444 protein-coding genes, 1 tRNA gene and 1 other RNA gene (2 of these 446 running past the window's edge) are annotated in these 447,157 nt (G+C 69.6%); 210 read left to right on the plus strand and 236 right to left on the minus strand.

What is annotated here, in order from left to right; genetic code table 11:
* Both AB0F17_RS15920 and AB0F17_RS15925 read left to right on the plus strand, forming a co-directional pair.
* Positions 1-1,737 carry the 3' portion of an AAA family ATPase gene (locus tag AB0F17_RS15920; RefSeq protein ID WP_358022542.1) on the plus strand. 321 nt of this gene lie to the left of the window's left edge, so the window shows 1,737 of its 2,058 coding nt (coding positions 322-2,058); the start codon falls outside the window, past its left edge; the stop codon is at positions 1,735-1,737.
* Positions 1,738-1,903: 166 nt separating this feature from the next.
* Entirely contained in the window at positions 1,904-2,104 is a 201-nt protein-coding gene (locus tag AB0F17_RS15925; protein WP_358022544.1) for a hypothetical protein, read from the plus strand.
* Positions 2,105-2,208: 104 nt separating this feature from the next.
* Here AB0F17_RS15925 and AB0F17_RS15930 read toward each other — a convergent pair whose 3' ends face one another.
* The 3 genes from AB0F17_RS15930 to AB0F17_RS15940 form a co-directional block, all read right to left on the minus strand.
* The gene (locus AB0F17_RS15930) at positions 2,209-2,346 is read right to left on the minus strand and encodes a hypothetical protein (RefSeq protein WP_358022548.1); all 138 of its coding nucleotides are present in this window, start codon (positions 2,344-2,346) and stop codon (positions 2,209-2,211) included.
* A 98-nt stretch (positions 2,347-2,444) separates the two neighbouring features.
* Positions 2,445-3,218 carry a hypothetical protein gene (locus tag AB0F17_RS15935; protein WP_358022551.1) on the minus strand — a complete coding sequence of 258 codons (774 nt, stop codon included), beginning with the start codon at positions 3,216-3,218 and terminating at the stop codon, positions 2,445-2,447.
* Between the two features lie 424 nt (positions 3,219-3,642).
* The gene (locus AB0F17_RS15940) at positions 3,643-3,822 is read right to left on the minus strand and encodes a hypothetical protein (protein WP_358022554.1); all 180 of its coding nucleotides are present in this window, start codon (positions 3,820-3,822) and stop codon (positions 3,643-3,645) included.
* Between the two features lie 171 nt (positions 3,823-3,993).
* Between AB0F17_RS15940 and AB0F17_RS15945 the strand changes: the two genes are divergently transcribed.
* Both AB0F17_RS15945 and AB0F17_RS15950 read left to right on the plus strand, forming a co-directional pair.
* Positions 3,994-4,743: a DUF6879 family protein gene (locus AB0F17_RS15945; RefSeq protein ID WP_358022557.1), complete on the plus strand. Its 750-nt coding sequence runs from the start codon at positions 3,994-3,996 to the stop codon at positions 4,741-4,743.
* A gap of 24 nt (positions 4,744-4,767) precedes the next feature.
* The gene (locus AB0F17_RS15950) at positions 4,768-5,619 is read left to right on the plus strand and encodes a helix-turn-helix transcriptional regulator (RefSeq protein ID WP_358022559.1); all 852 of its coding nucleotides are present in this window, start codon (positions 4,768-4,770) and stop codon (positions 5,617-5,619) included.
* Between the two features lie 153 nt (positions 5,620-5,772).
* On the opposite strand, the gene AB0F17_RS15955 is transcribed toward AB0F17_RS15950, so the two are convergent.
* From AB0F17_RS15955 to AB0F17_RS16075, 25 genes are all read right to left on the minus strand, one after another.
* Positions 5,773-5,961, minus strand: a complete 189-nt coding sequence (locus AB0F17_RS15955; protein ID WP_358022562.1) for a hypothetical protein — start codon at positions 5,959-5,961, stop codon at positions 5,773-5,775.
* A 156-nt stretch (positions 5,962-6,117) separates the two neighbouring features.
* A complete protein-coding gene (locus tag AB0F17_RS15960; RefSeq protein ID WP_358022565.1) occupies positions 6,118-6,681 on the minus strand; it encodes a hypothetical protein in 564 nt (187 codons plus the stop codon).
* Between the two features lie 134 nt (positions 6,682-6,815).
* The gene (locus AB0F17_RS15965; protein ID WP_358022568.1) at positions 6,816-6,947 is read right to left on the minus strand and encodes a hypothetical protein; all 132 of its coding nucleotides are present in this window, start codon (positions 6,945-6,947) and stop codon (positions 6,816-6,818) included.
* 2 nt (positions 6,948-6,949) lie between these two features.
* Positions 6,950-7,711, minus strand: a complete 762-nt coding sequence (locus AB0F17_RS15970; protein ID WP_358022571.1) for a CHAP domain-containing protein — start codon at positions 7,709-7,711, stop codon at positions 6,950-6,952.
* A complete protein-coding gene (locus AB0F17_RS15975) occupies positions 7,708-7,854 on the minus strand; it encodes a hypothetical protein (protein WP_358022574.1) in 147 nt (48 codons plus the stop codon). The genes AB0F17_RS15970 and AB0F17_RS15975 overlap by 4 nt, the downstream gene beginning before the upstream one ends.
* 2 nt (positions 7,855-7,856) lie before the next feature.
* Positions 7,857-8,462: a hypothetical protein gene (locus AB0F17_RS15980; RefSeq protein WP_358022577.1), complete on the minus strand. Its 606-nt coding sequence runs from the start codon at positions 8,460-8,462 to the stop codon at positions 7,857-7,859.
* On the minus strand, positions 8,462-8,800 hold the full coding sequence (locus AB0F17_RS15985) for a hypothetical protein (RefSeq protein ID WP_358022580.1): 339 nt from the start codon (positions 8,798-8,800) through the stop codon (positions 8,462-8,464). The genes AB0F17_RS15980 and AB0F17_RS15985 overlap by 1 nt, the downstream gene beginning before the upstream one ends.
* Before the next feature lie 113 nt (positions 8,801-8,913).
* Complete coding sequence (locus AB0F17_RS15990; protein ID WP_358022583.1) at positions 8,914-9,327, minus strand: hypothetical protein; 414 nt, start codon at positions 9,325-9,327, stop codon at positions 8,914-8,916.
* On the minus strand, positions 9,324-11,162 hold the full coding sequence (locus tag AB0F17_RS15995; protein WP_358022586.1) for a hypothetical protein: 1,839 nt from the start codon (positions 11,160-11,162) through the stop codon (positions 9,324-9,326). The genes AB0F17_RS15990 and AB0F17_RS15995 overlap by 4 nt, the downstream gene beginning before the upstream one ends.
* A gap of 14 nt (positions 11,163-11,176) precedes the next feature.
* Positions 11,177-12,256: a hypothetical protein gene (locus AB0F17_RS16000; protein ID WP_358022589.1), complete on the minus strand. Its 1,080-nt coding sequence runs from the start codon at positions 12,254-12,256 to the stop codon at positions 11,177-11,179.
* Positions 12,257-12,270: 14 nt separating this feature from the next.
* The gene (locus AB0F17_RS16005; protein WP_358022592.1) at positions 12,271-12,987 is read right to left on the minus strand and encodes a hypothetical protein; all 717 of its coding nucleotides are present in this window, start codon (positions 12,985-12,987) and stop codon (positions 12,271-12,273) included.
* A 4-nt stretch (positions 12,988-12,991) separates the two neighbouring features.
* On the minus strand, positions 12,992-13,486 hold the full coding sequence (locus AB0F17_RS16010) for a hypothetical protein (RefSeq protein WP_358022595.1): 495 nt from the start codon (positions 13,484-13,486) through the stop codon (positions 12,992-12,994).
* 55 nt (positions 13,487-13,541) lie between these two features.
* Positions 13,542-14,015, minus strand: coding sequence for a hypothetical protein (locus AB0F17_RS16015; RefSeq protein WP_358022598.1), 474 nt, complete (start codon positions 14,013-14,015; stop codon positions 13,542-13,544).
* Between the two features lie 2 nt (positions 14,016-14,017).
* A complete protein-coding gene (locus AB0F17_RS16020) occupies positions 14,018-14,227 on the minus strand; it encodes a hypothetical protein (RefSeq protein ID WP_358022601.1) in 210 nt (69 codons plus the stop codon).
* A gap of 38 nt (positions 14,228-14,265) precedes the next feature.
* The gene (locus tag AB0F17_RS16025; RefSeq protein ID WP_358023846.1) at positions 14,266-17,589 is read right to left on the minus strand and encodes a phage tail tape measure protein; all 3,324 of its coding nucleotides are present in this window, start codon (positions 17,587-17,589) and stop codon (positions 14,266-14,268) included.
* A gap of 153 nt (positions 17,590-17,742) precedes the next feature.
* A complete protein-coding gene (locus tag AB0F17_RS16030) occupies positions 17,743-18,264 on the minus strand; it encodes a hypothetical protein (RefSeq protein ID WP_358022605.1) in 522 nt (173 codons plus the stop codon).
* 2 nt (positions 18,265-18,266) lie between these two features.
* Positions 18,267-18,725, minus strand: coding sequence for a hypothetical protein (locus AB0F17_RS16035; protein WP_358022608.1), 459 nt, complete (start codon positions 18,723-18,725; stop codon positions 18,267-18,269).
* Complete coding sequence (locus AB0F17_RS16040) at positions 18,722-19,135, minus strand: minor capsid protein (protein WP_358022610.1); 414 nt, start codon at positions 19,133-19,135, stop codon at positions 18,722-18,724. The genes AB0F17_RS16035 and AB0F17_RS16040 overlap by 4 nt, the downstream gene beginning before the upstream one ends.
* The gene (locus tag AB0F17_RS16045) at positions 19,132-19,482 is read right to left on the minus strand and encodes a hypothetical protein (protein WP_358022612.1); all 351 of its coding nucleotides are present in this window, start codon (positions 19,480-19,482) and stop codon (positions 19,132-19,134) included. The genes AB0F17_RS16040 and AB0F17_RS16045 overlap by 4 nt, the downstream gene beginning before the upstream one ends.
* A gap of 10 nt (positions 19,483-19,492) precedes the next feature.
* Positions 19,493-19,807 (minus strand): hypothetical protein, encoded by a 315-nt coding sequence (locus AB0F17_RS16050; RefSeq protein WP_358022615.1) that lies wholly within the window; start codon positions 19,805-19,807, stop codon positions 19,493-19,495.
* Entirely contained in the window at positions 19,800-20,222 is a 423-nt protein-coding gene (locus AB0F17_RS16055) for a hypothetical protein (protein WP_358022618.1), read from the minus strand. The genes AB0F17_RS16050 and AB0F17_RS16055 overlap by 8 nt, the downstream gene beginning before the upstream one ends.
* Before the next feature lie 72 nt (positions 20,223-20,294).
* Positions 20,295-20,651 (minus strand): hypothetical protein, encoded by a 357-nt coding sequence (locus tag AB0F17_RS16060; protein WP_358022621.1) that lies wholly within the window; start codon positions 20,649-20,651, stop codon positions 20,295-20,297.
* A gap of 3 nt (positions 20,652-20,654) precedes the next feature.
* Positions 20,655-20,858, minus strand: a complete 204-nt coding sequence (locus AB0F17_RS16065; RefSeq protein WP_358022624.1) for a hypothetical protein — start codon at positions 20,856-20,858, stop codon at positions 20,655-20,657.
* Positions 20,858-22,078: a DUF5309 family protein gene (locus tag AB0F17_RS16070; protein WP_358022628.1), complete on the minus strand. Its 1,221-nt coding sequence runs from the start codon at positions 22,076-22,078 to the stop codon at positions 20,858-20,860. The genes AB0F17_RS16065 and AB0F17_RS16070 overlap by 1 nt, the downstream gene beginning before the upstream one ends.
* Positions 22,079-22,094: 16 nt before the next feature.
* Complete coding sequence (locus AB0F17_RS16075) at positions 22,095-22,748, minus strand: hypothetical protein (protein ID WP_358022630.1); 654 nt, start codon at positions 22,746-22,748, stop codon at positions 22,095-22,097.
* Between the two features lie 138 nt (positions 22,749-22,886).
* On the opposite strand from AB0F17_RS16075, the gene AB0F17_RS16080 reads away from it, so the two are divergent.
* Positions 22,887-23,402 carry a hypothetical protein gene (locus tag AB0F17_RS16080; protein WP_358022633.1) on the plus strand — a complete coding sequence of 172 codons (516 nt, stop codon included), beginning with the start codon at positions 22,887-22,889 and terminating at the stop codon, positions 23,400-23,402.
* On the opposite strand, the gene AB0F17_RS16085 is transcribed toward AB0F17_RS16080, so the two are convergent.
* The 22 genes from AB0F17_RS16085 to AB0F17_RS16190 form a co-directional block, all read right to left on the minus strand.
* The gene (locus AB0F17_RS16085; protein ID WP_358022636.1) at positions 23,403-24,527 is read right to left on the minus strand and encodes a phage minor capsid protein; all 1,125 of its coding nucleotides are present in this window, start codon (positions 24,525-24,527) and stop codon (positions 23,403-23,405) included.
* 15 nt (positions 24,528-24,542) lie between these two features.
* Positions 24,543-26,144 carry a hypothetical protein gene (locus AB0F17_RS16090; RefSeq protein WP_358022639.1) on the minus strand — a complete coding sequence of 534 codons (1,602 nt, stop codon included), beginning with the start codon at positions 26,142-26,144 and terminating at the stop codon, positions 24,543-24,545.
* A 13-nt stretch (positions 26,145-26,157) separates the two neighbouring features.
* Positions 26,158-26,598, minus strand: coding sequence for a hypothetical protein (locus tag AB0F17_RS16095; protein ID WP_358022643.1), 441 nt, complete (start codon positions 26,596-26,598; stop codon positions 26,158-26,160).
* Positions 26,595-26,852 (minus strand): hypothetical protein, encoded by a 258-nt coding sequence (locus tag AB0F17_RS16100; RefSeq protein ID WP_358022647.1) that lies wholly within the window; start codon positions 26,850-26,852, stop codon positions 26,595-26,597. Before AB0F17_RS16100 ends, AB0F17_RS16095 begins: the two co-directional genes overlap by 4 nt.
* A gap of 101 nt (positions 26,853-26,953) precedes the next feature.
* Positions 26,954-27,079 (minus strand): hypothetical protein, encoded by a 126-nt coding sequence (locus AB0F17_RS16105; protein WP_358022650.1) that lies wholly within the window; start codon positions 27,077-27,079, stop codon positions 26,954-26,956.
* A 133-nt stretch (positions 27,080-27,212) separates the two neighbouring features.
* Positions 27,213-27,521, minus strand: coding sequence for a helix-turn-helix transcriptional regulator (locus tag AB0F17_RS16110; protein ID WP_358022654.1), 309 nt, complete (start codon positions 27,519-27,521; stop codon positions 27,213-27,215).
* Between the two features lie 101 nt (positions 27,522-27,622).
* The gene (locus AB0F17_RS16115) at positions 27,623-28,891 is read right to left on the minus strand and encodes a PBSX family phage terminase large subunit (protein WP_358022657.1); all 1,269 of its coding nucleotides are present in this window, start codon (positions 28,889-28,891) and stop codon (positions 27,623-27,625) included.
* Positions 28,888-29,352, minus strand: coding sequence for a hypothetical protein (locus AB0F17_RS16120; RefSeq protein ID WP_358022660.1), 465 nt, complete (start codon positions 29,350-29,352; stop codon positions 28,888-28,890). Before AB0F17_RS16120 ends, AB0F17_RS16115 begins: the two co-directional genes overlap by 4 nt.
* 121 nt (positions 29,353-29,473) lie before the next feature.
* Entirely contained in the window at positions 29,474-30,307 is an 834-nt protein-coding gene (locus tag AB0F17_RS16125) for a hypothetical protein (RefSeq protein ID WP_358022663.1), read from the minus strand.
* Between the two features lie 355 nt (positions 30,308-30,662).
* Positions 30,663-31,289 (minus strand): DUF4326 domain-containing protein, encoded by a 627-nt coding sequence (locus AB0F17_RS16130; RefSeq protein ID WP_358022666.1) that lies wholly within the window; start codon positions 31,287-31,289, stop codon positions 30,663-30,665.
* Positions 31,286-31,696 carry a hypothetical protein gene (locus AB0F17_RS16135; protein WP_358022669.1) on the minus strand — a complete coding sequence of 137 codons (411 nt, stop codon included), beginning with the start codon at positions 31,694-31,696 and terminating at the stop codon, positions 31,286-31,288. Before AB0F17_RS16135 ends, AB0F17_RS16130 begins: the two co-directional genes overlap by 4 nt.
* 16 nt (positions 31,697-31,712) lie before the next feature.
* Entirely contained in the window at positions 31,713-32,129 is a 417-nt protein-coding gene (locus AB0F17_RS16140) for a hypothetical protein (protein ID WP_358022672.1), read from the minus strand.
* Positions 32,126-32,527, minus strand: coding sequence for a hypothetical protein (locus tag AB0F17_RS16145; RefSeq protein ID WP_358022675.1), 402 nt, complete (start codon positions 32,525-32,527; stop codon positions 32,126-32,128). The genes AB0F17_RS16140 and AB0F17_RS16145 overlap by 4 nt, the downstream gene beginning before the upstream one ends.
* An 83-nt stretch (positions 32,528-32,610) precedes the next feature.
* Entirely contained in the window at positions 32,611-32,889 is a 279-nt protein-coding gene (locus tag AB0F17_RS16150) for a hypothetical protein (protein ID WP_358022678.1), read from the minus strand.
* 5 nt (positions 32,890-32,894) lie between these two features.
* Positions 32,895-33,251, minus strand: coding sequence for a hypothetical protein (locus AB0F17_RS16155; protein WP_358022681.1), 357 nt, complete (start codon positions 33,249-33,251; stop codon positions 32,895-32,897).
* The gene (locus tag AB0F17_RS16160; protein WP_358022685.1) at positions 33,248-33,469 is read right to left on the minus strand and encodes a hypothetical protein; all 222 of its coding nucleotides are present in this window, start codon (positions 33,467-33,469) and stop codon (positions 33,248-33,250) included. The genes AB0F17_RS16155 and AB0F17_RS16160 overlap by 4 nt, the downstream gene beginning before the upstream one ends.
* On the minus strand, positions 33,466-33,807 hold the full coding sequence (locus AB0F17_RS16165; RefSeq protein ID WP_358022689.1) for a CHC2 zinc finger domain-containing protein: 342 nt from the start codon (positions 33,805-33,807) through the stop codon (positions 33,466-33,468). The genes AB0F17_RS16160 and AB0F17_RS16165 overlap by 4 nt, the downstream gene beginning before the upstream one ends.
* A gap of 20 nt (positions 33,808-33,827) precedes the next feature.
* Positions 33,828-34,361, minus strand: coding sequence for a hypothetical protein (locus AB0F17_RS16170; RefSeq protein ID WP_358022692.1), 534 nt, complete (start codon positions 34,359-34,361; stop codon positions 33,828-33,830).
* A gap of 15 nt (positions 34,362-34,376) precedes the next feature.
* A complete protein-coding gene (locus tag AB0F17_RS16175; RefSeq protein ID WP_358022695.1) occupies positions 34,377-35,633 on the minus strand; it encodes a DnaB-like helicase N-terminal domain-containing protein in 1,257 nt (418 codons plus the stop codon).
* A complete protein-coding gene (locus AB0F17_RS16180) occupies positions 35,626-36,504 on the minus strand; it encodes a helix-turn-helix domain-containing protein (protein ID WP_358022698.1) in 879 nt (292 codons plus the stop codon). Before AB0F17_RS16180 ends, AB0F17_RS16175 begins: the two co-directional genes overlap by 8 nt.
* Positions 36,505-36,535: 31 nt before the next feature.
* Positions 36,536-36,877 (minus strand): hypothetical protein, encoded by a 342-nt coding sequence (locus AB0F17_RS16185; RefSeq protein WP_358022701.1) that lies wholly within the window; start codon positions 36,875-36,877, stop codon positions 36,536-36,538.
* Positions 36,878-36,926: 49 nt separating this feature from the next.
* Positions 36,927-37,208, minus strand: coding sequence for a hypothetical protein (locus AB0F17_RS16190; RefSeq protein ID WP_358022704.1), 282 nt, complete (start codon positions 37,206-37,208; stop codon positions 36,927-36,929).
* Between the two features lie 374 nt (positions 37,209-37,582).
* Here AB0F17_RS16190 and AB0F17_RS16195 point away from each other — a divergent pair, with 374 nt between their 5' ends.
* Together AB0F17_RS16195 and AB0F17_RS16200 are read left to right on the plus strand one after the other, a co-directional pair.
* A complete protein-coding gene (locus AB0F17_RS16195) occupies positions 37,583-38,683 on the plus strand; it encodes a transcriptional regulator (protein WP_358022707.1) in 1,101 nt (366 codons plus the stop codon).
* A gap of 2 nt (positions 38,684-38,685) precedes the next feature.
* A complete protein-coding gene (locus tag AB0F17_RS16200; protein WP_358022710.1) occupies positions 38,686-39,996 on the plus strand; it encodes a tyrosine-type recombinase/integrase in 1,311 nt (436 codons plus the stop codon).
* 17 nt (positions 39,997-40,013) lie between these two features.
* Here the strand turns inward: AB0F17_RS16200 and AB0F17_RS16205 are convergent, their stop codons facing one another.
* Positions 40,014-40,124 (minus strand): hypothetical protein, encoded by a 111-nt coding sequence (locus tag AB0F17_RS16205; RefSeq protein WP_358022713.1) that lies wholly within the window; start codon positions 40,122-40,124, stop codon positions 40,014-40,016.
* Positions 40,121-41,461, minus strand: coding sequence for an MFS transporter (locus tag AB0F17_RS16210; protein ID WP_358022716.1), 1,341 nt, complete (start codon positions 41,459-41,461; stop codon positions 40,121-40,123). Before AB0F17_RS16210 ends, AB0F17_RS16205 begins: the two co-directional genes overlap by 4 nt.
* 48 nt (positions 41,462-41,509) lie before the next feature.
* Here AB0F17_RS16210 and AB0F17_RS16215 point away from each other — a divergent pair, with 48 nt between their 5' ends.
* Complete coding sequence (locus AB0F17_RS16215) at positions 41,510-42,343, plus strand: alpha/beta hydrolase (protein ID WP_358022719.1); 834 nt, start codon at positions 41,510-41,512, stop codon at positions 42,341-42,343.
* Here AB0F17_RS16215 and AB0F17_RS16220 read toward each other — a convergent pair.
* Positions 42,318-43,436, minus strand: a complete 1,119-nt coding sequence (locus tag AB0F17_RS16220) for a methyltransferase domain-containing protein (RefSeq protein ID WP_358022722.1) — start codon at positions 43,434-43,436, stop codon at positions 42,318-42,320. The two genes, AB0F17_RS16215 and AB0F17_RS16220, sit on opposite strands and share 26 nt — an antisense overlap.
* A 240-nt stretch (positions 43,437-43,676) precedes the next feature.
* On the opposite strand from AB0F17_RS16220, the gene AB0F17_RS16225 reads away from it, so the two are divergent.
* The gene (locus AB0F17_RS16225) at positions 43,677-44,918 is read left to right on the plus strand and encodes a cytochrome P450 (RefSeq protein ID WP_358022725.1); all 1,242 of its coding nucleotides are present in this window, start codon (positions 43,677-43,679) and stop codon (positions 44,916-44,918) included.
* Positions 44,919-44,946: 28 nt separating this feature from the next.
* On the opposite strand, the gene AB0F17_RS16230 is transcribed toward AB0F17_RS16225, so the two are convergent.
* The gene (locus tag AB0F17_RS16230; protein ID WP_358022728.1) at positions 44,947-46,824 is read right to left on the minus strand and encodes a hypothetical protein; all 1,878 of its coding nucleotides are present in this window, start codon (positions 46,822-46,824) and stop codon (positions 44,947-44,949) included.
* A gap of 437 nt (positions 46,825-47,261) precedes the next feature.
* On the opposite strand from AB0F17_RS16230, the gene leuS reads away from it, so the two are divergent.
* On the plus strand, positions 47,262-49,715 hold the full coding sequence (leuS, locus tag AB0F17_RS16235; protein ID WP_358022731.1) for a leucine--tRNA ligase: 2,454 nt from the start codon (positions 47,262-47,264) through the stop codon (positions 49,713-49,715).
* A gap of 62 nt (positions 49,716-49,777) precedes the next feature.
* On the opposite strand, the gene AB0F17_RS16240 is transcribed toward leuS, so the two are convergent.
* Positions 49,778-50,197 (minus strand): hypothetical protein, encoded by a 420-nt coding sequence (locus AB0F17_RS16240; protein ID WP_358022734.1) that lies wholly within the window; start codon positions 50,195-50,197, stop codon positions 49,778-49,780.
* Positions 50,198-50,325: 128 nt separating this feature from the next.
* Here AB0F17_RS16240 and AB0F17_RS16245 point away from each other — a divergent pair, with 128 nt between their 5' ends.
* Positions 50,326-53,520: a PDZ domain-containing protein gene (locus AB0F17_RS16245; RefSeq protein ID WP_358022737.1), complete on the plus strand. Its 3,195-nt coding sequence runs from the start codon at positions 50,326-50,328 to the stop codon at positions 53,518-53,520.
* Between the two features lie 87 nt (positions 53,521-53,607).
* Here the strand turns inward: AB0F17_RS16245 and AB0F17_RS16250 are convergent, their stop codons facing one another.
* The 3 genes from AB0F17_RS16250 to AB0F17_RS16260 form a co-directional block, all read right to left on the minus strand.
* Positions 53,608-54,744 carry an aminotransferase class I/II-fold pyridoxal phosphate-dependent enzyme gene (locus AB0F17_RS16250; RefSeq protein ID WP_358022740.1) on the minus strand — a complete coding sequence of 379 codons (1,137 nt, stop codon included), beginning with the start codon at positions 54,742-54,744 and terminating at the stop codon, positions 53,608-53,610.
* A 79-nt stretch (positions 54,745-54,823) separates the two neighbouring features.
* Positions 54,824-55,597 (minus strand): SDR family oxidoreductase, encoded by a 774-nt coding sequence (locus AB0F17_RS16255; RefSeq protein WP_358022743.1) that lies wholly within the window; start codon positions 55,595-55,597, stop codon positions 54,824-54,826.
* A 183-nt stretch (positions 55,598-55,780) separates the two neighbouring features.
* Positions 55,781-57,271 (minus strand): FAD-dependent monooxygenase, encoded by a 1,491-nt coding sequence (locus tag AB0F17_RS16260; RefSeq protein ID WP_358022746.1) that lies wholly within the window; start codon positions 57,269-57,271, stop codon positions 55,781-55,783.
* A 47-nt stretch (positions 57,272-57,318) separates the two neighbouring features.
* On the opposite strand from AB0F17_RS16260, the gene AB0F17_RS16265 reads away from it, so the two are divergent.
* On the plus strand, positions 57,319-57,843 hold the full coding sequence (locus AB0F17_RS16265) for a PadR family transcriptional regulator (RefSeq protein ID WP_358022749.1): 525 nt from the start codon (positions 57,319-57,321) through the stop codon (positions 57,841-57,843).
* 174 nt (positions 57,844-58,017) lie between these two features.
* Positions 58,018-58,845 (plus strand): alpha/beta fold hydrolase, encoded by an 828-nt coding sequence (locus AB0F17_RS16270; protein WP_358022752.1) that lies wholly within the window; start codon positions 58,018-58,020, stop codon positions 58,843-58,845.
* Here the strand turns inward: AB0F17_RS16270 and AB0F17_RS16275 are convergent.
* On the minus strand, positions 58,842-60,008 hold the full coding sequence (locus tag AB0F17_RS16275; RefSeq protein ID WP_358023850.1) for a helix-turn-helix transcriptional regulator: 1,167 nt from the start codon (positions 60,006-60,008) through the stop codon (positions 58,842-58,844). The two genes, AB0F17_RS16270 and AB0F17_RS16275, sit on opposite strands and share 4 nt — an antisense overlap.
* 601 nt (positions 60,009-60,609) lie before the next feature.
* Here AB0F17_RS16275 and AB0F17_RS16280 point away from each other — a divergent pair.
* Both AB0F17_RS16280 and AB0F17_RS16285 read left to right on the plus strand, forming a co-directional pair.
* Positions 60,610-61,566 (plus strand): radical SAM/SPASM domain-containing protein, encoded by a 957-nt coding sequence (locus AB0F17_RS16280; RefSeq protein WP_358022755.1) that lies wholly within the window; start codon positions 60,610-60,612, stop codon positions 61,564-61,566.
* A gap of 32 nt (positions 61,567-61,598) precedes the next feature.
* Positions 61,599-62,738 (plus strand): methyltransferase domain-containing protein, encoded by a 1,140-nt coding sequence (locus AB0F17_RS16285; RefSeq protein ID WP_358022757.1) that lies wholly within the window; start codon positions 61,599-61,601, stop codon positions 62,736-62,738.
* A 200-nt stretch (positions 62,739-62,938) separates the two neighbouring features.
* Here the strand turns inward: AB0F17_RS16285 and lexA are convergent, their stop codons facing one another.
* A complete protein-coding gene (gene lexA, locus AB0F17_RS16290) occupies positions 62,939-63,646 on the minus strand; it encodes a transcriptional repressor LexA (protein WP_358022760.1) in 708 nt (235 codons plus the stop codon).
* Between the two features lie 28 nt (positions 63,647-63,674).
* Positions 63,675-63,929 (minus strand): hypothetical protein, encoded by a 255-nt coding sequence (locus tag AB0F17_RS16295; protein WP_214635600.1) that lies wholly within the window; start codon positions 63,927-63,929, stop codon positions 63,675-63,677.
* Positions 63,930-65,127: 1,198 nt separating this feature from the next.
* Between AB0F17_RS16295 and AB0F17_RS16300 the strand changes: the two genes are divergently transcribed.
* The 3 genes from AB0F17_RS16300 (at position 65,128) to AB0F17_RS16310 (ending at position 69,190) form a co-directional block, all read left to right on the plus strand.
* Entirely contained in the window at positions 65,128-65,397 is a 270-nt protein-coding gene (locus AB0F17_RS16300; RefSeq protein ID WP_358022763.1) for a LysM peptidoglycan-binding domain-containing protein, read from the plus strand.
* 518 nt (positions 65,398-65,915) lie between these two features.
* Positions 65,916-66,371 carry a transcriptional regulator NrdR gene (gene nrdR, locus AB0F17_RS16305; protein WP_214636146.1) on the plus strand — a complete coding sequence of 152 codons (456 nt, stop codon included), beginning with the start codon at positions 65,916-65,918 and terminating at the stop codon, positions 66,369-66,371.
* Positions 66,368-69,190 carry a vitamin B12-dependent ribonucleotide reductase gene (locus AB0F17_RS16310; RefSeq protein ID WP_358022766.1) on the plus strand — a complete coding sequence of 941 codons (2,823 nt, stop codon included), beginning with the start codon at positions 66,368-66,370 and terminating at the stop codon, positions 69,188-69,190. The genes nrdR and AB0F17_RS16310 overlap by 4 nt, the downstream gene beginning before the upstream one ends.
* A gap of 105 nt (positions 69,191-69,295) precedes the next feature.
* Here the strand turns inward: AB0F17_RS16310 and AB0F17_RS16315 are convergent, their stop codons facing one another.
* Both AB0F17_RS16315 and AB0F17_RS16320 read right to left on the minus strand, forming a co-directional pair.
* A complete protein-coding gene (locus tag AB0F17_RS16315) occupies positions 69,296-69,793 on the minus strand; it encodes a methylated-DNA--[protein]-cysteine S-methyltransferase (protein ID WP_358022769.1) in 498 nt (165 codons plus the stop codon).
* Entirely contained in the window at positions 69,790-71,280 is a 1,491-nt protein-coding gene (locus tag AB0F17_RS16320) for an AlkA N-terminal domain-containing protein (RefSeq protein ID WP_358022772.1), read from the minus strand. The genes AB0F17_RS16315 and AB0F17_RS16320 overlap by 4 nt, the downstream gene beginning before the upstream one ends.
* 131 nt (positions 71,281-71,411) lie before the next feature.
* On the opposite strand from AB0F17_RS16320, the gene AB0F17_RS16325 reads away from it, so the two are divergent.
* Genes AB0F17_RS16325 through AB0F17_RS16345 form a run of 5 tightly spaced genes read left to right on the plus strand, consistent with a single transcriptional unit; the run spans position 71,412 to position 74,952 of the window.
* The gene (locus AB0F17_RS16325) at positions 71,412-72,815 is read left to right on the plus strand and encodes a DHA2 family efflux MFS transporter permease subunit (protein WP_358022774.1); all 1,404 of its coding nucleotides are present in this window, start codon (positions 71,412-71,414) and stop codon (positions 72,813-72,815) included.
* Between the two features lie 2 nt (positions 72,816-72,817).
* Entirely contained in the window at positions 72,818-73,546 is a 729-nt protein-coding gene (locus AB0F17_RS16330) for an SGNH/GDSL hydrolase family protein (RefSeq protein WP_358022778.1), read from the plus strand.
* Positions 73,547-73,576: 30 nt separating this feature from the next.
* Positions 73,577-74,005, plus strand: coding sequence for an HD domain-containing protein (locus AB0F17_RS16335; protein ID WP_358022781.1), 429 nt, complete (start codon positions 73,577-73,579; stop codon positions 74,003-74,005).
* Positions 73,987-74,421: a PIN domain-containing protein gene (locus AB0F17_RS16340; protein WP_358022784.1), complete on the plus strand. Its 435-nt coding sequence runs from the start codon at positions 73,987-73,989 to the stop codon at positions 74,419-74,421. Before AB0F17_RS16335 ends, AB0F17_RS16340 begins: the two co-directional genes overlap by 19 nt.
* 51 nt (positions 74,422-74,472) lie before the next feature.
* The gene (locus AB0F17_RS16345) at positions 74,473-74,952 is read left to right on the plus strand and encodes a cupin domain-containing protein (protein ID WP_358022787.1); all 480 of its coding nucleotides are present in this window, start codon (positions 74,473-74,475) and stop codon (positions 74,950-74,952) included.
* Positions 74,953-74,990: 38 nt separating this feature from the next.
* Here AB0F17_RS16345 and AB0F17_RS16350 read toward each other — a convergent pair whose 3' ends face one another.
* The 6 genes from AB0F17_RS16350 to AB0F17_RS16375 form a co-directional block, all read right to left on the minus strand.
* Complete coding sequence (locus tag AB0F17_RS16350; RefSeq protein ID WP_358022790.1) at positions 74,991-75,353, minus strand: nuclear transport factor 2 family protein; 363 nt, start codon at positions 75,351-75,353, stop codon at positions 74,991-74,993.
* Between the two features lie 56 nt (positions 75,354-75,409).
* Positions 75,410-78,103: a LuxR C-terminal-related transcriptional regulator gene (locus AB0F17_RS16355; RefSeq protein WP_358022793.1), complete on the minus strand. Its 2,694-nt coding sequence runs from the start codon at positions 78,101-78,103 to the stop codon at positions 75,410-75,412.
* 263 nt (positions 78,104-78,366) lie between these two features.
* Entirely contained in the window at positions 78,367-78,987 is a 621-nt protein-coding gene (locus AB0F17_RS16360; RefSeq protein WP_358022795.1) for a GAF domain-containing protein, read from the minus strand.
* The gene (locus AB0F17_RS16365) at positions 78,977-79,849 is read right to left on the minus strand and encodes a S8 family serine peptidase (protein ID WP_358022798.1); all 873 of its coding nucleotides are present in this window, start codon (positions 79,847-79,849) and stop codon (positions 78,977-78,979) included. Before AB0F17_RS16365 ends, AB0F17_RS16360 begins: the two co-directional genes overlap by 11 nt.
* Positions 79,846-82,863 (minus strand): AAA family ATPase, encoded by a 3,018-nt coding sequence (locus tag AB0F17_RS16370; protein ID WP_358022801.1) that lies wholly within the window; start codon positions 82,861-82,863, stop codon positions 79,846-79,848. Before AB0F17_RS16370 ends, AB0F17_RS16365 begins: the two co-directional genes overlap by 4 nt.
* A complete protein-coding gene (locus AB0F17_RS16375) occupies positions 82,860-83,060 on the minus strand; it encodes an aroma-sacti cluster domain-containing protein (RefSeq protein ID WP_214635615.1) in 201 nt (66 codons plus the stop codon). Before AB0F17_RS16375 ends, AB0F17_RS16370 begins: the two co-directional genes overlap by 4 nt.
* Before the next feature lie 180 nt (positions 83,061-83,240).
* Here AB0F17_RS16375 and AB0F17_RS16380 point away from each other — a divergent pair, with 180 nt between their 5' ends.
* The 4 genes from AB0F17_RS16380 to AB0F17_RS16395 all read left to right on the plus strand — a co-directional run bounded on the left by AB0F17_RS16380 (position 83,241) and on the right by AB0F17_RS16395 (position 86,736).
* Positions 83,241-83,522, plus strand: a complete 282-nt coding sequence (locus AB0F17_RS16380; protein ID WP_358022804.1) for a StsA-related sactipeptide RiPP — start codon at positions 83,241-83,243, stop codon at positions 83,520-83,522.
* 87 nt (positions 83,523-83,609) lie between these two features.
* Positions 83,610-85,052 (plus strand): StsB family radical SAM/SPASM domain sactipeptide maturase, encoded by a 1,443-nt coding sequence (stsB, locus tag AB0F17_RS16385; protein WP_358022807.1) that lies wholly within the window; start codon positions 83,610-83,612, stop codon positions 85,050-85,052.
* A 12-nt stretch (positions 85,053-85,064) separates the two neighbouring features.
* Positions 85,065-85,343 (plus strand): PqqD family protein, encoded by a 279-nt coding sequence (locus AB0F17_RS16390; RefSeq protein WP_358022810.1) that lies wholly within the window; start codon positions 85,065-85,067, stop codon positions 85,341-85,343.
* A 7-nt stretch (positions 85,344-85,350) separates the two neighbouring features.
* Positions 85,351-86,736 (plus strand): FAD-dependent oxidoreductase, encoded by a 1,386-nt coding sequence (locus AB0F17_RS16395; RefSeq protein ID WP_358022813.1) that lies wholly within the window; start codon positions 85,351-85,353, stop codon positions 86,734-86,736.
* Here the strand turns inward: AB0F17_RS16395 and AB0F17_RS16400 are convergent.
* From AB0F17_RS16400 to AB0F17_RS16430, 7 genes are all read right to left on the minus strand, one after another.
* Positions 86,696-87,415 carry a response regulator transcription factor gene (locus AB0F17_RS16400; RefSeq protein ID WP_358022816.1) on the minus strand — a complete coding sequence of 240 codons (720 nt, stop codon included), beginning with the start codon at positions 87,413-87,415 and terminating at the stop codon, positions 86,696-86,698. The genes AB0F17_RS16395 and AB0F17_RS16400 overlap by 41 nt on opposite strands.
* Positions 87,416-87,580: 165 nt before the next feature.
* Entirely contained in the window at positions 87,581-88,597 is a 1,017-nt protein-coding gene (locus AB0F17_RS16405; RefSeq protein WP_358022819.1) for a methyltransferase, read from the minus strand.
* Complete coding sequence (locus AB0F17_RS16410; RefSeq protein WP_358022821.1) at positions 88,594-89,817, minus strand: cytochrome P450; 1,224 nt, start codon at positions 89,815-89,817, stop codon at positions 88,594-88,596. Before AB0F17_RS16410 ends, AB0F17_RS16405 begins: the two co-directional genes overlap by 4 nt.
* The gene (locus tag AB0F17_RS16415; RefSeq protein ID WP_358022824.1) at positions 89,817-91,127 is read right to left on the minus strand and encodes a TfuA-like protein; all 1,311 of its coding nucleotides are present in this window, start codon (positions 91,125-91,127) and stop codon (positions 89,817-89,819) included. Before AB0F17_RS16415 ends, AB0F17_RS16410 begins: the two co-directional genes overlap by 1 nt.
* Positions 91,127-92,290: a YcaO-like family protein gene (locus AB0F17_RS16420; protein ID WP_358022827.1), complete on the minus strand. Its 1,164-nt coding sequence runs from the start codon at positions 92,288-92,290 to the stop codon at positions 91,127-91,129. Before AB0F17_RS16420 ends, AB0F17_RS16415 begins: the two co-directional genes overlap by 1 nt.
* Before the next feature lie 21 nt (positions 92,291-92,311).
* Positions 92,312-93,124, minus strand: a complete 813-nt coding sequence (locus AB0F17_RS16425) for an ABC transporter permease (protein WP_358022830.1) — start codon at positions 93,122-93,124, stop codon at positions 92,312-92,314.
* A gap of 18 nt (positions 93,125-93,142) precedes the next feature.
* The gene (locus AB0F17_RS16430) at positions 93,143-94,084 is read right to left on the minus strand and encodes an ABC transporter ATP-binding protein (protein WP_358022832.1); all 942 of its coding nucleotides are present in this window, start codon (positions 94,082-94,084) and stop codon (positions 93,143-93,145) included.
* A 233-nt stretch (positions 94,085-94,317) separates the two neighbouring features.
* Between AB0F17_RS16430 and AB0F17_RS16435 the strand changes: the two genes are divergently transcribed.
* The 4 genes from AB0F17_RS16435 to AB0F17_RS16450 all read left to right on the plus strand — a co-directional run bounded on the left by AB0F17_RS16435 (position 94,318) and on the right by AB0F17_RS16450 (position 98,066).
* Positions 94,318-96,153 (plus strand): AfsR/SARP family transcriptional regulator, encoded by a 1,836-nt coding sequence (locus AB0F17_RS16435; RefSeq protein WP_358022835.1) that lies wholly within the window; start codon positions 94,318-94,320, stop codon positions 96,151-96,153.
* 112 nt (positions 96,154-96,265) lie between these two features.
* A complete protein-coding gene (locus tag AB0F17_RS16440) occupies positions 96,266-96,517 on the plus strand; it encodes a LuxR C-terminal-related transcriptional regulator (RefSeq protein WP_358022838.1) in 252 nt (83 codons plus the stop codon).
* A gap of 64 nt (positions 96,518-96,581) precedes the next feature.
* Positions 96,582-97,361: a helix-turn-helix transcriptional regulator gene (locus AB0F17_RS16445; RefSeq protein WP_358022841.1), complete on the plus strand. Its 780-nt coding sequence runs from the start codon at positions 96,582-96,584 to the stop codon at positions 97,359-97,361.
* Positions 97,362-97,448: 87 nt separating this feature from the next.
* On the plus strand, positions 97,449-98,066 hold the full coding sequence (locus AB0F17_RS16450) for a dihydrofolate reductase family protein (protein ID WP_358022844.1): 618 nt from the start codon (positions 97,449-97,451) through the stop codon (positions 98,064-98,066).
* 2 nt (positions 98,067-98,068) lie between these two features.
* Here the strand turns inward: AB0F17_RS16450 and AB0F17_RS16455 are convergent, their stop codons facing one another.
* Entirely contained in the window at positions 98,069-98,710 is a 642-nt protein-coding gene (locus AB0F17_RS16455) for an NAD(P)H-binding protein (RefSeq protein ID WP_358022848.1), read from the minus strand.
* A gap of 26 nt (positions 98,711-98,736) precedes the next feature.
* Complete coding sequence (locus tag AB0F17_RS16460; protein ID WP_358022851.1) at positions 98,737-99,663, minus strand: EamA family transporter; 927 nt, start codon at positions 99,661-99,663, stop codon at positions 98,737-98,739.
* A 74-nt stretch (positions 99,664-99,737) separates the two neighbouring features.
* Between AB0F17_RS16460 and AB0F17_RS16465 the strand changes: the two genes are divergently transcribed.
* The gene (locus tag AB0F17_RS16465) at positions 99,738-100,235 is read left to right on the plus strand and encodes a MarR family transcriptional regulator (protein WP_358022854.1); all 498 of its coding nucleotides are present in this window, start codon (positions 99,738-99,740) and stop codon (positions 100,233-100,235) included.
* A 4-nt stretch (positions 100,236-100,239) separates the two neighbouring features.
* Here the strand turns inward: AB0F17_RS16465 and AB0F17_RS16470 are convergent, their stop codons facing one another.
* The gene (locus tag AB0F17_RS16470; RefSeq protein WP_358022857.1) at positions 100,240-101,070 is read right to left on the minus strand and encodes a maleylpyruvate isomerase family mycothiol-dependent enzyme; all 831 of its coding nucleotides are present in this window, start codon (positions 101,068-101,070) and stop codon (positions 100,240-100,242) included.
* A gap of 60 nt (positions 101,071-101,130) precedes the next feature.
* Between AB0F17_RS16470 and AB0F17_RS16475 the strand changes: the two genes are divergently transcribed.
* Positions 101,131-102,543, plus strand: coding sequence for an MFS transporter (locus AB0F17_RS16475; protein WP_358022860.1), 1,413 nt, complete (start codon positions 101,131-101,133; stop codon positions 102,541-102,543).
* Here AB0F17_RS16475 and AB0F17_RS16480 read toward each other — a convergent pair.
* Positions 102,485-102,979 carry a TIGR03618 family F420-dependent PPOX class oxidoreductase gene (locus AB0F17_RS16480; RefSeq protein WP_358022863.1) on the minus strand — a complete coding sequence of 165 codons (495 nt, stop codon included), beginning with the start codon at positions 102,977-102,979 and terminating at the stop codon, positions 102,485-102,487. The genes AB0F17_RS16475 and AB0F17_RS16480 overlap by 59 nt on opposite strands.
* A 106-nt stretch (positions 102,980-103,085) precedes the next feature.
* Here AB0F17_RS16480 and AB0F17_RS16485 point away from each other — a divergent pair, with 106 nt between their 5' ends.
* On the plus strand, positions 103,086-104,282 hold the full coding sequence (locus tag AB0F17_RS16485) for an amidohydrolase (protein ID WP_358022866.1): 1,197 nt from the start codon (positions 103,086-103,088) through the stop codon (positions 104,280-104,282).
* 80 nt (positions 104,283-104,362) lie between these two features.
* A complete protein-coding gene (locus tag AB0F17_RS16490; protein WP_358022869.1) occupies positions 104,363-105,457 on the plus strand; it encodes a PrsW family intramembrane metalloprotease in 1,095 nt (364 codons plus the stop codon).
* Positions 105,458-105,539: 82 nt separating this feature from the next.
* On the opposite strand, the gene AB0F17_RS16495 is transcribed toward AB0F17_RS16490, so the two are convergent.
* Positions 105,540-106,391: an alpha/beta hydrolase gene (locus AB0F17_RS16495; RefSeq protein ID WP_358022871.1), complete on the minus strand. Its 852-nt coding sequence runs from the start codon at positions 106,389-106,391 to the stop codon at positions 105,540-105,542.
* A 50-nt stretch (positions 106,392-106,441) separates the two neighbouring features.
* Between AB0F17_RS16495 and AB0F17_RS16500 the strand changes: the two genes are divergently transcribed.
* Positions 106,442-106,993 (plus strand): ABATE domain-containing protein, encoded by a 552-nt coding sequence (locus tag AB0F17_RS16500; protein ID WP_358022874.1) that lies wholly within the window; start codon positions 106,442-106,444, stop codon positions 106,991-106,993.
* Here AB0F17_RS16500 and AB0F17_RS16505 read toward each other — a convergent pair.
* The gene (locus AB0F17_RS16505; protein ID WP_358022877.1) at positions 106,980-108,332 is read right to left on the minus strand and encodes an MFS transporter; all 1,353 of its coding nucleotides are present in this window, start codon (positions 108,330-108,332) and stop codon (positions 106,980-106,982) included. The two genes, AB0F17_RS16500 and AB0F17_RS16505, sit on opposite strands and share 14 nt — an antisense overlap.
* Before the next feature lie 46 nt (positions 108,333-108,378).
* On the opposite strand from AB0F17_RS16505, the gene AB0F17_RS16510 reads away from it, so the two are divergent.
* Entirely contained in the window at positions 108,379-108,897 is a 519-nt protein-coding gene (locus tag AB0F17_RS16510) for a helix-turn-helix domain-containing protein (protein WP_358022880.1), read from the plus strand.
* Between the two features lie 33 nt (positions 108,898-108,930).
* Positions 108,931-109,551 carry a pyridoxamine 5'-phosphate oxidase family protein gene (locus tag AB0F17_RS16515; RefSeq protein ID WP_358022883.1) on the plus strand — a complete coding sequence of 207 codons (621 nt, stop codon included), beginning with the start codon at positions 108,931-108,933 and terminating at the stop codon, positions 109,549-109,551.
* 11 nt (positions 109,552-109,562) lie between these two features.
* Here the strand turns inward: AB0F17_RS16515 and AB0F17_RS16520 are convergent, their stop codons facing one another.
* Complete coding sequence (locus AB0F17_RS16520; RefSeq protein WP_214635645.1) at positions 109,563-109,739, minus strand: hypothetical protein; 177 nt, start codon at positions 109,737-109,739, stop codon at positions 109,563-109,565.
* A gap of 542 nt (positions 109,740-110,281) precedes the next feature.
* Here AB0F17_RS16520 and AB0F17_RS16525 point away from each other — a divergent pair.
* The 5 genes from AB0F17_RS16525 to sthA all read left to right on the plus strand — a co-directional run bounded on the left by AB0F17_RS16525 (position 110,282) and on the right by sthA (position 114,418).
* A complete protein-coding gene (locus AB0F17_RS16525; protein ID WP_358022886.1) occupies positions 110,282-110,959 on the plus strand; it encodes a protein kinase in 678 nt (225 codons plus the stop codon).
* A 439-nt stretch (positions 110,960-111,398) separates the two neighbouring features.
* Complete coding sequence (locus tag AB0F17_RS16530) at positions 111,399-112,565, plus strand: MFS transporter (protein WP_358022889.1); 1,167 nt, start codon at positions 111,399-111,401, stop codon at positions 112,563-112,565.
* A 46-nt stretch (positions 112,566-112,611) separates the two neighbouring features.
* Positions 112,612-112,863, plus strand: a complete 252-nt coding sequence (locus AB0F17_RS16535) for a hypothetical protein (RefSeq protein WP_358022892.1) — start codon at positions 112,612-112,614, stop codon at positions 112,861-112,863.
* Positions 112,864-112,878: 15 nt separating this feature from the next.
* Positions 112,879-113,013 carry an FAD-dependent oxidoreductase gene (locus AB0F17_RS16540; RefSeq protein ID WP_358022895.1) on the plus strand — a complete coding sequence of 45 codons (135 nt, stop codon included), beginning with the start codon at positions 112,879-112,881 and terminating at the stop codon, positions 113,011-113,013.
* Positions 113,006-114,418, plus strand: a complete 1,413-nt coding sequence (gene sthA / locus AB0F17_RS16545) for a Si-specific NAD(P)(+) transhydrogenase (RefSeq protein ID WP_358022897.1) — start codon at positions 113,006-113,008, stop codon at positions 114,416-114,418. The genes AB0F17_RS16540 and sthA overlap by 8 nt, the downstream gene beginning before the upstream one ends.
* Before the next feature lie 128 nt (positions 114,419-114,546).
* Here the strand turns inward: sthA and AB0F17_RS16550 are convergent, their stop codons facing one another.
* Positions 114,547-115,335, minus strand: a complete 789-nt coding sequence (locus tag AB0F17_RS16550; protein ID WP_358022900.1) for a DoxX family protein — start codon at positions 115,333-115,335, stop codon at positions 114,547-114,549.
* Positions 115,336-115,370: 35 nt separating this feature from the next.
* Positions 115,371-116,900, minus strand: coding sequence for an MFS transporter (locus tag AB0F17_RS16555; protein WP_358022903.1), 1,530 nt, complete (start codon positions 116,898-116,900; stop codon positions 115,371-115,373).
* Positions 116,901-117,076: 176 nt separating this feature from the next.
* Here AB0F17_RS16555 and AB0F17_RS16560 point away from each other — a divergent pair, with 176 nt between their 5' ends.
* The 7 genes from AB0F17_RS16560 to AB0F17_RS16590 all read left to right on the plus strand — a co-directional run bounded on the left by AB0F17_RS16560 (position 117,077) and on the right by AB0F17_RS16590 (position 127,813).
* Positions 117,077-118,807, plus strand: a complete 1,731-nt coding sequence (locus tag AB0F17_RS16560; RefSeq protein ID WP_358022906.1) for a hypothetical protein — start codon at positions 117,077-117,079, stop codon at positions 118,805-118,807.
* A gap of 15 nt (positions 118,808-118,822) precedes the next feature.
* Entirely contained in the window at positions 118,823-119,719 is an 897-nt protein-coding gene (locus AB0F17_RS16565) for a haloalkane dehalogenase (protein ID WP_358022909.1), read from the plus strand.
* A gap of 64 nt (positions 119,720-119,783) precedes the next feature.
* Entirely contained in the window at positions 119,784-122,126 is a 2,343-nt protein-coding gene (locus AB0F17_RS16570; protein ID WP_358022911.1) for an AAA family ATPase, read from the plus strand.
* An 89-nt stretch (positions 122,127-122,215) separates the two neighbouring features.
* Complete coding sequence (locus AB0F17_RS16575; protein WP_358022914.1) at positions 122,216-123,199, plus strand: ABC transporter permease; 984 nt, start codon at positions 122,216-122,218, stop codon at positions 123,197-123,199.
* Complete coding sequence (locus AB0F17_RS16580) at positions 123,196-124,071, plus strand: ABC transporter permease (protein ID WP_358022917.1); 876 nt, start codon at positions 123,196-123,198, stop codon at positions 124,069-124,071. Before AB0F17_RS16575 ends, AB0F17_RS16580 begins: the two co-directional genes overlap by 4 nt.
* Positions 124,068-126,092 carry an ABC transporter ATP-binding protein gene (locus AB0F17_RS16585; RefSeq protein WP_358022920.1) on the plus strand — a complete coding sequence of 675 codons (2,025 nt, stop codon included), beginning with the start codon at positions 124,068-124,070 and terminating at the stop codon, positions 126,090-126,092. The genes AB0F17_RS16580 and AB0F17_RS16585 overlap by 4 nt, the downstream gene beginning before the upstream one ends.
* Positions 126,093-126,109: 17 nt before the next feature.
* Entirely contained in the window at positions 126,110-127,813 is a 1,704-nt protein-coding gene (locus AB0F17_RS16590) for an ABC transporter family substrate-binding protein (RefSeq protein ID WP_358022923.1), read from the plus strand.
* 7 nt (positions 127,814-127,820) lie between these two features.
* On the opposite strand, the gene AB0F17_RS16595 is transcribed toward AB0F17_RS16590, so the two are convergent.
* From AB0F17_RS16595 to AB0F17_RS16610, 4 genes are read right to left on the minus strand one after another with little or no spacing between them, the layout of a single operon-like run.
* Positions 127,821-128,963, minus strand: coding sequence for a substrate-binding domain-containing protein (locus AB0F17_RS16595; protein WP_358022926.1), 1,143 nt, complete (start codon positions 128,961-128,963; stop codon positions 127,821-127,823).
* A 10-nt stretch (positions 128,964-128,973) separates the two neighbouring features.
* On the minus strand, positions 128,974-130,077 hold the full coding sequence (locus tag AB0F17_RS16600) for an ABC transporter permease (RefSeq protein ID WP_358022929.1): 1,104 nt from the start codon (positions 130,075-130,077) through the stop codon (positions 128,974-128,976).
* Positions 130,074-131,543 (minus strand): sugar ABC transporter ATP-binding protein, encoded by a 1,470-nt coding sequence (locus AB0F17_RS16605; protein WP_358022932.1) that lies wholly within the window; start codon positions 131,541-131,543, stop codon positions 130,074-130,076. Before AB0F17_RS16605 ends, AB0F17_RS16600 begins: the two co-directional genes overlap by 4 nt.
* A 53-nt stretch (positions 131,544-131,596) precedes the next feature.
* Positions 131,597-133,873 carry a LuxR C-terminal-related transcriptional regulator gene (locus AB0F17_RS16610; RefSeq protein WP_358022935.1) on the minus strand — a complete coding sequence of 759 codons (2,277 nt, stop codon included), beginning with the start codon at positions 133,871-133,873 and terminating at the stop codon, positions 131,597-131,599.
* A gap of 266 nt (positions 133,874-134,139) precedes the next feature.
* On the opposite strand from AB0F17_RS16610, the gene AB0F17_RS16615 reads away from it, so the two are divergent.
* Together AB0F17_RS16615 and AB0F17_RS16620 are read left to right on the plus strand one after the other, a co-directional pair.
* Positions 134,140-134,334, plus strand: coding sequence for a DUF5999 family protein (locus AB0F17_RS16615; protein ID WP_214635665.1), 195 nt, complete (start codon positions 134,140-134,142; stop codon positions 134,332-134,334).
* Between the two features lie 23 nt (positions 134,335-134,357).
* Positions 134,358-134,900, plus strand: coding sequence for an ATP-binding protein (locus tag AB0F17_RS16620; protein ID WP_358022938.1), 543 nt, complete (start codon positions 134,358-134,360; stop codon positions 134,898-134,900).
* On the opposite strand, the gene AB0F17_RS16625 is transcribed toward AB0F17_RS16620, so the two are convergent.
* A complete protein-coding gene (locus tag AB0F17_RS16625) occupies positions 134,878-136,971 on the minus strand; it encodes a LuxR family transcriptional regulator (protein ID WP_358022941.1) in 2,094 nt (697 codons plus the stop codon). The two genes, AB0F17_RS16620 and AB0F17_RS16625, sit on opposite strands and share 23 nt — an antisense overlap.
* Positions 136,972-137,141: 170 nt before the next feature.
* On the opposite strand from AB0F17_RS16625, the gene AB0F17_RS16630 reads away from it, so the two are divergent.
* Positions 137,142-138,515: a serine hydrolase domain-containing protein gene (locus tag AB0F17_RS16630; RefSeq protein WP_358022944.1), complete on the plus strand. Its 1,374-nt coding sequence runs from the start codon at positions 137,142-137,144 to the stop codon at positions 138,513-138,515.
* A gap of 4 nt (positions 138,516-138,519) precedes the next feature.
* The gene (locus AB0F17_RS16635) at positions 138,520-139,368 is read left to right on the plus strand and encodes a PhzF family phenazine biosynthesis protein (protein WP_358022947.1); all 849 of its coding nucleotides are present in this window, start codon (positions 138,520-138,522) and stop codon (positions 139,366-139,368) included.
* On the opposite strand, the gene AB0F17_RS16640 is transcribed toward AB0F17_RS16635, so the two are convergent.
* The 5 genes from AB0F17_RS16640 to AB0F17_RS16660 all read right to left on the minus strand — a co-directional run bounded on the left by AB0F17_RS16640 (position 139,346) and on the right by AB0F17_RS16660 (position 143,544).
* Complete coding sequence (locus tag AB0F17_RS16640) at positions 139,346-140,212, minus strand: biotin-dependent carboxyltransferase family protein (protein ID WP_358022950.1); 867 nt, start codon at positions 140,210-140,212, stop codon at positions 139,346-139,348. The two genes, AB0F17_RS16635 and AB0F17_RS16640, sit on opposite strands and share 23 nt — an antisense overlap.
* A complete protein-coding gene (locus AB0F17_RS16645; protein WP_358022953.1) occupies positions 140,209-140,835 on the minus strand; it encodes an allophanate hydrolase subunit 1 in 627 nt (208 codons plus the stop codon). Before AB0F17_RS16645 ends, AB0F17_RS16640 begins: the two co-directional genes overlap by 4 nt.
* Positions 140,832-141,587, minus strand: a complete 756-nt coding sequence (locus AB0F17_RS16650) for a 5-oxoprolinase subunit PxpA (RefSeq protein WP_358022956.1) — start codon at positions 141,585-141,587, stop codon at positions 140,832-140,834. Before AB0F17_RS16650 ends, AB0F17_RS16645 begins: the two co-directional genes overlap by 4 nt.
* A gap of 76 nt (positions 141,588-141,663) precedes the next feature.
* Positions 141,664-143,196 (minus strand): hypothetical protein, encoded by a 1,533-nt coding sequence (locus AB0F17_RS16655; RefSeq protein WP_358023853.1) that lies wholly within the window; start codon positions 143,194-143,196, stop codon positions 141,664-141,666.
* A 123-nt stretch (positions 143,197-143,319) separates the two neighbouring features.
* Positions 143,320-143,544 (minus strand): hypothetical protein, encoded by a 225-nt coding sequence (locus AB0F17_RS16660; RefSeq protein WP_214635673.1) that lies wholly within the window; start codon positions 143,542-143,544, stop codon positions 143,320-143,322.
* A 155-nt stretch (positions 143,545-143,699) separates the two neighbouring features.
* Here AB0F17_RS16660 and AB0F17_RS16665 point away from each other — a divergent pair, with 155 nt between their 5' ends.
* The 3 genes from AB0F17_RS16665 to AB0F17_RS16675 all read left to right on the plus strand — a co-directional run bounded on the left by AB0F17_RS16665 (position 143,700) and on the right by AB0F17_RS16675 (position 148,452).
* A complete protein-coding gene (locus AB0F17_RS16665; RefSeq protein ID WP_358022959.1) occupies positions 143,700-144,269 on the plus strand; it encodes an HhH-GPD-type base excision DNA repair protein in 570 nt (189 codons plus the stop codon).
* Between the two features lie 194 nt (positions 144,270-144,463).
* A complete protein-coding gene (locus AB0F17_RS16670; protein WP_358022962.1) occupies positions 144,464-146,557 on the plus strand; it encodes a SpoIIE family protein phosphatase in 2,094 nt (697 codons plus the stop codon).
* A 242-nt stretch (positions 146,558-146,799) separates the two neighbouring features.
* Entirely contained in the window at positions 146,800-148,452 is a 1,653-nt protein-coding gene (locus AB0F17_RS16675; RefSeq protein WP_358022965.1) for an RNA polymerase sigma factor, read from the plus strand.
* A gap of 58 nt (positions 148,453-148,510) precedes the next feature.
* On the opposite strand, the gene AB0F17_RS16680 is transcribed toward AB0F17_RS16675, so the two are convergent.
* Positions 148,511-148,975, minus strand: coding sequence for a MarR family transcriptional regulator (locus AB0F17_RS16680; protein ID WP_358022968.1), 465 nt, complete (start codon positions 148,973-148,975; stop codon positions 148,511-148,513).
* A 93-nt stretch (positions 148,976-149,068) separates the two neighbouring features.
* Between AB0F17_RS16680 and AB0F17_RS16685 the strand changes: the two genes are divergently transcribed.
* On the plus strand, positions 149,069-150,604 hold the full coding sequence (locus tag AB0F17_RS16685; RefSeq protein ID WP_358022971.1) for an MFS transporter: 1,536 nt from the start codon (positions 149,069-149,071) through the stop codon (positions 150,602-150,604).
* A 111-nt stretch (positions 150,605-150,715) separates the two neighbouring features.
* Positions 150,716-151,537 carry an NAD(P)H-binding protein gene (locus AB0F17_RS16690; RefSeq protein WP_358022974.1) on the plus strand — a complete coding sequence of 274 codons (822 nt, stop codon included), beginning with the start codon at positions 150,716-150,718 and terminating at the stop codon, positions 151,535-151,537.
* On the opposite strand, the gene AB0F17_RS16695 is transcribed toward AB0F17_RS16690, so the two are convergent.
* Complete coding sequence (locus AB0F17_RS16695; RefSeq protein WP_358022976.1) at positions 151,527-152,261, minus strand: peroxide stress protein YaaA; 735 nt, start codon at positions 152,259-152,261, stop codon at positions 151,527-151,529. The genes AB0F17_RS16690 and AB0F17_RS16695 overlap by 11 nt on opposite strands.
* Positions 152,262-152,377: 116 nt before the next feature.
* On the opposite strand from AB0F17_RS16695, the gene AB0F17_RS16700 reads away from it, so the two are divergent.
* Positions 152,378-153,073 carry a GNAT family N-acetyltransferase gene (locus AB0F17_RS16700; protein ID WP_358022980.1) on the plus strand — a complete coding sequence of 232 codons (696 nt, stop codon included), beginning with the start codon at positions 152,378-152,380 and terminating at the stop codon, positions 153,071-153,073.
* Between the two features lie 127 nt (positions 153,074-153,200).
* On the opposite strand, the gene AB0F17_RS16705 is transcribed toward AB0F17_RS16700, so the two are convergent.
* Complete coding sequence (locus AB0F17_RS16705; protein ID WP_308127153.1) at positions 153,201-153,431, minus strand: hypothetical protein; 231 nt, start codon at positions 153,429-153,431, stop codon at positions 153,201-153,203.
* A 223-nt stretch (positions 153,432-153,654) separates the two neighbouring features.
* On the opposite strand from AB0F17_RS16705, the gene AB0F17_RS16710 reads away from it, so the two are divergent.
* The 4 genes from AB0F17_RS16710 to AB0F17_RS16725 all read left to right on the plus strand — a co-directional run bounded on the left by AB0F17_RS16710 (position 153,655) and on the right by AB0F17_RS16725 (position 159,127).
* A complete protein-coding gene (locus tag AB0F17_RS16710; protein ID WP_358022984.1) occupies positions 153,655-155,757 on the plus strand; it encodes a DNA topoisomerase IV subunit B in 2,103 nt (700 codons plus the stop codon).
* A 292-nt stretch (positions 155,758-156,049) separates the two neighbouring features.
* Positions 156,050-157,237, plus strand: a complete 1,188-nt coding sequence (locus AB0F17_RS16715) for a low temperature requirement protein A (RefSeq protein WP_358022987.1) — start codon at positions 156,050-156,052, stop codon at positions 157,235-157,237.
* A gap of 328 nt (positions 157,238-157,565) precedes the next feature.
* Complete coding sequence (locus AB0F17_RS16720; RefSeq protein ID WP_358023856.1) at positions 157,566-158,132, plus strand: RNA polymerase sigma factor; 567 nt, start codon at positions 157,566-157,568, stop codon at positions 158,130-158,132.
* A complete protein-coding gene (locus AB0F17_RS16725; RefSeq protein ID WP_358022990.1) occupies positions 158,129-159,127 on the plus strand; it encodes a CU044_5270 family protein in 999 nt (332 codons plus the stop codon). The genes AB0F17_RS16720 and AB0F17_RS16725 overlap by 4 nt, the downstream gene beginning before the upstream one ends.
* Before the next feature lie 91 nt (positions 159,128-159,218).
* Here AB0F17_RS16725 and AB0F17_RS16730 read toward each other — a convergent pair whose 3' ends face one another.
* On the minus strand, positions 159,219-159,599 hold the full coding sequence (locus AB0F17_RS16730; RefSeq protein ID WP_358022993.1) for an ester cyclase: 381 nt from the start codon (positions 159,597-159,599) through the stop codon (positions 159,219-159,221).
* 87 nt (positions 159,600-159,686) lie between these two features.
* Between AB0F17_RS16730 and AB0F17_RS16735 the strand changes: the two genes are divergently transcribed.
* Complete coding sequence (locus tag AB0F17_RS16735; protein ID WP_358022996.1) at positions 159,687-160,154, plus strand: MarR family transcriptional regulator; 468 nt, start codon at positions 159,687-159,689, stop codon at positions 160,152-160,154.
* 72 nt (positions 160,155-160,226) lie between these two features.
* On the opposite strand, the gene AB0F17_RS16740 is transcribed toward AB0F17_RS16735, so the two are convergent.
* Positions 160,227-160,724 (minus strand): carbonic anhydrase, encoded by a 498-nt coding sequence (locus AB0F17_RS16740; RefSeq protein WP_358022999.1) that lies wholly within the window; start codon positions 160,722-160,724, stop codon positions 160,227-160,229.
* A 152-nt stretch (positions 160,725-160,876) separates the two neighbouring features.
* Between AB0F17_RS16740 and AB0F17_RS16745 the strand changes: the two genes are divergently transcribed.
* Positions 160,877-161,188: a hypothetical protein gene (locus AB0F17_RS16745; protein WP_358023001.1), complete on the plus strand. Its 312-nt coding sequence runs from the start codon at positions 160,877-160,879 to the stop codon at positions 161,186-161,188.
* Positions 161,189-161,201: 13 nt separating this feature from the next.
* Here AB0F17_RS16745 and AB0F17_RS16750 read toward each other — a convergent pair whose 3' ends face one another.
* On the minus strand, positions 161,202-161,765 hold the full coding sequence (locus tag AB0F17_RS16750) for a thioredoxin family protein (RefSeq protein WP_358023003.1): 564 nt from the start codon (positions 161,763-161,765) through the stop codon (positions 161,202-161,204).
* An 84-nt stretch (positions 161,766-161,849) separates the two neighbouring features.
* Here AB0F17_RS16750 and AB0F17_RS16755 point away from each other — a divergent pair, with 84 nt between their 5' ends.
* A complete protein-coding gene (locus tag AB0F17_RS16755) occupies positions 161,850-162,221 on the plus strand; it encodes a VOC family protein (RefSeq protein WP_358023006.1) in 372 nt (123 codons plus the stop codon).
* Positions 162,222-162,274: 53 nt separating this feature from the next.
* On the opposite strand, the gene AB0F17_RS16760 is transcribed toward AB0F17_RS16755, so the two are convergent.
* Entirely contained in the window at positions 162,275-165,322 is a 3,048-nt protein-coding gene (locus AB0F17_RS16760; protein WP_358023010.1) for a glycoside hydrolase family 3 N-terminal domain-containing protein, read from the minus strand.
* 108 nt (positions 165,323-165,430) lie between these two features.
* Positions 165,431-167,974 (minus strand): DNA topoisomerase IV subunit A, encoded by a 2,544-nt coding sequence (locus AB0F17_RS16765; protein ID WP_358023013.1) that lies wholly within the window; start codon positions 167,972-167,974, stop codon positions 165,431-165,433.
* Positions 167,975-168,099: 125 nt separating this feature from the next.
* On the opposite strand from AB0F17_RS16765, the gene AB0F17_RS16770 reads away from it, so the two are divergent.
* The gene (locus tag AB0F17_RS16770) at positions 168,100-168,915 is read left to right on the plus strand and encodes a TauD/TfdA family dioxygenase (RefSeq protein ID WP_358023016.1); all 816 of its coding nucleotides are present in this window, start codon (positions 168,100-168,102) and stop codon (positions 168,913-168,915) included.
* Positions 168,916-169,147: 232 nt separating this feature from the next.
* Positions 169,148-171,235: a RecQ family ATP-dependent DNA helicase gene (locus AB0F17_RS16775; RefSeq protein ID WP_358023019.1), complete on the plus strand. Its 2,088-nt coding sequence runs from the start codon at positions 169,148-169,150 to the stop codon at positions 171,233-171,235.
* Here AB0F17_RS16775 and AB0F17_RS16780 read toward each other — a convergent pair.
* Positions 171,228-174,080: an ABC transporter substrate-binding protein gene (locus tag AB0F17_RS16780; RefSeq protein WP_358023022.1), complete on the minus strand. Its 2,853-nt coding sequence runs from the start codon at positions 174,078-174,080 to the stop codon at positions 171,228-171,230. The two genes, AB0F17_RS16775 and AB0F17_RS16780, sit on opposite strands and share 8 nt — an antisense overlap.
* A 75-nt stretch (positions 174,081-174,155) precedes the next feature.
* Positions 174,156-175,046: a sugar kinase gene (locus tag AB0F17_RS16785; RefSeq protein ID WP_358023025.1), complete on the minus strand. Its 891-nt coding sequence runs from the start codon at positions 175,044-175,046 to the stop codon at positions 174,156-174,158.
* A 147-nt stretch (positions 175,047-175,193) separates the two neighbouring features.
* On the opposite strand from AB0F17_RS16785, the gene AB0F17_RS16790 reads away from it, so the two are divergent.
* Entirely contained in the window at positions 175,194-177,977 is a 2,784-nt protein-coding gene (locus AB0F17_RS16790; protein ID WP_358023028.1) for a GNAT family N-acetyltransferase, read from the plus strand.
* A 738-nt stretch (positions 177,978-178,715) separates the two neighbouring features.
* Here the strand turns inward: AB0F17_RS16790 and AB0F17_RS16795 are convergent.
* Both AB0F17_RS16795 and AB0F17_RS16800 read right to left on the minus strand, forming a co-directional pair.
* Positions 178,716-180,119 (minus strand): MFS transporter, encoded by a 1,404-nt coding sequence (locus tag AB0F17_RS16795; protein WP_358023030.1) that lies wholly within the window; start codon positions 180,117-180,119, stop codon positions 178,716-178,718.
* 126 nt (positions 180,120-180,245) lie between these two features.
* On the minus strand, positions 180,246-181,331 hold the full coding sequence (locus AB0F17_RS16800) for an NAD(P)/FAD-dependent oxidoreductase (RefSeq protein ID WP_358023033.1): 1,086 nt from the start codon (positions 181,329-181,331) through the stop codon (positions 180,246-180,248).
* Positions 181,332-181,621: 290 nt separating this feature from the next.
* Between AB0F17_RS16800 and AB0F17_RS16805 the strand changes: the two genes are divergently transcribed.
* From AB0F17_RS16805 to AB0F17_RS16815, 3 genes are all read left to right on the plus strand, one after another.
* Positions 181,622-182,212 (plus strand): DUF5998 family protein, encoded by a 591-nt coding sequence (locus tag AB0F17_RS16805; RefSeq protein ID WP_214635698.1) that lies wholly within the window; start codon positions 181,622-181,624, stop codon positions 182,210-182,212.
* Between the two features lie 627 nt (positions 182,213-182,839).
* Positions 182,840-183,967, plus strand: coding sequence for an alkaline phosphatase family protein (locus AB0F17_RS16810; RefSeq protein WP_358023036.1), 1,128 nt, complete (start codon positions 182,840-182,842; stop codon positions 183,965-183,967).
* Positions 183,968-184,004: 37 nt separating this feature from the next.
* Positions 184,005-184,817 (plus strand): sulfurtransferase, encoded by an 813-nt coding sequence (locus AB0F17_RS16815; RefSeq protein WP_358023038.1) that lies wholly within the window; start codon positions 184,005-184,007, stop codon positions 184,815-184,817.
* A 34-nt stretch (positions 184,818-184,851) separates the two neighbouring features.
* On the opposite strand, the gene AB0F17_RS16820 is transcribed toward AB0F17_RS16815, so the two are convergent.
* The 4 genes from AB0F17_RS16820 to AB0F17_RS16835 form a co-directional block, all read right to left on the minus strand.
* The gene (locus AB0F17_RS16820; protein ID WP_358023040.1) at positions 184,852-187,482 is read right to left on the minus strand and encodes a CHAT domain-containing tetratricopeptide repeat protein; all 2,631 of its coding nucleotides are present in this window, start codon (positions 187,480-187,482) and stop codon (positions 184,852-184,854) included.
* Between the two features lie 69 nt (positions 187,483-187,551).
* Positions 187,552-187,998 carry a hypothetical protein gene (locus AB0F17_RS16825; protein ID WP_214635702.1) on the minus strand — a complete coding sequence of 149 codons (447 nt, stop codon included), beginning with the start codon at positions 187,996-187,998 and terminating at the stop codon, positions 187,552-187,554.
* Positions 187,995-188,531, minus strand: a complete 537-nt coding sequence (locus AB0F17_RS16830; RefSeq protein WP_358023043.1) for a sigma-70 family RNA polymerase sigma factor — start codon at positions 188,529-188,531, stop codon at positions 187,995-187,997. Before AB0F17_RS16830 ends, AB0F17_RS16825 begins: the two co-directional genes overlap by 4 nt.
* 74 nt (positions 188,532-188,605) lie before the next feature.
* On the minus strand, positions 188,606-189,619 hold the full coding sequence (locus tag AB0F17_RS16835) for a S8/S53 family peptidase (protein WP_358023046.1): 1,014 nt from the start codon (positions 189,617-189,619) through the stop codon (positions 188,606-188,608).
* Positions 189,620-189,794: 175 nt separating this feature from the next.
* Here AB0F17_RS16835 and AB0F17_RS16840 point away from each other — a divergent pair, with 175 nt between their 5' ends.
* Positions 189,795-190,289, plus strand: a complete 495-nt coding sequence (locus AB0F17_RS16840; protein WP_358023049.1) for a DUF3145 domain-containing protein — start codon at positions 189,795-189,797, stop codon at positions 190,287-190,289.
* A gap of 171 nt (positions 190,290-190,460) precedes the next feature.
* Here the strand turns inward: AB0F17_RS16840 and AB0F17_RS16845 are convergent, their stop codons facing one another.
* From AB0F17_RS16845 to AB0F17_RS16885, 9 genes are all read right to left on the minus strand, one after another.
* Positions 190,461-191,885 carry a carboxyl transferase domain-containing protein gene (locus AB0F17_RS16845; protein ID WP_358023052.1) on the minus strand — a complete coding sequence of 475 codons (1,425 nt, stop codon included), beginning with the start codon at positions 191,883-191,885 and terminating at the stop codon, positions 190,461-190,463.
* A complete protein-coding gene (fabF, locus tag AB0F17_RS16850) occupies positions 191,886-193,118 on the minus strand; it encodes a beta-ketoacyl-ACP synthase II (protein ID WP_358023055.1) in 1,233 nt (410 codons plus the stop codon). It lies immediately after the preceding gene.
* A gap of 53 nt (positions 193,119-193,171) precedes the next feature.
* Entirely contained in the window at positions 193,172-193,411 is a 240-nt protein-coding gene (locus AB0F17_RS16855) for an acyl carrier protein (RefSeq protein ID WP_214635708.1), read from the minus strand.
* Positions 193,412-193,499: 88 nt separating this feature from the next.
* Positions 193,500-194,456 (minus strand): beta-ketoacyl-ACP synthase III, encoded by a 957-nt coding sequence (locus AB0F17_RS16860; protein ID WP_358023058.1) that lies wholly within the window; start codon positions 194,454-194,456, stop codon positions 193,500-193,502.
* Positions 194,453-195,349 (minus strand): ACP S-malonyltransferase, encoded by an 897-nt coding sequence (locus AB0F17_RS16865; protein ID WP_358023061.1) that lies wholly within the window; start codon positions 195,347-195,349, stop codon positions 194,453-194,455. Before AB0F17_RS16865 ends, AB0F17_RS16860 begins: the two co-directional genes overlap by 4 nt.
* Before the next feature lie 103 nt (positions 195,350-195,452).
* Positions 195,453-196,577, minus strand: a complete 1,125-nt coding sequence (locus tag AB0F17_RS16870) for a helix-turn-helix domain-containing protein (protein WP_358023859.1) — start codon at positions 196,575-196,577, stop codon at positions 195,453-195,455.
* Positions 196,578-196,648: 71 nt separating this feature from the next.
* A complete protein-coding gene (locus tag AB0F17_RS16875; protein ID WP_358023063.1) occupies positions 196,649-197,080 on the minus strand; it encodes a DUF350 domain-containing protein in 432 nt (143 codons plus the stop codon).
* Positions 197,077-198,225 (minus strand): glutathionylspermidine synthase family protein, encoded by a 1,149-nt coding sequence (locus AB0F17_RS16880; RefSeq protein WP_358023066.1) that lies wholly within the window; start codon positions 198,223-198,225, stop codon positions 197,077-197,079. The genes AB0F17_RS16875 and AB0F17_RS16880 overlap by 4 nt, the downstream gene beginning before the upstream one ends.
* 2 nt (positions 198,226-198,227) lie before the next feature.
* On the minus strand, positions 198,228-198,575 hold the full coding sequence (locus AB0F17_RS16885) for a hypothetical protein (RefSeq protein ID WP_358023069.1): 348 nt from the start codon (positions 198,573-198,575) through the stop codon (positions 198,228-198,230).
* 168 nt (positions 198,576-198,743) lie between these two features.
* Here AB0F17_RS16885 and AB0F17_RS16890 point away from each other — a divergent pair, with 168 nt between their 5' ends.
* The 3 genes from AB0F17_RS16890 (at position 198,744) to AB0F17_RS16900 (ending at position 201,070) form a co-directional block, all read left to right on the plus strand.
* Positions 198,744-199,763, plus strand: a complete 1,020-nt coding sequence (locus tag AB0F17_RS16890; RefSeq protein ID WP_358023072.1) for a PHP domain-containing protein — start codon at positions 198,744-198,746, stop codon at positions 199,761-199,763.
* A gap of 141 nt (positions 199,764-199,904) precedes the next feature.
* Positions 199,905-200,633: a YafY family protein gene (locus AB0F17_RS16895; protein ID WP_358023076.1), complete on the plus strand. Its 729-nt coding sequence runs from the start codon at positions 199,905-199,907 to the stop codon at positions 200,631-200,633.
* A 77-nt stretch (positions 200,634-200,710) separates the two neighbouring features.
* The gene (locus AB0F17_RS16900; RefSeq protein ID WP_358023079.1) at positions 200,711-201,070 is read left to right on the plus strand and encodes a VOC family protein; all 360 of its coding nucleotides are present in this window, start codon (positions 200,711-200,713) and stop codon (positions 201,068-201,070) included.
* A 130-nt stretch (positions 201,071-201,200) separates the two neighbouring features.
* On the opposite strand, the gene AB0F17_RS16905 is transcribed toward AB0F17_RS16900, so the two are convergent.
* From AB0F17_RS16905 to aceE, 3 genes are all read right to left on the minus strand, one after another.
* The gene (locus AB0F17_RS16905; RefSeq protein WP_358023082.1) at positions 201,201-201,944 is read right to left on the minus strand and encodes a maleylpyruvate isomerase family mycothiol-dependent enzyme; all 744 of its coding nucleotides are present in this window, start codon (positions 201,942-201,944) and stop codon (positions 201,201-201,203) included.
* A 15-nt stretch (positions 201,945-201,959) separates the two neighbouring features.
* Entirely contained in the window at positions 201,960-203,462 is a 1,503-nt protein-coding gene (locus AB0F17_RS16910; RefSeq protein ID WP_358023085.1) for an alpha/beta hydrolase, read from the minus strand.
* A 163-nt stretch (positions 203,463-203,625) separates the two neighbouring features.
* Positions 203,626-206,373: a pyruvate dehydrogenase (acetyl-transferring), homodimeric type gene (gene aceE, locus AB0F17_RS16915; protein ID WP_358023088.1), complete on the minus strand. Its 2,748-nt coding sequence runs from the start codon at positions 206,371-206,373 to the stop codon at positions 203,626-203,628.
* Between the two features lie 390 nt (positions 206,374-206,763).
* Here aceE and AB0F17_RS16920 point away from each other — a divergent pair, with 390 nt between their 5' ends.
* The 7 genes from AB0F17_RS16920 to AB0F17_RS16950 all read left to right on the plus strand — a co-directional run bounded on the left by AB0F17_RS16920 (position 206,764) and on the right by AB0F17_RS16950 (position 209,835).
* On the plus strand, positions 206,764-206,946 hold the full coding sequence (locus tag AB0F17_RS16920) for a DUF1918 domain-containing protein (protein ID WP_358023091.1): 183 nt from the start codon (positions 206,764-206,766) through the stop codon (positions 206,944-206,946).
* Between the two features lie 9 nt (positions 206,947-206,955).
* Positions 206,956-207,363, plus strand: a complete 408-nt coding sequence (locus tag AB0F17_RS16925; protein ID WP_358023094.1) for a secondary thiamine-phosphate synthase enzyme YjbQ — start codon at positions 206,956-206,958, stop codon at positions 207,361-207,363.
* Positions 207,364-207,480: 117 nt separating this feature from the next.
* On the plus strand, positions 207,481-207,909 hold the full coding sequence (locus AB0F17_RS16930; protein WP_214635722.1) for a DUF3052 domain-containing protein: 429 nt from the start codon (positions 207,481-207,483) through the stop codon (positions 207,907-207,909).
* Positions 207,910-207,946: 37 nt separating this feature from the next.
* On the plus strand, positions 207,947-208,399 hold the full coding sequence (locus AB0F17_RS16935) for a peroxiredoxin (protein WP_358023098.1): 453 nt from the start codon (positions 207,947-207,949) through the stop codon (positions 208,397-208,399).
* Positions 208,400-208,410: 11 nt separating this feature from the next.
* On the plus strand, positions 208,411-208,737 hold the full coding sequence (locus AB0F17_RS16940; RefSeq protein WP_358023101.1) for a hypothetical protein: 327 nt from the start codon (positions 208,411-208,413) through the stop codon (positions 208,735-208,737).
* A 67-nt stretch (positions 208,738-208,804) separates the two neighbouring features.
* Complete coding sequence (locus tag AB0F17_RS16945; protein ID WP_358023862.1) at positions 208,805-209,746, plus strand: ROK family protein; 942 nt, start codon at positions 208,805-208,807, stop codon at positions 209,744-209,746.
* A gap of 17 nt (positions 209,747-209,763) precedes the next feature.
* Positions 209,764-209,835, plus strand: a tRNA-Val gene (locus AB0F17_RS16950).
* 59 nt (positions 209,836-209,894) lie between these two features.
* On the opposite strand, the gene AB0F17_RS16955 is transcribed toward AB0F17_RS16950, so the two are convergent.
* The 22 genes from AB0F17_RS16955 to AB0F17_RS17060 all read right to left on the minus strand — a co-directional run bounded on the left by AB0F17_RS16955 (position 209,895) and on the right by AB0F17_RS17060 (position 222,886).
* Positions 209,895-211,061 carry a tyrosine-type recombinase/integrase gene (locus AB0F17_RS16955; RefSeq protein ID WP_358023103.1) on the minus strand — a complete coding sequence of 389 codons (1,167 nt, stop codon included), beginning with the start codon at positions 211,059-211,061 and terminating at the stop codon, positions 209,895-209,897.
* Positions 211,061-211,267 carry a helix-turn-helix domain-containing protein gene (locus tag AB0F17_RS16960; protein WP_358023105.1) on the minus strand — a complete coding sequence of 69 codons (207 nt, stop codon included), beginning with the start codon at positions 211,265-211,267 and terminating at the stop codon, positions 211,061-211,063. Before AB0F17_RS16960 ends, AB0F17_RS16955 begins: the two co-directional genes overlap by 1 nt.
* A gap of 111 nt (positions 211,268-211,378) precedes the next feature.
* Positions 211,379-212,566: a DUF3631 domain-containing protein gene (locus AB0F17_RS16965; protein WP_358023107.1), complete on the minus strand. Its 1,188-nt coding sequence runs from the start codon at positions 212,564-212,566 to the stop codon at positions 211,379-211,381.
* A gap of 30 nt (positions 212,567-212,596) precedes the next feature.
* Positions 212,597-213,508, minus strand: a complete 912-nt coding sequence (locus AB0F17_RS16970; protein ID WP_358023110.1) for a bifunctional DNA primase/polymerase — start codon at positions 213,506-213,508, stop codon at positions 212,597-212,599.
* Positions 213,505-214,470 (minus strand): hypothetical protein, encoded by a 966-nt coding sequence (locus tag AB0F17_RS16975; protein WP_358023113.1) that lies wholly within the window; start codon positions 214,468-214,470, stop codon positions 213,505-213,507. The genes AB0F17_RS16970 and AB0F17_RS16975 overlap by 4 nt, the downstream gene beginning before the upstream one ends.
* Positions 214,467-215,060: a hypothetical protein gene (locus AB0F17_RS16980; protein WP_358023116.1), complete on the minus strand. Its 594-nt coding sequence runs from the start codon at positions 215,058-215,060 to the stop codon at positions 214,467-214,469. The genes AB0F17_RS16975 and AB0F17_RS16980 overlap by 4 nt, the downstream gene beginning before the upstream one ends.
* Positions 215,061-215,086: 26 nt before the next feature.
* Complete coding sequence (locus AB0F17_RS16985; RefSeq protein ID WP_358023119.1) at positions 215,087-215,341, minus strand: hypothetical protein; 255 nt, start codon at positions 215,339-215,341, stop codon at positions 215,087-215,089.
* The gene (locus AB0F17_RS16990) at positions 215,338-216,036 is read right to left on the minus strand and encodes a hypothetical protein (RefSeq protein WP_358023122.1); all 699 of its coding nucleotides are present in this window, start codon (positions 216,034-216,036) and stop codon (positions 215,338-215,340) included. The genes AB0F17_RS16985 and AB0F17_RS16990 overlap by 4 nt, the downstream gene beginning before the upstream one ends.
* A gap of 270 nt (positions 216,037-216,306) precedes the next feature.
* Positions 216,307-218,364 carry a hypothetical protein gene (locus tag AB0F17_RS16995; protein ID WP_358023124.1) on the minus strand — a complete coding sequence of 686 codons (2,058 nt, stop codon included), beginning with the start codon at positions 218,362-218,364 and terminating at the stop codon, positions 216,307-216,309.
* Positions 218,364-218,774: a hypothetical protein gene (locus AB0F17_RS17000; RefSeq protein WP_358023127.1), complete on the minus strand. Its 411-nt coding sequence runs from the start codon at positions 218,772-218,774 to the stop codon at positions 218,364-218,366. Before AB0F17_RS17000 ends, AB0F17_RS16995 begins: the two co-directional genes overlap by 1 nt.
* Complete coding sequence (locus AB0F17_RS17005) at positions 218,771-219,187, minus strand: hypothetical protein (RefSeq protein WP_358023130.1); 417 nt, start codon at positions 219,185-219,187, stop codon at positions 218,771-218,773. Before AB0F17_RS17005 ends, AB0F17_RS17000 begins: the two co-directional genes overlap by 4 nt.
* 5 nt (positions 219,188-219,192) lie before the next feature.
* Positions 219,193-219,465: a hypothetical protein gene (locus tag AB0F17_RS17010; protein ID WP_358023133.1), complete on the minus strand. Its 273-nt coding sequence runs from the start codon at positions 219,463-219,465 to the stop codon at positions 219,193-219,195.
* Positions 219,462-220,442: a DUF2637 domain-containing protein gene (locus AB0F17_RS17015; RefSeq protein ID WP_358023136.1), complete on the minus strand. Its 981-nt coding sequence runs from the start codon at positions 220,440-220,442 to the stop codon at positions 219,462-219,464. The genes AB0F17_RS17010 and AB0F17_RS17015 overlap by 4 nt, the downstream gene beginning before the upstream one ends.
* Positions 220,439-220,714, minus strand: coding sequence for a hypothetical protein (locus tag AB0F17_RS17020; RefSeq protein WP_358023139.1), 276 nt, complete (start codon positions 220,712-220,714; stop codon positions 220,439-220,441). The genes AB0F17_RS17015 and AB0F17_RS17020 overlap by 4 nt, the downstream gene beginning before the upstream one ends.
* Complete coding sequence (locus AB0F17_RS17025) at positions 220,711-221,094, minus strand: RRQRL motif-containing zinc-binding protein (RefSeq protein ID WP_358023142.1); 384 nt, start codon at positions 221,092-221,094, stop codon at positions 220,711-220,713. The genes AB0F17_RS17020 and AB0F17_RS17025 overlap by 4 nt, the downstream gene beginning before the upstream one ends.
* Positions 221,091-221,336, minus strand: coding sequence for a hypothetical protein (locus AB0F17_RS17030; RefSeq protein WP_358023145.1), 246 nt, complete (start codon positions 221,334-221,336; stop codon positions 221,091-221,093). The genes AB0F17_RS17025 and AB0F17_RS17030 overlap by 4 nt, the downstream gene beginning before the upstream one ends.
* Before the next feature lie 20 nt (positions 221,337-221,356).
* Entirely contained in the window at positions 221,357-221,527 is a 171-nt protein-coding gene (locus tag AB0F17_RS17035; RefSeq protein WP_358023147.1) for a hypothetical protein, read from the minus strand.
* Positions 221,527-221,763, minus strand: a complete 237-nt coding sequence (locus tag AB0F17_RS17040) for a hypothetical protein (RefSeq protein WP_358023150.1) — start codon at positions 221,761-221,763, stop codon at positions 221,527-221,529. The genes AB0F17_RS17035 and AB0F17_RS17040 overlap by 1 nt, the downstream gene beginning before the upstream one ends.
* Complete coding sequence (locus AB0F17_RS17045; protein WP_358023153.1) at positions 221,763-222,098, minus strand: WhiB family transcriptional regulator; 336 nt, start codon at positions 222,096-222,098, stop codon at positions 221,763-221,765. The genes AB0F17_RS17040 and AB0F17_RS17045 overlap by 1 nt, the downstream gene beginning before the upstream one ends.
* Positions 222,095-222,244, minus strand: coding sequence for a hypothetical protein (locus AB0F17_RS17050; protein WP_358023156.1), 150 nt, complete (start codon positions 222,242-222,244; stop codon positions 222,095-222,097). The genes AB0F17_RS17045 and AB0F17_RS17050 overlap by 4 nt, the downstream gene beginning before the upstream one ends.
* A gap of 76 nt (positions 222,245-222,320) precedes the next feature.
* A complete protein-coding gene (locus tag AB0F17_RS17055) occupies positions 222,321-222,701 on the minus strand; it encodes an RNase adapter RapZ (RefSeq protein WP_358023159.1) in 381 nt (126 codons plus the stop codon).
* Positions 222,702-222,712: 11 nt separating this feature from the next.
* Positions 222,713-222,886 (minus strand): hypothetical protein, encoded by a 174-nt coding sequence (locus tag AB0F17_RS17060; protein ID WP_358023162.1) that lies wholly within the window; start codon positions 222,884-222,886, stop codon positions 222,713-222,715.
* A gap of 370 nt (positions 222,887-223,256) precedes the next feature.
* Here AB0F17_RS17060 and AB0F17_RS17065 point away from each other — a divergent pair, with 370 nt between their 5' ends.
* The gene (locus AB0F17_RS17065) at positions 223,257-223,922 is read left to right on the plus strand and encodes a GntR family transcriptional regulator (RefSeq protein WP_358023165.1); all 666 of its coding nucleotides are present in this window, start codon (positions 223,257-223,259) and stop codon (positions 223,920-223,922) included.
* Positions 223,923-223,972: 50 nt separating this feature from the next.
* On the opposite strand, the gene AB0F17_RS17070 is transcribed toward AB0F17_RS17065, so the two are convergent.
* On the minus strand, positions 223,973-224,806 hold the full coding sequence (locus AB0F17_RS17070) for a hypothetical protein (protein ID WP_358023167.1): 834 nt from the start codon (positions 224,804-224,806) through the stop codon (positions 223,973-223,975).
* Positions 224,807-225,316: 510 nt separating this feature from the next.
* Positions 225,317-226,627 carry an SEC-C metal-binding domain-containing protein gene (locus AB0F17_RS17075; protein ID WP_358023170.1) on the minus strand — a complete coding sequence of 437 codons (1,311 nt, stop codon included), beginning with the start codon at positions 226,625-226,627 and terminating at the stop codon, positions 225,317-225,319.
* 500 nt (positions 226,628-227,127) lie between these two features.
* Here AB0F17_RS17075 and AB0F17_RS17080 point away from each other — a divergent pair, with 500 nt between their 5' ends.
* Both AB0F17_RS17080 and AB0F17_RS17085 read left to right on the plus strand, forming a co-directional pair.
* Entirely contained in the window at positions 227,128-227,472 is a 345-nt protein-coding gene (locus AB0F17_RS17080) for a DUF6247 family protein (protein WP_358023173.1), read from the plus strand.
* Positions 227,473-227,721: a hypothetical protein gene (locus AB0F17_RS17085; protein WP_358023176.1), complete on the plus strand. Its 249-nt coding sequence runs from the start codon at positions 227,473-227,475 to the stop codon at positions 227,719-227,721. It abuts the gene before it with no gap.
* Between the two features lie 334 nt (positions 227,722-228,055).
* On the opposite strand, the gene AB0F17_RS17090 is transcribed toward AB0F17_RS17085, so the two are convergent.
* The gene (locus AB0F17_RS17090; protein WP_358023179.1) at positions 228,056-228,586 is read right to left on the minus strand and encodes a hypothetical protein; all 531 of its coding nucleotides are present in this window, start codon (positions 228,584-228,586) and stop codon (positions 228,056-228,058) included.
* A gap of 1,681 nt (positions 228,587-230,267) precedes the next feature.
* On the opposite strand from AB0F17_RS17090, the gene AB0F17_RS17095 reads away from it, so the two are divergent.
* Positions 230,268-230,990, plus strand: coding sequence for a hypothetical protein (locus AB0F17_RS17095; RefSeq protein ID WP_358023181.1), 723 nt, complete (start codon positions 230,268-230,270; stop codon positions 230,988-230,990).
* 38 nt (positions 230,991-231,028) lie between these two features.
* Here the strand turns inward: AB0F17_RS17095 and AB0F17_RS17100 are convergent, their stop codons facing one another.
* The 4 genes from AB0F17_RS17100 to AB0F17_RS17115 form a co-directional block, all read right to left on the minus strand.
* On the minus strand, positions 231,029-231,313 hold the full coding sequence (locus tag AB0F17_RS17100) for a hypothetical protein (RefSeq protein ID WP_358023184.1): 285 nt from the start codon (positions 231,311-231,313) through the stop codon (positions 231,029-231,031).
* Positions 231,314-231,316: 3 nt separating this feature from the next.
* Positions 231,317-231,622, minus strand: coding sequence for a hypothetical protein (locus AB0F17_RS17105; RefSeq protein WP_358023187.1), 306 nt, complete (start codon positions 231,620-231,622; stop codon positions 231,317-231,319).
* 96 nt (positions 231,623-231,718) lie between these two features.
* On the minus strand, positions 231,719-232,108 hold the full coding sequence (locus AB0F17_RS17110) for a DUF1877 family protein (RefSeq protein WP_358023190.1): 390 nt from the start codon (positions 232,106-232,108) through the stop codon (positions 231,719-231,721).
* A gap of 151 nt (positions 232,109-232,259) precedes the next feature.
* Positions 232,260-232,571 (minus strand): hypothetical protein, encoded by a 312-nt coding sequence (locus AB0F17_RS17115; protein WP_358023193.1) that lies wholly within the window; start codon positions 232,569-232,571, stop codon positions 232,260-232,262.
* Between the two features lie 97 nt (positions 232,572-232,668).
* On the opposite strand from AB0F17_RS17115, the gene AB0F17_RS17120 reads away from it, so the two are divergent.
* The 4 genes from AB0F17_RS17120 (at position 232,669) to AB0F17_RS17135 (ending at position 235,616) form a co-directional block, all read left to right on the plus strand.
* Positions 232,669-232,944 carry a winged helix-turn-helix domain-containing protein gene (locus tag AB0F17_RS17120; RefSeq protein ID WP_358023196.1) on the plus strand — a complete coding sequence of 92 codons (276 nt, stop codon included), beginning with the start codon at positions 232,669-232,671 and terminating at the stop codon, positions 232,942-232,944.
* Positions 232,945-233,108: 164 nt separating this feature from the next.
* Complete coding sequence (locus AB0F17_RS17125) at positions 233,109-233,402, plus strand: hypothetical protein (RefSeq protein ID WP_358023199.1); 294 nt, start codon at positions 233,109-233,111, stop codon at positions 233,400-233,402.
* Between the two features lie 558 nt (positions 233,403-233,960).
* On the plus strand, positions 233,961-234,092 hold the full coding sequence (locus AB0F17_RS17130) for a hypothetical protein (RefSeq protein WP_358023202.1): 132 nt from the start codon (positions 233,961-233,963) through the stop codon (positions 234,090-234,092).
* Positions 234,093-234,590: 498 nt separating this feature from the next.
* On the plus strand, positions 234,591-235,616 hold the full coding sequence (locus tag AB0F17_RS17135; protein ID WP_358023205.1) for a M23 family metallopeptidase: 1,026 nt from the start codon (positions 234,591-234,593) through the stop codon (positions 235,614-235,616).
* A 161-nt stretch (positions 235,617-235,777) separates the two neighbouring features.
* Here AB0F17_RS17135 and AB0F17_RS17140 read toward each other — a convergent pair whose 3' ends face one another.
* The gene (locus AB0F17_RS17140; RefSeq protein ID WP_358023208.1) at positions 235,778-236,515 is read right to left on the minus strand and encodes a LysR family substrate-binding domain-containing protein; all 738 of its coding nucleotides are present in this window, start codon (positions 236,513-236,515) and stop codon (positions 235,778-235,780) included.
* Positions 236,516-236,570: 55 nt separating this feature from the next.
* Here AB0F17_RS17140 and AB0F17_RS17145 point away from each other — a divergent pair, with 55 nt between their 5' ends.
* Both AB0F17_RS17145 and AB0F17_RS17150 read left to right on the plus strand, forming a co-directional pair.
* Positions 236,571-236,942, plus strand: coding sequence for a DUF5997 family protein (locus AB0F17_RS17145; RefSeq protein WP_358023211.1), 372 nt, complete (start codon positions 236,571-236,573; stop codon positions 236,940-236,942).
* 27 nt (positions 236,943-236,969) lie between these two features.
* The gene (locus AB0F17_RS17150; protein ID WP_358023214.1) at positions 236,970-237,800 is read left to right on the plus strand and encodes a sugar nucleotide-binding protein; all 831 of its coding nucleotides are present in this window, start codon (positions 236,970-236,972) and stop codon (positions 237,798-237,800) included.
* Between the two features lie 187 nt (positions 237,801-237,987).
* Here the strand turns inward: AB0F17_RS17150 and AB0F17_RS17155 are convergent, their stop codons facing one another.
* On the minus strand, positions 237,988-238,233 hold the full coding sequence (locus AB0F17_RS17155; RefSeq protein WP_358023217.1) for a hypothetical protein: 246 nt from the start codon (positions 238,231-238,233) through the stop codon (positions 237,988-237,990).
* Positions 238,234-238,439: 206 nt separating this feature from the next.
* Here AB0F17_RS17155 and AB0F17_RS17160 point away from each other — a divergent pair, with 206 nt between their 5' ends.
* Genes AB0F17_RS17160 through AB0F17_RS17175 form a run of 4 tightly spaced genes read left to right on the plus strand, consistent with a single transcriptional unit; the run spans position 238,440 to position 240,742 of the window.
* Complete coding sequence (locus AB0F17_RS17160) at positions 238,440-238,853, plus strand: GntR family transcriptional regulator (protein ID WP_358023220.1); 414 nt, start codon at positions 238,440-238,442, stop codon at positions 238,851-238,853.
* Between the two features lie 44 nt (positions 238,854-238,897).
* Entirely contained in the window at positions 238,898-239,137 is a 240-nt protein-coding gene (locus AB0F17_RS17165) for a hypothetical protein (RefSeq protein WP_358023222.1), read from the plus strand.
* Between the two features lie 43 nt (positions 239,138-239,180).
* Complete coding sequence (locus tag AB0F17_RS17170) at positions 239,181-239,666, plus strand: SigE family RNA polymerase sigma factor (RefSeq protein WP_358023225.1); 486 nt, start codon at positions 239,181-239,183, stop codon at positions 239,664-239,666.
* The gene (locus AB0F17_RS17175; RefSeq protein ID WP_358023228.1) at positions 239,663-240,742 is read left to right on the plus strand and encodes a hypothetical protein; all 1,080 of its coding nucleotides are present in this window, start codon (positions 239,663-239,665) and stop codon (positions 240,740-240,742) included. The genes AB0F17_RS17170 and AB0F17_RS17175 overlap by 4 nt, the downstream gene beginning before the upstream one ends.
* 16 nt (positions 240,743-240,758) lie before the next feature.
* Here the strand turns inward: AB0F17_RS17175 and AB0F17_RS17180 are convergent, their stop codons facing one another.
* Positions 240,759-241,184 carry a DUF4440 domain-containing protein gene (locus AB0F17_RS17180; RefSeq protein ID WP_358023232.1) on the minus strand — a complete coding sequence of 142 codons (426 nt, stop codon included), beginning with the start codon at positions 241,182-241,184 and terminating at the stop codon, positions 240,759-240,761.
* Between the two features lie 101 nt (positions 241,185-241,285).
* Between AB0F17_RS17180 and AB0F17_RS17185 the strand changes: the two genes are divergently transcribed.
* Positions 241,286-242,584 carry a hypothetical protein gene (locus AB0F17_RS17185; protein WP_358023235.1) on the plus strand — a complete coding sequence of 433 codons (1,299 nt, stop codon included), beginning with the start codon at positions 241,286-241,288 and terminating at the stop codon, positions 242,582-242,584.
* A gap of 73 nt (positions 242,585-242,657) precedes the next feature.
* Here the strand turns inward: AB0F17_RS17185 and AB0F17_RS17190 are convergent, their stop codons facing one another.
* Complete coding sequence (locus tag AB0F17_RS17190; protein ID WP_358023239.1) at positions 242,658-242,915, minus strand: GntR family transcriptional regulator; 258 nt, start codon at positions 242,913-242,915, stop codon at positions 242,658-242,660.
* A gap of 251 nt (positions 242,916-243,166) precedes the next feature.
* Here AB0F17_RS17190 and AB0F17_RS17195 point away from each other — a divergent pair, with 251 nt between their 5' ends.
* Positions 243,167-243,382, plus strand: coding sequence for a hypothetical protein (locus AB0F17_RS17195; RefSeq protein WP_358023242.1), 216 nt, complete (start codon positions 243,167-243,169; stop codon positions 243,380-243,382).
* A 1,114-nt stretch (positions 243,383-244,496) separates the two neighbouring features.
* On the opposite strand, the gene AB0F17_RS17200 is transcribed toward AB0F17_RS17195, so the two are convergent.
* The 5 genes from AB0F17_RS17200 to AB0F17_RS17220 form a co-directional block, all read right to left on the minus strand.
* Positions 244,497-244,670 carry a hypothetical protein gene (locus AB0F17_RS17200; protein WP_358023245.1) on the minus strand — a complete coding sequence of 58 codons (174 nt, stop codon included), beginning with the start codon at positions 244,668-244,670 and terminating at the stop codon, positions 244,497-244,499.
* A gap of 122 nt (positions 244,671-244,792) precedes the next feature.
* Positions 244,793-245,206, minus strand: coding sequence for a hypothetical protein (locus tag AB0F17_RS17205; RefSeq protein ID WP_358023251.1), 414 nt, complete (start codon positions 245,204-245,206; stop codon positions 244,793-244,795).
* A 25-nt stretch (positions 245,207-245,231) separates the two neighbouring features.
* The gene (locus AB0F17_RS17210; protein ID WP_358023254.1) at positions 245,232-245,504 is read right to left on the minus strand and encodes a hypothetical protein; all 273 of its coding nucleotides are present in this window, start codon (positions 245,502-245,504) and stop codon (positions 245,232-245,234) included.
* A gap of 352 nt (positions 245,505-245,856) precedes the next feature.
* A complete protein-coding gene (locus tag AB0F17_RS17215; RefSeq protein ID WP_358023256.1) occupies positions 245,857-249,570 on the minus strand; it encodes a S8 family serine peptidase in 3,714 nt (1,237 codons plus the stop codon).
* A 403-nt stretch (positions 249,571-249,973) separates the two neighbouring features.
* Positions 249,974-252,268, minus strand: coding sequence for a glycosyl hydrolase family 28 protein (locus AB0F17_RS17220; RefSeq protein ID WP_358023259.1), 2,295 nt, complete (start codon positions 252,266-252,268; stop codon positions 249,974-249,976).
* A 192-nt stretch (positions 252,269-252,460) separates the two neighbouring features.
* Between AB0F17_RS17220 and AB0F17_RS17225 the strand changes: the two genes are divergently transcribed.
* Positions 252,461-252,946, plus strand: coding sequence for a GNAT family N-acetyltransferase (locus tag AB0F17_RS17225; protein WP_358023262.1), 486 nt, complete (start codon positions 252,461-252,463; stop codon positions 252,944-252,946).
* Between the two features lie 248 nt (positions 252,947-253,194).
* Here the strand turns inward: AB0F17_RS17225 and AB0F17_RS17230 are convergent, their stop codons facing one another.
* A complete protein-coding gene (locus AB0F17_RS17230; RefSeq protein ID WP_358023265.1) occupies positions 253,195-253,491 on the minus strand; it encodes a hypothetical protein in 297 nt (98 codons plus the stop codon).
* Between the two features lie 137 nt (positions 253,492-253,628).
* Between AB0F17_RS17230 and AB0F17_RS17235 the strand changes: the two genes are divergently transcribed.
* Positions 253,629-253,838, plus strand: coding sequence for a hypothetical protein (locus tag AB0F17_RS17235; protein ID WP_358023268.1), 210 nt, complete (start codon positions 253,629-253,631; stop codon positions 253,836-253,838).
* 209 nt (positions 253,839-254,047) lie between these two features.
* On the opposite strand, the gene AB0F17_RS17240 is transcribed toward AB0F17_RS17235, so the two are convergent.
* Complete coding sequence (locus AB0F17_RS17240) at positions 254,048-255,268, minus strand: RNA polymerase sigma factor (RefSeq protein ID WP_358023271.1); 1,221 nt, start codon at positions 255,266-255,268, stop codon at positions 254,048-254,050.
* A 13-nt stretch (positions 255,269-255,281) separates the two neighbouring features.
* Entirely contained in the window at positions 255,282-255,620 is a 339-nt protein-coding gene (locus tag AB0F17_RS17245) for a YciI family protein (RefSeq protein WP_358023274.1), read from the minus strand.
* 266 nt (positions 255,621-255,886) lie between these two features.
* Between AB0F17_RS17245 and AB0F17_RS17250 the strand changes: the two genes are divergently transcribed.
* The 3 genes from AB0F17_RS17250 (at position 255,887) to ligA (ending at position 260,007) form a co-directional block, all read left to right on the plus strand.
* Positions 255,887-256,447 carry a helix-turn-helix domain-containing protein gene (locus tag AB0F17_RS17250; RefSeq protein ID WP_358023277.1) on the plus strand — a complete coding sequence of 187 codons (561 nt, stop codon included), beginning with the start codon at positions 255,887-255,889 and terminating at the stop codon, positions 256,445-256,447.
* Positions 256,444-257,727: an MFS transporter gene (locus AB0F17_RS17255; protein WP_358023280.1), complete on the plus strand. Its 1,284-nt coding sequence runs from the start codon at positions 256,444-256,446 to the stop codon at positions 257,725-257,727. Before AB0F17_RS17250 ends, AB0F17_RS17255 begins: the two co-directional genes overlap by 4 nt.
* Before the next feature lie 189 nt (positions 257,728-257,916).
* Complete coding sequence (ligA, locus tag AB0F17_RS17260) at positions 257,917-260,007, plus strand: NAD-dependent DNA ligase LigA (RefSeq protein ID WP_358023283.1); 2,091 nt, start codon at positions 257,917-257,919, stop codon at positions 260,005-260,007.
* Positions 260,008-260,173: 166 nt separating this feature from the next.
* On the opposite strand, the gene AB0F17_RS17265 is transcribed toward ligA, so the two are convergent.
* Positions 260,174-261,706 (minus strand): PLP-dependent aminotransferase family protein, encoded by a 1,533-nt coding sequence (locus tag AB0F17_RS17265; protein WP_358023866.1) that lies wholly within the window; start codon positions 261,704-261,706, stop codon positions 260,174-260,176.
* A gap of 296 nt (positions 261,707-262,002) precedes the next feature.
* On the opposite strand from AB0F17_RS17265, the gene AB0F17_RS17270 reads away from it, so the two are divergent.
* From AB0F17_RS17270 to AB0F17_RS17440, 35 genes are all read left to right on the plus strand, one after another.
* A complete protein-coding gene (locus AB0F17_RS17270; protein ID WP_358023286.1) occupies positions 262,003-263,061 on the plus strand; it encodes a CapA family protein in 1,059 nt (352 codons plus the stop codon).
* A gap of 431 nt (positions 263,062-263,492) precedes the next feature.
* Positions 263,493-264,701: a BMP family ABC transporter substrate-binding protein gene (locus AB0F17_RS17275; protein ID WP_358023289.1), complete on the plus strand. Its 1,209-nt coding sequence runs from the start codon at positions 263,493-263,495 to the stop codon at positions 264,699-264,701.
* A gap of 112 nt (positions 264,702-264,813) precedes the next feature.
* Positions 264,814-266,295 (plus strand): ATP-binding cassette domain-containing protein, encoded by a 1,482-nt coding sequence (locus tag AB0F17_RS17280; RefSeq protein ID WP_358023292.1) that lies wholly within the window; start codon positions 264,814-264,816, stop codon positions 266,293-266,295.
* Complete coding sequence (locus tag AB0F17_RS17285) at positions 266,292-267,386, plus strand: ABC transporter permease (RefSeq protein WP_358023295.1); 1,095 nt, start codon at positions 266,292-266,294, stop codon at positions 267,384-267,386. Before AB0F17_RS17280 ends, AB0F17_RS17285 begins: the two co-directional genes overlap by 4 nt.
* Positions 267,379-268,284, plus strand: coding sequence for an ABC transporter permease (locus AB0F17_RS17290; protein WP_214635759.1), 906 nt, complete (start codon positions 267,379-267,381; stop codon positions 268,282-268,284). The genes AB0F17_RS17285 and AB0F17_RS17290 overlap by 8 nt, the downstream gene beginning before the upstream one ends.
* A gap of 88 nt (positions 268,285-268,372) precedes the next feature.
* Positions 268,373-269,608 carry a Tm-1-like ATP-binding domain-containing protein gene (locus tag AB0F17_RS17295; protein WP_358023298.1) on the plus strand — a complete coding sequence of 412 codons (1,236 nt, stop codon included), beginning with the start codon at positions 268,373-268,375 and terminating at the stop codon, positions 269,606-269,608.
* 148 nt (positions 269,609-269,756) lie between these two features.
* Positions 269,757-271,352, plus strand: a complete 1,596-nt coding sequence (locus AB0F17_RS17300) for a GMC family oxidoreductase (protein WP_358023301.1) — start codon at positions 269,757-269,759, stop codon at positions 271,350-271,352.
* On the plus strand, positions 271,349-271,819 hold the full coding sequence (locus tag AB0F17_RS17305) for a hypothetical protein (protein WP_358023304.1): 471 nt from the start codon (positions 271,349-271,351) through the stop codon (positions 271,817-271,819). Before AB0F17_RS17300 ends, AB0F17_RS17305 begins: the two co-directional genes overlap by 4 nt.
* Before the next feature lie 46 nt (positions 271,820-271,865).
* Positions 271,866-272,729, plus strand: coding sequence for a phosphoenolpyruvate hydrolase family protein (locus AB0F17_RS17310; RefSeq protein WP_358023307.1), 864 nt, complete (start codon positions 271,866-271,868; stop codon positions 272,727-272,729).
* Positions 272,726-273,094 (plus strand): cupin domain-containing protein, encoded by a 369-nt coding sequence (locus tag AB0F17_RS17315; RefSeq protein ID WP_358023310.1) that lies wholly within the window; start codon positions 272,726-272,728, stop codon positions 273,092-273,094. Before AB0F17_RS17310 ends, AB0F17_RS17315 begins: the two co-directional genes overlap by 4 nt.
* Entirely contained in the window at positions 273,091-274,449 is a 1,359-nt protein-coding gene (locus AB0F17_RS17320) for an MmgE/PrpD family protein (RefSeq protein ID WP_358023313.1), read from the plus strand. The genes AB0F17_RS17315 and AB0F17_RS17320 overlap by 4 nt, the downstream gene beginning before the upstream one ends.
* A complete protein-coding gene (locus AB0F17_RS17325) occupies positions 274,446-275,150 on the plus strand; it encodes an MmgE/PrpD family protein (RefSeq protein ID WP_358023316.1) in 705 nt (234 codons plus the stop codon). Before AB0F17_RS17320 ends, AB0F17_RS17325 begins: the two co-directional genes overlap by 4 nt.
* Positions 275,147-275,797, plus strand: a complete 651-nt coding sequence (locus AB0F17_RS17330) for an isochorismatase family cysteine hydrolase (RefSeq protein WP_358023319.1) — start codon at positions 275,147-275,149, stop codon at positions 275,795-275,797. Before AB0F17_RS17325 ends, AB0F17_RS17330 begins: the two co-directional genes overlap by 4 nt.
* Positions 275,798-275,840: 43 nt before the next feature.
* Positions 275,841-276,143: an NIPSNAP family protein gene (locus AB0F17_RS17335; protein ID WP_358023323.1), complete on the plus strand. Its 303-nt coding sequence runs from the start codon at positions 275,841-275,843 to the stop codon at positions 276,141-276,143.
* A complete protein-coding gene (locus AB0F17_RS17340; RefSeq protein WP_358023326.1) occupies positions 276,140-277,642 on the plus strand; it encodes an aldehyde dehydrogenase family protein in 1,503 nt (500 codons plus the stop codon). Before AB0F17_RS17335 ends, AB0F17_RS17340 begins: the two co-directional genes overlap by 4 nt.
* A gap of 5 nt (positions 277,643-277,647) precedes the next feature.
* Positions 277,648-277,986, plus strand: a complete 339-nt coding sequence (locus AB0F17_RS17345; RefSeq protein WP_358023870.1) for a Dabb family protein — start codon at positions 277,648-277,650, stop codon at positions 277,984-277,986.
* The gene (locus AB0F17_RS17350) at positions 277,983-278,849 is read left to right on the plus strand and encodes an NAD(P)-dependent oxidoreductase (RefSeq protein ID WP_358023329.1); all 867 of its coding nucleotides are present in this window, start codon (positions 277,983-277,985) and stop codon (positions 278,847-278,849) included. The genes AB0F17_RS17345 and AB0F17_RS17350 overlap by 4 nt, the downstream gene beginning before the upstream one ends.
* Positions 278,846-279,814, plus strand: coding sequence for an alpha/beta hydrolase (locus AB0F17_RS17355; RefSeq protein WP_358023332.1), 969 nt, complete (start codon positions 278,846-278,848; stop codon positions 279,812-279,814). Before AB0F17_RS17350 ends, AB0F17_RS17355 begins: the two co-directional genes overlap by 4 nt.
* Positions 279,811-280,311, plus strand: a complete 501-nt coding sequence (locus tag AB0F17_RS17360; RefSeq protein ID WP_358023335.1) for a VOC family protein — start codon at positions 279,811-279,813, stop codon at positions 280,309-280,311. Before AB0F17_RS17355 ends, AB0F17_RS17360 begins: the two co-directional genes overlap by 4 nt.
* Positions 280,292-281,599, plus strand: a complete 1,308-nt coding sequence (locus AB0F17_RS17365; RefSeq protein WP_358023337.1) for an amidohydrolase family protein — start codon at positions 280,292-280,294, stop codon at positions 281,597-281,599. Before AB0F17_RS17360 ends, AB0F17_RS17365 begins: the two co-directional genes overlap by 20 nt.
* A gap of 122 nt (positions 281,600-281,721) precedes the next feature.
* Entirely contained in the window at positions 281,722-283,032 is a 1,311-nt protein-coding gene (locus AB0F17_RS17370; protein ID WP_358023340.1) for an MFS transporter, read from the plus strand.
* A gap of 10 nt (positions 283,033-283,042) precedes the next feature.
* The gene (locus AB0F17_RS17375) at positions 283,043-285,064 is read left to right on the plus strand and encodes a molybdopterin-dependent oxidoreductase (RefSeq protein ID WP_358023343.1); all 2,022 of its coding nucleotides are present in this window, start codon (positions 283,043-283,045) and stop codon (positions 285,062-285,064) included.
* Positions 285,061-286,455 (plus strand): FAD-dependent oxidoreductase, encoded by a 1,395-nt coding sequence (locus AB0F17_RS17380; protein WP_358023346.1) that lies wholly within the window; start codon positions 285,061-285,063, stop codon positions 286,453-286,455. The genes AB0F17_RS17375 and AB0F17_RS17380 overlap by 4 nt, the downstream gene beginning before the upstream one ends.
* A complete protein-coding gene (gene nirB, locus AB0F17_RS17385; protein WP_358023349.1) occupies positions 286,452-288,884 on the plus strand; it encodes a nitrite reductase large subunit NirB in 2,433 nt (810 codons plus the stop codon). Before AB0F17_RS17380 ends, nirB begins: the two co-directional genes overlap by 4 nt.
* Positions 288,881-289,210: a nitrite reductase small subunit NirD gene (nirD, locus tag AB0F17_RS17390; protein ID WP_358023352.1), complete on the plus strand. Its 330-nt coding sequence runs from the start codon at positions 288,881-288,883 to the stop codon at positions 289,208-289,210. The genes nirB and nirD overlap by 4 nt, the downstream gene beginning before the upstream one ends.
* A 425-nt stretch (positions 289,211-289,635) precedes the next feature.
* On the plus strand, positions 289,636-290,211 hold the full coding sequence (locus AB0F17_RS17395) for a nuclear transport factor 2 family protein (protein ID WP_358023355.1): 576 nt from the start codon (positions 289,636-289,638) through the stop codon (positions 290,209-290,211).
* A gap of 187 nt (positions 290,212-290,398) precedes the next feature.
* On the plus strand, positions 290,399-291,037 hold the full coding sequence (locus tag AB0F17_RS17400) for a class I SAM-dependent methyltransferase (RefSeq protein ID WP_358023358.1): 639 nt from the start codon (positions 290,399-290,401) through the stop codon (positions 291,035-291,037).
* 255 nt (positions 291,038-291,292) lie between these two features.
* Positions 291,293-291,640: an NADH-quinone oxidoreductase subunit A gene (locus tag AB0F17_RS17405; RefSeq protein WP_358023361.1), complete on the plus strand. Its 348-nt coding sequence runs from the start codon at positions 291,293-291,295 to the stop codon at positions 291,638-291,640.
* Between the two features lie 11 nt (positions 291,641-291,651).
* Positions 291,652-292,824: a hypothetical protein gene (locus AB0F17_RS17410; protein ID WP_358023364.1), complete on the plus strand. Its 1,173-nt coding sequence runs from the start codon at positions 291,652-291,654 to the stop codon at positions 292,822-292,824.
* A complete protein-coding gene (locus AB0F17_RS17415) occupies positions 292,817-293,731 on the plus strand; it encodes an NADH-quinone oxidoreductase subunit H (protein ID WP_358023367.1) in 915 nt (304 codons plus the stop codon). Before AB0F17_RS17410 ends, AB0F17_RS17415 begins: the two co-directional genes overlap by 8 nt.
* A complete protein-coding gene (locus AB0F17_RS17420) occupies positions 293,728-294,225 on the plus strand; it encodes an NADH-quinone oxidoreductase subunit J (RefSeq protein WP_358023370.1) in 498 nt (165 codons plus the stop codon). The genes AB0F17_RS17415 and AB0F17_RS17420 overlap by 4 nt, the downstream gene beginning before the upstream one ends.
* Complete coding sequence (gene nuoK / locus AB0F17_RS17425) at positions 294,222-294,527, plus strand: NADH-quinone oxidoreductase subunit NuoK (protein ID WP_358023373.1); 306 nt, start codon at positions 294,222-294,224, stop codon at positions 294,525-294,527. The genes AB0F17_RS17420 and nuoK overlap by 4 nt, the downstream gene beginning before the upstream one ends.
* Positions 294,524-296,338 carry a proton-conducting transporter membrane subunit gene (locus AB0F17_RS17430; protein ID WP_358023375.1) on the plus strand — a complete coding sequence of 605 codons (1,815 nt, stop codon included), beginning with the start codon at positions 294,524-294,526 and terminating at the stop codon, positions 296,336-296,338. Before nuoK ends, AB0F17_RS17430 begins: the two co-directional genes overlap by 4 nt.
* On the plus strand, positions 296,335-297,783 hold the full coding sequence (locus AB0F17_RS17435) for an NADH-quinone oxidoreductase subunit M (RefSeq protein ID WP_358023377.1): 1,449 nt from the start codon (positions 296,335-296,337) through the stop codon (positions 297,781-297,783). The genes AB0F17_RS17430 and AB0F17_RS17435 overlap by 4 nt, the downstream gene beginning before the upstream one ends.
* The gene (locus tag AB0F17_RS17440) at positions 297,780-299,117 is read left to right on the plus strand and encodes an NADH-quinone oxidoreductase subunit N (protein ID WP_358023379.1); all 1,338 of its coding nucleotides are present in this window, start codon (positions 297,780-297,782) and stop codon (positions 299,115-299,117) included. The genes AB0F17_RS17435 and AB0F17_RS17440 overlap by 4 nt, the downstream gene beginning before the upstream one ends.
* Before the next feature lie 50 nt (positions 299,118-299,167).
* On the opposite strand, the gene AB0F17_RS17445 is transcribed toward AB0F17_RS17440, so the two are convergent.
* A complete protein-coding gene (locus AB0F17_RS17445) occupies positions 299,168-299,827 on the minus strand; it encodes a FadR/GntR family transcriptional regulator (RefSeq protein ID WP_358023381.1) in 660 nt (219 codons plus the stop codon).
* A 129-nt stretch (positions 299,828-299,956) separates the two neighbouring features.
* Here AB0F17_RS17445 and AB0F17_RS17450 point away from each other — a divergent pair, with 129 nt between their 5' ends.
* From AB0F17_RS17450 to AB0F17_RS17460, 3 genes are all read left to right on the plus strand, one after another.
* Positions 299,957-300,445 (plus strand): hypothetical protein, encoded by a 489-nt coding sequence (locus AB0F17_RS17450; protein ID WP_358023384.1) that lies wholly within the window; start codon positions 299,957-299,959, stop codon positions 300,443-300,445.
* A gap of 45 nt (positions 300,446-300,490) precedes the next feature.
* Positions 300,491-301,084, plus strand: coding sequence for an alpha-ketoglutarate-dependent dioxygenase AlkB (locus AB0F17_RS17455; protein ID WP_358023386.1), 594 nt, complete (start codon positions 300,491-300,493; stop codon positions 301,082-301,084).
* A 192-nt stretch (positions 301,085-301,276) separates the two neighbouring features.
* On the plus strand, positions 301,277-303,193 hold the full coding sequence (locus AB0F17_RS17460) for a Xaa-Pro dipeptidyl-peptidase (RefSeq protein WP_358023389.1): 1,917 nt from the start codon (positions 301,277-301,279) through the stop codon (positions 303,191-303,193).
* Between the two features lie 58 nt (positions 303,194-303,251).
* Here the strand turns inward: AB0F17_RS17460 and AB0F17_RS17465 are convergent, their stop codons facing one another.
* The 10 genes from AB0F17_RS17465 to AB0F17_RS17510 form a co-directional block, all read right to left on the minus strand.
* Positions 303,252-306,212 (minus strand): hypothetical protein, encoded by a 2,961-nt coding sequence (locus tag AB0F17_RS17465; protein WP_358023392.1) that lies wholly within the window; start codon positions 306,210-306,212, stop codon positions 303,252-303,254.
* Positions 306,213-306,283: 71 nt separating this feature from the next.
* Entirely contained in the window at positions 306,284-307,261 is a 978-nt protein-coding gene (hemB, locus tag AB0F17_RS17470) for a porphobilinogen synthase (RefSeq protein WP_358023395.1), read from the minus strand.
* A 5-nt stretch (positions 307,262-307,266) separates the two neighbouring features.
* Positions 307,267-308,067 (minus strand): aspartate/glutamate racemase family protein, encoded by an 801-nt coding sequence (locus AB0F17_RS17475; RefSeq protein ID WP_358023397.1) that lies wholly within the window; start codon positions 308,065-308,067, stop codon positions 307,267-307,269.
* Between the two features lies 1 nt (position 308,068).
* A complete protein-coding gene (locus AB0F17_RS17480; protein WP_358023400.1) occupies positions 308,069-309,265 on the minus strand; it encodes an FAD-dependent oxidoreductase in 1,197 nt (398 codons plus the stop codon).
* Positions 309,262-309,990 carry a hypothetical protein gene (locus tag AB0F17_RS17485; RefSeq protein ID WP_358023403.1) on the minus strand — a complete coding sequence of 243 codons (729 nt, stop codon included), beginning with the start codon at positions 309,988-309,990 and terminating at the stop codon, positions 309,262-309,264. Before AB0F17_RS17485 ends, AB0F17_RS17480 begins: the two co-directional genes overlap by 4 nt.
* Entirely contained in the window at positions 309,990-310,286 is a 297-nt protein-coding gene (locus tag AB0F17_RS17490; RefSeq protein WP_358023406.1) for a hypothetical protein, read from the minus strand. Before AB0F17_RS17490 ends, AB0F17_RS17485 begins: the two co-directional genes overlap by 1 nt.
* Before the next feature lie 95 nt (positions 310,287-310,381).
* Positions 310,382-310,579, minus strand: coding sequence for a hypothetical protein (locus AB0F17_RS17495; RefSeq protein WP_358023409.1), 198 nt, complete (start codon positions 310,577-310,579; stop codon positions 310,382-310,384).
* Positions 310,580-310,630: 51 nt separating this feature from the next.
* Positions 310,631-310,942, minus strand: coding sequence for a hypothetical protein (locus tag AB0F17_RS17500; protein WP_358023413.1), 312 nt, complete (start codon positions 310,940-310,942; stop codon positions 310,631-310,633).
* An 11-nt stretch (positions 310,943-310,953) separates the two neighbouring features.
* Positions 310,954-312,549 (minus strand): MFS transporter, encoded by a 1,596-nt coding sequence (locus AB0F17_RS17505; protein WP_358023416.1) that lies wholly within the window; start codon positions 312,547-312,549, stop codon positions 310,954-310,956.
* A complete protein-coding gene (locus tag AB0F17_RS17510; protein ID WP_358023419.1) occupies positions 312,546-313,205 on the minus strand; it encodes a hypothetical protein in 660 nt (219 codons plus the stop codon). Before AB0F17_RS17510 ends, AB0F17_RS17505 begins: the two co-directional genes overlap by 4 nt.
* A 335-nt stretch (positions 313,206-313,540) precedes the next feature.
* Here AB0F17_RS17510 and AB0F17_RS17515 point away from each other — a divergent pair, with 335 nt between their 5' ends.
* Positions 313,541-314,791: a Scr1 family TA system antitoxin-like transcriptional regulator gene (locus tag AB0F17_RS17515; protein WP_358023422.1), complete on the plus strand. Its 1,251-nt coding sequence runs from the start codon at positions 313,541-313,543 to the stop codon at positions 314,789-314,791.
* 137 nt (positions 314,792-314,928) lie between these two features.
* Positions 314,929-315,798: an SAM-dependent methyltransferase gene (locus AB0F17_RS17520; protein WP_358023425.1), complete on the plus strand. Its 870-nt coding sequence runs from the start codon at positions 314,929-314,931 to the stop codon at positions 315,796-315,798.
* 105 nt (positions 315,799-315,903) lie between these two features.
* On the opposite strand, the gene AB0F17_RS17525 is transcribed toward AB0F17_RS17520, so the two are convergent.
* On the minus strand, positions 315,904-316,722 hold the full coding sequence (locus AB0F17_RS17525; protein ID WP_358023428.1) for a DUF4253 domain-containing protein: 819 nt from the start codon (positions 316,720-316,722) through the stop codon (positions 315,904-315,906).
* 134 nt (positions 316,723-316,856) lie between these two features.
* Between AB0F17_RS17525 and AB0F17_RS17530 the strand changes: the two genes are divergently transcribed.
* From AB0F17_RS17530 to AB0F17_RS17545, 4 genes are all read left to right on the plus strand, one after another.
* The gene (locus tag AB0F17_RS17530) at positions 316,857-318,086 is read left to right on the plus strand and encodes a transposase (RefSeq protein WP_358023431.1); all 1,230 of its coding nucleotides are present in this window, start codon (positions 316,857-316,859) and stop codon (positions 318,084-318,086) included.
* A gap of 117 nt (positions 318,087-318,203) precedes the next feature.
* Positions 318,204-319,727 carry a carboxylesterase family protein gene (locus tag AB0F17_RS17535; protein ID WP_358023434.1) on the plus strand — a complete coding sequence of 508 codons (1,524 nt, stop codon included), beginning with the start codon at positions 318,204-318,206 and terminating at the stop codon, positions 319,725-319,727.
* 22 nt (positions 319,728-319,749) lie between these two features.
* The gene (locus AB0F17_RS17540) at positions 319,750-320,355 is read left to right on the plus strand and encodes a response regulator transcription factor (protein WP_358023437.1); all 606 of its coding nucleotides are present in this window, start codon (positions 319,750-319,752) and stop codon (positions 320,353-320,355) included.
* Positions 320,352-321,026, plus strand: a complete 675-nt coding sequence (locus tag AB0F17_RS17545; protein WP_358023440.1) for an HAD-IA family hydrolase — start codon at positions 320,352-320,354, stop codon at positions 321,024-321,026. The genes AB0F17_RS17540 and AB0F17_RS17545 overlap by 4 nt, the downstream gene beginning before the upstream one ends.
* On the opposite strand, the gene AB0F17_RS17550 is transcribed toward AB0F17_RS17545, so the two are convergent.
* Positions 320,938-321,753, minus strand: coding sequence for a helix-turn-helix domain-containing protein (locus tag AB0F17_RS17550; RefSeq protein ID WP_358023443.1), 816 nt, complete (start codon positions 321,751-321,753; stop codon positions 320,938-320,940). The two genes, AB0F17_RS17545 and AB0F17_RS17550, sit on opposite strands and share 89 nt — an antisense overlap.
* A gap of 281 nt (positions 321,754-322,034) precedes the next feature.
* Positions 322,035-323,165 (minus strand): TIGR03118 family protein, encoded by a 1,131-nt coding sequence (locus tag AB0F17_RS17555; protein ID WP_358023445.1) that lies wholly within the window; start codon positions 323,163-323,165, stop codon positions 322,035-322,037.
* Positions 323,166-323,286: 121 nt separating this feature from the next.
* Here AB0F17_RS17555 and ppgK point away from each other — a divergent pair, with 121 nt between their 5' ends.
* Both ppgK and hrpA read left to right on the plus strand, forming a co-directional pair.
* Positions 323,287-324,000: a polyphosphate--glucose phosphotransferase gene (ppgK, locus tag AB0F17_RS17560; RefSeq protein WP_358023448.1), complete on the plus strand. Its 714-nt coding sequence runs from the start codon at positions 323,287-323,289 to the stop codon at positions 323,998-324,000.
* A 248-nt stretch (positions 324,001-324,248) separates the two neighbouring features.
* Positions 324,249-328,118, plus strand: coding sequence for an ATP-dependent RNA helicase HrpA (hrpA, locus tag AB0F17_RS17565; RefSeq protein WP_358023452.1), 3,870 nt, complete (start codon positions 324,249-324,251; stop codon positions 328,116-328,118).
* Here the strand turns inward: hrpA and AB0F17_RS17570 are convergent.
* Positions 328,108-328,656: a Uma2 family endonuclease gene (locus AB0F17_RS17570; RefSeq protein ID WP_358023455.1), complete on the minus strand. Its 549-nt coding sequence runs from the start codon at positions 328,654-328,656 to the stop codon at positions 328,108-328,110. The genes hrpA and AB0F17_RS17570 overlap by 11 nt on opposite strands.
* A gap of 84 nt (positions 328,657-328,740) precedes the next feature.
* Positions 328,741-329,343, minus strand: coding sequence for a Uma2 family endonuclease (locus AB0F17_RS17575; RefSeq protein ID WP_358023459.1), 603 nt, complete (start codon positions 329,341-329,343; stop codon positions 328,741-328,743).
* A gap of 142 nt (positions 329,344-329,485) precedes the next feature.
* Between AB0F17_RS17575 and AB0F17_RS17580 the strand changes: the two genes are divergently transcribed.
* Positions 329,486-330,139 (plus strand): HAD family hydrolase, encoded by a 654-nt coding sequence (locus tag AB0F17_RS17580; protein WP_358023462.1) that lies wholly within the window; start codon positions 329,486-329,488, stop codon positions 330,137-330,139.
* Between the two features lie 19 nt (positions 330,140-330,158).
* Here the strand turns inward: AB0F17_RS17580 and AB0F17_RS17585 are convergent, their stop codons facing one another.
* Both AB0F17_RS17585 and AB0F17_RS17590 read right to left on the minus strand, forming a co-directional pair.
* A complete protein-coding gene (locus tag AB0F17_RS17585) occupies positions 330,159-330,482 on the minus strand; it encodes a DUF5709 domain-containing protein (RefSeq protein ID WP_358023465.1) in 324 nt (107 codons plus the stop codon).
* A gap of 43 nt (positions 330,483-330,525) precedes the next feature.
* The gene (locus AB0F17_RS17590) at positions 330,526-332,259 is read right to left on the minus strand and encodes an ABC transporter ATP-binding protein (protein ID WP_358023469.1); all 1,734 of its coding nucleotides are present in this window, start codon (positions 332,257-332,259) and stop codon (positions 330,526-330,528) included.
* Between the two features lie 69 nt (positions 332,260-332,328).
* Here AB0F17_RS17590 and AB0F17_RS17595 point away from each other — a divergent pair, with 69 nt between their 5' ends.
* Positions 332,329-332,748, plus strand: coding sequence for a MarR family transcriptional regulator (locus AB0F17_RS17595; protein WP_358023473.1), 420 nt, complete (start codon positions 332,329-332,331; stop codon positions 332,746-332,748).
* Here AB0F17_RS17595 and AB0F17_RS17600 read toward each other — a convergent pair.
* Entirely contained in the window at positions 332,745-333,794 is a 1,050-nt protein-coding gene (locus tag AB0F17_RS17600; RefSeq protein WP_358023476.1) for an amidohydrolase family protein, read from the minus strand. The genes AB0F17_RS17595 and AB0F17_RS17600 overlap by 4 nt on opposite strands.
* Before the next feature lie 63 nt (positions 333,795-333,857).
* Positions 333,858-335,036: a helix-turn-helix domain-containing protein gene (locus AB0F17_RS17605; protein WP_358023479.1), complete on the minus strand. Its 1,179-nt coding sequence runs from the start codon at positions 335,034-335,036 to the stop codon at positions 333,858-333,860.
* Positions 335,037-335,112: 76 nt separating this feature from the next.
* Between AB0F17_RS17605 and AB0F17_RS17610 the strand changes: the two genes are divergently transcribed.
* Complete coding sequence (locus AB0F17_RS17610) at positions 335,113-337,221, plus strand: M6 family metalloprotease domain-containing protein (protein ID WP_358023483.1); 2,109 nt, start codon at positions 335,113-335,115, stop codon at positions 337,219-337,221.
* 114 nt (positions 337,222-337,335) lie between these two features.
* Positions 337,336-339,813, plus strand: coding sequence for a tetratricopeptide repeat protein (locus tag AB0F17_RS17615; protein WP_358023486.1), 2,478 nt, complete (start codon positions 337,336-337,338; stop codon positions 339,811-339,813).
* On the opposite strand, the gene AB0F17_RS17620 is transcribed toward AB0F17_RS17615, so the two are convergent.
* Positions 339,794-340,666, minus strand: coding sequence for a hypothetical protein (locus AB0F17_RS17620; protein WP_358023490.1), 873 nt, complete (start codon positions 340,664-340,666; stop codon positions 339,794-339,796). The two genes, AB0F17_RS17615 and AB0F17_RS17620, sit on opposite strands and share 20 nt — an antisense overlap.
* 65 nt (positions 340,667-340,731) lie before the next feature.
* Between AB0F17_RS17620 and AB0F17_RS17625 the strand changes: the two genes are divergently transcribed.
* Positions 340,732-341,523, plus strand: a complete 792-nt coding sequence (locus AB0F17_RS17625) for a tyrosine-protein phosphatase (RefSeq protein WP_358023493.1) — start codon at positions 340,732-340,734, stop codon at positions 341,521-341,523.
* Between the two features lie 6 nt (positions 341,524-341,529).
* On the opposite strand, the gene AB0F17_RS17630 is transcribed toward AB0F17_RS17625, so the two are convergent.
* Positions 341,530-342,579 carry a Gfo/Idh/MocA family oxidoreductase gene (locus tag AB0F17_RS17630; protein ID WP_358023496.1) on the minus strand — a complete coding sequence of 350 codons (1,050 nt, stop codon included), beginning with the start codon at positions 342,577-342,579 and terminating at the stop codon, positions 341,530-341,532.
* 21 nt (positions 342,580-342,600) lie between these two features.
* Positions 342,601-343,500 carry a PAC2 family protein gene (locus AB0F17_RS17635; protein WP_358023499.1) on the minus strand — a complete coding sequence of 300 codons (900 nt, stop codon included), beginning with the start codon at positions 343,498-343,500 and terminating at the stop codon, positions 342,601-342,603.
* Between the two features lie 132 nt (positions 343,501-343,632).
* Between AB0F17_RS17635 and AB0F17_RS17640 the strand changes: the two genes are divergently transcribed.
* The gene (locus tag AB0F17_RS17640) at positions 343,633-343,986 is read left to right on the plus strand and encodes an ankyrin repeat domain-containing protein (RefSeq protein ID WP_358023874.1); all 354 of its coding nucleotides are present in this window, start codon (positions 343,633-343,635) and stop codon (positions 343,984-343,986) included.
* A 124-nt stretch (positions 343,987-344,110) separates the two neighbouring features.
* On the plus strand, positions 344,111-345,061 hold the full coding sequence (locus tag AB0F17_RS17645) for a hypothetical protein (protein ID WP_358023502.1): 951 nt from the start codon (positions 344,111-344,113) through the stop codon (positions 345,059-345,061).
* Here the strand turns inward: AB0F17_RS17645 and AB0F17_RS17650 are convergent.
* Positions 345,058-347,169: an ATPase gene (locus AB0F17_RS17650; protein ID WP_358023505.1), complete on the minus strand. Its 2,112-nt coding sequence runs from the start codon at positions 347,167-347,169 to the stop codon at positions 345,058-345,060. The two genes, AB0F17_RS17645 and AB0F17_RS17650, sit on opposite strands and share 4 nt — an antisense overlap.
* Positions 347,170-347,291: 122 nt before the next feature.
* Between AB0F17_RS17650 and AB0F17_RS17655 the strand changes: the two genes are divergently transcribed.
* Positions 347,292-347,417, plus strand: a complete 126-nt coding sequence (locus AB0F17_RS17655) for a hypothetical protein (protein ID WP_358023509.1) — start codon at positions 347,292-347,294, stop codon at positions 347,415-347,417.
* A 34-nt stretch (positions 347,418-347,451) separates the two neighbouring features.
* On the opposite strand, the gene AB0F17_RS17660 is transcribed toward AB0F17_RS17655, so the two are convergent.
* Positions 347,452-348,021 carry a TetR/AcrR family transcriptional regulator gene (locus AB0F17_RS17660; RefSeq protein WP_358023512.1) on the minus strand — a complete coding sequence of 190 codons (570 nt, stop codon included), beginning with the start codon at positions 348,019-348,021 and terminating at the stop codon, positions 347,452-347,454.
* Positions 348,022-348,115: 94 nt separating this feature from the next.
* On the opposite strand from AB0F17_RS17660, the gene AB0F17_RS17665 reads away from it, so the two are divergent.
* Entirely contained in the window at positions 348,116-348,868 is a 753-nt protein-coding gene (locus AB0F17_RS17665; protein WP_358023515.1) for an enoyl-CoA hydratase/isomerase family protein, read from the plus strand.
* Positions 348,869-348,891: 23 nt separating this feature from the next.
* Complete coding sequence (locus tag AB0F17_RS17670; RefSeq protein ID WP_358023518.1) at positions 348,892-349,797, plus strand: NmrA/HSCARG family protein; 906 nt, start codon at positions 348,892-348,894, stop codon at positions 349,795-349,797.
* A gap of 137 nt (positions 349,798-349,934) precedes the next feature.
* On the opposite strand, the gene AB0F17_RS17675 is transcribed toward AB0F17_RS17670, so the two are convergent.
* From AB0F17_RS17675 to AB0F17_RS17685, 3 genes are all read right to left on the minus strand, one after another.
* The gene (locus AB0F17_RS17675) at positions 349,935-350,783 is read right to left on the minus strand and encodes an ABC transporter permease subunit (protein ID WP_358023521.1); all 849 of its coding nucleotides are present in this window, start codon (positions 350,781-350,783) and stop codon (positions 349,935-349,937) included.
* Positions 350,784-350,886: 103 nt separating this feature from the next.
* Positions 350,887-353,574: a CocE/NonD family hydrolase gene (locus AB0F17_RS17680; protein WP_358023524.1), complete on the minus strand. Its 2,688-nt coding sequence runs from the start codon at positions 353,572-353,574 to the stop codon at positions 350,887-350,889.
* 48 nt (positions 353,575-353,622) lie between these two features.
* Entirely contained in the window at positions 353,623-354,030 is a 408-nt protein-coding gene (locus tag AB0F17_RS17685) for a PaaI family thioesterase (RefSeq protein WP_358023527.1), read from the minus strand.
* A gap of 25 nt (positions 354,031-354,055) precedes the next feature.
* Between AB0F17_RS17685 and AB0F17_RS17690 the strand changes: the two genes are divergently transcribed.
* The 3 genes from AB0F17_RS17690 (at position 354,056) to AB0F17_RS17700 (ending at position 357,523) form a co-directional block, all read left to right on the plus strand.
* The gene (locus tag AB0F17_RS17690) at positions 354,056-355,423 is read left to right on the plus strand and encodes a cytochrome P450 (protein ID WP_358023530.1); all 1,368 of its coding nucleotides are present in this window, start codon (positions 354,056-354,058) and stop codon (positions 355,421-355,423) included.
* 10 nt (positions 355,424-355,433) lie between these two features.
* Positions 355,434-356,255, plus strand: coding sequence for a class I SAM-dependent methyltransferase (locus tag AB0F17_RS17695; RefSeq protein WP_358023533.1), 822 nt, complete (start codon positions 355,434-355,436; stop codon positions 356,253-356,255).
* Positions 356,256-356,335: 80 nt separating this feature from the next.
* On the plus strand, positions 356,336-357,523 hold the full coding sequence (locus AB0F17_RS17700; protein WP_358023536.1) for a hypothetical protein: 1,188 nt from the start codon (positions 356,336-356,338) through the stop codon (positions 357,521-357,523).
* Here the strand turns inward: AB0F17_RS17700 and AB0F17_RS17705 are convergent.
* Both AB0F17_RS17705 and AB0F17_RS17710 read right to left on the minus strand, forming a co-directional pair.
* A complete protein-coding gene (locus tag AB0F17_RS17705) occupies positions 357,481-358,506 on the minus strand; it encodes a CopD family protein (protein WP_358023539.1) in 1,026 nt (341 codons plus the stop codon). The genes AB0F17_RS17700 and AB0F17_RS17705 overlap by 43 nt on opposite strands.
* A complete protein-coding gene (locus tag AB0F17_RS17710; RefSeq protein WP_358023542.1) occupies positions 358,503-359,081 on the minus strand; it encodes a copper resistance CopC family protein in 579 nt (192 codons plus the stop codon). The genes AB0F17_RS17705 and AB0F17_RS17710 overlap by 4 nt, the downstream gene beginning before the upstream one ends.
* Before the next feature lie 152 nt (positions 359,082-359,233).
* Here AB0F17_RS17710 and AB0F17_RS17715 point away from each other — a divergent pair, with 152 nt between their 5' ends.
* The gene (locus AB0F17_RS17715; protein WP_358023544.1) at positions 359,234-359,992 is read left to right on the plus strand and encodes a class I SAM-dependent methyltransferase; all 759 of its coding nucleotides are present in this window, start codon (positions 359,234-359,236) and stop codon (positions 359,990-359,992) included.
* Positions 359,993-359,994: 2 nt separating this feature from the next.
* On the opposite strand, the gene AB0F17_RS17720 is transcribed toward AB0F17_RS17715, so the two are convergent.
* The 4 genes from AB0F17_RS17720 to AB0F17_RS17735 form a co-directional block, all read right to left on the minus strand.
* Positions 359,995-360,948 (minus strand): diiron oxygenase, encoded by a 954-nt coding sequence (locus AB0F17_RS17720; protein ID WP_358023547.1) that lies wholly within the window; start codon positions 360,946-360,948, stop codon positions 359,995-359,997.
* 66 nt (positions 360,949-361,014) lie between these two features.
* The gene (locus tag AB0F17_RS17725) at positions 361,015-361,614 is read right to left on the minus strand and encodes a TetR family transcriptional regulator C-terminal domain-containing protein (RefSeq protein WP_358023550.1); all 600 of its coding nucleotides are present in this window, start codon (positions 361,612-361,614) and stop codon (positions 361,015-361,017) included.
* A gap of 11 nt (positions 361,615-361,625) precedes the next feature.
* Positions 361,626-362,975: a HAMP domain-containing sensor histidine kinase gene (locus AB0F17_RS17730; RefSeq protein WP_358023553.1), complete on the minus strand. Its 1,350-nt coding sequence runs from the start codon at positions 362,973-362,975 to the stop codon at positions 361,626-361,628.
* Between the two features lie 3 nt (positions 362,976-362,978).
* Complete coding sequence (locus AB0F17_RS17735; protein ID WP_358023556.1) at positions 362,979-364,202, minus strand: HAMP domain-containing sensor histidine kinase; 1,224 nt, start codon at positions 364,200-364,202, stop codon at positions 362,979-362,981.
* 159 nt (positions 364,203-364,361) lie between these two features.
* Between AB0F17_RS17735 and AB0F17_RS17740 the strand changes: the two genes are divergently transcribed.
* Genes AB0F17_RS17740 through AB0F17_RS17750 form a run of 3 tightly spaced genes read left to right on the plus strand, consistent with a single transcriptional unit; the run spans position 364,362 to position 368,094 of the window.
* Positions 364,362-365,528, plus strand: a complete 1,167-nt coding sequence (locus AB0F17_RS17740; protein ID WP_358023559.1) for an acyl-CoA dehydrogenase family protein — start codon at positions 364,362-364,364, stop codon at positions 365,526-365,528.
* Entirely contained in the window at positions 365,525-366,610 is a 1,086-nt protein-coding gene (locus AB0F17_RS17745) for an acyl-CoA dehydrogenase family protein (protein WP_358023563.1), read from the plus strand. Before AB0F17_RS17740 ends, AB0F17_RS17745 begins: the two co-directional genes overlap by 4 nt.
* Entirely contained in the window at positions 366,610-368,094 is a 1,485-nt protein-coding gene (locus tag AB0F17_RS17750; protein ID WP_358023565.1) for an AMP-binding protein, read from the plus strand. The genes AB0F17_RS17745 and AB0F17_RS17750 overlap by 1 nt, the downstream gene beginning before the upstream one ends.
* On the opposite strand, the gene AB0F17_RS17755 is transcribed toward AB0F17_RS17750, so the two are convergent.
* The 6 genes from AB0F17_RS17755 to AB0F17_RS17780 all read right to left on the minus strand — a co-directional run bounded on the left by AB0F17_RS17755 (position 368,066) and on the right by AB0F17_RS17780 (position 375,219).
* Positions 368,066-369,211, minus strand: a complete 1,146-nt coding sequence (locus tag AB0F17_RS17755) for a C45 family peptidase (protein ID WP_358023568.1) — start codon at positions 369,209-369,211, stop codon at positions 368,066-368,068. The two genes, AB0F17_RS17750 and AB0F17_RS17755, sit on opposite strands and share 29 nt — an antisense overlap.
* Before the next feature lie 105 nt (positions 369,212-369,316).
* A complete protein-coding gene (locus AB0F17_RS17760; protein WP_358023572.1) occupies positions 369,317-370,279 on the minus strand; it encodes a YafY family protein in 963 nt (320 codons plus the stop codon).
* A 141-nt stretch (positions 370,280-370,420) separates the two neighbouring features.
* Positions 370,421-371,419: a zinc-binding dehydrogenase gene (locus AB0F17_RS17765; RefSeq protein ID WP_358023575.1), complete on the minus strand. Its 999-nt coding sequence runs from the start codon at positions 371,417-371,419 to the stop codon at positions 370,421-370,423.
* Positions 371,420-371,453: 34 nt separating this feature from the next.
* Positions 371,454-372,884 carry an Nramp family divalent metal transporter gene (locus AB0F17_RS17770; RefSeq protein WP_358023579.1) on the minus strand — a complete coding sequence of 477 codons (1,431 nt, stop codon included), beginning with the start codon at positions 372,882-372,884 and terminating at the stop codon, positions 371,454-371,456.
* A 70-nt stretch (positions 372,885-372,954) separates the two neighbouring features.
* Entirely contained in the window at positions 372,955-373,737 is a 783-nt protein-coding gene (locus tag AB0F17_RS17775; RefSeq protein ID WP_358023582.1) for a GNAT family N-acetyltransferase, read from the minus strand.
* Positions 373,738-373,779: 42 nt separating this feature from the next.
* A complete protein-coding gene (locus AB0F17_RS17780; protein WP_358023585.1) occupies positions 373,780-375,219 on the minus strand; it encodes an NAD(P)/FAD-dependent oxidoreductase in 1,440 nt (479 codons plus the stop codon).
* A gap of 117 nt (positions 375,220-375,336) precedes the next feature.
* Between AB0F17_RS17780 and AB0F17_RS17785 the strand changes: the two genes are divergently transcribed.
* From AB0F17_RS17785 to rnpB, 4 genes are all read left to right on the plus strand, one after another.
* Positions 375,337-376,134 (plus strand): Nif3-like dinuclear metal center hexameric protein, encoded by a 798-nt coding sequence (locus AB0F17_RS17785; RefSeq protein ID WP_358023877.1) that lies wholly within the window; start codon positions 375,337-375,339, stop codon positions 376,132-376,134.
* Positions 376,135-376,136: 2 nt separating this feature from the next.
* On the plus strand, positions 376,137-376,877 hold the full coding sequence (locus AB0F17_RS17790) for a C4-type zinc ribbon domain-containing protein (RefSeq protein ID WP_358023588.1): 741 nt from the start codon (positions 376,137-376,139) through the stop codon (positions 376,875-376,877).
* Positions 376,874-378,112, plus strand: a complete 1,239-nt coding sequence (locus AB0F17_RS17795) for a bifunctional RNase H/acid phosphatase (RefSeq protein ID WP_358023591.1) — start codon at positions 376,874-376,876, stop codon at positions 378,110-378,112. The genes AB0F17_RS17790 and AB0F17_RS17795 overlap by 4 nt, the downstream gene beginning before the upstream one ends.
* Positions 378,113-378,171: 59 nt before the next feature.
* An RNA gene (gene rnpB, locus AB0F17_RS17800) (RNase P RNA component class A) lies at positions 378,172-378,567 on the plus strand.
* Positions 378,568-378,644: 77 nt separating this feature from the next.
* Here rnpB and AB0F17_RS17805 read toward each other — a convergent pair.
* From AB0F17_RS17805 to AB0F17_RS17815, 3 genes are all read right to left on the minus strand, one after another.
* Entirely contained in the window at positions 378,645-379,025 is a 381-nt protein-coding gene (locus tag AB0F17_RS17805; RefSeq protein ID WP_358023594.1) for a hypothetical protein, read from the minus strand.
* 242 nt (positions 379,026-379,267) lie between these two features.
* Positions 379,268-379,777 (minus strand): VOC family protein, encoded by a 510-nt coding sequence (locus AB0F17_RS17810; RefSeq protein WP_358023597.1) that lies wholly within the window; start codon positions 379,775-379,777, stop codon positions 379,268-379,270.
* Positions 379,774-380,646: a sigma-70 family RNA polymerase sigma factor gene (locus tag AB0F17_RS17815; protein WP_358023600.1), complete on the minus strand. Its 873-nt coding sequence runs from the start codon at positions 380,644-380,646 to the stop codon at positions 379,774-379,776. Before AB0F17_RS17815 ends, AB0F17_RS17810 begins: the two co-directional genes overlap by 4 nt.
* A 136-nt stretch (positions 380,647-380,782) precedes the next feature.
* On the opposite strand from AB0F17_RS17815, the gene AB0F17_RS17820 reads away from it, so the two are divergent.
* Positions 380,783-381,196 carry a VOC family protein gene (locus AB0F17_RS17820; protein ID WP_358023603.1) on the plus strand — a complete coding sequence of 138 codons (414 nt, stop codon included), beginning with the start codon at positions 380,783-380,785 and terminating at the stop codon, positions 381,194-381,196.
* A gap of 333 nt (positions 381,197-381,529) precedes the next feature.
* Here the strand turns inward: AB0F17_RS17820 and AB0F17_RS17825 are convergent, their stop codons facing one another.
* The gene (locus AB0F17_RS17825) at positions 381,530-382,069 is read right to left on the minus strand and encodes a hypothetical protein (RefSeq protein WP_358023606.1); all 540 of its coding nucleotides are present in this window, start codon (positions 382,067-382,069) and stop codon (positions 381,530-381,532) included.
* Positions 382,070-382,648: 579 nt separating this feature from the next.
* Positions 382,649-383,638, minus strand: a complete 990-nt coding sequence (locus AB0F17_RS17830; protein WP_358023609.1) for a WYL domain-containing protein — start codon at positions 383,636-383,638, stop codon at positions 382,649-382,651.
* A 70-nt stretch (positions 383,639-383,708) separates the two neighbouring features.
* Here AB0F17_RS17830 and AB0F17_RS17835 point away from each other — a divergent pair, with 70 nt between their 5' ends.
* Genes AB0F17_RS17835 through AB0F17_RS17845 form a run of 3 tightly spaced genes read left to right on the plus strand, consistent with a single transcriptional unit; the run spans position 383,709 to position 385,175 of the window.
* Positions 383,709-383,888: a pentapeptide repeat-containing protein gene (locus AB0F17_RS17835; RefSeq protein ID WP_358023612.1), complete on the plus strand. Its 180-nt coding sequence runs from the start codon at positions 383,709-383,711 to the stop codon at positions 383,886-383,888.
* 2 nt (positions 383,889-383,890) lie between these two features.
* Positions 383,891-384,568 (plus strand): alpha/beta hydrolase, encoded by a 678-nt coding sequence (locus AB0F17_RS17840; protein ID WP_358023615.1) that lies wholly within the window; start codon positions 383,891-383,893, stop codon positions 384,566-384,568.
* A 40-nt stretch (positions 384,569-384,608) separates the two neighbouring features.
* Positions 384,609-385,175 (plus strand): GNAT family N-acetyltransferase, encoded by a 567-nt coding sequence (locus tag AB0F17_RS17845; protein WP_358023618.1) that lies wholly within the window; start codon positions 384,609-384,611, stop codon positions 385,173-385,175.
* Positions 385,176-385,267: 92 nt separating this feature from the next.
* On the opposite strand, the gene AB0F17_RS17850 is transcribed toward AB0F17_RS17845, so the two are convergent.
* The 5 genes from AB0F17_RS17850 to AB0F17_RS17870 form a co-directional block, all read right to left on the minus strand.
* Positions 385,268-385,696 carry an MmcQ/YjbR family DNA-binding protein gene (locus AB0F17_RS17850; protein WP_358023621.1) on the minus strand — a complete coding sequence of 143 codons (429 nt, stop codon included), beginning with the start codon at positions 385,694-385,696 and terminating at the stop codon, positions 385,268-385,270.
* A 310-nt stretch (positions 385,697-386,006) separates the two neighbouring features.
* Positions 386,007-386,423 (minus strand): class I SAM-dependent methyltransferase, encoded by a 417-nt coding sequence (locus AB0F17_RS17855; RefSeq protein ID WP_358023625.1) that lies wholly within the window; start codon positions 386,421-386,423, stop codon positions 386,007-386,009.
* Positions 386,424-386,626: 203 nt separating this feature from the next.
* On the minus strand, positions 386,627-386,833 hold the full coding sequence (locus AB0F17_RS17860; protein WP_358023629.1) for a DUF397 domain-containing protein: 207 nt from the start codon (positions 386,831-386,833) through the stop codon (positions 386,627-386,629).
* Positions 386,824-387,150 carry a Scr1 family TA system antitoxin-like transcriptional regulator gene (locus tag AB0F17_RS17865; protein ID WP_358023632.1) on the minus strand — a complete coding sequence of 109 codons (327 nt, stop codon included), beginning with the start codon at positions 387,148-387,150 and terminating at the stop codon, positions 386,824-386,826. Before AB0F17_RS17865 ends, AB0F17_RS17860 begins: the two co-directional genes overlap by 10 nt.
* Positions 387,114-387,266, minus strand: a complete 153-nt coding sequence (locus AB0F17_RS17870; RefSeq protein WP_358023635.1) for a helix-turn-helix transcriptional regulator — start codon at positions 387,264-387,266, stop codon at positions 387,114-387,116. The genes AB0F17_RS17865 and AB0F17_RS17870 overlap by 37 nt, the downstream gene beginning before the upstream one ends.
* Before the next feature lie 179 nt (positions 387,267-387,445).
* On the opposite strand from AB0F17_RS17870, the gene AB0F17_RS17875 reads away from it, so the two are divergent.
* The 4 genes from AB0F17_RS17875 (at position 387,446) to AB0F17_RS17890 (ending at position 389,577) form a co-directional block, all read left to right on the plus strand.
* Complete coding sequence (locus AB0F17_RS17875; RefSeq protein ID WP_358023639.1) at positions 387,446-387,733, plus strand: hypothetical protein; 288 nt, start codon at positions 387,446-387,448, stop codon at positions 387,731-387,733.
* Positions 387,734-387,777: 44 nt separating this feature from the next.
* Positions 387,778-388,272: an ATP-binding protein gene (locus AB0F17_RS17880; RefSeq protein WP_358023642.1), complete on the plus strand. Its 495-nt coding sequence runs from the start codon at positions 387,778-387,780 to the stop codon at positions 388,270-388,272.
* Positions 388,257-388,775, plus strand: coding sequence for a DUF5946 family protein (locus AB0F17_RS17885; RefSeq protein ID WP_358023645.1), 519 nt, complete (start codon positions 388,257-388,259; stop codon positions 388,773-388,775). Before AB0F17_RS17880 ends, AB0F17_RS17885 begins: the two co-directional genes overlap by 16 nt.
* 205 nt (positions 388,776-388,980) lie before the next feature.
* Complete coding sequence (locus tag AB0F17_RS17890; RefSeq protein WP_358023649.1) at positions 388,981-389,577, plus strand: hypothetical protein; 597 nt, start codon at positions 388,981-388,983, stop codon at positions 389,575-389,577.
* A 51-nt stretch (positions 389,578-389,628) separates the two neighbouring features.
* Here the strand turns inward: AB0F17_RS17890 and AB0F17_RS17895 are convergent, their stop codons facing one another.
* Entirely contained in the window at positions 389,629-389,937 is a 309-nt protein-coding gene (locus AB0F17_RS17895) for a hypothetical protein (protein ID WP_358023651.1), read from the minus strand.
* A gap of 194 nt (positions 389,938-390,131) precedes the next feature.
* Between AB0F17_RS17895 and AB0F17_RS17900 the strand changes: the two genes are divergently transcribed.
* From AB0F17_RS17900 to AB0F17_RS17940, 9 genes are all read left to right on the plus strand, one after another.
* On the plus strand, positions 390,132-390,938 hold the full coding sequence (locus AB0F17_RS17900; RefSeq protein ID WP_358023653.1) for a GntR family transcriptional regulator: 807 nt from the start codon (positions 390,132-390,134) through the stop codon (positions 390,936-390,938).
* Complete coding sequence (locus tag AB0F17_RS17905) at positions 390,929-391,156, plus strand: 4Fe-4S dicluster domain-containing protein (RefSeq protein ID WP_214635861.1); 228 nt, start codon at positions 390,929-390,931, stop codon at positions 391,154-391,156. The genes AB0F17_RS17900 and AB0F17_RS17905 overlap by 10 nt, the downstream gene beginning before the upstream one ends.
* 11 nt (positions 391,157-391,167) lie before the next feature.
* Entirely contained in the window at positions 391,168-392,562 is a 1,395-nt protein-coding gene (locus AB0F17_RS17910; RefSeq protein WP_358023656.1) for an ABC transporter substrate-binding protein, read from the plus strand.
* Positions 392,559-393,428, plus strand: coding sequence for an ABC transporter permease (locus tag AB0F17_RS17915; RefSeq protein ID WP_358023658.1), 870 nt, complete (start codon positions 392,559-392,561; stop codon positions 393,426-393,428). The genes AB0F17_RS17910 and AB0F17_RS17915 overlap by 4 nt, the downstream gene beginning before the upstream one ends.
* Positions 393,425-394,138: an ABC transporter ATP-binding protein gene (locus tag AB0F17_RS17920; protein WP_358023661.1), complete on the plus strand. Its 714-nt coding sequence runs from the start codon at positions 393,425-393,427 to the stop codon at positions 394,136-394,138. The genes AB0F17_RS17915 and AB0F17_RS17920 overlap by 4 nt, the downstream gene beginning before the upstream one ends.
* Positions 394,139-396,793: a fumarate reductase/succinate dehydrogenase flavoprotein subunit gene (locus AB0F17_RS17925; RefSeq protein ID WP_358023664.1), complete on the plus strand. Its 2,655-nt coding sequence runs from the start codon at positions 394,139-394,141 to the stop codon at positions 396,791-396,793.
* 29 nt (positions 396,794-396,822) lie between these two features.
* On the plus strand, positions 396,823-397,653 hold the full coding sequence (locus tag AB0F17_RS17930; protein WP_358023879.1) for a TetR/AcrR family transcriptional regulator: 831 nt from the start codon (positions 396,823-396,825) through the stop codon (positions 397,651-397,653).
* A 281-nt stretch (positions 397,654-397,934) separates the two neighbouring features.
* A complete protein-coding gene (locus AB0F17_RS17935; RefSeq protein ID WP_358023667.1) occupies positions 397,935-399,041 on the plus strand; it encodes a TOMM precursor leader peptide-binding protein in 1,107 nt (368 codons plus the stop codon).
* A gap of 31 nt (positions 399,042-399,072) precedes the next feature.
* Complete coding sequence (locus tag AB0F17_RS17940) at positions 399,073-400,371, plus strand: M14 family zinc carboxypeptidase (RefSeq protein ID WP_358023670.1); 1,299 nt, start codon at positions 399,073-399,075, stop codon at positions 400,369-400,371.
* A gap of 197 nt (positions 400,372-400,568) precedes the next feature.
* On the opposite strand, the gene AB0F17_RS17945 is transcribed toward AB0F17_RS17940, so the two are convergent.
* From AB0F17_RS17945 to AB0F17_RS17965, 5 genes are all read right to left on the minus strand, one after another.
* Complete coding sequence (locus AB0F17_RS17945; protein WP_358023673.1) at positions 400,569-402,788, minus strand: bifunctional SulP family inorganic anion transporter/carbonic anhydrase; 2,220 nt, start codon at positions 402,786-402,788, stop codon at positions 400,569-400,571.
* 91 nt (positions 402,789-402,879) lie between these two features.
* Positions 402,880-404,514 carry a hypothetical protein gene (locus AB0F17_RS17950; protein WP_358023676.1) on the minus strand — a complete coding sequence of 545 codons (1,635 nt, stop codon included), beginning with the start codon at positions 404,512-404,514 and terminating at the stop codon, positions 402,880-402,882.
* Positions 404,515-404,697: 183 nt separating this feature from the next.
* Positions 404,698-405,219, minus strand: coding sequence for a YbhB/YbcL family Raf kinase inhibitor-like protein (locus AB0F17_RS17955; RefSeq protein ID WP_358023679.1), 522 nt, complete (start codon positions 405,217-405,219; stop codon positions 404,698-404,700).
* A 440-nt stretch (positions 405,220-405,659) separates the two neighbouring features.
* On the minus strand, positions 405,660-406,457 hold the full coding sequence (locus AB0F17_RS17960) for an ABC transporter permease (RefSeq protein ID WP_358023682.1): 798 nt from the start codon (positions 406,455-406,457) through the stop codon (positions 405,660-405,662).
* A complete protein-coding gene (locus tag AB0F17_RS17965) occupies positions 406,454-407,413 on the minus strand; it encodes an ATP-binding cassette domain-containing protein (RefSeq protein WP_358023685.1) in 960 nt (319 codons plus the stop codon). Before AB0F17_RS17965 ends, AB0F17_RS17960 begins: the two co-directional genes overlap by 4 nt.
* A gap of 94 nt (positions 407,414-407,507) precedes the next feature.
* On the opposite strand from AB0F17_RS17965, the gene AB0F17_RS17970 reads away from it, so the two are divergent.
* Together AB0F17_RS17970 and AB0F17_RS17975 are read left to right on the plus strand one after the other, a co-directional pair.
* Positions 407,508-408,029, plus strand: coding sequence for a PH domain-containing protein (locus AB0F17_RS17970; protein ID WP_358023687.1), 522 nt, complete (start codon positions 407,508-407,510; stop codon positions 408,027-408,029).
* Positions 408,030-408,133: 104 nt separating this feature from the next.
* Complete coding sequence (locus AB0F17_RS17975) at positions 408,134-409,714, plus strand: PH domain-containing protein (protein ID WP_358023690.1); 1,581 nt, start codon at positions 408,134-408,136, stop codon at positions 409,712-409,714.
* A 307-nt stretch (positions 409,715-410,021) separates the two neighbouring features.
* On the opposite strand, the gene sepH is transcribed toward AB0F17_RS17975, so the two are convergent.
* Both sepH and AB0F17_RS17985 read right to left on the minus strand, forming a co-directional pair.
* Positions 410,022-412,697 (minus strand): septation protein SepH, encoded by a 2,676-nt coding sequence (sepH, locus tag AB0F17_RS17980; RefSeq protein ID WP_358023693.1) that lies wholly within the window; start codon positions 412,695-412,697, stop codon positions 410,022-410,024.
* Positions 412,698-412,860: 163 nt separating this feature from the next.
* The gene (locus AB0F17_RS17985) at positions 412,861-413,874 is read right to left on the minus strand and encodes a S8 family serine peptidase (RefSeq protein WP_358023696.1); all 1,014 of its coding nucleotides are present in this window, start codon (positions 413,872-413,874) and stop codon (positions 412,861-412,863) included.
* 113 nt (positions 413,875-413,987) lie between these two features.
* Here AB0F17_RS17985 and AB0F17_RS17990 point away from each other — a divergent pair, with 113 nt between their 5' ends.
* Positions 413,988-414,809, plus strand: a complete 822-nt coding sequence (locus tag AB0F17_RS17990; RefSeq protein ID WP_358023699.1) for a hypothetical protein — start codon at positions 413,988-413,990, stop codon at positions 414,807-414,809.
* A gap of 16 nt (positions 414,810-414,825) precedes the next feature.
* Here the strand turns inward: AB0F17_RS17990 and AB0F17_RS17995 are convergent, their stop codons facing one another.
* From AB0F17_RS17995 to AB0F17_RS18005, 3 genes are all read right to left on the minus strand, one after another.
* Positions 414,826-416,103: a D-arabinono-1,4-lactone oxidase gene (locus AB0F17_RS17995; protein WP_358023701.1), complete on the minus strand. Its 1,278-nt coding sequence runs from the start codon at positions 416,101-416,103 to the stop codon at positions 414,826-414,828.
* A gap of 46 nt (positions 416,104-416,149) precedes the next feature.
* Positions 416,150-416,776 carry a polysaccharide deacetylase family protein gene (locus tag AB0F17_RS18000; RefSeq protein WP_358023704.1) on the minus strand — a complete coding sequence of 209 codons (627 nt, stop codon included), beginning with the start codon at positions 416,774-416,776 and terminating at the stop codon, positions 416,150-416,152.
* 189 nt (positions 416,777-416,965) lie between these two features.
* Positions 416,966-418,168, minus strand: coding sequence for an MFS transporter (locus AB0F17_RS18005; RefSeq protein ID WP_358023707.1), 1,203 nt, complete (start codon positions 418,166-418,168; stop codon positions 416,966-416,968).
* 93 nt (positions 418,169-418,261) lie between these two features.
* Between AB0F17_RS18005 and AB0F17_RS18010 the strand changes: the two genes are divergently transcribed.
* Complete coding sequence (locus AB0F17_RS18010) at positions 418,262-419,452, plus strand: lytic transglycosylase domain-containing protein (protein WP_358023710.1); 1,191 nt, start codon at positions 418,262-418,264, stop codon at positions 419,450-419,452.
* Here AB0F17_RS18010 and AB0F17_RS18015 read toward each other — a convergent pair.
* Positions 419,443-420,390, minus strand: coding sequence for a ferrochelatase (locus tag AB0F17_RS18015; protein WP_358023713.1), 948 nt, complete (start codon positions 420,388-420,390; stop codon positions 419,443-419,445). The two genes, AB0F17_RS18010 and AB0F17_RS18015, sit on opposite strands and share 10 nt — an antisense overlap.
* Positions 420,391-420,584: 194 nt before the next feature.
* On the opposite strand from AB0F17_RS18015, the gene AB0F17_RS18020 reads away from it, so the two are divergent.
* Together AB0F17_RS18020 and AB0F17_RS18025 are read left to right on the plus strand one after the other, a co-directional pair.
* The gene (locus AB0F17_RS18020; protein WP_358023715.1) at positions 420,585-422,564 is read left to right on the plus strand and encodes a S9 family peptidase; all 1,980 of its coding nucleotides are present in this window, start codon (positions 420,585-420,587) and stop codon (positions 422,562-422,564) included.
* Positions 422,564-423,361, plus strand: coding sequence for an inositol monophosphatase family protein (locus tag AB0F17_RS18025; protein WP_358023718.1), 798 nt, complete (start codon positions 422,564-422,566; stop codon positions 423,359-423,361). Before AB0F17_RS18020 ends, AB0F17_RS18025 begins: the two co-directional genes overlap by 1 nt.
* A gap of 81 nt (positions 423,362-423,442) precedes the next feature.
* Here AB0F17_RS18025 and AB0F17_RS18030 read toward each other — a convergent pair whose 3' ends face one another.
* Positions 423,443-423,607: a hypothetical protein gene (locus tag AB0F17_RS18030; protein ID WP_219531049.1), complete on the minus strand. Its 165-nt coding sequence runs from the start codon at positions 423,605-423,607 to the stop codon at positions 423,443-423,445.
* A gap of 221 nt (positions 423,608-423,828) precedes the next feature.
* Here AB0F17_RS18030 and AB0F17_RS18035 point away from each other — a divergent pair, with 221 nt between their 5' ends.
* From AB0F17_RS18035 to AB0F17_RS18050, 4 genes are all read left to right on the plus strand, one after another.
* Positions 423,829-424,482 carry a response regulator transcription factor gene (locus tag AB0F17_RS18035; protein ID WP_214635884.1) on the plus strand — a complete coding sequence of 218 codons (654 nt, stop codon included), beginning with the start codon at positions 423,829-423,831 and terminating at the stop codon, positions 424,480-424,482.
* 23 nt (positions 424,483-424,505) lie between these two features.
* The gene (locus AB0F17_RS18040) at positions 424,506-425,786 is read left to right on the plus strand and encodes a HAMP domain-containing sensor histidine kinase (protein ID WP_358023722.1); all 1,281 of its coding nucleotides are present in this window, start codon (positions 424,506-424,508) and stop codon (positions 425,784-425,786) included.
* Between the two features lie 286 nt (positions 425,787-426,072).
* A complete protein-coding gene (locus AB0F17_RS18045) occupies positions 426,073-426,372 on the plus strand; it encodes a DUF4193 domain-containing protein (protein ID WP_020542847.1) in 300 nt (99 codons plus the stop codon).
* A gap of 15 nt (positions 426,373-426,387) precedes the next feature.
* Positions 426,388-427,188 carry a hypothetical protein gene (locus AB0F17_RS18050; RefSeq protein WP_358023725.1) on the plus strand — a complete coding sequence of 267 codons (801 nt, stop codon included), beginning with the start codon at positions 426,388-426,390 and terminating at the stop codon, positions 427,186-427,188.
* Positions 427,189-427,192: 4 nt separating this feature from the next.
* Here AB0F17_RS18050 and paaK read toward each other — a convergent pair whose 3' ends face one another.
* Complete coding sequence (gene paaK / locus AB0F17_RS18055; protein WP_358023727.1) at positions 427,193-428,500, minus strand: phenylacetate--CoA ligase PaaK; 1,308 nt, start codon at positions 428,498-428,500, stop codon at positions 427,193-427,195.
* On the minus strand, positions 428,497-428,865 hold the full coding sequence (gene paaI, locus AB0F17_RS18060; protein ID WP_358023882.1) for a hydroxyphenylacetyl-CoA thioesterase PaaI: 369 nt from the start codon (positions 428,863-428,865) through the stop codon (positions 428,497-428,499). The genes paaK and paaI overlap by 4 nt, the downstream gene beginning before the upstream one ends.
* A 132-nt stretch (positions 428,866-428,997) precedes the next feature.
* On the opposite strand from paaI, the gene AB0F17_RS18065 reads away from it, so the two are divergent.
* The 3 genes from AB0F17_RS18065 to AB0F17_RS18075 are packed head-to-tail and all read left to right on the plus strand — an operon-like array spanning position 428,998 to position 432,969.
* A complete protein-coding gene (locus AB0F17_RS18065) occupies positions 428,998-429,957 on the plus strand; it encodes an MBL fold metallo-hydrolase (protein WP_358023730.1) in 960 nt (319 codons plus the stop codon).
* The gene (locus tag AB0F17_RS18070) at positions 429,954-431,525 is read left to right on the plus strand and encodes an FAD-dependent monooxygenase (RefSeq protein WP_358023733.1); all 1,572 of its coding nucleotides are present in this window, start codon (positions 429,954-429,956) and stop codon (positions 431,523-431,525) included. The genes AB0F17_RS18065 and AB0F17_RS18070 overlap by 4 nt, the downstream gene beginning before the upstream one ends.
* A gap of 10 nt (positions 431,526-431,535) precedes the next feature.
* Entirely contained in the window at positions 431,536-432,969 is a 1,434-nt protein-coding gene (locus AB0F17_RS18075) for a trehalose-6-phosphate synthase (RefSeq protein ID WP_358023735.1), read from the plus strand.
* On the opposite strand, the gene AB0F17_RS18080 is transcribed toward AB0F17_RS18075, so the two are convergent.
* Positions 432,902-433,186 (minus strand): DUF4235 domain-containing protein, encoded by a 285-nt coding sequence (locus tag AB0F17_RS18080; RefSeq protein ID WP_214635890.1) that lies wholly within the window; start codon positions 433,184-433,186, stop codon positions 432,902-432,904. The two genes, AB0F17_RS18075 and AB0F17_RS18080, sit on opposite strands and share 68 nt — an antisense overlap.
* Positions 433,187-433,265: 79 nt before the next feature.
* Here AB0F17_RS18080 and valS point away from each other — a divergent pair, with 79 nt between their 5' ends.
* Complete coding sequence (gene valS, locus AB0F17_RS18085) at positions 433,266-435,779, plus strand: valine--tRNA ligase (protein ID WP_358023738.1); 2,514 nt, start codon at positions 433,266-433,268, stop codon at positions 435,777-435,779.
* 3 nt (positions 435,780-435,782) lie between these two features.
* Here the strand turns inward: valS and AB0F17_RS18090 are convergent, their stop codons facing one another.
* A complete protein-coding gene (locus AB0F17_RS18090; protein WP_358023742.1) occupies positions 435,783-437,960 on the minus strand; it encodes a DUF6351 family protein in 2,178 nt (725 codons plus the stop codon).
* Between the two features lie 91 nt (positions 437,961-438,051).
* Here AB0F17_RS18090 and AB0F17_RS18095 point away from each other — a divergent pair, with 91 nt between their 5' ends.
* The 5 genes from AB0F17_RS18095 (at position 438,052) to AB0F17_RS18115 (ending at position 441,560) form a co-directional block, all read left to right on the plus strand.
* Complete coding sequence (locus tag AB0F17_RS18095; protein ID WP_358023745.1) at positions 438,052-439,191, plus strand: AI-2E family transporter; 1,140 nt, start codon at positions 438,052-438,054, stop codon at positions 439,189-439,191.
* Positions 439,192-439,368: 177 nt separating this feature from the next.
* On the plus strand, positions 439,369-439,809 hold the full coding sequence (gene dut / locus AB0F17_RS18100) for a dUTP diphosphatase (RefSeq protein ID WP_358023748.1): 441 nt from the start codon (positions 439,369-439,371) through the stop codon (positions 439,807-439,809).
* 9 nt (positions 439,810-439,818) lie between these two features.
* On the plus strand, positions 439,819-440,469 hold the full coding sequence (locus AB0F17_RS18105) for a DUF3710 domain-containing protein (protein ID WP_358023751.1): 651 nt from the start codon (positions 439,819-439,821) through the stop codon (positions 440,467-440,469).
* Positions 440,470-440,497: 28 nt separating this feature from the next.
* Positions 440,498-440,884 (plus strand): OB-fold nucleic acid binding domain-containing protein, encoded by a 387-nt coding sequence (locus AB0F17_RS18110; RefSeq protein WP_358023753.1) that lies wholly within the window; start codon positions 440,498-440,500, stop codon positions 440,882-440,884.
* Between the two features lie 4 nt (positions 440,885-440,888).
* The gene (locus AB0F17_RS18115) at positions 440,889-441,560 is read left to right on the plus strand and encodes a DUF3159 domain-containing protein (protein WP_358023756.1); all 672 of its coding nucleotides are present in this window, start codon (positions 440,889-440,891) and stop codon (positions 441,558-441,560) included.
* Positions 441,561-441,564: 4 nt separating this feature from the next.
* On the opposite strand, the gene AB0F17_RS18120 is transcribed toward AB0F17_RS18115, so the two are convergent.
* Positions 441,565-442,224, minus strand: a complete 660-nt coding sequence (locus AB0F17_RS18120; RefSeq protein ID WP_358023759.1) for a TrkA family potassium uptake protein — start codon at positions 442,222-442,224, stop codon at positions 441,565-441,567.
* Positions 442,224-442,889: a TrkA family potassium uptake protein gene (locus tag AB0F17_RS18125; protein ID WP_358023762.1), complete on the minus strand. Its 666-nt coding sequence runs from the start codon at positions 442,887-442,889 to the stop codon at positions 442,224-442,226. The genes AB0F17_RS18120 and AB0F17_RS18125 overlap by 1 nt, the downstream gene beginning before the upstream one ends.
* A gap of 103 nt (positions 442,890-442,992) precedes the next feature.
* Between AB0F17_RS18125 and AB0F17_RS18130 the strand changes: the two genes are divergently transcribed.
* Both AB0F17_RS18130 and AB0F17_RS18135 read left to right on the plus strand, forming a co-directional pair.
* Positions 442,993-445,062: an APC family permease gene (locus AB0F17_RS18130; protein WP_358023765.1), complete on the plus strand. Its 2,070-nt coding sequence runs from the start codon at positions 442,993-442,995 to the stop codon at positions 445,060-445,062.
* Between the two features lie 71 nt (positions 445,063-445,133).
* The gene (locus AB0F17_RS18135; protein ID WP_358023885.1) at positions 445,134-446,363 is read left to right on the plus strand and encodes a class I SAM-dependent RNA methyltransferase; all 1,230 of its coding nucleotides are present in this window, start codon (positions 445,134-445,136) and stop codon (positions 446,361-446,363) included.
* A gap of 153 nt (positions 446,364-446,516) precedes the next feature.
* On the opposite strand, the gene AB0F17_RS18140 is transcribed toward AB0F17_RS18135, so the two are convergent.
* Positions 446,517-446,765, minus strand: a complete 249-nt coding sequence (locus tag AB0F17_RS18140; RefSeq protein ID WP_358023768.1) for a winged helix-turn-helix domain-containing protein — start codon at positions 446,763-446,765, stop codon at positions 446,517-446,519.
* A 162-nt stretch (positions 446,766-446,927) separates the two neighbouring features.
* Positions 446,928-447,157, minus strand: the 3' portion of a protein-coding gene (locus AB0F17_RS18145) for a GntR family transcriptional regulator (protein WP_358023771.1). Its footprint extends 199 nt past the window's final position; the window shows 230 of its 429 coding nt (coding positions 200-429); its start codon lies beyond the right edge, outside the window; the stop codon is at positions 446,928-446,930.

A 447,157-nucleotide genomic window follows, 5' to 3' on the forward strand; every position in this document is an offset into this window, starting at 1 on the left:
GGCGTGTGGGTCACGGTCCGCGGCGCCTGGCGGTGGGCGTCAGACGCCGAGCAGAAGCCGCTCCGCAAGGCGCAGATCGCCAAGGACGATGTCCAGGCGTACCTCGCCCTGGAGAAGGTACGCGGCGAGCACGTCCGCGCCCGCATGCCCATCTTCCTTACCGGGACTCTGGCCGCGCTCGGCGCCACCGCGGCCACCATGCTGGTCGTGCCCGCGCCGTGGCACGCCCTGGCCGGTGCCGGGCTGACGACGGTGCTCGGCACGGTGGGGCATCCGGCGGACCGGCCCATCGTCGGGCCGGCCATCGTCACCAGCCGGTTCCGGAAGCTCACCGCCGAGCAGGTGCGGGAAGCCCTGTGCGTGATCGGTATCGCCGGGATCAAGGATCCGGCCACGATCACGTTCCCGTTCGCGATCCACCGCGACGGGCCCGGCCATCTCGCCCGCGTCAACCTGCCGCGCGGGGTGCAGGCGGTCAAGGTGTGCGAAGCGCGCGGCGCCCTGTCGTCGGCACTGCGGCTCCCGCAGGACCAGGTGTGGCCGTCGGTAGGCCCCGACCACGACGGCCAGCTCGACCTGTGGATCGGGTACCTCCCGGCGTCGAAGATGCGGCAGCCGAAGTGGTCGCTCACGGCCGACAACGCCCGCACGTCGGTGTTCGAGGTGGCCGACTTCGGCTCTGATCAGCGGCAGCGCGCGATCGGCACGGAGCTGTTCGCCCGGAACTGGCTGATCGGCGGCGTGCCGGGATCCGGCAAGAGCTATTTCGCGCGCGCGCTCGCCCTTGCCGCGTGCCTCGACCCGACCGTCGAGTTCAAAATCGCGGAGTTCAAGGGAACGGGCGACTTCACAGACTTCGACGACGCCGGGCTGTGCAGCGCCTACTACTGCGGCGTCGACGACGAGGCTCTACAGGGCGGTGCCGACATCATCGCGTGGGGCCTGGCCGAGGCCGAGAAGCGCGGCAAGAGGATCAAGAAGTTCCGCAAGGAAGGCCGTGCCCCTGAGGGGAAGGTCACGCCGGATCTCGCCGCGGCAGGGGTCGGCCTGCACCCGGTGGTCATCCTGATCGACGAGGCGCACGAGCTGCTCGTCAACAAGGAGGTGGCGGCGGCGGCCGAGCGGCTGATCAAGCGCGGGCGAGCCCTCAACCTGATCGTGATCCTGGCCACGCAGATCCCCGACAAGAAGAGCGTCCCGCCGAACATCACCCGCTGCGTCACCATGCGCGCCTGCCTCGCCGTCCAGGACCACATCGCCAACGACATGATTCTCGGCACCGGCGCCTACCGGGCCGGGATCAGCGCCACCTCCTACCGGCCCGGCATCGACGCCGGCTGGGCGATGGTGACCGGCCTCGAACGGCCGACCGCCGTACGCAGCCAGTTCCCCACGCCGGAGGCGGCCGCGAAGATTCTCGCCCGCGCGGCCCAGCTGCGAGGCGGCCAGATCGTCGGCTCGGACGGAGCGGAAGCTCCGCGACTGGACGTGCTGATCGACGTCGTCAGGGTGTGGCCGGCGGGGCGGCCGGGCGTGCACTGGCAGCGCCTGGCCGAGCTGCTCGCCGAGCAGCGTCCCGAACTGTACGAGGGCGTCACGGCCGAGTCGGTGTCGTCGCTGCTTCGCTCTTTGGACGTGCCGAGCGAGAACGTCAACTCCGGCGGCCAGGTCCTGAAGGGCTGCAAGCGGGAGGCCGTCGACGCGGTCCTGGAGCGGCGGGAGCTGGTCAGCGGGTAGCGGCCACCGCTCACCCCGGACAGGCCCGTACAGGCCGTTTCCAAGGGGTCCGCGGGGTGGCCGCTACCCGCTACCTTCACACGTTTGTGCACGTCAGACAGGTAGCGCGTCAGGTAGCGGCTCCGCTACCTGCGCCGCTGCCGCTACCTCTGGGAGGAAAGTTTTGATGGACCCGTTATCTGCGCTCGCGCTTGCCGCCGCGGTCGTCGCCGTGATCTATCTGGCTGGCCGCCGGAACCCGCTCAAGAAGTGCGGCCGGTGCGGAGGCAGGGGCATGATCCGTTCCTGGGTGTTGCCGTGGCGGTTCCGGCCGTGCCCCGGCTGCGACCGATCGGGGGAGATCCGGGCCCGGTTCGGCCGCAGCTAGCCGACCCTGCCAGAGGCGGCCCCAGCCTGGCCCTCCCTCCAGATAGGCCAGACGGGGACCGCCCGTTCCCGGCTCCGCGCTCGTGCCGGGAGTCTCTATGTCCTCTATCGAGAGCCGGTGATGCGCCGCCACACCCAGCGCACGCCATCAGGGACCTTATCGGCGCACACCACGACCGCGCCGATAAGGAACACGCCAACACTGGCCAGCATCATGACGAGGTGTGACGTCTGAGAGTTCATCGGGACTCCGTGCTTGTTGGTTGTGGGTGGCCCCGCCTGGAGGCCCTCCAGCCCTGAGGCGAGGCCACCCGCACGGCGGCTTGACGGGCCGCCGGGTCTCACATTCCCGAGGGGGCTGAGGCCCGGCTTCCGCTGCCCATGCCGAGGGCAGCGGAAGCCGGGCTGTCTATGGTCGGTGCGTCTGCGTTGCACCGAGATGTAGGGCCACCAGGTCGCGGAATGTGCTCGCGCCTCAGCCCCCATGTACGGACGATCAAGGCGCGGGCCAGGGTGTACTCCAGCCTGCGGAAGGCGTCCAGGGGGATCTCCCACAAGCGGCCAGGAAGTAGTCCCTCCTGCATGCGGAGCACGCCACCGACGTCGGAGAAGACGTGGCCGACGACGCCGCGAGGCTCGTAGTCGTCCGAGGTGTAGACGTGGGCGCTACCCCTCAGCGACGGGCAGGCAGCGATGGCCTTGGGAATGCAGGCGCGGCAGGTGGGCGGCTTGGACAAGACCGCCGAACTCGCCGCCACCGGGGCAGGCCACACCCACCACAGGCGTCCGCTGGACGGATCGGCGGCGCTGCCCTGGCACACCTGGCACAGGCGGCCGAGCATGCACTCCCTCTGCCGGAGAGTGTGCAGCGCTCTGAAGTCCGGGTCGCCGACGCGGTTGGTCGCCTGGCGGGCCCACAGCGCTCCGAACATCCAGTCCTCATCGACTGGATCGCGGTAGGAGAGCCGAGCCTTGGTCATGGCGCCGGCGTGGCGGGCGATGGCCAGGTTGAGGGCGACGTGCTCCCCAGTGAAAGCCGTGACGTACGGCGCCTGTACGGCCGTCATGTCGGGTCGCCCGTCCGAAGCGGCGGCTCCCGCGGGGACGTGACCCATGGCAGGGGCACCGGTGTGGGCTTGGTGGAGGGCTGCGGGTCGGGGGTCCGGCGAGGCGCCATCACCTCATCGCAGTCTTCCCCCACCTCTAGCGCGTCTGCATGCCCAGACCGCACCTGCTGCATCTTGTGTACACGATGCCGTTGATGATGTTCTCGACGACCATATTGTGAGGCGGGCAACTGGACTTCGGCTGTGGCTGTGGCTTCTTCGGCTCTTTCGCTTTCGCGTTCACGCTTCTCCTCATGGGGATGACCATTTCGGCGCAAGCCGCGCTTCAGGTGGTCGAGGGCCGGGGCCGCGCACGGGGTGGCGCGCGGGCCCCGGCCGAGCCCTGCCGGTCCGGAACGGGCAGGGTTGAGTCCGGCAGCAGGCCGTGCGGACGAGGCGGCGGCCCTGGTGTACCGGACGTCTTGATGGCGGCTCAACACATCTCCCCGATGGCCTGTCGCCACGTCCAGGCGATGGCCAGCCCGGTGCCCACGATCAGCGCCTGCCGGTTGGTCGCCGCTGTACGCGTGCGGCCAGAGGTCAGATGCGTGACAAGGAACATGCCGTCGCCGAGCTGCGCGATGTCGCAGTCCGGGACGTAGGGGAGGGCCATGCCCAGGACGGTAGGGAGCACGCAGCAGGGCCCGCCACGAAGGTTGCGCGAAGTTGCTTGACGGCTTAGCGAAGTTGAGCGATGTTGTTGACGCAGGCCGACAGAGGCTCGGGCACGAAGCGCCGACCACGGAGAAGCTTGAGAGATCAGTCCGGACGAAAGGAACTGGTCATGGCGCGTCGACTACGCTTCAACGGCACAGGCTCCGGCGAGGGCAGCTGCCCCGCCGTACATGAGGACGTCGACACGGGTGAGGTCATCGTTCACGGACCGCCACTCACCGACCCCGACGACATCGCCCAGCTTCAGCACCTCGACAAGGACGAAGTAGCCATCGTGGTGCCCCGTAACACGCTGATCGACTTCGGCCCACGAGACCGGGATGCCAAGCCGCGAATCCTTACCCCGGAGCAATTCGCCCGTCTCTTCGAGAACTTCCAGCACAGCGCATGGCATCTGGAGATGCGCACCCGCTATGCCTCCGACGAGACCACCGAGACCTACGCGCAGTTCGTGCGGGGCGAGACCCCTACTTGGGATCTCACCACCCCCTGGAGCAAAACCATCCGCGCGAAGACCGAAGACGGCGCGGCCGTGGGCCGTGTGCGCATCGTCGATGATCCTCCCAGCGCGGGACAGCTGTACCTTCTCGCACACGCCGAGAAGAATGCCGCTCTCGGCGAGGATGTCCGCAACATGTGGCGCTCAGATGCCAAGCGCGCGAACCTACCTGACGAAGACTTCTGGATCTTCGACTCCCACATCGTTGCCCTGTGCGTCTTCGACGATGCCGACAACCTCACAGGCGCCGAGCTGATCATGGAGCCTGCTCGGGTCAATCAGTACAACCGGCTCTGCGACGCCGCGCAGCACTACGCGATTCCATACAAGGAGTTCGCAGCGAGAATGGTCGCGAATTAGCCCCAGAAACAGGTGTGTGTATCGGTGAGCACGGACTACCAGGGAGCGCGCGAAGCATTAGGCATTCGGCTTCGAGAGATCAGACTCTCGGCTCCTGGGGGGCGGCTCACCGGTACACAGCTTGCCCAGAAGCACGGATGGGACAAGTCCAAGGTCAGTCGGCTGGAGAACGGCAGACAGACTCCCACCCCCGACGATCTCCGGATGTGGGCAGAGGCGTGCGGGCAGCCCGAGACGTATGACGAGCTGCTCGCCAAGCTGCGAGGGTTCGAGTCTCATATCAGGTCTTGGCGACGCCAACTAGCCGCAGGTCACAGGCCGGTTCAAGACGCGCACAATGCGGCGCAGGCCAATTCCACCGTGCTGCGTGCGTGGGAATCTTCTTGGATTGTCGGCATCCTCCAGACTCCCGACTATGCGCGCGCCGTGCTTACTCGCTCCGCTGATCTGCACAAATCGCCGCGAGACACGGAAGAGGCTGTACGGGCTCGTATGAAGCGGCAAGAGCTTCTCTATAGCGGAGGCAGGCGCTATCAGATCATTCTCTGGGAACCGGTCTTACGCGCCCTGATCTGCCCGCCAGCAGTGCTTGCCGTCCAGCTTGACCGCCTCACGGGGATTATCGGCTTGGACACGGTGGACTTGGGTATCGTGCCGCTCAGTGCCCCGCTGAAGGTCCCGCCCGGCGTCGGCTTCTGGATTTACGATGATCGCCAAGTGGTCACTGAGACTTGGCACGCCGAGCTGTGGCTTGATGATGCTGACAGCGTTGCGACCTACCTGCGCGCCTGGAAGACGCTCAAGGAGTCCGCAGTGTATGGCTCCGACGCCCACAACCTGATCCATGCAGCTCGACGAGCACTCCCATCGCGATGAGAACCGTCTCGCAACACAGCGAAAGGCCCCCGTCACCTCCCCAGGCGGGGAAGTGACGGGGGCCTCGGTACGGCTCGCGCTGCCGTACAACGGGGATGTCAAGGTGTGTGATCAAGGCGAATAAAATCAGCCATGATCACACACGGGCGTGGACTAGCGCGGCGGCACCTCGGGCTGCCGGGCGTTCGGGACCGCCCACACGCCTAGCGACGTGAGGACCGCCAGCGTGATGTCGATCCACTCCTGTGGCGAGATCACACCATCACCAACGGCGGACTTGGCGACGACCACGGCAGCGAACAGCGCGGCGACGAAGGTCTTTGCGTACTTGCCTACGTTCATGACCCCTCCAATGAGGTCGAAAAACTATAAGACCAGCGGTGATTCCGCTGGTCAGGGCCGGTGGTATGCGCGCCGGTATATTTCCGGGGCGTTCGTCGGCCCCCAGGTGTTGGAGAAGCGCCGATAAAATCAGCCGATCCACAACACCTTGATCGCTTACTGCACCCAGTAGCCGAACGAGTAGTTGTACGACTTGCTCTCGGTGTTGGCGCCGAGCTTCACCCAGACGGTCTCCCACGGCGCCTGCTTGCTGGAGCCGGGCCCGTTGTTGAAGATGTGGCCGTTGTAGCCGCACTTGGCCGGCGAGTCCATGAACACGTCATGGCGGGTGCCGGCCATCACCTTCGGCGTGCCCGCGCCCACGTAGACCCGCAGCGTGTGACCGGCGGGCAGCGTCTCAGCGGTGGAACCGTCCGCCTGCGGGACGCTGGTGACGGTGAACCGGTTGCACGGCCCGGTGTAGCTGTCGGGCTGCCCGTGGCGCCACGAGTCCTCCACGATCAGGCCCTTGACGTTGACCGCTTCCGTGGAGGTGTTCTTGACGTCGACACGCTCGGCGTTCCGGTTCCACGGCTTGTCCGCGCCCGGCCAGTTCCAGCCGACGGCGCCGATCTCCAGGTTCGGGATGTCGGCCAGCGAGGCGGCCGAGGCGGACGTCCCGGTCACGGATGTGGCCACGAGGACGGCGGACAGTAGGACAGCGCTCTTCGAGATGCGCACGAGGGATGCTCCTCAGAGATGGGGGACATACGAAGAGCGCGCCGCATCTGGCAGCGCGCCCGAGGAAGGCCAGGTCAGGGCCTAAAGAATCGGCGCGATAAAATCACGCGGATTGTTAAGGATCTGAACGGCGTTCAGTTCGCCTCGTCGACGAGGCCGGAGATGCGCCCGTCGTCGGGCTCTTGCTCCTCCGCGGGCTCGGGATGCCGCGGCAGGGCAGGTAGGCCGATCAGACTCCGCCAGTAGCGGGTGAACAGGCCGTCCACGGCTACACGCCTACGAGCACCGGCCAGGTCGCATCGCCGACCTCGCCGTCCTTCTTCAGGCCCTTGGCGCCCTGCAGCTTCCTCACCTCGGCCACGATCGGCGGCGAATACACGAAGGGGTCGATGACCTTCGGGTCCAGAAGCTTGGCGTAGCCGCGGGCCTTCAGCAGGTAGAAGATCGTCCCGCAGTGCTTGCCCTTTGCGCCGGGCTTGATCAGAGGCAGCTTGTTCACCAGGACCTCCGTAGGGTTCTTCGCCGCGGCGGGGGTTGGCCGGGCAGGGGTAGCGGATCCGCCGGCGTAGAGCGGAACCCAGAAGCCCGCGATGACGCTCGAGCCCCGGACGCGCCTCTTCACGGCGTCGCCTGTGTTCGCCTCAATGCTTTGGATCCGGCCGTCGCCGAGATTCCGTTCGACGATCCCGATGTGGTCGATCCTCGCGATGTTGTCGGTGCCATCCCAGTCGAAGAACACGAGGGCGCCCGGCTCGGCGTGGGCCTTGATGTTCGCCGCGGTGCCCGCGAACCACAGACCCAGCGTCTTGCCGTCCTCGGCGTGCCACACCGTGAACGCCCGGTCTCCTCGAGGTAGCACCGCGGCGGCGTTGCTCGAGCGGCGACCCCACTCAGTCACCCCTTGGTCGCACCAAGGAGCCTCGAGGAACACGTCGCCATTTCTGCTCGAGTAGGCCCGAGTGATCCGGTTCGGTCGGCCGGTCATCCCGAGGTCGTTGCGGGCTTCGACCAGCATCTTCGCGGCGGTCACAGTCCCTCCCCGCGGTAGATGCCGTCAGGGCCGGGTTCGCCGTACAACTCCCGCAGGACGGCTTCCTCGTCGTCCTCGGTCGGGCCCCAGTGGTGCTGGTCCACGCCCTCGGAGGTCAGCTCCGCTTCGGTCTTCTCGCTCACGATCAACCCTCCGGCTTGCATGAGTAGGTGGTGGATCCGGTCCCGTCAGGCGTGCACCGGTAGGTGATGACGCCGACCGTGAAGGTCCAGGAGGTCGGCGGCGGGCCGGTCTCCCCGCGGGGCCCGGTCTCGCCCTTGGGTCCGGCGACGGTGGAGTCCGCGCCGTCCTTGCCGTCTTTGCCCGGCTCACCCTTGGCTCCTGGAGGGCCGGTGACGGTGTCGCCCTTCTCTCCCTTGGGGCCGGGAACTCCCTGTAGCCCCGGGTAGCCGGTAGGGCCGATGGCGCCGTCTTTGCCTGGCTTCCCATCCCGACCCGCAGGCCCAGGCGGGCCGGTAGCACCGGTCAGGCCGCGGGGCCCCATCACCGTCTGGCCGGACGGGCCGACAGGCCCGCGTTCCCCCTGAGGACCCGGAGACGGTGATACCAGCGGCACACCGCCCAGCCGCTTCACCTGATCAGCCAGCACAGCGCTGTCCGATTCGGCCTGGCGCAGCTGCTCACCGAGAGCATGGATCTGCATCGAGATGACCACCACCAGCACGCCGATCACAGCAGCGGCGGAGACGAGCAGCCAGTTACGGCGTAGTCGCCGCACATGCACACCCATCAGGCCGCCCCCTGCCGGGCGAGCCAGATCTGCACGACGATCCCCATGAGCACCAGAACTGCGGGCAGAACCCCGGCGTACACCGCCTGCCTCACGTTCGTCCCGCGCCGCTCCGTGGCCGCGTCGATGGACGTTTTGAGGGCCCGCATCTCCTCGGTGAGGTGGCGTCGTAGCTCGGTGACATCCGACTCAAGCTCGGTAAAACGCCTGTCGTCGAAGCGCCGGTCAGCTGTGTACTCGGTCCGCTGGACGAGCTGTGTCAAGGACACGGCGACCTGGTCAATCCGGCGGGAGACCTCACCCAGGGACGGCTCATCGACCACATCGCTCCTCGCCATGAAAAGGGGAATGCCGCCTGTCCGCCCACGGAAGAACAAGCGGCACGATCGTGATGCAGGGTGGCCGCCCGCGCTCCCTTTGGGCACAGCACGAGCCCCGCGGGCGGCCACGATCAGACGTCGAGAATCCCGGCCGCCCGCAGGTTGACGATCAGCGCGACGAGGCTGTTGTAGGTGGTGGCGAGCCCGTCTGAGATGGCCTGAGCTTGCGCCTGGTTGTAGCTGGCTGGCGCGTTCGGCGCGCTGATGCCGGGAACGATCACGTTGTCGGCGGGCGTGAATTCGGAGATCTGGCGCACCTGGCCGTCCGACTGGATGATCCGCAGTTCGCCGCCGACCGCGTACGCCCGGCATCCGCCGGTCGGGGTGGCCGGGGTCGAGCTGTTGGGCAGGAAGAAGGCGCTGCTCGCCTTGGTGACTGGGGCGCCGTTCACCGTACGCACCAGGGTCTCTAGGGCGGCGATGCGCGTCTCCAGATCTTTGACGATGCGGACGTCGGTTGAGCCGACCGCGTCGTAGATGCTCACTCTTCGATCCCCGTCTCCGTGATCAGCCGCAGCTTGTCCTTGCCGCCCGCGCCCCGGTCGGCCGGTGTGAGTTCCCACCCGATGAGGCGCTGGCTCTTGTCGAAGCTGGCGCTGCCGTCGGCCTTGATCGGGTAGCGGGGGTTGTCGAGCACGGCGCGCACCTGGTCGCCGATCGAGTTGGGGCCGAGCGTGGATTCCGCGCCGATCGTCACGTCGAAAGTGAAAACCGGCGGTGCGCCAGGCGCTCGAGCGGCCCAGTATTCGACGAACCGGTCGACCACGGTCTGGTCCGTGCTGGCGCCGGGGTGGGTGGGCCGCTTGTCGATGATCGGATAACCGGCGGCGACGTGCGGGGTGGTGACGAGCGCCCCCTTCACCGGGACCGCGCCCTCGGTGGCGTCCTCCTGCTGCGGCGTGCCACCATACGCGCCCCACCGGGTGGCGCCGGCCAACGCGGAGCGGGTGATGCGCCACGAGGTGATGGTGCCGCCGTCGTCGCCCTGAAAGAAGGTGTGCACGCCGGAGCCGGTCAGTTTGGGGGCGCCGAACTCCAGCGAGCGGACGATACCGCCGTCGACGATCCGCGGATTCACCACGAACTCGAACCCGTCGCTGGCCTTGGCGTAGTCGGCCAGGGTGTTGCCGTAGAACACGTTCGGGCCCGGCACGACCTCCAGGAGTCGGATCACGCCGGACGATCCGGCCATCAAGCCGAGGCCGATGTTGGAGGCGGCGGTGGCCTGCATGTGCGAGATGAGATCTCTCGCGTTCTGCAGCTGGTCGTCGCCGAACGACAACTGCTCTTCGATCGCCACGTACAGCGGGTAGGCGTCCAAGGTGCTGCCGGACACCTCGAGGTAGGGGTTGCCTCTCGCGTCCTGGCCTTCGTCGGTGGTGTGCAGCCAGTGGATACCCCACAGCACGCCGGAGCGGTAGGTATGGGCCACCAGCCGTCCGGGGCCGGCCGTCATGTCGCCGTAGTCGGGCGGGAACATCTCGCCGATCTTCCTGGCCTCGGAGCGGGAAGCCAGGTCGAGCCGGCCGCGCCACGCACCCGGCTGGGAGTTCAACCTGGACAAGGTTAGGCCGGAGGGGAAGATGTCGTCGTAGTAGGCGCCGGTCAGCAGGTCGTGGACGCTGGTCCGGATGTGGCTTTCGCCTCGGCCTGGTGTGCTGACCGGGAAGACAGGCGGCGTCGGAGGGGTGCCGCCCGACCCCGACGAGTGAACCAGCACGGTGAACGCGTGCATCGGGAACGAGCTGGAGGACGGGTCGAGGTCGACCGCGGCCATCGGTGAGGTCGACAGGTAGGCGCGGACGGCGATGCTGATGGAGGCGAAGTTGTCGGCCTGCATGTCCAGGCCGTCATAGCCGGGCAGGTCGGCCCAGGTGAGCGGCCCGAACGAGGACGCGGCGCCGTAACGGATCTCCAGCCCCGATGCTGCCCCGGGCGTGACGGCCGGCGCCACACTGCCGTCGGCGGAGACGATCTGGATGTTGGCCGCGTCGCCCTGCTTGATGGCGAGGATGGTGATGACGGCGCCGAGATTGTCGGAGCCAAACGTGGCGTCGTAAGCCTCCGGCTCGTCAGCTCCCGCGTATTTGCGGAGAATCTTCGTGCCCGCGAACGGCTGGCTTCCGGCCGGGCCGACCACCGAGGCGATCGGCGACCCCCACGGGGCGCCGCCGGACAGGCTCATGTTGGCGAGGCTGCCGCGGCCTTGACTGAAGAAGGCAAGCATCAGGTCGCCGGGCTGGACTTCGCCACGTGCGGCGCTGCCTTCGGCGAAGAAGGCGTTCGGGGTGGCGGCGACGCTTCTTACGGAGGCGACCACGGCTCACTCCTCTCTTACAGCCAGGCGTGGCGCCACAGCACGACCACGTCCGGCGCGGTGCCGGCCGCTGTCTCGTACGAGATTTCGGACACTCCGCGGCCGAGCACCCAGGACGGCAATGCGACACTGCCGGTCAGGTAGCGGGTGAGCGAGGTGCCGTTGGAGAGCTCGGCGGTGCCGCGCGCAATGTCGACGGTCAGCGTGTCGCCGTCTGGAATGACGGTGTTGAAGGTGATCACCCTCAGGTCTTCGGACCCGTCGGCGAGGGTTCGGAACACGGTCAGGCTCGGAGTGTCGGCCGGTCCCGCGACGCGTATCAACGGCCGCGTTTTCCGGTTGCCGAGGTTGGTTACTTCGGCGGAGCCGCCGTCGACGATTTGGGCGCTGACCAGGTCTTGCGAGTACAGGCGCGGATCCGAGCATTCGATCTGCACGACCACCTTGGCCAGTCCGAGCCGGTACTGCTTGTTGATCGGTGCGGAGCGGCGGGTGACGGCGCCCCGGGTGACGTAGATGACGTCGAGGACCTGGATGGCCAGGTCCAACTCCTCATCGGAGTCGGCCAGCGGGGTGTTGTCGCGGAACGCTTCCATCACTTCGCGCATCTGTTCGCGGGTGGCGGTGACCTTGAACGATGCGGTGATGATGCGCGGCTGGGCGAGTTTCCGGCCGGACTGGGCGCCGTCGCTGGACGGGTTGTTGACGTTGCCGTTGTCGATGGGCGGCATGTCGAAGTCGACGCCGATCAGCTCGTCGAGCCGGTACGGGGTGCCGGAACCCATCTTGAAGCCGTTGAGCGAGAGTTGGCCGGGCCCGGTGAGGTCGTCGCCGGGGGCGACCGGGATCGAGACGGTGATCGCCGGGAATTCCCAGCCGAGCGCGAACGTGTCCAGCCCGATCGGCAGCGACAGGGAGGGGAACACCCAGCCGAGCGCGAAACTCGGCAGCGGGATGGACACTGACGGCGACGTGACCGTGATGGCCGGGAATTCCCAGCCGAGGCTGAACGTGGGTAGATCGATGTCAGCGTCGCGCCGGTACAGCTGCCGGGTAGTGATCGGGCGGATCGGGAAGCTGCGGCCCAAACGTGCCATTCACGGCCCCCAGGTCAGTAGTAGGCGCCGCGGAAGATCGGCGCGGACATGCCGGGAGTGAGCGGGCGTGGTGCAGCGAACGACGCGACGGCGGGCAGGATCTCGATCGCTGCCCAGTTCCAGGTCCGGGTACCGCTGCCGTTGAAGTTGAGCGTGACGCCGGTACCGGACGACCCAGTGTCGGCCGACTTGTAGACGGCGATGCCGGACGCATCGAAAGCGTGATCGAACGCGAACCCGGTGTCGCTCGAGGTCGGGCTGCCCCCGGTGGCGGTGGAGTCAGTGCCGATCCCCACCGCCCGCGACTGAGCCACCGTGGACGTGTAAACAGCCGCGCTGAGGTTCGCGGTGCTCGAATGGCCTTCGCCTTTCGCCCCGACCGGCGTCCCGGCGATATCAGCGCCGGTCACCACCAGGAGTTTCATGTCCACAGTGCTGCCGCCTGAGGACGTGGTGAAGGTGACCGTGCGCGCCACCGACGGCACCGCCACAGCGGTCGCGATGAACGCGGCGACAGCGAAGGCGCCCGAGTCTTCGCCGGTCATGTGTTGCACCTGCGTCGTCCACGTGAGCCCTGTCCCCGAGTTGGACATGGACAGGGTGGCCGCGCCGTCGGCCGCAGCCCCGAGCGCCACCAGCAGGCTGTTCGCCGGCGCGGTGAAACTGGCGGTGGTGCACGTGGTGGTTCCGGTGACGATCGCAGGCGTAGTCGCGTCGATGGCGATCGCCATGGCGCTACTCGTCCCAGACGACGAAGCAGGTGGCGTTGACCGCGGCGGCCGCCGTCACCCGCACCCTCAGGAACTTGCTGGCTCCGACCTTGAACTCCCGACCCAATGGCCACAGGTAGTCGTACTGGCTGGTGGGCGCCACCTGCTTGAGGTCGGCGTGCCTCGTCGCGGTGATCGAGCCTTCGGCGGTGGAGGTGTAGCCGGTCGCGCTGGTGCCCAACGTCATCAATGACGCCAACGCGCCCGGGTCGTCGTACGGCTGCACTCCGGCCGCCACGTGCGCGGTCACGGTGGCGGCGACATTGGTCTCGACCAGCTCGCACACGATCGGGGCGGCGGCCGCGAACCCGGAAAAGCTGATGCCCCACCACACCGGTTTGATCATCTTGGTGGCGGGGGTGGCGATCTGCAGCATGGTCTTGATCGCGGTGGTGGTGGTGACCGGGACGGGCGCGGCCGTCGTCGCCATCGGCCCGTTGAAGGCGATGTACAGCGTCATCAGGAGACTCCAGACATGCGAAAACCCCGCACGCAGGCGGGACGAAGATCAGGGGTTAAAGGAGCGGACCGACCACGTTGAGCTTGCACGCGCCGTCAGCGTGGACGTTCACGGAGAAGGTTCCGTCCTGGCTGGAGTAGGTCTGGACGAAGCTCCTGAACAGAACAGCGCGATTAGACAGGCCGGTTGCGTAGAAGAGGCCGCCCTTGGCGTCGGTGATGGTCGAGGACGCCCAGGAGGGGTTGGCGAAGTCCCACCGCATCCAGCCCGGCGACCCGGACAGCTCCTCGAACACGACGGATGTGAGGGCCAGGCCGCCGGCGCTGTAGCCCGCGCCGGACACCTCGCCAGAGGCGAACGGCGACGATCCGTAGGCGGGGTTGGTCTGGGAGGCATCCGGGGTGATCGAATCCTGAAAAAGGGCGATCTTGAACGCGCCCGCGCCGCTGTCGCCCATGTTGAGCGCGATCGCGTTCGTTAGGCCCTTGATCTGGGTGTCGATGAACATCAGGTCTCTGGTGATGGCCACCGCTAACTCCTCAGATTGATCGTGACGTCGCGGTGGTAGCCGCCGTTCTCGTCGGTCCGTTCGGTCACGTCATTACCGGCCTGATCGCGCACCGTCTTGCGGTCAGGCGTGTCCGCGAGCACCTGATCGCGGGTGTTCCAGGTCCACCCGCCGGTGCGGACCTGGAGGTTCTTGGCGCGCAGCTTGCGGCCGTACTCGGACTCCTCCTGCATGCCGAGACCGCCTCCTCTCATCGGTGGGGTGGGGGGGGTTAGGCGTGGGCCATGTACTCGAACCCGAACTGCGCCCCGAGCTTGGCGAAGTCGGACTCTTGCGTGACGGTCGCGTTCTCGATGTTCACCGTCACCCCGCCCGCCGCCGGGCTGGCTGCGGGCGTGGCGGGCGTCCCCGAGTAGGCGACGCCGGGAAGTGTGGCGATCTGGCTTTCGTCGATCACCAGTGCCTTGCTGGAGCCTGGGGATAGGTAGCCGTCGCCGGGCAGCGAGCCAGCGACCATGCCGCCCACTCCGCCTGTACCGGCCGTCTTCTTCGCGGCGGCGACGGCCTGGCCGATGATGGCCTGCGCCGTGCTGATGACGGAGCCGAGCATGCTGCTCATGCCGACGTTGAGGCCCTCCATGGTCATGACGCCGACGTCTGCCAGCTCCTGCGACGGAGACTTGATCTTGAGCGCTTTCTTGATCGCATTGATCAGAGCCTTAGCGATCTTCTCCATCTCCTTGTCCAGCTTCTTCAAGCTGTCCTCAAGGCCCTTCAAATAGCCCTCGCCGCTCTTCTTCCCGACGTCGTACATGGCGTCCGCGCTCGCCTTACCCAACTTCTTCGACGCCTTATCGACAGCCGCCTGAGCCTTGTTCAACGCCTTGATTTCAGAGCCGTCGGATCCGACCAGCATCTCGGCGAAAGTCGCGCCCTTCTCGACTCCGGCATCAATAATGTCCTGAATGATTTTCTTGTTCAGTCCGCGCGCTGCGAGGGTCTTGATGTTGTTGGCGAAATTGTTGATCGCGCTGGCTTTGTTCGTCAGCTCGGCCGCCATGTCTCCGGCGCCGGTGATGTCCTCAGCCTTCAGCCCGGTGATGGCCGCCCATTCTTCGGCGCTGCCGGCGACTTGCTTGGCCATCTCCTTAGCCGCTGCGAGTTTTTCCACCAGCTCCTGGCGCTTCTTGGCGAGCGCCTCAAGGCTGGTGTTGCCGACCTTGATGAAGTCGATCAGCCCGTCGGCGACGTCCGGCTGGCTCTTGAACGCCTTCTTGACCGTGTCGACCATCTTCTCGACGGTCGACTTGACGTTGCCGTTCTCGGCCTCCAAGCCCTGGATGAGGCCCTTCACCGTCCAATGGCCGATCTCCGCGAACACGGTCGACGGCGAGTGGATACCGAGGAGGTTCTTGGCTCCGTCGACCGCGGACTGGACGACACCTCTGGCTGCGTTGGCCAGTTCGGTGGCCTTCTCCTTGACGCCGTTGATCATGCCCTGGATCAGGTCGCGCCCGGCCTGCAGCAGCCACTGGCCTGCCTGGGCTGCGATCGACTTCAGGTTCGACGGCAACGCCTTCACGTTGGCGACGAGATCGTCTATGCCCTTCTTGCCGCGGGCCTTGATGTCGTCCCAGTTGAAGCCCATCGCCTCGCCGAGCAGCCTCATGCCGGAGTCGGCGATCGACCGGATGCCGCGCGTCCCGCCCTCGACGATCTCGCCGAGCCCGTCCCACACACCCTGCCAGTCGCCGGTCAGCAAGGATTTGGCGGTTTTAAAAATGCCGCCTATCACGGTGATGAAGCCGCCAATACTCGACAGGATCGCATCGAGGGCGATGGTGACGGTCGTGAGGATTTCGTCGCCCCACTCGCCCCAAAACGCCTCGATGGCGTCGAGCACCTCAGTGACGGTCGTCTTGATCGAGCCGAAATATTCGTCGAACGTGTCCTTCAGCGCGGAAAGCTGAACCTCGTTACCGGACGCCCACTCCTCGACTTTGCCGAGTATGCCGTCAAAGAAATCGAGGACGGCCTGCTTCGACTCCTCCAGCTGGGCAGGCAGATCCGACATCGCCAGACCGTCGCCGAGCTCCTCCAACTTGGGCAGGACAGTGCCGCCGATGTAGTTGACGACATTCTGCTCAAGGCCGCGCTTGAACGCGGTCAGCTTGGCGTCCGCAGTGCTGCCCAGCTCGTCGCCGGCCTTCTTCGTCGCCCCTGCGAAGTCGCCCAGCACCTGGGTGGCCTTGGTCGGGTCGAGCGCGAAGAGCGCATCCTGCAAGTCCTCGGCCTTGGTGCCGAACAGTGCGGTGACGACGGCGTTCTGCTTGACCGGATCTTCCATCGCCTTGATCCGGGCGATCACGTCCGTCATCGCCTTGTCGGCCTTCGGCCCGCCGGCCGCGAAAGTCTTGAACATCTCGTTGGCGTTGAGGCCGATGGCCTGGAACGCCTGCTTGGACGTCGAGCTGCCGTCCTTGGAGCGGATCGCGAATTCCTTGATCGCGTCGGCGGCGGTGTCCAGGTCGCGGGCCCCCGCAAGTGACGCCTGAGAGAGTAGGCCGAACGCCTTTGGCCCTGAAATGCCGACCTCGCGGAACTGGGTGGAGTACTCCGTCAGCGTGTCGAGCAGGTCATCGGAGGCGTCGCCGCCCTTCTGCGTCATTGCGATGATCTGGTCGAACGCGTCTTTCCAGTCCTTCGCCAGCCCCGTCTTGACGAGTTGCCCGGCGGCGCGGGTCGCCTCCGATACGTCTGTGTCGAGCACCTGGGCCGCGATCAGGCCGTCCTTGCTGATCTGGCCGACGTTCTCCTTGCTCGCCTTGCCGATGCCGCCCAGGTTGTGCACCACGGACTTGACCGCATCGGCCACGTCCCCCATGCCTTCACCGAAGCCTTGCGCATACAGCTCGCCCACGATCTTGCCGTACTTCTTGCCTTGCGGGCCGAAGGCGCCGATCTGGGCGTTCAGCTTGGCCTTGGCCTTCTCAGCGTCCATGGCGCCCGCGATGCCGTCTGAGATCAGGTTGCCGATCGCGGCGCCGGCCGCCAGCCACGGCGCGGCCTTCAGCGCGCCGATGAAGCTCGACGCGATGCCGGACATGCGGCCCCCGCCACCAGCCCCGCCGCTACTGCTCTCGACGCCGTCGCCGAACTCGCGGCCCGCGTCCTCGCCGGACTCGCGGGCGGCCCGCTCGGCATCCTGCAGACCGGTCTCAAGCCCGTCGGACAGTTCCTTACCGGCGCGGCGGCCTGACTCGCGGGCTCCGTCGTCGAGCCGGTCGAACGCGTCTCCAATTTCAGCGTCGAGTTCGGCGGCGGCCCGGTCGGCCTCGGCCAGCATGTCGGCCAGCCCGGCATCCAGCTCCTTCTCCAGCCGGTCGAGGTCGGCGATGGCCGCGGTCGGGTCGAGGCCGTCGGCGATCGCCTTCTCGATCTCGGAGAAGCTCTTGGTGACTGTGGATTCGATGCTGCTCGTGGCCGAGCTGGTGGTGGACTGCAGCCGGGACAAGCCCTGCCCTGCAGACCGCAGCTCGGAGGCGAACCCCTTGTCTTCCAGGTCGATGAATCCGGTCAGCTCGCCGACGGTCATGCCCACGGGAGTCCACCTCCCGCGCTGGTTACAGGGTGTTGAGGAAGGCTTGGGCCTTCTCGCCGGTCAGCTCGACGGGCTCGTTCTGCACGATGAGCCGGTAGAGCGCCTGCGGGGACAGGCCGTACAGCAGGGTGTAGAACTGGCGCCAGGTCAGGTCCGCGATGTCTGGCGGCGTGAGCTGGTATTCCCTGCGGAAGTCGGCTTCGATGACCGGCCAGAGCCGCCGGATCCGCCGCTCTTGCGGGTCGAGCTCGGCGCTTTTCCCTCGTCGCCGGCCTCGTCATCCTTGGCCATGACGGACTCGTACGCCTGCTGCCAGGTGATCGGCGTGCCTTCGCCGTGGGACATGCCCCAGGCGAGCACGACGCGGAACTCCCGCGCCCCCATCCCGGCGGCGTCCCAGGCGTCGAGCACGTCCGCGCCGAACAGCCCGGCCAGCAGCTCCCGGAACGCGTCGTCGCCGTCTTCGTTGCGCATGGCGCGCGCCTTGGCGCGGAACTTGAGGGGCAGGTCCTGCGGGACTTTCACCTTGACGCCGCGGATGACCTCGGTGGGTGCCAGGCCGTGCTCGGCCGCCTCCTTGCGGAGAGTCTCGCCCCAGAACGCGTCGAAGCCCTGAAACTCGTTCTCCTGCTCGGCGGTGTCGTTGTCGAATGGCTCGGAATTCGACATGGTCAGATCACCGCCGCGGTGCTGCTCAGACCCGACTTGGTGATGGTGGCCGCCCACGAGCTGGGCGCGTTCGTCTCGCCGCCCGACTCGCCGACCGAGAAGGTGGCCGTCCAGATGCGCCAGTTCGTGTCCATCGGGTGCCGGAACCTGATTCGGCCCTGGCTGTCGGCGGCGAGCGCAGTCTCACCCGCGAGCGCCTCCACACGAGCGCGGCCGGGCTGCAACGCGCCGGTGAGGTGGTCCTTCAGCTCCTGGCCGGCCAGCGCCATGCTCGCGCCCCGCTGCATAACCCACTGCTCGTACGCGCCCTGGCTGTCGAAATCCGTGATGTCCGCCGTCTCCTCGTTCTCGGCCTTGTTGACGGTGGCCGAGGACAGGTTTTCGATACGCAGCCAGGTGTCGGCCGTGCTGCTCTCGACCTCGATGACGATGTCCCTGGAAGGGATCTTCACTGCGGTCATTGCGGGTTCTCCCTGTTCGTGCTGGTCCGGCTGATCTCGCAGCGGAGGTTGATGGTGTACTCGGGGCGGCCGTTGGCGTCTTGGCCGATGAAGATGGGGCCCGACTGGACGCCGACGGCCAGGAGCAGGAAGGTGCCGCCGGGCAGCGTGTAGGGGCCGAGCCCGTGCAGGGCGTCGTAGAGGCGTTCGGCGTCGGCTTCAGCGATGCGGACGTCGGCGGCCGGGCTGCGGAGTCGGTATTGGATGGACGGCTCGTCGTAGTTGTCGCCCAGGCTGCTCTCGCGGCCGCCGTAGCGTGCGACGACGAAGCACCGGTCCGGGGCGGCGGGCATCTTGGCGACGAAGCCGGGGCCCAGGCTGACGCCGAGCGTGGTGGGCAGCTGCTGGAACTCCTCCAGAAGCGTCGTCACCGCAGGCTCCGCCGGATTTCGGCGGCGATGATGTCGCCGATCACGCCCGCCTCGGTGGTCATGGGGCCTTCGAGGTACTTCGCGGATCTGCCTTCGTCGTGCTGCCAGGTGATCTCTTCGTGCTGCCGCACGGCGTACGGGGTATCAAAGCTGACCGCGCCCTGCAGAGTGGCCTCGTCGACGCTGGCCGTCCCGGAGCGTTCGAGGGTGCCTTCCTCATGCGGGACCAGCTCGCGGGACTTCTGTAGAAGGTGCTCGGTGCCCTTCTTCAGGCCCTGCACCGCACCGTTCCGTTCGGCGGTCTTGATGGCGGCGATGTTGAGCTTGAGGGTGGCTCGCTGCGGCACCGGGACCTCCCTACTGCAGGGCGACTTCGAGGTGGTCGGGGGTGGGCAGGCCGCCGCCGTCACGCCGGGACGAGGCCAGCACGGTGGTCTCCCGGCCGTTCACGGTCACCCGCGAGTCGACGGGGCACACGGTGTTGAGCGGCGCGTAGAAGGTGCTCTCCGAGGTGACTTCCTCGCCGGTTGGGGCACGGACGAGGCGCCGTTTGTCGTCGACGAAGCAGGCCACGACGACCGAGGCGCCGAAGGCGGGGCCGAACGGACCCTCACCCTCGTACGGCTCCACGATGACGGTGTGGCGGAGCAGGAAGGGCGGGACGCTACCCATCGGCCGCAGCGCACGTCTGGTAGGTGTACGGCTCGTGGCCGGTCAGCCCGGCCAGCTGCAGCACGGAGCGGGCCTGTGGTGCGAGGGGACGAGCGGCCGAGCCTCCGCCCGCCCCCCCGGATTGGGGCCGGGACAGCGCCACGCTGCCGATGGACACGGACGTGTACGTCAGGGATCCGCCGGTGCCGGTCTCGTCGCCGGTGTCCAGGCAGTAGGCGGCCTGCTCGATCGTCGCCTCTTTGAGTGCGGTGATGACGGCCGCGTCGGTGGCCGCGCCATCCTCGACGTTGTAGACGGCGGCGATGAGCGCGGCGTCGACGTCGCGGCTCGCGAGGGTGAGCAGACGCTCGATGTTGGCTGGTGCTGTGCCGGCGCCGAGCTCGGCCTCATATTCTGCGCTGGTGGCGTACGCCATGCCGTCTCCCCTCTCGATGGTGGGCGCGGGCAGGTGCGCACCCTCATACCTCCCGCCCGCGCGCTCATAGGGTCAGCCCGCGTCGAAGACGGCGACCGTGACCGAGGCGGGGGTAGTGCCCGCGTAGTCGAACCACACCGAGCCGTCCGCCTGCCGGTACGACGGATCGAACGGGCCGAACACGGCGTAGCCAGCGGCCGGGATGCTGATCCCGGCCAGGTCGCCGACAGGCAGCGATGACGGGCCGACCGTGGTGGGGTTGATGAACGTCGGCACGATCGCCGCGTCGTCGCCGTTGAGGATGAACACGAACCGGTTCGGCGCCCACTGGAAGCTGTTGCCGTCCGTGGTCTGGGCAGCCACGTCGACCGCGGTCGGGATGATCCCGGCCTCGGTCATGGTGGTGACTGCGACTGCTGTGCGTGCCATCGGCTACGCCTCCTTGCCCTTGGTGGTGCGCCTCTTGGGGGTGGTGGGGGCAGCCCCGTGGCCTGCCGCCCCCTCCACGTTGTGGGCCCGCCAGCCGTCGGCGCCGGAATCGGCGAGCGCGGCGAGGCGGGCGTCATCCTCGGATCCGTCGACGGTGAAAGCCCTCTCGACCCTCACCCCGTCGACGAACCGTTCGTAGAGGCCCATCAGACGTCGAGGCCACGCAGCAGCGCGTGCGCCCGCTCGGAGCCGTAGGCGAGGCCGATCTCGCCGTACAGCTGCACGTCGTCGCTGGCGCCGACCTTGGCCAGCTCCTCCTCGAAGAACACGCCCTTGTCGGGCACGTTGAGGAAGACCGGCTTGAGCTGGTCGAGGGAGACGACGGCGATGGCGTCCTGCGGCATGTGCCGATCCATCATGATGTTCAGCACCCCGAAGTCCGTCTCCAAGGTCTGGACGCTGACGCCGCCGACGGTGCGGCGGCTCTCGGTGGAGATGAGGACGGCCTTGCCGTACGCGTCGGCGTAGGCGGCAGTGATCGCCCGCTTCTGCACCGAGTTGCACAGCAGGGTGGCGGTCTCCTGGTTGGAGATGCCGCCGTTGTCGTACGCCAGCTGCAGGATGTCGTCGATGACAGCCGGTGTGAGCACAGTCGTCCACGGAACGATGTAGTCGATGTTCGTCGTGGAGGTGCCGAGGGTGATGGCGGTGCCGCCGCTGGTGGCCGACACCTTGAACGTGTTGGTCGCCTTCGACACCACGTAGTAGATGCGGCCGGCGACGATGCCGGTGGCGTCACCCGTCTTCGTGAACACGATCTTCGTGCCGTCGGTGAGGGCGGTCGCCGTCTCGGTGATGGTGTCCGTCGCCGAGCTGAGACCGGTGATGGTGCTGGTCGCCTTCGAGACGCGGTTGGTGGTGATGGCCTGGATGAGGCCGCGCGTCTTGCGCGTCGTGGTGTTGTCGACGGGCAGCTGGTAGACGCCGTTGATGAACGAGTAGTTGACGTCGAGGGCCATCTGGGTGAGGGCCTGGGCGATCTGCCAGTCCTTCTCGTTGACGACCGGGTTGGTGCCGCCGCCGGGGTGGTTGAACGGCGCGGCCTGCGGCGAAGCGAGCTGCTGGTTGGCGGACTGCTTGGTGTACGAGATCGACACCTTGGACTGGTGGATCTGGCACACGTTCTTCACGTTGGCCCGGACCCGGCCCTCCGCGGTGGGCGCGACGGCGCCTTCGAGGGCGACCCTCTGAGCCGGGTCGCGGAGGTCGAAGGTCTGCCATTCGAACTCAGTGCTGGACGCCATGCCGCCGCCGGTGAGGCCGCCGATCGCAGAGAGCAGGGGCGTGTCGGCGGGGGTGAGGCCGAACAGCTGGCCGGTGTAGTTGGGCAGGTTGAACGTGGTGCCCATCGCGGAAATGCCGGACATCAGGGTCTCCTATTGGTTACTGGGACAGCGCAGCACGCTGTCGTTTGAGGCTGATCGCGAGGGCGTGATTGCCTGCCTTCTCGGCGTCGGCGATCTGCTGGTCGAGGGTGGGGCCGGTCGGCTGGCCGCCCGATCCGGAGAAGTCGCCGCCGCTGACGGGCGGGACCGGGGGAGGCGTCGCGGGTGCGGCGGTCTGGGCGGCCATCCACGGGTTCGCGGTGAGCGCGCCCTGGATTGCTGTGGCGAGCGTGGCCGGGAAGTCTTCCGCGCTGGGGTCCAGGTTGCTGGCCACGTTGGCGAATGCCGTGGAGCCGAGCAAGGCGGCCGGGTTGACCCCGTGCTGCTGGGCGGTGGTGTAGGCGTGCCTGAGGACGGTTTCGGTGCGGGCCTGGACTCGGTACTTGGCTGCGTCGCCGCGCGCGTCGGTGAGCTCCTTCTGCCACTTCTTCGGCAGTTTGGAGATGTCGTCGATGCCTCCGTCGTCGACGGGCGGAGGCGTCGGGGGCGTCCACGTGGGCGGCTGCGGGACGGCGGCCGGAGCGGGCGCGGGCGGTTGGGCCTGCGGTGCCGGAGCGGTCGGGGCCGGTACGGCTGGCGCCTGGGGCGCGGGAGCCGGGGCGGCCGGGGCTTGTCCGGCATTCGGGTCGGCAGGCGGGGCGGGCATGGTCATGCGGACCCTCCAGGGATCAGCGGTGGTGAAGCTCGGCACCTGGCCGAGCACGGTTTGGACCGCGCCAGGCGGCCCGTTTCGGGCATCCGTCTACGTCGAAACGGACGGAAGATCACATGTGGGGCGTACGGTGCGCGCATGCACTCTCCCCAGCAACAGCAGCCCCCACAGTGGCAGCAGCCGTACCAGCAAGCGCCCACGCCGCCGCGGCGCCGTATGAGCCCGTTGAAGTGGTCGCTCATCGCCGCCGGCATCGTCGTCCTGCTCGTCGCCGGCCTGGTGCTCGCCAGCACGGTCGCGGCCAAGGTGGCAGGCTCGCTGCCGTCGGCCAGCGCGACGCCCGGTAAGTCGGCCCAACCGCCCGCCACGGTTCCCGCCTATGAAGTCGTCAAGACGCGACGCAACGGTGTGGACCTGCTCGTGCCCAAGGCCACGGTCAGCAGTGCGAAGACAGTGATCAGGGACTGGATCAAGCGCAACGCCGACGACCGCGACTATCTCGTAGTGACGGTTGTTCGATCGGCTGATGCGAAGACCTACGTGTGCGAAGGCGAATACGTGGCCGACGAACGCACCTCAAAGATCAAAACGGGTGGGCGCATCACGGCCGACGAGTATCCCACGACGGCCATGAACTGCCCCGACCCCAAGTAGTCACCGGGTCCTGCCGATCTGCTCGCGGTACGGCAGCCGCTTCAGCCCGTGCGCACCGATGTGGGCGCGTAGGGCGGCCTGCCACTCGCGTACCTTGACGTTCGCCTGCTTCTCGGCTGCGGGGTCGATTGCGGCGGCGGCCCGCTTCTTCCACTTGCGGATCTGCCGCTCGATGGCGCGCTGCCGTTCCTTCGCCTTGTAGCCGTCCGCGTTGGGCCGGGCCTGGCCGGTCTTCGTGATGCCTGGCGTCCAGCGGGACACGGAGTGGGTGCAGTTGGGGTGCATCAGCCCGTCCGCGCGCGCCTCCGCCAAGGAGCCGGCCACGGTGACGGTCACCATCTCGTTGTCGCGGGTGGCGTGCTCGACCTGGACGCGGCCGCGGTTCCGGCCGGACAGGCTGAGGACTTTGCCTTCCCACGGTCGGCACTTCGGGCACTCGCGCGGCGAGTCGGAGACGATGACCAGATCATTCCCGGCCTCGACCAGGCGGTCGGCGTGGGCTTGGGTCATGGCGGCCATGGTGCCGGTGCGGGTGGCCATCTCCGTGTATGAGGCGAGCTCCCAGCGGCGGCCGGATCGGTCTTGGAAGCCGGTGATGCCCTTGTCGAGCAGCCGATCCCAGGCGCGTTGCGCGGCCTGCCGTCGGGTCTGGAGGCCGAGCAGTGTGTGGGGGAGCGCGGTTTCGGCGATCACCTTGCGGTAGGCGTCGAGCTGCCACCGCAGGATCTGCGTGTGCGTCGACCGGAGGGTGAGGGCGAGCTCGCGCGCCATGCGGACGAGTGCCGGGTTGCCTGGGAGTGCTTCGCGGACCAGTCGGGCGCCCTGACCGCGCTGTGGGGTGTCGGCGAGCCTGCCCAGCTCGGCATCGGCTCGCTTGCCACCGCGCTGGGCTGCGAGCGCGATGGCCTGGCGGACAGCGTCGTCCGAGTCCTGGGCGAGCTTGGCCAGGATCCGCTGAGTCTGCATGCGCAGCGCGGTGATGGCGATCAGCTTCTGGCGGGCCCAGTCCGGGCTGTCGATTCCGGCCTTGAGGCTGGTGGCGATGTCCCGGGCCAGCTGCAGCTCGACGTTGGAGTACAGGTCGACGAGCGTGGCCACGAGGTCGTCGACGGTGGGGGAGGCCATGGCGACCTCCCCGAACTACTCCTTGGGTGGCGGCTTGCGGCCGGGCGGCCCGTCCTGCGCCTTTGGGTCCTGCTGGCTGGGATCCGGGGGTGGCCCGTCTTGGCCGGGCGGCAGAGTCGGGTCCTGGCCGAACGCGTTGAGGTCGGCGAGCGGATCAGGTCGGGCGTCGCCGATCGCCGTGACTTCGGCCTGCACCTGGTCCTCATCCCAGTCCGGGTGAAGCATCCTGACCAGGGTCTCGTCGCTCGCGGCTTCGGCCCGGCGCATCAGTTCGGCGGTCTGGGCGAGTTGCATGATGTCCGGGCTGACGGAGTCGCCGAAGACGACGGTGGGCAGTTCCGGTGTGACGGCGCCCTCGAAGCCGAGCGCGGCTTCCAGGGTGAGCAGCATCTCTATCGCCTCGGCCAGCTCGGGCGCCGTGTAGAGGGCTTTCCTGCCTCGGGTGATGAGCGACCGGCGCTCCTTGGCGCTGACCTCGGTGGCAGTGACGGCGACGTCGCCGGACAGGCCGAACGACTGGGCGGAGTAGCCGGTGGCGCGGAGGATCGCGGCGAGCAGTTCGGCTTGGGTGTCGCGGTGCTCGACGACGCGGATGGCGAACTGCTGGGCTGAAATCTCCATGCGCTGGTCGCCGGCCAGCATGTCGAACGACTCGTATAGTTCGCGGTCGAAGTCGAAGTAGGCGCCCTGCCCTTTGCCGTTGGACTGCAGGTAGGAGGAGGGCACGATCAGGCGGGCTTTGGCGAGGCGGATGTCGCGCATCCACGACGTCCACACCTCATCCAGGGAGTCCATCAACCCGAGAACGGGCCCGTCGAAGTCGGACCTGCCGAGTGCGGCGCCGGCCGGGTAGTTGCGCCACTGCCGGTTGGGCCGCATGTTGGGGACGTAGACGGCGGTGCAGCGGTCGAGGCCGGTCGTGATGACGGGCTGCATGCCCTTGGTTTCGGCGTGCGCGGTGAGCGGCATCTGCCCGCCGAGGTCGCCCACCTTGCCCTTGTACAGCCCGTTGAGGATGACGCCGGGCTCATGCCGTTCCAGATGCCAGAGACAGGTGTCGTCATCCGGCTGCTCGAGCACCCGCCAGAAGGTGACGGCGTAGAGGCGGCCCCAACGCCATTCGGGAACGGCCGCGTCAGCGTGCACGGCGTTGAGCCACGGCTTTTCGGCGACCTGCTTGTCCCAGACAGCCCTCAGGTAGTAGCCGCCCAGGGCTGCCCCGACCTCGCTGCCTTCGAGCAGTGTGGCCTGCAGTGAGGGCAGGAGCTCGTCGATGCGGTCCTGTGTCGCTTGGTCTTCGACCGTGATGGTGGGCGGCTCGGAGAAGAGCAGGTCTGAGCTCATGGTGCAGATGTCGGACGCGACCGGCACATGCAACTTGGTGCGCTTCTCGCCGGCCGGTGTGGGGGTGCCCCAGAACATTCTGGCGAGGGTGCCGACGACACCGCCGCGGTATTGGCTGGGTCGGTTGGCGGGGATGTTGGTGCCGCGGCCGTCGCCGTACAGGGCGGCCAGGCGCTCGCGGTCGCCGACATACCAGGTGTCGAGCGTGTTGTACTGCTGGTAGATGGGCTGTAGTGCGCGGGGCGGCCAGGTGCCGCCGCTCGGCAGCGGCATGAGGTCGCTCCTTTCAGGGGAAAGTGGGTGCGACGTCGTCAGGGCGGTCGGGCTGCCCTTCCGGGATGATGCGGAGACTCAGCTCCGATGCGCCGCCGTCGTTGTGCCTGAAGCTGCTGGCGACGACGCACCACCGCTCGCCGTGGAACTCGAAGACGGTCTCCCCGTCCGTCCTGAGCACGGGAACCGGCTCCGTCTTGGGGGTGAGACCCATGGCGAGCGCGACGCTTTCGGCGATTGTCTCCGGGTCCACATCCCCGGCGATGGCCGGGTCGATGTGTACCGTGACCGTCGCGGGCTCGCTGGTTATGGGGGCGTGGGCGAGTGCGGTGTGCAGGCGCGTCCACCCGTCGGCGACCGCCACCAGCGCGGCCGACTGCTCGGGGAAGGCGTTCATGGCGTCGGCCCTGTCGAGAATGTAGGCGGCATTCTTGGCCGCCTGCTCCGGCGTCACTCCGCTGCCTCGTACGTCGCCTCGAAAATGTCGGGCTTGCACGGGTAGAGCTCGCCCTGCACACCCTTGATGATCCAGTCGCCGACGTTCGCGCGCATGTCGCCTTCAAGCGTGGTGATGATCAGCCAGTCCGGGTTCTTCTCGGTAGGGCCGTAGATGTTCTCGGCGCTGAACGCATCCCAGAGTTCGTTGACGTTGTCGCCTGTCCATTGGACGGCTTCGATCTCGACGGGGCGCTTGCGGAATCGGGGCATGAGGGTGCTCCAAGAGGCTCGATAAATGATCTTGGATGGGACTTGCGGGAATGAGATGTTCCCGCAAGTTTCTGACCAGTAGAGCTGCGCTCACGTAGCAATCAGACCTCGGCCACCCACTGCTGAGCCTGCCTCGCTCGGTCGCCACACTTGAACGTGTCGGGCACCGGAGCGGCCTTGTGCTCTGGGCAGAAGTGGTAGACCTTGTCGTCCACCTTGCTGGTCAACCAGCCCGCGCGCCGGATGCTGGAGCGCGTTGTGGAAGCTGCCCCGAGCTGGCTCCAGTGCCAGGTGCGTATGCGTGCCGGACATCGCCGCGCATCGCATGTGGTCTCTACCAGGATCGCTTGCGACATTGCTTCACTCAGCTCCGCAGTTCTGGCAGCGGAACCCTGCCGGAGGACTGCCTTTACACGTCAGGCATTCATCACTGATGAGGTCATCGAGGGGCACTTCGAACGTGGCGGCGACTGCCAAGGCTGCATCGATAGAGATGATCTGGCGTGAACCGCTCTCCATCCGAGTAACCGTGGTCGGATGGGCCGCGAACCCGTTCGCCGATAGCCGCTCAGCGAGTTCGACCTGGGACCAGCCGCGTGAATGCCGCAGCGCACGCATGCGGAGACCGATGCGCCGAGAGGCGTTGGTGCGGCTCGTAACTCTTGACATGGGAATCCTTGCTGGGGAACGGGAGGGGAACGGGTTGCCCGGCCTGGCCTGTCACCCGTTCCCCAACGGGACAGGTCAGGCCGGGAGATCAGAGGTTGCTGCTAAGCCGCCTTCGAGGGTGCGGCGAGCTGGCCATGCCAGATGTTCCTGGTGGTCCGGATCCCGTACCTGAGCGCGTCACAGCCGTGGTCGGCCACCTTCAACGGCTTGTCCTCGCCCTTCTCCGACGCGTCCGGATCCCAGGCGTAGCCGGGAATCTCCTTGATGAGTTCCTTGCACTCCGCGGAGACGAGTAGCCGGCCGGTGGCGAAGAGGCTGGCGACGTCGCGGATGCCGTCGACCACCTCGTTGTCCGCGAGGGTGGACGACTGGCCGTCGCGGTGCATTTGCACCCTGTATGACTTCGCGGACGGGTCGACCACCCAGTACGAGGGTGTGATGCCCAGCCCGGTCACCCAGGCCCGGACGCGTTCGGAGTATTCGGCGTCCGTCAAGGCGCCGCGCATCTTCTTCGAGTCCCAACGCCACTCGTGCCCGACGTAGAGACGACCGTCCACCCCGAGGCCGATGGCGAGGGCGTGGAAGGGGTTGGTGGTGCCGTAGTCGAGGCTGATGCACAGCCATTGCGTGATGGCGGGCAGCTCGTGGACGACGTGCCGGGCCGGATCCCACGACTCCCAGATCACGCCTTCCGCGAGGCACCATTCGCCAAGGATCAGCCGCCGGTACCAGAGGCCCGTGAACTCGCTGGAGACGTCGTCGATGTACTCCTGCGTCAGGTTCGGGTTGTCGCGGAGCTGGAATGAGAACCGGTGCAGGTTGAGCAGGTCGCCGTCGTGGTGGTGGAGCTGGCCGTGGATGTCGAGGTGGACGCGGGCCCGCTCCAAGTACTCAACGAGTAGCCAGTGCTGCGGCCCGTCCGGGTTCGTCGTCCCGAACAGCTGGGCGCCCGGGATGGAGAGTCGGGTGAGCAGCATCGTCCAGAACGACTCCGGCATCGTGCTGACCTCGTCGACGTACGCGCCCACCAGGGACAGGCCACGGATCTTGTCGACGCTGCCCTCGTTGTAGGCGCCCGCCACGTAGATGACGCGGCCGAGGAGGTGGAGTTCTCCGGCGCCGGCGACGAACTTGCAGCGCTTCTCGCCGAGCATCTCGGTGAGGGGGTCGATGATGTTGCGCTTCAACGTGCGCTCCGTCTTGCCGACCATGAGGAGGGGGCCGGCGGGGGCGGTGCGCACGAACTTCAGCCACTTCAGCAGTGAGCTGATTGTCTTCGAGGATCGGACCGAGCCGTCCCAGATGTTCAACCGGGCGGTCGCCAGCTCGACGGACCGGCGCTGCTTGCCGACGAGGGGGGCGATGTTCACAGCCCGGTCATCTCCGTCAGCCAGGCGTCCACCGCGGCATGCGACTCGCCAGAGTTGTCGTGCTTCTCAATGACGAGGTGCTTGTCGATGGCGACCGCCGCGGCGGTCATCAGGTTGCGCAGGTCGGACACGGGCGGCTTAGGCAGCACCTTCGAGTTGAACGTGTTGTCCTTGCCCCCGAAGTTGAACGCCGTGTGCTCCTGGTCCATCTGGTCGAGAAACTCGTTGGCCTTCAACAGCAGCCGGCGCGAGGTGGCGGCCCGCAACGCGGCGTTGTCGGCCTTCGCCGCCTCAGTCGCGTTCTTGGTTTGAGAACGTTGCCAACCGTCGCCTTCGCCTGTTGCTTTGGCTAGGCGGGAGACGGTTGAGGTGGCCACGTCGTGGTCGCGGGCGATCTGTCGTGCGGACTTTTGGCCGGCCTTGATGTCGTTGAGGATCGCCTGGCGTTTCGTGTCGTCCATGCGTGGGGGCACACGTGCTCACCCCCCGCGGATGTATGTCCGGGCATGCAAAGAGCTCTCCCGCTCGGGGGGTCGGGAGAGCTCTTTGACGACTGTGACCAGGCTATTAGATCGGATCATGTCACTTACTGGTTGCGTGCGCAACTACATGGTCTTCTGCCTCCGGGCGGAGCATCAGGTCTACGACGTCGCCGACCCTGAACAGCATGCGACCAGCCTCGTTGAGGCCGACGGGCTGGAGCTTCTGCCTGGCCACCCATGTGTGCAAGAGCGCGGGCTTGATCGGCCGGATCAACGAGGTGAGGGCGCGGGCGACCTCGGGGCCGGTCAGCTCGTACTCCTCCAGGGCGGCCAGCATGCGCGTGCGCCGGTCGGAGACGTCGTAGCGGAGGGGTCGGTTGTCGTCGTCTCGGCACCATCGGCACGTGACTGCGGCGGCTCCTGGGCGGGCGTAGAGGTCGCCGTCGCAGACGCTGCACGGTCCTGCGTACATGCTGTCCGGGGCCCGGTCGATGGCGCGGCGGCTGTTGCGTATGGCGGTCAGGATGTCTTCGAGCGCCTTCACGCCGTCCTGGTGACGGATCAGGGCGTCGGCGTGGCGATGTAGCCAGCGCGAGGCGTGGGCCGGCTTGTGGTGGGGTGCTCGGCCGAGGTCGAGGTACACGCACGTCGGGTGTTCACAGTCGAGGCAGGCGGGGCCGTGGAGCTTCTGCACGCTAGTCGCGAGCGTGCGCGCCCACCCGTTGAGGACGGCTTGGAGGACGGCGGAGACCTCGGATGCCCGCTCGTTGTACGGCAGTGGCGTTTCGGTGCCGCGTCCGCCGACGCTGCCGCCGGCGAGGCGGACCTGTCTGGTGCGGGCGAGGTCGAGGTCCTCGGCGAGGCCGGGCACTTCGGCGAGTTCGCGGATGAGCTCGGATCGGCAGGCGCCGCAGACGCGGACAGAGCCGGGCATCGTACGGTCGCACCAAGCGACCGGGCAGGGCATGGCCAACGTTCCCCCTGATGTTCAGTGCCGGTTGTGCGTCTCGCGTCCGTCAGGCTGACGGACGCGAGATTTGCGATCTTCAGGGCGACGGTCGCAATCTGGCCGACTGCCCTTCTCTTGGGAGGTCTGTGACTGAGGTCCCTGAAGGACCCCAGTGCGGAGGGTCAGGGTGACCCTCCGCAGGTTGGGCGAAAGCTTCCCGGTGCCGGGACGCTTTGAGCCCGTCAAGGCGACGGGCTCAAGGTCCGTGACCTGCAGACCCCTGAGGGATATGCAGGTCCAGGCACGCGTGGGGCTATGCCCCACGCGTGGCCCATGTGGATCAGTCCCAGTAGATGCGTTCAAGCAGCACGTCTACGTGACAGGCGTCCTCGGGCTTGCACCAGCAGGCCAGGTCGCGGTCTTTCAGCTCGCGCTTGGCCCGCTCGACGAGTTCGGGATGTTCGCTGAGGTGATCCCGGTATAGGTCCAGGCCGGCGTCGCGGTGGTGAACCTGTCCGCCGCAGGTGCGGCAGCCCTTGGACGACAGCGTGTGCGGGTTGGCGTACGGCGACGCCTTCAACCCCGGAGCTGCCCGGCCGACGTAGATGGCGCTGTCGGGCACCTTGCCGTGGAAGCGATCGCCTTGGACTTGTACGCGTCGCGCGTTCACGTCCTCCTCCTTGTGGAGCTTGCCTTCGTTGGCCATGGCCTGGAGGCGCAGGCCGGCGTCCACGAAGTCGTGGCCGAGTTCGTGGTCGAGGCGGCGGGCGGGTGGGGCGAAGAACTGGGCGACGGTGACCCTGAGCGCCACTTTGAGAAGCGAGGGATGTAGACCGGGGTGGTAGTCGATGAGCGTCTTCTCGATGACCTTCTGCACCTGGTCTTCGTCCTCGCGCACCTGCAGCATGTCGATGCAGAACTGCAGGATGTCCAGTTCGGTCGGGGTGTTCATCGCGGGCTTGGTCATCGCATCTTCACCGCGGTGTAGCAGGCGTTGGCGAAGCCGAGCATGAACGCGTCGTCGAACCCGACGCCGAACGCCTCCTTGGGCCAAGCCGGGAAGCTCGTGCCCTGCCGCTTGTTGATGTCGGCCATCTCGGCGACGCCGTCGAAGGTCTCCCGCTCGTTCGGGCCACCGCGCAGGTAGTCGAGGAAGCCGGGGACGCGGGTGGCGTCGTAGTAGGCGCTGTCAGTGCCGCTGAAGCCGCCGTCGTGCAGGTCGCGGTGGATCTTCGCGACCTCGTACACCTCCGTCTTGGGCGGGTTGGTGGCCAGCCACATCGTCCCGGAGCGGAAGCCGTCGGCGTGCTGCAGGAGCCAAGTCTTGGCGAAGTCGTCGATCTCCCACTGGGGGGTCATGCTGTTCTGCCTCATGATCGAGTCTCCTTGGTCAGAGGTGGTTGAGGGCGTGGTGGATGGCGTGGCAGATGCCCTGCCAGAAGCCGGAGTCGGAGTGGAAGAACCAGGCGCGCTCCCACTCGATCGTGTACGGGTAGGCGACCTCGGGATCGGCCGCCAGCTCTGCGGAGTAGGCGGGGCCGTTGATGACCGTCAGGTGCTGCTCGCGCTCCATGAAAGGCACGAAGGTGGGGAAAATTTCGCAGTTGTGCCAATTGCCGGAGGACTCGCCGTCGCCGCCGGCGCGGATCTCCGTGTGGAGGTCGGCGATCTGCTGCGCCTCGCTGCGGCCGGGGTGGGTCTTGAGCCAGGCGAGCCCGGCCTGTGCTCCTTCGGCGTAGTCAGCGAAGTAGTCGTCGGCGGCGTCGTCGATGTGGACGAGCGAGGGGCTGATCGGGGTGATGGTCACTTGGCGGCCTCCTCGGCGAGGTGCTTCCGCAGCCGGTCAAGGCCGGCGAAGGTGGACATGATCAGATGGGCTTGGGCGTACAAGGCGTGGAACTGCGCGGACAGGCACACCTGGGCGGAGTCGATGTGCTGGGCCTCGACTCTGTCCATGGGGATCAGCAGCTCGCGGCCGTCGTCGTCGATGACGGTTACGAAGCTCTCGACCTCGATCGTCTTGCCCTGGTAGCTGGGAATCTGCTCGGTGAGGGCGGTGTGGCCTTCCAGGACGTCGGCAGCGGTGAATCCCGCGGGCTCGTCCTCGTCGATGAGCATGGAGTCGCGGCGGCTCTCGGTCACCCAGTCGACCATCAAATTCTTCGCGTAGTGCTCGGCGAGCTCGGCGAGCCGGTTCTCTTCCACGGGGCGGTTCCCTCCGTTGTTGCTGGTCGTGGCATCCTTGGGGTGGCCGCCCCCGCTAGAGACGGGGGCGGCCGAAGTGCTTGTCACGCGAAGAGCGCTTCCTGGACGGGAGGCGTGGTTGCGGACTCGGCCATGAGGTCGCGGACCTTAGCCTCGATTTCGGCGGTGCGAGCCTGCGTGAAGGCGACGGTCGCGCAGCCCTCACAGGTTGTCTCGCGGCACCGGCCGCGACGCCCAGCCTCACACCAGGGGGTGCCCCACCAGCCCAGCGCTCTGATGGCCTGGCCCGAGCGCCATTCCCTCCACTCCTTGCGGAGCTGGCGGAGCTGCTTGTTCAGCTCCTTCGTGGCGGACCGAGCCATAGCGGTCACCGACCCTCGGCGATGTCGACGGTGGTAGCAGGAAGCAGGACCGTGATGTCGACGGTGGTCTGAGGGTCTGAGTCCGGGTCGAGCGCTGAGTGCGCCCGGCGGTACTCGCTGGCGTGTGTCAGGCCGACATCGGTGAGGAAGATGGGGTCGGTCCTGACCTCCTCTCCGCCAGCGAGAAACCAGGCCCTCACCACGCCCCAGGCGACGACCGGGAACGTGGCCTCGTGGCTGATGGCCTGCTCCTGGGTGTCGACGTCGTAGGCCACGTGCCGCACCTGGACCCGCCATCCAGGATTGGCCGTAGTGATGGATAGGAGCTCGTTTCGGAACCGCTCGGGCTCTGTGCTGGTCACTGGTTCTCCTTGGTGGTGTTGACGATGCCGACGGCGGGCCGCTCTTGGTGTTCGCGGACCATGGCCAGCACCTTGGTTGTGTGCCGGATGCAGATGTAGATCAGCGCGTCATCGGACTGGTCGAGCGCCGGGTTTACGCACATCTCGTTGTTGCGGCGCTTGAAGCGGCAGCGATGCTCCCGCTCGGGGGCGGCTACGGCGGTCTTGGCTGCGCTCACGGCGCTGGCACCTCTTCGTGCGTGAGGGAGATGCCAGCGCGTCGAGCCAGGAAATTGACGGCGGACCAGAACGAGATGTCCTTGGCCTTCTCGACGAAGGTGATGACGTCACCTCCGGCCTGGCAGTGGGCGCAGTAGTACATGCCGCGCTCAGGGCTGACGCTGAACGAGAAGCCCACGTGCGTAGCCGGGTCAACGGAGTCCATGCACAAGCCGCTGAGGCTGCCGTCTCTGTTCGGCTCCAGCTCGTAGTTGAGGTCTCGCATAACGTCGGCGATCGGGTTGAGCTCGCGGACAAAGGCGATGTCTCTGTCGGTGATGCGGGTGTTTGTGGACATGGTGATCCCTTCTCGGGTTCCTACAGGGGCCAGAAGCGGCAGGCGTCGCAGGCGCCGGCCTGGAACATCAGCCAGCCGTGCGAGACGGTGAAGCTCCAGATGGTCTCGGTGTCGGGGACGACGTAGCCGCAGCCGTCGCAGGTCTTGTCCGCGGCGGACAGGCGCGGCAGCTCCAGCAGATGGGCGCAGGATGTGCAGACGATGAGGTCGGGCTTCCACGCCGCCGAGACGACAGGGGCAGGGCGCCTGATCGCTGGGGAGTGCGTACACGTGGCGCACTGCCCGGCAGCCCATCGGGCGGCCGTGTTTAGAACGCCGAGCCGCACCCAGTCCGGGTACTGCTGATACGGGACGCTTCTCGCGTCCTGTCCCACTCGCAGCGACGCCAGGGACAGCATCTGGTAGACGTCCTTGGTGGCGGCTTCGCCCTGGTCCAGGAAGGCGACGTGGCCGCTGCTGCGGTACCACTCCTGAAGTTGCTGCATCAGCTCCGGGTAGTCGTCTCGTTGAAGGACCTCGTCCCAGGCGATGACGAGCTGGCCGAGCTTCGACATGGTGATCCTTCCGGGTTAGTGGCGGGCTTCTTCGATGGGGAAGCCGTCGTCGTAGACGGCCTCCCAGGGCCACGGCGTGCCGTACTTGAGCTTGTGCGGCCAGGCGCGTTCGTCTCGGTCGCCGCGGAACCGCTCGACCGTGACCGCTTTCGGCTCGCCCGGCTTGCGGCGGAGGGCGAGGCCGAACTCCGGCCAGCGCAGCCACACTCCCGAGCCCATCGGCCGAAGCGACCGCTGCCCGTTTTGCTCCATTGGTGCGTGGGTTTCGAGCCACAGGGCGATGCCGTAGCGGGCGCGGAAGGTGTCGAGGATGCGCGCGACCTGGCCGTTGACCTGCTCGGCCTTCTCGCCGCCACCCTCGGCGAATGCCTTATACAAGGGCCCGCAGAAGACCACCTCACACCGGCTCTCGACGATCACGCGCTCCACCAGGTGCTGATCGTGCGGCTTACGCAGATCGATCCCGCCCGGCCTGGTCCAGCGCCAGCAACGGTCCTCATCCCAGCCTTCGACGCGACGGCCATGGTTCATCAGTTGGCGGGCCTTCCTCCTCACGAGCGGAGGCGGGTTCTCCAGGTCGATGTACAGGGTCCGGACCGGCTTGATCCGCTCGGTCGGGTCGAAGGGATGCAGGCCCGCCGCGAGCATGACGGCGCACTGTCGCGCAAGGGTGGTCTTCCCGGCGCCCTCGCTCGCCACGACGATGACCCGGTCCATCCGCTCAAGAACGCCCGGAACCAGCCAGTCGTGTTCTTCGTCGGTCTCGTCGACGAAGCTGCCCATGGTGGAGAACCCCTCGATCGTTTTTTCGTCGCTGGTGGACAGGAGCCGGAACCGTGCGAGCGCGTCCTCCGTGGCGACCAGCAGCTCGTCGGAGTCGACGGAGTCGTGGTAGCCCTGGCTGGCGATCCGGGTCAGTTCCTCGATGGCGATCGCCTTGGTGCCCAGCTCGCGCACCCGGCCCACGTAGTAGCCGACGTTGGTCGCGGTGAGGACATGCGCCGACAGGTCGGTGAGGTAGATGTCGCCGCCGGCTTCGACCAGCTTCTTCGACTTGGCCAGTTGGGCGCGGACGCTCAGCACCTCGACCGGCTCGCCGCGGCGGTAGATGTCCACGATGGCGCGGTAGATCAGCTTGTGCTGAGGCCAGAAGAAGTGGTCCGCCGACAGGTGCGTGAACACCTGGTTCGCCGCGTTCGGCGAGATCAGGGCGGCACCGAGGGCGGACTTCTCGGCGTCGGTGTCGTGAGGGAGAGTCCGGGAGTCAGTCATGATCCCTCCACGCGGCTCTCTCGGCGTTGTCAATGTCGTCGTCCTCGTTCTTGCAGTTGGGGAGGTATAGCTTGTAGCGGCCGTCGGTCAGGAAGTTGCGCGGCGTCTTGATGTATGTCCGCACGCCGGTTCGGGTGGGGTCGTCTCGGTAGCCCTCAGCCGCGAGGATCAGGTCCTTGGTGGGAACCCCGTTGGCGACGATCTCGGCCCAGGCGCGCGCGGCAGCGTCCGGGTCTTGCTTACGAGGCATGGCTGCGTAGAAGTCGATGAAGTTCGGATCATCGACGGGCGCCGGCTTCTTGGCTCGCGTCCGTTTCTTGGGTTCGGACGCTCGCGTCTTCGCCGCCTCTTCGCCGCCGAAGAGAGGGATGACCTTCGCTGCGTCTTCTGTATCTGAGGGGTATTCAGGGATATGAGGGATAGGGGTGGACGGTGATCCACCCTCTTGGGATCCTGGTCCGCCCTCTTGGGACGGTGATCCACCCTCTTGGATTGAGTGGGCGGATCCTGATCCACCCTGTTGGGACTGTGGTCCGCCCTCTTGGGGTGGATCCTGGTGAACCCCCTTGGCGAACCGCGGGATGCGAAAAGTCGTCTGCTGGCCCTCATGGGCGTACACCGGACGACCGTCCGCGCCCATCTTGATGGGCACTCGGATCTCCACGCCCTTGCGGGCCATCTGCTGGATAGCCTTTCGAACGCTCTCGGGCTTCAGCCCTGTGCGCCTGGCAATGGTGTCCAAACCCCACTTGTCGGCGCCTCCTGGCCACGCCTCCCGCGTATCGTCATGCGCACGCTCGGCGATAACGACGAGCACCAGACGCTGGGCAGGCGTGAGATCTGCGGGGGCGGAGTCGAGGACCTCGATCATGAGCCTGATCCCCATCACGCGCCCTGATGTGTCACCGATGGACCCCGGCCGCCCACGCGCGCTCCCGAGCGATGGCGGAGCGGAGGTAGGTCACCAGGTGCGGAATGCAGCACCCATGGCCGTAGATCGTCACTGAGTCCGCCTGGCGTAGCACGCTGGCCAGGGCCATGGCTGCGTCAGGTGCGCAGCCCTTGAGGGTGCCATGCACCATCAACGCGGCGGCCTGGCCGGCAGCGGCGACGTTCGAGGTGCGGAGAGCCTTCTCGGTCTGCTCGCGATTCAGCCAGCCGTGTTGGTCGGGCGACACCTCGATGGTGTGCACCGCCAGCACCATGATGTTCTCGCCGGACTGCTCGGCGTCTGCGTTGCTCATGGGTCCCCCGGTCGTTCGTGTACGTGTGTGCGGGTGTGGGGACCCGGGATTAGCTGCGACTTTCCTGGTCGGCGATGCGGTGCGCTTCGATGTAGGCGATCACGTCGGTCTTCCAGGCCACGAGGCGGCGGCCCATCCTGAAGCAGTAGGTGGTCTCGCCGAGGTGGCGCAGGTACCGCTCGGTGGCGGGGGTGGTGCCTTTGAACGCGCACACGCCGTCGAGGTCCAGAAGGACGTCGTTAGAGCGGTCTGCAGCTGTGACCTGCGGGGACATGTCGGACGCACCGGCACGGGACTTACGCAGGCGCGGAGGGGCGCTGGTACCCTTCATGGGCACTCTCCTGTTGGTTGACGTTGGTAGCGGCAGTCGTGGGAGCGTTGTGCACGGGCTCGGCAGGGGCGGGAACCCCGGCCGGGCCCTTTTCTGTGTGCACAGAGCTGGGCCTGCCCGATGACGCTGGGAGATCGTCACAGCAGAACCGTAGCGCATGCTGACCAGCGTTCGCCAACTGTGGAAGACCAACAGGGGTCATATGCAGGCGGAGGGCATGCAAGTCAGCAGCTCAAGGGCATGTTGTGGATCTGCCCAACGATTGGTGAAGTCTTGTGTAGGGCCCCTTGATTGGTTGACAAGCGTTGGTCGTCGCTGGGTAAGGTGTGCACTGGAGAGCTGTGAGCGACCAGCCCCAACAGTGGAGAAGATCTATGCCATGGGATGAGCACGAATATGCGCCGCCGAGCGGGAAGCTGCTCAAGTTGCGAAGAGAAGATATCGGCCTCAGCCAGGCCGTCCTCGCCTGGGCTGCACGGGTGAGCCGCAATACCGTGGGGAATCTTGAGCGAAGCCAGGGGGAGCCGGAAGAGCGTGTCTTCAAGAACGTGTGCGCGGCGCTGGGTGTCAAGAGTCAGTGGAAATTCTCTTTCGCAGAAGAAGATGTCGAGAGCCACGTCCTCTTCTCAGCCGGCGCAGTGAAGCGCCTCTACGAAATAGTGACTGAAGACATACAGCCACGGAGTTCCAAGCGCGCCAGGGAGGCGATTGACGTCTTCCGAAATCTAGTTGAGACGGAGGATAAAGGGCTGTTTGAGAGGTCTGAGCTTCAAATGCAAACCACAAGGCTTGCAAACTACATCGCTCCGTCATTCTTCGATTCTCCAGGCGATCGAGAGTTGTCCGAAGCCTTCATAGAGCGTGGGTGGTCTCCCGAGGATAGCCAAGACCTGAATACCGCCGACATGAGCGCGAGCATGCGAGACGAGATGCGTTTGCGCTCGATACGTGAACGAGAACCTTCGGCAGAAGTCCAGGAACTGCGAGATGAGGTGCAGACTCTCCAGCAAAGACTGGACTCGATTACGAGTGCAGCCGAGTCGCTGTCCTCTCTCGCGGGCGCCAGCCCTCGTGAAGCGTTCAACTTCCGATCTCTGATGCAGGAGAGAGAAGCATTCCGGCTCCTTCCTGTCCGGGTGCAGGAGGCATTGCTGTCCGGCCGGGTACTCGATTCCGAAGTCACAGCGCCACCTAATACGAACGGCTTCTCCATGGTTAATCTCATCGTTCGCCATGATAGTGCGCAGGACGATAGCCTGAATGCCGAGGATCGGCGAGCTCTCATCAACTCCCTTCATGTCTGGCATCTGGCACTTGTATTCGCAGGACACGGGTTTGCGGTCATGCAAGAACACAAGTGGATGGCACCTGAAGAAGTCGAGAGGCGTATCAAGGATGCGCTCTCTGTCATCACAGAATCAAAGGAAACGGGGCTCGCCAAACCCCCCTCATCTGGCGAGTTAGAGGAGCAGTAGGCGTGGCGCACATCGAAGATCGGTGGATGCGGAAAGCCCGCGGCCCAGATCGCAAGGTCTTGCTCGACAGCAGTGGCAGGCCAGCTTTAGAAAAGGACCCGGCCAGGTACGGCAAGGGCAGCCGGTGGCGGCTCCGCTACCTCAACCCTGACGGCGAGGAGCGCAACGAGTCGTTCGGTCGGAAGGTCGATGCCGAGCGGCGGAAGATCGCGGTTGAGGCCGACGTGCAGCGCGGCACGTACATCAACCCCGACGCCGGGAAGATCATCTTCCGCAAGCAGGCCGAAGAGGTCATGGAGAACCGCGTGCTGAACCCCAGTAGCCGCGAGACCATGCGCTTGCGCATGGTCAAGCACGTCTATCCACTGATCGGCGCGCTGGAGATCGGCCCGCTGTCGCGGCGGCCCAGCGTCATCCAGAACATGGTGAAACAGCTGGAGGCGTCCGGGCTCGCACCGAAGACAATCGAGACGATCATGGCCCACGTCTCGACCGTCTTCTCCGTCGCGGTCGAAGACGAACTGATCCTCAAGAACCCCGTCAGCAGCCCCACCGTGGTGCTGCCCAAGGTGGTCCATAGAAGGCTCGTCGTCTGGACGGCTGAGCAGGTGTTCGCCCAGCAGGACGCGCTGATGGAGCGGTATCAGGTCGTCGTCGACATCGGCGCCGGCCTCGGCATGCGACGGGGCGAGATCCTCGGCTTCGGTCCCGATGACGTGGACTGGCTCCGCGGTGTGGCGAGCGTGAACCGGCAGATCAAGATGCTCGACGGGAAGCCGGTGCTCGCACTGCCGAAAGGCGACCGCACGCGGGAGGTCCCGCTGTCGGAGTCGGTAAAGTTCGGGCTCGCCGAGCACATGCGCCGCTTCCCGCCGATCACGGTCACGCTGCCGTGGCAGAAGCTGGACGGCGACCCGGTGACCGTACGGCTGTTCGTCAGCAACCGGGACGGCGGGCCGGTGCTGTTTTCCGGGTTCACGAGAGTGTGGCAGCGAGGGCTGGCCGGGGCTGGCATCGTGCCGAAGCTGGAGGAGGGCGAGGTGCGCGGCGCGCGGTTCCGGGAGCACGGGATGCACATGCTGCGGAAGTACTTCACGTCTGTGCTCTTGGCCGAGGGTGAGAGTCCCAAGGCCGTCGCGGAGTGGCTCGGCCACGCGGACGGCGGCGCGCTGTTACTGAAGGTCTACGCGTCGATCCTGCCGAGCTCCGAGCGGCGGATGAAGAAGACCATCGATGCGGCCCTGAAACGGCCCGCAAATCAAGATCATTCGTCGGCTGGCGGCCCACAGACGGCCCAGGGAGATCAGGGGTGAGCGTTGTACCAGGTCAGTTACGGCTTGTCGCCTGAAGTACACCTTCTGAGCGCCTCGGCGAGCCCTTCCTCGCCGCGCCAGGCCACGAACCCGTCCGGTCGTACGAGCAGCGTCCCCCTGGACTTCACCGATCAGTTCGAGTTCGGGCTGCGCTGTCTGCTCCAGGGGGTCGAGGAGACCGGCTGACCCGCGAGCCGGCCAGAGCCACCGGCAGCAGCGCGCCGGCCAGGGCCAGCCCGGCCGCCACGAGCAGCATCGTGCCGACCCCCGAGCTGTACGGCGCCGCCAGCACGGCCACGCCGACGGCGGTGCCGACCTGTTTGAGCGTGTTGACGATGCCCGTGGCCATGCCGACCCGGTCCATGGGCGCGGTGAGGCCGACCTGGTTGGCCACCACGTTCCCGGCGCCCAGGCCGAGACCGCCGAGGAACAGCCCGAACATGATCGGTGTCCACCGGTCCGCGGCCGGTATCGCCATCACGAGCAGCGCGCCCGCGATCAGCGCCGGGCCGGTCCCGATGAGCACGCCCATCGGCCAGCGGTGCAGTACCCGGCCGATCGCCACCGGCCCGATGACGGCCGCCACGCTGAAGGCCAGGAACCGCACCCCCGCCTCGACGGGCGTCGCCTCGAGCGGCCCCTGGACGTACAACGTGAGATAGGTGAACGCGCCGAGCAGCGCGGCCAGCATGAGCAGTGTCGTGCCCGACCCGACCGCGAACACCCGGTTCCTGAAGAGCCCGAGGTCGACCATCGGGTTACGCAGCCGCAGCTCCACGAGCACGAACGCGGCCAGCAGCACCAGCCCCGCCACCAGCAGCCACGGCAGGTCGTGGATGAGCGCCGGGATGATCGCGAACAGCGCCGCGCTGATCAGCACGATGCCCAGCGGATCGAGATGGCCCGCGCCCCGCGACTCCTCGACCCGCTGCCGTAACGCGACCAGCACGAACACGCCGATGGGCAGGTTGATGAGGAAGATGGCCCGCCAGCCGAAGCTCGCCGTCAGCGCGCCGCCCACCACCGGGCCCAGCGTCATCGCCAGCCCCGACACCGCGCTGAAGATGCCGAGCGCCTTGCCGCGTTCCGGGCCCTCCGGATAGACCGAGGCGATCAGCGGCGTCGTCGTGCCGTAGAGGGCCGACGCGCCCAGTCCCTGTACGCCCCTGGCCAGGTCGAGCAGCGGCGCGCTCGGGGCCAGGGCGCACGCCAGGGAGGCCAGGGTGAAGATGGTCACGCCGATCGCCAGCAGCCTGCGCCGGCCGTACCGGTCCGCCAGGACTCCGGCCGGTAGCAGGACGGCGGCCAGCGTGAGCGCGTAGGCGTCGACCACCCACTGCACCTCGGGCAGGCTCGCCCCCAGATCGGAGCGGATGGCGGGCAGGGCGATCGTCACAGCCGTCAGGTCGACGACCACGAGCACGATCGTGAGAGAAGCGAGCGCTAACACCCAACTTCGTCGCATAAGTGAAGTGGTACGCCAACCGGGAGCCGAATGCTAGGTTTCGCAGTCATGGAGATCAGAACTGTCCACGCCAACGGGGTGGAGTTCGCGTATCTGACCGTAGGGGAGGGGCCTCTGGCCCTGTGCCTGCACGGCTTCCCCGACACAGCCCACACCTGGCGCCACCTCCTGCCGGCGCTGGCCGAGCGTGGCTACCGCGCGGTCGCGCCGTTCATGCGCGGTTACGCGCCGACCGAGATCCCCGCCGACGGCGCCTACGAGGGCGGCGCGCTCGTCGCCGACGTCCGGGCCCTGCACGAGGAGCTCGGCGGTGACTCCGCCGCGGTGCTCGTCGGCCACGACTGGGGCGCGTTCCCCGTCTACACGACCGCCGACCGCTTCCGTAAGTCCGTGGCCATGGCCGTGCCGCCGGCGGCCGCCCTGGGAGCCGGGTTCCTGGAGTACGAGCAGCTCAAGCGCTCGTTCTACGTCTTCCTCTTCCAGACCGGCCTGGCCGAGACGGCCGCCGCCGCCCCCGGCTTCCTGGAGGGGCTCTGGCGTGACTGGTCGCCCGGCTACGACGCCCAGCAGGACCTGGAGTTCGTCCGCCAGAGCATCGGCGAACCGGCGAACCTGGCCGCGGCCATCGGCTACTACCGGGCGATGCTCGGCACCACCCCGCCCACCGGACGCTACCCGGCACCGGAGCCCGCGACCACCGGGCCGATCCTCTACCTGCACGGGACGCGGGACGGCTGCCTCGCGGCCGACCTGGTCAAGGACGCGCAGAGCCACCTGCCCGACGGGTCGCGGACCGAGCTGGTGGCCGGCGCGGGCCACTTCCTGCATCTCGAACAGCCCGCGGAGGTCAACCGGCTCATCCTCGACTGGCTGACCTCCTGAGGACCGCGATGACCGGATGGCGCCCTGAAAGGGTGAGGTGAACCATCCTGTCCACCCTGAACCCGGGCGGCTGCCAGGGCTCCGGAAGGAGTGCCACGACGATGCCGCCGACGGCCAGGACGCGGTGGATCTCGCGCCACAGGCGGGCGGGGTCGCGGCTGAGGCGGCCGGTCGGGGCCACCTGACGGTCCCAGGGCGGGTTCACCAGGACCCGGTCCACGCTGCCACCCGTCAGGGGAATCCGTTCCGCGTCGGCCACCCCCCAGGCGATGCCGCGCGCCACGTTCCGGGCGGCCAAGCCGAGCGCCGCGTCTCGGACGGCGATGCCGCGCCCCGCGTCTCGGGCGGCGTTGGCGGCGGCGATGTGGACGGCGTGCGGGTCGAGGCCGAGCAGGCGGGTGTGCGGTGCGAGCGCGCGTGCCTCGATGAGCGTCGTACCGGCTCCGCAGCAGGGGTCGAGCACCGTGGCGGCGCGGTCGAGCCGCGCCAGCCCGGCCATGGCGGCGGCCACCGGTGGATGCAGCGTGCCCGGGATCGACTCCGTCTTGTACGACCTGCGGTGCAGCGGCCTTGAGGGCACGCGCAGCGCGATGACCGCCTGCTCGCCCTCCACAGTGACCCGCCAGGCCGTCGAGCCCTCGGGCGGCACCCGGCCGTCGCGGCGCGAGTGGTAGGGCAGGCCCGTCGGCCGGGCGAGCTCGGCCCCGACGGCGTCCTCGATGTCGAACCGGCTGTAGTTCCGCCGTCCGACGAACGACGCCGACACCTCCACCCCGCAGTCCCGCACGCCGTACGGACTCCCGGTGATCTGCTGGGCGCGTTTCGTCAGGATCTCGGTGTCGATCTCGCGAGCGGCCCGCGCCAGGCGTGCCAGCGCCTCCTTGTCGCGCCCGACCCCCTCCACGACGGCCGCCACCAGCAGCACGTCGTCGGCCATCCGCAGCTCCAGCAGCTCAGGCCCCGGATCGGCCGGCTCGAACCACACCTCACGGTGGCGCATCCCGCGCACCACCCCGAGCCCGGCACGTCGGATCTCCGCGGCCACCAGGGGCTCGATGCCACGCACCGCCCTGGCCACGGCAAACGTATGCACGTGTCCTTCTCCCACGTCGCGACCCGGGACGGCGGCCGGCCGTCCCGCATCACCGGCAGTGGGTCATCCGCGACCCGCCGGCGGGTCGCTAACGCAGGAAGAAGAAGAACGTCATGAGCCCACGCTATCGATCAGCTGTCTGCCGAGGCGACTGATTTTCCGTGCACGCCCGCCCGCGTAGACGTACGGTGTACTTCGATCACGTTGACGCGTATAAGCCGCTATCCGAATGATGGTGTTATGGACGTGCTTGACTTCGACCTGTCGGACCGTGAGTTCTGGGCCAAGCCGATGGCGGAGCGGAGGGAGGCCTTCAAGCGGCTGCGGGCGCGAGATACGCCGGCCTTCTTCGCCGAGCCCGTGGTCGACTTCGCCCCGCCGGGCCCCGGCTACTACGCGCTGGTCAAGCATGCCGACATCCTGGAGGCCAGCCGCAATCCGGAGGTCTTCTCCTCGGGCAGCGGCGGTGCCACGAACATCATCGACATGCCCGGCGAGTTCGCCGAGTACTTCGGCTCGATGATCAACATGGACGACCCCCGGCACGCCCGCCTCCGCCGGATCGTCTCCCGGGCCTTCACCCCCAAGATGATCAAGCAGTTCGAGGCGGACGTGGACACCGCGGCGGCCAAGATCGTGGACGACCTGCTGGTCACGGGTCCGGGCTGCGACTTCGTCGCCGAGGTCGCCGCCCGTCTGCCCCTGAAGATCATCTGCGACATGATGGGCATCGCCGAGCGCGACTACCAGTTCGTCTACGACCGCTCGAACCTCATCCTGGGCGGCTTCGATCCCGAATACACCGGCGGCGACGTCAGCCAGGTGGTCCCGCGCCTGCTCAACGCCGGCGCGGAACTCCAGCAACTCGTCCAGGACCTGGCCTCCTACCGCGCCGACCACCCCACGAACGACCTCACGTCCTCCCTCGTCAACGCCAACATCGACGGCGAACGGCTGACGTTGCAGGAGCTCGGGTCGTTCTTCATCCTGCTGGTGGTGGCGGGCAACGAGACCACCCGCAACGCCATCTCGTACGGCCTGCGCCTGCTCACCAACAACCCCGGCCAGCGCGCGCTCTGGCTGGAGGAGATCGACGGCCGGGCGCCGGGGGCCGTGGAGGAGATCGTCCGGCTCGGGTCGCCGGTGAACTTCATGCGCCGCAAGGTGACCAGGGACTTCGAGATGAACGGCCACCTGTACCGGGAGGGGGAGAAGGTGGTGATGTTCTACTGGTCGGCCAACCGCGACGAGTCCGTCTTCGAGGACCCCGAGCGGTTCGACATCACCCGCTCGCCCAACCCGCACGTGGGATTCGGCGGGCCGGGGCCGCACTTCTGCCTGGGGGCGCACCTGGCCCGGCGGGAGATCACGGTGATGTACCGCGAGCTGCTCCGCCGGGTGCCGAACATCGAGGCGGGCAAGCCGGACCGCCTGTACTCCAGCTTCATCAACGGCATCAAGCGCCTGGAGTGCACCTTCTAGGAGCGTCCCGGCCCCCGGGACCCGGGGGTCAGGACGTGGGGGTGACCTTGAGCTGCTTGATGATCGTGTTGATGTCAGGCAGGAGCTGCTTGCTGGTCGACGGGATCGACATGTAGACGATCGCCGGTACGTCCTTGCCCGTGTTGATCGCGGCCGTGACGATGGTGGCCTTCTCGGTGCCCGAGGTGAGGGCGTAGGCGATGACGCGGCCCGAGGACTGGCCGATCTTGAGCGGCTGCTGGGCGATCTTGCGGACCTTGTTGTCCGCGGGGAAGAAGCGCTTGCGGGCGTTCAGCACCACCTGCTTGATCACCGGCTCCAGGTCGTCCTCGCTGGTGAACGAGGACGCCAGCTTGGCCGGCAGCGGACCCGTGAGGATCTGGGCGGAGGTGTTGGTGCCCGTCACGACGTACTGGCGGGTGTCGAAGCCGTACGTGGTCTTGACGGTGGTGCGCTGGTCCTGCTGCCAGGTGCCGCCGAGGCGCGGGACCGTGATGCCGGCCGTGGGGTTGGCGACCGTGCCCAGCACCGGAGCGGCCTTGCCGGACCACCGCGGCAGGCGGGGAATCGAGCTGGTCGTCTTGGTGGGGGCGGAGCTGGGCGACGAACTGGACTTGGCGCTGGCGGCCGCGCTGCTGCTCGCGGTCGGCTTGTCGCCGGCCAGGGGGCCGGCGAGGAACGCCCAGAGGACGGCGCCGACCAGGGCGATGGCCACCGAGCCCGCCAGGGCGTAGATCCAGATGGGCTTGCCGGGGTTGTCCAGCGACTCCGGTTCGCCCATCGCCTGGAAGTTGTCGCCGAAGACGTTGTCCCAGAGCTCCTGCTGGCGCTCGGGCGGCGGGGTGCGGGAGCCGCTGATCTGGCCGGCCGTCACGAACCTGTGGTCCGGGTCGGACGGGTCGCGGCTCAGGTTGCCGCCCGGCCTGCCGTGCTCGGCCTGGTGGTGCTCGCCGCCCGGAGCCTGAGGCGGCGCCTGGCCCGGAGCTTGACCTGGAGCCTGAGGCGGCGCCTGGCCCGGCGCCTGACCGTACGCGACCAGGCGGTCGTCCGGGGCGGGCGCGGAACGCGGCACCGCACGCTCGTCCAGGGGAGTGCCACCACGCCGGCTGTCCAGCGGAGTGACGTTACCCCGAGGGCCGTCCAGCGGAGTGACGTTGCCCCGGGGGCCGTCCAGCGGGGAGCCGGAGCGGGGCGCGCCACGGTCGTCGAAGCCGGGCTGCGGCCCACCGCGGTCGTTGAAGCCGGGCTGCGGTCCTCCACGGTGGTCGAAGTCGGGCCGGGGTGCTCCCCGGTCGTCGAAGCCGGGGCGCGGCCCACCGCGGTTGTCGAAGTCGCCGCGTGGCGCCCCCCGGTCGTCCTGGGGCGGGTACGCGCGCTCGCCGAGAGGATTCGGGAACTGGTGGTACGCCGTGGGCTGGTTGTCCGGAGAGCCCTGGCCATAGGAGGCCGTGCGCTCCAGCGGGTCACCGGGACGCGGCTGGGGCCGGGAGTCGGGATGGCCGAGGTTCGACCAGGCGTTTGACGCAGGCGGAGCCTCGGACCAGGCGGCATCCGGCCGGGACTGCTGCGGCCCCGGCGGCGGGGAGCCCTGCCGCGAGGGGTCGGGCCAAGCGGGCGCCGACTGCGAGGGGTCGGGCCAGGAAGGCGCCGACTGCTCGGGGTTGGGCCAAGCGGGCGCCGACTGTGACGGGTCGGGCCACGACGGTGCGGATTGCGCGGGGTCGGGCCACGAAGGCTGCGACTGTGCCGGGTCCGGCCATGGTGACTGACCGGCGCCGCTCCGTGAGGAGTCGGGCCATGACGAGTCCTGCCGAGGCGCCTCGGGCCAGGATGTCGGCACCTCCGGCTGTGGCGCCTCGGGCCAGGACGGTGGCAGATGGGGTGCTCCGGAATTCTCCGTTGCCATTGCTGCCGTACCTCCCGAGGTTATGTCCGGATTTGACGCATCCGGCATGATCTCACGCGAGACCAGGGGTTTCGCAGTAAAACGCGCGAAGCCGTGCGGATCCGTCGGTGGGTCCTGCATGGGCAGGCCACCTTCTGGATGTTCTGGCTCAACTAGGTACACCACGGCGACGACAGTATTCTAATGGGACATTAGAGGTCACAACGGATAGATCACCATCGGGTCTCACCAGACCAGAAGAGTCCATTGTGCCCACTGGGCCGGATCGATGGCCCTCATTCAGCCGAAGAGGTGCGCTAGGCTTGACCTATGCGTTCCGCGACCCTGCTTCTTAGCGGGCCGCGACGGCTCTAACAGCTCGCCGTCGCGGCTGCCCCTCGTTGTGCGCACGAGGGGTTTTCTTATGGGTCCGACACAATCCAAAAGGGACAACCGCCGTGAGTGAGTACAACCCGCAGGCGCTGCAGGCCAAGTGGCAGCAGCGATGGGAGGAGCAGGACCCGTTCCGGGCCAGCGAGGACGCCACCGACACGCGTGAGCGGCGCTACATGCTGGACATGTTCCCCTACCCTTCGGGTGACCTCCACATGGGCCACGCCGAGGTGTTCGCGCTCGCCGACGTGATCGCGCGCTTCTGGTTCCAGCAGGGCTACAACGTCCTGCACCCCATCGGCTGGGACTCCTTCGGCCTGCCGGCCGAGAACGCCGCCATCAAGCGGAACGCGCACCCCGCCGAATGGACTTACGCCAACATCGAGACGCAGGCCCACTCGTTCAAGCGCTACGGCATCTCCTTCGACTGGTCGCGCCGCCTGCACACCAGCGACCCCGACTACTACCACTGGAACCAGTGGCTGTTCATCCGCTTCTTCGAGCGCGGCCTGGCCTACCGCAAGGGCGGCCTGGTCAACTGGTGCCCCAACGACCAGACCGTGCTGGCCAACGAGCAGGTCGTGGCGGGCAAGTGCGAGCGCTGCGGCGCCGACGTGATCCGCCGTGAGCTGACCCAGTGGTACTTCAAGATCACTGACTACGCGCAGCGGCTGCTGGACGACATGGAGCAGCTGAAAGGCTGGCCGGAGCGCCTGCTGACCATGCAGCGCAACTGGATCGGCCGGTCCGAGGGTGCCGACGTGCTGTTCGAGATCGAGGGCCGCGAAGAGCCGGTCCACGTCTACACCACGCGGCCCGACACGCTGTTCGGCGCGACGTTCTTCGTGGTGGCCGTCGACGCGCCGCTGGCCGACGAGATCGTCACGGACGAGCAGCGCGCGGCGTTCGAGGCGTACCGGACCGAGTCGGCCAAGCTGAGCGACATCGAGCGGCTGTCCACCGACAAGGAGAAGAGCGGCGTCTTCCTGGGCCGCTACGCGATCAACCCGGTCAACGGCGAGCGCATCCAGGTCTGGGCGGCCGACTACGTGCTGTCCGACTACGGCCACGGCGCCATCATGGCCGTGCCCGCCCACGACCAGCGCGACCTGGACTTCGCGCTGAAGTTCGGGCTGCCGGTGAAGGTCGTCGTGCACACCGGCCTGGCCGACCCGGGCGAGACCGGCGAGGCCACGCCGGGCGAGGGCAAGCTGGTCAACTCCGGCCCGCTGGACGGGCTGACCAAGACCGAAGCCATCTCCAAGATCATCGAAGTGCTGGAGGTCGACGGCAGGGGCACGGGCGCGATCAACTTCCGGCTGCGCGACTGGCTGCTGTCCCGGCAGCGCTACTGGGGCACGCCGATCCCGATCATCCACTGCGCCGACTGCGGCGAGGTGCCCGTACCCGACGACCAGCTGCCGCTCACGCTGCCCGACCTGCGTGGCGAGGCCCTGGCGCCGAAGGGCGTGTCCCCGCTGGCCAGCGCCACCGACTGGGTCAACGTCGAGTGCCCCAAGTGCGGCGGTCCCGCCCAGCGTGACACCGACACGATGGACACCTTCGTCGACTCGTCCTGGTATTACCTGCGCTACACCTCGCCCGGCTACACCGAGGGCCCGTTCGACGTCGAGCAGGTCCGCAAGTGGGGCCCGATCGACCACTACGTCGGCGGCATCGAGCACGCGGTGCTGCACCTGCTCTACTCGCGGTTCTTCACCAAGGTGCTGCACGACATGGGCATGCTCGACTTCACCGAGCCGTTCCTGCGCATGCTGAACCAGGGCCAGGTGATCAACGGCGGCAAGGCCATGTCGAAGTCCCTGGGCAACGGCGTGGACCTGGGCAAGCAGATCGACGACTTCGGAGTCGACGCGGTCCGCCTGACCATGGTGTTCGCCGGGCCGCCCGAGGAGGACATCGACTGGGCCGACATGTCGCCGGCCGCGTCACAGAAGTTCCTGGCCCGCGCCTTCCGCGTGATGACCGAGGTGGCCAGTGAGCCCGGCGTGCCGTTCGAGGGCGGCGACGTCGAGCTGCGCAAGGTCACGCACCACACGATCGACGAGGTCACCAAGCTGGTCGAGTCCCAGCGCTTCAACGTCGCGATCGCGCGCATGATGGAGCTGACCTCGGCGGCTCGCAAGGCCATCGACTCGGGTCCCGGCGCCGCCGACCCCGCGGTCCGCGAGGCGGCCGAGACGCTGGCCGTCATGCTGTCGCTGGTGGCTCCGTACACCGCCGAGGAGGGCTGGGAGCGCCTGGGCCACAAGGGTGGCGCCGGCGTCGGCCGGGCCGGTTGGCCCACTGCCGACCCCGCGCTGCTGGTGCAGGAGTCGGTGACCGCCGTCGTCCAGGTGGCCGGCAAGGTGCGCGACCGCCTGGAGGTGTCGCCCGGCATCTCGGAGTCCGACCTGAGGGCGCTGGCCCTGGATTCGGAGAAGGTCCGCTCCTACCTGACGGGCGAGCCGCGCAAGGTGATCGTACGGGCGCCGAAACTGGTCAACATCGTCCCCTGACGAGCCGGACTCGGCGGTGACGCAACGCGGGCGCGGCCGCTCCTTGGCCGCCTCCGCGGACGTTACCGTTGGGCCAGCTCATCCAGCACCAGGCCCAGCCCGATGCCCAGCAGCCAGATGTCCTTGGCGATGCCGATCCCCTGCCGCGACGGGCGCAGACTGCCCTCTTCGCGCAGCCCCGGCATCTTGAGGTAGAAGCCGAGCAGCCCGCCGGCGAACGCGGTGAGCGCCGCCCCCGCGACCAGCGACGGCACCATCGGGATCAGCAGCGCCGCCCCCACGGCGATCTCCGCCTTCGAGAACAGCCCCACGAACGTCTCCGGGTCGTGCTCGCCCAGGAACGGGAAGGCCGTGGCCGCCATGCCGTGCACGCCGGTCGCGGTCTCCCGATCGGCTTTGGCCTTGGACAGCCCGGAGTTCAGGATGTACGCCCCGGCGGCCAAACGAGGCGGCCACTGGTAGGCGCGGGCGAAGATCTCCATGATTCCTCCCGAAACCGAAGTCGCGTTCGGGTCTTGCCCCTTAGCATCCATCACACGCGCCCGGCGACCTGCCTTGACCAAGACTTCAAGGGCCGCCTTCACGGCCGGACGCGCACTAGTGTGCTGCTGTGACAACTGGCGCATACCTGAGATATCCACATCTGCACGGTGACCTGGTCACCTTCGTCGCCGACGACGATGTCTGGCTGGCACCCGTCGCGGGCGGACGGGCATGGCGGTTCACCGCCGACCGCACGCCCGTGTCGTTCCCCAGGTTCTCGCCCGACGGCGCCCGCATCGCGTGGACCAGCCATCGTGAGGGACAGCCCGAAGTGTTCGCCGCCGAACTCGACGGGGCCGAGGGCGAGCGGCTGACCCACTGGGGCAGCTCGACGACCGGCGCGCGCGGGTGGACCGCCGCCGGGGATGTGCTCGCGATCAGCGCGGCGGGCGAGGGCGGGCGCACCAGGACCTGGGCGTACGCGGTGCCGCTCGACGGGGGCCAGGCGGTGCGCCTGCCGTACGGGTGGGTGAGCGAGGCCGCCGTCAGCGGGGACCGGGTCGCGACCGTCTCCTCGATCTGGCGCGAGCCGTCACAGTGGAAGCGCTACCGGGGCGGTACGGCGGGCAAGCTCTGGGTCGACGCCGACGGGAGCGGTGAGTTCGCCCGGCTGTTCGCCGACAGTGACGCGCAGTACTGGTCGGCCATGTGGGTGGGCGACCGCGTCGCCTTCCTGGCCGACGTCGACGGCACCGGCAACGTGTACTCGGCCCTGCCCGACGGGTCCGGGCTGCGCAAGCACACCGGGCACGACGAGTTCTACGCCCGCCACGCCTCGACCGACGGGGAGCGGGTGGTCTACAGCCAGGCCGGCGACCTGTGGCTGCTGGACGGCCTCGACGCCGAGCCGTACAAGCTGGAGGTCAAACTCGGCGGGCCGCGCCCGGCTCGCGCGCGGCGACCGGCGCCGGCCCGGGTCGGCGGGTTCTCGCCGGACGAGACCGGCCGGGCGAGCGCGGTCGAGATCCGCGGCACCGCCCACTGGGTGACCCACCGCGACGGGCCCGCGGGCGCGTTGCGGGTCGAGCCCGGGGTCCGGGTACGGCTGCCGCGCGTGCTCGACGCCGACGGCCGGGCGGTCTGGGTGTCGGACGCCACCGGCGAGGACGGCCTGGAGATCGGCACGCCCGGCGGCGAGCTCCGCACCCTGGCGGCGGGAGAGCTGGGCCGGGTGCTCCAACTGGCCGCCTCGCCGGACGGCAAGCACGCGGCCGCGGCCACGCACGACGGGCGGCTGCTGGTCATCGACCTCGAGTCCGGAAATGTCCGGGAATTGGATCGCACGACGCAGGGCGACGTCAGCGGGCTGACGTTCTCGCCAGATTCGTCCTGGCTGGCCTGGGTGCACCCGCACGACGAACGGCTGTCGCAGATCAGGATGGGCCGCCTCGACGGGACCTCCGTGATCGACGTGACGCCGCTGCGGTTCGCCGACTACGACCCGGTGTTCACCAGGGACGGCAAGCATCTGGCGTTCCTGTCGGTGCGGACGTTCGACCCGATCTACGACGCGCACGTGTTCGACCTGTCGTTCCCGGCCGGCTGCCGTCCGTACATCGTGCCCTTGCAGGCGACGACGCCCTCACCGTTCGACCCGAGCCTGCAGGGGCGCGGGTTCAACGGCGAGGACGACAAGCCCGCCTCGGCCTCGGCCTCGGAGGAGAAGAAGGGCTCGGAGGAGAAGAAGGGCTCGGAGAAGAAGGACGCCGAGCCGCCGCGCACCGAGGTGGACGCTGAGGGGCTGGCCTCGCGGGTGGTGCCCGTGCCCGTCCCCGCGGCGAACTACCGCAACCTGCGCACCGCCAAGGACGCCCTGCTCTGGCTGCGCCACCCCGTCGCCGGGCAACTCGGCGACGGCACCGATTCGGCGGCCGAGACCGTCCTCGAACGCTACGACCTCAAGAAGCGCGCCAAGTCCGAGCTCGGTAAGGAAACGCGCGCCTTCGAGGTGAGCGGCGACGGCACCAGGCTCGTCCTCAACGGCAAGAACGGCCTGCAGACCCGTGCCAGCGGCGAGGGCGACGAGGTCGTCACCATCGACCTCGACCGGATCACGGTCCAGATCGACCCGATCGCCGAGTGGCGTCAGGGCTACGCCGAGGCCGGGCGGCTCATGCGCGACCACTTCTGGCGCGCGGACATGAACGGCGTCGACTGGCAGGGCGCGCTCGACCGCTACGCGCCGCTGGTCGAACGGATCGGCGCCTACTCCGAGCTCATCGACCTGCTCTGGGAGGTACAGGGCGAGCTGGGCACCTCACACGCCTACGCCCGCGCCAGCGGCGGATCCTACGACCCGCGCCGCCGCCAGGGCCTCCTCGGCGCCGACATCACCCGCGACCCGGAAGGCGTCTGGCGCGTCGAGCGGATCCTGCCCGGCGAGTCGTCCGACCACGACGCGCGTTCGCCCCTGCTCGCGCCGGGCGTCGCCGTGCGCGCGGGCGACGCGATCGTGGCGGTGGGCGGCCGGCCCGTCGACCCCGTACGCGGCCCGCTGGCCGCCCTGTCCGGCACGGCCGGCCAGCCCATCGAGCTGACCGTACGACCGGCGTCGGGCGGCGAGACGCGCCGGGTGGTGGTCACCCCGATCTCGGACGAGACGCAACTGCGCTACCACGACTGGGTGGAGGGCCGCCGGGCCTACGTCAGGGAGGCGTCGAACGGGCGGCTCGGCTACCTGCACGTACCCGACATGGTGGCCTCCGGGTGGGCGCAGTTCCACCGTGACCTGCGTACGGAGATGGCCCGCGAGGGGCTGGTCGTGGACGTACGCGAGAACGGCGGCGGGCACACCTCCGAGCTCGTCCTGGAGAAGCTGTCCCGCCGGGTCTCCGGCTGGGCGCACGCGCGCGGCTACGAGCCGATGCGCTACCCGGAGGACTCGCCGCGCGGCCCGATCGTGGCCGTCACCGACGAGTTCGCGGGCTCGGACGGCGACATCGTCAGCGCGGGCATCAAGAACCTGGGGATCGGTCCGCTGGTGGGCACCCGGACGTGGGGCGGCGTGATCGGTATCGACTCGCGGTATTCGCTGGTGGACGGGACCGTGGTGACCCAGCCCCGCTACTCGTTCTGGCTGGCGGGTCAGGGCTGGGGCGTGGAGAACTACGGCGTCGACCCTGACATCGAGGTGATCATTACGCCGCAGGACCGGGTGGCCGGCCGCGATCCGCAGCTGGAGAAGGCGGTCGAACTCGCGCTCGCCGCCCTGGCCGAGAACCCCGCGGCCATACCTCCCGACCTGCCGCCCCTCCCGGCCTGATCAGCACGTCGTGGTGGGTCCCGCGGGACCCACCGTGATCAAGGGAGACGTCGCCGCGGCCGTCAGCTTCGGCGCCATCGTCCTGGACTACCGCCCCGCGGCCTGACGTCCGGTGGTCTCCGCGTGTGCGATGCGGTCGAGGATCTCGGTCAGGATGGGCTCGGTGGTGGCGAAGTTCAGCCGTACGGAGTGCGCGCCGCCGGGCCCGAACGTGGCGCCGTCGCTCAGCATGACCTTGGCGTCGCGTTCGAGCAGCTCCTGTACGCCTGGGCGGCCGTAGTCGAGCCAGGCCAGGTAGGTGGCCTCCGGGATGCGGTACCCGACTCCCTCGGGCAGGCGGTCGGCGATCGTCCTGCGGTTCCTGTCGAGCAGGGCACGGGTCTCCTGAAGCCAGGCGTCACCGTGCCGCCAGGCCGCCACCGTCGCCTCCACGCCGAACAGGTTGGCCGATCCGTACAAGAAGGGCGGCTGCGCGTCGAGCACCTTACGCAGCTCGGGCGAGCCGATGTGGGCGACCGAGCAGCGGATGCCGCCGAGGTTGAACGCCTTGGTCGCGGAGGTGAGCGTGACGGTCCGCTCGGGCAGGATGGTGGCGAACGGGATGTGCTGGTGCGGGGCATAGGTGAGGTCGGCGTGGATCTCGTCGGAGATGACCAGTAAGTCGTGGCGTTCGGCATGCTCGGCCAGCTCGGTCAGCTCCTCTCGGGTGAAGACCCGGCCTGTGGGGTTGTGCGGGTTGACCAGCAGCAGCACCTTGCACCCGGACAGATCAGGCACCTCGCACCGCCACGAATCCCCGTCGGCGCTCAACTGCAGAGGACGCAGCGGCCGATCCATGCTCTCCAGCGTGCCGAGGAAGGGCGGATAGGCCGGAGTGTGCACGGCCACACCGTCGCCCGGGCGGGTCCATACGTGGAGGAACACCTGGAGTGCCTGGTTGAGGTCGTTATAACTGCGCACGTACTCGGGATCCGGCTGCCAGCCGTAGCGGCTCTCCATCCGCTCGACGAACGCCTCCGCCAGGGGGCCGCAGCGGGGGCTGTCGAGCCAGACGGGGTAGCCGAGGTCCCCGCGGGCCCGGCGCTGGACGGCGTCGATGACCTCTGGGGCGGTGGTCAGGTCCATGTCGGCTATCCAGGCGGGGATGACGCCGGGGGCGGCTTTGGCCCACTTGAATCCGTCGTGTGTTGCCTTGAGGTCTTCTGCCCGTTTTATGTCGGTCACGCGGTCATTCTAGAAACCCTCTCTGGTTCTGCCAGCCCATCCCACCGCTCGCCGAAGCCGGAAGGCGAGCCCCCGACGGTCAGGCGCGAGGAACGATCGGGCCGAGGTAGGTGCCGCCCGAGACGTCGATGGTCTGGCCGGTCACCCACCGGCCTTGCGGGCCCGCCAGGAAGCCGATGACGTCGGCGACGTCCTCGGGCTCGCCGAGCCGGCCGAGCGCGGTGATGGCCTCCAGCCCGGCGACCACTTCGGGGATGGAGGTGTAGCCCGCGGTCAGGTCGGTCCGCACCGCGCCGGGCGCGACCGTGTTCACCGTGATGCCCCGCCCGCCGAGCTCGTTGGCCAGCGACGGAGCCATCGACTCCAGCGCCGCCTTGCTGATCGTGTAGCCGATCTGCGTGGAGACAGCGAACCGGCTGGCCGTCGAGCCCATGTTGATGATGCGGCCGCCGTCGTTCAGCAGCGGCAGCGCGCGCTGGATCACGAAGAACGGTGTGGCGACGTTGATCGCGAGCAGCCTGCCGAACTCCTCCGGGGTGACCTGCGAGATCGGATTGCCCGAGCCGATGCCCGCGTTGTTGACCAGGATGTCCAGCCCGCGTCCCGCCAGCCCCGCGGTCAAGCCCTCGAACAGCCGGTCCACCGCACCCTCGTCACCGAACCGGGCCGGCACGGCGAACGCCCGGCCGCCTGCCTCCTCGATCCGCGTCACAGTCTCCTTGGCCGCGCCCTCGTCGCCGCCGTAGTGGACGGCGACCAGCGCGCCCTCGGCGGCCAGCCGCAGCGCCACCGCCCGGCCGATGCCACGCGAACCGCCCGTCACCAACGCCGTCTTGCCTGCCAGAACGCTCATCTCTGCTCCCCGCTCAGTGGCCGGGCCCTCGGTGGACCCGGCGATGGCTCAACAGTGATGGCGGTGGCTCACCGTAGGCTCACCGACCGCTCACCGGCTGAGGAGTTCGCCAGTGTTCCCCGGTCGGTTTCAACAGCGGCCGGGGGCCGATCGGGCCCGGAACGTCGGTGATCCAGAGACTGGTCAGAACTGCTTGAGGTAGCCCGGCAGCACGTCCGGAGTGTCGGCCATGAGCCCGATGTAGCCGTCGGGGCGGATCAGCACGGTCGTGCCCGTGCGCCCGCCGTACATGCGGTGCAGGTGCCCGGTCGTGTCGACCAGTCCGGCCCGGCCCGGGTGGACGACGGTGTGGGCGCGGACCCGGGGATCGGCGAGGCCGGGGGCGACGCCGAAGGTCAGGGCGGTGAAGTGCGGGCCGCGGAGCAACTCGGACAGGCGGTGTTCGCGCCCATCGAGCATGACGGGGGCGTCGGGGGCCACGTCTCCGGCCCGGATCCGGCTGCGGCGGCCGGTGAGGTGCCGGGTCAGCGGGCCGGTGCGGTAGACGGGATGGTCGTTGCGAGTACGGCGCTGCTGGCGAGCCATGACGGACTTCAGGATCAGCCGCACCAGCGGGCGAACGACGCGCGGCGGGACCACGCCCTTCATCCGGCGGTCGCTGTCGGCCAGGATCTCCCGGGCGACCGGCAGCCGCTCGGCCTCGTAGGTGTCCAGCAGCTCGGCTCTGGCCGCGCCCTGGATGACCAGGGCGAGCTTCCAGCCGAGGTTGTAGGCGTCCTGGATGCCGGTGTTCATGCCGTGGCCGCCGAAGGGGCTGTGCACATGGGCGGCGTCTCCGGCCAGCAGTACCCGGCCCACCCGGTAGCGTTCGACCATCCGCAGGTTGTAGCGCCAGGTCGACAGCCAGGCCGGGTCGGACGCCTGGAGGTCGGCACGGCCGGTCCTGGTCGTGAGCGCGTGGCGGACGGTGTCGAGGTCGCCCTCATCGCCGGGCTCCAGCGAGGTGACGACCTGCCAGGTGTCGGCATGGGGGATGGGCCGGGCGGCCAGCATGTGGCCGTCGGCGGTCACCCATAGGTGGGTGCCGTCGGCGCGGTCCAAGCCCTCGATGCGCAAGTCGGCGATGAGCGCGCGCATGTCCTCGGTCGTGGAGCCGGAGAACGGCAGGCCGAGAGTGTGCCGGACCAGGCTGCGACCACCGTCGGCGGCGACCAGGTAGCGCGCCCGGACACGCTCGCCGTCCTCCAGCGTCGCGGTCACGCCCGCGTCGTCGGCGTCGAATGCGGTCAGCCGCCGCCCGAACTCCACCTTGCCGCCGAGCTCGGCGAGCCGGTCGCGCAGGATCGACTCCGTGCGCCACTGAGGCAGCGCCACGGTGTTCGGGTACGGGCGCGAGGGGTCGGCGGAGGCGGGCGGCAGGCGCAGGTCGAAGAGGTGGTCGGCGCCGAGGTGGAAGCGGAGCCAGCCACGGGTGTCGCCCGCCGCCAGGATGCGGTCGGCGACGCCGAGATCGTCCAGCGCCTCCAGGGTGCGCGGCTTGAGGGTGAAGCCGCGTGAGCCGGCCGCGGGCGTCGCGGCTTGCTCGATGATGCGGCAGTCGACCCCTCTGCGGGTCAGGTCACAGGCGAGGGTCAGGCCGGTCGGTCCCGCACCCACGATCAGCACGTCCATCATGACGCCAACATTAGGACCTATCCATCTGTATGTGTCAAGATAGGAATATGTCACTGCGTTACGCCTTGCTCGGCTTGCTGGAGGACGGGCCCGCCAGCGGCTACGCCCTCAACGTCCGCTTCGAGCGCTCGTTGCAGCGCTACACCTGGACGGCACGGCAGAGCCACATCTACCCCGAACTCAAGCGCCTGGCGGAGGAGGGCCTCATCGCCATCGTCGAGGAAGGGGCCCGCGGCAGCCGTACCTATGCGATCACCGACGCGGGCCGCGAGGAGTTGCGCGCCTGGCTGCTGTCACCGCCCAAGCCGCGCGCCGTCCGCGACGAGCACGGCCTGCGCATGTGCCTGCTGTCCGCCCTGGATCCGCCGGAGGCGAGCAACCTCGTGCGGGGCCATCTGGAGACGGCCGAGCAGATGGTGGCCGAGCTCAAAGCCATCGTCGAGGCCGCCGACGCCGGTGAGCACCCGCGCGGCGGCCTGCGCTTCGGCCGGCTCGCGCTGCAGTACGGGATCTTCCAGTACGAGGCGCAACGCGAGTGGGCCCGATGGGCTCTGGAGCAGTTGGAGAGCTGAGGACCTTGTGCTCGGGAGATCGTACGTCGCGAACAGCGCAGTCCCCACCCAAACGCTGTTTGGCTGGTTGAACTGCTGCCCGATGGGCGGCGGCGTCCGAGCCAAGAGTCGCCGGCCCGGCCCGCCCCTCATGAGCGCTCTCAGACGACCAATGCCGTCCCTATGCTGCTGTAGGTGACTTCAGCCGAGCAAGAAATCACCTTCCGCACCCTTGACGGCCTCCACCTTGCCGGAACGCTCGTCACACCAGCCGAACCACATGATCACGCCGTAGTCCTGGTGCACGGCGGCGGGGTGACGCGCGAGGAGGGTGGGTTCTTCACCCGGCTGGCCCTCGGGCTGAGCGATTTCGGCTTGGCGTCCCTGCGCTTCGATCTGCGTGGCCACGGGGAGAGCGAGGGCCGACAAGAAGAACTAACGCTCTCGGCCATCCTCAACGACATCCGCGTCGCGCTGTGGCATGCCACTGACGCGACCGGTGCGGCAAACCTCAGCCTGCTCGGTACGAGCTTCACCGGCGGGATCACGGCCTACTACGCCGCCAAGTGCCCGGACGAGATCTTCCGCCTGGTGCTGTTCAACCCCCGGTTGAACTACAAAGAGCGCACGATCGACAGCCGTCGTTCCTGGCAGAACGACTATCTAACGGACGAGGCAGCAACGCAGCTCCATACCCAGGGCTACCTCTTCCACTCACCAACCCTCAGGCACGGACGGGCTATCTACAACGAGGTGTTCTGGCTGCGTACCCACGAAGTGCTTGGCGAGGTGGCTGCGCCGACGCTCATCGTGCACGGCTCCAAGGACACCTTCGTGCCCGTGGAAGCGTCCAGGGCAGCAGTACCGCAGTTCCGGGCGCCGTGCCGACTGGTCGAGATCGAGGGTGCCCAGCACGGCTTCGCCGTACACGATGACCCGCATTATCTCCACCCGCAGAGCCAAGAGTGGCAAGCCTTTGTGATCCGGACGGTGGCCGAGTGGCTGACACAGGAGAACCGCTAAGCACGTAACGCCTCGCCCAGTTCCCTCGGCCCAGGCCGTGCGGCCCACGGCCCGAGGGCACGAACGAGGCGCCCCAGCTCACGCTTAGTACGCAGGGAACTGGTGGCGTTGGCAAGCCGCACCGACAGCATGCCAACAGTAGCGGCTTCATCGGGCTGACCAGCTAGAGCCAGAGCGAAGGCTCGGCGAGCCAAAAAGTATCCCTGGTCCCGGCGAGACAGCGACTTGCCCTGCAACACCTCCTGGTACAGCCCAGCCGCCCGCGCCGGTTGTCCGGCCTCGATGTAGCAGCTGGCGGTTCGCAGAGTCAGGTCGGCACGGCTGTACTTACTGCTCAGTTGCGTCCCGCTGTCGTCGCGACCGCTCTCGAACTCGTCGAGCCACTGGAGGGCCTTGCCGAGCGCCCGCTCCACCCTGTCCATTGGTTCACCGACCATGGCATAGCCGCGGGCTTGCTGCTGCGCGACCTCGACTCTGACCTGTGCCGGCAACTGCCAGCGTTCAAGACCAGCGGCTTCAGCCAAGGTAAGCACCTTCAGCGCATCGCGCCGGTCATAGGCGAGTTGGGATTTGCGCAGCAACACGTAGCCCTGCATCGGGCCGTCGTCCGTTTCTTGCGCCCATTCGATTGCCCGGTCGTACCAGTACGTTGCCGTGGACAAATCCCCAAGATCACGGTACAGCCAGCCGACGAACTCCGCAGCCTCCGCTCCCACGGCCAGCAGTCGCCGCCGGATCTGAGGCCGTACTTCGCGGACGGAGTGCTGCACGGCCGCGAGCACGGCATGCACCCTGGGCAGAGCCACAGACGGACCGAGAGCGCCATCATCTGCCTTGCCCGCTTCGAGCTGAACGCGCAGTTCCTTCACCACATCCCCATCCAGGAAACGGCGAGGATCAGCCAGGATCGCCTCGACGGGTGGTAGCGCGTCCATACTCGCTGTCGGCCACACAACAGCACGTTGTCTGCGGTCGGCCAGGGCGACGAGTTCGCCATTCGCCCCGAGCGCCTTATCAAGAGCCATCGCGACAGGCATGCTCGGGAAGCGTCGTCCGCTTTCGAGATCGGCGATATGGCTCTTGCTGCAGTGGGCCAGGCTGGCCAGCTCCCGGAGGGACATGCCGGCACGTAGGCGTCGAAGCGCCTCACCGAACGTTTCCATACCCACGCGGCGCTCCCGTCATGTCCGCACGGTGGCGTCCGCAATTCTGCGGACATCCCTGCGGACAGTCTGCCCCTAGACCATTACTGGCGGTGACGACAACGCTACTACTGCGGGCTGCATCTACCAGCGCCCCAAAAGGCGGCCCCGGCCCCGGCGCGCGAACACCGGGGGGACCCGGGGCCTTGATCAGGAATCGAGGTCCTGACCCATGAGAGAGCGTAGAGCCGCTACGCGCCGATCACACAGTGATCGCCCCGATATGGCCACCAGCGAAACCGAGGTCTTGAGCACCGAGTCGGCCAAGCTGATGGCCGCGCAGTTGCAGGAGTCGTGGGCTGGCCGCCGGCCTCTTCCAACTCCTGGAGGCATCCAGGTGATTAGACGAGACGTGGTCCAGTCCGCGACCTACATCCTCGCCCCTCATGGGCCTACAACGCCCCCAGCGCGCTGCGCAAAGGTCACGTCGATGAACGCCATCTACTACGCCGTCCACAACATGGAGAAGCGGAAGGAGCGCACCCCGCTGACGAGACCACCCCCTCTGATGCCACTCACCCCTCGGAGCCAGAGAAGATCCGTCTCACGAAAGAGCATCACCATGACAGCTGAACCAGCCATCTCGACGCGCACCATCGCCGTACCTGACCTGGAGCCCGTGTGGTTCCTGGAGATGGAGCTCACCTTCGCCTGCCAACTCAGGTGCGGGCACTGCTACAACAAGTCGAGCTCCGCAGGGTCGCACGGCAGCATGACTCGCTACGACTGGGAGCAGGTGATCGCCGCCGCGCCGGCCGCCGGCATCCGGCGCGTCCAGCTCATCGGCGGCGAGCCCACCATGCACCCCGACTTCCTGCCGCTGGCCGAGTACGCTCTCCGCGCCGGCCTGGAGTTGCAGGTGTTCTCCAACCTGTACCACGTCACCCCCGCGCTGTGGGAGCTGTACGCCAAGCCTCGCGTCACGCTGGCGACCAGCTACTACAGCGACGTGGCGGAGCTGCACGACAGGGTCACCCGCCAGCCCAGGTCCCACACGCGTACCCGGGCGGCGATCGTCAAGGCTTTGGAATGTGGCATCCCGCTCAAGGTCGCGATCGTCGAGACATTCGAGGGCCAGCGCGCCTACGAGGCGCACGCCGAGATGATGGCCCTCGGCGTCCCGAACCTCGCCCCGGTCGATCGGATGCGCGGCATCGGCCGAGCCATCGAGGGGACGGGCATGGAGGCGACCTGCGCCGAACTGTGCGGCCAGTGCGGCAACGGCCGCGCCGCCGTCAATCCGGACGGGGACGTCACCATGTGCGTCATGTCGCGGTTCCTGCCCCCGGCCGGGAACGTGCGCGACACTCCGCTCGGTGAGATCCTCAACGGCCCGGCCTGGAACGCTCTGCTCTCGCTGGTGCCCCGACTCGGCGACGAACCGCCCTGCGCGCCGATATCGGAGTGCCCGCCGGCGAACGACGGCAACGACTGCCCACCCGCCTCCACGGAGTGCGAGGGCAACGCGCTGCTCTTGCCCATCTCCGCCGTCAACCTCCGCAAGGCAGGAAACCAGTGAGCGACCCGAACCCAGCGAGTGAATACTTGCTCATGGACTCCTGGAAGGACCACGCCCGCCAGCTCGCCGCCGCGGTGGCCCCGCCCGGGTCGCGGTGGCGCGCCCTGGTCGCCAACACCCAACGTCACCCGTTCGTGCCCCGTTGGTGGGCGAAGACGCCCGAGGGCTGGAAACTGCGCATCGGCGACGGCGACCACGATCGGTGGCTGGCCGCCGCATACCGCGACTGGACCCTCGTCACCCGAGTGGGCGACGTCCACGCCGACCACGCCAAGCCCGACGCTCTCCTGCAAGGGTCCCCGACGTCGTCGAGCACGCTGCCCGGCTTGCTCGTGCAGATGTTCCGGCACGCCTCGATCGACAACCGGTCCACCGTCCTGGACGTGGGCACCGGCACCGGCTACGGCACGGCTCTCCTGTGCGCTCGGCTCGGCCACCCGAGGGTAACAGCGATCGACGTGGACCCGTATCTCACCGCGGCCGCCGAGAAGCGGCTGGACGAGATCGGCTACCGGCCGCAACTCCTCACCGCGGACGCCACGGCGGGCCCGCTGCCTGGGGAGTGGGCCCGGATCATCGCCACCGTGGCGGTCAAACCGATCCCGCACTGCTGGCTGGCCGCGTTGAAGCCGGGCGGTCGGCTGGTGACCACGATCACCGGCACGAGCCTGATCATCACCGCCGACAAGCAGGAGGACGGAGGCGCAGCCGGCAGGGTCGAGTGGGACCGTGCCGGGTTCATGCGCACCCGGCACGGCAACGACTATCCGGCCCGTAACCGGGACTCCCTCGAGCACGCCCGCACCGAGGAGGGTGAGCAGGTCGAATCCAGCCCCTTCCCGGTGATGGACGTGGTCAACGCGTGGGACGTCAGCACGATGCTGGCACTCATCGCGCCCGGCATCGAGCACCGCTTCATCACCTACGACGACAGCAGCGACCGCGTCGCGCTCATGGCCCATGAGGATGGGTCGTGGGCCCGTGCCGAGGAGCGAGACGGCAAGGTGACCGTCCATCAGGGCGGGAAGCGCCGCCTTTACGGCTTCCTGGACCAGGTGCGCGATCATTGGCTGACCTACGGGGAACTGCCGATCCGCGGCGCGCAGGCGGCCATCAGCCCCGAGGGGGTGATCACGCTCAAGCGCGGCCGGTGGACCGCCACCATCCGATAGACCCTTCCCCGACTGCGGGACAAGCCCCCGTGAGGCCCGCAGCCAGGCCGGATGGCTGATGGCCGTACTCCTCAAGAGGACACATGAATAGGGCATGGCGGGAGTGTTGCTCTCCTGCCATGCCCACGGGACGTGCGTACGTTGCTGACGGCGTATGGCAGGCCCGTCACCCTGCCGTACGCCTGAAATGTCCGCAGGTGCTAGAGGCGGCGGAGGACCGCCACGACCTTGCCCAGGACGCTGGCCTCGTCGCCGGGGATCGGGTCGTAGTTGGAGTTGTGCGGCACCAGCCAGACGTGGCCGTCCTTGCGCTTGAACGTCTTCACCGTGGCCTCGCCATCGATCATGGCCGCCACGATGTCACCGCTCTCCGCGACCGGCTGCTGGCGAACGACGACCCAGTCGCCGTCGGCGATGGCGGCCTCGATCATCGAGTCACCCGCGACCTGCAGGAGGAAGAGGGTGCCTTCACCCACCAACTGCTTGGGCAGGGCGAAGACGTCTTCGACGCTCTCCTCGGCGAGGATCGGACCACCGGCGGCGATCCGGCCGACCAGCGGCACGTAGGCGGCCGTGGGCCTGTTGACCGGAGCATCGGACTCGGCGGCGTCGGGGTCGACCCACAGCACGGGCTCGCCGGGCAGGCGCACCTCGAGCGCGCGCGGCCGGTGAGGGTCGCGTCTCAGGTAGCCCTTGCGTTGCAACGCCGTCAACTGGTGCGACACGCTGGACGTGCTGGTCAGTTGGACGGCCTCGCCGATTTCGCGCATGGACGGCGGGTATCCGCGCTGTTGGACCGAGTCGCGAATCACCTCGAGGATCTTGCGTTGCCTGGGCGTCAGGCCCAGGGAGTCACGCCGACGCACCGCGAGGTCACTGACCCCGTTGGCGTCATCCCGATCGCTCATGATCTGCCTCCTCGCCCGGCGGCCCGCCTCACCGGCGAATCTCCCGGTCCGTGGTCTTCGTGTCGCACACAGCGACCGTATCGCTGTTGAAGATCATCTTCAAACAATTGTTCGAGTCTTCCTCGAAATTGTTGGCAGCGTGGTGTACAACATCGTACGGGAGTTCGATCGACACCGTGTTCGATTTGCCGATCTTTATTGGGTCTTTTTTTCGGGCCGGGACGGCGGGGAGGTCAAACATGCGAGCGACCACCATCACAGATGCCACCAGCGAAGACGTCAAGCGCCTCACCCTTCTGGCGGACGCCACCCGGCGACCGGCGCCCGGGGCCGGAAACGCGGGTGAAGGCCGGGGAGGCGGCGGTCGGGGAGGCGATTCCGCTGACCGGCCGGGGTTCGAACGTACGAACGTCAATGACCGCTCCAGCGATCGGGAGCCGGGGCCTGCCGGTCTTCGGCCCCCGGGCCGGGGATCCGCAGGTGCGGGGCTGTCAGGTCCGGGGCTCACTGGTTCGGGGTCCGCAGGTCCAGGGCTCACTGGTTCGGGGTCCGCAGGTCTGGGGTCCGCAAGTCTGAGAGCCGCAGGTACAGCGGGTGAAGGCCGGCTCGGGGGCGAGGGCGGCGCCCGTTCCGGAATCGGGGATGGCGGGCGTCTTCGGGAGGGTGGAGACGGAGGCCGTCCCGGCAGAGAGGGCGGGGGGCGCCCTGAACGTGGGGGAGGAGGCCATCCCGGATACGGCAGCGGAGGCCGTCCCAGGGGAGGCGGCGCGCGCGCCGGGGGCGGATCGGCCGGCGGCGGGCCTGTCCGCCGTCGGGCTGCGGCGCAGGGAAGGCCGCTTTTGTGGCTCGTGCCCCCGCCGCGCCCTGACGCCGACGACACGCCGCCGCCTGGCGAAGGTGTACGGCCTAGGGGCGCAACCGAACGCTCGGCAGATCCCGGGCGCTCAGCAGGTCTGGGGCGCTCAGCAGGTCTGGGGCGCTCAGCGGAACTTGGCCGCTCGGCAGATCCGGGGCGCTCAGCGGAACTTGGGCGCTCAGCGGGCCCCGAACGCTCAACGGGGGCTGGGCGATCGGTGGAGGCCGGGGACTCGTCGCTTCGTGCGCGGGATGGCCATGTGGAGGCGGTGCCGCGTGGAGGAGTGGAGGACCCGTCCCGTGAGGCGGCGGTCCGGTCCGAGGGGCGGTCGCGCGGGGCGAGGGGCCGTTACAGTGCGCGGTCTCGCGGTGCCGGTGAGCGTGTCGGGGGTCGGGATCATGAAGTGGTCGGCCGTTCCGGTGGCCGGGGTCGTGAGGTGGCCGGGCGTTCCGGGGGTCGGGCCCGTGAGGTGCCGGGCTCGTACGCCCGCCGCCCCCGACGCAAAGGCGGCCTGCCCGCAGAGCGGACCCGTCTGTCCAGGAGGCGTGCCGGTGTCTCGCGGCGAGGACGGCGCAATCCTCCCGTACGGCTCACGCGGCGGGGACGGGCCGTGCTGGTGATGGCCATGGCTCTGCTGTCCCTGGGCGGCTTCTGGCTCGGCACCCGCGCGGTCAGCCTGGCGAACGTGGCGCCCCCCGTACCGAGTCACGCGGGTTTGCCCTGGGTGACCGTCCACGAGGGAGACACGCTCTGGACGATCGCCGACGCGGTGGCGCCCGACGAGAACGACCCCGGAGCGGTCGTGACCGAGATCAAGCGTCTGAACGGCCTGCCCGACTCGCTCATCCGCCCCGGCACCCGCCTGTACGTCCCGAGTGCCCGCGCCCTGCCGTAAGCCGGGAAACGAGTCTGAGCGACAAACTGCTTCGGCCGTCTGCCTGATGGCCGGGTCGACCTGGATGGTCTGGGTGACGGCCACGGTGAGCTAAAGGCGGCACCGTGCCGTGCCGGTCCGAAATCGGTCCGTCCCCAACCGAAACCTCGGGGACGAGTGCGGACAGATGTGCCGTACGAGATGCCTGTGAGCTGTGTTCACCCACGTGAGACCGGCGAACCAAGGTGACGCACGAGCCCAGGAACACGCCCTCCCCACCCGGTGTTGACGACGACACGCCCGGGCCGGACTAAGGTGGCCTCGCGGATCAGCGACTTCGGTGAGAAGGCCGCGCCCAACTTGCGTTCATGGTCGCTCGCTTCTACGGTTGGACCACAACATCTAGTAGTTACACCGATGTAGTTCACCACAAATTGTGTTTCTGTGACCGCACCATGGCGAGCCGTGGTGCGTGCGCGAGCGTACGCGGACGAGTGCTTTACGCCTGTGGTGACCACGTGGTCGAGGAGGGCGAAAGCGTGCATTGTCCGTTCTGTCGTCATCCCGACACGAGGGTCATCGACAGCCGCTCGACAGAGGACGGCGCGGCCATTCGGCGCCGCCGTACCTGTCCGGAATGCGGGCGCCGGTTCACCACGCAGGAGACCGTACTGCTGATGGTGAGCAAGCGCAGCGGAGTGACAGAGCCGTTCTCGCGCGACAAGGTCGTCGCGGGCGTGCGAAGGGCCTGCCAGGGCAGGCCGGTGAGCGAGGATTCGCTGGCCCAGTTGGGGCAGCGTGTCGAGGAGGCCATCCGGGCCAAGGGTGCCGCCGAGCTCCCCTCCAACGAGGTGGGGCTGGCGATCCTGGGCCCGTTGCGGGAGTTGGACGAGGTGGCCTACCTACGGTTCGCATCGGTATATCGCGGTTTCGAGAGCCTGGCGGACTTCGAGGCCGAGATCGAACAGTTGAAGGCGGAGAAGGGGGAGTCATGACGGAGACGGCAAGCGGTTCAGTCGCGCGCGGAGGTAAGCGTCCGCGCAAGGGGCTCAAGATGAAGCGGATCTTCACCAAGCCCGGTGTGCACCCCTATGACGACATCAAGTGGGAGCGCCGCGACGTCGTCATGACCAACTGGCGCGACGGCTCGATCAACTTCGAGCAGCGGGGCGTCGAGTTCCCCGAGTTCTGGTCGGTCAACGCCGCCAACATCGTCACGACCAAGTACTTCCGCGGCGCCGTGGGCACGCCGCAGCGCGAGTGGAGCCTCAAGCAGCTGGTCGACCGGGTCGTCGGCGTCTACACGAAGACCGCGGTCGAGCACGACTACTTCGCCACCGACGAGGACGCCGAGATCTTCGACCATGAGTTGAAGCACGCGCTGACGCACCAGGTGTTCGCGTTCAACTCGCCGGTGTGGTTCAACGTGGGCACCGCGAGCCCGCAGCAAGTGAGCGCCTGCTTCATCTTGGCCGTGGACGACACGATGGAGTCGATCCTCGACTGGTACAAGGAAGAGGGTGTGATCTTCAAGGGCGGTTCGGGCTCGGGGGTCAACCTCTCCCGCATCCGCTCCTCGAAGGAACTCCTGTCCAGCGGCGGTACGGCCAGCGGCCCGGTCTCGTTCATGCGCGGCGCCGACGCGAGCGCGGGCACCATCAAGTCCGGCGGCGCCACCCGCCGGGCGGCCAAGATGGTCGTGCTCGACGTCGACCACCCCGACATCGTGGAGTTCGTGGAGACCAAGGCCCGCGAGGAGGACAAGGTCCGCGCGCTGCGCGACGCCGGGTTCGACATGGACCTGGGCGGCAAGGACATCGTCTCGGTCCAATACCAGAACGCCAACAACTCGGTGCGCGTCTCCGAGGAGTTCATGCACGCGGTGGAGAAGGGTGACGGCTTCGCCCTGCGCGGCCGCCTGACCGGCGAGGTCATCGAGAAGATCGACGCCCGGGACCTGTTCCGCAAGATGGCCAAGGCCGCCTGGGAGTGCGCCGACCCCGGCGTCCAGTACGACGACACGATCAACGACTGGCACACCACCCCCGAGACCGGGCGCATCACCGCCAGCAACCCGTGCAGCGAGTACGTCCACCTCGACAACTCCTCCTGCAACCTGGCCAGCATCAACCTGCTGAAGTTCCTGAAGGACGACGACACCTTCGACGTCGCCAACTTCGTCAAGCTGACCGAGCTGATCATCACGGCCATGGACGTGTCGATCACGTTCGCCGACTTCCCGACCGAGAAGATCGGGGAGACCACCCGCGCCTACCGCCAGCTCGGCATCGGCTACGCGAACCTGGGCGCGCTGCTCATGGCCACCGGCCACGCGTACGACTCCGACGGCGGCCGCGCGGTCGCCGGGGCGATCACGTCGCTGATGACCGGTGTGTCCTACCGGCGCAGCGCCGAGCTGGCCGGGGTCGTCGGCCCGTACGACGGCTATGCCCGCAACGCCGAGCCGCACAAGCGGATCATGCGCAAGCACGCCGCCGCCAACGACGACCTGCGCACGGTCGGCTCGACGGACGCCAAGATCCACGCCGAGGCGTCCCGCCAGTGGTCGGAGTGCCTCAAGCTCGGCGAGAAGTACGGCTACCGCAACGCCCAGGCCAGCCTGCTCGCGCCCACCGGCACCATCGGCCTGATGATGGACTGCGACACCACCGGCATCGAGCCGGACCTGGCGCTGGTCAAGTTCAAGAAGCTCGTCGGCGGCGGCTCCATGCAGATCGTCAACCAGACGATCCCGCGCGCGCTCCGGCAGCTCAACTACCAGCAGGAGCAGATCGAGGCCATCGTCGAGTACATCGCCGAGCACGGCCACGTCGTCGACGCCCCCGGCCTGCGCAGGGAGCACTACGAGGTGTTCGACTGCGCGATGGGCGAGCGGGCCATCGCCCCGATGGGCCACGTCCGCATGATGGCCGCCGCGCAGCCGTTCCTGTCGGGCGCGATCTCCAAGACGGTCAACCTGCCGGAGTCGGCCACGATCGACGACATCGAGCAGGTCTACCTGGAGGGCTGGAAGCTCGGTCTCAAGGCGCTGGCGGTCTACCGCGACAACTGCAAGGTCGGCCAGCCGCTGTCCGCCGGCGGCAGCAAGAAGGATGCCGAGCGGATCGAGAAGGCGGCCGAGATCGCCGAGCCCGAGGTCCGGGTCATCGAGGTCAACCGGCCCACCAGGCGCCGGATGCCCAACCAGCGGCCGAGCATGACCACCCGTTTCACGGTCGGCGGCGCCAAGGGCTACATGACCGCCTCGTCCTACCCCGACGACGGGCTCGGCGAGGTCTTCCTGAAGATGTCCAAGCAGGGTTCGACGCTGGCGGGCGTCATGGACGCCTTCTCGGTGGCGATCTCGATAGGGCTCCAGTACGGCGTGCCGCTCGAGACGTACATGAGCAAGTTCGTCAACATGCGCTTCGAGCCCGCCGGGATGACGGACGACCCCGACATCCGGATGGCCACCTCGGTGATGGACTACATCTTCCGCCGCCTGGCCCTCGACCACCTGCCCTACGACGAGCGGGCGGCGCTGGGCATCTTCTCGGCCGCCGAGCGCGCCGCGCAGCAGCGCGGCGAGGACCCGGCCGCGCAGCAGGAGACGGTCGACCGTGAGGCGCTGGCCCAGTCGGCGCCGATCGAGACGAGGACCGAGCCGGAGCCGGTGCGGGAGCAGCTCACGCTGGAGAGCCACCAGCGCATCACCGCCGACGCGCCGCTCTGCATGACCTGCGGCACCAAGATGCGCCCGGCGGGCAGCTGCTACGTCTGCGAAGGCTGCGGCTCCACCAGCGGCTGCAGCTAGTTCGAGGCTCTTTGAGGGCGTGAAACAGCAGATCAGCGGCGGGAAGCCCGGCTTCCCGCCGCTGATCTGCTGTTGTCGCGTTCCGCCCGACCGACGGTCCTCAGTTCAGAAGAGAGCGGCCCCGATGGCGCCTCTTTCGAAGCTGAGGAGATGCTGCTTCGTGGCCAGGCCGCCGCCGTACCCGGTGAGGTCGCCGGTGGAGCCGATGACGCGGTGGCAGGGAACGATGATGCCGATCGGATTCTTGCCGTTGGCCAGGCCCACGGCCCGGGCCGCCGTCGGCTGTCCGATCCGGTCGGCGAGCTGACCGTAGGTGATCGTCTCGCCGTAGGGGATGTCCCGCAGGGCCGACCAGACCCGTTGCTGGAATGGGGTGCCGGCGAAGACCATGGGCAGCTCGAAGACCGTCCGCCGGCCGTCGAAGTAGGCCTGTAGCTGGTTCGCGACCTCGGTGAAGGGTTCCGGGTCGGGGTCGCCGAAGGTCTCCTGCGGAGGCCGGTGCCGCTGGCGTCGCATGTAGAGGCCGGCGAGGGTTCCGCCGACCGCGACGAGGGTGAGCGGGCCGACAGGGCTGTCCACCACGGTGTGCGTCCTGTGGGTCATGGTGCGTTCTTTCGTGAGTCGGTGGGCAGGTGGTTGATGGGGTGGTCGCCGGTGGCCCACAGGTACTGAACGGCGTACGCGCGCCACGGTCGCCAGGCCGCGGCGCGGCGGGTGAGCGCGGCAGGGGTGGCGGGGAGTCCGAGTTCGCGGGCGGCGATGCGGATACCGAGATCGGTGGGGATGAAGGCGTCCGGGTCGCCGAGGGCGCGCATCGCGATGGTCTCGACGGTCCAGGGCCCGAGTCCCGGCAAGGCCGCGAGCTGCGCCCGCGCTCGGTGCCGGTCGCCTCCGACGCTGAGGTCGATCTCGTTGCCGGCCAGGGCGGTGATCAGCCCGATGAGCGTGGTACGGCGGGCCTGTGGGAGGGCGAGCGCCGCCGGGTCCAGGCCGGCCAGCGCGGACGGAACGGGGAAGAGGTGGGTGAGGCCTCCGGCGGGGTCGGTGATCGGCTCACCGTGGGCGGTGACCAGCCGGGCGGCGTGGGTACGGGCGGCCGCGGTGGACACCTGCTGCCCGAGGACCGCGCGTACCGCGAACTCGAACGCGTCGACGGTGCCAGGCACCCGGCGACCGGGGTCCTTGTCCACGACGGGAGCCAGCACCGGGTCGCCGCGCAGCAGATCGTCGACGGCGATCGGGTCGGCGTCGAGATCGAGGAGGCGCCGGCACCGGCTGATCGCGGTGGACAGGTCGCGCAGGTCGGTGAGGGACAGTTGGCAGCCGATGTGGTCGGGTCGCGGGCGCAGGGTGGCGATGCCGTGGCCGTGGGGCAGGCGCAGGGTACGGCGATAGGCGCCGTCGCGCCACTCCTCCACCCCTGGTACGGCGGTGGCGGCGAGGTGGCCGAACAGGTTGCCGGGGCACAGCGGAGCCCGGAACGGCAGCCGCAGCGACAGCACCCCCGGGGTTTCGGCCGGGCGTCCACGGGCGACGCGATCACGTAGCCGGGTCGGCGTCAGGGCGAAGACCTCGCGCACGGTCTCGTTGAACGTGCGGATGCTGGCGAACCCGGCTGCGAAGGCCACATCGCCCATCGGCAGGGCCGTGGTCTCGATCAGCAGCCGGGCGGTCTGGGCCCGCTGCGCCCGCGCGAGTGCGAGCGGTCCCGCTCCGAGCTCGGCGAGCAGTTGCCGTTCGATCTGCCGGGTGCTGTAGCCGAGTTGTGCCGCCAGGCCGGGGACACCATCGCGGTCGACGATCCCATCGGCGATCATGCGCATCGCCCGCGCCACCACGTCGGCGCGCTGGTTCCACTCGGGGGAGCCCGGACTGGCGTCGGGACGGCAGCGCTTGCACGCCCGGAACCCGGCCTGCTGCGCCGCGGCGGCGCTGGGATAGAAGCGCATGTTCTCGACCTTGGGCGGCACCACCGGGCAGCTCGGCCGGCAGTAGATCCCGGTGGTGATCACCGCCCCGAAGAACCAGCCGTCGAACCGGGCGTCCTTGGATCGGACCGCCCGGATGCACTGCTCCACGTCGTCATGCACCCTGCCAGCATCGCCTGCGGCAGGCCATCGGGGCTGGCGGAAATCCGACATGACCATGATGTCGGTCCTGCGCGCGGTGTCGTCGCAAACTCGCCAGACCACGATGGCCGCCCGCTGCTGGACTGCTCGCCATGACCATCTCCCGTTCGAAGGCGGAACCGCCGATCAGCACCTGGCGGCCGCTCCCTCTGTTGCTGGCCTGCGGAGGTTCCTTCCTGGCGTTCCTCGATGTGACGATCACCAACCTCGCGGTGCCTGCCCTGGCAGTCGACTTCGGCGGAGTCGACCTGACGTCGCTGTCGTGGGTGGTGACCCTCTATACGATCCTTTTCGCCGCGCTGCTGGCCCCGGCCGGGCGGCTGGCCGATGTGCTCGGGCGCCGCCGCCTGTTCGCCGTGGGGGTCGCGGTGTTCACGGTCGCGTCGCTGCTGGCGGCGCTCGCACCGACGTTCGGGCTGTTGCTGGTGGCGCGCGGAGCACAGGCCGTGGGGGCCGCGGCGCTGATGCCCGCGTCGCTGGCGTTCGTGCTGGCCGACACTCCCGTGGCGCGCCGGGCGAGCGCGATCGGCCTCTGGAGCGCCGCCGCCTCGGTCGCCGCGGCTCTGGGACCGGCGCTCGGGGGAGTGCTCGTGGACGCCTTCGGCTGGCGCTCGCTCTTCTTCGTCAACGTTCCCGCGGGGGTCGCCCTCTGGTTGCTCGCCCTGCGCATGCCCGCGGTCGCGACCACCCGTAAACGTCTGCCCGACGTGGTCGGCACCATGCTGCTGGCCGGCGGGGTCGCCCTCCTGGTGGTCGGCGTCACCCAGGGGCAGAGCTGGGGATGGACGAACGGCTGGACGCCGGCGTGCCTTCTCGGCGCCACGGCGGCGGTCGCCCTCTCACTCGTTCGCTCGTCGCGGCACCCTGAGCCGGCGGTGCAGATCACCCTCTGGCGCACCCGTACCTTCGCCGGTGCGAACGTCGTCTCGGTGCTCTTCGGCGTCGCGCTGTACGCGTCGCTGCTGCTGGGCGTGCTGTTCCTCACTGAGGTGTGGCACTACTCCGAGCTTCAGGCCGGTCTGGCCATGACCCCGGGCGCCATCGCGTCGGCCGTCGTGGGACTCATCGTCGGCCGTATCGCGCGCCGGCCATCGCCGCGGACCCTCACGGTGATTGGCGCGCTCGGGCTCGCCGCCACCAGTGGGGCGCTCGCGCTGTGGCTGCCGGCAGAGCCGGACTTCCTCGGCGTCTGGCTTCCAGCGGGGCTGATCAGCGGTGCGGGCATGGGCGCTGTGAGCGTCGGCGTCTCCAGCGCCGCGGCCCTGTCGGTGCCGCCGCCGAGTTTCGCCGCGGGCACCGGCTTGAACATCGCGGCTCGTCAGGTGGGAGGCGCGCTTGGCGTCGCCGTGCTCGTGGCCCTGCTCGCCGGGCACACTCCCGCCGGCGGCGTGGCCGACTTCACCCACGTCTACCTCGTCTGCGCCGTTGCCGCCCTCGCCGCCGCGGCGGTCGGCACCCGCCTCAGCCTCGTGACCAACCCGGGAACAGGAGCCTGATCATGGAAACCGACGTCGGCCACCTGCGCGAGACAGCCGATCCGTACTGCCGCTGGCCGGCCGGATCGGCGACGCTGATGCGCTCCGCGCCCTGGCGACGCCTGGTGGTGCTGGGCGACAGCGTCGCCGCCGGCATCCGGGAGTCGCTGGACGGCTACCGCGATCTGGACGCCGCAGCCCGCGTTGCCGAGGCGCTCGCCGCGGCGCACCCGTCGTTCAGCTATCGCAATCTTGGGGAGCGGGATCTGCGTGCTGCCGAGATCCGCGAACGGCAACTGAGACCCGCACTCGATCTGCGACCTGATCTGGTGATCGTCGCGGCCGGGGGTAACGACGCTCTGCGACGGTCGTTCGACGAAGAGCGCTTCGTCGACGAGCTGACCTCCATCGTCAGGCCGCTCGTCGCCCAGGGGGCGCGGCTTGTCACGATCGGGCTCTTCGACCTCGCGCGTTCCGGACTCGTACCGGAGCCCTATGCCGACCCGATGGCGGAGCGTTTCGACCGGCTGGACGTGCTCACCGGCCGGATCGCGGCCGAGCACGGCGGGGTTCATGTCGACAACCACGGCCATCCCCTTGCCGCCGACCCCGGTATCTTCGCCAGCGATCGTATTCACTGCAATGCGCGCGGCCACGCTATCGCGGCCGCAAACCTGGCCGGGGCACTCGGCTCACTGCTCACAAAGGAAGTGTCCGAACCACCCCCGAATATCGCACCGGACGACCTCTGATGGAGTTACTACCGGTGGTAGCATCGCTTTATGGACGCTGAGCCAGACCGTGAGTTTGAACGCCGGCTACGAGCCCTCATGAGTTCGTCCGCATCCATGAACGTCGCACCTGCTGATCTCGCGGCCATGCTGGCGTTCGTGCACGACGTGGGAAGGACATCTCCGATCTTTCAGGAGAGGGCGGCACGTCTCGAGGATGCATTGGTCGCCCATGGTGATCGCCCAGAGCGCTCGGCCAAGGCGCGCAAGATCAGTGTTTCCATGCCCGAGGATTTGACCGCGGCCGTGCAGCAGCATGTGGGGCGAGGTGAGTTCAGCCAATACGTGACCGCGGCTGTGGCGCGCCAATTCGAGCTGGATCTGCTGGCTGAGCTGTCTTCCCTGCTCAAAGCCGATCATGGAGCCATTCCTGAGGAGTTCGTGGCGGAGGCGGAGGCGGCGTGGCCGGACGCCGGGTAGCCACTGGCGGCACGCTGGTCCTCGACAGCGAAGGTCTGTCCAAGCTCGCGGTAGGTGATGCACGGGTACGGGCCTATCTGGAAGTCGCCCGCAGCAGAGGCGCCAGAGTCGCGGTCAGCGCGATCACCCTTGCCGAAGTGCTGCGTGGCGGTGCGCGTGATGCTCTGGTCCACCGTGTGCTGACTCGAGTGAACAGAGTGCCGGTGACGGAAGAGGTCGCTCGTCGTGCTGGTGAGCTACTAGGCGAAACCGGATTGTCGGGTCACCGCTGCGCCATAGACGCCATAGTCGCCGCGACCACGCTGTCTCTGACTCGCCCGGCTGTGCTGTTGACCAGCGATCCTGATGATATGAGTCGTTTGGTGGAGGACCCCGGCTGCCCCAAGGAACGACGGATCATCGTCGTGCATGTGTGACGGCCGAGGACCGGGTCTCCGCATCACTATTCAGATGAAGACAGGACAGCTATGACCTATCCACCACCGACCTACCACGGGGAAACCGGCGAGCCGGGGGCGACGTATCGGCGCCCGGACGCGGTTCCCGAGCTGATCTACCCGAGCGGCAACACGGTGCACTACCTGGCGACCGGCGCGTCGACCAACGGGCAGTTCGGGCTCTACCGCTGGGAAATGGGGCCAGAGCCCAGTGGCCCCGCGGCGCACTTCCACCGGTCGATCTCTGAGTCGTTCTTCATCCTGTCCGGCACCGTGCGCATCTACGACGGGCGGCGCTGGATCGACACGACGCCGGGCGACTTCGTGCACGTCCCGGAGGGTGGCGTGCACGCGTTCCGTAACGAATCGGGCGCGCCGGCATCGATGCTGCTGCACTTCGCGCCGGGCGCGCCACGAGAGGGATACTTCGAGGGGCTGCTCACCCTGGCGGGCAAGAGCGACGAGGAGAGGGCGGAGTTCTTCCGCGAACACGACACGTACTGGCTGTGACTGCGAACTGGTACCTGGCCGGACGCGGGTAGAACCCGTCAGAACATGCCGTGCGGCACCTCCTCCGGTTCGGGGACCGGCTGGACGACGTCCCAGTGCTCCACGATCAGCCCGTCCTCGAGCCGCCAGAAGTCCGCGACCGCCAGCCCGCGACCGCCCTCTCGCGGGATCAGGTGATAGTGCATCACCACGAGATCGCCCTCCGCGACGACCCGCTTGAGCTCAAGGCGCGAGCTGGCCAGGGGAGAGTTCTTGATGAAGTCGATGAAGGCCCGTCTGCCCGACGGGTTGCCCGGGCTGTGCTCGATGAAGTCCTCTCGCAGGAGCGTCTCAAGGACCTCGATGTTGCCGGCGGCGAACTCCGCGAAGCCGGACATGATCAGTTCTTTGCTGCTCGTCATGAGAGAACGCTGACATCGGCCGAGGGGTGGTGTCGATTACATGCCAGGTAATGCGGCTAGTTGGGCCGCATTCGGCAGGCATCACCCCGGAGGAGCTCCTGAGCAGGGGGCTCCTCGCCATCCGGCTGGCCCAGCACCTGCGCGAGGGCGTCGCGCCCGGACACCCCGAGCTTGGCGTACACCCGGCCCAGATGGTTGTTGACGGTTCGGAGCGAGAGGCCGAGGCGGTCGGCGACGGCACGACCGGGCAATCCCGCCGCGGTCAGTTTCGCCACCTGCAGCTCCCGGGGAGTCAACGACACCTCGCTGCCCGTCAGGTCCGTCAGCGGCGTGCGGGCGCCGTCGCACGCGGTCAGCAGTTCACGAGCGAACACGAGTGTGGCCTTGGCCGCTGTCCGCCGACGCGCCCCGGCATGCAACCGGTGGGCTGTCGCGGCCGCCTCCGCGGCGGGCAGCAGATGGCCGAGGCGATGAAGCCTCTCGGCCGCCTCCGCGAGCAGGTGGGCGTCGTCCGTGGCGAGCGCGGTGGCCATCGTGGCGAAGGCCGCCGTCGCAGGTGCGGCGGTGTCCCTGGCGACCTGGTGCAGCCGGTCGCACACCTCGTTCGCGGCGCCGAATCGCGCGGCGTCGAACAACGCCAGGGCTTCGAGCATCGGCGCTCCGGCCTTGCCCGCGGTCTTCGCGGCCCTGAGGGCGTGGCCGGCGGCGTTGGGGAGATCGAGCGCGGCGGCGGCGACCCAGGCGCGGTTGCGCTCGATCCAGGCGTCGAAGAGCGCACCCCGTGGTGGTGGGCAGCCGTCCATTCGGCTGAGCCACGCTTCCGCCTGGACGGTGTCTCCTGCCATCGCGTGCGCGCCGGCCAGTTCGGCCAGGTAGACGCCCTGCAATCGCAGCGGGTCGTGCTCGCCGAGTAACACGACCGCCTCGCGCAGCGCCTGCTGTGCCGGCTTCACCCGTCCCTGGGCCTTCGCCACCACGCCGCGCACGATCGCCCACACGCCGACCATGGGTGCCGCCAGCTGCGTCTCGACGGCTTCTCGATAGGCGATTTCCACGGCCTTGGCCGCGGTGGTGAGCGCGCCCGCCAGCAGGAGGGCGAGGCATCTGGCGGCGCCGACCTGAGCCTGGGTCCAAGGCGAGGCGATCCGGTGCGCCGAGGCGACCTCCAGGCCGGTGGCGCTCGCTCGTTCGACGAGGCGGATGTCTCCCATGAGACCCGCGGCGATCACGACCGCGGTGGCCGCCCGTGCCGTCGCCTCCGCCGGCAGCCGCGGTCCTGGCCGGGTGAGCAGTGCCGTACCGATGGAGAGAGATCCCGCGACGTGTCCCTCGATCAGCATCGTCCAGGCTCGCACCGCCTCCGCCGCCCGTTCGCCGGTCGGATTCCCCTGAGCCGGTGCGGTTTCATGCTGCCAGTACTCGATCTTCTCCCTGAGTATCGCCCGCCGGTCGGCGCGTTCCTCGTTGTCGCATTCCTCTGGAGCCGGGAGTACGTCGGCCGCGTCGACGAAGCGGCCCTGCAACGCCATCACCTCGGCCAGGGTCAGGTTCGCGTCCACCCCGCCGTCGGCGGCACCGGACGCGGTCGCCAGCCGCTCGGCGACATCGAGGTCCAACCGTTCGGCGGCGCGTTCCGCGGCGGCCAGCAGTTCCGGCCCGGAGGAGTCGCGGCCCGCGGTGAGCCGCCACATGACCAGCTCGAGTGCGTCGTCCGCGCGACGGCGTGGCGATGCGGCGAGGGACTCGGCCAGCCGCGCCCAGATCGCGTGCGCTCGGGCGCGTGGCATGCGCGCCCGGATGACCTCCCCATACGCGGGTATCGTGAGTCGCGTCTGGTGGCGCGCTCCGGAGGGTTCGACCATCACCAGCCCCTGCCGTTCGGCCTGCACCACGGCGGAGTGCCCGGTGAGGTCCTCGAGCACGGGCTGGCCGAGCGGCTCCTTGCAGGCGAGCACCTCGAGCACGGCCAGCACGGCCGGATCGTCGACCTGCATCTGCGCCTCGATCAGATCACCGAGCCGGCCGGTGATCTGCAGGTGACCGCCCAGATGCCAGAGGCCGTCGAGCCGCAGCAGCGCGGATCCCTCCAGCGCGGACTGGGCGAGCTCTCGCAGCACGAGCGGGTTGCCGGCGGACAGGCGGCGGAACGTGTGCCGCGTGACGGCGTCCAGCGGAGCGCCCAGGCCGCGTTCGAGCAGCGTGTCCATCTCGCTGTCGCTCAGCGGCCGCAGCTCGACGCGGCGTGCCACCCCTTCCTTCCACAACGCCGTCATCACGTCGGGCGCCGTCTGCCCCTGCCGTACCGTGAGCAGGACGAAGGTTCTTGTGTGCACGGCGAGCTGATAGACGAGCGCGGCCGAGACGTTGTCGAGCAGATGGGTGTCGTCCACGACGAATATGGGCCGCTTCCCGGTGGGAGCACTGAACCGTTCCACGATCTGGCCGAAGATGTGCCCCGTGACGGGGCCCGCGGCATCGTGTGGGGGCGCCAGGTGCAGCAATGAGCCCAAGGGGATCGCCCCGGCGGCCCGGGTCCCGGTCGCCCAGGCCGTCGGGTGGCCCGCCGCGGCGAGCCGCGTGACCGCTTCCTTGGCCAGGCGCGTCCTGCCCACACCCGGTGGTCCCACGATCATCACACCGCCGACGTCCGCCTGCGTCGCCGCGTCCATGACCGTGCGCAGCGCCGCGGCGCGCCCGACGAGTGGCCATAAGTTCCCGGGGCGTGCGTCGTGCGAATGGCTGTCTGCCATGTCGTCCCTTCCGGATGTCGTCACACTGCGACGTCGTGCCCTGACCGGAGATGAGTCGAGCGGCGATCCTCGTGCCGCGTCCCTCCACCTGAAACTCAAGCAGGTCCTTGATCAGCTCCATGTGAAGGGTTCTCCCCTTTGACGCCCTTCAAACAGGCGTGGCCGGAAGGTGACGTGGCGGCGTCCAGCCACGCCAACGGCCCCCGCTTGAGGCCGCTCAAGGGGGGTGGCGTCGACGTCGATCCTGGGAGGTGCGGCGACCGTTACGGTGCGAGGAGGTCGTCGGCGATGGCGAGCAGGCGTACGGCTGCCGCCTCCGACGACCGGGCCTTCCCCTGCAGCCTCTCGCCGATCCGCCGCAGGAGGACGTGCGGGTCGCCGTCGGGCTCCCGGTCATCGCTCCGTCGTACGTGGAGCAGGAGTTCCAGGGCGCAGGCGGCCTGCGTGGCGAACAGGCCCAGGAGCTCCACGTCGTCCAGATCGCTGCGGGAGGCCGTGCGATCCAGCACCTCCAGGACGCCCACGCATTCCTCGAACCGGATGAGCGGCGCCGCCATGATGGTCCGCGGGACGTAACCGGTGGATTCCGCGGCGTCCTGGGCGAACTGCGTCACGGCCGACACGTCGTCCGCGACCATCGGCTGCCCGCTCGCCGCGACCCAGCCGGCGATCCCCGTTCCCGCCGGAAAGTGGCTCCCGACCAGTTGTTTCTCGCCCGCGCCCGACACGGCTTCGAAGACCAGGTCACCGGTGTCCGGATCCACGAGGAAGATGGACGCGGCGGCGGCGCCGAACATGTGGCGGGCCACCTCGACGATGGACTGCAGCAGCCGGTGTTCGGTGCCGTCGAGGGACTCGGGAGAGTCAGAGAAGTCAGCGGACATGGGCCTCTCCGTTGTGCGTCGTGGTGTTGTCCGCGGCCAGGTAGAGGACCGTCTTGAGCTGGAACGGCGTCAGCCACGGATGCTTGCTCAGGATGAGCGCGCAGATGCCGGTGATGTGCGGTGCCGCGAAGCTGTTGCCGGTGCTGCGGATCTCCCGGCCGCCGGGCCAGGCGACCGGCACCCTGACCCCTCGCGCGAGGAACTCCGCGGGCGGCGCGGGGTTGTAGTAGTACGTCATCGGGTCCGCCTCGTCGTGGCTGGCCACCGAGACGACCGAGGAGAACGTCCACGGGAAGCTGAGCACCGGCATGTTGTGCGCCGCGGCGACCAGGAGGCAACGCCGGAAGTAGGCGCGGTCGGCGAGCTCGTGCAGGGATTCCCGCAGGGCCGACTTCGTGCTGGAAAGACTGAGGTTGACCAGGTCGAACCCCTCGTCGATGGCCCAGCGCAGCCCGGTCACGAGGGCGTCGCCGGTGCCGGACTTCCCGTCGGTGAGCGCGCGGACGGAGGTGATCGCCGCGCCGGGGGCGACCGACTTGATCACGCCGGCGCAGGCCGTGCCGTGCCCCGCGGGGTCGACGGGGGCGCACTCGGCGACGGTCAGCCCGCCCTCGTCCCCGCGGACGACCTCGACCGACCGGTCAAGGTCGCCGATCTTGGGATGGTCGCCCGCCACGCCCGTGTCGACGACGCACACGCGTACTCCCGTGCCGTCGGACCCGCCCCATGCCCACTCCCTGGTCACCTCCGCCAGCGGGCTGATCTGGAAGGACTCCGGGGCCTGCCGGGTGGTGGCCAGCCCCCACGCGGGCACCCCGGGGAAGTGCGCCCGCTGGTCCCGGCGCCAGGGCGGCGTGTTCATGACAGTCCCTTCATCCAGTCACGGACTCGCCGCGCCGGCAGGCTCGCGCCCTTGCTCAGGTACGCGTCGAGCGCGCGCCGGGCGGCTTCGGCCGGGTCGCGTCCGGCGGCCCGCTGGATCCGGGCGATCTCCACCAGGACGTCCCCTTGAAGACAAGGGTCATCGGTCGATTCGAGCAGCGCGGTCGCGCGTTCCGCGGCGCTCACCGCGTCCGCGTGCGCACCGTTGAGCGATGCGATCGCGCCTCTCATCACGATGGCCGTGAGCTCGCCGCGGAGCTGAGGAACCCCCGCCTCGCTCCGCGCCAGCTCCCCTGCCGCCTGCCGGACGTCGCCCCGCCGGAGGGTCTCACGCGCCGCGTAGACCTCCAGGGTGGCGGCGGACCCTCCGTGCCCGGCCGCACGGAGCGCGGCGGCGGCCCGCGTGAACAGGCCCCTCGCGACCTCGTGGTTCCCGTCCAGGGATTCCACCAGCCCCCGCACCTGGACGACCGCGATCGCCGAGAGGCCGAGGTGCAGCTCCTCCGCGTAGTGGCCGGCCGTGTCGAGCGACTCGCGGGCGCCGCCGAGGTCGCCGGAGAGCGCGAGCAGGCGGGCCCTGGTCAGGAGCACCGGCACCAGCAGGGCGCGATCGCCGGCGAACCGGGCCAGCAGGCCGGCGCAGAGCGCGAGCCCTTCCGGCACCGGGGTGGAGGACCATTGCACCAGCTCGCACAGCCCGCCGAGCAGACGGTCCTCTTCGTAGCGGTCGCCCATCGGCCGGGCCCGCTCGAGCCCGTCCCGAAGCGCCCGGTCGGCGGCGCCGAAACGGCCGTCCTCGATGTGGATCAGGGCTTGGAGCTGGTGGAACCGGCACCAGCTCAGGTCGTCTCGGGGGTCGAGCGCCAGCCGCCCGCGAAGGGACTCGAGTTCCGGCGCGCGGGCGCCCGAGCGGAGGGCGAGGACCTCCCGCTGGATCACGCAGGTGAGCCGGTTCCGCGGGTCTTCCGGCAGCAGTTCTTCCGCGCGGTCCAGGGCCGCGGCCGCCGCGACGGCCTCCCCCCGTGCCAGCTTCGCGTCGCTGATGCGAACGGCCAGTGATCGATGCTCGTCCCTGCCCGGGGGCAGCATCTCCCGTCCCTGCTCGAGCAGCGCGATCGCCGCGGGCAGGTCTCTGCGGTGCAACGCCTGACCGCCGTCCCTGATGAGCCGGTCCGCGGCCCGGTCGGTCAGCTCGGGCAGCAACGGATCGCCGGGGCGTACCTGCCGGGTGAGGCGGCAGGCCGCCAGCAGGTGCCGGCTGACGTCTCCGGATGCCGAGCCGGCGAAGGGAGCGTCGTCCGAGGCGTCGGCGGCCCGGTCGCCGAACCAGTCGGCCAGCCTTCGGTGCCAGTCCGCGCGCACCTCCTTGCTCGTCAGCGCGTACACGGTCTCCCGGGTGAGGGTCTGGGTGAACTCGTACGATCCCAGGAGCGCACCCCGACGGATCAGGCGGTCGCGCTGTAACCGCCGCAGCGGAGTCGCCGTCAGGGGAGGCTCGCCGTCGAAGAGGGTCTCCAACTGCTCCACCGTGAAGGACTGCCCGATGGTCGCGGCCCTTTCGAGCATGTGGCGCTCCGCCCCGCCCAGCCGATCCAGCCGGGCCCCGAGCAGCGCCTGGATGGTGGGCGGGAGGGCGACGGCGCCCTCGGCGAGGGTCTCCAGCATCAGCTCGGCGAAGAGCGGGTTGCCGTCCGAACCGTGGATCACCCGCTGATACGTGCCGTCGTCGTCGTGGGCGACGACGTCCGCCCGCTCGGCGCGGAGCTCGGCGACGAGCCGGGTCATGTGCGGCGGGCTCATCGGGCCGAGCTCCAGCGACATGGCGCAGGTCATGCCTCCGCCCCAGGAGGGGCGGGCCTCGTAGAGCTCGGGCCGGGCGACGCAGACGAGCAGCACGGGCACGTCGGCGAGCCACGCCGCGCAGTCCTCGATCAGGTCGAGGAGGGTCGGCTCGGCCCACTGCAGGTTGTCCAGCACCACCACCAGCGGCCGGTCCCGCGCCAGAACCTCGAAGAGCGATCGTACGGCCTGCGCGATCTCCGCGACCCCGGGAGTGTCCTCGTAGTCCGCGTCACCGAGGCACGCCAGGCCGCGCAACGCCCGCGCGCCTTCCGTGCCCACGGCCTCGGCGAGGGCGGGCCACTCGCCGTTGAGGGCCTCGAGCAGCTCCGTGATGGGCCGGTACGTGGCGCCGATGCCGTAGGACGGGCACCGGCCGGTGAGCACGGTCACGTCCTCGGGCAGGTTCGTCAGGAATTCCCTGACGAGCCGGGACTTGCCGATGCCCGGAACGCCGAGCAGGGTCGCCATGCAGCACTGCCGGTCGCGTGCGGCGCGGTCATGGAAGCGCGTGAGCTGGTGCAGTTCCTCGGTCCGGCCGATCAACGGGATCGTGTCGGTCTCCGGCCCGCCGCGATCGGGCTCCACGGCGATGAGCCGCCACGCCCGTACCGGATCTCTCTTGCCCTTCAGCGTGAGCGGGGGGACGCCGTCCAGCAGCGCGTGCTGCCTGACCAGGCGGGCCACGTCGTCCCCCAGGAGGATCTCGCCGGCTCCCGCCGCGGACTGCAGCCGGCTCGCGGTGTTGACCGCGTCACCGATCACCCGCACGTTCGAGCCGGATCCGTCGGCGACCATCACCTCGCCGAAGGCGATGCCGCAATGGGCGTCCAGCCGGACTCCGTGGGTGGGGGCTATCTCGGCACTGAGTCGGCGCACGGCCGACATCGCCGCGTCCGCGGCTAGGACCGCCCGGAGCGCGTCGTCCTCCCGGCTCACCGGGACGCCGAACACCGCCATGACCGCGTCGCCTATGTACTTCTCCACCGCGCCGCCGTGCTCGAAGATCTCTGTCCTGCAGGCGGCGTAGTAGCGATCGAGGATCCGCAGGAGCAGTTCGGGGTCGAGACGCTCGGCGAGCTCCGTCGACCCCACGATGTCGATGAACAGGACCACGATGTGACGACGGGTGGGTCGTGGGTCCCTGTCGCTCATACGAGCTTGAGCTCCTGTCCTTCCACCTCGCCGGCGTGGTCGTCCAGACGCTTCTTGATCGAGTTCAGTACGGCGACCTCGGTCGCCGTGAGCTCGGCGAACACCCTTCGCTGCCGCTCATCGAGCAGGTCGATGGGATGCCCGGCCGCCCGCAGCGTGGCCAGTGCGTCGAACCCGCCCGATCCGGTTCCGTTCATGAACCACAAGCCTGAAACGGCTCATCGGCGATCGCAAGAGATCCGGACACCCACATTCGTGTGGTCGGCGCTCTGCCAGGTGAAAGGCGGTGAGCCCACGTTTGTGGGGTTGTGTCGCCTCCGCATCGCCAGCCGATACTCGACCTGCAACGCATCCCCCTAAGACGGAGAGGTGAAGGCATGGCCTTCGATCCGAAGGAAGCTCTGCGTGAAGCCGGCGTCCTGAACGACCCGATCGCCGCGGAGGTCGAGGCGGCGTTCGCCACCCTGACCAAAGAGGAAACCGACCTGCTCATCTCGCTCAAGGGCAAGCTGCCCACCGCACTGCCTCTGGTGATGGCGGGTGGGCAGTGGGAGCGGCCCGAGGTTGAGGCGCACAACGAGGGCGAGGCCGAGGCGTCGTGCCTGTGCGGAGCCTGGTCCGGCTCCGGGTCCAGCGGGCCGGCCAAGCCGGCCTCCTAGTTCGACGGCTCACGGGTGCGGTCCCGGTCGCATGTCGCCGGACATGGCCGGGGTCGCTCCTGCCGCAGAGAGCGTGAAGGGAAATGGATGTCTGGGAAGCTGGCCCGGAACCACTCGCTGTTCGACGTACCAGAAGACCTCACCTATTTCATGCACGATGGGGCTTATCTGGTCGTCAACCCGCATTCCGGCGGTCGGTGTGTCCTCGATTCGCGGGAGTTCGGCGTCCTGCAGACCTTGGCCCGGCCCTACGCTCGGCTCGAAGAAACCGCTGAGACCGATCGGACCCTCGCGAAACTCGTTCTGGCGTGGATCGTCTACTACAACGGGAACCATCCGCGGATCAAGCTGAAAGAGCCGCCGCTCCGCATGGCTTACTACGCCATCACCGACGGGTGCAACCTTCGCTGCCCCTACTGCTACGCGTCCTCGGAGAAGTGCCTGCCGGGTGAGCTCAACACCGAGGAGTCGCTCAGCCTGGTCTCTCAGATCGCCGATTTCGGCGCCTCGACCGTGGTCTTCACCGGCGGCGAGCCCATGCTCAGGAAAGACCTGTTCCAGATCGTGGAGCATGCCAATCAGAGCGGCCTGAGGTCGAACATCATCACCAACGCCACCATGATCAGGACTCCCGCGATGGCGCGGCGGTTCGCCGAGCTGTTCAACGCGGTCACGGTGAGCGTCGACGGCGGCACGGCCGAAACGCACGACCGCACACGGGGCGAAGGCTCCTTCGCCAAGACCCACCGAGCCCTGCGGCTGCTCAACGACGTGGGCGTAACGCCGATGATCAACCACATCGTCACCTCGGAGAACGTCGAGGAGCTCGAGAACTTCGCCTCGTTCATGGAGGGGATCGAGGTCGACAGCATCCGGCTGATGTACCACAACAACCTGGGCCGGGGCGAGAGCGACGAGTACGACTTCGGCTGGGAGGACCATCTGAGGATCCAGCAGCTCACCTGGACCTCACCTGTGGCCGGCAAGCTGCTGCCGGACGGGCCCAAGACGCTGCAACTGTGCTCGGTGAAGGCCAACTGCGGGATGGGCGGGAACGAGATCTACATCAACTCGCTGGGCGACGTCTACCCGTGCAAGCTCGTCACGGGACGCTCGCACCTCGCGGGCAACGTGCGACGGCAGCCCCTGGCGGAGATCTTCGGCAGCCCGGTCCTGTACGACATGCGGACGAGCTCCGTGTTCGGCGGCGACTACCACGCCGACTGCGCGAGGTGCTACATCAAGTCGTCCTGCGGCGGAGGCTGCCGCGCCGCTCACATGGCCGAGTCCAAGGACCTGCGGCGCAACAGCCGCCACCAGTGCAGGATCCTGCGGCACGGTATCGTCACGCAGCTCTGGCTGGAGTCCGGCGTCGATCCCGCGGAGCTCGCCGAGGACGCCGGGATGCAGACGCCCCGCCTGCTCGCCAACGACGACATCCATCCGGTCTTCGACGACTGGAAGACCTACGTTCTCCCCTCGGCCGACGCCGTCAAGGTCGGCGAGCTGCTTCCCATAACACCGGTATAGAGGAGGTGGAGTGTGTCACTCCAGATCAGTGACGCTGTGATATGGCAGGAGACCTCGGGCGGCATCTCGCTCTACCACGCCGAAACCGGGGAATTCCGCACCTTGAACGAGACAGGTTCCCGGATATGGACGCTCGTCGCGAGCGACGGGGAGCGGGAGCCGATCGTCTCGAAGCTGTCACATGAGTTCGCCGGGGACAACATCGCGGTGAGCGTTCGCATCCTGAAGGACGTACAGGAGTTCCTCGGCAGCATGATCGAACAGGGTCTGATCGAAGAGCGTCCGGCGTGAGGCCTGCATGACCAGAGCGGTCGTCCTCGGCGGGGGCTTCGCGGGTGTGCTGGCCGCCGCCGTGCTCGCCAGGCACGCGGACGACGTGATCGTGATCGAGAACGATCATTATCCGGCCGATCTCCGTGCCCGGCGGGGGCTGCCCCAGTCACGGCACAGCCACGTCCTCGTGGCCGGTGGCGCGCGGGCGCTGCAGGAGTTGCTTCCGGGGACCCTCGAGGCGCTCTTCGCCCGCGGCGCGCATCGCCGGCGCCTTCCCGGCGACGCGCTGATCCTCGCCGCGGCGGGGTGGTTCCGGCGGCTGGACACCGAGGCGTACCTCATCTCGTGCAGCCGGGGACTCCTGGACCAGGTGGTGCGGCAGCGGGCGCTGGGCGCCGTCTCGACCTGGCCGGGCACGCAGGCGCTCGGCCTGGTGGGAGACGCGAGCCGGGTCACCGGGGTCTCGGTCAGGCGCGAGGGCGCTCCGTCGGAGATCATCGAGGCGGATCTCGTCGTCGACGCGACCGGGCGGAGATCGAAGGCGCCACGGTGGCTGGCCGAGATCGGCGTGGCGGAGATCGAGGAGGTGACCGTCTCCTCCGGGCTGGCCTACTCCACCCGGGTCTATCAGGCGCCTCCCGACCTCGCCGGTGAGACTCCGGCCATCATGATCCACCCGCGTCCGGTGAGCGGGCGGCCCGGCCAGGGGGCGACGTTGTTCCCGATCGAGGACGACCGGTGGATCGTCACCCTGACCGGCACCCGGGGCGGCGAGCCGCCCGTGGACGAGCTGGGCTTCGCGGACTTCGCGCGCTCGCTGCGCGACCCGATCGTGGCGGAGCTCATGGCGGCGGCCACGCCGCTCGGCGGCATCCGGCCGTACCGCGACACGTCGAACCGGCGGAGGTTCTTCGAACGCGTACGCCTGCCCGCCGGCTTCGTCGCGATCGGCGATGCGGTCGTCGCGGTGAACCCCGTCCACTCGCACGGGATGTCGGTCGCCGCCCTGAGCACGCTCAGGCTGGACAAGGAGCTGACGCGGCGCGGGCTCGGTCCGTCGGCCTTCCCCGGGTTGCAGGCGGCCATGACGGCGGAGGCGGATGTGTCATGGCGGATGGCGGTCGCGCAGGACCGGGGACCGGCCGGGCGGGAAGCGACCGCGTTCGAGCGCGAGATCGTCACCCGCAGGACCCGGGCCTTGCTGAGCAGCCCGCAGCTCGCCGCCGAATTCTTCGGCGCGCAGACCTTGACGCGGGCCGCGAAAGACGGCCCGGCGGTGGTACGGGCGCTGACGGGGGAGCCGGATCCCCTTCTCACCACGGAGGAGGCCGTCAGGCAGCATCCCGCGCTGTACGCATGGTGGAATTCGGCTACCCGTGTTCGCGCCGGAGGTGCGCCGAGCCGACGGTGATGAAGCCGGATTCGTACGCGATGCCGACCGCGTGCGCCCGGTTCACCGCCGAGAGCTTGGTGAGGATGCGAGCCAGGTGCGAACGGACCGTTCCGGTGCCGATGCCGAGCTTGTCGGCGATGCCGGCGTTCGACAGGCCGGCCGCGACGAGAACCAGCACCTCGGCCTCGCGGCGGGTGAGTTCCGCGAGCCGGTGATCGACCCCGGTGGTCACCGCGGCGATGCGATCACGTAGCCGCGTGATCATCGAGCTGGAGATGAAGGTGTGCCCGGCCGCGACCAGCCGGATCGCGGGCACGATCTCCTCGAACAGCGACGCCCGGTGCACGAAACCGCCCGCGCCCCCGAGTAACGCGCGCCCGAGCAGCTCCTCGTCCAGCGTTTCGGAGACCACCAGCACGCGCATCCGGTTCCTCGCCTGCGCCGCGACGATACGGGTGAATTCCACGCCGTCCGCCTGCCGCAGCGCCGCGTTGACGACCGCCACCCTCGGCCGATGCCGGACGACCAGGTCGCCCAGCCGGTCGGCGGCGCCCGCCTCGCCCACCACGTAGATGCCATTGCCCATGTGGAGCACGCTCCTGAGCTTGGCGCGCACCACCCGGTCCGGCTCGCCCACGACGACCCGGAGAGCGGGCATGGCCTCGCCCGTGGGGGTGCACTCCATCGGTTGTGCCACCTGACCACCCGAGTTTGAGCGCGGTTGCTCTTCCGGCACACTATGCGCGCCCGCCCTGCGGACAGCCAGAGCAGCGGGGTTACTCAAGCCCGCCACCCGCATGTGAGAGGTACCCATGACTGCCTGTGGCCGCGCTTGTCGGAACGGCGACCGCGGGATCGGCACTCAGGACGGATCCGCGACAAGGATCCGGATCGCCGAACCCCGCAGCGGCGGCGTGACGTCGGCCAGGTGAAACCCGCCGGCCGCGAGCAGGTCGTGGAAGTCGGCTCGGCTGCGTTCCCAGCCACCGGTGTAGATGAGCATGGCGATGTCGCTCATGACGACACCGGCCGCCTCCGGCGTGTCGAGCCTGGACGGCAGCACCGGTTCCAGGATCAGCAGGCGCCCGCCCGCCGCGATCGAAGCGCGGCAGTTCCGCAGCAGCGCGGTGCACCGCTGGTCGTCCCAGTCATGCAGGACGCCTTTCAGCAGCATGAGATCGCCTTCGGGCACGGCCTCGAAGAAGTCGCCCACTTCGACGGAACACCGATCGAACAGCCCCGCCTGCTGGAACGTCCCGGCGGCGGCTGCCACGCCGTCGGCGGTGTCGTACAGGATGCCCTGGACGCCGGGCGTGGCCGCCAGTATCGCGGCGAGCAGCGTGCCGTTTCCGCCCCCGATGTCGACCACGGTGCGGGCACCGGTGAAGTCGTAGGCCCTGGCGGCCTCGAGCGCGACGCGCTCGGTGCCCTCGCACATGGCCGTGTTGAAGATCCTCGAAAGATCTTGATGGCCGGCGAGGTAGTCGAAGAGCGGCTGGTCGTGCACGTGATCGAAGGCGGCTTCACCCGTGCGCACGCTGTGGGTCAACGCCCCCCACGCCTGCCAGGTCGCGGGGTCGCCGAGCAGCAGCACGCTGGAGCGCATCGACCATGGATGGTCGGCTCTCAGCGGCTGACCCAGCGCGGCCAGCGCGAGGTGTCCCGGCACCACCTCATCGACCACCCCCAGGACCACCAGTGCCCGCGACAGCCGCTCCATCGCCCGCGGGTCGGCCCCGATGGAGCGCGCCAGCTCGTCGACCGGCATGGCCCCGGCGGCAAGGGCGTCGGGAACGCCCAGGCGGACGGCCGCGTACAGGATTTGCGAGGTGGCGTAGCCGAACGCCATCCGGGACAGCTCTCCGTACCCCTTGATCATCGGCTGGCACCCTTCCCCAGCAGCAGTGGCAGGCGGCGTACACCATGCAGGAACAGGTCCGGCGTCCATTCCAGGCCGGCCGGATCGACGGCCAGGGCCAGGCCGGGGAAGCGGCGCACCAGCGCGCCGATGGCCGCCCGGGCCTGCAGCCGGGCCAGCGCCGCACCGAGACAGAAGTGGATTCCGTGGCCGAAGCCCAGGTGCCGGTTCGGGGTGCGGCCGATGTCGAAGACATCCGGCTGGTGGAACACCGCCGGGTCGCGGTTGGCGGCCAGCAGCACCGGTATGACGATGTCACCGCGGGGGATCACGGACTCCCCGATGCCCAGGTCGGTCAGCGCGTACAGCGGCCGGGAGTGCCCGACCGGGCCGTTGAACCGCAGCACCTCCTCCACCGCGGAGTCGATCAGCCGGGGCCGGGCGCGGAGGCGCTCGAGCTGGTCGGGGTGGCGCAGGAGTTCCAGCACTCCGTTGCCGATGAGGTTGACCGTCGTCTCGTCCCCGGCCAGCAGCAACTGGAACACGCTGGACACCAGCTCGGCGTGGCTGATCTCCGTCGACCGGACGAGCCGGGACAGCAGGTCCGCACCCGGGTGGGCCCGCCGTTCGTCGAGCTTCTCGTTGACGTACGCGACGAACCCGATTCCGGCGCGGCGCACCAGTGCCACGTCCCGGCTGCGCAGCATGTCGTCGCTCCACCCGCGCAGCCGGGCCCGGTCGTCGATCGGGAAGCCGACCAACTCGGCGACGACCAGGATCGGCAGCGGCAGCGCCAGCGCCTCGATCAGGTCGACGCCGTCTCCGGCGGCCGCCATGCCGTCGGCCAGCTCGCCGACGACCTGATGAACGCGCCGTTCGAGTGCCGCCACCGTCCGAGGGCCGAACGCGGGCGCCATCAGCCGCCGCAGGCGGGTGTGGTCGGGCGGATCGAGGTTGAACATGTTCCGCCGCACCATCGCCAGTGGGTCGTTCTGCCACCGGCGGTGAAAGGCGGCCAGTTCGTCGGGCAGCCGGTCGAGTTGACGCCCCAGGTCCGGGTCATGGAGGGCGCGCTGCACGTCGGCGTACCGGGTCAGGTACCAGGACGCGTGACCGGCCGCCGGGCTCGCATGGCGGTAGACCGGCGCCCGCTCGCGCATGCGGTGGAAGAGCGGGTGCGGGTCCCGGCGATGCTCCGAGCCGGTCGGGTCGAACGACTGCTCAAGCCCGGTCGCGCTCATCACCCCTTGGCCTTCTGCACATCCAGTGCGAAGAACCTGCTGACGGTCTGTCCCAGATCCGCCATGCTGAGGAACCCGCGCCGCGCCAGCTCGACCTCCGCTGACGTTCCGGGCCCGTTCCAGTGGCGGGAGAAGACCCGTCCGCAGATCGCCGGTGCCGGGACGACCACCCGGCCGCGAGTCTGTTCCGCGGCCTCGTCGGCACAGGCGACGAGATCGGACCACTCGGGCCAGCGGCTCGATTCCCGGATCCGCTCCAGGACGATCGGCCGCCAGTCCTCCGACTGCCAGACCGGCCACACCCGCACCATGACCAGTCGGCGTTGCTCGGCGGCGGACAGGGTGGCCCGCTCGGTCTCGGAGAGCCACGATGCGAGGCTGGGCGGCACGTCGGCACGATCGTCGACCCCGAGCGTGGCCCGCGTGTACGCCTCCAGCCCCAGGCCCCGCGCGCCGGCGAAGTCCGTCAGGAGGCCGGTCAGAACCTGCTCGTGCAGCCGTGGGTAGTCCTGGCCGAACAGCCGCGCCGCGTCCAGGACATCGAGATCGGACATCCACCGGCCCGGCGCGTACTCCCGCATCGACCGCCAGGCCAGCGCCTCGTAGTGGGTGATCCCCGTCAGGGCCACGTCGGCCGCCCACGCGCTGGGCGCTTCGGCTCGGTGCCCGCCGACGGCGCTCAGGGCCGCCACCGCGTCCAGCCGCTTCAGATCCCACTCACCCGTCCCGATCATCCGCTCGAGCGTGCTCAGCGCGTCGCCGGCCTCCGGGCCCAGAGCCTCTTCCAGCTCGTGCCAGGTCCGGTGGACGAAGGGCCGGGACTTCGCCGCTTCGACGATCCGCTCGGCCGTCGCCGCCGGAACGAGGCCGCTCCTGGCTCCCTCCTGGCAGCCGTAGCGGATGTTGACCATGGCCACCGTGCCGGTGGGGTATCCGCGTTCCGCGGGCCCGTGCAGGACCGCCACCTCGTCATCCCCATCGACCTCGCCGGTCGCGTACATGCGGAAGACGGACCCGACGCCCCGCATGCCGTACGGGCTCAGCTCCGCCGCCCGCAATGCCCCCATGCTCGCCGCGCCGATGACGTTCACGCCCTCGTTGAGCAGCCAGAGAATCTCCTTGTGGCCCACGGACAGCCGCTCCCGGTAGTACCCGTCGATGATGACGGCGGTGTCGTCCCGGCCCCACTCCTCCCTGAGGAGATCACCCCGAGCCACGGGCGGCCGCGTCCGCGCCTCCGGAAGCACGGCGAGGACCTCGTCATGAGAGATCGTCGGCCCGGCGTAGACGACTGTCTTCTGGCGGCTCACTAGAACACCTCCGGGGTGACGCGGCTTCCCGGCGCCACCACTCTGACCACGGGAACGCCGATCTCGTCCCTCGTCAGATCGATGACGAGAGGGGCGGCGGAGAACGCGACCGCGGCCCGCTTGACCACGTCCTCCAGATCATCGACCAGGCTCTTGTGAGCCGTCAGTTCCGGGATCGCCTCGCCGGTGCCCGCCGCGGGCACGGGCCGGCGCCTCGCGCCCGGACCGTTGGGGACGCCCGCCTGGAGGTCGTCTCTCGCGCCCGAGATGTAGCCGAGCCTGGCCTGCGCGGCCTCGGTGACGGCCCGGGTGAGCGCTATCTCCGAGCCGAGGTGGCAGCCGAATCCCATGAACGCCGGTGGATAGTCGTCGCAGGAGATCCGGGCCAGGAAGCACGGCAACCCGGTGGGCGACGGCAGGGACCTGACTTCGAGACAGACCCGGGCCCGCGCCATCGTCTCGCACAACTCGTCGACGACCGGCGACCCCAGAGTCGCCGGGTCGACGAGGACCCCCTTGTCGCCGGCGGCCAGCGCCGTGGTCACGGCGTCCCTCTCGATCACCTCGTACAGCGCGTGCAGGACGGCCTCGGCCGCCGTGTTTCCGCTGGCCAGGCCGTTCGTCGACTCGAAGAACACCGGCGGGTTCCAGCCGGTCTTCCGTATGAGGGAGAATCCCACCGAATCCCTGGGAACCAGGGTCTCCGAGCCGTCGGTCAGCGACCTGCCGGCGACCCAGTCCAGCGGCAGCCCGTCGTGCAGCACGGTCGGCGGGGAGAGCGGGAGGTCGCGGACGTCATAGCCCAGGTGCCCGATGACGTCGCGAGAGGGCGCCGTCGTCACCGGCGTCATGGGTTGCTCGGCATGCCAGAGCTCGACGGCCTCCATCATCGCGGACAGCCTCGCCAGCTCGGGGGTGATTCCTTTCCCCTGAGACACGGCGAGCGTCCGGGCAGTCGGCCGGATCGCCTGAAATGTTGGGATTCCGATGGTGTCCAGCCGGGTGATGTCCGCGACCCTGGTGATCCCGACCATCCGGGCCGCCCGGTCGGCCATCTCCCGCGTGGCCGTCGGGTCGTGAGCTCTGTCCGTGCCCGGCAACCGGACCTTGGACCGGTCGGAGTGCGAGAGGAGCCACGAGAGAGAGGAGTTGTCTGTCCGCATCGTCCCTTGTCCTTGACGAGATCAGATGTTGCGAGCGCGGTTGATCAAGGCGCGGCCGCCCACGTAGTAGCTGATGGCCGCCAGGACGGCCAGCACCAGGAGGTCCTGCCACGCGTCGGCGAACCCGAAGAAGGCGGCGTCCCGCATACCGTCGATCGCGTACGTCAGCGGGTTGATCACCGATACCCACTGCAGCACGGTGGGCATGCTGTCGACCGGGTAGAGCGACGGGGCGCTGAAGACGAGAACGGGGATCGACACGTTCGACAGCAGCATGAAGACCTGGTAGTCGGTGATCAGGATCGCCGTCGCCAGATACAGTCCGTTGAAGGCCAGGGCGGCCACCGTGAGCACCGACAGCAGGCCGGCCCAGGCTTGCAGGTCGAAGGGCAACTCGAAGACGAACACCGCCACGCCCAGGGCCAGCAGGGCCTGGCCCAGCACGAGCGACACGCCCGCGATCACCTTGCCGAGCAGGAACCGCGACCTGCGTAACGGGTAGGACCACAACTGTGTGGCCGCGCCGCTCATCTCCTCCTGGAACACCGCCATGCCGGAGGTTCCCGCCGCGCTGACGACCGACATCGCCAGCGTCATGGGCAGCAGGAAGATCGCGAACGGCACCTGGATGCCCTTGTAGTCGACGACCTTGAGGAGGTTGCCCAGCGAGGTGTTCACGAGCAGCAGGTAGATCAGCATCGGAGCCAGTCCGAGGACGAGATACACCCGGTTGCGGGCGAGCAGCGCGTACTCGCGGTAGAGCACCGCGGACAGGTCGGCCGCCTTCGGGGTCCCGGTCGGAGGAGTGTTGTTGAATACCAGCTTGGCGGCCACGATTATCCCCTTTGCCAGTCAGTCCTCGGCCTCCGTCATCCGGAGGAACACCTGCTCCAGCGAGTCCGAGACGGTCGAGACGCCGGAGATCGCGACTTCGCGCTCCTGGCAGTGCCGCGACAGCTCCGGCAGCACCTCCTGCGCTCGCGCACCGTGGATCCGTACGTCGGAGTCCTCGGCCGTGGCCGTGAGCCCGGCTGCCTCCGCCCAGGCCAGCACCACCAGGCCGGCCGCGGGATCATCGAGGGCCACCAGCAGGTGGGTGGTGCCGAACTCCTCGACGAGTTCGCGCGGTTTGGCGAAGCGCAGCACCCGTCCCTTGTCGATGACCAGGACACGCTGGCTGTTGCGTTCCAGTTCGTCGATGTGGTGGCTGGTCCACAGCACGGTCACGCCGTGCTCCTCGCGTAGCCAGGTCACGAAGCGCTCGATGTGACGCCGCCCCACGACGTCCAGTCCCGCGGAAGGCTCGTCGAGGACCAGCAGTCGCGGAATGGTGAGCAGTGCCCGCACCAGTTGCAACCGCTGCCGCTGACCGCCCGACAACTGGAAGCAGAATCGCGGCAGGGCCTCCGTCAAGCTGAGGAAATCCGCCAGTTCGAGGGCCCACGGCCGCACGGCACGCCACTTCAGACCGCGGAAGCGGGCCGCGATCCGCAGGTTGTCGAGCGCCGGCAGCATCATGTCGAACGGGCCTGACTGGTGCATCGCCCCGATGCCGCTCTTGGCGGCGACCGGCTGACGCACCGGGTCGGCGTCGAAGACACGGACCTGACCGGAGGTCGGGGTGGTGACCCCGCAGATCATCTTGATCAGGGTCGTCTTCCCGGCGCCGTTGGGCCCAAGGAGCCCGATGGTCTCTCCCCGTGCGATCTCGAACGAGACATTGTCCACCGCCGGTCTCTGGCTGCGCCGATAGCGCTTGGTCAGCCCTACGGCCGTCACCACGTCGCTCGACACGGCACCACCCTTCACCTCGACTCGCTCCACCAAAACGTGCAGGCGGCGGCTTCTGTTGGCGCTGGAGATGTGTTGCTGGTTGAGTATGGACCGGCGATCAGCAGGTGACACAACCCCACAAATGTGGGCTAGCCGGGACGTTATGCCGAACGACAGAGGGCGCGTTGTGCGATCACACCGAGTCTGATCATCATCGGCACATGGACCGGTTCAGTCGCGCATTTCGTAGTCGAGTGAACGCCAAGCCACATGATCCGTACACGCTGCGTATGCCCACCGGCAGTCCCGGCGTGACCTGGCAGCTCCCGGAGGAGAGCGACCCCGCGACCGCCCTGCCGTGCGTGGTCCTCGTGGATCGTGCGGGGCTCGCCGAGTTCGCGGTGCTCCAGCGCGGGCTGCGCACGCTCGGCGTGCCGAGCGTGCGGGTCGACGCCGGGTCGATCAGCGGCCTGCGGATCATCACCCGGCTCGACGACGGCTCGCTGACGGTGAACGGGCGCCGCATCATCCCCACCGTCACCTGGGTACGGCACTTCTCACCGCGGGCCGTGCGGGGAGGGAACGGCTCGGCGCCGTCCCTGTTCCGGGCCGACTCGTGGGGCGCTTTCATCGACCAGTTGTCGTCGCTGTCGGCCGCCCGGCTGCCCGGCGGCAGCGATCTGGGGCGGCTGGTTCAGCTGGACGGCGCGGCACAGGCAGGAGTTCGTACTCCGCGAACGATCGTCACGACCGACCTGGGGGCGGCGAGCGCGGCGCTGGCCAGTGATCGGATCATCGTCAAGGCCCTCGACCGGCATTTCGTCGAGACCGAACCGGGCACCCTGCGCGGGGTCTTCCCGGAGATCGTGGACGGCGTCGTGGCCAGAAGCCTGCCCGCGCGGGACGCGCCCATGATCGTCCAGGAATACGTCGACCACTGGGCGGAGCTGCGCGTCTACTTCGTGGATGGCGAGATCCGGGCCTTCCGCGTCGGCAAGTCATCGCCGGAGGCGATCTGGCGCGACGCGGCGTCGGTCACGGTCTCTCCGGCGGCGGCGCCGGAGGCCGTGGTGGAGGCGGTGCACCGGCTCGCCGGGATCTGGGGCCTGCGTTACGGCGCCTTCGACTTCCTGCTGACCAGGCAAGGGCCGGTCTTCCTCGAAGTCAATCGCGACGGCGATTGGCGATGGTTCGAAGCGAAGGCCGGTGTCGACGATGTCTCCATCGCCACGCTGTCCACGGTGCGTACGCTCCACCGCCAGATGGCCACGTCGGGGTCGGCCACGATCGATCTGGCCGGATTCCTGGCGCTGGGCACCGGGCGGGCGAAAGTCGTGACCTCGCGCCTGGACGCCCGCGTGCTCGGCGCGCTCGAGGTGCGGGTGGACGGCACGATCGTGCACGTCAGCGCCAGGAAGGCCCGGCTGCTGGCCGCGATCCTGCTCTCCCGCCCGAACCAGGTGGTCCCGACGGACCAGCTGATCGATTCCTTGTGGGGAGAACGACCACCCCCCACAGCACGCAAGAACCTCCAGGTCTACGTCTCGGTGCTGCGGCGGAGATTCGGAGATCGGATCTCCTACCAAGGCTGGGGATACCGTCTCGACGCCGGGCCGGACGAACTCGATCTCCTCAGGTTCCGGCGGCTGGCCGGCACCGGCCGGGACATGCGGCGCAGAGGCGACACCGATGCCGCGTCGACCGTGCTCGATGACGCCCTGCGCCTGTGGGGCGGTCAGCCGCTCGCGGAGTTCTCGGGTGTCGCCCTGGTCGATGAGGCGGTCGGCGGATTCACCGACCTGTACCTCACGGTCAATGAGGACTGGGCGGAACTCGAGATCGAGCGGGGCAGCCACATCGAGGCGCTGAACAGGCTCGACGATCTGGTGCCCTTCTTCCCCGCGCGTGAGCGGCTCGTGGCGGCGAGGATGACCGCTCTCGCCGGTTGCGGCCGGGCGCCGGAGGCGCTCTCGCAGTTCGAGACGGTACGCCGGCATCTCGTGGCCGAACTCGGCCTCGACCCCAGCCCCGTACTCAGAAACCTCTACGAGGAGATCTTCCAAGGGCAGCTCGCCAGAGCCGATCCATAACCGGTCGCGTGCTCCGGCCATACCGCTGATTAAGCAGACGCTTCTAGCTTGCACACAGAGGCGCTTCCACCAGGAGCGCCTCCGGCCAAAGCGATCCGAACCGGGACTTGCTATGGATCTTGTATGCGGCGATCTGACAAATGATCGCGACACGTGGCTGATCGTCCTGCTGGCCAGGGGATATACGACAACAAGAATCGCCCGCGAGATGAACCTCAGCAGATATACGGTGGCAGAGCGGATCAGCAAGCTCCTCGACCGATTCGCCTGCAGCAACCGGAGCCAGCTCGTGGCCTACTCCTATGCTCACAAGCTCCTGGACGTCGGCATCTGGCCACCCGGCGCCTCCGACACCGCCGGCTGAATCCGGTCGTCGATTACCTGCCATGTAATGGACCTAAACCGTCAGACCAGGTAGAACCGGCCGTATGCACATGGATCAGCCGGTCGGGGAGTCGCTGCGGGACTGGCGGCAGCGGCGCGGGCTCACCCAACTGGACCTGGCCCTCCAGGCCGACGTGTCCGCGCGGCACGTCAGCTTCGTCGAGACCGGGCGGACGATTCCCAGCCGGTCCATGGTGCTGCGGCTGGCCGAGCAGCTCGACGTCCCGCTGCGGGCACGCAACCGGCTGCTGGTCGCGGCCGGGTACGCGCCCATCTATCCCGAGCGCCCGCTCGACGCTCCCGACCTGGGCAAGGCGTACGAGGCGCTCCAGCAGATCCTGCGCGGGCACGAGCCGTATCCGGCGCTGGCCCTGGACCGCCATTGGAACCTGTTGCTGGCCAACGACGCCATGAACATCTTCCTCGAAGACGTGGACCCGGCCCTGCTGGAGCCGCCGGTGAACATGATGCGGCTGGGGCTGCATCCGGCCGGGTTCGCGCCGCGCGTGCGGAACCTGGCGCAGGTCCGCGCGTTCCTGCTGCCGCGCCTCGCCAGGCAGGTCGCCGGTACGGGGGACCCGGAGCTGAGCGCGCTCTACGAGGAACTGCTGGCCTATGGAGACGATGGCGAGGCGCCGCTGCCCGACCCCGCCGACATCGCGCTGCCCGTCCGGATCACGCACCGGGGGGACGAGCTCTGCTTCTTCAGCACGATCACGACGTTCGGCGCGGCGTTCGACATCACGCTCGAAGGGGTCGCCGTCGAGGCGTACTTCCCCGCAGACGAGGAGACCACACGACTGGTCGGGAATCTGCGCCGCTGATGCCGCAGATCGGCCACCTGGCCGATGTTGTCGGGCACGGTTCGCCCAAGGATGGCGGTACCAGATCAACAGCTGAGGAAGCGACTCATGAGCGAAGCGAAGAACGCCGGCCGTATCGTCATCGGCAACATCCTCCTGTCCCTGGACGGCCGCGTCTCGGGCCCGGCGGGCGAGTACGACATGAGCTGGATCGTGCCGCACGCGATCAGCGAAGGCGCCAGGGAGCACGTCGCCCGCATCACCGCGACGGCCACCACGGTCCTGCTCGGCCGCAAGAACTACGAGGGGTTCGGCGGCTTCTGGCCGGCGGTCGCCAAGGACGACGCGGCCGACCCCCGGGACCGGTCCTTCTCCGAGTGGCTCAACGCGGTGGAGAAGGTGGTGTTCTCCTCGACGCTCAAGGAGGCGCCGTGGGAGAACAGCCGCATCGCCGACGCCGCCCCTGCCGAGGTGGTCAAGGATCTGCGCCGGCAGGAGGGCGGCGACATCGTCGTGCTCGCCAGCGGCAGCGTCATCAAGGACCTGCTGCGGGCCGACGAGCTGGACCGGCTGAGCATCATCCTGGCCCCGGAGCTGGTCGGCGGCGGTACGCGCCTGTTCGAGGACGGGCTGCCAGGATCGAGCTGGCGCCTCGCCGGCGAGGTCGCGACCACGGCGAGCGGCGCCCTGGCCCTGTTCTACGACCGTGTCCGCGAAGGCGGCTGACGTCAGTACGCGGCGGTGAACCTGACCCGGTGGTGCCTGGGCCGTTCCGCCTCGTCCAGCAGCACCACCGCGAGATCCTCCATGGAGATCGCCGAGGTGCCCTCGGCGTCCATGAGCAACTCGTCGGCGCCCAGCCGGTAGGCGCCGGTGCGCTCGCCCTGCGCCAGCAGCGCGGCCGGGCTCAGATAGGCCCAGTCCACGCCGGTCTCCGCGCGGCAGGCTTCGAGCTGGCCATTGCAGGCCAGCGCGATGTCGCGGTAGGCGTCGGACATGAAGCGCGGGTCGTCGAGCACGGTACGGCCGCCGGAGCCGGGTACGGTCAGGCCGGCCGCTCCGCCGACGAGCAGCAGCCGGACGCCGGCCCCCGCGAGTCCGGCCAGCAGCGCCTTGGCGGTCGTGACGAGGTCGTGCTCGCGGCCGGTGGCCGGACGGGTCGCGCTGATCACGAGATCTTGACCGGTGCCGAGCCTGGTCACGTCCTCGACCTGAGCGGCGTCGCCGACCTGGGGATGGGCGCCGGGGTGCAGGGAGGGGAAGCGGGCCGGGTCGCGTACGACGGCGGTGACCTCGTGGCCGCGGGACAGCGCCTCGGCGACCACGCGAGCGCCGACATTACCCGCCGCTCCGAACACGGTGATGCGCATGGTTTCTCCTTGGGGATCAGAGGCGGTTAGCGGGGGTCAGAGGTGATCAGAGGTCGTTGGCGGGGATCAGGGGTGGTCAGCGGGGTCAGACGGTCAACGACCGGGTGTGGCCGCTTCGCTTGGCGGCGCTGGGTCTGGGCCGTGATGAGGGCCGCCACGACGACGAGCCCGCCCACGACCTGGGCCACGCTGAGCGACTGACCGAGGGCGAGCCAGCCCAGCGTGGTGGCGACCAGCGGGCTGAGCAGGCCGAGGAAGGTGACGTGCGTGGGGGACAGGGCGCGGATGCCGCGGAACCACAGGGCATAGGCGACGGCCGAGCCGATGATGGCGAGGTAGGCGTACCCGGTCAGGTTCGCCGAGGTCAGCGTCGCGGGCGGCGGTCCCTCGACGAGGAGCGCCACCGGGAGCAACAGCAGGCCGCCGGCCACCAACTGCCAGCCGGTGGTCGCGAGCAGGGGCGCGGGTGAGGTCCACCGCTTGCTCAGAACCACTCCGGTGGCCATGACGACCGCGCCCCCGGCGGCCGCGGCGACGCCGATGGCGTCCAGCCGGGCGTCGGCCCGCAGGACCAGCAGGCTGACCCCGGCCACACCCGCCACGGCGGCGATCGCCGTACGCGCGGAGAAACGCTCACCGAGCAGGCCGGCGGACAGACCGGCGACCAGGAGGGGCTGCACCGCGCCGATGGTCGCGGCGACCCCGCCGGGCAGCCGGTAGGCGCCGATGAACAGCAACGCGAAGAACACCCCGATGTTGAGCGCGCCGAGCACGAGGGCGCGCCACCACCACACCCCCTTCGGCAGCCGCCGGGTGAGCACGACGAGCAGCAGTCCGGCGGGGAGGGCGCGGACGACCGCCGCCAGAAGCGGGCGGCCGGGTGGCAGCAGTTCGGTGGTGACGAGGTAGGTGGTCCCCCAGATGGCCGGGGCCAGCGCGGTCACCATGATCATGGCAAGTCGATTTCTTAGCACTAAGACAATGTATCTCATCGCTAAGGTATTTGTCTCACCGCTAAGATGAATGGGTGGCAGATCATGTTGACCGTGTGCTGGAGCAGTGGGCCGCGCAGCGCCCTGACGTCGAGGTGTCGCCGATGGCGGTGATCGGGCGGTTGTCCCGCCTGTCGCGGCTGATCGGCCTGGAGCTGGGCCGTACGTTCAGCGCCCACGGGCTGGACTCGGCGTCGTTCGACGTGCTCGCCACGCTGCGGCGCAATGGACGGTCGTTGACCCCGGCCGAGCTCATGAAGTCGGCCATGGTCACCTCGGGGGCCATCACCCAGCGCCTCGACCGCCTCCAGGCCCGCGGCCTGGTGTCCCGTACACCCAGCGAGAAGGACGGGCGCGTCGTGCACGTCGCCCTCACCGACGAAGGGCGGGAGCTGATCGACCGGGTGCTGCCCGACCACGTCGAGACCGAGCGCCGACTGCTCGCCGCGCTCTCCGAGAACCGGCAGGCTGTCCTGGCCCACGAACTCCGGGAACTCCTGGAGTCACTGGGCGACACCGTGGACCCTGCCTGACAGGTCAGACAGGTGGGACGAGGGTGAAGTAACGGTCGAGCACGGCCCGGTCGCCACGCACGTCCAGCCGCTCGGACGGGACGCGATTCCAGAGGAACAGCATGAGGTCCGACGCGGTCCCGGCCACCTCGACGTCGCGGCCGCCGGTCCCCGCGTCGGCTACCTCGGCCGCCTCCACGTCGCTGCCGCCGGTCTCCGCCTGGGTCACCGTCACGGCCGGTCCGTCGAAGCGGACCGTCCACCGTCCCGGCCCGTCGGTCTGCCGGAAGCCGTACGACTCGCCCGCTCCGGGCGGCGCCGCGGTCCAGGCCCGCCGGGCCGGGGCCATCACCTCGAACGTCTGCCCCACCGCGTCGGCCGCCAGCTCGGCGTCCATCGGCCCGGCGGTCCCCGCCACGCCCTCGGCGTCCCAGCGGTGGACGGCCGCCTCGATGCTCTGCATGCGCACCCAGAACCTGACGCTCCGCTCGCCGGACCACGTCCACACCGGAACGTCCGGATCGGTGGCCGCGAACAGGGACTCCAGCCTGGCGGCCCCCTCGGCGAACCAGTCGGCCAGACCGGCCGGCAGCGGCCCGGTCGCCGGGGCGTGCGCCGGATCCGGCCAGCCGGCCGACTCGGGTGGCCGCCCGAGGAAGGACGGGTCCGAGGGGTCCGGCCGCTCGGTGAGACCATCGCCGATGACCCACGCGAGGTAGCGGTGCACACCGCCCAGATGCATGACGAGATCGGGCACGCCCCAGCCTGGGCAGGACGGCACCAGACCGGATCCCGCGGTCCGGACCGCCGCCTCGAACGCGCGGATCTCGCGGCCGAAGTGGGAGAGATGATCCACGCCCTCACTCTGCCAGCCCCGCTCGGCCGCCGCCGGATCTTTGGGCCTAGCCTGGTCAGAATGAGGATCGGCGGGACACTGGCGGTGCTTCTGTCGGCGTGGTTCATGGCCCAGTTCGACTTCTTCGTGGTCAATGTGGCGGCTCCGTCGTTCGAACGCGAACTGCACGCGAGCCCCGCGGCACTGGAGCTCATCGTGGGCGGCTACGCCTTCACCTACGCGGCGGGCATGATCACCGGTGGGCGGCTCGGCGACCGGTACGGCTACCGGCGGATGTTCATCGGCGGCGTGATCGCGTTCACGATCGCGTCGTTGCTCTGCGGGATCGCGCTGAACCCGGCCCAGCTCGTGGCCGCCCGGCTGCTGCAGGGGCTGGCCGGCGCGGCGATGGTGCCGCAGGTGCTCGCCATGATCTCCGCGGCCTTCCCGCCGGACGAGCGGCGCCGCGCGGTGGGCTGGTACGGCGCGGCCGGCGGGCTCGGCTCGATCGCCGGGCAGGTGCTGGGCGGGCTGCTGCTGTCGGCCGACCTGTTCGGGCTCGGCTGGCGAGTGATCTTCCTGATCAATCTGCCCGTCGGCCTGGTCGTGGTCCCGCTGGCCGCCTGGCTGCTGCCCAGGGTCGAGCCGGCCAGGCGGTCGCGGCTGGACCTGCTCGGCGCCGCCGGTCTGGCGGCCGGTCTGGCGCTGATCCTGGTGCCGCTGGGCCTCGGCAACAGCGCGGGCTGGCCCGCGTGGACGTGGATCTGCATGGGCGCGAGCGTGCCCGTCCTCGTTCTGACGGGCCGCTGGCAGTACGTGCTCGGCAGGCGCGGCGGGCAGCCGGTGCTGGACCTGGCCCTGCTGAAGGTGCACTCCTATCTGGCGGGCGTCGGCGCGATCACCGCGTTCATGGCGTACTTCGCGTCGTTCATGTTCACGCTGACGCTGCTGCTCCAGGGCGGGCTGCGGCTCACCGCGTTCCAGGCCGGGCTGGCGTTCGCGCCGATGGGCGTGCTGTTCACGATCAGCTCGCTGCTGGGCACCCGCCTGGTCAGGAGGTACGGCCTGAAGGTCGTCATGATCGGCGGAGCCGTGACCGCGTCGGGCCTGACGCTGCTGCTGTGTACGGCACCGGCCGGACTGCCGTGGATCATGGCCTCGCTCGTGCTCGTGGGACTCGGCAACGGCCTGGTGATCCCGCAGCTCATCGGGGCGGCGCTGGTGGAGGTCGCGCCGCACCAGGCGGGCATCGGCTCGGGGTTCCTCAGTACGGCCCAGCAGTTCGGGGGCTCGGGCGGGGTCGCCGTGATCGGCGCGGTCTACTTCGCGGCCGTGGCGGGCGGCGACCACATCGGCGCGATACGCTCCTCGGCCGCCATCGACCTGGCGCTCATCCTCGCCGTGGTCGCGGTGGTCGACTACAACAGGCGGCGCGCTATCCGGCGGACGGAGCAGGCAGCGACGTCCCGTACAGCCGCGACACCCGGAGCCTGATCACCAGCCGCTTGTCCGCGACCACCTGCCCCAGGAACGCGGCCTCGGCGCCCGGGTCGGCGTAGCCCCCCGACCGCATGGCCAGCAGCTCCCGGCCGACCTCGTCGCCGGGTTCGACGCTCACCGGCGACAGCTCGGCCAGGCCCTCGGCCACGGCGTACGACCAGAAGTCGTCGCTGGCCACGTACAGTGCGGCGCGTGGGTCCTTGTGCAGTTGGCGCACCTTCGGCCGGCCGTCGGCCGTCGCGACGCGCACCACCCGCTGGGCGGGGTCCCAGGCGTACACGACGGTGGACAGGTGGGGGTGGCCGTTACCGCCCCGCGTCGCCAGCGCGCCGAAGCGTTGCCGGCTGAGCAGGTGTGACAGGTCCTCGTCCGGCAGGCCGCTGGGGCCGAGCCCCGCTCCGGGACCGTAGGCGGCCTGGTCCTCGGCCAATTCATTCTCCTTTGCCCTGTTGTCGGAACCTTACCGAAGGCAAGGGGGAGGAGCGAAGCGCCGTGTCCGCCCTATGCCGAAATATCATCCAATGTAGGTTGCTGACATGAATCTTGCGATCACCAGCGGATATGTCGTCCCGGTCGACGGCGATCCCATCGATGGTGGCACCGTGCTGATCCAGGACGGGAAGATCGCCGCGGTCGGCCGCGACATCGAAATACCTGCGGGAACCCCCGTCGTCGACGCGGCCGGCGGCTGGGTGCTGCCGGGCTTCGTCGAGGCCCACGGCCACCTGGGCGTGCACGAGGAGGCCGAGGGCTGGGCCGGCCAGGACACCAACGAGATGACCGACCCCAACGGGGCCCGCATGCGCGCCCTCGACGCCATCAACCCCGCCGACCTGGGCTTCGCCGACGCGCTGTCCGGCGGCGTCACCACCGCGGTGATCAAGCCGGGATCCGGCAACCCCATCGGCGGGCAGACGGTGGCGGTCAAGTGCTGGGGCCGGACCGTCGACGAGATGCTGATCCGCGAGCCGGTGAGCGTGAAGAGCGCCCTCGGCGAGAACCCCAAGCGCGTCTACGGCGACCAGAAGAAGCTGCCGTCCACCCGCCAGGGCGTGGCGGCGGTGATCCGCGACGCGTTCATGAAGGCGCAGGACTACAAGGCCAGGCGGTCCGTCGCCTACGACGAGGGCAAGCCGTTCGATCGCGACGCCACGCTGGAGATCCTCGTCCGCGTGCTCGACGGCGAGCTGCCCTGGTGCCAGCACACGCACCGGGCCGACGACATCGCGACCGCGCTGCGGCTGGCGGACGAGTTCGGCTACCGGTTGGTGATCAACCATGGCACGGAGGGGCACCTGATCGCCGACGTGCTGGCCGAGCGCGGCGTCCCGGTCATCATCGGGCCGCTGTTCACCAGCCGTTCCAAGGTCGAGCTCCGGCACCGCTCGCTGCGCAATCCGGGCATCCTCGCGCGGGCCGGGGTCGAGTTGGCGATCACCACCGACCACCCCGTGGTGCCGATCCACTTCCTGGTCCACCAGGCGACGCTGGCGGTCAAGGAGGGGCTGGATCGGGACGTGGCGCTGCGGTCCATCACCGTCAACCCGGCCCACATCATGGGCCTCGACGACCGGGTCGGCGCGCTGCGTCCGGGGCTCGACGGCGACGTGGTGATCTGGTCCGGCGACCCGCTGGACATCATGAGCCGGGCGCTGCGGGTCTTCGTCGACGGCCGCGAGGTGTATTCGTACGAGGGCGGGGTCGCCGATCCCTACTACCGCGAAGATCGTTGATCAAGGTCGTCAAGTAATCGTCAAGCGTCTGTCGACGGGTCCGCTCCATAGTGGGACTCTGCCCGAAGAGAGGTATGGCGATGACCGTACGGACCCGGCCCCCCTCGCTCCCGCGACGGCCCAGCAAGGCGCTCCTGATCGGCCTGGTGATCTCGAGCGTCCTCGCGGTGATCGTGCTCGTCGGCATGCTGCTGGAGGGCGGTCCGCTCGGTTTCGGCCTGTCCATGCTGCTGGCGGTGGCGCCCCTGCCCCTGCTGCTCGCGGCGGTCCTCTCGCTCGACAGACTGGAGCCCGAGCCCCCGCTGCACCTGGGCTTCGCGTTCGCGTGGGGCGCCGGCGTGGCGATCGTGCTGGGCGTCGTGCTGACGATCGCCGGCCAGGCCATGTTCGCCAGGGCCGGCTACGGCCCGCAGACCGTCGAAGAGGTGGGGACGGCCTACCTGGCCCCGGTGATCGAGGAGGCGCTCAAGGGCTCGGCGCTGCTGCTGCTCCTGATCAGAAGGCGGGAGATCGACGGGCTCACCGACGGCATCGTGTACGGCGCGATGGCCGGGCTGGGCTTCGCGGTCGTGGAGAACGTCGGCTACTACGTGACCGCGTTCACCGAGGACGGCGTGGGCGGGGCCGTGCAACTGTTCGTGATCAGAGGGCTGATCGACCCGCTCGGCCACCCCGTGTACACCGCGATGACCGGGCTCGGCGTGGCGTACGCGCTCACCCGCCGCGGCCCCGCGAGGTTCGCGGCCATCCCGCTCGGCTACTTCGCCGCGGTCCTCTTGCACGGGCTCTGGAACGGCGCCGCCTTGCTCCAGTCGATCGGCTGGCTGGGTCTGGCCTACCTGGTGATCATGGGGGCGCTCGTCGGGCTCGTCCTGGTGACCGTACGCGACCGCCGGCAACTGCTGGCCAAGATGGGCGGCTACCTGCCCACCTACCAGGCCACCGGGCACGTCACCCCACCGGACATCACCATGCTGAGCACGCTGTCCGGCCGCCGGGCCGCGCGCAAGTGGGCCAAGGGCGTGGGGCTCGGACGGGCGATGGGCGACTACCAGCAGGCGGCGACCGAGCTGACCATGCTGCACCTGCGGGCCGAACGCGAAGGCGCGGACCCGGCCTTTGCCGCCGAACGCGACGCGCTGCTCGACGTCATGGCCCAGGCCCGGCGCTGGTAGGTCACCACGGTTACTCCCGCCACCGCGCTGATCGTCGCCGCGATCGCCTGGGCCGCCCACGAACTCCCCGCCCGCCGTCTGATCAGCCGGGCGTGAGGAAGTCGCGCAGGTGCGACAGCACGATGTCGGGGCGTTCCTCGGCCAGGAAGTGGCCGCAGTCCGGGATCTCGGCACCCCGCACGTCGCGGGCATACTCGCGCCAGATGTCGAGCACCGGCACCCGGCTCGGCAGCCCGGCCGACCCCCACAGGGCCAGTACCGGCATCTCCAGGCGTTTGCCCGCGTCCCAGTCGGCGTCGTCATGGGCGGCGTCGTGCGGGAAGGAGGCCCGGTAGTCGTCGAACCCGGCCCGCAACGCTCCGGGCTGGGAGAAGGCCCGTACGTACTCGTCCACCTCCAGCTCCGCCCGCCGTACCGTCCATTTCTCGAAAAAGTAGCCCAGATAGGCCGCCACGTTCGCCCCCGCGAGCAGTTCCGGAAGGTCGGGCTGCAGGTGGAAGGTCCAGTGCCAGGTGCCCAGCGCCATCCCCGACCGCATGTCGAAGCGGCGCCACATCTCCCTGGTGGGGATGATGTCCATGACGATCAGCCGTTCGACCTCGCCAGGGTGGTCCAGCGCGTAGCGGTGCGCGACCCGGCCCCCGCGGTCGTGTCCGGCCAGCGTCAATGTCGAGTGGCCGAGCGAGCGGGCCAGGGCGCGGATGTCGGCGGCCATGGTCCGCTTGTCGAAGCCGGCGGTGGGCTTGTCCGTCCGGCCGTATCCGCGCAGGTCGGGTGCGACCACCGTGTAGCGCTCGGCCAGTTCGGGCATGATCCGCCGCCAGCAGTGACCGGTCTGGGGCCAGCCGTGCAGCAGAACGAGCAGCGGCCCGTCGCCTTCGATCAGGTAGTGCATCCGGAGCCCGTCGAGCTCGGCCATCCTTGATTCAGCCATTGCTAACTCCATGATGAGGTTACCCGGTAACCGCATCATATAGTTAGGGGATGGACTGGGTGTGGGACGGGGGCCGGTCGAGTCTCGATCTGATCAACACGTACCGCGAGAGGAAGACCGGCGGCCGCGAGATGCTGCGCGAGCCCGCCGACCTGGCCGCCTGGCTCGACGCGGCGGGCTACGCGGGCGTGCGGGCGGACGAGGCGCTACTGCGCCAGGCCCGCGACCTGCGGGACGCGATCAGCCGGTGCGTGGACGCCGTCCTCGCGAGCTCCGCCGACATGGATCCGGTTGATCTGGAGGTGGTCAACGCCTGGGCCGCGCGGCGCCGGGCGCCGGTGGTGCGGCTCGCTCCCGACCTCTCCCTCGTACGGGTGCCGCCCCCCGATCCGGCGGGCGCGGCGCTGGCCGACATCGCGTACGACGCCGTGACGTTGCTCGGCGGCGACGACCGGCAGCACATCCGGGTGTGCGCCAGCCCCACCTGCGGGCTGCGCTTCACCGACCGGTCCAACGCGGGCAAGCGTCAGTGGTGCTCCATGCGCAGATGCGGCAACCGCGAGAAGGTCCGCCTCCACCGCACCCGCCTCAAGGACGGGTGACGAGGGCGGCCACGGCCGTGGCCCCCGTCAGTGTGATGCACGCCGCCACCGCGATCACCATCCCCTGCTGCGCCCCGAACCCCCCGATGGCCCCCGCCACCCCGGCCGCCCCCAGCGAGCTGCCCACATAGCGGGCGGTGTTGTTCGCCCCCGACCCCATGCTGACCCGGTGAGACGGCACGCTCTCGATCGCGAGGTGCGTGATCGAGGAGTTGATCAGCCCGGCCCCGGTCCCGCTCACCGCCAGCCCGCCGACCACGAGAACGGGCACGAACGTCCCGCCCAGACTCAGCAGCCCGCCGAAGCCCAGCGCGGTCAGCGCCAGCCCGAGCGCCAGCCGCGCCGCCGTGGCCAGCCGCAGATGCCGCGACAGCAGCGCGGCCAGGAACGACAGCCCGGACCACAGCATGAACAGCAGCGCGGTCGCGAGCGGCGTCAGCCCGTGCGCCGTCTGCAGCATGGTCGGCAGATAACTCATCAGCCCGACCACGGCCGCCCCGACCACCAGCGCCCCACCCGTCGCCACCAGGAACACCGGCCGCCGGAACAGCTCCAAGTCGATCAGCGGCTCCGCCCGCCCCCGCTCCACCAGCACGAACGCCGCCACCAGCACCACCGCCGCCGCGAACGCCACCAGCACCACCGGCCGCGACCAGCCGAGACGCCCTTCGGTCACACCCGCGAGCAGCGCGGCGACGCCCAGGCTGAGCAGCACCACGCCGGGCACGTCGAACCGCCGGGGCACGGCCGAGCGCGACTCCTCCAGCGTGCGCGCCGACACCACGGCCAGGGCAAGCGCGCACACCGCCATCAGCCAGTACGTCGCCCGCCAGCCGGTCACCTCCGCCAGCACCCCGGACAGCAGCGGCCCCACGGCGGTACCCAGCCCGATCATCGCGCCGTACCGACCGGTGGCCCGCACCCGCTCGATCCCCGAGGGGAAGGCATGGCCCACGATGCCGAGGCTCGCCGCCAGCATCGCCGCGCTCGCGCCGCCCTGCACCAGCCGGGCCGCCACGAACACCACCACGACCGGGCTCACCGCGGCCACCACGCTGGCGATCGCGAGCACGGCCGTGCCCGCCACCAGCACCCGCTTGCGGCCGTAGTCGTCGGCCAGCCCGCCGGAGACCAGCAGCAATGCCGACAGGCCGAGCGCGATCGAGCCCAGAATCCACACCGGCCCGGTCGGGCCCGCGCCGAGCTCCCGTGCGGTCTGGGGCAGCGTGACCATCGGCACCGTGTAGTTCGTCAGCACGAGCAGGGGCGCCGACGACGCCACGGCGAGCGTTCGACTACCGGGCACGAGCACCCGAGTTGGTTCAGTGATTGAACTCATGTCGGGCAAGCTACCATGGTTCAATGAATGAACCGAAGGGGGTGGCATGGCGCTAGGCAAGAACTACGACGCCCAGGACTGCTCGCTGGCCAAGGCTCTGGAGGTGATCGGCGAGCGCTGGACGCTGCTTGTCGTGCGCGACGCGATGTACGGCGTACGGCGCTACGGCGACTTCCTCGCCCACCTCGACATCCCCCGGGCGGTGCTCTCGCAGCGGCTGGCCGCGCTCGTCGAGGCGGGGGTCCTCGACAAGCGGCGCTACCGCGATTCGCCGCCGCGCGACGAGTACATCCTGACCCCGATGGGCCACGAGCTCTGGCTACCGGTCCTGGCCCTGGCCGAATGGGGTGAGCGGCATCTGACCAGCACCGGACCGCGCCGCGTCTTCCACCACCTGACCTGCGGCACCCGCATCGACGGCGCCGCTCGCTGCGCCACCTGCGGCGTGCAGGTTCCGATCGGGGAGGCGGAGGTACGGCCAGGTCCGGGGTTGGCAGGCATCAGGGATGATCCGGTCAGTGAGGCATTGCGAACCCCTCATCGGATGCTCCACCCGATTCCCTGACAGAATTACGCGTAATCCCCGGAAGGAGACGGCATGGGCTGGGCGGAGATCGACTCGGAGACGGAACTACGCGAACTACTAGGTGAGGTAATGCCGCGAGCGGCCACCAAGGACCGGTCGCGGCTGCACGAGCGCGACCGGGAATGGCTGGCGAACTCGCCGTTCTGCCTGATCGCCACCTCCGACGCCGATGGCAACTGCGACGTCTCGCCCAAGGGCGACCCGGCCGGCTTCACGTACGTCATCGACGACGCCACGATCGCCATCCCCGACCGGCCGGGCAACCGCCGGGCGGACGGCTTCCTCAATATCCTGAAAAATCCGCATGTGGGGTTGATCTACTTGATCCCCGGCCGCAACGAGACCCTCAGGCTCAACGGCCGCGCCCGGCTGATCCGCGAGGCGCCGTTCTTCGACGACATGATCATCAAGGGCCACCGCCCGCAGTTGGCGCTGGTCGTGGAGATCGAGCAGATCTTCTTCCACTGCGCCAAGGCTTTCCTGCGTTCCGCGCTCTGGAAGCCCGACCGCTGGGCCGCCGATTCGCTGCCGTCGCACGCGACCCTGGTCAAGGACGTACAGAAGGTCGAAGAGACCATCGAGCAACTCGAGAACTACTACGGCGAGACCTACGCCAAGAAGCTCTACGGCTGACCCGCGGGCGATCAGGCGGCGGGGGTGGGACCTCCGGGGAACCGGATCACGTTACGGCCGCTGTAGGCTCGGAGATCGACGACCTTGGGGTCGTGATCGTGCACGACGGGCCTGCGGCGGTCTCCCGACCGGATATCGCGGATCTTGTGCCGGGCGACTTGTGGCGGCACCACCACTAGTCTCTTCATCGTGAGCCCCCCGTGACGTTCTTGTTACCTATGTTATCTACAGGTACCCCGGTAAGTTTGATGTAAGTATCGTTTCAGTAAGGTAGCCGACGGCCCGATGGGGTACGCAGGTCCAGGCCCGTGTTCCGGTCCTGTCGCCGCTTCGCCGACTTGATGATCCGCACGCGTCTCATGGTCTGCCCCCTCTCGTGCTCTTGTCCCTGTACTGTGCGCGCCGCCGCTTGACAGCGGCTTGGCGGGCGGTTGCAGCCGCCATGTGCCACAACCTAACCGGAGGACGTCCGGTCGTTCCATGCATTTCTACCGGGGAGAGCGATCTCCCCTCGGCAGAAATGCTCGGCCGCCGTCTGCCAGGCGGCTACGGACCAGAGCCGCTGAGACATGGGAACCTCCACCGTGACTGGGCGCCGGTGTGTCGGCTGTCATCTCATCCGCCGTGGAAGGGCTGAGCGCAGCGCATCGGCGACTGCTGGCCGGCCGGACGCCTCGGCGCCGGCGGGCAGGGCGTCGTCTATGAGGCGTACGACATCGAAGGCAACCAGGTGGCGGTCAAGGTGGTTCACCGGGGACGCCCCGCACCGGCCGTCGCGACCGCGCTGTCCGCGATCCACGACGCGGGCGTCATCCACCGCGACCTCAAGCCCGACAACGTGCTGCTCGGCCCCGACGGCCCGCGAGTGATCGACTTCGGCCTCGCCCGTACGCTCGACATGTCGCTGACCAAGACCGGCGAGGCGGCAGGGACGCCCAGCTACATGGCGCCCGAGGTGTCCACGGGGCAGCGGGCCGGGCCGACTGCCGGGGTGTTCATGGGGCGGCGGGCCGGGCCGGCCGCCGATGTGTTCGCGTGGGGCGCGGTCCGTCGGCGTTCCGGACGTACGCTCTCCGTCGCGGAGCGGGACGCCGCCTTCAAGGGACGTCCCGTGTCTCGACGTCTGCCTGCGGTAGCCGCCCAGCCCGCAGGTCCGGCCCGCAGGTCCGGCCCGCAGGTCCGGCCCGCATGCCCGGCCCGCATGCCCGGCCCGTCCGCGCGGGTGCTCCGGTCGGGCGGACGGGCCGGGTGGGGTGCTCCGGTCGGGCGGCCTGGGTGGGGTCAGCCGGCGCAGTTGCCCCAGGAGTTGCGGCCGCCGCCGGCCTCGACGCGGCCGCTGGGGTCGCGGGTCCAGCCCCAGAACTTCACGCACTTCCAGCTACCGTTGACGTGCCCGGTCTCGGCGTAGAAGCGGTACTTCTGTACGTCCTCCGACCGGCCGCCGCCCCGCACCACGATGCTGGCACCGGTGGTGGTCTTGGTGCCGAGGTAGGCCGTCTTGATCGCGGCCACGCAGTTCTTGCCGGAGCGCTTGCTGTACATCAGGTACACGTGCCCGAACACCGCGCCCTCGCGTGTCGTCATCGCCCGGTGGCCGTCCTTGACCCTGCGGAAGCCGGGTCCGCAGACCCGCTCCGGCGTGTAGGGCGCGGCCGTCACCGACGAGGCGATGGAAGTTGCGGTGGTGGGGGTGACAGTGGCGGCGGCGGGGGTGGCGGCGAGGCCGGCGGCGGCCAAGCTGGCCGCGATGACCGTTCGCGTGAGCACGAGAATCCCTTCGATTGGGGATATTAAGGACGCTATAGATCTTTGCTGTGCATAACCGTAATGCATGACAAGGGGGGCTGGTGGGGGAACGCGGCATACCGCTCATCGCGGTCAGCGCGGCCTGGGGCGGGTTCTGGGGCTCGTGGTCGGCGCTGCTGCCGGCGATCAAGGAGCAGCTCGGCGCGTCCCCCGCCGAGCTGGGACTGGCGCTGAGCGCGGTGCCGGTGGGGGCGATTCCGGCGATGGCGGTGGCCGGGCGGCTGGCCGGGGGCAGGGAACGTACGGCGTTGATCGCCGTCACCGTGGCCTTCGCGCTGAGCGTCGTGGCCATCGCGCCCGCCGGCTCGCCGACGGCACTCGGGCTGACGCTGCTCCTGGTCGGCATGACCAGCGGCGCGCTCGACGTGACGCTGAACATGGCCACCGGGCGGGCCGAGCGGGAGCACGGGCGCAGGCTGTTCCAGCAGGTGCACGCCGCTTTCCCGCTCGCCGTGATAGTCGCGGCCCCCGCCACCGGGCTGGCCCGCTCGCTCGGCCTGGGCACCGGCACGGTGCTGGTGGTGACCGCGGCCCTCGTGCTCGCCTCGTCGGCGTCGCTGCCGGCCCTGCGCCTGGGCCGGGGCCTGCCCGCCACCGGGGGAGCGGGCGGCAGGCGGCGCTGGACGGTCGCGATCGTGCTCGGCGCGCTGACCGGGTGCGCGCTGATCATCGAGAACTCGATCGAACAGTGGTCGGTGCTGCTCCTCGAAGACCACCGCGGGGCCTCGGCGCTGGTGTCGAGCGCGGCCCCGGCCGTCTACATGGCGGCGCTCACGGTGGGGCGGATCGCCGCGCAGGCGCTGCCCCGGTTCACGCTGCGGACGTTCTACCTGGTGGGCGGGGTGGGCGGACTCGCGGGGATGGCGCTGGCGGGGCTCGGCGGCTCGGTTCTGGCGTCGATGGCGGGGTTCGCGCTGACCGGGCTGGCGCTCGGGCCGCTGGTGCCCGCCGTGCTCAGCCGCGCGGCGGCCGACGACGCGAGCGGCGTGCTGGTGTCCACGGTCTCCGCGATCTCCTACACGGGCTTCGTCATCAGCCCGCTGCTCGTGGCCGCCCTGACGGACCGGCTCGGCCTGCCGGGCGCACTGGCCGCCCTGGGGCTCCTGGCCGTACCCCTGGTGGGCCGCTATTTCGCGGAACGGCCCCGTCGGCACCGACCTCGTGGTCGATGGAGGCGCCCCCGCCTGACGGATTTTCAGCGGAAATAGCCGTCCCATGGGACAACGAGTACCGGCATCCGGGTATCCCCGGGCCATGGCTGTCTGCGAAGCGTGTGGCAACGATTACGACATGTCCTTCGAGGTGCACGCCCAGGGCGCGGTGCACACGTTCGACTCTTTCCAGTGCGCGATCCAGTCGATGGCGCCGATCTGTGAGCACTGCGGCACCAAGGTGATCGGGCACGGCGTCCAGTCGGGCGAGCACTGGTACTGCTGTGCTCACTGCGCCCGCCAAGAGGGCAGCCAGGGAATCGTCGATCGCGTCATGGCGGGGATGTCCGGATAGGTGGACACTTGATGTGTGGCCGATTTTGACGTTGTTGTCGTAGGTTCAGGACCCGGCGGGCAGAAAGCGGCCATCGCGGCCGCGCAGCCCGGCAACCGGGTCGCCGTTCTCGCGCGCCCTCACCTGATGGGCGGCGGCACTCATGTATGACTTCGATGTCCTCGTGCTCGGCAGCGGTCCCGGCGGACAGAAGGCGGCGATCGCCGCGGCGAAACTCGGCCGGCGGGTCGCTGTCGTGGAGAAGACCCACATGCTCGGCGGCGTGTGCATCAACACCGGGACGATCCCCTCCAAGACGCTGCGCGAGGCGGTCCTCTACCTCACGGGTCTCAACCAGCGGGAGCTGTACGGGGCGAGCTACCGGGTGAAGGAAGAGATCACGGTCGCCGACCTCGGCATGCGCACCCAGCACGTGATCGGCCGCGAGATCCAGGTGATCCGCAGCCAGCTCGGCCGGAACCACGTGACGGTCCTGCAAGGAACCGGGCGCTTCCTGGACCCGCACACCGTCGGGATCGCCAGCGACGAGGAGAAGGAGGAGAAGAAGGTCACGGCCGAGAAGATCGTGATCGCCACGGGCACCTCGCCGGCCCGTCCGTCCACGGTCGAATTCGACGACAAGACGGTCATCGACTCCGACGCGATCCTGCACCTCGACCATGTGCCCGAAACGCTCGTCGTCGTCGGCGCCGGGGTCATCGGCATCGAGTACGCCTCGATGTTCGCGGCGCTGGGCACCAAGGTCACCGTGGTCGAGCGGCGCGACCGGATGCTGGAATTCTGTGATCTGGAGATCGTGGAGGCGCTGAAGTACCACCTGCGCGACCTCGCCGTCACCTTCCGGTTCGGGGAGAACGTCGCCGCGGTCGAGCGGCGGCCCCGCGGGGCGCTGACCGTGCTGGAGAGCGGGAAGAAGATCCCCGCCGACTGCGTCATGTACTCGGCCGGACGTCAGGGAAAGACGAACGAGCTGTGCCTGGAAGCGGCCGGGCTCGCCGCCGACGACCGAGGCCGGATCAAGGTCGACGAGAACTACGCCACGCCCGTTCCGCACATCTACGCCGTCGGCGACGTGATCGGCTTCCCCGCGCTGGCCGCCACCTCGATGGAGCAGGGCCGGCTGGCCGCGCAGCACGCGTGCGGCGAACCGGTCGGGGAGATGAAGGGCCTGCCGCCGATCGGCATCTACACCATCCCGGAGATCAGCTTCGTCGGTAAGTCCGAGGACGACCTGACCCGGGACAAGATCCCCTTCGAGGTGGGCATCTCGCGCTACCGCGAACTGGCCCGGGGACAGATCATCGGCGACTCGTACGGGATGCTCAAGCTCCTCGTCTCCTCCGAGGACCGGCGGCTGCTCGGCGTCCACGTGTTCGGCACGGGCGCCACCGAGCTCGTCCACATCGGGCAGACCGTGATGGGCTGCGGCGGCACGGTCGACTACCTGGTCAACGCCGTGTTCAACTATCCGACGCTCGCCGAGTCCTACAAGGTCGCCGCCCTGGACGCGATGAACAAGATGCGGGTGATCGCCCGGCTGACAGCCGAGCTGTGACCCGGGTGATCGCCACCCCGCGATCCCATCGGTCGCGGGGACGGTCACCCGGTGGGGATCACCCGGCAGCGATTCCTCGGTGGGGACCCCAAAGCGGGGACTCCGCGGCGGGGATCCCTCGACAGGGATCACTCGTCGGGGGACGTGCGGCGGCCGCGGGCGGGCGGCTTCTTGCGCCCGGCCACCAGCGTGTCGCCCGGTGCCGCCGAGGGGGCGGGTTCGTCCGTGGGCTCGGTCCCCGACCGGCGCGGCCGGGCATGCGGGGCCGTGTCCTCCAGTCCGGGCCCGTCCGGCTCGCCCTCGGACGAGCCGGAGCGCGAGCCCGATGACCGGCCCCCCGACGGCTTGCCGCCCGAAGAACCGCCCGAACCGCCAGAAGAACCCGAACCACCAGAACTTGAGGAGCCCGAAGAGCCACCCTTGGGCCGGGCAGGCGCGCGGAACCCGGGGGAGTCGGGGTCGCGCAGCGCCGCGATGACCTCATCGGCCTCCGTGTCGGCGGCGAACTCGTTCGCCGCCGCCGATTCCCTGCGCCGGATCACCACCAGATGGTCCACCGATATCCGCCCGGCCCCCACCACGGCCAGCAGCAGCGCGGCCACGCCCAGCAGGATCAGCTCGTTCGTGCTGATCGGATTGAGCGGCGGCGCGATCAGGAAGACGGCGAGGGCCTCGGCGAAGAGGATCAGCCCCATCACCGACACGATCAGCCCGGCGATCAGTAACGCCCCGCCGATCAGCTCGGTCAGCATGGTGACAGTGGCCCAGGCACGGGGCGCGGGCGCGCCCTGCGCGAGGAACTTCGCCCCCGTGGTGTTCAGGCCGTCCTCGAGCTTGGTCCAGCCGTTCGAGAAGAAGATGCCGCCCACACCGAGGCGGGCGACCAGCGAAGCAAGATCACGAAAGGCCTGTTTCACGGTTGTTGTCTGCCCTAAGCGGGACATCACACACCTCAATCACGGCGGAGCAGCGTGGCCACGGCGACGGCGGTCAGGCTGAGCAGGACGACGCTCACGACGACGGTCGTGTGCAGGGCATGGACGAAGGCCCACCGGGCGGCGTCGAGCAGCGCGCCGCCGGCGCCGCCGCCGATCTCGTCGGCCACGTGCGCGGCGCTGGCGAGAGACTGCCTGGCCTCGTCCATGCCGCCGTCGGACACTCCGGGAACGGCGGGCAGCGCGGGCGCGTAGGCGATCGTGGTGATCGTGCCGAGCACGGCGACCCCGAGCCCGGCGCCGAGCTCGTAGGCGGTCTCCTCGATGGCCGCCGCTCCGCCCGCATGGGACTCGGGGGCCGAGGACATGATCGTGTCGGAGGCGGCGAGCAGCGCCACCTGGACGCCGAACCCGATGCCCACGAAGCAGATCGCCAGCAGGACGGGGTGCGCCTCGACGCCCCAGGTGAGCGTGGGGGTGAGCGCGAGCGCGACGAGGCCGAGGCCGCCGCTCATGGTGGCGCGCATGCCGATCTTGGGCAGCATGTGCGCCGCGGCCAGCCCGCCGGAGATCGCCGAGATCACCAGCGGCAGCATCCGGATGGCCGCGCGCAGCGGGCTGTCACCGAGCACGAGTTGCAGGTATTGCGCCAGCATGAGCTGCAGCCCCACCAGCGCGAACACGCCCAGCAGCACTCCGACGACGCCGGTGGTGAACTCGCGCCGCCGGAACAGCCCGACCTCCAGCAGCGGCGACGCCAGCCGGGCCTGCCGTCGTACGAACCAGACCAGCAGCGCCACCCCGGCGAGGAAGACCAGGACGGAGGCCCCGAACGGGATCAGGCTGCCCGCTCCGGCCTCCTTCAGCCCGAACGCCAGCGCCAGGATGCCCAGCACGGACAGCGCGGCGCTGAGACGGTCCCACGGCTGCCCGCTACGCTCCCGCGACTCCGGCAGCAGCCGGGCGGCGGCGGGCAGCAGCACGAGCAGGATGGGCACGTTGATCAGGAAGACCGCGCCCCACCAGATGCCGACGAGCACTCCGCCGATCAGCGGTCCGACGGCGGCTCCCGCGGCGGCGACCGCGCTCCAGACGCCCAGTGCGATGGCCCGCTCGCGCCGGTCGGGGAAGACCTGGCGGATCAGCGACAGCGTGGCCGGCATGATCATCGCGCCGCCCACCCCGAGCAGCGCCCTGGCCAGGATCAGGACCAGGGGCGTGGGGGAGAAGGCGGCGACGGCCGAGGCCACCCCGAACAGCACGAACCCCGCGAGCACCAGCCGTTTGCGCCCGTAGCGGTCGCCGAGCGCGCCGAACATGACCAGCAGCGGCGCCACGACCAGCGAGTAGACGTCGATGATCCAGAGCAGTTGCACCGCCGTCGGCTCCAGCGCCGCGGTGAGCGCGGGCACGGCGATGTGCAGGACGGTCGCGTCGACGGTGATCAGGAGCAGGCTCAGGCAGAGCAGCACCAGGATGGACCAGCGGTTGTCCCGATGTTCCTGAACCGCGCGCCGGAGAGCCGGTGCGGCCTGAGTGACGGTCATGGGCCTCCTTGCAGGCCGATCCGATCTCATGCAAGGCCCACATGAACTTGCGTGGCAGCTTAGGCCATGCCATGCGATCGGGACAGCCGTATCGGGCGATCCACGGCCTGAGGCACCTCTCTAGAGAGACACAGCCATATGTCCCGGCCTATCCAACTCTGTCCGGTCAGCCGATCATGGACTCCGTGGGGACCGCGGAAAGTGCCGACAGGACCGCCAGATCTCCCCGCGAATGGTGCGAAGAGGCGGTTGCCAGACTAAGAACCGGACAGCCCGACACCGCGCTGGAGGCCGCTCGCCTGGCCGCCGACCTGGAGCCGGCCAACGAGTGGGCCTACCGCCTGATCAGCCTCGCGCTGGAGCGCCAGGGCCGCGACGCCGACGCGGTCGCGCCCGCGGAGCACGCGGTGAGCCTCGCCAGAGGGTCCTGGCCGGCGCGGCTGCGGCTGGGCACCGCGCTGCGCCGCGTCCCCGGGCGCTGGGACGAGGCCGTCGAGCAGGCGGCGCTGGCCCGCAGGTACGCCCCCGAGGAGGCCGACCCCCACGTGCTGCACGGCGACCAGGCGCTGCTCCGCGCCGAGCACGCCCCCGCCGAACGCGCCTACCTGACCGCGCTCGACCGGGATCCCGCGCATCCGCAGGCCCGCGTCAACCTCGGACTGACGCTGCTGCGCTGGGACCGCTTCCCCGCCCACCGCGACCCCGCCTGGCCGATCGACCCGCGCGAGAGCGGGCGGGCCAGACGGGCGCTGGAGGTCTGGTCGCGCCAGTCCCGCCTGCTGGTCGCGCTCGCGACCATCGCCATCGTCGTGGCCGCCCTCGCCTTCGACCGGGGCCGCGAGGGCCGGCTCGGCGGCCTCGTGGTGCTGGTCCTGCTCGTCCCGATCACGCTCAGGCAGGCGCGCCGGGTCAGGGTGTGGTCCTACGTGCCCGCCATGCTCGGCCGCGACCCCTGGCTCGGCGCCGCCCTGGCGTCGGCGGCCGTGTCGGTGGCCGCGTTCGCGGCCTGGCTGACGTTGGGCGCACTGCCCGGCATGCCATCGGCGTTCGACCCGTTGTGGGCCGCTCTGGCGGGCATCGTGGTGCTCGGCTGGCCGGTGTCGGCGGCCGTCCGCGCGCTGGCCGAGTTGTGGCGCGGCAGCCCGCTGCGGGCCTTGGCCCAGTTCGCCCGGGTGCCCGCCGAGCGCACGGCCAGGCGGAACGGGGGAGTCGCGCTCTGGATCGTGCTCGGCCGGACGTGGTCGGTGCTGGTGCCCCTGGTGTGCGGGGCGCTGGCCGTGGAGCCGCGGGCCGCCGTGCTCGCGGTGGCGGTGCCGTACCCGATGCTGGCCTCTTACCGGCGGGCCCGCTACGGCGAGGACGGCTGGCTGGCGGTCGCGACCGGTCTGGTCGTGCTGGCGTCCGTGGCCTGTGCGGCGGCCGGCCTGCTGGGGCTCGTCTGGGCGTGGCGGGCCGGGCTCGGCGCGCTCGGCGCGGCGGTGGTCGTGTTCGCGCTGCGTGCCGCGCGCGCTTGGTGGCGCGGCGGGCCCGGCCCCTGGCGCGCGTCACTGATCATGTGCGACCTGCCCACCGGGGACGCGCCATCGGTCGCGCTCACTCCGGAGATACGTCAGGCGTTCGCGTACGCCAGGAGCGTCGTCCTGTCCTTCGGCGACTCCCTCGGCCCGCGCGTCGTGGGCACGGCGGCGACCGTCACCCCGTCGGGAGAGCTCCGGCTGGTCCCCGAGCCGCAGGCCCGCGCGGCCGTCGAGGCGGATCCGCGGGTGGCGGTGTTCGCCGCCGATCCGTTGCAGCGCAGGTTCTGGGTGGAGGTGCGCGGCATCGCCGTGGCCGATTCGGACCTGCTGCGGGTCACCCCCAAGCAGGTGCTCATGGGGGAATTCCCTGGGCGGCACCAGCGGCGCTAGCTAGAATATCGTTCTATGCGGACTCTCCGTACCCCCGAAGAGCGTTTCGCCGACCTGCCCGACTTCCCCTACGAGCCGCGCTACGCCGAAGTGGCGGACGGCCTGCGCATGGCCTACGTCGAGGCGGGCCGCGCCGACGGGGCGCCGGTGGTGCTGCTGCACGGCGAGCCGACCTGGTCCTTCCTCTATCGCCACGTCATGCGCGAGCTGGCGGCGGCCGGGCTGCGGGCCATCGCCGTCGACCTGGTGGGGTTCGGCCGCTCCGACAAGCCGGCCGAACGGGCCGACCACACCTACGCCAGGCACGTCGAGTGGACGCGCGCGCTGCTGTTCGACGCGCTCGGGCTGACCGGCGTCACCATGGTCGGGCAGGACTGGGGCGGCCTGATCGGGCTGCGGATCGCCGCCGAGCACCCGGAGCGCGTCGCCGCGATCGTCGCGGCCAACACGGGCTTGCCGACCGGTGACATTCCCATGCCCGAAGTGTGGCATCGCTTTAAAGATGCGGTGATGAATGCTCCCGCGTTGGATATCGCCAGATTCGTTCAGGCGGGTTGCAAGAGCGAACTCTCCCCGGCGGTGCGCGCCGCCTATGACGCCCCCTTCCCCGACGAGTCGTACAAGGTCGCCGCGAAGGCCATGCCGGGGCTCGTCCCGATCACGCCCGACGACCCCGCCGCGCCCGCCAACCGCGCCGCCTGGCAGGTCCTCACCACGCTGGATCGCCCTTTTCTGGTGGCTTTCTCCGACGGAGATCCGATAACTGGAGGTATGGCGCCGATCCTGATCAAGTCGATGGCGGGCGCCGCGGGACGCTCCCATCCGGTGATCACCGGCGCCGGTCACTTCCTCCAGGAGGACGCGGGCGGCGAACTCGGCCGCCACATCGCGGAGTTCGTCATCGCTACCTAGCGTGTCAGGTCCGCCCAATCGTCGGTCTGGTGCGGTATAACCAGGGGCGGACCGGGGAGGCGTGATGCGTGAGTCCGGCAGGGCCCAAGCCGCAGGGCGGACCGCGGCGCGGGATCTGTTTGAACAGGTGCGGCTGCGCTATTTCCAGCTTCCCCCGGCGGTGCGCCGGGTGATGCACGTGGTGGTGCTCATCGCCACCGTCGGCGTGGCCGCCGCGCTCGGCTGGGACCTCTTCAAGACCTTCCTCATCACCCTGCTGGTGCTCGCGTTCCTCGCGCTGACGCTGCGCTTCCCGCGCGCCGCCGCGACCGTGCTGGTGCTCGCGGGCTGGTGCGCGCTGCTGCCGGTGTTCTACGCGCTCTTCCCGCCGCCCTCGATGGCCCCCACGCTGCTGATGCTGCTGGCGGTGCCCGTCGCCGCCGCCGCGCACCTGATCCGCTGGGTGACGCCGTGGCTGACCGTGCTGATGGCGCTCGTCCCCGCCGGGGCGCTGGCCGCGGCCGTCTCGCCGGTCTCCGGCGCCGTGGCGCTCTGGGTCGCCTACGCCGCCGCCGCCGCGGTCCTCGTCCACCGCTTCATCGCCGCCCGCCGGGCCAAGGGCGCGCTGAGCGCCGAGGAGCAGGTCCGGGTCAGGGCCCGCGAGGGCAGGCCGGAGCCGCCCGCCGAGAAGGCCGGCGGGCTGCCCGACATCTCGGTCGAGGACGCGCTGGCCGAGCTGGAGAACATGATCGGGCTCGTCCCGGTCAAGGAGCAGGTCCGCTCGATCGCCGCCTCCATCGAGGCGTCCCGGCTGCGGGCCGAGGCCGGCTACAAGGCCGGCCGCCCGACCAGGCACTTCGTCTTCCTCGGCCCGCCCGGCACGGGCAAGACCAGCGTGGCCCGCACGGTGGCGAAGATCTTCTACGCGTTCGGCCTGCTCGACACCCCCTACGTGGTCGAGGCGCAGCGGGCCGACCTGGTCGGCGAGTTCCTCGGCGCGACGGCGATCAAGACCAACGAGCTGGTCGACCGGGCGCTGGGCGGCGTGCTGTTCATCGACGAGGCGTACGGCCTGATCAACTCCTCCGACGGCCAGCCCGACAGGTTCGGCGCCGAGGCCGTGCAGACGCTGCTCAAACGGGCCGAGGACGACCGCGACCGGTTGATCATCATCCTGGCCGGATACGAGCAGGAGATGACCTCGTTCCTGTCCACCAACCCCGGCCTGGCCAGCAGGTTCGCCACCCGGGTGCGCTTCCCGAGCTACTCGCCCGGCGAGCTGTCGGAGATCACCGAGGTGCTCCAGCGGCACCGGGGCGACACGATGGCGCCCGACGCGCGCGCCGCGCTGCTCGGCCTGTTCGAGGACGTCCAGCGGCGCGGGCTCGTCGACGAGCTGGGCAACGCCCGGTTCGTCCGCAGCCTCATCGAGGCCGCGGCGACGGCCCGTGACGTACGCGTCGTGGGCGCGGGCGGCACACCGACCACCGAGGACCTGGTGACCACCACGACCGCCGACGTGACCAAGGCGTTCGACGAGCTGACCGCCCGCTTCCGCGGCTACGAGGACACCCCCACGATCGAGGAGGCGCTGGCCGACCTCGACAGGATGGCCGGGCTCGCGCCGGTCAAGCGGCAGGTGCACGCCATCGCCGCCCAGCTCCAGGTCGCCCGGATGCGGCAGGAGCGCGGGCTGCCCACGCCGCCGCAGATGCGCCACTTCGTGTTCGCCGGCCCGCCGGGCACCGGCAAGACCACGGTGGCCAGGGTCATCGGCCGCATCTTCGCCGCGCTCGGCCTGCTGGCCAGGCCCGACGTGGTCGAGGCCCAGCGAGCCGACCTGGTCGGCCAGCACCTCGGCGCGACGGCGATCAAGACCAACGAGCTGGTCGACCGGGCGCTGGGTGGCGTGCTGTTCATCGACGAGGCCTACAGCCTGGTCAACACCGGCTACTCCGGTGGCGACGCGTTCGGCGCCGAGGCCGTGCAGACGCTGCTCAAACGGGCCGAGGACGACCGCGACCGGCTCGTCGTCGTGCTGGCCGGCTACCAGCGCGAGATGGACACGTTCCTGTCCACCAACCCCGGCCTGGCCAGCCGGTTCAGTCAGCGGGTCGCCTTCCCCAGCTACTCCGCGGGGGAGCTGTCCGAGATCGCCGTGCTGCTGGCCGACAAATCGGGCGACCGCTTCGACGAGGCCGCGCTGCGCGACCTCGACGAGGTCTTCGCCTGGGTCTGCGACGAGCGGCTCATCGACGGGCTGGGCAACGGGCGCTTCGCCAGGTCGCTGTTCGAGCGCGCGGCCATGCGCCGCGACGTACGACTCGCCGCGCTGGCGGGTGGCGGCGGCTCGGCCAGCTCGGCCGAGCTGACGACTATCACCAGCGACGATGTCCGCATGGCCGTAGACGAACTTTCCGGACGTTAACCAGACTCCAGTTTGGCAGTTCCGTGCGCCCCGATGCTCGCATGGTGTAGCAATATGACTACACATCGTGCGCGCCGAAGGGGAGGGCGATGGCGGGGTTCCTGGCCCGCAGGCTGCTCAACTATCTGGTGCTAGTCGCCGTCGCAGCCAGCCTCGCCTACATGCTCGCGGCGAGCGCCCTCGATCCGCGCTCCAACTACGCAGACCGGACGCCCAAGCCGCCGCCGGCCGTCGTCGACGCGCAGCTCACCGAGCTCAATCTCAACGACCGCACGCCGCTGCTCCAGCGCTACGCGACGTGGGCGGGCGGCGTGGTGCAGGGCGACTTCGGCCGTACGGTGACCGGCTCGCCGGTCAACGAGGACCTCAAGCGGCGCATGGGCGTCACCTTCCGGCTGGTGCTGCTCGGGGTCATCTGCGGCAGCCTGCTCGGGGTGGTCGTGGGGGCCGCCGCCGCGGTCAAGCAGTACGGGTGGTTCGACCGGCTGTCGACCGGGCTGTCGTTCCTGGTGCTCGCGATGCCCGTGGTCGTGCTGGCCAACGTGCTGATCCTGCTCGGCACCGCGGTCAACGAGCGGCTCGGCCACCGGCTCTTCCTGGTCAGCGGCGAATACAGTGACGGGCTCGACACCGGTTTCTGGGGGTCGGTGGCGGACCGGCTGAAACACCTGATCCTGCCGACGATCTCGCTGTCGCTCGGGCTCATCGCGATCTTCAGCCGCTACCAGCGCAACACCATGCTCGACGTGCTCGGCGCCGACTTCGTCCGCACCGCCATGGCCAAGGGGCTGAGCAGGAGCCAGGCGCTCATCCGCCACGCCCTGCGCACCGCGCTGATCCCCGTCGCGACCTACTTCGCGTTCACGTTCGGCGCGCTGCTGACCGGCGCGACGTTCACCGAGAAGATCTTCGGCTGGCACGGGCTGGGCGAACAACTGATCAACTCCATCTTCACCAATGACGTCAACACCGTGGCGGCCATCGCCTGCATCGCCGCCATCGCGGTGCTGTGCGCGTCGCTGGCGGCCGACCTGCTGCACGCCGCCCTCGACCCGCGGGTGAGGGCCGGATGACGCTGCTCACCGCTCACAGGGTGCCCTCACGGCTGCGGGTGGTCGCCTGGCGGTTCTTCCAGTCCGCGCAGGGGCGGATCGGCTTCGCCGTGCTCGTGCTGCTGTTCCTGCTGGCCTTCGCCGGGCCGGGCTTCAGCCTGTGGTCCTACACCGACAAGGACTTCACGGCCTTCCTCAGCCCGCCGTCGGCCGAGCACTGGTTCGGCACGCTGCAGACCGGCGCCGACGTCTACGCGGTGACGCTGCGCGGCATGCGCAAGTCGCTGGTCGTCGGGCTGCTGGCGGCGCTCGTGTCCACCGCGCTGGCCGCCGTCGTGGGGGCGTTCGCCGGCTACTTCCCCGGCTGGCCCGACCGGGTGCTCACCTGGGGCACCGACCTGCTCCTGGTGCTGCCTGCGTTCCTGGTCCTGGCCGTCATGTCGCCGCTGTTCGGGGCGGGACAGTGGGTGCTGTTCGTGATCATGCTGGCGCTGTTCCTCTGGATGGTCACCTCGAAGATCGTCAGAGGGATGACGATCTCGCTGAAGCAGCGGGAGTTCATCCAGGCCGCCCGCTTCATGGGCGTCTCGCCGGTGCGCATCATCTTCCGGCACATCATCCCCAACCTGTCGTCGCTGCTGATCGTCGACGCCACCCTCAACGTCAGCGCGGCCATCCTCACCGAGACCTCCCTGTCCTACTTCGGCTTCGGCATCCAGCCACCCGACGTCTCCTTCGGCACGCTCATCGCGGACGGCTCCAGGACCGCCATCTACGCGCCGTGGACGTTCTGGTTCGTCGCCGGGCTACTGGTGATCACCGTGCTCGCGGTCAACCTCATCGGCGACGCGCTGCGTGACGCGTTCGACCCCGCCTCCCAGAGGCCGCGGTGACCCCCGTCCTGGAGGTCACCGACCTCAACGTCTCCTTCGGCGACGTGCTCGCCGTACGCGGTGTCGGCTATTCGGTAGGCCAGGGCGAGGTGCTCGGCATCGTCGGCGAGTCGGGCTCCGGCAAGTCCGTCACCTCGGCCGCGGTCATGGGCCTGCTGCCGCCGGGCGCCAAGGTCACCGGCTCGGTGCGGCTGCACGGCAGGGAGCTGATCGGCGCCCGCCAGCGGGAGCTGACCGCCTTCCGCGGCAAGACCATGTCGATGGTCTTCCAGGACCCGCTGTCCGCGCTCACCCCCGTCTACCGGGTGGGCGACCAGATCGCCGAGGCCGTGCGCATCCACCAGAAGGTGACCAAGGAGCAGGCCGCGGTCAAAGCGGTCGACCTGCTCGACCTGGTCGGCATCCCCAACCCGGCGGAGCGGGCCCTGGCCTTCCCGCACGAGTTCTCCGGCGGCATGCGGCAGCGCGCGGTGATCGCGATGGCCATCGCCAACGACCCCGACGTGATCATCTGCGACGAGCCCACCACCGCGCTCGACGTCACCATCCAGGCGCAGGTGCTCGAAGTGCTGAAGAAGGCGCAGCGGGAGACGGGCGCCGCGATCGTCATGATCACGCACGATCTCGGGGTGGTGGCCGGGTTCGCCGACCGGGTGCTGGTGATGTACGCGGGCCGGCCGGTCGAGGTGGGCGACGTGGACGACATCTACTACGGGCCGCGCATGCCCTACACCGTGGGGCTGCTCAGCTCGATCCCGCGCGTCGACCGGGACGGGCGGCAGCCGCTCGTGCCCATCGAGGGCGCGCCGCCGTCGCCCGCGGCGCTGCCGCCGGGCTGCCCGTTCGCACCGCGCTGCCCGATGCGGGTCGACGCCTGCGACGCGGCCGAGCCGCCGCTGTTCGACGTCGGGCCGGCGCACCGGGCCGCGTGCATCCGCTGGGAAGAGGTACGCCCGCGCAGCGCGGCCAAGCACGCGGTCCCCGTCCATCTCGGCGAGCTACGGCCGCGCCTGGACCGGCAGGCGGTGCTGGAGGTCGACGGGCTGGTCAAGCAGTATCCGTTGCTGCGGGGGTCGGTGTTCAAGCGCCGGGTCGGCACCGTCCAGGCGGTGGCGGGCGTCAGCTTCGACGTACGCGAGGGCGAGACGCTCGGGCTCGTCGGCGAGTCGGGCTGCGGCAAGACCACGACGCTGATGGAGATCCTGGAGCTGACCGAGCCGCAGGAAGGCCGCATCGTCGTGCTCGGGCACGACACCGCGCGGCTCGGCGGCGCGGACCGGATGGCGATCAGACGCGACATGCAGGTGGTCTTCCAGGACCCGCTCGCCTCCCTCGACCCGCGCATGACCGTCTACGACATCCTGGCCGAGCCGCTGCGCGCCCACGGCAGGGGCAATCCGGGCCTGCGGGTGGCCGAGCTGCTCGACCTGGTCGGGCTCGACGCCTCCCACGCGGCCCGCTACCCCCAGGACTTCTCCGGCGGGCAGCGGCAGCGCATCGGCATCGCCCGCGCGCTCGCGCTCGAACCCAGGCTCCTGGCGCTCGACGAGCCGGTCTCCGCGCTCGACGTGTCGATCCAGGCCGGTGTGATCAACCTGCTCGACGCGCTGAAGACCGAGCTCGGGCTGTCCTACCTGTTCGTCGCGCACGACCTGGCCGTGGTGCGCTACATCGCCGACCGGGTGGCCGTCATGTACCTCGGCAGGATCGCCGAGATCGGGCAGGTCGACGCCGTCTACGGCGCCCCCGCGCACCCCTACACGCAGGCGCTGCTCTCGGCGATCCCGCTGCCCGACCCGGTCCGCGAGCGCTCACGCCGGCGGATCCTGCTCGAAGGCGATCTCCCCAGCCCGGCCGACCCCCCGTCGGGCTGCCGCTTCCGTACCCGATGCCCGAAGTTCAAAGCCGCGCTGACCGACGACGAACGCGTCTTGTGCGTGACCGTCGAGCCTTCGGTGCGGCTGCTCGATCGGGACCAGGGCGCGGCCTGTCACTACGCCGAAAAGCTCGAAGTCACTTAAGCGGGAGGATTCGCTCGATGAAAGCATCACGGCTGATCGCGGCCGCCGCCCTGGCCGGTTCGCTGTGCCTGGCGGGCTGCGGCGGCGGGCCCGGGAGCCACGGCGGCGGCGCCGCGGGTGGCTTGCGGGGAGACGACATGGGCTTCAAGGCGTACGACGTCAACCCGCAGCCGCGTGACAAGGTCAAGGACGGTGGCACGCTGCGCTGGGGCATCAACGAGTTCCCCACCCAGTGGAACCGTAACCACGTCGACGGCAACCTCGCGGTGGCCGCGCTGGTCAGCAACGCGCTGCTGCCCGCGCCGTTCAGGTCCGACGAGAAGGCGGACATCACCCCCGACCCCAACTACCTGCTCGGCGCCGAGGTCACCGATCGCGACCCGAACCAGGTCGTCACCTACACGCTCAACCCCAAGGCCAAGTGGTCCGACGGCAAGCCGATCACCTGGGCCGACTACCAGGCCCAGTGGAAGGCGCTCAACGGGACGAATCCCGCCTTCCACATCGTCTCGTCGACCGGCTACCAGGACATCTCCGACGTACGGCGGGGCCGCGACGACTACTCGGTCGTGGTGACCTTCTCCCGGCCCTTCGGCGACTGGATGTCGCTGTTCGGCCCGCTGCTGCCGGCCTCCACCAACGGGACGCCCGAGGCCTACAACACCGCCTGGCTGAACAAGATCCCGGTGACCGCCGGGCCGTTCAAGTTCAAGAGCTTCGACCAGACGGCCAAGACGATCACGATCGTCCGCGACGACGGCTGGTGGGGCGACCGGGCCAAGCTCGACCAGATCATCTACCGCGCCTCCGAGCAGGACTCGCTGGTCGGCGCGTTCAGCAACGGCGAACTCGACATCACCGACGTCGGCCCGTCGGCGCCCGACTACGCGCGCGCCAAGTCCACCCCGGGCGCGGCCGTACGCCAGGCGGCGGGCCCCGACTTCCGCCACTTCACCTTCAACGGCTCCAGCGAACTGCTGAAGGACCAGCGGGTCAGGCAGGCCATCCAGCTCGGCATCAACCGCCAGGCGATCGCCCAGTCCGACCTGCAGGGCCTCGACTGGCCGATCACGCTGCTGAACAACCACTTCTTCATGAACACCCAGGAGGGCTACCAGGACAACGCCGGCCCCCTGGGCGCCTACGACCCCGCCCAGGCCAAGCGGCTGCTCGACGCGGCGGGCTGGCGGGTGGCGGCCGGCGGCGTCCGCCAGAAGGACGGCAAGAGCCTCGACCTGCGCTTCGTGGTCCCGTCGGGTGTGCAGATCAGCAAGTCGGAGGGCGAGCTGGCCCAGAACATGCTCACGCAGATCGGCGTCAAACTCACCCTTCAGGCCGTGCCCAGCGACGACTTCTTCACCAGGTACGTCATTCCGGGGAACTTTGACATCACCCCGTTCGCGTACATTGGCACGCCTTTTCCGGTTTCGAGCAGTTATGGGATCTACGCGAATTCCCCGAACGGGCAGACCTGGAACGCCAATTTCGGCCGCGTAGGGTCGCCCGAGATCGACGCGGCGATGAACAGAGCCAGCCAGAACCTGGACCTGAAGCAGGCCCACGCGGACACGAACGTGGCGGACAAGCTGATCTGGCAGGAGGTCAACGTGCTGCCGTTGTACCAGAGGCCGCAGAATGTGGCGGCTCGGGCGACGCTGGCCAACGTGGGGGCCCGCGGCTTCTACGACCTCCGCTACCAGGACATCGGCTTCACCCGCTGATAGGGCCTCAGCCGTTCCAGATCCGCTCGTAGGCGGCGCGAAAGCCCTGGGGGTCCCACGACGTGGTGTCGTCGATGTTCTGTGTCGTGGTCAGATGTACGGGCGCGACATAGCCGCTAGGGGGCCGGCCGGCGAACGCGCGGTTGAACTCGTCGACGATCTGGCTGCCCTGCGCGTTCAACGGCTCGGGAACGGTCGCCGCCTGGAACTGCCGGCTTCGGATGCGCTGGAACGCCGACGGGTCGCCGTCACCCGCGCCGATCGAGAAGGGGGCCCCGTCGCCCGCCTTGCCCGCGGCGCGCAGGGCCGGCGCCGCGTCGGCGAAATAGAGGTCGTTGATGGCGGCCGAGTAGGTCCATCGATCACCGAAGCGCGACACGAGCGCGGCGACCGCCTGAGGCGTGCGGCTGCCCGTGTCGGGAAGCGGGATGTTCTGGTAGGAGAGCAGCTTGACGCCGGAGCAGCTCAGCAGGGTCTTCTTGATCAGTTGTGACTTGTTCTCCGCGAAGGGGATCGAGGAGTCGGTGAAGATGACGACTCCGGCGTTCCCGTTCGACTGGGCGATGATCCAGTACGCGCTGATCCGCGCGACGTCCTCCACCCGGGTGGTGATGTTGGTGAAGAGTCTCGGGTTCTGGCTGGGCCCGGGCCGGCTCGTCGCATGCCACCCGATCAGCGGGATCTGCGCGTCATTGGCCTGCCTGACCTGCTCGGCGGTGGAGTTCGGGTCGAAGCCGCCGATGACGATCCCCGACGGGCGCAGGGCGATGGCCTGGCCGAAGGCCGTGCGTGCCCCGGCGGGAGTGCCCTGGCCGTCGATCACCCGGACGTTCCAGCCGATGGACCTCCCGGCTTCCTCCACCGCCTTGGCCGTGCCCGCGACGCCGGGATTGATCATGGTCTCCGCCACGAACACGATGCTCTTGCCCCGGACCGCTCGTGGTCCGCTCGTGGGGCCCTGCCAGGCGTCGATTCCCTCGGCCCGCGCGACGGCCTGCTTGGCCGCGGTCAGGACACCGGGGCAGGTGCTCGCCGGCCGTGCGGTGCCGGGAGCCGGGCTGGACGAGCCGAGCGAGCAGCCGCCGACGAGCACGGTGGCCACCGCCAGCGCCGACGCGGTGCGCGAGAAGCGGTTACGGGTGCGGTTCACGCTCGGCTCCTCACTCGGCGGGTGGGACGGTCCATGGCGGTGGCGGGCGGCCGGCCGGTGCGGCGGCTGACTCGGCCGATGTCTGCTCCGCCGGAGGTGGTGGCGTGCGGCGCGGCGCGCCCGGCCCGGTGCGCAGCCGGCGCCGGGTCGTGTAGCCGACCAGTCCGACCGCGATGAGCAGGGTGATGCCGTTGAACAGCGGCGTCACCCAGAAGTCCGCCCCCAACTGGCTGATGCCCGACAGGCCGATCGCGAGGATGGCGACGGCGACGACGGTGCCGAGCGGGTTGGGCCGCCCGGCTCTGATCGCGGTGGAGCCGAGCAGGGCGGCGACGAACGCCGGCAGCAGGTAGTCGAGCCCGACGCTCGGATTGCCGATCTGCTGCTGCGCGGCGAGCAGGACACCCGCGGAGCCGGTGACGAGGCCGGAGCCCATGAAGGCGTAGACGACGTACCGGCGGGTCGGGATCCCGATCAGGTCGGCGGCGCGCGGGTTCGAGCCGATGACGTAGAGGTAGCGGCCGAGGGGGAGGCGTTCGAGCACGACCCAGAGCACCGCGGCGAGGACGAGGACGTAGAACGCGGGAGCCGGCAGGCCCAGGAACTTCGCGTCGGAGATGCCGATGAACTGCGCCGGCAGGCCTTCGGGGCCGGGAACGATCCGGGCGCCCTTGGTCACCCAGCCCGTGATGGCGTACATGACGCTGCCGGTGCCCAGGGTGGCGATGAACGAGTCGATCCGCGCGAACTCGACGAGCAGACCGTTGATCACGCCGGTGAGCGCCCCGCCGATGAGCACGCCGAGGCAGGCCAGGGGCCATGGCCAGCGGGCGGCGATGATGAGTTGCAGGGTCAGGACGTGCCAGAGCCCGAGGCCGTAGCCGATGGACAGGTCGAACTTTCCCGTGACGATGGGGATCATCGCGCCCAGTGCCAGGATCGCGGTGATCGAATGAGTCGACAGGATCGACGTCAGGTTGGCCATCGTGGGAAAGGTGTCCGGCAGGACGAGCGCGAACACGATGAACAGGACGACCGCCAACGCGAGCAGTCCGTAGCTGCCGATGAGGTGGCCGGCGGTGGGCCGTCGCCGGCGCGGGAGCTCCGTGGTCATCGGCGGGTCGTCCCGGTGGCGGCGGGCGCGGCCGACGCGGCCCGGGTGAGCGCGGTGACCGTGAGGGCGTCACCGGCCAGCTCGGCGGTCACCGTCCCCCGGACGAAGACGAGGGCGCGATCACACACGTTCACGACCTCTTCGAAGTCGGCGGAGCTGAGGAGGAGGGCCAGGCCACCGGCCACGGCGTCGTCGAGGAGCCGGTAGATCTCGGGTTTGGCGCCGACGTCGACACTGGCCGTCGGCTCCTCGAGGATCAGGAGGCGACGGTCCGTGCCGAGCCAGCGGCCGAGGACGACCTTCTGCTGGTTTCCGCCCGACAGGGTGGCGAGCGGCGCCTCGGTGTCCGCGGGGTGGACGCCGAAGCACGCGACGAGCGCCGCCGCTTCGGCGCGCTCCCGGTGCGGCCGGATCCAGCTCAGCGGTGACCGGCCGTGCGCCTTGGCGTTCGCCAGGAAGTTCTCCCGGACGCTGAGGTCCGGGGCGATGCCTTCCTCCTGCCGGTCGCTGGTCACCAGACCGACACCCGCGCTGACGGCCGCCGACACCGACCTGGGCTGGTACGGACGCCCGTCAAGCAGGACGCGGCCGGCGAGAACGGGGTGCGAGCCGGCCAGGGCGCGGCCGAGATCCGCGTGACCGGCGCCCGTGAGACCGACCAGACCGATCGCCTCGCCGGCCCGCAGGTCGAGGCTGATCGGGCCGGCCTGCCCGGTTCGCACGCCGGCGAGGCTCAGCACGACCTGTCCCGCGTCGCGATGCGGGCGCTGGTGGGGCGTCGGTTCGTGCCCGACGATCTCGCGCACGAGGCGGGTGCGATAGCCGCCGGTGAGGGGCCCCTGGCTGACGAGGCGCCCGTTGCGCAGGACCGCGACCCGGTCGGCGATCGCCCGCACCTCGTCGAGCCGGTGGGTCACGTACACGATGCCGTGACCCCGGTCGCGTAGCGCGCGCAGCACCTCGAACAGGCGGGCGCAGTCGGGTGCGGGCAGGCTCGCGGTCGGCTCGTCGAGCACGATGAGCTCGGCCTCGGCGGCCAGCGCGCGGGTGATGGCGACGAGTGACCGCTCGGCGCGCGTGAGGTTGGAGATCCGTTCATCGGGGTCGAGGTGGATCGCGACGAGCCGGAGGGCTTCCGCGCAGCGGTCGCGCACCTGTTGCCAGGAGATGAGACCGCCACGCCGGCTGTAGCCGGTGCCCAGGGCGATGTTCTCGGCGACGGTCATCCACTCGACGAGGCCGAGGTCCTGGTGGATGAAGGACATGCCGTGGGAGGCGGCCTGGCTGTCCAGCGGATGGCCGGCCACCACCACCTCGCCCTCGTCGGCGCGGTAGATCCCGGCCAGGATCTTGATCAGTGTGGACTTGCCGGCGCCGTTCTGTCCGAGCAGGCCGAGGACGCCGCCGCGGTGGATGTCGAGATCCACCCCCTCCAGCGCGGCGGTGCCGCCGAACCGCTTGCTCACTCCACGGATGCGGACAAGCGGTTCGGAGGGGGCCCGCGATGCTCGGCCCGGGATCACTGTCTGCCGGCCCGCTGTCGCGAGCTCCAGGCTTTGGCGACCTGCGACCTGGAGGTGAAACTCAGCTTGCGCAGGATGTTCTCGACGTGGCCTTCGGCGGTGCGCTGGGCGATCACCAGGGTCTCCGCGATCTGCTTGTTGCTCAGCCCTTGTGCGACGAGTTCGGCGATCTGGCGTTCCCTGCGGGTCAGGACGGACGCGACGTCGGATTCGGGCTGGGGGCTCGCCGTGTCTCTCGACGGCTTCTCCTCCAGTGCATGGCCCACGGCCTGGTCGAGCGTGAGCTCCGAGCCATAGGTGAAGGCCTCGGTGAACGCTTCGTCCCTGAGGCTCTCCCGTAGCCGGGCCTCGCATCGGCTGTGCAGAGCCGCCAGGTGCCCGAGTCCGGACAGCGACGTCTCGATCGAGCGCCAGACCGTCTGCGCGGCGCCCAGCAACTGGGCGGCGCGTTTGTCCTGCCGCTGATCGGCCATGATCCAGGCGAGTCCCTCAAGGCATTGGGCGATGCCGAGATGGTCGTTGCAGCGCAGCTTGAGTCTCAGCGCGTCGCGCATCATGGTGAGGGCGGTGTCGGGATCGCCCCGCCGCCACCGGTCCAGGGCCGTGACCCACAACGCGTAGGAGACGGACCAGTCCGCGTTCACCCGCCGGGACAGCTCCAAGGCCTCCTGGCAGAGCGCCGTTGAGCGGGCGTCGCCCATGAGGACGGCGGCGATGCTCAGCTGGAAGAGGGCGACCCACGCCTGGCCTGGGGGGCCGAGGGCGCGGCGACGCATCACGGCGTCCTCCAGCAGGGTGAACGCTTGCGGGAAGTCTCCGGCCAGCAGCGCGGCGAAGCCGGTGATGTGGACCGTGCCGGCGAGCTGAGCCTCATCACCCAGCCGCTCGGCCAGCGTGCGCGACTCCCGCAACAGTGGTTGCGCGGCCAGGGGGTCGCCTTGCAGCAGGACGAGCCAGGCCTCGACCCACAGGGCCTTGGCCCGCGCGGCGCTGGGCCCGGGCTCCTGCGCCAGCCCCCGCTCCAGCCAGTGGTGGCCCTCGCTGGGGGAGCTCCACGAAAGCCGGTGGCTCCACATTGCGGCGGCGATCTCGAGGGCGGCCCAGGCCTGGCCCGGCTCGCTCAAGCAGAATTCCAGTGCCGCCCGTACGTTGGCCTGCTCCTGGCGGATCCGGACGAGCCACTCCATCTGATGCTCGCCGAACCACTCGGCCTCCGCCCGCGCGGCCAGGTCGCGGCACCAGTCGCGATGCCGCAGCCGAAGCGCCGTCTTCTGCTCGGGGCCGGCGATCCGTTCCCATCCGTACTCGCGGAGCGTCTCCAGCATCTCGTAACGCGTCCCGGAGCCGTGCGCCTTCCGCCGCAGGATCGACTTGTCGACCAGTTCGGTCAGCACGTGGAGGACGTCTTCGCGGGCGAGCCCGTCCCCCGAGCACACCTCTTCAGCCGATTCGAGATCGCAACCGCCGGAGAAGACCGACAACCGTTCCCACAGTGTCCGCTCCTCGGGCGAGCACAGGTGATGACTCCAGTCCACCAGCGTCTGCAGCGTCCTCTGCCGTGGCACCGCGACCACGGGTCCCTTCGACAGCAGCTGGAACCGGTCGTTCAGCCGCTCGAGGATCTGCTCCACGGACAAGGCCCGCATGCGCACCGCCGCGAGCTCGATGGCCAGCGGGATCCCGTCCAGCCGCCGGCACAGTTGCGTCACCGCCACGCTGTTGGCCTCGTTGACGGTGAACCCCGGTACGACGGCCGCCACCCGGTCCGCGAACAGTCGCACCGCCTCGTAGCGCGCTTCGGCATCCGAGAGCACCGCCTCGTCCGCCCCGGGCACCGTCAACGGCGGCACCTCCAGCAGGTGCTCGCTCGGCACCTGTAGCGATTGCCGGCTGGTCGCGAGGATGCGCAGCTCGGGCGCCGCGGAGAGCAGCTTGCCGGCCAGGATGGCGCACTCGGTCAGCAGGTGCTCGCAGTTGTCCAGGACCAGGAGCAGCCGCTTGTTCGACAGGTGTTCGCAGAGAGCGGACACGTCCGGGTGGTGGCAGCCGATCGTTTCGGCGATCGTCTCCGTGAGCAGCTCTTCGGCCGTGAGCGGAGCCAGGTCGATCAGCCACATCCCGTCAGGGAAGGCCCGTGACATCTCCGCCGCGACTCTCATCGCCAGCCGCGTCTTGCCCACTCCGCCGACACCGGTCAGCGTCACCATCCGCCCAGCGGCAAGCAGACGCTTGGTCTCGGCCAGCTCATGCCGACGACCAACGAAACTCGTCAATTCGGCTGGCAGGTTCCCCGCATGCCGCCGTGTCATTGCCCCCATGACAATTTCAGGCTAGCTCATCCCGGCCCGGTGAGTTCGCTGAGCCCCTTTACCTCATGCCCCTCTTGACCTGCGGTGGAGGCTGCTTGTACCTACCTACGTAGGTAGAAGTGGGTGTTCGTATAGGCATTTATCCCGTCCTACACCCGCCGTTTGCCTGGGCATGATGGTTCCGTCAGTAAGAAACGCCGTGATACCGGCGAAGACATAAAGGAACGATCATGTGCCAGCACCAGCCCCGGTGCCCGTCCGCATACGCCTTCGACCATGATTCCGCCCGCCTGGTGGCCTTCCACCCGGAACAGGGGTGGGGCCTGCTGTGCAACGGCGTAGTGGTCTTCGAGGACAACGGCGAGATCCTGCCCGACGGGCGCTGCGTCGCCGCCAACCACGACTACTACGGACGGGCGGCATGAACCATCACTCAGGATCCGCGCTCATGGACGCGACTGTGACCCAGCAGGCCGGCTCGTGGGACGCGGCCATGCCCTGGAACGGCGACACCTCACTCTGGGACCGGCTCAAGGCCGGCGTCCAGCGCCTGGGAGAGCTCGCCACCGGCTCCGGTCAGATGGCCGGCGAGCCGCTCGCCTCGTGGTGGCTTTCGCCAAGTATGTCCACAGTGCCGCGGGTACGACGTCTCACCCGTGCCCGGCTGGCCGCATGGGGCCTCGACGAACAGGTCGAGGTCGCCGAGCTGCTGGTCAGCGAGATCGTCACCAACGCGCTGCGCCATGCGCCAGGACCGTACCGGCTGACTCTCTCCGTCACTGACGGCCTGCTGCGCGGCGAGGTCGAGGACGCGGGCAACGCGCCGCTCCACGTCCACCACGCCCGGCCGGGTGACGAGCAAGGCCGCGGCCTGTACATGATCGACCTGCTGGCCTGCTGCTGGGGCAGCGAATCCACACCTGAGGGAAAGACCGTCTGGTTCGAACTCCCCACGAGGCCGGACGACGTCAGCCACCGACCTCACCGGTGAGCACGCGTTCCAGGCCGAGACTCGCCCCGTCTCGGAAGCTCGCCGCGAACACTCGATCCCCCAAGGTGTCGCGGGCCTGGTCCACGCAGCGCTCGTGCCATCTCGCGTGGTACGACAGCCGATTCGGTGAGGCGTCCACCGCCTGCCACAACGAGTGCGCCGCCCCCAGCAGCCGGGCGGCTTTTTCATGGTGCTGGCGCGCACCGGCGATCCACGCCAGCACCTCCAGGCACTGCGTCAGGCACCACCGGTCATTGATCTCTCCGGTGAACTCGGCGGCCTCCCTCACCAGTGTGTCGGCCCGCTGGTAGTCGCCCAGATTCCACACGGCGATGCCGAGCGCGAGCTGGGCGTAACCGCGCGACACCTGCGCATGATGTGCCTCGCAGAGCGCCAACGCCTCCGCGGCGAATCCGGCGGCCCGGCCGGGATCCTCGATCGAACCGTACGCGGCCGCGTAGTACAGATTGAGCATGACGCCGTTGACGTCTCCGGCAGCCCGGAAGAGGGCGAGCGACTCCTCCAAGAGCGCGAGGCCACGCTGGGCATCCCCCGTGGAGCACGCCGCGACCCCGGAGGTCCGGATGGCGAACGGCAGGACACCTTCGTTCCCCGGCTGTCGTGCGATGCGATGACATTCCGCAAGTCTCGGCATGGCTTCCGCCAGGTCGCCCTGCCGGAGGGCGAGCATGCTGTCCACCCAGAGCGCCGTCGCCCGAGCGCCGCTCGCCGCCCGCATCGGCTTCAAAGCGCGCTCCAGCCAGTAACGGCCCTCGGTGAGGGAGCCGGCGAGGAGCCAGAAGGACCACATCGCCGAGGCCGTCTCGAGCCCCGCGAGAGCCAGGACCGGGTCACCCAGGCACAGCTCGAGCGCGACGCGCACGTTGGGAAGTTCTCGTTGCAGGAGCAGGTACCGCTCGAGCTGGTCGGGGACCATCGCGTCGATCCGGTGCTGGTCGACCAGGTCCCGGTAGTGGCCGACATAACGTCGGCGCAGTGCCCGCCCTTCGGCAGGCTCCAGCTGCTCGGACCCGTACGCGCGGATGCTCTCCAGCATGCGGTACCTGAGCCCGCTCTCCCGCCGCTCGCCGACCAGGACCGACTTGTCCACCAACCCGGCCACCAGATCGATCACCTCGGCAGGGGCGATCCCCGCGCCGGAACACACCGCCTCGGCGGTGTCCAGGTCGACCCCGCCGGGAAACATCGACAGCCGGGCCCACAGCCGCTGCTCCGCCGGTGAGCACAGGCGGAAGCTCCAGTCCATGGTCGCGCGCAGCGTCTGATGGCGGGGCGAGGCGGCCGGGCTCCCCGCCGACAGCACCTCGAAGCGCTCGTCCAGCTCGCGCGTGAGCTGTTCCAAGGGCAGGGCGCGCAGTTGTACGGCGGCCAGCTCGATCGCCAGCGGGATCCCCTCCAGGCGCCGGGCCAGCCGCGCCACGCAGGCCGCGTTCCTCGTGTCCAGGGAGAAACCGGGCGACACGCTCGCCGCCCGCTCCACGAAGAGGCGCACCGAATCGTGCCGGGCGATGCGGCGGAGAGGATGGCCGGGGTCCGGCACGGACAGCGACGGAACCGGCAGCACCTGCTCGCCGTACACCCCCAGCGTCTGCCTGCTGGTCGCCAGGATCCGCAGCCTGGGCGCGCTGTGCAGGAGCCGGGCCACGAAACGGGCGCAGTCGTCGAGCAGATGCTCGCAGTTGTCCAGGACCAGCAGCATCCGCTTGTCCGACAGGTAGTCCATCAGCACGGTCATGGGGTCGGGTCCCGCCTCGCGCAGGCCCAGCGCTTGGGCGACGATCGGTTCCAGCAGGTCGCCGGCCTCCAGGGTGGCCAGTTCGATGACCTCCACGCCGTCCTTGTAGGTGTCCCGCAGGACATCCGCGACCCTGAGCGCCAGCCGGCTCTTGCCGACACCGCCCGTGCCGGTCAAGGTCAGCAACCGGGCCTGTGACAGTCCCCTCCTGGCCGCGGCCAGCTCGTGCCTGCGCCCGACGAAGCTGGACCCGTCCAGGTAAGGACGAGCCCGGTTCGCGGAACGCTTCGAAGCGTGCGATGCCACCTGAGTCATGACTGCTCCACCGGCTCAGGCCCTCAAGACCACCAGGTCACCAGGACCGAGCCGACGTAACCACACTATGCCCGGACCGTTTCCGCCCGGCCAAGTTGCGTACGGCGAACCCCTATGCGTACAGTGTTCGCATCAAGGGCACCATGTGCGCAAACCTGAGGAGAACCCCGATGTCGACGAACGTGAACCGCTGGCAGGCGCGGCTGGACGAGCTGCGCGCCGCCCACCACGTGCCGGGCGCGTCGCTGGCCGTGCTGGTCGACGGTCAGATCCACGAACTGGCCAGCGGGGTGCTGCACCGGGGGACCGGTGTGGAGGCGACGACCGACTCGGTGTTCCTGTCCGGCTCGATCGCCAAGGTCTACACCGCCACGCTGGTGATGCAACTGGCCGACTCCGGTGCGCTGGACCTGGACGCGCCGGTGGTGGATGTGCTGCCGGAGTTCGCCACCCCCGACCCCGAGGCCACCAAGACCATCACGCCCCGCCAGTTGCTCTCCCACACCGGCGGTGTGACCAACGACTTCACCTACGACGCCGGCCGTGGTGACGACTGCCTGGCGCGCTATGTCCAGGCCGCCCGGAACGTGCCGCTGGACTGCCCGCCCGGCACCGCGATCTCGTACGGCAGCCTCGGATACAACGTGCTGGGCCGCATCATCGAGGTGCTGACCGGCCAGACCTGGGACCAGGCGCTCAAGGACCGGATCCGCACCCCGCTCGGGCTCGACCACACGATGACGCTGCCCGAAGAGGCGCTGCGGTTCCGCGCGGCGATGAGCCACCTGGGCGAGTCCGGACAGGACCCCGAGCCCGCGCCCGACTGGGACCTGATGCCCCGCTCGGCGGGCCCCTACGGCCGGGTCATCAGCTCCGCCGCCGACATGGTGCGCTTCGCCCAGATGCACCTCAACGGCGGCGACGGCGTGCTGTCCGCTGACGCCGTCGCCGCCATGCAGCGCCGCGAGGTGGACGTGCCCGACAAGTGGACCGTCAGCGCCGACGGCTGGGGCCTGGGCTGGACCCTGTACGACTGGGACGGCATCGCCGGCTACGGCCACGACGGCGCCGCCATCGGCCAGTACGCCTATCTGCGCGTCGTCCCGCACGCGGGCGTGGTCGTCGTCCTGCTGACCAACGGCGGCGGCGCCCGCCAGTTGTACGCCGACCTGTTCCGGGAACTGCTCGGCGAACTCGCCGGAGTGCGGATGCCCGCCCCCTTCCTGCCGGCCGCCGAGCCGCCCGCGATCGACCTGGCGCCGCTGCTCGGCACGTACCGGCGCGAGGGCGTCGTCATCACCGTCACGCGGCAGGACGACGGCAGGGCGCACATGCGGTACGAGTTCGTCGACGGCATGAAGGACCTCTCCCCGCCCCTGGAGATGACCCTGGAGCCGGTCACGGAGACGGTCTTCGCCGCCTCCGGCGCGGGCCCCTCCTTCAGCGAGGACTACATGCCCGTGGTCTTCTCCACCCTGACCGACGGCACCGAGTGCGTGTACGTCGGCATGCGCGCCACCCCCAAGACCGCTTTGAGAGACTGAGCGTATGTTGCGCCCATTTCGGCAAGTTGACGTCTTCACTGCCACGCCCTACCAGGGCAACCCCCTCGCGGTGGTCCTCGACGGAGAGGGCCTGAGCATCGAGGAGATGCAGCGGTTCGCCCACTGGACGAACCTGTCCGAAACCACCTTCGTCCTGCCCCCCACCACGCCCGGCGCCGACTACCGGGTACGGATCTTCACACCGGCCACCGAGCTGCCCTTCGCCGGGCACCCGACGCTGGGCACCTGCCACGCCTGGCTGGAGGCCGGAGGCGTGCCGAAGGAGCCGGAGTCGGTCGTGCAGGAGTGCGGCGCCGGGCTGGTGACGCTGCGCAGGACGGACGGCGGGCTGGCGTTCGCCGCGCCCCCGCTGCTGCGGTCGGGGCCGGTGGACGAGCCGCTCGTCGAGCGCATCGCCGGCCTGCTGGGCATCGGCCGGGACGAGATCGTCGACGCGGAGTGGGCCGACAACGGGCCCGGCTGGGTGGCGGTGCTGCTGCGGAGCGCGGACGACGTGCTCGCGCTGCGTCCCGGGCCGATCGACATCGACCTGGGCGTGGTGGGCCCCTATCCGCAGGGGTCGCCGCTCGCGATCGAGCTGCGGGCGTTCTTCCCGGTCAACGGCACCACGGCCGAGGACCCGGTGACCGGCAGCCTGAACGCCTCGGTCGCCCAGTGGCTGCTGCGCACCGGCCGCGTCACCGCCCCCTACGTGGCCGGCCAGGGGACCGTGCTGGGCCGAGCCGGACGCGTCCACGTCACCACCGGACAGGGCCCCGAGAACGGTCAGGAGCCGACGGTCTGGGTGGGCGGCTCCATCGTCACGTGCGTCACCGGCCAGGTCGAACTGTGAACCGCACCCGATCACCCGGCCGGAGCTGCGCGGCGATCGGCAGGTCCGCCGCCCGCACCACCCCGATCACCGGGTAGCCGCCGGTCGGCGGGTGGTCGGCGAGGAAGATGATCGGCTGCCCGCTCGGCGGCACCTGCACCGCCCCCGTCACCATGCCCTCGCTGGGCAGCTCACCCTCCCGCGCCCGGGCCGGCTCCCGGCCGCGCAGGCGTACCCCCACGCGGTTGCTGTCCTGGCTCACCTTGTAGGGCTCCGCGCAGAGCTCGGCCAGTGCGCCCGGCGCGAACCAGTCGTCGCGCGGCCCCGGCACGATCCGCAGGACGGCGGGCGGCGGCTGCCCGGCGGGCGCCAGATCCACCGAGATCTCCACCAGGCTCCCCGAGTCACCCACCGGGAGCATGCTCCCCTGGCGCAGCGGCGCCGGGCCGAGCCCGGAGAGCGAGTCCGTGGACCGGCTGCCGAGCACCGGCTCCACGGCGATCCCGCCCCGCACGGCCAGGTAGGTCCGCAACCCCCACGTGGGCGCCCCGAACCGCACCTCGGCCCCGGCCGGAACCCAGAACGGCACACCCGTCCCGGCGCCCACGGGAAGAGCCGACCGCACGGTCAGCGGGCAGGGCGCGCCCGTGACCGCGACCCAGGCGCCCGCGTGGAAGGCCAGCCGCGCCCGCCCGTACGTCAGCTCGATCCCCGCCGCCTCCTTGGGGTTGCCGACGAGCCGGTTCGCCAGCCGCAGGCTCGCCTCGTCGGCCGCGCCGGAGCAGGGCACGCCCAGGTGCGCGTAGCCGGGCCGGCCCAGGTCCTGCACGGTCGCGTAGGGACCCGGCGCGAGAATCTCGATCATGCCGGCTCGAACCGTACGCGGGTGCCGGGCCGCAACAGCGACGGCGGGTCGGCGTCGACGTCCCAGATCCGCGTCGGCGTACGGCCCAGCAGCCGCCAGCCACCCGGGGAGGCGGTGGGATAGATCGCGGAGTAGGGACCGGCGATCGCCACCGAACCGGCCGGCACCGACGTGCGCGGCGTCGCCAGCCGCGGCAGGTGGAGCACTGGATCCAGCCCGGTCAGGTAGGCGAACCCCGGCGCGAACCCCAGCCAGCCCACCACCAGCTCCCGCCGGGTGTGCCGCGCGATCACGTCCTCCACCGCGATCCCGGCCAGCTCGGCCACGGAATCGAGATCCTCCCCGTCATAGACGACGGGAATGACCACGGCCTCCGGCCCGGCTCCGGGCGGAGCCTCGCTCGCCGACCCCGACCCGAGCACCTCGCCGAGCAGCTCGTCCAGCCGCGCCCGCAACAGGCCCTGGTCCGCCCCCGGCGCCACCACCAGCACCGTCTCGGGCCCCGGCACGATCTCCACCACCCCCGCGGGCCGCGAGGCACGCAGGGCCGCGTCGAGCCGGTGCGACACCGTCAGCGACCCGGTCTCGACGAGCAGCCCGGCTTCGCCGGCCACCCGGATCATGCGAAGGCCTGCAGGACCACTCCCGCCTCGAGCAGCCCATCGCGTACGGCCTGCGCCAGTCGTACCGCGTCAGGCGTGTCGCCGTGCACGCAGATGGACCGGGCGGAGACCATCACCGCGCTGCCGTCCACGGCGGTCACCTGACCCTCGACGGCCATCCGCACGGCGCGGGCGGAGACCGCGGCGACGTCGTGGATCACCGCCCCGGGCTCGCGCCGCGAGACCAGCGCCCCGGCGGCCGTGTAGGCGCGGTCGGCGAACGCCTCGGCGATCGTCGGCACGCCCTCGGCGGCGGCCACGCCGTGCACCACCGAGCCGGGCAGCGTGAGCACCGGCAGCGAGGTGTCGTAGTCGGCCACGGCCTCGATCACCGCGGCCGCCTGGACCTCGTCGCGGCAGATGCGGTTGTAGAGCGCGCCGTGCGGCTTGACGTAGGAGACCCGGCCGCCCATCGCCCGCGCGATGCCGTCGACGGCCGCGAGCTGGTAGAGCACCTCGGCGCAGAGCTCCTCCGGCTCGACGTCCATCTCCCTGCGCCCGAAGTGGGCCAGGTCGCGGTAGGACACCTGCGCCCCGATGGCCACGCCGCGGTCCACGGCGGCCGCGCAGGTGCGCCTGATCGTCACCGGGTCGCCGGCGTGGAATCCGCAGGCGACGTTCGCGCTCGTGACGATGTCGAGCAGCGCCAGGTCGTCGCCCAGGCGCCACACGCCGAAGCCTTCGCCCAGATCAGCGTTGAGGTCGATCACCATGCTTCCCATCATGGCGGTTGCGGTCACCTCGGCGCGACGGACAGCGCCAGAGCCGGACACCGGACCAGATCTGGAACTAGATCTCGTCGGGGATGTCGGCGATGTCGTCGAGGGCGGAGGCGAGCTCCTCCGGGTCGCCGCCGATGCGCTCGGCGATCTCGATGAGCACGTGCAGCACGTCGTGGCGGTCGTGGCCGAGGTCGAGCAGCCGCTGGGCCGCCTCCCACAGCTGCGGCGGGTCGCCGTCCCACAGCCGCGCGGCGATCTCCTCGTGCCAGGCCAGGTGCTCTTCGTCGATGGCGCCGACGTGGTCGATCTCCAGCAGCGTGCGCCGGTCGCCCTCGTCGGCCGGGTTGAGCGCGTCGAGGTCGACACCCCCGTGCACGCCCTGCAGGAACGGGAACGCGAAGGCCCGTCTGGCCAGCGCCGACAGGTCGCCGTCCGGCAGCAGCCGCTCCAGCAGCGGCCGGTCCAGGCCGAACGAGGTCGGATCCCGGTACGCCTCCGGGAACTTGCCGGTCGCCTCCCACACCGCGTCGAGCGTGGCCTTGAGCCCTCTTTCCGGCAGGCCGGTGCGGCGGGCGGCGAAGCGTACCCACGCGGACAGCACGTGCGGAATGGCCTCCTGTTCGGCCACGCTTAACATCACCTTGCGTGGCAGCCAGTCGAGCAGGAACGTCTCGCACTTGGTCGGGCTCACCCGCAGCGGCCGGTTGAAGTCCTGCTCACAGCCGTAGTCGATGATGTGGTCGGCGCACCGCGAGGCCGCCGACGGGTCGGACAGGTGCTCGGCCGCGTCGGAGGCGAGGAACTCCGCGGCCAGCATCGCCCGCCGCTCGCGGCTGTAGGGGGCCTCGATGTGCAGGGGAGCGGGGCGCTTGCGGCCCGGCGGGAGGGCCTTGAGCCGGGCGCGGGCGAAGGCGTGGTAGGCGCTGTAGCTGTCGCTGACCGGCGGCGGGGTCTTCGGCTCCCTGGTGGCCTTCATCGCCGACTCCAGCAGCGCCCTGGCCTGCTGGGGCTCGATCTCCTCGAACAGCAGCATCGCGTTGCCGGCGGCCTCGGCGCGGGCCTTGTCCAGCAGCGTGTCGACCTGCGAGGACACCCAGGCGTCACGCGCCATGCCCGACATGTTGTGATCGACGACCATGACCAGCGCGTGCCGGTCCTGCTCCTGCTCGACGACCGGCGGCGCGTCACCGGCCGCCGGCTCCTCCCGGGCTCCGTCGCTCCAGCGGTAGCCGAACGTGCAGATCACCGTGTCCTGGTCGCCGTAGGCGTCGCGGGAGACGTAGCAGCCGGTCGGCTTGACCGCGCCGACCCGCTCGGCCCAGCCGGGCCTGGCCACGCCCGACTCCATCATCGCCAGCGCCGCGCCCTCGGCCTTGGCGCCCTGGCGGGCCGTGCCGAGATAGGCCAGGCAGATGAGCAGCGTCAGCGACGCCGGAGTGCCGGCCTTGGCGGCGTAGTCGACAAGGCCCTCGCCGAGTACCTGTTCGACGTCACCACCCCGGACGCGCCTGCCCCACCAGGCTCCGATCATGTCGGAGACCATCAGCTCGGCGTCAAGGGGGCTGCGCACGGCCAGCAGCTCGCGAGCCGCCTGCACCATCTCCTTGAACACATCGTCTGGCGGGGTGCTCTCCCGGGGATCTCGTCGGTGTCGGCGCACGCCCTCACTCTCTCGCATTCCAGGCTGAAACGGTGCGTAGAACGCAGCCTGGTGACCCCGATGTTATCGGGGAGTCCGGGGCGGTGGTGCGGAGTTGACGATCGCCAGCAGATGTTCGCGGGCGATGCGTTCGATGACATCGGGCGTCGGGGAGATGCCGAGATGCTGCGCGCAGGCGCAGACGTCGGCTACGCAACGGTCGATGGTGTCCACGGGTATGGTCAGGAACTCTTCGGCCAGCCTGAGACTGACCGGCTCCCTGAGGAAGCGTGTGGCCAGAGCGAGCATAGATGTGAGATTCCTCTGGAGGCCCAGGGGCAAACCCCCCAGGAATGGGTGCAGGGCGACGTGCGCTCCCATTTCATCTTTTCTCGGCTGAGTGTCAAGCCTCTACAACGCTTGTGTTCGCTTCTTCGGAACCGCATTCGTGCGAAGCTGTTCCCATGCGCATCCAGCTCGCCCAGCGGACGGAGGCCGACGATCTTCTCGGCCGAAGTCCGCTTGCCCTGCTCGTCGGCATGCTGCTCGATCAGCAGATCCCGATGGAATGGGCGTTCACGGGGCCTCTCACCATCTCCGAACGGCTCGGACATGACCTCACCGCGGAGGAGATCGCGGCCCTCGACCCCGAGGAGTTCGCCGCGCTGCTGGCCGCGAAACCGGCCGTGCACCGCTACCCCAAGTCGATGGCCGACAGGGTCCAGCAGTTGGCCGCCTACCTCGTGGAGCACTACGACGGCAGGCCCGAGCGCGTCTGGAGTGACGCCGCCGACGGCAAAGAGCTGCTCAACCGGCTCCTGGGACTTCCCGGCTTCGGCAAGCAGAAGGCTCAGATATTTTTGGCATTGCTCGGCAAGCAAATGGAGGTTCAACCGCCAGGATGGCGCGAGGCGGCTGGACCCTATGGCGAGGAGGGGTCGTTGCGTTCGGTAGCGGATGTGGTCGACGCCGACACACTGGGTCGCGTTCGGGCCGCCAAGCAGGAGGCCAAGCGCGCGGCCAAGGCCAAGTAGCCTGATCTTGCTGCGCAACGTGGAGCGATTTTGACAGGATGCGTTGACCGTATGGCGGCCGGGGCTTCCGTCCGCGCCTGCCCATCGCCGATGATGTACTGCAGAATCCGGTCGCCCGGAGCTGCGCTACGCCGATACACAGTTATGGAGATGTGCCGCGTGGGAGACCCTGGCACGCGACGGAGGTGCCGACCATGAGCGCCGAGACCTCCGTTCCCCGTCCCCGGGAGTCGGATGTGGACATCTCAGACTCCGCCCTCTTCAAGGGCATGCTGTCGGAGGCCGAGTTCGCCTTCGCGTTCTTCGACGCCGCCGGACACGTCCAGCTGGTCAACGACGTGTTCACCGACGTCGTCGGCGTGCCCGCCGAGCGGCTCGTCGGCCGCGCGCCCGTCGAGACGCTCACGGCCGATCTCAGCCAGCTCATCACCCATGCGGTCCAGGCCGTCACCGAGAGCGACGCTCCGGTGACCGAGAGTCGCGTACGCGTGCGGTCGTCCGAGGGCGAGACCAGGCACTGGTCGCTGTCGTTCTCGCCGGTGCACGACGAGGAGGGCGAGCTGCGGGCGATCGCGCTCATCGGCCTCGACGTGACCGAGAGCCGCCAGATCGAAGAGGACCTGCGGCGCAGCGAGGAGCGCTACCGCTCGCTGGTCGAGGCGCAGTCGCAGCTCGTGTGGATCACCTCGCCGACCGGCACGGTGGTGGAGGACGCGCCGCAGTGGCGCGCGATCACCGGGCAGGGGCTGGAGGAATACCTCGCGGTCGGCTGGCTGGAGGCCGTCCATCCCGAGGAGCGCCAGCAGACCGAGGAAGCCTGGAAAGAGGCGCTGCGCGGCCGGACCATGTTCGAGTGGAACTACCGCGTGCGCACCCGGGCCAGCGGTTTCCGCCACTTCGAGGTGCGGGCCGTCCCCATCATCAGGCATGGCAGGGTCGTCGAGTGGGTCGGCGCCAACACCGACGTGACCCCGCAGCGCGAGGCCGAGGAGATGCGCGGCAGGCTGACCGACCAGCTCGGTGCCGCGGCGCTGCGCACGGCGCGGCTGCAGGGCGCGACCGCGATGCTGGCCGAGGCGCTCACCGTCGAGCAGGTGGTGCAGGTCATCATCGACGTCGGCCGCACCGCCCTGGCCGCCGACCGTTCCGCGGTCGCGCTGCTCGACCCCGACCGCGCCGCGCTCAAGCTGATCAACGGCGAGGGCGTCCCGGAAGCGTCGGGCATGTCCGGCGAGGAGATCCCGCTCTCCTCCTCCAGCGTGATGACCATGGCGGTCAACAGCCGCCGGCCGGTGTTCGCCGAGTCGCCCGACAGCCTGAAATCCCAGCTTCTCGAGGCCGGTGGCGACGAACAGGTGCTGGGCAATTATCTCACGCACAGTGACGAGAAGGCCTGGGTCGGACTTCCGCTCCTGGCGGCCGGACGGGCGCTGGGCGCGCTGCGGTTCTCGTTCACGAGGCCGCAGAAGATCTCCCAGGAGGACGGCGTCTTCCTGGAGGCGCTCGCCGGTCAGTGCGCGCTCGCCGTCGAGCGGGCCACGCTGTTCGAGCGCGAGCACCGCACCGCCGAGACGCTCCAGCGCAGCCTGCTGCCCGACCGCCTGCCGGTGGTCAAGGGCCTGGTGCTGGCCCAGCGGTTCCGCTCGGGCAGCCGCCACGTGCAGGTCGGCGGCGACTGGTACGACGCGTTCGTGCTGCAGGACGGCCGGGTCGCCGCGGTCGTCGGCGACGTCATGGGCAAGGGCGTCAAGGCCGCGGCGGGCATGGGGCGCATCCGCAACGCCATGCGCGCCCTCGCGCTGACCAACCCGCCGCCCGCGGCCGTGCTCACCGGTCTCGACCGGGTCTTCGAGGCCACCGAAGAGGAAGAGCAGGTCACGACCCTCGCCTACATGGTGGTCGAGCCCGTCACCGGCGAGGGCACGCTGGCGCTGGCCGGCCATCCGCCGCCCGTCCTGGTCTCTCCGCAGGGCACGGCCGTCCTGTGCGACGCCGAGCCCGGCACGCCGCTGGGCTGGCCGACCAGCCGCAGGCAGTTCCGGTTCGTGGTGCCGCCCGGTCACACCGCCGTGCTCTACTCCGACGGCATGGTGGAGAACCGGAAACGCGGTTTGGACGCAGGACTCGCAGAGCTTTGCAGTGTTGTGACCGAAGCGCCGCCTGAGGTCGTCAGTAGCCCGCATATGTTGCTGGACTTCCTGGTTGACCGCATGTTGTCTGGATATGAACAGGATGATGACGTTACCGCCCTGGCTATCCACGTGCCGCCCGTGACGAAGAGTGACTGAATGAATCAGTCATAAGGGTTGCTTTCGGGTATCAGTGCCGCGCTTACGTACGCACTACTGTCTGGGTCGGCCTAGGGTGGAAGTCAACCGCCGGGAGGTGGCCGTATGGAGTGCGAGGTCGTGCCAGAATGCTGGACAGGTCCGTCGCGATCCGCACGGCCGCATCGTTCTCCGAGAGAGGCAACAGCCCCCCAGCGGGCATCTGGGTCCATTGTCGCCACGCGTTCGTTCGAGAGGTGTTCGTGTCGCCTGCAAGTTCGACTCGCTCGAAGCCACAAGAGCTGAACGAGCCCGTCATTCAGCGACTGCTCGAGCGTGGGCGCTCGCAGGGTTTCCTCGAGTCTGAGGATGTCCGTCAGGCCTTCGAGGAGGCGGACATCCCCATGTCTCACGCCGCCGCATTTTTGCGGAACCTCAGTAAAGAGGGCGTGACCGTGGTGGTGACCGCCGCGGATTCGGCTGCGCCGAAAAAGTCTCGTGGTCCAGCAAAGCGCCGTACCGCTGCCCCCGTCAAGACCAAGGCCGCAGCGGCCGCCAAAGAGCAGCAGCCTGAGACCGTGACCGCGGTCGTGGGCGCCGCCGAAGCCGAGTCCGCCCCCAAGAAGGCGGCTCCCGCCAAGAAGGCCGCTCCGGCGGCGAAGAAGGCGGCCGTGCCCGCCAAGAAGGCCAAGCCGGAGAGCGCTGGGCCTGCCGAGACCAAGCCGAAGAGCCCTGAGGGCGCCGACGACGACGAGGACATCGAGATCGAGGCGGATGTCGACCTCGAAGATCTCGAAGACATCGTGGTCGATGACGAGGAGATCGTCGCCGCGGACGACTCCGAGACCGAGGACGCTCCCGACACCGACGACGACACCGAGGACGAGCCCAAGACCGCCGACGTGGCAGCCGTCGCCGCCAAGGAGAAGACCGAGGACGAAGTCCTCATCCTCTCCGACGACGACGATGACGCGCCGGTCGCGCAGGTGGCCGCCGCCGGCGCCACCGCCGACCCGGTCAAGGACTACCTCAAGCAGATCGGCAAGGTCCCCCTGCTCAACGCCGAGCAGGAGGTCGAGCTGGCCAAGCGCATCGAGGCGGGACTGTTCGCCGAGGAGCAGCTGGGCGGCGGCGAGACCGAGGTCCTGCCGGTCGACGTCCGGGCCGAGCTCGAGTGGATCGCCGAGGACGGCCGCCGGGCCAAGAACCACCTGCTGGAGGCCAACCTCCGCCTGGTGGTCTCGCTGGCCAAGCGCTACACCGGGCGCGGCATGCTGTTCCTGGACCTGATCCAGGAGGGCAACCTCGGCCTGATCCGCGCGGTCGAGAAGTTCGACTACACCAAGGGCTACAAGTTCTCCACCTACGCCACGTGGTGGATCCGGCAGGCGATCACCAGGGCCATGGCCGACCAGGCGCGGACCATCCGCATCCCGGTCCACATGGTCGAAGTGATCAACAAGCTGGCCCGGGTTCAGCGGCAGATGCTGCAGGACCTCGGCCGCGAGCCCACGCCGGAAGAGCTGGCCCGCGAGCTGGACATGACCCCCGAGAAGGTGGTCGAGGTCCAGAAGTACGGCCGCGAGCCCATCTCGCTGCACACCCCCCTCGGTGAGGAGGGCGACAGCGAGTTCGGTGACCTCATCGAGGACTCCGAGGCCATCGTGCCGGCCGACGCCGTCAGCTTCACGCTGCTCCAGGAGCAGCTGCACTCCGTTCTCGACACATTGTCGGAGCGGGAAGCGGGCGTCGTGTCGATGCGATTCGGTCTCACGGACGGGCAGCCGAAGACACTCGACGAGATCGGCAAGGTCTACGGGGTGACGCGCGAGCGCATCCGGCAGATCGAGTCGAAGACGATGTCCAAGCTGCGTCACCCGTCCCGGTCCCAGGTGCTCCGCGACTACCTGGACTAACGCACGCTCGCTTCACCCCTGGCCCCGCACAGCGCTCGCTGTGCGGGGCCAGGGGCGTTTACGCCCCCTGTGTGAGGCGTTCCGCCTGGGCGCGGCCCACGGCGGTGGCTCGGCGCAGGTAGTCGGCGATCACGGCCAGCTCCGCGTCCGTGTAGGTGTCCAGCACCTCGCCGAACGCCTTGCCCGGTGTGTCCCAGGCTTCCCCGATCCTGGCCCGGGCCGTTGGAGCCAGGGCGACCAGCGCCCGCCTGCGATCGGCCGGGTCGGCCTGCCGTACGACCAGACCGGCCTTCTCCAGCCGGTCCACCAGGCGGGTGGCGGAGCCGGGCGTCAGGCCGGTCAGCCGGGCGATCTCGCCGGTGCTCACCGGTCCGGACTCCACATCCAGCAGGGCCACGCACTGCAGGTCGGTGGGGTGAATGCCCAAATGGTCAGCCAGCGCCTGATTAAACAGGACATATGCCGCATAGTGCCGCTGGCTCTCGTCGATGATCTGCTTCAGCGTTTCCGCTCGGGTTGACACCAGGTCGCTCCATGCCTCACATTTATCTGCGTCACGCAATCTTTGCGCGACGCACTCTTTGTGTCACGTACACATTCTATCGAGGGGATCCGCGTGTCCACACTCATCCGCGCATCACCGGTCCAGGCGGACCGGCGGTGGGCCGTCCTGGCCGTCATCCTCGCCGCCGCCGTCCTGGACCTGCTCGACGCGACGATCACCAACGTCGCCGCCCCGACGATCGCGACCGACCTCGGCGGGGGAGCGGCCCTCATCCAGTGGCTCGGCGCCGCCTACGCGCTGGCGCTCGGGGTCCTGCTGGTGGTCGGCGGGCGGCTCGGCGACCGGTACGGGCGTCGCCGGCTCTTCCTTCTCGGCATCACCGGCTTCACGCTCGCCTCCATCGTCTGCGGCCTGGCGGCCGGCCCCGGCATGCTCATCGGCGCCCGGCTGGTGCAGGGCGGGTTCGGGGCGCTGATGATCCCCCAGGGGTTCGGGATTCTGGGGGCGGTCTTTCCCCGGGACCAGCTTGGCAAGGCCTTCAGCGTGTTCGCGCCTGCGCTCGGCCTCTCTTCGGTCGGGGGGCCGGTGCTGGCCGGGTTCCTGATCGAGGCCGATCTGGGTGGGCTGGGGTGGCGGGCGATGTTCCTGATCAACATCGTGCTCGGGGGCGCCGCGCTCCTGGCCGCCATCCGACTCCTGCCCGCCGACGCCCCGCGTCCCGCTGACGATCCGCGTTCCGCCGACGATCCGGGTTCCGCGGACGTCTCCCATTCCACCGCTGACGTCTCGCGTCCTGCCGATGTCTCCCGCTCCAAAAGCCGTTCTGGGAGCCGCCCTGAGGGCCGCTCTGGGGCGGCTGGGGTGGCGGTGGACGGTGTGGGTGCCGGGGTGCTGGCGGTGACCATGGTGGGCCTCCTGTACGGCCTGATCGACGGCTCGGCCCACGGGTGGACGCTCGTCCCGATCCTGTGTCTGGCCGGCGGGCTGGTGTTCTTCGGCTTGTTCTGCGTACGCCAGCGCACCGCCGCCAACCCGCTGATCGAGCCGTCGCTGCTGCGCAACCGCGGCTTCACCGCCGGCCTCGTACTGGGCGTCGTCTTCTTCGCCGCCGTGTCTGGCCTGCTGTACGTGCTCGTGCTGTACATGCAGTACGGCCTGCGCTTCACGCCCGTGCGGGCGGCGCTCGGCCTGGCCCCGGTGGCGGTGGGGATCGTCATCGCCTCGGTGGCCTGTCATCGGCTCATCGCCCGGCTCGGCCGGACCCTGATCGTCATCGGACTGGCCATCGGGCTGATCGGCACCGGCTGGCTGCTGGCCGTCGTCTGCGGCGTCGCGGGCGGCGTCTGGCCCCTCGTTCTCGCCGCGCTCGTCATCGGGCTGGGCATGGGCACCTGCTTCGGCACCGTCTATGACGTCACCCTGGGCGACATCGACCCGCGTGAGGCCGGCAGCGCCAGCGGGGCACTCGCCGCGACCCAGCAACTGGCCAACGCCATCGGCGCCGCCGCCGTGACCAGCGTCTACTTCCGTACCGGCGACCAGACGGAGGCCGCCACCGGCAGCCTGCTCGTCGTGATCGTCGCCACGATCGCCTGCTGCGGCCTGGTGTGGCTCCTGCCCCGCAAAGCCCAGCCCCACCACGGCTGAGCGGCCCGCACGGAGCTCGGCCTTGCCGCTGAACAAGCTCTCACAAAGCTCAGCCGCACCACCGCTGAGCACCAAGCACTGATCAATCACCAAGAAAGGCACAACCCCGATATGACCACCCTCGTTACCGGTACCCGCGGCACCGTGGCCACTGAGCTCATCGCCCTCCTGCGCCGACGCGGCCTGCCCGTCCGCCCGGCCTCCCGGCAGCCGGCCGACCCGTCGATCGCCACGTGCGACCTCAGCGACCCCGCGACGTTCCCCGCCGCCCTGGCAGGCGTCACCTCGGTCTTCCTGTACGCCGAACCGTCGCACATCGACGCCTTCGTCAAGGAGGCGACCGCGGCCGGAGTCGAGCACATCGTGCTGCTCTCGTCCTCGTCCGTACTCGGCCCGGACGCCGAGGCCAGCCCCCTGGCCAAGTCCCACCTGGACGTGGAGCGCGCACTGACCGGCGCGCCGGTCCGCAGCACGCTGCTGCGCCCGGGTTCGTTCGCCGGCAACGCGAAGGCCTGGTCCTGGACCGTCAAGGCCGGTAACCCGGTGAGCCTGCCGTTCCCGAACTCGTTCGTCGACCCCATCCACGAGGCCGACGTCGCCGAGGCGGCCGCCGCCGTGCTCGCCGACCCGGCGCTGGGCGGCCGGCCGTACTGGCTGACCGGGCCCGAATCGATCACCTTCGCCGAGCAGATCGCCATCCTCAGCGACGTGACCGGCAGAGACATCGCCATCAAGAACGTCACGCGCGAGGAGTGGAAGGCGGAGATGGCCGACTACGTCCCCGGACCCTTCGCCGACGCGTTGCTGGACTGGTGGCAGTCGATCGACGGTGTTCCGGCCGAGATCACCACGGACCTCGAGCGGTTGATCGGCCGCCCCGGCCGTCCGTTCGCGACCTGGGCGGCCGACCACGTGGGCGACTTCACAGGCTGACGTCCAGGGTCCAGGGACGGTTGGGGCGGGCGGGCTCGACCAGGTGGACCGCGTAGCCCTGGCCGGAGAGGAACTCGGCCAGTTCGCCGGGCGTGGCGGGATCTGCCCCGATCTCCAACAGGGTCCGGGCGATCTCTCCACGGGTCGCCTTGGCCATGTGGCTGACCACCTTGCCCTCACGGAACACCCGTACCGCCACAGAGCGCTCCCCGGGCTGCCAGGCTCCGGCGTACGTGGCCGAACGCAGGTCGACCACCAGCCCGTCCAGGCGCTCCAACTCCTTGGACACCTTGGGCCGCCAGAAGGCGGCCAGCCCGCCGAGAACCGGCAGGTTCACCCCCATCGACAGCCGATATGGGGGGATGCGGTCGATGATCCGCAACACGCCCCAAAGGCCGGAGAAGATGAGCACCGACTCCTCGGCCCGCTTCCTGGCCTCGTCCGTCAGGGTGCCGAGACCGAGCTTCTCGTACAGGACACCGGTGTACAAATCGGACGCCGGGAGGGTGGGAGCGGTTTGGAGTTCCAGGTTTTTGGCCAGCTCGCCCGCCAGACCGGGTGACAGGCCGAGCACGTCGAGGGCGTCACGCCGTTTGGACGCTCTGATGAGGGCGGTCAGCACGCGTTTGCGCGGTCTGTCCAGGGCGGCGAACGAAAGCTCCCCCAAGGGGGGACCGCTGCCTTCCCCGGCCTTCCCCTCCGAAGGCGGCAACAAAATCAGCACGCCACAGCATAGTGAATGCCTGGCGCCCCTCGTGAGACCGCCCGGCCTACCTCCTCCTCGGAGAGGGCCATCCGCCGCCTCCATGGCAGGTCCAGGCGGTTGGGTAGGGTGCGCGAATGGACTTTGACCTGCTTGTTCATGAAGCTTGGCCGGCCTATGAGCAGCGGACGCACGACGGCTGGATCCTCCGCTACGCCGGCGGCGTGACCAAGCGGGCGAACTCCGTGCTCGCCCTGGGACGGCCCGCCGATCTCGCCGGTGCGATCGAGGCGGCCGAGGCTTTCTACGCCGAGAAGGGGCAGCGGAGCGTGTTCTCCGTCGGGGTGGGGGCCATGCCGGGCCTTGACGGCGAGCTGGCCGCCCGGGGGTATGGGGTCGTCGATCCGACCGTGATCATGGTGGGGGGCGGCGTGCCGGAGCCGGTTCATCGGGTGCGGGTCGAGGAGCGGCCCTGGCCGGGGTGGCTGGAGACCTGGTGGGCCGTGGATGGGCGGTATGCCGAGGGCGTGGAGGCGGCCGAGCGGATCTGCAAGGGGGTGCCGGCTCTGTATGCCGCGGTCGAGGAGGACGGCCGGACCGTCGCCGTCGGGCGGGGTGTGCCGCAGGGGGAGACGCTCGGGATCTACTGCATGGCCACATTGCCGCAGGCGCGCCGCCGTGGGCTGGCCAGAAGCGTGCTGCGCGCCCTCGTACGGGGCGGTGGGGCTCGGTCGGCCTATCTGGTGACCACGGCGCCCAACGAGGCGGCTCAGGCCCTGTACCGAAGCGAGGGCTTCGAGGTGCGGGCCCGCTATCACTACCGGGTGAGATGAGACCGCATGAGAGGGGATCGGGCGCGAGGAGCCCGGCTGAGACATGACGGAACGGCGGTCCCGGGCATACCAGGACCGCCGTTCCGCGTTGCGCAATATGTTGTTATCTCATCACGACCAGCGCGGGTTAGCGCTCGTCGTTGGGGGCCACTACTGGGGTTTCGCTGAGCCGAGCAGACTCGTCCAGGATGTCGGCGCCCTTCTCGCGAAGCGCCGCTATGTGCTGACGCCCGTGATGAGCGCAGAACAGCAGCTCCCCACCCACGGGCAGGGTCGCGCGAATGTATGCCTGGGCGCCGCAACGGTCGCAGCGGTCGAGGGCCGTCAGCGGCTTAACGGGGGCGAGAGCTCCAGTCACGTATCGCCTTTCGGGTCACCCCCGCCGAAGCGAGGATCTGGCGTCAGTCACTTGGACAACATCTAACCGGACGTGGACGTTCCCAATCACAGCCTCGCTACGCCGAGAGCAGAATGTGGCCGGAAGTAATGATGAGCAGCCGCCTGGTAACACCAAACCTGCCGCCATGGCAAGCTTGTACGCGTGCGTAGAGGAAGAACGATAGGCTACGCACACATGTTCGATGCCTAGTTCGACGCTTAAACGCAGGGGAGCCGGAGTGACGCTAGTGGAGGCGGGTTACACGGCTCGCCACCTGTCGGTGCTTGAGGGGCTGGAAGCGGTCCGCAAGCGTCCTGGCATGTACATCGGGTCGACCGACAGCCGCGGGCTCATGCACTGCCTCTGGGAGATCGTCGACAACGGCGTCGACGAGGCGCTCGCCGGGCACTGTTCCCGCATCGAGGTCGAGCTCTATCCCGACGGCTCCATCGAGGTGCGCGACGACGGTCGCGGCATCCCCGTCGACGTCGAGCCCAAGAGCGGCCTGGCCGGAGTCGAGCTGGTCTACACCAAGCTCCACGCGGGCGGAAAGTTCGGCGGCGGCTCCTACGGCGCGTCCGGCGGCCTGCACGGCGTGGGCGCCTCCGTGGTCAACGCCCTGTCCGAGCGCCTCGACGTCGAGGTCGACCGCGACGGCCGCATCCATGAGATCAGCTTCCGCCGCGGCGTGCCCGGCGTCTTCGACGGCGACGGCCCGAAGGCCAAGTTCAAGAAGAAGTCCGGCCTGCGCGACGGCGGCAAGCTGCCCAAGCGGGCCACCGGCACCAGGGTGCGGTTCTGGGCCGACAAGCAGATCTTCCTGCCCGACGCCGAGGTCTCGCTCGACGAGATCCATGTCCGGCTCCGCCAGACCGCCTTCCTGGTGCCCGGCCTGACCCTGGCCGTGGTCGACAGCAGGCACGAGGAGCGGGTCGAGGAGGAGTTCCACTTCGACGGTGGCATCTCCGAGTTCACCGAGTTCCTGGCCCGCGACGAGGCCGTCTGCGACGTGCTGCGCCTGCAGGGGATCGGTCACTTCCACGAGACCGTCCCGGTGCTCGACGACCAGGGCCACATGACCTCCACCGAGGTGCAGCGCGAGCTCACCGTCGACGTGGCGGTGCGCTGGGGCAAGGGTTACGACTCGACCGTTCGCTCGTTCGTCAACGTCATCGCCACCCCCAAGGGCGGCACCCACCTCACCGGCTTCGAGCGCGGCCTGGCCCGCACGATCAACGAGCTGCTGCGCGAGTCCCGCCTGCTGAAGAACGGCGACGACCCGGTCAACAAGGAGGACATCTCCGAGGGCCTCACCGGGGTCGTCACGGTCCGGGTGCCGGAGCCGCAGTTCGAGGGCCAGACCAAGGAGGTGCTGGGCACCTCGGCGGCCACCCGCATCGTGTCCCACGTGGTCTCGCGCGAGCTCAGGGAACTGTTCACCAATCCGCCGCGGGGCTACAAGCAGCCCCTGCGCGCCGTGCTGGAGAAGATCGTCACCGCGGCCAAGGCCCGCATCGCGGCCCGTGAGCACCGCGACAACCAGCGCCGCAAGAGCGCCCTGGAAAACTCCGCGCTCCCCGCCAAGCTCGTCGACTGCCGCAGCGACGACATCGACCGCTCCGAGCTGTTCATCGTCGAGGGCGACTCCGCCCTGGGCACCGCCAAGCTGGCCCGCGACTCGGAGTTCCAGGCGCTGCTGCCGATCCGCGGCAAGATCCTCAACGTGCAGAAGGCGTCCGTGAGCGACATGCTCAAGAACGCCGAGTGCGCCGCGATCATCCAGGTGGTCGGCGCGGGCTCCGGCCGGTCCTTCGACATCGAGGCGGCCCGCTACGGCAAGGTCATCCTGATGGCCGACGCCGACGTCGACGGCGCCCACATCCGCTGCCTGCTGCTGACCCTCTTCCACCGCTACATGCGGCCCATGGTCGAGGCCGGCCGGGTGTTCGCCGCCGTCCCGCCGCTGCACCGCATCGAGCTCACCAACCCCGGCCGCGGCAAGGAGAAGTACATCTACTGCTACTCCGACGCCGAGCTGCACAAGGTGCTGCGCGACCTGGAGCGGCGTGGCCGGCGCTGGAAGGACCCTGTGCAGCGCTACAAGGGTCTGGGCGAGATGGACGCCGACCAGTTGGCTGAGACCACCATGGACCCCCGCCACCGCATCCTGCGCCGTGTGCGGATCGAGGACGCGGTAACGGCGGAGGGGATTTTCAGCCTGCTGATGGGGAGTGATGTGGCTCCGCGTCGCGAGTTCATCGTCAACAGCGCGGCCGAGGTCGACCGCGATCACATCGACGCCTGAGCGCATTTATCGAACACGTGTGCGCTTGGTAACCCACCGATCATCGCATTCGATCCTGATGTCATGACCGTCTCCGCGAACGCCCTTACCGTCGGGCGATCGTGAACCGCGACCACAACTGCGACCCACGACTGCGATCCGTGATCGTGGCTGCGGCGAGGAGGGCCAGGGCGACGTGATCGATGTGTGGGCGTACGACGAGAGGAGCCGCGTGGTGGCGGGCTGGCAGCGGTGGCGCACCCGTGGGAGACCCGTCCGCTCCTTGTGCTCGCTGCCGTAGGGTCCTCGGGTGATGAACCATGGGACTCCGGTGGGGCTGCTGCGCTCTCGCCGCGACGGGGCGCGCGTCACGTTCTTCGAGTTGTTCTTCGATCTGGTATTCGTCTTCGCGGTGACGCAGTTGTCCCATCGGCTGCTGAAGGATCTCACCGTGAGCGGCGCCGGTGAAACGCTGCTGCTGTTGCTGGCGGTCTGGTGGTCGTGGATGTACACGAGCTGGACCACCAACTGGTTCAATCCGGATCACCCGGCAATCCGGCTCCTGCTGATCGGGACGATGCTCAGCGGCCTCATCATGTCGGCGGCCATTCCCCTGGCGTTCGAAAGCCGTGGCCTGTGGTTCGCCTGTGCCTACGTCGTGGGTCAGGCCGGCCGGACGGCCTGCGTGACCGCCCTGACCTGGCGCAACGAACTCGGCCCGAACTTCCGGCGGATCCTCGCCTGGAAGCTGAGCACCGGGGTGCTCTGGATCGCCGGTGGCCTCGCCGGCCATGATCCGCGCCTCGCGTTGTGGCTGCTCGCGCTGGCCCTGGAGTACGCCGCGCCCTGGCACGGCTACACGTTCCCGGGGCTGGGGCGTTCGAGGACGGCGGAATGGACGATCGACGGTGCCCACATGGCGGAGCGGTGCCAGCTGTTCCTGATCATCGCTCTCGGCGAGTCGCTGCTCGTCACGGGTAGCACGTTCAGCGATCTGCGCGGCGTGGAGGCGGCCGCGGGCACCGCCTTCGCGGTCGGTTTCCTGGGCAGCGTCGCGATGTGGTGGATCTACTTCGACCGGAGCGCCGAGGCCGCCGCGGAGAGGATCGCGGCCTCGGCCGATCCCGGCCGCCTCGGCCGGTCCGCATACACCTTCCTCCACCTGCCGATGGTCGCGGGGATCATCGTCAGCGCCGTCGCTGACGAACTGGTCGTCGCCCACCCGCACGGGCATGTCATGGGCGGTACGGCGGCCGTGGTGCTCGGCGGTCCGGCGCTGTTCGTGGCCGGGCACGCGCTGTTCAAGCGGGCGGTGTTCGGCCGTTTCGACACCGCGCGGCTGCTGGCCCTGGTGGCGCTGGCGGTCCTGGCGCCGATCGCCTCGCTGGTCGACCCGCTGACGCTGGCCTTCCTGGCGCTGCTGGTCGTGGCGGCACTGGCCGGCTGGGACGTGCGCACCTCCCGGGCGAGGGCCGCCGCGACTCAGGAGCCCACCACCTGACCAGGCTCAGGAGCACGCCACCCGACCGGCTCAGGAGCCCGCCACCTGACCGGACTCATGCGCCACTCGACCCGTGGGGCGCGGCCGCCGTCGGTCTGACGCTGTCCTCCGCCCGGCCTCGCGCTCGGGAGTGGGTCAGGAGACGCCCAAACCGCTTGGCGTGAAGGCGGTCGAGTGGCTTTTCGCTCAGCCAACTTTGTCAAGGCGGCGGCCGACGTCGGCGCGGACCATGCGGCCAGGCCCAACTGGGGTGCGCGTGCAGCCGTGAACACTTCCCGGTCGATCGGCGAAGGAAGGGAGTGAACCCAAGGACCGAGAGGTGACCGCGATGACACGGGTGTTACCCGCTCAAGCCGGGGACGCCGTGATCATCGAGCAGTCCTGGCGGGAGCCCGAACGTTTCGCCGCCATCTTCGACCGCTACTACTCCGAGATCCACGGCTACGCCTCACGCAGGCTGGGCGGCGGTCTGGCCGACGACGTCGCCGCGGAGACGTTCCTGATCGCCTTCGACAAGCGCGCCGGTTACGACGTCTCCCGCGCTGACGCGCGGCCCTGGCTGTACGGCATAGCCTCCAACCTGATCGCCCGGCGCCGTCGCGCCGAGGAACGCCAGTACCGGGCGCTGGCCAAGGCCGGCCCGGAGAATCCCGTAGAGGACCACGCCGACCGGGTCGCCGGAGAGGTGGACGCGGTCGCGCGCAGACCGGCGCTCGCCCAGGCTCTGGCCAAGATCGCCGGCGGCGACAGGGACGTGCTGCTCCTGGTCGCCTGGGCCGAGCTCACCTCGGAGGAGGCGGGCCGGGCGCTCGGCATTCCGGCGGGTACGGCACGCTCGCGGCTGCACAGGGCCCGTAAGAAGATCCAGGACGCACTGGGAGGGGACAGATCATGAACGATGTGGAGACGCTGCGCGAGGCCTGGGACGGGCCGGAGCCGCCCTCGCCCGGCGCGCAGGCGGCGGCCAGGGCCGCCCTCATGGCCCGAGCCGCCGGACGCCGCCCCCAGCGCAGGTGGGCGATGCGGGCGGTGGCGGTGGCCGCATCGGCGGTGGTGATCGCGACGGGGACGACGCTGGTGCAGACGGTGGGCGGGGGAGAGCCGACGCTCCCCGCCGCCAACGCGCAGGTGGTGCTCACCAGGATCGCGGCGGCCGTACAGAAGAAGGACTTCGTGCCGCCGCGCGACGATCAGTGGATCTACACCGAAATGCACACGCAGAGCCGCGGCAAGGGGTATGCCCGGGGCACGCGGTTCACCCCGCAGACGCCGCTGAAGAACACGGTGGACGAATTCTGGACGCGTGCCGACGGCAAGCGCATCGGCTACATGGTGGGGGGCAAGCTGATGACCACCAACCCCGGAGTCCGGTCGCCGGAGAACACCTACGCCCTGCTGGCCGCGCTGCCCACCGATCCCGACAAACTGCTGGCCAGATTCCGCGAGATCAACGCCGTGCGCGGCGCAGATCAGGATGACTGGGTCTTCCAGCGATTCGAGGTGACCCTGAACCAGAACATCGTCCCCCCGGCCCAGGAGGCTGCCATCTTCCAGGCGATGGCCAAGCTCCCCGGCGTGAAGGTGGACGAGTCGGCGGTGGACGTCGAGGGCCGTCCGGCGCTGTCGGTCTTCCGCGTCATCGACGGGTGGCGCAAGTTCGAGATCCTGCTGGACCCGGCGACCTACGCCTACCGGGGACGGCGCGAGACCGCGGTCGCGGATCATGAGGAGCGATATCCGCAGCCGGGGGTCAAGCAGTTCACCGTCAAGAACGGCAAGCGCGTTCCCGAATCCCCTTACGTGGAGTGGAGCATCGAGAGGGGGGTGGTCTGGATGATGTTCACCCGCACCGCCGTCGGTGTGGTCGACAAGGCCGGGCAGAAGCTGTAGTCGGCTGGGGGCCTGTGAGCGGGCCTATATGTCAGCCAGCACCTGTCCGGAGGCGCCTGGCTCCGTCAGGGCCGGGTGCCTCCCCCTGCCGTCATGAGACGGTGGCTCGCAAGGCGCTGGTGTCGATGACCGGCCACAGGTTGGTGATCTGGTCGTCCTTGAACTCGAAGATGACGCAGGCCCTGATCTCGATGGGCCGGCCCGTCGGCGGGGCGCCGAAGAAGGTGCCGGTGTGGGTTCCCGTGAGGGTCCATCTGGTGGCAACCCTGTTGTCTTCTGCGATCATGTCCTGGACGTCGAAGTGCATGTCTGGGAGGGCTGAGCGGATGTGGGTGGAGATCTGCTTGACGCGCTCCGGGCCGGGTGGGTCGCCGGGAGCGGTGGAAAGGGTGCTGGCGATGATCTCGTCGGCTACGTCCAGCCTGCCCTGGTTGAGTACCTCGTCGTACAGGCGCATGACGACGTCTTTCATCGGTATATCCTTTCGGTGGGCTAGTAACTAGAAATGGATATTTCTAGTTTTACTAGACACTTGAAACGTTAAGGAGTTTGGTGGGCGATGTCAAGACGTGCGGCGTTGGTGACCGCGTTGCTGGAGGCGCTGCGCAAGACCAACGTGCTGTCGGTCTCCATGAGTCAGGCGGCCGCGGTCCGCATCGGCATCAACACCACCGATCTCCACTGCCTCAACCTGTTGAGTGAAGGGCCGCTGACCGCCAGCGAGCTGGCGCGACGGGCGGGGATCACCACCGCGTCCGTCACCGGGGTCATCGACCGGCTCGAGTCCGTGGGGTATGTGCGGCGGGAGCGGGACGACTCCGATCGGCGGAAGGTCGTGGTGACGCTCGTGCTGGAGCGGGCGGCGGTGGACGTGGCGCCGGTGTTCACGCCGCTGCTCAAGGCTTGGCGCGAATCGCTGAGTGAGTACAGCGATGAGCAGCTTGAGGTGATCACCGACTTCATGACCAGGACGCAGGCCGTGTTCCAGGACGAGGTCGAGCAGATGCGCGCAGGCCCGTCGAGCTGACCCGGCCGGGTCCGGACATGCGAAAGGGGGTCGGGAAATCCCGGCCCCCTTCGGCGTTTCAGGTGGTCAGCGTCAGGTCAGGGTGACCGGCAGCAGCTTGCCCGTGTGCACGTCGTAGATCGCGCCGCCCACCGGCAGGCCCGAGGGCAGGAAGGGTGAGGAGTTGATCCGCATCAGGTCGTGGCGCAGGGCCGCGTCCTGGTCGGGGACGGTGTGGAACTCCAGGCTGCGGGTGTCGACGCCGTGCCGCTGGGTGAGGTCGTGCACGTCGGCGTCGGTGACCTTGGACATGCCGCAGTCGGTGTGGGGCATCACCAGGACCCGTTCGACGCCGAGCAGGTAGACGGCCAGGACGAGGGTACGCAGGACGTCGTCCGTCACGCGCGCGCCGGCGTTCCGCAGGATCTTGGCGTCGCCCGGCTTCAAGCCGAGCAGTCCCAGAGGGTCGATGCGGGAGTCCATGCAGGTCACCACGCCGAGTCCGCGAGCTGCCCGACCGGTCAGTTCGGAATTCCGGAATTTAGCAGCATATTTCACGTTGGCGGCAATCAGGTCGTCAAACGCACTCATGTGACAGATGATCCCTCATACCCGTTTCGTGGTGTTTCCCGGGGTGGCGACACGGCCGGAGTTGCCCAAGGTCCCACGCGCGACCCTCACTTTGCGTGATGATGTCGTAGCCCAACGTGTGAAAGCCCAGAATGTGATCGAAGAAGGTTGTCGTGAGTAGGTCCGAATCGCTCGCCGCGTACCTGCGTACCCATGCCCGGCGCCGCCTCGACCGTGTGGAGACCCGGGACGACGGCCGCAACGCGAAGTGCGCGCTGGCGCTCCTCGACGCGGCCGCCTACGCGAGCGGCCTCCCCGACGACGACCCGCTCATCACGCTGCTCGACCAGGCAGGCTGCTTCGGTCCGCTGGGCTGTGACGATTTCGACCCCGGAGAGGCCGGCTATCGGCTGATCCGGGGCTGGCAGGGCGAGCCCCACGAACTCCTGCTCGCCCTGCCGGCCGCCATCGCGACCTCCGCCTGACCGCCGGCCGCGGTCAGGCGGGGGCGTTGCCCGGCTTCCACTTGATGCCGCAGCCGAGCGACGGGTTCTGCTCCTCGCTCACCGGCTCGCCCGCCAGCAGGGCGTCGATCGCCGCGCGCAGCGAGGAGCCCGTCACCGGTACGGAGTTGCGGGGCCGGGCGCCGTCGAACTCACCGCGGTACGCCAGCCGGAACGAGGCGTCGTACAGGAAGAAGTCGGGCGTGCACGCCGCCCGATACGCCTTGGCGGTCTCCTGCGTGTCGTCGAGCAGGTAGGGGAACGTGAAGCCTGCCCGCTTCGCCTGTTCGGCCAGGTGTGTCGGGTCGTCGTCGGGGTAGTTCACGCTGTCGTTGCTGCAGATGGCGACCATCGACAGTCTGGATCCGTAGTCGGTGGCCAGGACGCCGAGGCCCTGCTCGATGTGGCGCACGTAGGGGCAGTGGTTGGACAGAAACGCCACGAGAATGGCGGGCGAGTCCTTGAGATCCGTGAACGAGACGCTGCCGCCGTTGATGGCGGTCAGGTGGAAGTCGGGCGCTGGGGAACCGAGAGGGACCATGAAGGAGTTGGCAGCCATGGCATCTATTGTCTCCTGTACCTCCCCGTGGGAACGGTTTCGTGTTGGTGGGGGGTAGTTAAAGGGATTTCCGGAGGTAGGTAGATGAACGGCATCGCGGAGTTCCGCACGACGGTCCTCGACTGCGCCGAGCCGATGGAGCTGGCTCGGTTCTACTCGCGGCTGCTCGGCTGGCCCATCCTGGAGGGGTCCGACGAGGAGTGGGCCGTCGTCAGCAACGGGGGCGCGCCCGCGCGGCTGGCCTTCCAGCAGGTCGCCGACTACCGGCCGCCGGTCTGGCCCAGTGCGGACCGCCCCCAGCAGGCGCACATTGATGTGACGGTCGACGACATGGACAAGGCCGAGGCCGCGGTGCTGGAGATCGGCGCCACCAAGCACGAGTACCAGCCGAGCGAGGGCGACTCCTTCCGGGTCTTCCTCGACCCGGAAGGCCACCCGTTCTGCCTCTGTCAGTAACTGACGGCCGATTCCGGCTCCTGGCGTGCCGGCGCCAGGAGCCGGTCCTTGTCTCAGCGAGCCGCCTGCGTCAGCAGGTCCACCGCCTTCCGTACGTTGCCGGCCGCCAGTTCGTGGTCGGCCGTCGCCTGCAGATCGGGCCGCCTGCCGGTGGCCTGGGCGATGTCCCTGGCCACCGAGACGACGGCGTCGTCCTGGGCGTACGCGTCCGTGGCCGAACGCTCGAGCAGCGCGGCCGCCGTGCCGAGTGCCCCCAGCACGACGCGGGTGTTCCGCACCGAGCCGTCGGCGTTCCAGTTGTTGGCCGGCAGCGTCACCAGCAGCGCCGCCGAAGCCGCCCTGGAGGCCCCGTCACCGCCGGCGAGCCGGTCGTGGGCGGCCTTGAGGCGGTCGCGGGCCCGGTCGGTGCGCAGTCCCCAGCCGTACGGGTAGAGCGGGTCGTAGCTCGCGTCGCCCACGTTGATCGGCACCTGCTCCGCCGTACGGAACCAGGTGAACGGCAGCCGCCCGGTGTACGGCACGGCCCCGAACAGCGGGTCGGCCACGCCGGCGCCCTCGGTGCCAGGCAGCCACGACGCCACCAGCGCCTTGACCTTCGACAGGTCGCCCATCAGCAGCGGGCGGCCGGAGACGACCAGGACGGCGCACTTCATCGCCGCGCACACCCGGTCGATCGCCGCCCGGTCCGCGGCCGACAGGTCGAGCGTGTGCCCGTTGACGCCCACGTCGCCCATGCCCTCGGCGTACGGCTTCTCGCCCACCACCACGACACCCACGTCGTGCCCGGTCAGCGGCGCGGAGGCGTCGGCCGAGTAGGTGACGGAGGCCGCCCGGCCGCGGATCGCCGACAGGATCGTGGTGCCCTGGGTGATGGGCCCGGACGAGCCCTGCCAGGTGATCGTCCAGCCGCCGGTCTGGTTGCCGATGTCGTCGGCGTTGGACCCGGCGACGTACACCTTGGCGTCGCGGCGCAGCGGCAGCAGCCGGTCCTCGTTCTTCAGCAGCACCTGGGACTTCGCGGCGGCCGTGCGGGCCACCGCGCGGTGCGCGGCCGAGCCGACGTCGCCGATGCCGGAACGGTCGGCGTACGGGTGCTCGAACAGGCCGAGCCGGAACTTCTGCGTCAGGATCCTGGCGACCGCGTCGTCGATCCGCGCCATGGGCACCCGTCCGGCCGCGATCTCGTCCTTGAGCGTGCTCGTGAACAGCGGGTACGCGTACGGCACCATGATCATGTCGAGCCCGGCGTTGATCGAGGTACGCACGTCGCTCGGGTAGTCGCCGGGGATCTGGTCGATCGCCTGCCAGTCGCTGATCACGAAGCCCTTGAAGCCGAGCCGGCCCTTGAGCACGTCGGTGATCAGCTCCTTGTGCGCGTGCATCTTGAGCGGCCCCTGGCCGAAGTCGACGCTGGAGAACGACGGCATGACACTGCCCACACCGCGCCTGACCGCCTCGGCGAAGGGCGCGAGGTGGACGGCCGCCAGCTGTTCCCTGGTGAGCTGGGTGACGCCCTGGTCGATCTTGTAGTTGCCGGTCGAGGAGCCGTACGTGGTGCCGCCGTCGCCGACGTAGTGCTTGGCCGTGGCCAGCACCCCGTTGTCCTGCAGCCCGTCGATGATCGTGGTCATCCGCGACACCAGCGCCGGGTCCTCGCCGAACGACTCGTACGCGCGTCCCCACCGGTCGTCACGCGACACGCACAGGCACGGCGCGAAGTCCCACGGGACGCCCGTGGCCTTGACCTCCTTCGCTGTGACCTTGCCCGCCTGCTCGACCAGGTCGGCGTCACGGGTGGCGCCGAGACCGGCGTTGTGCGGGAAGATCGTCGCGCCGAGCACGTTGTTGTGCCCGTGGACCGCGTCGACGCCGTAGATCAGCGGGATCTGCAGCCGCGTCTGCTGGGCGCGCAGCTGGAAGCCGTCGATCATGTCGGCCCACGCCTTCGGCGTGTTCGACGATGGGGTGGAGCCGCCGCCCGACAGCAGCGAGCCGAGCAGGTAGGTGGCGATGTCGTTCGGCGAGCCGAGCGCGAGGCGTTCGGCCTGCGTCATCTGGCCGACCTTCTCCTCGGTGCTCATCCGGGCGAGCAGGTCGGCGACCCGCTGCTTGATGGGCTTACGGGCGTCGAGGTACGGCAGGCCGTGCGCGTTGATCACGATGGCCGGGGCCTCGGCCGGAGGCCTGGTGCCCGTGCCGGACAGCACGATCGGGATGGTCTCGGCCACTTCGGCCGTGTTGTCGGCCAGCGTCTTGACGGTGAACGCCTTGGCCGAGCCGGAAAGGGTGCCTGCGGGGAAGGTCAGCGTGCCCTCGACCGGCGTGTAGTCCTGGCCGGGTGTGGCCGTGCCGGTGCCGGTACGGTAGCCGACGGCCAGGTCGGCGGGGAGCGGGCCGCCGGTGGTCGTGGTGACCGAGACGCGTACCTCGGCCGTGCCCTTCTCGTTCACCGGATAGACCGGCTTGTCCGTGGCCAGCCGTACCGGCCGGGGCGGGGCCGTGCCGTACACCTGCACGTCGTCCCAGAACAGCGTGCCCGAGGCGGCCGGGAGCCGCATCGAGTAGCCCCACATGGCGACCAGGTCGAGCTCGCCGTCGGTGGGGGCGCCGCCCGGCTGGTAGTCGGCGCGGCGGGTGAAGCCGGAGAACGGCACCTGTACCTGCCGCCACCCGGCCGTGTCATCGGTGAAGGACGACTCGAACAGCTCGGAGCTCCCCGCTCCGCCGCCGCCGTCCTTGATCTCGAAGAACACCTTCTGCCCGGATCCGGTGCCCTTGACCCAGAAGGAGAAGCCTTCGTAGGCGGACCAGTCCTGGGTTGCCGCCTGGTCGTGGGTCCAGCCGCCCCACTGGCTCACGTTGTAGACCGCCTTGAGCACCCGGTTGGTCGCGGGAGCGCCGGGCCGGGTCGTGTCGGGCTCGACGGCCAGGATCGGGGTCGAGGCGCCGTCGTTGCCCCAGGCGGAGACGCCGGCGGGCAGGGTCGCGGCCTCGAAGTCGGTGACGGTCAGCGGATCGGCGGCCGCCTGGGCCGCAGGCGCGGTGACCAGAGCGGCTACCAGGGCCAGTGCCGCCCATAGCGGGGTTCTTAATCGGAACACGGTTCCTCCCAAGAGCAGAGAGAGCGCTCTCTCCTAGAGGGGATCGTGTCACGGGAGCGTTTTATGACAACCCCCGCCCGGCCCTTTCGCGGGCCGGGCGGTCGCACGCTAGAACAGCGGCGTTTCCTCCTCCGGCTGAGCCGGAGCGCCGGAGTCGATGGAGTCGTCCTGGTCGGAGGGGTCGGCTGGGTCGGCGGCCAGGGCGCCGCCGACGGCGCCGATGGTGTTGGTGAGGCGGACGCCCGACCCGTCGCGGCGCCCGATCTCGTCCGGCAGCGGCACCGGCTTGCCCACCGAGGACACCGCCTTGGCCGGCGCGGGCCCCGCCCAGGCCAGCAGCAGCACGTCTTCGCCCTTGAGGAAGCGCTGGGCCCGGACTCCGCCGGTGGCCCGCCCCTTGGCGGGGTATTCCGCGTAGTCCGACACCTTGCCGCCTCCGACCTGGGTCCCCGGCAGGGCGGTGGACGAGCCCGCCACCGTCACCACCTGGGACGGACGGGACGGATCGACCACGCCGAACCAGACCACCCGGGCCACGTCGTCGAGCCGGATGCCCGCCATGCCGCCCGCCGGACGTCCCTGCGGGCGTACCTGCGAGGCGGGGAAGCGCAGCAACTGCGCGTCGGAGGAGATGAAGACCAGGTCGTGCTCCTCGGATTCGAGCTCCACGGCGCCCACCACGCTGTCGCCCTCCTTGAGGGTGATCACCTCGAAGTCGTCGCGGTTGGCCGGGTAGTCGGGCACCACCCGCTTGATCACGCCCTGCAGGGTGCCCACGGCCAGGCCGGGGCCGTCGGGGTCGAGCGAGCCGAGCCCGACGACCGTCTCGTCCGTTTCGAGAGAGACGAACTCGGACACGGGATGGCCGCCCGACAACGACGGCGGGTTCGCGGAGGGTGGCAACGTCGGCAGATCGACCACCGGGACACGGATCAACCGGCCCGCCGACGTCACCACGCCGACCTCGCCCCTGACGGTGGTGCGGACCACGGAGACCAGCACGTCGTGCGCGGCGCGCTCGTCGCCGCCCGACAGCGGTGAGGCGTCGGAGGTGCGGGCCAGCAGCCCGGTGGAGGAGAGCATCGCCAGGCACGGGTCGTCGGCCACCTGCAGGTCCACCACCGCCGCCGCCGTGCGGGTCGCGCCCGACGCCTCCAGCAGGACGGTCCGGCGCGGCGTGCCGTACTTCTTGGCCACGTCGGCCAGCTCGCCCGAGACCACCTGGCGCAGACGGGCCTCCGACGACAGGATCCCGGTCAGCTCGGCGATCTCCTCGCTCAGCGTCTGCTTCTCGCGGTCGAGCTCCAGCTTGTCGAAGCGGGTCAGGCGGCGCAGCGGCGTGTCGAGGATGTACGCGGCCTGGATGTCGCTCAGGTCGAAGACCTCCATCAACCGGGCGCGCGCCTGCGCCGAGTCGTCGGAGGTGCGGATGACCTGGATGACCTCGTCGATGTTGAGCAGCGCGATGATGAGGCCGTCGACCAGGTGCAGGCGCTCCTCGCGCTTGCGGCGGCGGAACTCCGAGCGGCGGCGCACGACCTCGAGCCGGTGGTTGACGTAGACGCTCAGCAGCTCACGCAGGCCCAGCGTGCGCGGCTCACCGTCGACGAGCGCCACGTTGTTGATGCCGAAGGTCTCCTCCATCGGCGTCAGCCGGTAGAGCTCCTCGAGCACGGCCTCGGGGATGAAGCCGTTCTTGATCTCGATGACCAGGTGCAGGCCCTTGTGCCGGTCGGTGAGGTCCTTGAGGTCGGCGATGCCCTGCAGCTTCTTGCTGGTGACCAGCTCTTTGATCTTGGCGACGACCCGCTCGGGGCCGACGTTGTAGGGCAGCTCGGTGACGACGAGGCCCTTGCGGCGCGGGGTGATCTGGTCGACCCTGACCTTGGCGCGCATGCGGAACGTGCCGCGGCCGCTCTCATAGGCGTCGCGGATGCCCTGCAGGCCGATGATCGAGCCGCCCGTGGGCAGGTCCGGGCCGGGCACGAAGCGCATGAGCTCGTCGAGCGTCGCGTCGGGCTTCTTGATCAGGTGACGCGCGGCGGCCACGACCTCGGTGAGGTTGTGCGGGGCCATGTTGGTGGCCATGCCGACCGCGATGCCGGTCGTGCCGTTGACCAGCAGGTTGGGGAAGGCCGACGGCATGACCGTGGGCTCGGTCTCCTGCCCGTCGTAGTTGGGCTTGAAGTCGACCGTGTCCTCGTCGAGCGACTCGGCCATCAGCATGGCCGCCGGGGCCAGTCTGGCCTCGGTGTAACGCATGGCGGCCGGCGAGTCGTCGGGGGAGCCGAAGTTGCCGTGGCCGTCGATCAGGGGCAGGCGCATCGAGAACGGCTGCGCCAGCCGGACGAGGGCGTCGTAGATCGCGCTGTCGCCGTGCGGGTGGAGCTTGCCCATCACGTCGCCGACGACCCGGGAGGACTTGACGTGGCCGCGTTCGGGACGCAGGCCCATCTCGCTCATCGAGTAGAGGATGCGCCGCTGCACGGGCTTGAGACCGTCGCGCGCGTCGGGCAGCGCACGCTGATAGATCACCGAGTAGGCGTACTCGAGATAGCTTGCGCGCATTTCCGAGGAGACGTCGATGTCGACGATCCGCTCCTCGAAGTCCTCGGGTGGGGGTGCAGTCGTACGTCGGGCCATGTCGAACATTGTGCCGAAGAAAGTTGAGTGCCCGCGACGCATCGGCCGCGCGGGTCGGAACGAGTATGCTTGACCAAGCAATTGCTTGGGCGTTACGTTCGGAAATAAGCGGCACACTCGCTTCCGGAGGCGTCATGATCGAATTCCATCCCGTGACCAAGCACATCGGCGCCGAAGTGACAGGTGTAGACCTGCGCAAGCCGCTGTCCCAGGAACAGGTCGAGACCCTGCGGGCCGGCTGGCTCAAGTACCTCGTGCTGTTCTTCCGGGACGCGGAACTCGACGACGAGCAGCACCTGCAGTTCGCCCTGAACTTCGGCACACTCAATCATCCGGCCTTCAAGAAGGACAGCGACAGCCCGATCCACGTGCTCGACCAGACCTCTCCCAAGGGAGAGGGCGGCGACGAGTGGCACAGCGACAACACCTTCGAGCCCACGCCGCCGATGGGGTCGCTGCTGCGCTGCGTCCAGTTGCCGAGCGTGGGCGGTGACACGTGCTGGGCCAACACCTACCTGGCCTACGAGACGCTCTCACCGTCGATCCAGCGGCTCTGCGACGAGCTCACGGCGACGCACGACATCACGATGTCGATGAAGAAGGCCATCTCCAAGGGGCATCCGTTCGACCTGGCGGAGGTCCAGGCGAAGTGGCCGCCGCTCGAACGTCCCGTCGTGCGCGTACACCCCGAGACCGGACGCAAGGCGCTGTTCGTGAACCGCGCGTCGACGACCCGGCTGGTCGGGCTGACCGACCGGGAGAACGAGGCGTTGCTGCCCCTGCTGATCGACCACATCCGATCGCCCGAGTATCAGCTCCGGCTCCGCTGGCGGCCGGGCACGCTGGCGTTCTGGGACAACCGCCCCACACAGCACTACGCGGTCGCCGACTACACCGAGCGCCGCCGCATGCACCGCGTCACGATCAACGCCTTCCCGGAACACCAATAGCTTCATTTCCGTTACGGCACAGCCGCACCCACCGCCCCCCGCCGCCCATGGCTGAGGACCTCCAGGAAAACGGCCGCTGAACCCGCACGGGGCCGGCCGCCGTTACGTGCGCATTCTCGGCCGGTGGCGGCCAGTGGTCCGGCCGGTGGCCACGAGGGTCGACTGCCCCGTGCGGTGGGTGGCTTGGTGCCGCTGGCGCCAATAGTCGGTGGGAGGTGGTAACAAGGACCACATGATTGACGCCCCCGATTCGGCGATGTTGCGTGAAGAGGCTGAGACCCGACTGCGAGCGCTGGCCGGTGACCACGCTCGGCTCCGTGACGACCAGTGGGCCGCCATCGAGGCGCTGGTCGTGGATCGGAGCCGGGTGCTCGTCGTCCAGCGCACCGGGTGGGGCAAGTCGGCCGTCTACTTCGTGGCCACCGCCCTGCTGCGCGGGCTCGACGAGGGGCCCACGGTCATCGTCTCGCCGCTGCTCGCCCTGATGCGCAACCAGATCGCCGCCGCCGAGCGGGCCGGGATCCGTGCCGTCACCATCAACTCGGCCAATCCCGAGGCGTGGGAGGAGATCTACGCGCAGGTGGCCGAGGGGCAGATCGACGTGCTGCTGGTCAGCCCCGAGCGGCTCAACAACCCCGACTTCCGCGACAACGTGCTGCCCGAGCTCGCCGAGAGCGCGGGCCTGGTCGTGGTCGACGAGGCGCACTGCATCTCCGACTGGGGGCACGACTTCCGGCCCGACTACCGCAGGCTCGCCACGCTGTTCAACGAGCTGCCTCCGGGCATTCCGGTGCTCGCCACCACCGCCACCGCCAACGCGCGGGTGACGCGTGACGTGGCCGAGCAGATGGGCGAGGGCACGCTGGTCCTGCGCGGGCCGCTGGAGCGGGAGAGCCTGCACCTGAGCGTCGTGCGGCTGCCGACGGCCGAGCAGCGGCTGGCGTGGCTGTCCCAGGCGCTGCGGGAGCTGTCCGGGTCCGGGATCATCTACACGCTGACCGTGGCCGCCGCCCACGAGATCGCCGGATATCTGCGCGACCAGGGCTATGAGGTGGCCGCCTACTCCGGGCAGACCGATCCCGCCGAGCGGCTGGCCGCCGAGGAGGCGCTGCTCAACAACAAGATCAAGGCGCTGGTGGCGACGAGCGCGCTCGGGATGGGGTTCGACAAGCCCGATCTCGGGTTCGTCGTCCATGTGGGGGCGCCGCAGTCGCCCGTCGCCTACTACCAGCAGGTCGGCCGGGCGGGGCGCGGGGTCGAGCGGGCCGAGGTGATCCTGCTGCCCGGCACCGAAGACCGTGATATCTGGGCTTATTTCACCTCGTTGGCGTTCCCGCCCGAGCCGGTGGTACGGGCCACGCTCCAGGCACTCGAAGAGCGCGGCGTGCTCTCCACCCCGGCGCTCGAGACGGCCGTCGACCTCAGCCGGGGGCGGCTGGAGATGATGCTCAAGGTCCTCGACGTCGACGGCGCCGTACGCAGGGTCAAAGGCGGCTGGGAGGCGACCGGCCGGCCGTGGGACTACGACGCCGAGCGCTACGCCCGCATCGCCGGCGAGCGCAAGGCCGAGCAGGAGGCCATGCTGGGCTACCTGACCACGACCGAATGCCGCGAACGCTACCTGCGCGGCCACCTCGACGACGACACGGCGGGCCCCTGCGGCAGGTGCGACAACTGCACCGGCGACCACCGCTCGCCGGAGATCGCCGAACAGGCCGTGGCGGGTGCCCGCGAGCGGCTGACCAGGCCCGGCGTCGAGGTCGACGCCCGCAGGCAGTGGCCGACCGGCCTGTCCGACCTGTCCGGCCGGATCAAGCCGGAGCTCGGCGCCGAGCCGGGCCGGGTGCTCGGGCGGCTCACCGACATCGGCTGGGGCAACCGGCTGCGCGAGCTGTTCAACGCCTCCGACGGGCCGATGGCCGACGACATGTTCAAGGCCGTGATCCAGGTGCTGTCCGCCTGGGACTGGCGGGAGCGGCCCATCGCCGTGGTCAACGTTCCGTCCGTGTCGCGGCCGCTGCTCGTGCGCGGCTTCGCCGAGCGGCTCGCGCAGGTCGGACGGCTGACCTACCTGGGCGAGCTCGGCTACCGCGACGGCTCGCCGGGCAAGCAGTTCAACAGCGCCAAGCGGGTCCAGGCGGTCAGGGCGACGCTGGCCATGCCGAAGGACGTCGGCTCGGCCATCGCGGCGTGCGGGGGTCCGGTCCTGCTGATCGACGACCGCATCGACACCGGCTGGACGATGACGCTCGCCGCCGCCCTCGTACGGCACGCGGGCGCCCCCGCCGTGCTGCCGCTGGCCCTGGCGACGGTCAGCTGACCCCCATCGTCAGCAGGTCATAGCCGGCGTAGACCGGATTGACGTACACGTTGGTCGCCTTCTTGCCGCGTACGAGCAGCGTGCGCTCCCAGGAGAGCGGCACCAGCAGGGCCTCGTCGGCGATCTTCTGCTCGACCTCGCTCCAGCGCTGGGCGCGCGTGGTGGCGTCGAGCTCCTGCCTGGCCGTGTCGATGAGGGTGTCGAGCGCGGGCAGGCGGACGTTCACGTTGATCGAGTGGCCCTTCTCCAGGATCTCCCTGCTGTCCGCGAGCGGGGCGACGAACGACTCCACGTCCGGCCAGTCGGGCACCCACGCCCTGGCGATCAGGCCGACGTTCGCCTTCTTGAGGTATTCGGGACTGCCGCCGTACTTCGCGTGGAAGTCCACGATGGGGAAGCCCCGTATCTGGAGCTTGATGCCGACTTTGGCCAGTGACGCCTGCACGGCCTGCGCGGCGGCGGACTCGCCGAAGGTGTCACGGTAGATGTAGGTGGTGGTGAACCCGCCGGGCTTGCCGCAGGCGGTGAGTGATTCCTTGGCCGCGTCCGCGTCTCCGGACGGCGTGAGGCCTGGCAGGAGCGCGTGCGTGCCGGGGATCAACGGCGGCACGAGCGAGTTGGGTATCTGGCCGCCCTGGTTCAGCCCCCCGACCAAGGCCCGGTCGATCATCGTCAGGTCCAGGGCACGGATCACGGCGCGGCGGCAGTCGACCTGGTCGAACGGCGGGACCTGCGGGTTGATCGCCAGATAGCGGATCCGGGTGCCGATCGGGGCGTCGGTGCGGTTCTTGATCGCCGGGTTGCTGTAGATGTTGGCCGAGTCCAGGTCCGGGATCGGTGAGCCGACCTCCGAGTCGCCGTTCAGCAGCTTGGTGCGCGCTTCGGCCGCGGGCAGCTCGTACTGGAGCTCGTACCGGTCCGGGAGGGCCTTGCGGTTCGGGTCGGTCGCGGGATCCCAGTTCGGGTTGCGGACCAGGACGATCTTGGTGTCGGTCGCGCTGTCGAACTTGTACGGTCCCGACGAGATCACCGCGTACCGGTACTTGTCGCGGGTGTCCTTGGCCTGCGGCACGGGGACGGTCTCGGGCAACTGGACGATGGTGTCGAAGGCGCCGTACGGCTTCTTGAGGTGGAACACGATCGTGCGGTCGTCCGGCGTCCCGATGGCCGAGTCCGTGTTCGCGGTGGGCGACTTGTACGGTCCCTCGTAGCCGGCGGGCAGGTCGAGCATGGTGTCGAAATAGGTGGGACCGTTGCCGAAGGCGTCGTCCATGCTCCGCAGCACCGCGTACTTCACGTCCGCCGAGGTGACGGGCGTGCCGTCCTGGAACTTCACGCCGTTACGCAGCCGGTAGGTCCACGTCTTGCCGCCGTCGCTCGCCTGGCCCAGGGACTCGGCCAGGTCGGGTACGAGCTCGGTGCCCGCCTTGCCGGGGACCGGCTTGAACATCGTCAGCGACCGGCCGTAGAGGCGGATGGCGTTCATCACGTCGGGATAGTAGGTGTTACCCGGATCGGTGGAGTCCAGGCTGTAGGCCGAGGCCAGGCGGAGGGTGCCGCCGGTCTTGGTGGACCGGTTCACGACCGCCGTGGTCGCCGCGTCGAAGCCGCCGGCCCCGGTGGACGCCGTGGTGGCCGGGTCCGTCGGCCCCGCTCCCAGTTCCGTCAGGGGGAGGACGCGGGTGAACATCCACACCCCGAGGCCCACCATGAGCGCCGTGGCCACCGCCGCCACCGACACCAGCACACCGCGCCGCCGGGCGCCGGGCGCGGTCACGGGCGTGACGCCGCCGGGGTCCGTCCCCGAGGGCCGCCGGTACGGCGAAGGCGCCTGCGGCCCGGCCTCCCAGCGGGGCCCAGCCGGTGGCGCGGCCTGCGGGTAGGCCGCGCCGGGTGACGGGGCCTGTTGGTACTGAGGGTGCGCCGCACCATGTGCCGGGGTCTGTGGGTACGCCGCACCAGGTGCCGGAGTCTGTGCGGACGCCGCGCCGGGTGGCGCGGTCCGCGGGTGCGCCGCGACCGGTGGTGGCGGTGGTGGGGCGCTCGTCCGGATGAGCTCGCCCAGCACCTGCTCCGCCGTGGGCCGCCGCCGGGGATCCTTGCCCAGCGCGGTCCAGAGCAGCGCCCCGAGCGGCTCCGGCACCCCCGACAGGTCCGGATCCATGCTCAGGATCCGGTGCATCACCACAGGAAGCGCCCCGAACCCGAACGCGCTGTGCCCCGTGGCCGCGTACACCATCGTCCCCGCCCACGCGAACACGTCGCTGGCCGGAGACGGCTCGCCGTGGAACTGCTCCGGCGCCATGTACGCGGGCGTGCCCACCACGCTGGTCGTCAGGCTCTGGCTCACGTCGAGCGCCCGCGCGATGCCGAAGTCGATCACCCGGGGCCCGTCGGGAGCCAGCAGCACGTTGCTCGGCTTGAAGTCGCGGTGCATCACCCCGGCCCGGTGGATCGCGGCCAGCGCGGTGGCGGTCGCGATGGCCAGCCGTACCAGCGCCTGGTCCCGCAGCGGGCCCTCCCCGGACACCTGGCGCTGAAGCGACGGGCCGTCCACGTACTCGCCGACGATGTACGGCTGGTCATTGACGGCGCCCACTTCGAGCACCCGCGCCGTGCAGAACTCGGCCACCCGCCGGGCGGCCTCAGCCTCGCGGCGGAAGCGTCGTACGGCCTGCTCGTCGTCGGCGAACCTGGCGTGCAGCAGCTTGATCGCCACCCGCTCGCCGGTCGGTGAGGTGCCCAGATAGACGCTGCCCTGGCCACCCTCGCCGAGGAACCCGATGACCTGGTAGGAACCAACCGACACCGGGTCGCCTGGCCGTAACGGACGCACGCCCAGCATCCGGCTCCTTATCGTCCTTTTCGTGAATCGTCCTTTTTCGGGACTCCTACGATAAAGGGCGCCGGAAAGATCGCACTAGAGGCGCGGACGCGCTCCCAGGTGCACGATCGCCTTGGCCGCCAGGCTGTTGCCGCCGGCCAGCGCCTCGGACGGCGGCTTGCCCTCCAGCCACGGCGGCAGGAACCCGGCGCAGAACGCGTCGCCCGCTCCCGTGCCGTCGATGATCCGGTCGACCGGCTCGGCGTCCACCTGGACCGGCTCGGAGCGGCTGTTGCCGAACCAGAGCGCGCCCTCGTCGTTCATCTTGATCACGACCTGTGGGAACCAGGCGGTGAGCACCTTGGCGGCGGCCTCGGGATCGTCGCGGCCGGTCAGCACCTTCGCCTGGTCGACGTTGGCGAACAGCAGCTTGGCCCCGTTGGTCCACTCGAGGAACGGCTCGGCACCCGTACGCTCCAACGGCGCGGACGACGAGCAGTCCACCGAGATCGACATCCCGGACCGGCGAGCCATGTCGAGCGCGGCCAGCCCCGCGTCGCGGGACCCCTCGTTGATCAGGGTGTAGCCGGACAGATGCAGATGACCCCCGCCGAACAGATCGCGGGGCAGGTCCTCCGGCGAGAGCGCCGCGTTGGCGCCCGGGTCGGAGAGCATCGTCCGCTCACCCTTGTGCGTGACGAGCACCACGCAGGTGCCGGTCGGCCGCTCAGGGTCCATGACGAGCCGGGCGTCCACGCCGTAGCCCATCAGCTCCATGTCACGGTTTCGACCGGTGATGTCGGCGCCCCGGCGGCCGATGAAGGCCACCTCAGCGCCCTCGACGGCCAGCCAGGAGGCGATGTTCGCCCCTGATCCACCGCCGTGCATCGTCACGATCGCCGGAGTGTCGCTCGCCCTGGCGAGTGCATAACGGGCGCGTGCGACCGCGTCGGTCATGAGATCGCCCACCACGACGACCCGCGTCATGATGCCACCACCTTGCTGCCTTCAGAACGAGCCTGGCCACGGCAAAACTAACAGCTTCCGGGCTACCCGTGGGGCGTACCCCGGACACAGGGGGGCAGTCGATGCACAAGCGTTGCCCAATAGGCCCTGCGGAACCCGGCATCCGGGATGCGGTCTACGCTCGGGACTGTGGAGGCTCAGTACCCCGCCCACTGGGAGGCCGACGTCGTCCTGGCCGACGGCGGCACCGCTCACGTGCGCCCCATCAAGCCCGCCGACGCCGACCGACTGCGTGCCTTCTACTCCCGGCTCTCCGACGAATCCATTTATTTCCGATTCTTCGGCCCGAGGCCACGGCTCTCCGACAAGGAGGTCGCCTGGTTCACCACCGTCGACTACGTCGACCGGGTCGCGCTGATCGCCACCATCGGCACCGAGATGGTGGCCGTGATCCGCTACGACCGGACGGGGCCCGGCGAGGCCGAGACGGCCTTCCTCGTCGAGGACGCTCACCAGGGCAGGGGAGTGGCCTCGGTGCTCCTGGAGCACCTTGCCGCCACGGCCCGCGAATGCGGCATCGAACGCTTCGTGGCCGACGTGCTCCCCGCCAACATGAAGATGATGGGCGTGCTGCGCCAGGCCGGATACACCGCCGAGAGCCGCTTCGCCGACGGCGTCGTGCGCATGACGCTCGACCTCACCCCCACCGACACCTCGACCGAGGTCACGATCGCCCGCGAACACCGCGCCGAGGCCAGATCCATCGCCCGGCTGCTCGCGCCCGGCTCGGTGGCGGTCATCGGCGCCTCGCGCGAGCCGGGCGGCGTCGGCCACACCGTGCTGCGCAACCTGCTCGGCGCCGACTTCAGCGGCCCCGTCTACCCGGTGCACCGCGAGGTGCGGGCGATGGCGGGCGTACGGACCTACCCGAGCGTGACGGCGATCGACGACCAGGTGGACCTGGCCGTGGTGGCCGTGCCCGCCGCCGGCGTCGTCGAGGTGGTCAAGGAGTGCGCGGAGAAGGGCGTACACGGGCTGGTCGTGGTCTCCTCCGGGTTCGGAGAGACGGGCACCGAGGGCCGTGAGCGGCAGGACGAGCTGGCGCGCATCGCGCGCGCGTACGGCCTGCGGGTCGTCGGGCCCAACTGCCTCGGCATCGCCAACACCGACCCGGCCGTCAAGCTCAACGCCACCCTCGCCGCGACCGTGCCCGGCCGGGGCCGGGTCGGCTTCTTCAGCCAGTCGGGCGCGCTCGGCACCGCCCTGCTCCAGCGGGTGGCGCAGCGGGGGATGGGCATCTCGTCGTTCGTCTCGGCGGGCAACCGGGCCGACGTGTCGGGCAACGATCTGCTCCAGTACTGGGAGGAGGACGCCTCGACCGAGGTGATCCTGCTCTACCTGGAGTCGCTGGGCAATCCCCGCAAGTTCACCCGGCTGGCCAGGCGCCTGGCGCGGAGCAAGCCGATCGTGGTGGTCAAGAGCGGCGGGACGCCCGACAGTCACTCCGCCGAGGCGCTCGGACTGCCCGACTCGGCGATCAGCTCGCTGTTCTCGCAGGCGGGGCTGATCCGGGTGGACGACCTCATCCAGCTCTTCGACGTGGGCCAGCTCCTGGCCTACCAGCCGCTGCCCGCCGGTCCCCGGGTCGGTCTGGTCACCAACTCCGACGCCCTGGGCCTGCTGGCCGCCGACGCCTGCGTCGCCGTGGGCCTGGAGCCCCTGCCGCCGGTGAACCTGGGCGCCGGCGCCGGCGCCTCCTCCTTCGGCGCGGCACTCGCGGACCGGCTCGGCTCGTCGTCGGTGGACGCGGCGGTGGTGATCTACATGCCGCCGATCCCCGGCGAGGACGCGGAGGTGGCGGCCGAACTGCTGCGGGTCTCGCAGGGCTCGGCCAAGCCGGTCCTCGCCACCTTCCAGGGGCATCTCGGCATGCACCCCGATCTGCGGGTGGGCGCCGTGCCCTCGCGGGGGTCCATCCCCTCGTACGCGGCGCCGGAGGAGGCGGTCAGGGCGCTGGCGCACGTGGTCCGGTACGCGAGGTGGCGCGCACGACCGTCGCTGCCGCCGCCCGAACTGCCGGACATCGACCCGCACTGCGCCCGCGCCCTGATCCACCGCGCCCTCCATCCGGAGGCCACCGCCGACGCACCTCCCGCAGAATCTCCCTCCGCGGAATCTCCGTCTGCGAAAGCTCCGTCTGCGGAATCCGCGGTGGCATCTCCCACCGCGGCTTCGGCCTCCGCTTCCGCGCGGAGTTTCTTCGCCGAGCCAGGGCCGTCGGTCGAGGCCGAGGCGGCCGACGTGGCCGAGCTGCTCGCCTGCTACGGGCTGAGCGTCTGGCCGGCCGAGGCGGTGCGGTCCCCGGACGAGGCGGTCGCGGCCGCCGAACGGCTGGGCTGGCCGGTGGTGCTCAAGGTGGCTGGTCCTGAGGCCGCCCGCCGGGCCGGCACCGTACGCCTCGGGCTGGCGGGGCCCGACAGCGTGCGGCATGCCTACGCCGAGTTCGCCGAGCAGTTCGGGGAGGACGTGGAGCTGGCGGTCCAGCGGATGGCGCCGCAGCCCGCCGTACCCACCGTCGTGAGCGTCACCGAGAACCCGGCGTTCGGGCCCATCGTCTCCTTCGGGCTCGGCGAGGTGACCGCGCGACTCCTCCTCGACCAGGGCTTCCGGCTCGCGCCGCTCGCGGGCGAGGACGCCGCCGGGCTGGTGCGCTCCGTCCGCGCGGCCCCGCTGCTGTTCGGCGAGTACGGCTACCCGCCCGTGGCGGTCGACGCCCTGGAGGATCTCCTGGTCAGGGTGGGCCGCCTGGCCAACGACCTGCCGGAGGTGGCCCGCCTCGACCTCGACCAGGTGCTGGTGGGCAGGGAGGGCGTCATCATCCTGGGCGCCCGGGCCACGATCCGCACCCCACCCGGCCCCCGCCCGGACGGCGGCCCCCGCAGACTGGCCTGACCTCCAAGCCCGTGGTGATGTACGCGCGCAACGAGCCGTAGTCGCGCGCGACCTCGGCGGCGGGGTACGACGAGCTGATCCTCTTCCCCTGCGACAGCGCGCCCGGCCAACTCGACCGGCCGGCCGAGGTCATCCGCGGTCAGTTGTAGGGGTAGTCGTAGTGCTCCTTGTAGACGTTCTGGTTGCTGAAACTCGACCCCATTAATGGGAAGGACACGTTTCGCACGGTGCTGCCGTTGCCGGAGATTCTGACGTACGGCGCGGAGTAGCTCGAATAACGGCACGCAGGCGTACTTGGCGTTTCCGGCGTCGAACTGCAGGGTGCCCTTCACCCGGGCCGGCTTGGTGCCGTTGCCGGCGTTCACGTACAGGACGACGGGAAGCCGGGGACCGTACGTGGCGTGCGCCGGGGTGAGCGGGACCAGCGTCGCGGCGAGCGCCATGACGGTGACGGCGATCCACCTCGCCACCCGGCGCGTCTGGAAGCGTGACGGTACTTCGCTTCCTTCTTCGAACGGGTCGCACGGTCCATCGGAGATTATTGTTGAACCTTCAAGCCGTCCAGCGGCGGATATGCCGGGCGGTGATCCGGCCGGTCGCTATATAACGCGCCGACACATCCTCAGCGAAAAACCCTTTTCTGGATCGGGCCCGCACCGAGCCAGGCAAGGAGAATTCACCGGCATCCCGGAATCGGCCGATGAAAGTTTCATCACGTGCGCGGGACGGGGTGGCCGGTCATGGGGTGGAGCGGAGTCTGCGGCGGTCGGCGTGCTCGCGGGCCAGGTCGTACAGCGCCGCCGCCAGCGCGATCGAGACGGACAGCGCCACCACTCCCAGGCCATGCCGGAACGCGGTCGGCCAGCCCTGCCCCAGCGCCGCGAAGAACACGGACCCCGCCGCCGCGATGCCGATGGCCGAGCCGAGGCGCTGGCCCGTCTGAAGGACTCCGGCCGCGCTCCCGCCCTGCTCCGGGGGAACCTCCGACAGGCTGATGGCCTGGTTGGGGGCGATCACCAAGCCGCTGCCCACCCCGGCTATCAGCAGGGGCAGCGCCGTCGCCGCGCCCACCCCGGCGCCGGGAACCAGCAGAGTGGCGACCATGGTCGCCCCCAGCCCGGTCAGTACGGTGACCAGTCCTATGGCCACCAGGCGGCGACCGGCTCGCGAGACCAGGCGCCCGCCCGCCGCCGACGCGCCCGCCGAGCCCAGCGCGAAGGGGCTGATCGACAGCCCGGCCAGGAGCGCGCTGTAGCCGAGACCGCTCTGCAGGTACAGGGTGAAGATGAAGAAGATGCCGGTGAATCCGGCGAAGTAGAAGAGCGCTATGGCCGTGCCGAGACTGTACGAGCGCTTGGCGAACAGCCCGAGGTTGACCAGGGGCTCCTTGCGGTACATCCGTTCCCAGGTCACGAAGCCCGCCAGGACGAGCAGCGCGGCCGGGAGCAGCAGCCACTTGGTGTTTCCCGGCCACTGGTGCTGCTGGATGAAGGGCAGGAGCAGGGCGGCCACGCCTGTGCCCAGAAGAAGCACGCCGACTGGGTCGAGGCTCTCCTGCCGCCGCGGCAGGCCGGGCCGCGGAGCAGGGAGGAACTTGTGGGCCAGGGGGAGGAGGGCGATGCCGATCGGGAGGTTCACCAGGAAGACCCAGCGCCAGCCGTGCTCAGGCCCGAAGGCCGAGACCAGCGCGCCGCCCATCAGCGGCCCGAGCGCCGTGGACACGCCGATCGTGGCGCCCAGCGCACCGAACGCCCGCCCTCGCTCGGAGCCACGGAACATCTGCTGGATCAGCCCCGACACCTGCGGGTTCAGTATGCCCGCCGCCATGCCCTGCACCAGGCGAGACACCAGCAGCACCGAGATGCTCGGCGCGAACCCGCACGCCGCGCTCGCCACCGTGAACAGGGCGACGCCGACCATGAAGATCGCCCGGCGGCTGCGCGCGTCACCGAGCCGGCCGGCGGGCACGAGCAGCAGCCCGAACGTGAGCGCGTACCCGGACACCGTCCACTGGAGGCCGTCCTCGGAGGCTCCCAGGCCCGCGCGGATCGAGGGCAGCGCCACGTTGACGATGCTCACGTCCAGTCCGGCCATGAACGCTGACACCAGACAGACGCCCAGCGCCCGTGTCCGGTCGCTCATGGTGGCCTCCCCTGACAGCCCGCCCTTCCCGAACGAGCATGATTCCCACTAGAAAGTGAAATATCGGCCTGGCGGCGATCCGATAGGCAAGGCCGTGGCGGCGGAGGCGTACCACGGCCTCCGTTGTCACAGGCCGTGGCGGCGATCGCCGAGAACGCGTTCGCACAGCTCTGCTTCCACCTCGGCGGAGAACGGATCGTGTGCGGCGGGCTTCCGGGCGCGGTACGCCGTAACGGCGCGAGCGGTGTCCTGCGCGATCAGATCGCCATTGATCGCCGCGCCGGCCTTCAACCCCGCTGTGGCGGCGCCGATGACCTGAGCCATCGGGTCGGCGACGTTGCCCGCCACCCACACCCCGGGCACGGAGGTCGCCCCCGTCGCATCGGCGGCGATGTGGCTGCCGATCACGTGACCACGTACCTCCAGCTCGACCGGCTCCAGGCCCAGCCCGACGAGGACGTCGGTGCGGGCGGTGAAGCGCGGGATGACCACCAGCGCCTGAATGGGGATCACCCGCCCGTCGGCCAGGTTCACGCCGGTGAGCCGGTCGCCGGTCACCTCCAGGCCGGTCACCTGGCCGTCGACGACGGAGATGCCGCGGGCGGCGAACTGCTCACGTTCCTCGTCGCCGGCTTCGGGCGCGGTGTGCGAGAACAGCGTCACGTCCGCGCTCATCTGCCGCCACATCAAGGCCGCGTGGACGGCCATCGCCCCGGTCGCCAGGATGCCGATCGCCTGATCACGTACTTCCCAGCCGTGGCAGTAGGGGCAGTGCAGCACGTCCCGCCCCCACCGCTCGGCCACTCCCGGCACCTCGGGCAGCTCGTCGACCAGGCCCGTGGTCACCAGCAGCCGATCCGCCACGACCGCGGTCCCGTCGTCGAGGACGACACGGAAGCCCCCGCCCGTAAGGCGTTCAGCGGTCATGACGGTCCCCTCCAGGAACTCCCCGCCGTACCCGCTCACCTCCGCACGCCCCGAGGCCAGCAACTCGGTGGGAGAAGTGCCTTCACGCGCCAGGTAGTTGTGAACCCCGGCCGCCGGGGCGTTGCGTGGATGCCCGGCGTCGATCACGAGCACCGAGCGCCGTGCCCGCGCCAGGGCCAGCGCCCCGCTCAGCCCGGCGGCTCCACCCCCGAGCACCACTACGTCATAGCCCTGCTCCGGACGTACGGAATCGGCGGCCAGGGACTGCAGGTTCTGTGTTGTCATGCCTCGTACTCTCACCCGCATCCACCAATATGACAAAATTCCTTGCCATATTGGCAAACGGGGAGGTCCCGGCACCCGGCTGGACAGTGGGCCTCGGCGGCTGGCTAAACCTCATTTCTATGAAATTTCACCATTTGTCACTCCAGCGGTCGGCACAGCGGCACTGATGAGGCGCAATGCGGCGTCCGGGAATTGCACACGGCCCTGTAGCTAGATAACGGGATAAAAGACGTTATAGAGCGTTATGTCTGGTGGGTGAGTGCACTGCGCGGTCCTGGCAGGATGGACCCATGAGGGAAACCCGAGTCTCAGCCGCGGGCCTGCGTGAAGCGATCGAGCGCAGCGGCTACTACCCCGACCTCGTCACCGATGCGGTCGAATCCGCGCTGGGCAAGGAGGCTGTGACCGCGTTCGTGGTCCACCATGAGGCCACCTTCGATCCCGCGATGGAAGTGCGCAGGCACGTCACCGTCCTAGTGCTGTCGACGACGAGGCTGCTGGTCTGCCACACCGACGAACACCCTGCGGTGGAAGGCGTCTCGACCTCGCACGCCTCCACGACCACGGAGGCCGTACGCCTGAGCCGCGTCCAGTCGGTCGCGGTCACCCGTGTCGTCCCCGACCCCGCCTCCTACGTCCCCGGCGTCCCTCCCACGGAGGCCACGCTCACGATCGGCTGGGGAGCGATCTCCCACGTCGACCTCGAACCGGCCACCTGCGGTGACGAGAACTGCGAGGCCGACCACGGCTACACGGGCGCCATCACCGCGGACGACCTCTCGCTCCGGGTGAGCGAGGCGGCCGACGGCCCCGAAGCGGTCACCCACGTCCTCGCCTTCGCCAAATCCCTCTCGGAAGCCACCGCCCGCGCCACAACCTGACAGGCCACTCCCAGGCGCCCACCCTCTCGGTGCCACCAGGGCAAGACCCATGCACACAACGCGAACCCCGGCACCCCGACATCACGCCCACAAGGGCACCTCTGCGACAGGCCGGTGCTCCCCTGAGGCGGCAATCGGTGGTGCTCATGCGGCGGTGTCCTTGCGGTCATGCCCACGCGACCGTGTCCTCCGGGTCGTGCTCAAGGGATGGTGTCCCACCGGAGACGCCTCACGCGGCGCTGTCCCTTCGGCGGTGCCTGCGGGATCCTGCTCATGTGAGAGCGTTCCTGCGGTGGTGGCCACGCGATCGTGCGGCGGTGTCCCTGCCATGACGCCCACCCGGCGGTGCCCCCGCGGCCGCGCTCGTGTGCCGGCACACCGGTCGATCATTCCCCACGAACCACCCAGCCGATCAAGCGAAGAAGACGGCCAAGAATACGCACGTAACGACGCCCAGCCATGTGCGGGTTCAGCGGCCGTATTCCTGGAGGCCCCCAGCCATGTGCGGCGAGTGGCGCTCACTTGGCCGTGCCGTACAACATCGTTGGGGTTCAGGGGTTTGGCGGCGATCAGCCGTGTACGGCGGGATACAAGATCGAATTCGGGCGACGAACGGAATGGAGCGCCATGAGCGGAAACGCGCCACTGATTCCCCGTTACGGCACCGCGTCGTTGGCGGAGTTGCCGAGTGCGTTGCTGGCCGTGCTGGGGCTGGACGAGCCGAACCCCCTCCAGCTCGCCCCCGCCGACCGCGTCTGCCTGTTCCTCGTGGACGGTCTCGGTGACGAGGCGCTGCGCGCTCACGCCGACCGGGCGCCGTTCCTCGCCGCCACCGCCAGGACCACGCTCACCGCCGGGTTCCCCGCCACCACCGTCACCAGCCTGTGCTCGCTGGGCACCGGTGTGCCGCCGGGTGAGCACGGCATGCTGGGGCTGATGCTGGCCGTGCCGGGGACTGGGCAACTGTTCAACTGCCTGCGGTGGACACTGCCCGGCGGGGCGTTCATGGAGCCGGGCGAATGGCAGCCCGCCGAGACCGTCTACCAGCGCGCCGCCGCCGCGGGGATCGTGGCGGGTTACGTGGCGCCGGCCCAGTTCGAGGGGAGCGGGCTGACCGAGGCGGTCTACCGCGGCGTGCGCTACCTGGCCGCCGAGACCGTCGACGAGCGCGTGGCCAGGGTACGTACGGCGATGGCCGAGCCGCGGGCCCACGTCACCGTCTACTACGGCGACCTCGACGCGATGGGCCACATGACCGGCTGGGGCAGCGAGGAGTGGCTGGGGCAGCTCGAAATCGTGGATCGGATGGCCGAACGCCTGGCCGCGGACCTGCCCCCGGGTTCCGCCCTCTACATCACCGCCGACCACGGCATGGTCAACGTGACCGAGAAGCTCGACGCCGAGTCCGAGCCCGCGCTGAGCCGGGGGGTGGCGATGCTCGGCGGAGAGGCAAGGGCGAGGCACGTGTACGCCGAGCCGGGGGCCGCCTCCGAAGTGCTCGACGCATGGCGTGAGACGCTGGCGGGCAAGGCCTGGGTGGTGTCGAGGCAGGAGGCGGTCGAGTCCGGCTGGTTCGGGCCGCGGGTGCGGCCGGAATGGGCGGGGCGCATCGGCGACGTCGTGGCCGTCCCGTACACCGGGCTGGCCATCACGGCGCCGAGCGCGCATCCGATCGAGGCGCTGTTCACCGGCTACCACGGCTCGATGACGACCGCCGAACAATACGTACCGCTCTTGGAGGTAAGCACCCGATGAGTTCGTTGATCGCCGCTGGGGTCGGGGTGAGCGGCCGATGAGTCCGTTGATCACGCCCGAAGAACTCGCCGCGCTGGACGGTGTGACCGTGCTCGATGTGCGGTGGCGGCTCGGTGGCCCTCCGGGGATCGAGCTGTACCGCGAGGGGCACCTGCCGGGCGCCGTCTTCTGCGACCTCGACGCCGACCTCGCCGCGCCGCCCGGAACAGCCGGGCGGCATCCGCTACCGCAAGCGGACGACTTCCAGAGCGCGATGCGGCGGCTGGGGGTGTCCGGGGGACGGCCGGTGGTGGTGTACGACGACACGGGGTCGACCGCCGCGGCGCGGGCGTGGTGGGCGCTGCGTTACTTCGGGCACCAGGACGTCCGGGTGCTGGACGGCGGCCTGCCCACCTGGGCCGACGCGGGACTGCCGATCGTCAAGGAGACGCCCGAGGCGGTGCCCGGTGACTTCGTCGCCAGGCCGGGTGGGATGCCGGTGCTGACCGCCGCCGAGGCGGGGGCGCTCGCGAGATCGGGGGTGCTGCTGGACGCGCGGGCGGGTGAGCGATATCGGGGCGAGGTGGAGCCGATCGACCCCGTCGCCGGGCACGTGCCCGGCGCGGTGAGCGCGCCGACCATGGAGAACATCGGTCCCGGCGGCCGGTTCCGCCCTGCGGCCGAGCTGCGCGACAGGTTCACCGCGCTCGGGGTGGGCGAGGGCGTGCCGGCCGGAGCGTACTGCGGCTCCGGCGTCACCGCCGCGCATGAGGTGCTGGCCCTGGAGGTGGCGGGCCTGCCCGCGGCACTCTACGTGGGCTCATGGTCCGAATGGATCGCCGACCCCTCGCGCCCGATCGCCACAGGCTGAGCCCCGGCGCGCCGACCAGACGACCCCCGCATAGCTACGGGGTCGGTGGCTGGTGGCGTCTCCGGGTGTACGCCCGGTCGCCCGCGCCGAAGCAGACGAAGCCGAGCGCTCCCGTCTTGGCCGAGGCCGAAGCCAAGGCCGAGGCGGGGGACTGGCCGTCGGCCAGGAGGCCGTGGAACGCGGTCATCACGGCCAGCGCCTCCTCGTCACGCACCGGCACCATCCCCGCCACGACACAGGCCGTACCCCTGGACAGGAACGTCCCGGCCAGCCCGAGCGGGGCGCCGTCCGTGGGCGTGTGCGCCATCCCCGAGTCGCACGCCGACAGCACCACGAGCCGGGCCGTCCGGGACAGCCCGAGCAGGTCGTACGCCATGAGCTGCCCGTCGGCGAGCGTGATGCCCGACAGCAGCGGGCTGCGCGCGTGGAACACCCCGTGCGCCGCAAGATGCAGCACGTCGGCGCTGGTCAGCGCCGCGAGCACGGCGCCGGAGCGGGCGGGCACCTCGCGGCCGCCGGGATGGCAGGCGAGCACCTGCTCGACCTCCGCGCGCGCGTGGGCGAGCCCGGGCCCGGCCGCGGCGATCACCACAGGCCGTTCGGCGGGTACGGCGGCGCGCTGCCCGGCGTCCAGCCAGGCGGACGCGCTGGCGGCCACGGACACCGGACGATCACGCAGGCACGGCAGGGCCGTCCACGGCAACGTGTGCAGGGGACCGGCGGGCACCACGATCAGCGGCCGGTCGCCGAGTTCGGCCTGAATGGGCCGGAGCAGCAGTCGTTCGAGCTCCGCAGCGGCCGGTTCGACCTGGGCGTCAGCGGCGTCGGCGCCGTCGCCGAACCCGGCCCGGCGCAGCGAGTAGCGCAGGCGGATGAGCGCCTCACGGATGGGCCGCAGATCGCCCAGCCGCCGCAGCGTGAGCCGCTCCCCGGTGATCAGTACGGCCAGCAGCGAGGAGCCGTCGATGACGAACTCGACCAGCGCCGCGCCGCCCAGCCCGGCCCGCACGGCGCCGGGATCGGCCAGCCCGCAGGCGTGCGCGGGAGCGGCCACCGCCCGCCAGCGTTCCGCCCAGTCGAACACCTCCTCGGCACACCCGTCACGCACCGCCATCTCCAGCCCGAACGCCGCCAGCCGCTCCCCGGCCCGCGCCGCGTGCGCCCGCAGCGAGGGGTCGTCGAACGACTCCATGCTGCCGCCCATCTCGGTCAGCCCGTCGTGGACCGCGCGGAACGCCTGGGTGACGTCCTCCTGCAGCGCGGACTCCAGGGCGAGGGCGTGCTGGCGTACCAGCACCGGGATCTGTGCCGTCTGCGCGAGGTGCCTGGCCTGCAACTCCGAGGCCAGCGACGTGAGCTGGGTCCCGGCGGGCACCCAGCGCTCGCCGCGCTGCGCGTGCGCGGTGAGGCGGGCGAGCTGCGCCGACGCCGCCGGATGGTCGTCGAGCGCCAGCGCGGCCTCCGCCGCCACCAGGCGCAGCGCGGCGGCGCCCGCCAGGTAGGCGGGACCGTTCTCGAGGTCGTCGGCGCACGCGATCAGCTCGTCGAGCAGCTCGGGTGAGGAGCCCTCCAGCGCGAGGCGGGCACGCAGCACGACCTCCCTGACCAGCGGCAGCCATGACAGGCGGTCCTGCTCGGCCAGCTCGACCCCCGCCTGCTCGGCCACGGCCAGCGCGCGGCGGGCGTCGCCGGTGAGCAGCTCCACCTGCGCCAGTTTCAGCCGCGCCTCGGCCAGCGCCACCAGCGCGGCGGACGACTCCAGATCGGGTACGGCCAGGCTGAGCAGCGCTCTCGCCTCGCCGGGGAGGTGCGCGGCCAGCAGGGCCCCGGCGAAGTCGGCCCGCATCGTGGCCAGGCGCTCGGGGAAGCCGAACAGGGTGTTCTCGGCCGCCCGGTAGTGGGCGAAGGCACCGGTGATGTCGCCCCGGCGTACGGCGAGGAAGGGCAGGTTGGCGGCGGCCAGGCGGGCCAGGTGGTCGAGCCGGGCGTGGCGGGAGATCTCCAGGCAGGCGGTGATGTCGCGGGTGGCGGCGTCCCAATCGCCCCGATAGGCGTGGACGAGGCCGCGGTTGAGCAGCCCGCCGGCCAGGAAGCGGCGGTCGTCGATGGTGCCCGGCGCGACCACCAGCACCTGGAGCGCGCGGTCGCACGAGGCGATGGCCTCCTGGTAGCGGCCCAGGTGGGCGAGCGCGACGGCGCGCTGGGTGTCGAGCTTGGCCCGGTCGAGCGGGGAGAGGTCGGCCCAGGCCAGGGCGGCGACCCGGAGCGCCTGCAGGGGATGGCCGCGTTCGGTGCGTACCGTCACCAGGGAGAGCCGTGCCTGGGCCATGCGCCGGCGCGGGATGCCGGGGGTGGCGATGGCCTGCCGGAGGTGGGTTTCCGCGGCTTCGAGATCGCCGAGCTCGCGGGCGGCCAGCGCCATCGCTCTGCGGGCGACCACCGCGGCGTCGACGCAGCCCACTGCCTGGGCGGCGGCCAGGACGGTGCGGCCGGCGTGGAGGGCCTGTTCGGGATCGACCACCGAACGAAGCACCGCCATCTCAGCCGCCACCACCAGCGGGCCGCCGGGTGCGGCGGGCTCGTGGGGGGCGATGAGATCGGGAGCGGCCGTGCCCCCAAGCCCGATGGCGTCGGGAGTGGAACGGTCGTCCTGTGTCGCGATCATGGCGCCCTGGGCTTCGTAGGGGAGGGGTGGGAGCCAGGGGGTGGGACGCGGTACCTGGCTCCCGTGTGATCATGGGCGGATGCGCACCCACCTGGTTTGGACGGGTGCGAGACCGGGCCGGTGGCAGACCACGCTGAGCCAGCCCGGAGGCAGGCCGGTGACCGCGAACTGGCCCGTACGCGCAAGACGCCTGGTGAGCGTCAGATGCGGGGTCCTCACATCGACGTGGCTGCCCTCGCCAGGATGCGGGAACACTTGTCCCGCGACGTCGATGAGTCCGTCGCCCACCGTCACCTCCAGATCGAAGGTGAGGCCGGCCGCGACGAAGCGGACCATGCCGGGACCGTCGCCGCCTCGTACGCCACGGGTTGCGGCGCAGTCGGCAGGCGCGGCGGTCACCGCTTGAGAGACCCGGAGTCCGAAGGCATCACGTGCGGCGGCGGAAACATGCCCAGGGATCGGATCACTCCCGGCGGCGAGCCGGAGAGCCGCCAGGAAATACTCGTCGTTGATCATTGCACCGTCTCCTGTAGTGAGATCAGGGTGCGCAGTTTTTCCAGGCACCGGATCCTGGTTGGACCCACGGTGCCCACGGGCATGCCGAGCCGCATCGCCACCTGCTGGCTCCCCATATCCGTCGCCACCAGCTGGAGGAGGGTACGGCAAGGCTCGTGCAAGGCGGAGACCGTCTTCCACAGCAAACGGCTGCCGTCGGCCTCCAGGACGACAGTCGCCGGATCAGGGTCGTGCACGACGTCGAAGGAAGGAAATCCGGGTGGTTCCTTCCTGATGATCAGAAGCGCCTCACGACGCGTGGTCGTCGCCAGCCACGCGCCAACGCCTGATGGTTCCCTGATGGTGTGCAGGTTTTCGAGCAGGCGCAGCCAGGCACCCTGGACCGCGTCCGCCGCGTCGGTGACGTTCAGCCCGCACGCGCGGGCGACTGCCCACATGCGCGGCCCGAACCTGGACTCAAGCTGGTCCCAGGCCGTCTGGTCGTCTTCGGCCGCGGCCTTGAGCAGCTCCGCCGGATCGCGTGGCTCGTGCATGCGGCCTCCTTCGCCGTGACGGACGAGGAGGCCACCCTGCCTCCTCGTGATTGGCCGAGGACTGAGCGTAAACTCTACAGACTCGACCTGATGAGAACTCCCAGATCGGGAATTTGCCGGGTCGTCTCAGGGTCAAGGACTCGCCCGGCGGCCTCCTTGGCCGGCAGGTCCTTGGCGGCCTCGGCGATCGTGCCCGCGACCAGGGCCGTTGCGAAGGAGGTGCCGCTCCAGACGGCGTACCCGGCGAACTCGTCGCGCTCCAGGAAGCTGCTGGCCAGCCACTCGCCCCGGGCGCACGCGTTGACCCAGGAGCCGTAGGCGGAGAACGGCGCCCGGTGCTCCTGCGTCGCGTCGAGCGCGGCCACGCCCACGACGTCGGGCAGCGCGGCCGGCCAGAACGGCCGGTCGCTCGCGGTGTTGCCCGCGCAGGCCACCGCGACGGTGTCGGGCAGGCCCCGCAGCGCATCGTTCAGCAGGGGAGGCGGCCGGTCGTCGAAGGTATGACAGCCGAAGGACAGGTTCAGGATCGGGGGCGGGTTCTCGCGCAGCCGGTTCAGGGCGCGGACCACGCCCGCCTCGTCGCCGACACCGTCCCCGTCGAGCACCCGCCACACGCGCAGCCCCGCGCCCGGCGCCTGCCGCAGCAGCAGGCCGGCGAGGAACGTGCCGTGGCCCGCCTGGCGACCCTCGAGCAGCTCGGCGTCATCCCTCGGCTGGTCGTCGTACCAGTCGCTGTCGGCCCACCACGGGTGCTCGGCGATCCCGGTGTCGAGCAGTCCCACGACGACGGGCGAGCGCGCTCTGCCCGGTTTGTACGGAACGGGCGGCGAGGGGAACGGCCGCGACGCCGGCCCGCCCCAGAACAACGGCTGTCCGGCGAGCACATGGTTGGGGGAGGCCCGGAAGCCGTGCTCCCGCAAGTCCATGGTGATCTCGATGGGGTCGACGCCAGGCGACAGATGGATCACGCAGACGCCGTCGGCGTCGGCGACGGCCTGGGTCCAGCGAGCCGCGGTGGACAGCGCGCTGCGGTCGGTCAGTATCTGAGCTGGCCGGATGAGCGACTCGCCGACAGATTGGATGTCCATGAGCGGGTATCTTTCCGCGCTCACCCGCGTGTCACACGCCCCTGCCGCACCAAGTTGGTATGGCCCCCCTCTGGTGCCCGGTTGCGACCGACGGTAGTCTCTCCCTAGTCACTTGTGATCATCCCGGGGCGAGGCCGTTGGGGAAGGCGCACCTCGTACCGAATCGGGAGGTCCGGTGTCTGCTTGTGGCGTGCTTTACGTCCACTCAGCTCAGCCCGCGCTGTGCCCACATATTGAATGGGCGGTCGCGGGTGTTCTTGGCGTACCCGTGGACCTGACGTGGACGCCGCAACCCGCCGCGCCCAACGTCCTGCGGGCACAGGCGGAGTGGGAAGGTCGTCCGGGCATCGCGGCGGCCATCACCTCTTCCCTCATGGGCTGGCAGCGCGTCCGGTTCGAGGTCACCGAGGACGCCTCACAGGGGGTCGACGGGTCCCGTCATGCCTATACGCCGACGCTCGGCGCCTTCAGCGCGGTCGTCGGGGCCGCGGGGGACATCATGATCCCCGAGGACCGGCTCCGCACCGCGATGCTGATGGCCGCCCAGGGACGGGCGGTGCTGGAGGACGAGCTGGACAAGCTGCTCGGCCGGCCGTGGGACGAGGAGCTGGAGCCGTTCAGGTACGCGGGCGACGGCGCGCCGGTCCGCTGGCTGCACGCCGCCGTCTGAGACACGCGCCGCTGAGGCACGCGGAGCTGAGTCACGCGCCGTGGCACGCGTGAAAGTCGCCCGAACGCGTAAAGCCGCCCGGACAGGTGAAGGCCGCCCGAACTGCGTGAATGCCGCTGAATACACGAAAGGGGCCCCGCACCCATGAGGTGCGGGGCCCCTTTCACCTGACTACAGGGGGATGTTGCCGTGGGCGCCCCTGGCCGGGGTGGCCTGGGCGAGGACCTTGGCGATCGCGCCGCGGGTCTCCTCCGGCTTGATGACCTCGTCGATCACGCCGAGCTGCTGCGCCCGCTCGAGCCCGCCCGCCAGCTTCTCGTGCTCGTCGGCCAGCCGCTGCTCCAGCTCGGCCCGCTCCTCGTCGGGGGCGGCGGCCAGCTCGCGCCGCTTCAGGATGCGCACCGCCGCGACCGCGCCCATGACCGCGATCTCGGTCGTCGGCCAGGCGAACACCTTGGTGGCGCCCAGCGCGCGGGAGTTCATGGCGATGTACGCGCCGCCGTACGCCTTACGCGTGACCAGCGTGATGCGCGGCACCGACGCCTCGGCGAAGGCGTGCAGCAGCTTGGCGCCACGGCGGACCACGCCGTCGTGCTCCTGTCCGACACCCGGGAGATAACCGGGCACATCTACCAGGACAACCAATGGGACGCCGAAAGCGTCACACATACGAACGAAGCGGGCAGCTTTCTCGGCGGACGTGGCGTCGAGGCAGCCACCCAGCCGCATCGGGTTGTTGGCGATCACACCGACCGTCCGGCCACCGAGGCGGCCCAGCGACGTGACGATGTTCGGTGCCCACTTGGGGTGCAGCTCGATGCCCGGCTCGTCGAGCAGGCCGTTCACCAGCGGCTTGACGTCGTAGGCGCGCCGCGCCGATTCGGGCAGCAGCGTGGAGAAGTCGACCTCGTCGATGCCCGTGCCGCGGACCCGGCCCTGGTGGCCGAGCAGCACGGCGAGCTGCCGCGCGCGCAGCAGCGCGTCGGTCTCGGTCTTGGTGATGATGTGGACGACGCCGCTGCGCTTGCTGTGCGGCTCGGGGCCGCCCAGCGCGGCGCTGGTGACCTCTTCGCCGGTGACGCTGCGGACCACGTCGGGCCCGGTGACGAAGATGCGGCCCGAGTCGGCCAGGATCACCAGGTCGGTCAGCGCCGGCCCGTAGGCGGCGCCACCGGCGGCGGGGCCGACGACCACGGAGATCTGCGGCACCACGCCCGAGGCCTTGGTCATCGCGCTGAAGACCCGGCCGACGGCGTGCAGCGACTCGACGCCTTCGGCGAGTCGCGCACCGCCGGAGTGCCAGATCCCGATGACCGGCACCCGTTCACGGACGGCCACGTCGTAGGCGTGCACGATGTGCTCGCAGCCCTCGCTGCCCATCGCGCCGCCCTGGAAGCGGGCGTCACTGCAGAAGGCGACGACGGGGACACCCTCGACGCGGCCCATGGCGGCGAGTACGCCGCTTCTGTCCTCAGGAGTGATCAGCCGCACCGAGCCCTCGTCGAGCAGCGCGGTCAGCCGGACGATCGGATCGCGGGGGTCGGCGGGCTCCTGCTCGGAGCCCTGCGTCACAACCCGATTGTCGAGCACAGTCATTTAAGCCCCCTTGAACACGACCGCCACGTTGTGGCCGCCGAATCCGAACGAGTTGTTGACCGCGGCGATGTCGCCCTGCGGCAGCGGGCGGTTCGCGCCGTAGACGAGATCCACCTCGATGCCGTCGTCGAGGCTGTCGAGGTTGATGGTGGCCGGCACGATGCGCTCCTGGAGCGCCTTGATCGTGAAGACGGACTCGATGCCACCCGCGCCACCCAGCAGGTGGCCGGTCATGGACTTGGTCGAGGTGACCAGCGGGTGCGTGCCGATGGCCTTGGCCACCGCCTGCACCTCGATGACGTCGCCCGCAGGGGTGGAGGTGGCGTGCGCGTTGACGTGCTTGACGTCGTGGCCGGTGACGCCCGCGTCGGTGAGCGCCTGGGTCATCGCCATGCTGATGCCCCGGCCTTCCGGCTCAGGATTGGTGATGTGGTGGGCGTCGGCGGAGTAGCCGACACCCGACGCGTAGGCGTAGATCCGCGCGCCGCGCGCCTTGGCGTACTCCTCGGACTCGAGCACGATGATGCCCGCGCCCTCGCCCAGCACGAACCCGTCACGGTCGCGGTCCCACGGCCGCGAGGCGCCCGCGGGGTCGTCGTTGCGGGTGGACATGGCGCGCGCGGCGGCGAAGGCGGCCACGTTCAGGCCGTGGATCGCCGCCTCGGTGCCGCCCGCGACCACCACGTCGGCACGGCCGGACCTGATCATGTCCATCGCGTAGCCGATGGCCTCCGCGCCGGACGCGCAGGCCGAAACGGTGGCGTGCACGCCGGCCTGGGCGCCGCGATCGATGCCGATCCAGGCGGCCGGGCCGTTGGGCATCAGCATCGGCACCGTGAAGGGCGAGAGCCGGTTCCAGCCCCGCTCCTTGTAGGTGTCGTAGGCGGTCAGCGTGGTCGTGATGCCGCCGATGCCGGAGGACACCACGACGCCGAGCCGCTCGGGCGCCACCTCGGGGGCGCCCGCGTCGGCCCAGGCCTCCCGGGCCGCGACCATGGCGAACTGCTCGCTGCGGTCGAGGCGGCGGGACTCGGGCCTGGGCAGCACCTCGGTCGGATCGACCGCGGCCGTCCCCGCGAAGTGCACGGGGACGGTGTCGATCCAGTCCTCGGTGATGGTCTTGACGCCCGACTGACCGGCGAGGAGCGCCGACCAGGTCGAGGTGACGTCTCCACCGACGGGCGTCGTCGCGCCGAGCCCGGTGACCACGACACGTACCCGGTTTGCACTCACGTTTCGCGCTCCTTGTCGATCAGTTGGGAACTGAGATCAGTGGATGACTGACGTCAGTTCTGGATGAAGGTGAGAACGTCCTTGACCGTCTTCAGGTTCTTGAGCTGGTCGTCAGGGATCTCGACGCCGAACTCGTCCTGGGCGGCCACGGCGATCTCGACCATGGACAGGGAGTCGATGTCGAGGTCGTCCACGAAGTTCTTCTCGGGGGTGACGTCGGTCGCCGGGATCCCGGTGATCTCGTTGATGATCTTGCCGAGGCCCTCGAGGATCTCCTGCTCGGTGGCAGCCATGTCGCTATTTCTCCTTTGGTTTTTCTGGGTTCTGTACGGCTACGGCCGTACAAGTTCTGATGAGTACGGAACGGAGCCGTACCGGATCTTACGGAATCTCGATGACCTGACCCGCATAGGTCAGGCCGGCGCCGAAGCCCAGGATGAGCGCGAGCTCACCCGAACGCACCTCGCCACGTTCCAGCATGCGCGAGAGCGCGAGCGGGATGGACGCGGCGGAGGTGTTGCCGGCGGTCACGATGTCGCGCCCGACGACGGCCTGGTCGGCGCCGAGCTTACGCGCGATCGCCTCGATGATGCGCAGGTTGGCCTGGTGAGGTACGAAGGCGGCCAGCTCCGACGGGTCGACCCCGGCACGCTCGCACGCCTCCTTGGCCACCGGGTGCAACGCGGTGGTGGCCCAGCGGAACACTGTCTGACCCTCCTGGTGGAGGGAGTCATTGCGGTCGTTGACGATGATCGCGTCGGATTTGTCACCTGAGCTGCCCCAGACTACCGGCCCGATGCCGGGTGTGTCGGAGGGGCCGACCACCGCGGCGCCCGCGCCGTCGGCGAAGATCACGGCGGTGGACCTGTCGGTCCAGTCGATCCACTGCGACAGCTTCTCGGCGCCGATGACGAGCACGTGCTTGGCCGAGCCGGCGCGGATCGCGGAGCTGGCGACGCCGAGCGCGAAGCAGAAGCCGGCGCAGGCGGCGTTCACGTCGAACGCACCGGGCGACTGGATGCCGAGGCGGTGGGCCACGACGGCCGCGGCGTTGGGGATCTGCGTCTCCAACGTGCAGGTGGCGACGATGACCAGGTCGATGTCGGTGGCCGACAGGCCACTGGCGGCCAGCGCCTTGCCACCGGCCTGCACCGCCATGTCCTCGACGGACTCGGCCGGACCGGCGATCCGGCGTTCCTTGATGCCGACCCGCGACTGGATCCACTCGTCGTTGGTCTCGATCGTCTTGGCCAGGTCGTCGTTGGTGACGACATTGGACGGCTGGTAGTGGCCGAGGGCCAGCACCTTGGCGCCCGGGGCGATGTCGGGAATCTTCACTTGGTCAGCTCCCTGGCCGCGTCGAGATCGTCTGGGGTCTTCAGCGCCACGGTCCGTACGTCCCGCAGCCCGCGCTTGGCCAGGCCGGTCAGCGTGCCGCCCGGCAGCAGCTCGATCATCCTGGTGACACCGAGGTCGGCCATCGTGGCCATGCAGCGGTCCCATCGGACGGGGTTGCTGACCTGGTCGATCAGGCGCCGCATCAGCACGGCGCCGTCGGTGACGACCTGGCCGTCGGCGTTGGACAGCAGTTTGACCCGCGGGTCGGCGGGGGCGATGCCCTCGGCGGCCGCACGCAGGTGCTCGACGGCCGGGGCCATGTGCTCGGTGTGGAAGGCGCCCGCGACGGAGAGCGCGATCAGCCTGGCCCGGGCCGGCGCGTCCGCCTTGAAGGCGGCCAGTTGCTCCAACGTGCCGCCGGCGACGATCTGGCCGGCGCCGTTGACATTGGCGGGGGTCAGGCCGTGCTTGTCGATGGCGGCCAGCACGTCGGCCTCCACACCGCCGAGCACCGCGGTCATGCCGGTCTCGGTGACGGCGGCGGCCTTGGCCATGGCCTGGGCGCGCTCGCGTACCAGCGTCAGGGCCTGCTCGGGGGTCAGCACCCCGGCCAGCGCCGCCGTGGCGAACTCGCCGACGCTGTGGCCGGCCAGCAGGTCGGGGGTCGCGCCGAGCGCCTCGGCCGCGGCCAGCGCGGCGGCTACGAGCAGGGGCTGGGCGACCGCGGTGTCGCGGATCTCGTCGGCGTCGGCCTTGGTCCCGTACGTGATCAGATCGAGGCCCACCACCTCGGACCACGCGGTCAGCCGATCCGCGAGGCCGGGGAGTTCGAGCCAGGGTGTCAGGAAGCCTGGAGTCTGGGCACCTTGGCCCGGAGCGACGAGTACAAGCACAAAATCCACACTGCCCTGTAGAAGTCCAACACGAGGATAAGGATCCGTACGAACTTCATCCAAGGAGGTTTGTAGGAATCCTACAGTGGGGGTTTCGGCGTTGTTACGTTAGGGCCCGCCAGGTAACGGCGCTCTCCGAGAGCCTGCCGAGAATCAGTCCCACCTGCAAGGTGAAGGCCGATCTGCCTTCCGTCGGCTGGTAGCCGGTCAGCTCGGTGATCTTCTTGAGCCGGTAGCGGACGGTGTTGGGGTGGACGAACAGCAGCCGGGCCGTGGCCTCCAGCGAGGTGCCCTGCTCCAGGTAGGTGGCCAGCGTATCGAGAAGCGGCGTGCCGGCGAGGGGCAGGTACACGTTCTCGATGAGCTGCTCCCTGGCGTCGTCGTCGCCGTCGAGCGCCCGTTCGGCGAGCAGGTCCTCGGCGTGCACCGGGCGGGGGGCGTCGGGCCAGCCGGACGACGCCTTCAGCCCGGCCAGCGCCGCCTTGGCCGATCTGGCGGCGGCGTGCAGGTCGGGCACCTCCGGGCCGATGACGATCGAGCCCTCCCCGAAGCGGGCCACCACCTGCTTGGCCGCGGCGTCCACGCTGTCGGCGCCGCCCACGATCACGATCAGCCGGTCGGCCTGCACCCCGGCGAGCAGGTCCATGCCGATGCGGCGGCCCTTCTCGCGCAGCCCGTCGATCACCGCGCGCGGGTCGTCCTCGGGGGCGCGGCCCGCGATCACGACGACGGGGGAGGAGGTCCAGCCCAGCGCGGCGGCCCAGGAGTGCAGCCCGTCGTCGACCTCGCCGCGCACCAGCGCGTCGACGATCAGCGCCTCCAGCCGGGCGTCCCACGCGCCCCTGGCCTCGGCCTCGCGGGCGTAGACGTGTGCGGCGGCGAAGGCCACGTCGCGGGTGTAGCGGAGCATGGCCTGCTCGAGCTGGTCCTCGCCGCCCGGCGCAGCCAGCTCGTCGGTCTGCGCCTCGACCACTTCCACGACGATCCTGACGATGTCGACGGTCTGCTGGAGCGAGATCGACCGCTTCAGCTCGCGTGGCGCGGTGCCGAAGAACTCGATGCTGGGCGTGGGCCGGTTCTCGCCCGCGTGCTGGAACCACTCCACGAACGCGGCGATGCCGGCCTGCGCCACCAGGCCCACCCAGGAGCGGTCCTCGGCGCTGAGGGCGCGGAACCACGAGAGCTGATCGTCCATGCGGGCCATGGCCGCCGTGCCGAGCGAGCCCATGGCCCGCTCCAGCCTGCGCGTGGTGTCCTCCCGGGTCCGGTCTGTCACGCCTCCTAGAGTGCCAGGTCGAATCAGATGACCGCGACCGCGGTGATGAGCCCGATGGCCACATGGGTGACGGCGAGCAGCCGGGCGCCCGGCTGCAGCTCCGGCTCCTTGACCAGGTCGCGTACCGAGATGCCGACCAGCTTGTCGAAGATGAGCATGGCCACGGTCTGCACCACGATGCCGACCAGCCCGAAGACGGCGGTGCCCGCCAGGCCCTCGGTGAGCCGGCCGCCCGACGACCAGATGGAGGCCGCGACGATCAGGCCCACCGCGGCCAGCGCCGAGGTGGCCAGCAGCGTGGCGTTGGGGTTGCGCTCGGTGCGGATGATCGAGCTCAGCTTGCCGGGCGTGGCGAGGTCGATCACGTAGAAGCCGACGATCAGCAGCACGACGCCTACGGCGGCGTAGGCGGCGATGGCGCCCGCGCCGCGGGCGAGAGTCTCCAGCAGGGTCATGGGTGCTCGATTCGGTGAGGTACGAAGGAAGAGGTGTCATCGGTTATCAGGCCTGTAGTCTCCCTGATACCCAATCCGGCGGCCTCGTCGGCGATCACCCAGGCGCCGAGCACCGGCCGCTCGCCTTCGAAGTCGGGCAGGGCGTCGAACCCCTGGAAGACGTAGCCCTCCTGACCGTAGGACCCGGGCGTCTCCTGGGTGCCGTCCGGCGTGACGATGCGCATCGACGCGCCCTCCCTGCCCAGGAGCGGCTTGGCGATGTAGGAGTCCAGGTCGCGGGGGCCGTCGAGGTAGGCGGGCAGCAGGTTGGGATGGCCCGGATAGAGCTCCCAGAGGACGGCCAGCAGCGCCTTGTTCGACAGCAGCGTCTTCCACAGCGGTTCGATCCAGGTCGCGTGCCGTACGGCGTGCCGCCCGAACGGGTCGGCCAGCATCCACTCCCACGGGTAGAGCTTGAACGCCGAGCGGATCATCCCCTCCTCGACGTCGACGAAGCGGCGGTTGAGCGCGTCCCAGCCGATGTCCTCCATGGCGACGGCGACCGTGCTCAGCCCGGCCTGCTCGGCGGTCTCCTGGAGGTAGGCCAGGGTCATCGCCTCCTCGCCGGTCTCGTCCATGTTCGTCCAGGCGAAGTGGATCGGCCCCGTGGGCAGGGTCAGCTCGCGCCAGCGGTCGATGAGCCGTTCGTGGATGGAGTTCCACTGGTCGCCGTCGGGATGGACGTCCTTGAGCCAGAACCACTGCGCCACCGACGACTCGACCAGCGAGGTGGGCGTGTCGGCGTTGTACTCCAGCAGCTTGGCCGGGCCCGTGCCGTCGTAGCGCAGGTCGAAGCGGGCGTACAGGTGCGGGTCGCGCCGCTCCCAGGAGCGCGCCACGTCCCCCTCCGCCCAGGAGGGGATGGCGAAGTCGGCGTAGCGCCCGGTCGAGACGACGTGCTCCACGGCGCGCAGGCACATCCCGTGCAGCTCCTCGACCTGCTCCTCCAGCTCCTCCACCTCCGCCAGGGAGAAGACGTAGTGGATGGACTCGTCCCAGTAGGGCCGGGTGAGTCCTTCCGGGTGGGCGGCTCGGTGGTAGGCCAGGCCCTGGCTCTCGATCGTCTTCTCCCAGCCGTCCCTGGGAGCGCCGTGTTCGCGCCGCACCGTCAGCCTCCGCCGCTCCAGTGGCTGCCGAAGCCGCCACGCTGGATGGAGCGGCCGTTGCGGCTGGAGATGTTCGTGTCGGAGGGGCGGTAGCTGGTGCCGGAGCGCACGTGCGTGCCGATCCTGGTGCCGCCGTAGTACCAGTGGTAGGCGCCGCGCGAACCGCCGTAGAAGTGGGTGGAGCCGTCGTCGTCATCGTCGCAGAGGGACTCGTCGACGATCTCGTACGAGCCGTCGCTCAGCTGGTTGTTCATGTCGACGCAGTCGGCGGTCACGTCGTCGTCGTTCTGGGCCGAGCAGTAGCCCACCAAAAGGACGGACACGACGCCGAGGACGGACAGGGTGATCACCTTCGACGCCTTCGACCGCTTTGGGGCCTCCGGCGGGGGAGGCGGCACGGGCGGCGAGTATCCCATCAAGCTCCTGCTTTCATTGGCCGAACAGCCTATAGGCGCAGCTCCTGCCGGTTCAATGTCTACAACCGGCAGCTTGCAATCGGCTTGGGTACGTATCAACACATGACACCGGTCGAGGCGCTGCGCGAGATCGCCTTCCTGCTCGAACGGGCCGGCGAGCCCACCTACCGCGTACGCGCCTTCCGCAACGCCGCCGTCGTCGTCTCCGAGCTGCCCCACGACGAGCTGGTACGGCTGGCACGGGTGGGCGGCCTGACCGAGCTGCCGGGCATCGGCAAGGTCACCGCCCTGGCGATCACCGAGGCGCTGGACGGCGACGTGCCCACCTACCTGCGCCGGATGCGCGCCACCGAGGGCGCCGACCTCGACGACGAGACCGCGGCGCTCAGGGCGGCGCTCAAGGGCGACCTGCACAGCCACTCGGACTGGTCCGACGGCGGCTCGCCGATCGAGGAGATGGCCGGGGCGGCCGAGGTGCTCGGCCACGAGTACTGGGCGCTGACCGACCACTCGCCCCGTCTGACCGTGGCCGGCGGACTGTCCGCCGACCGGCTCAGGAGGCAGCTCGACCAGGTGGAACGGCTCAACGAGCGGCTCGCGCCGTTCAGGATCCTGACCGGCGTCGAGGTCGACATCAACCTCGACGGCACGCTCGACCAGGAGCCCGAGCTGCTGGAGCGGCTCGACGTCGTGGTGGCCAGCGTGCACTCCAAGCTGCGGATGAGCGGCCATGAGATGACGCGGCGGATGGTGACGGCGATCGCGAACCCGCACGTGGACGTGCTCGGCCACTGCACGGGACGGGTCGTGCAGGCGGGCGGCCGGCGGGGCCGGGTCCGGCCGGAGTCGGACTTCGACGCCGAGCTGGTCTTCGAGGCGTGCCGCCGGTTCGGGGTCGCGGTCGAGATCAACTCGCGGCCCGACCGGCTCGACCCGCCGAAACGGCTGCTGCGGCTGGCCTACGAGATGGGCTGCGACTTCGCGATCGACTCCGACGCGCACGCGCCCGGCCAGCTCGACTGGCAGCGCCACGGCTGCGAACGGGCCGCCCGGTGTGGCATCGAGGCGGCGCGGATCGTCAACACCTGGCCGCTCGCCGATCTGCTGGCGCGGCACGCCTGAACCCTTCCGGCGTGTGACGCCCGAATTCTGCTCGCGCGTCACGCCGGAACTCTTCCGGCGTGTCACGCTTGAAGCGGGATCGCCTGCCTGGTAGGGGCTTGGGGCGCGCGATTGTCGGTGGCGCGGCGTAACGTCGCGGGTGTGAACCGTACCGACCGGCTGTACGCGCTCGTCGAGGACCTGCGCGCGATCTCGCCACGCTGCCGTTCCGCCCGGGAGCTGGCCAAGCGGTTCGAGGTCAGTGCGCGCACGATCGAGCGCGACATCACCGCGCTGCAGGAGTCAGGGGTGCCGATCTACGCCGAGCCGGGGCGCAAGGGCGGCTACGCGATCGACAAGAAGATGTCGCTGCCCCCGCTCAACTTCACCCCCGCCGAGGCGGTCGCCATCGCCGTGGCGCTGAGCCGGGCGGGCGACCAGCCCTTCGGCAGGCAGGCGCGCAGCGCGCTGCGCAAGGTGGTCGCGGCCATGCCGGGGCCGGAGGGCGAGCTGGCCAGGGAGCTGGCGCGACGGGTGCAGATGATCGCCGAGCCACCCGAGCCGGGTGCCGAGATCCAGCCGCTGGGCGCCGAGGGCATCTCCCGGGCGATCGAGGAGGCCCTGCTGCGCCGCCGCGTGCTCAGGCTCGACTACGCCGACGCGAAGGGCGCGCTGACCTCGCGCGACGTCGAGCCCGGGGTGTATCTGGGCGGTCGCGGCGGTTTCTGGTATCTCGTGGCGTGGTGCCGCCTGCGCGATGACGTGCGGGTCTTCCGGCTCGACCGGATCGCCGCGGCGTCGGTCACCGCCGAGCGCTGCCCCGACCGGCCGCTCGAAGGGTTCGCCCCCGACGTTCCGGAGATGATCGTGCACGGCACGATGCTCGATTAATCAATCGAAAACACCGACATAGGGTTGTCGCCAAGCCGTTAGATCGTTGTCTTGTTCGAGAAACAAGGGAGACGACTATGGACAACACGGTTACCTGGTTCGAGGTCGCGACCGACGACCCCGAAGGTGCCCAGCAGTTTTACGGCGGCCTGTTCGGCTGGACGTTCGGTGCTTCCGAGGGCGGCCCGATCGACTACCGGATGATCGGCTATCCCGGTGGTGAGCAGCCCCGTGGTGGCCTCTACAACACCAAGGGCGAGCTCCCCGGCCACGCGATCTTCCACGTGCAGGTGGCCGACGTGGAGCAGAAGTGCCACGAGACCGAGTCGCTCGGCGGCAAGGTCGTCGCGAAGATCATCAATGACGGCGCGGGCACCGACTTCGCCTACCTTCAGGACAGCTCGGGCAACCTCTTCGGGATCTTCCACCGCAGGTGACCCGGCCGGGCGTGCACCCAGGAAGGCACCTTCCCCGCTGACCGGGCACACGCGCGAGCCGCTCTGGCGAGCGGTCACCCGCCCTGGACCCGCTGCCGACCGCCGAGTGGCGGCGCGTCCAGGGCCTCATTCATAGAGAGGCGGCCGTCAGCCAGCGCTCCAGGAAGGCGCGGTCGCCGTGGACGGTCAGCGCGTCGGGGGAGCGCCTGCCGTACAACATGAGCAGCAGGTCGCTCACCGGGGCCTGGACCGCGACGTCACCTTTCGCGTGGCCCCGCGCCCAGGTGATCCGGCCCGCCGGGCCCTGGGTGAGGGTCCATTCGCCGTCGGCGTCGCCGGCGTGGAGGTGGATCGTGGCCCCCTCCGCGCCGAGCTCCGCCAGCAGCTTGGTGACCCAGGAGGCGTGCGGCAGGAAGTCCAGAAACTCCTCGATCCCGTCGATCGCGACCGGCGCGGCGACGACGGGCTCCACGCCGGCCGCGAGCTCGGCGTCACAGCGGTGGACGACCAGCTCGAACAGCATCCGCCGGGCCCACCAGCTCGCGCGCCGGTCGCCGCCCCAGGTCCAGACCGGCGTGTCCGGGTCCGTCGCCCGCAGCGTGGCGACCAGCTCCCGAGCGCCCGCCAGCAGCCAGGCCGGATCGCCGCGCTGCCCCTCCGCCAGGCCGTTGGGCACCTGGCGGGGCCAGATCGGCTCCTGCCGCCGCGTCTCCACGATGTGCGCCACCCACCGGTGCAGGGAGCCGACGTGCGTGATCAGGTCCGCCAGGGTCCAGCCGGGGCAGGGCGGTACCGGAGTAGCGGGATCGGAGCCGGTGGCCAGCTCGGCCAGCCGGGCGATCTCGCTCTCCATTTGTGGGCAATAGTCCGTCACGGGACCGAGCCTAGGTCAGACCGCCTTGCAGGAGGCACCCTTCTCGGGCACCTTGCCGGCCAGCAGGTAGGAGTCGACGAACCGCTTGACGCACTTGTTGCCCGACAGATACGAGCCGTGCCCCTCGCCTTCGTACGTGACCAGCGTGGCCGTCTTGAGCTGCGCGGTCAGCTTGGGCGCCCACTCGTACGGGGTGGCCGGGTCGCCCTTGCCGCCCACCACCACGATCGGCCCCGAACCCGTCGCGTCGACGTGCTTGGCCTCATCGCTGCCCTTGACCGGCCAGACGCTGCACAGCCCGCCCGCGCCCTCGCTGCCGAACAGCGGCGACAGCTTCACGGCCGCGTCCTCGGTGCGCCGCAGCGTGGCCTCGTCGGGCCGTTCGGAGGTGTCGACGCAGGTGATCGCCGGGAAGCTGGTCATCTGCGTGGAGTACGTGCCCTCCGGCGACCTGCCGGTGTAGGAGTCGGCCAGGTAGAGCAGCGCCTGCCCCTGGCCCTTGAGCGCCGCGCCGAGCGCGTTGCCCAGGAACGGCCAGGCGAACTGCGAGTAGAGGGCGGCGGCGACGCCGGTGGCGGCCAGGCCCTGGGTGAGGTCCCGATCGCCGACCTTGAGCGGCTTGGCGGCGAGCCGGCTCATCAGCCGGTCGACGTTCGCGCTGGCCGTCGCCACGTCCTGGCCGACCTCGCAGGTGTCCTTGACGCAGTCCTTCAGGAAGCTCTCGTACGCCTGCTGGAAGCCGCGGGTCTGGGCCAGCGTGCGCTGCTCGAAGGTGACCGTGGGGTCGAGCGGGGCGTCGAGCACCGTACGGCCGACCCTCTTGGGGAACTCGGTGGCGTACACCGCGCCGAGCTGCGTGCCGTACGACATGCCGAAGTAGTTGAGCTTCGCGTCGCCCACCGCGGCGCGCAGCCGGTCCATGTCGCGGGCGGTGCTGACCGTGCCGACGTACGGCAGGATCTTGCCGGAGTCCTTCTCGCAGAGCTCGGCGAACTCCTTGTTGGCCGCGTCGCCCTCCTCGCGGATCTGCTCGGTGTCGGGCAGCGTGTCGAGGGACACGAACCGATCCATTTCCGCGGCGTCGCCGCACCGCACCCCCGAGCTCCGCTCGACGCCGCGCGGGTCGAAGCTGACCAGGTCATAGCGGGTACGCAGGCTGGACAGCGACTTGGCGGCCTGGTCGAGCGTGTCGACGCCGGAGCCGCCCGGACCGCCGAAGTTGAACACCAGCGAGCCCAGCCGCTTGTTCTGGTCGGTGGCGGGGACTTTGATGAGCGCGATATCGATCTTGTCGCCATCGGGTTTGGCGTAGTCGAGGGGCACGGCCAGTTTCCCGCAACGCACGGAGGTGTCCTGCCTGGCCGGCTTCTGTCCGTTGGGCCGCTTGATGTCCGTGCACGGTCCCCAGGCGATCTGCTGGGCGGCGCCGACATCCCCATCGACGGCCGGTTTCGCCGGTGCGCTCATGCAGGCGGCGGCCGTTGTGGCCAGCGTGACAGCGGCTAGGACGCGTCGCATTTCCATCTCCCCCTAGGACTCTCAGGGGGAAGTTTTCCCCACAATACGCGAGTCCGTACCAATGGAGCGAGGTGGCACGTACCCCTCCCCAGCGTGTCGGCCGGAAAGGGCGACGCCCTCGCGGAAGATCTTCCGCGAGGGCGTCGTCGTTGTCGTGGTGCGCTCAGACGCCCATCGACTGGGTGTCGTTGCTCTCCGCGCCACCGGCCTCGGTCACGCCGTTCTTGAGGTGGTAGCGGGCGATCGCCTCGCGCAGCACCTCGCCGTCGAGCTCACCGCGCTTGACCAGGCTGGTCAGCACGGCCAGCGTGATCGACGCGGCGTCGACGTGGAAGTGGCGGCGCAGCGCGGACCGGGTGTCGGACAGGCCGAACCCGTCGGTGCCCAGCGAGGACCAGTCACCCGGCACCCACTGCGCGATCTGGTCCTGCACGGCCTTCATGTAGTCGCTGACGCCCACGAACGGGCCGCTGGCCTGCGAGAGCGCCTGGGTGACGTACGGCACGCGCGGCTCGGCGTCGGGGTTGAGCAGGTTGTGCTCCTCGCACGCCAGGGCGTCGCGGCGCAGCTCGGTCCAGGAGGTCGCCGACCACACGTCGGCCGACACGCCCCATTCCTCGGCCAGCAGCCGCTGGGCCTCGACGGCCCACGGCCCCGCTACGCCCGACGACAGGATGTTGGCCTTCGGCCCCTGCGTCCGCGGGCTCTCGGAGAACCGGTAGAGGCCCTTGAGCAGGCCCTGCACGTCGAGGTCCGCGGGCTGCGGAGGCTGCGTGTAGGGCTCGTTGTAGATGGTCAGGTAGTAGAAGACGTTCTCCTGCTGCTCGCCGTACATCCTGCGCAGGCCGTCCTTGACGATGTGCGCGACCTCGAACGCCCACGACGGGTCGTAGGAGAGCGCGCCCGGGTTCGTCGAGGCGATCAGCGGCGTGTGGCCGTCCTCGTGCTGCAGGCCCTCGCCGTTGAGCGTGGTGCGGCCGGCCGTCGCGCCGAGCAGGAAGCCGCGGCCCATCTGGTCGGCCATCTGCCACATCTGGTCGGCGGTGCGCTGCCAGCCGAACATCGAGTAGAAGATGTAGATCGGGATCATGTGCTCGCCGTGCGTGGCGTAGGCCGTGCCCGCCGCGATCGTCGAGGCCATCGAGCCCGACTCGGTGATGCCCTCGTGCAGGATCTGGCCCTGGACGGCCTCCTTGTACGACAGCAGCAGCTCCCTGTCGACGGCCTCGTACGTCTGGCCGTGCGGGGAGTAGATCTTCGCCGTCGGGAACATCGCGTCGAGGCCGAACGTACGGGCCTCGTCGGGGATGATCGGCACGAACCGGTGGCCGATCTCCTTGTCGCGCATCAGGTCCTTCAGCAGGCGGACGAAGGCCATCGTGGTGGCCACCTGCTGCTTGCCCGAGCCCTTGTTGAACTGCTCGTAGATGTTGTCGGCGGGCAGTTTGACCGGCTTGGCGCGCGTGACGCGCTTGGGCAGCACGCCGCCCATGGCCGCGCGGCGCTCCTTCATGTACTCGATCTCGGGGTCGTTCTCGCCCGGGTGGAAGTACGGGGGCAGCTCGCCTTCGAGCGCGGAGTCGGGGATCGGCAGGTAGAGCCGGTCGCGGAACTCCTTCAGCTCGGCCTTGGTGAGCTTCTTCATCTGGTGGGTGGCGTTGCGCGCCTCGAAGTCCTTGCCGAGCGTCCAGCCCTTGATGGTCTGGGCCAGGATGACCGTCGGCTGGCCGACGTGCTCGCGGGCCGCCTTGAACGCCGCGTAGACCTTGCGGTAGTCGTGGCCGCCGCGCGACAGCTTACGGATGTCGTCGTCGGACAGGTGCTCGACCATCTTGCGCAGGCGCGGGTCGCCGCCGAAGAAGTTGTCCCGGATGTAGCCGCCGGACTCCACGGAGTAGGTCTGGAACTGGCCGTCGGGCGTGGTGTTCATCTGGTTGACCAGCACGCCGTCGACGTCGGCCGCCAGCAGCGGGTCCCAGTCGCGGCCCCAGACGACCTTGATGACGTTCCAGCCGGCGCCGCGGAAGTAGGACTCCAGCTCCTGGATGATCTTGCCGTTGCCGCGTACCGGGCCGTCGAGCCGCTGCAGGTTGCAGTTGATGACGAACGTGAGGTTGTCGAGCTCCTCGCGGGCGGCCAGGCCGATCGCGCCGAGCGACTCGGGCTCGTCCATCTCGCCGTCACCCAGGAACGCCCACACGTGGCTGCGGCTGGTGTCCTTGACCTGGCGGTTGAGCAGGTAGCGGTTGAACCGCGCCTGGTAGATCGCCCCGATCGGCCCCAGGCCCATCGAGACGGTCGGGAACTCCCAGAAGTCGGGCATGAGCCGCGGGTGCGGGTAGGAGGGCAGGCCGTGGAAGCCGTGCGAGAGCTCCTGCCGGAACGCGTCGAGCTGCGCCTCGTTGAGGCGGCCCTCCAGGTAGGCGCGGGCGTAGATGCCCGGCGCGGCGTGGCCCTGGAAGAAGACCTGGTCGCCCGACTCGCCGTGGTCCTTGCCGCGGAAGAAGTGGTTGAAGCCCACCTCGTACAGGGACGCGGCCGAGGCGTAGGTGGCTATGTGGCCGCCGACGTTGGTGCGCGCGTTGGCGCGGGACACCATGATCGCGGCGTTCCAGCGGATGTAGGCGCGGATCCGCCGCTCGACGTGCTCGTCGCCGGGGAACCAGGGCTCGCGCTCCGGTGGGATCGTGTTGATGTAGTCGGTGCTGCGCAGGCCCGGCACGCCGACCTGGTGCTCGCGAGCCCGCTCCAGCATGCGGAGCATGAGGTAGCGGGCTCTGCTGCGGCCCTCCGTCTTGACCACATTGTCGAGGGATTCGAGCCACTCGTTGGTCTCACTGGGGTCGACATCAGGCAGCTGGCTGGGTAGGCCGTCGCTGATGATCGAGAATCGCTGGCGTCCGGAAGCCACTGGGTCTCGCCTTCCGAGGATGACTGATGTCTGGTCTGGGTCGCCTTCCATCCTGGTCGCTCGCCGTAGAAAGTGCATCTCTACTCGCGGGTAACCAGGGTGTCCCTGCTGGCAGGGTCACCATTGGTGGCCTAGACCACCGATGGTAGGACGAATCCCGGGCCAAGGTTACAGGCGGCGGCGAATTTAACAAGTACGGAAAAGCTACGAAATTTCGCCGTGCGCGTCTTGAGAGTGTGCCCGACCGGGGATGGCGTCACTCGTGCGGGGTGCGATCGGGCTTGCCCACGAGGGCGCACTGTAACGGTTCGGTCATGATTCTCCCTCCGCCTTCAGAGGGAGGCGGATATGCCTCTTTCCGTACGGGCGTCCGCGTACGAGTCTGGAGGTATGAACGCGACGATAGGCGATCGGCTCCTGGTGCACGGCAACACCGTGGGTGAGCGGGACCGCAACGGGATCATCATCGAGATCAAGGGATCCGACGGCGGGCCCCCGTACATCGTGCGGTTCGACGACGGACACACAGGCCTGGTGTTTCCCGGCCCCGATGCGGTCGTCGTACCTAAGTAGGATTCGTGTGTGAGATCCCAGATCATCTCCGTGGCCACGGGTTCACGGGAGACGGTGCACGACATCACCTCGGAATGCGCGGACTTCGTACGGGCTCTGGGGGAGGACGGGCTGCTGCACGTCTTCGTCCCGCACGCGACCGCCGGGGTGGCACTGATCGAACTGGGGTCGGGCAGCGATGATGATCTCGTCGCCGCCTTGCGCGACCTGCTACCGGCCGACGACAGGTGGCGTCATGCCCACGGGTCGCCCGGTCATGGCAGGTCACACGTCATGCCCGCGCTCATTCCGCCGTACGCGACCATCCCCGTGCTTGGCGGGCGGCTGGCGCTGGGCACCTGGCAGTCCATCGCACTCGTCGACCTCAACGTCGACAACCCGCAACGCCAGGTACGCCTGTCGTTTTTGTCGGATTGATTCAGGCAGTCTACGGCCGTACCCGTGGCGACCGTTGACGACTAAGGGTCACAGCGTGTGGACTGTCCCGAAGCGATAAACCGCATATGCGGGGCCACTCAAGCAGGAGGGATAAACGTGAGCGCGACCGCGGGTCAGGCGCAAAGTGAGCGCGGCCTGGCCGAACGGCTCGGCCTCAAGCCGGGTCAGGTGGTGCAGGAGATCGGTTGGGACGAGGACGTCGACGACGAGCTTCGCGACTCCATCGAGGACCTGACCGGTAACGAGTTGCTGGATGAGGAGACCGACGACGTCGTCGACGTGGTGCTGCTGTGGTGGCGCGACGGCGACGGGGATCTCTTCGACGTCCTCACCAACGCCATGCGAGCTCTCGCCGAAGCCGGCCAGATCTGGCTGCTGACTCCCAAGGCCGGGCGCGACGGCCATGTGGAGCCGAGCGACATCGGGGAGGATGCCGCTACCGCGGGTCTCTCGCAGACCAGCAGCATCTCCGCCGCGCCTGATTGGTCTGGGACCAGACTGGTCTCGCCGAAGGGCCGACGCTAGGGAGCCTGAGCGCCTGCCATGCGGCAGGATGGCGTGTGTGAACGAACGTCCTGCCGAGGTCGGCGCCCTAGCTCCAGACTTCGAACTGCGGGACCAGCACGGCACTCCGGTGAAGCTGTCAGACTTCCGGGGGAGGAAGGTCGTGCTGGTCTTCTATCCGCTTGCCTTCAGCGGCGTGTGCCATCAGGAGCTGTCGGCACTGCGTTATTTCCATGCCGACGCGCGACTCCTCACCGTCTCGGTCGACTCCATGTTCACGCATCGCGCCTGGGCGGATCGGGAGGGTTACGAGTTCCCTCTACTCTCCGATTTCTGGCCACATGGACAGGTCGCGCGGGCGTACGGTGTGTTCGATGACGAGAAGGGGGTCTCCCTTCGGGGGACCTTCATCATCGACGGCGCGGGCGTGATCCGGTGGTCGGTGGTCAATCCGGCCAGCAAGGCGCGTGACGTCGCCGACTACGTCAAGGCACTCGCCGACATTTCTTAACGGAGGAAACGATGCCCTGCTACCGCTGCGGGGCCCGGCAGACGGACCCCGTCCGTGGCGCCAGCCCGTGGAAGCGGGGGGTTCGCCGTGAGACCCAGGTGCTCATCTGCCCGGACTGTCAACGGCTGCACGACCTCGACCTCGAGGCCTGTGGCACGTGCGGGTCCACGGCGCTGATCTGCCGTCTGGGCGAGGTGGAGTGCAGAGCCTGCGGGTCCGTACGACTGGCACGGGCCGACGCGTTCGTGGGGTCGGACGCGATGGCGGGTTCGGGCGCCCCGCCCGGTCTGTCGGCCGAGGTCGAGGCGGCCCTGAATCGAGTGCTCGGCCGGGCCTGACCCGGGGTGGCCGTCTCAGCTTTCCGGACATTTGCTGAGCTGCGCTATCGTCTGCTGCGTGTCTGCAATGAGTTCGTTCGTCGTGGCGCTCGACGTCGGTGGCACGTCCATGAAGGGCGGTCTGGTCAGCGAGTCCGGCGCGGTACTCCTGAGCGAGCGTTGCCCCACCCCGCGTACCGAGGGCCCGGAAGCCGTCGTGGCCGCCATCAGGGAGTTCATCAGCCACCTGGCCGCCTCCGGTGATGGCATCCCGGCAGGTGTCGGCCTGGCGGTGCCGGGGCTGGTGTCCGAAGACGTGGCCGTCTACGCGGCGAACCTCGGCTGGCGTGACGTACCGGCCTCCGACTTCACCTCCCTCGACGTGCCGGTCATGCTCGGGCACGACGTACGCACCGGCGGCCTGGCGGAAAGCGTCCTCGGCGCCGGCCGCGGCGTGCCCGACTTCCTCTTCCTGCCCATCGGCACGGGCATCGCCGGCGCCATGATCGTCCACGGTCAGCCGTACGGCGGCTCCTCCGGCTGGGGCGGCGAGATCGGCCACATCCCGGTCTTCCCGGACGGCGAGCAGTGCGCGTGCGGCCAGTTCGGCTGCCTGGAGACGTACGCGTCGGCGGCCTCGGTCGGCAGACGCTACAGCCTCCGCTCCGGCATCGAGGACGTCCGCGCCGAACAGGTCGTCTCCTCGGACGACCCCCTGGCCGTGGAGGTGTGGGACGAGGCGGTAGAGGCCCTCTCGCTGGCCCTGGCCACGTACACCCTGCTCCTGGACCCTTCCATGATCGTCTTGGGCGGCGGCATGGCCGAGGCGGGCCCTGCCCTCTTCGACCCCGTCCGCACCCGCCTCGTCAAACGCCTCGCCTTCCGCGACGCCCCACCCCTCCTGCCCGCCGCCCTGGGAGTCGACGCCGGCATGCTGGGCGCGGCCTTGCTGGGCTGGCGAGCGGCGGGGAGAGAGGACCTGGGGGCCGGGTGGGTGATGGATGTGCGATCGGAGCCGTTGGTGTCGTAAGGTGTAGTGCCGATCAGGGGCGGTTAGCTCAGCGGTAGAGCACTCGCCTTACAAGCGAGGGGTCACTGGTTCGAACCCAGTACCGCCCACCTGAGGAAACGGCCCGCTTCCTTGATCGGAAACGGGCCGTGGGTGTCTAACTGGGTGACTAAGGGTGCTCCGGCAGCGGGAAGATGCTGTCCATGGCGGTCGCTCCCTCTTGGATGACGGGCCTGATCTGGTGGCGATAAACGGTCTCGGTCACCACCGTGTTGGAGTGACCGACGAGACGTGAGATGTCTTCGATCGGAATGTCATGGTCGGAGAGCAGGGACACGAAGCTGTGCCGCAGCTCACGAGGCGCCCACTCCGCGCCGGTGAGTCCTGCACTATCGAGAACCTTCCTGAAGTCACGGCGAACGTTATGGGCCGTCATCGCGGTTCCGCTGTTTGTCGAGAACACCAGCTCGCGCTCGTCGTCCTGTTCCTCTTTGAGAGACCTCAGCGCTTCCACGCAGCGTTTGGGCAGGGCCAGACTTCGGCGGGACTTCCGTGTCTTGGTGTCCCCCTTCTTCCTCACCGAGCGCCAGACGTAGATGGCGAAGCTGTCGTGGTCCCATCCAATCTCGGAGACCGGGCGCCACGCCTTGGTCTTCTGGTCGTAGGCGACTACGTGGCTCCATTGGATCGCCCTAACTTCCTCCGTTCGTACGCCTGAAAGCAGGGAAACCACGATGTACGCACGGATGCGGGGTCGTGCATCTTGCGCCGCTTTCAGCACGGCTTCCGCCTGGTTCATGGTTAGAGCCTTGGATGGGCGTCCCTCGCGGCCGTCGGGCACCTCGCACAGCTCCACGACGTTGCGCTTGACCTTGTCGCGACGCATGGCGTTCTTCATCGAGCGGTTGAGAATGCTGTGGATCAGCTTGAGCGAGCGCGTGCCCAGTGCGCTGGACTTGGCCATAAGCCAGCGGTCCACGTCTTCCACGGACAGATCCCTGAGCTTGCGGGCACCGAGACACGGGATGACGTGTTTGGTCGCGTAGGTCTGGTACATCTTCGCCGTGGACGAATCCAACCTTGGAATTCCGCTCTCCAGCCAGTAGGTAACCGCGGCGGCCACCGTGTAGTTGGTCGGGGCGATCGCGAGACCATCCTGATAGTTTCGAATGATCTCCTTTAGCTTCTCCTTGGCTTCGGTCTTGGTCTTGCCGGTTCCCTTTTTGACGATGCGCTTTCCGGCAGGGGTATAGCCCACCGTCAGCGTGGCAATCCAGCGCTGACGGCTTTCGTCCCAGCGGAGACCGCCGTCTCCCCTGCTGCGTCGTTTGGTCATCAGGTTGCTCCCTCTGCTTCCTTCTCCAGGAGGGCGATGTACTCGCGGATGCCGTTGGCAGTGATGAGGCGGGCGCGGCCCTGCTTGACCGACCGCAGGCGGCCCGTACGGATCTGGTCGTAGATCAGGCTTCGGCTCATGCGCAGCAGACGCATGGCGTCGGGCACGCGGTAGAGCTGGGCATCGTCGAGCGTGGCGGTACTCATGGCGGCGGTTTCTCCTCACCGGGGGTGGCAGGTCTGAGGGGGGTAGCCGTCCCAGCCGTCCCAGCCTCATTTGTGCTGGTCAGGCTGGGACGGCTTGTTTTGCTGGGACGGCTAAGCCGTCCCACGGTTGGAAGCCGTCCCGCTCTGACCTGCGATGACGAGGCTGGGACGGCTGGGACGGCTACCCCCCTCGAACAGCGGGATTTCGTTGGTGTTCGGGGTGTCCGGCGGTGTGGGCGCGGGGCAGTAGCGTGCCCACGCGTCGAGGAAATCGGCGCGCTGGTAGCCCTTGGCTTGGGTGCCGTCGGTGAAGCGGATGTTGGCTGAGCGGATGTCGTACTCACGCAGGATCACGCCGAGTTTCATCGCGGTCAGGCCGGTCGGCCCGTAGTCGGCCCAGGGTGCTTCGGGGTCGGCTTTGAGTCGTTCGATCAGGGCGGCGGTGGGCAGGGCGGGATCGGTGCGGAAGGCGGTGCGGCAGTCGGTCAGTAGCCGGATGCGGCCGGAAGTCTGGCCGTTGGCGTCGGCGTCGGCGGTGAGGGTGAGTACGGCGGTGCGTCCGCGGTCGGGCCAGTGGCCGGCGGCGTGGTCGGCCACGGCGATGAGGGGTTCCCAGGTGTCGGCGGCGCGGTCTTCGACGGGCATTTCGGGTTCGGCCTGTTCCAGGGTGGCCAGGTCGGCGCGGAGCCACGTGCGTAGGTCGGCGGCCAGTTGACGGAGGGCCGGCCGGTCGCGGCGGTGGCGGTAGGGGGAGACGGTTTCGCCGGGGGCGCGCCGGCGCATCCGGATGACGACGGCGCGGTCTTCGATGGTGTCGGGCATGGCGCCGATGCCGGCGAGCGCGGCCATGGCGAAGGTCGGGATGCTCTCCACGCGTCCGGTGTTGGCGTCGTAGCGTTTGGCGGGCCGGTTGCGCTGGTGGCCGGCGTTGAGCAGGCCGCGTAGGTCTTCGTTGCCGTCTGCTTTGGGGCCGAAGATGGTGTCGGCTTCGTCCACGAGCATGGTGGGCGGGTCGTCGGTGATCGAGCGGTAGACCGCGGCGGATGAGGAGTTGACGGTGATGAACGGCTCATGGCTGGTGGCCTCGACCACGTCCAAGAGCCGGGACTTGCCGCACCGCTTTTCCGGGGCGCGGATGACCAGGCGCGGGGCGTGCGCCCATGCCGGTTGGGCGTGGGTGGCGGCGATCCACAGCACGACGGCGTCGGCGGCCTCGGGGCTTGGCAGGATGACGTACCGGGTCAGCGCGGCCAGCAGCGCATCTAGCAGGGCGGCGCCGTGGTTGGCGGGTTGGTTCACGAGATCAGTGCTCCCAGGTGGGTGGTGCGGTCACGCGGCGAGGGTGCGGGGGCGGCGGGCGCCGTTCTTGAGTCCGGAGGCGATGGTGGCGCGCGTTTCGCCGGCGCTTAGCCCGATGTCGACCCCTCCCTGTTCAAGCAGGGTTGTGACCTCGACTTCGTCGAGCGCGCCGCCGGTGACGAGCTGCCCGAGGGCGGTGGCGGCCAGGTAGAGGGTGCGGTTGCGCTCACCGACGGGCGCGGCTGCCAGGCGTTCCAGCTCGCCGGTGATGGCGGCGCGCAGGAAGGCGCCGCGCCGGTCGCCGGGTAGATCCAGCCGGACGGGCTTGGCCGCCGCTCGGGGCGGGGCGACAAGCTGCTTGGACAGCCAGGGGGGCAGCGGGGCCGGGCGGCCGTTGTGAAGCACCTGATAGGTGCCGGTGCCGTCCGGCAGGTCCACGTGGCTGCCGGGTCCCAGGACGTAGCCGCCGTGCGCGCGGGTGTCGATCAGCCAGCCCAGCCCGTTGCCTTTGTCGCCCTCGGTGTTGGCGAGCCGTACGCCCTCGGGGGCGGTGTAGTACAGGTGGGTTCCGCCGCTGCGGGTCCGCACGGTGAACGTCTCGAACGGCAGGGGTTGTCCTGCACGCTCGCACAGCACGGCCAGTACATCCGCGCCCTCGGTCACCCCCGGCAGGTCCCAGGGGGGCGGGGGGCGAAGCCCCTCCATTCCGGGTTTCGGGGTGTCGAGGTCTATCACCACCAGGCCGGAGGGTCCGCACGCGATGCCGATGTTGTACGGGGCGCGCGCCCACCAGCGGCGGATCAGGCCGGGGTTGGTGGTGGCGTTGGCTTCCCAGCCGGTGAAGCCCTTGACCGGGGGCTTGTCGCCGATCGCGATAGGGAAGACGTGCCAGCCGCGGGCGGCGGCGGCCAGTGCGTAGCGGAGTTGATCGTGGGTGGTCATGAGCTCCCCCTGGTGCTGGCGACAGGGTTGAACAGTGAGGGGTGGCGGGTGGAGGCGTCGTGTTCGCCGGAGGAAGCGACGTCTCTGTCTCGATGTGAGGCGTCGGCTACAGCTGGAGGCGACGCGTCGCTTAGGGCCTGAGACGACGTGTCGTCCCTGGCCAGGTGCGACGCGTCCGGGAGATGGGTGAAGGTATCCCAGGCGCGGCCAACTACTCCCGAGCCGGGGAACAGGTCATCGAAGCTGTCACCGGACGCGGCGCCGAGCAGGTCGAACAGCCAGCGGCAGAAGGCGGCAGGTTTGGCGCCGATCACTCTTTCGGGCAGCGTGGTCATCGCCGAGACGCCGTGGACCAGGGAGTCCACCCGACGTGTCGGGTGGATCCCGAGCGACGGGTCTGAGGGACGACCTCCGGCGTAGATGACCGGTTCCCAGGCGTTCAGCGGCCAGCGGCTGGCGGTAGGGCGCTCTCCGCGGTGCCAGGCGGCCACCCGAACCTCTGGCGGGCACAGCGTCAAGACGGCCGGGAGGGCGGCGGCTGAGGTCGACAGCGCCCACCCGTCGTAGGTGGTCAGGTGGCGGATCAGCGCGGCATGATCGACCTCTCCGGCATAGTCGCGGTGCCCGCGATATAGCCGCGCGTTGCCTGGGTAGGGCGGGTCAGCGTAGGCCAGCCGTAGCGGGCGGCCGAGCGCGACGGGTTGGCCAGCGCCGACCGTGCGGGTGAAGCGGTGGCGAGCCTGACGGCAGCGCACCGAGCAGCACACCGCATCTCGCCGGGCGGCGGCGGGGATGGGGCCAGAGCACCAGGCGCAGAGCCGTTGCCCGGCGTTGCCGAGGTCGCGCGACGCGTCGAGTTGCACCGTGGTGGAACCCGACGCGTCGCGTCCGTCGCCGACAGACGCGACGCGTCGGATAGTGCCGGTGGAACGCGACGCATCCGCTGCCGGGATGCCGTTCATGCGGCCTGCCCTTCGGGGTCGGGCGCGGCCAGGGCCAGAGTGGTACGGAGGTCGCCCAGCAGGACGGCGCCGGACGGGTGGCTATGGCGGTGGATGATGACGCCGTTGCGGCGAAGGGTGGCGGCCATGACGGAGGTTTCCCAGCCGAAGCGGGGGCCGTCGGGGCGCACCGGTAGCCGTCGGGTGATCTCGTGGAGCGGTAGTCGGGTTTCGCCGGCGAGGAATACGGCGGCCACCTTGGCGAGCATGGCCTGGTCGCCGGGGCGCGGTCGGATGATGGTGACCAGCTCGGGGGGAGGTGGGGGTGGCGGGGTCGGTGTTGGGGTGGGGCGGGGTCGTACGCCACACATCGGGCAGCAGCGGCGTGCGCCACCTTGGCGTTTGAGGGAGCGTTCACGGTTCCTGGTGCCGTCCCAGGTGCGGGCCAGCGTCCAGGTGATGCCAGCGGCTTTAACCACGGCCAGCAGGCGCGCGCCATGCCCTGCCTGGTGCTCGGCCAACCGGGCGTCCAGATCACTGGTCCACCCGATGTAGTGGCGGGCGTGCTTGTACGGGCGGGCGAAGTGCAGCAGGTAGACGGTTCCGGTCACGGTGATCTCCAGGTGCGGGGTATCGGTCAGCGGATGTTGAACAGGCGGACGCCGAGGCGGGTTCTGCGGCCGGTGCCGGTGCAGTCGGGGCAGTAGCCGTAGGAGTGGGCGAACAGGCGGCTACGGCGCTCGCCGGTGCCCTGGCAGCGGCGGCAGTCGGTGTAGGGGTGGCGCTTGAGGTTGGACCGGTAGAGCGCCACGAGGGTGAGCACGAGCACCACCGCGGCGGTCAGGCACATGGCGAGGTCGGCGAGCGTGTCGAGGATGGACGGGCCGGTCATGAGCCGACCTCGATCATGTAGGGGTCGCTGTAGCGGCGGCCGAGCTTGGTGAGGGTGACCAGGGCGGACGGCACCGCTACCTTGGCTTTGCGGCGGGCGCACGGGTCGCAGTGCCGGTCGATGGGCGCGTCGGTGATGTCGACCCAGATGGTGGCGCCGGCCCTGGGCAGCGCGTTGCAGCTCGTGCAGGTCCAGTGAGGGTCGATGCGTTGTTGCGCCTGGTAGACGCGGACAGTGCTTCCCTCATGCCAGGCGAGGTGGTCGCCGGGGATGGTCTGGGTGTAGGCGCACCGTTCGAGCCGGGCGAGGGTGTCGTTGTCGGTGCCGAGTTCGCCTCGTAGGAAGTCGGTCGGCAGCGAGCCGTGGACTCGAAGGTGTAGCAGCGCGAATGTGGCCGCCTCCAGGATCGTGGCGGCCTTCTTTCCCTGCGTGGTGATGTGGACGTTCAGTCTCTTCGGGTTGGTGGCGTCGCGTACGACGTCGGGGGCGGGCTCCCAGGCGCTGCCTCGTTCGCGGCCGGCGATGTAGCCGGAGTCGGCCAGGTCGCCGAGGTCGGCGGGCTCTGTGCTGGTGTGCTCGCACAGTTGGTCGGCGCGGAAGCCGACGCGGGTGGCGCTGGCGCTGTAGCTGCCGAGGTAGCGCATGATGCGCCACTGGGATGGGGTGAGCCGGAGAGGGTTGTTGATGACGGTCATGATGCTGGGGTGGTCCTTCCAAAAAGGGTGCGGGCAAGCTCGCGCGCACGGCTGCGCGTGGGATGCGCCCGCGAAAGTTTTTGATCTTGGCTTGAGGGGGCCACGAGGGGGGCCACGCCTCAGATGAAGGGGGGCCACGGATGGGCCACGGGTGGGGCCACGAGGGGGCCACGGTGGGGGGCCACGCGGCGTGGCCCCCGCGTTGACCTGTAAGTCCCTCCCCCAGCCCCCGCCCGTGGCCCCCTCCAGGGGGGCCACGGGATCAAGGAATTAGGGGAGTTCGGGCCGGTTGTCCATCAGGTAGCGGTGGCGGTCGTCGTCGTAGGCGCCGATGATGCCGGCCTCTGACAGTCGCTTCATCTGCTTCTGGATCCAGGCGCGGGAGATGTTGGTGGTTCCCCACAGCACCTTGAAGTCTCCGGTGCCGACGTCGCGGGCGCCGTCGTCCCACAGTTCGTGCAGGCGGGCCATGAGCGCCGCGCCGCGTTCCTCCGCTGTCATGGTGCGCTCGGGTGTGGCGAAGGTCAGCGGCGGCTCTCCTTCGGGGAAGTCGGTGATCTCGTCGTCGATGTCGGCGGACAGGTCGGGGTCGGGGTCGTCGGTGGCCAGGTATTCGGTGGCGACGTTGCGCACCTCCTCATCGTCGTCGGGGCCGTCGTCGTCGCCGGCGGGGTCGTCGTGGATGGTGGGCAGCGGGCCGGGGGTGGCCAGCGCGGAGGCCGACAGGCGCGACAGCGTCGCGGTCATCGGGTCGATCTGCTTGTGGACGGCGGGGAAGGCGGCGGCGTGGGCGCGCATCTGGGCGTTGGCCTGTTCGTCGTCGAACGTGCCGGCCGGGGTCAGGCCCCAGGCGAAGGTACGCATCGGCATGGTGATCCGGTCATCGGGGATGGAGGGGGCGTCCAGGTAGGCCATGCCGGGCTGCTTGTTGCTCCACAGCTCGGGCCGGCATCCGGCGTCTTCCTGGGCTTCGGACAGGCCGAAGGTGGCGTCGGCGGCCGAATCGACGCCGAAGCACATCTTGGCCAGTTGGCCGCGGGCGATGGTGGGCATCTGCGTCCAGTCGCTGCGCTGCAGCGACAGCACCACGGTTCCGCCGGCGCTGCGAATCGCCTTGATCAGCGACAGGAACCGGTCCTGCTCCTTCTCAGACAGGGCGTCGTAGATGTCGGGGAACTCCTCCAGCCACAGCACCCAGTAGGTCAGTCCGCACCCTTCGGCCCACTTTTGCAGGCCCATGCCGGACAGCAGGTCGGTGCGCGGCTTGACCTTGGCCTGCATCTCATTCAGCAGGGCCTTGGCGCCCTCCTTGGTGGTCTCCAGGCGGTGCAGGGCGGCCTTGAGCGGGCCGAGAGTCTGCTCACCCTTGGTGATGTCGATGGCGAACACGGCCACATCGCTTCGGGTGACGATCTCGGCCAGGAAGTTCCAGGCGCCGCCGATGGATTTGCCGGCGCCGGTCTTGCCCATGATCTGCAGATGGTGACCGACGATGACGTAGGCGACTTCGTCCAGGTCCTGCCACAGGCCGCAGCGCAGCGGCTCAGCGATGGAGGCGCCGACGCGTGAGGGGCCGGGCCAGATGATCGGGCGCTTCATCACTCGCGGGTCGGAGATGACCACGCTGGCTTTGGAAGCGTCGTCGGGGTCGATGCTGGTGGTGATCGAACCGGGCGGAAGGCCGATCCCGGATTCGACGTAGGGGACCTTCTTTTGCAGGTCATCGGCAATCTGCCGGCCTTCGTCAAGCTGGACTTCGCCGGTCACCTTGTGCGCGGTGGCCTGGATGGTGCGGGCCTGGACGGCGGGCATGCCGGCCTTTTCGGTGCCGCGGCCGAACAGGAACGCCAGAGGGTCAGCCGCCGCGGCGTTGATGTCGATCTGCTTGGCGCGGATGACGGTGCGGATGTTGAACGACAGCGCGAATGCCACCCCGCCGATCAGGATCAGCCGGCCGGTGACGGTGGTGGCGGGGCCGTTGATGGTGGCCGCGCACACCCACAGCCCGCCGGCCAGCGTGGTCAGCGTGGTGTGCACCCGTCCGCTCAGGCTGCGGGCGTGCGACTGGCGCCAGGTCAGCGCGGTGAGGGCGAGCACGGACGTGATGATCAGCGCGGTGGTCCAGGCGACGGTTTGCGGGTCGTCACTGGCCAGCGTGAAGTGGAAGGCGGCGCCCAGGCCGAACAGCAGGACGCCGATCAGCCAGGGCGGGAAGTACAGCAGCGCCTTGGACACCTCGCGGGTGGCCACCTGCTCCCAGGAGGAGGAGTCCGGGACCGCGGGCAGCACAGCGGGCAGCGGCGTCTTGGTGGTGATACGGCCGGCCATCAGGCTCCCTCATTCCAGTTGAAGTCGCTGCGCCGCTTTTCAGGCTTGGCCTGGGGCAGCACCTCGACGAACTCCTTGCGGAACTGGGCGTGGAACTTCACCAGCTCCACCCCCACCCCGCGCTGCAGCTCGGCGGCGCGCTTGAGCCGCTTGACCACGCGGCGGGCGCGCCGGCGCACGTCCGGGGCGCCGAACACGCTCAGCACCGGGTGGCCCTTGAAGCTGCGGATCAGCACCTCATACAGCTCATCGCTGCCGAGAGCGAACTCTTCGCCGAGGTCGCGGGAGAGGTTGCGGCCGACCTGGGCGTAACGGGTGATCGCTGTGGGGCCGGCCCATGGGATGTTCGACAGCTCCGGGATCCGGCTACGGCCGGGCTTGGCGCCGTTGGAGGCGTTGTCGGTGGTCACGAGGGGTCTCCTTCGGCGGGAGAGGCATCGTCGTCGTCCCGGTCGGCGTCGTCGGTGGGCCGGGGGGTGCGGGTTTCGTGTACGGCTTGGCGCAGCAGGGCGGCCAGGTAGACCAGGCGGCGGGTGCCGAGCATGGCGGTCACCAGCGCGTCAGCGGCGCCGAACAGCAGCCCCGCGAACGCTCCCAGCCGGGCCAGGCACGGCTGGACCAGCCAGCCGAGCACGGCGCCGTACAGCCACCAGCGGCAGCCGTACGCGTCCGGGATCAGCGCGTACACCAGCAGCAGGGCGGCCACCGCCCGACAGGCGCGCGCCCACGCGAGTCGTACGTACGGGGCGGGCGTCGATGGGGCGGTGTGAGCCGTACGCGGCGGGGCGTCGGTGACGACGTACACGGTGCGAGGTTCGGACATCACCATCACCGCCCCCCGCGCCGCGTACGGCCACCCGTACGGGTGGCGCCGTCCGTAGGGACGGTGGGCGGACGCGACAGCCGTACGGCCAGCACGCCGAGCCAGGCGCGGATCAGCGGGGCGGCGATCAGTCCGGCGGTGAAGCCGGACAGCCACAGCGCCACCGAGGGCGGCCACGGAGCCAGCAGGCCGACCAGCAGCCCGACCAGGGTCGATAGCACGGCCAGCGTGAACAGATGCCCGACCAGCATTTCCAGGGTGTTGCGGCGGCGGCTCATCGGGCCACCTCGCCCTCACCGGCGCCATGGCCGGCATGCTGGTCGGTGTCGGTGTCGGTGTCGGTGTCGGCGTCGTGGGAGCTGGTCAGGGTATGCGGCTCGTCACGGGCGGCCAGTGCCCGCGCGTCCCGTACGGCCTTCTCACACCACGAGCGGCGATAGCCCGAACGGGCCTCCATCCCGTCGTAGTCCGGCTCCCACCGGCTGCCGTTTGCTTCTGCCGTACGGATGCGCCGGGCGATATCGGCGATGAAGGCCGTACGGTCCACACGCTCCGTACGCTCCGTCTTGCCGGTGGGCGCGTCGTCGTGCTTGGCCGTACGGTCGGCCCGTACGGTGGCCAGTTCCACCACGCCCGTACGGGCGGCGGCCACCGCGCGCGGCGCCGAACCCGTACCGGGCGCGCTCGCTGCGTACGGCAGGCGGGTGAGTTCGTCCACCCGTACGGGGTCCCGCCGTACCGGCGCCGGACGGGAGAGCCCGTCCGTACCGGCGTCGGTGGCGTTCGGGGTCGGGGCGGGTGCCGGTGCGGGGTGGGCGTCGTCGCGGGCGCACAGGGCCATCAGGTGGGCCAGCGCGCCGAGCGCCACCGGCGGGACCATGCTGACCGCCACCACCAGCACCCACCGGGAGTTGCCCAGGTGCAGTACACCGGCTTCCAGGGCGTGATAGATGGCGTTGCCGATGACCGACACCACCACCGCGCCCACCGCGTGGATCAGCGCATGCCGGCGCGTTTCGGCGCTGTACTTGGCGTTGACGGTGATCCGGGTGGCCACCGCGCCGTAGGCGTCCACGCACAGCGGCAGCAGCCACGACAACGAGATCTCGATACCGCCGGGCAGGTGCAGGGAAGCATCCCAGCCGGCCAGGCGTCCGAGTCCGGCTTGGGCGGTGAAGGAGGCGATGACCGCGGCGGCGGCCACGACGCCGACACCGCCGATCGTCCACCAGTCGCGCCGGGTGATGGTCTTCACGCGATCACCGCCGGGTGAACCGAGTAATGCAGCACGACGGAGTTGCCGCGCAGGTGCTCGGGGATGCGCTCCTTCAGCACATGCGTCAGCAGGTCGCTATGGCGCATGCCGACCGGAACGATCAGATCGTGGCTAGTGGTGGAAAACTCCCCACGGCCACTCTGCACGGTGACGAGGACGCACAGGGCGCGGGTGGCCTGCTGGGGGCCGGCGCCGTTGGTGGACGGGGCATTGCTCGCGGTGCCGGTCGGGGTGTTGGTCGGGGTGGTCATGCGGCGCTCCTTTCAGCGCAGTCGTTGCAGGTGCCGAGGTGGCGGGCCAGCACGTAGCCGACGTCTCGCGTGCAGGCGGGGCAGGTGCGGCGGGCGGCCAGGGCCTTGCCCAGCGCGTGCAGTTGACGCGGGGTGGCGGTGCGCTTGGGCAGGGCCAGGCGCACGTCGTACAGGTAGGCCGCGCGCACCCCGCCGGACGCGTGGTAGCGGCGCGAGCTCCACAAGATCTGGCCCTGCACCTCCTGACCGCCGGGGCGAAGCCCCCGCGCGGCCAACTGGCGCATGGTCAGCAGGTGGGCGGGCGCCATCTGCCACGGCCACGAGGGCAGCCCGTGCCGTTGGCCGGTCGGGTCGAAGAAGCGGGCCAAGGTGCGGCTCATCGGCCCTCACCGGCCTCAGCGAGGCGGGCGCGGATGGTGGCGGCGCTCTCGGCGGCCAGGACGGCAAGCCGGTCCATCGCCGCAGCCTCAGCGGCCAGATCAGCACCCGCGCCGGCCAGGGCGAACCACACCCGGTCATCGGCCAGGGTGAGGAACAACGAACTGCCGTCCTCACTGGCCCGCAAGCGCATCTCGCCGGGGCGCGGGTCATAGACCGCGATACCGGCCTGAACGTGACTCATGAACGTTTCTCCTCTCCTGGTCAGGCGGCCGACTGGGAACGGGCGAGCATGCGGCACACCCCGCATCGGCGGGTGAAGCCCGCGGCGTGGGTGTGGCAGAGCTGCACCTGGAATGCCATCGGCCCGCACGCCGGGCAGGTGGTGGCGGTGTGGTGGGTCCGGTTGCAGTCCGAGCACTGGAAGCGGGCCATCACTGGCCCCCGTCCTGCTGGGTGGTGGCCCAGTCCGGGGCCGGGCCGAAGCTCGCGGCCAGGGCGTTGCCCAGTGCCACCCACAGCGCCCACGCCTCATCGGCGGACATTCCGGCGCGGCTGTTGCCCACGCACGCATACACCTGGTAGGCGCCGCCGGTGCGTACGGTGATGCGCGTGGTCCCGGACTTGTTCCACGGCGCGGGCGCGGTGACCGAGAAGTAGCGCACGTCCATCAGGCCACCTCCAGCGAACCCGAGGGCGCCGGTGCGGACAGCGCGCGCAGCTCCTCAGCGGTCAGTCCCGCCCACACCCCCGCCGCCGGGCGGACGTCCAGGGCGAAGAACAGGCACGAGGCCAGCACGGGGCATTGCTGGCACACCTCGCGGGCCACTTGCTCACGCGCGGCCCGCTCGTCGGCGGGCTCGTCGGTGAAGGCGTCCGGGCCGGTGTGCAGCTCTGGGTCCAACCCACACGCCGCCTCATCGGCCAGATGGCGCGGCATGACCTCGGTGAGGTCAGCCAGCAACGCCAACGCCGGGTGGGAGACAGCGGGGCGGCGGCCGGTCATCGGCTGCCCTTACCGTTTGCGGCGCCGTTGTTGCCCTGGCAGATCGGGCACGGGTACGGGCCGGAAGCGGGATTCCAGATCGTGCCGTTGCGGCAGTCGGACGTGCAGTAGTCCGACTTGGTCGCGCCGCCGAAGCGGGTCATCATGGTGGTGCTCCTCTGTGGAGTCGAGGGGGCGGCTCGTGTCTTGGCGGATGTAGGCCGCCCCTGGGGGCTTTACGGATCAGCGCTGGACGACGGGCTTGTCCAGATCGCGATGGTGCAGGGTGACCGACAGGCCGACCCGGCGTAGCCGGTTGGCCAGATGCTGAGCGAAGACCGGGGCGCGGTGCCGACCACCAGCGCAGCCATCGGCCACGGTGACGGGGCCGGCGCTCGGGCCGGACAGGAACGCGGCCACCGCAGTGACGGTGGCCTCCAACAGGTCGGCGATGCCGGGCGTGCCCAGCACCGTGGTACGCACCGGCTCATCGTGCGCGGTCATGTAGCGCAGCTCGGGCGACACGTGCGGGTCCTTGAAGTGGTGCCGCAGGTCGATGGTCAGATGCGCGGGCGGCGGCTCACCGTGCAGATAGCCGAACGAAACGATCTCAACGGCAGGCATCCGGTCGGCGCCTAACCGAGGTTGCCAGCGAACGACGCCAGAGCGTCGGCGATCGCCATCAACCCGTTGAAGGCGTGGGCGGTGATGACGGCGGCCTTGTCCGGCTGTCGCACGACGAACACCAGAGCGAGGCCAGCGAGCACGAACAGCAGGAAGCGACGCATGGGTTTGCGGTCGGAGTACATGGAGTAGATCCCCTCTTCTGAGTGACAGGGCAGTTGTGGGGGCGAAGGGGGGCGGCCTGTGGCCTGGTAGGCAGGGCCGTCCCGAGTGCGCAGGGTCGTGCCCTGCGCGGGCCGCCTTTTCGTGGGAGGCGGTGACCCGTGAAGTTGTCAGACACCGAATGCGTTCGGCCCGTCGGTCGAAGCGGTTTCGTCAGCGTCGGCGCGCGATCCCGTCGGGCCGCCTTCCGGTTGCTTCCGGTGACCCGTCCGGGGGGACCGGGTCACAGGCAGCAGCGTATACGTAACTTCGTATACGCACAAGCCCTGGGTATACGATGATGCGTATACGCTGGAAGGTGCCACCGAAGAGCAGTTGAAGGGATGATCGTCAGTGCCAGAGCCGGCCTACGTCCGCATCGCAGGCGAGTACGCCCGACGTATTCGCGGGGGGGAACTTCCTCCCGGTATGCAACTACCGAGCCATGCCGAGATCGCCCAGAAGAACGGCGTGTCGGACATCGTGGTTCGGAAGGCTCTCGAACTGCTCCTGAGTCAGGGGCTCGTTCGATCCGTCAGGCGACGGGGCACCTTCGTCGCTGATCGACCCAACCTCGTCCGGGTCTCTCCTGAGCGCCAGATGGAATCTGCTGAGCGCACGTTCCGGAACGAAACCGATCGAGACATCCACGTAGAACGCGAGACTGAGGAGATCCCCGCCACCAGCGAACTTGCTGAGGCTCTCGGCCTCGCGGAAGGGGAAATGATCGCTTACGTCATCACCAGGGCCGTCGAGGACGGTCGGCCAATCTCGATCTCGGACACCTACCACCCGGTGGATGTTGCCGACGTGTCGGGGGCCGACTTCCTGGAAGAGACTGTCTCTGACCAGCTACCGGAGCCGGCGCATGCCGATTGGCTTCGTACAACTCCCGGCGATCTCGTCAAGACGGTCCAGCAGCGGTTTCTCTCCGCAGACGGTCGGATCATCATGATTTCCAAGGTGTCGTACCCACGAGATCGCTACGACGCATTCGTGTTCCGCATGGCTCTCAAGTAGGAAGGAAAAGGAAAAGGGGGGCCGTTGGCCCCCCTTTTTTTGCTGCGTCCTCAGTTTCGAACCCAGATCTGCGCGACGTCCGCCTCCGTCCACCACGAAACGAAGTGTGGATCTACTGACTCCAACCTCCAGCGGGCCGACAGGGCATCAAAGAACGCATCGTTGCCGGTCTTGCCGCCCTTCGGCTCTCCGATGTAGATGAGCCGTTCGCCCCCTGCCTTTTCGAACAAGGTCAACGCCTCGGACGACATTTTGTCCCCCCAGCCGGGCGGCCAGCAGAGGAACAGCACATAATCCGCCGTCCGAACACGAGCCGCGAACTCATCTAGATCACCGACGGGATACCACACGTCAGTCTGTCCGGCGGCTTCAACGAAAGAGAGATTATGGGTCTTGTTCGGTGGTTCCAGATCGTATGCCTCAACGACCAACCCAGAGCGAGACAACTGCGCTGCCCAATATCCCCTACCTGCTCCAAGCTCCACGATTGGGAGATCAGCGCAAAAACTGGACACCCATTCGATGGTCTGCGGGGAAGGTACCGCGTATGCGTAAGTCGCCTGCAAAGTCATCTGTGCAAAGGCGAGTCGCGCGCTTCCTTCCGCTCGACCGCCGTTCACCACGCGGCGGCCCTCGTGTTCGAACACGAACGGCTCAACGATGTCCCAGTAGGGGTTCGTGCTCACAGTGCTTCCGCCGGTCATATAGTGCACGAACCGCAAATCGAACGCCCCGTCGGCTTCAACGTTGCCCGTTCCCGACAGCCTTGCCGCCATATCCAGGTATTCGGCCACCTTGGGATACTCGGCCTGGAGTCGCTGCTCATCGTTCAGCAGCGCAGTAAGTTCATTCCATCGTGCTGATGTCATGGTCACCTGAGCCATGCAGGCAAGTTTCTCGCACCGAGCCCGCCAGCGCCACGCTTCCCTTGGGGTGTCTAACTGGGTGACAACGACGGAAGGCGATCACGGACGTAGGCGGACGTTGGTGGACGGTCCGAGGCGGGCCGTAAGGCCGATACCAGTGGTCGAGCATGCGTTCGATTTGGCTTACAAGCGAGGGGTCACTGGTTCGATACCAGTACCGCCCACCAGCACACGAAGCCCGGTAGCGATCTTGCTGCCGGGCTTCGTGCCATTAGCGTGCCATGAGGTTGAGTTGATCGTGGCGTCTGTCGACGATCTTGCGGTCTGTCACGGTAGGTGCCCGCTCTGTCGCCCGGGCCAGGCCCCCTTGCGGTTGAGCCAAGTCAGCCTGGGCCCGGATGCGGGATGCAGCTGACGGATGGGACCGTCGTAGACCGGGCCTGCAGAAGGTCGCCGTGCTGAAGCGGTCGGCTCCAGGCTTGTCGAGGGCCGTGCGCGATGAGAGCCACCCGTCAAGGCAGCGTGTCGCTAGATCACCCGGGGCTGGTTGTCCGCCGGGTCCACCGGGACGATCTCTTCCACCGTCACCCTGTGGTCGCGGCCGTTGTGATAGCCGAACGACTGGCCGGGTTCGTTGGCGAGCTGTGAAAGGGTCGCGTCCGGAGCCTGGTCGGCGTCGATTTCGCCGTGCTGGACCGAGAAGCTGTAGTGGCCGCCCGCGCTGGCGTCGGCGTTGATCACCGCGTGGAGCCGGTCAAGCCGAATCCTGGAGGGCACCTGTACCCGGAGCGGCTGTGGTCCATCGACACGCAGGATGGCCCGCCCTCGGTCGGGCACCGGCTGGTCGCGGAATCCGGGCCGGCCACAGCATTTCTTGTACTTGCGCTGAGAGCCGCACCAGCAGGGCGTGTTGCGCTCCACAGGCCAGGAGATCGCGTCCCGGGCCGACAGCGTGGACAGGTAGGCCAGCCGTGTACTGCGACGTCGGGGGTCGCGTCCTGTCCGCTCGGCGAACGCGTCGACCTCCGACAGGTCGATCGCGACCACCGAGACCCTGCCGAGCTGGGCCGAGTCGTGCATCGATGACTCCAGCTCGCGACGGTAGTCCTCGTGGTCGAGGGGGAATGTGGCGTCGAGCAGCCCTTCGGTCAGGCCCTTGGCGTACTCCCGCGCGGGGAGATAGGCCATCCGATACCCGGAGCGCTCCCCGCCCAGCGCACGTTTCCCGGAGGGCGTGGCGGCAGTGCGGGCTGCGCTGAGCAGTTCCTCCATCGCGCCCCCAAGCCGGGCCCTCGACTGCTGCCGGTGTTCGGGATCGGGGCTGCGCTCCTCGATCCGCTCGGCCTCTTCCTCAAGCCCGAGGCTTCTGGCCAGGGCGGCCCCCTCCCTGGCCAGGAGTGCGCCACGGTCGGTCTGACCCTGTTCGGCCAGGAAAGCCGGAGCCAGGTAGTAGAAACGGATGTCGCGGCGCTCCGGTACCAGGAACGCCATGTCGCGATGGAGGGCCTCCATCTCGGCCAGGCCCTCGGCGTCGCGGTGGGCCGCACGCAGGGCGCCCACGGCGAAGCGCTGGTCGGGGTGGGCGTTGAGTACTTCGGTCAGCAGCTCGGCCGCGTCGTGGAGCTCGTCGTCGTCATAGAGGTCAACCAGTTCCCAGACAAGCTCGAACACCCCGGGATCGCCCTGGCTGCGCGGATCCAGCAGCACCTGCCGGACCGTCTCCCTGGCCGCAGACTCGTTGGTGAGTTCGCCGAACTCGTCCGGCTCGCCGAACTGGTCGTAGACGGCGTCGAGCACCTGCGTGGGCTTGAGGGGGTGGAAGAATCTGTCGGGGAGCATGGGTTCATTGTCCATACGGTGCGGGCACGATGAGCGGTTTCTCCTTGGCATGCGGGTAGAGGAGCGACATCGTCGCGCTTCGACGCGGTGTCGTGGTTCGAACGGTGCCAAATCTGCGCCGCATCTCAGTTGCGGAGATCGAGTCTCTCGAATTCGCGGGCGCTTGGGTGCGGCTGGCGATGAGCGTGACCTGCTGTTCTTTGTATCGTTCGAGGGTGAGCTTGATCGGGCCGAGCGAGATTCTGCTCGCGGAGTTGGGCCGCTGACATGTCGCCTTCATGGCACAGGTGTCCTTCCTGCTGCCGGCAACGTCAAGGACGAGAGTCATCGCGCCTGTTTGATGCTGCTTCGCTAGGCAGTGGGGCAGCTGCTCGTGCCGCCTCGGTGACGGGTGAGTCGGTTACCGCCTGGACTCGCGCGTCGGTCCGCAGCCCGAATCACCTTTCCCAAGTCGGGCGATTGGCCGGGCCGCGTTAAGTACCTGTACGTACACTGGCTGCATGAGCGCGCAACCGCAGGAGTTCACTCCCGAAGGCCCCCCGCCGGAGAAGAATCTGCGCGCCATCCGCAGAGCGTTGGTCGTCCCGCAGGACCGAGATGGGTTCGACGCAGGTCTTGACGTCGTCTTGGCTGAGGTCCGCGCCAGTTTGGACCTCGGCCGACTCAGCGAGTTCATCCATACCTGGTGGCTTGTCGCGTGCGACTCGATCAAGGATCCGCAGGGCCGGAGAGATCTTTACGAGCGGGCTGCCCGTGTCCAGGAACTGGCCGATGCCGGCAAGCCGATCCCTCGAGGCGACAAGACATGGCGCCAACTGCTGGCTGAGCGCGGGGTCGAGCGGTAGGTGTATTCGATCGTTGAGCCCGATCCTGTCGCTCAAGAACAGATCGCGGCCCTCCCCAAGGAAGCTTTGCGGTATCTGGCCGGGGCGCTCGACTTGATTGAACTGGAGCCCTGGGCCGGTGGACCGCAAGCGTCCAGTAAGCCCGATGGCAACATGCGGGTCATGCCCTTTGGAGAGCGCGGGCTCGTGACCTATCTGGTGTTGGAGCCCCAACGCGAGGTATACGTCATCCGCGTGCAGTGGATCTAGCTCGACTGCGATACCCGTTGTAGATCATAACGAGCTCTAACTGCCGAGGCATGCATAGTGCCCCACAACTCCTCGCTTGCCTGGGCCGCGCTGAGTGACTATCTGGGTGACAACGGCCGTGGACGAGTCTGGACGACGGGAGACCGCCATGGACGGTATGCCCAGGTGAGGGCGGGTACTGGAGCTGCTCCCGCTCTCCCTTCGATTGTCTTACAAGCGAGGGGTCACTGGTTCGATACCAGTACCGCCCACCAACGAAAAGGCCCCGTCTTCGATTGCGGAAACGGGGCCTGAGTGACTAACTCCCGAAGATTTTGCCCATCGCCGCAGCTCGCTAGGTGACCACTCCCGTCCGGTGGGCCCTCTCGCCTCGACGATCTTCCGGAAGTCGCGCCGTACGTTGTGCGCGGTGACGGGAGTACCCGTGCGTGTGCAGAACGCGAGGTCCGTGTCCTTCCATCGCTCCCCCGCCTTCTCCTGCGTGATGTCCTGGGCTTCCTTGAGCAGGCGCAGCGCGTTCACGCAACGCCGGGGGAGCCTTGAGCAAGCGGCGGGATTTGATCGTCTTGGTGTCGCCCTTCTGAAGGACGGACCGCCAGACGCAGATCGCGAAGTCTTTGTGCTCCCAGCCCACATGGCCAACCGGCAGCCAGGCGGCCTGGGCCTCGTCGTACGCGACGACATGCAACCAGAGCAGCGCCCTCAGCTTCTCGGTACGAGCGCCGATCGGCAGGGAGGGGATGATGTAGGCCCGCATGCGCTTGCCGCTCTTCTCCGCCTGTGTGAGGACGGCGAGAGCCTGAGCCAGGGTGAGGGCCTTGGACGGGCGACCGGCGCGCCCCTCCGGGATGTCGCAAAGATCCACGACGTTCCGCTCTTCACCTTGTCTCGGCGCATCGCGCTCTTGACCGGCTGGTTGAGGACGCCGTGGATCAGCTTGAGCGACCGCGTACCCAGCTCACCGGTCTTGCCAGCAAGCCACTTGGTGACCATGGTCTGGGGCGAGGAGACAGTCGGAGAGTTCGATGAAGCGTTTGCCCAGGTAGGGGCTCAAATTCTTCCAAACGGATGGGCGCGCTCAAGATGTGCGGCGGGAGGTCATCGCCGAGAGAAAGAACCACGAACCCGCCACGGTGCATCCGATCGCTAGAAAGATCAGCGCCAGGGACAATGCGTGTGACCAGCCCATCACCATGTTGGACATCGACAGGAAAACAGAGAAGAGACCCATGAATAGTTGTCCCAAGCCGTGACGGCGCGGCTCATATTGCGTACGCCTGCCCCATAACGGGCGGGGGAGTCGCTTGGTAGCGAGTGTGTATATCCCGGATACAGCAACCACGCACCCGAGCCCTAACATGACTGCCCATGCCACTGTAAAGTCCACTTGAATCAGCTCCTCGGGGCGCGGAGGTAAGCCCTCTCTTCCGGAGGTCATTCTGTCGGATCGCTTTGATGAAGATCAAGCGGGGCACTGCCGTACGGCGGCTCGTCGCTTGCCCAAACGCCCGACATACGATCCGAGGGCCTGCCCCGGGAGGCAGCACCATTACGCTGTGACGCTTTCAGACCGACCGCAGCCACGGCACGGGAGCTGGGTACACGGTCTTCCTGGAGCAAGACCGGGCCGTTCCCGCTGAGTGACTATCTGAGTGACAACGACCCGGGGCGAGGAGACTAACTATCAGGCACGTTCAACCGGCAGGCAGCACAGCGGCCGGGCGGGAAGGTCGCTGCGGGGGCGCCACTGCAACTGCCTGCTGGAAGCGGCGCGACAAGACAAGGCGGCGGCAATCCCTACCCCCTCCGGCAGGGAACGCACCTGTCTTGCCGCGCCGGTCATCAGCTGGTGATGTACTCGGCTAGGGCGTTCGCTGCACCCTCCGGATCGCTGGTCGGGTGCCTCCGCTCGGCGCGCTGCCAGGAGTAGTAAGCCCCGCCAAATCCGACGAACACCCACACCGGCATCCCGGCTCACGCCTGTGCACCATGAGCGCGCTGTTGTTGTCCCGAACCTCGGCGTTGACGCCGAGGTTCGTGAGCTGGTCGCGCAGGCGGACGAGCATGTCGCCCTCATCCTGGTTCGGCGAGAAGCCAGCCGTAGCCGTCTGCATGAGCGAATTCATCTTCCGCTACCTTCGGCCTGATCGCCGCCGAGTCGAGGCACTCGCGCTCCCGGGACTGCGATCGGCCGAGCTTTAGTCCGCACATTCTTCGTTCACAGCCAAGGCGTTACGCCGCAGCAGCCTGCGTATGCCATTGGCGAAGCTCAAGATCCGGTCTTCTCGGCAGGCGCCAGCGGTCTAGTCTTCGTACTCATGGCTCGCACCACTTCCAAGCCTCCGGTCGACATCACGCAGGTGTTACCCGAGTTGGACGCGTACGCAAGAACAGCTGTCCGGCTTCACCCGCGGCCCGGAAAGCCGAGCATGCATGACAGCCACATTGGAGGACCGCTGCTCTGGCCGTCAAATGAGCCATGGCCGGCATGCGACCGAACAGTGCAGGTACAGGCCGCGCCCTTCGGTCAGCCAGGCTGGCTGACGATGTTGGACCGCGTCCCTGAGAGCCCGATCCCCGTAGTCGGTGTCGCCCAGTTCTATGCACGCGACATCCCGGAGATTCCCTTTCCTGAGGGAACCGATCTGCTTCAGGTGCTGTGGTGTCCCAACGACCATGAGTTGGAGGCCGTGGGATCCGCTCCTGCTCCGCTGCTGGTCTGGCGCCGCGCCACCGACGTGACCGACGTCCTCGCTGAACCGCCCATGCGGGATCACACCACGCCCGACGGTGGTCCTGAGACCCCCGTGGCCGACCTCAGCTACGAGGACTACCTGCCACGCCCCTGCGTGCTCCATCCCGAACGGGTCGCCGAGTACCCCTTCCCCGAAGAGTTGCCAGAACATCTCCAGACGGCGCTGGACGCTTGGGAAGACGATTCGGAGCATTCCTACCAGTACCTGTTGTCCATCGCGCCGGGCTGCAAGATCGGAGGATGGGAGTCCTGGCACGCCACTGACATGTACGAACTACCTTGCGACGTCTGCGGAACGGAAACAGAGCCGCTCCTCCAACTTGACAGCAGCGAATGGGATGGCGGCAGCGCACCCCGATGGCGGCCCCTGGAAGAACGTCACCTCGAATGGAGCACGCCCGAATGCCAGGAGACGCTGGAACCAACCACGCTCCAGCTCGGTCGTTATGCCGCGCTCACGATCTTCCTCTGTCCCCGATCCGCCGAGCATGGCCACCGTCTGACCATCCAATAACCGAAGATCAAGCCATGTGCCTCGGCGGAGTGCTCCCCCTAGTACTCCAGTGACACATCGCAATCATGGTTGGTTTGGCGCAGGTAGTGGGAACGTCGGGCTGTTGCTTGGTGGCGGCGGCGCCAGTCTGGCCAGCGCAGGATGTTCGTGATCGTGTGGGTGGTGGTCAGGACGAGCGCGGCCAGCAGCCGGCGGACTTCGGGGAGTGTCAGCGGGATGCGGTCGTCGGTGCTGGGTGGCTGGGCAGCGGCGATGGCCGCCAGGAGGGCCAGGGCGAGCATGGCCAAGGTGATGTGCCGGTGCCAGGCCGTCCAGCCGCGCACCTGTTAGTGGTCCAGCCCGACCTGGCCCTTGGCGGCTTGGAATGACTCCTCGACCGCCCATCTGAGACCGGCGATCTTGACCAGGGTCATCAACGACTTGAGGGCGGGCGCGTAGCAGCGGTAGAACGCCGGCTCACCGGTGGTCAGGTTGCGTCGGACCAGCAGCCACCGACAGCCGTCCGTCGTCTTGTCGTCGATGCGTGCGCAGGCCCAGGCGTACCAGCGCGGGCCCTTGGCGCCCTGCCCGGCGCGGTAGCGGTGCCAGTGCCGATCGGCCACCCGCGCGGCGACGTCGGCCGCGCTGACCATATATGGGTAATACGCGACCTCGGGTCGAAGGTCCAGCTCAACCCCCGATCCCCAACACGTCGATCACGAAAAGGGATCTCGGACTAGCGCGGGCCGTCAGTACCAGGACATCGTCATACCCGCGTCCGCGCGAACGGCCGCGCTGTACGTCTCCTTGAGGTCGGCGAAGTACAGCGTGAAGTACTCCTCGTCGTCGCCGTTGACGTTCTCGGTCGTCCGTAGGCCCGTCATGAACTGCTCGATGGTGACGGGCGAAAGGCGCTCCCAGAAGGCTCTGACCTGTTCGGGGGCGAGTCGGCCCACGAATCCTTCCTCCGACCCCTCGGCGTCGACGCCGTCCGGACCCCCCACCCCGTGAACGATCTCGTCACCGTCGAGCCCCAGTGCCTCCAGCCCCACGCGAAGGTAGTGCGCGCTTTCGTCGAGGTCGTAGCTACCAAGCTTCTTTCCGTCCCTGACGACGTCGATGTAGATGCAGACCCCCACGGTTGCCTCCCTCGTATACCGTGACTTGGCCTTCGGCGACGAGCATATGTGTGCGTAGATCTTAGGATCACCAGTTCGAGGTTCTTCACCTGCGCTGCCCTCCCCATCCCAGCCCATCCTCAAGACCGGTGTTGCAGGGACCATGGCATGCCTATCGAGCGGTGCCGTCCAGGAGGGCGGCCCATAGCGTCCAGGCGTCGTTAATCGACATTGGCTGTGTCTCATGCACCACGTGCCCGTCGCTGTGCTGGACGGTGCGCCGGATGAGGCCCTTGCTTCCGCTGGAGCACAGTTCGTACACCGTAGCCCGGCATGCGCAGGTCCAGGCCAGTGGGCGGAGTCGTTCGAGAGCGCCGAGCGGCAGCGCCCATTCGACTCGTAGGTGATCTCTCCGGAGGGTCCGCACGTGGCGGCTGGCGCACTCACCGAGTGCGAGCCCGTCGAGGTCTCGTGCTGGTGTCATGGCCGCATCCTAAACTCACAAAGCTATGGTGCGCTATAGCAGACGCGAGAGTACTGTCCATCGCCATGATGCAGTATGTCTCTTTAGTGTTGCTGCAATGGTGGAGCTGAAGGCGAACCAGCCCAAGTGGCGGCAGGTGCACGTGATCATGGTCGAGCGCATCCGCACGGGCGAGTACAAGGCGGGGGAGCGCATCCCATCCTTGATCGAGCTCATCGAGGAGTTCGGACTCGCCAACGCCACCGGTCAGAAGGTCATGCGCGCCCTTCGCGCGGACGGGCTGATTCGTACGGAGCCCGGCATGGGCAGCTTCGTGACCACGCCCGAAGAGCGCAAGGAGATCGAGGCCGAGCGGACGAAGCGCTCTGAGTGACTGGCCAGGTGACGACCGCCATGGACAAGTGCGGACGTCGATGATCGTCTAGAAAGTGACCCACCGATCACCGGGCCGCCGCCAGGTCGTTCCGACCCCGACCCCGACCGCTCCGCTCCAAGGGGTCTGTCCCGCCGCATCCCGTAGCCATAACATCCGGTGTCATGCTGCGAAACCTCTTCCTTGGTGCGGGAACCCTCCTGATCCTCGTTGGCGTCGGCATGATCGTGTTCGATCCCCCCGGTCTCTTCTACAGCTCCGACGGACGGGGAACGACAACGTCTACGCCCACATCCTTTGCCCTGGTCGCGCTGAGCGAGCCCGCACTTCTCGTCGTTGGAGGCGTCGGGATGATGCTCGGTGCCATCGCGGCAGCAGCCACGTGTAATGGACAGACTGCCTCCGGCAGGGGCACTCGGCTCCGGGATGATCGCCAGAGCGAACCCGTGGAGCCGTAGGTAAACGTAACCATGTGCCGGTTACATTTGCTCGAGTTCTGGTTGCATTTCGTCGCCCTCCGATTCGTCGCCTCCAGGCGAGAGCCCGGTACCAGGAGCCGACTGTCCGAGCATCGCGTAGCCTGACGAGTTCTCGATCGATGTGATGCTGAGGCGTTCCCTGTCCGGCGCCGCCGACGTCACCAGCCTCCTGATCGAGCGCCTTGCCAGTCGTTTCGATGCCGCCGTCACCGCTCGTTTACCAGGAGACGCCCGAACTGGGGCACGGCCACGTCGTCCCACTGAGTGACCATCTGAGTGGCAACGGCCAGGGATGAGCGAGGACGGCTGGGGACTTGGGCGGAACGTTTGCCGAGGCGAGACCTTGAATCACCCAGGATCCCGGCTTCTCTTGGCGTGCCTTGCCAAGCGGGGGTCACTGGTTCGATACCAGTACTGCCCGCCTGTTAGAGAAGCCCTGATTTCGATCATGGAAACGGGGCTTCGTGCCATTGGCCCAGCTTCCGCCGTACTGTGCCGGTAGATCAGCGCCACACGCGCGGAGGATAGCCTCGTGGGGTGGACGATGACCTCTCAGGCGGGCCAGTGACCGACGCCGAGATCGCCCTCGGGATCGGCCTCATGGTGTTGCTTCTTCTGCTGCCCACCATCATTTGGCTTGCCACGGTGTTGCTGCGCCGCCATAGATAGCGCCTATGGCGGGGCCTCGGCTTCGGGATGATCGCGACGGGCTCCTGGTCAATGGCTGGTGCGGGTGGAGTGCCCGGTACGTCCGTACGGGCGTGCCATTCGCGTGAGGCCCGCTGGGGGCGCTCGCCCATACCTTGGCCCGACAACACTGGGGGTCCTGGCCTCCGGCCGTCACCACGGCCCAGGACGCCGTCCGAAAGCTGTTGATCCTGGTCGGATCTGGTGGCCTCGCGCACATCTTTCGCCCGCGTGCCGTCTCGCAGTACCGGCGCCGCAGCGTGAGCACGAACCGCAGGTCAGCTCCCACTCTCCCGGTCTCCGGTGACTGACGGTGACCAATAGGTGCCCGAATCGGTTGGCCCTCTATGCAGGTTCTGGATGTTCTCTGTATGGCTCATCCGCACTCTTGATCTCCAGCAAGAGACGTTTCGAACGACCTCATAGACATGCACGGTGCCGGCCAAGCCTCGTCCCCGGCACACGTAGAAAGGATTTCGTATGAGACCCAAAGGGGTACTCACGGTTGGGTTCGCCCTGTTTGTCTGCCTCGCGTCCGGTCAGGGCGCGTTAGCGAGCACGACGGGGGCTGAGGCCGGTCCGACGCCGACTGCTACGCCGACCACCACGCAGACCGCCACACCCACCCCCACGCCGACCTCCGGGGCGGACAACAACGATCCCCCGAACCAGGCGGAGGGGCCGCAGGTATCGACCCTGGCCGCCCCGAGTTTCCAGCTCCCCTTCCCCTGCGGTCAGTCGTGGAACGGCAACTCCAGCGGGAGCAGCGCTCACAAGTCCTATGAGATCGACTTCAACCGGGGCAGCACGCCGAACGCCGACCTCGGGGACACCGTCGTCGCCGCCGCCGCGGGCACCGTGGTCATCTCGGCCCACCAGGGTTCGGTCAACGGCTACGGGAACCTGGTCAAGATCGACCACGGAGGCGGCTGGACGTCCTTCTACGCGCATCTGAACTCGCGCGCCGTCGCCGCGGGCGCCAAGGTCACTCAGGGCCAGAAGATCGGCGCGGTCGGCAACACCAGCAAGCCGGGCAACGGCATCTCGCCTCACCTGCACTTCGAGATGCGCCAGGGCACCAGCTACCCGTCGAACATCCGTAAGGCCGTCTTCAACGGGGTCACGTTCGGCTACCCGAACCAGACGCTCACCTCCAAGAACTGCGGCGGAGGCGGCAGCGGTAACCCGCACACCGCCGCGTCGGTGTGCGGCAGCGGCTACAAGGTGATCGACTCGGCCGCCCTGGGTACGGCGGGCAAGGTCTACCTGCTGTTCAACTCGGCCAACAGCAAGAACTGCGTGGCCACCATCAAGGCGACCTCCCTTGGCAAGGCCACCGCTGCCAGCGCCTACCTGGAGGTGAAGGGCAAGACGCGGGTCACCGACAGCGGCAGTTTCACTTACTTCGCGGGTCCGGTACTCGCCAGCGCGGCGGACAAGTGCGTCAAGTGGGGCGGCAAGGCCGGTACGGCCACCTACAACAGCCCCTTCGAACACTGCACTTGACATGTGAACCATGAACGCCGCCACCCACTGCGGGTGGCGGCGCTTTTCTGCGCGATCCGGGCGGCCTGCTCCTGCTCCTGCTCCTGCGACAGCCGAAGTCCGGCTGACTGGCAGAGGCTGCCGGGGAATTCGGACGCCGTCTGGAGGTTCGAGGCCGCAGGTTACCGAGGCCGGTTGCCCTTCTTCTTACGGCTGGTCGGCACGGCCCGGCGGCTGGAGCCATTCTGCGCAGGCTTTCGCGGCTTTTGTGGCTGCTGCTGTGCCCGCTCCACCGCAGGGGAGGCGGGGGTACGGCCCCGCGAGCTGTTCGCGGTCCGGCCGCGCACGATGCCGATGAAATCTTCCACCAGGTCAGTGGTCGCGGCCGTGGGCCAGGCCAGCGCGACCTGAGACTGCGGCGCGTCCGGCACCGGCCGGTACGTGAGATCCCTGCGGTCGTGGAGGCGGGCCAGCGACTGCGGGACCAGGAGCAGCCCACTGCCGGCCGCTACCAGCTCGACCGTGTCCGCCGTCGTGGCCGGTCGGGTGAACGCGGGCAGGCCGGGCCGTACCGCCCACTCGAGGGTGTCGTCCAGAGGATGGAACACCTCGTCGTCCGTCAGGTCGGCGATGGCCACCTCGTCGACGGCGGTCACCGCGTGGTCCTTGGGCACCACGACCACCGTGGTCTCCACATAGAGAGGAATCACGCTGAGCCCGTCCCGGTCGACCGGCAGCCTGACGAATCCGGCGTCGGCGCCGCCATCCCGCAGGAGTCCCACCACCTCGGCGGCGGGAACCGCGACCAGGGTGATCGGCACGCCGGGCATCCTCTCGGTCCAGACGCTCACCCATTTCGCGGGTGTCACCCCGGGCACGTACGCCAGCCGGAACTCGTCGCCGGTCTCCCCATCTGTCACTTCCTCAGGGTACCGATGTCAGCGGAACCCGTTCCGACTGACTACGCTTTGCGCCATGACCTCGTCCAAATCGAAGACCATCCAGACGATGAAGCCTGAGACCGCGGCCAAGAAGCTGGGTGTCCTTCTCTCGGCCACGCCCGCCGAGTTCCAGGCGGGTGTCGTCTCCAGGGACGAGCTGAACGAGTTGCAGTCGACGCCACCCGCCTGGCTCGCCGACCTGCGCCGCAACGGCCCGCACCCCAAGCAGGTCATCGCCGCGAAGCTCGGGATCTCCATTTCCGGCCTGACCAGAGGCGGGATCACCGAACCGCTCACCACCGCCGAGATCGACGCGCTGAAGGCGGAGAACCCGGCGTGGCTGGAGCGCGAGCGGTCCATCCAGGCCGAGAGCCGCAAAGAAGCACTCCGCCTCAAGCAACGCTAGACGGCTGATCAACTATGGTGACCGGTCGTGAGAACCCTCATCGTCGGCGGTAGTGGCTTTCTCGGTAGTGAGCTCGCTCGACAGTGTTCGCTTGCCGGGCATGAGGTGGCTGCGACCTATCTGACCCGGCCTGGAGAGGCCGCTGGTCTTGAGTGGGTGCCGCTCGACGTGCGCCGACGAGAGGACGTCGATGTGCTGGTCGGCGCGTTCCGGCCACAGGTGGTCATCAACGTTGCCTACCGTCAGACGGATTGGACGACCACGGCCATTGGCGCCGCGAACGTGGCTCTCGCCGTCTCCACGGCGGGTGGACGCCTCGTCCATGTGTCCAGCGACGCGGTCTTCTCCGGCGCCGCGATTCGCTATGACGAGACCTGCGTCCCTGACCCGATCAGCCCGTACGGCGCGGCCAAAGCCGCCGCCGAGACGGCGGTGAACGCGATCGTGCCGGGCGCGGTGATAGCCCGGACATCCTTGATCATCGGCGACGGTGACTCCCCGCACGAGGCCCTGGTGCATGCACTGGCCACCGGCGGCGCGAGAGGAGTGCTGTTCACCGATGACGTACGGTGCCCCGTGCATGTAGTCGACCTTGCTGCGGCGCTCTTGGAACTCGCCGCTTCTGAGTATCGCGGCGTCCACCATGTCGCCGGAGCCGATGCGGTAAGCCGATACGAGCTCGGGTTGCTCATCGCTCGCCGCGATGGTCTCGACGTGGACCATTTGCCGTCAGGCCGGCGGGCGGACACCGGGTTGCCCGGCCCGATAGACGTGCGCCTGGACTGCGCCATGACTCAGCGACGGCTTCAGACGAAGTTGCGCGGCGCGCGGCAATTTCTGGGTGACGGTCAGCGATGATCGCAACCGTCGTCGGACAAGCGGGTTGCCGGCGTGCGGACGAGTCCGGCGCCGCTGAGCGCGATCCGCGTGCTCGAAGAACGGTGAAGGGCCTCGGTGCGTCGCGGGAATAGAGACGGCTCCGTCACAGGGTGGGACTATCGCAGGTCAGCTCTGTTGCGTGGGCGTATCCGGCCGTCTTCGAGTGTCACTGATGTGCGCGGCGGAAGACGCATCTGAGCGACTGGTGGCCGGACATGTAAGCCACCTCGGACGTGTGCTCCAGCCTCCAACCGTGCCATTCAATGGCCTCGATCAACTCGGATACTTCCCACGCCGTGGCGGTCGCGCGCTGGTAACTGCTGGCGATGGACGCGACGAAAATGCCACGGCCCTGCTCATGCGCCCAACGGGATTCGTCGGCAACCCGCTGGCCGTCCTTGGACAATGGCATCTGTCTCTTCCTCGACTGCGCTCACATGATCCCCGGCAGGGGGCAAACGTGCGGGGTGCGGGCTGAGTTCCTTGACGTGGCGTCGAGCGTTCTCCCGCTCATTGGTAAGTCGGTTTGTATGGCGAGAGGTCACGTGACGGTCTAGGTTCCGTCCGGTGCGTTGAGCGGGAGCGAGTGTGGCTCATGCCCGTACCTACCGTTGGATCGTGATCGATCCCAAGGGTGAGCAGCCGGTGTACATGCAGGTCGCGGCGTCTCTCCGCGAGCGTATCGAGTCCGGCGAATGGCTGCCTCGCCACCGCCTGCCTCGTGTCGCGGAGCTTGAGCAGGCGTATGGCGTGGCTCGGAGCACCATCCTCGAGGCGATCAATCATCTGCGGGACAGCGGTTACGTCTACACGGTCCCGAACTGGGGCACCGTAGTACGTCTCGGATCGGATGACATCACCGTCGTGGTGATAGAGCCGGGGGACTACGGCATCTTCCGGGTGTCGAGCGATCAGGAGAGCGAACGGCTTGGGCTCGATCCGGAAGCCGCCGTGTTCGTGCTTGAAAAGGCGAGTGGCAAGGTCGCGGTGCTGCCTGCCGACAAGGTCGAGATCCGCGGGCCGGAGCGCTGAGCGTCTGCGGGCGGGCGTGGTGGCGATGTGGGATGCTCTTCGCCGTGACCGAGCCAGAGGACCCCGTGGTGCCCGCGCGGCCGAGTGAGGTTCCGGACGACGTCGAGACCTTGCGCATCTGTGGAGCCATCGGTCTCGTCGTGGGCGGCGCGTTGTGCGTGGGGGCTCTCCTCGTTGACGGCGGCAGGCCACCGTGGCAGGTGCTCGCCGTTTTCGTGCTGGTTGTCCTGGTCGGACTCGGGTTGCGGCTGGAGGCGGCTCTTCGCGAGCGGTCACGTTCTTGAGCCTGCTTCCAACCTTGGGGTCTTTCCCGGAGTTCTTTAGTACATGGACCGTTATGAGGGGTTCCACGAGTTCGTACGTGCCCGCCAGCAATCGCTGATGCGGACGGCGTACCTGCTCACCGGAGACACCCACCTCGCCGAGGATCTGTTGCAGACGGTCCTCACCCGTGTCGCCTCACACTGGGCCAAACTCGCCAAGGGCGGCAATCCCGAGGCGTACGCCCGTAAGGCCCTGGTCAACCAGAACATCTCGTGGCGCAGACGCAAGCGCGTCGAGCTGCCGGGAGCCGAGTTGCCGGAGGTCGGCCAGTCGCACGACGAGGCGACCGTGCGGCGGCTCGCTCTGCTGCACGCGCTCGCCCAGCTCACCCCGAAACAGCGGACGGTGATCGTGCTGCGTTACTACGAAGATCGCACCGAACACGAGACCGCCCAGCTCATGGGCACCTCACTAGGCACGGTCAAGAGCCAGACGAATTACGCGCTGTCAAAGCTGCGTGCGCTCACCCCACAGGAGGTGGACCGATGAACACGCTCCGCGAGGATCTGCACGAGCTGGCCGCCCACGCGCCCGACGTCGACCTGGCCGACCTGGCGATCAGGGGAGCACGTCGCAAGCGCGTGGTCCGCCTGTCGCTGGCTGCCGCCGTGGTGGCCGTCGGGATCGCCGGGGGCTCCGCCATACGTTTCCAAGAGGTACGGCCGATGCCGCCGGTCGTTCTCACACCGCCGGAGACCAAGGCGCTGCCGCTGCCCGCGAAGGGGGTCGCGCCAGTGCAGCAGGCCTATCGGCCGTCCTGCCGGGGCGGGTGCAAGGAGAGCGAGTGGCGCATCGTGACCCGAAGCGGCGAGACCTTCAAGATGCCCGCGGGGCCGGGGCCGGTGGAGGCCACGGCTGACGGTCGCCGGATCGCCTACTACAGCGAGAAGGACCGCAGGATCGTGGTGCGCGACCTGGCCAGTGGCCGGATCTGGAAGGCGCCGCTGAAGCAGCCGAAGCAGGACTTCGCGGTCGAGTACACCCTGCGGATGTCACCCAACGGGTTGCGTTTCATCGTCTCCGGCTGGGGTGGCCGGCGTGAGCCGAACATGCTGGTGGACGTCGAGCAGGGGACGGTGGAGCAACTGGACAAGGGTTGGTGGCCGGTGAGCGTGGCAGATGATGACGGCCCGGTGGTGCTGGCCAAGCCATATGACGACACCACCCAGGTCTGGGTACGTGGCCATAAGCCGGTCACCATCCCCGACTTCACCTACGATTTCAGCGCTTTGAACCCTGATGGCCGCAGGCTCGTTCGAGTGGGGCAGTTCCTGAGCCGTGAGGCGCCCAGGGTGCAGAGAGACGGAACGATCGTCACCTTCGACGCCCTCACCGGGGGCATGCAGGCGCGGGTGGCGGTGTCCGGAATTCCGGGAGATCTGAAGCCGGCCAAGCTGGGCGGCTGGTTGAACGCCGAAGAGGTCACTCTGATCGCCATCGCGGAGTCGCCCAGGAGCGCTGTGCAGGCAGTGGCCTACGCGGTGAATGTGCTGTCGGGGCAGGCCCGTGAGTTGTTCCCGCTCCACGCGGAAGGAGCGTACGCCGTGCCTGGTTTGGTGGGTTGATCCGATGACCGCGCGGTCATCGGTATCGCTCGGGGATGACCAGGCCGGGTCGTTCGTCGTCCCAGGCCATGGAGCTCATCTTCCACTCGCCGGCCAGCCGGATGAACTGAGTCGAGATGACGCCCTCAGCGGCGAACCTCGTCCCGTTCAAGATGCCCTCTTTCCGGTAGGTGCTGAACCGATGGGCCACGTTTCCGAAGGACTCCGTTGTCGCCGCCGACTCGGTTTCCCGGAAGGACGTCAGTTCGCCCGCCTCGAACAGCTTGCCGCGAGAAGCGGTGAACTGGGTGACGGAGAGGATTTCCGGGTCGCCGGGGCCGCTTCTGATCAGCTTGCCGTCCATGATGAAGAGGTCGTGGAGTGCGGCGTACGACGGCCGCCCACCCTCCTCGAAGGAGACCGCCTCGAAGAAGGATTCGACCAGTTCCCTGAGTTCGTCCATGAACGCGACCCTTTCACTGGATCAGCAGCTAGTCACGAGGGGAGCTCGAAGTCATCGAGGATCACCTGATCGGGATGGGCTTGGGGTACTACAGTCCGACGGTGGCTCACGATGACGAGGCGGCAGTGGCCCGGGAGACCGAGGCGGTGGCGGCGGCCAATGTGCAGGCCGTGCTCCAGTTGTGCGCGGCGGGAAAGTTGCGATGCAGCGAGAAGACGCAGCGGCCGGCGGCGGCGACGGTCGCGGCCGTGGCTTCGGCGATGGCCGGGGGTGACTTCTATGACGGAGAGCCGATCGCGGCGTTCGCCTGGCCGCTGCTGCTGCAGGCCGGCGGATTGGCCGAGCTGGCCGGTGGCCGGTTGCAGTTGACCGCGCGCGGCCGTACGGCGCTGGCCAAGCCTGCAGCGGCGACGATCAGGGATCTGTGGCGACGCTGGATCAGCGGCGGTGTGATCGACGAGTTCAGCCGGGTGGAGGAGATCAAGGGCCAGCGGATCAAGAACGTGCTGACGGCGGCCAAGCCGCGGCGCCAGAAGGTCGCGGCGGCGCTCACGCTGTGCGAGCCGGGGAAGTGGGTCGAGGTCGACGACCTGTTCGCGGTGATGCGCCGGAACGGGCTGGATCCGGTGATCGCGCGCACCGAGCGCGGGTTGTGGCGCCTGTATCTCGTGGATCCGGAGTACGGAAGCCTGGGATACGCGGGATTCGGGGATTGGCCGATCCTGGAGGGCCGATACACCCTGGCGGTGCTGTTCGAGTACGCGGCCACGCTGGGGCTGGTCGACGTGAGATATGTCGAGCCGGAGGGAGCCAGAGACGACTACCACGGGAACTGGGGCGCCGACGACCTGGAGCGGCTGAGCCGCTACGACGGGCTGCGGGCGGTCCGGTTGAACGCCCTCGGGGCCTACGTTTTGGGGTTGAGCACGGCCTACGAGGCAGCCCCGGCCGCGGTCGAGCAGGTGCTCAAGGTGTTGCCCAACTTCGACATCGTGGTCACCGGTGAGTTGACGGCAGTGGATCGGCTGACTTTGGACGGCTATGCCGCGCAGACCGCCGACCGGGTGTGGACGTTGTCGGCTCGATCGCTGCGGGACGCGCTGGGGGCGGGCCAGGACCTGGAGCGCCTGCGTACATTCCTGGACGAGCGGGGGCATCACGAGTTGCCCTCCACTGTCACCACGTTGCTGGCGGACGTTAAGCGCAAGGCTCACCAGGTGCGCGACCGGGGGCTGGTCCGGTTGATCGAGGCAGACGACGCGGCGATCGCGGCGCTCATCGCGGGCGATCGCAAAGCAGGCAAACTGTGCCGCCCGCTCGGCGACCGTTGGCTGGCCGTGCCAATGGAAAGCGAGGACGCCTTCCGCAAGGCGGTGAAGCTGCTGGGGTACGTGCTATAGACCAGTGATCTCCAACAGGGCATCCGGTCGCGGTGGCCGTACCAAGAAGAACGGCTGAGCCGACCTCTACGCCTCAGGATCCATTGCCATCGCGGCGTACGACGATAGACCCCTTGCCGCGTCTGGTGACGATCAGGCCCTGCTCTCGTATGATCTCCATGGCCAGGCGCACGGTGCGCCGAGCGACGCCGAACTCCTGCTCAAAGGCCACTTCGGATAGCACGGTTTGTGGCGGGTAGATGCCCGACCTGATGCGCTCGCTGAGGATTTGCGCGATCTGTTCGTACTTGTAGAGCGTCGCGTCCCACTTGATGTCTTCTGCCCCCGTCACGTACATAACGCTACGAGGCCATTGACGTGCAACCATAGAGCTGCCAAGGATGCCCTGTGATGCCTTGGGACGCCATATGCATGGACATGACTGCACAGGTTGCCGTAGAGTGACAGCAGGGCTGGATCGCACTCATCAAATGCTCTGGCTCGTTGCCGTGGTGGCGAATCGCGAAGCGAGGGGTTCAAGCCCAGGTGTACACGTGCAAGGCATGTGCGCCCTGACTCCGGCGCCAGGCGAAAGGAGATCACGTGATGGAGCTGTACGGCGGATATCTCGGCGACGTGTCGTTCAGCAGGACATGCGGTGGCAATCGGCACGAGGAGGAAGGCGAGAGCTGTGTTCTGATCGTCTCGATTCCTGGCATAGAGGGCGCCGACGCCCTGCGTGACTCGAAGGCCTCAGACGTCGGGGCAGTCCGGTTCGGCGGTGCCGAGCTTCGCGCCGCCGACCCGTCCACCAGCTAGGCGTCACCCGAGGACGGCGGTCCCTGCCTGATCCAAGCAAGCAGGGACCGCCGTCCCTGGGACAGTACGGGAGCGCCTGAGTAAGTCCATCCCATGTCCGGAACTGGATGACACGATCGTCCTTGGAGATCGGCATGACCATGGAGGAATTCCACGGCCCGCACCTGAAGCCCCTGCGAAAGGGATACACCGCGATCGACTGGTCCGACTCGGTGGCCAGATGCAACTCCGTCCGGGTCCGAAGCCACACGTGCGAATGCTTGATCACGGTGTACGAGTTCTGCGTGGCGGGCGGGCTCGGCCACATCCGCCGGACCGAGAGGTCGTCGGAGGGCATCCGTCTCAGTGAGAGCCCTTGGCTTCGGGCCGCTGAAGCGAAGGGGCTGTGGGAAAGACTCCTGAGGGGCGCGCACAGTAGCGCTGGTAGCTCTATGCAAGCCCGACCCGTGTCTTGGAGATTCAAACCGACGCTAGGGCTCCGGGCTGTACGGGAGTGAACTCTGTGACAGGCTCGTCTCGACTAAAATCAGTATGACGCGCTCGTTGACAAGGCTGCTCAGGAACCACCAACGGCTTCGGATTGCAAGCGGGAGGGCTAAGGGAATGGGCGTGACCGAAGGTCTGTGGCCTACCGTCTCAAGCAACGCTGGCCTTGTCCGGCGAGAACTCTCCTTGGAAGAGGAGTTCGCTCTGGCTGCCGATGACACGCTCGCGTGGTCCGAGGAAATGCTTGCGATCGCAGCAGAGATGTGGACCGAGGAGTAGGTGCCTCTCGCACCCCGCAGGTCCTCACCCGCGTCGCCTCGCACCGGGCCAAGCTCGCCAAGGCGGCAATCCCGAGGCGTACGCCCGAAAAGCACTGGTCAACCAGAATATCTCGTGGCGCAGACGCAAGCAGGCCGAGCGGCCGGGAGCCGAACTTCCGGAGGTCGGCCAGTCGCACGACGAGGCGAGCCGAGCGGTGGGTCGGCGGTGGCCTACGGGGTGAATGCGCGGACGGGGCAGAGCCACCAGCTGTTCACCCTCCAGGCGGAAGGACAGTACGCCGTACCTGGCTTGGTGCATTGATCCGACGACGGTCACGGGCCGTGAGTGTCCCGTGGCCGCCACCGGCCTACTTCAGCCCGTATGCGCGGTCGACGGTCTGGGTGACCGTGCCGCCCGCCTTGTCCTCAGCGTTGACCCGTAGGGACACGAAACCGCTGGTGGCGGCAAGTGCCGGGTGGAGGAGATCAAGGGCCAGCGGATCAAGAACGTGCTGACCGAGGCCATGCCAGCGAGAGCCCATGGCCTCGGAAGGCTGAAGCAGACCGGCTGTGGGCGAATCTCCTTTGGGGTGCGCGTTAGCGCGAGTGGCGTATCACAATGGCGAATCGGGCGACAAGCGCAGCGTCATCGTCCCAGTCACAGCTACTCGATCAGTTCGCAGAGTCCAGGGCCCATCTCATCGCCGACCATGCGAAGTGCGGTCTCTGCGCGGGAGGCCAGGACGAGGGGCGAGACTCCGGCTACCAGGTCGGCGTGTGTGAGCCGGTCGAGCGCGGCCCCCACCAGCAGCGCGGTCACCCGAAGGGCCGCCTGGAGCGCCACCCCGCCCGTCGAGCCGCCGTGCAGGACGATGTTGCGGCTGCGGTAGAGCCTGCGCAGAGAGATCTCCACATACCGGTGTACCCGGCCGAGCACCTGCGTGGGGTCTGCCAGTAGCGCGCGCATACGGGCGACGGCCGCGATGTCGCTACTGCGGCGCCAGGAGCGTTCGAGCGGCAACGCGTGGCCCTGCTCCAGCTCGCTCGCGATCAAGGCGGCGCGTTCCCGGTTGGACACGCACCGGTCCAGCCGTTCGGCCAGATCACCGCTCCCGGTGCTCCGGATGCGGTGGGACAGCGCCGTAAGCTCGGCCCGTGGCCAGGAGCAGGCGACCAGCGCGGCTGCGCGGGACGCGGCGACGACGGCGGTCGACCCAGGTGCCGGCCTCGTGGAGCTCCTCCAGGGTGAAGAAAGAGCTGACGTCCCAGAGCCGGCGAGGCCAGGGTGTCCTCGGGCTGCTGAAGTCCAGCATGCGTGTCGCGACGTGCCGCGAGTAGTTCGAGGAGGGGTCGCCTCCAGGGGGAGTGCTGTGCATCCTGCGTCCTAGAAAGGATGAGTGAAGGGGGCTGCGGGGCAGTCGGTGTCGACGTGACGACTGCGAGCATAGGGAAGTGTCGCGGATCTCTGTTTGCGGTACGATGAAAACAGCCGCATAAGACGGCAACAGGCTTATCCGGGGCCACGGCCCCTCAGAGGGCGTGATCGTCAAGATCGCGCCCTCTGTTTTTTCCTGCCAGACGCGGTGGTCAGCATGCGTTCGCTATCGTCGAGCGCGGCAGCGAAGGTGAGGACAGCCCCCATGCCGTTCTGCCGGAACGGCTGGCACTGGACATGCGAGTAGGCGGCCACGGAACGCGAGCATCCCGTGGCCGCCGAAGCCGAAGAGGTTACTTCAGCCCGTACGCGCGGTCGACGGTCTGGGTGACCGTGCCGCCCGCCTTGTCCTCAGCGTTGACCCGCAGTGACACGAAACCGCTGGTGGTGGCCAGTGCCGGGTGGAGTACGCGCACTCTGAAACGGTCGTCGCCGAGCTTGTGGACGTTCTCGGCCTGGCGCCAGGTGGTGCCGTCGTCGGTGGAGTACTCCACCCTGGCCGACCGTGCCGGCGAAGCCGAAGGCGTTGCCGGACGAGCGGTCAGGTCGAAGGTGAAAGGCCGCCCGGAAGGGGCCCGGTTGAGCAGGTCCACCGGTAGGTCGTATTTGAGCACCAAAGCGGGCTGGAACGCGCAGGCGGCGCCGAAGGAGCAGGAGTAGCCGCGTGGCGTGCCTGAAGGGTCTCCCGAGGAGGTGAACCGCCAGCCGGTGGTCACCTTCGGCGACAGCGTCCGGTAGCTGGTGTCCACCGCGTCGAGCCGGTACGGGGACGGGCCCGCGGGCACGGTGAACGAGCGGGGGCCCCAGCCCTTCATCGGGATCTCGGTGCCGCCCGCCGCAAGACGAGGAGCGGAGGAGACCGTGCTCAGCGCGCTGTAGTGGCGCGGGTCCGAGTCCAGCCACTGCTCGGCGGGTACGAACCGGTCGCCGTCCCGGCACAGCGCGCACGGCACCGTCACCGGGTAGCGCGCCGGCACGGCGGCCGCGCCGGGCACCAGCGGAGCCTTGAACCAGTCCTCGTCCGTATGGCCCGCCCGCGCGAACGTGTCCTGCGAGGTGAGCTCCAGGCCCTGGTTGCCGACCGAGCGCGACCAGAGCACGTCGTCACCGGCCGGGCCGTAGTACTCGGTACGTTCGAACGGCATCGTCACCCACTGGCCGAACGACAGCGCGGACGCACCGGCGGACGTCGTCACCAGCAGGTGTCCCTGGGCGTTCGGCTGGTCGGCGTGGTAGCGGGTGTCGACGCGGGCCAGCCGGTCGCGGTCCAGCTTCGCCGGTTTGCGGGGGATCTTCCCCTGTTCGTCGTAGCGCAGCCGGTAGTACGTGGACTCTCCGGTGTATGGGGTGAGCCGCAGCGAGTTCGTACCCCGCCGCACGGTGTCCCGCAGGGCACGACCCTGCGCCGCGTCCAGCCCGAGCCGCAGGAACCTGGTGTCGGCGAACCCGGGCAGCCGCGTCCCGGCCCCGTCGGCGTCGTAGAACCCGATGAACCCGGCGGCGCCGCCCTGCTTGGCCAGCGCGGACGCCTCGTCCATCCGTGGGGTCGCGTCGCTGTACGGCGTCGGGCCGGTGCCGAGGGGCACTCCCACCAGGACCAGTTTGCCGGTGACGTCGAGGCCCGCGAAGTCCTGCGGCCTGCCCTGGCCCGCGTGGACCACGGGATAGGCGGTGGGCTTGGTGATGAGCGAGCGCACCGTGTCGACCTCGTACGACGGGTCTAGGGTGAGCCTGCCCGCCGTGGCGGTGGCCAGTACGCCCGGCTCCAGCTGCCACATGTGTGACAGGCTCATCGTGCCTGCCTTGACCGACGGCACCGGCGTGGCGTACAGGTCCACGTGCCTGCCGTTCTCGGTGCTCGCCGTGATCGAGATGGGCGAGGGCCGGTCGGTGAAGGTCCGCACGTACTGGACCTTGCCCTCGGCGTCCATGGCGTCGCGCGAGGACGGCTTGAGCGGCACGGTGTCGCGGGCGTCCAGTTCGAGGGTCTGGTCGTCCTTCAGGGTCACGTTGCCGATGACCAGGGAGGTGCGGGTCCTCATGTAGGTCTCGTTCGCGACGGCGATCACCTCGTAATCGCCGTCCGGCAGGTACTGCTCGCCGTTCCCGGTCAGGTCGAGCCGGCCGTAGTAGTACGCGTACGGATGGAAGGGGTCATCCGGGCTGTTGCTCCGCCGCAGCGGGACGATGTAGACCAGCGGCCCGAGCCGCCCGCCCTGGCCGGGACGGGAGGAGAACTCCTTGGCGCCGTAGGAGTTGGTCAGCGAGATCTTCAGCAGGTGCGTGTCCGGGCCGGTGTAGTAACTGAACGGCGTGGACAGGCGGGAGTCGCCCGCCGTCGCGGTGACCCAGCCGCCGTAGGCGCCCTCGGGGCCCAGGGCCGGGTTCACGGTGAGGTCGACCGTGGCGGTGCCGTTCGCGGGGACGGTGACGGTCTCCGCGCCCAGGCGGATCGCCCCCGCCGGGGTGGGGCCGCCGCTCCAGGCCCGGGTGTCGGCTTTCAGGGCGAGCGTGATGGGTTCAGGGCCGGTGTTGCGGTACGTGACCTTCTTGGTGACGGTGCCCTTGCCCCGTTCGAGGCGGAGGAAGTCGACGACCGGGTCGGCGAAGACGCTCTGCGTGACCGCGCGCCCCAGGTCCAGCCGGCCGCCGCCCTCCTCGAACCAGTTGTGCTTGTCGTTGCGCGCCGAGGTGGAGACCAGGGCGGCGCTCAGCTCGTCGGCGTTCCAGTCGGGATGCTGCTGGGCCAGCACCGCCGCGGCGCCCGCGACGTGCGGCGTGGCCATCGAGGTGCCGCTGAAGGAGGTGTAGCGGTCGTTGCCCGGAATGGACGGCTGCCCGGAGGCGCCGGACCGGGCGGCGACGATGCTGACGCCGGGGGCCACGATGTTCGGCTTGACCGCGGCGTCGTCCAGCCGAGGGCCGATGCTGGAGAACGGGGCCAGGGTCGTACCGGTGATCTTGTCCACCGCGCCGACGGCGAGCGCCTTGTCGGCGGCGGCGGGGACGCTCACCGTCTGGGGTTCGCCCTCGTTGCCCGCGGCGGCGACGAACAGCGTGCCGTACTTCCTGGTCAGCTCGTTGACCGCCTGGCTCGTCGGGTCCGTGCCGTCGCCGCAGCACACGCCGAGGCTCATGTTCACCACGTCGGCGCCCTGCGCCGAGGCCCACTCCATGCCCGCGATCAGCCAGGACAGCTCGCCGTAGCCGTAGTCGTCGAGCACCTTGCCGACCAGCAGCGACGCGGCGGGCGCGACTCCCCGGTACTTGCCGTCGGAGGCGGCGCCGGAGCCGGCGATGGTGGAGGCGACGTGGGTGCCGTGGCCGACCACGTCGGTGGTGTCCGGGGTGGTGGAGAAGTTCTCGGTGGCGAGGATGCGGCCGGTGAAGTCGGGGTGCCCGGCGTCGATGCCGGTGTCGAGGACCGCGACCTTGGTGCCGGCGCCGTCGAAGCCCTTCTGCCACGCGGTGGGTGCGCCGATGAGCGGGACACTCTGGTCCAGGGACGCCTTGACGCGCCGGTCGAGCCAGATCTTGGCAGGCCGGTTCGCCTTCAGCCCGGTGGGCTGGGGCAGGAGGGCCGACCACAGCTTGCCGGTCTCGGCGGTCTTCACTGTCACGGCCGCGCCGTCGATGATGTCGAGCGTGCGGGTGCGCTCGGTGCCGGGCAGGGCGTCGGCGGCCTTCGTGACGGCCGCCTCGCTGGGGTTGCCGCCGTACGTGATGATCAGCGGGATCGCTTGGGCGCGGTGCTCCCGTACGAGGGTCTCGACATCGAACAGCTCGTCGTCGAGGGTGCCCGCGGCCACCAGGTCGGCGGCGTCGGACGGTATGACCAGGGTGCCGCCGTCGCGGTCGGGCAGCGTGGCGAACGTCACCGGCTCGCCGTCAGGCCTGGGTGCGGCCCGGGTGGCCAATATCGGCGGCCCGCCGTTGACGCCGGGTGTGAAGTCGACGACGTCGCCGGTGATCAGGGTGATGGTGCCGGGCTTGACTGGTTCGTCCATTGTGGTGGGGGGAGTCGCCGAGCTGGGTGTGGCTGTGGTGCAGAGCACGAGTGCCAAACCGGTGAACACCGCGGCGATGCGGTTGTGGAACAAAGGGGAGGTCCTCCCGTTCGTGGGCGGGCACGTCGCGGGGCCTCCCCTCGGGCCGCGGGCGTTGGTCCATGTTCCGGGCGCCTCAAGCCGGTCGGTTCCGGGAGCGCTCCCAAACGACGTCCCGACGCTTTCCGTGGTGATCTTTATACCGTGCCGCCGGAGCCGGGCATGAGGTTGGGGGCGCTGGTTTCCCGCTGATCCGGCCGACGGGCGGCGACCGTACTTTCCGGTCGCCGCACGCAGGATGATCCCGCCGCCCCGCCGGCGGGTGCGGGGCGGCGGTCCGTTCCGCCGCAGGAAGGCGGAAGGCTCAGGCGACCGAGATCCGGTCCAGGTTGGGGCCGCCGCCGGCCGTGGTCGAGGTCGTACGGATCGTGTTGGCACCCGCGTTGAGCGGGACGGTCACGGTGACGGTGCTCCACGTCGTCCACGCGCCGCTGGCGGGGAAGGCGAGCTCGTCCGAGACCAGAACGCCGTTGACCGTGATGTCCATCGGCCGGTTGGCCGTGGTGCCGTTCGCGAAGCGCAGGACCACCGTGGCGTTGCCCGCCTGGGCGGCCGTCACCGCGAACTCGACGTAGCTGCCGACCACGTTGTCGTAGTTCACGAAGCCGGTGCCGGTGAAGCCCGCGTGGTTGGACTCGACCACGCCCTGGGAGATCGTCGCGTTCTCCGCCTGGTACTCCGTGGGGGCGGGCCCGGCCGCGGCGGTGTCGAGATAATCGAGGTTCGGGCCGCCGCCGGCCGTGGTGGAGGTGGCCCGTACGGCGTTGGCCCCCGCGTTCAGCGGCGCGGTCACCGTCACGGACTGCCAGGTGGTCCAGGCCCCCGTCGGCGGGAAGGCGAGCTCGTCGGCCACGAGAACGCCGTTGACCGTGATGTCCATCGGCCGGTTGGTCGTGGTGCCGTTGGCGTAGCGGAAGGTCAGCGTGGCGTTGCCCGCCTGCTCCGCCGGCGCGCTCCACTCCACGTAGCCGCCGACGACGTTGTCACCGTTGACGAAGCCGGTGCCGCTGAAGCCCGCGTGGTTGGACTCCACGACGCCCTGGGAGATCGTGGCGTCCTCGGCCTCCAGGAACTCGGTGCCGGGGTTGCCCGGCGTGCAGGTGTCGGTGGAGCCGGTGGCACTGACGCGCAGGGCGCCACCGGCGGTGTTCTGGCTGTTCTGGACGCAGTAGCCGGTGACCGTCTGGAAGACCATGTCGTTCGGGCTGTTGCTGCCCCGCTCGGCGGTGAACCGGTCGAACGTCACCGTGCTGCCCGTGTTGGCGATCACCGCGGGCCGGCAGTCGTTGGAGGTGAACTGGACCGAGCTGTCGACGAACTTGATGTCGTGCGCGTTGTGGATGTACCAGCCGTACGCGGGCCGGGTTCCGATGCTGTTGGGGTTGTAGTTGGTCGGGTCGTTGCTCGGCACGCCGGTGCCCACGCAGCCGTTGCCGCCGGGGACGGTCAGGTCGACGTTGGTGAACGTGACGTTGCGGATCCGGTTGCTGGTGTTCGACTCGCCCCACAGGGTGGCGGTGAAGTTGTTGCCGCTCTGGCCGGAGGAGGTGACGTTCTCGTACGTGATGTTCTCGATCCGGCCGACGCCCGGACTGTTGCCGCAGCGTCTGCGGGTGCCGATCTTCTCGGTGATCGCCGCCCGTACGTTCGTCATCGTGATGTCCTTGTAGTGGACGTCGGAGATGACCGTGCCGTCCATCGACACCATGCCGAGACCCGACTTGTTCGAGCCGTTGATGGAGATGCGCTCGAAGTGGTAGCCGGTGAAGTTGCCGCAGGTCTCCGAGCCGAACATCAGGGCGTTGCAGCACACGGCCGAGAGCTGGGCGTCGGTGACGGTGACGTTGCCGTTCGCGTAGGTCTGGCCGAGTGCCCAGTCGCTCTTGAAGACGAGGGCGTCGTCGTTGGCCGCGATGTTGGGGCGGCGGATCGTGACGTTCTGCGCGCTGATGACGTTCCAGCCGTCACGGTCGCTCGCGGTGTCGATCCGCAGGTCGTCCGAGGTGATGTTGTTGCAGGCGTTGGTGAGCATCGCGAAGTGGCCGCCGCGCCGCAGGCGGATGCCGCTGACCGTGAGGCCGTCACAGCGGGTGAGCGAGATGATCTTGTCGGCTTCGCCGGAGTCCGGGTTGCCGGTGATGAGGTTGCCGCCGCCGTCGATGGTGCCCGTCCCGACGAACCCGATGTTGGTGAGGCGGTCGCCCCAGATCATCGCGTTGTGGAAGTGGCTGTGCCCGTAGTCCTGATAGTCGTCGTTCGGGTTCGACTCCGGGGCGTCATAGTCGTCGTTGGACGCGCCCATGATGGTGGAGCCGCTGTCGAGCTGAATGGTGACGTTGCTCTTCATGTGGATGGAGTTGGCGGACTTGTAGGTGCCCGACGGGAACTGCACGGTGCCGCCGCCGGCGCTGTTCGCCGCCGTGATCGCCGCGTTGATGGCGGCGGTGTCGTTAGTGGAGCCGTTGCCTGTCGCTCCGTAGTCCTTGACGTTGAACACCGCCAGTGCCCCCGCGGACTGGGTGGGGATGACGATCGAGAAGATCGCCAGGACGACGGCGGCAACCCAGGAGGCTGCTCTTGCTAAGGCGGATTCGCTCATGGGGGGTGCTCCTGCCTGACAGTCGGTTGCAGACCTGACGCTCAAGCTAGGCTCAAAGGTCGGATGTGACAAGGGATAGGATTTGGAAACCTCCAGATCGAGAGGTTATTGCGCAAAAAACATCGGGTCTCTAAGCGCCATAATGACTGCAACCGGTTCTGGGATTTGCCTCCCCGCATTACGCTGAGGCCCATGATTCGCCGTGCCACCATTGACGATGTCCCCGCGATGCTCCAGCTCGTGCACGAGCTGGCCGAGTACGAGAAGGCCCCGCACGAGGTGCGGGCGACCGAGGCGCAGTTGCGCGAGGTGCTTTTCGGCGCCGAACCCGCCGTGTTCGCGCACATCGCCGAACACGACGGCGAGGTGGCCGGCTTCGCCGTGTGGTTCCTCAGCTTCTCCACCTGGCGGGGGACACACGGGATCTACCTGGAGGACCTGTACGTCCGTCCCGGCACGCGCGGCTCCGGGTACGGCAAGGCGTTGCTGGCCGAGCTGGCCGGGATCTGCGCCGAACGCGGCTATCACCGGCTCGAATGGTCGGTGCTCGACTGGAACGAGCCGGCCATCGGGTTCTACCGCAAGCTCGGCGCCGTGCCGATGGACGAGTGGACGATGTTCAGGCTGACCGACGAGCCGCTCAAGCGCCTGGCGGAGTATTCCGCCGAAGCCCGCTAGACCTCTGACGGAGTATCTCGCTGGCCTCTCGCGACCTTTCGCCGACCTCTCTCGGCGATCGGGCCGCAGGCCGCGTCCATGAGAGGCGACCTGCGGCCGGTTCGGTTCTGTGCCGGCCTGCGGCTGGTTCAGTGCGTGCCGGCCTGCGGGTCGGTTCAGTGCGTGCCGGCCTGCGGCTGGTTCGCTACGTGCCGGCCCGCGGTTGTTCGCCGGGTCCGGGCGTGTGTCCGGCTCGCTGCGCGTCCGCGTCAGGTGCGGGCGTGCGCCCGCTCGCGGACGCCGCCGGACGCGCGGTCGAACATCTCGACCTTCGCCTCTTCTTCGACATCCGCGTGCGTCTCCTCTATGCGGAGCGCGATTCCCAGCGCGAAGAACGTGGGCGCCCACTGGCCGATGAAGATCCCCCAGTGGTCCGCCCGGTCATACCCGGTCTGCTCGTAGTTCCTCGACATCATCCAGGACGCCAAGGACGCGGCGATCGACGCGACGCCGGCTGCGTACATATGGCTGGACTTGATGCCTGTTTTGTGGAGCATTCTGATCATGATTCCCCCTTGTCCTGGTGCTGTTACCCGAGGTCAGGAGCGGTAATCGTGTCCCGCAGGAGTCGGAGAGGCTTCGCTCAGGTCTCGGTGAGACCAAGTCGCCATGATCTGTCGGTGGCGGCTGCGATAGTGGGGGAGTGCTTCACACCTCTCTCCTCCTGCCTTGTCATGTCCGCGAGTTGCCCGGCGACGCCATCGAGTTGATGCCCATCGTGCTGCCCATGACCTTGACCAGCTCCCAGCGCCGCCAGCTCGCCGCGATCCTCCTCGACGGGCTCGACGAGCCCGATGCGTGCCCCACCGTGCTCCCCACCCGCCGTGGTCACTTCGTTCACGTGGCGACCTGATCTCCGTGCTCCCCACCCGCCGTGGTCGCTTCGTCCACGTAACGACTGACCTCCGCACTCCACACCCTTGATCTTTCTTGTACGGCACAGCCTGGTCGGCGCCACCCGCCGTACATGGTCGATGGCCTCCAGGGGGACGGCCTCTGACCCGCACGGGGCTCGGCGCCGTAACGGCGCATCGCCGGCCGTGGCCTCCCTGAAAACCCCCGCTACGGCGGAGGCGTGGGAGCCACCGCCAGAGCCGCACGACGCAGGAAAGCGCGTTCGGCCGCGTTGCCGCTGCGTGCGATGGCCGCCTCATACGCCCGCGCCGCCTCCGCACCACGGCCCAGGCGGCGGAGCAGGTCTGCCCGGATCGCGTGATACAGGTAGAAATCGTCGAGGTCGAGCGTGTCCACCAGGGCCAGTGCCGCCGACGGGCCGTTGACCTCGGCCACCGCCACCGCCCGGTTCAACGCGACCACCGGGCTCGGGGACAGGGCGGCAAGCTGGTCGTACAACTGGAGGATCTGCCCCCAGTCGGTGGCGGCGGCCGACGGCGCGTCGCTGTGCACCGCGTTGATCGCCGCCTGGATCTGGTACGGACCGGGCCGGTCGCGCCGTAGGCAGGCTCGGACGAGGGCCTGGCCTTCCGCGATCAGGGAGTGCTCCCAGCGGGCCCGGTCCTGGTCGGCCAGGAGTACCAGGTCGCCGTCCGGGGTGGTCCGGGTGGCCCGCCGTGACTCGATCAGCAGCATCAGCGCGAGCAGCCCGAGAACCTCGGGTTCGTCGGGCATCAGCGCGGCCAGCAGGCGGCCCAGCCGGATCGCCTCGGCGGCGAGGTCCTCGCGGGTCAGCCGATCGCCGGAGCTGGCGGTGTATCCCTCGTTGAAGATCAGGTACACCACGGCCAGCACGGACCGCAGCCGGGCGGGGAGGTCGGCGTCGGCGGGTACGCGGTACGGGATGCGGGCGTCGCGGATCTTGCCTTTGGCGCGGACCAGGCGCTGGGCCATGGTCGGTTCCGGGACCAGGAAGGCGTGCGCGATCTCCGCCGTGGACAGGCCGCCGAGCAGTCGCAGGGTGAGCGCGACCTGGGCGGCGGTGGCCAGCGCGGGGTGGCAGCAGGTGAAGATCAGGCGGAGCCGGTCGTCGCGCACGGGGCCCTCCTCGGGCGGTTCGTCGCGGGCGCGCAGCAGGGCGGCCTCGGCGTGACGCCGGTCGCGGGTCGCCTCGCGGCGCAGCCGGTCGATGGCCCGGTTCCGGGCGGTGGTGATGATCCAACCGGCGGGGCTGGGCGGCGGGCCGGTGGACGGCCACCGCTTGACCGCCTCGCCGAAGGCGTCCTGGACCGCCTCCTCGGCGATGTCGATGTCGCCGAAGACGCGGACCAGGACCGATACGGCGCGCCCGTACTCCGCGCGGAACACGCCCTCGACATCCGGCGTCATCGGATAGGACGTTTCATCGGATAGGGCGGACCTCGATGGGCAGGGTGCTGGCCTGGGCCATCTTGCCGGCCCAGACCAGCGCCGCGTCCAGGTCCGGAGCCTCGATCACGGTGAACCCGCCGACGTGCTCCTTGCCTTCGGTGAAGGGGCCGTCGGTCATCAGCACGTCGCCGTCCCCGGCGCGGACCACGGTGGCCGTGCTCGGTGGGTACAGGCCCACGCTGAACACCCACGCGCCGGTGGCTCGCAGCTCCTGGTTCAGCGTCTCGAGGTCGTCCATGATCTTGTCAAGGACCGGCGGCGGCGGTGGGGGCCCGTCCGGCTGGTACACGCTGAGCAGGTACTCGGTCATCACGCCTTCCTCTGATTGGTGGCGATCATCACGCTGCTGGTCACGACGATCTTCATGGCGAGCTCCTGCCTGGGCCGGCGCCGGCCTCGTGCCGGCGTCCTACCCTTCACACGAACCGTGATGACCCGGATCGACAGGTGAGCTGGAAAATCTCGCAGAAGGTTTTCGCGCTCGACGCCCGCTCCAGCCGGTGGCCGCGATGTGGTCCCTGCATCTGAAGTACAAGAGTTGTTGCACAACAGCTCTTGTGGATCTAAGGTGGCGCCATGTCCCAGATCACCGACTCCAGGGTGCTCGCAGCCATGGCGCATCCGGTGCGCCGGCGCCTGCTCGACCTGTTGAAGCTCAATGGCCCCGGCACCGCGAGCGCGCTCGCCCAGACCACGGGCGAGGCGGTGGGCAACGTCAGCCACCACCTGCGCGCCTTGGCCGCCGCCGGCCTGATAGAGGAGGCGCCCGAGCTGGCCCGCGACCGGCGCGAGCGCTGGTGGCGGCGTACCTCGGGGAAGCTCTGCTGGTCCTCCGCGGACTTCGCCGAGGACGCGGCGGGCGAGGCCATCGCCCGCGCCCTGGAGTCGCTCAACCTGGAACGACAGGTCGGCCACGTACGACGCTGGGCCGACCAGCCCCAGTCCGAGCAGGAACGCTGGCAGCGCGGCCCGTTCTCCGCCGAGACCTGGATCCAGGCGACCGACGACGAGCTGGCGCAGTTCGCCGCCGAGATCATCGCCGTCATGGACAAATGGGCCGAGCGCGACATCCCCGACGACGGCCAGGAACGCGCCACCGTCTTCACCTTCGCCCGTGGCGTCCCGGGGCAGCCATGACGGCCGAGACACTGACCAAGCCCAGGTTCGGCCTGCTCCGGCAGCGTGACTTCCGGCTGCTGTGGATCGGCGAGAGCGCCAGCAGCCTGGGCAGCGCCGTCACCGGTGTCGCGCTGCCCCTGGTCGCGGTGACCGTGCTGCACGCCTCCGCGTTCGCCGTCAGTGTGCTGGCGGCTGCCGTCTGGTTACCGTGGCTGCTGGTCGGCCTGCCCGCGGGGGCCTGGGTCGATCGGCTCTCCCGGCGCAGGGTGATGCTCGCCGCCGACTGGGTGTCGATGGCGGCCTTCCTCAGCGTTCCGGCCGCGGCCCTGTTCGGCGTCCTGACCACCGGGCAGCTCGTCGCGGTCGCGCTGGTCGCGGGGACGGCGAAGGTGTTCTTCGCGACCGCCTACCGGGCGTACCTGCCGTCGCTGGTCGAGGGCGGCGACCTGCTGGAGGCCAACGCGAAGCTGCAGGGCAGCGAGCAGGTGGCCAACCTGGCCGGGCCGGGCGTCGCCGGGCTCCTCGCCCAGTTCGCCTCCGCGCTCGGCGGTCTGGTGGTGGACGCGGTGAGTTTCGCCGTCTCGGCGCTCTGCCTGATGCGCGTCAGGCACGTCGAGATCGTCGAGCCGCGGCCCCGGCGGCGGCTGCGCAGCGAGATCAGGGACGGGCTGCGCACGGTGGTGGGCGACCCGCTGCTGCGCGGCAACATGATCTACGGCTGCGTGGCCAACCTGGCGCTGACCGGCTACCAGTCGCTGCTCGTGGTCTTCCTGGTCGGTGACATCGGCCTGTCCGCGGGTGCGACCGGCGCGCTGCTCGCGGCCACCAGTGCGGGCGGCGTCGCCGGGGCCTTCGCGGCCCGGCCGCTGGCGGCCCGGCTGGGCAGCGCGCGGGCCGTCCTGCTCGGCAAGGCCGGGCTGGCGCCGCTGGGTCTGCTGATCGCGTGCGCGGACCGTGGTGTCGGGTTGGTGCTGTTCGTGGCGGCCAGCGTCACGATCATCGGGGGGATCGTCGCCGGGAACGTGATCTTCAGCGGGTTCACGCAGTCGTACGTGCCCGGCGAGCTGATGGGCCGGGTGAGCACCAGCATTCAGGTGGTCAACTTCGGCGCCATCCCGCTCGGCGCCCTGCTGGCGGGCACGCTGGCCGAGGCGTTCTCGGTGCGCGCGGCCCTGTGGGTGATGCTGGGCGTCTTCGCGCTGAGCGGCCTCATCCTGCTGGCGAGCCCGCTGCGCCGCCTGCGCGACCTGCCCGCCGGCCGGATGGACGCGCAGGCCGGCTCGGCTGTTCCGGACTGAGCTGTCCCGGACCGGGCGGTCGGCTCGGCTGTCCCGAACTGATCGGCGTCGCGGCGTCCGCGAGAGCCGCGGGCCCGACCGGGCGCGGTACGGCGCCGATGAGGCGGATGCGGGCGGGTCGGTTCAATCGCAGCTCAGGCCCCAGATCTCGGGCGCGGAATTGTCGGTGCCAACCGGCATGATGACCTTATGACCGACGCGCCCCCGATCACCGTCCTGGCCGACGACACGGCCTACGCCGAAGCCGTGCAGCTTGCTGTCGACTCCGCCGCCGCCTATTACGCCGACGGCACCTCCACGCTCGACGACGACGACTACGACCGGCTGGTCCGCGGCATCGAGGCATATGAGGCCGAGCATCCCGACCAGGTGCTGCCCGACTCGCCGACCGGGAAGGTGGCGGGCGGGGCGGTGGTCGGGGATGTGCCGCATACCGTGCCCATGCTGAGCCTGGACAACGTCTTCGGCGCCGAGCAACTGGCCGACTGGGCCACCTCGCTGGAGCGCAGGCTCGGCCGACCGGTCACGGCGTGGAGCGTGGAGCCCAAGCTCGACGGCCTGGCGATCTCGGCGCGCTACCGGCACGGCCGCCTGGTCCAGCTCGTCACGCGAGGTGACGGCACGGCGGGCGAGGACGTGTCCCACGCGATCGGCACCATCGTGGGGCTGCCCGACCGGCTGGCCGAGTCGGTCACCGTGGAGTTGCGCGGTGAAGTCATGATGACCGCCTCGCAGTTCGATGACGCGTGCGCCAAGCGTCAGGCGCACGACGGCACCACGTTCGCCAACCCACGCAGCGCTGCCGCCGGCACGCTGCGCGCGCAGGACCGGCCCTACGTGTGCGAGTTGACGTTCTTCGGCTACGGTGCGCTGCCCCAGCCCGACGACACCGCCGAGCTGGCCGTGCGGCTGCGCGAGTTGCCGCACAGCGAGGTCATGGGGTGGGCGGTCGCGCAAGGGGTGCAGACCACCGCCGCCACGCCCGTCGCCGGGATCGTGGCCGAAACGCTGGAGCGGGTGCAGGAGCGCATCGATGAGATCGCGGCGGCCCGGCCGGAGCTGCCGTTCGGCATCGACGGCATCGTGATCAAGTGCGATCTGGCGGCCGACCAGGCGCAGGCCGGATTCAGCTCGCGGGCGCCGCGCTGGGCGATCGCCTACAAGCTGCGCGCCACCGAGAAGATCACCAAGCTGCTCGGCGTGGAGTGGAACACCGGGCGCACCGGGATCATCGCGCCGCGCGCGGTGCTGGAGGAGGTCGAGCTCGACGGCAGCAAGGTCACCTACGCTACCCTGCACAACGCCGCCGACATCGCCAGGCGTGGCCTGATGCTCGGCGACAGCGTGGTCGTCTACAAGGCGGGCGACGTCATTCCGCGCGTGGAGGCCCCGGTGGTGCACCTGCGCACCGGCGACGAGCGGCCGATCGAGATCCCGCAGGTCTGCCCGTCGTGCGGGGACGCCATCGACGCCTCGCAGGAGCGCTGGCGGTGCGTGCGCGGGCGCCAGTGCCGGGCGATCGCCTCCATCGCCTACGCCGTCGGCCGTGACACCCTCGACATCGAGGGCCTCGCGGAAAACCGGATCCAGCAGATGCTCGACGCCGGGCTGATCGTCGACTTCGCCGACCTGTTCTTCCTGACCCGCGAGCAGTTGCTCGGTCTGGAGCGGATGGGCGAGACCAGCACCGACAACCTGCTGGCCGCCATCGAGCGGGCCAAGGGCCAACCGCTGAGCAGGGTGTTCTGCGCGCTGGGCGTGCGCGGCACCGGGCGTTCCATGAGCCGCCGCATCGCCCGCCACTTCGCCACCATGGACAACATCCGGGCGGCCGGCACGGAGGCGATCCAGCAGGTGGAGGGCATGGGGCCGGAGAAGGCGCCGGTCGTCGTGGCCGAGCTGATCGAGCTCGCGCCGCTCATCGACAAGCTCGGCAAGGCCGGGGTGAGCATGACCGAGCCCGGCGCCACGCCGCCCGCGGCGGGCGAGGCATCCGGCGAGGCATCGGCCGAGACGGCCGAGACGGCCGAGCTCTCGCTGGCATCGATGTCCGTGGTGGTGACCGGCACGATGACCGGACCGCTGGCCGCGTTGTCGCGCAACGAGGTCAACGAGCTGGTCGAGCGGGCCGGGGGTAAATCGTCGTCGAGCGTCTCAGCCCGAACGTCACTCCTGGTAGCCGGGGAGAAGGCGGGCTCGAAGCGGGCCAAAGCCGAGCAGCTCGGGGTGCGGATCGTCACCCCTGAGGAGTTCGCCGAGCTGGTCGCCGCCTATCTGTAGCAGAAGCCTCCGGATCCACGACACAGTGGCCACCACTGCTCAGTTGCTGTCATGGCCCCGCTTCGGTCCGGCCCTCGGTTGCGTCTGAGCCCACCCCGCCACCAGGAGGTCCGCTGGCGGCAGGAGAACCGAGAACGTCAATAAAGGTGCTTGGTTACTTACGGGCTCAGGGCGTGAGCAGTGCGGTGGGCTGGCCCAGAACACTCACGATGGCATCGTGAATGACGGTGGCGACCTTCGGGGCGGCCTCGGGGGCGATGGCACCCGCGTTGAGCCTGAGATGACGCTGGTTACCGGGAGTCGCGAAGAACGGTTGCCCTGCGGCCAGCAGAAAGCCGCGCTGCGCCGCGGCCTCGGCCACTCTGTCGGCGTCGCATCCTCTGGGCAGGGTGACCCAGACATGCAGCCCGTCGGGGCCGACTTCGGGGATGGACAGGTCCAGCCCCTGGGATGCGCCCATGCTCAGGATCGCCTCGCGAACCGCGGTCCGGCGGCGTGCGTACTCGGTGCGAGCGTGCAGCAGGGCGTTCTCGGTCCGGGGGTCCGCCAGCACTGCCGCGAGCACGCGTTGAGAGGTCCGGGACGTCCATCCGTCGGTGAAGGACTTCGATATCATGAGCGAATAGCGGATCGGCGGCCTGGCGACGGCCACCGACAGCCGCAGGTCGGGCGCGATGGACTTGGAAAACGACCTGAGATACACGACACGGTCCCGTAGCCGTGTGTCGGCGTACAAGGATCCTGGGTGTGAGGTGGACGCCTCGGCGAAGTGGTCATCCTCGATGATCCATACGTCTGGGTAGGAGGCCAAGACGTCGGCGAGAGCCTGTCGGCGTTCCGCGGTCCAACTGCAGCCCGTCGGGCTCTGAGCGCGGGGAGTGAGGAAGACGGCCGCGACACCTGACTCCAGCGCGGCCCGGAGCCCGTCGACGGTGGCCCCGCACTGGTCCAGTCTCATGGGCACAAGGCCCAGCCCGTGGACCTCGAAAGTGTCCATGGCGGTCTGGTAGCCCGGCTCCTCGATCGCGACGAGAACGGGCTCGTCCTGAGAACGCTGGCGCAGGAGCATGGCCAGCAGGGCGAGGAACTGCTGGGTCGAACTGGCGACCAGCATGTCGTCCGCATCCACGTGCAGTCCGTCGGCGAGGAGCTTGCCGCTGAGTGCCTGGGCGAGCTGAGGCTCGATGCTGAGCGTGGACGGGTACTCGAGGTCGTGGGCCTGCAAGCGGGAAGAGACGTCCTGGAAGGCCTGCCTGATCACGTCCAGGGGGAGCAACCGGAGGTCCGGACCTCCGCGCATGACATCGTCGGCCGATGGAAAGCTCTGCTTGAGCCGCGCCTCGGTCTGTGCCAGGACCAGCCGTCGCCACGCGCTGCCCTGACGAGCGGTTGTGTGCTCCGCCGCCCGGGGCGCGTGGAGGTTGTTGTCCCCCTTGGGCGTCTCGCTGACGAACGTCCCGCGACCGGCCTCGCCGTACACCAGCCCGCTGTCGGCGAGCAGCGTGTAGACGCTCATCACCGTCGTGACGCTGAGCCCGACGTCCGTGGCGAGCTGGCGTACGGATGGCAGGCGCTCGCCGGGCTGCAACTCGCCCAGCCGGATGGCCTCCGCCAGTTCGTGCGCCACGCGCTCGTAGAGCGGGCGGCCGTTGCCGGACGTGTCGCGGAGGGCGGTCAGTCGACGTTGTACCTCAAGCATCACGCATACATCTTACCAGCATCTCTTGATGATCTCTGTTATCTCTGCCAAGAAACTCCGGGTCCTGGAGCTCGGCTGGGCGTCCCTCGCCACCGGGAAGGGGGTCTGTCGCGATTGTATGCCTAGTGTATTGACAACATATTGCCGCCATGACAGCCTCCCTGATCGGGGCCGCAGCGCCGCCCATCGGTCCGGCTGACTGATGACCGTCAAGGGCGTTGGTCGCGTCGCTCTGGTAGCCCCTGAGACCGCCCCGCGGTGGGCATCCCACCCCGGCGCACGAAGGGAATCGACACGTGACGCTACTCTTGGCCGCCACAGGGGACATCGTGCTCACCAAATCACTCGACGAGGTGCCCGCCGATCCGGGCCTCACCGCGCTTCAGGACCTGCTCGGGACATCGCCATGCGTACTGTCGAGCGTCGAGCTCCCCTTCTCCGACCGGGGGCATCCCTCGGATCGGATCCTGAACTTCAGAGCACGTCCGGAACTCGTCCGGGAGCTTTCCGCCTTCAATCTCCGGGTTGCCACGCTGGCCAACAACCACAGCTCAGACTACGGGTGGGACGCCCTGGACGACACCCTCGCGGGACTGCGCTCGATCGGCGTGACACCTGTCGGCGCGGGTGGGAACCTGGCACTCGCGCAGGAGCCGGCCATCGTGAATGTCGATGGGTGCGTCATCGGCATACTCGCCTGGTCCTGCCTCCTGCCGCTGGGCGCGGCGGCAGGCCCGTCGAAGCCCGGTATCTCGCCTGTCCACGTGGACACCGAGTGGGTGGTGAACGGAGAGTTCCAGCTGGAGGAGCCCGGAGTGCCGCCAGTGATCCGCACCCGTGTCCGGGCTGACGATCAGGAGCGGGTGCTGAGCTGCGTAGACCGGCTCCGGGACGCCGTCGACGTGCTTGTCGTCACCATCCACTGGGGCTTCGGCTTCGGCGGTGCCCGTGCCGAGTATCAGCGGGTCCTCGGGCACAGGCTCGTGGACGCGGGTGCCGACATCGTCCTGGGGCACCATGTTCACGCCCCCCAGGGAGTGGAGCTCTATCGGGGCAAGGTCATCGTCTACAGTCCGGGCAATTTTGTCGCGCAGCAGCCGAGAGAGGGTATCTCTCCGGAAATCGAAGCGATCTACAACGCCTTCAGCCGGGACGCGTTCGTCTCGGTCGTCGAATCAGACGAGAGGCGTAACCTGCGCGTGTCCCTGGTACCGATCATGACGAATGATGCTGGGCTGCCTGTTCTGGCTGATCCCGAGAACAGCCGACGCATCGCCGACCGGCTCATCCGCGAGTCGGCGGACCTGGACACGACCGCGTCCTTCGACGGTGAGCGGATACGCATCGCGCCGTAGATCTCTCATCCTGGTCCGGCCGCGCGCCCGGGTGACGGACCGTTCGCGTACGGGTCTGTCTCCGTAGCGAAAACCCGCGACGTCGGGTCGCGTGGGCTCCTGCCGTCAACCATGGACGGATCAGCGGATCGGGATGCCAGGGCCCGGTTCGTCAAGCCTTTTGCCTGCTGCGGCCGTCCAGGCGCCGCGTCGCCGTCGTCGCACACAACACGTCTCCGCCTTGCCAGGAACCACCTGGACGATCTCCGCATCGGCGAACGCGAGACGAGGGCTCAGTGATCGTCACGTCCGGAATCGCCACGGGAACGCCGCCCCGCGTAGGGATGCGGACGGTCTTGCGGGAGTAGCCCGTGTCGACGATTGCCAGGTGAAGACGGGTGCGCAGTGGTCCGATCCCGCTCGGGCGCCAGCGGCCGGCCAAGTGTCATTACATGTATCACCGGAACGTTCTGGTGATGCTTTCTGGACATTTCCTGAATAGGGGGATATGTTCGGCCGAAACCACGAGAGACGACCGAGCGGAAGCGCAGACCGTGTCGGAGATCTCCCCTTCTCCCCACAGATGGGAGCCTGTTATGAGTGTCAAAACAGGAACCAAGCTTGGCCGCCACCTCCTTGCCGTCTGGGCTCTGGTGTCGGGTCTCGCGCTCGCCGGTTGCGGAACCGCTGGAGGCGGCGGTGCGGCGAATGCCGCAGGCGGCGGTGAGGCGGCGGGCGCGGGCAAGACGGTGGCGCTCGTCACGCCGCAGAAGGCGGGGGACGGCGGCCCGACGGACAATCTGATCGCGGGACTCGACAAGCTGAAGGCGGCGGGGTACTCGACGCGGTCCATCGCGGCCACGGACCCGTCCTCTCACGAGTCCACCCTTCGCAACCTGGCCCGATCAGGGGCTTCTGTGATCGTCGTGGCCTTCTCGGAGTTCATCCAGCCGCTGAAAACGGTCGCCCCCGAGTTCCCCGATACCAAGTTCGTGCACGTCTACGCCGATGCGTACAAGCCCACGATCCCGAACGTGCAGACTGTCACCTTCGACACGCAGGGGCCGTCCTACCTGGCCGGTGTGCTGGCCGCGACCGTGTCCAAGACAGGGGTCATCGGGTTCATCGGCGGAACGGCCCTTCCCGCGCTGTATGCCGACTTCCACGCTTATCAGGCCGGCGCCAAGGCCACCCGTACCGACATCACTGTCAAGAGCGCGTTCGTCGGCTCCTTCGGGGACCCGGTGAAGGGGCAGCAGATCGCGCAGACAATGTTCAACAACAAGGTCGATGTGGTGCTCGCTTACGCGGGTGGCTCTTCCCTCGGGGTCGTCAAAGCCGCCGATCAGGCGAAAACCCATGTCATCTACGACAACGACGAAAGCCCCGAGACGGCCGGCAGCGTGATCGCTGTGGCGTCCCAGCACTACGGCGGCACCATGGCGAGGAACGTTCTGACCATCGACTCGGGAACGTGGAAGCCCGGCGAGACCGTGGCAGGGCTCGCCGACGGCGGAACGTTCCTGGACCCGGCGAAGCAGCTCGCGTCCACCGGCGAGACGGCCGCCGGGGTCACCAAGGCGTTCGCATCGGTCGAGAGCGTCAAGCAGAAGATCATCCAGGGCACCATCGATGTCCCCTTCAACACCGACCCCGTCTGAGGGCGGCATGTCCTCCGCGCGATCCGAAACCCATCCGTACCGCCCCACGGCCGCCCAGCCGGTTTCCGGACAGCCTCGTTCCCGTGAGGGCGCCGTCCTGACGTGCGCTGACGTGTCGGTCGAGTTCGGGGACTTCCGGGCCCTCGACGGCGTGACGGCGACGTTCCCTCCGGGGCGGGTACACGCCCTCGTCGGCCAGAACGGCGCCGGCAAGACGACTCTCGCCCGCGTTCTGGCCGGCCTCGTCGAACCTCTCAGCGGCACGGTTCAGGTCGGGGAGGACCTGCTTTCCGGCGGGAGCGTCGGCGAGGCCAGGCGCCACGGGGTGGAGCTGGTGCACCAGCACTTCGCCCTCCCCGCCGACTTCACCGTGGCCCAGTGCTTCGAGCTGTTCAACGACGGGCCGCAGCTTCTCGGCGCCTTCTCCCGGACGCGGCTGCGCCGCAGGGCGGAGACGCTGCTCGCGGGCGCCGGCACGGACGTCGACCCCGACGCGGTGATCGGCCGCCTGCCCATCGAGACGGTGCAGGCGGTCGAGATCGCCCGCGCCCTTGCCTCCAATCCCCGCGTTCTCATTCTCGACGAGCCGACGGCGGTGCTCCCGCCGCCCGCGATGCACCGGCTCTTCGAGAGGCTGCGCGGGCTCGCCGCGGAGGGCATGTGCGTCATCGTCGTGCTCCACAAGATGCAGGAGGTGTTCGGGGTCGCGGACACCGCCACCGCGCTGCGGGCCGGCCGGCTGATCATCGAACCCACGCCGATCGGTGACCTCGACCCCGCGTCACTGTCTCGCGCCATCATCGGCGGCGCGTCCATCGAGGACGTGCCGTCCGCCCACGAACCCGCGTCCAGCGCTCCTGTCGAGCTGAGAACGGCAGGTTTGAGCGCCCGGTCGAGCGCGCACGACGCGAGCGCCGTCGATGTCTCGCTGGAGATCCGGCAGGGCGAGATCGTGGGCATCGCCGGAGTCGAGGGCAACGGTCAGCGAAGCCTCGTCGAGGCGATCGTCGGGGTGACGGCCGCGCGGAGCGGGTCGATCTGGCTGGGCGAGGCCGATGTCTCCGAAGCCTCCGTACGCGAGCGGCGCGGCCGTGGCCTGCGTGTCATCCCGTTCGAGCGGAACGTGGAAGGGGTCAGCCTCTCCAGCAGCCTCTGGGAGAACCACGTCGCGACGCGTCGCGGCCGCAGCGGGTGGATCATCTGGCCGAAAACGCTCCGGCGGCAGTGCAAGGAGGCGCTGGATCGCTGGAAAGTGAGCTACCGCTCGGAGGAACAGCAGGCGGGGAGCCTGTCTGGAGGGAATGTCCAGAAGACCATCCTCGCCCGGGAGGTCACCGACGACCTCAGGGTCCTGATCGCGGCCCACCCCACACGCGGGCTGGACATCGCGGCGGCAAGGGATGTCAGAGCGGCGCTGGTGGGCGCGGCGGCCGCCGATGCCGCCGTCCTCGTCGTGAGCGCCGACCTGGAGGAGATGTTCGAGGTCTGCCACCGGGTGCTGGTCATGCTCGCCGGCCGCGTGGTGGCCGCCTTCGAGCGACCCTTCGACGTCGAGCGGGTAGGAGCCGCCATGGTGGGGGGAGACGAGGGATGAAGCACTTGTCCAGACTGGAGGCGGCCCGCCCGGTGGCGGTCGTCGCGGTGTCCCTGCTGCTGGCCCTCGGCATATTCGGCCTGTCCGGCTACTCCGTGGGGGAAATCCTCAACGGGGCGATCGACGGAAGCGTCGGCTCGGCGGCCGCGTGGACGCAGACCTTGCGCTGGGCCATCCCCCTGCTCATCATCGCGCTGGGGGTCGGCCTGACCTTTCAGGCGGGCTACTTCAACGTCGGCGCCCAAGGGCAGATGTACGTCGGGGCGATCGGTTCCCTGGCGGTGGGCCTGGCGTGGCACGACGGCCCCGCTCTGGTGGTGGTCCCGTCCGCGTTCGCCGCGGGCATCGCGCTGGGGATGCTCTGGTCGCTCATACCCGGGTTCCTGCGAACCCGGCTGGGCGCCGACGAGGTCGTGACCAGCCTGATGATGAACTTCATCGCCGTGCTCGTCCTGGAATGGATCTGCACCGGACCGTTGAAGAACCGTGACGGCTCGGGCCAGGCGGCCACGACCGACATGCTCTCCCCCACGTTCCGCCTCAGCGGGGGCAGCGGGGTGTCCCTGGCGCTGCTCGTCATCTGCGCCGTGCTGGTGGTCGCGGCCATCATGCTCCACAGCCGTACCCGGCTCGGCCTGGAGATCCGGCTCGTGGGCCGTAACCCGGTGATGGCGCAGTGGATGGGCATCCGGGCGTCCCGGGTGGGTCTGGTGGTCTTCGGCCTCAGCGGCGCGGCCGCGGGCCTCGCCGGCGCGGTCGAGGTGTTCGGCCCGGCGGGAAGTCTCCGTGCCGGATTCTCGCCACAGGTCGGTTTCATGGCAGTGATCGTGGCGCTGGTCGGCGCCTTCGGCCCGGTGCGCATGCTCCTGGCGGCGCTGTTCTTCGGCGGGTTGCGGGCGGCCACGCTCTATCTCCCCATCGTGAACGACCTGCCGCAGGCGGGGCTCGACATGCTCAACGGCATGGTGGCCGTGTGGATCACGGTGTCGGCGCTGCCCGCCATCCTGGCCCGCCGTTCTTCCCGCGGTCCCACTCCCGCGCGGACCGACAAGACACCTAGCGAAAGCGAGACGGTGAGCGCTCATGGGTGACTTCATCGTGACCTGTCTGCAGGCGGCGACGCCCATCTGGCTGGCGGCACTGGCGGGGATGTACGCGCAGCGCAGCGGCGTCATCCACCTGGGGCTCGAGGGGCTCATGGTGAGCGGTGCGTTCGTCGCCACCGCCACCGCCATCGAGACCGGCTCGATCGCGCTCGCGCTCGCCGCCGCCATTGTCGTGAACCTGACCCTGTCGCTCCTGTTCTGGCTGCTCATCACCTACTTCAAGGCGAACGTGATGATCGTCGGTCTGGGGTTGTCCCTGACCGCCGCCGGAGCCACGGGGTACGCGCTGGTGGTGGTCTTCGGCTCCGAGGCCGCCGTCCAGTCGCCGATCGGCCTTCCCCAGCCGCTGTCCGGGCTCACCGGACCGCTGGCGCCGCTGGGCGACCTGTCGGTGCTGACCTTCGCCGCCATCGCTCTCACCTGGATCGCCTGGTGGTCGATCAGGCGGACCCGGGCCGGTCTGAAGCTGAGTGCCTGCGGCAGCGATCCCTTCGCGGCCCGCAGCGCGGGCGTGCCGGTGGATCGCTACCGGCTGGCGGCGTTGCAGATCGGCGGGTTCCTGTGCGCCCTGGCCGGCACGGAACTGTCTCTGGCCGGAGTGCAGTCCTTCTCCGACAACATCACTCAGGGGCGCGGCTACCTCGCCTTCGCGGCGGTCCTCCTCGGCAACGTGGCGCCGATCGGAGTCTCGGTCGCGGCCCTGTTCTTCGGGTTCGCCGCGGCCTTCGGCATCCAGTCGCAGCTCGACTTCAACGGCACCCTGCCGCCGCAGTTCGTCCTGATGCTGCCCTACATCGTGACCATCATCGCCATCTCGATAACGGCGGTGATCAAGAAACGCCGAGGTGAGCAGCCGACACTGATCCTGGAGCGCACGCTATGAAGCATGATCGGAGCCGCGGAGCACGGCCGCCGGCGACCGGCGCCATCACGGCCGCGGGAGACAGTCGTGCTCGCCGCCGGAGGTCGCGATGACGTACGTGGTCCTGGCCGGCGCACTGGACACCAAGGGAGCGGAGTACGCCTTCGTCCAGGAGTTGCTGGTCGACGTGGGCCTGCGTCCGCTGCTGATCGACACGGGGATCCGGGGGAGACCGGCGACGAGTCCCGACATCACGCGTACCGAGGTGGCACGCGCCGCCGGGCGCACCCTGCCGGAGATCGCCGGGCTTCCCCATCGCGCTGCCGCCCTGGACGCGATGTCCGAGGGACTGCTCCACCTCCTGCGGGGGCTCCAGGACGCCGGGGACGTGGACGCCGCGTTCGGCATGGGGGGATCGGGAGCTCTGAGCGTGCTGGCACCCGCCTTCCGGTCTCTGCCCCTGGGGACACCCAAAATGATCGTCACCACGATGGCCTCCTCGGACACCCGTCCCTACGTGGGGGCGAGCGACCTGCTGCTGGTGCCCTCGATCGTGGACATCGCCGGCCTCAACACGCTGTCCCGTTTTGTAATGGAACGTGCTATCGCGATGCTCGCCGCGCAGCTGCACCACCCGGTGCGCCGTACGGGAGAGGCGCCGATGGTGGCCGCCAGCATGTTCGGGGTGACCACCGTCGGTGTGTCGCGGGCCTGCCAGGTGCTCGAGTCGAAGGGCCTCGACGTACTGGTCTTCCATGCCAACGGCATCGGGGGCAGGACGCTGGAATCACTCGCCGAGGACGGCTGGCTGACCGCGGTGCTGGACCTGACGACGACGGAACTCGCCGACAACCTGATCGGTGGTGTGGCGAGTGCGGGACCGGACAGGCTGACCGCCGCCGGCCACCGGGGCATCCCGCAGGTGGTCTCCCTCGGGGCACTCGACATCGTGAACTTCGGCGCGCCCGAGTCGGTACCGGCGCGATACCGGGACCGACGGCTCTATCCGCACAACGCCACCGCGACGCTGATGCGGACGACCCCCGACGAGGCGACCGCCCTCGGTGCCGAGCTCGGCGAGAAGCTGGTCCGGGCGAGAGGCCCGGTCACCGTGCTCCTGCCCACCGGAGGCCTGTCGGCCCTGTCCGAACCCGGCGGGGTCTTCCACTGGCCGGAGGCCGACCAGGCCCTGGAAAGGGCGCTGCTGGATGCCGCCGGTCCGCACGTCACCGTCGAGCGGAGCCCGGCTCCGGTGAACTCGCACGCGTTCGGCGATCAGGCGGCCGCACTGCTCCTGAAACACCTCACGCATGCATCACCAGAACGTTCTGCAAACAATATATAGACAATGGCGATACACTGCAGTACGGTCGCCGTGACGGCAGAGACGCTCCGCTCTCGGCCCTGGAGCCGGGGACCGCTCGGCGGGCCGATGCCACGTCGCCGGCGGCGCAATACGGGCCATTGCCACCCAGTGAAGAGAGGAGCCGGACATGCGCGATGACTGCGATGTCTTGATAGTCGGAGCCGGACCTTCCGGGGCGGTGGCCGCCCAGGAGTTCGCCCGGGCCGGCATGAGGGTCACCTGCCTTGAGCAGGGCGACTGGCCGGACTACAGCCGGGCACGAGCGGGCCACGCGGACTTCGAGCTCGTGTCGCGCAAGCACTGGAACTGGAATCCGAACGAGCGGCGCGCCGCCGGAGATTACCGCGTCGATGACACGGAGTCCGACATCAGCGCCCTGATGTACAACGGCGTGGGTGGAAGCACCGTCATGTACGCGGCCCAGTGGGAACGCTTCCTGCCCTCGGACTTCCGCGTCCGCACCCTCGACGGCGTCGGCGACGACTGGCCCATCAGCTACTGGGACCTGGAGCCGTACTACGACGAGGTCGAGCGCCAGTTCGCCGTCAGCGGTCTTGGCGGGAATCCCGCGCTGCCGCCGATGACCCCGCCACCCCTCCCGCCCGTTCCGCTCAACAAGGTCGGGCGCCGGGGGGCCGAAGCGCTCAACAAGCTCGGCTGGCACTGGTGGCCGGGGACCAACGCGATCGCCACCGCGGATTACGGCCCGCTGCACGCGTGCACGCAGCTGGCCGCCTGCCCCTTCGGCTGCCCGACCGGCTCGAAGGGCTCGGCGGACCGCACCCACTGGCAGGCCTTGTCCAAGGGGCAGGTGCGCCTGGTGGTCCGCGCGACGGTCGACCAGGTCCTCCTCGACGACCGGGGCCGTGCCAGTGGCGTGACATACCTCGACGAGAACGGCGCCCGGCACACGATCCACGCAGGTGTCGTCGTCCTGTGCGCCAACGCCCTCGGCACCCCGCGGATCCTGCTCAACTCGGCCGACGGCGCGGGCATCGCCAACTCCAGCGGCATGGTGGGCAGGCGACTGATGATGCACCCGTTCGGCAACGCGATCGGGATCTTCGACGAGGACCTCGAGTCCTGGCGCGGACCGCTCGGACAGTACCTGCACTCCCTGGAGTTCTACGAGACGGACCGCTCACGAGGGTTCGTTCGCGGCGCCAAGTGGAACCTGATCCCCTCTGGCGCGCCGTTGTCCATGATGCTGACGGGGACCTGGGGCGACGAATCGGTCTGGGGGAGTTCGTTCACCAGGCTGCTGCGGGAGCGTCTGGGCCACTCGGTCATCTGGGGCGTCATCTGCGAGGACCTTCCCGATCCCGATAATCGGGTGACGCTCGGCGAGCTCGGCGAGCAGGACGTGCCGGGTGTGCGGATCAGATACCGGACCTCGGACAACACGCGGGCGATGATGGCCTGGCACCTCGACCGGGTGTCCGAGGTGCTGGACGCCATGGGGGCCAAGCAGAAGATCCTCAACCCGATCATGCAGGGCATCGGATGGCATCTGATCGGCACCACGGTCATGGGCGAGAACCCGGACGGCACCGTCGTCGATCCGTATGGCGAATGCCACGACGTGCCGAACCTCTTCGTCTTCGACAGCTCGGTCTTTCCGACGTCCTCCGGCGTCAACCCCGCCGCGACCATCGCGGCGAACGCGCTCCGGTGCGCTCGCGCGCTGGTCGCGCGCCGACGCGATGTGGCGGTGGCGTCATGACGACCCACGGCACGGATCTCCCCGTCTCGCCTGTTCCTCCCGCGGCCCGCGAGCGGCTGGCAAAGGTCGCCGACGCGCTCATCCCAGCCGGTGCCGGCCTGCCCTCAGCCGCGCAGGCCGGTGTGCACGCCGAGCTGCTCGACCAGGTGGCCAGGGCACGGCCCGACCTCATCCCGCCACTGCTGGAGGCACTCGAGGCGCTGGGTGCCGACCCGGACCTCGCGAGCGTCGAGCGGCTCGCCGCGGACGCGCCGCGACTGCACGAGGCGATCACGCTCGTGGTCGCGGGCGCCTACCTGATGTCGCCCCGCGTGATGGCTTCGCTCAAGTACTCCTTCCAGAAGGCGAAGATCGTGGACCCGGGAGAGATCACGACCGTCGTCGCCGAAGGCCTGCTCGACCAGGTCATCGAGCGCGGTCCCCGCTACCGGCTGCCGCCGGACGCCCCGTCGGAGCACGGCTCGTGAAGTTGCCTGTCCGATGTCTGAAATCCACCTACCGGAGGTATTGACCATGAGCCGTCAGCGGTACGTCCCGCTCTTCCACGACCGGATCCGGTCCGGCCGGGCCCTGATCGGCGCGGGCGCCGGCACCGGCCTGTCGGCCAAGTGCGCCGAGCAGGCGGGCGTCGACTTCATCGTCATCTACAACGCGGGCAGGTTCCGCATGGCCGGGCGCGGGTCGATGGCCGGGATGATGCCCTACGGCAACGCCAACGACATCGTCGTGGAGATGTCCGCGGAGGTCCTTCCCGTGGTGAGCCGCACGCCGGTGCTGGCCGGTGTCTGCGCGACCGATCCGTTCAAGAACATCCCGCTCTTCCTCCGCGAGCTCAAGGAGCTCGGGTTCGCCGGAGTGCAGAACTTCCCGTCAGTGTGCCTGCTCGACGGCAGCGTCCGGGCGGATCTGGAGGCCACCGGTTACGGCTTCGACAAGGAGGTGGAGATGGTCCGGGTCGCCCGCGAGCAGGACCTGCTCACCGCCACGTATGTGCGCACGGAGGAAGAGGCGCGCGCCATGGCCGCCGCCGGCGCGGACATCGTCGTGGCTCACGTCGGACTGACCACCGCCGGGCTCATCGGCGCCACGGCGCCGATGTCGCTGGAGGAGGCCGGGGCGCGGACGCGGGCGATCCACGACGCGGCCAAAGCCGTCCGCGACGACGTGCTCGTCGTGTGCCACGGCGGCCCCATCGCGACACCTGGCGACGCGCAGGAGGTGCTGCGCCACGCCCCCGGCGCGGTCGGTTTCCTCGGCGCCTCCAGCATGGAACGCATACCGGCGGAGACCGCCCTCGTCGACACCATGCGGCGTTTCACCGAGCTGTCCATCGCGCCCCTGGCCGGTGACCGGCAGCAGACGGAGGTCGTGGCATGAGACTGTTCCGCGTCACCGACCTGTTGCGGGATCCCACACCCGTGCCCGAACCGGAACGCTTCTCCGGTTCCGCGTTCAGCTCCGCGATCCAGGCCGGGCCGACGGGCAGAGCGACCACGGCGCTCATCCGCCTGGACCCGCACGTGCGCGGCCACTGGCACACGCACGCCGACGGCCAGGTCATTCACGTCCTGGAAGGGGCCGGCTTCGTCGGTCGTCGCGGATCCGAGCCGCTGCCCGTGGCCGCCGGCGACATCGTGTGGATCGAGCCGGGTGAGGAGCACTGGCACGGCGCGTCGGCCGCCGGCCTGGCCCAGCTCGCCTTCTCCTTCGGTGCCATCACCTGGCTGGAGCCGAGCACATGACCGAAGGGATGGGGCCCGCGTACGAGGACATCGCCGAGGCGGTGCTCGCGGCCGCCGCACGCCCGTTGCCGGAAGAGGCCGCCGCGGCGGCCCGCAGGACGATGGTCAACGTCCTGGCCGTCGCTCTCGGGGCGTCCCGCTCACCCCAGGTCACCAGGCTCGCGGGCGCGCTCGCGACTCCGTCCGGCGTACCCGCGGCGCCCGGTGTCGCAGGGTACGCACGTGCCGCCGACGCGGCGCTGCTCACCGGGTTCGCCGCGCACCTGGACGACTTCGACGACACTCACCTGGCGACCGTCATCCATCCCGGCGCCTCCGTCCTGGGAGCCGCGTGGTCGGCGGGCTGGTCCGCCGCCGTGCCCGGCACGGACTTGCTCACGGCCTTCGCCCTCGGGTGCGAGATGCAGCTCAGGCTCGGCCTCGCGGTCAGCCCCGAGCACTATGACCGCGGCTGGCACATCACCGGCACCTGCGGGGTGATCGGCGCCGCGGTCACGGCGGGCCTGCTCGGCGCGCTGGAACGTGACAGGCTCGCCGACGCCCTGCGGCTGGCATCCCTGCAGACCCTCGGCCACCGGGAGGCATTCGGGACCGAGGTCAAGCCGTTCCACGCGGGCAAGGCGGCGGCCAACGGACTCGTGGCCGCCGAGGAGGCCGCGCGCGGGACGTTCACAGCCGGCGCCGGCGGGATTCTCCCCGACATCGGCGATCTTCTTCGCGCTCTCGCCCCTGACCGCAGGCAACCTCACCAGTTGCTCGACGGGTTCGGATCGCGCTGGGAACTCGCGGCCAACACCTTCAAGCCCTACCCGTGCGGCATCGTCGCGCACCCCGGCATCGACGCCGCCGTCCAGGCGCACCGGCAGGGGGTCGACCCGGCGGAGGTCACCCGCGTCCGCTACCGGTGCCATCCCCTCGTCCCTGAGCTCATGGGACGCCTCGATCCACGGACCGGGCTCGAGGCTCGCTTCTCGGCGGTGCACGGGGTGGCCGCCGGCCTCGTCCACGGTAACGGGGGGCTGGCCGAGTTCAGCGACGCGGCGGCGACCGATCCGGTACTGTCCGGCCTCCGCTCCCGCATCGAGCTGTGCCCCGAGGAGGCGATGCCGCGCGATGCCGCCACGCTGGAGATCGAGGTCGTGGACGGCAGCCGCACCGAGTGGCCCGTCGCGCACGCGCGGGGCAGCCTGCTGCGGCCGCTGACGGACCAGGAGCTGATCGACAAGGCGGAGGCGCTCGTCCCCGGTCAGGCGTACTCCATCTGGGCCGCCGTCTCCCGGCTGGGCCGGGAGACGGAGCCGCGGACCGTGCAGGCACTGCTGGAGCCGGTCCGGCAGGAGGTGCCGGTCCCATGACGATCACCGTGCGGATGGCTCGTTTCGCGGCCGAGACACCGGTCGACCCGGCGGCGACGGCCGCGGTGGCCTCCTTGTGCGAGGCGCTGCCTGCGGGCACCGAGGCCGGACGGCGCCCGGCGGACATCGCCGCCCGCTGGGTGGCATGCGCGGCCCTCTACCACACGAATACCGGCGGAGCCGGTCGTGCCCAAGCGGAACAGGGGCTGGCGGTGGGGCTGGAACTGGCTCTACGGATGCTTCACTCGCTCGACGGGCAGGTGGTCGGCGGGTGGGATCCGGTGTGCGCCGCCGTCGTGGTGGGCGCGGCGACGGCCGCGGCCCGTGTGGACGGGCTCGGGAGCGAGGCGATCACGCGGGCGATCGGCATCGCCGCCACGCAGGCGTCCGGGCTGGCCGCGGTCTCGCTGTCGCCGCTCGGCACGTTCCAGCACCGGCGCGCCGCCCTCAACGGGCTGCAGGCCGCCGCCCTGGCCCGTGCGGGCATGACCGCTCCCGGCACCGCTCTGGAGGGCCGTCGCGGACTCTACAGCCTGATCGCGCCGGCGGGGGACCCGGCCGGGGCGATCGAGCGGCTCGGCGAGCGGTGGCTCGTCGTGGAACGGCCCGTGCCCCCAAGCCAGGTGCCGCCGGATGGCGCCCCTCCCGGGGCCGACCCGTGGTCGGCCGCGCTGACATACGCGATGGAGGTCTTCTCATGAACTCGGTGAACACAGTGGCGCCCGGCCTCCTGGCCGACCGGTTGCGACCGGACAGGACGGCGCTGATCCTGATCGACCTGTCGAACGACTTCGTCCACCCGCTGGGCAAGGCTGCCACGGTGGGAGGCCGGGACGTGCGCCCCGCGCAGCAGATCCTGCCGGCGGCCGGCCGGCTCGCCGATGCCGCCCGGCAGGCCGGTGTCGCGGTGATCCACTGCCAGCACACCACGCTGCCCGCCGGCGCCAGCGACTCGCCGGTGTGGCGGGACGCCAGATCGCGGGCCAGCTACTCGGCCGAGGACATCTGCCTTGACGACTCGTGGGGGCAGGCGATCGTCGACGAGCTGGCGCCCCAGCCCGGCGATCACATCGTCAAGAAGTACCGCTACGGCGGCTTCAGCGGCACCAACCTGGAGCTCATCCTGCGCAGCCTGCGCCGCGACAGCGTGATCTGCTGCGGCGTGTCGACCAATGTCTGCGTCGACACCACCGCCCGGGAGGCGTTCTCCCGGGACTTCTACGTCACCATCGCCGCCGACGCCTGCGCCTCGTGGGACATGAACCTGCACGCCGCGGCGCTCCTGACGGCAGACCGGCGGTTCGCCCTGGTGGCGCCCGTCGAGGACATCCGAGCCGCCTGGGGCTGAGGCGATCGGTCTGAGACCAGCGAAATCGAACGAGGGTAGTCACATGATCGCAGAACTGCGTTTCTACACCATCACGCCGGGACACACCCCGGCGCTCTTCGACCAGTTCGAGGGCACCAGCCTGCGGCTGTTCGCCAAGCACGGGATCACCGCGTACGGCCCCTGGCTCCGCCGGCTGACCAAGGGCGAGCAACTGGTCTACATGCTGGAGTTCGAGGACGAAGAAGACAAGGCCCGGCGCTGGTCGGCGTTCCGCGAGGACCCCGAGTGGCAGAAGGTCGTCGCCGCGGGCGAGGGACAGGTACCGCACGTCGCCGGTTCCGAGATCGTGGAGCTGAGCCGATGAGCGCGCCGAAGCCTCCGGACCCGCGCACCTACGGGCACCACATCGCCGGTGCCCGCGTCGACGGTCCCCCGCTGGAGCGGCGAGACCCGGCCAGGGGCGAGGTCGTGGCCAGGTATGCCGCCGGGACGACGGACGACGTGAACGCCGCGGCCGGCGCGGCCGCCGCCGCGTTCGCCGCCGCCTCCTGGCGGCGTATCCCCGCGACGGCACGGGCCGAGCTGCTGGAAAGGCTCGCGGAGCTGCTGGAACGGAACGCCGACCGGCTGGCCGCCCTGGACTCCGAGGAGGTCGGGAAGCCGCTGCGTTTCGCGCGCGGCGATCTGGCGCTGGGCATCGGCCACGTCCGCCACGCCGCGGCGCTGGCCCGGACGACGAAGGGCGACGCCTACACCGGCCTCGCCCCCGGATATACCGTGCTGGCCACCCGGGAGCCGGCCGGGGTCGTCGGGATCATCACGCCGTGGAACTTCCCCGCGCTCATCCTGCTCCAGAAGCTGCCCTACGCCATCGCGGCGGGATGCACCATGGTCGTCAAGCCCTCCGAGTTCACCTCGAGCAGCACCTTGGAGATCGCCGCCCTGTGCGAGGAGGCCGGGTTCCCGCCCGGCGTGGTGAACGTCGTCACCGGCACCGGTGCGGCCGCCGGGCATCCGCTGGTCACCCACCCGCTGATCTCCTACGTCTCGTTCACCGGATCGACCCGGGTCGGCAGGGAGGTGATGCGCGCCTGCGCCGACTCCCTGACCCGCGTCGGCCTGGAGCTCGGCGGCAAGGCGGCCAATGTCGTCTTCGCCGACGCCGACCTGGACGCCGCGGCGGACGCCGTGGTGTTCGGCGCCTTCGCCAACCAGGGGGAGTCCTGCGTGGCCGGGGCACGGCTGCTCGTGGACGCCGCGATCGGCGATGAGTTCACGGCCGAAGTCGTCTCGCGGGCAGCCGCCCTGCGCGTCGGCATGCCCGACGATCCCCGCAGCGACATCGGCGCGCTCATCCACCACGGGCACCGCGACGGGGTGCACGCCGCGGTGCTCGCCGGTGTGGAGAACGGCGGGAAGGTGCTGGCCGGAGGGCGGCCGCCCCATGCCCCCGAGCTCGCGGCCGGCGCGTTCTACGAGCCGACGGTGATCGCCTCCGTCGGCCGGGAGTCACCGGTGTTCCAGCGGGAGATCTTCGGCCCCGTCCTGTCGGTGACCACCTTCGGCTCGGAGGAGGAGGCGCTCGCGCTGGCGAACGGGACGGCCTACGGCCTGGCGCAGTCCGTCTGGACCACGGACCTGGACCGGGCCTTCGACATGAGCCGGGGCCTGGAGGCCGGCACGGTCTGGGTGAACACCACCAGCGACGGCTCCCCGGCGTTGTCGTTCGGCGGCGTCAAGCAATCCGGCTTCGGGCGCGAGGGCGGAGAGGAGGGCCTGCGGGAATTCACCGAGTACAAGACCGTGCAATTCCGGGGGGAACCGCGGGTGAGCCCGTTCCGCCGGCCGGACGAGAAGCCGTGAAGAGCATGAGGCTGGCCCACATCGTACTGATCAAGCCGCGAGACGGCGCGACGTGGCGGGCGGAGCAGATCGTCGACCAGCTCGCCGCGCTCGCCACCGACCTGGGCGCCGGCGAAGTCTACGCCGGGAGCGACGTCAGCGCCGAGCCGTTCGGCGGCGGCTACACCCTCGGGGTCACCATGGGTTTCCCCGCCGAAACGGTGCGGGACGGCTACCTGCGGGACGCCCGGCACGGGAAACTGGCCCGTGAACTGTCCCTGACGGCGGAATCCGTGCTGGTCGTGGACCTGCCGATCGCGGCCGCCAAGTCGAACGACGAGACCGAAGGAAGGCAGCAGGCATGACGGAAAGCATTGGTTTCATCGGACTTGGCGCGATGGGCCTCGGGATGGCCGCCAATCTGGTCAAGAGCGGGCATACCGTGTACGGATTCGACCCTTCGCCCCAGCGCCGGGAACTTGCCGCCGAAGCCGGAATCGCGATCGTCGACTCTCCCCGGGCGGCGGCGGAGGGCGCCTCCGAGGTGATCTTCTCCGTCGTCCGTGACGCCGCGCAGACGCAGGCCGTCCTGTTCGGAGAAGACGGCGTGGTGCGGACCGGCAAAGCGCTGACCGTCGTCGTGGCCAGCACGCTGGATCCGACCACCATGGGGAGGATCCAGGCCGAACTCGCCGTCCACGGCGCGACGGCCGTCGACGCGACGATGTCCGGAGGGCCATGGGGCGCCGAGGCGGGCAGCCTGACTCTGATGGTGTCGGCGGTGCAGGAGGATTTCGACCGGCTCCTCCCGCTGCTGAACGCGGTGGGTCAGAACATCTTCCACGTGGGCGAGCGGGTGGGCACGGCCCAAGCCACCAAGCTGGCGGTACAACTGGCGTTCGGAATCAACATGATGGGCGTGTTCGAGGCGATCCGGCTGGTCGACGACTACCACGTCGATGAGGACACGCTGATGTCCGTGCTGTCGGTGAGCGTCGGCGGAAGCTGGGTCGTCGACAACTGGCGGCGGGTCAAACCGTGGTGGGAGCGCTACGTGGCCGGGGAAGACCTCGACATCCTCCTCAAGGACATGCGATCGGTGCTGCGCGAGGCGGATACCGCGGACTTCCCCATGCCCGTCACCGCACTGGCGTTCCAGCTCATGCGCCACGTCTGGCCGGCGTGGGCGGCGCTCAAGGCCGCGGAGGACGGAGAGCACCCGGAATGAGCACGCTCTCCGAAGCCGTCGCCCCCGACGGCACCCGCCTGGCGGTGGCGCTGGACGGATCCGGCCCTCCGCTGCTGTTCATGCACGAGGTGGCCGGGGACCTCCAGGACTGGCAGGGGCAGGTGGAGCGCTTCGCCGATCGGTACACCTGCGTCCGCTACAACGCGCGCGGATACCCGCCGTCCGACGTTCCCACCAGCCCTGACCGCTACGGGCAGGCCATCGCGGTACAGGATGCCCTCGCGGTCCTGGACAGCCTCGGATTCGCCGCGGCCCACGTCGTGGGTCTGTCCATGGGTGGCTTCTGCGCCCTGCATCTGGCGCTCGAGCACCCGCGACGCTGCCTCAGCGTGACGGTGGCCGGTGCCGGTTACGGGTCAGCGCCGCATCAGCGGGCCGGCTTCGCGGAGGAGGCGCGTACGGCCGCCCGGCTCTTCCGCGAGGACGTGCCGAGTGCGGCGCGGGCCTATCAGGACGGGCCCACCCGTCAGCAGTTCAAACAGAAGGAGCCGATGGGGTGGCACGCGTTCGGCGAACGACTGGCCGGGCGCGATGCCATGGGAATGTCCATGACCTTCTCACAGGTGCTGGCCCAGCGTCCCTCCCTGTACGACCTGCGCGACCGCCTGGGCGCCGTGCGGGCACCTGTGCTCCTCGTCGTGGGTGACGAGGACGACGGTTGTCTCGACGTCAACGTCATGCTCAAGCGGGTCATGCCCGGAGCCGGTCTGTGCGTGCTCCCGCGCACCGGCCACACCATCAACCACGAGGAGCCGGACGCCTTCAACGACGCCCTCGACGGCTTCCTGAACCAGGTGGCCGCCGGTCAGTGGTCGCTGAGGGACCCGGCCACGGTGGGCCGAGGGCTGGTCGGGATGACGCCAGGAGATCCTGCCAGGCCGCCCGCGCCCGCTGTAGATCGTGAACCCGACATCACCATTTCTGATGAGGAGAAGATCCCATGACCCTTTCCAAGGATTCCGAGAGCCGGAGTCCGGCCGTCCGCCAGCTTCGCCTGGTCGTCGAGGCCGAGGACTACGAAGCCGCCCTCGCCTTCTACCGGGACGCTCTGGGCCTGCCCGAGCAGGCCGCCTTCTCCGGTGGGGACGGCGCCCATGTGACGATCCTCGATGCCGGCCGGGCCACGCTGGAGATCGCGAACCCCGCGCAGAAGAGGATGATCGACGATGTCGAGGTGGGCCGCCAGGTGGCCCCCAAGATCCGGGTCGCGTTCGAAGTCGATGACGCTCGAGCCACCACCGATCGGCTGCTCTCGGCCGGTGCCGACCAGGTCGCGCCGCCCACCGTCACGCCGTGGCAGTCGCTGAACGCGAGGTTCGACGCGCCTGCCGGTCTCCACATCTCGGTGTTCCAGGAACTGCGCAGCCTCCAGGAGCGCGAGTCGCTCGACGGCTTCGGGACCGAGGAGGGGCGGCAGGCGGATGCCGGCACCGATTCCTGAGCCGCTGCTGCTCCGCAACGTCCGGCTGCTCGATTCCGCGGATCTGGTGGACGTTTACCTGGAAGGCGGACGTATCGCCGCGATCGGTGACGTGCCGGCCGCCGCCCCGGGAGAGATCATCGACGCGCAGGGAGGCCTGCTCACGCCTGCCTTCGTCGAACCGCACTTCCACATCGACAAGGCACTGACCTTTCCGCAGTTGCCGCCGACGGACCACGGGAAGGCGCTGGACGCGGCGTTGGAACGCACCCGGCGCGTCAAGTCACGGTTCACCCGGGACGACCTGTGGGCGCGAGGGACCCGGGCGATCGAACTCGCCGTCGGCCACGGCGTGGGGACGTTGCGCGCGCACGTGGACGTCGACCCGGTGGGCGGCCTGCTGGCGTTGAGCGTCATGGCGGAACTCCGCGAACGCTACCTCGACGTGATCGACATCCAGCTGGTGGCCTTCCCGCAGGAGAGCATCGTCCGGGACGGCGCCGCTCTCCGCCTGCTCCGGACCGCCCTCACTTCGGGAGCGGACGTGCTCGGCGGCGCACCGGACGTGGAACTGCCGGAGGACAGGAGCCGGCACATCGAGCTGCTCGTCGAGCTCGCGCGCGAGCTCGACGTGGATCTCGATGTGCACTGCGACTACAGCTACGACCCGCAGCAGCGCGACCTCAAGCTGCTCGCGGACAAGACGATCGAGGCCGGCCTGGTGGGTCGTGTCCGGGCGGGACACTGCTGCGCGCTGGATTCCTACCCTGACACGGTCGCGGCGGAGGTCATCGAGGCGATCCGGGCGGCCGAGATCGACATCTGCGTCTGCCCGATGGGCAACCTCCTGCTGGTCGGTGATGAGATTCCGCCACGGGGGAGGGGAGTGGCCCGGCTGAGGACGCTCCTCCACCACGGGGTGCGCGTCGCCGCCGGCAGCGACAACATGCATGACATGTGGTTTCCCTTCGGGCGGTTGGACCCGGCGGAGGTGGCGATGGTGACCGCCGTGGCCGCTCAGCTCGGGTCGGATCGGGAGATCAGACAAGTCTTCGACATGGTGACGGTCAACGCCGCTCACTACGTGCGTGCGCCGGCCGACGGCGTCCGGGTGGGCGCGGTGGCGGACCTGGTCGTGTTCTCCGCCAGTTGTCTCCCGGACATCCTCCGAAACGCTCCGGGCCGCCGGACCACCATCAAGCGCGGGCGCGTGGTGGGCGGAGCCGAATCGCGGGTCTGGCTGGCGCGACCGCCCGCGCCACCGGAGGCGACGATTGAAGTCCCCATTAACAGCAGGTTTCCGCCGTGACACATGTTGATTGCTCGTTACGCCAGTGAGTTACATGTAACGAACGCACAGCCACGGATCGTCAAAGTGCGTAACGCGCGATTCCTACATTCGAGTCCTCGCCACCGAATGTAGGAGGAACGATGGCGCGCTGGATCGCCGATTGGCACCCCGACGACAAGACCTTCTGGGAAGGCTCCGGTAAGCGGATCGCCCGGCGCAATCTCGTCTTCTCGATCCTGGCCGAGCACCTCGGGTTCACGGTGTGGACGCTGTTGAGCATCGTGGCCGCCAAGATGGGGTCCTACGACTTCTCCACCGACCAGCTCTTCTGGCTGGTGGCGCTGCCCAACCTCGTCGGTTCGGTGTTGCGCGTTCCCTACACGTTCGGCCCGGCCAGGTTCGGCGGCGCCACGTTCACCACGGTTAGCGCGTTGCTGCTGGTCATCCCGACGGTGCTGCTCGGCCTCGCGGTCAGCGACCCGGGCACCCCGTACTGGATGTTCCTGGTGATCGCGGCGCTGGCCGGGGTCGGCGGCGGCAACTTCGCCTCCAGCATGGCGAACATCACCTACTTCTACCCGCGCTCGCGGCAAGGGGTGGCGCTCGGGCTGAACGCGGCCGGCGGCAACATCGGGGTCAGCTCCGTGCAACTGGTCATGCCGCTGGTGATCGGCGGGTTCGGGCTGGCCGCCGCGGGCTGGTTCTGGGTGCCGCTGGTCGTCGTGGCCGCCGTCTGCGCCTGGTTCTTCATGGACAACCTGGCGGTGGCCAAGGCCAAGCCGCGCGAGCAGCTGGCGGTGGCCGGTCGGGCGCAGACGTGGATCATGTCGTTCCTGTACATCGGTACGTTCGGCTCGTTCATCGGCTACTCGACGGCCTTCCCGCTGCTGGCCAAGAGCCTGTTCCCCGGCTCGCCGTGGGCGGCGGTGGCGTTCGTCGGCCCGCTGGTCGGCTCGCTGATCAGGCCGGTGGGCGGCTGGCTCGCCGACAAGAAGGGCGGGGCGCCGGTGACCCTGTGGAACTTCGCCGGCATGGGCGTCGGAGTGGTCCTGGTCTGGCTCGGCAGCACCTCGGGCAACTTCTGGATGTTCTTCCTGTCCTTCCAGGTGCTCTTCCTCACGGCGGGCATCGGCAACGGCTCCACCTACCGGATGATCCCGGCGATCTTCCAGGCCAAGGCCGTGGCCGAGCGCGGCACCGGCGAGGAGGCCCTGATGTACGGCAAGCGGCAGGCGTCCGCGGCCATCGGGATCATCTCCGCGGTCGGAGCGCTCGGCGGGTTCCTCATCAACCGCGCGTTCGGCATGTCGTTCGCCCAGACGGGCAGCCCGGCCACCGCGTTCGTCGGGTTCGGCGTCTTCTACGTGGCCTGCTTCACGCTGACCTGGTGGTGCTACACGCGCAAGGTCGGTGTCTCGCTCGTCGGCAGCCTGGCCGACGCCCGTGTCTGAGGATCCCGTGGTGACCGCGACCCACTGCCCGTACTGCGCTCTCCAGTGCGGCATGACGATCACGGCCCGGGGATCCGAGATCACGATCACTCCGCGCACCGACGTCCCGGCGAACTCCGGCGGCGCCCTGTGCCAGAAGGGCTGGACGGCGGCCGACCTGCTGACCAACGGCGAGCGGCTGACCACGCCGCTGCTCCACGGCCGGCCCGTGGCCTGGGACACCGCTCTCGACTACGTGGCCGACCGGCTGATCGCCATCCGCGCCGTGCACGGCCCCGACGCCGTGGCCGTGTTCGGCGGCGGCGGGCTGACCAACGAGAAGGCCTACCAGCTCGGCAAGTTCGCCAGGGTCGCGCTCGGCACCAGCCAGATCGACTACAACGGCCGCTTCTGCATGTCGTCGGCCGCGGCCGCCTCGCTCAGGGCGTTCGGGATGGACCGCGGTCTGCCGTTCCCGATCACCGACCTGGCCGAGACCGACGTCGTCCTGCTGGCCGGGGGGAACGTCGCCGAGACCATGCCGCCCTTCGTCCGCCACCTGACCGGGCCGCGGCTCATCGTCATCGACCCCCGCCGCACCGCGACGGCCAAGCTGGCCTGGCTGCACCTGCAGCCCACGCCGGGCACCGATCTGGCGCTCGCCCTGGGGATGCTGCACCTGGTCATCGCCGAGGGGCTCGTCGACGAGGACTACGTCGCGGCCAGGACCTCGGGCTTCGAGCAGGTCCGCACCTCGCTCGCCTCCTGGTGGCCCGAGCGGGTCGAGCGCATCACCGGCGTGCCCGTCGCCCGGATGCGCGAGGCCGTACGGGCGCTCGCCGCGGCCGGACGGGCCGCCGTGCTCACCGGGCGGGGCGCCGAACAGCACGCCAAAGGCACCGACACCGTCACCGCGTTCATCAACCTGGCCCTGGCGCTGGGGCTGCCCGGCCGGCCCGGTTCCGGGTACGGCTGCCTGACCGGGCAGGGCAACGGCCAGGGCGGCCGGGAGCACGGCCAGAAGGCCGACCAACTGCCCGGCTACCGCAAGATCGACGACCCGGCCGCCCGCGAGCACGTCGCCGCGGTCTGGGGCGTCCGGCCCGACGAGCTGCCCGGCCCCGGACGCTCGGCCTACGAGCTGCTCGACGCGCTCGGGACGCCCCAGGGGGCGCGCGCCCTGCTGGTCTTCGGCTCCAACCCCGTGGTGTCCGCGCCGCGGTCCGCGCACGTGACCGAGCGGCTCGACGCGCTCGATCTGCTGGTGGTCTCCGACATCGTGCTGTCGGAGACGGCCGCGCGGGCCGACGTGGTGTTCCCCGTGACGCAGTGGGCCGAGGAGACCGGCACCATGACGAACCTCGAAGGCCGGGTGCTCCTGCGCCGCCAGGCCGTACCCGCTCCCGAAGGCGTCAAGAGCGACCTGGAGATCATCCAGGAGCTGGCCGGACGGCTCGGCCACCGGTTCCCCGCCGAGCCGCGGGAGGTGTTCGCCGAGCTGGGCCGGGCAAGCGCGGGCGGCGCGGCCGACTACGCGGGCATCACTTATGAGCGGATCACCGAGGAGACCGGCGTGTTCTGGCCCTGCCCGTCGCCGCAGGACGCCGGCCGCCCGCGCCCCTTCCTCGACTCCTTCGCCACCCCGGACGGCCGCGCCAGGTTCGTGCCCGTCGAGCACCGGCCCGCGGCCGAGGAGCCCGACGACGACTACCCCGTCTACCTGACCACCGGCCGCGTGCTCGCCCAGTACCAGAGCGGCGCGCAGACCCGCAGGATCGCCGCCCTGTCCAAGGCCGCGCCGGAGCCGTTCGTCGAGCTCCACCCCGACCTCGCCGAGCAGCTCGCCATCACCTCCGGAGACGTCGTGCGCGTGCTCAGTCGGCGCGGCGAGAGCACGGGGCTCGCCCGGATCAGCGACGCGATCAGGCGCGACACCGTTTTCATGCCGTTCCACTGGGAGGGCGCCAACCGCCTGACCAACCCCGCACTCGATCCGACATCGCGGATGCCGGAGTTCAAGGTCTGCGCCGTGAGGGTGGAGAAGATCGCATGAGGCTCGTCGTAGTAGGCAACGGGATGGCCGGGTCGCGGCTGGTCGGAGAGGTGCGGGCGCGTGATCCGCACCTGTCGATCACCGTGTTCGGCGCCGAGACCTGGCAGCCCTACAACCGGGTGCTGCTGTCGAACGTCCTGGCCGGGAGCTCGGGTCCCGACCAGGTACGGCTGCTCGACCCGAGCTGGTACGCCACCCACGACGTCGAGGCCGTCTTCGGCGGCGAAGTGGTGAGCATCGACCGGAGCGCCCAGACGGTGAACACCGCCGACGGCCGGAGCACGCCGTACGACATGCTGGTCCTGGCCACCGGCAGCCAGGCGGTCGTCCCGCCGGTGCCGGGAGCCGAGCTGGCGATCCCGTTCCGCACGCTCGACGACTGCCACCGCATCCTGGAGGCGGCCGAGCGCGCGGGCAGAGCGGTGGTGGTCGGCGGCGGCCTGCTCGGCATCGAGGCCGCGCGCGGGCTGGCCGGGCGCGGCCTGCCCGTGACGCTGCTGCACCTGGCCGACCACCTGATGGAGCGGCAGCTCGACGCCGAGGCCGGGCTGGTGCTCGGCGAGACGCTCACCGGGCTGGGCGTGGACATCCGCACCGGCGTGTCGGCCGAGGCGATCCTGGAAGAGGGCGTCCGGCTGGCCAACGGCGAGCTGGTCGAGGGCGACCTCGTCGTGCTGGCCTGCGGCGTGCGTCCGGTGACGGGACTGGCGAAGGAGTCGGGCCTGTCCGTACGGCGGGGCATCGTCGTGGACGACGAGATGCGTACCGAGGACCCGGCGGTGTTCGCCATCGGCGAGTGCGCCGAGCACGACGGCACCGTCTACGGCCTGGTCGCCCCCGCCTGGGAGCAGGCGGCCGTCGCCGCCGAGGTCATCACCGGCGGCAAGGCGCTCTATCGGGGCTCGCGGCTGGTGACCAGGCTCAAGGCCAGGAGCGTCGAGCTGGCCGCGATGGGCGAGACCCAGCTCACCGAGGAACACGCCGAGGTGGTGCGCTTCACCCACCGGGCCCGCGGCACCTACCGCAAGCTCGTCATCCGCGACGGCCGGCTGGTCGGCGCGATCCTGCTGGGCGACACCGACGCCGTCGGCACGCTCACCCAGCTCTTCGACCGCGGTGGGCCGCTGCCGGGCGACCGCGCCGGGCTGCTGTTCCCCGGGCTGGCGACGGTCACCGTGGCCGACAGCCCGGTGCTCATGCCCGACGCGGCGAAGGTGTGCCAGTGCAACAACGTGACCAAGGGCCAGATCAGGGCGTGCTGGGAGGCCGGCGCGCGGGACGTGGCCGCGGTGGCGTCCGCGACCAGGGCCACGACAGGGTGCGGGACCTGCCGGGATGCCGTGGAAGGCATCGTCGGCTGGCTGTGTGAGCAGGAAGGGATCTCGGCATGAACAGGATCGTCGTCGTCGGTTACGGACCCACCGCCCATCGGCTCGTCGAAACGCTGCACGAGCGCGGCTTCGACGGCCGGGTCACGGTCATAGGCGAGGAGCCCCGCCCCGCCTACGACCGGGTCGCGCTGACCTCCTACCTGTCGGGGATCAGCGTCGAGGACCTCACCTACCCGGTGCCGCCGGGCACGGTGACCAGGCTCGGCGGGCGCGTCACCGGGATCGACCGCGAGGCCCGCACGGTCACGCTGGCCGACGGGTCGGCCGAGCCGTACGACGTGCTCGTGCTGGCGACCGGGTCGGCGCCGTTCGTGCCGCCGGTGCCGGGCGCGGAGCACGCCTACGTCTACCGGACCATCGACGACCTCGACGCGATCAGGATGGCCGCCAAGGACGCGACCGAGGGCGTGGTGGTCGGCGGCGGGCTGCTCGGCCTGGAGGCCGCCGACGCGCTGCGCGGGCTGGGGCTCAAGACGCACATCGTGGAGATGAGCCCCTGGCTGATGCCCCGCCAGGTCGACGAGGGCGGCGGCTCGGTGCTCAAGGGCCACATCGAGGCGCTCGGGCTCAGCGTGCACGCGGGCGCGGGCGTCAAGGAGATCGTCGCGGGCGAGCGCGGCGTCACCGGGCTGCGCAAGCCCGACGGCACCCTGCTGGACGCCCAGATCGTCGTCTTCTCCGCCGGGATCAGGCCGCGCGACGAGCTCGCCCGGACCAGTGGGCTGGACGTGGGCGAGCGGGGCGGCATCACGGTGGACACCGGGATGCGTACGTCGGACCCGGCGATCTACGCGATCGGCGAGTGCGCGCTGGCGGGCGGCATGGTGTACGGGCTGGTCGGGCCGTGCTTCACCATGGCGGAGGTGGCCGCGGACCGCATCCTGGGCGGGGCCGCCACCTTCGAAGGGGCCGACCTGTCGACCAAGCTGAAGCTGCTCGGCGTCGAGGTGGCGCAGTTCGGCGCGATGGACGGGGCGCTCGACGTCACCTACATGGACCCGGTGGGCGGCGTCTACAAGAGGCTGTTCATCAGCGACGACGCCAAGACGCTGCTCGGCGGCATCTGCGTCGGCGACGCCTCGCCGTACTCGGCGCTGCGTCCCTTCGTCGGCAAGCCGCTGCCCGCCGCGCCGTCCGACCTGCTGTTCACCGGGTCGGGAGCCGAGCTGGACCTGCCCGACGACGCGCAGGTGTGCTCGTGCAACAACGTCAGCGCGGGGACGGTCCGCACCGCCATCGCCGACAAGGCGCTCACCGACGTTCCCGGGATCAAGGGGTGCACGCGGGCGGGCACCACCTGCGGGAGCTGCGTGCCGATGCTCAAGCAGCTCCTGGAGAAGTCCGGGGTCGAGGTGAGCAAGGCGCTGTGCGAGCACTTCACCTACTCCAGGGCCGAGCTGTACGACATCGTCAAGGTGCGCGGCATCACCACGTTCTCGGACCTGATCTCCGCGCACGGGCAGGGCCGGGGCTGCGACATCTGCAAGCCGGCCGTGGCCTCGATCCTCGCCTCGCTGCACAACGGGCACGTCCTGGACGGCGAGCGGGCGGCGCTGCAGGACACCAACGACGCCTTCCTCGCCAACATCCAGAAGAACGGCACGTACTCGGTCGTCCCGCGCATCCCCGGCGGCGAGATCACGCCGGACAAGCTCATCGTGATCGGTGAGGTGGCCCGCGACTTCGGCCTCTACACCAAGATCACCGGAGGGCAGCGGATCGACCTGTTCGGCGCCCGCGTCGAGCAACTGCCGCAGATCTGGCGCCGGCTCGTCGACGCCGGGTTCGAGTCCGGCCACGCCTACGGCAAGGCGCTGCGGACGGTGAAGTCGTGCGTCGGATCCTCCTGGTGCCGCTACGGCGTCCAGGACTCCGTCGGCCTGGCCATCGACCTGGAGCTGCGCTACCGCGGCCTGCGCGCGCCGCACAAGCTCAAGTCGGCCGTGTCCGGCTGTGCCCGCGAGTGCGCGGAGGCCAGGTCGAAGGACTTCGGGATCATCGCCACCGAGCAGGGCTGGAACCTGTACGTCGGCGGCAACGGCGGGTTCAAGCCGCGCCACGCCGACCTCCTCGCGGCTGATCTGAGCACCGAGGAGCTGATCAGGACGATCGACCGGTTCGTCATGTTCTACATACGCACCGCCGATCGGCTGCAACGCACCGCCGCCTGGCTGGAGTCGCTCGACGGCGGCCTCGACTACCTGCGGCAGGTGATCATCGACGACTCGCTGGGGATCTGCGCCGAGCTGGATGCCCAGATGGAGTATCACGTCTCCACGTACGTGGACGAATGGCAGACGACCATCGACGATCCGGAGAAGCTGGGGCGGTTCGTCAGCTTCGTCAACGCGCCGGGGGTTCCCGACCCGTCGATCGTCTTCGAGACCGAACGCGACCAGATCAAGCCGGTGGAGGTGGCGGCCCGATGAGTAGCTGGATTCCCGTCTGCGGGTATCAGGCGTTGCTGCCGGAGCGTGGGGTGTGCGCTCTGGTGGAGGGACGGCAGGTGGCCGTCTTCCGTACCTACGACGGTACGGTGCACGCGATCGACAATCTGGACCCGTTCAGTGGGGCGCAGGTGTTGTCGCGCGGCATCGTCGGCACTCGGCGGGGGGAGCCCACTGTGGCGTCACCCCTGCACAAGCAGGTGTTCTCGCTGGTGAGCGGGGAGTGCCTGGACGAGCCCGGGTTCGCTGTACCGGTTTATCCGATCCGGGTGGACGGTGGGCTGGTGCAGGTGGGGATGGGCGTCTAACGGGGGATGCCCGGCGAGGCGGGCCGGTCACGCTCATCGAGCGCGACCGGGTCGCCTCTTTGGGGTTCTAGGGCTCGACCATCATCTCCGCCGGTGGGTACACATGCGCGGTCTGATGTCCCACCGGTAGGACACAGCGCCGTTCGGAGTCGATGCTGTCGCAGCGCTCCGCATCGTCGCGTTGCGGCAGAGGCTCGGGTTCGGTGCTCAGGCTCGTCTCCAGGTGCGGCACTCGTTGGACGCTATCGGCGACGCGGCGACGGTTTGGTCGCGGCTCGGCAACGATCCAACCTCTGAACGATCTCATCAACTCTTGTGAAGGTTACTGTGAGCAATCCCCGTGGCTGTGGCGGGGGGTGGTAAAAGGGTTGTCCGAAGTGGATAAATGGTGCATTCGGGGCGGATGTGGGGGGAATCACCCCGCTATGAGCACAAAATCCCAGGCCAGAGCACTCCTGCTGGCGGCAGTCGTCCCGGCGATGCTCGTCACGGGCTGTGCCGCGGGCGGTACCAACATGCGACTGACGGGCGCGGTGGCGAGCCCGACCCCGCCCATGCCCTCGGAATCAGGCCCGACACCGGCCGAATCGGAGACGGGCATGACGAGCCCGATGCCGACCGAGTCGGGCACCATGAGCCCGGAACCCTCGGGCACCGAGATGACCTCGCCGCGCGCGGCCGTACAGGCGTACTTCGACGCGGCCAAGGCCGGTGACGCGGACAAGGCCGCCGACGCGTTCACCTCCGACGGCATGGCCGCCATAGCGGGCAAGCCGACCGCGGACGGCACCGAGGCGCTGCGCAAACTGTTCGAGGACGAGTTCAAGGCGAAGGCCGAACGTACACACACCTTCGACGAGACGCGTACGTTCGGCAGCGAGGCGGCCTTCGTCCGCACCACCAGCAAGGAGGGCGACGAGACCTACCGCGAGTTCTTCCTCCTCAAGAAGGCCGACGGTGAGTGGAAGATCGACCGCTTCATGGACAACGAGCCGACCTGAGCGGGTCGGTCATATGGGGGCGCTACCGATCACATCGGCGGTGCCCCCAGACGTGCGTGGCCGTTAGCTCCGCAAGATCGGGCAGAACCCGGAGTTGGCGGCATACATTCAATTCCACCGCCTGTCTTGTGGCTAATGAGATACTTCGGGGCGCGCGGTGGGACGAGGTGCGATCTAGCGTAGGGACATGCAGGATCTTTCAGGGTTCCAGCATCCGCGCTTCGCCCGCATGTACGAGCGGCTCAGTGCCGAGGCCGAGCGGAACGGCATGGCCGAGCTGCGGATCCGACTGCTGTCCGGGTTGAGCGGCCGGGTGGTGGAGGTGGGCGCCGGTAACGGGATGAACTTCCCGCACTATCCCCCGCAGGTGCGCGAGGTCGTCGCCGTCGAGCCCGAGGACCGGCTGCGTGCGCTGGGCGAGCGGGCCGCGGCGCCGGCACCGGTGCCCATAACGGTGGTTCGGGGGCATGCCGGCGCGTTGCCGTACGACGCGGGGTCGTTCGACGCGGCCGTGGTTTCGCTGGTGCTGTGCTCCGTCCCCGACCAGGCCGCGGTGCTGGCCGAGGTGCGCAGGGTGCTCAAGCCGGGCGGGGAGCTGCGCTTCTTCGAGCACGTACGCTCGGCGAACCCGGTCCGGGGTGTGCTGCAGGATCTCATCACCCCGCTGTGGCGGCTGATGGCCGGAGACTGCCGCCCCAACCGGGACATCGCGGCGGCGATCAGGGACGCGGGGTTCGTGATCGAGGACATCGACAGGTTCCTCTACAAAGCGACGCCGAAATCGCCGACCATAACCCACATCCTGGGCCTTGCCCGCAGACCTTAGGGACGTTTGCCGCCCGGCAGGCGTGGTGTGATGCGGCCCTGATCGACGAGTGCCAGATATACCCACATCTTGGTCTGTCCGAAGGTCGGTGTGGTCTCCTCGCCGTCGCGCGAGACGATCTCGTCTCCATTGCGTGTCGTCGGCTTGAGTGCGGTGCGCTGTGGGGCTATCTACTATTTACGGTAGTTTTTCGCTGGCTGGGTATCGCTCTGAAGTGCTCGCTACCGCTCTTAGTAGACGGCTGAGGTGTGATCGATGCAGGCGTTCTTGGCAGTGCTCGGTCTGGTGGTCCTTGTCGTCGTGGGTGTGGCCGGGGTGTACGGCGTTTCGCTGGTGGTCGCGCCTCGGGGGACGTTGCGGGTGGGGCCGTACCTGTCGGGCGGGCGGCCGCGGGAGCACGCGCTGTCCCGGTTTCACGTTCGCTGGTACGCGGTGACGCTCGTCTTCCTCGCCTTCGACATGGAGATGATCTTCATGTACCCGTGGGCGCTGGTGGTGGCCGAGGTGGGCGGTGTGGCGCTGGTGGAGATGTTCGCGTTCCTCGGGTTGCTGATGGTCGGGGTCGTCTACGCGTGGCGGGAGAGGGCGTTCCGGTGGGTTTGAGCGGGTGGCTGATGCGGCGGGCGTCCGTGCGGCCGCTGGTCGTCGCCGGGGTGTACGGGACGCGTACGCGGCTGCTGGTGGAAGCGGCGGTGGCGCGCCGGGGGTGGGCCGTCGCCCTGTCGCCGGGGGAGGCGAGCCTGGTGGTGGTGTGCGGCGTGCCGGGGGAGGAGTTGGCGGAGGCGATACGGGTCGTCTGGGATGGTGTCGCGGGTCCTCGGGCGCTCGTGGAGCTGCCGTCGGACGCCGCGCCCGACGCGGTCGAGGGGGCGTTGGACGGTGCGGTGGTGGCGCTGGGGGATGAGCCCGGTCAGCGTCGCGACGCGGCCGAACGAGAGTCGCGGTCCTGGCCGCAGGAGCCGATGGACCACGGTGGGATGGACCAAGGTGGGGCGCATGGCGGGATGGACCACGGTGGGCATGAGCATCACATGGGGAGTCCCGGTGGGGTGGCCATGGCCGATCGGGGGGCGGATCGGGACGGGCTCAAGCTCGACCGGCTGCATGTCCCGCTGGGACTGGTGCTTGTGGACTGGCCCAGCGGGCTGGTCGTGGAGACGGTGCTTCAGGGTGACGTGATCCAGCAGGCGACCGTACATGTCGTGGGCGGAGTCGCGGGCGGGGTGGGTTTCTGGGATGAGCCCTGGGTGGCCGCGTCGGAGGGGCGGGCGGTGACGCGGGGGGCGGCGGAGCGGCGCCGGGCCGCGTCGCACCTCGACAGCCTTGGGCGGCTGCTGGCCGTGGCCGGATGGCCCTCGGCGGCTCTGCGGGCCAGATGGCTGCGGGACCGTACGTTGGCGGGGGACTCCCGAGCCGACCTGAGCCGTGACCACGCCCGGTTCGCGCGCCGGGTGCGGCGGTCGAGGATCCTCGCCTGGATGCTCCGCGACGTGCGACTTGGCGTGGGGCCCGAGGCGGGAGCCGTCGCTTCGCCGGGGGGAGACGTGCTGAGCCGGCTGCGCTGGTGGCTGGACCGTACCGGAGCCGCCCTGGACGCGATGGACGACCCGACGCCGCTCGTCGGGGACGACGGGCCGAGGGGGCCCGTGGGGGAGCGGCCGTCGGCGGCGGTGTTGGATGTGCTTCCCCGGTTGCTGGACGGCGCCGAGCTGGCCGTCGCCCGCCTGATCGTGGCCGGTCTCGACCCCGACCTCGACCAGCTCTCCCAGGGGGCCTTCCATGGCTGAGCCCGGTGCGGTCCTCGGGCTGATCGCCGCACTGGCGGCTCTCGTATGGGGCGCGGCGACACTCGACGCCCACTTGGGCTCACCACCGCAGTCGCGGCAGACGCCCGAGAGGGCGGCCGGGCCGTGGCGGGAGGTGGCTCGGTTGCTGGTGCAGCAGCGGCGCCTGACCCTGTTGCCCGACGTCCTGCTCACCCGCATCGGCCTCCTGACGCTGCTCCTGGCCCCCGTTCTGGCCGCCGCCGTGCTGCCCCTCGGCGGGGCGCCGGTGGCGGATCTGGACGTCGGGGTCGTGTGGTTCAACGCCATGGAGGTGTGCGTCTGGCCGGCCCTCTGGCTGATCGGCTGGGGCGCCAACTCCGTGTACCCGCTGATCGGCGCCTACCGGTACGTCGCTCAGGGACTGGCGTACGAGCTGCCGCACATGTTCGCCCTGATCACCGTCGCCCTGGGCGCGGGGTCGCTGCGGATGACCGGCATCGTCCAGGCGCAGCACGGCCTCTGGTACGCCGTCTGGATGCCCGTCGCCTTCCTCGTCTACCTGGTCTCGGCGCTGGCCATGGCGTTCTGGGGGCCGATGGGGCAGCCGCTCGGCCGTGACCTCGCCGGGGGAGTGCCCGCCGAGCTGTCCGGTGCCGACCGGCTGCTGTTCCTGGCCGGACGGTACACGGTGCTCGTGGTGGCCGCCGCCGCGGCCGTGCCCCTGTTCCTCGGGGGCGGCGCGGGGCCCCTGCTGCCGGCCTGGGCGTGGACGCTGGTCAAGACCGTCGCGGTGCTGGTCCTGCTGGTCGTGGCCAGGCATCGGCTGCCGGCCGTACGGATGGATCGGTTCATGGACTTCTCCTGGATGGTGCTGATCCCGCTCACGCTGGCGCAGTTGCTCGTGGTCGGGATCGTGGTGCTGCCATGAGCGTCGTCTTCTGGGTTCTCGCCGTGGTGGCGGTGGCGGCCGGGGTCATGGTGTTCGTGGTGGACTCGATGGCGCGGGCGACGTTCGCGCTGCTCGCCTCGCTGCTGGCCGTCGGCGGTACGTTCCTGCTGATCGACCTGCGCTACCTCGGCGTGCTGATCGTGCTGATGATGGTCATGGAGATGATGATCATGGCCGTCTTCATGATCATGTACATGATGAACCCGGCGGGGCTGATGCCGATGAAGATGGTGCACAACAACCGGGCCGCCGCGACCATCGCCGGGGCCGCGTTCGTGCTGCTGGCGGCGGGGGCGCTGCTCACCCCCTGGCCCGCCGCGAAGCAACGTCCGGGCGGTGATCCCACCCACGCGCTCGGCCTGTCGATCATGGGGCCGAAGATGCTCGTGATGATGGTCATCGGCGTGGCGATCCTGGCCACGATGATCTCCACCGTGGTGCTCGCCACGCACAAGGGGCGCTACGAGCGATGACTCTTCAGGGCTTCCTGCTGCTGGCCGCCGCGCTCTTCGCGGTGGGCCTGTACGGCGCGCTGTCCCAGCAGTCGATCGTCATGCTCATGATGGGCCTCGAACTCATGATCAACGGCCTGATCGTGGCCGGCGGCGCCTTCTGGTACTACGTCGCCCCCCAGAGCGCCGACGGGCAGGTGCTGGTGCTCGTCGCCGTGACCGTGATGGCGCTGGAGATGGCGATGGGGTTCGCCGTGGTGACCGCGATCTTCCGGGCGCGCGATGTGGACCTGACGGACGACGCCGGAGACCTCAAGGAATGAACGCCCTCCTCTGGCTGCTGCCCGCCCTCCCCATCGCCATGGGTGCCGTCCTCCTTCTGGTACGGCGGGCCGCCAGGTCGGCGGCCCTCACCACGGCCGCCGCCACACTGGGGCTGGCCGGCTACGCGGCGGTGGCGCGGCCCCGGGTCGGCGCGAGGCTGTTCTTCGACTCCGGGCTGGCCGTGGACGGGCTGTCGGCGGCGATGGTCGTGACCGTGGCGGGGGTGGCGCTGGCCGTGCTGGTCTTCGCCGCCGGGGAGCTGCGCGAGGCGCGGTTCTTCGGGCTCATGCTGATCTTCGTCGGCGGCATGCTGCTGACCGTGACCGCCACCGACCTGGTACTGCTGCTCATGGGGTGGGAGGTCATGGGCGCGATGTCGTACGCGCTCATCGGCTACTGGTGGCACGACCCCGAGCGGGTGCGCTCGGCGACGATCGCGTTCGTCACCACCCGGGCGGGCGACCTCGGTCTGTACTTCGCCGCCGGCGCCGCCTTCGCGGGCGCGCTGGCCGCCACCGGCAACGGGGACGTGGCGTTCGCGCTGGCAGTACTGTCCGATGATCCGGCCCCGTGGCGGGATCTGATCGCGGCCGGGATCGTGCTGGCGGCGCTGGGCAAGTCGGCGCAGGTGCCGTTCTCGTACTGGCTGTCGCGGGCGATGGCCGGGCCCAGTCCGGTGTCCGCGCTGCTGCACTCGGCGACGATGGTGGCCGCCGGGGCGTACCTGCTGCTGCGGGTCCAGCCGCTGCTCGCCGCGACCGGGTGGGCGGCGGCGGTGGTGGCGTGGGCCGGGGCGGTGACCGCCCTGCTGCTCGGGGCCGTCGCCGTCGCGCAGCGGGACCTCAAGCAACTCCTCGCCGCCTCCACCTGCGCCCAGATCGGGTTCATGGTGCTGGGCGCGGGCGTGGGGGAGGTGCCGGGCGGTACGGCGCAACTGGTGGCGCACGCGGCGGTCAAGAGCCTGCTGTTCCTCGGGGCCGGGGCGTGGCTGGCGGCGCTCGGCACCAAGGACCTGACCGGGCTGCACGGGGCCGCGCGACGGTATCCGCTGGTCGGCGTCACGTTCGGGATCGGGGCGCTGGCTCTGGCCGGGGTGCCGCCGCTGTCGTTGTGGCTGACCAAGGACGCGGTGCTCGGGGCGGTGCGTGAGCCGATGCTGTACGGGGTGGCGTTCGCGGGTGCGCTGCTGGGTGCCGCCTACGCCGCCAAGGCGCTGGTGGCCGTCTGGCGGCCCGTCGACGCGGACACCCGTGACGACACCGAACAGCCGGGCACCCGGCGGGTGGGGGTGCTGGAACGGCTGCCGCTGCCGGTGCTCGCGCTGGGTGCGGTCGTGCTGGGGTTGCCCGTCCTGGCGGGCGCCGGACGGCACCTGACCGTCGGCGAGCTGGCCCTCTCGGGGACGCTGGCGTCGGCCGTGGTGCTCGCCGTCACCTTCGTGACGCGGAACCGGCCAGCCGCGATGCCGGGCCCGCGGGGGTTGCTCGCCGGCTGGCTCTGGTTGGAGAGGGCCGCCGTCGTCCTGGTGTGGCGGCCGTTGACGGCACTGGCCGGCGGGGCCGCGTGGTTCGACGATCGGGTCGTCGACGGCGCCGTCAACGCCGTACCCCGTCTGGGGATGGCCGCCGCGCGTCTGGCGCGCAGGCCGTTCGAGTCGGGAATCGATGGCTTCGTACGGACGGTGGCCGGCGCGGCCGGCCGGCTCGGCACGCTGGCCCGGCGTCCGCAGACCGGCCAGGTACACACGTATTTCGCCCAGGCCGCCGTCGCGCTGATCGTGCTGGCCGTCGTGTTCGCGCTGGCGAGGTGAGCGTGCTCGATATCGTGATCTTCCTCCCCTTGGTGGCGGCGGCGCTGCTGGCGGTGATCCCGCGTGGGAAGGCCGCCGGATGGGTGTGGGTCGGCGTCGCCTCGCTGGACCTGACCCTGGTGATCGCCATGTGGGCGGGCTACGAGGGCGGCATCGGCTATGAGAGCAGGCTGCGCTGGATGCCGTCCGTGGGCGCGGGCTATCACGTCGGCGTCGACGGGCTGTCGCTGCCGCTGATCGCGATGACCGCGCTGCTGTTCCTGGTCTGCGCGGTCTACTCGCTGGGGAAGGCCGGCCGGGCGTACGCGGCGTTGTTCCTGTTCCTGCAGACGGTCTCCATCGGCCTGTTCGCGGCGCTCGACCTGCTGCTCTTCTTCGTCTTCTTCGACCTGTCGATCGTCGGCATGTACTTCGTGATCGTCGGCTGGGGGCACGGCGACCGGGCTCGCTCGGCGCTCAAGTTCTTCCTGTACACCTTCCTCGGCTCCCTGGCCCTGCTCCTCGGCTTCATCGGCCTGTACCTCGGCGCCGACCCGCACACGTTCGACATGGTCGACCTCACCACGAACCCTCCCAAGGCCGGAGCCCTGGTCCTGCTCGCGATCGGCGTGGGGTTGGCGATCAAGACGCCGACCGTCCCCGTGCACACCTGGCTGCCGCCCGCCCACACCGACGCGCCCGCCGCCGGCTCGGCCATCCTCGCCGGGGTGCTGCTCAAGATGGGCACGTACGGCTTCGCCCGCATCGCGATGCCGATGCTGCCGCAGGCGTGGCGCGAGTACGCCTGGGTGATCATCGTGATCGGCGTCGCCGGAGTCCTGTACGGCGCGCTGGTCGCCCTGGCCCAGGAGAACCTGAAGCGGCTGATCGCCTACACCTCCGTCAACCACATGGGCTACATCGTCCTGGCGTTGGGCGCGGCCGGGCTGAGCGCTCCGACGCAGGCCAGGGAGCTGGCGGTCAGCGGCGCGGTCACCCAGATGGTCAGCCACGGCCTGCTCACCGGGGCGCTGTTCCTGATCACCGGCATCCTGTGGGACCGGGCCCAGAGCTACGAGATCGGCCAATACGGCGGTATGCCGCCGGTGCTGACCGGGCTGATGGCGGTGGCGGCGTTCGGCTCGCTCGGCATCCCCGGCCTTTCCGGATTTGTCGCGGAATTTCAGATCTTCACTGGCGTTATCGGTGCGGGTGCCGTGATCTCCGGTGCGCTGGGCATCGTGGGCATCCTCATCACGGCCGCGCTGTTCCTGCGGGTCCTGCAGCGCGCCTTCCTGGGCCGCCCCGGCGAGCTCACCTCGCAGGTCACCGACGTACGCCCGCGCGAACTGGCCGCCATCGCCCCGCTGCTGATCCTGTCGCTGATCATCGGCATCGCCCCCCGCTGGCTCCTCGGCCTGATCGAACCCGCCTCCGCCGCCATCGTGAACCTGGTCAGCCGATGACCGAGAACCCGCTCGACCTGCTCCCCGAGCTGCTGATCCTGCTGGGCGCCGTGGCGGGCCTGCTCACCGGCCTCTTCCTGCCGAGGCACCGGCAGTGGATCGTCGCCTGGATCTGCGGCCTGGCCCTGGCCGGCGCGATGGTGGCCACCGCCGCTGTCATGAAAAATCCGGACACGATGGCGTTCGCCGCCTACGCCGTGGATCCCCTCACGAACGTCACCCGGGCCACGGTCGCGCTCGCCACCCTGCTCGTGATCATCCTGACCACCCGCTGGGCCCGTGGGCACCCCCGCGAGACCGAGGTCTACACGCTGCTCCTGCTGGCCGCGCTCGGCAGCGTCCTCATGGCGGGCGCCGACGACCTGCTCGTGCTCGTCGCCGCGTACCTGCTCGCCAGCATCCCCGCGTACGCCCTGGCAGGCTTCGGCAAGGACGCGCCCGGCACCGAGGCCGCGCTGAAGTACTACCTGATGGGCGCGTTCCTCGGCGTGCTCATGCTGGCGGGCGTCACCATCGTGTACGGCACGGCGGGCGCGACAGCCTACCCCGGCCTCGACGCGCCGGTCGTGGGCGTGATCCTGCTGCTGGCCGGGCTGCTGTTCAAGGCAGGGGGCGTGCCCGCGCACTTCTGGGTGCCCGACGTCACCGAGGGCGCCTCCCGGCCGGTGGCCGCGTTCGTCACCACGGTGCCGAAGATCGGCGCGCTCGTGGCGCTGTTCCGGCTGGCCGGCGAGGTGTTCGACGAGCCCGCGCTGATCGCGGTGCTCGCCGTGGCCACGATGACGCTGGGCAACCTGGCCGCCTTCCACCAGGACAACGTGCGCCGCCTGCTCGCCTACTCCACGATCAGCCAGGCCGGGTACCTGCTGGTTCCGGTCGCCATGGCGGGCCTTACCGGGCTCGCCGCGCCGGCGCTGCTGTACTACGTGGCCGCGTACGCGATCACGAACCTGGGCGCGTTCGCCGTGGTCGTGTCCTTGGGCTCCGACCGGCTCGGGGACTACGCGGGGCTGGCCAGGAGGTCGCCGTGGGCGGCGTTCGCGCTGGTGGTGTGCTTGCTGGGGCTGATCGGCACGCCGCCGAGCGGGGTGTTCGTGGGGAAGCTGCTCGTCTTCGCGGCGGCTTGGGACGGCGGTCATGCCTGGCTGGCCGTGGTGGTGGCGGTGAACACAGTGGCCAGCGTCTTCTACTACCTGCGATGGATCCGGCCGGTCTTCGCCAGGGAGGGCGACGGGGGGTCGGCTCGGGGGTGGCTCGCGCCGGTCATCGCCGTGGCGTCCGTGGTGTTGGGGGTGGCGGGCGGGATCGTCCTGCTGGTGTTGCCGTTGCGGTAGATGATCGGGCGTTGCTCAGCCCGTCGGCTTGTTGGGGCCGCGTCGGCTGGTCAGAGGTCGCGTTCCTGCTGGTCGAGGATGGCGACGGAGATCGCCACGGCGGCGCCGGGATCGCGGTCCTCGATCGCCCGCAGCAACTCCTCGTGCGAGCCGTCGAGCACCAGCGCCGCCTGCTCCATGTGGCGCACGCTGTCGCGCAGCGCGTCGCTCATGCTCTGGTAGAGGTCGCTCAGCAGCGGGTTGTGCGCTGCGTCGGCCACCCGGAGGTGGAAATCGACATCCGCGTCGGCGAACGCGTCCACGTCCCCCGCCCGCCCGGCCGCGTCCCGCCGTACCAGCGCCTCGCGCATGCCGGTGAGGTCCTCTTCGGTCCGCTTCCCGGCGGCCAGCCGCGCGGCCACCAGATCGAGCCCGCGCCGCACGTCGATGATGTCCATCGCGGCCGCCTTGGCGATCCGCCTGCCCAGCGCGACCTGCGACTCGTCGACCGCCGTGACGTACGTGCCGTCCCCCTGGCGGGTGGTCAGTAGCCCGGAGTGGGCGAGCACGCGTACGGCCTCACGGACCGAGAGCCGGCTCATGCCGAGACTCTCCGCGAGCCGCAACTCAGACGGGATCTTCGTGCCCACCGGCCAGGCGCCGCTGGTGATCTCCCTGCGGAGCTCCTCGATCGCGGCATCCACGAGGGAGGTCCGCGCCACGTTTCGCATGAGCCGTTCGCCGATTCTCAGTGATTGCTTAGTAGGGAACCGTATCGCAAGCGGCCAGTGGCTCACCCCCGCAGCACGCAGGAACGGCATGGAACGCCTAAGGGGCAAACCCATCTCTCAGGAGGATCCATGCGCATCTTCAGACGGGGAGTCTTCGCCGTCGCCGCGATCGTCTCGCTCACCGCCACGCTCGGCATCCAGAGCCCGGCCTCCGCTGACGCCGCCACCGACTCCAGACTTCTCTCGCTCACGTCGAGCTCGCTCTTCGCGCGAGGGGCGTTCGGCAGCCCGTGGAAGGTCGGGGACTGCCATCTGGAGTTTCCCAGCTACGTGTACATCGAGAGCGGTACCACTCGCGTGCACGTGCACGCGGTGAGCGACACCGACTTCACCAAGCACGCCGACGTCTGGCACAGCAAGCTCGTCTTCATGGACGCCCAGCAGCGGGTGGTGGCCAGCGTGGGCAGCACGGGCGAGAGCGTTCTGGACTCGCCCCAGATGGTGCCCGCGGAGGGCGACGAGGGGCCGAGCAACGTCTACGAGTGGGACCACGTCGCGGTGGTGCCCAACGGCATCCCGTCCAGGGCCGTCTTCGTCAGATGGCTCTCGGCCTGCTGACCCGCGGGAGCGATTCATGTCGGTGGGGCTGGCTACCGTACTGGGATGCCCGAGTCTTCCCTTGACGGCGGCGACAGAGCGCAGGTGCCGGGGCTGCTGTATGTCGCCGACTGGCTCGCTCCAGAAGCGTGCGCGTCCTTACTGGCGTTCATCGACGCCGCCGAGTGGTCGACAGAACTACGGCGGCGAGTACAGCACTACGGCCAACGCTACGACTACGCTCGCCGCAGCGTTGCCACGGATCCTCGGGCCGCTGACGCCCTCCCCGCATGGGCCCGTGAGCAGGCCATGCGCCTGGTACGGGAAGGGATCATGGACCAGGAACCGGATCAGGCGATCATCAACGAGTATCAGCCGGGGCAGGGCATCAGCCCACATATCGACTGCGTGCCCTGTTTCGGGCCGGTTGTCGCAGCGATATCCCTGGGCTCTGGCTGCGTCATGGATTTCACTCACCCCGAGGCGGCACAGCGGTCGCCGGTGCGGCTCGCCCCAGGCAGCTTGTGCGTCATGACGGGACCCGCCCGATATGCGTGGCGGCACGGCATCGCCGCCCGTAAGAGTGACCCAGGTGCGGCGGGCCGGGTCCCACGGGGGCGGCGGGTGTCCGTGACTTTCCGTACGATCATCGCCGGGTAGCGCTCGCAGGCGAGGCCGTCGACCACGGCGCGCTCTGGAGAGACGGGCGGCAGATGCCTGTAGAGCCGGGCGGCAGATGTGGCTATATCGGTCCAACACGCCCCTGCACACAAACGCACCGGATCTTGTCAGGCCCCCTGCCGGGTGAGAGATTGCGGTTACTTTGGCGCCCACCCGTCTCGGAGGACACGCGTGCCACAATTACGCTCGGCCCTTGTTGCCGTCGCCCTCACCATGGCGATCGCGAGTCCCGCGCAAGCGGCCGCCGGCCCCAGGATCACCGTTGAGAACGGCCGCACGCAGCCGGTCTTCTCCTACGCGGACGCCGTCCGCGAATACGTGTACGTCGAGTCGAGCGTCGACAGCGACTCCGACGGCCGGTTGGACCGGGTACGCGTTGACATCATCAGGCCCAAGGAGTCCGGTCCGGGGCTCAAGGTGCCGGTGATCATCGACGAGAGCCCGTACTACGACAATTCTGGACGCGGTAACGAGGCCGAGCGGAAGGTCTACGACGCCGCCGGTAATGTCACGAAATTTCCGCTCTTCTATGACAACTACTTCGTGCCGCGCGGCTACGCGGTCCTGAACGTCGACATGCTCGGCACCACCAGGTCCGACGGCTGCCCCGACATCGGCGGCAAGGCGGACGTCCTGGGCGGCAAGGCCGTCGTGGACTGGCTGAACGGCCGGGCCAAGGCCTTCCGGGCGGACGGCACTCAGGCCGTGGCCGACTGGACCACCGGCAAGGCCGGGATGATCGGCAAGTCCTATGACGGCACGCTGGCCAACGCCGTGGCCGCCACCGGCGTGCGCGGCCTCGAGACGATCGTGCCGATCTCGGCGATCAGCTCCTGGTACAAGTACCAGCGCTCGAACGGCGTGGTCTACAACTACGACTACGCCTCCTGGCTGGCCAACTACGTCGACACCGACCCCGAGCCCAAGTGCCAGGCCGTACGGGATCGCATGGACGCCGAGGACGGCGACGACACGGGCGACTACAACGCGTTCTGGGCCGAGCGCGACTACATCAACGGCCTGCTCGGCGACGTCTCCAAGGTCAGGGCCAGCGTCTTCGTGGTGCACACCGCCAACGACCTGAACGTCAAACCGGACAACTTCTCCACCTGGTGGCAGGCCCTGGCCAAGCGGAACGTACCGCGCAAGATCTGGGTGGGCCAGTACCAGCACGTGGACCCGTTCGACTTCGAGGGCCGCAGGGACGTGTGGGTGGACACGCTGCACGGCTGGTTCGACCACTGGCTGCAGGGCGTACGCAACGAGGTCATGAACGCTCCGCGCGCCGACGTGCAGACCGGCCCGACGCAGTGGATCACCCAGCGCGACTGGCCGGCACCGCCGGCGGCGAACGTCGCGCTGCGGCCGGCCGCCGACGGCTCGCTCGGCCTCGTCCCGGCCAGGCGCGATGCCAGTGCCTCCTTCACCGACGTGGCGCTTGAAGAAGAGGAGATGATCGCCGACGTCGGTACGGCCAAGCCGGGCAGGGTGGCGTTCACCAGCGGCGCGCTCCCGCTCGACCTGCGCCTGTCCGGTACGCCCACGGCCGACCTGCGCGTCAAGCTCGACAAACCGGACGCCAATCTGACCGCCCTGCTCGTCGACTTCGGCGACGCCACCCGCGTCGACTGGCGGCGCGGCCAGGGCATCACCACGCTCACCGAGGAGGACTGCCACGGCGACAGCACCGCCGCCGACGACGCCTGCTACCGCAAGGTGGCCACGAACACGGTGACGCGGCCCGCCGAGATCGTCGCCCGCGGCTGGATCGACGTGCGGAACCGCGACTCGCTGAGCACGGCGTCGCCCCTGCCCGTCGGGACGTGGGGCAAGGTCAAGTGGCAGACGATGCCGCACGACTACACCTTCAGGAAGGGGCACCGGATCGCCCTGATCGTCGCGGGCACCGACACGACGTACACCTCTGAGGCGGGTACGGGCGCGAACGTCACGCTCGACCTGGCCAGAAGCAGCATGGTCGTGCCGTTCACGCAGGGGGCGCCGGTGGTGGACGTGCCGAAGGACGCGGGCCGGTTCCGCGGACCGGCGCGGATCGACCTGCCGGAGCCGGAGAACACCTTCTACTAGAAGCCGTCAGGTGGTGGCGGACCGGTCCGCCACCACCTGAGTTCTCTAGGCGGCGGAGCTATCCGCAGTTGGTCCAGTAGCCGCCGCCCTTTCCGTCGGCCACGTACGCTCCCTTGGCGTTGGCCACGGTCCAGGACAGGCGCAGGCTGAGGGTTCCGCTGCCGCGGGCGACGCCCGTGGTGTTCTCGCCGTCGCCGCTGGACGTGCCGGTCCACCGTACGGTGATCCGCCCGAACTCGGTGGCGGGCGGCCCCGGACACCCGGGCCGCGAGGCGGGCACGCGCACGCGGAACGCGTGCGCGGAGACCGCGATCCCCTTCGACCCGGACACCGCGGTGATCTTACAGTCACCCGGGCAAACCAACCTGAATGATCCGGTACGGCGGGTGCCCAGGTTGATCGACGACGGCGACAGGCTCGCGTTCGGGGGTTTGAGGCCGGGCAGGGCTATCTTCTGCGGCCGGACCTCGCCGGTGGGGGTGTCGCTCATCTTGGATTCCGGCTTGGACGGCTCTGCCGTGGCACTGACCGACGGGGTGGGCGCGGGGCCGGTCGCCGTCACGCCGGCCGGTGGCGGGACCACCGTGGGGTTGAGCGTGACGTTGGGGCCGTTCGCGGGTGGTACGGCCGGGATGTTGTTCGACAGCCGGGTGGTGTGCGTCTCGGACGTAGGGGGGCGCTGGCGGCTCTGGATGCCGGACCAGGCCAGGCTCGCCACCAGCATCCCGGCGCCGACGAGCAGCCCCACCGTGGCCACGGACCGGATGGTGAACCGGCCGTCGGGCCCGAAGTCGTCGGGGCGGTCGCGCCAGAACTCCGAGTCCGGGTCGTCCGGGCCGCTGTGCCAGATGTCCGCGTCCGGCTCGGCGCCTCCTGGGCCGATGTCGGTGCTGGGGGTCGCGACCAGGAGGTCTCGGTGCTCGCCGCCGGCGATGATCAGGGCGTCGCGGTGGGTGCCGGCGGTGGTGAACAGGGCGTCCGGGAGATTTGTGGTGAATGGTTCGTTTCGGTGGGTGGCGGGGGTGGTGAGCAGGGCATTCGGGTGAGTGACCGCCGCGCTGAACGGTCCGTCTCGGCGGGTGCCGGTCGCGGTGTCTCGGTGGGTGTCCGGGGTGGGGGTGTCCCGGCGGTTGGCCGGGGTGGTCGCGTCCCGGTACGGGCTCGTGGTCGTGGCGTCCCGGCGGCTGCTCGGGGCCGAGGGGGCCGGGCGGTTCCTGGTGGCGGGGGTGTCCCGGCGGGTGCCGCTGGCCGCTACGAAGACGCCCTGCCTGTCGCGGGCGGTGGCCACCAGGATGTCCCGGTGACGATCGCCGAAGGGGTGCCGGCCGCGCGGCGCCGGGCCACGATCGGACGCCTCCGGCGGCGCCTGGCCGGTGGACGTCTCCCGCACGGGCGGGTCGTCGGGGCTCAGCGTGGGCGGCTCACCGATGGGAGCGTCTAGGGGTGACCGGTCGCCGATCGGGGCGGCCAGCGTGGGCGGCTCAGCGATGGGGGCGCTCAGAGGTGCCCGGTTGCCGATCGGGGCGGACAGGGGTGGCGGCTCGGCGGTGGGGGACCGACGTGCGGATGGCTCCCCGACGGGAGCGGCCAGAGGTTGCCGGTTGCGGGTGGGCGCCTTCGCCGCGTGCGGGTTGGCCGGTGGCGTGCCCAGCTCGTGGCGGCTTTGTACGGGCACCTCAGGCACCGGAGGCCCGCCGATGACCAGCCCAGGCAGCCGCAACACCGGCTCGGGCGATGCCGAGGCCGCCGGTGGTGGCGAGGTCGCTTCGGGCAGTCGCAACACCGGCCCGGACGGAGCCGATGCCACCTCGGGGAGCGGTGGGCTACCCGGGATCGTATCCCGGCCCTGCGGACGGCTCGTGGGGGCGTCTTGCGGGGGAGCGGCCGGGGCCTCATACGTAGGCGCGGCCAACATGCCGGGAGCGGACGGGCCGGTTCCCGCGGCGCTCCGCGGGAGGACGCCGGCAGCGGGCCTACGGGCGAGCGGAATGGTGGTCTCGTGATCGCGAAGCGCCGGACTCGCGTCCGGGTCGGACCGCTGGAGCGGGATGGCGGCCGGGACGTCGTGACGAGGGGGCGCGTCGTGGCGGGTCGGGGTGGTGGTCGGCGTGTTGGGTCGGGGTGGGACGGTGGTGGGAGCGCGATGGCTCCTGTGGGGTTTGCGCTCCTGGCCGGCGGCAGCCGCGCCCGCCGCCGGCCAGGCGCTTCCCCTGGTCGCCGCCGTGGGGTCGGCGATCGGGGAGATCAGCATCGGAGCGGCCTCGACCAGCCCCCGAACCTGCACGGGGAACCCGTCCACGCGCCACAGCTCGCCCGCGTCCGGCAGCGGCTGTGCCCACGTCAGGCGGTCGCGCAGCGTGGGTGGAGCGGTGGCGATGGGCAGCTCGCGCAGTAATGTGGCCGCCACCACGGCCCGGGGCGCCGCCCGGCACGTGGGGCAGGTGGGAATGTGGCGGCTGATGCGGGCCCGGTTGCGCCGCGTGGGTGTCGTCGCCCAGGCCGACACCTCGGCGGCGAGCCGGCCGCAGCCGTTGGCGGCCCGGGCGGCGATGACGGCGGAGAACCACCGCTCGACCCCGCGGGCCGCCTCGCTCACGATGGTCGTCACGTCCGGAGGCGTCACATCGAAGATCACCGCGATCTCCTGATGCGTGAGCCCGTGCCGTACGGACAGGTCGAGCAGCTCCCGCTGCAGGGCGTCCAGCGCGCGCAGGGCCTCGGGCAGCAGGTCCGGCATCCGGCCGGAGCGCGACCACGAGCCGGTGCTCGCGGGGCTGGCCACGGTCGCACGATGCGCCCGGGCCAGCCCGTAGAGCCACGGTCGCACCAGGGAGGAGTCGACGACCCGGTGCGTGTGGCCGTGCGCTGACAGCAGCGCTCCGGCGACCGCCAGCTCGGCCTCGCTCTGGGCGAGCTCCGTCCGGCAATAGTCGTAGAGGTGGGACCCGTACTCGTCGCACAGGTCGCGGATCTCTTCGCGTACGTCCTCTGTCAGCGTCCGCCACATCACCTGTGCCACCTCCTTCCAGCGCTACCGAAAAGCCACCGAAGAGTCACCGAAAAAGCCACCAGACAGGCCCCGGAGAAGCCTCAGCCGGGTAACTGCCCCGCGATCTCCGTCGCCCAGTAGGTGATCACGCTCCCGGCGCCCGCCCGCCGGATCGCCGTCAGGCTCTCCCGGATGGCACGGTCGCGGTTGAGCCACCCTTGGGCGGCGGCGGCCTCGATCGCGGAGTACTCGCCGGACGTCTGGTAGGCGGAGACCGGCACGTGGACCGTGTCGGCCACCATGCGTACGACGTCCAGATAGAGACCCGCCGGTTTGACCATCACCATGTCGGCCCCCTCCTCGATGTCCAGCAGCACCTCGCGCAGCGCCTCGCGGCTGTTGGCGGGATCCTGCTGGGCGGTCGAGCGGGTGCCGGTCAGCCGCGATTCGACGGCGTCGCGGAACGGGCCGTAGAAGGCGGAGTCGTACTTGGCGGCGTAGGCCAGGATCGCCACCCGATCGTGGCCGGCCCGGTCGAGCGCCTGCCTGACGGCGGCGACCTGGCCGTCCATCATGCCGCTCGGCGCCACCACGTGCGCGCCCGCGTTCGCCTGGGCCACCGCGACCTGGGCGTAGGCACGCAGGGTGGCGTCGTTGTCGACGTCGCCGGTCGCGTCGAGGACACCGACCTGGCCGTGTTCGGTGTATTCGTCCAGGTTGATGTCGCTGATCACCACGGTGGCGTCGCCCACTTCCCTGGCGACGTCGGCGATGGCCAGTTGCGCGATGCCGCACGGGTCCCAGGCGCCGTAGCCCTCGGGGTCCTTCTCGGCCGGGATGCCGAAGATCAGCAGGCCGCCGACGCCCGCGGTGGCCGCGGCCGAGGCCGCCTTGCGCAGGCTGTCGCGGGTGTGCTGGACCTGGCCGGGCATGCTGGGGATGTCACGGGGTTCGTCGAGTCCTTCGCGGACGAACAAGGGCTGCACCAGGTCGGCCGGGTGCAGCCGTGTTTCGGCGACCAGGCCGCGCAGGGCGGATGTGCGCCGCAGGCGGCGGGGACGGTCTGCGGGGAAGCTCATGGGTCCTAGCCTCCGATTACCTTGCCGAGGAAAACACGTTCCGCGTGCCTGACAGCATCCGCGGGCGGGAGCCGATACCAGTAGCCGGTGGTGCTGCGCGCGGTGATGTTGAGCCGGCGCAGGTGGCACAGGTGTTCGGCCGTCTTGACCGCCAGCCCGTCCGGGTCGATCACCGGCAGGCCGTGCAGTTCATGCACACCGAGGTGGACGAGGATCTCGTTCGGGATGCCTTCGGCGGGCACCAGCCACTGCGCGCCCGCGTCCGCCGCCCGTTTCGCGGCACTGGTGTACGCCTCGAGCAGCGGGCCGAAATCCTGGGCCAGGGCTCGCTGGACGAGGGTGGTGCCGTCCTCCACCACCTGATATGAGGCCAGGTCGGCGCCCGCCGCCCGGATGTTCTCGGTGATCGGTTCGCGCAGGTACGGGATGAAGCCCAGTACGCCGAGCCGGTGACGCTCCATGCGCGCCGCCTGCCAGACCGCGTCGCCGTAGCCGATCACGGGGATCGACACGCGCGAGCGGGCGGCGGTCAGCCCGGGGTCCTGCCCCGCGCCGCTGATCCAGGCGGCGCACCCGTCGCGTTCGGCCGCCACGGCCGTCTGCGCGAAGTAGTTGCCGAACAGCAGTCCCAGTTGCCCGTAGCCGACCAGGTGCTCGGGCAGGTCGGTGCCGTATGTGTCGGCCGGCAACGTGTGGATCTCCACCTGGGTGCCGGGTTCGGTGATCTTGGATAAGTGCTCGGCGTACAGTTTGTCCAGCAGCGGGGACCGACCCTCGACGGTGTGTTTCTGGAACCAGATGCGCATGTCAGCCGTGCCTCACGTGAGATTGATGGGGCGTTAAGCGATGGGGCATCGTGTCGAGCATCGAGGCTTGCGCCAGGTAGGCGCGGGTGGACTCCGGATCGCCGGCGATGGCGCGCAGCCCCGCCATGGCCGCCGCCAGCTTCGTGGTGTCTCGGTCCTGCACGCCGGCCACCCGCGCTTCGCTGCGCGGGATCACCCGGTGGAGCAGTACGGTGCGCCGCCGCCACGCCCACGCGTCCAGCGCGGCGGGTGCGGTGAATCCGCCGAGCACGGCCGCGAGGACCTGGCCGATCTCGACGGCGTCGTGGATGCCGGCGTTCATGTTCAGGCCGCCGGCCGTGGAGGTCAGGTGCGCGGCGTCGCCTGCGAACAGGACCCGCCCGCACCGGTAGTCGCCCAGCACGCCGCGGGCCAGGCTGTACCGGTCGGCCCCGATCACCCGGATCGGCGCCTGCTCGGTGGGCAGGGCACGGTGCACCAGCTTGGCGATGTTCTGCGGATTGAGCGGATCGCGGGCGTCGTGCGGGATCCTGATGATGATCCGCCAGTGATCGGGCAGCGCCAGCAGGCTGCACGACTGGCGGGAGTCGCGGATGTAGGTCAGTGGCGCCAGGCCGGGCAGCAGCGCGTCGAGCGGTGAGTCGGTGAAGACCCGCAGCGCCTGCGTCGGATACTCCGAACGCGGGAACGGCAGGCCGAGCGAGCTGCGCACGGTGCTGTGCGCGCCGTCCGCCGCGACCACGTAGCGGGCGCGCGCCCACGTGCGGCCGATGCGCAGCCGGACGCCCGTGCCGCCCTCGGCGATCCCGTCGACCGGGGTGCCGAAGCGCACCTCCGCCTCCGGGTAGGCCGACAGCGCCTCCAGCAGCAGCGCGGTGAGCGTGGACTGCTCGGCGTGCAGCCGGAACGGGTGCTCGGTCAGGCCGTCGAGGCTGCCCATCAGCATCTCGGCCAGCACCCGGCCCGCCCGGTCACGCCACTGCACCCGCTCCACCACCCGGCCACGGGCGATCAGCGCGGTGGCGATCCCGAGCTCCTCCAGCAGGTCGAGCGTGGCCGGGTGGAAGGTCGAGGCCCGCGATTGCCGGCCGAGGCCCGGCTCGCGTTCCAGTACCGTCACCGGCACGCCGGCGCGCGCCAGCGTGAGCGCCGCGGTCAGCCCGACCGGGCCCGCGCCGACCACGGTGACGCCGTTCATGACGGCCGCCCCTGCGCGACCGGGCGGTGCGGCACCCGGCTCAGCGTGACCGGCTGACCGGTCGCGTGCGCCAGCGCCCACCAGGCGCTGCACAGGTTCGAGGTGAGCAGGATCCGGTCGTTGCCGGCGCCCAGGGGCCCCAGCGCGGGCAGGGTGGACATCCCGGTGCCGCTGAACAGCACCACCGCATCGGCCGGCAGGCCGGCCTGTTCCACCTGCTCGACCAGCTCGTTCGGCGTGACGGTGTACGGCGAGAAGCCGCCCTGCGCCCGTACCGGGATCACGCGGGTGACGCGCAGGCCCGTCGCCGCCCAGAACCGTTCGGCGAGTTCGGTCAGCCAGGGCTGATACGGCGAGACGAGCACGAACTCCTGCGCCCCGATGTGCTCCAGCGCCTCCCGCGTCGCCAGTGTCGCCGAGGCGAAGGGAATGCCCGCCTCACCGCTCAGCTTGTCGCACCTCTCACGATCTTCCTCGGGTGCGAACAGATATCGCGAGCCGCTGCACGCCATGACCAGTGCGTCGAGCGGCAGGTCGCCGAACGAGCAGATCATCGCGGGCAGGACCTCGTTGTAGCTCTCCAGCCGCTCGGCCAGTGTCAGGCCGGGCCGTACCGGGAAGCGGCTCACGTACATGTCGGCCCGGGACCCGAACAGCCGCGCCAGTTCGGGCTCCACCGATGGGTTCGCCGGCGGTACCAGCACGCCGACCCGGCCACGGCTCATCAGGCGCTCCTGGCTGGACGGTCGAGGGAGAAGGCAGGCAGTTCGAGGGAGAACAGCTCGCATAAAGCGTCCGCGTAGCTCTCTCCCAGGGGCGAGTCGGCGTGGCTGGTCACCCGGCTGATCGGCTCGCGCAGGAAGGCGTCGACCACCCGCTGGACGGCGTCCTTGACCTCGGCGCGGGCCGCGGCGTCCAGGCCGGGCGCGCGGGAGGCAAGCCGTCCGAGCTCGGCGTCCGCGACGGCGGCCGCCTTCCGTTTCAGTGCTTGTACGACCGGGACGGTATGCGGCACCGGCACCGTGGGGACTCTGGAGCCATTGGGGCAGCGGTACGAAGCCCCCAAAGCGTTCCCGCCTTCGCTGGCGGTCGCCCGGCGGGCGAGGGTGGCGGGCATCAGCAACCCGACCAAGCCGCGGCCCAGAACGCCGCTTCCCGGCGCGCCCGCGCCTCGTCCCAGTCGGTGAGGACGAGCCGGATCTCGCCGCGCTCCACTCCTAGGAGATCCACCGCTGCCCCGATCACGGTATCGGCGAACTCCCGTTGTCTATCTACTGCCAGTCCCACCGGGGATTCGACCTGGATGGTGAGCATGAGTTCCTCCTGCGAGGGAGCCTGGGGGGTTCAAGGAACGGCCTGAGGGAGTCAGGGAATCTGGTGGAGCGCCTGGTCGATCACGCTGATCGCCTGGTCCGACACCTGCCGGATGTGGCGAAGCCGGTGGACGGTGCGCGCCGTCAGCTCGGGCGGGGTCTGCGGTGGCGCGCCGTCGGCGGCCGCCTGGGTGGGGATGCTCTGAAGAGGGATCCTCTGAAGCGGAATGCTCTGCAGCGGAATGCTCGCGGTCTGTGTGTCGTCGGTATCGGGCCCGGCACTCGGCGGCAGCACCTGCCGGACGCTGGGGGAACGCACTTCGTAGGGGTGCGGGTACGGCCTGCGGGTCTCGTTCGCGAGCATGATCACTCCTGTCAGCGCTGGTCAAGGGCCCGGAATGCGGCCGGGTCACGGACACCGAAGCGGGCCAGCTCATGCTCGGCCTCACTGCGTACCTGGACGAAGCTGTCGCGGAGCTCGGCGAGCAGGCCGCGCAGCACCACCAGCTCCGCCTCCGCCTCTCGCAGGGAGGGACGGCGTGGCCGGTTGCTGGTGGCCGCGACGGCTACGCGGATCAGTGCCGCGACGCCGAGCAGGACCGCCACCGCCAGGCAGGCCACCAGCACCGTGGAGAAGCCCGGCATCGGTCCGGCCAGCATGGGATGGTCGACCAGCACCGAGGCGCCGGCCACGCCGATGGCTCCGCCGAGCATGCGCGCGGTGTTGATCGCGCCGACCGCCGAGGCGTACTGACTGGGGTCGGCGGCCATCGAGCCGACCATGAACGTTCCGGTGGACAGGAAGCCGAACCCGGTGCCCAGCATGACCGCGCCCAGCAGGCACCACAGGTTCGGGTACGGCTGGGCCAGCATCAGCGCACAGCCCGTGCCGAGCATGAGGGCACCGCCGTAGATGACGCCGTTGATGCCGATGCGCCGGCTGATCGGTGCGGCCATCGGGCTCGACAGGATCATGGCGATGGAGATCGGGGTGAGCCAGAGGCCGATGGTGCTCGTGTCGAACTCGGCGTTGCGCAGGTAGAGCGGCCCCATGGCCAGCACGACGAAGGATGCGGCTCCGTACATGGAGGAGGTGACCCCGGCCCAAAGGAAGCCGGGACGCCGCCACAGGCTCATGTCGATCGCTCCGGCGCGATGCCGCCACGAGATCGCGATGGTCGCGGCCAACAGCAGCCCGCCGCCTCCCGCGCACGCCAGCGTGCGCACGGAGGTCCAGCCCCACAGGCTGCCCTGGGAGATGGCCAGCACCGCTCCCGCGACCGCGCCGATCAGCAGGACCGCGCCGAACAAGTCAGGTATGCCCTGCCTGGTGCCGCGGTTGCGGGGCAGCGCCGGGGTGAGCATCAGCAGCGCCGCCGCGAGTCCCGCGCCGGGCAGGTACAGGCCGCGCCAGCCGTACTCGGTCAGCAGCCAGCCACCGCCCGCCTGCAGGGCCAGGGCCCCGATGCCGGACGACGCGCTCCACAGCGCGATGGCTCCGGCACGGCGGTTGGCGGGCAGCTCGCCGAGCAGCAGCGCCAGCGAGGCCGGGAACATCAGCGCCGCCCCCACCCCCTGGGCCACCCGCCCGGCGAGGAGCAGGGTCCAGGACGGGGTGGCGATGACCGCCGTCGCGCCCAGCCCGTACAGGGCCAGACCGAGCGCGAGGACGCTGCGCCTGCCCAGCAGGTCGGCGAAGCGTCCGGCGATGGCGAGCAGTGCGGCGACCGCGGCGAAGTTGACCGTGCTCACCCAGGTGACCTCGGCCAGCGGCAGGGCCGCCGCCAGCGGGTCTCGGCTGAGCACGGGGATCGCCAACGTCGTCGCGGTGCTGTCCGCCATGATCGCGACCACCACCCCGGAGGCGACCAGCCGCAGTACGGCGAATCTCCTCCGGATGCGGCGAGCCGACGGCATCCCGGGCACCACCATGGGACCGGTGACGCCCTCGCGGATGGGCGTCAAGGTCATCGGGCCGACTCCGCGTAGCTGAGTTCGGGCTCGACCGGGGCCGGAGCGGGTTCGGCGGGAACCGGCACCGGGCTGTTGTTCGGCACGCTCGCGGCGACGACCCGCTCGGACAGGCCGATGTCCCGGCCGTTCGTGCGGATCCTGGCCGGTACTTCGCCGCCGGCCAGCGTCAGAGCGACCTGCGTGGCCAGGGCCAGGTGCTCGGTGCAGCGGCGGGCCACCTTGGCCTCCAGGCCGGCGATCTGCGCCAGCCTGAGCCGCATCGACTCCACGGTCGCGGTGCGTTCGAGCCCGTCGAGATCGGCGAGTCTGTCGGGCCAGCGCAGCGACCGGCTGAGCTGCGTCTCCACCTCGAGGACGATCTCGTCGATGGACAGGTCCTGGTCCCTCAGCGGGTTGGCGATCATGACGGCCATGACCGCGGTCTGGTCGAAGTCGGCCAGCCGGCCCCTCAGCGCCGCGGCCAGCATGCGGGCGCGGTGGTGCAGGCAGTCGGCGCTCCAACCGAGCACCAGCAGGCGATCGGCGCCCGCCTCCGTATGCCACCCGGCGAGCCGCAGCTCGCGGGCCATCCGGTGTTGCACACTCCACCGGTCAGGGGTGTCGTCCACCCAGACCTGTACGCCGCCCAGTGGCAGCTCGGTTACATGGATCACATCTCTCTCTGGGGCCGCCCGAGCGCAGACGCGTCTGATCACGTTCGCCTGTGCGGGCGGAGCCGGATTCTTCGAGAACCAGGAACGGACCTTGGAATCGATGGAATCGACGGTCACGTCCGGCCACCTCCTCGCCGGAGACTCTCCAGAACCCTCCGGCTGTCAAGTCTCAGTTACCACGATCAGTACGATAGTGGGCGTCTGCCGCGCGTTGTGTCAACTGACAGTTTTCGTATACATTGACCTCCCGCTGCGGAGTTTCGCTCCCCGCGGGGCAGGGGACGGCGAGCCAGGCTTCCTTTACGCTGGAGGCTTGTGGCGGCTGGGAGGTACGAGTGGCGAACTTCGCCGAGCGACTCGATCTCGCTCTGAGCAAGCGTGGTTTCTCGGGGGCTCAGCTTGCCGCGGCCCTCACCGAGGCCGGCATCCCGATCACGCGCGCCTACGTCAGCCAGTTGCGCACGGGCAAGCAGACCAACCCGACCCTCCAGGTGCTACGCGCCCTCGCCGCCTGCCTCCAGGTGAGCGTGGGCTGGCTGCTGGGCGAGGACACCTTGGACTCCGGCGCGGTCGAGGAGCTCCAGTTGCGGGCCGCCGCGATCGGCGCGTCCGCCTCCGGGCTCTCCGACGGGTCGCTGACCGTCCTGCGCGGCGTGATAGGGCTCGCACGCGCGGCCGAGGGGCTGCCCGAACAGCCGGAGGCCGCCGCCCCCGAGATCCCTGAGGCCGCGGCCCCGCTGACCGAGCCGCAGCGCGAGGCGCTCGGCGACCGCCTGCGCAACCTCCGGCTGATCGCGCGCATGTCGCCGGAGGAGGTCGAGACCTCCCTGGGCCGGGGGGCCGCCGCCATCGGCGCGATAGAGGAGGGCCGCGTCACGCCCGCGCCCGTCACGGTCGAGCGCCTGCTCACCCTGTACGGCGTGACCGCCCCGCCCACCCGCGAATACGTCCTGTCGCTGGCCCGGGGCGAACGCCCGCCCTCCTGGTACGACGCCGGCTCCGTGCCCGTCTGGATGGCCGCGACGTACGCGCTGGAGCAGCGGGCCTCGCTGATCCGCACCTACCAGACCCAGCTCGTCCCGCCGCTGCTGCAGACCGAGGCGTACGCGCGGGCCGCCATCGAGGTGGCGGGCAACGCCGGGCTCGGCCAGACGTCGGCCGACGCGGCCGTGGGCCTGATCCGCTCCCGCCAGACGCTGCTGAACCACGGCGACGGCCCCGTGTTGTGGGCGGTGATCGACGAGAGCGTCCTGCTGCGCTCGATCGCCGACCTCGAGACGCAGACGGCTCAGCTCGACCGGCTGATCGAGTACGCGAAGCGGCCCAACATCTCGCTGCACATCGTGCCGATCGGCGATCCGATCTACCTGCCCCGTAGCGGATCGTTCACCATATGGCGCTTCCCGGAGGCCTTCGAGCCCGATGTGGCCTGCGCCCACGCCATCGACTCCGATGAAGTGATCACCGATGCGGCCGCGGTCGAGGCCTACCACCAGGCATTCACCAAGCTGTCGGTCACCACCACCATGGGCGACGAAACCCACGAGTTGCTGTATGCGCACCGTGACCGTCTGACCCACAGATGATCTGACACTTCCCCGCGCCACAACGGGAAATGGATATTTCCCAACAAATATTGCTCTTTCTATTGTCAGATCCGGGCGTTGATGGATCATTGGTATTGTTGGACCAAATGAGTGGGGTCAGTGGGACCGACTTTCCCGTGAAGTTCCTGGCGAGGGGAAAGGGGCAACACTCAATGCGTCAGCGTGCCATCCGAAATCTGACCAACCTTGACACCACCCGCGCGAGTGTCACCCGAATACTCGACGCCGCCGCGGGGGGGAAGAACCATTTCGAGGTTGACAGTGATGCGGTGCGCCGTTACGACGAGGCGGTTCCGGTTACCGGATCCGCCGCACGAGCCGTCCTGCGCTACCTGGCACGGGTGGTGAGCCATCTGGCCGGCTCCGGTATTGACCAGTTCCTGATCATCGGCAGTGGCGTGCCCAGCGCGTTGCCGCCCGGACATCAGTTACATGACATCGCCCGCGACGCCTCGGTCACCTCTGACGTTCGCGTGGTCTATGTCGAGAACGACCCCATGGTCCTGGCCAGTGCCCACGTCACCATCGAGCGCGTCCACGACCTGGTGCGGGTCGTGGAAGGCGACATACGACAGATCGACGAGATGCTCGCCGACGAGGTCGTGGCCCGGTTCATCGACTGGGAACGGCCTGTCGGGGTGCTGCTCCTCTCCACCCATAGCCTCAGCGACGACGAGCTGGCGTCCTACGTGATCAAGCGCCTGCGCCACGCCGTCGTGGACGGCAGCTACCTGGCGCTCCTTCAGACCACCTTCGACGGGATCCCCGCCGAACTGCTGCCCGCCATCAACGACCTGCTCGCGATGACGCTGCCGGGACACGTGATCCGCTCGCGTGCCGAGGTGGCGGCCTTGTTGGACGGGCTCGAACTGCTGGAACCGGGACTGGTGTGGGTTCCGCTCTGGCGGCCCGACGGCTTGGACTCCCCGTGTGCGGACCAGCCGAGCTCGTCGGGCAATTACGGCGCCGTGGCCTGCCTTCCCTGACACGCCGCCACGGCGCCTTCGCGGGTACCCGCGACCGAGGGTCCGGCCCGATGCACCGGCCGGACCCTCATGGGCGCCGTACTAGTTGTTCTGTTCCATCCAGGGCTAGTCCCACCAGAACGACCAGTAATGCCGGCCGATGATCTGCTCGGCGTAACTGTGCAGATCGCCCGGCCCCTGGACGACGTTGTCCGGGCAGAAGGTCCAGTGCTCGGCCGCCACGTGCAGCGCGTGCTCGGGCTCGACCGGCGGCGCGGCGACGCTCAGCTCCAGCGTGTTGAAGCCGACGCCCACCACGCGGACCCCGAACCGGTCCTCCCAGCTGCGCACCACCGCCGCCAGCGGCACCATCCACTCGTTGTGGTGCAGCGCCCCCTGCCAGCCCATCACGGCCAGCGCGTCGGCGCCCCGGTGCGCGGCGACTAGGCCGAGCGGCAGGCCCTTGGCCGACAGCTCACCGGCGTACCAGTCGGCGACGGCGCCCGGGTCGGCCCTCAGCACCCCCGGCGGCGCCGGGCCCGGACAGAGCGCGCCGAACGGCTCCAGCTCCGCCAGGGCGTCCGGCGGCATCTGGCCGACCCACTCCTGCCACACCTCGGCCATGAACCCCTCGGCCGTGAAGTGCTCGATCATCAGCACCTCGTCCGGCACGACCTGGCCGATCGACCAGGGCTGCGTGGACTCGTCCAGCAGGACGGGCCACAGGCCGCTCCGCGGGTGGGCGCTGCGGAGCCGCGCCCAGTCAGTGCCCGCCACGGCTTCGTCGCTCATCCAGAACGCGGGCCTGGCCGCGTCGCCCTGGTGCGTGTAGCCGGGATCGGGCCAGACGACGTCGCCCTCGGGCAGGCTGATCGGCAGGAGCCGCCCTCTGCCGCCGTCGGCGAACAGCTGGCACACCTCACGTGGCAGCTGGTGATCGTTCATCTGAATGGTGGCGCGGAGACCCGGTCCTTCAGGGCCGGGAGGAAGCGCCACTCCTTTCGAAAGCAGTATGGAAAACGTCGGTCACGTTCGGCAATGTGTGCGGTGAGTGAGGGCGCTGTGACAGGAGGTGCGCGATGGCGATCCGCCGCTCCACCACCAAACGCCACGGCCTGCCCACCGTCGTGCAACTGCGGCTCACACCCGTCCCGGCCCAAGTCGACGCGCTGGCTGCGGCGGTGCTGCTGTGCAATCAGGCGGCCACCGCCGTCTCCCGGCTGGCCTGGCAGCACCGCACGTTTGCTGTGGTGGAGCTGCACCGACTGGCCTACTACGAGGTGCGTGCGCAGGTGGCCGGGCTGGGTGCGCAAGCGGCGGTGCGGGCGATCGCCCGGGTCGCCGGCGCCTACGCCAACCGGCGCGCCACCAAGAAACGCGCCCACATCTTCCGCCCGCACGGCGCCATCCCCTACGACGCCCGACTGATGAGCTTCAACCGTGACGCCCGGACCGTGTCGCTGTGGACCCCCACCGGCCGCGTCACCGTCCCCTACACCGGTCGACCAGAAGACCTCAAAGCCATCGACACGCTGCCGAGAGGCGAGGCCGACCTGATCTGCCGGCGCGGCGTGTGGCTGCTCCAGGTCAGCCTCACCCTCCCCACGCCGGTGGCGCGCGAGCCGGTCGGCGGCTTCGTCGGGGTGGACCAAGGAGTGGCCAACCTGGCGGTCACCTGCGACGGCGCGGTGCTGCCCGGCCCCGCCCTGCCTGGGACGATCGCCGGCAACGGCCACGTCCGCACCCTGCGCGAGCGGCGCCACAGGCAACGCAGACGCCTGCAGAAGAAGGGCACCCCGGCGGCGCGGCGGGTGCTGCGCCGCCTGTCCGGACGTGAGCACCGGATGATGACCGACCTCAACCACCAAATCAGCAAGTACGTGGTGCGTGAAGCCGAACGCACCGGCCGCGGCATCGCCCTGGAAGACCTCCAAGGCATCCGCGGCCGGGTCAGGGCTCACCGGCTCCAGCGACGCACCCTCCATGGCTGGGCCTTCGCCCAGCAGATCACCTTCACCCGCTACAAAGCCGCCCGCGCCGGAGTCGCCTTCATCCTGGTCGACCCCGCCTACACCTCGCAGACCTGCCCGGAGTGCGGGTGCGTGACCAGGGCGAATCGGCCGGCGCGGGGCCGATTCGTCTGCACCGGGTGCGGCCTCGCTGGGCACGCCGACCACATCGCAGCCCGCAACATCGCCACACGCGGCGCAGCGGGCTGGGCTGCCATCAACCAGCCACACGCTACCGGCCTCCCTTCACCCAGACGGGCCCGCGAGAGCAAACCACCGACTTCAACCGGTGGTAGTTGATTACCGAATCCTGTCTCGGAGATGGTAGTCCCGACGGTTGCTCCAGGACTTTTGTCCTGGGCGATCCCGTACAGGCGAATCTTCTGCCGGCCGCCCCGTCTTCGAGACCGTGGAGGCATGAAGATTCTGCTCGCGCTGGCCGTACTCCTCACCGGGTGTGCCGAGCCGGCCGTCAGCAAGCCCGGCGCCGTCGCGGATCCGGCGGTCGTCGAGACCGCGTCGGGGGCCGTGCGCGGCACGGTGACCTCGGCGAACCGCCTCTTCCAGGGCATCAGATACGCCACGGCGGCGCGCTGGGACGCGCCGAAGCCGGCGCCCGCGTGGCAGGGGGTGCGGGAGGCCACCAAGCCCGGCGCCCTGTGCCCGCAGGTCGGCACTCCGTACGCGCCGACCAGCGGCGACAACGAGGACTGCCTGTTCCTGAACGTCACCACGCCCGCCGTTCCCGGTGGCAGACGGCCGGTCATGGTGTGGATCCACGGTGACGGCGCGGTCGGCGCGGGCCACTTCTCCGACGCCCGGAAGCTGGCGGCCAAGGGCGTGGTGGTCGTGACGATCAACTACCGGCTCGGCGTGTTCAGCGGGTTCGGCTACCCAGGGCTGCGTAACTCGGGCACGTTCGGTCTACAGGACCAGCAGGAGGCGCTGCGCTGGGTCAAGCGCAACGCGGCGGCGTTCGGCGGCGATCCGGGCAACGTGACCGCCTTCGGCATCTCCTACGGCGCGCTGTCGATCGGCGCCCAGCTCTCCGCGCCGGGCGCCAAGGGCCTGTTCCAGCGGGCGATCATGCAGAGCGGCGAGACCCTGATGGACATGCCCGCCAACAGCCTGGTGCCGGGCGTGCCCGCCCTGCCGTCGTTCGCGTGGCGGCCCGCCGCCCAGGTGAGCGCCATAGGAGAGGTGTACGCCAAGCGGCTCGGCTGCTCGGACCTGGCCTGCCTGCGCGCGCTGCCGGTCAAGAAGATCCTTGAGGTTCCGCAGATCATGAACGTCTTCCAGTCGTACGCGTACGGGAACGACGTCCTGCCCGAATCGCCGGCCGACGCGATGCGGAAGGGGCACACCAGCCCGATGCCGGTGCTGGCGGGCACGACGAGGGACGAACACCGGATCTTTGTCGGAATGAATTACGACGTCCAGGGCACCTCTCCGGTTTACCGGCAATTGCTAAAAGATGCGTTCGGAGCGAAGTCTGAGCAAATTGCCCGAAAATATCCGGTAAGTCGCTATAAGTCGCCGAGTATCGCTTGGGCTACCGTGTTGACCGATCGTATGTGGGCCCGGTCCGCCCATGAGCAGAACGCGCTGCTGGCCAAGAAGGCGCCGGTCTACGGCTACGAGTTCGCCGACCGGAAGGCGCCGATGTTCCTGCCGCTGGAGTCGGACTTCGACTGGGGTGCCTACCACGCGAGCGACCTGCCGTACATCTTCCCCGAGGCCAAGGCCGTGCTGTCGCCCGCCCAGGAGCGGCTGTCCGGGCAGATGATGAGCTACTGGACGAACTTCGCCCGCACCGGCGACCCCAACGGCCGCGGGCTGCCCGCCTGGCCGCGCGTCTCCTCCGGCACCCTGTCCTTGGCTCCGGGGGCCATCCGGCCGGTCGACTACGCTGCCGAGCACAAGCTGGCCTTCTGGAAGTAGGCGCGGGGCGAGGGGAGGCGTCGTGATCAGAGTCATGATCGCCGAAGATCAGGGGATGATGCGCGACGCCCTGGCGCTGCTGCTCGGGCTGGAGGACGACCTGGAGATCGTCGCCCAGGTGTCCTCGGGCCACGAGATCGTACCGGCGGCCACGGAGCACCGGCCCGACGTGGCGCTGCTCGACATCGAGCTGCCCGGCCGCAGCGGTCTCGACGTGCTGCCCGTGCTGCGCGCCTCGCTGCCGGAGTGCGCGGTGCTGGTCCTGACCACGTTCGCCAGGCCCGGCTACCTCAGGCGGGCGATGGAGGCGGGGGCGGCGGGGTTCCTGGTCAAGGACGGGCCGGTGGAGGAGCTGGCCGCGGCGATCCGCCGGGCGGTGGCGGGGGAGCGGATCGTCGATCCCGCCCTGGCCGCCGCCGCGCTGCACGCCGGGCCCAGCCCGCTCACGGACCGCGAGCGGGACGTGCTGGCCGCCGCGCTCGACGGCTCCACGATCGCGGACGTGGCTGCGCGGCTGCACCTTTCCGAGAGCACGGTACGCAACCACCTGTCGTCCGCCATCGGCAAGACGAACACCCGGAACAGGATCGAGGCCGCTCAGCTGGCGCGGCACAATGGGTGGTTGTGATCCCCTTTGACGCGGTCCTCTGTGATCTAGATGGAGTGCTCCGCCATTTCGACCACGCGGCCCAGGCCGACATCGAGGCCCGTTACGGCCTGCCGCTGAGGAAGACCGCCTTCGACCCCGACCGGATCGGCCCCGCCACGCTCGGCCACATCACCGAGGCCCAGTGGCTCGAGTCGATCGCCGTCGCGCTGGGCGGCGACGAGCGCGCCCGCCAGGCCGTCGCCGAGTTCGCGGCGGTGCCGTTCTGGGTGGACGAGGAGGTCCGGGCGCTGCTGGCGCGGGCTCAGGGGCAGGTGCCGGTGCTGCTGGTCACCAACGCCATGGACACGCTGGAGGAGCACCTGGAGGGGCTCGGACTCGCCTACTTCGCCGACGCGGTGGTCAGCAGCGCCCGGGTGGGGTTGGCCAAGCCCGACCGGCGGATCTACGAGCTGGCGGCCGAGCTGGCGGGCGTCGCACCCGAGCGCTGCCTGTTCGTCGACGACCGGCCGGAGAACGTGGCGGGCGCCACGGCCCTGGGGATGACCGGCGTGCACTACCGCGGCATCGCCGACCTGACCGCCGTCCTCACCCGGCCTTCGGTTAGAAGGGACCCACCAGGTCGCTCACCGGGGCGTCCTCGGCCGCCGTGGTCAGATCCGCGAAGAAGACCTGCCGGGGCGGCCCGCTGAACTCCCGCTCGCCTGCCCAGTCCCGCAGCGCCTGGATCGCCCGCAGCGAGCCGGCCTCGTCGAGCTGCGCCGCGGTCAGCCGCACGTACGCCTCCCGATGCGCGGGATCGGCCCGCACCTGGAGATCGGGGAACCGGCGGCCGATCTCCCCGGCCCGCTCGGCGGGGATGGGCCGGCACCACTCGACCGGCCCGTCGCTGTCGGCGTCGACCTCCCCGTGGAACACCAGGAACGGCGCCCCGCCGATCCCCGGCAGCACGGGCAGCGTGCCGTTCCCGAGCCGCGTCACCTGCTCCGTGGTGAATCCACTGAGCTGGTCGATCGTGACGCTGCGCTTGGCGATCAGCAGCATCCGCTCCGGTACCTCGCGTACCTCTACGTCGAACATCGAACCGCCCTCTCCTGTCAGCCGCTCGACGAGGAAGGCGACGACGTCCCGGCGGCTCGCGTGCTCGGCCTCGACCCGAGCCCAGTAGGCGCGCAGCTCCTCGGCCGCCGCGGCGGGTTCGAGGTCGCAGACGGTCCTGATCCTGGCCAGCGGCATGCCCGCCCGGCGCAGCCAGGCGACGAGTCTGGCCCGTTCGAGCTGGCCAGGCTCGTAGAGCCGGTAGCCGTTGGCCGGATCGATCCTGGCCGGTATGAGCAGCCCGAGCTCGTCGTAGAGCCGCAGCGCCTTCGGCGAGAGCCTGGACGCCTTGGCGAACGCCCCGATCGTCAGCAGGCCCATCGCCGCCTCCTTCGTCCTGTCACCCTCCACGCTGCGGGTTACCCCAGGGACAAGGTCAAGCGGTGGCCTCCCGAGAAAGCGCCTGAATGGCACGCGCGCCTCGAAGGTGCCGGCAATGTTCGGAGAACATCACTATTCCGCACAAATGCATATGGGCTCGCACGGGATGAGTGTTATCCCGGCCGAGCCGCATAAAGATCGTATAGAATTCGGATAAAAAACAACTGCTTGTTTCCGGCACGGCTCGCGCCTGCCGTGCCGGAAACGTTCAGCGGGTCCGGTCAGTAACTCCCGTAGGGAGACTGGCTGGACGTCTTCGTCGGCGAGTGCGACGAATGGTTCGTCGGCGTGGGGCTTGCCGACGGCGTGCTCACCTGCGATCCCGTGCCCGCGGGCCGGATCAGGCCCACCAGGCCGTGCTGGGTCTTCTCGATGCCCGCCGAGAACCACAGGGCGTTCTCGCCGCCGGTGGCCGCGGTGCCCTGCTCGAGGTCCCACAGGCCCGGCAGCCAGATCGTCTTGCCGTTGCCGTCGCGCAGCGCGCCCAGGTGGCGGTTGCCGCGGTAAGCGTGGATCGTCCCGTCGCCGAAGTTGCCGACCAGCACCGATCCGGTGTAAACGCCGAACTGCTTCGGTGCGGCGACGATGGCCCACGGGGCGTTGAGCCCGGTGCGTGCGATGCGGCCGAGCAGGCGTCCGCTCACGCTGTAGCGGCTGACGAAGCCCTTGCCGGCGCCGGGGATGGACTTTCCGGTCTCCGAGTCGCGCAGGGCATAGGCGACCCATACGCTGCCGCCGCTGAACGTCACGTTGTACGGCTTGTAAGTGGAGGGAACCGACGAGTCCCTGAACGCCCGGCGAGACAGCTCGATCTTCTCGAAGTCCGAGTTCCACGCGGCGAGGCGTCCGTTGGCGAAGTCGGCGGCCAGCAGGAAGTCGCCGTCATCGGTGTTCACCATCGCGAGGCCCTTGTAGTCGGCGCCCCGGGTGAAGGCCGCGATGATCGCGTTCTTCGGGTCCACCTCGGCGTTCCAGCCGCTGATCGCGCCACTCGGGCTGGCGAAGATGAACGTGGCGGGCTTGCCCTTGACGGTGAAGCCCTCGCCTGAGTTGTTGAACACCTGGCCGGTCGGAGCGCCACCGGGGATGGCCACCTCGGTCGCTTCCTTCTGGCCCGCTCCCGAGTAGACGGTGGCCGAGCCAGTGCCGGTGTTGGAGACCCACAGGGTCTTGCCCATGGCCAGCCCCCAAGGGTTGACCAGTTTAGGATCAGTGACCGCTGCCTTCCCCTTGATGTCGGAAACGAGATTCACGACGTCAAACTTGGTATTCGTCGCTGCCTGTGCGGGGGCGGTGAGGGTCGTGCTCAAGACGACCGCACCAGCGCAGAGTGTGATGATGCGGAACCGCATCCGTGCCTCCTTGTTAGCGCTTGTGGCCGGAGATACGCGGGAGACGCAAGTGCGGTTCAGTAGCGGCCAGAATTAGTGCCGAAGAACGTCAATCAGGCCGTTTCTGGGGGAGTAGAGGTACATGGAAGTTCTGGGCATTGACATCGGTGGATCCGGAATCAAAGGCGCCCCGGTGGACACCGCATCGGGGCAGTTGACGCAGGAACGCCTGCGCATCCCCACGCCGCAGCCGGCCAAGCCGCAGGGCGTGGCCGAGGTTGTGGTGGAGATCGTCAAGCACTTCGGCTGGACGGGCCCGGTCGGCGTCACGTTCCCGGGCGTGGTGCTGAACGGCGTGATCATGACGGCCGCGAACGTTCACCACTCCTGGATCGGCGTCGACGCGACGAAGCTCTTCGACGGCGCGACCGTCCTCAACGACGCCGACGCGGCCGGCATCGCGGAGATGAGGTTCGGCGAGGGCCAAGGCCGCGCGGGGACCGTGATCATGCTGACGTTCGGGACGGGCATCGGCAGCGCGGTGTTCGTCGACGGCGTCCTGGTGCCGAACACCGAGTTCGGGCACCTGCAGATCAACGGCAAGGACGCCGAGCTCCGCGCCTCCGACCGTGCCCGCGAGGAGCACGACCTGACGTGGGAGAAGTGGGCCGGACGGGTGGAGGAGTATCTGCGGCACGTGGAGATGCTGTTCTGGCCGTCGCTGTTCGTCATCGGCGGGGGCGTGAGCAAGAAGGCGGACAAGTTCCTGCCGTACGTGCACGTGGACACCGCGATCGTCCCGGCTCGCCTCCGCAACGAAGCGGGGATCGTCGGCGCCGCTCTCGCCGTCAAATGATCGTTTTCGCAACGCTCCGACCTGGGTGATCAAGAAAGATGGGGCTGGAGCGCAACCTGTTGGGCTCCTAGGGAGTCTTACTAGTGACCGTGGTCGTCCAAGACGACAACTCTGGGGAGAGTGGGCCCGTCTTGGGCGATCACGGTCAACGATGGGCGCCGGATATTGAGATGCGGACAGCCGCCGCCGTCGGGCAGCATGGGGCGGTTGGCTCCGGCGACGCGGGGCTCAAATATCCTGATAGCAGTATGGGAACCTCTGCGTTGTCCTCTCCACTCACCGAGCTCCAGTCACGCCTGCCCGACCTGATGCCGCGAGACCAGCGGCGACTTCGGCGCAGGCTCGACGGCGTACGCCGGGTGCGCTCCCGCGAGGCCCGGGAAAAGATCACCGCGGAGATCGTCGCCGACGTGGAACGCGCCGAGCGACGCCTCGCCCGGCGCCGCGAAGCCGTACCAGAAGTGAGATATCCGGAAAACCTGCCCGTATCTCAACGCAAGGACGACATCCTCGCGGCCATCCGCGACCACCAGGTCGTGATCATCGCCGGGGAGACCGGATCCGGCAAGACCACCCAGATCCCGAAGATCTGCCTGGAGCTGGGGCGCGGTGTCAGGGGCCTGGTCGGCCACACCCAGCCGCGCCGCATCGCCGCCCGTACGGTGGCCGAGCGCATCGCCGAAGAGCTGGGCACCGAGCTGGGCCAGACGGTCGGCTACAAAGTACGCTTCACCGACCAGGCGAGCGACCGCACCCTGGTCAAGCTGATGACCGACGGCATCCTGCTGGCCGAGTTGCAGAACGATCGGCTGCTGGAGCAGTACGACACGCTGATCATCGACGAGGCGCACGAACGTAGCCTCAACATCGACTTCATCCTCGGCTACCTGAAGCAGCTCCTGCCCAAGCGCCCCGACCTCAAGCTGATCATCACCAGCGCCACGATCGACCCGGAGCGGTTCTCCCGCCACTTCGACGACGCCCCGATCGTCGAGGTCTCCGGCCGCACCTACCCGGTCGAGGTGCGCTACCGGCCGCTCGACGAGGACGACGACCAGACGCAGGGCATCGTCGACGCCTGCCGCGAGCTGGTCACCGAGGGGCCCGGCGACATTCTGGTGTTCCTGTCGGGGGAGCGGGAGATCCGCGACGCCGCCGACGCGCTCGACAAGGCCGACTTCCGCAACACCGAGGTGCTGCCGCTGTACGCCCGGCTCAGCGCCGCCGAGCAGCACCGCGTGTTCCAGCGCCATACGGGCCGGCGCATCGTGCTGGCCACCAACGTGGCCGAGACGTCGCTGACCGTTCCGGGCATCAAATACGTGGTCGATCCGGGGTTCGCCCGCATCTCCCGCTACAGCCACCGCACCAAGGTGCAGCGCCTGCCGATCGAGGCCATCTCGCAGGCGAGCGCCAACCAGCGCAAGGGCCGCTCGGGCCGGACCTCCGACGGCGTCTGTATCCGGCTCTACGAGGAGGAGGACTTCCTCAACCGGCCGGAGTTCACCGACCCGGAGATCCTGCGCACGAACCTCGCCTCGGTCATCCTGCAGATGACCTCGATCGGGCTGGGCGACATCGAGGCGTTCCCGTTCGTCGAGCCGCCGGATCGCCGCCAGGTACGCGACGGCGTGAGCCTGCTGCACGAGCTGGGCGCGTTCGACGGCCAGGGCGCCATCACCGGCGTCGGCCGCAAGCTGGCCGGGCTGCCGGTCGACCCGCGCCTGGGCCGGATGGTCCTGGAGGCGGAGAAGAACGGCTGCCTGCGCGAGGTCATGGTGATCGCCGCCGCGCTGTCGATCCAGGACCCGCGCGAGCGCCCCGTCGACAAACAGCAGGCGGCCGACGAGAAGCACCGCCGCTTCGCCGACCCCGAGTCCGACTTCCTGTCCTACCTCAACCTGTGGAACCACCTGCGGGAGAAACAACAGGAGCTGTCCTCCAGCGCCTTCCGCCGCCTGTGCAAGTCGGAGTTCCTCAACTACCTGCGCGTACGCGAATGGCAGGACATCTACAGCCAGATCCGCCACTCGCTCGGCGCCCAGCCCAACAGCGCGCAGGCCGATCCACAGCAGGTGCACGCGTCGCTGCTCGTCGGCCTGCTGTCGCACATCGGCGTCAAGGACGTCATGGAGAAGCGGGCCCCCGACGGGCGCCGTCCGATCCAGGAGTACATCGGCGCCCGCAACGCCCGCTTCGCCATCTTCCCCGGCTCCGCGCTGGCCAGGAAGCAGCCGCAGTGGGTGATGTCGGCCGAGCTGGTCGAGACCTCCCGGCTGTGGGCCAGGGTCAACGCCAAGATCGAGCCCGACTGGGTCGAGCCGCTCGCCCAGCATCTGGTCAAACGCACCTACTCCGAGCCGCACTGGGAGAAGAACCAGGGCGCGGTGATCGCGCTGGAGAAGGTCACCCTCTACGGCGTACCACTGGTGACCGGGCGGAAGGTCAACTACGGCCGCATCGACCCCGACCTGTCACGCGAGCTGTTCATCAGGCACGCCCTCGTCGAAGGCGACTGGGACAGCCACCACCGCTTCCTCCAGGACAACAGAAGGCTGCTCGAAGAGGTCGAGGAGCTCGAGAACCGGGCCCGCCGCCGCGACATCATGGTCGACGACGAGGCCCTGTTCGACTTCTACGACCAGCGCGTCCCCGCCGACGTCGTCTCCGCGCGCCACTTCGACTCCTGGTGGAAGCAGGTCAGGACCACCGAGCCCGACCTGCTGACGTACTCACCCGAGATGCTGGTCAACGAGGGCGCCGACGTCAGCACCCGCGACTACCCCGACGCCTGGCGGCAGCTCGGCCAGCGGATGAAGCTGACCTACCAGTTCGAGCCCGGCGCCGACGCCGACGGCGTCACGGTGCACGTGCCGCTGGCGGTGCTCAACCAGGTCAGCTCCGACGGGTTCGACTGGCAGATCCCCGGCCTGCGCGACGAGCTGATCACCGCCCTGATCAGGTCGCTGCCCAAGCACCTGCGCCGCAACTTCGTGCCCGCCCCCAACTACGCCAAACAGGTGCTCCAAGGCGTACAGCAGGGCGGCGAACCACTGCTGGAGGCCGTGGAGCGGGAGCTGCTCCGGCTGACCGGCGTCCGCGTGCCGCACGACGCCTGGCAGCTCGACCAGGTCCCCGACCACCTGCGCATCACCTACCGGGTCCTCGACGAGCGCAAGCGCACGATCGCCGAGGACAAGGACCTCGACGCGCTCAAGCGGCGCCTGGCGCCGCGCCTGCGCAAGACGCTCTCGGCCGCCGCCGACGACCTGGAGCAGTCGGGCCTGCACACCTGGAGCTTCGGCACCCTGCCCAAGGTCTTCGAGCAGGGCCGCATGAAGGGCTACCCGGCGCTGGTGGACGACGGCGACTCCGTGTCGATCAAGATCTTCGAGACGGAGGCCGAGCAGCGCCGCTCCCACTGGCCCGGCACCCGCCGCCTGCTGCTGCTCAACGCCACCAACCCGGCCAAGTCACTGCTGGGCGGCCTGTCCAACCAGGCCAAGCTGGCCCTGTCGCGCAGCCCGCACGGGGGCGCCGTGGCGCTGTTCGACGACGTGGTGAACGCGGCGATCGACAAGCTCATGCTCGACGTGGGCGGCCCCGCCTGGGACCCGGTCTCGTTCGACCGCCTCTACCAGCACGTACGGGCCCACCTGCACGAGACGTCGGCCGACGTCCTGGCCCGGACGGAGCAGATCCTCACCGTGTGGCACGCGGTCGGCACCCGCCTCGACGCCCTCCGCGCGAGCGAGTCCACCTCGGACGTCCGCGACCAGCTCGCCAAGCTCGTCTACGCGGGCTTCGTCACCGCGACAGGCCATCGGCGCCTGCCTGACGTGCTGCGATACATGCGGGCCATCGAACGCCGCCTGACCAAGCTGCCCGAGGAGCCGTGGCGGGACGAGGAGTGGATGGGCCGGGTGCACAAGATGGAGGACTCGTATGAGGACCTGCTGGCCCGGCTGCACCCAGCACGGCGCTCGGACCCGGACGTGGTGGAGATCCGCTGGATGATCGAGGAGCTCCGGGTCAGCTTCTTCGCCCAGACGTTGGGCACACCGACCCCGGTGTCGGAGAAGCGCATCACGAAGGCGATGGAGCGGCTCACGCCTTGAAGATAGAGGTGTCGAGCTCGAAGTCGATCGGGGCCGGCAGCCGGAGCGGGGTCCCGACCTCCACGGTGGCGGTCGTCCGGTAGGCCCCGTCTCTGATGTCGCTGTAGACGGTGATGGACGGTGGTTCGGCGACCGTGTCGATCAGCAGGTAGATCGGAACGCCGCCTGCCGCGTAGAGAGGTGGCTTGTCTTCGCGGTCTCTTCGGACGCTGCTCGTCGAGACGACCTCGGCGACCATGATCAGACCCGAGGACAGCAACTCCCGATTACCCCAGCGAGGACAATCGGCTGGAGCCAGGACGAAGTCGGGCTCGACGGGGTCTCGTGAACCCTCGATGCACACATCGACATTGCCGGACCATCCTTCCCAACGATGCTCGTCCAGGACGGGTATGAGCGCGCGGAACAGCTTCATCGCGCAGCCGGCGTGCTCGGGAGTCCCTACAGGTGCCAAGATCAGGTTCCCTTCGATGACCTCGGCCCGGAAGCCGAAGAGGGGTGGCAGAGCATCGAACATCTCCCGTGCGGTTACGGGCATGCGCTGATCACTGGTCCACGCGCATTTCGCGTGCGGCTTGCGAGAGGTGGCGACCATTGAATCCGTCCCTTCGTATGGAGCGGCTTATGCCTTGAAGATGGAGGTGTCGAGCTCGAAGTCGATCGGCTTGGGTAGATAGAGCGGCGTGCCCATGACCACCCTGGTCGTCTTCTGGTAGGCACCGTCCTTGATCTCGCTGAACACGATGGTCGCCGGTTGGTCGGCGATCGGATCGATCAGCAGGTAGACCGGCACTCCGCCTTGTGCGTAGACCTCCTGCTTCTCGTGGTGATCGCGATGGATGCTGCTCGGCGAGACCACTTCGGCCACCAGAAGGACGTGAGAGGACAGCAGTTCGTATTCGCCCCAGCGTCGGCAGTTGGGCGGCGATAGCAGGTAATCCGGTGCGAGTGACTCCCGCGAGCCCTCGATGCAGATGCTCACGGTGCCCGCGGCAGCACGCCAGCCGCGTTCCTTCCTGATTGGCAGCAGGGCCTCGCTCAGGTCGGAAGCGATCCAAGCGTGCTCGGGGGTGCCCATTGGGCTCACGATCAAGCTCCCTTTGATGACTTCTTGCCGGAGGCCGGGCAGAGGGGGGAGGGCATCGAACAACCCTCGAGCGGTACGCGGCATCCGGCTGTCGCTGGTCTGCTCCAGCTCGGTGTCTTCGTCGTCCCGGATCGCCATGGTGACCATTGAAATCTGTCCCTTCGTATTCGAACGGGCACGCTAAGTATTCCACTTGGCACGGCAAAACACACCCCGAACGACCCCTTGCCGAAGATCGACGATGGATCCGTACAGTTGGGAGGACTATCCAGGAGGTTTGATGATCAAGGCAGTGGTGTTCGACGTGGGCGAGACGCTCATCGACGAGACCCGCATCTGGTCCCGCTGGGCCGACCGGCTCGGCGTGAGCAGCTTCGTGCTGATGGGTGCGCTCGGCGGGATGGCCGCGCTCGACCGCTCCCACAGCGAGGCGTTCCAGCTCGTACGCCCCGGCATCGACGTATGGGCCGAGATCGCGGCCTGGGAACGGGACGAACCCCACAGCCTGCGCAACCACTTCGACGCCGACGACCTCTACCCCGACGTCCGTGAGAGCCTCAAGGGGCTGCGGGAGGCCGGCTACCAGGTGATCGTCGCGGGCAACCAGCCGGCCAGGGCCTATGACGCGCTGGTCGCCATGGATCTGCCCGTCGACTCGGTGCACACGTCGGAGGGCTGGGGCGTGTCCAAGCCCGCCCCCGAGTTCTTCGCCAAGGTGGCCGCCATCGCCGGGCGGGAGCCCGCCGAGATCCTCTACGTGGGCGACCGGCTGGACAACGACGTGCTGCCCGCCGCGCGGGCGGGTATGCGCACGGCGCTACTGCGCCGGGGTCCCTGGGGATACCTGCACGCCGAGCGGCCGCAGGCACAGGCCGCCGACATGATCGTCGACGATCTGCCCGCCCTGCTGCCCGCGCTGGAGCGGCTCGCCTGAGCTTGTCGTCTGGAGCGGCTCACCTGAGTTGGTCGTCGGGGTCGACGCGGACCGCGCGCTCCTCGGCGGACAGATCACCGCCGTCTTCACCCCAGTCCTCGGCCCACTCCTCGCTCTCCGTGTCCGGCGCCAGCCCCTCGTCGGGCTGGGTGAGCCGGTGCGCCTCGCGGGGAGTGCGCTGCCGATCCGGCGCCTCGCGCCGCAGCCGCTCGTCGAGCGTGTCCCCGTGCGCGGGGTCGTCCTCTTCTATGTCATGGGTCATGCCGAGGTCGTCGGTCCACTCTTCGACCTCGATGCCCTGTTCGTCGCTGTAGCCGTATCTATCCGGAGGTTGTTCGGTCATACGCGCTCTCTTACCCCGCACCAGGTCCCGAATCCTGGTGGGGTCAGACCGGTTCGAGCGGGCGGTCCCGGTCCACCAGGGCGGCGTAGTGGCCCTCCAGTGACATCAGGGTGTCGTGTGTGCCGCGTTCGACGACCCGGCCGCGGTCCAGGACGACGATCTGGTCCGCGTCGCGGACCGTGGAGAGGCGGTGCGCGATCATGATCGTGGTGCGGCCCTCGGCCAGCGTGTCCAATGCCTCCTGTACGGCCCGTTCCGTCTGGGTGTCGAGGGCGCTGGTCGCCTCGTCGAGCACGAGTACCGGCGGGTTGCGCAGCAGGGTGCGGGCGATGGCCAGCCGTTGCTTCTCGCCCCCGGAGAACCGGTAGCCGCGCTCGCCCACCAGCGTGTCGTAGCCGTCGGGCAGCGAGGCGATGTGGTCGTGGATGCGCGCCGCCCTGGCGGCGTCCTCCAGTTCCTCGTCCGTGGCCGACGGCCGGGCGAAGCGCAGGTTGTCGGCGATCGTGGCGTGGAACAGGTACGTCTCCTGGGAGACCACGCCGACCGTCTCGGCCAGTGTCTCGAAGGTGAGGTCGCGCACGTCCACCCCGTCGATCGTCACCCGGCCGCCGGTCACGTCGTAGAGCCGGGGCAGCAGGTAGCTGAGCGTCGTCTTGCCCGAGCCGGTCTCGCCGACGACGGCCAGGCTGGTGCCCGGCGGCACGGTGATGTCCACGGCGGCGAGCGTGGGCTCCTCGCCGTAGGAGAAGTCGACCCGCTCGTAGCGGACCTCGCCGCGGACGCCGCTCAGCGTGCGGGTGCCCGGGTGGATGTCGACCGACAGGTCCAGGTACTCGAAGATGCGGCCGAACAGCGCGAGCGAGCTCTGCACCTCGACGCCCAGCCGCAGCAGCGACACCGCCGGCCGGAACAGGCTGACCTGCAACGTCGTGAACGCCACCAGCGTGCCGACGGAGACCACGCCGGTGTAGCCGACCGCCCAGTAGACCAGGGCGGGCATCGCGGCCATGACGATCTGGATCGACGACTGCCGCCAGCGCCCCGCCATGCTGGACTGCACGCCCAGTTCGGCCAGCTCGTCGGAGGCGTCGGCGAAGCGCTCGGTCAGCTCGGGCGAGCGGCCCATGGTCCGGCCGAGCAGGATGCCGCTGATCGACAGCGACTCCTGCACCATCGACGAGATCACGGCCAGTTTCCGCTGCCGCTCGGAGGTGATGCGGCGGCGTTCGCTGCCGACCTTGCGGCTGATCCCCACGAACACCGGCAGCAGCAGGAGCGAGATCACGGTCAGCCGCCAGTCGAGCGCCAGCATGGCCACGATCGTGGCGATCACGGTGGTCAGGTTCGAGATGAGCGAGGTGGCGGTGGAGGTGACCACCGACTGCATGCCGCCGATGTCGTTGGCGATGCGCGACTGGACCTCGCCGGTCTTGGTGCGGGTGAAGAACGCCAGCGACATGCGCTGCAGGTGGCCGTAGACGGAGGTACGCAGGTCGTGCATGACCCGCTGACCGACCGTGGTGGAGACCAGCGTCTGCAGGACGTCGAACACGCTGGTGATCACCGCGACCAGGATCATGCCCAGGGCGAGCAGCGCGAGCAGCATGGCGTCGCGGGACGGGATCGCCACGTCCAGCACCTCGCGCAGCAGGAACGGCGAGGCCAGTGAGACCAGTGACGACAGGAGGATGAGTGCGCCGACGACGGCCAGTCGGGCTCGGTAGGCGCGGAAGAGTTTGATGATGCGCCGCAACGGCGCGCGGGGTTCCTCAACCAAGTAGGACTCCTTTTCAGATGCTCCCTCAAACAGAGGTTAGCTCATAATTATTCCGGTAGGCTGTCTGACATGGAGGACGTGGAGCTGTCGGAGCTCTTGCACCGGGTCAGCCGCCGTCTGCGGCACGGCTACGTTCATCGGCTCGTCCCCCTCGGCGTCAACCCGGGACAGGCGCGGGCGCTGCGCGCGCTCGCCGACGCCGACCGGCCGCTCAGGATGGTGCAGCTCGCCGACGAGCTGAGGATCGTGCCGCGCTCGGTCACGCCGGTCATCGACGCGCTGGAGCAGTCGGGCCTGGTGCGCAGGGAGACCGACCCGGCCAACCGGCGCTCCACGCTGGTGGTGCTCACGGAGGCGGGCCGCGAGATGCACGAGCGGTCGCGGGAGGCACGCCGGCAGGCGGGTCAGGACCTGTTCGCGGTCCTCTCCGAGGACCAGCGCGACCAGCTCAAGGACCTCCTCGGAGCGATCGACGGCCAGTTCGGCTAAGTGCTGCGGGACGATCCGTGCTCGATGACCGTGCCGCCGACCACCGTGGCGAGGCAGGGCGGCCCGCTGAGCAGGGCGGCGTACGGGTAGCGGCCACGGGCGTCGAACACCGCGAAGTCGGCCCGGCTGCCCGGTCCGAGCGCGCCGATCCGGCCCGTCCTGCTCGCCATGCCGAGCGCTTGGGCCCCGCCCAGCGTGGCGGCCTCGACCAGCTTGCGATCGAGCCCCCGGGGCCGCGCCCCGCGCCCCCTGGCCTGCTGTCTGATGGACCTGGCCAGGCTGAGCAGATCGGCCGCCCGGCCGGACGAGGCGGGGGCGCGGGTGCCGAAGGCGACGCGGTTGCCCTCGTCCAGGAGCGCGAGCATGTCGTCGGGCGGCGACGGGCACAGGGCGGCCACGCTCCCGCGCAGCCGCAGCAGCTTGCGCTCACCGGGATCGAGCGGCCGGCCGCAGGCCACGTGACAGTGCGGCCCCAGGATGCCCGCCTCGTCGAGCGTCGCGGGCGAGTGGCGGTCCAGGTCGGCCAGCAGTCGCAGGCCGAACGTCCTGGCCAGCACCGCCACGTCCTCCAGCACCTGCGGGTCGGGCGTGTACGCGGCGATGCCCACCGTACGCGGCCGGTCGACCTCGCGGATCGCGGTGATGACCGCGTCGCGCCCGGTCTCCTCCCAGACCTGCTCGGACTCGTACGACACCTCGACATAGGAGACGCCGGGCAGCCGGGCCGACTCGGCCGGGTCGGTGACGAGCCCGGCCCGCGCGGTCACCCCGGGCGGCGGCGGAGTGGCCAGGGCGCAGGCGTCCACCAGCCCCGCCACGATCATGCCCGGCCAGCGTTGCTCCCGGGTGACGGGGAAGTAGGAGAGCAGCTCATCCCGGAGCCCCACCTGAAGGACCCGGTCACCCCGCACGGCGAGCGCGGCCCCGCGCAGCGGCTCGGCGTCGATCGGCAGCACCAGCGGCGCCGAGTGCAGGACGATGGGCGCGGGCGTGCGCCTGCCGAGCTTCGACCTTCGGTCAGATGCGGCACGCTTCGCGGACGGCAAATCGGACTCCCCTTCTGGAAAGCACCCTCTCGGCATTAAACGTGAGCCCGGCCAGCCGTGCAATCAGCCGGGCCGGGCGTCCCTGGGCCGGTACCTGCCAGAAAGCCGGGCGAGCTTGAGGCTGAGATGCAGGGCCAGCCGCTCGCCGCCGTCCTTCAGGTCGGTGCGGGCCAGCTCCTCCAGCCGCTGCAGCCGGTAGTACAGGGAGGTGCGGTGCAGGCGCAGCGCCCGCGACGTGGCCACCGCGCTGCCGGCCAGATCCAGATAGGTCTCCAGCGTCTCCAGCAGCGGCAGGTGCTGATCGTCGGCGAGCAGCTCGGCCAGCCCCGGATGCAGTTCGTGGTGGGCCAGATGGGTGAGCATCCGGTAGACGCCGAGCCGGGCCCACTCCACCGACCGGCCGAGATCGGGCACCCGGGCGGCCACCTCGGCCGCGTGCCGCGCCTCCGCGTACGACCCGGCGGCCTCGGCCAGCGCGGGCCTGGCCCGCCCGATCCCGACCACCACCGGGATCGACATCGCCGCGTGCAGCTCGTCGGCCGCCACCGGGCCGCCCGCGGTGAGCAGCACGGCGTGGTCGAAGCGGACCAGGTGCAGCGGGTGGTGGCCGCTCAGCCGCCGCCGCAGCGCGAGCAGGCCCTGCTCCAGCGCGAGCCGGAGCGCCTCGTCCGGCTCGTCCGACAGCGGCCTGGCCACCAGTACGGTCACCGGCTGGGCCTGCGGGAAGGCGCCTGCCTCGATCAGCTGCCGGGCCGAGTCCGGTTCGCCGAGCAGCAGGCCGGTGACCGCCTCCAGCTCCCGGTGCGAGGCCAGCCCCGTGGCCAGGCTCTCGTGGAAGAGGGCCAGGGCCAGGGCGGGCGCCGCCGCGGCGGCCTCGGCGATCTGCGCACCGGACATGGCCGGGCCGGAGTCGATGAACCAGAGGAAGCCCAGCAGCCCGGCGTCGTGGCGTACCGGGACGCAGACCCGGGGGAGCAGGCTCAGGTGCGACGCGCCCGGGATGCGTAACGGGCCGGGCGCGTCGTGGATCCCGGCGGAACGCACCCACTGGCGTACCTCGGGCGTGCTGTGCCGGCGCAGGATCGAGTCGCGGCGGATGTCGTCCATCGTGCCGTACTGCTCGCTGTAGGCGACGACACGTTGCACGCGGTCCTCCAGCAACAGCGGTCTGTCAATGCGAGCCGCCAGCTCGTCCACGGCCCGCTGGAGATCCGCCACCACGTCACCTGGATATTTCGTCATTTGTCGGAAGGATCCCTACAGGTCTTCCCTACAACTGATCGGTGATCTCCGTCAACATCGTCTATAACGTCATTCCGTGATTGCCCCCAAGAAGCTGCTGAAAGGTCTGCTGGCGGCCCTCGTGCTGATTCCGATGAGCCTTGTGGCGACCCCGGCTTCCGCAGCACCCCCCACAGACGATCCCGAGTTCCCCTGGCGGCAGAACCACTGGCCGCAGACCCAGCCCTGGCAACTGGACGCCCCCTCCGACGCCCAGGCACTCCGCGGCCGTCCGACGGGCGGCATCGAGCCGATCGACCCGCAGAACTGGGAGAACCCCGACCACATGACGTGGGCGGACTACAAGAAGGTGCCGGGCACCAACTGGAACGATCCGGCGGTCAAGGGCTCCAAGCGCACCTTCAAGGGCGCGTTGGTGCTCCTGGACTACCCGAACCAGCCGTTCGTGGTCACCCAGCCCAAGGGCTCGACGATCTACCTCAACCCGAGCGCCGAGGCCCACGACGTGCCCCGCGACCAGGTGGCCAAGTTCTACCAGGACTTCCTCAACACCCCGAACGCCCTCAACAAGGGTCACACCATCCATGAGTACTGGATGGAGGACTCCGGCGGCCGCTACGGAGTCGAGCTGACCGGCTTCGGCCCGTACACGATGCCGGGCAAGGACCACGAGTACGCCATGGAGTTCCAGGGCGGCACCGCCTGCCCGGCGGGCGACACGTGCACCAGGAACCTGCGCACCGACGGCAACGCCGCGTTCATCGGCGCGATCGGCGAGGAGGCCGCCAAGCAGTTCGACTTCATCTTCTACGTGAGCGCCGGCCAGGACGAGTCGTCCACCTGGCAGGAGTTCGGGATGATGAAGTTCCCCACCAAGGAGGACGTGACGGACGAATGGGGTCCGCCCGACCCCAACCTGCCGAACTGGGCCCAGACCCGCTACGTCGACTGGACCTCCTGGCAGGCCGGCTCCAACTTCTGGCCCAACGCCAACTTCGGCGTCGACTCGGTCCAGGCCGAGAGCTCCGGCATGGCCGTGTACGCCCACGAGTTCAGCCACATCCTGGGCATAGCGGACAACTACAACAACCCGTACAGCGTCCCGGCCCGCCGCGCCTACACCGGCATCTGGGAGATGCTCAGCCGGGGCAGCTTCAACGGCCCCGGCGGCCCGCACTCCCGCTGGCTGATCCCGCCGACCTCCGGCGCGTCCATGGGCGCCCAGCACATGCTGCGCAACAAGATCAAGCTGGGGATGGTCGACGAGCAGAACGTGCTGCGCCTGTCGCGCGAGGCCCTCGACGAGTCGGGCCTGGTGAAGGCCAGGGTCATCGCCCGCGAGGCGCAGCCGGGCAAGAGCGAGCTGTCGGGCGTCAACATCGCCTTCGACACCGGCGACAAGAACCCGGCCTGCAGCACGCAGACCAACCCGCTCTGTGACGGCGGCGGTTACGAGAACTACACGGTCGAGGTCGTCGACCGGGTCGGCACCGACTCCTTCACCCCCGACTCCGGCGTGCTCGTGGCCAAGACCAAGAACCAGGACCGGGCGCCGTTCGAGTGGGTGATCGACGCCAACCCGCAGGACATCGGGATGACCGACTACGTCATGCCCGACGGGACCAAGGTGCCGATCACGATCGGCGACTACCGCCAGCTCGCCGACGCCCTCTTCCACGCGGGCACCGGCTCCGGCAGCCAGTACGAGTACGTCGACCAGGCCAACCGCCTGCACTTCTACGTGACCGACCTGAAGCGCGGCCGCGACGGCACCCTGTCGTACACGGTCGCGATCCGCTCGCTCGACGGCGCGGGCCCGCAGAAGCGCGGCGTCAAGGTGCTCCCCGCCGCCGGGATCCCGACCGGCAAGGGCTACTCGACCTGTAGGTTCCCGCTGTTCAACACCGGCAAGGCGGCCCCCGCGCAGTGGACGCACCCCGAGGACGTCAGCGCCTACCTCAACTCCGACGTCTACCGGCTCAAGGCCGAGGTGCAGGGCAAGGGCTGGACCACCCAGCTGCCCAACGCCCTGGCCGCCGTCGACTTCGGCAAGCAGGAAGTGGTCGCGGTCAACGCCGTGCGCGCCTCGGGCGGTGACCGGCTCGCCAAGGTCACGCTCACCGCGACCTCGGAGAGCGACCCCACCAAGACGGTGACGGCCACCTGTCCGGTGATCGGCCTTTAGCTGAAGGATGGGGTACGGCTGGCGCAGCCGTACCCCATCCGCTTGAATCACCCCCGGAGGGGGTGTTCGTTGACAGGGCAGCTGCCAGACAAGCCTCGTAAGCAGCGTAGGAAGGTGCCACTGGCCGCACCGGTCGCGGCGGGCATCGCGGCCGCGGCGGCCAGCGTCCTGGCCGCCTCCGTCGACTGGGAGATCCCGCCCGTCGCCAAGGTGAGCGTGACCATGGCGGCGGCGCTCCTCGTCGGGCTGACCACCTGGGCCACGACCGAGGGGCGGTCCAAACGCGAGGCGGCGGCCGAGCCGTCCGCGCGTGCGCCCCACCAGTGGCCGCCCGTCCCCGAGCACTTCACCGGGCGCGCCGAGTCGCTCGCGGAGCTGCGGACGGTCTTCGGCGCGCGGCGCAAGTCCGGCGCCGTATCGCCGCCGCTGGTGGTCTCCGTGTACGGCAGGGGCGGTGTCGGCAAGTCGGCGCTGGTGGCCAGGTTCGGGCAGGAGATCGCCGGCGCGTTCCCCGACGGGCGCCTGTACGCGGACCTGCGGGGCGGCGTCGACGCCCCGGTGCGCCCCGAAGAGGTGCTGATCGGGTTCCTGCGCGCGCTCGGCGTCCGGCTGACCACCGACCCCGGTGGCCTCGACGAGCTGCGCAAGCTCTGGCTGACCTGGACCAAGGACCGCAGGATCCTCATCGGGCTCGACAACGCGCACGGCGCCGACCAGGTCAAGCCGCTGATCCCGGCCGAGCCGGGCTGCGCCGTGCTGGTCACCTCACGCCAGCCGCTGTTCCTGAACGGCACTCACGACACCCAGCTCGGCGTGTTCAGCGAGGCCCACGGCGTGGAGCTGCTGGCCAGGCTGGCCGGCGGCGCCCGGGTGGTCGACGACCTCGACGCGGCCAAGGAGATCGTCCGGATCTGCGACTACCTGCCGCTGGCGATCAACATCTGCGGCGGCCGGCTGGCCACCCGCGAGCACTGGACGCTGCGGCAGCTGGCCGGTCGGCTGGCCGACGAGCGCCGCCGGCTCGACCAGCTCGAACTCGCGCAGACCGTCGACAAGAGCGTGCGCGCCTCCGTGCAGCTCAGCTACGACGACTGCACCGGCATGCAGCGCCGCCTGCTGCGCCTGCTGTCCGCGCTCACCTCACCCGACGTCCCCGGCTGGGTGGCGGGCGAGCTGCTCGACATCTCCGGGCTCGACGGCGCCGACCAGTTGGAGGCGCTGATCGACGCGCAGCTCGCCGAGAGCTCGGGCCTCGACCCGACCGGCGCCATGCGCTACCGCCTGCACGACCTCGTCCGGCTGTTCGCCATCGAACTGGCCGAGGGTGACGACCAGGTCCGGCGTAGGGCCGCCATCGAGCGGGTGCTGTCCGGATACCGCCGCCGCGCCGAGGAGGCGGCCCAGGACCGCTGGCCGCAGGACTGGAGCCGCGGCGGGCGCAGCTCCGGCGTCGAGGGGCAGATGCACGCGGGCGACTGGCTCAACGCCGAGCGGCTCTCGCTGATCGCCATGATCAACCTGGCCAGACAGCTCGAGCTGTGGGAGCTGACCTCGGGGCTGGCCAGGGCGTTCTGCTCACTCTGTCACTCACTGCGCGCCTACTGGGCCGACTGGCACGCCGCGGCCGAGGCCGGCTGCGAGGCCGCCCGGCACACCGGCGACCGGCGCGCCCTGGCCATCGCGCTGCTCGACCGGGCGGCCGTGCAGGGCGGTCTCGGCGGCCACGAGCTGGGCCGGGTGGGCGCCGAGCAGGCGCTGGAGATCTTTACCGACCTCGGCGAGTCGTGGTGGGCGGCCAGGGCGATGCGCACGATCGGCATGGGGCTGTTCAACGACGGCCACCTTGACCGCGCACAGGACTTCCTGATCGGTGCCATCACCGCGTTCAAGGGCGAAGAGGACTTCTGGTGGATGGCCCGCACCCAGCGCAACCTCGCCGAGATGCGGCTCGCCGAGCGGCGGCCCGAGGAGGCCAGGGACCTGCTCGAAGACGCCCTGGAGGTGTTCAAGCAGGCGGGCAACCGCTACTCCGAGGCCCAGACGCTGCGTGCCTACGGCGAGGTGCTCGCCGCGCAGGCCCGCGGCAGGCGCCGCGAAGGCGAGCACCGGGCCGCGCTCGAGGGCTTCACCAAGGCGGGCTTCAGCCTCGACCGCGCCGCGGAGATGTTCCGGCAGCGCGGCGAGCTGTGGGAGGAGGCCCGCTGCCTGCGCGCGGCCGGCGAGGTCGGCGACCCGTCCAACGGGCTGCGTGAGCTCGACTTCGTCCGGCGGGCGGAGGAGATCCTGACGGCACTCGGCGACTCGTGGGGCGTGGCGCGCACCGCGCTGTCGGCCGGCCGGGCCCTGGCCAGGCTGGGCCGGATCGAGGAGTCGGAGCGCGAGCTGCGCCGGGCCGTACACGCGTTCGAGGAGCTCGACGACCGGTGGTGGATGGCGCTCAGCCTGCGCTATCTCGGCGAGGCGCACCTCGACTCGGGCGGGCCGCACGCGGCCGTCGAGCCGCTGAAGCAGGCCAGGGACATCTACCGCAGCCTCGGCAACGAGGCCGGCATGCGCAGGACACTGGAGCTGCTCAGGAAAGTGGAGTCCTGAGCAGCTCCCCGGCGGACTGCCGGGCCTGGTAGATGCTCTCCTCGAACAGCTTGCGCACATGCGCGGCCTGGTCGGCCAGCTCCCTGATGTGCGTACGGGCCAGGTCGTCATGGACCGTCTCGGCGAGGAGCCGCTGATAGTCCGGCGTCCGCGCGGCCAGCGCCTCCAGCCGATGGTGGGCGTGGAAGACCTTGTCGGCCTTGACCACCTGCTTGGCGTACTTCTCCAAATGCCGCACCCGCCGCGACAGCGAGGTCCAGGCCGCGTCGAGCGCGGTGGTGTACGGCTTGAAGGAGTCCTCCATGCCGGTGGGCAGGTCGCGAGGGATGATCCGGCGCTGCTCGGCGTGCATGGACGACAGCTTGGCCAGCCGCTGGGCGATCTGCCACACCTCCTCCGGCAGCGTCACCCGGTTGTCGATGGTGTCGATCAGCCCTGCCCTGTTCACCTGGGAGTTCAGGATCGCGTCCACCGCGTTCTGGGCGCGGCGCAGCAGCATCTGGCAGGGATAGTCGAGGTCTTCGGGTATGACGTAGTGGGCGGCGTACTGGTAGGCGAGCCGGAGCCGTCGTTTGGTCGCCCGGCGCGTCGGCTCCACGGCCAACCACCGCATCAACCCGATCATGCCCATCCCGAGCGCGGCCACGACCGCGACGCCCCGATTGGTGATGGCCAAGATCATCAGCAGTAGTCCGGGGAGGACCAGGAGGAGGGCGAGATTGTACGGGGGGTCCATCAGGCGGCCGGCTCTGGCCATGCGGAGGAAATGCGGGCTGGTTCGCAGCTGGAAGGAGATGTCCGGCGGCAGGGATGGATCTATCACCAGCTGCGGGGGCAAGGCACGCGGATCCATACAGTTCATGCTGCGTTATGAACCTCGAATCCGCTCATATTTGAGAGACATATAGGGTCTAAACGATGAACGAGATGACGCGATGGATCGATCTGGAAGGCGCCGTCAACGTGCGCGACCTGGGTGGACTCACCACCCATGACGGCGGCGTCACCCGCTACGGACGGATTTTTCGGGCCGACAATCTCCAAGGGCTCACCGACAAGGACGTGTCCCGGCTGGTCGGCGAGCTCAAGTTGCGGCACGTCGTGGACCTCCGCTCCAACGCCGAGGTCGCGCTGGAGGGCCCGGGGCCGCTGACCCGGATGTCCGAGGTGACGTATCACCATTTGACGCTGTTCGCCGAGGGAGGCAGGCACACCGACGTCGAGGCCGACACCATCGACGGCGAGCGGGTGCTGCCCTGGCAGGAGCGTCAACTCGACGAGGACCTGCGGATGACCGGGTTCTACTACGGTTACCTGCGCGACCGGCCCGAGGCGGTGGTGGCCGCGCTGCGGGCCATGGCGCTGAACGACGGCGCGGCCGTGGTGCACTGCGCGGCCGGCAAGGACCGCACGGGGGTGCTGTCGGCGCTGGCTCTGGAGGTGGCGGGGGTCACCCGGGAGTCGATCATCGCCGACTACGAGGCCACCGGGGAGCGGCTGGAGCAGGTGCTGCGGCGGCTGCGGGGGAGCGCCACCTACCGCGACGACCTCGACTCGCGGCCCGCCGACGATCACATGCCCCGGGCGCGGTACATGGAGCAGTTCCTGTCGGTGCTGGAGGAGCGGTTCGGCGGGCCGATCGCCTGGCTGGAGTCGCATGGGTGGACGGCGGCGGACACCGAGGCCATGCGCGCCCGGCTGCGCGAATAGGCGCAGTCAGGCGTCTTCGCGCGGCTGGACGACGACGCGCTCGGCCGCCGACAGGCGGGCCGCCTCGAGGACGGCGAGCGCGTCGATCACGCTTTCGGGGCTCACCGGCGGCGGCGTGCCCGCGCGCAGGCAGGACTCGACGCCGCGGTAGAAGTCGAGGTACGCCCCGTGCTCGGTGGGGATCGCGGCTTTGGCGTCCTCCGTCCCGAGAAGACCCCACATCTCCTCGTTCTCCGCGCCGAACCCCGGGGAGTCGGGCGAGATCCCGGCGCGCAGGCGTTCCTCCTGCACGTCCATCCCGTGCTTGACGTACGCCGCCCGCGTGCCGAGCACCCGGAACCTCGGCCCGAGCTGTGCGGCCATCGCGCCGGCCCACAGGTGTGACCGGGCGCCACCGACATGGGACAGCGCGATGAACGTGTCGTCATCGGCGGCCACCCCCTCGCGCCGGACGTCGCTCTCCGCGTAGACGTCACGCACCGGGCCGAGGAGCCGCAGCGCCTGGTCGACCAGGTGGCTGCCCAGATCGTAGAGCAGGCCGCCGACCTCCTCGGCGCCACCGCTCTCCCGCCAGCCGCCCTTGGGCACCGGCCGCCAGCGCTCGAACCGGGACTCCAGGCGCAGCACGTCGCCGAGGCGGCCTTCTCCGGTGAGCCGGCTCAGGGTGCGGAAGTCGCCGTCCCAGCGCCGGTTCTGGAACACGGTCAGCATCAGTTTCCGCTCGGCGGCCAGCCGTACGAGCTGGCGGGCCTCCTTGGCGGTACGGGCCAGGGGCTTGTCGACCACGACCGGCTTGCCGCGGGTGAGCGCTTCGGTGGCCACCGTCATGTGGGTCTTGTTCGGTGAGGCGACGACCACGAGGTCGCAGCGGTCCCACAGCTCGTCCAGGACGGGCACGGCGACCGCCCCGTAGCGGGTGGCCACCTGGTCGGCCCGCACGGGGTTGCCGGTGACGACGGCGGACAGCCGCAGGCCGGGTGTGGCGTGGATCAGGGGCGCGTGGAAGAACGCGCCCGCGGTGCCATACCCGACCAGGCCGACCTCGATCTCGCTCATCGGCCCAGCGTAACGCGAGGGCTACTCGTCGTCGCGTTCGGCCAGGAAGCGTTCGAACTGGGCGGCGAGTTCGTCGCCGGTGGGCATCGCGGTGGTCTCGGCGATGAGATTCTCGCGGTCGGCGCCGCCCGCGAACGCGTCGTACTGCTGCTCCAGGCCGGTGATGGCCGTGGACAGCTCGCTCGACGCCTGGATCTGCTCCTCGATCTCGGTCGTGGTGCGCTGGGCCGCCTCGCGCAGCGCGTCCAGCGGGAAGAGCAGGCCGGTGCCCCGCGTGACCGCCTCCAGGGCGGTGACCGCGGCGTGCGGGTATTCGGCCTGCGACAGGTAATGCGGCACGTGCACCGCGTAGCCCAGCGCGTCGTGCCCCTTGGCGCCCAGGCGGAACTCGATCAGGGCGGCGATGCTGCCCGGCACCTGGACCCGGCCGAACGAGCTGGTCTGGGCATTGATGAGCTCGGGACGGCTGGCGTGCATGGTGATGCCGAGCGGGCGGGTGTGCGGGACCGCCATCGGGATGCCGTGCAGCGTGACCAGTTTGCTGATCTTCAACTGGTCGGCGAGGGCGCCGACCGCCCGGGCGAACAGCTCCCACTCACGGTCCGGCTCGGGGCCGCTCATCACCAGGAACGGGGTTCCGGTGGCGTCCTTCGTGGCGTACACGGCCAGCTCGGGGCTCTCACACTCGACCCATCGGTCGGTGTCGAAGGTCATGATGGGCCGCCGCGAGCGATAGTCGAGGAGGCGATCCACGTCGAACGTCGCCACTGTCCGGTGCTCCAGCTCCGCCAGCAGGTGGCCCAGCGCGAGGCGTCCGGCACCACCCGCGTCGACGAAGCCGTCGAAGTGGTACAAGAGCACGGGATCGGCCAGCTCAGGCGCATCGTCTGCGAGCTTGTAGAGATCCGTCGGGTCGAACACGGTTGGACAGCCTTTCCCTAGGTACTCTCTCCAGAACCTACGACGAGCCGCAACGATTCCGTGCAGGGCACCCTATCGAGGCAGAAGGGGGGCGTGGACCGGGACCCGGAGCTCGAGGAGCTCGCCACCAGGATGTTCGACCTGGCCAGGACGGGCGACACGGAGACGCTGCGCGCCTATGTGGACGCGGGTGTTCCGGCAAATCTCACCAATAGCAAAGGTGACACTTTGCTGATGCTTGCGGCTTATCACGGTCACGCCGCCACCGTCCAGATGCTCGCGGAGCAGGGTGCTGATCCTGGGAGAGCGAACGACCGTGGCCAGACACCTCTGGCGGGTGCCGTGTTCAAGAAGGAGTCTGCCGTGGTCAGAGCGTTGCTCGACGCGGGTGCGGATCCGGCGGCCGGAAACCCTTCCGCGGTGGACACGGCTCGAATGTTCGCGAACGACCAGTTCCTTGAATGGTTCCGGCAAATAGCGTCATAGTATGAAATATGGCGAAATGTCCGGGAAGTTATCGAGTGTGGCCTTTCGAACAGTCCATCGCCATGCTGTAAGTGTGGTTACATCTGCGCACTCCTTCAGTAGGCGGCCGCTTCGCATCCCTCCCTTGCCATGCCCGTTCCCGAACGAGATCAACGTGCACGCCACGGAGATCGACTCGGAGAGCCACGCATGGCTGGCCGCCTCGCACATGCTCGCCGGAGCCGACACGATCGAGCACTTCCGGCGCTCAAAGATCGGCCTCCTCGCCGCACGTACCAACCCCACCGTGCCGCGGGACAGTCTCAGGCTGATCAACGATTGGTACAACTGGCTCTTCGCGTTCGACGACGCGTTCTGCGAGGGCGAGCTGATGGGACACCGGGCCGCCGCGTTGGCCCGCGCCCTTCCGCCGCTCCTTGAGATCCTCGACGGCCGCAAGGAAGCGGATGCCACCGATCCCTTCGGGCTCGCCCTGAGCGAGCTGCTGCACCGCATTTCGAACACAGCCACGCCTGCTCAAGTGGACCGGTGGCGCATCACGGTAAAGGAGTATCTCTTCGCCCAGATCTGGGAGGCGGCCAACCGCGAGGTCGACCTGATCCCCACGCCCGAGGACTACGTGCTCATGCGCCGCATCACCGGGGCCACCTACACCTGCCTCGCGCTCATCGACGTGGGTGGCGGCTACCGGCTGGAAGCGGAGGAATGGCATCATCCGGACGTGCGCGTGCTCTCCGATCTGGCCTGCGATCTCATCGGCTGGGACAACGACCTGCTCTCGTACGCCAAAGAACGCGGCAACGACAAGGCCCGGCACAACCTCGTCACGGTGCTGGCCACGCACAAGACGTTCACGCTGCAAGAGGCGCTGCAAGAAGTGGCGAAGATGCACAACGACGCCATCGCGGCCTTCCTCGACAGGCGCGTGGCGCTCGACCACTGGGCCTCGCTCCCGGTGCGTAACTACGTGCGCGGCCTCGAACACTGGGTGCGCGGGCACATCGAGTTCTCGCTCGGCAGCGCCCGATACGTCCACGCCTGGCCGACCGACACTCGCTGGCCGCAGGCCGTCTAGCCGAGATCTCCTGGGGCGTCCAGCTCGCCGAGCGCGAGCGCGGACGCCTCATCGAGGTCGAGCCGCGTGCCCTCGTTGAAGGCGTTTCGGTAGACGTCCTCGCCCATCGCCTTCTGGCACTCCTTGACGCACTGCTCGTGGTCGCTGGTCATGAACGGCGCGCCGAGCATCGGCAGGCCGGCCGTCTTCCAGTTCTGGTGGAGCGCGCCGAGCAGCCGCGCCGCGAGCGGCGCCTGATCCATGGCGGCGAAGATCCGGGCCGTGGTCTCCAGCACCAGCAGCGTGCCGAGCGTGTCGTGGAAGTGGCGCTTGATCCGCAGCCCCTCGCGCGCGCTCTGCAACGCGTCCTCGGCCCGGCCCGTCGCCAGTCTGGGCAGGCACAGCGCCCACTGCGCGTAGGAGCTCAGCCACAGCTCGCCGCGTTCCCTGCACACCTGCAAGCAGTCCTGCAGCAGGGACTCGGCCTCGTAGAGCTCACCTTGCGCCGACAGCACCAGCGACAGCTCGACGATGGCCGGCAGCAGGCCCGGGTTGAGCTCCTTGTTGTCGGTGTTGAACTCGATCGCCACACCCAGCAGCGCGCTGGCCTTCTGCAGGTCGCCCTGCAGCAGAGCCGCCGTCCCCTGCATCTTGGAGGCCAGGATGACCGCCTTGGAGTCGCCGACCCTGACCGCCTCGGTGCTGCACTGCTCGGCCGCTCCCAAGGCGCCGGCGCTGTCGCCCTGGGCGCTGCGGACGTAGGAGAGGACCCAGAGAGCCTTGCACCGCTCCTTGCTCACTCCCGGATTGGCCTGCAGGGCACGTTCCAGATAGAGCCGGCCTTCGCGGACGAACCCGCAGCAGATCCACATGAACCACAGCGACGACAGCAGGGTCAGCGCCAGCACGGACTCGCCGGGCGTGCGCAGCGCGTGTTCGAGCGCCACCCGCACGTTGTCGTGCTCCTGGCGCATGCGGATGAACCAGTAGATCTGTCTCGGCCCCGACCAGGCGTCCTCGCTGCGCTGCGCCAGGCTCAGGTAGTACTCCAGATGCTTGCGCCGCATCTGATCGGTCTGCCCGAGCTTGTCGAGCCACTCCTCGCCGTACTCCGCCAGCGTGTCGATGAGCTTGTAGCGGACTCCGGCGTGGTTGCTCCTGATCAGCAGGATCGACTTCTCCACCAGCCCGGTGACCAGGTCGGTGATGTCCTCGGACCGTAGCCGCTCGTCGGAGCACACGAATCTGGCCGCGTCGAGCTCGAAGTCGCCGGCGAACACCGACAGCCTCGCCCAGAGCAGCCGCTCTGCCGGCTCACACAACTCGTGACTCCATCCGATCGCCGCACGAAGGGTCTGATGACGCGGCAGCGCCGTACGGCTGGCGCCGGCGAGCAGGCTGAACCGGTCGGTCAGCAACCCGAGGATCTGGTCGACGGACAGCGCCCGCAGGCGCACGGCGGCCAGCTCGATCGCCAGCGGAATGCCGTCGAGACGGCGGCACAGCTCGGCCACCGCGCCGATGTTCTGCTCGTCGAGCACGAAGTCGGGCATCACCGCCCCGGCCCGCAGGCCGAACAGCTGCACGGACTCGTTGGTGAACAGGCTCTCGGTCGGATCGTCGCCCGGCACCTGCAGCGGCGGAACGGGAATCACGTGCTCGTACGGCAGGTGCAGCGACTGGCGGCTGGTGGCCAGCACCTTCAGATTGGGGGCGCGCTCCAGCAACTCCTCGACCAGCTCGGCGCAGCCCTGCACGAGGTGCTCGCAGGTGTCGATGATGAGCAGCATGTCGCGGTCGCCGACCCACTCCGACAGCGACTCGGACTCGGTCCGCGACGACTGGTCGGCGATGCCCAGCGCCGACGCGATGGTGTGCTTGACCATCCCCGCGTCCTGCAACCGGGCCAGATCGGCGAACCAGACGCCATCCTCGTACTGGGAGCGGATCTGGTGCGCCAGCCGGAGCACCGTGCGGGACTTGCCCACACCGCCGATGCCGGTGACCGTCACCAGCCGGGACTCGGCGAGATGTCGCTTGAGATTGGCGAGCAGGCGAGTCCGACCCACGAAGCTGGTCAGCTCCGACGGCAGATTGCCTTCTCGCCGCCAGCCGGTCGGGGTGGCCATGGGCGACCTCACGGGGGATAGACGACACCTGCCTTTCGCATCGTACTCTCGCGGCCCTTGGCGGACCGGAGTTCTCCGCGCAGGCCGGGGATGGGTTTGTCCCTCTGAGTAGCATGTATGCCGTGAGTGAATTCCTCCCGGAACAGACGGGCGACGACACGGACCTCAGCTGGGGCGATTGGCGCGACTCCCAGGACGCCGACCCGGACTCCTTCTACTTGGACGACAAGCCACCCCATTGGGGGTGATCGTCCGCGCTCTTCCAGGCGCTTCTTGGCGCTTCTAGGCGCGGAGGCCGTCGAGCAGCAGGCTGAGCAACTGGTCGGCCTGCTCGCACTTCCCGGGTTCGTCCTCGGTGGCCAGCGCGATGGCGTTCACGAACTTCAGCAACTGCCGCACGGTCACATCCGCCCGGATGTCACCGGCGCTCTGCGCCCGCTCCAGCAGCGCCGTGGCCGTGGCGAACACGGCGCCCCGGCACCACGACACATCGGTCTCCGTGACTCCCATCGCCGTCATGAGCGACGCGGCCACCCCGCGGTCGGTGCTCCCTTGGGCGACGACCGCCCTGAGCCACACCACCAGTCCCTCACCCGGCGACGGGGCGGTCAGCAACTCCTCTCCCAGGTGGCACAACGCCGCGATGTGGTCGCGATAGACCGCTTCGAGCAGCGCTTGACGGGTCGGGAAGTGCCGGTAGAGCGTCGCGTTGCCGACGCCGGCGCGCTGGGCGATGTCGTCGAGCGGCGCGTTCGCTCCCAGCTCGGTGAAGGCCGCCCTGGCCGTCGCGATGAGCCGCTCGTAGTTGCGTAGCGCGTCCGCCCGCAGCGGCCGGGTGGTCGGTCGCGTCACTTCACTCCTGTTGTTGCGAAAGTGGGGACTGTCCCCGTATCGTACCTCAAAGCTAACCGGGGACATTCCCCGCTTAGCCGTGCGGAGGTCGAAGATGTCGGGAGAGTCCGGCGGGGTCGTGGGCAGGTACGGCAAGCACTTCATGATGGAGCGGCGAGACGGTGTGCTCCTCCTGCGGATGCACACGGGCGGCGGCCCGGCCGTCATGTCGCTGGCCCTGCACAACGCGTGGGGCCAGGCGTTCCAGGAGGTGGGGAACGATCCGGACACCGAGCTGTTGATCATCACCGGCACCGGCGACTCCTGGATGGCCGGGCTGGAGCCGGGGCTGCGCGAGCGGCGGCCGTACCGCGAATGGACGTCCGAGGCCCGCTACGCGACCTACTACGACGGCCTCAAGCTGCTGGAGAACCTGGTCTTCTCGGTGGACGTGCCGACCATCGGCGCCATCAACGGGTCCGGGTTCCACCATGAGCTCGCGTTGGTCTGCGACCTCACCCTTTGCACGCCCGGCACGGTCTTCGACGACACGCACTTCCCCGCGGGCGCGGTGCCCGGCGACGGCCAGCATCTGGTCTTCCAGGAACTCATGGGCCTGAAACGCGCCGCGTTCTCGCTCTACACCGGCGCGGGCATCGACGCCCGGCAGGCGGCAGAGCTGGGCCTGGTCAACGAGGTCGTAGACGCCGACCTTCTGCTCCCACGCGCCTGGGAGCTCGCCGAGACGATCATGGCCGCGCCCCGCACGACGCGCCGCCTCACCCACGCCGTACTCCAGCGGCCCTGGAGGCGGCGCCTGGTCGACGACCTGGCCTTCGGCCGTACACACCAGCTGTTCGACGCGTGATCCAACCATTCGGAGGAGAAAGCATGAACGAGAACATCATCCTGGTCACGGGCGCCACCGGCACCCAGGGCGGCGCGGCGGCGCGCGAGTTGCTGGCCGCCGGGTGGCGAGTCCGGGCCCTCGTGCGCGACCCGGCCACCGCCGGCGCCCGCGCTCTGGCAGAGGCCGGGGCCGAGCCGGTCCGTGGCGACATGGGCGACCGCGCCTCCCTCGACGCGGCCGCCCACGGCGTGTACGGCGTCTTCAGCGTCCAGCCGACCCTGGGCTATCCCGGCACTCCGCCGGACTTCACCATCGGCGACGAGATCCGGATGGGCAGGAACGTCGCCGACGCGGCCGCCGCGGCCGGGGTCCGGCACTTCGTCTACACGTCGGTCGGCAGCGCCGATCGCGACCACGGCATCCGCCGCTGGGAGAGCAAACTCGAACTGGAACGCCACGCCAGGGGGCTCGGCCTGCCGACCACCTTCCTGCGGCCGGTCCGCTTCATGGAGAACCAGGTCGACCCGCGGCTCGGCATCCGGAACGGAGTCCTGACCGATGTCATCCACCCGGATGTCCCGGTCCAGCTCATCGCCGCCACCGACATCGGCGCCTTCGCCGCACTGGCGTTCACCCATCCGGACGAGTACATGGGTGCGGCGCTCGAACTGGCCGGGGACCAGCTCACGATGACCGAGATCGTCGCCGCCATGGAGCAGGCCATCGGGCAGCCCATCGCCTACCAGGCGATCCCCCGCGAGGCGCTCCTGGACAAGGACCCGGACGCGCTCGCGGGCTACGAGTTCGCCAACCACGGGGGCGGCTGGCACGCCGACATCCCCGCCCTGCGCAAGGCACACCCAGGTTTGATGGACTTCGCCACCTGGCTGACCCGAGAGGGCACTGCCAAGTTCACCGCAGGGCAGCTACCCGCCACCGCAGGCTGACGACTCCAATGGCGGTGGCGATACTGTGCCCCTGCGGGGGTGGCGGGACTTCTGGCTGACCGTGTCCAAGCCGATCGCGTCCTTGCCGGGGTGGCGAGACGCCCACTGACCAGGCCCTTGCCGGGGCGGCGGAACTCCTAGCTGACCACGTCCTTGCGGCGGAAGCGGCGGAAGGCCACGGCGATCAGGATGGCCGCGTAGGTCACCGACACCGAGGCGCCCTTGGCCATGCCGCTCCAGTCGAGCTCCGGCGCGAGGGCATCGAGCCAGGCCGTGTTCCAGAAGGTCGGCAGGAACTCCCGCAGCGACCCCAGCGCCTCGACCGCCTGCAGGATGGTGCTGACGATCCACAGGCCCATGGCCCCGCCGACCGCGCCGAGCGGCGAGTCGGTCATCGTCGAGATGAGGAACGCCAGCGCCGCCACCACGAGCTGGCTGACCAGGGAGTAGCCGATCACGATGCCGAAGCGCGGGAGCACGTCGAGCGCCGCGATCGTCTCACCCGTGCCGGGCACCTGGATGTCGTTCCAGCCGAACGCCAGCGTGCCGGCGAGCAGCGCCATCACCGGCAGACAGATCACCGCCGCCGCCGAGTAGCCGAGCGCCACGATGATCTTCTGCCGCAGCAGCCGGTCACGCGGCACCGGCGCCGCCAGCAGGTAACGCAGCGACGACCAGCTCGCCTCGCTGGCCACGGTGTCACCGCAGAACAGGGCGACGGCCACGACCAGCAGGAAGCTGGCCGACACCGACAGGGCGAACGCCGCGAAGTTGAGGCCGCTGGCCGTCGCCAGGTCGGAGATGCGCAGCGCCGACTGCTGCTGCCCGTTGGACTGCGGACCGAACTGGAAGGCGATCACCAGGATCCACGGCAGCGCGAGCAGCAGCCCGAACATGACGAGCGTGCGCCGCCGCTTGAACTGCCTGACGATCTCGACCCTCAGCGGCAGCGTGCGCCGGGGCGCGTAGCCCGTCGCGGCGGTCATGAACCCTCCTCGACAACGGTCACGGCTTCTCTTCGATGACGGATCACGATGCTCTCTCCGACAAGGGGGCGGGCCGCGACGCTCTCTGCGGTCAGGGGGGCGGTCACGACTGCTGCCCGATGAGGTCGAGGAACACGTCTTCGAGCCGGGGTCCGTGGCCGTTGGTGGAGACGGCGGCGCTGAGCAGCACCGACACCGGGCCCGCCGAGACCAGGCGGCCCCTGTGCATGACCACGGCGTGGCTGCACGTCTGCTCGACCTCGGCCAGCAGGTGGCTGGAGACGACCACCGTACGGCCGTCGCGGGCGTAGCGCTTGAGCACCTCGCGCATCTCCCTGATCTGGGGCGGGTCGAGGCCGTTGGTGGGCTCGTCGAGCACGAGCAGGTCGGGGAGCCCGAGCATGGCCTGGGCGATCGCCAGTCGCTGCCGCATGCCCTGCGAGTAGGTGCGTACGGCCCGATCCAGCGCCTTGCCCAGATCCGCGATCTCCAGCGCGTCGTCGAACCGGGCGTCGGCAGTGGGGCGGCCGGTGGCGGCCCAGTAGAGCTCGATGTTGTCGCGGCCGGACAGGTGCGGCAGGAACCCGGGTCCTTCGACGAACGACCCGAGTCTGGACAGCACGGGCGCGCCGGGCGTCACCCGGTCGCCGAAGATGCGGACCTCACCGGCGTCGGGCTGGATGAGCCCCATCATCATGCGCATCGTGGTCGTCTTGCCCGCGCCGTTGGGACCCAGCAGGCCCAGCACCTGACCACGCTCGACCCGGAACGACAGGTCGTCCACGGCCAGCTCGCCGTTGCGGTAGGCCTTGGTGAGCCCGCTGATCTCCAACGGCACCGCCTCGCCTGCGGTGACCGGGTCGCCGCCCGCCACGAGGGCGCCGTCCTTCTGGATGGTGGTGGTCTGGCCGTTGTCCGACACGAGGGTGCTGACGTGGCTGTCGTCCAGCTGGACGGGGGTGGACCCGTTGCCGTCCTGGACGGTGGCGGCCTTCCGGGTGAAGGGGGTGCGGCGGCGGGACGGTGTGCGGCCGGTGGCCAGGATGATGGCGGCCAGGGCGATGGCGGCGAGCGGCATCGCCCACACCCACCACGCCACTCCGGTCGTGGGTGCGGCCAGGGCCGCCACCGTCGGTACGGCGAGGGCGGGCGCGGCCAGGCCGATCCGGTAGGAGGCGGGTTCGGTGGGTGTCGCGTAGCCCATGTCGGTCGTGGTCACCGCCAGCCGCAGCCGGTGCCCCACCGCGAAGCGGAAGTCGACGGCGGGCAGCGTGACCGTGGTCTCCACGCTCTCGACGCCGTCCGGAATCGTCACGCGCAGCGGCGAGACCAGCCCGGCGGGCAGGTTGGGCGGCTGGGCGTTGTCGGCCACGTCGTAGAGCTTGGCGAACAGCGTCACCTGACCCTTGCCGTAGACCTTCAGCTTGACCGAGGGGCTGCCGGTGAGCTGGAGCGGCGCGGTGAGCGGCGCCGACTCGAAGGTGGCCACCTGGCCGGGCATGTCGAGCCCGACGCTGAGGTTGGTGGTGCCGCCCCCGCCGAGCAGGCCGCCGACGCCGGGCACGGTGGAGATGGAGGCGGGGGAGCCGCCGGGCGGGTTGGCGATGTTCTGTTCGGGGCCGGTGAGCGGGATCGCGGTGGTGGCGGTGCCGCCGAGGCCGGGGTAGGAGCCGGACTCGGGGTGGAGCCTGATGCGCTGGCGGGTGCCCGGGTCGCGGCCGCCGTCACGGGTGACGGTGAACTTCTGCGGGACCGGTGAGCCGTCACCCTTGAGGTAGTGGCCGAACCAGCCGGCCGTCTGGTCGTAGAGCCAGTCGGCCTCGCCGTTGCCGCCGTCGTGGCCGCCGTCGAACCAGGCCAGGCTCACCGGCGTGCCCGCCGAGGCGATCGCCTTGGCGTTGGCGTCGGCCTGGCCGAGCGGGAACAGCGAGTCGCGCTGCCCCTGGATGAGCAGCGTCGGTGCCTTGATACGGTTCGCCACCGCGACCGGGCTGGACTTGCGCAGCAGCTCGATCGCCTCGGGCGTGGCCCGGCCGGTCTTGGCGACCTGCTGGTACATCTCGCAGACCGCGGGCAGGAACCTACCGCACCTGGCCTGCTCGGCCGTCATCGGCACGGCCTGCTGGGTGAGCGCGCCGAGCCCCTGAGCGGCGCCGCCGCCCTGGACCGGGGCGCCGCGGCCGAAGAAGTAGCCCGCCCACATGCGCTTGAACACGCCGTTGGCCGGGCCCTGGCCGCCGCCGTCGGGGAACAGCGCGTCGGCCAGGTCGGCCCAGGTGATCTGCGGCACGATCGCGTCCACGCGGGTGTCGTAGGCGGCCGTCATCAGCGAGATGGCCCCGCCGTAGGAGCCGCCCGCGATGCCCACGCGCGGGTCGCCGGCCGCGTCGAGCCGGACCTCGGGCCGCTTGGCCAGCCAGTCGATGAGCTGCTTGACGTCCTTGACCTCGTAGTCGGCGGAGTTGAGCGCGATCTCGCCGGTCGAGCGGCCGAAGCCGCGCGCCGACCAGGTGAGCACCGCGTAGCCGTCCTGCGCCAGCCGCACCGCCTGCTGGCGGACGCTCTGCTTGCTGCCGCCGAACCCGTGCGCGAGCAGCACGGCAGGCGCCTTCCCGCCACCGGCGGGCGGGAAGAACGTCGCGTCGAGCTCGACCCGCTGGTCATCGGCCGGCCCGTCCATGACGGAGATGCGCTGGTCGAGACCCCGCACTTCGGGCGCGGACGGCCACACCAGCCACGTCACCACCCCGGCGAGGGCGAGCACCGCGACCAGCGCGGCCACACGTTTCATGCTGGTGAGCCTACTTTCCGCACCTGAGAAACCCCTGAGACGGACGGGTCAGCCCAAGATCGCGTAAACGGTGGACGCTCGCGCGGCCGGCTCGGCGGCTCCGTCGGCCGTCAGCGTGACCTCCGAGAAGGCCAGCGTGCGGCCGAGCTTGGAGATGCGTACGTCGATGAGCAGATCCTGGCCCGCGACCGGTCGCTGGAACGTCGTCGACTGCTGCACCGTGGTCATCGGCACGAACCCGCCCCGCGCCGAGGAGATCGCGATGACCGTGGCGGTGTCGGCGGCGGCCATCATGGCCTGCCCGCACAGCCCGCCGCCCTCCCTGGCCAGCGCGTCGGACCAGGGCAGGCACACCACCGCGTGGCGCTCGCCCAGCTCCCGCACGCGCAGCCCGAGCTGCTGGATCCAGGGCGCGAAGTAGTCGCGCAGAATGGCCTCACCGTCTTCTGGAGTCACCGGCCCATCATGCACGCTGGGAACCATGAGCGAGGAGACGCGGCGAGAGCCTGTGGACAACTTTCCGCTGCGGACGCCGCCTGTGGACAACCCGCCGCGGACGCCCCCGACGCTGCCGGTGAGTGATGTCTTCCTGCCGTCCACGTACGCGCAGGCCGTACCGTACGAGCTGTACGACCGGCTGCGGCGGGAAGCCCCCGTCTGCCGGATCCCGGAACCGGCGGTGGGTCCCTGGCGCGAGGGGCCCGGCTACTGGGGCGTGTTCCGGCACGCCGACGTCAAGCACGTGCTGCGCGCGGCCGGCGACTTCTCCTCGCACCTGGGCGCCACGCAGATCCGCGACCCCGACACCCCCGCCGACCTGGCCTTCGTACAGGCGATGATGCTGAACACGGACCCGCCGGACCACTCCAGGCTGCGCAGGATCGTGGCGGCCGCGTTCACGCCGCGCGCCGTGCGGGCGCTGGAGCGGACGATCGCCGAGCGGGCCGCGTCGCTGTTCGCCGGGGGCGAGTGCGACTTCGTGGAGGTCGCCGCCGACCTGCCCGTCTGGACGCTCGCGCACGTCATGGGGGTGCCGGACGAGGACCGGCGGCTGCTGTACGACTGGGCGTCCCGGGTGATCGGCTACCAGGACGCCGACTACGCGGGCCTGTCCACGGCCGACGCCGCGTCGCTCAGCCCGATCGGCCGCCTCGCCACCGCCTCCCGTCCGCGGCTCGGGCCGGGCATGAACCCCCGCTCCAGGGCGGCGTTGGCGGACATGTTCGCGTACGCGCACGCCCTGGCGGAGGCCACGCACGGCGAGTCGGTCATGTCGGCGATGATGGACGGCGGCCTGACCGAGGCGGAGTTCGAGAACATGTTCTTCCTGTTCGCCGTCGCCGGGAACGAGACGCTGCGCAACGGCATCCCCGGCGGCCTGCTCACCCTCCTCGAACACCCCGCCGAGCTGGCCCGCCTGCGCGCCGACCCGTCCCTGCTCGGTTCGGCGGTGGAGGAGATGCTGCGGTTCTGGCCGCCCGTCATGGACTTCCGCCGTACGGCCACCCGCGACCTCACGCTCGGCGGCCGGAGCGTCCGGGCGGGCGAGAAGGTGGTCGTCTACCACGCCTCCGCCAACCGCGACCCGTCCGTCTTCCCCGACCCCGACCGGTTCGACGTCGCCCGCACCCCGAACGACCACGTCAGCTTCGGCTTCGGCCCGCACTTCTGCCTCGGCGCCCACCTGGCGCGCGTCCAGTTCCGCGCGCTCTTCACCGAACTGCTCGCCTGGGACGTCGAGCTCGCGGGCGCGCCCGTCCGGCTCACCTCCAACTTCCAGAACGGGCTCAAACACCTTCCCGTACGGCTGACCCGCCACCGGGGAAAACCGGTTGACCTCGGCTCATAGGCTCGGCCGCATGGAGGAGATCGACTATCTTTCCGTCAACCGCGCCAACTGGGACGAACGCGTCCCCATCCACGTGGCCAGCGACTTCTACGACGTCGCCGCGTTCCGGGGCGGAGCCGGCACGATCAGGGAGTTCGAGCTGGCCGAGGTGGGCGACGTGACCGGCCGCGACCTCGTCCACCTGCAGTGCCACTTCGGCCTCGACACCCTGTCCTGGGCGCGGAAAGGGGCCCGGGTGACCGGGCTCGATTTCTCCGAGACCGCCATGACCAAGGCCAGAGAGCTGGCCGAAGACGCGGGGATCGAGGCCAGGTTCGTCGCGGCCGACGTGTACGACGCGGCAGAGGCGCTGGGGGAGACCTACGACATCGTCTACACCGGCATCGGCGCCCTGGTCTGGCTGCCCGACCTCACCCGGTGGGCGCGTACGGTGGCGTCGCTGCTGCGGCCGGGCGGGTTCCTGTACCTGGCGGAGTTCCACCCGTTCGCCGACATCCTGGACGACGAGACGGGGACGACGGTGACGCACGGCTACTTCGACCGCGGCCCCCACGTGTGGCAGTCCCCGCACACCTACACCGGCTCCGAGGTCCTGGAGAACGACACGTCGGTCCAGTTCCAGCACGGCATCGGCGAGTTGGTCAGCGCGGTGGCCGCCGCCGGGCTGCGGGTGGAGTTCCTGCGCGAGCACGACCACACGCTCTTCCGCCGCTTCGGCACGCTGCGGCCCGACGGCTCGCGGTTCCGACAGCCCGAGGGCAGTCCGGCAATCCCGCTCATGTACTCACTGCGAGCCTCAGCCGGCAGTGAACCGTCTCCAGTGACGGGCTGAACCGGAACCGCTCATACCAGGCAGATCACGAGTGACATGGGCGCATTGTTCCCGAGGAAAGGCATCGTAGGATTTCGGCCGTGAAGGCTCCCGCAATCATCAAGACCGCCGCCGACTGGGCCTTGCCGTACTGGACCCGAGGTCAGGCGGGGCGCGAGACGCCGCCCGACCTGTTCAGGGTTCTCTACTACGGCTGGCTGGTGGCGCTCACGTTCAAGCTGCTCGGCTCGGCCTGGGACGTCTCGTGGCACTTCAAGTGGCTGCGCGACGACCTGGCTCCCCCCCACCTGCTCAACTCCGCCGGTACGGCCCTGGCCCTCGCCCTGACCGTGATCCACGGCTACACCGGCTACGGCGTGGACAAGGTGGCGCTGCGGCTGATCCAGTGGGGCACCGGCGTGTTCCTCGTCGCCGTGCCGCTCGACCTGATCAACCACCGGGTCAACGGCCTGGACATCACCTCGTGGAGCCCGTCCCACCTCATGCTCTACACGGGCACGTTCTTCATGATCGCCGGGGTGATCCGCGGCTGGTTCATGGGCGCGCCGCCCGGCAGGGAGCGCACGATCATGCTGGGCGCGTTCTTCGCGTTCTTCCTGGAGAACGTGCACTTCCCCGAACAGCACCAGGAGTACGGCATCCTGTCGATCGGCGCCTGGGACAACCACGCCCCCTACGCCGAGGACATCCTGCTGCGGTTCGCCGCCGACCAGATGGGCCGCCCGGTCGACGGGGTGATGATGAAAGGCTTCTCGCTTCCCGTGCCGGATTTCCTGTATCCGGTGTACGCGGTGGTCGCCGGGGTGACCGTGCTGGTCGTGGCCCGGATGATGATCGGCAGGTTCGGCGCGGCGACGCTGGTGGCCGCCTCCTACGTGGGGTTCAGGGCGGTGGTCTGGCCGATGCTGACGTTCACCGGCTTCCCGCCGTCCGCGGTGCCGTTCTTCCTGGTGATCGGCGGCCTCTGCGTGGACCTCGCGTTCGCGGTGCGGCTTTCCTCGCGTGGTCTGGCGCCGGTGCGCGCGGTGCTCGGGGCGGCCGCGGCGACGGCCGGCGTCTACGGTGCGCTGGTCGCGCAGAGCTCGGTCATGGGCCAGGTGTACGGCACGCTGAAGGGGCAGACCGGCCTGCTCGGCGCGCCGCCTCTGGTCATGTCGTCGGCCGTCTGGGCCGGGCTGGGGCTGATGGCCGCCTGGCTGGCCTGCGAGTGGTTCGCGACGCGGCGTCAGCCGATCGAGGCCCGGGTGATCGCCACCGCCACGCCGTAGGCCAGCCCCATCAGGGCGACCTCGGCCGCCACCCAGCCGACCACGGCCGTGGGCTCGGCCCGGCGGATGAGCGGCATCAGCCGGAACCGGACGTGCGCGGCCAGCGGCACCACCAGCGCGGTGAGCATCAGCTTGACCACCACCAGCACGCCATAGTGGCTGGTCACGATGGCGCCCGGCAGCTCCACGCCGGGCGTCAGGGCCATCGTGCCGAGCCCGGTGATCAGCCCCGACAGGCCGACCAGCAGCAGGCAGACGGTCGCCATCCTGGAGAAGCGCGGCAGCGCGACGGCCAGCAGCGACGGGCGCGGCGCGACGAACACCGCCGTCGCCACCAGCCCGCCCGCCCACGCCGCCGCGCCCATCACGTGCGTCTCCATCGCGATCATGATGGGGTCGTGCCAGACGGAGTTGACCGCGTGACCGGTCACCGGAATGGGCAGCAGGCCGAACAACGCCACGATGATCCGCAGCTCGGCGGGCACCTTCTCGCCGAACCGCACCGCCATCAGCCCGATGCCCGCCGCCATGAGCGCGCACGCGGCGCTGAACAGCAGCCCCTGGCCGGTGCCGACGCCGTCGACGTACGCGGCGATCATGCCGAGTGTGGGCAGGCCGCCCGGGTTCAGCTCGGCCGTCTGGAACACGATCGTCAGCAGTGCGCAGACCGCCCACGCCCACGCGGCGGTGACGGTGAGCGGCCGCGTCCTGCGCAGGACCGGCTCGGTCAGCTCAGGCGTGTCGAAGCCGAGCAGCTTGGGCAGCAGGCTCAGCCCCACGACGGCCACGGCGGCCAGATCGAGCAGCACCCGCACGACCGGCAGCCCGTACGCCACGATCGGCCCTGGCATCGGGATGCCCGGCACCGCCTCCTGCGCGGTGAACGTGCTGGCCGCAACAGCCGCGACGATCGCGCACACCGCGAACGCCCCGACCACCCAGCGCCCACCGGCCCGCGGCCTCGGGGGAGCGATGATCGTCACGCGTCCGCCCTCTCGCCATCGCGCGTCTCGCCGTCGGGCTCCGGGGTGCGGGCGCGGCGCAGGGCCACGGCCGTACCCGCGGCCAGCACCAGCAGCGCCCCCACGATCCAGACGACGGCCATCCCTGCCCCGCCGTTCGCCGCCGCCTCGGCGGCGTCGGCTCCGGACGCGTCGGCTTGGGCCTGCGTGCCGGAGTCCTTCTGTACGGCCGTGGCGTCCGCCGCGAGGTTGAAGCTGATCTTGCCCGTGACCGGATGCCCGTCGGCCGACAGGATCCGGTAGCCCACCACATAGGCCCCGCCCGCCCGCAGCGGTTTGACCTTGACCGACACCTTCTCGGCGGCGACCTCGGCCGATCCGTCGGCCCACGTCGTCCCGTCGGCGCCGGTCACGCCCACCTGCGCGTATCCCTGGCGTACCGCCTGGTCGAAGACGAGCGTGATCCGCGCGGGCGCGGCGGTCAGCGTCGCCCCGTCCTTGGGATCGCTGCCGACCAGCACGTTGTGCGCCTGCGCCGGGAGAGCGACGCCCACCCCGGCGAACGCGAGCAGCACGATCACGCACAGCCGCCTCACGAACACCTCCAGTTTCGCCGCCGGGCGGGCCGGTGAACCGTGCCCCACAACGTGACCCCCAACTCGTCGCCGTCGGAATGCCGGTGGAATGCCTCGCCCTCGGACAGGGGAGGACCCAACGATCGTTTCCAGAACCCGCATATCGTCTCACCATGACGAACCTGTTCGGCGGCGCCGCCCCTTACTACGCCAAGTACCGGCCCGGCCACGGAGCGGAGGCCATCGACTGCCTGGCGCGGGCGTTCGGCCCCGCCAGCCGGGTGCTCGACCTCGGCTGCGGCCCCGGTACGGTGGCGATCCCGCTGGCGGCCGCCGTGCGCGAGGTGATCGCCGTGGACCCGGACGCCGGCATGCTGGCCGAGGGCGGGCGCGTCGCCGCCGGCACACCGAACATCCGCTGGTTGCCCGGCGACTCCACGACGCTGGCCGCGTTGCCGCCCTTCGACGACGTCGTCATGGGCAGGTCGTTCCACTGGATGGACCGCAGAGCCGTACTGGCCGAGCTGGACCGGCTGCTGCCGCCGGACGGCGCCGTGGCCCTCATCGGACCTTCCCGCGACCCGGGCGAGCATCCGTGGGAGCCGGTCGTCCGGCCGGTGCGCGCCGCGTTCGCGTCGGACGAGCAGGTGGCGGTCAACTCCTTCCAGGCCACCGGGGAGCACCACGACGACGTGCTCGTGGACTCGCCGTTCGACCGGCTGGAGTCGAGCCGGTTCGAACAGGGGCTGACCTGGAACCTCGATGCCGTGCTCGGGTTGCAGCTGTCGTACTCGTACACCACTCCCGGCAAGCTCGGCGACCGGGTGGCGGAGTTCACCGACGCGGTCAGGCGGGTGCTCGTCGCCGACAACCCGTCGGGCGTGTGGGAGGAGCGGGCGGTCACCGAGGTGCTGATCGCCCGCCGCTCCTGACCTCAGGCCCAGATGCCCATGACCTGCCAGATCCGCCTGGTGAGAGCGTTCACCAGGCCGATCTCGGAGCACAGCTCGCGGGTCCTGCCCACCGAGTCGCGGATCTCCCGCTTGGCCGCCGGGTCACGCAGGTACACCTCGGCCACCACGTCACGCGGGATGGCGAACCGCCTGATCATCGGCCCGGGCGGCGCCAGCATGATCCTGGCCATGATCCCCAGGATGATCGGCGAGGCCACACCCAGCATGAGACGCCGGTATCCCGGCATCCTCGGCACCCGATCGCGCAGGTAGTGCCGGGCGAACGAGATGTGCCTGGCCTCCTCCGCGATGTGGATGCGCATGATCGTCTCCTCGAGCGGGTGGTGGACCCGGTCGTCCTTGAGCACCTTGCGCTGGACGTGGTCGATCGGGTCCTCGCCGCCGAGCACGAACACGAAGAACAGCTCGGTCGAGATCAGCGGGATCCAGGGAGCGACCTGCGCGAGCAGGCTGAGCGGCCCCGGCATGCCGCGCACCGGGAGCTTCGTGCGGTTGACGAACTCCTGGAACATCATCCCGTGATGTCCCTCTTCGATGGTCTCGTGGTAGACGTAGCGGAATTCGGGGGCCCCGTTCGGCAGTCGATAGGCGTAGTTGAGCAGGCCCCGTTTGAGCAGGTTCTCGAACTGCAGCCCGATCTTCATCGCCGTGGCCACCCGCCACAGCCCGATCCTGGCCCGCGTCTCGGGGGAGCGGCCGAGATACCACGGATGGCCGCCGAGTTTGTCGACCTCGGGCAGCTCCCAGCGGGCATCGGTCTGGTCGACGAGGAACTCCGGATCGTCCCAGGGGATGTCCTTGTACGGCTCCCAGTGCTTGTCGACCGACGCCTTCGAGAGGCGTTCGATGACCGCCTCGTAGGTGCTCCGGTCGGCGTTCTCCCTGGCGGCGGTAGAGCTCGGTGCGCGTGTCATCGCCTGCTCCTCTCCTCGCCCGGTAATTGTACGAAGCATCTAATAGCAGGGGAAGAGTGAGGCGGATCACAGATCGTCCGCGCTTATGCCGACCTCGGCGGCGGCCGTCCTGCGGACGAGCTGGGTGGCCCAGCGGCGCGTCACGACCTTGGGATGTACGTGGAGCTGGATGGCCAGCCCGTCGTGCAGCGCGAAGATCCGCCAGGTGGACTCCTCGGGGTCGGAGCAGACGAAGTCGCCCGACGCCACGCCGGCCTCGATGATCCCGCGCAGCACCACCCTGCCCCGCGTGTCGAGCCGCCGTGAGGTCTGCTCCAGTTCCCTGTTCCGCATGGACTCCGCCCACGCGTCGATCCACAGCCGCCAGCCTTCCGGCGAGCTCGCGGGGGAGGAGCGGCGCAGCAGGACGCGCAGCTTCTCGCGCGGCGGGCTCGGCGAGCGCTCGATGTCGTCCAGGAGGTCGAGATGGATGCGGGCGGCGTAGGCGAACGCCTGCGCGAACAGCTGATCTTTGGTCTCGAAGTGGTAGAAGAGCAGTGCCTGGCTCACGCCGGCGGCCCTGGCGATGTCGACCGTCCTGGTATGCCCGAACCCCTGCTCGGCGATGACCTCGCAGGCCGTTTTCAGTAAATCCTCACGCCGTAATCGGCTGAAACCCCGTGTCACAGCGGGCCACTTTAACTACTGGCCCGGGGGATTTGTAGGACAAACCGGGCACCGGTGTCGGAATCTTCGAGGGTGAGAGTACCACCGTGCGCCGTGGCGATCTCGAGGGCGATGGACAGCCCGAGCCCCGTGCCCCCGTCGTCGCGGTTGCGCGAGGTGTCCAGCCGGGTGAACCGGCGGAACACCATCTCGCGCTGGTCCGGCGCGATCCCCGCCCCGTCGTCCTGGACCTCCATTACGGCCCCGCCGCCCCGCTCGTCGACGGTCACGATGATCGTGGACTCGGCGTGCCGCTCGGCGTTGTCGAGCAGGTTCGCGAGCAGCCGGGTCAGGCGCAGCCGGTCACCGGTCACCACCACCCCCCGACGCAGGCGCCGCTCCACCCGCTTGCCGGGCGCCCTCCGTTCCAGCTCCTCTTCGACCAGCTCGGCCAGGTCCACGTCGGCCCCGACGCCGGGCGCGCCCGCGTCGAGCTTGGCCAGCGTCAGCAGGTCGGTGACGATGGCCTGCAGCCGATCGAGGCTCGACAGCAGGGCCACGGCGGTCCGCGGCCAGTCGGCCTCGTCCGGATGGAGCATGGCCTCCTCGATCTGGGTGCGCATGGCGGTGATCGGGCTGCGCAGGTCGTGCGAGGCGTCGGCGGCGAACCTGCGCTCCTGCTCGACCGCGTGCTCCAGCCGGTCCAGGGTCTGGTTCACGGTCCAGGCGAGGTCGTCGAGCTCGTCCCGGTGCGGCAGGGGCGGCACCCGGCGACCCAGGTCCGTGGCGGTGATCTCGGCCAGCTCGGTCTTGATGTTCGCGACGGGCCGCAGCGCCCTGGTCACCGTCAGCCAGGACACGTAGGCCGTGATCGCGGAGAGCAGCAGCACGGCGAGCAGTACGCCCAGCACGTAGAGCGGGCTGATGTACCAGGGGACGACGGGGACGTAGGCGTAGACCATCCAGAACGTCGCGTCGACCGGCGTCCGGTACCCCACGGCGATCAGGCACTTCCCGCCCGGTACCCGCGTGGTGCAGACGACGTCGTCCACCCGGTTGTCGTCGCCCGCGGACGTGTCCGTGGTGAGCGGCCGCTGGCCCAGCAGCTTCGGACTGGCCTGCCGCACCACGCCCTGGTCGTCGACCACCTGGATGAGGTCGACCTCCTCGGTGCTCACCATCGGCTTGATCCGCTCCGGCGGGATCCGCTGGACGGCGAGCGCGACCCGGCGCGCCGTTTTGGCCGCGTGCTCGGTCTCGTAACTGGTGATCAGGGCGTGCACGAGCGGTGTGATGACCGCTACGGTGACGGAGTAGCCGGCCAGTGTGGACAGCAGGGCGACCATCGTCAGTCTGCGCCGCAGCGACCACCTGGCGAACACCCCTCAGCCCTCCGCGATCGGCAGCCGCATCACGAATCGGGCGCCGCGGTCGGAGTCCTCCAGGGTCAGGGTGCCCTGATGGGCCAGCGCGATCTCGCGGGCGATGGCCAGTCCGAGCCCGGTGCCGCCGGCGTCGCGCTCGCGCGCGGCGGTCAGCCGGGTGAAGCGCTGGAACACGACCTCCCGCTGGTCGGGCGCGATGCCCGCGCCGTCGTCGAGGACGTCGAGTACGGCCAGCCCGATGTGGCGCCGTACGGACACCACGACCTGGGACTCGGCGTGGCGCTCGGCGTTGTCCAGCAGATTGGTGAGCAGGCGGGCCAGCTGGAGCCGGTCGCCCATGACGGTCACGCCCGGCCGCAGCTCGGTGATCACCGGCTTCGACCGTCGCCTGGCCGTCTCGGCGCCGGCCAGCTCGGCCAGGTCCACGGGCTCGCGATCGGCGGGGGCGCCCGCGTCGAGTCTGGCCAGCGTCAGCAGGTCGGCCACTATGGCCTCGAGGCGGTCCAGGCCGCCCAGCATCGCCACCCCGGCTCGCCGCCAGTCGGCGTCGGCGGGGTACAGCATGGCCTCCTCGATCTGGACGCGCATGGCGGTGATCGGGCTGCGCAGGTCGTGCGAGGCGTCGGCGACGAACCTGCGCTGCCGCTCGACCGCCTGCTCCAGCCGGGCGATCGGCGTGAGGGTCCTGCTCACCGCCCGCGACACCCCGAACCAGGTCAGCGCCACAAGGGCGAGCGAGTCGCCGCCCAGGAACCCCAGCACGGCCGGGTGGACGTACTGCGGCACCATGGCCCTGGCCGCGTAGACCAGCCAGTCGCCGTCCCGCTCGTAGACGCGGAGGACGACCAGGATCTCGCACCGGCCGGGGAAGTCGGGCAGGTCGCAGACGACCTGGGTACGGCCGGCGTTGTCGTGGTCGGGCGTCAGCCGGCTCATGGGCGGACGGCCGGTCAGGTTCTCCGACGTGGACACCACGCGCCCGGCCGGGTCGACGACCTGGATCCCGTCCACCTCGCTCCTGATCCGCGCGGGCAGCTCGTCCCGCTTGACCAGGTGCACGACGCGCAGGGCGGCGGTGAGCGCCTCGTTCGTGCGGTACTCGACCGCCGTGGTGCGGACCGCGTACAGCACGAACGCGCTCACCACGACGCACAGCAGCGCCATGGCGAGGCTCGCGAGCAGCGTCAGCCGCGCACGCACGGACCGCCCGAACCGTGTGACCACACCTTTCCCCCCGGCGATCAGCCGATCACACTAAGTCGCCCCCATCCTAATTAACGGAGATTCGGCGACAAATCAGCATAAAACGCCAACAGAACGTCGCTCTATGCGTGCCGCATCCGGCTGGTTAGAGTAAGTGAGCACTGATACCAGGGAGACGATGTGAACCTTGATGAGTATCGGCGTACCGCCAGGGCCTGGCTCCTCGACAACGCCCCGTCCGGCGAGTCCCCCGAGGGCGACCCGGTCGCCAGGGCCAAGGACTTCATGGCCAGGCTCTACGACGCCGGATACTCCGGCATCACCTGGCCGGCGCGCTGGGGCGGCCAGGGGCTGACTCAGGCGGAGGAGCGCGCGTTCGCCGCCGCGGCCCGCGACTTCACGTTGCCCACCTACGTCTTCTCGATCGGCCTCGGCATGACCGGCCCGACGCTGGTCGACCGGGGCACCGACGAGCAGCGCGAACGCTTCCTGCGGCCGCTGCTGCGCGGCGAGGAGATCTGGTGCCAGCTCTTCTCGGAGCCGGGCGCGGGCAGCGACGTGGCCAGCCTGCAGACCAGGGCCGTACGCGACGGCGACGGCTGGATCGTCAACGGCCAGAAGGTCTGGACCTCGGTCGCCCACCACGCCGACTGGGGGCTCCTGCTGGCCCGCACCGACGTCGAGGTGCCCAAGCACAAGGGCCTGACCATGTTCGTGGTCGACATGCGCCATCCGGGCGTGACGGTCAGGCCGCTCAAGGACATGACCGGCCGGGCCAACTTCAACGAGATCTTCTTCGACGACGTCCCCATCCCCGACGAGCACCGCGTCGGCGAGGTCAACGACGGCTGGAGCGTCGCGGTCACGACCCTCCTGCACGAGCGGCTGTCGATCTCGGCGGGCGTCGGCATGGGCTCGGGCAAGGACGACCCCACCTCGCTGGCGGCGCTGCGCCAGGTGGTCGACACCGCCGACCCGCTGGTCAGGGACGAGCTCGTCGAGCTGCACATCCGCTCGCGCGCGCTCGCGCTGTTCAACCAGCGCCTCTCCCAGGAGACCAGGGCGGGGATCTTCCCCGGTGCCCGCGGCAGCGCCGCCAAGCTGCTGCTGGCCGAGCTGTACCTGTTCCAGGCGGACCTCGCGACCCGGCTCGTCGGACCCGAGTCGGTCGTCGGCGGCCACCCGCTGGCCCACGCGATCTCCCAGGCCCCGGGCATGTCGCTGGGCGGCGGCACCAACGAGATCATGCGCAACATCATCGGCGACCGCGTGCTCAACCTGCCGCCCGAGCCCCGGGTGGACAAGACCGTGCCGTTCAAGGACCTGAAGGTGGGGACGCAGGGGTGAAGCTCGTACTCAGCCAGGAGCAGCAGGAGCTGCGCGCCGCCGTCCGTTCGTTCCTGGCCGCGGCCTCGCCGCTGCCCAAGGTCCGCGACGGCTACGACCGGGAGGTGTACGCGCGGCTCAACGGCGAGCTCGGCCTGTCCGGGCTGATCGTCCCGGAGGAGTACGGCGGGGCGGGCGCGGGGTTCGCGGAGCTGGCCGTCGCGCTGGAGGAGACGGGCGCCGCGCTGCTGCCCGGACCCTTCCTGGCCACGGTGTTCGCCACGATCGCGCTGACCCGGGTGCCGGACAAGGAGCTGCTGACCGGCATCGCCGAGGGCCGCGTCGTGGCCACCCTCGCCCAGCCACCGGCCGACTCCGACGTGACCGCCTCATCGGGCTCATCGAGCGAGTCGGGCGGGCCAGGCGAGTCGGGCGAGGCCGGCGGTGGGGTGACCGTGCGCGGCACGCTGGCCCAGGTGCTGGGCGGCATGGAGGCCGACGTGCTCGTGGTGCCCGCGCTGACCGGCGACGGCGTGGTCATGACGGCCGTCGACCTGACCGCGCCCGGCGTCACCAGGACCGCCCTGGAGACGCTCGACCTGACCCGCGGCCAGGCCCAGGTGACCTTGGACGGCGCGCCGGGCCGGGTGCTCGGCCCGGCGGCGCCGGGCGTCGGCGACCGGCTCGCCGTGGCGCTGGCCGCCGAGCAGCTCGGCGTGCTGCGGGCCGCGCTGGACGCCATCGTCGCCTACGCCAAGATCAGGGTCGCCTTCGGCCGGTACATCGGCTCCTACCAGGGGGTCAAGCACAAGCTCGCCGACATGCACTGCAAGCTGGAGCAGGCCGAGTCGATCGTCCGCTTCGCCGCCTGGGCCGCCGACGAGTCGCCGGACGAGCTGCCCGCCGCCGCGGCGCTGGCCCAGGCGTACGTGGGGCGGGCCTGCTTCGAGGTGGCCCGCGACCATCTGCTGCTGTACGGCGGCATCGGCTACACCTGGGAGCACGACGCGCACCTGTTCTACAAACGCGCCAAAGCCGACGAAGTGCTGCTCGGCCCGCCGCGCATCCACCGGGCCCGTCTCGCCGACCTGCTGGAGCTGTGATGGACATCAACGGCCTGCCCGGCTTCTACGCGATCGCCTCCGCCGACCCCGACCGGCTCGCGGTCATCGACGTGGACGGGTCCCGGACCACGTACGGCGAGCTGCTCGCCCGGGTCAACCAGGTGGCGCACGGCCTGCGCGCCCGCGGGCTCATCGACGGCGACGTGGTGGCCGGCGTGTTGCCGAACGGCCTCGACGCGGTGATCATGATCATGGCCACCGGGCAGATCGGCCTCTACTACGTGCCGATCAACTGGCATCTCACCGAGGCGGAGGTGACCTACATCCTGAACGACTGCGACGCCAAGATCGTGGTCACCGCGGACGGCCACGTACCCGGGAGCGAGATCGGCACGGCCGGGCTGGCCCAGGGGCAGCCCGCGGACGCGCCCGGCGGGCGGATGGCCGGGGCGGTCATGTGGTACACCTCCGGCACCACCGGCTTCCCCAAGGGCGTGCAGCGGCGGCTGCCCGGAGCCGAGCCCGAGGCGCTCGTCCCGCTCTACGTGTGGTTCCTCGGCGAGATCGTGGACCTGGTGCCCGGCGAGGCGGTGCATCTGGTCACCTCGCCGATGTACCACTCGGCGCCGTGCGCCCACACGCAGTTCGCGCTGCATCTCGGCCACACCGTGGTGATCACGCCGCGCTTCGAGCCGGAGAACATCCTGGAGCTGGTCGAGCGCCACCGGGTGACGAACGCGATGATGGTGCCGACCATGTTCCACCGGATGCTGCGGCTGCCCGCCGAGGTCAGGGCGCGCTACGACGTGTCGAGCCTGCGGCAGGTCATCCACACCGCCGCCGCCTGCCCGGTGGCGGTCAAGCAGGGGATCATGGACTGGTGGGGGCCGGTGCTCTACGAGTACTACGGCTCGACCGAGTCGGCGATCGCCTTCTCGGTCAAGCCGCGGGACTGGCTGGAGCGGCCCGGCACGGTGGGCAGGCCGGCACCCACGTTCGAGGCCAAGATCCTCGACGAGGCCGGGGCGGAGCTGCCGCCCGGCGAGCCGGGCATGATCTACGTCAAGTCCAGCATGAGCACGTTCGAGTACCGCAAGGACCCGGCGAAGACGGCCGCCAGCATGCGCGGCGACTGGTACACCCCCGGCGACATCGGCTTCCTGGACAAGGACGGCTTCCTGTTCCTGTGCGACCGGCGCACCGACCTGATCGTGTCCGGCGGGGTCAACATCTACCCGGCCGAGATCGAGGCCGCGCTGCTGGAGCACCCCTCCGTGGCCGACGTGGCCGTCATCGGGGTGCCCGACGAGGAGTGGGGGCACAACGTGGTCGCCCTCGTCCAGCCCGTGGCGGGCGTCACGGGCGACGCCGAGCTCACCGCGCGGTTGCTGCGGCACTGCGAGCCGCGCATCGCCCGGTTCAAGCACCCGAAGGTGATCGAGTACCGGGACGCGCTGCCCCGCACGCCGACGGGGAAGCTGTCCCGGTCCAAGGTCAGGCAGGAGTTCCTGGACGCGCGGTGAAGACCAGCTCGTCGGTGTAGCGCGGCCCGTCCGGCCCGTCGCCCAGGTAGAAGCGGGTCGACAGCGTACGGTCGGCCGTGTCGAACACCGTGCTCCAGATCGTGCGGAACGGCAGGTCCATGTCCGGCCCCACCTCACCCAGGCTCTTGCGCAGGTCGGCCGGCGACATGGTGGCGCCCTTGCTCCGCTCGTACAGTGAGCGCAGCCGCCCGAACGTCCGCAGGCTGGCCTCGGTGTCCGGGGGCAGGTTCATCGGGTCGGGGTTGAGGTGCAGCGGGTGGTTGGTGACGCACAGCGGCGCGTCACCGAACTCGATGATGTGCTCCTTGCCGTCCGTGCCCCGCTCCCACACGAACGCCCCGCCGTGCGCGTCGGCGACGAGGTAGTGCAGCGGCGCGCCGTGGTCGTACTGCTTCGCGCCGAGCAGCGCCTGCTTGGCCTGCTCCACGTTCTCGCAGGTGTCCACGACGAACCTGGGCAGTTGCACGCTGCCCAGCCCGACCTGCGGCGAGGGGTCCCGCGGTGGCGCGGCGGTGACGATGTCGGCGATGAGCAGCATGACGACCAGGCCGGCCTCGTTGACGCCGTCCATGCAGCCGTCGAGTTCGGACATCGTGATGACGGTCGAGGCCAGGCCGGTGTCGGGCACCGTGGTGATCACGTACGGCCTGGACGACATCGGCAGCTCGCCCGGCCGCGGCGCCTGGCCCATGATCTCGCTGGCCGTCACGGTGAAGAAGTCGTAGTTGCGGCCCACCCTGCCGTGGCCGTCGGTGCTCGCGGACGGCGGGCACCACAGCGCCGAGCAGCCCGAGCCCGCGGGCGCGTAGCTCAGCCCGTCGAGGGCCAGCTCGTCCTGGTCGGGGTCGGGGTCGGGGTCGAGACCGAGCGCCGCGGCGGCGCCGTCCATGCGGGCGTGGTGCTGCGGCCAGTGCCGCTCGAACCAGGTCCGGCGGGCCCGGTTGACGGCGGGGTCGAGCGGCGTCGGCGCCCAGCCGAGCCGGCGGGCCTCCTCGGTGAGCGCCCGGCCGATCTCGGCCTGGCTGCCGTGGAGGGTCAGGTGCCGGACGAGCTGGAAGTCGTTCCGGCCGCCGGCGATCTGCTGCATGTTCTTCATGCCCGCCAGGCTGCCGCCGTCCGCTGACCGTTCTCCTACCGTCCGCTGACCGTCCCCGTCCGCTGACCGTCTCGGTCGGTGCCGTCCCGGTCAGTGCCGTCCCCGTCAGTGAGGGTCGCGTACCGCGCGGCGGTAGCGCTCCGAGAGGCGCAGGACGTGCTCGGCCAGCTCCGGCGGGTCGAGCACCTCGAAGTCCACGCCGATGAACCCGATCCACACGGCCATCCCGTGCAGATCGTCGCCGCCCAGCCGGGCCAGGCAGGTGGCCTCGTCGACCGGCTCGACCTCCAGCTCCAGCGGCAGCCGGCGCACCGCCTCGGCCGGGCTGTGCAGCAGCACCGTCGCGTGGTAGCGCCACATCGCCGTGTTCACGCCCTTCTCCACGTACGCGGCCACGTCACCGTCGCCCGGCAGTTCGCGGGGCGTGAACCGCGGCCCCGCGGCCGGTACGCGCGGAACGAGGCGGTCCACCCGGAACGTCCGCCAGTCCCGCCGCTCGATGTCGTAGCCGACCAGATACCAGCGACCGCGCCGGTGCACGAGCCGGTGCGGCTCGACGTCGCGCGTGGTCGAGGAGCCGTCGTGGCCGGTGTAGTCGAAGCGGAGCCGTTCGTGGTCGCGGGCCGCGTTGGCGATCGTGGTCAGCACCTCGGGCGCCACCGACGGGCCGCCGCCGGGGATCTGGACCGTGTAGGTGTTCAGGGCGTTGACCCGGCGCCGCAGCCGCGACGGCAGCACCTGCTCCAGCTTGGCCAGGGCGCGCACCGAGGTCTCCTCGATGCCCTGGACGCCGCCGCCCGCCGCCCGGCCGAGCCCGACGGCCACCGCCACGGCCTCCTCGTCGTCGAGCAGCAGCGGCGGCAGCGCGGCCCCGGCGCCGAGCCGGTAGCCGCCCGCGACGCCCGGCGTGGCGTGCACCGGGTAGCCGAGGCTGCGCAGCCGCTCGACGTCGTTGCGGATCGTCCTGGTCGAGACCCCGAGCCGCGCGGACAGCTCGGGCCCCGACCACTCCTTGTGCGCCTGGAGCAGGGAGAGCAGTTTGAGCAGGCGGGCCGAGGTGTTCAGCATGCCTGCCAGTCTGCCCGCTATCGCGGAAAGGTTCGTTCCGTATTCAAGGACGATCTCGCTGCGTCGCCGCGCGGCGGCGGTGCGCTCCAGCGGGGGCTACTCGGCGATGGCCAGCAGCACCGCCTTGCCGACCAGCGGGAACTACTCGGCGGTGACCAGCAGCACCGCCTTGCCGACCAGTTCCCTGGAGGCCAGGGCGGCGTGCGCCTCGGCCGCCCGCTCCAGCGGCACGGCCAGGCCGATCACCGTGGCGAGCCGGCCCGCCGCCGTCTCGGCCATCGTCCGCTGGGCCAGCCGCCTGAACCGCTCAGGAGTGAACTGGACCTGCTCCATGCCGACCAGGCGGACGTCCCGCGCCTCGGCCTCGCCCGGGTCCACCTGGGCGGTGGAGCCGCTCGGCACGCCGTAGGCGAAGAACGTCCCGCCGCGCGCCACCAGATGGAACGCCGCGCTCCCGACCTGGCCGCCGACACCGTCGAACACGACGTCGAAACCGCCCGCGTCGCCGAAGGCGGAGCCGTCGGGGTCCGCGCCCCCTGAATCCGAGTGCCCCGTGAGCTCGCTGTAGTCGAGCGTCGCGGTCGCGCCGAACCCTTCCGCGGCCGCCCGCTTGGCCGGGTCGTGGGCCGCGGCCGTGACGTCGGCGCCCGCTGCGGCGGCCAGGCGCACCAGAGGCAGGCCCAGCGCCCCGCCCGCGCCCGTGACCAGCACGCGGGCCCCCGGCTTGAGCTCGGCGGCGTCGATCAGGCTGAGCGCCGCCGGACCCACCTGGATCAGCGCGCCCGCCTCGCGCGGGCCCACCCCGTCGGGCACCGCGACCAGCGTGTCCAGCCCGGCCACCGCCCGCTCGGCGTACCCGCCGGCCGGGAGGAGCGCGGCCACCCGCCTCCCCGTCCACGCCGGGTCGACCCCCGCGCCGACGGACAGCACCCGCCCGGCCACCCCCGTGCCGGGCACGAACGGCGGCCGGAGCGGGAACCACTCCTTGCCCCATCCCGCCCGCAGTTGCGCGTCGATGGACATCACATCCACGACCGAGACGCCGATCACCACCTGCCCCGGACCCGCCACCGGATCCGGGGCCTGTCTGACCTCCAGTACCTCGGGACCACCGAAACCTGTCACCTCGACGATGTTCATGGCCCCGAGTCTGTTACCTCAACCTCGGTTGAGGTCAACCGAACAGCTTCTGCGCCTGCTGGATCACGGTCAGCACGGTGAGCGTGCCGAAGAAGGCGACCGACCAGACGAGCGCGCCCAGCCGGTAGGACCTGACCTTGATGGCCGCCGGCAGCGACCCGCGGTTCAGGACGATCAGCAGGATCGAGTAGACGAACATCATCACCGCCGCGAAGCCGGCCGAGAACACCAGCAGGATCAGCGGCTGGTCGAACCCGAGCAGCAGGATCGTGATGCCGAGCAGGGCCATCGCCCACACCACGATGAAGTACACGCGGTTCACGGACACGGCCTTGTCCCGCAGGTAGACGGTCTTGATCGTGTCGGAGGCGAGCCGGGAGGTGTAGTCGACGATGCCCATGGCCGAGGCGAACAGCGACAGCGCCCCGATCACCCAGAACAACACGCCGAACCACGGCCCGACCGTCGCCTTCAGCGCCTCCCCCTCGACCTGGAGGAACCCGATGCCGTTGGCCAGCCCCGGCTTACCGAACACCGTGGAGTAGGCGAGCATCGACATCAGCGCGATCGTCAGGAACGACACCAGCGCGAACGTCGACGCCTGCTCGATGTTCGCGAAGCGCCACCACTGCCGCCACCGGGCCAGGTTCTCCTTGGTCGGCGCGAACTGGTAGCCCGTCGACGCGGCCGCCTCGTCGTGGCCGGTGACCGGGCTGACCAGGCGCGGCACGTACAGGCCCATGCCGAAGCCCTTGTCGCGGATCCAGTTGCTCTGGCACAGGTTCTGGCCGCCGCCCGCGCCCGCGTAGGCGATCGCGCCCATCAGCAGCGCGAACTCCAGCGGCGGCACCGGGAAGCGCGCGTCGACGGTCAGGCCCTTGCCCAGCGCGACCCAGCTCTCGGCGTTGATGGCGAACAGGATCGCGACCACCGCGAGCGTCAGCACCAGGGCGATCTTCACGAAGATCACCCGTTCCAGCAGGATGTAGATGACGGGCGCCATCGTCAGCCCGATCGCGATCACCAGCAGCATGCCGATCGCGATCCAGCGCACGCTGCCGGCGCCCGTGCCGGTCAGGTAGGTCATCATCGTGGCCGACGTGGTCACCCAGCCGGGCCACAGGTTCGAGCAGAGCGTCATCAGGACGAAGACGAGGCCCCAGTGCCTCCACATCCTGCTGAAGCCGGTCAGCGCGGTCTCGCCGGTGGCCAGCGTGTAGCGCTCGATCTCCATGTTGAGGAACCACTGGGTGATGATGCCGATCGCGGCGCCCCAGACGAACACCAGGCCGACCTGGGAGGCGATGTACGGCCAGAGGATGAACTCGCCGGACGCCAGCCCGACCCCCGCGCCCACCAGGCCGGGGCCGATGATGCGCCAGGTCGTTCGAGGGGGGTCAGGCAGGTCGCGGACGGTGACGGGCGGTAGGACTCGCGCAGGAACGGTCGGGGTGAACTCCGCCATGCCGATCTCCTTGCTCGACGTGCGTGAGCATCGCATTACAGAGATCAGTAACACCAGTGGAATAGCCCGGTCAACTCTTCTCCAGCACGTACTCCCCGTCCTCGGTGAAACCCGTGACCCGCGCGCCCGACCCCATCAGCCCGCCGAGCACCTCCCGCACCACCAGTCGCCACGCACGGGCCGCCTCCGGGTCCTCACGGCGCAGCGTCTCGATGTCGTACGGTGTCTCGACCAGCACCACCACCCCGTCCGTACGGCCGACCACCGGCCGCGCCCCGTCCACGTCCACACCCCAGGTGTACGGCCCGGCGGCGGCCTCCGGCGGCGGCTCGGTCAGCCGCCAGACGGCGAGCAGCCGGTCGGACGCGTCGCCCTCGTTGATCGCGTCGGCCATGACACCGTAGAAGTCCTCCAGGTAGCGCTCCGGCCGGGCGCCCAGCTTGACCAGGTTGAACCGGGCGTTCCTGCGCACGAGCGGGTCGAACGTCCAGGTGACCCTGACCAGCCCGCGCTCCAGGCACCAGGCCCGCTGGTGCAGCTTGAGCGCGTAGCCGATGCCGCGCCCGATCGCCGCCCCCGTCACGTGCGAGTGCAGCGTCCGGTCCGCCGCGCGGAAGCCCACCGAGGCCCCGACCAGCCTGTCGCCCTCGTACGCCCCGGCCACGTAGCCGCCCGCGTGCGCGAAGGCGATCATCAACTCCACCGGCACGGGCGCGTTGCGCGGGTCGGGATGCCAGATGTCGTCATACAGCCGGTAGACGTCCTCGAACTCGTGGACCTCGCGCAGCTCGCGGATCGTCACACCGGTCTTCTCGGCCGCTTCGCGGGCGGCGGCCGCTTCCACACTCGTCATTGGGTGTACCTACCCGTTCCGTGAGGAACCGGTGCATCGGCGCTATATGGAGCCGGCCGGACGGTAAGCGGTGCGCGGCGGCCGGGCCGTCAACCGGCGGTAGAGCGTCGTGGGGCCGGGCCAGTTGTTCGTGACGCGGCCGTCCGCCGTCTTGTACCAGCTCTGGCATCCGTCGCCCCACACCATCCGCGCCATCGCCGCGTCGAGCCGCCTGCTCCACGCCGCCATCACCTCGGGCCGCACTTCGATCGGCCCCTTCTCCGACAGGTACGGCAGGCAGGACATGATGTGGTTCACCTGGCATTCGATCATGAAGATGATCGAGTTGTGGCCCAGGTTGGTGTTCGGCCCGTACAGCAGGAACAGGTTCGGGAAGTCCGGCACCGAGATGCCCAGGTACGCCTCCGCCCCGCCCTTCCACCGCTCCCGCAGCGACTGGCCGCTCCGTCCCGTGACCTCCATCGGCGCGAGGAACTCGGTGCTCTTGAACCCGGTGGCGTAGACGATGGTGTCCACCTCGTACAGGCCCTCGGTGGTCTGGATGCCCTTCGGTGTGATCCGGGCGATCCGTTCCGTCGCCACGTCCACGTTCGGCCTGGTCAGGGCGGGATAGAAGGCGCTGTCGATGACGATCCGCTTGCAGCCCGGCGGGTAGCCGGGGGTGAGCTTGGCGCGCAGCGCCGGGTCGGGGACCTGGTTCCGCAGGTGGTCGAGAGCCCGCTTCTTGAGCAGGCCGACGCTCCAGCCCTGTGCCAGGGCGGGGTAGAGGGTGCCTTCGGCGTACCGGTAGATCCACTCGCGGTAGGCGCGCTGGAGGCCGGGGACGAAGTGGAAGGCGAGCCTGGTCAGGGGGCCGAAGATGGCGTCGGGCTTGGGGATCACCCAGTTGGGGGTGCGCTGGAACACGGTCAGGTGCCCGGCCTCGGCGGCGACGCGTGGGATGAGCTGGGCGGCCGACGAGCCGTTGCCGATCACCGCGACCCGCCTGCCGGTGAGATCGTGGTCGTGGTTCCAGCGGGCGGAGTGGAAGGACGTGCCCGCGAAGTCGTCCATTCCCGGGATGTCGGGCAAGTGGGGGCGGTTGAGCTGGCCGACGCCCATGACGACGACGTCGAAGGTCTCGGTGGCGCCGGACGTGCTGACCTGCCAGTGGGAGCCGTCGAAGACGGCCCGCTCGACCTCGCTGCTGAAGCGGATTTTCCTCCTGACGCCGTATTTATCGGCGCAGTGCGTTAAATAGGCGAGAATCTCGGGTTGCTCCGGGTAGCGGCGGGTCCAGCTCGCGTACTTCTCGAAGGAGTAGGAGTAGAGGTGCGACGGGATGTCGCAGCCCGCGCCCGGGTAGCTGTTGTCGCGCCAGGTGCCGCCCAGATCGGCCGCCTTCTCGAAGACCGTGTAGGAGCGGATCCCGGCCCGTTCGAGCTGGATCGCCATGCACAGGCCGCCGAAACCCGCTCCGATGATCGCGACCCTGGGTGCCATGGCGTCCTCCGCGTGTCAGGATCCACTTACGGTACGCCGAACCTCGTTCGGACGACACCCTTCGCCGCTCACGTACCCGGGCCGCGCGGCCGGTAGTCTGCGCAGGTGGCTGGAGCAATGCTGGCGGATGTGATCGAGGAGCTCGAGGCGGCCTACCCGCCCGCCCGGGCCGAGTCCTGGGACGCGGTGGGCCTGGTCTGCGGAGATCCGGCGCAGGAGGTGCGGCGGGTGCTGTTCGCGGTCGACCCGGTGGCGGCCGTCGCCGAGGAGGCCGTCGAGTGGGGTGCCGACCTGATCGTCACCCACCATCCCCTCTACCTGCGCGGCACCACCAGCGTCGCCGCGACCACGCCCAAGGGCCGCCTCCTCCACAAGCTGATAAAGAACGACATCGCCCTCTATACCGCCCACACCAACGCCGACGTGGCGAACCCCGGCGTCTCCGACGCCCTGGCCCGCGCCGTCGGCCTGACCGGCGATCTGGTGCCGCTGCGCCCGTTCCCCGACGACCCGTGGCGCGGGCTCGGCCGCATCGGCGACCTGCCGTCGGAGATGACGCTGGGGGAGTTCGCCGAGCGGGCCGTCGCCGGGCTGCCGGAGACCGCGCACGGCATCCGCGTGGCGGGCGCCCTGTCCCGTCGCGTCGCGCGCGTGGCCGTCAGCGGGGGAGCGGGCGACTCCCTCCTCGGTACGGCGCGCGCCGCGGGGGTGGACGTGTTCCTCACCGCGGACCTGAGACACCACCCGGCCAGCGAGTTCGTCGAGCAGGGCGGGCCGGCGCTGATCGACGCCGCGCATTGGGCCACCGAGTGGCCATGGCTCGACAGCGCCGCGTCCATCCTGGGTTCGAGTGGCGTTACCGTTGAGACGCGTGTCTCCGCCACGGTCACCGATGCTTGGACAAGAGGATATTGATCATGAAAGCAGCCCCTGAAGCCCAGAAGCGACTGCTCGACCTGGCTGACCTGGACTCCGTGGTCGACCGGCTGGCGCACCGCCGCCGCACCCTGCCTGAGCTGGTGGAGATCGACGAGCAGTCGAAGCGATACGCCAAGCTCGCCACCGACGTGATCGAGGCCGAGACCCAGGCCGGCGACCTGGCCCGCGACCAGACCAAGGCCGAGAACGACGTCGACGCCGTCCGCAGCCGCGCCGACCGCGACCAGAAGCGGCTCGACTCCGGCAGCGTGGGCTCGCCGAGGGACCTGGCGAGCCTCCAGTCCGAGATCGCCTCCCTGCAGAAGCGCCAGGGCGACCTCGAAGAGATCGTGCTGGAGATCATGGAACGCCGCGAGGCGGCCGACAGCAAGGCTGTCGACCTGGCCGCGCAGCGTGACGAGCTCTCCGCCACCCGCGCCGTCGTCGAAGACCGCCGCGACGCCCTGCTCGGCGACATCGACAAGGAAGCGGGCGAAACCCAGACCCAGCGCGCCGGCGTCGCCGGTGAGATCCCCGCCGACCTGCTCACGCTCTACACCAAGCTCAAGGGTCAGTACGGCGTGGGCGCCGCCATGCTCAGGGGCGGCCGGTGCCAGGGCTGCAAGGTGGCCCTGTCGATCGCCGAGATGAACCGCATCAAGGCCGCGCCGCACGACGAGGTGCTGCGTTGCGAGGAATGCCGCCGCATTCTCGTACGTATGCCCGAGTCGGGCCTGTGACCTCCTACATCGTCGAAGCGGACGGCGGCTCGCGCGGCAACCCCGGGCCCGCCGGCTACGGCGCCGTGGTCATGGACGCCGCCGACCGCCAGGTGCTGGCGGAGGCGGCGGAGGCGATCGGCGTCGCGACCAACAACGTGGCCGAATACCGCGGGCTGATCGCCGGGCTGACGGCGGTGCTCGACCTGGGGGGCGAGGGGGTCCCGGTGGCGGTACGCATGGACTCCAAACTGGTCGTCGAGCAGATGGCCGGCCGCTGGAAGATCAAGAACGAGGGCCTGCGCCCGCTCGCCCTGGAGGCCGGCAAACTGGCCAGGCGGCTGCGGGTGACGGAGTGGACCTGGATCCCGCGCGAACAGAACGGGCACGCCGACCGGCTGGCCAACGAGGCGATGGACGCCGCGGCCAAGGGCCTGGCGTGGCGGGCGGGCGGCTCGGTCGTACAGGCTGAGTCCCGCACCTCTCCGCGATCCACCTCGGTCGTACATGCTGAGCCCCGCACCTCCCCGCGATCCACCTCGACCGACTCGGGCACCCCGGCCGACCTGTCGGCCCCCTCCGCCTCCCTGGCCACCGCCCAGCAGCGGAACAGCGGCACCGGGTGGAGCCCACCGACCCGCGTGGCGACGTCCCTGCTCCTGCTGCGGCACGGCGAGACCCCGCTGTCCGTCGAACGCCGCTTCTCCGGCCTGGGCGACGCCGAACTCACCGCCAACGGCCTGGCCCAGGCGGCCGCGGCCGCCGAGCGCCTGTCCCGCGAGCCGTACCGCCTGGACGCGATCGTCAGCTCCCCCCTCAAGCGCGCCAGGCAGACCGCGGAGGCGGTCGCCCAGCGCACGGGACTCGGCGTGGAAGTGGACGACGACCTCAGAGAGGCCGATTTCGGCGCCTGGGAAGGCCACACGTTCACGGAGGTCCAGCGCGGCTGGCCCGCCGAACTGGCCGCCTGGCTCGCCGACCCGAACACCGCACCCCCCGGCGGCGAGAGCTTCGAGGCGGTGGCCCAGCGCATCCGGCGAGCGGAGGAGCGCCTGGTCGAGCGGTACGAGGGCCGGACGGTGCTCATCGTTTCGCACGTGACGCCCATCAAGACGCTGCTGCGGTTCGCGCTGATGGCGCCTCCGGTGACGTTGTACCGGATGCACCTGGATCTGGCGTGCCTGTCGCTGATCGAGCATTACGCCGACGGCCAGTCCGTGGTGAAGTCCTTCAACGACACCTCTCACCTTCGCTGATCCCTCAGACCTGCAGACCGACAGAAGATCTACGGAGGTTTGGTAAACTTCCAGCTAGACGAGCCGGCCGGGCGACCGCGTCGGGCCCTTCGCGGGCCCGCCGAGGAAGGTCCGGGCTCCACAGGGCAGGGTGGTCGGTAACGCCGACCCGGGGCGATCCGCGGGACAGTGCCACAGAAAACAAACCGCCTCCCGATCTCTCGGGAGGTAAGGGTGAAACGGTGGTGTAAGAGACCACCAGCGCCCACGGCGACGTGGGCGGCTAGGTAAACCCCACCCGGAGCAAGGTCAAGAAGGGACGCTCTCCGGAGCGTCCTGCGCGCGACGTTCGAGGGCTGCCCGCCCGAGCCGCGCGGGTAGACCGCTTGAGGCCGCTGGCAACGACGGCCCTAGATGGATGGTCGCCCCTTCGTTTCGGCGAAGGACAGAACCCGGCCTACAGGCCGGCTCGTCTCACACAGCAAGCGCTCATGCTCCCTGTCTTCGCGGGCATAGGGGTCGCACGTCGCGACGCCTATGCCCAGGGCTGGACCTAGGGAGCGGGGTCTCCTGCCTTCTCTCCCTTGCAGTTGGAGAAGGTTATCTTGTCGGTCTTGAGACTGACACACCTCGTGCAGGCCATGTTGTTCTCGTCGAGATCTCCCTTGCAGAGGATTCCCTCTTTCTTCGGAGCTTCGGGAGCCTTTCCTGGGGCGCTCTTCGGCTCGCAGTAACTACGTGTGTATCCGCCATGCTTCGACTTGCACCACAAGCACTTCTTGTTCGTTCCTTCCAGCCACTTGCATGGCTTGGTATGAGCGGAAGAACAGCTGGTGAGGTGGTTGGATGCGACGGGCGGGCCCTGCGCGGACGCCGAAGGGGTAAAGGCGGTAGCGACCACCAGCGCCCCGGTAACGAATACTTCCTTGAGCATGAGACCACCTCCATTGCGTGGGTCTCGCTTGCTCTTCCATCGTGACATGCTGCGAGTGGAAATAGTCAATAAATATGTCAAGATTCTTGGGTGGTGCCGTCGAGTCATATCGTGGAACCCGTTGAATTACCTCCTTCAGTATCGATGTGTTCATTATTAATTTCAGTATTACCGCCGTTGGTGATGGCTTGACTCTCGGTAGGCACCAGGCGCGGCGCCGCCGCTCACTCTGATGGCCGCGTTCAGGGCGCCTGGCGGCACCTCGTGGCGTGTGCCTGCCGCGACGCGGGCGCCAGGACCACCTGCCCTGGCTGGGTGAATCGCAGCAGGTTGCCGGAGGGATCGAGGAAGGCACAGTCGCGGACGCCGTTGGGCTGGTTGATCGGTTCTTGCATCACTTCGGCGCCCGCTGCCTCGATGTGCTCGAAGGTGGCGTCGCAGTTGCCGGTCACGAAGACAAGACGGGCCAGCAGGCCCTTGGCCATCAGGTCCTCGATCGCCCGCCGGTCGGCCGGCGAGACATCCGGGTCCGCGCCGGGCGATTCGAGGAGGATCTGCACGTCCAGCTGCGACGGCGGGCCGACGCGCGCCCGCCGCATCCCCTCGAATGCGACGTCATCGCGTACCTCGAAGCCGAGCACGTCACGGTAGAAGCCGAGCGCCTCGTCAACGTCGCGGACGGCGAGAGCGCAGGACGAGAGCTTGAGATTCAGGCCGGTCACGGTGCGGACCGGCCAGGGAGGCCGGCTCATCGCCGTTCCGTGTCGTTGGCGCGAAGAAAGACGATGTCGAGGTCGCGGAGCCGGTCCGGGTCGGTGTCGATGGCGATACAGGTGATCTTCCCGTCGCTGACGGTGAACGTGAAGACGGCCTTCGGCCGGCCGCGGTGCGACCAGACGGCCGCCGGAACGCCATCGACCAGAGCGAGCCGGGCGGCCTGAGCCCGTCCGGCGAAGAAAGCCGCCACCGCGTGGCCGCCGCGAACCTCGACCGCCACGGCGTCCGGATCGAGCAGGTCGAGCAGGGCGGCGAAATCCCCGTTCCGGGAGGCGGCAAGGAAGGCGGCGACGATTTCCCGCTTCGGGGATCGCGCGGCGTCGGATGCCCCGGCCGCTCCTTGCACCCGACGCCGGGCCCGGCTGGCGAGTTGCCGGGCCGCCACGGGGGAGCGGTCGATGATGGTGCCGATCTCGCCGAACGACACCGCGAAGACGTCGTGCAGGACGAACGCGAGCCGTTCGGCGGGAGTCAGCGTGTCCAGCACCACCATCAGCGCGACACCGACCGAATCGGCCAGCAGCGCCTCGTCCTCGGGGTCGGCCTGGCCGGTTGGGCGGGTACTCGCGTGCGACTCGGCCGGCTCGGGCGGCAGCGCCCCGGCCGACTCCTCACGCCGGGTTCGGCGTGCTTCGAGCATGTTCAGGCAGACCCGGGCGACGACCGTGGTCAGCCACCCGGCCGGATTCTCCACCTGGCCGGTGTCGGCTCGGCTGACCCGCAGCCACGCCTCCTGCACCGCATCCTCGGCCTCGCTGGGTGAGCCGAGCATCCGGTAGGCCACCCCTTGTAAGCGGCTCTGGTGCTCGGTGAACCGCTCGTTCAGCCAGTCCTGCTCGATCATCGGTCACGTTCCTTCGTCTCGGCCTGTCATATCCATTGACCGGCGCACCCACGCCGATGTGACATCCGGGCCCGGCCCGGATGCCACGCCTGCCGGTTCAGGCAGCACAAAGACCTCAATCAGACGGAGATATGGCATGAAAGCACACGTGAGCTCGATCCTCCTCGGCGTCCGGGACCTGGCGCAGTCCAAGCGGTTCTACACGGAGGGCCTCGGCTGGAAGGTCCAGCAGGACTACGGCATCTCGGTGTTCTTCGAACCGGACGGCGGCTCGCTCGTCGGCTTCTACGGCCGCGATGGCCTGGCCGATCTGGTGGGTACGAGCCCGGAAGGCAGCGGCTTCAGCGGACTGGTCCTCACGTACGTCGTCCGCAGCGAGGCACGGGTCGACGAGATCATCGCGGAGGCCGAGAAGGCCGGCGCCACGATCCTCAAGCCCGCCGGCGCCCTGCCATGGGGCGGGTACGGCGGCTCCTTCGCGGACCTGGACGGCTACATCTGGAGTCTCGGCTACAGCGCCCAGGGAACGGACCAGCCCTACGCGGAGTGAAAGCCTCTGACGAGTGCGGGTGACGCGGCCACTGCCGGGCACGCCGGTCGGGCTCCTGAGGACGGATGATCCCTCAGCATGACCGGCGTGACCGGCGCCGAGGAGCAGGTTCGGCGTCGACGCCGAACCTGCTCCTTGTTGTTGGACGAGGCATTTGCGCTGCTCCAGCCCTTGGTGGGTGGTACGCCGCGCGAAGGTCCCGGGCGTGCTCTGGTCGCCCGCGTCCGGCCACGGCGACCGGCCGCGCACGGCGTACGACGAGCAAGAGATCGCCGTGATGCGGCAGGGACGCCGATACCGCTGTCACATATCGAAGGGATCAAGGGTTCGGAACTACGATGCGGGGACGATCCCGTCGTCATTGGGCGGTGGAGTCGAGTCAGAAGGCGCCCACCATTGCTCGCCGTTGAATTCCGGTGATCGGCGAACGGAAGAGGGAGACCGCTTCGATCGAGCAGGGTATGTGGTGCCTTTTGTGTCTTTGCGGCCGATTCGCGTCGATATGGTGGCCACATCCGCGGACGTGTACGCCGTGCGGGCGCCAGAAATAGACATATCGGCAGCCTCGGCTAATGCCCTCAGCCTGTAAGGCTCTGGCCGAACGAACTCCCTGGCGTATGCGACTATCAGCCGCATCTGTTGCTGTATATCCCTTTTTTGCGCGGCGAGCTCGTCGAGCTTCGCGAGGACGGGGTCTTCTGAGGTGGAGGCGCGTGCCGCCATCATCAGGTCCGCCGTGATCGTGCGTCGCTGCTCGCGTAATGCCTTCAGACGGGCCTCATGCTCCTTTGAGTCTTCGTCTGTACCGATGGTGATGTTCGGGATGAGGATCTTGGCGAGTTCGTGTGCGATTTCTTCCACGCGGTGCAGCATCCAGCAAAGAGTGCAGAGATCGCAAGAACTTCTTCAATGTGCACGCGGGGTGCGGGGTTGTGGGGAGAGATATTCCCCACCTGGAGATGCGCTCTCTCCCTCTCTGGTGGATAGAAGCGCGCTTGCGGTAGTAATCGCATGTCGGCGCTGAATGATCTTGTGTAATTCTCGACGTACGCGCAGGTGCGGCATAAAGGGTCGCTCGCAAGGCGAGCGGCCCTTCTGTCTGTGGCAGAAAGGCCGCTCTCGCGGGTCCTCGATTCACTCATACGAAGGGAATCCGCTGTGAAGAGACTACTCGGAAGGCATCACGAGCCGGAAGTGATGGAGCATGAGAAGGGCAAGCAACCACTCCCTCAGAGGTGGGTGGTCATTCTATTCGCGTCTCTGTTCGCGGGGATGATGGCGGGATCATCTGCCGGCTCGTCTACGGTTGGCGTCGCCACCGCTCTCACGATCGCCGGCTTCTTACACTCCGTAATGGGATAGCGTCCGGCCGACGAATCTGCGCACTCTTGCGGGTCGATCTCTTCTGGCGGGTGCAGAGTGCGTGCCCCCTGTCCTTGTAGCCATATGGCCTTACAAGGGCAGGGGGGTCGTCGTAGGGCCGGCATTCGAGCGCTCGCCCGCCAGGGCGGCGGCGAAACGGGCCGCGAGCGTCGCGACCGCGGCACGGAGTTCCGGCCCGCCATCGACGCGGAAGGCGAACGGCACTTGCGCCAACCACTCCTGCGCATACATCGCCGGATTGCTCGTGCTGCCGACGAGGACGCACCCGTCTCCTGAAGATTCAAGCCGTCCCATGGGAGGCCGGATGCACGGGGCCACCTCAGCCAGTGGGGCGTCGAACACAACGCGGGTGGGGAACTCCCACCCCGTGCCCAGGTTCTCCTCCAATGCTGCCACTGGGTCGAGGCCGTCGGGCGGCTCGAACCTGTGCGCGGTCTGCTGGACCGTGTGGACCCGGTCGACCCGGTAGGTGCGGATCGCGTCCGCGCGATGGGAGCGACACAGGAGGTACCAGCGTCCGTGGCGGGCGACGACCGCCCAAGGATCCACCTCGGCCTCCCATTCGTTGCCGGGCTCGCTTCGATACGTGATCAGCACGCGACGCCGGCTCGCGATGGCGGAGACGAGTGCGCTGGTGGTGGCGGGATCTGGCCGGGCCGAGTGCCGGTCGGGCGCGGCCGACGCATGCTCGCGCAGCGCGGCCGCTTGTCGACCGACGCTCTCGGGCAGTGCCCGGATGACCTTGCCCAGGGCGGAACCAACGACTTCGGCGGCTGCCGACGGGCCGTCGAGCACCGCCATGACCAGATTGAGTGCCTCGGCCTCCGTGAAGACCACCGGAGGCAGCCTCGTCCCGCGCCCGAGCCGGTACCCGCCGTAGGGCCCGCGGGCTGACTCGACGGGAATGCCCGCCTCGCGGAGGATTCCGACGTACCGGCGCGCGGCCCGCTCCGTGACACCCAAACTCGCCGCGAGTTCGTCGGCCGTCACGCCGGGGCGGGTCTGGAGGATCTCGATGGTACGCAGAGCACGTGCGGTAGGGCTGATATCGGTCGGCACACGAGCAGGTTAGGCGGTCACGTGATGAACCGGAAGTAGACCGTCCGGAATAGGTCCTAGCGTGAGGTCCATGACCGAGTTCGGCGAGCAGGACCTCACAGGAGCACGCTTCGAGCGCGTGAGACTCCGGGACGTCGCCTTCAGCCAGGTGTACCTCAATGACGCCCGCATGCGAGCGGTCGACTTCACCGGCGCGCGGATACTGCTCTATGCCGAACGCGATCTGACCTCACTGAAGAAAGGGAACTGATCATGGACATCCTGCTCATTGCCGGCTTGTGGCTCGACGGATCCGCATGGGACGACGTCGTGTCCGCACTCGAGCCACTCGGCCACCGCCCGGTGCCGATCACCCTCCCGGGCCAGGGTGACGGATCCGCGTCCGCCACGCTCGATGACCAGGTGGCAGCGGTGCTCGCCGCCGTGGACTCGGCGGCCGAAAAGCCCATGGTGGTGGGGCATTCCGCCGCCTGCACCCTGGCTTGGCTGGCCGCTGACGCGCGACCGGAGCAGGTCGCGAAAATCGCCCTCATCGGCGGCTTCCCGGCCGCCGACGGCGCGCCCTACGCCGACTTCTTCGAAGTGAAGGATGGCGTCATGCCCTTCCCCGGCTGGGGCCCGTTCGAAGGGCCGGACTCGGCTGACCTCGATGAGGAGGCCAAGCGAATCTTCGCGTCCGCTGCGATCCCGGTCCCCGAGGGAGTGGCCAAGGGCGTGGTGCGGCTGACGGACGAACGACGGTTCGACGTCCCGGTCGTACTCGTGTGCCCCGAATTCACCCCTGCCCAGGCCCAGGAGTGGATCGCCGCCGGTGACGTGCCCGAGCTCGCCAAGGCCAAGCACCTTGACTTCGTCGACATCGACTCAGGCCATTGGCCCATGGCCAGCAAGCCGATCGAACTCGCCCGGCTCCTGGCCGCCGAGGCCTGACATCGCGCCGGAACCGGGGGCAGCGCGAAAGGATTCAAGGATGTCGTACACGATCCGACCCCTGGACGCCGCTACGTGGGCTGCCTTCGCGGAGCTTGTCGAGCGCAACAACGGGATCTTCGGTGGGTGCTGGTGCATTGGCTTCCACCCGGAGGGCGGTCAGAAGGGGATCAGTCGTCGCGCGGTCAAAGAGGACCGAGTCCGGACAGGTCGCGCTCATGCCGCCCTCGTCCTCGACGAGGACGGCGCCGCACAGGGATGGTGCCAGTACGGCAGTCCCGAGGAACTTCCTGGCATCAAGCACAGGCGCGGGTACGAGAAGGACGCGCTGCGGCGTCCGGACTGGCGGATCACCTGCTTCTACGTCGACAAGAAACATCGCGGCCAGGGCATCGCACGGGCGGCCCTGGAGGGCGCTCTCGACCAGATCGCCCATGCCGGCGCCGGCCTCGTCGAAGCCATCTCCGAGGTGACGACCGGCCGCGAGGCGCCGGGCCGTTTCCTGTTCAGCGCGACCGTCGAACTTTTCGAGCAGTTCGGATTCACCCGCGGTCGGCAGGTCGGCAAGCACGCATGGATCGTGAGCAGGGTGGTCGATCCGGTGTGAGCGTCCGTCACCAGGCCGCTACCACGCTCTTCCGCATCCCAGATTCCGCCCGCTCATGCCGTTCGTGGGCAGGACAAGGAGGCGAAGTGCGATCAAGCCGGGGGATGCGCGCGGAGCCAGTCTGCCGCTCTGCGCGCTGATGCGCGGGACAACCACGCGTCCTGGACCACCTCGGCCAGCTCGTCCCGGGTGAGCTCACCGATCCGACTGCCCCGCAGCAGCACCGACGGGTGACCATTGAAGTGCGCGGTGGTGAAGAACTGCGACGCCTCGTCCTGAACCAGCGCCTGCTTGTCCGCCTCGGACTCGACCCAGAAGACGATCACATCCGCATAGCGCTCACCGGTGGCAGGGTCGACCGCGTCCGGCCGTGGGTTGCGGAAGAAGACGAACGACTTCCCGCCCACTTGGTAGACCGGATTGTCGCCTGTCCCGTACTCGACGGTGACGTGCGGCATGGCCAGAGCCAGCTCGTGCACGTCCTCGACGCGGGCGGGCCGGCTTCCGTTATCGTCAGACACGGCTCCAGCGTAGGCGGCTCCCGGCGGAAACGTCCGGCCAGGCTGGACTGCACGCGGTTCCCCAACATCACCGGCCGGAGCGGCCTCGAACGCACATGTCGCTCGGTCTCCGGACTGCCGTGTGTGGCGTTCGCCCCACCGATGCCGCCACCGAGCGTCATCGGTACCGGAATCTCAACGTCGGTGTAGTCGAGCAGGCGCAACCCCGCCCCGGCGAGGGGCAACTCCTGTACGGCCAGCGGCCGCCATCCAGGCGGCGCGGGAAACCGCTGCTCGAACGACTTGAACCACGCCGCCAGTGCGTCACCTGTCAGCGAGGATCGGCCTTGGAGAAGTCGTACAGAAGGAAGACCCCGTCTGGAGTCAGGACGCGGGCTACCTCGGCAAGGGCCGACGAAAGATCGGTGTAGTTCAGTGAGCCGGCGGCGGCGACCAGGTCAAACGACGCTGCGGCGAACGGCAGTCCCTCCGCTGCGCCGATGACGAATCGAGCGGATGGCGCGACGGATCGTCGATGCACCAGCATCGCTGGGACCGGCTCCAGGCCGATTACGCACTCGGCCAATGGCGCGAGCGCGGCAGTGGACACGCCGGCACCGCATCCGACATCCAGTGCTCGCCCGACCGGACGTCTAAGGCGAACCGACTTGAGGATCTGCTGATGCACCGGAGGACGGTCGAAGGCGTAGCCTGTCGCCAGTCGTTCGCTGTCGTAGGCGCTTGGCATGGCTCCTCCGAGATCGGCATCGGCTACACAAAGGGATCATGTCGCATGCTCGTTCAGTACGCATTCCCCTGTTCGGAGCGCTAGCGCCATGATCCCGGTCCCTCAAGCTGATGGCTGTATCCAGGCGGTGCCTTCCCCGGATCAGGTTGCCTCGCCCACGACGTGGAGGCGTTGATCGCTGGCTAACGATCAACAGCGCTGTATCAGAGCAGAGTGTCGAAGTCGCCAGCTTTGAGGCTGTTGACGAACGTCTTCCAGTCGGCCGGGGAGAAAAGCAGCTTGGGGCCGTTCGGGTCCTTGCTGTCGCGAACGGCGACTACCCCGGGAAGATTTAAGGCGACTTCGACGCACTGGCCGCCGTTGTCCGAAGAGCGCGATGACTTCCGCCATACGGCGGCGCTCAGGTCCATGCGCGTCTCGCTTCCTCGATCATTTTGAGGGATACGCGCTCAGGATAAGCCCATAGTCGTATCGCCTCATAGCGCTGCCAAATCGAAGTGACGATGTCATGGTCCGTCGTGATATGCGCCTGCGTCGGTGAGTCCGAACTGACGACATCGGGCTGGTCGTTCGGGAGCTTGGCGATCATAAAGGCCCCTGCCAGGCCCGCAACGCATTCCGGATCGACGACCTGGATGAAGACGGCAGGTCGCTGGGCCAGCTCCAGTACATGGCCGAGTTGCTCACGCATCACCTCAGCGCCCTGCTCACCTGTGTCTGTGTGCACCCGAGCCGGGACGCCACGGCGGTCTGCGACAGCTCCGCGGCCTCTCGTAGCCGCCGCATCTCGGCGCCGAATCGCACGCGCGGGGACCCCGGATCGAGAGACGGCACAACATGCATGACATTTCCTCGCTAATCAGAGAAAAACGGAAACCCTCTTTGGTCGACGACACCATTTAAACCACGCCTGACCAGTGGTTGTCATTATGCGTGTTGTCTTGGCTTGGTGGTCCGGCCGCCGGCTCGACGACAAGAAGTCATGCTAAGCGCAGCCCATCAATTTCTATGGCGGGAGAGAAATGGCGGCGTGCGAACAGTACGAGAGATTCGACCACCTCGCCCGGCTGGGCTGGGAGCTGCACGGTATGGGCATCCGCATCTCGCTGGTCGTCCCCGTGATCGGCCGGCCGGTTCTGGAGATGCTTTCCGGGAACGGCGCCACGGTCCACATCACCGCCATCCGCCGTCACCACGACTGGGTGTTCACCTGGCGGCCATGGTGGGCGCGGCTGTGGCGGCGCGACAAATGGGTGGTGGCCCACGCCGCCAATGCCGCCGACATCATCGCGGCGGAGGTGAACGCATGAAAGGGCCGCTCCGCCATTACCGCGACCGGCCCCGGACAGCATTCATGAACACGCCACATGTCACCTGGCGCAAAGAATTCCCGGTGGCGGCGATATCCGTTCCCGAGGCCCGAGGCTGGGCGAGTTCCCTGCTGTCCGTCGGTGGGCCGCCCCCGTTCCTCGACGACGTGCTTCTCTTGCTGAGCGAGGTCGTCACCAACGCCATCACTCATTCCGACTCCGCTCAGGTGGCGGTCCAGATCACCCGAACCGGCACGACCGTACAGGTGGAGGTGACCGACGCCGGATTCTCCAGCACCGCGCCTGTCGTACGCGCCCCGGCCCTCGACGACGACGGAGGCTGGGGCTGTGGCTGGTGGAGTCGCTCGCCGAGGAATGGGGATCCCGCCATGACGAGACCGGCGGGTCGGTCTGGTTCCGGCTGGCCGATTGATGCTTTGGCGTTTGACCCTGACGCTACGTCACCCCATAACGTCGCAAGCAGGCGTGGCGTGGCGGCTACGGAAATGATCAGGAGTGGGTGGTGCGTGTCCCGATGACCAGTTGTCCCGGGTGCGGGCTGGTGGCCCCGGCCACCGGTGGGCCGCTCCCCGATGAGCGCGGGGCGTCGGCCGAGTGCTGGGGGCGCTACGGCGAGTTGCTGGCGCGCTCGTACAGCGTCGCCGAGTATCGCCACGTCCACCAACTGGTCGTGGACTCCTACATCGCGCAGCACCCCGCCGCCGGCAGTCGGCGGGAGATCCAGAGCCTGGCCTTGTGCTTGATGACGTTGTGCCTGTTCGTCGAGGACGACGCGGAGCCGCGCGAGGGCCCGGCTCTGCACAAGCAGATGATGGCTGACCGTCCGGACTACTTCCACTGGCTGCGGCCGCCGCCGCTGCACGGCCTGATGACCGCCGTCGACGTACTCGCCGCCCGTGACGCCGCCGAGCATGAGCGACTGGTCTGGTCCTGGGGTCGCGACGTGTGGCGGGCCTGGGCGCCACACCACGCCACGATCCGCGGGTGGAACATCCGAGCCCTGTCGAGGCCGGGGGCCTGAGCGCGGCCGCCCCTCCGGCTTCGCGAGCCGAGCCGAGCCGTGTCATGCCGAGCTGGACTGAGCTCGAGTGTCATACAACTTGGTCCGAGATCATTGACGGCATTTGTGATGATCCTTATGGTTTGCCCTGTTTGATCATTATTTGAACAGGGGTCTCTCATGCGGGTGATCGCGGGTTTGGCCGCACTCCGGAGGATGGTGGTCGGTGCCCGCTGACACCCCGATCGCCGAGCTGATCGAGGCGGCGGAGGACGGGCCGGAGGTTCCCGAGACGTTCGGGCGGCTGTTGCGGGAGAGCGAGCGGCTGCTGAAGGAGGCCCCCGGCTCGGCCGACGCCCACTACGTGCGCGGCTACGCTCTCTACCTGCTGGGCGCCCATGCCGAGGCGCGGGCCACCTTCGAGCGGGCGGAGCTGCTGCGGCGCGGGCATCAGTGGGCGCTGTTCCACCTCATCGTGCTCGCCTACCGCGACGGTGACCACGGTGCGGTGCTCGGCGCCTTCTCCCGGCTGGAGCGCGCCTACTTCGAGGGCGAGGACAAGCTCTGGCGCTACCTGGTGGCCTGGGAGTACGCGCTGTGCTCGGCGGTCCGGCTCGGACTGGACGAGCACGCCGCCGCCCGCCTGCCGGAGCTGATCACCGACTACACCGACCGCCAGGACGACCCCGAGGAGATCCTGGAGCGGCCGGGCAGGCTGCTCCAGCTCTACGGCGAGCAGCCCGAGGGGCCGCTGCGCGACCTGCTGCGCGAGCAGCTCGCCCGGCTGGTGCCCGGCGGCTGGATCCGCCCGGACGAGCTCTAGCCTTCCAGCCCAGCCCAACCCGGCTGCCCGGCTCGGCAGCGGGTCGGCTTTCTAGCCCAGCAGTGTGTCGCCCCGGTGCCCGCCGGGAGACACACCGGGTGGGCACGCCCACAGGCCTGACCCCACGTGCCGGATGTAGGTCGAGAGCCGGTCGCCGGTGGCCGGCCTGCGCTGCACGGGCACGTACTGGCGGCGCGGGTCGAGCTGGTAGGCCAGGAAGAACAGGCCCGCGTCGATGCGTCCCTGGATGACGCTGCCGTTCACGAAGGAGTAGTCGCGCCGCATCAGCCGTTCCGCCGCGCCGGCCACCACGCCCGCGCCAGGGACGGTCAGCAGCCCGCGCCTGCTCAGTCTCCCCACCGGACCTCCATCCGAAGATCTTGACCTTGTCCTGCCGCCCGGCAGGCGGATCAGCGGCCGGACCTGCGAAACAGGTGGCAGATCTTGCCGCCCTCCGAGTGTTTTCGCAGCTCAAGCCGGTGATTCGGCTCGCATGGGGTGGCGCAATCTCCGCGTTATCCCATTTTCCCTACTCATTTAGTAGGTTTGGCGGTATGAAACGGGTGGCGGTCGACGATCGGCGGTGCCGGGCGGATCGTGCCCGGCAGGTGGCCGACCTGTTGAGAAGGCAGATCATCCACGGCGGCTTCCCTCACGGGCAGTTGCCGCTGGAGGCGGTGCTCGCCCGCGAGTTCGACACCTCGCGCAACACCGTCCGGGAGGCGCTCGACCTGCTGCGCGAGGAGGGCCTGGTCGAGCGGAGCCCGGGCGTGGGCACCACTGTGGTGGCCGAGAAGTACCCGCATGGGCTGCATCGCCTGCTCGGTCTGGCCGAGACCCTGCACGAGCACGGTCAGGTGACCAACCAGGTCCGCACGATGACCCTCATAGAGCCGCCCGCTCCGGTCAGCCACCGGCTCGGGCTCGCGCCCGGTGAGCAGGTCGTCTACCTGGAACGGTTGCGCAGCCTGAACGGCCTGCCCCTCTCGCTCGACCTCACCTATCTCGTACGCGACGTCGGCGAACCGCTGTTCGACGCGGACCTGGCGAACAACGACATCTTCGTGCTGCTCGAACAGATCTCCGGGCAGCCGCTCGGCATGGCCGAGCTCACCCTCGAAGCCGTCAACGCCGACCCCCACACCGCCGCCGCGCTCGGCACGCCGCGCGGAGCCGCGCTGCTGATGGTCGAGCGGCTCACCCATCTGGCCGACAGCAGGCCGGTGGACCTGGAGTTCATCCGTTTCAGAGGCGACCGGCTGACGATGCGCGGCCATCTGCGCCGCACCGAGGACAGCCGACAAGAGGACCGCCGGCAAGAGGACAGCCGAAAAGAAGACAAGGAGCAGGCATGGCCCTGATCACCCAGCGCGTCGAGGTCCCCGTGACGATCGACGAATCCCTGTGCATCGACGGCTGCACGCTGTGCGTCGAGGCGTGCCCGCTCGACTCCCTGGCGATCAGCGACGAGACCGGCAAGGCGTACATGCACGTCGACGAGTGCTGGTACTGCGGCCCCTGCGCGGCCAGGTGCCCCGTGGACGCGGTCACCATCAACATGCCCTACCTACTGCGATGAAGGAGAACGCTGTGCGCAAGGCCCTGATGGCGGTGCTCCTGCTGGCCGCCACCGCCTGTTCGGTCTCCGGCGCCACGGGCGGCGAGGGGAAGACGAAGCTCGTCGTCGGCTACCAGTCCAAGACCATCAACACCGTGACAGCCGGCACCCTGCTGCGCTCGCTCGGCTACCTCGAGAAGCGGCTCGGCGACAAGTACGCCGTCGAGTGGCAGGACTACGACACCGGCGCCCCCATCACCGCCAAGATGGTCGCCGGGAAGATCGACATCGGCTCGATGGGCGACTATCCACTGCTGATCAACGCCTCCCGCACCCAGTCGATCCCGGCGGCCCGTACCGAGTTGATCTCCATCACCGGCTACAACGCGCGCGGCGGGCTGAACATGGTCGTCGTCCCGCCCACGTCGAAGGCGCGGACCCTGGCCGACCTCAAGGGCGCCAAGATCTCGGCCAGCGTCGGCTCGGCCGGGCACGGCACGCTGGTCCAGGCGCTGGAGAAAGCGGGGATCACCGACGTCGAGACGGTCAACCACCAGCCCGCGGTCGGCGCGGCCCAGCTCGAGTCGGGCGGCGTGCAGGCGTACGCGCAGTTCGTGGCCTGGCCGGGGCTGCTGGCCTTCCAGAACAAGGCCCGGCTGGTCTACGACGGCTCGGCTCTGGACGTGCCGACCTTCCACGGTGTGGTGGTCCGCCAGGCGTACGCCAAGGAGCACCCGGAGATCGTGGACGCCTTCCTCAAGGCGCAGATCGACGCCACCCGCTACCTGCACGAGCATCCGCTGCAGGCCGCGGAGTCGGTGGCCCGCGCCACGGGCCTGCCGCCCGAGGTCGTCTACCTGTACAACGGCCGGGGCGGCATCGCCACCTTCGACGTCACGCTGAAGCAGTCCCTTCAGGCGGCGCACGAGCACGACGTGACCTACCTCAAGCGGATCAGCGCCGACTTCTCCGGGGTGAACGTCGCCTCCTTCGTCAACGACGCCTACCTCCGCAAGGCGTACGGGCCGGCCTACGACGCCGACCGGGCCTCGACCGTGAACCCCGCCCCGATCACGGGGAACGACACCGTCTGCGGCGTGGCCGTCGACGATCCCAAGACCGCCTCGGAGCTGTGGCTGAACGGGGAGAGCCAGACCCTGGCCGCCGCCACGCCGACCTGCCTGCTCCGGCAGGTGGCCGCCGCGAAACAGCCGGTGCGGGCGGCCTACGTGCCTGACACCGTCACCGGGACCAGGTGGTTCGCGGGCAAGTCCGTCTGGCTCCGGGATCCGGCCGCCGCCGCGAACGCCAGGTTCCTGCCCTTCACCACCGAGGAAGGGGCCGACGCCTACCGCAAGGAGCACCCGAAGACCGAGCCCGTCGCCTATGAGGCCGCGTTGAAGGGAGCGGGAGGTGACGCCCGATGACCACGGAGACAGAAGCCGGCACGACGCCTTGGACGGCCACGCCTGCGGCCACGACTCCCGTGCGGAGCCGGGCTCGGGGCGGTGCGGGGAAGGGGCGGCGGTGGGCGGTCAGGGCGGCCTCGCTCCTGGCCGTGGCCGGCCTGTGGCAGCTCCTCACGGTCACCGACGCGCGTCTCTGGCTCAGGTTCGACCGGCTGCCCACGCTCGACGAGATCGCCGTGCGGTTCGCCGGGCAGCTCTCCACCCCCGTGTACTACCTCGACCTCCTGCAGAGCCTGATCAGGATCCTGTCCGGATTCGGCCTGGCTGCGGTCGCCGGGATCACCGTGGGCCTGCTGGTCGCCAGATCCCGCGGGACGGGGGACGCGCTGCTGCCGCTGCTCGAAGCCGTCCGCCCCATTCCGGCGATCGCGCTGGTGCCGGTGGCGATCCTGCTGTTCCCCACCGACGAGCAGGGCATCGTGTTCATCACGTGCACCGCCGCCTTCTTCCCGATCATGGTGAGCACGCGGCACGCCGTGCGGGCGCTGCCCACGCTCTGGGAGGACGCGGTCAGGACGCTCGGCGGCGGCCGGCGCCACGTGCTCTGGAACGTGGTGCTGCCCGGCATCCTGCCCGGCGTGTTCGGCGGGCTCTCCGTCGGCATGGGCGTGGCCTGGATCTGCGTCATCTCGGCGGAGATGATCTCCGGAGAGTTCGGGGTCGGCTACCGGACCTGGATGTCGTACACGATCGTCGACTATCCGGCCGTCTTCGTCGGCATGATCACCATCGGCCTGCTCGGCTGGCTCACCTCGGCCGCCGTCGAGCTGGTCGGGCGCCGGATGACGCGCTGGCTGCCCCGGGCGGAAGGGAGCAGGTCGTGACCCTCGGCCTCACTTTGGAGTCCCTGTCGCTGGGGTACGCCCGAGACCCGGTCCTGAGCGAGCTCGACCTGGCGGTCCGCCCCGGCGAGGTGCTGGTCGTCGTCGGCGCGTCGGGCTCGGGCAAGTCCACGCTGCTGCGCGCGCTGGCCGGGCTGCTGCGGCCGTACGGAGGAAGGATCGTCGCGGACGGCGAGGAGGTCGCGGCCACCTCGCCGGACCGCGCGATGATCTTCCAGGACGACGCGCTGCTGCCGTGGCGGTCGGTTCTGGGCAACGTGGAGCTGCCGCTGCGCATCCGTAAGCTGCCCAGGCGCGAGCGGCGGACCGCCGCGCGGGCCTGGATCGCCCGCGTCGGCCTGGCCGGGCACGAGGACCGGCTGCCGCGCGAGCTGTCGGGCGGCATGCGGCAGCGCGTGCAGCTCGCCCGCGCGCTCGCGGGAGCCCCCCGCGCGGTGCTGATGGACGAGCCGTTCGGCGCGCTCGACGCCCAGACCCGCGCCGAGATGCAGGCGCTCCTGCTCGACGTGCTCGAAGACACCAGGGCGACGGTCATCTTCGTCACCCACGACGTGGACGAGGCGCTCCTGCTCGCCGACCGCGTGGTGGTCCTCGGCCGCGGCGGCCTCCGCGCGGTGACCGAGGTGCCGGGGCCCCGCGACCCCGGCGCCGACAGAGCCGGGCTGCGCGCCCAGATCCTCAAGGAGCTGTGAATGGACATCCCCTCGATCGAGGACGCCCTGCGCCTGGAGTGCGAGGTGCTCGTCGTCGGCGGAGGCACCGCGGGCACGATGGCCGCGATCACCGCCGCGGAACAGGGCGCGCGGGTGCTGCTGCTGGAGAAGGCCCACGTACGGCACAGCGGCGCGCTCGCCATGGGCATGGACGGCGTCAACAACGCCGTCATCCCCGGCAAGGCCACCCCCGAGGACTACGTCGCCGAGATCACCCGGGCCAACGACGGCGTCGTCAACCAGAAGACGATCTACCAGACCGCGACCAGGGGCCACGACATGGTCCGCCGCCTGGAAAGCTACGGGGTGAAGTTCGAGAAGGACGAGCACGGCGAGTACGCGGTCCGCAGGGTCCACCGCTCGGGCAGCTACGTGCTCCCCATGCCGGAGGGCAAGGACGTCAAGAAGGTCCTCTACCGGGTGCTGCGGCGACGCGACATCCGGGAGCGGCTCCGCATCGAGAACCGCGTCATGCCGGTCAGGGTGCTCACCTCGGAGGGCCGGGCGGTCGGCGTGGCCGGGTTCGACACGCGTTCCGGGCGTTTCGTCACGGTGAGCGCCGGTGCCGTGATCCTCGCGACCGGCGCCTGCGGCCGGCTCGGCCTGCCCGCCAGCGGCTACCTGTACGGAACGTACGAGAACCCGACCAACGCCGGCGACGGCTACGCCATGGCCTACCACGCCGGGGCCGAGCTCAGCGGCATCGAGTGCTTCCAGATCAACCCGTTGATCAAGGACTACAACGGGCCGGCCTGCGCCTACGTGGCCAACCCGTTCGGCGGCTACCAGGTCAACAACAAGGGGGAGCGGTTCGTCGACTCCGACTACTGGTCGGGCCAGATGATGTCCGAGGTGTCCGCCGAGATCGCCTCCGCCCGGGGGCCGATCTACCTCAAGCTCTCCCACCTGCCCGACGAGACGGTCACGGAGATCGAGAACATCCTGCACACCACCGAACGCCCCACCCGTGGCACGTTCCACGCCGGGCGCGGCCACGACTACCGCAGCCACGACGTGGAGATGCACATCTCGGAGATCGGCCTGTGCGGCGGGCACTCGGCGTCGGGCGTGTGGGTGGACGAGCACGGCGCGACCACGGTGCCCGGCCTGTACGCGGCCGGCGACCTGGCCTGCGTCCCGCACAACTACATGATCGGCGCCTTCGTCTTCGGCGACCTGGCCGGCGCCCACGCGGCCGAGCACCACCGACGCGCCGGGGCGCTGCCGGAGGACCAGATCGCCGCCGCGCACGAGCTGGTCTACCGGCCCCTGCGCAACCCGGACGGGCCGCCGCAGCAGCAGGTGGAGTACAAGCTGCGCCGCTTCGTCAACGACTACGTCGCCCCGCCCAAGACCGGCGCCAAGCTCGAGATCGCGCTGGAGTCCTTCGAGCGGATGCGCGACGAGATCGCCGCGATGGGCGCGCGTACCCCGCACGAGCTCATGCGCTGCGCCGAGGTCGACTTCATCCGCGACTGCGCCGAGATGGCGGCCCGTGCCTCGCTCACCCGTACCGAGAGCCGATGGGGCCTCTACCACGAGCGCGCCGACCAGCCCGGACGCGACGACGAGGGGTGGCTGTTCCACCTCAATCTCCGCCGGCGCGACGGGGCCATGGAGTTCGTCAAGCGCCCCGTGGAGCCGTACCTGGTGCCGGTCGAGGAGTTCGCGCCGGTCGCCGCCGCGCCGGTGGTGCTGGGCGCCCGGACCGCGACCGCGGTGCGCCGCCACGAGGTGCGCCGGGAGGCCCGCGCCGCGGTCGGCCGCTCGCCGCGCATCCTCGAACTGCACCGCCTCGCCGAGGAGCAGCCGTCGGTGGCACGGCTCGCCCCCTACCTCGCCGACGCCGACCCGAAGGTACGCCGGGCCGCCATCGCCACGCTCACCGAGACGGTGCCGGAGGGGACGGGCCTGGCCCTGGCCGGCGCCCTCGCCGACGAGCACGGCACCGTGCGCCGGGCGGCGGCCACCGGCCTCAGGGAGCTGGTCGAGGTGCTGCCGGCCACGCCCGAACTCGGCGCGGCCGTGACCGGGTGCCTGTCCGGCGGGGACGCCATGGTCCGGGCCACCGGGCTGGAGGTGCTGCGCGCGATGCGGCTCGGCGACACCGGGACGTTCCAGGCGGCGCTGGCCGACCCGGACCACCGGGTACGGATCGCGGCGATCCGCGGCCTGGTCTCCCTCGACGAGGCCGGCCCGGTGGCCACCGCGGCGACGGACACCTCCAGGGAGGTACGCGTCTGGGCGGCCAAGGGGCTGGGCCTCATCGGCAAGCCGTCGGCCGCGCTGGCGGCTCTCGCGGGCGACGCCGACCCGCTGGTCAGGGCCGCCGCTCTGGAGTCGTCGGGCGAGGTGGGGACGCCGCTGGCTGCCGCGGCCGTCCGGGGGCTGGGCGATCAGGACTGGCAGGTGCGGGTGGGGGCGGCGCGCTGCCTCGCCGCGGCGGACCCGGCCACGGCGCGGCGGCCGCTCGTCGGAGCGCTCGCGGACCCCAACCTCGACGTGCGCAAGGCCGCCGTGCTCGCGCTCACGCCGTGGGCCGCCGCCCCGGAGGTGGCGGACGCCTTGCGGGCCGCGCTGGCGGACTCCGACGCCGACGTCCGCTCCTACGCCAGAAAGGCCCTGGCCGACTAGCACCAACAGGTGAAGGGCCGGTCGTCGTGATGTCGGCGGTCGGCTCGTCTCCCGGCGTGGAACGGCATGGAACGCCTCACATAGTGAGCGCGAGAAAAGCCAGAGCCGCACTCCACGATAGGAGAGTCGCATTGCGTCGTGTCGTCACGATCGCCCGCCATCAACGCGGGCCGTCGGCAGGGGTGTGTCAGCGAAGGGAGTGCTCCACGGTAGGGGGGACGACGGTGCGGAGACCGGTGCGACAAGGCTCGCCCGTCAAGCGTGCCGCCATCGTAGGGGCGGCGCTTGAGGCCTTCCTCCAAGAAGGATTCGCCCGGACCAGTGTTGACACCATCGCGACCAAGGCTGGTGTGTCCAAACGCACCATCTATGACTATTACCTGGACAAAGAGCAGCTCTTCCTGTCGGTGATCCAGGAGGCCGGCGCCACTCAGAGCGCGGAGTTCGCCGACCTGCTCGACCGCACCCTGGGCCAGGTGCATGACCTGGAGGCCGCCCTGCTGGCCTTCGGCCGCGAGTTCGCCCACACCGTGGTCCGTTGCCCCGAACGTTCGGCGATCAGGAGATTGATGATCGCCGAGGCGGTGCACTTCCCCGAGCTGCTGGACGGCCGGCGTCCCGTCGAACCGGCTCACCGGGCGCTGGCCGCGCGCCTGGCACGGCTGGGCGAGCAGGGCCTGCTCGACGTACCGGACCCCATCGTCGCCGCGGAGCACCTCGGCGTGCTGGTCGCCAGTGTGCTGAGCGAGCGATCACTGTTCGGCGCGGCTCCGCTCGGAGAGGGTGAGATCGAGAAGGTGGTGGTCGATGGGGTGAAAGCATTTCTCCGCGCTTATCGCACGAAACCGGATACTCCGTAAACCCTGTTTCGGAGCTGCGCCGGCCATCGAACCGGCTCCTTAATTTCCAAACCGCTGGACACTCGCGTTCTGGGAAACTAACTTCCTCGCTCGGGGGCATTCTTCTCAATAGCCACATATGTCCCGACACCATCGGGAGGGGGAACCTACATGGAGATCACGATCACGCAGGTAGAGGAAGTAGAGCTCACTTGCGGTAACAGCAACAGCTGAAACTCATCGCGGGATTGGTGACCCGCCTGTCGCCAATCCCGTGCCGTGTCCCCCGCTTGGAGCGGATATTGACTCGTGTTCTGGTCAACCCGGCGTTTCCGCTGTTCATTGACGACCATCAGGAACTCGTCCGGCTGGGCGACCTGCCGGGAACGGGAAAGGTGCTCCAGTCCGCCGCCCCCGCCCTGCGCGAGCTGGTACGCCGGTGCGCCTCCACCGCGCTGCCCCGCGACGAGCTGGTCAGCCTCACGGCTGGGATCGGCGGCGTCACGGCGGCCGAGGTGGACCAGGCCATCACCGCCCTGCTCACGGCCCGGATCCTGGTCGAGGAGCAGGAGGTCGAGCTGCTGACGCGCCACGGGCCTTCGTCGCGGCAGGCGCTGTTCTTCTCCATGTTCCAGCCCGCGTCACGGGCCGCCGAGATGATCGGGGACCTCGCCGAGCGTACCGTGGCCGTCCTCGGCGTCGGCGGGATAGGCGGCTTCGTCGCCCTGCAACTGGCGACGGCCGGGGTGGGGCGGCTGCGGCTCGTCGACCAGGACGACGTCGACGAGTCCAACCTTCACCGCCAATACCTGTACAAGGCGGAGGACGTCGGTGACCCGAAGGTGGACACGGCCGCCCGCAGGCTCGTGGAGCACAGCCCGGCGCTCAAGGTGGAGACGCACCACCGCACGCTGACCGGCGCCGGGGACGTCGCGGACGTGGTCGCCGGCGCGGACCTGGTCATCGCCACCGCCGACAGCCCGCAGCCGCAGATCCGCCGCTGGACGAACGCCGGTTGCCTGGCCGCCGGGGTGCCGTTCCTGCCGGGCGGGTTCACCCAGCACCTGGGCATCGCGGGGCCGCTGGTCGTGCCGGGGAGCTCGGCCTGCCTGGCCTGCCTGGACGAGGAGCTGCGGGTCCGCAACGGAGGGCGGGAGCTGCCCGCCGTACAGAACCAGGGGCGGATCATCCCGGCGTTCGGCCCGCTCTGCTCGATCGTGGCCGGCTTCCTCGCCGCCGAGGCGGTCCGCTTCCTCACCGGAGTGGTCCCGGCGGCCCTGGCCGGCCGGGTGGTCCACTTCGACCTCCTGACGATGATGACGGCGGAGCGGTTCGTCACCCGGCTCGACGCCTGCCAGGTCTGCGGTGATCCGGCCGAGAGCGCGAAACGTCCCGCACCAGGCACGTGACGCGGCGGCGCGCGCTTGAGAGGCTTCCCCCATGCGCGAGATCCCGACCATTGACGACATGGCCGCGTTGTTGCGGGAGCTGTGCGACCGGTTCCCCGCGACCTGCACGAGACGCCGCATCGGCGCCTCCCGCCGGGGCGAGCCGCTGGAACTGGTCTCGATCGGAGACGGCCGCCAGAACGCCCTGGTGTTCGGCGGCCCGCACGCCAACGAGCCCGCCGGCTTCCTGACCGTGCTCCGCCTCGCCTCGGCGCTGTGCGAGAACGCGGCCGAGCGGCACGGGTTCACCTGGCACTTCATCGCGTGCGTGGATCCCGACGGCGCCCGGCTGAACGAGGGCTGGTACGGCGGGCCGTACACGATCAGCCACTATCACCGGCACTTCTACCGCCCGTCCATGAGCGACCAGCCCGAATGGACCTTCCCCATCCCCTCCGGGCGCAAGCGGTTCGACCGGCCGCTGCCGGAGACCCTGGCCCTGATGCGGGTCATCGACGAGTTACGGCCCGCGTTCATGCTCTCGCTGCACAACGCCGACTTCGGCGGCGCTTACTTCCAGATCAGCCGCGACGTGCCCGGCCTGCCCGCCGAGCTGGCCTCGATCGCCGCGGGCCAGGGCGTCCCGCTGGACCTGGGGCCCATCGACACCGTCGGCTACCAGGTCGCGGGGCCCGGCGTCACGCTGCTGCCGCCGGCCGAGCACATCGACTTCGTCGAGACCGGCGGCGACGCGCGCACACCTCGTACGTACGGGGCGTCGAGCTGGCACTACGCCGACCGCTACGGCACGTTCACCCTCATCGCCGAGGTGCCCCTGTGGACCACTCCTGGGTGCGACGACCCCTCGGACGCCGGGCTCTCCTTCGGGCACCTGATCAAGGCGGCCGCGGTACGGCTGCGCGAGGAGATCGAACCGCTGGCCCGGGCGCGTACGGACATCCGGCCCCAGTGCGTCGCGCACACCCCGTTCCACGCGGCGGTCGACGACACGCTCGCCGTCTCCCACCTGCTGATCGCCTCGCTGGAGGGGGCCGTGGACCGGGAGGACGCCGCCAGGACCGTCACGCGGGCCGAGGCGAGCGGCATCCACGACACCGTGCGCCGGCTGCCGCTGCGGGCCTGCTCCATGTTCCTGCGGCTGCTGGAGGCCGAGGCGGCGGCGGGCAACCACCAGGCCGCACTGACGGCCGTCCGGGCCGCGCTGGAGGAGCGCCTGCGGCGCCTGTGCGCGGCGGCGGAGGGCGAGCTGGTCCCGTTCGCCGATCCGATCGGCCGGATCGTCACGATCCAGACGGAAGCGGCTCTGGCCACCGCCCGCCGCCTGCGCTGAGCTCTCCTACCCGAGGGTGAGGGGCGAAGGGTGCCGATACCCTCCGCCCCTCCGGGCCCCTGGGAGTGAGGACCGGCCGTCGCGCCAGGCCAGGGTGGGGGACCAAGGACGACCGTGCGCGACACCGCTGACGCTAACCTGGCGCCACGCCTGGGTCTGCGCATGATTACTCAGAACGGCCCACGCGGATCGCCAGGTCACATCTTCACGGAGAGTGAGGCCGGCAGGGGTGGCAGCATGTGCACCCTCGCGGAGCTGATGTCGAAGTACAGGCCCACCAGCTCCAGTTGCCCGGCTCGCACCTGTTCGTCGACCTTGCGATAGGTCCGCAGGTTCTCCAGCTGCTGCTGCACGTTGACCTTGCACAGCCGGTCCAGCGCCCCGGCGTCGAGCGGCTCGTCGGCCGTCTCGATGAACGTGGCCAGGCTGTGGTAGCCGTGCCGCAGCCAGCGCCGCAGCCCCGGCAGGCCGCCCGCCTTCACCCCGCCGCTGAGCAGCCCGGACATCGCCCCGCAGCCCGAGTGCCCGCACACCGTGATCGTGTGCACGCCCAGCACCTGCGTCGCGTACTCGATGGCGGCCGCGACGGAGTCGTCCTGCGGCTCGGCGCCCCTGCGCGGCACCAGGTTGCCGATGTTGCGCACGGTGAACAGGTCGCCGGGGCCGCTCGCGGTGATCAGGCTGGGGATGACCCGTGAGTCGGCGCAGGTGATGAACAGGTGCGTGGGCTGCTGCTTGCGGGCCAGCTCGGTGAAGATGGGCCGCATCAGCGGAGCCGTACGCCGGTGGTACTCCCGCGCACCCGCCGTCAGCTGGCACTCCACGCTGGCCGGACGAGGCCCGCCCGGAGTGGGCACGCCGTGCCGGGCGGGGCGGCTGTGGCGGTGCGACCACGGCAGCCACCACCGGTCCGGCGCCCTCGGCGGCGTCTTGGACCGGGGCCGGCGGGTGCCGCTGGCCGCCATCGCGTACCACTCGTCGTGGATCTCGTCGATGTCGACGCTGCCGCCCAGCCGCTCGTGGTTGAGCCGCCAGGAGTGGATCGCCTCGAAGGCGGCGTTGTCCATGAAGTCGATGTTCAGGTCGAGGTCCACGGCCGTGCCGGGCGGGATGGCGCGCAGCTCGTGGGTGAGCCGGGGCACACCCAGGAAGGTGAGCGAGCCGGAGATCGTCGCGTGGAAGCGCCCGTCCTGCTCCGGCCGTGTCTTGACGGTGACCCAGGTCAGCCGGCGCAGCGCGAGCAGCGCGGCCAGCGCGAGACCGGCCAGCACGCCCTCGGCGAGCCCGAGGACCAGCACGCCCCCCATCGTCACCAGGTAGACCGGCACCTCGCCGTGGCCGTGCACCTTCCTGACGTGGCCCAGGTTGACCATCTGCACGCCGATGAAGACGAGCAGCGCCGCCAGCGCCTCCATCGGGATCAGCTTGATCATCCAGCCGAAGCCGAGAGCGAACACCAGCACCCACACGCCGTGCAGGAACGCCGAGAGCCGGGTGCGCCCGCCCGCCTGCACGTTCGCGGTGCTGCGGACGATCACGCCCGCCACCGGCAGCCCGCCGAGCGCTCCCGAGACCATGTTGGCCACGCCCTGCCCGCTCAGCTCCTGGTCGAGGTCGGCGCGGGGGCCGTTGTGCATGCCGTCGACCGCGACCGAACAGAGCAGCGACTCGACCCCGGCCAGCAGCGCGACGAGCAGCACGGACGCCACGATCCGGTGCCAGTCGCCGGACGGCAGGACGGGAACGGTCCATTCGGTGACGCTGTCGGACAGGTCGATGCGGGTGACATCCCAGTTGAACGCCCACGCGGTCACCCCGGCCACCAGCAGCGCGGCCAGCGGCGCCGGCACCACCTTGACCCGCTTGGGCAGGCGCGTCCACAGCGCCAGCATCGCGATCGTGAGCAGGCCCACCACCACCGTGTGGCCCTGCATCTCGGCGAGCTGCGCGGGCAACTCCACGATGTTGGCCAGGGCCGAGCGCTGCGGCTGGCCGCCCAGCACGATGTGCAACTGGGAGAGCGCGATGGCCACGCCGACGCCCGCCAGCATGCCGTGGATGACGGCCGGTGAGACCGCCAGTGCCGCCCTGGCCGCCCGGAACACCCCGAGCACCAGCTGCACCAGCCCCGCCATCAATGTGATCATGCAGGTGGCCCGCCAGCCGTACGTCTGCACGAGATCCGCGACCACCAGGGACAGGCCCGCCGCGGGCCCGCTCACCTGTACGGCGGAGCCGCCGAGCGCGCCCGCCACGATGCCGCCCACCATGGCGGCGATCAGCCCGGCGGCGAGGGGGGCGCCCGAGGCCATCGAGATGCCCAGCGAGAGGGGCACCGCGATGAGGAAGACCACGAGTGAGGCAGGCACGTCGTACCTGAGCGTGCTCAGCACGCGACGCAGAGTGTCGCCGATCATACGGCAAACCCTATTGCCCCGGGAGCCGGGGCTTGGAGGGGTCGTCGGCGGCTTTACAGATTAATGAGTGGCCGCCTCACTCAGCCGCTGGTCAGCGGTAGTAGTCGGGGAATTCCTGCTCGGGGGTGGTGGCGCGACGACGCCCGCCGCCTTGGCTGCCGCCACCGGGGGTGCCCTGCCGCGCGCCTGTGTCGGGCGTGCCGCCGTAGCTGTTGGGCCAGGCGCCGCTGCCCGCCGGCGGCTCTCCCCAGCCCGCCGGCAGCTGGCTGGGCGGAATGCTGGTGATGTCGCCGGTCTCGTACGCGAAGGTCTGCGCGATCTGACCGGGCGGGAGGCTGGTGATGTCACCCGTCTCGTACGCGAAGGGCGCCGGCTGTATGGGCGGAGCCGACAGCACGTCGTCGTAGGCCGAGACCGAACGCGCGGGCGCCGTGGGGGTGCCGGTCGCGGGGGAGGGGCCGGTCAGCGGGTCGGAGTCGTCGGCCACGGCCCAGCCCGCACGGACCTCGTAGGACGCCGGATAGGAGCCGCGAGGGGCGGCGGCGGGCTGCTGCGGCTCGAAGGCCGGCCAGGAGTCGCTCGACGGGGCGCCGGGCGCGGGGTCGTCGAGGATGTCGTGCTGCTGGAGCGCGGGCCACGAGCCGGACGCCGTCGGCACGATCGGCGGGTTGGTCCAGGTGTTCTCGAGCGGGTCGGTGTTGGCGCCGTAGATCGTGAACGGGGCGCTGGCCGGCGCGCCGCTGATGGGGGAGACCGGCGTCGCGGGGAAAGAACCGCTGTTGGGGGCCCGCGTGGCGGAGAAAGACCCGCTGTTGGAGGTCGGAGTGGCGGGGAACGAACCGCTGCCGACTGCGGGGAATGAGCCGCTGGAGGTCGCCGGGCTGTTCGTGCTCAGCGACGTGGCGCCGCCGACGGCCGGGAAGGCGCCGGTGCCGGTGCCGGGCTGAGGCCGGGTCGGCGGCGGGACCTGCTGGGCGCCCACGCCGAGGATGCTCATCACGTCGGGCGGGGTCGGGGCCGAGAACGTCACCGTGCGCTGGTCGGCCAGCTCGGCGGCGGTCGGACGCTGCGCCGACTCCACGAGATCGGCCAGGCCGGACGAGCCGCCCGCGGGGGCGGGCCGCTGGGAACGCGAACGGTTGGGCCGGCCGGGAAGCGGAGCCTGGACGGTCGCCGCGTTGGGGTCTGCGGTGACGGGCTCACGCTTGGCGGGCCGCTCACGCTTGGCGCCGGGCCGCTGCTCACGCTGGGCCGTCGGCTGCTTCTCGCGCTCGGCGGGTCGTCCCGCGGGCCGTTCGGCGGGCCTTTCCGAAGGACGCTCGACGGGGCGCGAGGCGCCCTTGCGCGCCGCGACCGTGCCGCCGGCGCCGAAGCCGCCTTCTTCCGCGTCGCTGCGGATGTTGGCCCAGAACTCCTCGTCCTCGACGTCGGTGTGGGGGTTGCCCCACTCGTCCACGCCGCGTTTACCGCGCTGACCGGTGCGTACCGGCTTCGCCTTGGCCTCGCCGATAGGACTGAAGTCAGGGCTGAAGTTGTTCATGCGCGGCTCGCTCTTGGAGAACTCGTCCGTGGAGCGCGTCTGAGTCCTCTCATCCTTCTCGGCCATCTGCTTCAGCCGCTCTGGAGGGAGAGAGCTCTCCCGACGGTTCATAGAACGCATGCCCAGTGCCACGACGACGAGCACGAGGAGCACGACAGCGACCAAGCTGACTACGACCGCGATCATTGCACCACCCTCAAAGCCATGGCCTCCCTGCGGCACCGGTGAGATCGCGCGGCCATCGACGCGACCTTCCCCCTTTGATCACCAGCACCTAGCAATTGGATCTGATTGTGTCGGACCACTATGAGCGTTGTCACACCCTACGTGAAGAATTGGTAACTATTACTACGTTTTGTGATTGGAGTCTCACTGGATGTCCACCACCGTGAGCCGGCCGCGAGCGATGGTCAAGTCCGCGATCTTCTTCAAGACGTCGGAGAGGGGGGAGCCCTCCGGGAGCTCGACCTTGCCGCTCAGCGAGTAGACGCTGAACCGGTAACTGCCCTTCTTCACACAAGGGGGCTGGTAGCCCACCTTGCCGCTGGTCACCGTCGCCTGGCTCGCGCCTTCCGGCGGGCTCGCGGCGGCGTTCGGCCCCAGCTCGGTCGTCGTCGCGGGGATGTTGTAGAGCACCCACTGCACGGCGGATTCTGATGATGAGTGAGAGTCGACCACGATGGCGATCGACTTGGCATCGGACAGGGGTTCGCTGGACCAGCGCAGCGGGGGGCTGCCCTGGGCGCCATCGCAGGAGAATTCGCTCGGCAGTGGTTCGCCCTCGCGCAATTCCGGACTCGAGACGTTGATCTCAGCGATCTCCTTGGCCTGGGACCTTCCGATGAGGAAGTTGCAACCGGACGACGCGAGCATGACGGTCACCACTGTCACAGAGACAGCGATGCGTCTCACGCGTCTTGCCGTGTTACACAGCCCCATGCCGCATGATGCTACGCGGCTATCGGCCGTGCGCCGACCGTTTCGCGAGGGTCGGCAGCCGGTAAAGGACGGGAAAGCAGCCACAAAACGGGTAGGGGGGAGTGAACTTCGCCACATTCCTGATCGCCGCCGTCCTCGGCCCGCAGGCGCTTCGCCGGGGCGGGGAGGTCATGGGCGGCACCGGAGAACCCGGCCGCGGCCTGCTGGTTCTCGATGCCGGGCCGACCGGGCCGGTTCGCCTCGGCGGATCGAGGGGCGCGGGGGGATCGCGTGCCCGGGAGCGCGGGCACCGCGTCCGAGGGCCCTGCCTTCGTGGTGGCACCGGCACTCCGGTGAAATCGGGCACCAGGTCGTCAACCGTGTACCCGGCAGACAGCTCCTCCGGCGGAGGGTCACCCGTGGCTGCGGAAGACCCTGATCGCCAGCGGCGCGAACACCACCACGAACCCGGCCGACCACAGCAGCGAGACCACCGTCGGCCAGGCGACCTCGCCGCCGATCAGCAGGCCGCGGATCGCGTCGGCCAGGTAGGTCACCGGGTTGACGTCGGACCAGGCCTTCAGCCAGCCGGGGAACGTGTCGGCCGGCACCAGCGCGCTGCTCGTGAACGTCAGCGGCATCATCGTGGAGAAGGAGATCATCTGCACCTTCTCCGGACTCGACGCCTTGAGCCCGATCAACACCGACATCCACGACATCGCCAACGCCACGACCACCAGCAGCGCGAGCGCCCCGATCAGCCCCGCCACGCTGGTCGTCACCCGGAACCCGAGCACCATCCCGAACCCGACCAGCAGCGCGAACGCCCACACCTGCTTGAACGTGTCGGCGATGATCCGGCCCGACAGCGGCGCGGTGCGCGCGATCGGCAGGCTGCGCAGCCGGTCGAACACGCCCTTGGTGATGTCGGTGTTGAGCCCGATGGCCGTGGACAGCGTGTAGAACAGGGCGTTCTGCACCAGCAGCCCCGGCAGCGCGAACTGCAGGTAGTCGCCGGTGGAGCCGGAGATGGCGCCGCCGAACACGTACGTGAACAGCAGCAGGAACATGATCGGCTGGATGCTGAGGTCGAGCAGCTCCCACGGGTTGTGCTTGATCTGCACCAGGCTCCGCCAGGCCAGCGTCATGGTCTGCCTGAGGGTGGCGCCGGGTCCGACCCGGCTGGGCAGGGCCGCGGTGACGGCGGTCATACGAGGGCCTCCTCGGACTGCTCTTCCTCCGCGCGGTGCCCGGTCAGGGCCAGGAACACCTCGTCGAGGCTGGACGTGCGCAGCGCCAGCTCGGAGGCGACGATGCCGAGGTCGTCGAGGCGGCGGACGATGGCGGGCACCACCGCGGGGTCGCGTACCGAAGCCGTGACCCTACCGCCCGACAGGTCGGGCACCTCGCCGAGGATCTCGGTGACCACCTTGGCGACCAGGTCGAGCTGGTCTGCCCGGAGCGGCCGCACCTCCAGCACCTGCGCGCCGGTGGTGGCCTTGAGCTCGTCGGACGTGCCCGACGCGATGACCTTGCCGTGGTCGAACACCACGATGTCGTCGGCGAGCTGGTCGGCTTCCTCCAGGTATTGGGTGGTCAGCAGCACGGTCACGCCGTCGGCCATCAGCCCGCGTACGACGCCCCACAGGTCGGTGCGGCTGCGCGGGTCGAGACCGGTCGTCGGCTCGTCCAGGAACAGCACCTGCGGCCTGCCCACCAGGCTCGCCGCCAGGTCGAGCCGCCTGCGCATGCCGCCCGAGTAGGTCTTCGCGGCCCGGCCCCCGGCGTCGGCCAGGTCGAAGCGGCCGAGCAACTCCTTCGCCCGCTCCCGCGCCGCACGCCTCGGCAAGCCCAGCAGGCGGCCGATCATCATCAGGTTTTCGACACCGGTCAGCATCTCGTCGACCGCGGCGTACTGTCCGGTCAGCCCGATCAGCGACCGCACCTGATGCGCCTGCCGCCGCACGTCGAACCCCAGCACCGTGGCCGTGCCCGAGTCGGGCGTCAGGAGGGTGGCCAGAATGCGCACGGCCGTCGTCTTGCCCGCCCCATTGGGCCCCAGCACGCCGAGCAGCCTGCCGGTCGGCACCGCGAGAGCCACCCCGTCGAGTGCCTTGGTCTCGCCGTAGTGCTTCACCAGGCCGTCTGCCTCAATCGCGTACTGCATGCCCCCACTGTGGCCTACGGCACCGACACTTTTCCGAGGACATCCGGCGCCTCTGGGAGATCACTGGTCCGGGCGGGAGTCATAAGCTGGCCCTGTGACGACTTCTGGCCCGTTGCGTGATCCGGAGCACCGTGTGTCGCCCAAGGCCGTCCGGCTCTGGCTGGCCGAGGCGTTGTTCGGGTTCGTGCTGCTGGTGGGCTGCTCGATCCTGGTCGCGCGCTGGGTCGGGGGGAGCGGGTGGGCCTGGGTGCCCGGCTGGTTCGCGGACGATCCGTGGCTGCTGCCCGTGACGCTGGGGGTGCTGGCCACGCCGTTCCTGATCGCTGAGCCGTTCGTGCGCTATGCCGTACATCGCTGGGAGTTGTCGGGCGATGTGGTCTACACCCGGTCGGGGTTCCTGACCCGGGAGTGGGTCTTCGTACCGGTCAGCCGGATCCAGACGGTCGACAAGGCGCAGGGGTGGGTCGAACGGCTGCTCGGGCTGGCGACGCTGGAGATCCGTACGGCGTCCCACGCGGGGTCGTCGACGATCAAGGGGCTGGACTACGAGGTGGCGGCGGGGTTGGCGGAGGAGCTGGCGCGCCGGGCGGAAGAGCTCAGGGACGATGCCACATGACCGAACCTCCCCCCCACCCGTCCGCACCACCTGGTCCCGAGGGCTCGTCTCCGATCCCCCCTGCGCCCCCTGCGCCCCCTGCGCCCCCTGCGCCCCCTGCGCCCGTGCGGGCGCCGTTGCGGCTGAGTCCCAAGGTGCTGCTCATCCAACCGGTGCGGATGATCCCGTCGCTGCTCCTCCCGCTCGTCGGGCTGCTGTTCGTCGGCGGGTTCTCCGGCAAGTCGTATCTGTGGGCGGCGTTCGGGGTCGGCGTCACGTTCGCCTTCGCCGTCGTCCGGTGGGCGATGTTCAGCTACGAGATCGTGAGCGACCGGCTGGAGATCAAGCGTTCCCTGATCAGCCGGTCGGTCCGTACCATCCCCCTGGAACGGGTCCGCGGTGTGGACGTCTCCACTCCGCCCATGCACCGGCTGCTCGGCCTGGCCGTACTGAAGATCGACACGGGGGCGAGCGGCGACGCCGAGGAGGGCAAACTCGACGGCGTCAGCCTGGAGGAGGCCGAACGCCTGAAGTCAGTCCTGCTCCGCCGCACCCGCGCGGCCCGAGCCGCCGCGCACCCCACCACCACCGGCCCGGCCGCCGCCTCTGGCGAGACCGCCTCCGCGTCCGCGTCTGACGGCGCCGCCCACTCCGTCGCCGCCGCCGGCCCGCCGGGCGCTTCGGCGCCCGCCGCGACCCCTGGGGACACAGCGGAGGCGGGTCGGGAGATCATCAGCGTTCCGTGGACCTGGCTGCTGTACGGCCCGCTGTCCGGCGCGTACCTCCTGACCCCGTTCGCGCTGGCGGGCGGTGCCGTGGGGCTGGCGTTCCAGTGGGGGGACGACCTCGGCTTCGGCAGGGACGCCGCGCTGACCGTCGGGGAGTGGCTGTGGGAGCACCCCTATCTGCTGCTCGCCGTGGTGCTGCTGCTCGTGGTGGCGATGCCGGTGGTGGGCGGCGTGATGTACGCGGTGTTCAACTGGAACTTCCGGCTCACCAGCCGCGACCGCTACCTGGTGGCCGAGCGCGGCCTGATCAACCGCCGTAGCGTGTCGCTGGAGGCCCGGCGCGTACGCGGCTACGAGATCGTCGAGGGGCTCGCCGAGCGGTGGGCGGGCGTCGCCCGCGTCTGGGCCATCGTGACGGGACTCGGCGACACGCAGACGCGCGGGCAACTCCTGCCGGACGTCCCGCGCGCGGTCGCCTTCAAGGTCACCGGCGAGGCCATCGGCTCCTACCAGGCCGAACTCCGCTCCCACCCACCCATCGCCCGCAACCGCCGCCTCTTCCGCGCCATCGCCCCGTGGCTCCTGGCGGCCGCCGTCACCGCCCTGACGGCCCTGCTGACCGCCGAGGCGGCCTGGTGGATCGCGGCCGTGGTCACCTTCCTCCTGGCGGGCACGGGGATCCCCCTCGGCCTCGACCGGTACAGGTCCCTGGGACACGGATACGACGGCGTACGCCTGGCGGTCCGCTCCGGCTCCCTCCGCCGGTCACAAGCCGTGGTCGAACGCCGCGCGGTGGTGGGCTGGCACCTCAGGCAGACCTGGTTCCAGCGGCGAGCCGGGGTGTACACGCTCACGGCCGGGGTGGGAGCCGGCAAGGGCGGCTACTCGGCGATCGACGTCTCCCAGTCCCAGGCGATCGGCTTCCCGGCCGAGGTGACGCCGGAGTGGCTGGCTCCGTTCATGGAGAAGGGCAAATAGGCGGGCGCGCGTTGCGCACCGCCGCTCTTGAGGGCCCGAGGCTGCTCACCCGGGCCGTGAAGGCCCTGCCCGGTTCGAGACCACCGACGAGCCGCCGGACGACGCGTCCGGGTGGCGCCGGGGCGGTGTGTGCGGGCGGGCGGGGCGACCACGCGTCCAGGCACCCGGCGTCGGTGTACGCGGCGTCGTTCGGCGACGGCGCGTCCTGGCGCCCGGGTGGCGACAGTGCGTCCAGGTGTGGCGTCGGTTCAGCGACGGCGGGTCCCTACGTTGGTAGGGAGCCGGGGCCGGGTGCCGGTGTGGTCGGTTAGTCCTGGCGGCGGGCGCCGAACATGATCTCGTCCCAGGTCGGTACCGAGGCGCGACGCCCCCTGGAGCCCTTGCGCGGACGGGCCGCAGGGGCAGGCGGGGGAGAGGGCACCGGGACCGGGGGCTCCTCCTTGGGCGCCGGCTGCTCGGGCTTTGCGGTGCCGTCCTTGCTCGTCCTCGCGGCTGGCACGGCGGGCTCAGGCGTTGCCGGCTCAGCCTTGGCCGCTGCGGGCTCAGCCTTCGGCTCGGACTTAGGCTCGGCCGCCGCAGGCTCGGACCTGGGCTCGGCCGCTGCGGGCTCAGCCTTCCGCTCGACCTTGGGTTCGGCCGCTGCGGGTTCGGCCTTGGGAGCCGGTGCCGGGGTGGGCGCGGGTGTCGCGGAGTCGGCCTTGGGCTCGGGCTTCGAGGGCTGGGGCTTTGGCTGTGGCTTTGGCTGTGGCTTGGGCGCGGCCGCAGCGGGTGTGGCTGCGGGGGGCGCGGTTGCCGACTGCGACGCTGCCTCGGGCGCGGCCTTGGAGGGCTGCTTGGAGGCGTCCTGGTCGGTTGCCGGTGCGGGGGCGCTGGTGTCCGCCGCAGTCACCGCCTCGGGGGCGGGCGGTGTTGTGACGGTGTCCGTCTTTGCTGGGGTGTCGACCGCCGTGGCGGCTTCCTGCCCAGCGGCCTCCTGCACCGGGGCTTCGGTCTTGCCTTCCGTGGCCGGGGACGTTTGCGGCGTGGCGGTGCTCTCCGTGCCGGCGCCACCGGACTGCGACTTGATAGTGGGGTCGCTGGACGGCGACTCGATGACGGCCCCGCCCGACTGCGGCTCAGCGACCGCCCCAACGACCTTCGACTCGGTGAGAGTGCTGCTCGGCGGCGTCTCGGGGGCGGCACTGGTCGCCTGCGACTCGGCCGCGACCTCCGTGGCGGGCTGCGATTCGACTGGGGGAGGTGTGGTCGGTCCTGGGACGGTGGTGGGCTCCGGAGCCTCGGAAGGGCGTACGGTCTCCGCTGCCGGGGCGTCGGTGCGTGCCACCGTGGGCACGGCAGACGGCGAATCCGCAGCCGAGGACGCATCCGTGGTGAGCGCCAACTGCGCGGAAGTCTGCGCGGTGGATGCGGGCGCCGAGTCTGCGACAACGGCGTCCGTAACGGCAGTGTCTGAGACGGCAGCCTTCGTGACGGCGGCGTCCGTAACGGCGGCATCCGTGACGCGGTCGGTCGCCGTGGCGGGTTCTGCGATGGCCGGGGTTGTTGTGGCAGCGGCGTCAGGCGCCGGGGTTGCAGGGGCAGACGGCGCGTGGTTCGCCGGCTCTGTGGCGAGGTCAGCCGCCGTAGGAGCGCTCGAAGCCGGGTTTCCGACGGCGGCTGCGCTGGTGGCAGAGTCCTGCACAACGGGCGCGTTGATAGTTGGCGTCTCTACGACGGGTGGGCCGTAGGCCGGGCCATCCCCGGTACGTGTACCGGGGGTCGCGTCCGTGGCCGGGGGCAGCGTGAAAGCGTCCTCGGCCGCAGGCACGGTGGCACGGCTGCCCGAAGGCGCGACATCACGAGTCGCCGGGGCGTAGATGGCCTCGCCGTCCCGGCCCGTCGGGCGGTCGGGAGCGCGGGGAGTGCCGTAGTCCGGGAGCCAGGGCGAAGGCTCGCCGTGACGTGCCGGAGGCTCGCCGGGGCGGGCGGTGCCCTGTGCGGGCGACTCGTCGCGGTAGCCGGTGCCCTGCACGGACGGCTCGGTACGGTGACCGGTCTCCTGCGCGGGCGGCTGAGTACGGTAGCCCGTCTCCTGAGCGGACGGCTCGGTGCGGTAGCCGGTCTCCCGTGCGGCGGGCTCGGCGCGGTAGCCGGGCTCCGCTGTACGGCCGGCAGGGTCGGTGGTGGCGCGGTCGAAAGGGGCCTCGCGGGCGGGGGTGAAGGGAGCCTCGCGGGACGGGGTACGGCTGTAGGACGGCTCCGTGCCTCGCGGCTGGTAGCCGAGGGCCGGCTCCTGCGGCTCGGGCTCGTGCCGGATCATCGCGGGGAACGGCAGCGGGTCCGACGCGAGCGGCGGCACCGGCTGCAGCTTGGCCACGCGTGGCGTGAACGGCGTGACCGTGGTGTCCTCCACCACGGGGCTGGGGTCGAAGTCGGCGGCCGAGAGCCGCATCGACTCGTCGTCGTGCGGCGTGACGTGCCGCCTGCGCGGGTCGAAGAGCCACTCCGCGTGCCTGGTGTGACCGTTCCAAACGTAACCGAGCTTGACGCGCCAAAGGCCGTCGTCGCGCTTGGCGGAGTCCCAGTCGATCTCGTCGGTGGGTACGCCGCGCCGGGTCAGCCGCTCGGCGACGAGCTCGCCGAGCGTCGGTCCGGCTGAAGATTCTCCGGGCATGCGTACGGACACGCGCTGCGCCTGTTGGGCCACGTACTCGCGCTCCTGGAGCACGGGGCCCTCGAACCAGCGGACGCGTTCGACCGGGATGCCCGCTGTGGCGGCGATCTCCTCGGCCGTTTCTCCGGCGCGAATGCGGGCCTGGATCTCCTTGGGGCGCAACGGACTCTCCACTTCGATCTCGTACTGGCCGAGACGGGAGAAGTTGCCGCGGACGGCAGCACGGAGCCGGTCGTCCACGGGAAGCGTGAACCGAGTACCTCGCCCTGCTGTCGCCAGCACGAGATAGGTACCGTCCTCACTTACCGCGACGAGTCGGAGCTCCTGCATGCGAGTCCCTTCGTCAGCGTGCTGCTCATTCTTCCCCCGGACCCTTGAGTCTCTCGCGTGTGCCGGTTGCCTGCCAGCACCGTACCCGGCATGTCCGAACATCGCCTTCATGGGATAGCCCAGTGGCGATGTGACGCCGGTCACATTTGTTGATTCCATCATCTCAGGGTCTGCCGGTACGCGAAGCCCTTGACGGATTCTGGCGAATAGTGTGTCGCGTCGCCGTGCACTTCAGCCAAGAGGCGAGAACGGATGGGTTGGCCCCCGGATGGAGCTCCAGGTAGCGGGCGGCGGCCCCGGCCAGGTATGGGGATCTGGTGGAGTACGTCTCGCCGGTGGGGGAGAGCCGGCACCCGCCGGTGTCGGCGGACGCGACGACGAAGACGCCGGAGCGCGCCAGGCGGGCCATGGCGGTCCGCAGGGCCCGGGAGCGGGCGCCGTCGATCGAGAGATTGGCGACGGCGGGGCCATCGGCGTGTCGGCGCACCCAGTCGATGCCCGCCAGGACGTCCGACAGGCTGCCGGAGCCGCCGCAGCCGAGCACCCGTACCGAGGCGATGCGGGCCCGCGGCGCCACGCCGTGTGACCGGCCGGCTATGGCGCGCGCCACCCGCGTGCCGTGGCCGCCGCAGTCGTCGCCGGTACGACCGGTGGCGTCGAAGGCCCGCCAGGCCCGATCCCCGAACCCGCCCGCCCTGCGGAGGCCGCCCGTCGCGGTTCGCGGCTTCCCGTTGACGCCGCTGTCCACGATGTAGACCGTGACGCCTCTCCCAGCGCCGCGAGTCACGCGGGCCCGGGCGAACCCGGTGATCGGCCTGGAGCGGTTCTGGCGGGCGGCCCCAGCGATCGGCATGGGGTGGATCTCGCGGTCGGGTTCGATCGCCAGGACCCGCGGATCCGCGCGAAGCTCCGCCAGTTCGGTCGCGTTCACCCAGGTGGCGAAGCCGGGGATGGCCGCGGTGTAGAAGCGGCGCACCCGCCATCGCATCGCGCCGACCAGGTCACGGGCCGCGGCCCGGTTACGGGCGGTGACGATGTACGGGCGCGTAGGCTCGATGACCGGTGGCCGGAAGGTGAGGCCGGAAGCGGGCGGCGTGGCGAGGGGCATCGCGGTGGTCACGGCCGTCGCCACGGCCGCGGCGAGGTACAGGGAGGGCAGGCCGATTCGTCGGGGCACGAGCGACGAGGGTGTCTGTCACGCAGATCACAGGAACAACAGGACACGCGCTCGCGTCTATTCACGAGAAAGCTCTTTACCGTACACAGGCGAGAAAGGACTGATCCGAGGCGATGAGCGGCGAGCAGCGGAAGTTCGAGCTGAGCGTGCCGCAGATCGCGGGTAGTGCCCTGGCGGCTGTCACGGCAGCGGTCGCAGCGTCCTACCTCGGTGTGGGGGGAACGGTGATCGGCGCGGCACTGATGAGCGTGGCCAGCACGGTCGCCACCGCCGTCTACACGCACTACCTGAAGCGCACGGGCGACAAGGTCAAGCAGCACACGGTGATCGCCTGGCGCGAGTACGGCTCGGAGCAGCCGCCACCGGAGCGGGACGAGGGTCAGGGCGAGCTGGCGACGGCCGTACGGACGACGGTGCGGGAAGGTGAGGAGAGCCGGGGCGAGTCCACGCTGGTCATGGCGCCGATCGAGGTGCCGGCGCCCAGGCGCGTGCCGTGGGTGAAGACGGGGGTGGCCGCGGCGCTGGTGTTCGGGGTGAGCATGGGCGGCATCCTGGCCTACCAGACGATCGCTCAGACGACCGTGCACGACCAGCTCACCGGCGCCAAGCCGGCGACCGACCGCGAGAAGGCGCCCGCCAAGGAGAAGAAGCGTTCCGAGGAGCCCGCGCTCCAGCCTCGGACGACGTTCTCCGGCGCCCCGGCGACACCCAACGACACGCCGACCGGATCGCCGACGCCGGCCGCCTCGCCGACCCGGACGTCGCAGAGCCCGACGCCGGCGCCCACCGACACGGGTAAGAACACGGTGGAGCCGTCCACCCCGTCCACGACCACGACGGCCCAGGACCCCGGCGACCTGACCGAGGAGACGTCCGTGCCGACCGAGTCGCCGCAGTCATCGCCGGTGCAGCCGAACAAGGAGACGCAGCAGTGACGGCCGGCGGCGGCCCCTATCCCAGCACCGTCTCCAGGTAGGCGTTGCCGAACAGCCGTCCGGGATCGAGCCGATCCCGCAGCGCCACGAAGTCCGCGAACCGCGGGTACACCTTCTCGAGGTAGGCCGCGTCCCGGGTGTGCAGCTTGCCCCAGTGCGGCCGCCCGTCCAGCCGCGTCATGATCTCCTCCACCCCGGCGAAGTACGCGGGGTTGGGCGTGGGCCGGTACATGTGACAGGCGATGTAGGCCGACCGGCGGCCGTACGCCGTGGACAGCCAGGCGGTGCCGGGCGGCGTGACCCGCACCTCCACCGGGAACGTGATCCGCCACCCCATCCGCTCCACCAGCGCCCGCGTCTCCCGCAGCGCCTGGCCGAGGTGCTCGCGCGGCACCGCGTACTCCATCTCCAGGAAGCGCACGTCCCGCCGGGAGGTGAAGATCTTGTACGACGCGTCCACGGCCTCCGACTCGCCGAGCGCGGCGGCGCTGACCCCGTTGATCCGCGGGATCAGCCCGGGAAATCGCGCCCCCACGGCGCAGGCGGCGCCGAACAGCGTGTTCTCCAGGAACACGTTGTCCAGCCAGTACTTGACCGCGCCAGGTGGCCGGGCCGGGCCGGGATCGCGGTTGTTGGTCTTGACCAGGCACGCGTCGGTGTGCGGCAGCCAGAAGAAGTCGAGGTGCTCGTTCTCCGAGGTCAGGGAGTCCAGCGAGTCCAGGATGCCGCTGAGCGTCATCCTGCGCCGCCGGTTGCGCAGCAGGAAGGCGGGCTCCACCCGGAACGTCACCGAGGTCAGCACCCCGAGCGCGCCCAGCCCCACCCGGGCCGCGTCGAACAGGTCCTCCCCGGGGCCGGCCGTCACCACCGAGCCGTCCGCGAGCACCAGCTCCAGCGCCACGACCTGATCGGCCAGGCCGCCGCTGTCGCGCCCCGTGCCGTGCGTGCCGGTCTGGATGGCGCCCGCGACCGTCTGATCGGTGATGTCGCCCATGTTGGCCAGCGCCAGCCCGCGCGCGGCGAGCAGCGAGTTCAGCACCCGCACCGGCGTGCCCGCGAGCACGGTGACGCGGTCGCCGGTGACGGACGTGACGCCGGTCAGCGCGGAAGGGCGGAGCATGATGCCGTCGGTGAGGGCCACCCCGGTGAAGGAGTGGCCCGTGCCGATCATGCGCAGGCGCCGGCCGCCCGCGGCGGCGTCCCGGACGGCGCGTACGACGTCCTCGGTCGACGCAGGGGTACGCACCTCGGCGGGCGCGGCCGTCTGGTTGCGGGCCCAGTTCGTGAAGGCCATGGCCGCCCTTGCGCTAGAGCTTCGTTCCGTTAAACGTGAACGATACTCAGTTCTCCCATCCTTCCGGAACCGGGAAGGCGTCGCCGGGCTGCAGGTTCTGCGACTTGATGACGTCGGAGACCTTCACCAGTGTGTAGCCGCGGCTCTGCAGCAGCTTGACGAGCGACGGCATCACGTCGACGGTCTGCTTCACCCAGTCGTGCATGAGGATGATGCCGTCGCGCTTGGCCACGGCCAGCGTCTGCTTCTTGATCTCCGCGGAGTTCTTGGTCGCCCAGTCGCGGGAGCCGGCGGTCCACAGGATCATCGGCATGCCGAACTCGGCCGCGACCTCCGAGGTCTGCACGTCCAGCATGCCGTACGGCGGGCGCAGCAGCTTGGGCTCGACGCCCGCGGCCTTCTTGACGGCGTCCTGGGTCTTCTGGATCTCGTTCTTGACGGCGTCCGGCTCGATGGTGGTGAAGTTCGGGTGCGAGTAGCTGTGGTTGCCGAGCTCGTGGCCCTCCTTGGCCATGCGCTTGACGAAGGCGGGGCGGCTCTTCACGTACTGGCCTTCTAGGAAGAACGTCGCCTTGGCGTTGTACTTCTTCAGCGTGTCGAGGAGCGTTCCCGCGTACTTGCCCGGGCCGTCGTCGAAGGTCAGGGCGATGCACTTGAGCTGCGCGCAGTCCACTGCCTTCGCCTTGGCCTGGGCGACGGGAGCGGAGCGGGCGGGTGCTTTCGGGGTGGGGGCGGCGGAGGCCGCTGTTGGTGCCAGAGTGACGGCAACTGCCGCGATAGCAAGAAGTGAAACGATTTGTCGGGACATGCTAAAGCTTTCGTGTGTGAAGGGTGTTGCGAGGGTTGTACCGACGGTAGCGGATCAGTTCCCGGCCGGTGAAGGTGCCTCGGGAAGTCTCAGCAAACCCGAACCTCCGATGCCCACGACGACCGCGACCGCCGCGGCGGCGAGCGTGAAGCCGTACGCGTTGGACGCCCCGAACATCTCCGTGAGCCGCCCCCCGGCCCAGGCCCCGATCGCCACCCCGAACCCGATCGAGGTGGAGATCCACGCCAGCCCCTCGGTGAGCACCGCCGACGGCACGAGCCGCTCGGTGAGCGAGAAGCCGGTGATGAGCGTCGGCGAGATCGACAGCCCGGCCAGGAAGAGGCCGAAGGCCATGATCCGCGCGTCGCCGATGAACATGATCGGCAGCAGCCCCACCACGAGCAGCCCGAGCGCCCGCACGAACCGGCGGCGCAGCGAGAGCCGCCAGTGCCGCGAGCCGAACCAGAGCCCCGACACCATCGACCCGCCCGCGATGGCGGCCAGCAGGAACCCGGAGGCGCCCTTGACCCCGTGCTCTGTGGCGAAGGCCACCGTGATCAGGTCGATCGACCCGAACACCGCCCCCAAGGCCAGGTAGACGCAGGACAGCAGGGCGATCCCCGGGATCAGGATGGCCATCCCGCCGCCGCTCTCACCCGGCCGCACCGGCGGCTGGGTGCGCCGCTGCGCCGCGAGCGCGAGAGATCCGCCGAGCATGCAGACCAGAGCCACGAGCAGGCCCATGTACGGATTGACCGCGGTGGCCAGTACGGTGACCAGCGCCGGCCCGGCAACGAAGATCATTTCGTCGGCGACGGACTCGAACGCGAACGCCGTGTGCAGCCTGGCCGAGCCGGCGTGCAGGGTCGACCAGCGCGCCCGCACCATCCCGCCCAGGGACAGAGAGGTCGCGCCGACCGACAGCCCGGCGGCGTACAGGGTCCATTCGGGCAGCCCGAAGCCCGCGGACAGCATGAGCGCGGCCAGCGAGAGCGCGTTCACGATGGAGAAGGGCACGATCACACGGGCCTGCCCGAACCTGTCGACCAGCCGCGCGGTCAAGGGGGCGGCCACCGCGAAGGAGACGTTGGTGGTGGCCGAGACGGCGCCCGCGGTCGCCCAGGACTCGGTGAGGCCGGAGATGAGCAGGACGATGCCGATGCCGAGCATGGACATCGGCATCCGGCCGACGAAGCCGGCCAGCACGAATCCTTTGACGCCGGGCCCGTTGAACAACCCCCGATAAGGCCCGACCACGTCCGTTCCCCTCCCCAAGTGCGTCCCAACCTTTACGCACGCGCTGACCGGACAGCAAGTGATTTTTCCGACAACTCGGCTAACGTGTGCCGGGTGTCCGGTCTTCCCTCCTTCCGTGCCGTCCTGATGGTGATCGCCGCAGTCGTCACCGTCTCGGTCGTGGCCGTAGGAGTGGCGCTGTCCACACGGGACGACCTGTTCGCCAGTACGGCCGACAAGCAGCCGGCACGGAAGGCGCAGAAACCAGCCCAGAAGACGCAGCAGCAGACCGCCGGTCTGGACAAGATCGTGCCCACGGCCGAGCCGGTGAAGGACTTCGGCGAGGGCGGCCCCAGCGTCACCCCGACCCCGCCCCGCGTGCTCGCGATCGCCCGCGCCGAGGTGCCCAAGCCCACCCGCTTCGCCCTGTCGAAGCTCAAGCACGTGCAGAAGGTGGCCGTCGTCGACGCGGGCTCCGTCAAGGTGTCCGGCACCGGCCTGAACCTGCTCGCCGTCGACCCGGCCGACTTCCGCTCCTGGACGCCCAAGGCCGTCGCCGACCAGCCCGCCGTGTGGAGCGCGCTGTCCAGGGGCGAGCTGGTCGCCGACACCGCCACGGTACGCAGGCTCGGCCTGATCCTGGGCGCCGAGTACCAGGTGGACGGCGGCCCCCGGCTGCGCGTCGCGGCCTCGGCCACGCTCGGCCTGACGGGGATCGACGGCCTGGTGGGCGCCGACATGGGCAAGGCGCTCGGCCTGGCGCCGGGCGTCGCGGTGCTGCTGCACGGCAAGTCCGCCATCAGCGAGCCGGGTGTACGCAAGCTGCTCGGCAAGGGCGCCCAGGTCGTGACGCTGGGCGCCCGCCCCAAGGCGCAGCCGAAGCAGACGGCCAAGCCGCAGCAACAGCAGCAGGTCAACGTCGGGCGGCCGAGCAGCTACCTCGACCTCTACAAAGCCTCGGCAACCCACTGCCCCGGCCTGTCCTGGACGGTGCTGGCGGCGATCGGCCAGGTGGAGAGCAGTCACGGCCGCAACAACGGCCCGTCGAGCGCGGGCGCGCTCGGCCCGATGCAGTTCATGCCCGCCACCTGGAAGCACTACGGGGTGGACGGCGACGGCGACGGCAAGGCCGACATCTGGAGCCCGTACGACGCGGTGCCCGCGGCGGCCAAGTACCTGTGCGCCAACGGCGCCGGCCAGGGCGGCCAGAAGCTACGCAAGTCGATCTGGTTCTACAACCACTCATGGGACTACGTGAACAAGGTGATGGGCATCGCCGAGGCGTACGCCCGCGCCTACACCTGACGCCGCCGGGGCGGCGGGCAGCAGGTGAGCGCGCAGGGCTGCGGCTCGGGCTCGTCCATCAGCTCGCGGACCATCCGTACGAAGGCCGGATGGACGCCCGCCGTCGCGGCCCGCTCCATGGGCAGGCCCAGCTCGGTGGCGACCTGCCTGGCCTCGGTGTCGAGGTCGTAGACGACCTCCATGTGGTCGGAGACGAACCCGATCGGCACCAGCACGACCGACCGGGCGTCGGTCTTGCGCAGGTGGTCGCAGACGTCGGGCTCCAGCCACGGCACCTCGGGCGGCCCGCTGCGCGACTGCCACACCAGGTCCCACGGCTGGGTGCGGCCCAGCGCCGCGTTGACCAGCTCGGCGCTCCTGCGCAACTGCGCCTCGTAGAGGCCGCCGTACGGCCCCGCGGTGCGCGCCATCGAGACCGGGACGCTGTGCGCGGTGAACACCAGCCGGGCGTCGTCGCGGCCGAGCCGGTCGAGCGCCTGCCGGACGTGGTCGGCCATCGCGGCCACGAACCCCGGATGCTCCCCGAAGTGCCGCATCTTGACCAGCTCGGGGCCGCCCTTGACGGAGATCCTGGCGATGTCCTCGTAGTACTGGCGGCAACTGGAGTAGCCGGCGAAGGCCGAGGTGGCGAACACCGCCGCCCTGCGGACCCCGTCGTCCTTCATCCGCAGGACGGTCTCCTCGCCGAACGGGTGCCAGTTGCGGTTGCCCCAGTAGACGGGCACACCCACCACGGGACGCAGCGCCTCGATGAGCTCGCGGTTCTGACCGTTGATCGGGCTGACCCCGCCGAACCCGTGGTAGTGCTCGGCCACCGCCAGCAGCCGCTCACGCGGCACCCCCCGGCCGCGCACCACATTCTCCAGAAACGGCAACACGTCGTCAGGACCCTCGGGCCCCCCGAACGACAGCACCAGCAGAGCGTCGTAAGTCCCCACGTACCAAACCCTATTCCCGCCAGGGAGCGCCCTCGCCGCCGGACGGAGCGAGGCCATAAGCCGGCGAGGGAGCGCCGTCGTCTGGAGGAGGAGCGCCGGGAGCGAAGCGACCAGAGCGACGGGGGAAGACGGCGGCATGAGGCGACCGAGCCCGCCGAACGGAGTTCGGCCATAAGCAGAGTAGGTTCGAGAGAGTGAGCGCATTCGACGATATTCGTGATTACGTGGCCATCCCCCGGGTTCTCTCGCTGAAGCTCTCGCCCGACGGTTCCCGGTTGATCTCCGCGGTCCAGTCCCTCAACCCCGACGGCAAGTCGTACGGCACCGCGCTCTGGGCGATCCCGGTCGACGGCGAGCCGTACCGGCTGACCCGCTCGGCCAAGGGCGAGAGCGCGGCGGAGTTCACCGGCGCGGGTGACGTGCTGTTCACCTCGGCCCGTCCCGACCCGACCGTCAAGGACGCCACCGACGAGGTGCCCGCGCTGTGGCTGCTGCCCCGCTCAGGCGGCGAGGCCCGGCAGGTGGCCGCCCGGCCCGGCGGCATCGGCGCCTTCCGTACGGCCGGCGACGTGGTGGTGTTCGCCTCCGACGTGCTCACCGGAGAGGAGGCGGCCGAGGAGGAGCGCCGTAAGGCGCGCAAGGACGCCGGCACCAGCGCGATCCTGCACGAGAGCTACCCGGTCCGCTACTGGGACCACGACCTCGGCCCGGGCCGTACCCGGCTGTTCGCCGCGAAGCTCGGCGGCGGCGACCGGCTGGAGGACGTGCGCGACCTGACTCCCGACCCGGGCGAGGCGCTGCGCGACGTCGCCTTCGCGCTCACACCTGACGGCGCCACCGTGGTCGCGACCTGGCGTACCTTCCTCCCGGGCGGTGAGCAGCGGGTCGACCTGGTCGCCATCGACGTGGCCACCGGCGAGCGGCGCACGCTGTTCACCGACGAGGGCCACGACTTCGGCGCCCCGCTCGCGATCTCGCCCGACGGCACCCGCGTCGCCTGCTCCCGCGAGCGCCTGACCAGCCTGGACGTTTCCGTCCGCAACGAGCTGTGGATCGGCGACCTGGCCACCGGCGAGGCCCGCGGCCACGCGCCCGGCCTGTTCCCGATGGACGTCGAGTGGGCGCCCGACTCGTCGGCCGTCTACCTCGTGGCCGATCATCAGGGCCGCCGCCCGATCTTCCGCGTGCCGCTGGACGGGGAGGTCGCCCGGCTGACCCAGGACGACGCCGCCTATCTCGGGCTCAACCCCTCGGCCGACGGGCGGTTCGTCTACGCGCTGCACAGCGCCGTCGACCGCGCCCCCGGCCCGGCCAGGATCGACGCCGCCACCGGCGAGATCACCGACCTGCCCTCGCCCGCCCCGCGCCCCGAGGTGCCCGGCACGCTGACCGAGATCTCCGCGACGGCTGACGACGGCGCCACGATCCGCGGCTGGCTCGTGCTGCCCGAGGGCGCCTCGGCCGCCAACCCGGCGCCGTTCCTGCTCTGGATCCACGGCGGCCCCGTCGCCTCGTGGAACGACTGGCAGTGGCGCTGGCAGTCCTGGATCATGGCCCAGCACGGCTACGCCGTCCTGCTGCCCGACCCGTGCCTGTCCACCGGCTATGGTCAGGAGATGATCGACCGAGGCTGGGGCGACTGGGGCCCGCGCACGCTCGCCGATCTCGACGCGATCGTGGACGTGGCCGTGGCCAGGGACGACATCGACGGCGAGCGGATCGGCGCGATGGGCGGCTCCTACGGCGGCTACATGGCCAACTGGATCGCCGGCCACAGCGACCGCTACAAGGCCCTCGTCACCCACGCCTCCCTGTGGAACCTCGACCAGTTCGCCGGCACCACCGACGCGGCCATGTACTGGCAGCGCGAGTTCGGCGCCCCCGGCTCCGAGCGCTACACCAAGCTCTCCCCGCACCACTCGCTCGACAGCATCGACACCCCGATGCTCGTCATCCACGGCGACAAGGACTACCGGGTACCGATCGGCGAGGGGCTACGCCTCTGGTGGGACCTGCAGCGCAGCAATGTCGAGTCGAAGTTCCTGTACTTCCCCGACGAGAACCACTGGATACTCAAGCCCGGCAACGCCGTCGCCTGGTACGAGACCGTGCTGGCCTTCCTCGCCCAGCACGTGCTCGGCCAGGAGTGGAAGCGCCCGGACTCGGTGGCGTGATGAGCGATCCACGGGCTCTGCTCGAACTGGCCGAGGACATCGCCCGCGAGGCGGGCGACATGCTGCTCGCCAAGCGGCCCACGATGTCGGAGGTCGTCGAGACCAAGTCCAGCCCCACCGACGTGGTCACCGCCCTGGACACGGCCTCGGAGCGGCTCATCCGCGCCCGCGTGCTGGAGGCCAGGCCGGACGACAGCGTCCTGGGCGAGGAGGGCGGCGAGGCGGCCGGCGACTCCGGCGTGCGCTGGATCGTCGACCCCATCGACGGCACGGTCAACTTCCTGTACGGCCTGCCCGAGTGGGCGGTGTCGATCGCCGTCGAGGTGGGCGGCGAGATCGTCGCGGGCGTGGTGAACGTCGTGCCGCGCGGCGAGGTGTTCACCGCCTCGCTCGGTGGCGGCGCCTGGCTCGGCGGCCAGAGGCTGCGCTGCAACACCGGCGTGCCGCTGTCGCAGGCGCTGGTCGCGACCGGCTTCGGCTATCTGCGCGAACGCCGGACCGTCCAGGCCCAGGTGCTGGCGTCGGTGCTGCCGCGGGTACGCGACATCAGGAGGGGCGGCTCGTGCGCCGTCGACCTCTGCTCGGTGGCCTCGGGCCGGGTGGACGCCTACTACGAGCGGGGCACCAACTACTGGGACTTCGCCGCGGCCGGGCTGGTCGCGACCGAGGCCGGGGCCAGGATCGGCGGGCTGAACGGCAGGCCGTACGGCAACGACTTCGTGCTCTGCGCGGAGCGGGGGCTGTTCGAGGAGCTGCACGACCTGCTCGTACCGCTGGATCCGCAACGCGACGCCTGACGCCGTGAGGTGATGTGACACCGCGAGAACGGCCGGAGCCCCTCTCCAGGGCTCCGGCCGTTTCGTCACACGAGACACCGATCAATGAGGCAACGGGACACCATTGTCATCCGCCAGGCGGCGCAGGTCCTCGATCTCGGTGGTGAGGGTGTCGGCGAGGTAGTCGTCCCCGGCGCACCGGGCCTCCCGAAGGCCCTTGTAAGCCTGGTCGAGGCGGCTTTCGATCGTGGTCGTGAACTCGCCCATCTCACCTACTCTCTTCAGGGGTTGCGGGGCGAAGAGCGCCCACCGCGCGTGGCACCCAATGAGGCACGGCGATGGGTGTCCACCAGGCATACCCCGGCCTGTCGCATACCAAAACATGAATGTGGCTGTGCCTTGCGGCACACCTGCCGTACATGCCTTACCGTGCGCTTATCGCAGGTGTGGGCAGAATGAAGCAGCGGATCCGGAGAGAGGTGCCAGTCGTGCGAGTGCTGGTTGTAGAGGACGAGCGGGTGCTCGCCGACGCGATCGCGACCGGTCTGCGGCGCGAAGCCATGGCGGTGGACGTGGCCTATGACGGCGGTGGCGCGCTGGAGCGCACCTCCTACATCGACTACGACGTGATCGTCCTGGACCGGGACCTGCCGGTCGTGCACGGGGACGAGGTCTGCCGCCGTCTGGTGGAGCAGCGTACGGCCTCGCGCATCCTGATGCTGACCGCGTCCGGCGACGTAGACGACAAGGTGGAGGGGCTCGGCCTGGGGGCCGACGACTACCTGGCCAAGCCGTTCGTCTTCGTCGAACTGGTCGCCCGGGTACGCGCGCTCGGCCGCCGGTCCGCGCCCGCGCTGCCGCCCGTTCTGGAACGGGGCGGGGTCCGGCTGGACCCGGGCAAGCGGCTGGTCGAGCGTGAGGGCAAGGAGATCGTCCTCACGAAGAAGGAGTTCGCGGTCCTGGAAGAGCTGATGCGGGCGGAGGGCGCCGTCGTCAGCCAGGAGGACCTGCTGGACAAGGCGTGGGACGAGAACATCGACCCGTTCACCAACGTGGTGCGGGTGACGATGATGACGCTGCGCAAGAAGCTTGGGGATCCGCAGGTGATCGAGACGGTGCCCGGAGTGGGATACAAATTGTGACAGGACGGCCGGAGCGCGAGGCCATGCCGACGCATCCGATGATCAGCCCGCATTCCGAACGCGTCGCGTCGCGGAGTGAGGCGCCACCGCCGAGTGGGCCGCCCGTCTGGGACGGCCCGCCGCCCCCGTCGTACGCCCGGCCGCAGCGCTCCACGATGGAGCTGGTCAAGGCGCTGCCGGGCAAGGTGAGCATCCGATGGCGGCTCACCGTCGCCTACGGCGCGCTGTTCTTCGTGGCCGCGGCGGTGCTGCTCGTCTCGATGTACGTCATCGTCGGCACAGCGATCAACAGTGTGTGGCCGCCGCTCGACACCGGCGACATCGACCCCATCGACGCGGCCATCGTCCACGCGCGGTGGTACACCGCCAAGGAGCAGACCGTCGCCAACGCCCGCGACGCGCTGCTGCAGAGCTCCTACCTGGCACTGGCCGGCGTCGGCATCCTCGCGGTGATGCTCGGCTACTTCGTCGCCGACCGGGCGATGCGGCCGGTGAGCCAGATGACGGCCACGGCCAAGAAGCTCTCCGAGAGCACCCTCGCCCATCAGCGCATCGACCTGGAGGGCCCGGACGACGAGCTGAAGGAGCTGGCCGACACCTTCGACGCCATGCTCACCCGGCTCAATCTCGCCTTCGACACCCAGCGCAGGTTCGTCGCCAATGCCTCGCACGAGTTGCGGACCCCGCTGACCATCAACAGGACGGTCCTGGAGATCGCGCTGTCCGATCCCGAGGCTTCGCAAGATCTCAAAGCGCTCGGGCGTACGCTGCTCGAAGTCAACGCGCGCAACGAGAAGCTCATCGAGGGGCTGCTGCTGCTCGCCAGGAGCGAACGCGAGCTGGCGGTACGCAAGCCGGTGGACGTCCAGGAGGTCGCCCAGACGGCCGTCGAGCAGGTGACTCCATTCGCCGAAGATAACTCTGTAACCATCACCACCGAACTGGTCAGCGCGCCTACCATAGGCGATCCGGTGCTCTTGGAGCGCTCTGTGAGCAACCTGCTCGAGAACGCCATCAAGTACAACATTCCGGAAAACGGAAAAGTATGGATCCGAACGGGAATGGTGGACGGGGCACTGGTTGTTCAGGTGGCCAACACGGGGCAGCACGTCCCGGCGTACGAGGTCAACACCCTGTTCGAGCCCTTCAGGAGGCTCCACGCGGACCGCGTGGATTCGGCGAAGGGATCAGGGCTGGGGCTGTCCATCGTTCGTGCTGTTGTGCAGGCTCACGGTGGAAATGTGACCGCTGTGCCTCGGGAGGGCGGAGGACTTGTGGTGACCATTCGGCTGCCGAGCCGCTGATCCGGCGTGTTGCACCACGGCGGGCGTCTCGTTCTCGCCGCACATGTGGTTGGATGTGCCGTCGAACACGGTGGTGCATGCCGCCAAGGCTGTGGGTTTGGCCATATTTGGCTAACCATTGCCGATGGCAGCAGGCCCTGACGTGTTGGGAGGTTCGTGCTTCCTTCCTGCTGGGTACCGATGCAAAAATTCCCCCGGCAGAACGGGCACAAGATGAGGCTCCTGGACGTTAGAAGACGCGCGATGAGCGCGAAGACTTATAGATGAGGGGGATGGAGCAAGCACAATGGCTACCGATTACGACAGCCCGCGCAAGACGGACGACGACCTGGGGGAAGACAGCCTCCAGGAGCTCCAGGCGCGGCGCACCGACAAGTCGTCGGGCAGCATCGACATCGATGAGACGGATCTGGCCGAGTCGCTCGAACTACCCGGTGCCGATCTGTCGAACGAAGAGCTGAGCCTGCGCGTGATCCCGCGCCAGGCTGACGAGTTCACCTGCTCGCGTTGCTTCCTGGTGCATCACCGCAGCCAGCTGGCGTCTGAGAAGAACGGCCAGCAGGTGTGCCGGGAGTGCGCCGCCTGACGAAGGAGGCTCCGCGTGGCCGCACCTGAGAAGGACCGGCAACCAGGAAACGAGATCGCCGACCCCGACCAAGAGGTCGGCGAGCTCGTAGGCAGGCTCGCCGACCCCGGTGAGCTGGAGCCGGCCGAGCGGCGTCGGCTGCTCGGCCGTCTAGCCCGTACTCTGGCCTCTGGCGCCGGCAAGGCGCGTGAGACCGGAGTCGGGCGCGGACGCTGGCTGGCGGATGTGTTCATGAACATCGCGCCCCGCATCCCCATCAGAGACCTGCACACGCTTTCCGAGCATCATCACGGCCTGACCGGCGAGCAACTCGCCGACGACCTGGTGCGCACCGCCCAAAAGGCGACCATGACGGTCGGCGCCATCGGCGGAGCGCTCGCCGCGGCCGAGTTCGCGGCACCACCCCTCCTGCTCTCCGCTCCTGCGCAGCTCGTCGCCGAGACCATCGTGGTGGCCGCCATCGAGGTCAAGCTGCTGGCCGAGCTGCACGAGGTCTACGGCGTACGCGTCGAGGGCACCGGCACCCAGCGCGCGGCCGCCTTCGCCGCGGCCTGGGCCAAGCAGCGCGGCGTCGACCCCCTCAGCCCCGCCACCGTCTCGCTCGCCCTCGGCGCGGCCACCAAGACCGCCGTACGCAACCGCCTCCTGCGCACGCTCGGGCGCCACCTGACCACGCTGGGCCCGTTCCTCACCGGCGCCGTCGCCGGCGGCGCGCTCAACCGGATGGCGACCAAGAAGCTGGGCCGGGCCATCCGCGAGGACCTGCGCGGCAAGCTGCCGCCCGGCGGCCGGTCACCGGAGCTGGACCAGGGTTAGCCCCCTAAGCATCCCGCTCATCCATGACCCGCCGGAGTTTGCCCACCGAGCGCTCCAGCGTCTCCGGGTCCACCACCTCGACCTCGACCTGCACGCCGATCGTGTCCTTGACGGCCCGGCGCACCGCCTCCCCGGCCTCTGCGCGGGCCTCTGTGCCCGCCTCAAGGCCCCGCCGGGCCTCGACCTTGACTGTCATCACGTCGAGCCGCCCCGGCCTGGTGAGGTGCACCTGGAAGTGCGGCGACAGTCCCGGCACGCGCAGCACGATCTCCTCGATCTGGGTCGGGAAGACGTTCACCCCGCGCAGGATGATCATGTCGTCGGTGCGGCCCGTCACCTTCTCCATCCGCCGGAACGCCGGCCGCGCGGTGCCGGGCAGCAGCCGGGTCAGGTCGCGGGTCCGGTAACGGATGATCGGCAGCGCCTCCTTGGTGAGGCTGGTGAAGACCAGCTCGCCCGTCTCGGCCGGGGCCCCGGTGAACGGGTCGACGGTCTCGGGGTAGAAGTGGTCCTCCCAGACGTGCAGCCCGTCCTTGGACTCGACGCACTCGTTGGCCACGCCGGGGCCCATCACCTCCGACAGGCCGTAGATGTCGACGGCGTCCAGGTCGAAGCGGTCCTCGATCTCCGCGCGCATCTCCTCGGTCCACGGCTCGGCGCCGAAGACGCCGATCCGCAGCGAGGACGCGCGGGCGTCCAGGCCCTGGCGGTCGAACTCGTCGAGCAGCGCCAGCATGTACGACGGCGTGACCATGATGACGTCCGGCCGGAAGTCGGCGATGAGCCGCACCTGGCGGGGCGTCATGCCGCCGGAGACCGGTATCACCGTGCAGCCCAGCCGCTCGGCGCCGTAGTGGGCGCCCAGGCCGCCGGTGAACAGGCCGTAGCCGTAGGAGATGTGCACGATGTCACCGGGCCGCCCGCCCGAGGCGCGGATCGAGCGGGCCATGACATCGGCCCAGACGTCGAGGTCGGCCTTCGTGTAGCCGACCACCGTGGGCTGCCCGGTGGTGCCGCTGGAGGCGTGCACCCGCGCCACCCGCTCCCGTGGCACGGCGAACATGCCGAACGGATAGCAGTCACGCAGGTCCTGCTTCGTGGTGAACGGGAACTTCGCCAGGTCGCCGAGCTCCTCGCAGTCGGCGGGGTGGACACCGTGCTCATCAAACTTTTGCCGATATTTCGGGACATTTTGGTATGCGTGGTGGAGCGTCCATTGGAGGCGCTCCAACTGGAGCGCCATGAGCTCGTCGCGCGAAACCCGCTCGACCGGGTCGAGCTCTCCGGGCCGAGGGGCGGCGCCGAGTCTCATCGCATCTCCCTGCTGTGGCCACGGAACTCCGCGACCACCTCGCCGCCGGCCTTCTTCACCGTGATGTCGTAGATGCCGCTCCGCCCGTAGCGGGTGCGCTCGGCGGCCTCGGCCACCAGCACGTCGCCCGCGCGGGCGGGCGCCACGAAGGTGATCTCCGCGCCCGCCGCGACCGTCACCGGCCCGTGGCTGTTGCACGCGCAGGCGAACGCGGTGTCGGCCAGCAGGAAGACGTAGCCGCCGTGGCACAGCGCGTGCCCGTTGATCATCCGATCGGTGACCTCCATGCGGCACACCGCCCGTCCGGTGCCCAGCTCCGCCAGCTCGATGCCCAGGGCCGCGGAGGCGGTGTCGGCGTCCATCATGCGGCGCGCGCTCTCCAACGCAAGTCTCCCTTGTCAACTGACCGAATGTTCGGTAAACACTTCACCGTCCGGCCTGATCTCTGTCAAGAGACGGACGGAACCCCCCGAGGTACGCCTGAACGGGAGGAAACGATGGTCAAGCCGTTCGCCTCGTCCGCCGATCTCGGCGAGAAGCGGCAGTCGCTGGAAGTGCTGGCCGAGGGCGTCTACGCGCTCACCGCCGAGGGCGACCCGAACATCGGCGCGATCGAGGGCGAGGACTTCCTGGTCTGCTTCGAGGCGCTGGCCACCCCGGTCGCCGCCCGCGAGTGGCTCGCGCGGCTGCGCGAGCACACGGACAAGCCGATCAGATACCTCGTGCTGTCGCACTATCACGCGGTACGGGTGCTGGGCGCCTCGGCGTTCGGGGCCGACGTGATCGTCACGCACGACAGGACCAGAGAGCTGATCGCCGAACGCGGCGCCGAGGACTGGGCCAGCGAGTACGCCCGGATGCCCCGGCTGTTCAAGGAGCCCGGCTCCATCCCCGGCCTGACGTGGCCCACGGCGACGTTCAGCGACCGGTTCACCATCGCGCTCGGCGGCGGGCGCGGCGACCTGGTGCTGGCCTACTGCGGGCGCGGGCACACCGAGGGCGACCTGGTGGCCTGGCTGCCGGAGCGGCGCATCATGTTCGCCGGCGACCTGGTCGAGTCGCAGGCCGCCCTCTACACCGGCGACGCCTTCCACCGCGACTGGTCCACCACGACGCTCGACCGGGTCGCCGCGTTCGGCGCGGAGACGCTGGTGGGCGGCAGGGGAGTTGTGGCGCGCGGCGCGCGGGGCGTCGAGGCGGCCATCGCGCAGACCCGCGACTTCCTGGCCGTGATGCTCCGCGAGGTCGGCCGGGCCCACGAGGGCGGCGGCACGCTCAAGGAGGCGTTCGCGAACACCCACCGGGCGCTCGAACCCCGCTACGGCGCCTGGCCCATCTTCGAGCACTGCCTGCCGTTCAACGTCTCCCGGCTGTGGGACGAGCTCGACGGCGTCGAACGGCCGGTCATCTGGACGGCGGACCGCGACCACGCCGTCTGGGAGCAGCTCCAGTCATGACCGGCACCGGACCTGGGTTCGGTGCCGGGGACGCGACCGCCGGGGTCATCGTCATCGGTGCCGGGCCCGTCGGGCAGACGGCGGCGCTGCTGCTGGCCCGCTGGGGACTGCCCGTGCTCGTCCTCGACCGGAGTCCGGCCCGCGCCGCCACGGGATCCAGGTCCATCTGCCAGCAGCGGGACGTGCTCGACATCTGGTCGGCCGCCGGCGCGGGCCGGATCGCCGAGGAGGGCCTGGCCTGGACCACCGCCCGCACCTACTACCGGGGCCGCGAGCTGTTCTCATGGACGTTCGGCGGCCAGGGCCCGCTGCCGCCGTGCGTCAACATCTCGCAGTCGCGTACCGAGCGGATCCTGGACGAGGCCATCGCCGCCCAGCCGCTCATCGAGGTGCGCTGGGACCACGAGGTCACCGGCCTGACCCAGGACGCCGAGGGTGTCACGGTCCACTGCGGGGAGCGGGTGCTGCGCGCCCCCTACGTGCTGGCCTGCGCGGGCGCCAAGGCCCAGCCGGTACGCCGGGCGCTGGGCGTCACCTTCGACGGGGAGACGTTCGACGACCAGTTCCTCATCTGCGACATCAGGGCCGACCTGCCCGGCTGGGAGCACGAGAGGCGCTTCCACTTCGACCCCGAGTGGAACCCCGGCAGGCAGGTGCTCATCCACCCCTGCCCCGGATCGACGTTCCGCATCGACTGGCAGGTCCCACCGGACTACACCCCAACAGAAGACGATATTTCGCGAAAAATCAGGCAGATCATTGGCGAGCGGGACTACGACCTGCTCTGGCGGACCACGTACCGCTTCCACTCCCGCGTCGCCTCCCGCATGCGGGCGGGCCGGGTGCTGCTGGCCGGTGACTGCGCCCATCTGGTGGCCCCCTTCGGCGCCCGGGGCCTCAACTCCGGCGTGCCCGACGCCGAGAACGCCGCCTGGAAGCTGGCCTTCGTCGCCCACGGCTGGGCCCCCGAAGAGCTGCTGGAGACCTACCACATCGAGCGGCACGCGGCCGCGCTGGAGAACCTGGAGGTCACCGGCGCCACCATGCGCTTCCTGGCGCCCAGGACCGAGCCGGAGCGGGCGCGCCGCCGGGCGGCGCTGGAGAGGGGCGTGCCCGAGGAGATCGACTCCGGCCGGTTCGCCGAGCCGTACTGGTACGTCGACTCACCGCTCACCACACCCGACCCGAGGCGCCCCTTCGCGGGGCGGCCGGCCAAGGGGGCCAGTCCGGCGCCCGCTCCCGGGGTGGCGCTGCCCGACATTCCGCTTCCGGGCGGCGGCAGGCTGCGCGAATTCTGCCGAGCCGGAATCCTTGTCCTATTGGGCGATATGTGCGATTCACGTTTGTTTGTGCAGGTCCTGGGCAAGGTCACTACGGCGCCGCTCGCCGTGCGGGAGTTCGCGGCATTGGACCGCTCCGGAGCCCTGGCAGAGACGCTGGGTGTGGAGCGGGGCGAGGTCTGGATCGTCAGGCCGGACGCCCATGTCGCCGCGATTCTCTCTCAGGCGAAGCCCGAACGGGTGGCCGCCGCCGTGTGCCGTGTCCTGCGGCTCGCGGATGGAGTCTAGGAGGACCTGGGTGAGTGGCCGTAACTCGTTTATGATCGTCGCGAACCGGTTGCCGGTGGATCGAACGGTCGAGCCGGACGGGACGGCCGCGTGGCGCAGGAGCCCAGGCGGGCTCGTGACCGCCATCGCTCCTGTCATGCAGCGCCGGCACGGCGCCTGGCTGGGCTGGCACGGCGCCGCCGACGAGCTCCTGGAGCCGTTCGATCAGGACGGCATGAACCTGATCCCGGTGCCGCTCTCGGCCAGTGAGGTGGAGCTCTACTACGAGGGCTTCTCCAACGCCACGCTCTGGCCGCTCTATCACGACGTGGTCGCGCCGCCGGTGTTCGAGCGCGGCATGTGGGACGCCTACCGCGCGGTCAACCAGCGCTTCGCCGAGGCCGCGGCCGAGGCGGCCGAGGAGGGGGCGGTCGTCTGGGTGCAGGACTACCAGCTTCAGCTCGTCCCCGCCATGCTGCGCAGGCTCCGGCCGGACCTGCGCATCGGCTTCTTCCTGCACATCCCGTTCCCGCCGGTCGAGCTGTTCTGGCGGCTGCCATGGCGTAGGGAACTGGTCGAAGGTCTGCTCGGGGCCGACCTGGTGGGCTTCCAGTTGCCCGGTGGCGCCTCGAACTTCCGGCGGCTGTGCCGCAGGCTGCTCGGCCTGCCGTACAAGGGGAACGAGATCTTCCTCGACGACCGGATCGTGACCACGCAGGCGTTCCCCATCTCGGTGGACTTCGGCGAGCTCGACCAGCTGGTGCGCGAGCCGCACATCATGACCCGCGCCAAGGAGATCAGGGCCGAGCTCGGCGATCCGGAGCACGTGCTGCTCGGCGTGGACCGGCTCGACTACACCAAGGGCATCGGGCTACGGCTGGAGGCGTTCGGCGAGCTGCTCGAGGAGGGGCGGCTGAAGCCCAACGAGGCCGTGTTCGTGCAGATCGCCACGCCTTCGCGGGAACGGGTGGAGGAGTACCGCCGGTTGCGCGACGACATCGAACTGCAGGTCGGCCGGATCAACGGCGAGCACGCGATGCTCGGCCTCCAGCCGATCCAGTATTTCCACCAGTCGTACGGCCGGGAGGAGCTGGCCGCGCTCTACCTGGCCGCCGACGTCATGGTGGTCACGCCGCTGCGTGACGGGATGAACCTGGTGGCCAAGGAGTACGTCGCGTGCCACCACGACCTGCGGGGAGCGCTCGTGCTCAGTGAGTTCGCCGGGGCGGCCGACGAGCTGCGGCAGTCGTACCTGGTCAATCCCTATGACGTGGAGGACGTCAAGCGGCAGATGATGACGGCGATGCGGGCCACGCCGCACGAGCTGTCCCGGCGGATGCGGACGATGCGCCGCCGGGTCGCCACCTACGACGTGGACCGCTGGGCCGGAGAGTTCCTCACTGCCCTGGAGTCACCTGCTTCACCGTCTTCCACGCCTCATAACGCTTCTTGGCGGTCCGGTTGACCACGATCTGCGCCACGGACATCCCGACGCCCATCACCACGGCGTAACCGATCGCCTCGCCCATGCTGACCTCGGGGGAATCGGTGTCGATCGGCGGCTCCTTGCCGGTGGTCTTCACCCAGACGAACCCGAGGATCTTGCGCGCCGCCCAGGCGGTGACCAATCCGACCAGACCGCCGATGACCCGCCAGGCGAGGTCGGGCTTGTCGTCTGCCATCCGAACGTCTCCTTCCGCTTTGTAACGAACACTAGTCTGCAACGCCTCCCAGGCCGGTGAAGCCGTACCATATGGAGGCATGAATCAGCAGCGACTACGCCATGCCGCCATGCCGGAGAAACCGACTCTCGACGGCTTGGAGCAGGTATGGGTAGCGCGCTGGGAAGATGACGGTACCTACCGGTTCGACAGGTCCAAGACGCGCGAGCAGATCTACTCGATCGACACGCCGCCTCCCACCGTCTCCGGCTCCCTCCACGTCGGTCACGTCTTCTCCTACACGCACACGGACACCATCGCCCGTTTCCAGCGGATGCGCGGGCGCGAGGTCTTCTATCCCATGGGGTGGGACGACAACGGCCTGCCCACCGAGCGCCGGGTGCAGAACCACTTCGGCGTCCGCTGTGACCCTTCGGTGCCCTACGACCCCGACTTCACACCTCCGGCCAAGCCCGATCCCAAGCGGCAGATCTCCGTCTCGCGCGGCAACTTCATCGAGCTGTGCGAGCGGCTGACGGCCGAGGACGAGAAGGCGTTCGAGGAGCTGTGGCGGCGCCTGGGGCTGTCCGTCGACTGGTCGATGACGTACGCGACCATCGACGCCGGGGCGCGGGCCGCCTCGCAGCGGGCCTTCCTGCGCACGCTGGCGCGCGGCGAGGCCTACCTGGCCGAGGCGCCGACGCTGTGGGACGTCTCCTTCCGCACCGCCGTCGCCCAGGCCGAGCTCGAGGACCGTGAGTGGCCGGGAGCCTTCCACCGGGTCTCCTTCTACGGTGAGAAGGGGCCGGTCTGGATCGAGACGACCCGGCCCGAGCTGCTGCCCGCCTGCGTGGCCCTGGTGGCGCACCCCGACGACGAGCGCTACCAGCCGCTGTTCGGCACCTCGGTGCTGACGCCGCTGTTCGGTGCCGAGGTGCCGGTGCTGGCCCACCACCTGGCCGAGCCCGACAAGGGCTCCGGCATCGCGATGGTCTGCACCTTCGGCGACATCACCGACGTCACCTGGTGGCGGGAGCTGGCGCTGGAGACCAGGCCGATCATCGGCAAGGACGGCCGCCTGCTGCCCGAGCCGCCCGAGGGCGTCGAGCAGGAGCCGTACAAAGAGCTGGCCGGCAAGACCGTCCACAGCGCGCGCGAACGCGTCGTGGAGCTGCTGCGCGAGTCGGGCGACCTGGACGGCGACCCGCGCCCCACGCGGCGGATGGTGAAGTTCTACGAGAAGGGCGATCGCCCGCTGGAGATCGTCACCACCCGTCAGTGGTACATCCGCAACGGCGGGCGCGATCCCGAGCTGCGCGAGCGGCTCCTGGACAGGGGCGCCGAGCTGCGCTGGCACCCGCCGCACATGCGGGTCCGCTACGACAACTGGGTGCGGGGGCTGGCCGGCGACTGGCTGATCTCCCGGCAGCGCTTCTTCGGCGTGCCGATCCCCGTCTGGTACCCGCTGGACGAGTCGGGCGAGCCCGACTACTCCCGTCCGCTGGTCCCGCCGGAGGACCTGCTGCCGATGGACCCCTCCTCGCAGGTGCCCGACGGCTACACCGAGGACCAGCGGGGCGTGCCGGGCGGCTTCATGGGCGATCCGGACATCATGGACACCTGGGCGACCTCGTCCCTCACGCCGGAGATCGCCGGTGGCTGGGAGCGCGATCCCGACCTGTTCGGCCGGGTCTTCCCGATGGACCTGCGGCCGCAGGCGCACGAGATCATCCGCACCTGGCTGTTCTCCACTGTGGTCAGGGCGCACCAGGAGTTCGGCACGCTGCCGTGGCGCGACGTGGTCATCGCGGGCTGGATCCTCGACCCCGACCGCAAGAAGATGTCCAAGTCCAAGGGCAACGTCACGACGCCGCTCGGGCTGCTGGAGGAGTACGGCTCCGACGCGATCCGCTACTGGGCGGCCAGCGGGCGGCCCGGCACCGACACGGCGTTCGACACCGGGCAGATCAAGGTCGGCCGGCGGCTCGCCATCAAGATCCTCAACGCGTCGAAGTTCGTGCTCGGCTTCCCGGACTCCGAGGCGGCGGTCACCGAGCCGCTCGACCTGGCGATGCTGGCCCAGCTCTCCAGTGTGGTCGAGGAGGCCACCCAGGCGTTCGAGGGCTACGACTACACCCGGGCGATGGAGGCCGCCGAGCGCTTCTTCTGGGCGTTCTGCGACGACTACCTGGAGCTGGTCAAGGCCAGGGCCTACGAGAGCGGCCCGGCGGCCGCCTCGGCGCACGCGGCGCTGCGCCAGGCGCTCGACGTGCTGCTGCGGCTCTTCGCGCCGTTCCTGCCGTTCGTCACCGAGGAGGTCTGGTCCTGGTGGCGTCCCGGCTCGGTGCACCGCGCGGCCTGGCCGTCGGCGCCGGCGGGCGCGGGTGACCCGGCGGTGCTCGCCGTGGCCTCCGACGTGCTCGCGCGGATCCGCAAGGCCAAGTCCGCCGGCAAGCTGTCGATGCGCGCCGAGGTCTCCCGCCTCACCGTGTCCGGCCCCGAGATCGCCCTGGTACGGCTGGCGCAGGACGACCTGTGCGGCGCGGGCAACGTCGAGGAGTTCGTCCTCGACGACGGCCCGGAGTTCGCCGTCGAGGTGACTCTCGAGCAGTAGCCGCTAGTAGTCGCACACCCCCGAGGGGAAGATCGCCTCAAGGCGGGCCCGCTCCTCGGGGGAGGGGCGCCATGAGCCGTACAGGCCGCGTGCGACGGCCCTGGACACCGGCTGCAGGCGGCACTTGTACACGCCGCCCTCCAGCGGGCCGCCCGCCACGACGCGGGAGGTGGAGTACAACGGGAAGCGCGTGGTGCAGGCGCCGGCGGCGTGGTGGTCCAGGATGCCGTCCCACACGTGCGGCCCGGCGGCGATCTGCGCCCCGGTGGTGGTGAAGCAGCGGTCCACGGCCGAGGCGGGCTTGTTGCCCGCCACCCCGCGCCACGGGCGGGCGCGCAGGTTGGCCATCCACTGGTCCATCACCCGCAGCGCCTCGGGCGTCTGGTCGAAGGCCGGCCCGTCGGGGCGGGCGTCGGTGAACCAGATGACCTGGTTGTCGGCGTTGCCGTCGTAGTTCAGCATCCGCTGCCGCGAGGCGAACGACTGGTGCGCGTCGTGCATGTCGAGCTGGTCTTCGAGGTAGTGGCGCCAGTCGATGACCGGGATGGCGATGTCGCCCTTGAACACCAGCCCGCTGCGCTCCACGTTCTTGATCGCGATCGGGTCGCCGGTACGCCGCGGCGCCGGGTCCCCCGTCTGCTGGTTGCGGGCGCTCCACGGGTCGAACTGGGCCGGATCCTGGCAGAGGGAGGGGGTGAACGGGCAGCCCTCCCGCACCATGTCCTTCGACTCCTTCCAGGAGCCGGCGCGCGCGTTGACGTCGAGGAACTCCGCGGGCGTGATCAGGCCCTTCACCAGCGACCTCAAACCGTACTGGACGCCGACGTTGTCCCAGGTGGAGCGGGCGTAGCCGTCGGGGGCGACGCCGTAGACCTCGCGCAGGTCGTCCCAGTGCGTCCACTGGACCGTGTCCTTGACGCCGGGCGGGTCCATCTTGGCCCACTCGGGATCGTTGCCGGAGCTGAAGAGCGGGTTCATGGTCAGCGGGGTGAGCCCGCGCCAGCCCTTGACGCACTCGTCGGAGCCCGGCTTACCGGTGTAGGGGTTGTCCACGGTGTCACTGGCGTTCATCCCGATCAGCGCGGTCCGCGAGTCCCAGGACGCCCAGCGCGGGTTGTGGTCCATGTACCGTTCGAGCAGCTCGCAGTCGCCGACGTGGATGGTCTGGGTGACCATGTCGGGATAGGAGTACTGCGGGATCGCCGCGTCGATCACCTCGGTGCCGTAGTTCTGCCCGTAGATGTACTGCTGGAGGGCGCCGCCCGAGGCGCCCAGGCCGACCGTGTAGAGCGGCACACCGTACTGCTCGATGAACCGCTCCTTCACCATCAGCGCCGTCTCGCCGCCCAGGATCAGGTTGTAGTGCGTCGAGGTGCGGGTGCCCGACGAGTGCAGGATCGCGTAGCCCTTGCCCAGCCCGTACACGTCGAGCGCGCTGCCGCCGAGCGTGCCCTGGTCGTGGCCGATCCCCACGCCGCCGTCGAAGCGGTAGACCGCCCGGCCGTTGTAGCCGTCCTCCAGCATCGCGATGGAGTAGAGGAAGCGGTTGATCACGCCGCGCTCGCGGCGTACCACGAAGTCCACCGTCCGGCCGTCGATCGTGGTGGTGGTCGACATGTCCGCGGGACGTTCGGCGGGCATCGTCTTGAACGTGCCGTCCGCCGAGCGGTAGAGCCGCTCCTTCAGCACCGGCGCGAAGCAGTCCCTGCTCCACCCGCCCGTGGTGCGCATGCCCTGGCCGTCCTGGTTGTCGGCGACCGGCGGGCCGAGCCCGCTCCGCTCGGTCTTGCACAGGAACGGGTACTGGTGCGACCCGGAGAAGATCGGTCCCGAGATCGGGTGGTTGCGTAACTTCAGCGTCTCCTTGAACGGCCCGGCCAGCGCCTTGATCGTGTTGTCGCCGTCGATCAGCCCGGTCACCAGGCCGCTGAACGACTCGCCGCCGGGATCCGGTTTGAAGGCCGCGGTGACGTCCTCGCCGTTGCGCAGCACCTTGAGCCGCATGCCCTGGCTCACCTGTACCCGGATCAGGGCGTCACCGCCGCTGACCCGGTCGGCGCGGCTGGACAGCACGTCGAGCGCGGGTTCGCCGCGCGAGGCCAGGGCGGGCACGGGGGCCGCGACGAGACATGCGATCACGGCGGTGATAGCACTCACCTTAACCAGCGCGACGGTCTTCATGTGCATGACGGTTGCATGTGATCATGCCGTTGCCCAGACCCGATCTTTTATCCACGCGCATCCATTCCGCTCACGTGCCAGTCTTGAACACGTGCTGACTGACCGCCCAACCAAGCTCGTGCCACCCGTGCTGGCCAGAATGGCCGCCTGGTGCCTGTGCCTGATCCTCGTCGGCGTGGTCGTCTACTTCTTCGTCCAGGGCATCGCGCGGCTCAGCTTCGTGGCCCTGCCCGTCGCCATCGCCCTGCTGCTGACCGCGCTGCTGTTCCCGCTGGCCAGGAGCCTGCGCGAGGCGGGCATGCGCCCCATCTACGCCACCTGGATCACCATGCTGGTGGCGCTCGCGGTGCTCGCCGGCACCGGATGGCTGGTCGGCGCGCGGGCCACCGAGGAGTTCCCCAACCTGGTCGAACAGGTCCAGTCCACCGCCCGCGACGTACAGAACTGGCTGATCACCGGCCCGCTGCACCTCAAAGAGGCGCAGATCACCAGCTACGTCGACGAGATCGCGACGATGGTCAACGCCCAGCGCACGGCCATCACGAGCACGGTCCTGACCGCCGGCGCCGTCGCCTTCGAGGTGCTCGCGTCCCTCGTGCTGCTGCTGTTCGTCACGTTCTTCCTGCTCAAGGACGGTGACCGGATCTGGTCGTGGTTCCTGCGGGGGTTCGGCTCGATGTCGCCGCGGGTCGACCGGGCGGGCCGGGCCGCCTGGACCACGCTCTCCCACTACGTGCAGGGCACCGTCGCGGTCGCCGCCGTGCACGGCGTGATCATGGGCATCGTGCTGGCCGGCATGGGCGTGCCGCTCTGGGCGCCGCTGGCGGTGCTGATCTTCTTCGCCAGCTTCATCCCGATCGTCGGCATCTTCTTCGCGGGTACGATCGCCACCCTGGTCACGCTGGGCGCCAAGGGGCCGGTCTACGCGCTGATCTTCATCGGCATCCTGATCATCGAGCAGCAGTTGGAGAACCACGTGCTCCAGCCGCTCATCGTCGGCCGGGCGCTCAACTTCCACCCGCTGGCCATCATCCTCGTGCTGGCCGTCGGCGGCATCCTGGCCGGCATCGCGGGAGCGGCGGTGGCCGTGCCCGTGGCGGCGGTGATCTACCGGGCGCTGCCCGAGCTGGTGCACAAACCGGCCGCCCTGCCGCCGGCCCCTGCCCGGCCACCCGGCTCCCCGCCCCCGGGCTCGGCGGACAAGGACGATAGTCCGCCTGACACCGAGTAATCTCGTCACCCGTGACCACCTCACCGAGGGACGCCCGAGTTCGGGTGTCTTCTCCCTTTTCCTGGTGGCCCGACACTCCACCCTCCTGTCCCGTGCGACGGGAGTACGGGCGGAAGGGCGTACCTTGAGGCTGAGGGGGCGCATCGCCGCCGAGCACCACGACCGTGAGGTGAACCCTTGACCGACGTACAGGTCCTCATCCAGCGACTCGACGACGAGCTGCCGGTGCCGTCCTACGCCCATCCGGGCGACGCGGGCGCCGACCTTCACGCGGCCGAGGATGTCGAGCTGCTGCCCGGCGAGCGGGCCGTGGTCGGGACGGGCCTCGCGATCGCGCTGCCCGACGGCTACGCCGCGTTCGTGCACCCTCGCTCGGGCCTGGCCGCCAAGCACGGCGTCACGCTGGTCAACGCGCCAGGCACGGTCGACGCCGGCTATCGCGGCGAGATCAGGGTGACCGTGATCAACACCGATGCCAAGGAGCCCTTCCGCCTGAGCCGCGGAGACCGGGTGGCCCAGCTGGTCGTCCAGCGCGTCGAGCGGGCGGCGTTCACCGAGGTGGAGCTGCTGCCCGGCTCGGCCCGCGGCACCGGCGGTTTCGGATCAACAGGACGTTAACCAGGGAGAGTGAGCACAGTGTTCCGACGTCGCCGTCGTGAGCAGCCGGATCAGGCGGCAGAGCAGAAGGCCTCCGCCGCCCCCATGCGCGAATCCGGCCCATGGGACGCCGACGAGCCCCACCCCGACACCGACAGGATCGATCTCGGCGGGTTGCGCCTGCCGCACAACCCCGACTTCGACCTGCGGCTGGCCTCGGTGGGTGACCAGAACGTCGGTGTCGTCGTGCTGTACGAGGAGAGCTCGCTGCAGCTCCAGGCACTGGCCGCGCCCAAGACCATGGGTCTGTGGGACGAGGTCCGGGCCAAGATCCTGTCGGGCGCCAAGGACCTCACCGGGCGGGAGGGGCCGTTCGGTCCCGAGCTGCTCGGCGACATCGTCGGCGAGGGCAACACCACCCGCAAGGCCCGCTACATCGGCATCGACGGTCCGCGCTGGTTCCTGCTGGCGATGATCAGTGGCCGGGCCGCGCTCGACGAGAACGTGGCGAACGTTTTCCTCGACTTCATCCGGGATGCCGTGGTAGTACGGGGCACCGAGCCGATGGCCCGGGAAGAGGCGATCACGCTGCGCCGTCCCAACGAGCAGGGCACGGAAACGGACGAGAGCCAGGGGCTCAACCCGTTCAAACGAGGACCCGAGATCAGCGAGATTCGCTGACCGTTCCTATCACGTAGGCTGAGTCATCATGAGTACGGCAGAACCTCCGAAACGCGGGGGATTGCGCGGGTTCTTCAGTCGGCTGGCCTCCACCCAGTCCGAGATCGAAGCCCAGGAACTACGGGAAGACGTCGACGAGGTCGGCGCTACCCCCATCGCCTCGTGTGGCGGGCGGCGTCGCTTCTGCGTAGCCGGTACGCTACGTACCGTGACACTGCGGCCCAGGGGCGGCGCACCCGCCCTCGAGGCCGAGCTCTACGACGGGTCAGACGTGATCGACCTGGTATGGCTCGGCCGCCGCAAGATCGCGGGCATCGAGCCCGGGCGCACCGTCAAGGCAGAGGGCCTGGTCAGCATGCAGGACGGGCGCAAGGTGATGTTCAATCCTCGCTACGAGCTGCGCCCAGGGAGTTGATCAGGTGAGTGCTGAGGCGGAAGAGGTCACCCACGACACCGTCGAAGCGGCGGTGCGAGCCCAGCTCGCCAAGGCGTTCGGCGGAGTGCGTGGGATCATCGAGGCGGCGGTGCCGACCATCGCGTTCACGCTGTCATGGATCTTCACCGAAGATCTGAAGATCTCGCTCATCGTCAGCGTCTCGCTGGCGGTCGTGCTGCTGCTGGCCAGGATCGCGCAGCGGTCCACGCCGCAGTTCGTGATCAACAGCCTGATCGGCATCGCCATCGGCGCGTTCTTCGCCAGCCGCACCGGCGACGCGAAGGACTATTTCCTGCCCGGCATCCTGTGGAACGCCGGCTACACGGTGGCGATGCTGCTGTCGATCGTCACCCGCTGGCCCGTGGTCGGATTCCTGATCGGCTCGGTCACCGGCGACCCCACGGCCTGGCGCAAGGATCCGGGCATCGTCCGGCTCTGCACCAAGCTGACCTGGATGCTGCTGATCCCGTGCGTGGTCAGGGTGGCCGTGCAGCTGCCCGTTTGGCTGTTCGGCGGCGGCGACCAGGCCGTGGCCGCCCTCGGCTTCGCGAAGATCGTGATGGGCTGGCCGCTCCAGGTGGCCGCGCTCGGCGCGATGCTGTGGCTGCTCGGCAGGGGACGAACGCCGATCAAGTCGCCGGTCGCCCCCGCCTAGCCCCTCAGTGCTGTGAGAGCAGGTGCGCCAGCTCCTGCTCCACCTCCTGGCTGGCGACGAACAACAGCTCGTCGCCCGCCTCCAGCGGGTCGTCGTTGGTCGGCACCAGCACCCGGCCCTCGCGCAGGATCGCGACCAGTGCCGAGTCGTTCGGCCACGGCACCGAGCCGGCCCGCTGGCCCACCACGGGCGCGTCTTCGGCCAGGGTGAGCTCGACCAGGTTGGCCTGCCCCTGGCGGAACGTCATCAGCCGCACCAGGTCGCCGACGCTCACCGCCTCCTCGACCAGCGCGCTCAGCAGGCGGGGTGTCGAGACCGCCACGTCCACGCCCCACGACTCGTTGAACAGCCACTCGTTGTTGGGGTGGTTGATCCGGGCCACCACGCGCGGCACGCCGTACTCGGTCTTGGCCAGCAGCGACACCACGAGGTTGACCTTGTCGTCGCCGGAGGAGGCGACGACGACGTGGCAGTTGCTGAGACCCGCCTCGTCGAGCGAGGCGATCTCGCAGGCGTCGGCCAGCAGCCACTCCGCCCGCGGCACGCTGTCGATCTTGATGGCCCGGGGGTCGATGTCGATCAGGAGGACCTCGTGGCCGTTCTCCAGCAGCTCGGACGCGATGGACCGGCCCACGGCCCCCGCTCCGGCGATGGCGACGCGCATCAGTGGTCCTCTTCCGGTGCCAAGGCGAGCACCTTGTTGATCCGCTCCATGTCGTTCTCGGCGGCGACGACGTGCAGCACGTCGCCTTCCTGGATCACGGTGTCATCGGCGATGACCAGGGCCTCGCCCATGCGGTTGAGGTAGGCGGCGCGGGTCCTGGCCCGTGCCTCCAGATCGACGACCCGGGTGCCGATCCAGCCGGGATGCGTGGCGACCTCCGCCAGGATCACGGTGCCGGTGGGGTCGCGCCAGAGCGGCTCGGCGCCCTCCGGCAGGATGCGGCGCAGGATCTGGTCGGCGGTCCACCGCACGGTCGCCACCGTGGGAATGCCCAGCCGCTGGTAGACCTCGGCCCGCCGCGGGTCGTAGATGCGGGCCACCACGTTGTCGACGCCGAACGTCTCGCGCGCCGCGCGCGCGGAGATGATGTTGGAGTTGTCGCCGCTGGAGACCGCCACGTACGCGGCCGCGGACTCGATGCCCGCCTCGGTGAGCACGTCACGGTCGAATCCGACGCCGGTCACCCGCCGCCCGCGAAAACCGGCACGCAGCCGGCGAAAGGCCTGCGGATCGCGATCGATGATCGCGACCGTATGGCCGTTGTCCTCGAGGATGTGAGCCAGAGTCGAACCGACCCGGCCACAGCCCATGATCACTATATGCATACTCCCCCGCACCTCGCGGTCGACCGGTTGCTCGACACCAGTATGGCCCGATAGGGGAGCGCCGCGTCGGCGCCCCTGGCACGGGGGACTAGCATTTCGTTACGTGGCGAAGGTAACGGATCTTGTCAAACGCGTGCTTGTGGGGCGGGCGCTCAGAAGTGGCCAGCTTCACGAGCAACTGCTGCCCAAACGCATAGCCCTGCCGATCTTCGCCAGCGACGCCCTGTCCTCCGTGGCCTACGCGCCGCAGGAGATTCTGGTCATCCTGTCGCTGGCGGGTGTGTCGTTCTACTCCTACAGTCCATGGGTCGCGATCGCCGTCGTGGTCGTGATGCTCACGGTCGTGGCCTCGTACCGGCAGAACGTGCACGCCTACCCCAGCGGCGGCGGCGACTACGAGGTGGCCACCACCAACCTGGGCAAGAACGCCGGGCTGACGGTGGCCAGCGCGCTCATGGTCGACTACGTGCTGACCGTGGCCGTGTCGGTCGCCAACGGCGTCGACTACGTGGGCGCCACGATCCCGTTCGTCGGCGAGCACAAGCCGGCCGTCGCCATCGTCATCGTGATCCTGCTCACCGTCGTCAACCTGCGCGGCCTGCGCGAGTCGGGGGCGGCCTTCGCCGTCCCGACGTACGCGTTCATGCTCGCGGTGCTGGGGCTGATCGCCTGGGGCGGCTTCCGGCTGCTGGTGCTCGGCGACGACCTGCGGGCGCCCAGCGCCGGGTTCACGATCGACGCCGAGCAGGCGAACCTGACCAGCTTCGCCGCCGCCTTCCTGATCCTGCGCGCCTTCTCCTCCGGCTGCGCGGCGCTGACCGGTGTCGAGGCCATCAGCAACGGCGTGCCCGCCTTCCGCAAGCCCAAGAGCAAGAACGCCGCCACCACGCTGCTCATGATGGGCCTGGTGTCGATCACCATGTTCGGCGGCATCATCGCGCTGGGCCTGGCCTCGGGCGTGAAGGTGGCCGAGCCGTCGGTGGTGGCCCACGACCTGCACCTGCCGGACGGGTCGCCGGTCGGCCCCGGCTACTACCAGCAGCCGATCATCGCGCAGGTGGCCGACGCGGTCTTCGGCGGCGGCTCGCTGCCGTTCGTGATCATCTCGGCGGTCACCGCGCTCATCCTGTTCCTGGCCGCCAACACCGCCTTCAACGGCTTCCCGGTGCTCGGCTCGATCCTGGCCCAGGACCGCTACCTGCCCCGCCAGTTGCACACCCGCGGCGACCGGCTGGCCTTCTCCAACGGCATCGTCATCCTGGCGCTGGGCGCGTGCCTGCTGCTGTGGGGGTTCAACGCCGACGTCAGCCGGCTGCTGAACCTCTACATCGTCGGCGTGTTCGTCTCCTTCACGCTCAGCCAGATCGGCATGGTCATCCACTGGACCCGCCATCTCAAGACCGAGACCGACCCCAGGATCCGGCACCAGATGCACCGCTCGCGGGTGATCAACTTCTTCGGCGGCATCATGACCGGGCTGGTGCTGGTCGTCGTGCTGCTGACCAAGTTTCTGGTCGGCGCCTGGATCGTGTGCTTCGCGATGCCGGTCCTGTTCCTCATGATGAAGGCCATCCGGCGCCACTACGACAACGTGGCGGTCGAGCTGGAGATCACCGAGGAGTTCGACGAGTCGATGCTGCCGTCGCGCAACCACGCGATCGTGCTCGTCTCCAAGATTCACAAGCCGACGATGCGTGCCCTCGCCTACGCCCGCGCCACCAGGCCGTCCACGCTGGAGGCGATCACCGTCGGCGTCGAGGGCGCCGAAGCCCGGCACCTCCAGGACGAGTGGGAGCGCCTGGGCATCCCGGTGCCGCTGAAGATGCTCGACTCCCCGTACCGGGAGATCACCCAGCCGATCCTGGACTACGTCAAGACCCTGCGCCGCCGCTCACCGCGCGACGTGGTGACCGTGTTCATCCCCGAGTACGTGGTCGGGCACTGGTGGGAACACCTGCTGCACAACCAGAGCGCGCTGCGGCTGAAGGCGCGGCTGCTGTTCAAGCCGGGCGTGATGGTGACGAGCGTGCCGTGGCAGCTCCACTCCGCCGACCGGCTCAAGGGCCGGCCCGAGCCGCTCGCGCCGGGCGCCTCGCGCCGGGCGGGACCCCAGGTCGTCAAGAAGGACATCAAGGCGAAGGACGAGATCAAGGCGAGCGACCACTCCCTGTAGCAGGCTAAGTCCGGAAAGTGGCAGGGTCGGTCAGGGCATAGGGTGTCCGTGTGGAACAGGCATCTCTCGAGCTGACGGTAGGTCCGGTCGCCCATGGCGGCTGGTGCGTGGCGCGCCATGAAGGGCGCGTGGTCTTCGTCCGACACGCGCTGCCAGGCGAGCGGGTCATCGCCGAGGTCACCGAGGAGACCACCCGCTTCCTCCGGGCCGACGCCGTGCAGGTGCTCGACCCGTCACCCGACCGCGTGGTCCCGCCCTGCCCCTTCGCCGGCCCCGGCCGCTGCGGCGGCTGCGACTGGCAGCACGCCACTCTGGAGGCACAGCGCGGCCTCAAGGCCGCCGTGGTCGCCGAGCAGCTCAGCAGGCTGGCCGGCATCGAGCGTGCGGTCGTGGTCGAGGAGGTGCCGGGCGCCAAGGACGGGCTCGGCTGGCGCACCCGCGTCCAGTTCGCCGCCCGGCCCGACGGCGAGCTCGGTTTCCGCAAGCACCGCTCGCACGACATCGAGGTGGTCGACGCCTGCCTGATCGCGCACCCGGAGGTGGAGGCCGTCGGCGCCGAGCAGCGCGAGTGGCGCGGCGCGTCCGTCGTCGAGGTGATCGCCTCCTCGGCCGGCGACCGGGCCGTGGTGGTCAAGCCGCGGCCCAGGCGCAGCGTGACCGTCCCGGACCTCGACGCGTCCGCCTCGATCCTGCTCGACCAGGGCAAGGGCCACACCGTGCCGCGCAAGGGCTCCGGGGTGCTGCACGAGCAGGTGGGCGACCGGGAGTTCAGGGTGGCGGGCAGCGGCTTCTGGCAGGTGCATCCGGGCGCCGCCGAGACCCTGCTCGACGCCGTCCTGTCCTACGCCGCGCCGGAGCCCGGAGAGTGGGCCCTGGACCTCTACTGCGGGGTCGGCCTGTTCGCCGCCGGCCTGGCGGAGGGCGTGGGGGCCGAGGGCGCGGTGTTCGGCCTGGAGTCGGAGGCGGCCGCCGTCCGCGACGCCCGCGCCAACCTCCGCGACCTGCCGCAGGCCCGGGTGGAGCGGGGACGGGTGGAGGAGGCGCTGGACCGGTTCCAGATCGAGCGCGCCGACATCGTCGTCGTCGACCCGCCCCGGTCGGGGCTCGGGCTCGAGGTGGTCCACCGGGTCGCCGCGCTGGAGGCGTCGCGGATCGTGTACGTCTCGTGCGACCCGGCGACACTGGCCCGCGACCTGTCCTGGCTGGGCGATGACGGCTATGAGCTGGTGGATATGCGGGCTTTTGACGCATTTCCGATGACCCACCATGTGGAGTGCGTGGCACTGCTGGCCAGGAAGTAGAGCGTTAGCCTGACCAGCAGAAAGACAACAGAATGCGTCTCTAGGTGTCTCGGGGTGTCTCTGTATATCTCAAGATCATGACGCACCAGCGGCGCACGATCATGAAACGCCCCGCCACCGAAACCGGTGACGGGGCGTGGTCATCCCGACGGATCAGGCATCCTCGTCGTCCGGCGGCTCAGGCCCCACGAACGACCCAAGGTTCGGCCGTGTATAGATCAAACCGCGCTCCCGGAGTCCCGCAATCGCCTTCCTCGCGGTGATCTTCGCGACGCCGAACTCCTCGATAATCCCGCGCTCCGTGATCATTCGGCCGGGCGGCCACTCCTTCGAGTCGATGCGCCGCTTGACGACCCTGACGATTTGCTCCCACCGAGGAAGGTCGTCCCGCCAATTGATCATGAACGGCAGCGTAGGGGCTCACGCGCATGCCTCCGTACGCAAGAGTGCGCACGCGGGCTCATAGGTACCTATAGACCGGGATGACCTGCGGATGTTACCGTCGTGGCTGCCTGGCCGCCGTCCGCGAATTAGCCCTCGCCGCGGCGGTCGGGCACTGCCATTTCAGCTCTGGCGAGCCTTGCTCCCCTTCGCGGTCAGGACGACCTCGTCGGCCGGCAGCAGCTGCGCCGGCTCGCCTTCCCGCTCCAGTACCACCAGGCCGACGCCCTCGTCGATACCGAGGTCGATCCGCTCGTCGGGTGTGCTCTGTCGGAACCAGGCGAGCACGCCCGGCTCCAACTCGATGCGGCGGCGTTCGGGCTGAGCGCGCACGGTCGAGGCTTCGCCGCGCT

The organism is Nonomuraea sp. NPDC026600, assembly GCF_040638335.1.
Taxonomy (GTDB): domain Bacteria; phylum Actinomycetota; class Actinomycetes; order Streptosporangiales; family Streptosporangiaceae; genus Nonomuraea.

What these genes read in the sequence shown, in the direction of transcription:
- AB0F17_RS15925 (WP_358022544.1), top strand. Translation starts at nt 1,904, where the DNA reads ATGGACCCGTTATCTGCGCTCGCGCTTGCCGCCGCGGTCGTCGCCGTG.
- AB0F17_RS15930 (WP_358022548.1), bottom strand. Translation starts at nt 2,346, where the DNA reads ATGAACTCTCAGACGTCACACCTCGTCATGATGCTGGCCAGTGTTGGC.
- AB0F17_RS15935 (WP_358022551.1), bottom strand. Translation starts at nt 3,218, where the DNA reads ATGGGTCACGTCCCCGCGGGAGCCGCCGCTTCGGACGGGCGACCCGAC.
- AB0F17_RS15940 (WP_358022554.1), bottom strand. Translation starts at nt 3,822, where the DNA reads ATGGCCCTCCCCTACGTCCCGGACTGCGACATCGCGCAGCTCGGCGAC.
- AB0F17_RS15945 (WP_358022557.1), top strand. Translation starts at nt 3,994, where the DNA reads ATGGCGCGTCGACTACGCTTCAACGGCACAGGCTCCGGCGAGGGCAGC.
- AB0F17_RS15955 (WP_358022562.1), bottom strand. Translation starts at nt 5,961, where the DNA reads ATGAACGTAGGCAAGTACGCAAAGACCTTCGTCGCCGCGCTGTTCGCT.
- AB0F17_RS15980 (WP_358022577.1), bottom strand. Translation starts at nt 8,462, where the DNA reads ATGGGTGTGCATGTGCGGCGACTACGCCGTAACTGGCTGCTCGTCTCC.
- AB0F17_RS15985 (WP_358022580.1), bottom strand. Translation starts at nt 8,800, where the DNA reads ATGGCGAGGAGCGATGTGGTCGATGAGCCGTCCCTGGGTGAGGTCTCC.
- AB0F17_RS16000 (WP_358022589.1), bottom strand. Translation starts at nt 12,256, where the DNA reads ATGGCACGTTTGGGCCGCAGCTTCCCGATCCGCCCGATCACTACCCGG.
- AB0F17_RS16005 (WP_358022592.1), bottom strand. Translation starts at nt 12,987, where the DNA reads ATGGCGATCGCCATCGACGCGACTACGCCTGCGATCGTCACCGGAACC.
- AB0F17_RS16010 (WP_358022595.1), bottom strand. Translation starts at nt 13,486, where the DNA reads ATGACGCTGTACATCGCCTTCAACGGGCCGATGGCGACGACGGCCGCG.
- AB0F17_RS16020 (WP_358022601.1), bottom strand. Translation starts at nt 14,227, where the DNA reads ATGCAGGAGGAGTCCGAGTACGGCCGCAAGCTGCGCGCCAAGAACCTC.
- AB0F17_RS16025 (WP_358023846.1), bottom strand. Translation starts at nt 17,589, where the DNA reads ATGACCGTCGGCGAGCTGACCGGATTCATCGACCTGGAAGACAAGGGG.
- AB0F17_RS16030 (WP_358022605.1), bottom strand. Translation starts at nt 18,264, where the DNA reads ATGTCGAATTCCGAGCCATTCGACAACGACACCGCCGAGCAGGAGAAC.
- AB0F17_RS16035 (WP_358022608.1), bottom strand. Translation starts at nt 18,725, where the DNA reads ATGACCGCAGTGAAGATCCCTTCCAGGGACATCGTCATCGAGGTCGAG.
- AB0F17_RS16050 (WP_358022615.1), bottom strand. Translation starts at nt 19,807, where the DNA reads ATGGGTAGCGTCCCGCCCTTCCTGCTCCGCCACACCGTCATCGTGGAG.
- AB0F17_RS16055 (WP_358022618.1), bottom strand. Translation starts at nt 20,222, where the DNA reads ATGGCGTACGCCACCAGCGCAGAATATGAGGCCGAGCTCGGCGCCGGC.
- AB0F17_RS16060 (WP_358022621.1), bottom strand. Translation starts at nt 20,651, where the DNA reads ATGGCACGCACAGCAGTCGCAGTCACCACCATGACCGAGGCCGGGATC.
- AB0F17_RS16065 (WP_358022624.1), bottom strand. Translation starts at nt 20,858, where the DNA reads ATGGGCCTCTACGAACGGTTCGTCGACGGGGTGAGGGTCGAGAGGGCT.
- AB0F17_RS16070 (WP_358022628.1), bottom strand. Translation starts at nt 22,078, where the DNA reads ATGTCCGGCATTTCCGCGATGGGCACCACGTTCAACCTGCCCAACTAC.
- AB0F17_RS16075 (WP_358022630.1), bottom strand. Translation starts at nt 22,748, where the DNA reads ATGACCATGCCCGCCCCGCCTGCCGACCCGAATGCCGGACAAGCCCCG.
- AB0F17_RS16080 (WP_358022633.1), top strand. Translation starts at nt 22,887, where the DNA reads ATGCACTCTCCCCAGCAACAGCAGCCCCCACAGTGGCAGCAGCCGTAC.
- AB0F17_RS16085 (WP_358022636.1), bottom strand. Translation starts at nt 24,527, where the DNA reads ATGGCCTCCCCCACCGTCGACGACCTCGTGGCCACGCTCGTCGACCTG.
- AB0F17_RS16090 (WP_358022639.1), bottom strand. Translation starts at nt 26,144, where the DNA reads ATGCCGCTGCCGAGCGGCGGCACCTGGCCGCCCCGCGCACTACAGCCC.
- AB0F17_RS16100 (WP_358022647.1), bottom strand. Translation starts at nt 26,852, where the DNA reads ATGCCCCGATTCCGCAAGCGCCCCGTCGAGATCGAAGCCGTCCAATGG.
- AB0F17_RS16110 (WP_358022654.1), bottom strand. Translation starts at nt 27,521, where the DNA reads ATGTCAAGAGTTACGAGCCGCACCAACGCCTCTCGGCGCATCGGTCTC.
- AB0F17_RS16120 (WP_358022660.1), bottom strand. Translation starts at nt 29,352, where the DNA reads ATGGACGACACGAAACGCCAGGCGATCCTCAACGACATCAAGGCCGGC.
- AB0F17_RS16125 (WP_358022663.1), bottom strand. Translation starts at nt 30,307, where the DNA reads ATGCCCGGCTCTGTCCGCGTCTGCGGCGCCTGCCGATCCGAGCTCATC.
- AB0F17_RS16130 (WP_358022666.1), bottom strand. Translation starts at nt 31,289, where the DNA reads ATGACCAAGCCCGCGATGAACACCCCGACCGAACTGGACATCCTGCAG.
- AB0F17_RS16135 (WP_358022669.1), bottom strand. Translation starts at nt 31,696, where the DNA reads ATGAGGCAGAACAGCATGACCCCCCAGTGGGAGATCGACGACTTCGCC.
- AB0F17_RS16150 (WP_358022678.1), bottom strand. Translation starts at nt 32,889, where the DNA reads ATGGCTCGGTCCGCCACGAAGGAGCTGAACAAGCAGCTCCGCCAGCTC.
- AB0F17_RS16165 (WP_358022689.1), bottom strand. Translation starts at nt 33,807, where the DNA reads ATGTCCACAAACACCCGCATCACCGACAGAGACATCGCCTTTGTCCGC.
- AB0F17_RS16170 (WP_358022692.1), bottom strand. Translation starts at nt 34,361, where the DNA reads ATGTCGAAGCTCGGCCAGCTCGTCATCGCCTGGGACGAGGTCCTTCAA.
- AB0F17_RS16175 (WP_358022695.1), bottom strand. Translation starts at nt 35,633, where the DNA reads ATGACTGACTCCCGGACTCTCCCTCACGACACCGACGCCGAGAAGTCC.
- AB0F17_RS16180 (WP_358022698.1), bottom strand. Translation starts at nt 36,504, where the DNA reads ATGATCGAGGTCCTCGACTCCGCCCCCGCAGATCTCACGCCTGCCCAG.
- AB0F17_RS16185 (WP_358022701.1), bottom strand. Translation starts at nt 36,877, where the DNA reads ATGAGCAACGCAGACGCCGAGCAGTCCGGCGAGAACATCATGGTGCTG.
- AB0F17_RS16190 (WP_358022704.1), bottom strand. Translation starts at nt 37,208, where the DNA reads ATGAAGGGTACCAGCGCCCCTCCGCGCCTGCGTAAGTCCCGTGCCGGT.
- AB0F17_RS16195 (WP_358022707.1), top strand. Translation starts at nt 37,583, where the DNA reads ATGCCATGGGATGAGCACGAATATGCGCCGCCGAGCGGGAAGCTGCTC.
- AB0F17_RS16210 (WP_358022716.1), bottom strand. Translation starts at nt 41,461, where the DNA reads ATGCGACGAAGTTGGGTGTTAGCGCTCGCTTCTCTCACGATCGTGCTC.
- AB0F17_RS16215 (WP_358022719.1), top strand. Translation starts at nt 41,510, where the DNA reads ATGGAGATCAGAACTGTCCACGCCAACGGGGTGGAGTTCGCGTATCTG.
- AB0F17_RS16225 (WP_358022725.1), top strand. Translation starts at nt 43,677, where the DNA reads ATGGACGTGCTTGACTTCGACCTGTCGGACCGTGAGTTCTGGGCCAAG.
- AB0F17_RS16230 (WP_358022728.1), bottom strand. Translation starts at nt 46,824, where the DNA reads ATGGCAACGGAGAATTCCGGAGCACCCCATCTGCCACCGTCCTGGCCC.
- AB0F17_RS16240 (WP_358022734.1), bottom strand. Translation starts at nt 50,197, where the DNA reads ATGGAGATCTTCGCCCGCGCCTACCAGTGGCCGCCTCGTTTGGCCGCC.
- AB0F17_RS16255 (WP_358022743.1), bottom strand. Translation starts at nt 55,597, where the DNA reads ATGAGCGTTCTGGCAGGCAAGACGGCGTTGGTGACGGGCGGTTCGCGT.
- AB0F17_RS16260 (WP_358022746.1), bottom strand. Translation starts at nt 57,271, where the DNA reads ATGATGGACGTGCTGATCGTGGGTGCGGGACCGACCGGCCTGACCCTC.
- AB0F17_RS16265 (WP_358022749.1), top strand. Translation starts at nt 57,319, where the DNA reads ATGTCACTGCGTTACGCCTTGCTCGGCTTGCTGGAGGACGGGCCCGCC.
- AB0F17_RS16275 (WP_358023850.1), bottom strand. Translation starts at nt 60,008, where the DNA reads ATGGAAACGTTCGGTGAGGCGCTTCGACGCCTACGTGCCGGCATGTCC.
- AB0F17_RS16280 (WP_358022755.1), top strand. Translation starts at nt 60,610, where the DNA reads ATGACAGCTGAACCAGCCATCTCGACGCGCACCATCGCCGTACCTGAC.
- AB0F17_RS16285 (WP_358022757.1), top strand. Translation starts at nt 61,599, where the DNA reads ATGGACTCCTGGAAGGACCACGCCCGCCAGCTCGCCGCCGCGGTGGCC.
- lexA (WP_358022760.1), bottom strand. Translation starts at nt 63,646, where the DNA reads ATGAGCGATCGGGATGACGCCAACGGGGTCAGTGACCTCGCGGTGCGT.
- AB0F17_RS16300 (WP_358022763.1), top strand. Translation starts at nt 65,128, where the DNA reads ATGGCTCTGCTGTCCCTGGGCGGCTTCTGGCTCGGCACCCGCGCGGTC.
- AB0F17_RS16310 (WP_358022766.1), top strand. Translation starts at nt 66,368, where the DNA reads ATGACGGAGACGGCAAGCGGTTCAGTCGCGCGCGGAGGTAAGCGTCCG.
- AB0F17_RS16315 (WP_358022769.1), bottom strand. Translation starts at nt 69,793, where the DNA reads ATGACCCACAGGACGCACACCGTGGTGGACAGCCCTGTCGGCCCGCTC.
- AB0F17_RS16325 (WP_358022774.1), top strand. Translation starts at nt 71,412, where the DNA reads ATGACCATCTCCCGTTCGAAGGCGGAACCGCCGATCAGCACCTGGCGG.
- AB0F17_RS16330 (WP_358022778.1), top strand. Translation starts at nt 72,818, where the DNA reads ATGGAAACCGACGTCGGCCACCTGCGCGAGACAGCCGATCCGTACTGC.
- AB0F17_RS16335 (WP_358022781.1), top strand. Translation starts at nt 73,577, where the DNA reads ATGGACGCTGAGCCAGACCGTGAGTTTGAACGCCGGCTACGAGCCCTC.
- AB0F17_RS16345 (WP_358022787.1), top strand. Translation starts at nt 74,473, where the DNA reads ATGACCTATCCACCACCGACCTACCACGGGGAAACCGGCGAGCCGGGG.
- AB0F17_RS16350 (WP_358022790.1), bottom strand. Translation starts at nt 75,353, where the DNA reads ATGACGAGCAGCAAAGAACTGATCATGTCCGGCTTCGCGGAGTTCGCC.
- AB0F17_RS16355 (WP_358022793.1), bottom strand. Translation starts at nt 78,103, where the DNA reads ATGGCAGACAGCCATTCGCACGACGCACGCCCCGGGAACTTATGGCCA.
- AB0F17_RS16360 (WP_358022795.1), bottom strand. Translation starts at nt 78,987, where the DNA reads ATGTCCGCTGACTTCTCTGACTCTCCCGAGTCCCTCGACGGCACCGAA.
- AB0F17_RS16365 (WP_358022798.1), bottom strand. Translation starts at nt 79,849, where the DNA reads ATGAACACGCCGCCCTGGCGCCGGGACCAGCGGGCGCACTTCCCCGGG.
- AB0F17_RS16370 (WP_358022801.1), bottom strand. Translation starts at nt 82,863, where the DNA reads ATGAGCGACAGGGACCCACGACCCACCCGTCGTCACATCGTGGTCCTG.
- AB0F17_RS16375 (WP_214635615.1), bottom strand. Translation starts at nt 83,060, where the DNA reads ATGAACGGAACCGGATCGGGCGGGTTCGACGCACTGGCCACGCTGCGG.
- AB0F17_RS16380 (WP_358022804.1), top strand. Translation starts at nt 83,241, where the DNA reads ATGGCCTTCGATCCGAAGGAAGCTCTGCGTGAAGCCGGCGTCCTGAAC.
- stsB (WP_358022807.1), top strand. Translation starts at nt 83,610, where the DNA reads ATGTCTGGGAAGCTGGCCCGGAACCACTCGCTGTTCGACGTACCAGAA.
- AB0F17_RS16395 (WP_358022813.1), top strand. Translation starts at nt 85,351, where the DNA reads ATGACCAGAGCGGTCGTCCTCGGCGGGGGCTTCGCGGGTGTGCTGGCC.
- AB0F17_RS16405 (WP_358022819.1), bottom strand. Translation starts at nt 88,597, where the DNA reads ATGATCAAGGGGTACGGAGAGCTGTCCCGGATGGCGTTCGGCTACGCC.
- AB0F17_RS16410 (WP_358022821.1), bottom strand. Translation starts at nt 89,817, where the DNA reads ATGAGCGCGACCGGGCTTGAGCAGTCGTTCGACCCGACCGGCTCGGAG.
- AB0F17_RS16420 (WP_358022827.1), bottom strand. Translation starts at nt 92,290, where the DNA reads ATGCGGACAGACAACTCCTCTCTCTCGTGGCTCCTCTCGCACTCCGAC.
- AB0F17_RS16440 (WP_358022838.1), top strand. Translation starts at nt 96,266, where the DNA reads ATGGATCTTGTATGCGGCGATCTGACAAATGATCGCGACACGTGGCTG.
- AB0F17_RS16445 (WP_358022841.1), top strand. Translation starts at nt 96,582, where the DNA reads ATGCACATGGATCAGCCGGTCGGGGAGTCGCTGCGGGACTGGCGGCAG.
- AB0F17_RS16450 (WP_358022844.1), top strand. Translation starts at nt 97,449, where the DNA reads ATGAGCGAAGCGAAGAACGCCGGCCGTATCGTCATCGGCAACATCCTC.
- AB0F17_RS16455 (WP_358022848.1), bottom strand. Translation starts at nt 98,710, where the DNA reads ATGCGCATCACCGTGTTCGGAGCGGCGGGTAATGTCGGCGCTCGCGTG.
- AB0F17_RS16460 (WP_358022851.1), bottom strand. Translation starts at nt 99,663, where the DNA reads ATGATCATGGTGACCGCGCTGGCCCCGGCCATCTGGGGGACCACCTAC.
- AB0F17_RS16475 (WP_358022860.1), top strand. Translation starts at nt 101,131, where the DNA reads ATGAGGATCGGCGGGACACTGGCGGTGCTTCTGTCGGCGTGGTTCATG.
- AB0F17_RS16485 (WP_358022866.1), top strand. Translation starts at nt 103,086, where the DNA reads ATGAATCTTGCGATCACCAGCGGATATGTCGTCCCGGTCGACGGCGAT.
- AB0F17_RS16490 (WP_358022869.1), top strand. Translation starts at nt 104,363, where the DNA reads ATGACCGTACGGACCCGGCCCCCCTCGCTCCCGCGACGGCCCAGCAAG.
- AB0F17_RS16495 (WP_358022871.1), bottom strand. Translation starts at nt 106,391, where the DNA reads ATGGCTGAATCAAGGATGGCCGAGCTCGACGGGCTCCGGATGCACTAC.
- AB0F17_RS16500 (WP_358022874.1), top strand. Translation starts at nt 106,442, where the DNA reads ATGGACTGGGTGTGGGACGGGGGCCGGTCGAGTCTCGATCTGATCAAC.
- AB0F17_RS16505 (WP_358022877.1), bottom strand. Translation starts at nt 108,332, where the DNA reads ATGAGTTCAATCACTGAACCAACTCGGGTGCTCGTGCCCGGTAGTCGA.
- AB0F17_RS16510 (WP_358022880.1), top strand. Translation starts at nt 108,379, where the DNA reads ATGGCGCTAGGCAAGAACTACGACGCCCAGGACTGCTCGCTGGCCAAG.
- AB0F17_RS16515 (WP_358022883.1), top strand. Translation starts at nt 108,931, where the DNA reads ATGGGCTGGGCGGAGATCGACTCGGAGACGGAACTACGCGAACTACTA.
- AB0F17_RS16520 (WP_214635645.1), bottom strand. Translation starts at nt 109,739, where the DNA reads ATGAAGAGACTAGTGGTGGTGCCGCCACAAGTCGCCCGGCACAAGATC.
- AB0F17_RS16535 (WP_358022892.1), top strand. Translation starts at nt 112,612, where the DNA reads ATGGCTGTCTGCGAAGCGTGTGGCAACGATTACGACATGTCCTTCGAG.
- sthA (WP_358022897.1), top strand. Translation starts at nt 113,006, where the DNA reads ATGTATGACTTCGATGTCCTCGTGCTCGGCAGCGGTCCCGGCGGACAG.
- AB0F17_RS16555 (WP_358022903.1), bottom strand. Translation starts at nt 116,900, where the DNA reads ATGACCGTCACTCAGGCCGCACCGGCTCTCCGGCGCGCGGTTCAGGAA.
- AB0F17_RS16560 (WP_358022906.1), top strand. Translation starts at nt 117,077, where the DNA reads ATGGACTCCGTGGGGACCGCGGAAAGTGCCGACAGGACCGCCAGATCT.
- AB0F17_RS16565 (WP_358022909.1), top strand. Translation starts at nt 118,823, where the DNA reads ATGCGGACTCTCCGTACCCCCGAAGAGCGTTTCGCCGACCTGCCCGAC.
- AB0F17_RS16570 (WP_358022911.1), top strand. Translation starts at nt 119,784, where the DNA reads ATGCGTGAGTCCGGCAGGGCCCAAGCCGCAGGGCGGACCGCGGCGCGG.
- AB0F17_RS16575 (WP_358022914.1), top strand. Translation starts at nt 122,216, where the DNA reads ATGGCGGGGTTCCTGGCCCGCAGGCTGCTCAACTATCTGGTGCTAGTC.
- AB0F17_RS16580 (WP_358022917.1), top strand. Translation starts at nt 123,196, where the DNA reads ATGACGCTGCTCACCGCTCACAGGGTGCCCTCACGGCTGCGGGTGGTC.
- AB0F17_RS16590 (WP_358022923.1), top strand. Translation starts at nt 126,110, where the DNA reads ATGAAAGCATCACGGCTGATCGCGGCCGCCGCCCTGGCCGGTTCGCTG.
- AB0F17_RS16600 (WP_358022929.1), bottom strand. Translation starts at nt 130,077, where the DNA reads ATGACCACGGAGCTCCCGCGCCGGCGACGGCCCACCGCCGGCCACCTC.
- AB0F17_RS16615 (WP_214635665.1), top strand. Translation starts at nt 134,140, where the DNA reads ATGTGCCAGCACCAGCCCCGGTGCCCGTCCGCATACGCCTTCGACCAT.
- AB0F17_RS16620 (WP_358022938.1), top strand. Translation starts at nt 134,358, where the DNA reads ATGGACGCGACTGTGACCCAGCAGGCCGGCTCGTGGGACGCGGCCATG.
- AB0F17_RS16625 (WP_358022941.1), bottom strand. Translation starts at nt 136,971, where the DNA reads ATGACTCAGGTGGCATCGCACGCTTCGAAGCGTTCCGCGAACCGGGCT.
- AB0F17_RS16630 (WP_358022944.1), top strand. Translation starts at nt 137,142, where the DNA reads ATGTCGACGAACGTGAACCGCTGGCAGGCGCGGCTGGACGAGCTGCGC.
- AB0F17_RS16635 (WP_358022947.1), top strand. Translation starts at nt 138,520, where the DNA reads ATGTTGCGCCCATTTCGGCAAGTTGACGTCTTCACTGCCACGCCCTAC.
- AB0F17_RS16640 (WP_358022950.1), bottom strand. Translation starts at nt 140,212, where the DNA reads ATGATCGAGATTCTCGCGCCGGGTCCCTACGCGACCGTGCAGGACCTG.
- AB0F17_RS16645 (WP_358022953.1), bottom strand. Translation starts at nt 140,835, where the DNA reads ATGATCCGGGTGGCCGGCGAAGCCGGGCTGCTCGTCGAGACCGGGTCG.
- AB0F17_RS16650 (WP_358022956.1), bottom strand. Translation starts at nt 141,587, where the DNA reads ATGGTGATCGACCTCAACGCTGATCTGGGCGAAGGCTTCGGCGTGTGG.
- AB0F17_RS16655 (WP_358023853.1), bottom strand. Translation starts at nt 143,196, where the DNA reads ATGGTGCAGGCGGCTCGCGAGCTGCTGGCCGTGCGCAGCCCCCTTGAC.
- AB0F17_RS16660 (WP_214635673.1), bottom strand. Translation starts at nt 143,544, where the DNA reads ATGCTCGCTCTGGCCACACGCTTCCTCAGGGAGCCGGTCAGTCTCAGG.
- AB0F17_RS16665 (WP_358022959.1), top strand. Translation starts at nt 143,700, where the DNA reads ATGCGCATCCAGCTCGCCCAGCGGACGGAGGCCGACGATCTTCTCGGC.
- AB0F17_RS16670 (WP_358022962.1), top strand. Translation starts at nt 144,464, where the DNA reads ATGAGCGCCGAGACCTCCGTTCCCCGTCCCCGGGAGTCGGATGTGGAC.
- AB0F17_RS16690 (WP_358022974.1), top strand. Translation starts at nt 150,716, where the DNA reads ATGACCACCCTCGTTACCGGTACCCGCGGCACCGTGGCCACTGAGCTC.
- AB0F17_RS16700 (WP_358022980.1), top strand. Translation starts at nt 152,378, where the DNA reads ATGGACTTTGACCTGCTTGTTCATGAAGCTTGGCCGGCCTATGAGCAG.
- AB0F17_RS16710 (WP_358022984.1), top strand. Translation starts at nt 153,655, where the DNA reads ATGCCTAGTTCGACGCTTAAACGCAGGGGAGCCGGAGTGACGCTAGTG.
- AB0F17_RS16715 (WP_358022987.1), top strand. Translation starts at nt 156,050, where the DNA reads ATGAACCATGGGACTCCGGTGGGGCTGCTGCGCTCTCGCCGCGACGGG.
- AB0F17_RS16720 (WP_358023856.1), top strand. Translation starts at nt 157,566, where the DNA reads ATGACACGGGTGTTACCCGCTCAAGCCGGGGACGCCGTGATCATCGAG.
- AB0F17_RS16725 (WP_358022990.1), top strand. Translation starts at nt 158,129, where the DNA reads ATGAACGATGTGGAGACGCTGCGCGAGGCCTGGGACGGGCCGGAGCCG.
- AB0F17_RS16730 (WP_358022993.1), bottom strand. Translation starts at nt 159,599, where the DNA reads ATGAAAGACGTCGTCATGCGCCTGTACGACGAGGTACTCAACCAGGGC.
- AB0F17_RS16735 (WP_358022996.1), top strand. Translation starts at nt 159,687, where the DNA reads ATGTCAAGACGTGCGGCGTTGGTGACCGCGTTGCTGGAGGCGCTGCGC.
- AB0F17_RS16740 (WP_358022999.1), bottom strand. Translation starts at nt 160,724, where the DNA reads ATGAGTGCGTTTGACGACCTGATTGCCGCCAACGTGAAATATGCTGCT.
- AB0F17_RS16750 (WP_358023003.1), bottom strand. Translation starts at nt 161,765, where the DNA reads ATGGCTGCCAACTCCTTCATGGTCCCTCTCGGTTCCCCAGCGCCCGAC.
- AB0F17_RS16755 (WP_358023006.1), top strand. Translation starts at nt 161,850, where the DNA reads ATGAACGGCATCGCGGAGTTCCGCACGACGGTCCTCGACTGCGCCGAG.
- AB0F17_RS16765 (WP_358023013.1), bottom strand. Translation starts at nt 167,974, where the DNA reads ATGTTCGACATGGCCCGACGTACGACTGCACCCCCACCCGAGGACTTC.
- AB0F17_RS16770 (WP_358023016.1), top strand. Translation starts at nt 168,100, where the DNA reads ATGATCGAATTCCATCCCGTGACCAAGCACATCGGCGCCGAAGTGACA.
- AB0F17_RS16775 (WP_358023019.1), top strand. Translation starts at nt 169,148, where the DNA reads ATGATTGACGCCCCCGATTCGGCGATGTTGCGTGAAGAGGCTGAGACC.
- AB0F17_RS16780 (WP_358023022.1), bottom strand. Translation starts at nt 174,080, where the DNA reads ATGCTGGGCGTGCGTCCGTTACGGCCAGGCGACCCGGTGTCGGTTGGT.
- AB0F17_RS16785 (WP_358023025.1), bottom strand. Translation starts at nt 175,046, where the DNA reads ATGACGCGGGTCGTCGTGGTGGGCGATCTCATGACCGACGCGGTCGCA.
- AB0F17_RS16790 (WP_358023028.1), top strand. Translation starts at nt 175,194, where the DNA reads ATGCGGTCTACGCTCGGGACTGTGGAGGCTCAGTACCCCGCCCACTGG.
- AB0F17_RS16795 (WP_358023030.1), bottom strand. Translation starts at nt 180,119, where the DNA reads ATGAGCGACCGGACACGGGCGCTGGGCGTCTGTCTGGTGTCAGCGTTC.
- AB0F17_RS16800 (WP_358023033.1), bottom strand. Translation starts at nt 181,331, where the DNA reads ATGACAACACAGAACCTGCAGTCCCTGGCCGCCGATTCCGTACGTCCG.
- AB0F17_RS16805 (WP_214635698.1), top strand. Translation starts at nt 181,622, where the DNA reads ATGAGGGAAACCCGAGTCTCAGCCGCGGGCCTGCGTGAAGCGATCGAG.
- AB0F17_RS16810 (WP_358023036.1), top strand. Translation starts at nt 182,840, where the DNA reads ATGAGCGGAAACGCGCCACTGATTCCCCGTTACGGCACCGCGTCGTTG.
- AB0F17_RS16815 (WP_358023038.1), top strand. Translation starts at nt 184,005, where the DNA reads ATGAGTCCGTTGATCACGCCCGAAGAACTCGCCGCGCTGGACGGTGTG.
- AB0F17_RS16820 (WP_358023040.1), bottom strand. Translation starts at nt 187,482, where the DNA reads ATGATCGCGACACAGGACGACCGTTCCACTCCCGACGCCATCGGGCTT.
- AB0F17_RS16825 (WP_214635702.1), bottom strand. Translation starts at nt 187,998, where the DNA reads ATGATCAACGACGAGTATTTCCTGGCGGCTCTCCGGCTCGCCGCCGGG.
- AB0F17_RS16830 (WP_358023043.1), bottom strand. Translation starts at nt 188,531, where the DNA reads ATGCACGAGCCACGCGATCCGGCGGAGCTGCTCAAGGCCGCGGCCGAA.
- AB0F17_RS16835 (WP_358023046.1), bottom strand. Translation starts at nt 189,619, where the DNA reads ATGGACATCCAATCTGTCGGCGAGTCGCTCATCCGGCCAGCTCAGATA.
- AB0F17_RS16845 (WP_358023052.1), bottom strand. Translation starts at nt 191,885, where the DNA reads ATGACTGTGCTCGACAATCGGGTTGTGACGCAGGGCTCCGAGCAGGAG.
- AB0F17_RS16855 (WP_214635708.1), bottom strand. Translation starts at nt 193,411, where the DNA reads ATGGCTGCCACCGAGCAGGAGATCCTCGAGGGCCTCGGCAAGATCATC.
- AB0F17_RS16870 (WP_358023859.1), bottom strand. Translation starts at nt 196,577, where the DNA reads ATGGGCTCGCTCGGCACGGCGGCCATGGCCCGCATGGACGATCAGCTC.
- AB0F17_RS16875 (WP_358023063.1), bottom strand. Translation starts at nt 197,080, where the DNA reads ATGACCCTGCTGGAGACTCTCGCCCGCGGCGCGGGCGCCATCGCCGCC.
- AB0F17_RS16890 (WP_358023072.1), top strand. Translation starts at nt 198,744, where the DNA reads ATGACACCGGTCGAGGCGCTGCGCGAGATCGCCTTCCTGCTCGAACGG.
- AB0F17_RS16900 (WP_358023079.1), top strand. Translation starts at nt 200,711, where the DNA reads ATGGACAACACGGTTACCTGGTTCGAGGTCGCGACCGACGACCCCGAA.
- AB0F17_RS16910 (WP_358023085.1), bottom strand. Translation starts at nt 203,462, where the DNA reads ATGCGACGCGTCCTAGCCGCTGTCACGCTGGCCACAACGGCCGCCGCC.
- AB0F17_RS16920 (WP_358023091.1), top strand. Translation starts at nt 206,764, where the DNA reads ATGAACGCGACGATAGGCGATCGGCTCCTGGTGCACGGCAACACCGTG.
- AB0F17_RS16940 (WP_358023101.1), top strand. Translation starts at nt 208,411, where the DNA reads ATGCCCTGCTACCGCTGCGGGGCCCGGCAGACGGACCCCGTCCGTGGC.
- AB0F17_RS16945 (WP_358023862.1), top strand. Translation starts at nt 208,805, where the DNA reads ATGAGTTCGTTCGTCGTGGCGCTCGACGTCGGTGGCACGTCCATGAAG.
- AB0F17_RS16955 (WP_358023103.1), bottom strand. Translation starts at nt 211,061, where the DNA reads ATGACCAAACGACGCAGCAGGGGAGACGGCGGTCTCCGCTGGGACGAA.
- AB0F17_RS16960 (WP_358023105.1), bottom strand. Translation starts at nt 211,267, where the DNA reads ATGAGTACCGCCACGCTCGACGATGCCCAGCTCTACCGCGTGCCCGAC.
- AB0F17_RS16970 (WP_358023110.1), bottom strand. Translation starts at nt 213,508, where the DNA reads ATGACCACCCACGATCAACTCCGCTACGCACTGGCCGCCGCCGCCCGC.
- AB0F17_RS16975 (WP_358023113.1), bottom strand. Translation starts at nt 214,470, where the DNA reads ATGAACGGCATCCCGGCAGCGGATGCGTCGCGTTCCACCGGCACTATC.
- AB0F17_RS16985 (WP_358023119.1), bottom strand. Translation starts at nt 215,341, where the DNA reads ATGACCGGCCCGTCCATCCTCGACACGCTCGCCGACCTCGCCATGTGC.
- AB0F17_RS16990 (WP_358023122.1), bottom strand. Translation starts at nt 216,036, where the DNA reads ATGACCGTCATCAACAACCCTCTCCGGCTCACCCCATCCCAGTGGCGC.
- AB0F17_RS16995 (WP_358023124.1), bottom strand. Translation starts at nt 218,364, where the DNA reads ATGGCCGGCCGTATCACCACCAAGACGCCGCTGCCCGCTGTGCTGCCC.
- AB0F17_RS17005 (WP_358023130.1), bottom strand. Translation starts at nt 219,187, where the DNA reads ATGTCCGAACCTCGCACCGTGTACGTCGTCACCGACGCCCCGCCGCGT.
- AB0F17_RS17010 (WP_358023133.1), bottom strand. Translation starts at nt 219,465, where the DNA reads ATGAGCCGCCGCCGCAACACCCTGGAAATGCTGGTCGGGCATCTGTTC.
- AB0F17_RS17020 (WP_358023139.1), bottom strand. Translation starts at nt 220,714, where the DNA reads ATGACCACCCCGACCAACACCCCGACCGGCACCGCGAGCAATGCCCCG.
- AB0F17_RS17025 (WP_358023142.1), bottom strand. Translation starts at nt 221,094, where the DNA reads ATGAGCCGCACCTTGGCCCGCTTCTTCGACCCGACCGGCCAACGGCAC.
- AB0F17_RS17030 (WP_358023145.1), bottom strand. Translation starts at nt 221,336, where the DNA reads ATGAGTCACGTTCAGGCCGGTATCGCGGTCTATGACCCGCGCCCCGGC.
- AB0F17_RS17035 (WP_358023147.1), bottom strand. Translation starts at nt 221,527, where the DNA reads ATGGCCCGCTTCCAGTGCTCGGACTGCAACCGGACCCACCACACCGCC.
- AB0F17_RS17040 (WP_358023150.1), bottom strand. Translation starts at nt 221,763, where the DNA reads ATGGACGTGCGCTACTTCTCGGTCACCGCGCCCGCGCCGTGGAACAAG.
- AB0F17_RS17045 (WP_358023153.1), bottom strand. Translation starts at nt 222,098, where the DNA reads ATGACCGGCCGCCGCCCCGCTGTCTCCCACCCGGCGTTGGCGTTGCTG.
- AB0F17_RS17050 (WP_358023156.1), bottom strand. Translation starts at nt 222,244, where the DNA reads ATGATGACCCGCTTCGGCGGCGCGACCAAGTCGGACTACTGCACGTCC.
- AB0F17_RS17055 (WP_358023159.1), bottom strand. Translation starts at nt 222,701, where the DNA reads ATGCCTGCCGTTGAGATCGTTTCGTTCGGCTATCTGCACGGTGAGCCG.
- AB0F17_RS17060 (WP_358023162.1), bottom strand. Translation starts at nt 222,886, where the DNA reads ATGTACTCCGACCGCAAACCCATGCGTCGCTTCCTGCTGTTCGTGCTC.
- AB0F17_RS17070 (WP_358023167.1), bottom strand. Translation starts at nt 224,806, where the DNA reads ATGGCTCAGGTGACCATGACATCAGCACGATGGAATGAACTTACTGCG.
- AB0F17_RS17075 (WP_358023170.1), bottom strand. Translation starts at nt 226,627, where the DNA reads ATGCTCCCCGACAGATTCTTCCACCCCCTCAAGCCCACGCAGGTGCTC.
- AB0F17_RS17080 (WP_358023173.1), top strand. Translation starts at nt 227,128, where the DNA reads ATGAGCGCGCAACCGCAGGAGTTCACTCCCGAAGGCCCCCCGCCGGAG.
- AB0F17_RS17095 (WP_358023181.1), top strand. Translation starts at nt 230,268, where the DNA reads ATGTTGGACCGCGTCCCTGAGAGCCCGATCCCCGTAGTCGGTGTCGCC.
- AB0F17_RS17105 (WP_358023187.1), bottom strand. Translation starts at nt 231,622, where the DNA reads ATGGTCAGCGCGGCCGACGTCGCCGCGCGGGTGGCCGATCGGCACTGG.
- AB0F17_RS17115 (WP_358023193.1), bottom strand. Translation starts at nt 232,571, where the DNA reads ATGACACCAGCACGAGACCTCGACGGGCTCGCACTCGGTGAGTGCGCC.
- AB0F17_RS17120 (WP_358023196.1), top strand. Translation starts at nt 232,669, where the DNA reads ATGGTGGAGCTGAAGGCGAACCAGCCCAAGTGGCGGCAGGTGCACGTG.
- AB0F17_RS17125 (WP_358023199.1), top strand. Translation starts at nt 233,109, where the DNA reads ATGCTGCGAAACCTCTTCCTTGGTGCGGGAACCCTCCTGATCCTCGTT.
- AB0F17_RS17135 (WP_358023205.1), top strand. Translation starts at nt 234,591, where the DNA reads ATGAGACCCAAAGGGGTACTCACGGTTGGGTTCGCCCTGTTTGTCTGC.
- AB0F17_RS17145 (WP_358023211.1), top strand. Translation starts at nt 236,571, where the DNA reads ATGACCTCGTCCAAATCGAAGACCATCCAGACGATGAAGCCTGAGACC.
- AB0F17_RS17155 (WP_358023217.1), bottom strand. Translation starts at nt 238,233, where the DNA reads ATGCCATTGTCCAAGGACGGCCAGCGGGTTGCCGACGAATCCCGTTGG.
- AB0F17_RS17170 (WP_358023225.1), top strand. Translation starts at nt 239,181, where the DNA reads ATGGACCGTTATGAGGGGTTCCACGAGTTCGTACGTGCCCGCCAGCAA.
- AB0F17_RS17175 (WP_358023228.1), top strand. Translation starts at nt 239,663, where the DNA reads ATGAACACGCTCCGCGAGGATCTGCACGAGCTGGCCGCCCACGCGCCC.
- AB0F17_RS17180 (WP_358023232.1), bottom strand. Translation starts at nt 241,184, where the DNA reads ATGGACGAACTCAGGGAACTGGTCGAATCCTTCTTCGAGGCGGTCTCC.
- AB0F17_RS17200 (WP_358023245.1), bottom strand. Translation starts at nt 244,670, where the DNA reads ATGGGCTCTCGCTGGCATGGCCTCGGTCAGCACGTTCTTGATCCGCTG.
- AB0F17_RS17210 (WP_358023254.1), bottom strand. Translation starts at nt 245,504, where the DNA reads ATGCACAGCACTCCCCCTGGAGGCGACCCCTCCTCGAACTACTCGCGG.
- AB0F17_RS17215 (WP_358023256.1), bottom strand. Translation starts at nt 249,570, where the DNA reads ATGGACGAACCAGTCAAGCCCGGCACCATCACCCTGATCACCGGCGAC.
- AB0F17_RS17220 (WP_358023259.1), bottom strand. Translation starts at nt 252,268, where the DNA reads ATGAGCGAATCCGCCTTAGCAAGAGCAGCCTCCTGGGTTGCCGCCGTC.
- AB0F17_RS17225 (WP_358023262.1), top strand. Translation starts at nt 252,461, where the DNA reads ATGATTCGCCGTGCCACCATTGACGATGTCCCCGCGATGCTCCAGCTC.
- AB0F17_RS17230 (WP_358023265.1), bottom strand. Translation starts at nt 253,491, where the DNA reads ATGATCAGAATGCTCCACAAAACAGGCATCAAGTCCAGCCATATGTAC.
- AB0F17_RS17240 (WP_358023271.1), bottom strand. Translation starts at nt 255,268, where the DNA reads ATGACGCCGGATGTCGAGGGCGTGTTCCGCGCGGAGTACGGGCGCGCC.
- AB0F17_RS17245 (WP_358023274.1), bottom strand. Translation starts at nt 255,620, where the DNA reads ATGACCGAGTACCTGCTCAGCGTGTACCAGCCGGACGGGCCCCCACCG.
- AB0F17_RS17250 (WP_358023277.1), top strand. Translation starts at nt 255,887, where the DNA reads ATGTCCCAGATCACCGACTCCAGGGTGCTCGCAGCCATGGCGCATCCG.
- AB0F17_RS17255 (WP_358023280.1), top strand. Translation starts at nt 256,444, where the DNA reads ATGACGGCCGAGACACTGACCAAGCCCAGGTTCGGCCTGCTCCGGCAG.
- ligA (WP_358023283.1), top strand. Translation starts at nt 257,917, where the DNA reads ATGACCGACGCGCCCCCGATCACCGTCCTGGCCGACGACACGGCCTAC.
- AB0F17_RS17265 (WP_358023866.1), bottom strand. Translation starts at nt 261,706, where the DNA reads ATGCTTGAGGTACAACGTCGACTGACCGCCCTCCGCGACACGTCCGGC.
- AB0F17_RS17275 (WP_358023289.1), top strand. Translation starts at nt 263,493, where the DNA reads ATGTATCACCGGAACGTTCTGGTGATGCTTTCTGGACATTTCCTGAAT.
- AB0F17_RS17285 (WP_358023295.1), top strand. Translation starts at nt 266,292, where the DNA reads ATGAAGCACTTGTCCAGACTGGAGGCGGCCCGCCCGGTGGCGGTCGTC.
- AB0F17_RS17290 (WP_214635759.1), top strand. Translation starts at nt 267,379, where the DNA reads ATGGGTGACTTCATCGTGACCTGTCTGCAGGCGGCGACGCCCATCTGG.
- AB0F17_RS17295 (WP_358023298.1), top strand. Translation starts at nt 268,373, where the DNA reads ATGACGTACGTGGTCCTGGCCGGCGCACTGGACACCAAGGGAGCGGAG.
- AB0F17_RS17300 (WP_358023301.1), top strand. Translation starts at nt 269,757, where the DNA reads ATGCGCGATGACTGCGATGTCTTGATAGTCGGAGCCGGACCTTCCGGG.
- AB0F17_RS17305 (WP_358023304.1), top strand. Translation starts at nt 271,349, where the DNA reads ATGACGACCCACGGCACGGATCTCCCCGTCTCGCCTGTTCCTCCCGCG.
- AB0F17_RS17310 (WP_358023307.1), top strand. Translation starts at nt 271,866, where the DNA reads ATGAGCCGTCAGCGGTACGTCCCGCTCTTCCACGACCGGATCCGGTCC.
- AB0F17_RS17315 (WP_358023310.1), top strand. Translation starts at nt 272,726, where the DNA reads ATGAGACTGTTCCGCGTCACCGACCTGTTGCGGGATCCCACACCCGTG.
- AB0F17_RS17320 (WP_358023313.1), top strand. Translation starts at nt 273,091, where the DNA reads ATGACCGAAGGGATGGGGCCCGCGTACGAGGACATCGCCGAGGCGGTG.
- AB0F17_RS17325 (WP_358023316.1), top strand. Translation starts at nt 274,446, where the DNA reads ATGACGATCACCGTGCGGATGGCTCGTTTCGCGGCCGAGACACCGGTC.
- AB0F17_RS17330 (WP_358023319.1), top strand. Translation starts at nt 275,147, where the DNA reads ATGAACTCGGTGAACACAGTGGCGCCCGGCCTCCTGGCCGACCGGTTG.
- AB0F17_RS17335 (WP_358023323.1), top strand. Translation starts at nt 275,841, where the DNA reads ATGATCGCAGAACTGCGTTTCTACACCATCACGCCGGGACACACCCCG.
- AB0F17_RS17340 (WP_358023326.1), top strand. Translation starts at nt 276,140, where the DNA reads ATGAGCGCGCCGAAGCCTCCGGACCCGCGCACCTACGGGCACCACATC.
- AB0F17_RS17345 (WP_358023870.1), top strand. Translation starts at nt 277,648, where the DNA reads ATGAGGCTGGCCCACATCGTACTGATCAAGCCGCGAGACGGCGCGACG.
- AB0F17_RS17350 (WP_358023329.1), top strand. Translation starts at nt 277,983, where the DNA reads ATGACGGAAAGCATTGGTTTCATCGGACTTGGCGCGATGGGCCTCGGG.
- AB0F17_RS17355 (WP_358023332.1), top strand. Translation starts at nt 278,846, where the DNA reads ATGAGCACGCTCTCCGAAGCCGTCGCCCCCGACGGCACCCGCCTGGCG.
- AB0F17_RS17360 (WP_358023335.1), top strand. Translation starts at nt 279,811, where the DNA reads ATGACCCTTTCCAAGGATTCCGAGAGCCGGAGTCCGGCCGTCCGCCAG.
- AB0F17_RS17365 (WP_358023337.1), top strand. Translation starts at nt 280,292, where the DNA reads ATGCCGGCACCGATTCCTGAGCCGCTGCTGCTCCGCAACGTCCGGCTG.
- AB0F17_RS17370 (WP_358023340.1), top strand. Translation starts at nt 281,722, where the DNA reads ATGGCGCGCTGGATCGCCGATTGGCACCCCGACGACAAGACCTTCTGG.
- AB0F17_RS17380 (WP_358023346.1), top strand. Translation starts at nt 285,061, where the DNA reads ATGAGGCTCGTCGTAGTAGGCAACGGGATGGCCGGGTCGCGGCTGGTC.
- nirB (WP_358023349.1), top strand. Translation starts at nt 286,452, where the DNA reads ATGAACAGGATCGTCGTCGTCGGTTACGGACCCACCGCCCATCGGCTC.
- nirD (WP_358023352.1), top strand. Translation starts at nt 288,881, where the DNA reads ATGAGTAGCTGGATTCCCGTCTGCGGGTATCAGGCGTTGCTGCCGGAG.
- AB0F17_RS17395 (WP_358023355.1), top strand. Translation starts at nt 289,636, where the DNA reads ATGAGCACAAAATCCCAGGCCAGAGCACTCCTGCTGGCGGCAGTCGTC.
- AB0F17_RS17400 (WP_358023358.1), top strand. Translation starts at nt 290,399, where the DNA reads ATGCAGGATCTTTCAGGGTTCCAGCATCCGCGCTTCGCCCGCATGTAC.
- AB0F17_RS17405 (WP_358023361.1), top strand. Translation starts at nt 291,293, where the DNA reads ATGCAGGCGTTCTTGGCAGTGCTCGGTCTGGTGGTCCTTGTCGTCGTG.
- AB0F17_RS17410 (WP_358023364.1), top strand. Translation starts at nt 291,652, where the DNA reads ATGCGGCGGGCGTCCGTGCGGCCGCTGGTCGTCGCCGGGGTGTACGGG.
- AB0F17_RS17415 (WP_358023367.1), top strand. Translation starts at nt 292,817, where the DNA reads ATGGCTGAGCCCGGTGCGGTCCTCGGGCTGATCGCCGCACTGGCGGCT.
- AB0F17_RS17420 (WP_358023370.1), top strand. Translation starts at nt 293,728, where the DNA reads ATGAGCGTCGTCTTCTGGGTTCTCGCCGTGGTGGCGGTGGCGGCCGGG.
- nuoK (WP_358023373.1), top strand. Translation starts at nt 294,222, where the DNA reads ATGACTCTTCAGGGCTTCCTGCTGCTGGCCGCCGCGCTCTTCGCGGTG.
- AB0F17_RS17430 (WP_358023375.1), top strand. Translation starts at nt 294,524, where the DNA reads ATGAACGCCCTCCTCTGGCTGCTGCCCGCCCTCCCCATCGCCATGGGT.
- AB0F17_RS17440 (WP_358023379.1), top strand. Translation starts at nt 297,780, where the DNA reads ATGACCGAGAACCCGCTCGACCTGCTCCCCGAGCTGCTGATCCTGCTG.
- AB0F17_RS17445 (WP_358023381.1), bottom strand. Translation starts at nt 299,827, where the DNA reads ATGCGAAACGTGGCGCGGACCTCCCTCGTGGATGCCGCGATCGAGGAG.
- AB0F17_RS17450 (WP_358023384.1), top strand. Translation starts at nt 299,957, where the DNA reads ATGCGCATCTTCAGACGGGGAGTCTTCGCCGTCGCCGCGATCGTCTCG.
- AB0F17_RS17455 (WP_358023386.1), top strand. Translation starts at nt 300,491, where the DNA reads ATGCCCGAGTCTTCCCTTGACGGCGGCGACAGAGCGCAGGTGCCGGGG.
- hemB (WP_358023395.1), bottom strand. Translation starts at nt 307,261, where the DNA reads ATGAGCTTCCCCGCAGACCGTCCCCGCCGCCTGCGGCGCACATCCGCC.
- AB0F17_RS17475 (WP_358023397.1), bottom strand. Translation starts at nt 308,067, where the DNA reads ATGCGCATCTGGTTCCAGAAACACACCGTCGAGGGTCGGTCCCCGCTG.
- AB0F17_RS17480 (WP_358023400.1), bottom strand. Translation starts at nt 309,265, where the DNA reads ATGAACGGCGTCACCGTGGTCGGCGCGGGCCCGGTCGGGCTGACCGCG.
- AB0F17_RS17485 (WP_358023403.1), bottom strand. Translation starts at nt 309,990, where the DNA reads ATGAGCCGTGGCCGGGTCGGCGTGCTGGTACCGCCGGCGAACCCATCG.
- AB0F17_RS17495 (WP_358023409.1), bottom strand. Translation starts at nt 310,579, where the DNA reads ATGCTCACCATCCAGGTCGAATCCCCGGTGGGACTGGCAGTAGATAGA.
- AB0F17_RS17500 (WP_358023413.1), bottom strand. Translation starts at nt 310,942, where the DNA reads ATGCTCGCGAACGAGACCCGCAGGCCGTACCCGCACCCCTACGAAGTG.
- AB0F17_RS17505 (WP_358023416.1), bottom strand. Translation starts at nt 312,549, where the DNA reads ATGACCTTGACGCCCATCCGCGAGGGCGTCACCGGTCCCATGGTGGTG.
- AB0F17_RS17525 (WP_358023428.1), bottom strand. Translation starts at nt 316,722, where the DNA reads ATGAACGATCACCAGCTGCCACGTGAGGTGTGCCAGCTGTTCGCCGAC.
- AB0F17_RS17530 (WP_358023431.1), top strand. Translation starts at nt 316,857, where the DNA reads ATGGCGATCCGCCGCTCCACCACCAAACGCCACGGCCTGCCCACCGTC.
- AB0F17_RS17535 (WP_358023434.1), top strand. Translation starts at nt 318,204, where the DNA reads ATGAAGATTCTGCTCGCGCTGGCCGTACTCCTCACCGGGTGTGCCGAG.
- AB0F17_RS17550 (WP_358023443.1), bottom strand. Translation starts at nt 321,753, where the DNA reads ATGGGCCTGCTGACGATCGGGGCGTTCGCCAAGGCGTCCAGGCTCTCG.
- AB0F17_RS17555 (WP_358023445.1), bottom strand. Translation starts at nt 323,165, where the DNA reads ATGCGGTTCCGCATCATCACACTCTGCGCTGGTGCGGTCGTCTTGAGC.
- ppgK (WP_358023448.1), top strand. Translation starts at nt 323,287, where the DNA reads ATGGAAGTTCTGGGCATTGACATCGGTGGATCCGGAATCAAAGGCGCC.
- hrpA (WP_358023452.1), top strand. Translation starts at nt 324,249, where the DNA reads ATGGGAACCTCTGCGTTGTCCTCTCCACTCACCGAGCTCCAGTCACGC.
- AB0F17_RS17570 (WP_358023455.1), bottom strand. Translation starts at nt 328,656, where the DNA reads ATGCCCGTAACCGCACGGGAGATGTTCGATGCTCTGCCACCCCTCTTC.
- AB0F17_RS17575 (WP_358023459.1), bottom strand. Translation starts at nt 329,343, where the DNA reads ATGGCGATCCGGGACGACGAAGACACCGAGCTGGAGCAGACCAGCGAC.
- AB0F17_RS17580 (WP_358023462.1), top strand. Translation starts at nt 329,486, where the DNA reads ATGATCAAGGCAGTGGTGTTCGACGTGGGCGAGACGCTCATCGACGAG.
- AB0F17_RS17585 (WP_358023465.1), bottom strand. Translation starts at nt 330,482, where the DNA reads ATGACCGAACAACCTCCGGATAGATACGGCTACAGCGACGAACAGGGC.
- AB0F17_RS17595 (WP_358023473.1), top strand. Translation starts at nt 332,329, where the DNA reads ATGGAGGACGTGGAGCTGTCGGAGCTCTTGCACCGGGTCAGCCGCCGT.
- AB0F17_RS17605 (WP_358023479.1), bottom strand. Translation starts at nt 335,036, where the DNA reads ATGACGAAATATCCAGGTGACGTGGTGGCGGATCTCCAGCGGGCCGTG.
- AB0F17_RS17620 (WP_358023490.1), bottom strand. Translation starts at nt 340,666, where the DNA reads ATGGATCCGCGTGCCTTGCCCCCGCAGCTGGTGATAGATCCATCCCTG.
- AB0F17_RS17625 (WP_358023493.1), top strand. Translation starts at nt 340,732, where the DNA reads ATGAACGAGATGACGCGATGGATCGATCTGGAAGGCGCCGTCAACGTG.
- AB0F17_RS17630 (WP_358023496.1), bottom strand. Translation starts at nt 342,579, where the DNA reads ATGAGCGAGATCGAGGTCGGCCTGGTCGGGTATGGCACCGCGGGCGCG.
- AB0F17_RS17640 (WP_358023874.1), top strand. Translation starts at nt 343,633, where the DNA reads ATGTTCGACCTGGCCAGGACGGGCGACACGGAGACGCTGCGCGCCTAT.
- AB0F17_RS17650 (WP_358023505.1), bottom strand. Translation starts at nt 347,169, where the DNA reads ATGGCCACCCCGACCGGCTGGCGGCGAGAAGGCAATCTGCCGTCGGAG.
- AB0F17_RS17665 (WP_358023515.1), top strand. Translation starts at nt 348,116, where the DNA reads ATGTCGGGAGAGTCCGGCGGGGTCGTGGGCAGGTACGGCAAGCACTTC.
- AB0F17_RS17670 (WP_358023518.1), top strand. Translation starts at nt 348,892, where the DNA reads ATGAACGAGAACATCATCCTGGTCACGGGCGCCACCGGCACCCAGGGC.
- AB0F17_RS17675 (WP_358023521.1), bottom strand. Translation starts at nt 350,783, where the DNA reads ATGACCGCCGCGACGGGCTACGCGCCCCGGCGCACGCTGCCGCTGAGG.
- AB0F17_RS17680 (WP_358023524.1), bottom strand. Translation starts at nt 353,574, where the DNA reads ATGAAACGTGTGGCCGCGCTGGTCGCGGTGCTCGCCCTCGCCGGGGTG.
- AB0F17_RS17690 (WP_358023530.1), top strand. Translation starts at nt 354,056, where the DNA reads ATGAGCGAGGAGACGCGGCGAGAGCCTGTGGACAACTTTCCGCTGCGG.
- AB0F17_RS17695 (WP_358023533.1), top strand. Translation starts at nt 355,434, where the DNA reads ATGGAGGAGATCGACTATCTTTCCGTCAACCGCGCCAACTGGGACGAA.
- AB0F17_RS17715 (WP_358023544.1), top strand. Translation starts at nt 359,234, where the DNA reads ATGACGAACCTGTTCGGCGGCGCCGCCCCTTACTACGCCAAGTACCGG.
- AB0F17_RS17720 (WP_358023547.1), bottom strand. Translation starts at nt 360,948, where the DNA reads ATGACACGCGCACCGAGCTCTACCGCCGCCAGGGAGAACGCCGACCGG.
- AB0F17_RS17750 (WP_358023565.1), top strand. Translation starts at nt 366,610, where the DNA reads ATGGACATCAACGGCCTGCCCGGCTTCTACGCGATCGCCTCCGCCGAC.
- AB0F17_RS17755 (WP_358023568.1), bottom strand. Translation starts at nt 369,211, where the DNA reads ATGAAGAACATGCAGCAGATCGCCGGCGGCCGGAACGACTTCCAGCTC.
- AB0F17_RS17760 (WP_358023572.1), bottom strand. Translation starts at nt 370,279, where the DNA reads ATGCTGAACACCTCGGCCCGCCTGCTCAAACTGCTCTCCCTGCTCCAG.
- AB0F17_RS17765 (WP_358023575.1), bottom strand. Translation starts at nt 371,419, where the DNA reads ATGAACATCGTCGAGGTGACAGGTTTCGGTGGTCCCGAGGTACTGGAG.
- AB0F17_RS17770 (WP_358023579.1), bottom strand. Translation starts at nt 372,884, where the DNA reads ATGGCGGAGTTCACCCCGACCGTTCCTGCGCGAGTCCTACCGCCCGTC.
- AB0F17_RS17775 (WP_358023582.1), bottom strand. Translation starts at nt 373,737, where the DNA reads ATGACGAGTGTGGAAGCGGCCGCCGCCCGCGAAGCGGCCGAGAAGACC.
- AB0F17_RS17780 (WP_358023585.1), bottom strand. Translation starts at nt 375,219, where the DNA reads ATGGCACCCAGGGTCGCGATCATCGGAGCGGGTTTCGGCGGCCTGTGC.
- AB0F17_RS17785 (WP_358023877.1), top strand. Translation starts at nt 375,337, where the DNA reads ATGCTGGCGGATGTGATCGAGGAGCTCGAGGCGGCCTACCCGCCCGCC.
- AB0F17_RS17790 (WP_358023588.1), top strand. Translation starts at nt 376,137, where the DNA reads ATGAAAGCAGCCCCTGAAGCCCAGAAGCGACTGCTCGACCTGGCTGAC.
- AB0F17_RS17805 (WP_358023594.1), bottom strand. Translation starts at nt 379,025, where the DNA reads ATGCTCAAGGAAGTATTCGTTACCGGGGCGCTGGTGGTCGCTACCGCC.
- AB0F17_RS17810 (WP_358023597.1), bottom strand. Translation starts at nt 379,777, where the DNA reads ATGAGCCGGCCTCCCTGGCCGGTCCGCACCGTGACCGGCCTGAATCTC.
- AB0F17_RS17815 (WP_358023600.1), bottom strand. Translation starts at nt 380,646, where the DNA reads ATGATCGAGCAGGACTGGCTGAACGAGCGGTTCACCGAGCACCAGAGC.
- AB0F17_RS17820 (WP_358023603.1), top strand. Translation starts at nt 380,783, where the DNA reads ATGAAAGCACACGTGAGCTCGATCCTCCTCGGCGTCCGGGACCTGGCG.
- AB0F17_RS17825 (WP_358023606.1), bottom strand. Translation starts at nt 382,069, where the DNA reads ATGCTGCACCGCGTGGAAGAAATCGCACACGAACTCGCCAAGATCCTC.
- AB0F17_RS17835 (WP_358023612.1), top strand. Translation starts at nt 383,709, where the DNA reads ATGACCGAGTTCGGCGAGCAGGACCTCACAGGAGCACGCTTCGAGCGC.
- AB0F17_RS17840 (WP_358023615.1), top strand. Translation starts at nt 383,891, where the DNA reads ATGGACATCCTGCTCATTGCCGGCTTGTGGCTCGACGGATCCGCATGG.
- AB0F17_RS17845 (WP_358023618.1), top strand. Translation starts at nt 384,609, where the DNA reads ATGTCGTACACGATCCGACCCCTGGACGCCGCTACGTGGGCTGCCTTC.
- AB0F17_RS17855 (WP_358023625.1), bottom strand. Translation starts at nt 386,423, where the DNA reads ATGCCAAGCGCCTACGACAGCGAACGACTGGCGACAGGCTACGCCTTC.
- AB0F17_RS17860 (WP_358023629.1), bottom strand. Translation starts at nt 386,833, where the DNA reads ATGGACCTGAGCGCCGCCGTATGGCGGAAGTCATCGCGCTCTTCGGAC.
- AB0F17_RS17870 (WP_358023635.1), bottom strand. Translation starts at nt 387,266, where the DNA reads ATGCATGTTGTGCCGTCTCTCGATCCGGGGTCCCCGCGCGTGCGATTC.
- AB0F17_RS17875 (WP_358023639.1), top strand. Translation starts at nt 387,446, where the DNA reads ATGGCGGCGTGCGAACAGTACGAGAGATTCGACCACCTCGCCCGGCTG.
- AB0F17_RS17880 (WP_358023642.1), top strand. Translation starts at nt 387,778, where the DNA reads ATGAACACGCCACATGTCACCTGGCGCAAAGAATTCCCGGTGGCGGCG.
- AB0F17_RS17900 (WP_358023653.1), top strand. Translation starts at nt 390,132, where the DNA reads ATGAAACGGGTGGCGGTCGACGATCGGCGGTGCCGGGCGGATCGTGCC.
- AB0F17_RS17905 (WP_214635861.1), top strand. Translation starts at nt 390,929, where the DNA reads ATGGCCCTGATCACCCAGCGCGTCGAGGTCCCCGTGACGATCGACGAA.
- AB0F17_RS17915 (WP_358023658.1), top strand. Translation starts at nt 392,559, where the DNA reads ATGACCACGGAGACAGAAGCCGGCACGACGCCTTGGACGGCCACGCCT.
- AB0F17_RS17925 (WP_358023664.1), top strand. Translation starts at nt 394,139, where the DNA reads ATGGACATCCCCTCGATCGAGGACGCCCTGCGCCTGGAGTGCGAGGTG.
- AB0F17_RS17930 (WP_358023879.1), top strand. Translation starts at nt 396,823, where the DNA reads ATGTCGGCGGTCGGCTCGTCTCCCGGCGTGGAACGGCATGGAACGCCT.
- AB0F17_RS17940 (WP_358023670.1), top strand. Translation starts at nt 399,073, where the DNA reads ATGCGCGAGATCCCGACCATTGACGACATGGCCGCGTTGTTGCGGGAG.
- AB0F17_RS17945 (WP_358023673.1), bottom strand. Translation starts at nt 402,788, where the DNA reads ATGATCGGCGACACTCTGCGTCGCGTGCTGAGCACGCTCAGGTACGAC.
- AB0F17_RS17950 (WP_358023676.1), bottom strand. Translation starts at nt 404,514, where the DNA reads ATGATCGCGGTCGTAGTCAGCTTGGTCGCTGTCGTGCTCCTCGTGCTC.
- AB0F17_RS17960 (WP_358023682.1), bottom strand. Translation starts at nt 406,457, where the DNA reads ATGACCGCCGTCACCGCGGCCCTGCCCAGCCGGGTCGGACCCGGCGCC.
- AB0F17_RS17965 (WP_358023685.1), bottom strand. Translation starts at nt 407,413, where the DNA reads ATGCAGTACGCGATTGAGGCAGACGGCCTGGTGAAGCACTACGGCGAG.
- sepH (WP_358023693.1), bottom strand. Translation starts at nt 412,697, where the DNA reads ATGCAGGAGCTCCGACTCGTCGCGGTAAGTGAGGACGGTACCTATCTC.
- AB0F17_RS17990 (WP_358023699.1), top strand. Translation starts at nt 413,988, where the DNA reads ATGAGCGGCGAGCAGCGGAAGTTCGAGCTGAGCGTGCCGCAGATCGCG.
- AB0F17_RS17995 (WP_358023701.1), bottom strand. Translation starts at nt 416,103, where the DNA reads ATGGCCTTCACGAACTGGGCCCGCAACCAGACGGCCGCGCCCGCCGAG.
- AB0F17_RS18025 (WP_358023718.1), top strand. Translation starts at nt 422,564, where the DNA reads ATGAGCGATCCACGGGCTCTGCTCGAACTGGCCGAGGACATCGCCCGC.
- AB0F17_RS18030 (WP_219531049.1), bottom strand. Translation starts at nt 423,607, where the DNA reads ATGGGCGAGTTCACGACCACGATCGAAAGCCGCCTCGACCAGGCTTAC.
- AB0F17_RS18040 (WP_358023722.1), top strand. Translation starts at nt 424,506, where the DNA reads ATGCCGACGCATCCGATGATCAGCCCGCATTCCGAACGCGTCGCGTCG.
- AB0F17_RS18045 (WP_020542847.1), top strand. Translation starts at nt 426,073, where the DNA reads ATGGCTACCGATTACGACAGCCCGCGCAAGACGGACGACGACCTGGGG.
- paaK (WP_358023727.1), bottom strand. Translation starts at nt 428,500, where the DNA reads ATGAGACTCGGCGCCGCCCCTCGGCCCGGAGAGCTCGACCCGGTCGAG.
- paaI (WP_358023882.1), bottom strand. Translation starts at nt 428,865, where the DNA reads ATGATGGACGCCGACACCGCCTCCGCGGCCCTGGGCATCGAGCTGGCG.
- AB0F17_RS18065 (WP_358023730.1), top strand. Translation starts at nt 428,998, where the DNA reads ATGGTCAAGCCGTTCGCCTCGTCCGCCGATCTCGGCGAGAAGCGGCAG.
- AB0F17_RS18070 (WP_358023733.1), top strand. Translation starts at nt 429,954, where the DNA reads ATGACCGGCACCGGACCTGGGTTCGGTGCCGGGGACGCGACCGCCGGG.
- AB0F17_RS18080 (WP_214635890.1), bottom strand. Translation starts at nt 433,186, where the DNA reads ATGGCAGACGACAAGCCCGACCTCGCCTGGCGGGTCATCGGCGGTCTG.
- valS (WP_358023738.1), top strand. Translation starts at nt 433,266, where the DNA reads ATGAATCAGCAGCGACTACGCCATGCCGCCATGCCGGAGAAACCGACT.
- AB0F17_RS18090 (WP_358023742.1), bottom strand. Translation starts at nt 437,960, where the DNA reads ATGAAGACCGTCGCGCTGGTTAAGGTGAGTGCTATCACCGCCGTGATC.
- AB0F17_RS18110 (WP_358023753.1), top strand. Translation starts at nt 440,498, where the DNA reads ATGAGTACGGCAGAACCTCCGAAACGCGGGGGATTGCGCGGGTTCTTC.
- AB0F17_RS18120 (WP_358023759.1), bottom strand. Translation starts at nt 442,224, where the DNA reads ATGCGCGTCGCCATCGCCGGAGCGGGGGCCGTGGGCCGGTCCATCGCG.
- AB0F17_RS18125 (WP_358023762.1), bottom strand. Translation starts at nt 442,889, where the DNA reads ATGCATATAGTGATCATGGGCTGTGGCCGGGTCGGTTCGACTCTGGCT.
- AB0F17_RS18140 (WP_358023768.1), bottom strand. Translation starts at nt 446,765, where the DNA reads ATGATCAATTGGCGGGACGACCTTCCTCGGTGGGAGCAAATCGTCAGG.